This window comes from Ferdinandcohnia salidurans (assembly GCF_042680725.1).
Taxonomy (GTDB): domain Bacteria; phylum Bacillota; class Bacilli; order Bacillales; family Bacillaceae_L; genus Ferdinandcohnia; species Ferdinandcohnia salidurans.
In genome coordinates this window covers 1-371,384 of the sequence record NZ_JBHUEK010000034.1, presented here as the reverse complement: position 1 = coordinate 371,384, position 371,384 = coordinate 1, and the positions used below count along the sequence as shown (strand labels likewise).

At 36.7% G+C, this 371,384-nt stretch carries 345 protein-coding genes, 6 pseudogenes and 4 riboswitches; of the genes and pseudogenes, 270 read left to right on the top strand and 81 right to left on the bottom strand.

The features are described from left to right. The first annotated feature begins 118 nt into the window (after window positions 1-118). From ACFSFW_RS24120 to ACFSFW_RS24085, 8 genes are all read left to right on the top strand, one after another. On the top strand, window positions 119-298 hold the full coding sequence (locus ACFSFW_RS24120) for a hypothetical protein (protein WP_388042196.1): 180 nt from the start codon (window positions 119-121) through the stop codon (window positions 296-298). Window positions 299-539: 241 nt separating this feature from the next. Next, the gene (locus ACFSFW_RS24115) at window positions 540-992 is read left to right on the top strand and encodes a LytTR family DNA-binding domain-containing protein (protein WP_388042194.1); all 453 of its coding nucleotides are present in this window, start codon (window positions 540-542) and stop codon (window positions 990-992) included. Window positions 993-1,005: 13 nt separating this feature from the next. Continuing rightward, entirely contained in the window at window positions 1,006-1,533 is a 528-nt protein-coding gene (locus ACFSFW_RS24110) for a hypothetical protein (protein WP_388042192.1), read from the top strand. Window positions 1,534-1,736: 203 nt separating this feature from the next. After that, window positions 1,737-2,024, top strand: a complete 288-nt coding sequence (locus ACFSFW_RS24105) for a hypothetical protein (protein WP_388042190.1) — start codon at window positions 1,737-1,739, stop codon at window positions 2,022-2,024. 117 nt (window positions 2,025-2,141) lie between these two features. Further along, window positions 2,142-2,378 (top strand): hypothetical protein, encoded by a 237-nt coding sequence (locus tag ACFSFW_RS24100; protein ID WP_388042188.1) that lies wholly within the window; start codon window positions 2,142-2,144, stop codon window positions 2,376-2,378. A 58-nt stretch (window positions 2,379-2,436) separates the two neighbouring features. Then, entirely contained in the window at window positions 2,437-2,889 is a 453-nt protein-coding gene (locus ACFSFW_RS24095) for a GNAT family N-acetyltransferase (RefSeq protein WP_388042186.1), read from the top strand. Between the two features lie 89 nt (window positions 2,890-2,978). Continuing rightward, the gene (locus ACFSFW_RS24090; protein ID WP_388042184.1) at window positions 2,979-3,245 is read left to right on the top strand and encodes a hypothetical protein; all 267 of its coding nucleotides are present in this window, start codon (window positions 2,979-2,981) and stop codon (window positions 3,243-3,245) included. A gap of 91 nt (window positions 3,246-3,336) precedes the next feature. Then, window positions 3,337-3,468, top strand: coding sequence for a hypothetical protein (locus tag ACFSFW_RS24085; RefSeq protein ID WP_257215871.1), 132 nt, complete (start codon window positions 3,337-3,339; stop codon window positions 3,466-3,468). Between the two features lie 92 nt (window positions 3,469-3,560). On the opposite strand, the gene ACFSFW_RS24080 is transcribed toward ACFSFW_RS24085, so the two are convergent. Both ACFSFW_RS24080 and ACFSFW_RS24075 read right to left on the bottom strand, forming a co-directional pair. Continuing rightward, on the bottom strand, window positions 3,561-4,484 hold the full coding sequence (locus ACFSFW_RS24080) for a hypothetical protein (RefSeq protein WP_388042183.1): 924 nt from the start codon (window positions 4,482-4,484) through the stop codon (window positions 3,561-3,563). A 255-nt stretch (window positions 4,485-4,739) separates the two neighbouring features. Next, a complete protein-coding gene (locus tag ACFSFW_RS24075) occupies window positions 4,740-5,957 on the bottom strand; it encodes an NAD(P)/FAD-dependent oxidoreductase (RefSeq protein ID WP_388042181.1) in 1,218 nt (405 codons plus the stop codon). A gap of 335 nt (window positions 5,958-6,292) precedes the next feature. Between ACFSFW_RS24075 and ACFSFW_RS24070 the strand changes: the two genes are divergently transcribed. Both ACFSFW_RS24070 and ACFSFW_RS24065 read left to right on the top strand, forming a co-directional pair. Then, on the top strand, window positions 6,293-6,430 hold the full coding sequence (locus ACFSFW_RS24070; protein ID WP_388042179.1) for a DUF3934 domain-containing protein: 138 nt from the start codon (window positions 6,293-6,295) through the stop codon (window positions 6,428-6,430). A gap of 163 nt (window positions 6,431-6,593) precedes the next feature. Further along, complete coding sequence (locus ACFSFW_RS24065; RefSeq protein WP_388042177.1) at window positions 6,594-6,800, top strand: hypothetical protein; 207 nt, start codon at window positions 6,594-6,596, stop codon at window positions 6,798-6,800. Window positions 6,801-7,013: 213 nt separating this feature from the next. On the opposite strand, the gene ACFSFW_RS24060 is transcribed toward ACFSFW_RS24065, so the two are convergent. Then, window positions 7,014-8,009 (bottom strand): DoxX family membrane protein, encoded by a 996-nt coding sequence (locus ACFSFW_RS24060; RefSeq protein ID WP_388042175.1) that lies wholly within the window; start codon window positions 8,007-8,009, stop codon window positions 7,014-7,016. Between the two features lie 236 nt (window positions 8,010-8,245). On the opposite strand from ACFSFW_RS24060, the gene ACFSFW_RS24055 reads away from it, so the two are divergent. From ACFSFW_RS24055 to ACFSFW_RS24040, 4 genes are all read left to right on the top strand, one after another. Beyond that, window positions 8,246-8,488 carry a hypothetical protein gene (locus ACFSFW_RS24055; RefSeq protein ID WP_388042174.1) on the top strand — a complete coding sequence of 81 codons (243 nt, stop codon included), beginning with the start codon at window positions 8,246-8,248 and terminating at the stop codon, window positions 8,486-8,488. A gap of 190 nt (window positions 8,489-8,678) precedes the next feature. Beyond that, window positions 8,679-9,347: a Type 1 glutamine amidotransferase-like domain-containing protein gene (locus tag ACFSFW_RS24050; protein WP_388042173.1), complete on the top strand. Its 669-nt coding sequence runs from the start codon at window positions 8,679-8,681 to the stop codon at window positions 9,345-9,347. A 319-nt stretch (window positions 9,348-9,666) separates the two neighbouring features. Continuing rightward, window positions 9,667-10,830, top strand: coding sequence for an acyltransferase family protein (locus tag ACFSFW_RS24045; RefSeq protein WP_388042171.1), 1,164 nt, complete (start codon window positions 9,667-9,669; stop codon window positions 10,828-10,830). Between the two features lie 292 nt (window positions 10,831-11,122). Continuing rightward, window positions 11,123-11,593 carry a hypothetical protein gene (locus ACFSFW_RS24040; RefSeq protein WP_388042169.1) on the top strand — a complete coding sequence of 157 codons (471 nt, stop codon included), beginning with the start codon at window positions 11,123-11,125 and terminating at the stop codon, window positions 11,591-11,593. A 7-nt stretch (window positions 11,594-11,600) separates the two neighbouring features. Here ACFSFW_RS24040 and ACFSFW_RS24035 read toward each other — a convergent pair whose 3' ends face one another. Beyond that, a complete protein-coding gene (locus ACFSFW_RS24035) occupies window positions 11,601-11,741 on the bottom strand; it encodes a hypothetical protein (RefSeq protein WP_388042168.1) in 141 nt (46 codons plus the stop codon). Window positions 11,742-11,844: 103 nt separating this feature from the next. On the opposite strand from ACFSFW_RS24035, the gene ACFSFW_RS24030 reads away from it, so the two are divergent. Further along, entirely contained in the window at window positions 11,845-13,770 is a 1,926-nt protein-coding gene (locus ACFSFW_RS24030) for an FUSC family protein (protein ID WP_388042166.1), read from the top strand. 74 nt (window positions 13,771-13,844) lie between these two features. On the opposite strand, the gene arr is transcribed toward ACFSFW_RS24030, so the two are convergent. Next, the gene (gene arr, locus ACFSFW_RS24025) at window positions 13,845-14,261 is read right to left on the bottom strand and encodes an NAD(+)--rifampin ADP-ribosyltransferase (protein ID WP_388042165.1); all 417 of its coding nucleotides are present in this window, start codon (window positions 14,259-14,261) and stop codon (window positions 13,845-13,847) included. Between the two features lie 453 nt (window positions 14,262-14,714). On the opposite strand from arr, the gene ACFSFW_RS24020 reads away from it, so the two are divergent. The 3 genes from ACFSFW_RS24020 (at window position 14,715) to ACFSFW_RS24010 (ending at window position 16,865) form a co-directional block, all read left to right on the top strand. Continuing rightward, on the top strand, window positions 14,715-15,140 hold the full coding sequence (locus ACFSFW_RS24020) for a VOC family protein (RefSeq protein ID WP_388042163.1): 426 nt from the start codon (window positions 14,715-14,717) through the stop codon (window positions 15,138-15,140). A gap of 169 nt (window positions 15,141-15,309) precedes the next feature. Next, complete coding sequence (locus ACFSFW_RS24015) at window positions 15,310-16,308, top strand: DUF3231 family protein (protein WP_388042162.1); 999 nt, start codon at window positions 15,310-15,312, stop codon at window positions 16,306-16,308. 110 nt (window positions 16,309-16,418) lie between these two features. Further along, window positions 16,419-16,865 carry a hypothetical protein gene (locus ACFSFW_RS24010; RefSeq protein WP_304217208.1) on the top strand — a complete coding sequence of 149 codons (447 nt, stop codon included), beginning with the start codon at window positions 16,419-16,421 and terminating at the stop codon, window positions 16,863-16,865. Between the two features lie 112 nt (window positions 16,866-16,977). Here ACFSFW_RS24010 and ACFSFW_RS24005 read toward each other — a convergent pair whose 3' ends face one another. After that, a complete protein-coding gene (locus ACFSFW_RS24005; RefSeq protein WP_388042160.1) occupies window positions 16,978-18,129 on the bottom strand; it encodes a hypothetical protein in 1,152 nt (383 codons plus the stop codon). 357 nt (window positions 18,130-18,486) lie between these two features. On the opposite strand from ACFSFW_RS24005, the gene ACFSFW_RS24000 reads away from it, so the two are divergent. The 10 genes from ACFSFW_RS24000 to ACFSFW_RS23950 all read left to right on the top strand — a co-directional run bounded on the left by ACFSFW_RS24000 (window position 18,487) and on the right by ACFSFW_RS23950 (window position 26,455). Beyond that, a complete protein-coding gene (locus ACFSFW_RS24000; protein WP_388042159.1) occupies window positions 18,487-19,401 on the top strand; it encodes an MBL fold metallo-hydrolase in 915 nt (304 codons plus the stop codon). Between the two features lie 85 nt (window positions 19,402-19,486). Continuing rightward, window positions 19,487-19,921, top strand: a complete 435-nt coding sequence (locus ACFSFW_RS23995) for a VOC family protein (RefSeq protein ID WP_388042158.1) — start codon at window positions 19,487-19,489, stop codon at window positions 19,919-19,921. Between the two features lie 380 nt (window positions 19,922-20,301). Continuing rightward, entirely contained in the window at window positions 20,302-21,018 is a 717-nt protein-coding gene (locus ACFSFW_RS23990) for a dihydropteridine reductase (RefSeq protein ID WP_388042156.1), read from the top strand. Window positions 21,019-21,116: 98 nt separating this feature from the next. Further along, window positions 21,117-21,311, top strand: coding sequence for a DUF4083 family protein (locus ACFSFW_RS23985; protein ID WP_388042154.1), 195 nt, complete (start codon window positions 21,117-21,119; stop codon window positions 21,309-21,311). 307 nt (window positions 21,312-21,618) lie between these two features. After that, a complete protein-coding gene (locus ACFSFW_RS23980) occupies window positions 21,619-22,305 on the top strand; it encodes a hypothetical protein (protein WP_388042153.1) in 687 nt (228 codons plus the stop codon). Between the two features lie 59 nt (window positions 22,306-22,364). Then, window positions 22,365-22,874 (top strand): GNAT family N-acetyltransferase, encoded by a 510-nt coding sequence (locus ACFSFW_RS23975; RefSeq protein WP_388042151.1) that lies wholly within the window; start codon window positions 22,365-22,367, stop codon window positions 22,872-22,874. A 260-nt stretch (window positions 22,875-23,134) separates the two neighbouring features. Further along, the gene (locus ACFSFW_RS23965; RefSeq protein ID WP_388042149.1) at window positions 23,135-23,941 is read left to right on the top strand and encodes an aldo/keto reductase; all 807 of its coding nucleotides are present in this window, start codon (window positions 23,135-23,137) and stop codon (window positions 23,939-23,941) included. 148 nt (window positions 23,942-24,089) lie between these two features. Further along, window positions 24,090-24,413, top strand: a complete 324-nt coding sequence (locus ACFSFW_RS23960; protein ID WP_388042147.1) for a hypothetical protein — start codon at window positions 24,090-24,092, stop codon at window positions 24,411-24,413. Between the two features lie 134 nt (window positions 24,414-24,547). Next, window positions 24,548-25,066 (top strand): NUDIX hydrolase, encoded by a 519-nt coding sequence (locus tag ACFSFW_RS23955; RefSeq protein ID WP_388042145.1) that lies wholly within the window; start codon window positions 24,548-24,550, stop codon window positions 25,064-25,066. Between the two features lie 423 nt (window positions 25,067-25,489). After that, the gene (locus tag ACFSFW_RS23950) at window positions 25,490-26,455 is read left to right on the top strand and encodes an ornithine cyclodeaminase family protein (protein ID WP_388042143.1); all 966 of its coding nucleotides are present in this window, start codon (window positions 25,490-25,492) and stop codon (window positions 26,453-26,455) included. A 285-nt stretch (window positions 26,456-26,740) separates the two neighbouring features. On the opposite strand, the gene ACFSFW_RS23945 is transcribed toward ACFSFW_RS23950, so the two are convergent. Both ACFSFW_RS23945 and ACFSFW_RS23940 read right to left on the bottom strand, forming a co-directional pair. Continuing rightward, on the bottom strand, window positions 26,741-27,280 hold the full coding sequence (locus tag ACFSFW_RS23945) for a helix-turn-helix transcriptional regulator (protein ID WP_304217260.1): 540 nt from the start codon (window positions 27,278-27,280) through the stop codon (window positions 26,741-26,743). Next, entirely contained in the window at window positions 27,277-28,119 is an 843-nt protein-coding gene (locus ACFSFW_RS23940; RefSeq protein ID WP_388042141.1) for a sialate O-acetylesterase, read from the bottom strand. The genes ACFSFW_RS23945 and ACFSFW_RS23940 overlap by 4 nt, the downstream gene beginning before the upstream one ends. 422 nt (window positions 28,120-28,541) lie before the next feature. Between ACFSFW_RS23940 and ACFSFW_RS23935 the strand changes: the two genes are divergently transcribed. From ACFSFW_RS23935 to nadR, 3 genes are all read left to right on the top strand, one after another. Further along, complete coding sequence (locus tag ACFSFW_RS23935; protein WP_304217266.1) at window positions 28,542-29,324, top strand: NUDIX domain-containing protein; 783 nt, start codon at window positions 28,542-28,544, stop codon at window positions 29,322-29,324. 61 nt (window positions 29,325-29,385) lie between these two features. Beyond that, entirely contained in the window at window positions 29,386-30,084 is a 699-nt protein-coding gene (pnuC, locus tag ACFSFW_RS23930; RefSeq protein WP_388042139.1) for a nicotinamide riboside transporter PnuC, read from the top strand. Then, a complete protein-coding gene (gene nadR, locus ACFSFW_RS23925) occupies window positions 30,081-31,106 on the top strand; it encodes a multifunctional transcriptional regulator/nicotinamide-nucleotide adenylyltransferase/ribosylnicotinamide kinase NadR (RefSeq protein WP_388042138.1) in 1,026 nt (341 codons plus the stop codon). The genes pnuC and nadR overlap by 4 nt, the downstream gene beginning before the upstream one ends. Window positions 31,107-31,298: 192 nt before the next feature. On the opposite strand, the gene ACFSFW_RS23920 is transcribed toward nadR, so the two are convergent. After that, on the bottom strand, window positions 31,299-33,068 hold the full coding sequence (locus ACFSFW_RS23920) for a sigma-54-dependent Fis family transcriptional regulator (protein ID WP_388042136.1): 1,770 nt from the start codon (window positions 33,066-33,068) through the stop codon (window positions 31,299-31,301). Between the two features lie 274 nt (window positions 33,069-33,342). Here ACFSFW_RS23920 and fdhA point away from each other — a divergent pair, with 274 nt between their 5' ends. Then, complete coding sequence (gene fdhA / locus ACFSFW_RS23915) at window positions 33,343-34,557, top strand: formaldehyde dehydrogenase, glutathione-independent (protein WP_388042134.1); 1,215 nt, start codon at window positions 33,343-33,345, stop codon at window positions 34,555-34,557. Between the two features lie 12 nt (window positions 34,558-34,569). After that, window positions 34,570-35,334, top strand: coding sequence for an MIP/aquaporin family protein (locus ACFSFW_RS23910; RefSeq protein WP_388042132.1), 765 nt, complete (start codon window positions 34,570-34,572; stop codon window positions 35,332-35,334). A 63-nt stretch (window positions 35,335-35,397) separates the two neighbouring features. Here ACFSFW_RS23910 and ACFSFW_RS23905 read toward each other — a convergent pair whose 3' ends face one another. Continuing rightward, window positions 35,398-35,790, bottom strand: coding sequence for a hypothetical protein (locus ACFSFW_RS23905; RefSeq protein ID WP_304217285.1), 393 nt, complete (start codon window positions 35,788-35,790; stop codon window positions 35,398-35,400). A gap of 229 nt (window positions 35,791-36,019) precedes the next feature. Between ACFSFW_RS23905 and ACFSFW_RS23900 the strand changes: the two genes are divergently transcribed. Next, a complete protein-coding gene (locus ACFSFW_RS23900; protein ID WP_304217287.1) occupies window positions 36,020-36,313 on the top strand; it encodes an Rpn/YhgA-type helix-turn-helix domain-containing protein in 294 nt (97 codons plus the stop codon). Between the two features lie 381 nt (window positions 36,314-36,694). Further along, window positions 36,695-37,936, top strand: coding sequence for an erythromycin esterase family protein (locus tag ACFSFW_RS23895; protein ID WP_388042130.1), 1,242 nt, complete (start codon window positions 36,695-36,697; stop codon window positions 37,934-37,936). A 126-nt stretch (window positions 37,937-38,062) separates the two neighbouring features. Here ACFSFW_RS23895 and ACFSFW_RS23890 read toward each other — a convergent pair whose 3' ends face one another. Beyond that, window positions 38,063-38,449 carry a hypothetical protein gene (locus ACFSFW_RS23890; RefSeq protein WP_388042128.1) on the bottom strand — a complete coding sequence of 129 codons (387 nt, stop codon included), beginning with the start codon at window positions 38,447-38,449 and terminating at the stop codon, window positions 38,063-38,065. A 320-nt stretch (window positions 38,450-38,769) separates the two neighbouring features. On the opposite strand from ACFSFW_RS23890, the gene ACFSFW_RS23885 reads away from it, so the two are divergent. Further along, complete coding sequence (locus tag ACFSFW_RS23885) at window positions 38,770-39,228, top strand: 2-thiouracil desulfurase family protein (protein ID WP_388042127.1); 459 nt, start codon at window positions 38,770-38,772, stop codon at window positions 39,226-39,228. Window positions 39,229-39,963: 735 nt separating this feature from the next. On the opposite strand, the pseudogene ACFSFW_RS23880 reads toward ACFSFW_RS23885, so the two are convergent. Further along, window positions 39,964-40,260 (bottom strand): annotated as a pseudogene (locus ACFSFW_RS23880) (ketoacyl-ACP synthase III); the annotation flags it as partial. A gap of 361 nt (window positions 40,261-40,621) precedes the next feature. Between ACFSFW_RS23880 and ACFSFW_RS23875 the strand changes: the two are divergent. The 7 genes from ACFSFW_RS23875 to ACFSFW_RS23845 all read left to right on the top strand — a co-directional run bounded on the left by ACFSFW_RS23875 (window position 40,622) and on the right by ACFSFW_RS23845 (window position 51,134). Beyond that, window positions 40,622-41,062: a CBO0543 family protein gene (locus tag ACFSFW_RS23875; RefSeq protein WP_388042125.1), complete on the top strand. Its 441-nt coding sequence runs from the start codon at window positions 40,622-40,624 to the stop codon at window positions 41,060-41,062. Window positions 41,063-41,428: 366 nt separating this feature from the next. Further along, the gene (locus tag ACFSFW_RS23870; RefSeq protein WP_388042123.1) at window positions 41,429-43,609 is read left to right on the top strand and encodes an EAL domain-containing protein; all 2,181 of its coding nucleotides are present in this window, start codon (window positions 41,429-41,431) and stop codon (window positions 43,607-43,609) included. Window positions 43,610-44,001: 392 nt separating this feature from the next. Continuing rightward, a complete protein-coding gene (locus ACFSFW_RS23865) occupies window positions 44,002-44,265 on the top strand; it encodes a PAS domain-containing protein (protein ID WP_388042121.1) in 264 nt (87 codons plus the stop codon). 27 nt (window positions 44,266-44,292) lie between these two features. Next, window positions 44,293-47,109 carry an EAL domain-containing protein gene (locus ACFSFW_RS23860; protein ID WP_388042119.1) on the top strand — a complete coding sequence of 939 codons (2,817 nt, stop codon included), beginning with the start codon at window positions 44,293-44,295 and terminating at the stop codon, window positions 47,107-47,109. Window positions 47,110-47,281: 172 nt separating this feature from the next. Then, window positions 47,282-48,841, top strand: coding sequence for a spore germination protein (locus ACFSFW_RS23855; protein ID WP_388042118.1), 1,560 nt, complete (start codon window positions 47,282-47,284; stop codon window positions 48,839-48,841). A 20-nt stretch (window positions 48,842-48,861) separates the two neighbouring features. After that, window positions 48,862-50,040: a Ger(x)C family spore germination protein gene (locus tag ACFSFW_RS23850; RefSeq protein ID WP_388042116.1), complete on the top strand. Its 1,179-nt coding sequence runs from the start codon at window positions 48,862-48,864 to the stop codon at window positions 50,038-50,040. Further along, on the top strand, window positions 50,037-51,134 hold the full coding sequence (locus ACFSFW_RS23845; RefSeq protein ID WP_388042115.1) for a GerAB/ArcD/ProY family transporter: 1,098 nt from the start codon (window positions 50,037-50,039) through the stop codon (window positions 51,132-51,134). Before ACFSFW_RS23850 ends, ACFSFW_RS23845 begins: the two co-directional genes overlap by 4 nt. Before the next feature lie 129 nt (window positions 51,135-51,263). On the opposite strand, the gene ACFSFW_RS23840 is transcribed toward ACFSFW_RS23845, so the two are convergent. Further along, a complete protein-coding gene (locus ACFSFW_RS23840; RefSeq protein ID WP_304217304.1) occupies window positions 51,264-51,503 on the bottom strand; it encodes a YetF domain-containing protein in 240 nt (79 codons plus the stop codon). Between the two features lie 988 nt (window positions 51,504-52,491). Between ACFSFW_RS23840 and pdxR the strand changes: the two genes are divergently transcribed. From pdxR to folE, 4 genes are all read left to right on the top strand, one after another. Next, window positions 52,492-53,922: a MocR-like pyridoxine biosynthesis transcription factor PdxR gene (gene pdxR, locus ACFSFW_RS23835; RefSeq protein WP_388042113.1), complete on the top strand. Its 1,431-nt coding sequence runs from the start codon at window positions 52,492-52,494 to the stop codon at window positions 53,920-53,922. 138 nt (window positions 53,923-54,060) lie between these two features. After that, a riboswitch (PreQ1 riboswitch) is annotated at window positions 54,061-54,104 on the top strand. A 70-nt stretch (window positions 54,105-54,174) separates the two neighbouring features. Next, on the top strand, window positions 54,175-54,678 hold the full coding sequence (gene queD, locus ACFSFW_RS23830) for a 6-carboxytetrahydropterin synthase QueD (RefSeq protein WP_388042208.1): 504 nt from the start codon (window positions 54,175-54,177) through the stop codon (window positions 54,676-54,678). After that, window positions 54,671-55,399, top strand: coding sequence for a 7-carboxy-7-deazaguanine synthase QueE (gene queE, locus ACFSFW_RS23825; RefSeq protein WP_388042111.1), 729 nt, complete (start codon window positions 54,671-54,673; stop codon window positions 55,397-55,399). Before queD ends, queE begins: the two co-directional genes overlap by 8 nt. A 64-nt stretch (window positions 55,400-55,463) precedes the next feature. Further along, complete coding sequence (gene folE, locus ACFSFW_RS23820; RefSeq protein WP_304217310.1) at window positions 55,464-56,030, top strand: GTP cyclohydrolase I FolE; 567 nt, start codon at window positions 55,464-55,466, stop codon at window positions 56,028-56,030. 364 nt (window positions 56,031-56,394) lie between these two features. On the opposite strand, the gene ACFSFW_RS23815 is transcribed toward folE, so the two are convergent. The 6 genes from ACFSFW_RS23815 to ACFSFW_RS23790 all read right to left on the bottom strand — a co-directional run bounded on the left by ACFSFW_RS23815 (window position 56,395) and on the right by ACFSFW_RS23790 (window position 62,330). Further along, complete coding sequence (locus ACFSFW_RS23815; RefSeq protein WP_304217313.1) at window positions 56,395-56,766, bottom strand: hypothetical protein; 372 nt, start codon at window positions 56,764-56,766, stop codon at window positions 56,395-56,397. A 26-nt stretch (window positions 56,767-56,792) separates the two neighbouring features. Next, window positions 56,793-57,308 carry an acyl-CoA thioesterase gene (locus ACFSFW_RS23810; protein ID WP_304217316.1) on the bottom strand — a complete coding sequence of 172 codons (516 nt, stop codon included), beginning with the start codon at window positions 57,306-57,308 and terminating at the stop codon, window positions 56,793-56,795. A gap of 205 nt (window positions 57,309-57,513) precedes the next feature. Continuing rightward, on the bottom strand, window positions 57,514-58,410 hold the full coding sequence (locus tag ACFSFW_RS23805; RefSeq protein WP_099353196.1) for a LysR family transcriptional regulator: 897 nt from the start codon (window positions 58,408-58,410) through the stop codon (window positions 57,514-57,516). Window positions 58,411-58,610: 200 nt separating this feature from the next. Then, entirely contained in the window at window positions 58,611-59,741 is a 1,131-nt protein-coding gene (locus ACFSFW_RS23800; RefSeq protein WP_304217319.1) for a Ger(x)C family spore germination protein, read from the bottom strand. A gap of 4 nt (window positions 59,742-59,745) precedes the next feature. Then, window positions 59,746-60,840 carry a GerAB/ArcD/ProY family transporter gene (locus ACFSFW_RS23795; protein ID WP_388042107.1) on the bottom strand — a complete coding sequence of 365 codons (1,095 nt, stop codon included), beginning with the start codon at window positions 60,838-60,840 and terminating at the stop codon, window positions 59,746-59,748. A gap of 8 nt (window positions 60,841-60,848) precedes the next feature. Next, on the bottom strand, window positions 60,849-62,330 hold the full coding sequence (locus tag ACFSFW_RS23790) for a spore germination protein (RefSeq protein ID WP_304217324.1): 1,482 nt from the start codon (window positions 62,328-62,330) through the stop codon (window positions 60,849-60,851). Between the two features lie 331 nt (window positions 62,331-62,661). Here ACFSFW_RS23790 and ACFSFW_RS23785 point away from each other — a divergent pair, with 331 nt between their 5' ends. Continuing rightward, window positions 62,662-64,206 carry an ATP-binding protein gene (locus ACFSFW_RS23785; RefSeq protein ID WP_304217326.1) on the top strand — a complete coding sequence of 515 codons (1,545 nt, stop codon included), beginning with the start codon at window positions 62,662-62,664 and terminating at the stop codon, window positions 64,204-64,206. A gap of 336 nt (window positions 64,207-64,542) precedes the next feature. Here the strand turns inward: ACFSFW_RS23785 and ACFSFW_RS23780 are convergent, their stop codons facing one another. The 6 genes from ACFSFW_RS23780 to ACFSFW_RS23755 all read right to left on the bottom strand — a co-directional run bounded on the left by ACFSFW_RS23780 (window position 64,543) and on the right by ACFSFW_RS23755 (window position 67,975). Beyond that, complete coding sequence (locus ACFSFW_RS23780; protein WP_304217328.1) at window positions 64,543-65,532, bottom strand: DUF3231 family protein; 990 nt, start codon at window positions 65,530-65,532, stop codon at window positions 64,543-64,545. 120 nt (window positions 65,533-65,652) lie between these two features. Beyond that, window positions 65,653-65,952 (bottom strand): spore coat protein, encoded by a 300-nt coding sequence (locus ACFSFW_RS23775; RefSeq protein WP_304217387.1) that lies wholly within the window; start codon window positions 65,950-65,952, stop codon window positions 65,653-65,655. Window positions 65,953-65,978: 26 nt separating this feature from the next. Continuing rightward, on the bottom strand, window positions 65,979-66,173 hold the full coding sequence (locus tag ACFSFW_RS23770) for a hypothetical protein (protein WP_304217329.1): 195 nt from the start codon (window positions 66,171-66,173) through the stop codon (window positions 65,979-65,981). 16 nt (window positions 66,174-66,189) lie between these two features. Further along, a complete protein-coding gene (locus ACFSFW_RS23765) occupies window positions 66,190-67,326 on the bottom strand; it encodes a zinc-dependent alcohol dehydrogenase (RefSeq protein ID WP_304217331.1) in 1,137 nt (378 codons plus the stop codon). 18 nt (window positions 67,327-67,344) lie between these two features. Beyond that, a complete protein-coding gene (locus tag ACFSFW_RS23760) occupies window positions 67,345-67,713 on the bottom strand; it encodes a spore coat protein (protein WP_304217332.1) in 369 nt (122 codons plus the stop codon). Window positions 67,714-67,729: 16 nt separating this feature from the next. Next, a complete protein-coding gene (locus ACFSFW_RS23755) occupies window positions 67,730-67,975 on the bottom strand; it encodes a spore gernimation protein GerQ (protein ID WP_304217335.1) in 246 nt (81 codons plus the stop codon). 754 nt (window positions 67,976-68,729) lie between these two features. On the opposite strand from ACFSFW_RS23755, the gene ACFSFW_RS23750 reads away from it, so the two are divergent. From ACFSFW_RS23750 to ACFSFW_RS23740, 3 genes are read left to right on the top strand one after another with little or no spacing between them, the layout of a single operon-like run. Further along, entirely contained in the window at window positions 68,730-68,966 is a 237-nt protein-coding gene (locus tag ACFSFW_RS23750) for a helix-turn-helix transcriptional regulator (protein ID WP_099353227.1), read from the top strand. Then, window positions 68,959-69,306, top strand: a complete 348-nt coding sequence (locus ACFSFW_RS23745; protein ID WP_388042104.1) for a DUF2178 domain-containing protein — start codon at window positions 68,959-68,961, stop codon at window positions 69,304-69,306. Before ACFSFW_RS23750 ends, ACFSFW_RS23745 begins: the two co-directional genes overlap by 8 nt. Before the next feature lie 46 nt (window positions 69,307-69,352). Next, a complete protein-coding gene (locus tag ACFSFW_RS23740) occupies window positions 69,353-70,213 on the top strand; it encodes a hypothetical protein (protein ID WP_388042102.1) in 861 nt (286 codons plus the stop codon). Window positions 70,214-70,295: 82 nt separating this feature from the next. Here ACFSFW_RS23740 and ACFSFW_RS23735 read toward each other — a convergent pair. Next, window positions 70,296-70,409, bottom strand: a pseudogene (locus ACFSFW_RS23735) (DUF6434 domain-containing protein); the annotation flags it as partial. A 433-nt stretch (window positions 70,410-70,842) separates the two neighbouring features. Between ACFSFW_RS23735 and ACFSFW_RS23730 the strand changes: the two are divergent. The 7 genes from ACFSFW_RS23730 (at window position 70,843) to ACFSFW_RS23700 (ending at window position 79,529) form a co-directional block, all read left to right on the top strand. Further along, window positions 70,843-72,144, top strand: a complete 1,302-nt coding sequence (locus tag ACFSFW_RS23730; RefSeq protein WP_388042101.1) for a uracil/xanthine transporter — start codon at window positions 70,843-70,845, stop codon at window positions 72,142-72,144. A gap of 253 nt (window positions 72,145-72,397) precedes the next feature. After that, window positions 72,398-74,128 carry a sigma 54-interacting transcriptional regulator gene (locus ACFSFW_RS23725; protein ID WP_388042100.1) on the top strand — a complete coding sequence of 577 codons (1,731 nt, stop codon included), beginning with the start codon at window positions 72,398-72,400 and terminating at the stop codon, window positions 74,126-74,128. Window positions 74,129-74,377: 249 nt separating this feature from the next. Further along, entirely contained in the window at window positions 74,378-75,154 is a 777-nt protein-coding gene (locus ACFSFW_RS23720) for a gamma-glutamyl-gamma-aminobutyrate hydrolase family protein (RefSeq protein WP_388042098.1), read from the top strand. Window positions 75,155-75,187: 33 nt separating this feature from the next. Beyond that, complete coding sequence (locus tag ACFSFW_RS23715) at window positions 75,188-76,570, top strand: alanine/glycine:cation symporter family protein (RefSeq protein WP_388042097.1); 1,383 nt, start codon at window positions 75,188-75,190, stop codon at window positions 76,568-76,570. Between the two features lie 295 nt (window positions 76,571-76,865). Then, entirely contained in the window at window positions 76,866-77,834 is a 969-nt protein-coding gene (locus ACFSFW_RS23710) for a DnaD domain-containing protein (RefSeq protein ID WP_388042096.1), read from the top strand. Next, window positions 77,834-79,069 (top strand): DnaB-like helicase C-terminal domain-containing protein, encoded by a 1,236-nt coding sequence (locus ACFSFW_RS23705; protein ID WP_388042094.1) that lies wholly within the window; start codon window positions 77,834-77,836, stop codon window positions 79,067-79,069. Before ACFSFW_RS23710 ends, ACFSFW_RS23705 begins: the two co-directional genes overlap by 1 nt. Before the next feature lie 40 nt (window positions 79,070-79,109). Next, entirely contained in the window at window positions 79,110-79,529 is a 420-nt protein-coding gene (locus ACFSFW_RS23700; protein ID WP_388042093.1) for a hypothetical protein, read from the top strand. A gap of 295 nt (window positions 79,530-79,824) precedes the next feature. Here the strand turns inward: ACFSFW_RS23700 and ACFSFW_RS23695 are convergent, their stop codons facing one another. Next, on the bottom strand, window positions 79,825-80,856 hold the full coding sequence (locus tag ACFSFW_RS23695) for a YeiH family protein (RefSeq protein ID WP_388042092.1): 1,032 nt from the start codon (window positions 80,854-80,856) through the stop codon (window positions 79,825-79,827). A gap of 114 nt (window positions 80,857-80,970) precedes the next feature. On the opposite strand from ACFSFW_RS23695, the gene ACFSFW_RS23690 reads away from it, so the two are divergent. Beyond that, on the top strand, window positions 80,971-81,864 hold the full coding sequence (locus ACFSFW_RS23690; protein WP_304217350.1) for a LysR substrate-binding domain-containing protein: 894 nt from the start codon (window positions 80,971-80,973) through the stop codon (window positions 81,862-81,864). Window positions 81,865-82,072: 208 nt separating this feature from the next. Here the strand turns inward: ACFSFW_RS23690 and ACFSFW_RS23685 are convergent, their stop codons facing one another. Together ACFSFW_RS23685 and ACFSFW_RS23680 are read right to left on the bottom strand one after the other, a co-directional pair. Further along, window positions 82,073-83,272: a hypothetical protein gene (locus tag ACFSFW_RS23685; RefSeq protein WP_304217353.1), complete on the bottom strand. Its 1,200-nt coding sequence runs from the start codon at window positions 83,270-83,272 to the stop codon at window positions 82,073-82,075. Between the two features lie 14 nt (window positions 83,273-83,286). Next, window positions 83,287-83,817 (bottom strand): hypothetical protein, encoded by a 531-nt coding sequence (locus ACFSFW_RS23680; RefSeq protein WP_304217356.1) that lies wholly within the window; start codon window positions 83,815-83,817, stop codon window positions 83,287-83,289. A gap of 268 nt (window positions 83,818-84,085) precedes the next feature. Here ACFSFW_RS23680 and ACFSFW_RS23675 point away from each other — a divergent pair, with 268 nt between their 5' ends. The 31 genes from ACFSFW_RS23675 (at window position 84,086) to ACFSFW_RS23525 (ending at window position 117,248) form a co-directional block, all read left to right on the top strand. Continuing rightward, window positions 84,086-84,691 (top strand): YdcF family protein, encoded by a 606-nt coding sequence (locus ACFSFW_RS23675; RefSeq protein ID WP_388042091.1) that lies wholly within the window; start codon window positions 84,086-84,088, stop codon window positions 84,689-84,691. Window positions 84,692-85,039: 348 nt separating this feature from the next. Then, complete coding sequence (locus ACFSFW_RS23670; protein WP_388042089.1) at window positions 85,040-86,329, top strand: DEAD/DEAH box helicase; 1,290 nt, start codon at window positions 85,040-85,042, stop codon at window positions 86,327-86,329. Window positions 86,330-86,398: 69 nt separating this feature from the next. Continuing rightward, complete coding sequence (locus ACFSFW_RS23665; protein WP_388042087.1) at window positions 86,399-87,010, top strand: branched-chain amino acid aminotransferase; 612 nt, start codon at window positions 86,399-86,401, stop codon at window positions 87,008-87,010. A gap of 102 nt (window positions 87,011-87,112) precedes the next feature. After that, window positions 87,113-87,314: riboswitch (cobalamin riboswitch) on the top strand. A gap of 177 nt (window positions 87,315-87,491) precedes the next feature. Beyond that, window positions 87,492-88,484: an ABC transporter substrate-binding protein gene (locus ACFSFW_RS23660; protein WP_388042085.1), complete on the top strand. Its 993-nt coding sequence runs from the start codon at window positions 87,492-87,494 to the stop codon at window positions 88,482-88,484. Then, on the top strand, window positions 88,447-89,514 hold the full coding sequence (locus tag ACFSFW_RS23655) for a FecCD family ABC transporter permease (protein WP_388042084.1): 1,068 nt from the start codon (window positions 88,447-88,449) through the stop codon (window positions 89,512-89,514). Before ACFSFW_RS23660 ends, ACFSFW_RS23655 begins: the two co-directional genes overlap by 38 nt. Further along, window positions 89,511-90,980, top strand: coding sequence for an adenosylcobinamide amidohydrolase (locus ACFSFW_RS23650; protein ID WP_388042082.1), 1,470 nt, complete (start codon window positions 89,511-89,513; stop codon window positions 90,978-90,980). The genes ACFSFW_RS23655 and ACFSFW_RS23650 overlap by 4 nt, the downstream gene beginning before the upstream one ends. A 17-nt stretch (window positions 90,981-90,997) precedes the next feature. After that, window positions 90,998-92,380, top strand: coding sequence for a cobyrinic acid a,c-diamide synthase CobB (locus tag ACFSFW_RS23645; RefSeq protein ID WP_388042080.1), 1,383 nt, complete (start codon window positions 90,998-91,000; stop codon window positions 92,378-92,380). After that, complete coding sequence (cobT, locus tag ACFSFW_RS23640; protein WP_388042079.1) at window positions 92,377-93,420, top strand: nicotinate-nucleotide--dimethylbenzimidazole phosphoribosyltransferase; 1,044 nt, start codon at window positions 92,377-92,379, stop codon at window positions 93,418-93,420. The genes ACFSFW_RS23645 and cobT overlap by 4 nt, the downstream gene beginning before the upstream one ends. Window positions 93,421-93,448: 28 nt before the next feature. Beyond that, window positions 93,449-94,000 carry a cob(I)yrinic acid a,c-diamide adenosyltransferase gene (gene cobO, locus ACFSFW_RS23635; RefSeq protein WP_388042077.1) on the top strand — a complete coding sequence of 184 codons (552 nt, stop codon included), beginning with the start codon at window positions 93,449-93,451 and terminating at the stop codon, window positions 93,998-94,000. A gap of 35 nt (window positions 94,001-94,035) precedes the next feature. Then, window positions 94,036-95,544: a cobyric acid synthase gene (locus tag ACFSFW_RS23630; RefSeq protein WP_388042075.1), complete on the top strand. Its 1,509-nt coding sequence runs from the start codon at window positions 94,036-94,038 to the stop codon at window positions 95,542-95,544. Beyond that, complete coding sequence (cbiB, locus tag ACFSFW_RS23625; RefSeq protein WP_388042074.1) at window positions 95,544-96,512, top strand: adenosylcobinamide-phosphate synthase CbiB; 969 nt, start codon at window positions 95,544-95,546, stop codon at window positions 96,510-96,512. The genes ACFSFW_RS23630 and cbiB overlap by 1 nt, the downstream gene beginning before the upstream one ends. An 18-nt stretch (window positions 96,513-96,530) precedes the next feature. Continuing rightward, complete coding sequence (gene cobD, locus ACFSFW_RS23620) at window positions 96,531-97,616, top strand: threonine-phosphate decarboxylase CobD (protein WP_388042072.1); 1,086 nt, start codon at window positions 96,531-96,533, stop codon at window positions 97,614-97,616. Continuing rightward, window positions 97,613-98,161, top strand: coding sequence for a bifunctional adenosylcobinamide kinase/adenosylcobinamide-phosphate guanylyltransferase (locus tag ACFSFW_RS23615; protein WP_388042070.1), 549 nt, complete (start codon window positions 97,613-97,615; stop codon window positions 98,159-98,161). The genes cobD and ACFSFW_RS23615 overlap by 4 nt, the downstream gene beginning before the upstream one ends. Continuing rightward, window positions 98,161-98,919: an adenosylcobinamide-GDP ribazoletransferase gene (cobS, locus tag ACFSFW_RS23610; RefSeq protein ID WP_388042068.1), complete on the top strand. Its 759-nt coding sequence runs from the start codon at window positions 98,161-98,163 to the stop codon at window positions 98,917-98,919. Before ACFSFW_RS23615 ends, cobS begins: the two co-directional genes overlap by 1 nt. Beyond that, entirely contained in the window at window positions 98,871-99,494 is a 624-nt protein-coding gene (locus tag ACFSFW_RS23605; protein ID WP_388042067.1) for a histidine phosphatase family protein, read from the top strand. The genes cobS and ACFSFW_RS23605 overlap by 49 nt, the downstream gene beginning before the upstream one ends. Continuing rightward, complete coding sequence (locus ACFSFW_RS23600; RefSeq protein WP_388042065.1) at window positions 99,446-99,874, top strand: bifunctional adenosylcobinamide kinase/adenosylcobinamide-phosphate guanylyltransferase; 429 nt, start codon at window positions 99,446-99,448, stop codon at window positions 99,872-99,874. Before ACFSFW_RS23605 ends, ACFSFW_RS23600 begins: the two co-directional genes overlap by 49 nt. Before the next feature lie 33 nt (window positions 99,875-99,907). Then, window positions 99,908-100,723: a cobalamin-binding protein gene (locus ACFSFW_RS23595; protein ID WP_388042064.1), complete on the top strand. Its 816-nt coding sequence runs from the start codon at window positions 99,908-99,910 to the stop codon at window positions 100,721-100,723. Window positions 100,724-100,835: 112 nt separating this feature from the next. Further along, on the top strand, window positions 100,836-101,207 hold the full coding sequence (locus tag ACFSFW_RS23590; RefSeq protein ID WP_388042062.1) for a nucleotide excision repair endonuclease: 372 nt from the start codon (window positions 100,836-100,838) through the stop codon (window positions 101,205-101,207). Between the two features lie 266 nt (window positions 101,208-101,473). Beyond that, window positions 101,474-102,670 carry a DUF6361 family protein gene (locus ACFSFW_RS23585; RefSeq protein ID WP_388042060.1) on the top strand — a complete coding sequence of 399 codons (1,197 nt, stop codon included), beginning with the start codon at window positions 101,474-101,476 and terminating at the stop codon, window positions 102,668-102,670. Between the two features lies 1 nt (window position 102,671). Continuing rightward, window positions 102,672-104,444, top strand: coding sequence for a phospholipase D family protein (locus ACFSFW_RS23580; RefSeq protein ID WP_388042058.1), 1,773 nt, complete (start codon window positions 102,672-102,674; stop codon window positions 104,442-104,444). 5 nt (window positions 104,445-104,449) lie between these two features. Beyond that, the gene (locus tag ACFSFW_RS23575; RefSeq protein ID WP_388042057.1) at window positions 104,450-107,701 is read left to right on the top strand and encodes a helicase-related protein; all 3,252 of its coding nucleotides are present in this window, start codon (window positions 104,450-104,452) and stop codon (window positions 107,699-107,701) included. Window positions 107,702-108,047: 346 nt separating this feature from the next. After that, window positions 108,048-110,621 (top strand): McrB family protein, encoded by a 2,574-nt coding sequence (locus ACFSFW_RS23570; protein ID WP_388042055.1) that lies wholly within the window; start codon window positions 108,048-108,050, stop codon window positions 110,619-110,621. Continuing rightward, window positions 110,614-111,828 carry an McrC family protein gene (locus ACFSFW_RS23565; protein ID WP_388042053.1) on the top strand — a complete coding sequence of 405 codons (1,215 nt, stop codon included), beginning with the start codon at window positions 110,614-110,616 and terminating at the stop codon, window positions 111,826-111,828. Before ACFSFW_RS23570 ends, ACFSFW_RS23565 begins: the two co-directional genes overlap by 8 nt. A gap of 33 nt (window positions 111,829-111,861) precedes the next feature. After that, complete coding sequence (locus ACFSFW_RS23560; protein ID WP_388042207.1) at window positions 111,862-112,113, top strand: HNH endonuclease; 252 nt, start codon at window positions 111,862-111,864, stop codon at window positions 112,111-112,113. Between the two features lie 47 nt (window positions 112,114-112,160). Continuing rightward, window positions 112,161-112,304 (top strand): hypothetical protein, encoded by a 144-nt coding sequence (locus ACFSFW_RS23555; protein WP_388042051.1) that lies wholly within the window; start codon window positions 112,161-112,163, stop codon window positions 112,302-112,304. A 62-nt stretch (window positions 112,305-112,366) separates the two neighbouring features. Then, complete coding sequence (locus ACFSFW_RS23550; protein WP_388042049.1) at window positions 112,367-112,762, top strand: hypothetical protein; 396 nt, start codon at window positions 112,367-112,369, stop codon at window positions 112,760-112,762. A gap of 488 nt (window positions 112,763-113,250) precedes the next feature. Continuing rightward, window positions 113,251-114,210 carry a DNA/RNA non-specific endonuclease gene (locus ACFSFW_RS23545; RefSeq protein ID WP_388042047.1) on the top strand — a complete coding sequence of 320 codons (960 nt, stop codon included), beginning with the start codon at window positions 113,251-113,253 and terminating at the stop codon, window positions 114,208-114,210. Window positions 114,211-114,382: 172 nt separating this feature from the next. Beyond that, window positions 114,383-115,324: a hypothetical protein gene (locus ACFSFW_RS23540; RefSeq protein WP_388042045.1), complete on the top strand. Its 942-nt coding sequence runs from the start codon at window positions 114,383-114,385 to the stop codon at window positions 115,322-115,324. After that, complete coding sequence (locus ACFSFW_RS23535; RefSeq protein WP_388042206.1) at window positions 115,288-115,653, top strand: HNH endonuclease; 366 nt, start codon at window positions 115,288-115,290, stop codon at window positions 115,651-115,653. The genes ACFSFW_RS23540 and ACFSFW_RS23535 overlap by 37 nt, the downstream gene beginning before the upstream one ends. Before the next feature lie 664 nt (window positions 115,654-116,317). Beyond that, window positions 116,318-116,815, top strand: coding sequence for a hypothetical protein (locus ACFSFW_RS23530; RefSeq protein WP_388042043.1), 498 nt, complete (start codon window positions 116,318-116,320; stop codon window positions 116,813-116,815). A gap of 184 nt (window positions 116,816-116,999) precedes the next feature. After that, the gene (locus ACFSFW_RS23525; protein WP_388042042.1) at window positions 117,000-117,248 is read left to right on the top strand and encodes a YkyB family protein; all 249 of its coding nucleotides are present in this window, start codon (window positions 117,000-117,002) and stop codon (window positions 117,246-117,248) included. A gap of 657 nt (window positions 117,249-117,905) precedes the next feature. On the opposite strand, the gene ACFSFW_RS23520 is transcribed toward ACFSFW_RS23525, so the two are convergent. After that, entirely contained in the window at window positions 117,906-118,838 is a 933-nt protein-coding gene (locus ACFSFW_RS23520; protein WP_388042040.1) for a hypothetical protein, read from the bottom strand. Between the two features lie 96 nt (window positions 118,839-118,934). On the opposite strand from ACFSFW_RS23520, the gene ACFSFW_RS23515 reads away from it, so the two are divergent. From ACFSFW_RS23515 to ACFSFW_RS23495, 5 genes and pseudogenes are all read left to right on the top strand, one after another. Further along, entirely contained in the window at window positions 118,935-119,282 is a 348-nt protein-coding gene (locus ACFSFW_RS23515; protein WP_388042038.1) for a helix-turn-helix domain-containing protein, read from the top strand. 154 nt (window positions 119,283-119,436) lie between these two features. Further along, entirely contained in the window at window positions 119,437-121,581 is a 2,145-nt protein-coding gene (locus ACFSFW_RS23510; RefSeq protein WP_388042036.1) for an N-6 DNA methylase, read from the top strand. A gap of 35 nt (window positions 121,582-121,616) precedes the next feature. Further along, window positions 121,617-123,107, top strand: a complete 1,491-nt coding sequence (locus ACFSFW_RS23505) for a restriction endonuclease subunit S domain-containing protein (RefSeq protein WP_388042035.1) — start codon at window positions 121,617-121,619, stop codon at window positions 123,105-123,107. Between the two features lie 13 nt (window positions 123,108-123,120). Beyond that, window positions 123,121-123,960 carry a hypothetical protein gene (locus ACFSFW_RS23500; RefSeq protein ID WP_388042034.1) on the top strand — a complete coding sequence of 280 codons (840 nt, stop codon included), beginning with the start codon at window positions 123,121-123,123 and terminating at the stop codon, window positions 123,958-123,960. Window positions 123,961-124,294: 334 nt separating this feature from the next. Further along, window positions 124,295-124,942: pseudogene (locus ACFSFW_RS23495) on the top strand (HamA C-terminal domain-containing protein). On the opposite strand, the gene ACFSFW_RS23490 reads toward ACFSFW_RS23495, so the two are convergent. Further along, window positions 124,835-125,146, bottom strand: a complete 312-nt coding sequence (locus ACFSFW_RS23490) for a hypothetical protein (RefSeq protein WP_388042210.1) — start codon at window positions 125,144-125,146, stop codon at window positions 124,835-124,837. The pseudogene ACFSFW_RS23495 and the gene ACFSFW_RS23490 sit on opposite strands and share 108 nt — an antisense overlap. A 617-nt stretch (window positions 125,147-125,763) precedes the next feature. Here ACFSFW_RS23490 and ACFSFW_RS23485 point away from each other — a divergent pair. The 5 genes from ACFSFW_RS23485 to ACFSFW_RS23465 all read left to right on the top strand — a co-directional run bounded on the left by ACFSFW_RS23485 (window position 125,764) and on the right by ACFSFW_RS23465 (window position 133,853). Continuing rightward, entirely contained in the window at window positions 125,764-126,141 is a 378-nt protein-coding gene (locus tag ACFSFW_RS23485) for a YkyB family protein (protein WP_388042033.1), read from the top strand. Between the two features lie 214 nt (window positions 126,142-126,355). Then, on the top strand, window positions 126,356-127,927 hold the full coding sequence (locus tag ACFSFW_RS23480; RefSeq protein WP_388042204.1) for a type I restriction-modification system subunit M: 1,572 nt from the start codon (window positions 126,356-126,358) through the stop codon (window positions 127,925-127,927). Beyond that, the gene (locus ACFSFW_RS23475; RefSeq protein ID WP_388042202.1) at window positions 127,927-129,207 is read left to right on the top strand and encodes a restriction endonuclease subunit S; all 1,281 of its coding nucleotides are present in this window, start codon (window positions 127,927-127,929) and stop codon (window positions 129,205-129,207) included. The genes ACFSFW_RS23480 and ACFSFW_RS23475 overlap by 1 nt, the downstream gene beginning before the upstream one ends. Then, the gene (locus ACFSFW_RS23470) at window positions 129,208-132,291 is read left to right on the top strand and encodes a type I restriction endonuclease subunit R (RefSeq protein WP_388042032.1); all 3,084 of its coding nucleotides are present in this window, start codon (window positions 129,208-129,210) and stop codon (window positions 132,289-132,291) included. Between the two features lie 89 nt (window positions 132,292-132,380). Next, window positions 132,381-133,853 carry a hypothetical protein gene (locus ACFSFW_RS23465; protein ID WP_388042030.1) on the top strand — a complete coding sequence of 491 codons (1,473 nt, stop codon included), beginning with the start codon at window positions 132,381-132,383 and terminating at the stop codon, window positions 133,851-133,853. Window positions 133,854-134,814: 961 nt separating this feature from the next. Here ACFSFW_RS23465 and ACFSFW_RS23460 read toward each other — a convergent pair. The 3 genes from ACFSFW_RS23460 to ACFSFW_RS23450 form a co-directional block, all read right to left on the bottom strand. Continuing rightward, complete coding sequence (locus ACFSFW_RS23460; RefSeq protein WP_388042029.1) at window positions 134,815-135,153, bottom strand: helix-turn-helix domain-containing protein; 339 nt, start codon at window positions 135,151-135,153, stop codon at window positions 134,815-134,817. A gap of 477 nt (window positions 135,154-135,630) precedes the next feature. After that, the gene (locus ACFSFW_RS23455; RefSeq protein WP_388042027.1) at window positions 135,631-135,846 is read right to left on the bottom strand and encodes a DUF2922 domain-containing protein; all 216 of its coding nucleotides are present in this window, start codon (window positions 135,844-135,846) and stop codon (window positions 135,631-135,633) included. Window positions 135,847-135,881: 35 nt separating this feature from the next. Next, window positions 135,882-136,112, bottom strand: coding sequence for a DUF1659 domain-containing protein (locus tag ACFSFW_RS23450; protein WP_099353718.1), 231 nt, complete (start codon window positions 136,110-136,112; stop codon window positions 135,882-135,884). Between the two features lie 372 nt (window positions 136,113-136,484). Here ACFSFW_RS23450 and ACFSFW_RS23445 point away from each other — a divergent pair, with 372 nt between their 5' ends. The 3 genes from ACFSFW_RS23445 to ACFSFW_RS23435 all read left to right on the top strand — a co-directional run bounded on the left by ACFSFW_RS23445 (window position 136,485) and on the right by ACFSFW_RS23435 (window position 141,057). Further along, window positions 136,485-136,988: a competence protein ComK gene (locus ACFSFW_RS23445; RefSeq protein ID WP_388042025.1), complete on the top strand. Its 504-nt coding sequence runs from the start codon at window positions 136,485-136,487 to the stop codon at window positions 136,986-136,988. A gap of 42 nt (window positions 136,989-137,030) precedes the next feature. Next, window positions 137,031-138,020, top strand: a complete 990-nt coding sequence (locus ACFSFW_RS23440; RefSeq protein ID WP_388042024.1) for a DnaD domain-containing protein — start codon at window positions 137,031-137,033, stop codon at window positions 138,018-138,020. A gap of 220 nt (window positions 138,021-138,240) precedes the next feature. Beyond that, window positions 138,241-141,057, top strand: a complete 2,817-nt coding sequence (locus tag ACFSFW_RS23435; RefSeq protein ID WP_388042023.1) for a DEAD/DEAH box helicase — start codon at window positions 138,241-138,243, stop codon at window positions 141,055-141,057. A gap of 5 nt (window positions 141,058-141,062) precedes the next feature. On the opposite strand, the gene ACFSFW_RS23430 is transcribed toward ACFSFW_RS23435, so the two are convergent. Then, complete coding sequence (locus ACFSFW_RS23430) at window positions 141,063-141,476, bottom strand: (deoxy)nucleoside triphosphate pyrophosphohydrolase (protein WP_388042021.1); 414 nt, start codon at window positions 141,474-141,476, stop codon at window positions 141,063-141,065. Between the two features lie 377 nt (window positions 141,477-141,853). Between ACFSFW_RS23430 and ACFSFW_RS23425 the strand changes: the two genes are divergently transcribed. From ACFSFW_RS23425 to ACFSFW_RS23350, 16 genes are all read left to right on the top strand, one after another. Continuing rightward, window positions 141,854-142,807 carry an aldo/keto reductase gene (locus ACFSFW_RS23425; protein WP_388042019.1) on the top strand — a complete coding sequence of 318 codons (954 nt, stop codon included), beginning with the start codon at window positions 141,854-141,856 and terminating at the stop codon, window positions 142,805-142,807. Window positions 142,808-142,829: 22 nt separating this feature from the next. Then, window positions 142,830-143,258, top strand: a complete 429-nt coding sequence (locus tag ACFSFW_RS23420) for a VOC family protein (protein WP_388042018.1) — start codon at window positions 142,830-142,832, stop codon at window positions 143,256-143,258. 65 nt (window positions 143,259-143,323) lie between these two features. Continuing rightward, on the top strand, window positions 143,324-144,130 hold the full coding sequence (locus ACFSFW_RS23415) for a nucleoside phosphorylase (RefSeq protein ID WP_388042016.1): 807 nt from the start codon (window positions 143,324-143,326) through the stop codon (window positions 144,128-144,130). A gap of 12 nt (window positions 144,131-144,142) precedes the next feature. Then, window positions 144,143-145,585, top strand: coding sequence for an NAD-dependent succinate-semialdehyde dehydrogenase (locus ACFSFW_RS23410; RefSeq protein ID WP_388042014.1), 1,443 nt, complete (start codon window positions 144,143-144,145; stop codon window positions 145,583-145,585). Window positions 145,586-145,609: 24 nt separating this feature from the next. Beyond that, on the top strand, window positions 145,610-146,377 hold the full coding sequence (locus ACFSFW_RS23405; protein WP_388042012.1) for a DeoR/GlpR family DNA-binding transcription regulator: 768 nt from the start codon (window positions 145,610-145,612) through the stop codon (window positions 146,375-146,377). 38 nt (window positions 146,378-146,415) lie between these two features. Beyond that, window positions 146,416-147,420: a C-terminal binding protein gene (locus ACFSFW_RS23400; protein WP_388042010.1), complete on the top strand. Its 1,005-nt coding sequence runs from the start codon at window positions 146,416-146,418 to the stop codon at window positions 147,418-147,420. A gap of 44 nt (window positions 147,421-147,464) precedes the next feature. Beyond that, the gene (gene nucF / locus ACFSFW_RS23395) at window positions 147,465-148,232 is read left to right on the top strand and encodes a 5' nucleotidase NucF (protein ID WP_388042200.1); all 768 of its coding nucleotides are present in this window, start codon (window positions 147,465-147,467) and stop codon (window positions 148,230-148,232) included. Between the two features lie 23 nt (window positions 148,233-148,255). After that, a complete protein-coding gene (locus ACFSFW_RS23390; RefSeq protein ID WP_388042008.1) occupies window positions 148,256-149,149 on the top strand; it encodes a fumarylacetoacetate hydrolase family protein in 894 nt (297 codons plus the stop codon). Between the two features lie 83 nt (window positions 149,150-149,232). Beyond that, entirely contained in the window at window positions 149,233-150,591 is a 1,359-nt protein-coding gene (locus tag ACFSFW_RS23385; protein WP_388042006.1) for an amidohydrolase family protein, read from the top strand. Between the two features lie 21 nt (window positions 150,592-150,612). Continuing rightward, on the top strand, window positions 150,613-151,203 hold the full coding sequence (locus ACFSFW_RS23380) for an ECF transporter S component (protein ID WP_388042004.1): 591 nt from the start codon (window positions 150,613-150,615) through the stop codon (window positions 151,201-151,203). A 27-nt stretch (window positions 151,204-151,230) separates the two neighbouring features. Beyond that, on the top strand, window positions 151,231-151,980 hold the full coding sequence (locus ACFSFW_RS23375) for an energy-coupling factor transporter transmembrane component T (RefSeq protein ID WP_388042002.1): 750 nt from the start codon (window positions 151,231-151,233) through the stop codon (window positions 151,978-151,980). Continuing rightward, window positions 151,977-152,849 (top strand): energy-coupling factor ABC transporter ATP-binding protein, encoded by an 873-nt coding sequence (locus ACFSFW_RS23370; RefSeq protein ID WP_388042000.1) that lies wholly within the window; start codon window positions 151,977-151,979, stop codon window positions 152,847-152,849. The genes ACFSFW_RS23375 and ACFSFW_RS23370 overlap by 4 nt, the downstream gene beginning before the upstream one ends. Window positions 152,850-152,883: 34 nt before the next feature. Further along, entirely contained in the window at window positions 152,884-153,711 is an 828-nt protein-coding gene (locus ACFSFW_RS23365) for an energy-coupling factor ABC transporter ATP-binding protein (RefSeq protein ID WP_388041999.1), read from the top strand. A gap of 27 nt (window positions 153,712-153,738) precedes the next feature. Next, window positions 153,739-155,205, top strand: coding sequence for an alpha-ketoglutaric semialdehyde dehydrogenase GucD (gene gucD / locus ACFSFW_RS23360; RefSeq protein ID WP_388041997.1), 1,467 nt, complete (start codon window positions 153,739-153,741; stop codon window positions 155,203-155,205). A gap of 534 nt (window positions 155,206-155,739) precedes the next feature. Beyond that, window positions 155,740-155,961: a hypothetical protein gene (locus ACFSFW_RS23355; RefSeq protein ID WP_388041996.1), complete on the top strand. Its 222-nt coding sequence runs from the start codon at window positions 155,740-155,742 to the stop codon at window positions 155,959-155,961. A gap of 55 nt (window positions 155,962-156,016) precedes the next feature. Continuing rightward, a complete protein-coding gene (locus ACFSFW_RS23350) occupies window positions 156,017-156,589 on the top strand; it encodes a pre-toxin TG domain-containing protein (RefSeq protein WP_388041994.1) in 573 nt (190 codons plus the stop codon). Window positions 156,590-156,653: 64 nt separating this feature from the next. On the opposite strand, the gene ACFSFW_RS23345 is transcribed toward ACFSFW_RS23350, so the two are convergent. Then, entirely contained in the window at window positions 156,654-157,616 is a 963-nt protein-coding gene (locus tag ACFSFW_RS23345) for an MBL fold metallo-hydrolase (RefSeq protein ID WP_388041992.1), read from the bottom strand. A gap of 133 nt (window positions 157,617-157,749) precedes the next feature. Beyond that, window positions 157,750-158,676 carry a LysR family transcriptional regulator gene (locus ACFSFW_RS23340; protein WP_388041990.1) on the bottom strand — a complete coding sequence of 309 codons (927 nt, stop codon included), beginning with the start codon at window positions 158,674-158,676 and terminating at the stop codon, window positions 157,750-157,752. A gap of 302 nt (window positions 158,677-158,978) precedes the next feature. On the opposite strand from ACFSFW_RS23340, the gene ACFSFW_RS23335 reads away from it, so the two are divergent. The 17 genes and pseudogenes from ACFSFW_RS23335 to ACFSFW_RS23255 all read left to right on the top strand — a co-directional run bounded on the left by ACFSFW_RS23335 (window position 158,979) and on the right by ACFSFW_RS23255 (window position 175,930). Further along, window positions 158,979-160,040 carry an ABC transporter substrate-binding protein gene (locus ACFSFW_RS23335; protein WP_388041988.1) on the top strand — a complete coding sequence of 354 codons (1,062 nt, stop codon included), beginning with the start codon at window positions 158,979-158,981 and terminating at the stop codon, window positions 160,038-160,040. A gap of 24 nt (window positions 160,041-160,064) precedes the next feature. Continuing rightward, window positions 160,065-160,865, top strand: a complete 801-nt coding sequence (locus ACFSFW_RS23330) for an ABC transporter ATP-binding protein (RefSeq protein WP_388041987.1) — start codon at window positions 160,065-160,067, stop codon at window positions 160,863-160,865. A 15-nt stretch (window positions 160,866-160,880) separates the two neighbouring features. Beyond that, entirely contained in the window at window positions 160,881-161,735 is an 855-nt protein-coding gene (locus tag ACFSFW_RS23325) for an ABC transporter permease (RefSeq protein WP_388041985.1), read from the top strand. A 72-nt stretch (window positions 161,736-161,807) separates the two neighbouring features. Continuing rightward, the gene (locus ACFSFW_RS23320; protein WP_388041983.1) at window positions 161,808-163,376 is read left to right on the top strand and encodes a hypothetical protein; all 1,569 of its coding nucleotides are present in this window, start codon (window positions 161,808-161,810) and stop codon (window positions 163,374-163,376) included. 132 nt (window positions 163,377-163,508) lie between these two features. Then, window positions 163,509-164,102: a hypothetical protein gene (locus tag ACFSFW_RS23315; protein WP_388041982.1), complete on the top strand. Its 594-nt coding sequence runs from the start codon at window positions 163,509-163,511 to the stop codon at window positions 164,100-164,102. A 262-nt stretch (window positions 164,103-164,364) separates the two neighbouring features. Beyond that, window positions 164,365-164,469: pseudogene (locus ACFSFW_RS23310) on the top strand (SMI1/KNR4 family protein); the annotation flags it as partial. A gap of 286 nt (window positions 164,470-164,755) precedes the next feature. Beyond that, the gene (locus ACFSFW_RS23305; RefSeq protein ID WP_388041980.1) at window positions 164,756-165,988 is read left to right on the top strand and encodes an NAD(P)/FAD-dependent oxidoreductase; all 1,233 of its coding nucleotides are present in this window, start codon (window positions 164,756-164,758) and stop codon (window positions 165,986-165,988) included. 307 nt (window positions 165,989-166,295) lie between these two features. Beyond that, window positions 166,296-166,787: pseudogene (locus tag ACFSFW_RS23300) on the top strand (T6SS immunity protein Tdi1 domain-containing protein); the annotation flags it as partial. A 178-nt stretch (window positions 166,788-166,965) separates the two neighbouring features. After that, complete coding sequence (locus tag ACFSFW_RS23295; protein ID WP_388041978.1) at window positions 166,966-167,163, top strand: immunity protein YezG family protein; 198 nt, start codon at window positions 166,966-166,968, stop codon at window positions 167,161-167,163. A 348-nt stretch (window positions 167,164-167,511) separates the two neighbouring features. Continuing rightward, the gene (locus ACFSFW_RS23290; RefSeq protein ID WP_388041977.1) at window positions 167,512-168,657 is read left to right on the top strand and encodes a CdaR family transcriptional regulator; all 1,146 of its coding nucleotides are present in this window, start codon (window positions 167,512-167,514) and stop codon (window positions 168,655-168,657) included. Between the two features lie 338 nt (window positions 168,658-168,995). Further along, window positions 168,996-170,234, top strand: coding sequence for an urea ABC transporter substrate-binding protein (locus ACFSFW_RS23285; protein WP_388041975.1), 1,239 nt, complete (start codon window positions 168,996-168,998; stop codon window positions 170,232-170,234). Window positions 170,235-170,359: 125 nt separating this feature from the next. Next, complete coding sequence (locus tag ACFSFW_RS23280) at window positions 170,360-171,253, top strand: ABC transporter permease subunit (protein ID WP_388041974.1); 894 nt, start codon at window positions 170,360-170,362, stop codon at window positions 171,251-171,253. Then, window positions 171,253-172,317 (top strand): ABC transporter permease subunit, encoded by a 1,065-nt coding sequence (locus tag ACFSFW_RS23275; protein WP_388041973.1) that lies wholly within the window; start codon window positions 171,253-171,255, stop codon window positions 172,315-172,317. The genes ACFSFW_RS23280 and ACFSFW_RS23275 overlap by 1 nt, the downstream gene beginning before the upstream one ends. Then, on the top strand, window positions 172,277-173,035 hold the full coding sequence (locus ACFSFW_RS23270) for an ABC transporter ATP-binding protein (RefSeq protein WP_388041971.1): 759 nt from the start codon (window positions 172,277-172,279) through the stop codon (window positions 173,033-173,035). Before ACFSFW_RS23275 ends, ACFSFW_RS23270 begins: the two co-directional genes overlap by 41 nt. Before the next feature lie 16 nt (window positions 173,036-173,051). Beyond that, window positions 173,052-173,747, top strand: a complete 696-nt coding sequence (locus ACFSFW_RS23265; protein WP_388041970.1) for an ABC transporter ATP-binding protein — start codon at window positions 173,052-173,054, stop codon at window positions 173,745-173,747. A 36-nt stretch (window positions 173,748-173,783) separates the two neighbouring features. Further along, window positions 173,784-174,728 carry an acetamidase/formamidase family protein gene (locus ACFSFW_RS23260; protein WP_304214427.1) on the top strand — a complete coding sequence of 315 codons (945 nt, stop codon included), beginning with the start codon at window positions 173,784-173,786 and terminating at the stop codon, window positions 174,726-174,728. 32 nt (window positions 174,729-174,760) lie between these two features. Beyond that, complete coding sequence (locus ACFSFW_RS23255) at window positions 174,761-175,930, top strand: glycerate kinase (RefSeq protein ID WP_388041968.1); 1,170 nt, start codon at window positions 174,761-174,763, stop codon at window positions 175,928-175,930. A 693-nt stretch (window positions 175,931-176,623) separates the two neighbouring features. Here the strand turns inward: ACFSFW_RS23255 and ACFSFW_RS23250 are convergent. Continuing rightward, window positions 176,624-177,088, bottom strand: coding sequence for a DUF8821 family protein (locus ACFSFW_RS23250; protein ID WP_388041967.1), 465 nt, complete (start codon window positions 177,086-177,088; stop codon window positions 176,624-176,626). A gap of 14 nt (window positions 177,089-177,102) precedes the next feature. Then, window positions 177,103-177,582 (bottom strand): GyrI-like domain-containing protein, encoded by a 480-nt coding sequence (locus ACFSFW_RS23245; RefSeq protein WP_388041965.1) that lies wholly within the window; start codon window positions 177,580-177,582, stop codon window positions 177,103-177,105. 109 nt (window positions 177,583-177,691) lie between these two features. On the opposite strand from ACFSFW_RS23245, the gene ACFSFW_RS23240 reads away from it, so the two are divergent. The 19 genes from ACFSFW_RS23240 to ACFSFW_RS23150 all read left to right on the top strand — a co-directional run bounded on the left by ACFSFW_RS23240 (window position 177,692) and on the right by ACFSFW_RS23150 (window position 198,197). Further along, a complete protein-coding gene (locus tag ACFSFW_RS23240) occupies window positions 177,692-178,657 on the top strand; it encodes a helix-turn-helix transcriptional regulator (protein ID WP_388041964.1) in 966 nt (321 codons plus the stop codon). A gap of 267 nt (window positions 178,658-178,924) precedes the next feature. Further along, window positions 178,925-180,295 carry a sigma-54 interaction domain-containing protein gene (locus tag ACFSFW_RS23235; protein WP_388041962.1) on the top strand — a complete coding sequence of 457 codons (1,371 nt, stop codon included), beginning with the start codon at window positions 178,925-178,927 and terminating at the stop codon, window positions 180,293-180,295. A 263-nt stretch (window positions 180,296-180,558) separates the two neighbouring features. After that, complete coding sequence (locus ACFSFW_RS23230; protein ID WP_388041960.1) at window positions 180,559-181,671, top strand: chitobiase/beta-hexosaminidase C-terminal domain-containing protein; 1,113 nt, start codon at window positions 180,559-180,561, stop codon at window positions 181,669-181,671. A 168-nt stretch (window positions 181,672-181,839) separates the two neighbouring features. After that, complete coding sequence (locus tag ACFSFW_RS23225; protein ID WP_388041958.1) at window positions 181,840-183,135, top strand: CitMHS family transporter; 1,296 nt, start codon at window positions 181,840-181,842, stop codon at window positions 183,133-183,135. 7 nt (window positions 183,136-183,142) lie between these two features. Next, window positions 183,143-184,459, top strand: a complete 1,317-nt coding sequence (locus ACFSFW_RS23220; protein ID WP_388041957.1) for an acyclic terpene utilization AtuA family protein — start codon at window positions 183,143-183,145, stop codon at window positions 184,457-184,459. 5 nt (window positions 184,460-184,464) lie between these two features. Then, complete coding sequence (locus tag ACFSFW_RS23215) at window positions 184,465-184,779, top strand: AtuA-related protein (protein WP_388041955.1); 315 nt, start codon at window positions 184,465-184,467, stop codon at window positions 184,777-184,779. Window positions 184,780-185,177: 398 nt separating this feature from the next. Next, window positions 185,178-185,864, top strand: a complete 687-nt coding sequence (locus ACFSFW_RS23210) for a GntR family transcriptional regulator (protein ID WP_388041954.1) — start codon at window positions 185,178-185,180, stop codon at window positions 185,862-185,864. A gap of 95 nt (window positions 185,865-185,959) precedes the next feature. Further along, window positions 185,960-186,982 carry a C4-dicarboxylate TRAP transporter substrate-binding protein gene (locus tag ACFSFW_RS23205; protein ID WP_388041952.1) on the top strand — a complete coding sequence of 341 codons (1,023 nt, stop codon included), beginning with the start codon at window positions 185,960-185,962 and terminating at the stop codon, window positions 186,980-186,982. 11 nt (window positions 186,983-186,993) lie between these two features. Beyond that, window positions 186,994-187,491: a TRAP transporter small permease gene (locus ACFSFW_RS23200; RefSeq protein WP_388041950.1), complete on the top strand. Its 498-nt coding sequence runs from the start codon at window positions 186,994-186,996 to the stop codon at window positions 187,489-187,491. 5 nt (window positions 187,492-187,496) lie between these two features. Further along, the gene (locus ACFSFW_RS23195; protein WP_388041948.1) at window positions 187,497-188,777 is read left to right on the top strand and encodes a TRAP transporter large permease; all 1,281 of its coding nucleotides are present in this window, start codon (window positions 187,497-187,499) and stop codon (window positions 188,775-188,777) included. Window positions 188,778-188,873: 96 nt separating this feature from the next. Further along, on the top strand, window positions 188,874-189,962 hold the full coding sequence (gene uxuA / locus ACFSFW_RS23190; protein WP_388041946.1) for a mannonate dehydratase: 1,089 nt from the start codon (window positions 188,874-188,876) through the stop codon (window positions 189,960-189,962). Next, window positions 189,946-190,794 carry an SDR family oxidoreductase gene (locus ACFSFW_RS23185; protein WP_388041944.1) on the top strand — a complete coding sequence of 283 codons (849 nt, stop codon included), beginning with the start codon at window positions 189,946-189,948 and terminating at the stop codon, window positions 190,792-190,794. The genes uxuA and ACFSFW_RS23185 overlap by 17 nt, the downstream gene beginning before the upstream one ends. A gap of 75 nt (window positions 190,795-190,869) precedes the next feature. Continuing rightward, the gene (yiaK, locus tag ACFSFW_RS23180; RefSeq protein WP_388041942.1) at window positions 190,870-191,877 is read left to right on the top strand and encodes a 3-dehydro-L-gulonate 2-dehydrogenase; all 1,008 of its coding nucleotides are present in this window, start codon (window positions 190,870-190,872) and stop codon (window positions 191,875-191,877) included. A 93-nt stretch (window positions 191,878-191,970) separates the two neighbouring features. After that, window positions 191,971-192,987 carry a zinc-binding alcohol dehydrogenase family protein gene (locus ACFSFW_RS23175; protein WP_388041939.1) on the top strand — a complete coding sequence of 339 codons (1,017 nt, stop codon included), beginning with the start codon at window positions 191,971-191,973 and terminating at the stop codon, window positions 192,985-192,987. A 281-nt stretch (window positions 192,988-193,268) separates the two neighbouring features. Then, the gene (locus ACFSFW_RS23170; RefSeq protein ID WP_388041936.1) at window positions 193,269-194,588 is read left to right on the top strand and encodes an alpha/beta hydrolase family protein; all 1,320 of its coding nucleotides are present in this window, start codon (window positions 193,269-193,271) and stop codon (window positions 194,586-194,588) included. 119 nt (window positions 194,589-194,707) lie between these two features. Further along, a complete protein-coding gene (locus ACFSFW_RS23165) occupies window positions 194,708-195,214 on the top strand; it encodes a type 1 glutamine amidotransferase domain-containing protein (RefSeq protein WP_388041933.1) in 507 nt (168 codons plus the stop codon). Between the two features lie 132 nt (window positions 195,215-195,346). Beyond that, complete coding sequence (locus tag ACFSFW_RS23160; protein WP_388041930.1) at window positions 195,347-196,669, top strand: short-chain fatty acid transporter; 1,323 nt, start codon at window positions 195,347-195,349, stop codon at window positions 196,667-196,669. A gap of 54 nt (window positions 196,670-196,723) precedes the next feature. Further along, on the top strand, window positions 196,724-197,134 hold the full coding sequence (locus ACFSFW_RS23155) for a hypothetical protein (RefSeq protein WP_388041927.1): 411 nt from the start codon (window positions 196,724-196,726) through the stop codon (window positions 197,132-197,134). A 172-nt stretch (window positions 197,135-197,306) separates the two neighbouring features. Further along, window positions 197,307-198,197 carry a UCP032817 domain-containing protein gene (locus tag ACFSFW_RS23150; protein WP_388041924.1) on the top strand — a complete coding sequence of 297 codons (891 nt, stop codon included), beginning with the start codon at window positions 197,307-197,309 and terminating at the stop codon, window positions 198,195-198,197. Between the two features lie 247 nt (window positions 198,198-198,444). Here ACFSFW_RS23150 and ACFSFW_RS23145 read toward each other — a convergent pair whose 3' ends face one another. After that, a complete protein-coding gene (locus tag ACFSFW_RS23145) occupies window positions 198,445-199,263 on the bottom strand; it encodes a hypothetical protein (RefSeq protein ID WP_388041921.1) in 819 nt (272 codons plus the stop codon). A gap of 270 nt (window positions 199,264-199,533) precedes the next feature. On the opposite strand from ACFSFW_RS23145, the gene lspA reads away from it, so the two are divergent. From lspA to ACFSFW_RS23100, 9 genes are all read left to right on the top strand, one after another. After that, complete coding sequence (gene lspA / locus ACFSFW_RS23140; protein WP_388041918.1) at window positions 199,534-200,013, top strand: signal peptidase II; 480 nt, start codon at window positions 199,534-199,536, stop codon at window positions 200,011-200,013. A gap of 289 nt (window positions 200,014-200,302) precedes the next feature. Next, window positions 200,303-201,313, top strand: a complete 1,011-nt coding sequence (locus ACFSFW_RS23135) for a LacI family DNA-binding transcriptional regulator (protein WP_388041915.1) — start codon at window positions 200,303-200,305, stop codon at window positions 201,311-201,313. Window positions 201,314-201,332: 19 nt separating this feature from the next. Continuing rightward, window positions 201,333-202,367, top strand: coding sequence for a zinc-binding dehydrogenase (locus ACFSFW_RS23130; RefSeq protein ID WP_388041913.1), 1,035 nt, complete (start codon window positions 201,333-201,335; stop codon window positions 202,365-202,367). 21 nt (window positions 202,368-202,388) lie between these two features. Beyond that, on the top strand, window positions 202,389-203,297 hold the full coding sequence (locus ACFSFW_RS23125) for a sugar phosphate isomerase/epimerase family protein (protein WP_388041910.1): 909 nt from the start codon (window positions 202,389-202,391) through the stop codon (window positions 203,295-203,297). Window positions 203,298-203,363: 66 nt separating this feature from the next. Then, window positions 203,364-204,674 carry an ABC transporter substrate-binding protein gene (locus ACFSFW_RS23120; RefSeq protein WP_388041907.1) on the top strand — a complete coding sequence of 437 codons (1,311 nt, stop codon included), beginning with the start codon at window positions 203,364-203,366 and terminating at the stop codon, window positions 204,672-204,674. A 78-nt stretch (window positions 204,675-204,752) separates the two neighbouring features. Next, window positions 204,753-205,643 (top strand): carbohydrate ABC transporter permease, encoded by an 891-nt coding sequence (locus ACFSFW_RS23115; protein WP_388041904.1) that lies wholly within the window; start codon window positions 204,753-204,755, stop codon window positions 205,641-205,643. Next, window positions 205,640-206,455, top strand: a complete 816-nt coding sequence (locus ACFSFW_RS23110) for a carbohydrate ABC transporter permease (protein ID WP_388041901.1) — start codon at window positions 205,640-205,642, stop codon at window positions 206,453-206,455. Before ACFSFW_RS23115 ends, ACFSFW_RS23110 begins: the two co-directional genes overlap by 4 nt. Window positions 206,456-206,480: 25 nt before the next feature. After that, window positions 206,481-207,260 carry an SDR family NAD(P)-dependent oxidoreductase gene (locus ACFSFW_RS23105; protein WP_388041899.1) on the top strand — a complete coding sequence of 260 codons (780 nt, stop codon included), beginning with the start codon at window positions 206,481-206,483 and terminating at the stop codon, window positions 207,258-207,260. Between the two features lie 57 nt (window positions 207,261-207,317). Further along, on the top strand, window positions 207,318-207,992 hold the full coding sequence (locus tag ACFSFW_RS23100; RefSeq protein WP_388041896.1) for an orotidine 5'-phosphate decarboxylase / HUMPS family protein: 675 nt from the start codon (window positions 207,318-207,320) through the stop codon (window positions 207,990-207,992). 73 nt (window positions 207,993-208,065) lie between these two features. On the opposite strand, the gene ACFSFW_RS23095 is transcribed toward ACFSFW_RS23100, so the two are convergent. Beyond that, entirely contained in the window at window positions 208,066-208,320 is a 255-nt protein-coding gene (locus ACFSFW_RS23095) for a YczF family membrane protein (RefSeq protein WP_388041893.1), read from the bottom strand. Window positions 208,321-208,417: 97 nt separating this feature from the next. On the opposite strand from ACFSFW_RS23095, the gene ACFSFW_RS23090 reads away from it, so the two are divergent. The 3 genes from ACFSFW_RS23090 to ACFSFW_RS23080 are packed head-to-tail and all read left to right on the top strand — an operon-like array spanning window position 208,418 to window position 212,375. Then, a complete protein-coding gene (locus ACFSFW_RS23090) occupies window positions 208,418-210,049 on the top strand; it encodes a spore germination protein (protein ID WP_388041890.1) in 1,632 nt (543 codons plus the stop codon). After that, on the top strand, window positions 210,042-211,265 hold the full coding sequence (locus tag ACFSFW_RS23085; protein ID WP_388041887.1) for a Ger(x)C family spore germination protein: 1,224 nt from the start codon (window positions 210,042-210,044) through the stop codon (window positions 211,263-211,265). The genes ACFSFW_RS23090 and ACFSFW_RS23085 overlap by 8 nt, the downstream gene beginning before the upstream one ends. An 18-nt stretch (window positions 211,266-211,283) precedes the next feature. After that, entirely contained in the window at window positions 211,284-212,375 is a 1,092-nt protein-coding gene (locus ACFSFW_RS23080) for a GerAB/ArcD/ProY family transporter (RefSeq protein WP_388041884.1), read from the top strand. Window positions 212,376-212,427: 52 nt separating this feature from the next. On the opposite strand, the gene ACFSFW_RS23075 is transcribed toward ACFSFW_RS23080, so the two are convergent. Continuing rightward, on the bottom strand, window positions 212,428-212,898 hold the full coding sequence (locus tag ACFSFW_RS23075; RefSeq protein WP_388041881.1) for a tRNA (cytidine(34)-2'-O)-methyltransferase: 471 nt from the start codon (window positions 212,896-212,898) through the stop codon (window positions 212,428-212,430). 171 nt (window positions 212,899-213,069) lie between these two features. Next, window positions 213,070-213,642 (bottom strand): undecaprenyl-diphosphatase, encoded by a 573-nt coding sequence (locus tag ACFSFW_RS23070; protein WP_388041878.1) that lies wholly within the window; start codon window positions 213,640-213,642, stop codon window positions 213,070-213,072. Window positions 213,643-213,719: 77 nt separating this feature from the next. Between ACFSFW_RS23070 and ACFSFW_RS23065 the strand changes: the two genes are divergently transcribed. Further along, window positions 213,720-214,043, top strand: a complete 324-nt coding sequence (locus ACFSFW_RS23065; protein ID WP_388041875.1) for a hypothetical protein — start codon at window positions 213,720-213,722, stop codon at window positions 214,041-214,043. Between the two features lie 51 nt (window positions 214,044-214,094). On the opposite strand, the gene ACFSFW_RS23060 is transcribed toward ACFSFW_RS23065, so the two are convergent. From ACFSFW_RS23060 to ade, 6 genes are all read right to left on the bottom strand, one after another. After that, on the bottom strand, window positions 214,095-214,268 hold the full coding sequence (locus ACFSFW_RS23060) for a hypothetical protein (RefSeq protein ID WP_335395415.1): 174 nt from the start codon (window positions 214,266-214,268) through the stop codon (window positions 214,095-214,097). 102 nt (window positions 214,269-214,370) lie between these two features. Next, window positions 214,371-214,637, bottom strand: a complete 267-nt coding sequence (locus ACFSFW_RS23055; RefSeq protein ID WP_388041872.1) for a DUF3006 domain-containing protein — start codon at window positions 214,635-214,637, stop codon at window positions 214,371-214,373. Between the two features lies 1 nt (window position 214,638). Continuing rightward, entirely contained in the window at window positions 214,639-215,874 is a 1,236-nt protein-coding gene (locus ACFSFW_RS23050) for an MBL fold metallo-hydrolase (RefSeq protein WP_388041869.1), read from the bottom strand. Between the two features lie 143 nt (window positions 215,875-216,017). Next, entirely contained in the window at window positions 216,018-216,386 is a 369-nt protein-coding gene (locus tag ACFSFW_RS23045) for a 5'-methylthioadenosine/S-adenosylhomocysteine nucleosidase (RefSeq protein WP_388041866.1), read from the bottom strand. Next, a complete protein-coding gene (gene mtnN / locus ACFSFW_RS23040) occupies window positions 216,350-216,748 on the bottom strand; it encodes a 5'-methylthioadenosine/S-adenosylhomocysteine nucleosidase (protein ID WP_388041863.1) in 399 nt (132 codons plus the stop codon). The genes ACFSFW_RS23045 and mtnN overlap by 37 nt, the downstream gene beginning before the upstream one ends. Window positions 216,749-216,785: 37 nt before the next feature. Continuing rightward, a complete protein-coding gene (gene ade, locus ACFSFW_RS23035) occupies window positions 216,786-218,522 on the bottom strand; it encodes an adenine deaminase (protein WP_388041860.1) in 1,737 nt (578 codons plus the stop codon). 91 nt (window positions 218,523-218,613) lie between these two features. Continuing rightward, window positions 218,614-218,715, bottom strand: a riboswitch (purine riboswitch). 279 nt (window positions 218,716-218,994) lie between these two features. Here ade and ACFSFW_RS23030 point away from each other — a divergent pair. Then, window positions 218,995-219,972 carry a S8 family peptidase gene (locus tag ACFSFW_RS23030; protein ID WP_388041857.1) on the top strand — a complete coding sequence of 326 codons (978 nt, stop codon included), beginning with the start codon at window positions 218,995-218,997 and terminating at the stop codon, window positions 219,970-219,972. A gap of 51 nt (window positions 219,973-220,023) precedes the next feature. After that, the gene (locus tag ACFSFW_RS23025; RefSeq protein WP_388041854.1) at window positions 220,024-220,941 is read left to right on the top strand and encodes an endonuclease I family protein; all 918 of its coding nucleotides are present in this window, start codon (window positions 220,024-220,026) and stop codon (window positions 220,939-220,941) included. 161 nt (window positions 220,942-221,102) lie between these two features. On the opposite strand, the gene ACFSFW_RS23020 is transcribed toward ACFSFW_RS23025, so the two are convergent. Further along, entirely contained in the window at window positions 221,103-221,357 is a 255-nt protein-coding gene (locus tag ACFSFW_RS23020) for a hypothetical protein (RefSeq protein ID WP_388041851.1), read from the bottom strand. A 326-nt stretch (window positions 221,358-221,683) separates the two neighbouring features. Between ACFSFW_RS23020 and ACFSFW_RS23015 the strand changes: the two genes are divergently transcribed. The 6 genes from ACFSFW_RS23015 (at window position 221,684) to ACFSFW_RS22990 (ending at window position 228,733) form a co-directional block, all read left to right on the top strand. After that, on the top strand, window positions 221,684-222,007 hold the full coding sequence (locus tag ACFSFW_RS23015; RefSeq protein ID WP_388041848.1) for a PadR family transcriptional regulator: 324 nt from the start codon (window positions 221,684-221,686) through the stop codon (window positions 222,005-222,007). Further along, on the top strand, window positions 222,000-222,560 hold the full coding sequence (locus ACFSFW_RS23010) for an HAAS signaling domain-containing protein (RefSeq protein WP_388041845.1): 561 nt from the start codon (window positions 222,000-222,002) through the stop codon (window positions 222,558-222,560). The genes ACFSFW_RS23015 and ACFSFW_RS23010 overlap by 8 nt, the downstream gene beginning before the upstream one ends. Then, on the top strand, window positions 222,553-223,467 hold the full coding sequence (locus ACFSFW_RS23005) for a DUF4097 family beta strand repeat-containing protein (protein ID WP_388041842.1): 915 nt from the start codon (window positions 222,553-222,555) through the stop codon (window positions 223,465-223,467). Before ACFSFW_RS23010 ends, ACFSFW_RS23005 begins: the two co-directional genes overlap by 8 nt. Window positions 223,468-223,918: 451 nt before the next feature. Continuing rightward, entirely contained in the window at window positions 223,919-224,101 is a 183-nt protein-coding gene (locus ACFSFW_RS23000; protein WP_388041839.1) for a hypothetical protein, read from the top strand. A gap of 199 nt (window positions 224,102-224,300) precedes the next feature. Continuing rightward, complete coding sequence (locus ACFSFW_RS22995; protein WP_388041836.1) at window positions 224,301-224,792, top strand: hypothetical protein; 492 nt, start codon at window positions 224,301-224,303, stop codon at window positions 224,790-224,792. A gap of 155 nt (window positions 224,793-224,947) precedes the next feature. Continuing rightward, the gene (locus ACFSFW_RS22990; RefSeq protein ID WP_388041833.1) at window positions 224,948-228,733 is read left to right on the top strand and encodes a PDDEXK-like endonuclease domain-containing protein; all 3,786 of its coding nucleotides are present in this window, start codon (window positions 224,948-224,950) and stop codon (window positions 228,731-228,733) included. An 84-nt stretch (window positions 228,734-228,817) separates the two neighbouring features. On the opposite strand, the gene katG is transcribed toward ACFSFW_RS22990, so the two are convergent. The 3 genes from katG to ACFSFW_RS22975 form a co-directional block, all read right to left on the bottom strand. Next, window positions 228,818-231,034, bottom strand: coding sequence for a catalase/peroxidase HPI (gene katG / locus ACFSFW_RS22985; RefSeq protein WP_388041830.1), 2,217 nt, complete (start codon window positions 231,032-231,034; stop codon window positions 228,818-228,820). A gap of 1,017 nt (window positions 231,035-232,051) precedes the next feature. Further along, window positions 232,052-234,685 carry a heavy metal translocating P-type ATPase gene (locus ACFSFW_RS22980; protein WP_388041827.1) on the bottom strand — a complete coding sequence of 878 codons (2,634 nt, stop codon included), beginning with the start codon at window positions 234,683-234,685 and terminating at the stop codon, window positions 232,052-232,054. A 14-nt stretch (window positions 234,686-234,699) separates the two neighbouring features. Next, window positions 234,700-235,020, bottom strand: a complete 321-nt coding sequence (locus ACFSFW_RS22975) for an ArsR/SmtB family transcription factor (RefSeq protein WP_388041824.1) — start codon at window positions 235,018-235,020, stop codon at window positions 234,700-234,702. A 271-nt stretch (window positions 235,021-235,291) separates the two neighbouring features. On the opposite strand from ACFSFW_RS22975, the gene ACFSFW_RS22970 reads away from it, so the two are divergent. Both ACFSFW_RS22970 and ACFSFW_RS22965 read left to right on the top strand, forming a co-directional pair. Further along, the gene (locus ACFSFW_RS22970) at window positions 235,292-235,969 is read left to right on the top strand and encodes a DsbA family protein (protein ID WP_388041821.1); all 678 of its coding nucleotides are present in this window, start codon (window positions 235,292-235,294) and stop codon (window positions 235,967-235,969) included. A 4-nt stretch (window positions 235,970-235,973) separates the two neighbouring features. Beyond that, window positions 235,974-236,402 carry a disulfide oxidoreductase gene (locus tag ACFSFW_RS22965; protein ID WP_388041818.1) on the top strand — a complete coding sequence of 143 codons (429 nt, stop codon included), beginning with the start codon at window positions 235,974-235,976 and terminating at the stop codon, window positions 236,400-236,402. A gap of 70 nt (window positions 236,403-236,472) precedes the next feature. On the opposite strand, the gene ACFSFW_RS22960 is transcribed toward ACFSFW_RS22965, so the two are convergent. Beyond that, entirely contained in the window at window positions 236,473-237,096 is a 624-nt protein-coding gene (locus ACFSFW_RS22960; protein ID WP_388041815.1) for a LysE family translocator, read from the bottom strand. Between the two features lie 336 nt (window positions 237,097-237,432). On the opposite strand from ACFSFW_RS22960, the gene vanR reads away from it, so the two are divergent. From vanR to ACFSFW_RS22915, 9 genes and pseudogenes are all read left to right on the top strand, one after another. After that, a complete protein-coding gene (gene vanR, locus ACFSFW_RS22955) occupies window positions 237,433-238,134 on the top strand; it encodes a vancomycin resistance response regulator transcription factor, VanR-F/VanR-M family (RefSeq protein ID WP_388041812.1) in 702 nt (233 codons plus the stop codon). Beyond that, window positions 238,127-239,245, top strand: coding sequence for a sensor histidine kinase (locus ACFSFW_RS22950; protein WP_388041809.1), 1,119 nt, complete (start codon window positions 238,127-238,129; stop codon window positions 239,243-239,245). Before vanR ends, ACFSFW_RS22950 begins: the two co-directional genes overlap by 8 nt. 90 nt (window positions 239,246-239,335) lie before the next feature. Further along, window positions 239,336-240,223: a VanY-A/VanY-F/VanY-M family D-Ala-D-Ala carboxypeptidase gene (vanY, locus tag ACFSFW_RS22945; protein WP_388041806.1), complete on the top strand. Its 888-nt coding sequence runs from the start codon at window positions 239,336-239,338 to the stop codon at window positions 240,221-240,223. Between the two features lie 10 nt (window positions 240,224-240,233). Further along, window positions 240,234-240,344: pseudogene (locus ACFSFW_RS22940) on the top strand (hypothetical protein); the annotation flags it as partial. Window positions 240,345-240,516: 172 nt separating this feature from the next. Further along, on the top strand, window positions 240,517-240,720 hold the full coding sequence (locus tag ACFSFW_RS22935) for a hypothetical protein (RefSeq protein ID WP_388041803.1): 204 nt from the start codon (window positions 240,517-240,519) through the stop codon (window positions 240,718-240,720). Between the two features lie 88 nt (window positions 240,721-240,808). Next, window positions 240,809-241,348 carry a DUF1572 family protein gene (locus ACFSFW_RS22930; protein WP_388041800.1) on the top strand — a complete coding sequence of 180 codons (540 nt, stop codon included), beginning with the start codon at window positions 240,809-240,811 and terminating at the stop codon, window positions 241,346-241,348. A 31-nt stretch (window positions 241,349-241,379) separates the two neighbouring features. Further along, window positions 241,380-241,655 carry a histidine kinase gene (locus ACFSFW_RS22925; protein ID WP_388041797.1) on the top strand — a complete coding sequence of 92 codons (276 nt, stop codon included), beginning with the start codon at window positions 241,380-241,382 and terminating at the stop codon, window positions 241,653-241,655. Between the two features lie 181 nt (window positions 241,656-241,836). After that, window positions 241,837-242,286 carry a hypothetical protein gene (locus tag ACFSFW_RS22920; RefSeq protein ID WP_388041794.1) on the top strand — a complete coding sequence of 150 codons (450 nt, stop codon included), beginning with the start codon at window positions 241,837-241,839 and terminating at the stop codon, window positions 242,284-242,286. Between the two features lie 142 nt (window positions 242,287-242,428). Beyond that, a complete protein-coding gene (locus ACFSFW_RS22915; protein ID WP_388041791.1) occupies window positions 242,429-242,854 on the top strand; it encodes a hypothetical protein in 426 nt (141 codons plus the stop codon). A 111-nt stretch (window positions 242,855-242,965) separates the two neighbouring features. On the opposite strand, the gene ACFSFW_RS22910 is transcribed toward ACFSFW_RS22915, so the two are convergent. The 4 genes from ACFSFW_RS22910 to ACFSFW_RS22895 are packed head-to-tail and all read right to left on the bottom strand — an operon-like array spanning window position 242,966 to window position 245,656. Beyond that, entirely contained in the window at window positions 242,966-243,733 is a 768-nt protein-coding gene (locus tag ACFSFW_RS22910; protein ID WP_388041788.1) for a thiazole synthase, read from the bottom strand. 2 nt (window positions 243,734-243,735) lie between these two features. Continuing rightward, on the bottom strand, window positions 243,736-243,939 hold the full coding sequence (gene thiS / locus ACFSFW_RS22905; protein WP_388041785.1) for a sulfur carrier protein ThiS: 204 nt from the start codon (window positions 243,937-243,939) through the stop codon (window positions 243,736-243,738). 12 nt (window positions 243,940-243,951) lie between these two features. After that, window positions 243,952-245,064 carry a glycine oxidase ThiO gene (gene thiO, locus ACFSFW_RS22900; protein ID WP_388041782.1) on the bottom strand — a complete coding sequence of 371 codons (1,113 nt, stop codon included), beginning with the start codon at window positions 245,062-245,064 and terminating at the stop codon, window positions 243,952-243,954. Further along, the gene (locus tag ACFSFW_RS22895) at window positions 245,054-245,656 is read right to left on the bottom strand and encodes a thiamine phosphate synthase (RefSeq protein ID WP_388041779.1); all 603 of its coding nucleotides are present in this window, start codon (window positions 245,654-245,656) and stop codon (window positions 245,054-245,056) included. The genes thiO and ACFSFW_RS22895 overlap by 11 nt, the downstream gene beginning before the upstream one ends. Before the next feature lie 119 nt (window positions 245,657-245,775). Next, window positions 245,776-245,886: riboswitch (TPP riboswitch) on the bottom strand. A gap of 292 nt (window positions 245,887-246,178) precedes the next feature. Here ACFSFW_RS22895 and ACFSFW_RS22890 point away from each other — a divergent pair. The 3 genes from ACFSFW_RS22890 (at window position 246,179) to ACFSFW_RS22880 (ending at window position 250,726) form a co-directional block, all read left to right on the top strand. Next, window positions 246,179-247,285 (top strand): DUF4145 domain-containing protein, encoded by a 1,107-nt coding sequence (locus ACFSFW_RS22890; RefSeq protein WP_388041776.1) that lies wholly within the window; start codon window positions 246,179-246,181, stop codon window positions 247,283-247,285. A 576-nt stretch (window positions 247,286-247,861) separates the two neighbouring features. Continuing rightward, on the top strand, window positions 247,862-249,124 hold the full coding sequence (locus tag ACFSFW_RS22885; protein ID WP_388041773.1) for an ATP-binding protein: 1,263 nt from the start codon (window positions 247,862-247,864) through the stop codon (window positions 249,122-249,124). A gap of 228 nt (window positions 249,125-249,352) precedes the next feature. Then, complete coding sequence (locus tag ACFSFW_RS22880) at window positions 249,353-250,726, top strand: hypothetical protein (RefSeq protein ID WP_388041770.1); 1,374 nt, start codon at window positions 249,353-249,355, stop codon at window positions 250,724-250,726. Between the two features lie 157 nt (window positions 250,727-250,883). On the opposite strand, the gene ACFSFW_RS22875 is transcribed toward ACFSFW_RS22880, so the two are convergent. Together ACFSFW_RS22875 and ACFSFW_RS22870 are read right to left on the bottom strand one after the other, a co-directional pair. Next, on the bottom strand, window positions 250,884-251,459 hold the full coding sequence (locus ACFSFW_RS22875) for a hypothetical protein (protein WP_388041767.1): 576 nt from the start codon (window positions 251,457-251,459) through the stop codon (window positions 250,884-250,886). Window positions 251,460-251,551: 92 nt separating this feature from the next. Further along, window positions 251,552-251,683: a hypothetical protein gene (locus tag ACFSFW_RS22870; protein WP_388041765.1), complete on the bottom strand. Its 132-nt coding sequence runs from the start codon at window positions 251,681-251,683 to the stop codon at window positions 251,552-251,554. 431 nt (window positions 251,684-252,114) lie between these two features. On the opposite strand from ACFSFW_RS22870, the gene ACFSFW_RS22865 reads away from it, so the two are divergent. The 13 genes from ACFSFW_RS22865 to ACFSFW_RS22805 all read left to right on the top strand — a co-directional run bounded on the left by ACFSFW_RS22865 (window position 252,115) and on the right by ACFSFW_RS22805 (window position 267,302). Further along, window positions 252,115-254,076 carry an acetoacetate--CoA ligase gene (locus ACFSFW_RS22865; protein WP_388041762.1) on the top strand — a complete coding sequence of 654 codons (1,962 nt, stop codon included), beginning with the start codon at window positions 252,115-252,117 and terminating at the stop codon, window positions 254,074-254,076. Between the two features lie 44 nt (window positions 254,077-254,120). Further along, complete coding sequence (locus ACFSFW_RS22860; protein ID WP_388041759.1) at window positions 254,121-255,260, top strand: acetyl-CoA C-acyltransferase; 1,140 nt, start codon at window positions 254,121-254,123, stop codon at window positions 255,258-255,260. Window positions 255,261-255,282: 22 nt separating this feature from the next. Next, on the top strand, window positions 255,283-255,735 hold the full coding sequence (locus ACFSFW_RS22855) for a MaoC family dehydratase (protein WP_388041756.1): 453 nt from the start codon (window positions 255,283-255,285) through the stop codon (window positions 255,733-255,735). Continuing rightward, on the top strand, window positions 255,728-256,978 hold the full coding sequence (locus tag ACFSFW_RS22850; RefSeq protein WP_388041752.1) for an MFS transporter: 1,251 nt from the start codon (window positions 255,728-255,730) through the stop codon (window positions 256,976-256,978). Before ACFSFW_RS22855 ends, ACFSFW_RS22850 begins: the two co-directional genes overlap by 8 nt. A gap of 60 nt (window positions 256,979-257,038) precedes the next feature. Beyond that, on the top strand, window positions 257,039-258,388 hold the full coding sequence (locus ACFSFW_RS22845) for a short-chain fatty acid transporter (RefSeq protein WP_388041749.1): 1,350 nt from the start codon (window positions 257,039-257,041) through the stop codon (window positions 258,386-258,388). 133 nt (window positions 258,389-258,521) lie between these two features. Further along, the gene (locus ACFSFW_RS22840; RefSeq protein ID WP_388041746.1) at window positions 258,522-259,217 is read left to right on the top strand and encodes a metalloregulator ArsR/SmtB family transcription factor; all 696 of its coding nucleotides are present in this window, start codon (window positions 258,522-258,524) and stop codon (window positions 259,215-259,217) included. A 204-nt stretch (window positions 259,218-259,421) separates the two neighbouring features. Then, window positions 259,422-260,612: a M20 family metallo-hydrolase gene (locus ACFSFW_RS22835; protein WP_388041743.1), complete on the top strand. Its 1,191-nt coding sequence runs from the start codon at window positions 259,422-259,424 to the stop codon at window positions 260,610-260,612. Window position 260,613: 1 nt separating this feature from the next. Beyond that, window positions 260,614-262,254: a helix-turn-helix domain-containing protein gene (locus tag ACFSFW_RS22830; protein WP_388041740.1), complete on the top strand. Its 1,641-nt coding sequence runs from the start codon at window positions 260,614-260,616 to the stop codon at window positions 262,252-262,254. 146 nt (window positions 262,255-262,400) lie between these two features. Next, the gene (locus tag ACFSFW_RS22825; protein ID WP_388041737.1) at window positions 262,401-263,852 is read left to right on the top strand and encodes an aldehyde dehydrogenase family protein; all 1,452 of its coding nucleotides are present in this window, start codon (window positions 262,401-262,403) and stop codon (window positions 263,850-263,852) included. Between the two features lie 29 nt (window positions 263,853-263,881). Continuing rightward, the gene (locus ACFSFW_RS22820; protein WP_388041734.1) at window positions 263,882-264,763 is read left to right on the top strand and encodes an NAD(P)-dependent oxidoreductase; all 882 of its coding nucleotides are present in this window, start codon (window positions 263,882-263,884) and stop codon (window positions 264,761-264,763) included. A 21-nt stretch (window positions 264,764-264,784) separates the two neighbouring features. Continuing rightward, window positions 264,785-265,978 (top strand): M20 family metallopeptidase, encoded by a 1,194-nt coding sequence (locus tag ACFSFW_RS22815; RefSeq protein WP_388041731.1) that lies wholly within the window; start codon window positions 264,785-264,787, stop codon window positions 265,976-265,978. A 43-nt stretch (window positions 265,979-266,021) separates the two neighbouring features. Next, window positions 266,022-266,840: a DUF3100 domain-containing protein gene (locus tag ACFSFW_RS22810; protein WP_388041728.1), complete on the top strand. Its 819-nt coding sequence runs from the start codon at window positions 266,022-266,024 to the stop codon at window positions 266,838-266,840. A gap of 6 nt (window positions 266,841-266,846) precedes the next feature. Next, entirely contained in the window at window positions 266,847-267,302 is a 456-nt protein-coding gene (locus ACFSFW_RS22805) for a hypothetical protein (RefSeq protein ID WP_099353070.1), read from the top strand. A gap of 546 nt (window positions 267,303-267,848) precedes the next feature. On the opposite strand, the gene ACFSFW_RS22800 is transcribed toward ACFSFW_RS22805, so the two are convergent. Further along, window positions 267,849-268,973, bottom strand: coding sequence for an IS110 family RNA-guided transposase (locus tag ACFSFW_RS22800; protein ID WP_099354777.1), 1,125 nt, complete (start codon window positions 268,971-268,973; stop codon window positions 267,849-267,851). Between the two features lie 444 nt (window positions 268,974-269,417). On the opposite strand from ACFSFW_RS22800, the gene ACFSFW_RS22795 reads away from it, so the two are divergent. After that, a complete protein-coding gene (locus ACFSFW_RS22795) occupies window positions 269,418-272,810 on the top strand; it encodes a phosphodiester glycosidase family protein (protein WP_388041724.1) in 3,393 nt (1,130 codons plus the stop codon). Between the two features lie 87 nt (window positions 272,811-272,897). Here the strand turns inward: ACFSFW_RS22795 and ACFSFW_RS22790 are convergent, their stop codons facing one another. Beyond that, window positions 272,898-273,464 carry a TetR/AcrR family transcriptional regulator gene (locus ACFSFW_RS22790; protein ID WP_388041721.1) on the bottom strand — a complete coding sequence of 189 codons (567 nt, stop codon included), beginning with the start codon at window positions 273,462-273,464 and terminating at the stop codon, window positions 272,898-272,900. A gap of 205 nt (window positions 273,465-273,669) precedes the next feature. Here ACFSFW_RS22790 and ACFSFW_RS22785 point away from each other — a divergent pair, with 205 nt between their 5' ends. From ACFSFW_RS22785 to ACFSFW_RS22745, 9 genes are all read left to right on the top strand, one after another. After that, window positions 273,670-275,670, top strand: coding sequence for an efflux RND transporter permease subunit (locus tag ACFSFW_RS22785; RefSeq protein ID WP_388041718.1), 2,001 nt, complete (start codon window positions 273,670-273,672; stop codon window positions 275,668-275,670). A gap of 2 nt (window positions 275,671-275,672) precedes the next feature. Then, window positions 275,673-277,463 (top strand): YhgE/Pip domain-containing protein, encoded by a 1,791-nt coding sequence (locus ACFSFW_RS22780; protein ID WP_388041715.1) that lies wholly within the window; start codon window positions 275,673-275,675, stop codon window positions 277,461-277,463. 97 nt (window positions 277,464-277,560) lie between these two features. After that, window positions 277,561-277,938, top strand: a complete 378-nt coding sequence (locus tag ACFSFW_RS22775; protein WP_304214319.1) for an SET domain-containing protein — start codon at window positions 277,561-277,563, stop codon at window positions 277,936-277,938. Between the two features lie 294 nt (window positions 277,939-278,232). Then, the gene (locus ACFSFW_RS22770; protein ID WP_388041712.1) at window positions 278,233-278,409 is read left to right on the top strand and encodes a hypothetical protein; all 177 of its coding nucleotides are present in this window, start codon (window positions 278,233-278,235) and stop codon (window positions 278,407-278,409) included. Between the two features lie 8 nt (window positions 278,410-278,417). Beyond that, window positions 278,418-278,795 (top strand): hypothetical protein, encoded by a 378-nt coding sequence (locus ACFSFW_RS22765; RefSeq protein ID WP_388041709.1) that lies wholly within the window; start codon window positions 278,418-278,420, stop codon window positions 278,793-278,795. A 10-nt stretch (window positions 278,796-278,805) separates the two neighbouring features. Then, a complete protein-coding gene (locus ACFSFW_RS22760; RefSeq protein WP_388041706.1) occupies window positions 278,806-280,074 on the top strand; it encodes an erythromycin esterase family protein in 1,269 nt (422 codons plus the stop codon). Between the two features lie 285 nt (window positions 280,075-280,359). Continuing rightward, complete coding sequence (locus ACFSFW_RS22755) at window positions 280,360-281,007, top strand: 2OG-Fe(II) oxygenase (protein WP_388042199.1); 648 nt, start codon at window positions 280,360-280,362, stop codon at window positions 281,005-281,007. 96 nt (window positions 281,008-281,103) lie between these two features. Then, window positions 281,104-281,880 (top strand): alpha/beta hydrolase, encoded by a 777-nt coding sequence (locus ACFSFW_RS22750; RefSeq protein ID WP_388041703.1) that lies wholly within the window; start codon window positions 281,104-281,106, stop codon window positions 281,878-281,880. A gap of 2 nt (window positions 281,881-281,882) precedes the next feature. Continuing rightward, entirely contained in the window at window positions 281,883-282,680 is a 798-nt protein-coding gene (locus tag ACFSFW_RS22745; RefSeq protein ID WP_388041701.1) for an alpha/beta hydrolase, read from the top strand. A gap of 54 nt (window positions 282,681-282,734) precedes the next feature. On the opposite strand, the gene ACFSFW_RS22740 is transcribed toward ACFSFW_RS22745, so the two are convergent. Then, the gene (locus ACFSFW_RS22740; RefSeq protein ID WP_388041698.1) at window positions 282,735-284,225 is read right to left on the bottom strand and encodes an extracellular solute-binding protein; all 1,491 of its coding nucleotides are present in this window, start codon (window positions 284,223-284,225) and stop codon (window positions 282,735-282,737) included. 292 nt (window positions 284,226-284,517) lie between these two features. Between ACFSFW_RS22740 and ACFSFW_RS22735 the strand changes: the two genes are divergently transcribed. From ACFSFW_RS22735 to ACFSFW_RS22710, 6 genes are all read left to right on the top strand, one after another. Beyond that, entirely contained in the window at window positions 284,518-285,621 is a 1,104-nt protein-coding gene (locus ACFSFW_RS22735) for a glycoside hydrolase family 88/105 protein (protein ID WP_388041695.1), read from the top strand. Between the two features lie 105 nt (window positions 285,622-285,726). Then, the gene (locus tag ACFSFW_RS22730) at window positions 285,727-286,413 is read left to right on the top strand and encodes a GntR family transcriptional regulator (RefSeq protein ID WP_388041692.1); all 687 of its coding nucleotides are present in this window, start codon (window positions 285,727-285,729) and stop codon (window positions 286,411-286,413) included. A gap of 11 nt (window positions 286,414-286,424) precedes the next feature. Next, window positions 286,425-287,345 carry a dihydrodipicolinate synthase family protein gene (locus ACFSFW_RS22725; protein WP_388041689.1) on the top strand — a complete coding sequence of 307 codons (921 nt, stop codon included), beginning with the start codon at window positions 286,425-286,427 and terminating at the stop codon, window positions 287,343-287,345. Between the two features lie 13 nt (window positions 287,346-287,358). Continuing rightward, on the top strand, window positions 287,359-288,813 hold the full coding sequence (gucD, locus tag ACFSFW_RS22720) for an alpha-ketoglutaric semialdehyde dehydrogenase GucD (RefSeq protein WP_388041686.1): 1,455 nt from the start codon (window positions 287,359-287,361) through the stop codon (window positions 288,811-288,813). 52 nt (window positions 288,814-288,865) lie between these two features. Next, complete coding sequence (locus ACFSFW_RS22715) at window positions 288,866-290,038, top strand: mandelate racemase/muconate lactonizing enzyme family protein (RefSeq protein ID WP_388041683.1); 1,173 nt, start codon at window positions 288,866-288,868, stop codon at window positions 290,036-290,038. Window positions 290,039-290,358: 320 nt separating this feature from the next. Beyond that, the gene (locus ACFSFW_RS22710; RefSeq protein ID WP_388041679.1) at window positions 290,359-293,727 is read left to right on the top strand and encodes a carbohydrate binding domain-containing protein; all 3,369 of its coding nucleotides are present in this window, start codon (window positions 290,359-290,361) and stop codon (window positions 293,725-293,727) included. A gap of 678 nt (window positions 293,728-294,405) precedes the next feature. Here ACFSFW_RS22710 and ACFSFW_RS22705 read toward each other — a convergent pair. Beyond that, a complete protein-coding gene (locus tag ACFSFW_RS22705) occupies window positions 294,406-297,453 on the bottom strand; it encodes an FIMAH domain-containing protein (RefSeq protein ID WP_388041676.1) in 3,048 nt (1,015 codons plus the stop codon). 115 nt (window positions 297,454-297,568) lie between these two features. Continuing rightward, window positions 297,569-299,524: a WD40 repeat domain-containing protein gene (locus ACFSFW_RS22700; protein ID WP_388041673.1), complete on the bottom strand. Its 1,956-nt coding sequence runs from the start codon at window positions 299,522-299,524 to the stop codon at window positions 297,569-297,571. 432 nt (window positions 299,525-299,956) lie between these two features. On the opposite strand from ACFSFW_RS22700, the gene ACFSFW_RS22695 reads away from it, so the two are divergent. Continuing rightward, on the top strand, window positions 299,957-304,318 hold the full coding sequence (locus ACFSFW_RS22695; RefSeq protein WP_388041670.1) for a cohesin domain-containing protein: 4,362 nt from the start codon (window positions 299,957-299,959) through the stop codon (window positions 304,316-304,318). Between the two features lie 46 nt (window positions 304,319-304,364). Here ACFSFW_RS22695 and ACFSFW_RS22690 read toward each other — a convergent pair whose 3' ends face one another. Then, window positions 304,365-305,960 carry an FAD-dependent oxidoreductase gene (locus ACFSFW_RS22690; protein ID WP_388041667.1) on the bottom strand — a complete coding sequence of 532 codons (1,596 nt, stop codon included), beginning with the start codon at window positions 305,958-305,960 and terminating at the stop codon, window positions 304,365-304,367. 183 nt (window positions 305,961-306,143) lie between these two features. Further along, on the bottom strand, window positions 306,144-306,767 hold the full coding sequence (locus ACFSFW_RS22685) for a YesL family protein (protein WP_388041665.1): 624 nt from the start codon (window positions 306,765-306,767) through the stop codon (window positions 306,144-306,146). Window positions 306,768-306,994: 227 nt separating this feature from the next. On the opposite strand from ACFSFW_RS22685, the gene ACFSFW_RS22680 reads away from it, so the two are divergent. The 5 genes from ACFSFW_RS22680 to ACFSFW_RS22660 all read left to right on the top strand — a co-directional run bounded on the left by ACFSFW_RS22680 (window position 306,995) and on the right by ACFSFW_RS22660 (window position 312,454). Continuing rightward, window positions 306,995-308,080 (top strand): GNAT family N-acetyltransferase, encoded by a 1,086-nt coding sequence (locus ACFSFW_RS22680; protein WP_388041662.1) that lies wholly within the window; start codon window positions 306,995-306,997, stop codon window positions 308,078-308,080. Window positions 308,081-308,348: 268 nt separating this feature from the next. Further along, complete coding sequence (locus ACFSFW_RS22675) at window positions 308,349-309,611, top strand: sugar ABC transporter substrate-binding protein (protein WP_304214299.1); 1,263 nt, start codon at window positions 308,349-308,351, stop codon at window positions 309,609-309,611. A gap of 208 nt (window positions 309,612-309,819) precedes the next feature. Next, window positions 309,820-310,686, top strand: a complete 867-nt coding sequence (locus tag ACFSFW_RS22670; RefSeq protein WP_304214298.1) for a carbohydrate ABC transporter permease — start codon at window positions 309,820-309,822, stop codon at window positions 310,684-310,686. Between the two features lie 31 nt (window positions 310,687-310,717). Beyond that, on the top strand, window positions 310,718-311,524 hold the full coding sequence (locus ACFSFW_RS22665) for a carbohydrate ABC transporter permease (RefSeq protein ID WP_388041658.1): 807 nt from the start codon (window positions 310,718-310,720) through the stop codon (window positions 311,522-311,524). Window positions 311,525-311,554: 30 nt separating this feature from the next. Further along, a complete protein-coding gene (locus tag ACFSFW_RS22660; protein WP_388041655.1) occupies window positions 311,555-312,454 on the top strand; it encodes a Gfo/Idh/MocA family protein in 900 nt (299 codons plus the stop codon). A 78-nt stretch (window positions 312,455-312,532) separates the two neighbouring features. Here ACFSFW_RS22660 and ACFSFW_RS22655 read toward each other — a convergent pair whose 3' ends face one another. After that, window positions 312,533-313,888, bottom strand: coding sequence for a helix-turn-helix domain-containing protein (locus ACFSFW_RS22655; protein ID WP_388041652.1), 1,356 nt, complete (start codon window positions 313,886-313,888; stop codon window positions 312,533-312,535). A 226-nt stretch (window positions 313,889-314,114) separates the two neighbouring features. Here ACFSFW_RS22655 and ACFSFW_RS22650 point away from each other — a divergent pair, with 226 nt between their 5' ends. The 13 genes from ACFSFW_RS22650 to ACFSFW_RS22590 all read left to right on the top strand — a co-directional run bounded on the left by ACFSFW_RS22650 (window position 314,115) and on the right by ACFSFW_RS22590 (window position 330,176). After that, window positions 314,115-315,131: an NAD-dependent epimerase/dehydratase family protein gene (locus ACFSFW_RS22650; protein ID WP_388041650.1), complete on the top strand. Its 1,017-nt coding sequence runs from the start codon at window positions 314,115-314,117 to the stop codon at window positions 315,129-315,131. Further along, complete coding sequence (locus ACFSFW_RS22645) at window positions 315,131-316,186, top strand: dihydrodipicolinate synthase family protein (RefSeq protein ID WP_388041647.1); 1,056 nt, start codon at window positions 315,131-315,133, stop codon at window positions 316,184-316,186. Before ACFSFW_RS22650 ends, ACFSFW_RS22645 begins: the two co-directional genes overlap by 1 nt. Before the next feature lie 21 nt (window positions 316,187-316,207). Next, entirely contained in the window at window positions 316,208-317,212 is a 1,005-nt protein-coding gene (locus ACFSFW_RS22640) for a zinc-dependent alcohol dehydrogenase (RefSeq protein WP_388041644.1), read from the top strand. 42 nt (window positions 317,213-317,254) lie between these two features. Further along, window positions 317,255-318,406, top strand: a complete 1,152-nt coding sequence (gene nagA, locus ACFSFW_RS22635) for an N-acetylglucosamine-6-phosphate deacetylase (RefSeq protein WP_304214286.1) — start codon at window positions 317,255-317,257, stop codon at window positions 318,404-318,406. Window positions 318,407-318,468: 62 nt separating this feature from the next. Continuing rightward, a complete protein-coding gene (locus tag ACFSFW_RS22630) occupies window positions 318,469-320,352 on the top strand; it encodes a beta-N-acetylhexosaminidase (protein ID WP_388041641.1) in 1,884 nt (627 codons plus the stop codon). A 30-nt stretch (window positions 320,353-320,382) separates the two neighbouring features. Continuing rightward, window positions 320,383-321,726, top strand: coding sequence for a GH1 family beta-glucosidase (locus tag ACFSFW_RS22625; protein ID WP_388041638.1), 1,344 nt, complete (start codon window positions 320,383-320,385; stop codon window positions 321,724-321,726). A gap of 48 nt (window positions 321,727-321,774) precedes the next feature. Next, window positions 321,775-322,779, top strand: coding sequence for a Gfo/Idh/MocA family protein (locus ACFSFW_RS22620; protein ID WP_388041636.1), 1,005 nt, complete (start codon window positions 321,775-321,777; stop codon window positions 322,777-322,779). Window position 322,780: 1 nt separating this feature from the next. Then, window positions 322,781-323,761: a Gfo/Idh/MocA family protein gene (locus ACFSFW_RS22615; RefSeq protein WP_388041633.1), complete on the top strand. Its 981-nt coding sequence runs from the start codon at window positions 322,781-322,783 to the stop codon at window positions 323,759-323,761. Window positions 323,762-323,823: 62 nt separating this feature from the next. Beyond that, window positions 323,824-325,401: an FAD-dependent oxidoreductase gene (locus ACFSFW_RS22610; protein ID WP_388041631.1), complete on the top strand. Its 1,578-nt coding sequence runs from the start codon at window positions 323,824-323,826 to the stop codon at window positions 325,399-325,401. A gap of 29 nt (window positions 325,402-325,430) precedes the next feature. Then, the gene (locus ACFSFW_RS22605; RefSeq protein WP_388041628.1) at window positions 325,431-327,272 is read left to right on the top strand and encodes a hypothetical protein; all 1,842 of its coding nucleotides are present in this window, start codon (window positions 325,431-325,433) and stop codon (window positions 327,270-327,272) included. Window positions 327,273-327,289: 17 nt separating this feature from the next. Further along, a complete protein-coding gene (locus ACFSFW_RS22600; RefSeq protein WP_388041625.1) occupies window positions 327,290-328,855 on the top strand; it encodes a hypothetical protein in 1,566 nt (521 codons plus the stop codon). Continuing rightward, complete coding sequence (locus ACFSFW_RS22595) at window positions 328,852-329,469, top strand: SGNH/GDSL hydrolase family protein (RefSeq protein WP_388041622.1); 618 nt, start codon at window positions 328,852-328,854, stop codon at window positions 329,467-329,469. The genes ACFSFW_RS22600 and ACFSFW_RS22595 overlap by 4 nt, the downstream gene beginning before the upstream one ends. 152 nt (window positions 329,470-329,621) lie before the next feature. Continuing rightward, on the top strand, window positions 329,622-330,176 hold the full coding sequence (locus ACFSFW_RS22590; RefSeq protein ID WP_388041620.1) for a hypothetical protein: 555 nt from the start codon (window positions 329,622-329,624) through the stop codon (window positions 330,174-330,176). 36 nt (window positions 330,177-330,212) lie between these two features. Here the strand turns inward: ACFSFW_RS22590 and ACFSFW_RS22585 are convergent, their stop codons facing one another. Further along, complete coding sequence (locus tag ACFSFW_RS22585) at window positions 330,213-331,538, bottom strand: FAD-dependent oxidoreductase (RefSeq protein ID WP_388041617.1); 1,326 nt, start codon at window positions 331,536-331,538, stop codon at window positions 330,213-330,215. A gap of 150 nt (window positions 331,539-331,688) precedes the next feature. Here ACFSFW_RS22585 and ACFSFW_RS22580 point away from each other — a divergent pair, with 150 nt between their 5' ends. Further along, window positions 331,689-332,420: an ABC transporter ATP-binding protein gene (locus ACFSFW_RS22580; protein ID WP_388041614.1), complete on the top strand. Its 732-nt coding sequence runs from the start codon at window positions 331,689-331,691 to the stop codon at window positions 332,418-332,420. Continuing rightward, window positions 332,417-333,169, top strand: a complete 753-nt coding sequence (locus ACFSFW_RS22575; protein WP_099363416.1) for an ABC transporter permease — start codon at window positions 332,417-332,419, stop codon at window positions 333,167-333,169. Before ACFSFW_RS22580 ends, ACFSFW_RS22575 begins: the two co-directional genes overlap by 4 nt. A gap of 103 nt (window positions 333,170-333,272) precedes the next feature. On the opposite strand, the gene ACFSFW_RS22570 is transcribed toward ACFSFW_RS22575, so the two are convergent. The 5 genes from ACFSFW_RS22570 to ACFSFW_RS22550 all read right to left on the bottom strand — a co-directional run bounded on the left by ACFSFW_RS22570 (window position 333,273) and on the right by ACFSFW_RS22550 (window position 338,839). Next, on the bottom strand, window positions 333,273-333,983 hold the full coding sequence (locus ACFSFW_RS22570; protein WP_388041611.1) for a cell wall hydrolase: 711 nt from the start codon (window positions 333,981-333,983) through the stop codon (window positions 333,273-333,275). Between the two features lie 174 nt (window positions 333,984-334,157). Then, window positions 334,158-334,853 (bottom strand): FadR/GntR family transcriptional regulator, encoded by a 696-nt coding sequence (locus tag ACFSFW_RS22565; protein WP_388041608.1) that lies wholly within the window; start codon window positions 334,851-334,853, stop codon window positions 334,158-334,160. Between the two features lie 108 nt (window positions 334,854-334,961). After that, window positions 334,962-336,512 (bottom strand): Na+/H+ antiporter NhaC family protein, encoded by a 1,551-nt coding sequence (locus ACFSFW_RS22560; RefSeq protein ID WP_388041606.1) that lies wholly within the window; start codon window positions 336,510-336,512, stop codon window positions 334,962-334,964. Window positions 336,513-336,652: 140 nt separating this feature from the next. Next, entirely contained in the window at window positions 336,653-337,516 is an 864-nt protein-coding gene (locus ACFSFW_RS22555) for a fumarylacetoacetate hydrolase family protein (RefSeq protein ID WP_388041603.1), read from the bottom strand. Window positions 337,517-337,669: 153 nt separating this feature from the next. After that, a complete protein-coding gene (locus ACFSFW_RS22550) occupies window positions 337,670-338,839 on the bottom strand; it encodes a M20 family metallopeptidase (protein ID WP_388041601.1) in 1,170 nt (389 codons plus the stop codon). Window positions 338,840-339,048: 209 nt separating this feature from the next. On the opposite strand from ACFSFW_RS22550, the gene ACFSFW_RS22545 reads away from it, so the two are divergent. The 12 genes from ACFSFW_RS22545 to yodN all read left to right on the top strand — a co-directional run bounded on the left by ACFSFW_RS22545 (window position 339,049) and on the right by yodN (window position 350,520). Continuing rightward, the gene (locus tag ACFSFW_RS22545; RefSeq protein WP_304214262.1) at window positions 339,049-339,174 is read left to right on the top strand and encodes a YjcZ family sporulation protein; all 126 of its coding nucleotides are present in this window, start codon (window positions 339,049-339,051) and stop codon (window positions 339,172-339,174) included. 233 nt (window positions 339,175-339,407) lie between these two features. After that, window positions 339,408-340,328, top strand: a complete 921-nt coding sequence (locus tag ACFSFW_RS22540) for an NAD(P)/FAD-dependent oxidoreductase (RefSeq protein WP_388041598.1) — start codon at window positions 339,408-339,410, stop codon at window positions 340,326-340,328. 818 nt (window positions 340,329-341,146) lie between these two features. After that, window positions 341,147-342,502 carry an aspartate aminotransferase family protein gene (locus ACFSFW_RS22535; protein WP_388041596.1) on the top strand — a complete coding sequence of 452 codons (1,356 nt, stop codon included), beginning with the start codon at window positions 341,147-341,149 and terminating at the stop codon, window positions 342,500-342,502. Window positions 342,503-342,522: 20 nt separating this feature from the next. Next, window positions 342,523-343,215 carry a CoA transferase subunit A gene (locus ACFSFW_RS22530; protein WP_388042198.1) on the top strand — a complete coding sequence of 231 codons (693 nt, stop codon included), beginning with the start codon at window positions 342,523-342,525 and terminating at the stop codon, window positions 343,213-343,215. Further along, on the top strand, window positions 343,200-343,862 hold the full coding sequence (locus ACFSFW_RS22525) for a 3-oxoacid CoA-transferase subunit B (protein ID WP_304214256.1): 663 nt from the start codon (window positions 343,200-343,202) through the stop codon (window positions 343,860-343,862). Before ACFSFW_RS22530 ends, ACFSFW_RS22525 begins: the two co-directional genes overlap by 16 nt. 15 nt (window positions 343,863-343,877) lie before the next feature. Beyond that, complete coding sequence (locus ACFSFW_RS22520) at window positions 343,878-345,149, top strand: peptidase (protein WP_388041593.1); 1,272 nt, start codon at window positions 343,878-343,880, stop codon at window positions 345,147-345,149. Window positions 345,150-345,184: 35 nt separating this feature from the next. After that, window positions 345,185-346,039 carry a putative beta-lysine N-acetyltransferase gene (gene ablB, locus ACFSFW_RS22515; protein ID WP_388041591.1) on the top strand — a complete coding sequence of 285 codons (855 nt, stop codon included), beginning with the start codon at window positions 345,185-345,187 and terminating at the stop codon, window positions 346,037-346,039. 63 nt (window positions 346,040-346,102) lie between these two features. Further along, window positions 346,103-347,473, top strand: coding sequence for a sigma-54 interaction domain-containing protein (locus tag ACFSFW_RS22510; protein WP_388041588.1), 1,371 nt, complete (start codon window positions 346,103-346,105; stop codon window positions 347,471-347,473). Window positions 347,474-347,554: 81 nt separating this feature from the next. Continuing rightward, window positions 347,555-348,970 (top strand): lysine 2,3-aminomutase, encoded by a 1,416-nt coding sequence (kamA, locus tag ACFSFW_RS22505; RefSeq protein WP_388041585.1) that lies wholly within the window; start codon window positions 347,555-347,557, stop codon window positions 348,968-348,970. Window positions 348,971-348,991: 21 nt separating this feature from the next. Beyond that, window positions 348,992-349,264 carry a YokU family protein gene (locus ACFSFW_RS22500; RefSeq protein ID WP_388041582.1) on the top strand — a complete coding sequence of 91 codons (273 nt, stop codon included), beginning with the start codon at window positions 348,992-348,994 and terminating at the stop codon, window positions 349,262-349,264. Between the two features lie 73 nt (window positions 349,265-349,337). Next, complete coding sequence (locus ACFSFW_RS22495; protein ID WP_309100928.1) at window positions 349,338-349,556, top strand: YozE family protein; 219 nt, start codon at window positions 349,338-349,340, stop codon at window positions 349,554-349,556. A gap of 271 nt (window positions 349,557-349,827) precedes the next feature. After that, on the top strand, window positions 349,828-350,520 hold the full coding sequence (gene yodN, locus ACFSFW_RS22490; protein ID WP_388041579.1) for a germination protein YodN: 693 nt from the start codon (window positions 349,828-349,830) through the stop codon (window positions 350,518-350,520). On the opposite strand, the gene ACFSFW_RS22485 is transcribed toward yodN, so the two are convergent. After that, on the bottom strand, window positions 350,517-350,714 hold the full coding sequence (locus tag ACFSFW_RS22485; RefSeq protein ID WP_142354025.1) for a hypothetical protein: 198 nt from the start codon (window positions 350,712-350,714) through the stop codon (window positions 350,517-350,519). The two genes, yodN and ACFSFW_RS22485, sit on opposite strands and share 4 nt — an antisense overlap. 145 nt (window positions 350,715-350,859) lie before the next feature. Between ACFSFW_RS22485 and ACFSFW_RS22480 the strand changes: the two genes are divergently transcribed. Beyond that, the gene (locus ACFSFW_RS22480; RefSeq protein WP_099353214.1) at window positions 350,860-351,030 is read left to right on the top strand and encodes a YozD family protein; all 171 of its coding nucleotides are present in this window, start codon (window positions 350,860-350,862) and stop codon (window positions 351,028-351,030) included. A gap of 116 nt (window positions 351,031-351,146) precedes the next feature. Beyond that, a complete protein-coding gene (locus tag ACFSFW_RS22475) occupies window positions 351,147-351,917 on the top strand; it encodes a sporulation protein (protein WP_388041575.1) in 771 nt (256 codons plus the stop codon). A gap of 40 nt (window positions 351,918-351,957) precedes the next feature. Here the strand turns inward: ACFSFW_RS22475 and yoyE are convergent, their stop codons facing one another. Next, on the bottom strand, window positions 351,958-352,104 hold the full coding sequence (gene yoyE, locus ACFSFW_RS22470; protein WP_010281467.1) for a protein YoyE: 147 nt from the start codon (window positions 352,102-352,104) through the stop codon (window positions 351,958-351,960). 14 nt (window positions 352,105-352,118) lie between these two features. Next, a complete protein-coding gene (locus ACFSFW_RS22465) occupies window positions 352,119-352,253 on the bottom strand; it encodes a hypothetical protein (RefSeq protein WP_281254514.1) in 135 nt (44 codons plus the stop codon). 135 nt (window positions 352,254-352,388) lie between these two features. Here ACFSFW_RS22465 and deoD point away from each other — a divergent pair, with 135 nt between their 5' ends. The 5 genes from deoD to ACFSFW_RS22440 all read left to right on the top strand — a co-directional run bounded on the left by deoD (window position 352,389) and on the right by ACFSFW_RS22440 (window position 357,036). Next, entirely contained in the window at window positions 352,389-353,093 is a 705-nt protein-coding gene (gene deoD / locus ACFSFW_RS22460; protein ID WP_388041571.1) for a purine-nucleoside phosphorylase, read from the top strand. Window positions 353,094-353,284: 191 nt separating this feature from the next. Then, window positions 353,285-355,477: an amidohydrolase family protein gene (locus tag ACFSFW_RS22455; protein WP_388041569.1), complete on the top strand. Its 2,193-nt coding sequence runs from the start codon at window positions 353,285-353,287 to the stop codon at window positions 355,475-355,477. A 67-nt stretch (window positions 355,478-355,544) separates the two neighbouring features. After that, on the top strand, window positions 355,545-355,784 hold the full coding sequence (locus ACFSFW_RS22450) for a hypothetical protein (RefSeq protein WP_304214236.1): 240 nt from the start codon (window positions 355,545-355,547) through the stop codon (window positions 355,782-355,784). Between the two features lie 101 nt (window positions 355,785-355,885). Beyond that, window positions 355,886-356,695, top strand: coding sequence for a bifunctional DNA-formamidopyrimidine glycosylase/DNA-(apurinic or apyrimidinic site) lyase (mutM, locus tag ACFSFW_RS22445; protein WP_388041566.1), 810 nt, complete (start codon window positions 355,886-355,888; stop codon window positions 356,693-356,695). A gap of 74 nt (window positions 356,696-356,769) precedes the next feature. Further along, window positions 356,770-357,036, top strand: coding sequence for a phosphocarrier protein HPr (locus ACFSFW_RS22440; RefSeq protein WP_099363398.1), 267 nt, complete (start codon window positions 356,770-356,772; stop codon window positions 357,034-357,036). 268 nt (window positions 357,037-357,304) lie between these two features. Here ACFSFW_RS22440 and ACFSFW_RS22435 read toward each other — a convergent pair whose 3' ends face one another. Further along, window positions 357,305-357,538, bottom strand: a complete 234-nt coding sequence (locus tag ACFSFW_RS22435) for a hypothetical protein (RefSeq protein ID WP_099363397.1) — start codon at window positions 357,536-357,538, stop codon at window positions 357,305-357,307. A 177-nt stretch (window positions 357,539-357,715) separates the two neighbouring features. Between ACFSFW_RS22435 and ACFSFW_RS22430 the strand changes: the two genes are divergently transcribed. The 3 genes from ACFSFW_RS22430 to yoyC are packed head-to-tail and all read left to right on the top strand — an operon-like array spanning window position 357,716 to window position 359,105. Further along, on the top strand, window positions 357,716-358,060 hold the full coding sequence (locus ACFSFW_RS22430) for a YojF family protein (protein ID WP_099353005.1): 345 nt from the start codon (window positions 357,716-357,718) through the stop codon (window positions 358,058-358,060). Window positions 358,061-358,105: 45 nt separating this feature from the next. Then, on the top strand, window positions 358,106-358,771 hold the full coding sequence (gene bshB2 / locus ACFSFW_RS22425; protein ID WP_304214230.1) for a bacillithiol biosynthesis deacetylase BshB2: 666 nt from the start codon (window positions 358,106-358,108) through the stop codon (window positions 358,769-358,771). Window positions 358,772-358,826: 55 nt separating this feature from the next. Continuing rightward, the gene (yoyC, locus tag ACFSFW_RS22420; protein ID WP_388041561.1) at window positions 358,827-359,105 is read left to right on the top strand and encodes a protein YoyC; all 279 of its coding nucleotides are present in this window, start codon (window positions 358,827-358,829) and stop codon (window positions 359,103-359,105) included. 364 nt (window positions 359,106-359,469) lie between these two features. Here the strand turns inward: yoyC and ACFSFW_RS22415 are convergent, their stop codons facing one another. After that, the gene (locus tag ACFSFW_RS22415) at window positions 359,470-359,598 is read right to left on the bottom strand and encodes a hypothetical protein (RefSeq protein WP_257215739.1); all 129 of its coding nucleotides are present in this window, start codon (window positions 359,596-359,598) and stop codon (window positions 359,470-359,472) included. A gap of 92 nt (window positions 359,599-359,690) precedes the next feature. On the opposite strand from ACFSFW_RS22415, the gene ACFSFW_RS22410 reads away from it, so the two are divergent. Further along, complete coding sequence (locus tag ACFSFW_RS22410) at window positions 359,691-360,530, top strand: deoxyribonuclease IV (RefSeq protein WP_388041557.1); 840 nt, start codon at window positions 359,691-359,693, stop codon at window positions 360,528-360,530. A 32-nt stretch (window positions 360,531-360,562) separates the two neighbouring features. Here the strand turns inward: ACFSFW_RS22410 and ACFSFW_RS22405 are convergent, their stop codons facing one another. After that, the gene (locus tag ACFSFW_RS22405) at window positions 360,563-361,927 is read right to left on the bottom strand and encodes an MATE family efflux transporter (RefSeq protein ID WP_388041555.1); all 1,365 of its coding nucleotides are present in this window, start codon (window positions 361,925-361,927) and stop codon (window positions 360,563-360,565) included. Window positions 361,928-362,112: 185 nt separating this feature from the next. Between ACFSFW_RS22405 and ACFSFW_RS22400 the strand changes: the two genes are divergently transcribed. From ACFSFW_RS22400 to ACFSFW_RS22380, 5 genes are all read left to right on the top strand, one after another. Continuing rightward, window positions 362,113-363,351 carry a DHH family phosphoesterase gene (locus tag ACFSFW_RS22400; RefSeq protein ID WP_388041552.1) on the top strand — a complete coding sequence of 413 codons (1,239 nt, stop codon included), beginning with the start codon at window positions 362,113-362,115 and terminating at the stop codon, window positions 363,349-363,351. A gap of 105 nt (window positions 363,352-363,456) precedes the next feature. Beyond that, window positions 363,457-363,543: a putative holin-like toxin gene (locus ACFSFW_RS22395; RefSeq protein WP_369695634.1), complete on the top strand. Its 87-nt coding sequence runs from the start codon at window positions 363,457-363,459 to the stop codon at window positions 363,541-363,543. Between the two features lie 283 nt (window positions 363,544-363,826). Further along, the gene (locus ACFSFW_RS22390) at window positions 363,827-364,711 is read left to right on the top strand and encodes an ATP-binding protein (protein ID WP_388041549.1); all 885 of its coding nucleotides are present in this window, start codon (window positions 363,827-363,829) and stop codon (window positions 364,709-364,711) included. 10 nt (window positions 364,712-364,721) lie between these two features. Next, window positions 364,722-366,638: a vWA domain-containing protein gene (locus ACFSFW_RS22385; protein WP_388041546.1), complete on the top strand. Its 1,917-nt coding sequence runs from the start codon at window positions 364,722-364,724 to the stop codon at window positions 366,636-366,638. A gap of 93 nt (window positions 366,639-366,731) precedes the next feature. Then, window positions 366,732-367,130: a hypothetical protein gene (locus ACFSFW_RS22380; protein WP_304214218.1), complete on the top strand. Its 399-nt coding sequence runs from the start codon at window positions 366,732-366,734 to the stop codon at window positions 367,128-367,130. A 31-nt stretch (window positions 367,131-367,161) separates the two neighbouring features. Here ACFSFW_RS22380 and ACFSFW_RS22375 read toward each other — a convergent pair whose 3' ends face one another. Beyond that, window positions 367,162-367,608 (bottom strand): cupredoxin domain-containing protein, encoded by a 447-nt coding sequence (locus tag ACFSFW_RS22375; RefSeq protein ID WP_388041543.1) that lies wholly within the window; start codon window positions 367,606-367,608, stop codon window positions 367,162-367,164. Between the two features lie 179 nt (window positions 367,609-367,787). Here ACFSFW_RS22375 and ACFSFW_RS22370 point away from each other — a divergent pair, with 179 nt between their 5' ends. Both ACFSFW_RS22370 and ACFSFW_RS22365 read left to right on the top strand, forming a co-directional pair. Then, entirely contained in the window at window positions 367,788-368,903 is a 1,116-nt protein-coding gene (locus ACFSFW_RS22370) for a histidine kinase N-terminal domain-containing protein (RefSeq protein WP_388041542.1), read from the top strand. 193 nt (window positions 368,904-369,096) lie between these two features. Beyond that, complete coding sequence (locus ACFSFW_RS22365; RefSeq protein ID WP_388041539.1) at window positions 369,097-371,268, top strand: DNA topoisomerase III; 2,172 nt, start codon at window positions 369,097-369,099, stop codon at window positions 371,266-371,268. Window positions 371,269-371,384 lie beyond the last annotated feature (116 nt).

The window sequence follows — 371,384 nt, the reverse complement described above, 5'->3', positions numbered from 1 at the left end:
CCGTATACCGAACGGTACGTACGGTGGTGTGAGAGGTCGGCGCGGTAACGCGCCTCCTACTCGATTATGGAAGTTATTCAACTAAAGGTGCAGAACAGTCTAACAGTGGAGGTTTATTATGTTCGTGCTTCATATGCTATTGGCCATAACGGGTATGGCAATGTTGATTTTAATTCTAACTCTCTTTGCATACAAAATACTACGTAACAAAAAGAACTATTACTCTTGGTTTATCCTAGTGGTAATCGTTTTCTTTTTAGGAGTTGCCCTTTGGCAAAGTTTAAGTCGTTTCAAATAAGACCTTAATTTTTATTCAAGTAATGGAGCAGGTTAGTTGAATAATTTATGGAATTTTAATACGAAATAGAACTTCCGATTATTCGGGGGTTCAAATTTTTTTATGTACTATCAACCATGTAGTGTAATCTATGTGGCTATATCTGTAAAGTGTTCCTCTTATATTGAAATACGAAAATTCGATTGTTAAACTACTTTCGAAACATGGCTATGTAACACGTTGAACGAAAGGAGGCTGCAATTTGAAAATCAAACTTGACATTAGTAATGAGCGTTATGATGAAATCAAATCTGCACTCGAAGAACGAGGAATTGAAATAGATGATACTGCCGACTTGGTATTAAGTGAGACTAACAGTTTCATTGATAATCTGACTGTGAGAGAAAAAGGAACAAATGCGCGGATCATTTTATCGGTAGAGGATATTGTTTGTATCGAATCGTTCGGTCATGCAATTGAGGTACATACGCAAGAAACACAATATCTAGCTACCGACCGATTATACCGAATTGTCAGTCTTCTTGACCCGACAAAATTTTTGCGTATAAGTAACTCTGTAGTAATTGCAAGGAATAAGGTTAAACGAATTACACCTACTCTTTCGTCGAAGTTTATCCTTACAATGATTAATGGTAAACGTGTTGATGTAACAAGAAGTTATTACTACATCTTCAAAGAATATTTCGGAATATAGAGGAGGCAATTACATGGTTTTTCCTATTTATTTTCTTGCACTGTTTGCAATTTTAATTATTTTAGTTGCTACCGTTATTGTCTATTTTCAAGTCTATAAACGGCATATTAATAGGGCTTTAGGAGCAACCGATGGCAAGCGAACTTCAATGGTTCCTCCATATAGAGTCGCTATTGTAATGACCATAATAGTTTTACTCATTGGCATACTGATTAGCTATTTTGCGGGATATGCTAATGCCTATAAAGATTATGAAGAAGATGCATGGGTAATGTCACACTCTGATATTCAGACATTCTATGCAGAAGTAAAAGAAATTGGCGAGAACTCTTTATTAGTTGAAGGTATTTCCCTCAATGATGAGAATTATCGAGGGGAGTTTCAATATGATGTATGGGGAGAAGTGAGTATATATCGGCAGGATACTCTTATCCAGCTTTCTGATTTGTCAGAAGGTAATTTGATTTCAATCACACTAGTCACCGACCGTACAGGCATTACAAATATCTTCAAAATTCAGCTATTATCTGACAAAAAGTAACCTTGTGATGTCGATTGTGGCAATCCTGTTGTTTTATTGAAAATAAAGAAGCAGGTTAGTTCAATAAGAAATCCCAAGAGGTGGAGCATTTACTATAAAGAAAGATTTGAATTATTAGTGTCTAATAAAAAGTAATGCAAAAATTGAGATGATGCACGTTAGTAATATTAAGAGACATAAATAAATTATAGGGAGGTATCGTTATGTGGATAATATTTGGGGTTATTGCAATAGTAGTAACTTTTATAAATCTTTATATGTATAATGCAGGAAAGGATTATAAGCTGGCTATGGCGATGGGGTTATCATTTACAGCCTTAACGCTATGTGCAGAATACAGTCTGGTGTCGGAGTGGGTAGAAGTGGAAGACTGGGCAGCTTTAATGGATGTAGTACCTAGTATGGAAAGAGCATTATGGTTTTTGACAATTGTTTCGATCTTACTAAATATAGCACCTATACTTTTAGAACGAAAAGGTAAGAAACAATGACTTATTGTCACATCATTTATATAATATACAATTATTGTGTAAGTCTTTATGTATAACAAACGGTTGCGATAATTGAATAAGGCACATAGAGTTATAATGTGAATTTGGAGTGATACGGTGAAAGAATATTATCTGGCAGTGACGTATGATGTTTGCGAACATAATAATCTATATGTTGATATGAACGAGTACCCATTAGATATGTCTATTGATTTAGATGAGCAGATAAGCAAATTCGCAAAAATGGATGTTGCTCCCTTAGTAAAGGTTTATGAATCAAATACCAGTGATTTTAAGGAATTAAGATTGTACAAAGAATATAGATTCAAGGAATATGAATGCGGATGTAATTAGTAGTGATGTTCAACTAAAGGAGTCCGTTGATCTAAGCAAGGTAAATAAAGGAGATAAAATGGAGATTAGAAAACTTAATAAAACGGATAAACTACCAATAGAATTGTTATTATTGGCTGATCCCTCAAGAGAGATTGTTGAGGAATATGTTAATAGGGGCGAATGTTTTGTAGCTGAACGTGAACAGCAAATTATTGGAGTTTATGTATTACTTCCAACAAGACCAGAGACAGTGGAACTTGTGAATGTTGCAGTGGTTCAAGAGCAACATGGTAGAGGTATAGGCAAACGGTTGGTAATGGACGCAATTCAGGTAGCTAAGACAAAAGGCTATAAAACAATTGAAATTGGAACTGGAAATTCAAGCATCGGGCAACTGGCTCTTTATCAAAAATGTGGCTTTAGAATAGTTGGTGTTGATTTGGATTTTTTTGTTAGGCATTTCCCAGATAAAATCTTTGAAAATGGTATTCAGTGTAGGGATATGATTCGTTTATCTCAAGATTTATAGGTTAAAATAGTAAAAGTTATTGAACAAACGAGCAGTATAGAATAAGAAGCAGTAGTTTCATTTGGTGTATTAATAAAGGGGGGATGGATATGTTTTTCTTTAATAAAGAAGATGTTTATATAGGATTTTCAATGGAAGAATTATCAAAGGTGAGAGCAATTTTAGAAAGAGAAGGCATTAAATCTTCCTATAAAACTATTGACCCTTCGGGAAAATGGTTAGGACCTGGTACATCAAGAGGAAACTTTGGAAGTTTCGGAATTAACAAGAATTTCGAAAAACAATATGTTGTTTCTGTTAGAAAAAAAGACGCAGGGAATGCAAAGTATTTTATTAATAGTGTTTTGTATTTATAAGGTATTTCACTAACGAAGCAGGTTTGTATAATAAGGATTGTTAAAGAATATATAAATTCACTTGTATTATGAGGGAAAAGAGGTCGATATTATGGAATTTGTTATAATGGTTGGAATTGTTGTCATTGCAATTTCTTGTTTATCAATTGATGGGAAGTTAAGAAAAGTAAGCGAACAAAACATAGAAATTATAGAACTATTAAAACAAGGTAAAGAAAAATAAACATTGTTGGTTTATTGAAAACTAGAGAGAAAAAAGAAAATATAATCAAGGAAAACTATCTGCAATAAAAAAACGACGGAAAGTCCCGCCGCTTATAGATTTAACAATATATCGTTCATTTGATTTTCGAATTTTTGCAGAACGTCTTCGTCTTCACCTGCTTTCGTGAATGCAAGGTCATATGCAGTTCGTTGCCAATCGTCAAATGCTTGTGTCATGCCTGCTGCTTCAATCGCAGATTCAAACCAATTCACGTAATGAAGAACGGAACTTGCAAGCGTCATTTCAGCCGATCTATCGTCTTGATAACTTCGGTATTCCGAACCGTCCGCCCAATTCTTCGCAATGTCCTTCACGAAAACATCAAGTGTTGCATATTCGGGAATTTCTAACGTAAATCTATCCAAATTGTTTCGTGCTTCAACGCTTCTTGGGTCGGATAATTCGCCGATTCTATCGTGAAATGCGTCCAACTTTGCCCACGCTTCGAAATATCCGTATGCGTCTCCATTTGTCCGTGCTTCGGTTATGCCCTTGATGGTTTCGTCAATCAATGTGTTCAACGGCGTATTTTCTGACATAGCCTTCACGGTTTCCAAGATTGGAACGTCACGTTCTACTGATTGTTCAAGAAGTTCTTGCGGATAGAAGCCTTTTTCAAACGTGTTGTAATGTAGTAACGAACCATATGGAAGATTGAATCGGATTTTCTTTTGAAGTGCTTCGTTTTCTCGTAGATAGACATCGACCGCCCGGTTGACCGTGGGATTGTCTTTCATTGATTCGTGACTTGGTTCTTCGTTCATTTCAACCGTTTCAAGATAGGCCGTCACTTTTTCGGACATTTCTGGCGTGAATACTTGGTTTTGAGGATAATTTGCAATCAATTCATTGATCTCTTCCTTCGTGGGTGCATCTGCCTTTGCTTTGGTCGGTGCGTCAACATGCGTGAACCCTACGACTAAACTACCACCGACAAGAACCGCACTCAATACTAAAAAAGCTTTCGATTTCATTTTCTATTTATTCCCCTTCTTCCATAATTTTTCCTTTTTTTAGTCTAACATAATTATTTTTCAATTTGGAGAATTTTTCATTTGGTTTTTCAGAAATAACTGGTAGATTAATAGCAACTTGGATAAATCATTTCTTAAAAACAAAACCTAAGAAGCAGTTTTTAATGCATGCTTCTTAGGTTTTTAAATAAATCAAATATACAATTATTACTTAGGTTCTAGCAAACAGGGAAGTAACCTAATAAATCATCATTTCTATATTAAAGGCCGTTCCTGTAAGTATAAAGCTAAATCTGGACAGTCACCCTCAACTATTTCTTTTACAATAATCTTTGAGAGTAGTTGGCTGTAGACGGTCCCGTTATCACCAAAGGCAAATAGAAAATAGCTATTCGGATATTCCGGGTATTTACCAATAATCGGAATTCCGTCCACTGTGCCTCCATAAAATGCAGCTAAGTAATATTCTGCCTCAACCTTTATAGTAGGAAACATTTTATTAAATTCTTCAACGAGTTTATTCTTTTTGTGAATTAATTTGCTATCACGATCTTCAGGATATGTCGTATTATCATCAAGTCCGCCTATGATGATCCGGTTATCTCTCGTTGTACGCATAAATAAATAGGGCCGAGCTGTTTCCCAAATGAGTGTTCTGTTATACCATTCGGAAAGATCATCGACGGGATTGGTTGTTACCGTAAATGTACTAACAAAGGAGGCTTTTTTTTCTTTTTTGATTTCCATGCCTTCATAACCTGCTGCAAAAATAACATAGCGTGCTTGTATAGTAAATTTGTTCTTTGTAGAAATTACCATCTTACCTCGTTCATCATCATACTTGTGGCCGTTCATTTCCGTATTCTCAAATACACGAACACCTTTTTTAGCAGCATAATCGAAAAGTGCATGGGTGAATCTGAAAGGATTGATTTCTGCATCATTATATGAATAAATAGCTGCGTCCCTGCTAAAAGGATATTTTGCCTCAATCTCTTCCTTCGATAAAAAAGTAAGGTCAAAGTTATGTTCCTTTAAGAATTCATATTCTTTTTTTAGTTTTTCAACGTCTTCCGCACAACTAGCGGAATAAAGGGTATCTCTTCTGTTAAATTCACAATCAATTTCTACATTCTCTGAGCTGGCCTCGATTTCATTAATCGCTTCCTTTAGTAATTGTAAATGCCTTTCTATGTAATCCTCTCCAAAGGTGTTGACCAAATCTGTAAACATTTTTTCACCGGAGTATTGAATGAGGGCGGTATTCGTACTTGTACTACCACTTCCTATACTTTCTTTTTCAATTACAACGACATCTAAATTCGTATCAGCAAGATAATATGCACACTGTGCCCCAGAGCTTCCTCCTCCAATAATTAATACATCACAAGATAGGTTTTCTTCCAAGGCAGGATATGATGGAGCATCAGGTAAAGTAATGGGCCAATAATAAGATCCAGACTGTAAATTCATTTTTATCCTCCAGTTTTACGAAAGTATAATGTTAATATATCCAACCGTATTTTGTACATTCAAAAGAGTACTTACTGGGTATGGTCATGTGAACGGACAAATGAGGGGCTCTTAAAAGTAAATGATCCAGAATGCATTGGTGTTGTGAAGTATTGCACATAGAGGATATAATAGTTTTAAAGGGATAGTTGAAAAATAAGGGTAGATTTGATGAATGAATACAAATGGGTGACTGGAAGGATGTTATTTATTGCAATATGCTTGGTTAATAACCGAGTAAAATACTAAAACTAACAGAGGGTTAACTCAAGCTAGAAGGATAACGGGGTGATGTTATGAGTAAAGCTAAAGGAAAAGGCGGAACAGGTAGAGGGACAGACAAAAAAGGTTGGAATCGTTGGCAAGCTAGTGCAAATAAAAAAAAGAGTGCAAAACCATATAAAAGTAAAGGTGTAAAAAAAACGGGTGATTAATATAACCCCACGACAAAATGTGAAAGTCATTTTTTGGAAAAAGAATCTTTTTTTCTTATTCAAGTAACGAAGCTGGTTAGTAAAAGAAGAACAAGATGTCTAGATAGGTTTATCAAGGGTCGCTGTTGTAATGATTGAAATGTGAAAATAGGAGAAATTGATTATGAATTGGGGAGATATATTAGTCGAATCTAAAGCCTTTAAGATTATAATAAAAGGAGCCTTTTGGTGTACTATTGCCATAGGTTTACTTATTATCTTTATGATTGGTAATTTTCTCTTTAAGATAAATAATTTAGATTATAGGTTTGATGATGGAGAACTACATCCTCCAATTGAAACTTCGATAAACAATGACCAATTTAACTGAACTAACGGGTAGCGCGAGCTGAAGATCAGAGCTATTCTACAGGCAGCTTTTCTTGTTGTACTAACGGAGCAGGTTAGTTTAAAAACAGTCTATTATTGTAAAAAATAAAGTTATAACTAAATAATGGGAAAAGTTTTTATTTTGTTCTACATAATCTGCCCCTCAGCACCAACAAATCGGCCTCAATGTTTCAACAAATTCCCCTCCAATGTTTTATGCAAATCGATAATAAATCAATAAGAATGTACTTAGCACAAATAAAAAGTTTAAAAAAACAAATATCATTTGGTCCAATCGGGTCTTATGCATTTTGACTGGTGGATGATAAAAGGAAATTCCTTCGATAATGAAAATTACTAAAACAATATGAATCATCCCATGTCCCACTACTTCAGTGTAGCCAAATATGGTCGTTGTCAAGATAAATAAAATGGTTACTACAACAGCCAACAAACGGTTGAGAATACCAACGACTAATAGGTAACCAACGACGAATTCAATAAATGCCGATAGAACAACAAATAGTTCAGGGGCAAAGCCAAAAGTCGGGACATGATGGCGATGAATAATATCGGTAGTCATAAAAGGATAAACCCATTTTTCTACTGCAACCCAACATAAACTTAAACCTGTTCCGAGGTAAAGAAATGGAAACCCTGCCGTCTCTAATTTTGTTCTCCCCACCAATAAAACACCAATAATAGCAAGGTAAAACCCATAATCTAACATATGAAACCAACCTGAATAATTCCAAATATGAATAAATAAACCAAGCATCAATATGGAAGCTAATTTTGTTGCAAAATGATGAGGAATTAATAGTAAAACGATAATCACCCACATCAGAATTGTTTGCCAAAGATGATGAATAGTGAACTCAGGAGCAAACATAGTTCTATTAAGCACTTGTAAAATAAAAGCGAGAGCTGTACCATATTTAAGAATATAACGAGAGTATTTCCGATACCCATCTAACTTCATATCGATTGTGGCGACACCGGGAATCTTCATCAACTGTGGTATGAATTGTGATAATAATGCTAAAAAAAGAGCAATTAATAAGGATAACATAATGAATTCTATTGAAAGAATTTTTTCAATAGGAACCTTTTCTGGTTCTTTCTCGGTAAACCATTTTACATGTGCGTTTACAATAATTGGTGAAAAACAAATCAACCCAAATAAAAGAATAGAATCCCATTTCTTCAATGGATATACCCCTCCTTTTTGTATCAAAGTTCAAAAATTATTATTCCTTAAGAAGTAGCCGATTATGTCGTCGTTCATTGTAAAAGACAAAAACTTAGAGAGTGAAGAGGTCGTATTATCATTGGAGGGGAACTATTTGAATAGTGATGTCCATAACTCCTTGTGGTATCTGTCAGGAAAGACTTTGTTACTGGGGAGAAAATGTGAAAAATAAAACTTAATTACAGGGTGATAACTTGGATTATATATTTGCGTTTGGAATGATAATTTTAGGACTAATAGTATTAGTAGCTACAATTTTTAAATATTCAAAGGATGAACATAAAAAAGACAATTTTTCTAGCGGTAGTTACGATTTGTTTGGTTTTATTTTTAGTTTGATCATGACCATTTTTCCGTGGTGGTTTGCTAAAACTATTTTAATTTTAATAAGCATTGGGGTTGTTTTTGTAGGTGTAATGATGTTAATAACAATTTAATTTCTTATTGAATTAACGGGTTCAATACTTCAAGAAGGAAGTTTTGCTATTCTTATTGAAGTAAAAAAGCGGAATAGTTGAACAAGGATTTATATTAGTTTTGTAGAATTGTAAAGTTCAATACAGAGTTTTGCTATCTTAGTAGTAAGATCAAACTTGAAAGTACCAAACAAAGACAAGGAGTGAAGTTATGAAATTTCTGCTTACTTCTGGAGGCATCAATAACAAAAGCATACGCGAAGCGCTAGTTGACATGCTTGGCAAGCCGATTGATGACTCCAACGCCCTGTGCATCCCTACTGCGATGTATGGACACCCTTGGGTTGGCCCAGGTGTTAAAGCCTGGCAGTTTATCAGTGGGAAAGAAGAGAATCCCATGGTCAACCTCGGTTGGAAATCCGTCGGCGTGTTGGAGCTCACAGCGCTTCCAAGCATCGACGAAGACCGCTGGATACCTCTGGTACAGGGGACAGATGTATTGCTGGTGTCAGGCGGCGACGCACTTTACCTGTGCCACTGGATGCGTCAATCCGGGCTTGCAGACCTTTTACCATCACTGAACTCAGTCTATGTGGGAATGAGTGCTGGGAGCATGGTGTTGACACCTAACATAGGGGAATACTTCGTTGGTTGGACTCCACCAGGCGGTGGAGATGAAACACTGAGATTGGTTGATTTTTCAATCTTTCCGCATCTTGATCACGAGATGCTGCCGGGAAATACCATGGCTGCCGCAAAGAGATGGGCAGCCGGGATGCAGGGACCTGCGTATGCGATTGACGATCAAACTGCAATCAAAGTCATCGAAGGAGAGGTAGAAGTTTTATCCGAAGGGCATTGGAAACTGTTTACACCTTGATCATACTATACGGCCGTTTCTTGGTATTATCTCACGCGATAGTGGGATAGTTGAAAATATATGGAAACTTAATGGCGCGATTCTTCAATATAGAAGAATCGTTTTTTCTTAATCCACAAATGGGTGCGTTGATCTAAGGATTAACGCATTTTTTGTTGAAGTTATTCAACTAAAGGTGCAGGTACACGAAGAAAAACTATTTCCTATATTCGTTAAGATTTCAACGATTTTAGAAGAGTCATACTTTTTTTAAAACATATATGATTTTCTCGGAAAATATCGTATAATTTAGCAGAAATTATTTCGATGGAGGAAATTTATGAAGAATAACAATCAATTTATAAGACAGTACGATTTAGATTGGATAAAGGTATTGGCTACTTTATTTGTGTTTCTTTATCATTGTTCAATGTTTTTTAATCCTTATGATTGGCATATAAAGAATAACGTCATTAATCGGTCTTATATTGACTTTTTTTCCCTCCTTGTCGGAAATTGGATTATGCCAATATTCTTTGTGATTTCAGGAATTAGTACATATTATGCCTTACAAAAAAGAAATTCTCAAAGTTTTGTAAAGGAAAGGATTGTCCGTCTTGGAATCCCTTTACTTCTAGGAATTTTTATTTTGTCACCCCCTCAAGTATATATTGAAAGAATAACAAACAATCAATTTTATGGCTCATTCTTTAAATTTTTCCCTCATTATTTTGATGGATTATATTTAGAAATCGGCGGAACAGGTAATTTTGCATTTTTTGGACATCATCTTTGGTATCTATTGGAGTTATTACTTTTTTCGATGATCACATTACCTTTCTTCTTGAATGTCAAAAAAGGTGTAGAACGTAAAGCCTTTGGGACTTTTCATTACTTAATTATGCCAATCCCTTTAATGATAGTGGCTTTGACTGCCAATAACGTTTTGAATTTAGCTAGTTGGGGAATTATCTTTTATTTAATTTTATTTATTTATGGCTACTATTTCTTTTCTAGAGAATCTTTAAGGAAATTTGTACGTAGAGTAGGAGTTTTTGCTGGATATTTAAGTGTAATTAGTACAGCCGTGTATATATTCTGGGCTATGTATGTTGGGTTTCCAATGAATTTCTCGTTAAATTGGGGTATTTTTATGATACTTCGAGTTATTTTGGTGTGGAACGTTCTTTTCTTTATCTTATATCTAGGTGATAAATACTTAAACTTCATTAATAGCACGTTAAAATATACAAGCGAAGCATCCATGCCTTTTTATGTGCTTCACCAACCTATTATTATTATTTTGGGATTTTTCATCTATAATTTGGAATGGGCAGTTCCTGTTAAAGTGGTATTTTTTGTCCCTGTTGCATTTACGATAATTATTATTTTATATCACTTTATCATTCGAAGATTTAATTTGTTAAGAGTCATGTACGGTTTAAGAATAGCCAAAGAAAATAAAATTATGACAGAAAAAATAAGAACGAGTCTAAAAAATTAAACCTTGTAATATCATACTATCAGTTTTATATAAAGGAAATATGCGAAGTTATTTTTATAAATATGATAATTATAATAGGAACGGAAAAGTAAAAACGAGGAAGGTCATGCTAATTTGCTAAAGCCGTTTATGTATAACTAATAGGCTTCCTCATTATTGAGCTAACGGGTGCGTTGATCCAAGAAGGATTAAGGCACTTTTTTGTTGAAATTAATCAACTAACGGGGCAGGATAGTTGAAATAAAAAATGCTAAAATTAAAACAAATTATTTTGTGAGCGGTGAAGTAAAAAATGTTGAACCTGTTGGAAAAGGTGGCTGTATATGAACTTGGATTGGGAATAGGGTATTTTAAACTTCCTAAAGTAGTTGAATGGGTTGATTTAATGATTTTACAATTGGACTCATCTGAAATACCTTATCAATTTTACGAAGTTTCGTTATCGAGTAATAAAAAAATAGATGACGTTATAGTTCTTTTAAGTGAAATTACAAGAGGAAACCACGTAGAAACTGCATCGGAAGTTATTTTAGGTCTTCTATATAAATCATTTGAGAAAACAGAAATTGATATTCAGCAAGTGGTTGCTTTGATGTATAGTTTAGCTTGGCAACGAAATATTGAAGATGATTTATTTTTAAGAATAAATGGATTAGACGCCGAGTATGAAATGGCAGTGGATGGTTATGGAGATATGCAATCTATAATAAAAGAAATACAGGAATTTTTAGGGAGATATGAAATGTACTATGAGTTAATATAGTGCTTGTTCAGCTAACAGGTGCAAGAGTTAAAGATCCAGCTGCTATTAGCTGAGCAGCTTTTTCTTGTTGAGCTAAACGAATCGTTCGAGCGATTGGAAAGCAACAGTGAACCAGGTAACAGCCAAGCAGCAAAATTATTGATAACATAAATGCAACGGCTGAAGGACTTAATTTAGCTAAAGAATATAACTTACCTGAAGAAAAACTTAAACCTATTCATGACAGAAAATATTAGTAAAGAAGGATTATGATGAGTGACAAACAATTAAACCGGGTAGTCCCTTCTATGATTAAGCAGGCACTACAAGTAAATAAGAAACCATTTCCTTGGTTAAAAGCCTTTAGTGCAGGCTTAGCTGCTGCATTGCCTGTAATGATAGGATTAGCCGTTGGTAATTTGCAATATGGCTTAATTGCAGGCTTAGGTGGTTTTACCTATTTATATGTGTTTAATATTCCATATGCGCAGCGAGCAAAGAAAATCTTTTCGGTCGTTCTTGGTTTGACATTTGTTACTTATTTGGGAACGATTAGTGCACCATATCCGCTTGCAGTTGCAATTCTGATGGGGATTATTGCAGCAGTCGTCATTTTTGTGTTCGGTGCTTTAAAAATAACCGGTCCATCTGCCATCTTTTTTGTATTAGTTTTTGCCATGACAACCGGAATGCCAATCAATCCCGATGAAGCATTCTTACGAGCGGGATTAGTATTTCTTAGTGGTTGTTTATCATGGCTTATTGCCATGATCGGTTGGTTTTTTAATCCCTATGGACCAGAGTCGGGTGTGGTGACTAGAGTTTATTTGCAATTAGCTGAGCTTCTGGATTCTGTTGGAACTCCTAAATTCAATGAAGCCAAGCATAAAGTGATGGAGGTTTTAAATGAATCCGAAGAGACTCTTTCAGCGAGTTATATCCCATGGCGAACCACTGACATGTTCAATCGATTGTACCTATTAAATAATTTCGCAAACGAATTGTTCATTTATATTGTGGAACACTTCTCAAACGCCAATGCTACATTACCAAAAGAAGTAGGGCAATCTACACGACTACTTGTACAATCTTTAAACAACCGTGAAAAGCGAGTAAAAACACGTATCTTACAGCCAGAGAAAATGGATAAGCAGGTTAGTCAGTTGTTCACCACCATCTATAATGCAGACGCCATTCTTAATGAGCCTATAAGCAATGTAAAAAAATCGATTCAAATTGATAAACCCTCTCTTAAAACGATAATTATGGGGGCGTTTGATAAAAATTCAATCGTGTTTATTTCGTCTGTACGCTTTGGCGTGATAACGGCCATTGCTGCAATTTTTGCCTATCAATTTGGATTTGCTCGTTCCTATTGGGTACCGTTATCTTGCGTAGCAGTGATGTCGGGCGCCACAATTGTGTCAACATTTCATCGTGCTATTCAACGATTTTTCGGTACAGTAATTGGTATAGTTATAGCCGGGTTCGTTCTATCCTATCATCCATCTGGTTTTGTAATTACATTGTTTATTTTAGTATTAACATTTATTACTGAGTTGTTTATTGTAAAAAACTATGGATTAGCGGCACTTTTCTTCACGCCAAATGCATTGTTAATGGCTGAAAGTACAAGTCAAGAGGTGTTTAGTTTTACCTATTTTGCTCAGGCGAGATTTATTGACATTGTAATCGGAAGTGCAATTGGTTTATTAGGGGTTTATCTCGTGGGTAGAAAATCTGCTTCTAGCCGAATTCCGCATTTACTGAGCAAAACACTTCGAAGTCAAGCACAGTTTCTAATGGTACTTTTTTCGGATCAGGGAAAAGGATTTAATCCAAGACAGAGTAGAGAAAGATTGAAAATGAGAACAAATTTAAGTAATTTACAAACTTTGTATAATACCGCCTCTGGTGAGATTCCGGCTAATCGTAAGGCGTTAGATTATTACTGGCCAGTCCTATTTTCAACAAAGCAATTAGGATTTTTATTAGAAAATTGTTCAAAGGATTCCGATCGGTCGAACCTATCCGATGAGAAATCCGCACAAATTTTATTTGCATTTGAAACAATGGCAAATGCTGCAGCAAGGCATGTTTCTCCAAAGCAGGTAGTCATTCCGGAAATAGAGGGCTATCCTAGTATACATAAGGAAATCCAATTTTTACAAAAAGAACTTGGCAGATCGCGTGGGTAATGTAAGAATGGGGCTGTACTTGTAATTAAAGACACGGCAGGCGAGAACGCATATCCGCCGCCGTGGAAACTGGACTAATCGTCTATTACAGCATTTCCTTGTTCACGTAACTTTTTTAGAGATGAGATCATATGATTTATTTGTTCATCGGAATGTCTTTCCCATGAACTTAATTCAGCTATTATTTTCAAAGGACATTTAGACCTATAGGACCGAGTTGGGTTACCAGGGAACCGTTTGTCAGTTAAGTTCGGATCATTCTCAAATTCGCCTAATGGCTCTACAATATAAATTCTTTCTCTTGATCTAGCTGTTGCTAATTCAGCACCCCATTTAGCAGCATCTAATGTTGCAGTAAAATAGATATAGGTAGATTTTTTATCTTGGTAATTTGATAGGTGTTGGGGTTCTAATAAATCACCAATTTTTAGTTCTGCTTTAGTACCGTGGAAAAAAGGACCATTATCTAAAACATCTTTTATGTCATTCATATTGATACACTCCTTATATTAGCTTTGGATACCACTATAATATAGGAATTACAAAAAGAGTAGTCTATAAATACTTGATAAAGAGTAGTATAATGTAAGTAGGGAGCAAGATATCGAGCGACAGCACTTTTTGTTTGCTGGGTTTATGGACTGTTTCAAAAAGTGATAATAAACAATGGAAAGCATTACTGTAAAAAAGCAGTAATGCTTTTTTTATGATGGTAGTAGTGAAAGATAGAACATTCTTTCTGGAAATTGCACACGTATTCTAGAATGTAATAATGGACAATAATGTAAACAGTATGTACTCAGCGAATACTCTTTAGCAGTTTCTGTAATCGATCTTAATTCCCTCTCGAAGTTTTTATCTGAATTTTGATATAATTCGAAAACTTATTGGTTTATAATAATATTGGAGCACTTACTCCGAATAAAATAAGAGGAGCTGAAAAAATGCAATTTATTCCTTATTTACAGTTAAACAACGGAAGTACAAGAGAAGCAATTGGGTTTTACGAAAAGGTATTCCATGCGGAAAATTTAGGAGTTATTACTTTCGGTGAAATGCCTTCAACCGAAGATTTTCCTCTCCCTGAGGATGCAAAAGACCTTGTTGCACATGCTACGGTAAGGGTTGGAGAGTCAGTAATTATGTTTTCAGATACATTTCCAGGTCAACCATCTCAAGAAGGAAACCTGGTGACCATTTGTATCACTTTAGACAATGCAGACAAAGCTCGCGAAATTTTTGAAGCCTTACAGGATGGCGGACAAGTTGAAATGCCACTATCAGAAACAAGTTTTAGTCCTGCTTATGGGGTTATTAAAGATAAATTCGGTGTAACCTTCCAGATCTACACTGAAGGACATCAAGGTTAATACATACGGATATAGTAGAAAAACGGCTTTGTACTGATGACAAAGTCGTTTTTTTATTGTTACCAGCAATTAATTATGACGAAATATGTTCTGGAATAATCAAGAAAAACTTTTAGTAAGTCTTTTTTTGGGGATAATATCAACAGTTATCAAACTGGAGGTATTTTTTATGGAAAGTCATCATATCCGTTTAACTTCATCTGAAGTAGGAGGTTTATGGGCAAATTATATAGCTGATTCGATGTTTATTTGTGTTTATAAGTATTTTTTAGCTAAAGTCGAAGATGAGGAGATCAAAAATGTTTTATTGCATGCCTTAGATTTATCCCAACAACATGTACAAGTTGTTACGAAAATTTTTAAAGAAGAAGGCCATGCGATCCCTCTGGGGTTTACTGAAGATGATGTCAATGTGGATGCTCCTAGGCTTTTTTCAGATGAGTTCTTTTTATTTTTTACAAAGCATATGACGAAAGGTGCCTTAGTAACTTATGGTGCCATTTTGCCACATACGTTTCGTAAAGACATTAGGGAGCACTTCATGTCTTGTATTTCTTCGACAATGGAATTGTTCAATGAAGCAACAGAATTACTCCTTTCCAAAGGTTTAGAAATTCGGTCTCCTTATATACCATATTTACAAGAGGTGGATATGGTTGAAAAACAGCATTTTTTAGCGGGGTGGTGGGGTGAACAAAGACCTCTCACCGCAGCAGAGATCACTCATCTCTTCTCTAACATTCAAACGAATCACATGGGGACAGCGGTTATAACTGGTTTCGCTCAAGTTGCGAATGATAAAGAAATCCGAAATTATTTCAAGAGAGGGAAAGAAATTTCAAAGAAACAAATTGAAATTTTTAGTAAATACTTACATGAAAATGACCTTCCAGTACCTGTAACTTGGGATGTAGAAGTTCAGGACACAAGGGAATCACCTTTTTCGGATAAATTAATGTTGTTTCAAATTTCAATGATGACTGCTGCCGGTATGGGGAATTATGGGACAGCACTTTCTGCTAGTCCTAGACGTGATATTGCTGCTCAGTATGTTCGATTACAAGGAGAGATTGGTCTTTATGCCGAGGATGGTTTAAATCTTCAAATCAAGCATGCATGGTTAGAAAGACCGCCTTATGCAGCGGATAGAGATCAGTTAATGAAATAAAAGATTTTAGTGTGCGAAGATGTGAAGGCACAGATATCAGCAAGCGCAACTTGCTTTTCAACTATTGTTTGATTGAGGAGTCAAAAATCTATAAAAAAGGTTAGAAAAAAGTGAATCCAAAAGAAAAATTGTTATGGAGTATAGCTTTTCCAGGTTTTGGTCAATTACTTAACGGTAAGTATCTAAAAGGGATCATTTTTATTACATTAGAATTTATCATTAATGTTCAATCCCAATTTAATCAGATTATTTACTTTAGTTTTAATGGAGAAATAAGTAAAGCTATTGAGCATACCGAATACCAATGGCTTATGTTTTATCCTTGTATTTATTTCTTTTCCATGTGGGATGCTTACAAGGATGCGGGTGGAGGTAAAGAACCATATTCTTATTTACCATTTGCTATGTCTGCGTTTTTTGTTACGGTAGGACTTATGTATTCAGCAAAGGTAAAGTTATTTGGAATATACTTAGGAACAGTTTGGTTTCCGATGTTATGTGTCATTCCAGGGGTTTTTGTTGGAATTCTACTGAAAAAAATAGTTGTAAATAGGTAGTGAGTTGCTTTACGAATATAGTTAAAAGCAATTTAGACTCACTATCTTCCCGTTTAGCAACACATATTTTTACAATATTAATATGGAAGTGTTATAACCACTTTTCACATTATCACTTAAAACGTGTGTCCTTTTGTGTTCTCCCTACTTTTTTACCCAGTTTTTTAAACCAAGAAGATACCTTCATCGCGTAATATAGAAACAAAAACGCGCCAATCGTCATCATCGCATACCCCTGAACGGCAGGCTCGAAAGGGGTTCGCTCGTCAGGTGAGAGCTGCAAACCAATGAAAATACCCAAGTAAAGAATGAACATATCCCTTAGCGGCTCATACCATTTGACATGTCCCACCTTAACATAGATATAAAATTGTAAAAGAATGGTACAAAAAAGTGCAACAAATTCTCCTGAGCTGTTACTAAAGGACTCGCCTACGATATCCCAATGCGGAAACCAAAAACAAATCATTAGAAGCTGTAAAAAGGAGAGAAGAGTAGTAAATAAGAGACCGTTCTTCAGATTCTTTTTCTCATTTTTCTCCATGACTTTTTTCTGATCGTCTGTTAGAAAGAGATTATCCAATCTTTCAGCCTCTGAGCCAATAACGAAGGGAAGTGTTCCATCAAAATGCTTTTTTGGAATCGATTCGATGACCTCATGATTACTTGGGGTAGCTGTTAAAGCTTTATCCGTATGGTAAATCTCAACCCCATGCCTTTGAAAAACATCAATCCAATCATTAAGGGATTTCTCGTCTGCATGAGGAAAGCTTGTAACTTTCACTTGATTGCTGGTATCGAGCCCGTAGATAAAGACTTTAGCGGATCGTACCGGAACAAATTTTGTCCTCAAATTATAATTTTCGCCACTATGAATCTTGGACTTTGCTTTTAATCGATAGTCCATACCGATTAATACATATTTCATATTTTCATATGGAATGGATATGTGGTGTCCTTCATTCTCCTTTTTGTCCTTCACATAGGAATCATACCCGTTTTCACCGAGCTGTATGTTAATAACAATGTCTTGGTATTTTCGTAAATTCTTATAACCGAACCATGAAAACTCAAGAAAGACAACACCTATCGCAAAAAGTAGCATGGATAAACTCAATCCTGTTTCGGAAACTTCTTTTACAGCTAAAACAAACACACCGATTCCAATAATAAAGAAAATGAAAATCAATCCTATATGGCAACCAATGGCCCACTTAGGCAGCTGATTCGTAAACTTTCGATTATCCTTTGTTTGTAATTCCATCAACCAATAGCCCCTTTCCTTTCTTTATTTTACCAAAAAGAGGTTGGGAAAAAGGGCTTATATTGATTAGGTCTATGGTAGGGTTCTTGCTATCTTATTTGAAGGTGGAGATGTTTTAGATAAATAAAAACCTATATAAACTTTCACAATATTAGAAAGTAAGAAAATAGTTGATTGAAATCAAAACTTGTTAATTATAAACTGGTTATTAAGTAAGGTAATCGCGAATATAAAGGGAGTTTATGTAACTAGAGGTTACGAAAAATAGGTCGTAGTTATTGGAAGGATTAATCTCCAGAATCCAATATAGAAAGGACTGGGACAAGGGACCTGTCCCTCTGTCCCGCAGGTGAGAGTATGAAGGCAAGGTATAATAATTTGAATGATGTGTCGAATAAGAAATCGTTTCGGGATATGCGAAAGTGGCAGAAGGAAAGACGAAGGAAAGTGAAGGATTTAACTGAAAATATACCGCAATGTACAGAAAAAAGGATCCAAGAAGTGAAGGGAAATAGAAGCCGAACTTCTTATACCTGGATTGGGCATTCTACCTTTTTGCTACAACTTGGTGGTCTTAATATACTTACTGATCCGGTATGGGCGAAACGAATGGGTTTTCAGAAGCGGTTAACTGATCCTGGAATTCCGTTGGAAGATTTGCCGGAAATCGATGTTGTGGTTATTTCGCATGGTCATTATGACCATCTAGACTTTCCAACTTTGAAAAAGCTAAAAGGAAATCCGACCTATTTTGTTCCCATTGGCTTGAAATCTCTTTTTATAAAAAAGGGGTATCAACATGTAAGAGAAATGAGTTGGTGGGAATCAGTAGAATACAAGGGGATTAACATCCATTTTGTCCCAGCTCAGCACTGGACAAGAAGGTCGATTAACGATATGAATACGTCCCATTGGGGTGGCTGGATATTTCAAACGACCAGTGAAACGTTTTATTTTGTCGGGGATACAGGCTATTTCTCCGGTTTTAAGGAAATAGCTGCACGTTTTATGATTGATATCGTATTCATGCCAATCGGTGCCTATGAGCCGGAATGGTTTATGGCAGACTCGCATATTTCTCCAGAAGATAGTGTAAAGGCATTTATCGAACTAGAAGCGAAGCAGTTTGTTCCCATGCACTATGGTGCATATCGATTGGCAGATGATACAGGGCCCGAAGCCTTAGAGCGATTACTACGAGAATGGGAAAAACGCCAACTGCCGAAGGAGCAATTGAAGGTTTTAGCAATAGGGGAAACCTTGATGGACTGAGAGTGGAGAAATAGTTTCGATGGATGATAGTAGTTAAACCTACACGAATACAGCAATTGAAATGAGAACACAGGAGGTACGCGGTATGAAAATCAATAGAATAGATCATGTGAGTATCAACGTAAATGATCTTTCAGCGGCTAAAACGTTTTTTCTTGATTTAGGACTTGAAGTGCAAGCGGAATGGGAATTGGATGGAGAACAGTTAGACAGGATAGTTGGGCTAAATAATGTGAAAACAGCATGTGTCGGGATGGGGATGCCAGATGGATTGGCCTGGATAGAGCTTGTCAAATTTTATACGCCACCTTCAGAAGATATTCAGCGACCTTTAGCAAATACCCTAGGTATACGACATATTTGCTTTGCTGTTGAGGATATAGAAGTCATTATTGAAAGGTTGAAAAAGAAGGGCACAGAAATTTTTAGTGAGATACAGCAGTATGAAGAAAGTTATAAGCTATGCTATGTTCGCGGTCCAGAGGGAATTATTTTAGAGTTGGCGGAGAAAATTAGATAAATATTGAATGGGACCCTGAATGATTTAATCCCAAATTTTCATGTGTTTCTACTTAAACTTATGAGGGAAATAGTTGAAGATCAGAGCTGTCAAAAAGGCAGATTTATCGTGTTGTATAAACGAAGCAGATTAATTGGAAGAAGTAATAATGAAAAAAATTCAATATTACTGGGTGATTTTTGGATTGAGTTTGAGAGACTAGCGGTACAGAAGTGTTGATACTTCACAAAGACTCATGATATGTATGATCTATTATTATAAAAAGTTAATATTTTTCACATGAATTTTCTGAAATCATCAATCTTTTTAATTGAGAATTATTATCACTTATTGTATAGTAGGTAGGAATGATACATATTCATTGAGAAGGAGATTATACAATGCAAATATACTGGACTAAAATAAATAAGATTATTGAGGAAACTCCTGAGGTTAAAACGTACCTGCTCGACTGTCCGGAAGACTTTACTTGGGAGGAAGGTTCCCACACTCACTTTGCACTGAAAGGTTTTAACGCTGGAGATAAACCAAATAAGAGCTTGGTTCGTCATATGTCTATCTCTACTTTACCGTACGAAAATGCAATCGGTATCACAACACGGATCAGAGAGCAGTGCTCTGAGTTTAAATCGATTTTAAGAAATCTTGAAGTAGGCAATGAAGTTGCACTATTTAAAACACATTCAAATGTACCGCTGAAAAGGGAAGACAAAAATATTTACTTGCTTTCATCAGGTGTCGGGCTGGCAACTTTTAGACCGCTTGTTCTTAAATATTTCGAAAGTGATACCAACGTCAATCAAATTCATTCTCTAAATATTGATTCATCGAAAGAATTCCTATTCACTAATATTTTTAAATCGGCACCTGACAAGAACTTCACGGCTCAGTTCGTCGATAACCGTAAAGACTATTATGAAGCACTGCAAAATCTTACTGCAGATAAGAATGGACTTTTCTATGTTGTGGGTAGCGAAGATTTCGTTGTCCAGAATATTGAAGTACTGCGTGCGCAGGATATCAAGCCAGAACAAATTATCCTTGATAAGCGCGAAAAAGAATTGTCTAAATTTTTTCCAACTGATTTATCAATTTAAGAGGCCATTTAAGTAAGTTTGTTATTTTGGATATGAAGGTTTTAGGACTTACAAGAATATGTTAAAATTATTAAAAAATGGAAAGTAGGCATTGAGATATGGAAGGTTATAATGTAGCTTCGCTATTCTTTTTGGGTATAGTTATTATTCTTGTAGTCTTATTCGTAGTTTCTTTCACGCTTTTTATCCGGAGAATACTTATCAAGTCTTCTATCAAAAGGAATCAATCAGTAGAGATTGAAAAGAAACTTGATAAAATCATAGATTTACTTGAAAAGGATAAAAACTACTAAAGAAAATGAGGAAGACCTTCACATATCAACTGTATGGCGGTTATTTTTGGCAAGTATAAATAAGGATATGTTTAACCGGTTTTTCAAATGCTAAATTTTTTTCAAATTGAAGCCATTTATACGTAAAGAAACGGGTACGCTAGTAAAACTAGAATACATAAGAATACATATATAAAACACCGATTTAATTTCGGTGTTTTTTGTATGGAAATATATGAAGAAACATCTTTTGTAACAAAATGAACAATAACATCGTCAAACATTATAGGAGTAGGCGTTTAATTTAAAATAGAGTTGGAGGGTTATAATGAGATTTTCTTTTTTGTTAATCGTGTTATTTACTCTGAGTTCCTGTTCTAATGATACTACGAATGAGTACGGAAGGAATAACCATGTAGAGTCAGGAGACAGTAACACAGTTAGTGCTATAAATAGTCAGAGTAGATCCGGCAATGAACAAAATGATCCTGAATATGTAGCTAAAAATGAAGGTGAACTGTCTGAGTTGGATCTTGAAATGGCTTATAAAATGTGTATGAGAGTGCTTACTGACTATTACAAAGCTGTCTGGAACGGATTGGATATTGAACTAGAACCATTTATCGATAACGATAACCTTAAACAGTATACCCAAACGAAAATTCAATCCCAACATGATGTGAAAGGCAATTTAAATGACAATGTCAAAAATATTGAGATAGGTGTTTGGGAAGGGGAGTATACTGACGATGCGGATGGAGGTTTCCTCTATTTAAAAGTACCTGTGGAAGTTAATAAGGCTCAAGGTAGTTATGGTGAAGTCACTGAATTTCTTGTACGTAACATAAACGGTAAGTTAGTGATTGTTGATTGGTATTCTAGTACAAAAGACGGTTATGATTTCTTGGTGCGTGGAGAAAATCTAACGATTGACGACCCTGCTATATGGAATGAAAGTAAATGGGTAAAGAATTTACATAATAAGCAGGTTGAATTCTCGGGGTCAACTCGATAGATTGATATTTACAGCTATGTGGCAATCAAAGTTTATTCGTTAAATATAGGAGTAGAAAAATGGTTAAAGTAATAGAATTATCAAGTGACGAAGTAATACAAAAAGTAGCAGAACTCTATAAAGAAGTATGGAATAGGGAAGATCATTCAATTAAAGAACGGATTTTAAAACATAGCTCAAATAAGGGGTTTAGAGGGTTTGCAATCCTGTCTAAAGAAGATAGAGTAATAGGTTTCGCTTATGGTTATACTTCATTACCTGGACAGTTTTATCATGAGTTACTTGCAAAGGAATTTAATTCAGAAGAATATCATGATTGGTTACAAGATTGTTTTGAATTTGTTGAGTTAGCAGTCCATCCATCATATAGAAAACAGGGTCTTGGTAAAATGCTAATTACAAAACTAGTAGAAGGCGTTGACAATAGCACCACAATTCTAACAACGCAAATCAATAATACTTCCGCACGTTCACTATATGAATCATTGCAATGGAAGGTTCTAAAAGAACCTTTTTATCCAAGCAGTTTGGAACATCCATATGTGATAATGGGTAAAGAACTAAGGTAGTCCTTTTTAAAAGAAAAATGTGTAATCGTCCGAAACTATAAGAGATACATATAAGAAATACAACGATTGGCTATTAGATTAAGACAGAAATGAAATAAACGAGATTTTCAAATGAAGTAAGTTTCTTGTTTAACTAAACGGTGCGTTGATCTAAATAGGATTAATACCTTCTCTTATTCTACTTTTTGAAAATTCTATAATTTGTTATAATGTACGTTGTAAGTAAAGTAATTAGGTGTGCAGAGGGAGTGCTTGAAAATATGGAATACATAACACTTAATAATGGGTTGAAAATGCCAATTGTAGGTACAGGTACAAATACTTATGGAAAAGAAAATAACGACTATAACGGGGAGTTAACAAATGAAATTCCTGAACTAGTATCAGCACTTGAGCTGGGTTACCGTTCAATAGACGCAGCCATCATTTATCGAAACGAAGAACTTGTCGGAAGAGTTTTAGCAGAAAGCAAAGTGCCTCGAGAAGAGTTATTCATTACGACAAAAGTTCCAGGCAACGAAGAATATATTTCTTCAAAGGAAGCTACTCGAGCAGCTATCGATAACAGTCTAAAAAACTTCCAAACAGACTATATCGACCTGCTTCTAATTCACTTCCCTATCGAAGACAAAGTACTACTTAAAAACACTTGGGAAGTCTTTGAGGAATATTACGAAGCGGGCAAACTGAAAGCAATCGGTGTTTCAAACTTTGGGAAAAATCATCTAGATGAATTAAAAGAATTTGCTAAAGTAAAGCCAGCTGTTAATCAAATCCAAGTTAACTTAAAAGAACCTAACAAAGATCTCCTTGCCGTATTAAAAGACGAGGGCATTACCCCTGTTGCATGGGGACCTATGAAAACCGAACCTCATCAGAAAGAAGTTTTGGATGAAATCGGTAAATCCTATAAAAAGTCTGGCGCACAAGTCTTATTAAAATACCAAATTCAACGCGGTGTGATCGTTATTCCTAAATCTCACAACCGTGAAAATCAAGCATCTAATTTAGATCTTTTCGATTTCGTATTATCTGCAGAAGATATAGAAAAAATTGAAAGTTTATAATTAATTAGTCCTTCATCCTAGTGATACTAATAATATCGCTAGGATTTTGATTTTTCTAAAACAATGATTTTGGAGTAGTAACGTATTTTTTTGAACTAAAGGAGCGGGTTAGATTATAAATGGAAGTATTTTAGGAGGCGGACTGTTTATGAATAAACTTTTGTATCTACTTTTGATCGTCATCTTAATTTCTGGATGTAACACAAACGGAGGTTCTTACCAAGCAATTCTTATTTATAATAACGATAGATTTATTCTTAAAGGTTATGATGATAAAAATGAATATACGATTGATAAACACATTGGGATTGTTGCAAACAAAGTAAATCCTAATGTCATGCCAAGCATTCACCTACGGTCAAATTATTTGGATCAAGGTACAGAGTTGTTTAGTTCAAAAGAAGATAATTCAGTCATATTAGCCAAACGTAATGATCAAATTGAAGTCTTCCTAAAAGAATCCTCCGATTAAACTACCAGGTGCGTTAATCCAAAAAGGGAAAATGCTTTTCTTGTTGAAGTAATTAAACTAATGGGGCAGTATTGTTTAACAAGGAGTACCCTCAGTTTTATCTTGTTATAGAAATATACATAAGGAGTTTAGCAATGGAAAAGTGGGATTTATATGATAAGCATCGTAATAATATAGAGAAACAAATAACTCGTGGAGATGAAATGGCATCAGACGAGTTTCATTTAGTAGTACACGTATGTATATTTAATTCAAAAGGAGAGATGCTCATTCAGCAGCGTCAACCCTTTAAGCAAGGATGGTCGAACCTTTGGGATATCACTTGTGGTGGTAGTGCGGTTGCAGGCGATACAAGTCAGCAGGCTGCTTCAAGAGAGTTGTTCGAGGAGTTGGGGATTCATTATAACTTTGAAAAGATACGTCCACTATTTACTATTAACTTTGAACGTGGCTTTGATGATTTTTATTTAATTGAATATGACTTTGATTTGAATGAATTGAAGTTACAGACCGAAGAGGTACAAGCAGCCAAATGGGCTACTAAAGAGGAAATCATAAAGTTGATCGAACAAAAAAAATTTATACCTTATTATGAGAGTTTCATTGCGTTTCTTTTTGAGGGGCGGCATCATTATGGCTGTATTCGTCCTTAAGATGTGTAATTTTGCATTGATAAAGCAATTAAGTAATTAAGTTTATAAAGGCATAAAAAAGATGTGAAGTATTGTACTTAAAGTAATGAGTGCGTTGATCCAAGTAGGATTGACCACCCTTTTTGTTGAGTTCCTTATTGAACAAAACGGCGCAGGTTAGTTGAACAGCCATTATTAGCTTTTATTTAACTTTCGGACCAGATTTCTTAACAACTTCTTTTTGGCGTACCGCCACCATTTCGAACCTGTTTACGCTATGCAGAGTAAAACTTAAAAAGTCGATACCTTATGTATATTAAAGGAATCGACTTTTAAATTTATGAAATCAAGATGACTTATTTACTTTATCGAATATAATATCTATTTATGAAATTGTTTTGTTAGTCTAATTACCACCTCTTATATTAAGGAGAATTCTTTACAATGAAAACATTATTACTGACACGTACAGAAATACAAAACCTATTGGAACCTTTAGAGCTTTACCCAGATCTTAAAAAAGCCTTTGTTTCATATTCGTTAAATCGTAGAATCCCAGCGCAAAGGGCTCGTTCCATCCTTCCTCAAGATAACACCAGTGTAATGCTCTTGTTCCCTGGACTCATCTCAAATATTCCAGCATATACAGTAAAAGATCATGCGAAATTTCCAACTCAATCTCCTTCTATTAAAGGTGTAATAAACCTCCATGATCTAGAAACTGGACATTTATTAGCGATAATGGATTCTACCTATATTACTGCTATTCGAACAGGCTTATCAGGTGCTATAGGTACTCATATATTAGCAAGAAGGGATGCTGATCATGTAGCAATTATTGGCGCAGGAGTCCAAGGTACACTTCAACTTCGCTCTCTTACCTATTTTAGAGAAATCACTAGAGTATTTGTTTATGACACTTCATTTGAGAAGGCATGTTTTTTTGCGGAAAATATTACTGAGGAGTTAAAGATTCCGATAACTGTCTGTAATAGTGTTGAAGAAGCAACAAACGAAGCGGATATTATTATAACTGCTACATGGGCAAGAGAGGCTTTTGTGTTTTCTAGCATGGTTAAAAAAGGTGTACATATTACGACTCTTGGTCCGGATGAGCCGGGTAAATGTGAAGTTAGTGCAGAGTTAATTGAAAAATCCATGTTTATTTGTGATGATAAAGATCTTGCTGTGCAAATGGGAGCTATAGGTGGAGTAGGATTAACAGAGGTTAACATACATGCTGAAATTGGTGAGGTTATTAACGACCAAAGTTTAGGAAGAACAAATGACGACCAAATTACAGTATATGGATGTGTGGGGTTAGCTTTTCAAGATTTAGTGGGAGCATGGCATGTCTACCAGAAAGCTAAAGAATTAAAACAAGGCCGATATATTGATTTTTTAGGATAGGGAGATTTATTCTAATTCTTCTTCAACTAACGGAAAGGTTAGTTCAACAGTGATTTTTAACTTGTGTTCAACAATCGGGCCATATTAAGGAATACGATATTGTGAATATGTTATTAAGTATTGTGTTAGTTTTAATTGTTGCCTTAGCACTTTCATTTTCTGATGTTAGTTTAGAAGTAGTTAGCCAGAACGTACCTGTAATAAGTGGATGGACTACAAAAGATTGCAATAAAAATCCCGGATCAATTTTACTAAGTAATATTGATCCGGGATTTTAGTTTTTATTTACACAGATGCTTCTTCTATGTCTGCTTTCAATTCTTTAAACCATTTTAAGTTCACTAAATGGTGTGAACGAGAATTTTCGTTCATGCGACGAAAATAATCAATTTTACCAGGTAATTCTTTAGTGCTAGCTAGGTATTCATTGAGAAGAGCAACTCTGGCTTCAGTTTGATCAATTTGTGATTGGATTAATTCTAATAATTTATTTTTATCGAATTCATCTGCAAAGAGTAATGCCCCATAGAATTGTAAGTTTACATACTCGGATTTAGTCCCATATTTGGCCATTAATTTTTCGAATTCTTCTATTCCTAAAGACGTGATTTTAAAGGTGTGAATTTCACGCCCATTGTTTGGACGTATTTGATGTGTTTGTTCAATCAAACCTTTTTCTTCAAGTTGTTGCAAATTGTAATAAAATGATCCTTTAGTGAATTTAACGATATATTTATAATGTCGTTTTTCCATTAAACTTAATAGTTCGTATCCATGAGTGCCAGGGTTTTGAATAAGTAAGCCAAGGATAAGTAAGGGAATCAAGGGTGCATTACCTTCGCCATTTGTGCTTCAAATTCAGCGTATGTGATTTTACCTAGAGCCAAATTCATACTGTGAATATAAATTTGTTCAGTTTTCGAATAGTTATTGTTTATTTTTAGTGATTGATTTTCATCCGAAAGAGGCTCTAAGATATGACACTTTTTCGAAAATGCTTCGAAGTAGCGATAACCGAATTTTCGTTGGGAAACGGCGTTCAAATGAATACCATCTGGATTGGCAGTTAGACCTTTTGCTGATACAAAATAACAATTTTGCTGCTCATGAGCGAATCGACGTAATTGGTCGTTGATTTCTTGAAACTCTGATGAGTACTTTCCGAAACCTGATTTTCCTAGAAAATCACCAAGCTCACCAATGATTAATGGGACATTTTGAAGGTTTAATTCTTTACGTAGTGTTTCAATGATAAGAGATAACTTTTCATAATACGTTTCATGTAGAGAATTATTGCTATCACTTTCACCTTGATGCCAAAGTATGCCACAAATTTCACTAGTTTCAAGAGCAAATCGAGCTTCAGATAAAGCATGTTGAAAAAGAATACCCTGCGGATGCCAATCGTTCAAGGAACTGCCACCTTCCGCACAAGGAATCAAACCAATTTCTTCATCCGGGTTGGCATTCGACCATGCCTCTGCAAAAGATGCTGCTAGACTTACACCAGCAACAGGGCGGTCATAATTAATCGGCTCTGTCATCATTTGCCACTGACCGTTTCGAAGCATTTTTATTTTTTCATTATAGATAGGTTCTACCTCATGCAAGAATCCACGACCTGCCATATTTGATTGCCCTAACATTAAAAAAGATTTTATCATTTAATTTTCAATCCTTTACATAATAGTCTAATTAGACTTCAATATTATAGAGTCTAATTAGACTATCGTCAACTCACTATTGTTAGTATATTTTTAATTACGAATTAATATAGAACTGTCAAAGTTCTAATAAGTACTGAAAGAAAAATATAGCAGTTTTAATTAACAAGAGTAAAATTTTTATATTTTTTCATTTGGTGCGTTATTTTACTTTTTCTCTAGTTTCTTTCACTTCAGTATTAAACCAAATAGATACCTTCAGAGCATTAAGTATTGTGGAAAACCTAAGTAATGGAGGGTTTTTGGATAAGATCACTTTTTGTCGAATATTTTATGTAACATATTTTGCAAGTGTTTGATATAATACTAATAACAATTAACAAAATGTTAATTAATAATCAGTGGCACTGAGGTGAGTAAGTATGAGTGAGGATTTGTTGAATTATGATGTGAGTAAATATCGGACTCCTGATGGGTATACAAGTGATATTGCAGTTTTTACGATTATTTCAACAGAGGTAGGTCCTTATAGGCCCCCAGAAAAAACATTAAAACTTATGTTGATTAAGCGAGCGGTGAAAACAAATGAAGGTGAGCCTAATATTGAAAGAGGGAAATGGGCGTTGCCTGGTGGGTTTATTAAGCCTGAGGAAACGGCTTATGATGCAGCTGTTCGCGAATTAAGAGAAGAAACGGGTGTAGACGGTTTAAAGGTCAAACACTTTGGCGTTTATGATAAATTGGGTCGTGATAAGCGGGGCTGGATTATTTCGAATGGTCATTATGCGATCGTTCCAGAAAATAAGCTTGTCAAAAGGAGAGCAGCAGATGACGCAGCCGAGGTAGCGTTATTCTCGATGGATGAAGTGTTTAAGCTAGATCTTGCCTTTGATCACAAGGAAATTATTGATGATGCGTTATGGTTCATCAAAAAGGATATGTCTTTAACAACGCTCGCGAAAAACTTTTTACCAAAGGAATTTGTCTTGTCTGAGCTGCAAGGGGTATTGCTAACGGTTATGGATGAGCCTTGGTTAAAGCTAGATGCTCAGTTTTTCAGGAAGGCTCCAACACTTCCGTTTATTGAAAAAGTCGTGAAGAATGGAGAGCCGCAAAAAACGAATCGATGGTCAAAAAATAAAGCACAGCTCTATCGATTTAATGATTTTGATCCATATGTATCCATCTATAATGCTAAATATTAAATTTTTTTCTTTATTATAATTAACAATTTGTTAATTAATAATCATTATGGAGTGAAGCAAAATGAAGCTTTTAAAAGACTGGACGTTGTTTGAAAAGCTATGGCTTGTGACGTTTACGCTTGTGAATGTGTATTTGTTTTTTGTCTGGGATGATACGCTTCTTGGATTTATTACTTCGATTTCAGGAATGCTTTGTGTGGTGTTGGTTGCGAAAGGTAAGATCAGTAATTACTATTTTGGAATTATCCAAACCGGAACCTATGCATATATCGCTTACGGATATGGCCTATATGGCGAGGTTATGTTAAATGCCTTGTTTTATTTTCCACTACAGTTTGTAGGACTTTATTTATGGACGAAACATAAAGCAAAACAAACTGTACAAGGGGAAGAAATTCAAGTCAGTGTATTAACGAAAAAAGGCTGGACCCTTACGTTATCTTCATTCGTCGTCATCTTTGTTCTATACGCATACCTTCTAGAAAAAATTGGGGGAAATGTCGTCTGGATTGATTCAGCAACGACGACATTATCGGTGATTGCCCAGATTTTAATGCTCAAACGATTCACTGAACAATGGTTATTTTGGATTGCGGTGAATGTATTATCCATTGCACTATGGCTGAAGGCATTGATTTTACAGGGAGGAAACGATGTATCGATGCTTGTCATGTGGTCAGCGTTCCTGATCAATAGTATTTATGGATATTACAATTGGTCGAAAGTGTATAAAAAGCAGAAGGGGGAGAAAATGGCATGAAAAAGGTTGGATTTTACGGTGGAAAGTTTTTACCTTTGCATCAAGGTCATGTGTACGCCATCATCAAAGCTTCCACGATGGTCGATGAATTGTATGTCGTGTTGTCACATAGTGAAAAAAGGGACGGAGAACTTTGTGAAGAGAGCAAGTTTCCTTATATTCCAAGTCGGATCCGGCTGCGCTGGCTTTCGCAACTGACGAAGGATATGAAGAACGTCAAGGTCATCGAAGTGGAGGATTATGATGGAGATGACGATTATGATTGGAAGGAAGGGGCCGCGAAAATAAAAGAGGCGATCGGGAAGAACATTGATGTGGTATTCAGTTCTGAAATGGGATATGACCCGATTTTTCAAGAACTCTATCCGGAGGCAACGCATGCGTTGATTGATGAAAAAAGGGAACAGTTTCCGATATCGGCAACAGAGATTCGAAGTAAGGGAGTGTTTACTTTCTGGGACTACATTCCCGAGGTAGCAAAACCGTATTTCGTCAAAAAGGTCGTCATATTGGGCACGGAAAGTTGTGGAAAATCAACGCTTACGAGAAATCTAGCACTCATGTATAACACGACGTATGTAAGTGAATATGGCAGGGAAATCTGTGAAGAGCTAGGCGGTTGTGATGGAATTATGGTAGACGAGGATTACCCCCTCATCGCATATGGTCATAAATTAAAAGAATATGAAGCTAGTAAACAAGCCAATAAAATTGTCTTTATTGACACCGAAGCAACTGTCACTCAATTTTATTCAGAGCTTTATAATCGTAAAACACAACAGGTCCTAGCAGAGATCGCCAAGCTCCAAAATTACGATCTATGCCTCTTTTTAGAACCAGACGTCAAATGGGTGGATGATGGGTTAAGGGTGCATGGGGAACAAAAAGTTCGCGAAGAAAATAATCAGCGCTTGAAGCAATTATTGAAAGAATACGGAATTCCGTTCGTGAGCATAAGCGGGAGCTATCAAGAACGGTTAGATAAGGCGATTGAGTTAATTCGGGAAAGGGTGGGGGTTTAGAGTTAGATAAATCAATTAATTAGGCTCCTAGTATTGAAGAGTAATTCGCGAAAGATACAACAAACATGAGAGCAATGAAACAGATCTAAATACGAAGAAGAATTTTGAAGTAGTCCTCGTTTCATCCTGGGGCTTGACCCACAACGCGGTAATGCTTTACTGTGTTGAGGGTCAGGCCCTTTTTATTAGTCGCTATTTCTGTAATTGATATTTTTTAATTTTGAGATAGAGTGTATTTCGACTAACCTGTAAGATGTTGGCGGCTTTCGTAATATTCCATTCTACCGAATTTAATGCTTGCAAGATAGCCATTTTTTCAGTGTTAATCAGAGAATGTGGAGTGTTTCCTTCAGTATCTCCACTAGTAGGTTGACGCTCAAACTCATTTTCGAAATGTAAATCCTCACCGTTAACGATGGTATCTTCAGCAAAAAACGAGGCTTGCATAAGAACACTTTTTAGTTCCCGTACATTACCTGGCCAAGGGTAGGAAAGTAGTTTTTGCTTTGCATCATCAGATAAAGTAAGGACGGGGGTATCTAGTTTTGTAATTAGTTGTTCGGCTAGTTCGATAATGTCCGTTCTATTACGTAGAGGAGGAAGTGTAATAAAAATACCTTTCAACCGATAGTATAAATCCTCTCTAAACCTTCCTGCTAGTATTTCCTCGCGTAAATTCTTATTAGTTGCTGCTATTACTCTTGTATCAATGACTTTAACGGAGTCCCCGCCAATTCGGGTTACCGTTTTTTCTTGTAACACGCGAAGTAGGGCTGCTTGTGCCTTTAAAGACATATCTCCAATTTCATCTAAAAATATCGTTCCGCCGTCAGCAACCTCGAATTTTCCGGGAGCTCCTTCCCGCCTTGCACCTGTAAAAGCGCCACGTTCGTAGCCAAATAATTCACTCTCAATCAAACTATCAGGGATGGCACTGCAATTAACCGCAACAAATGGTTTCATTTTCCGTGTACCCGATGTATGTAAGGATTGTGCGATTAATTCTTTTCCTGTTCCACTTTCTCCATAAATGATAATAGGGTACTCAGACAAGGCAGCTTTTTTAACCACTTTCTTTACATTTACTATTTTTTCACAGGAACCAATAATATCAGAGAGTGTATATAACTTTTTGTCCTGAGAGGATTTAGGGCTATGTCTATGTAGGGAAACAACAGAACGAAACACTTGATTCGAATAATCGTCTAAGATGTCTACCGAATAGCCACCTTTCATATGAAACTCCTGTCCTATACAATTACTGCCTAATACTTGCATGGCGGGTTTGTTTGCACGGATAATTCTTCTTTCATGATCCAGTGTAAGTAGTGGAGTGGAGCTTAGATTTGCTGTAGTTTCCACTTCTTTTAAGGCTAATTGCTTTTCTCGTTGTACATGGGCCATGAGCAAGCGGTTTTGGACAGCTTCCACAATCATACTTGCTAAAGAAACCATTGAAGGGTGAAATAACTCTTTTCTTGCACTTATATTTACTGCACCGATAAATTGACCACTTGGAGAAAAAATGGGGCTTGCCGCACATGTAAGAAAGTGGTTCTTAACAAGGAAATGGTGTTCTGCGTGGGTGATAATGTTCGTTTTCTCATAAATGGCAAGTCCAATTGCATTTGTTCCTTTCACTTCCTCAGACCAATTTGAGCCAATTGAAAAATAGTCAATGGAAGCATCAAGATCGAGATTGCCTACTTTATGAATGATGGTTCCATTACGGTCAGCGATTACTGTAACAATGCCACTGGAATGAATGGTAGGATAAAGCTTTTCCAAAATGGCCGTAGTATGGGTAATCAAATTCTCGTTTTCTGTAAGAACCTCCTGCAACTTCTTACCTGTAAATTTGATATCCTGTATTGGGCCAGTGGGTGAAAGCCCCAACCCTTGACAGCGTTTCCAAGAAAGATCAATGATTTTCTTTTGATTGAAAAGATCGACGGATGACATGAATATACCTATCCCCCTTAAATACTTTCCTTCCATTTTACCTGTAAAAAATAGTATCTACCTATTATTATACCATTATTTAACTATTTTGAAAGTAATGAACACTTGAATTGCAATTATGTATCAAAATAGGACAGATGGTGCTCAAGTTCTGAACAGCATTGTTATTTTTTATGCTTAGAAAGGCCATTTATAAATGAAGTAGAAGTTGGCACGAGTCTTGCAAGTAGATAAGTTGTCTGAATCATTATCATTTAATGGAGGGGAAGAAACGATGGTAGGAAATAGAGCGGTAGCGTATATGGGACCTGGTAAGGTAGAGGTAATGGATATTGGTTATCCAGATTTAGTTTTAAGAGATGGGCCTGGAGTAAATCCTTTGAACGTAGGCCGTAAATGTGAACATGGTGTTATCTTGAAGGTAGTTACAACCAATATTTGTGGTAGTGACCAGCATATGGTTAGAGGAAGAACAACGGCACCCCAAGGACTTGTGCTGGGGCATGAAATAACGGGAGAAGTAATTGAAGTTGGGCGTGATGTGGAATTTATCAAAAAAGGGGACTTGGTGTCTGTACCGTTTAACATTGCGTGCGGACGATGCCGAAGTTGTAAAGAGCGTAACACACATATTTGTGAAAATGTAAATCCTGATCGTCCTGGTTCAGCCTATGGTTATGTAGATATGGGTGGATGGGTAGGAGGTCAGTCTGAATATGTGATGGTACCATATGCCGATTTCCAATTATTGAAATTTCCGGATAAAGATCAAGCGATGGAAAAAATTAAAGATTTAACAATGCTCTCTGATATTTTTCCAACAGGTTATCATGGGGCAGTAAGCGCAGGTGTTAAGCCTGGATCTACTGTCTATATTGCAGGAGCAGGTCCAGTTGGGCTAGCTGCTGCACATTCGGCACAACTATTAGGAGCATCTGTCGTTATTGTAGGGGACTTGAATGAAGAAAGGCTCGCTCAAGCTAGAAGTTTTGGCTGTGAAACTGTTAATCTACGTAATCATCCTGACCTGGGAGAGCAAATTGACCAAATTCTTGGTGTTCCTGAAGTTGATTGTGCTGTCGATTGTGTTGGCTTTGAAGCATCTGCACATGGTGCGAATGCGATAGAAGCACCAGCAACAGTTTTAAATACTATTATGCAGGTAACGCGTGCTGGTGGACGACTAGGAATTCCAGGACTTTATGTAACGGGAGATCCAGGTGGAGTTGACGAAGATGCTAAAATTGGTACATTGAGAGTTCGTCTAGGATTAGGGTGGGCGAAAGCACATACGTTCGTAACAGGTCAAACACCAGTCATGCAATACCACCGAGACTTAATGCAAGCAATCTTAAGTGGTAGAGCACAGATTGCAAAAGCTGTTAATGCAACTGTTATTTCTTTAGACGAAGCGCCAAGGGGTTACGCTGAGTTTGATAAAGGTGCTTCCAGAAAATATGTAATCGACCCTCATGGACTTGTGAAATAATGGTGTCTGCCGATGGAGACACCCAGCCTGTTCAAACGATGTTTTGGTGAAGGTATTGGTACTGCATTATTAGTTCTAATAGGTCCTGGAACAGCTGCTTTTAATGGAATTATTACGGCTACTAACAACGAGTCAACAACATTGGCAGATATTGGCGTTATCAGTTTTGCCTTTGCAATCATTGTTATGGCCATGATTTATTCAATAGGCAGATTAACGGGGTGTCACATAAACCCAGCGGTTACAATCGCATTAGCTTCGACGGGTCATTTTCCATGGAAAGAAGTAGGACCCTATATTCTTGCACAATGTGTGGGCGGTACGATTGGGGCGTTTGGAATTGTAACGGTTTTAGGCATGGACGGAGTCTTGATAGGCAATTTAGGGGCTACTGTACTTGCGCCAACTACTGGATATTTTCAGGGGATGGTTATTGAAGCCATTGCAGCGTTTATACTTATGTTTGTGATTATGGGAATTGCAGTGGACTCTAAGGCTCCCAATAATTGGGGAGGGCTAGTAATTGGTTTAACGGTCGGAGGGATTATCATGATGACTGCCGGAGCCACAGGAGCATCATTTAATCCTGCAAGAACCTTTGGGCCCTATGTTGTAGATAGTTTATTAGGTGGCAATATTAACTGGATCCAATTTCCTGTTTATGTCATTGGTCCAATTATAGGTGCCATCGCAGCAGCGATCATATATACGTATATGACCAGTTCGAAAATACTACCGGTATCAAATGAAACTTCTCATCATGAAATAGTTAAATAGTTTATTATGGTGCCTGACCCTCAGTGCGGTAATGCTTTACTGTGTTGGGGGGTCAGGCCCTTTTTATAGAGTAATACCTATAAAAAAGAGCAGAATTACAATGATTAAAGCCAAAATGACGATCCACCACTCAATTTTTACTTTTGTTAGTAAACGGTCAACAATATAAAAAGAGATGGCAGAAACAAGACTAAGAACTAGGAACACTAATCCGAAAAAACAATGGAATAGAAAAGAACAAATTTCACGAGAGTATGTAGATGTAAACATCTTTTTACTCATCCAATCACTCAATATGGATGTAATAACCCCATATGAAATAACAATCATTAAATTTAAATAAAATAAGCCAGCAAATCCATTCAGATTAAAACCACCAGGAACCATAAAAATGAGCGCAACTATCAAACTACTAATGATCGCAGTTAAAATTTTTCTTCTTATTATAATAGACATGGCCTCTCCCTTATTAATAAACGTCTGAAAATAACACCCCGTTAAAAGAATTCCTGTACCAAAAGGCATATAGTTCCAGTCGTGTGGTATCTTCTTTTGATTTTACAATAATTATGGTCTAGCATATATACCTTTTTAATAAAACTATTAGAGTGTAATCCTTAAGCCGCGAATGTCTATATCTTATACACGATTTTGATGGGGATGAGATTTTTAGTAAAATAAAGGAATGATTGGAGCAATGGTTGCCGTCAATTCTAGTGGAATTGAAGATGTAGATAAGAAAAAAATATTGGAGGTGTTGGAATTTGCGAAGCCATTCGAAGAACTTTATAAAAAATTTGAGGACCGAGGATTTGAAAAAGGAATTGAAAAGGGAATTGAAAAAGGAAGACAAGTAGGAAAAAAGGAAGAAAGGATTACAATTGCAAAGAAACTCTTATTAAAAGGTTTGGATTCTGAAGCAGTTGTGGATATAACAGGATTATCGCTCCGCGAAATAGAGGAACTTCGTAAATCTTAATTCGGGTTAGTCAGCCTTCGTTCCATCTATAAAAGGTGACAACAATAGTAAAGTAAGGGTTAACGAATATGACCTAAAGCTTTACAATTAGAAAATGAGCCAAACCTTGCAGGTTATTATTCACGACTTGCGTAGATTGGCTCTTTTTTTCATTCATAAAAGATTACATAAAAAAGTAGATTATAAAATGATAAAATAATAGGTAAATAGTGGTATTAAGTAGATTTTGATTTTTAGGACGTTAGTAAATGTTGTGCAAACCAAAAAGAGGGCGATGGTTGATGTTCGATTAAAAGCTATTTTGGTGCCGGCCACTCAGCGTGGTAATGCTTTACTGTGGTGGGGGTCAGGCCCTTTTTATTAGAAAGGAGGAATGGAAAAATGAATTTTGTCAGGAAAAGTACGAGAAATCGTTGGAAGGATCAAATTAAAAGTACTGCATCTGAAATACATACAAATAATGATTTATCATTTATTGATCATTTTATAAAAGATAAGCGAATTATACTTTTTGGTGAAAATTCGCATGGAATCGCAGAATATTTTAAGACTAAAACGGAATTCATTCGCTATTTACATCTACATCACGGTTTTAATGTTGTTGTCCTTGAGAGCGGTCTTTTGGAAGCAACTTTGTGCAAACAATTTTTAAGTGACCATTCTCCTGAAAAACAAATTCAAAATTGCTTGTTAGATATCTATCACAATGAAGAAATGGAACCTCTTTTTAATAAAAAATGGGCTCAATCTTTAAAAATTTCTGGTATGGACCCTCAACCTACTTATCCTTTAATATCAGAATGTATGACAGACTGGCTAAAAAACCATATAGATAATGAGTTATATGAAAAGATAAGAGCACTGGAGAAACGCTTTTTTGAAATAGATAAAGAAATGATGTTAAAGATAACAAGATCCCTAAAAAAGAGAATGAGAATGGCCATTGAAGATTATGAAGGCGTATTAAAATCAATGGATATAAAACAAAAAAATGTCACAAATCCTGAAATACAAAGGATGTATCTATTAATCCATCGAGGAATTCAAAACAGGTTGCAATGGTTACAGCTAAATCTAAAAGGTTATCTGACTTCAGGAGTTCAAAGAGGGTTTTATATGTTTCAGAATTTAGAGTGGCTGATGAATCACTACTATAAAAATGAGAAGATAATCGTGTGGGCTCATAATTTTCATATTCGAAAAAGACGTCCCCTTACTGCAAAGTTATTGGGAATAAAATCAGTAGGGTATTGGTTACAAAAAAAGTTTTCAGATGATTTCTATGCAATTGGTCTTTATGCGGGAAGCGGAACATTTGCAACTCAATTACGTGTTGTATTGGAGATAGACACTAAGAAAAAAGATCATTATCATTTAGAGTCATTACTTTATGAATCATCAGAATCAGACTTATTTCTTCCATTAGATGTAAAAAATCAAATCGCCGTTAAAAAAATGTGGTTCAAAAGAAGATGGTGGTTATTAGAGTCGGGATTTTTAGGTCTATCCCCAAAGGTTATTTATCCACAAGACTACTATGATGCAATCATTTTCATACGGAAAGTGACCTCACCAAAATATTTCAAGCGTTCTGATTTAGATGAAGGCTATAACTCTACATGATTTTGGTGCCTACCCCTCAGCATGGTAATGCTTTACTGTAGTGGGGGTCAGGCCCTTTTAAATAGAAAAAGCCACTACAATTTCCTTGTTGTAATGGCTTCTGTAGTAATTGGGTGTAAGGATATTTTAGTAGTATCCGCCGTAAGGAGGGTACTGGTAACCTGGGTAATTTTGATAAGGTGGGTATGGCGTTGGCGGGTAACCTGGATAGGATCCATAGTTAGGGTATGGGTAATACGGATAGTTGTTAGGGGAATTGAGCAATGTCCCTGCTAGTAATCCACCTGCTAATCCACCCAAAAATGGGAGTCCACCTTGAAAACCTCCATGTCCCGGTTTACCATGGCCACCATGTCCTGGTTTACCATGATGCCCATGATGGCCACCTTTACCATGATGCCCATGATGCCCACCACCGTGTCCATGCTTATACTCACGCATCATTCCCGTTTGTCCATAATCATATTGATACGGAAAAGGCATTGGATTCGTTTGATACCATTCATATTTCATAACTATTCCTCTTTTCATGAATTCTTTGTCCCTACAGCATATGCAACTACCCATAAAAGTTATGGGCAAGTATCCATGAAAAAGGATATTTACCTAAAAACAACTGGGTATAGCGGGATTTCGGAATGATAGCCTGTCTCTTGTTGGAGCGTTCTGTTGGCTGGCCCTAGTGCGGAAAAGTAATTTCTTTTCAAAGGTTATATGTAATTAAATGTTAAAATAATTGCATGAGTAGTTGTTCTGGTTGTTCAACAAACGGGGCAGTTTAGTACAATAAGGATGACAATGTAGTGATATATTTTTGAAGTGAGGTGAAATTCATGTTTTTGGTCAGTTCTTGTTTAGCTGGATTAGAAGTAAGGTACAACGGTACACATAGCTTAGATAATAGGATAAATAAATTAGTTGGAGAGAATAAAGCTGTTACTATCTGTCCCGAACTGCTTGGTGGATTTTCAATCCCAAGGGAACCTGCTGAAATAGTAGGCGGAGACGGAGAAGATGTGCTGGATGGAAGGGCTAAAGTGGTTGAGAAATCTGGTAAAGACGTAACCGAACTTTACATAAAAGGAGCTTATGCTACTTTAGAAAAAGCTAAAAAAATAAACGCAACAATAGTTGTTCTCAAGCAGGATAGCCCATCCTGTGGCAGTTCAATGATATATAACGGTGAATTTAAGGGAAAGAAAGTTGTTGGAAATGGAGTTACTTCAGCCTTACTTAAAAGAAATGGTTTACAAGTAATTTCAGAAGAACAATTTGTTGAAAGTTTCTTTTAGTTATTTAAATAACGGGTGCGGTAGTCCAAGAAGGATTATCGCGTATTTTTCATTGATGTTATTAAGCTAACGAAGCAGGATAGTTTAAGACGTAAAATGGATACTTATGATAAACTGCTGCTTTATGGAGGTATATGGAAATGGAGATGTAAAACTTCATACTACATGGAGATATACTATCAGTTGAAGCGAAGATAAATGGAAGTGATTACATATTAGGTGTTCAATGGAAAGCACCAGAAAAGCATTATGATGAAACTTGGGTATTAAAATCTTATGCAAATAAACTGACTGGAGAAAAAGATTTATCAAAAAGATCAAATAAAAGAGTATTTAGATACTATCAATGCTAAATGGAATTGGAATGTAACTGATCTTTAAAAATGACATTTAGCTAACAGCTGCGATAATTTAATAATGAAGGTCGTTCTTTTTATGTTGATGGATCGGGGCAGGTTTGTTTAGTAAAGAGAAGTAAAATTTTGAATGGACATTGGGAGTATTATAAGAAAAAATTGGGCTATCAATAAGTAGTTCAGATAATTTGGAGAAAATTAAAATTTGTACATAAAAAAGCTTGGATTTTAACTCCCAAGCATTTCTTATGTGCATTAAATTTTTGCTCTTAGTTTGTGTTTACATTCAAAGTGTCTATTTAATAAGTATTCCAGCTTGGGCTAATCCTCCACCAAATCCATATAATAAAAGAATATCTCCTTTTTTAATTTTCCCAACAATAACAAGAATTTTTTTGTTTAAACCTGATGTTATCAATCCATTTGCTATAATTTAGCCCATAAGTAAATCCAGCACAGGCAGCATTCAAATCAAAGCTCCTGTATTTTTTATACCTAATTTAGCTTGGACTAAAGATGCTACGCTTGGAGTTTTAAAATCAGGTGTCATTGTGCAAACAATAATCATATCAACATCATCTATCGATTTTTGATATCTGTTTATTAAATCTTCAACAGCTTTATAAGCTATATCACTTGTAAATTCATTTTCATTTGCAATTCTTCTTTCTTTAATTAATTTTTTTCGCCCCTCATATATTAATTTGGAAAAACAATTTATAAATTTAATATAATTTTAAAACTCCACATACCTTCAAAAGGGAACGACCTTGTATGATACGAACCATCGGGATACTGGAATTACCGTAGTTGAAACGGAAGAATGGTGAAATTTTAGATAATTTGGTTTTACTATAAGGCTAATTTTTCAATAACGGGTCGATTATCAAAGAAGATTATCTCTTATTTTTGTGGAAGTTATTGTACTAACGAGGCAGGTTAATTAAAGAAGAATAATTCATCGATTAAATAATGATAATATGGTTGATATTGTTGTGTTTTTAAAAAACGAGGTGTTCCTCTTGGTGAAGATATTTATGGTGACAGTTATATTAGTTCTTTTAGTTGCCCTAAAAATGCCCAGAAAAAGAACTAGGCACGAATTACTAGCTACAATACAGTTTGCATTGTTAATGAATTTTGTAACTGATTTGTATCTTGATTTAAAGTACAAACTTTACTGGTATTTTGATAAAGAACAAATAGAGTGGTCGTACCTAGCTGTAGCCCTTGGTGAGATTGCTGTACTGGTTATAATTTTTAATTATTTTCCCCTGAAATCTAATGCCATTAAGAAATTTATATATATCTTGGGATGGACATGCATTCTTGTATTACTTGAATTGTATGCGGTTTATATTAGAGTTTTACATTATGGTGAATGGAATATAATATATTCGGCGGTGGTTTACTTTATTTCAATTTATATCCTTTATTTCGTATTAGACTACACGGCGGATAGAAGAGAAACTCAGTAATAAAGTGGCGTTTTCTTCTAGAATTAACTGCTGAAAAAACATAAAAAAAACATATTGTAAACGCTTGGAAATTTATCCAAGCGTTTAATTTTTTATAATTATCAACATAGTAGTTATTTAACACAGCCAATACTAAAAAAATGACACAAAAGGGTCGTCATCTAACTAACTTTGAGTCAGCTTCATATTTTTTGTCTTATTGGATAAAAACATATTAAACACCTCTGTTCTATTTCTATTTATTATTCAATTCATAATATTTATGCCTAATACAGAGAAAGTTACTAAGAGTAATTTTTATCTATTGTCGTTTATGGTAAAATATTGTCGAACAATGTCGATAAATCTGAAAAGGGTTGTGGATACATGAAATTTTTTAATAAATCATATCTTACAAGTGAAAAGTTAGAGCGCAAGGATAATGTTACTTATTTACCACCAAGTGAAACTATTCTGGATAATATAACAAATGGTTTTTTTATAATAGATCGTAATTGGAAGATTGTATATACGAACAAAGAGATGGAGAAGTTCGTAAATAAAGAAAGAAAAGAACTGATCGGACAAAATATATGGAAGGTACTCCCGCAAGCAATCGGCACTGACTTTTATAAATTTTACCATAAGGCAATGGAAGAAAGAGTTACAGTTACGTTCGAAGAGTATTTTGAACCAACAAATGAATGGCTAGAGGTACGAGTTATTCCAACTGAGGAAGGAATAATTGGATACGCAATTAATATTACAGAGCGAAAATTGTATGAACAAACAATAGAGCATTTGGCATTCTATGACCAATTAACAAATCTTCCAAATCGGATTTTATTAGAGAAAAAATTAAATCAATTAATTGATAAATCCGAAGATAAGAAGCAATCATTCGCTCTGATTTACATGGATATAGATAGGTTTAAATATATAAATGATAGTCTAGGTCACATAATTGGTGAAAAACTTATTCTACAGTTTGCTGAACGATTGGTTCGAATCATTAGTAGTCAGGGTTTTATAGCAAGACTTGGTGGGGATGAATTCGCCGTTATATTAAACAATACGATTGAAAAAGAACAAATTTATACCATTTCTGAAAACATTATCACAAAAGTAAAAGAAGAACCCTTTATTGTCGATGATTATGAATTGTTTGTAACTGTAAGTTTAGGAATGAGTGTATTTCCTCAACATGGTGAAGATTGCAAAACCTTAATGAAGAATTCTGATATAGCAGTTAATCATGCTAAAGATATGGGGAAAAGTAAGGCAGAAGAATATAATCCAATAATGGATATTTATAGTTACAAAAGATTATCGTTAGAAAATGATTTACGAAAAGCAATTAATGAGAACAAGTTAGAATTACATTTCCAACCAAAAGTAAAAGTGAGTACAGGTGAAATAATAGGTGCTGAAGCATTAATTCGATGGAATCATCCTGATTGGGGGATGTTAACACCTGCCGATATAATACCCATTGCGGAAGAAACAGGATTAATTCACTCCCTCTCAAATTGGGTTACAAGAAAAGTGTGTCTATTTCTAAATTCCTGGCAAAACGAAGGCTTGAATCTAGTACCTATATCAATAAATATATCTGCTGATCGATTTATCTCTGCTGATTTTGTTCCGAACATAACGAGGCAATTAGAGGAAACTAAATTAGAAGGAAAATGGTTAGAAATTGAAATAACTGAAACTTCAATTTTAATTAACCAAAGTCTTGTTGAGAAAACTATAAATGAGCTTAATTATTTGAACGTAAGAGTATCTTTGGATGATTTCGGGACAGGTTATTCCTCTTTATCCTATCTAACTAGATATAAGATAAATGTGTTAAAAATAGACAAATCATTTATTCAAGAAGTATCGGCTAATAGTTCTAATTCAACTGTAGTAAAGTCTATTATTCAATTAGCTCACGGGTTAGGTATGAGTGTAGTAGCTGAAGGTGTTGAGACTCCTGAACAATTACAGTTTTTAAAACAGCAAGAATGTGATGAAATTCAAGGCTATATTTTCAGTAAACCAGTTCCAGTCTCGGATTTATTAAAAATGCTGAAAAATAGAGTATTAAAGCCAAAAGTCGAAAAACAAAGTTACTACGAAAATAAACGAAATTATTTTAGAGTAGAGCTAAATTTCCCAATGAGTTCACAAATGACTATAATAAAGTTTAGAGATAAGGATATTGAATTAGGGCGTACCGAGATTTTAGTTGAAGATATCGGTCTTGGTGGACTTCGGTTCATATCCCATCTACTTCTCTCCGTTAATCATGAAATTATTTTTGAGTTTGAAATAGAGATTCTTGGTGAAGTATTTAATTTAAAAGGACGAATTGTATGGAAGGAAGAAAATGAGGAAGGAATATATCGTTATGGGGTAGAATTTCTTATATATGAATCGGAACGGGAACATCTAGCGAAAACATTAAATAATCTTTCATTGCAAATTAGGAAAAGTCCTCTTGTTCCAAACTGCAGGCAAGTTCAGTCAAATATATTTAGTTATATCAAAAATCAAATAAAAAAGAATAGCCCAACTTCATAGTATCTCAGTAAAGATGAGAAAATTAGTAAACATAACACTCAGTCCAAGCCCGAAGTAAAAAATCAAATAAGCCTGAATGAAAAAAATTGAAAAGAATTTGGTGAGCTTCAGTTACCTTATTCAACTAACAACTGGTGCAAGAGTTAAAGATCAAGTTGCCATTAACTTAGCAGCTTTTTCTTGTTGGGCTAACGAAGCTTTAGTTGAAAAGCGAAAAATACCATGATGCTAGGTACACTCTTCAAAAAGGGATTAATAATGGATGAAAGCTCAAGGTGTTTTAAGAATAACGATGTATTATATTTAATTTGTCGTTGGAATGGGAATAACTGTACAATATATTGGTGAATAATTTAGTTCCTTTTTTAGGTCCTAACGAAAGGAGATCATCATTGAGTGCTATAACTAATACTAAGGATATTTTGGAACGAGTATCCGATGGATTTTATTCGTTAAATAATGAATTAAAATTTGAATATATAAATAATGTTACAGAAAAACTTTTACAAATTAGACGAGAAAATGCAATTGGGCAATATATTCACGATGTATTACCTCACAGTGACTTGCGTAAATTCATATCACGATATGAAAGGGCATTGTCGGAACAAATACCTGTAGAATTTGAAGAGTTTTTTAATAATAGATGGTATTAAATAAGGGTATTTCCTTCTAGGGAAGGCTTGTCTGTACTTTTTAGAGATATTACAGAAAAAAAGAAAGAGTTTCAAAATATTAATTTTCTAGCTAATTACGATGTTATAACAGAAATACCGAACCGTTTTTACTTTAATAAATACTTAAAACGCAAATTACAATCATCTATTGATGGTTCATTTGCTGTTTTATTTATTGATATTAATAATTTTAAAAATGTAAATGATACGTATGGTCATGGAGTAGGTGATTTGGTATTAAAACAAATCTCCAGACAAATTGAGGAAATAATAATTCAATTTGGTTTCATAGCTCGTTACTCTGGTGATAAATTTCTTCTAACGTTGGAAAACCTTGATGATCATGAAATTTCATCTGTGATTGAACGAATAATTGAATCATTTTCAAGTCCATTTTGTGTAAATGGGTTTGACATAAAAATTTCAATCTGTGTTGGGGTTAGCCAGTTTCCTAAGGATGGGCAAAGTGAAGAATTATTAATAAAACATTCAGAAAGTGCAATGTATCAGGCAAAAAAAGAGGGTAGAAATAAATATAAGTTTTACACCTTTGATGAGAATGAAGGAAGAGTAGACGCTTTAAAATTAGAGTTAGAGCTCCACAAGGCGATAGAAAATAATCAGTTACTACTTCACTATCAACCTAAAATCAATTTAAATACGGGGAAAATTGTGGGTGTCGAGGCATTAATTCGTTGGGACCATCCAGAATGGGGAATGGTATCGCCACAAACATTTATACCTATCGCTGAAGAGACAGGATTAATTTTACCTATTGGAGAATGGGTTTTGAATGCTGCCTGTAAACAAAATAAAACTTGGCAGCAACAAGGTTTTTCAACAGTTGTTTCCGTCAATTTATCAGCGATTCAATTTAATCAGACTAATATTATTGATAATATTGAATCCATTCTTCAAAAAACAGGATTAGAACCACACTTTTTAGAAATTGAGATTACTGAAAGTATGACAGTTGATATTGACCGTACAATTTTAATGTTACAACAGCTTAAAAAGATTGGAGTCCATGTGAGTATCGATGATTTTGGTACAGGTTTCAGTTCATTAAGTTACTTAAAAAACTTTCCTGTTGATACATTAAAAATGGACCAGTCTTTTGTTAAAGAACTTCGAAACAACCCTAATGATGAAACCATAGTTAAAACCATTATCTCAATGGCTCATAATTTGAATTTGATTGTAGTAGCTGAAGGAATAGAAACAAAAGAACAACTAGTTTTTCTACAACAACATTTATGTGATGAAGGACAAGGAAATTTTTTAGGTAAGCCCTTAACAGCATCCCAATTACTAGAAAAACGAATTGAAATCGAAAAAATAGTTGAAGAACATGGAATTCCAAAAGATATAAATCAACAATTGTTATTGAAAGAATTATTGGAATCTGCCCAAAGAGAGTTACACGATACGATTCGTTTGCAGCAAGGGATGATATTTAAGTATAAGAAAATTAATGAACGATTTATTCATACACAATGTGACGGGGAATTATTATACAGACTTGGAATGATTCCTTCTCAAGTGATAGGAAAAGAATTAGCTGATTTTCTTCCTTATAGAATTGCCCTCGATAAAACTGCCTACTATAAGAAGGCGTGGGAAGGAGAGGAATTTGTTACTTATGAGGAAGAGCTAAATGGAATTAATTATCTTACAACTTTACGTCCTATTAAAAAAGCTGGAGAAGTCGTACAAGTCATAGGTTCATGTATAGATATAACGAAACGTAAAAAAGCGGAGAAAGCTTTACAAGAAAGCGAGGCTAAATATCGGCTGATTTCTGAAAACATGACTGACATAATAATGTTATTAGATATAAATGGAACGATACAGTATGCATCACCATCCCTTGGAAATGTATTGGGTAACCCATTAAAATCATATAAAGGTAAAAGGTCGTTTGATTTAATACATCCTGATGACAGGCAAAGCGTAAAGATGGGATTTGAAAAATTACTAAATACTATGAATCCATTAAGGATGGAAGCTCGTTTTGTGAACGTTGATGGGAAGTCGTTATTATTTGAAGGACTAGGTACCCCTGTACTTGGAGAAAATGGCGATCCTGAACATTTTATAGTAGTAGGGAGAGACATTACGGAAAAAAGGGAAATGGAAGAACAACTCTCAAAATCAGAAAAATTAGCGGTTGTGGGTCAACTTGCTGCAGGTGTTGCACATGAAGTCAGAAACCCTATAACTTCGATAAAAGGATTCATTCAACTTTTAGAGGAAGGAATCATGAAGAAAGAATTTTTTGAAGTGATTTCCAGAGAGTTTAAACAAGTAGAGAAAATTCTTGAAGAATTTATTAATCTTGCCAAACCAAAAGAAATTCAATTAAAAAAAGTAAATATTAAAACAGTACTTAAAGAAGTTGAGACATTATTAAAACCAGAAGCAAATTTGAAAAACGTAGAAATTTTCACAGAGTATAAACAAAACCTTCCTCAGATTATGTGTGATTCAAACCAAATAAAACAAGTTTTCATTAATATAATCAAAAATAGCATTGAAGCAATTCCTAAAAATGGGCTTGTAAAAATCCAAAGCAGTATAGAAGGTAAAAATGTCCTTATAAGAATAATCGATAATGGAATTGGGATAAGTGATGAGCGAGTTCAGAAATTAGGTGAGCCGTTCTATAGTAATAAAGAAAAGGGTACAGGTTTAGGTTTAATGATATGTTTTAGAATTGTTCGGGAACATAACGGGTCAATAAAAGTAAAAAGTAAAGAAAATGAAGGTACTACGGTTGAAGTTAGGTTACCAATAAAAACTTTTAACCAGTTATCTACATAATAACTCAATCCCCATCTGACATACAGGTGGGGATATTTGCTGTTTACCATCAAACAAATAAAAGTTTTTTTGTAAAAATATGAACTTCAACCATATTTTAACTGAACAAAATCAAACCAGTATAATTCATCTCTTTTCTGCAAAACTATACCACAAGAGGAGATGACTGGTCATGAAATTCCTTCAAAACTTAAGAAAAAGAAAAGAAGATAAGTTTTCAGAAAAGATGGATTCCTTTACTAATGAAGAACCAGGTAAACTAATAAGTTCAGACCTTTCAGCTAATGAAGGTTTTTTGCGAGATATTTTTCATCAATGTTCTGATGTTGTGTATCGTGTTGTACCTATAAACGATAAAACAAAATTACTTTTTGTTTATATTGATGGTTTATGTGACACAAAACCTCTCGATGAGATGATGTTGAATCCTGTTAGGTCATCTGACAAAAAATGTGAAGTATTTATATTTGAAGAATTTGTTGCAAATCGGCTTCGCCAGGTTGCTCAAATAAAATCAACCAATAATGTAAATGAATTAATTAATGGGATATTAACGGCAAATGTCGCTATTTTAGTCGAGGGAGAAACAACTGCTTTACTTGCGGATTTAAAAGGTTTCGAAAAACGGTCTATTGAAGAGCCTTCCTCCGAATCCGTTATACGTGGTCCAAGAGACGGGTTTACAGAAACATTACGTGTAAATACGAGCTTAATCCGAAGACGAATTAGAAGCCCTAGATTGAAAATAGAGTCATTTACAATTGGCAAACTTTCAAAAACGGATGTAGCAATTGTTTATATTGAAAAAATTGCAAGTGATTCTGTTATCGAGGAAGTAAGAAAGAGACTAGAGTCAATTGAAATTGATGGAGTAATCGAGACTGGTTTTATTGAAGAGTTTGTTGAGGATTTTCCTTTTTCTCCATTTCCGCAAGTTCAAAACACAGAGCGCCCCGATATCGTTTGTGGCAGTTTACTGGAAGGGAAAGTATCCATATTGGTGGACAATACTCCATTTGTTCTGATTGTTCCCATGACCTTTTGGTCGGGGTTGCAGGCCGCTGAAGACTACTATGAAAGGTTTATTTATGTAACCTTTATTCGCTGGATTCGCTATATTTTATTCAATATTTCATTGCTGCTACCCTCTATTTATGTTGCAGTAATAACTTTTCACCCACAGTTAATTCCAACGAATTTGTTAATAAGTATAGCATCTGCACGAGAGGATGTTCCATTTCCAGTGTTATTTGAAGCTATTATGATGGAGCTTATGTTCGAAGCTTTACGTGAAGCTGGGATACGGCTCCCTAAGTCAATTGGTTCAGCTGTTAGTATTGTAGGAGCGCTTGTTATAGGGGAAGCTGCTGTGCAAGCTGGTATTATCTCTGCTCCCATGGTTATTGTGGTAGCAGCCACAGGAATAGCATCATTCGCGGTACCGCGCTATAATTTCGGCACTGCATACAGGCTCCTTCGCTTTCCTATACTTATCCTGGCAGGACTGTTTGGTCTCTATGGGGTCATTCTAGGAATGATTGCCATCCTTATTCATCTCGTTCATCTTCGATCCTTTGGGGTTCCCTATTTAAGTCCGATTGCCCCGCAAAATCCAAAATATCTAAAAGATGTTTTAGTACGAGCACCTAGATGGAGCATGCATCGCCGACCTATAATGGTAGCTGGTCAAGATAAAACCCGTATTCCTGAAGGGCGGCGGACGAAAACCTGAAGGAAGGAACGAATGATGAGATGATAAAAAGATTAAAAATATTTCTTATTATACTAGTTAGTATGTTTTTAACTACTGGATGTTGGGATGAAAGAGAAATAAACGATCAGGCAATCATATTGGGGTGGGGTTTTGACCAAAATGAAGATGGTGATTATATTGGCAGTGCTCAGATTGTTGTTCCTGGGGAAGTTGGTGAGAAAAGTAGTGGTCAAGGCAAAGGATACATAGTTGAAACAGCAACAGGGATAAGTCTTTTGGATGTAACTCAGAATTTGCAAAGAAAGCTCTCAAGGAAAGTTTTTCTAAGTCATCAGAAGGTCATTATCATTGGGGAACGCTTAGCCAGAAATGGGGTATCGAACATCCTTGATGTATACAGTCGAGAACCTGAACTTCCCATACGAACAAACTTTTTTGTTTTAAAAAACGGGGATGCATTGGATTTTATGGAGGTCCAGTACAAGATGGAAGATATGCCTTCTACTGCTGCAATGAAAATGTTCCAAAGTACAGCGGGACCAGAAAGCACTACGTTTAAGGATTTTTTGGAAGGTGCGAGTTCAGAGGGAATTAGTCCGACAGTACCTATTCTTGAAATTATTAGTTCTAAAAAGGAGAAAGAAAAGGATACTGAGACCTTCCAGCTTGGTGGGAGAGCTATTTTCAATCAGGATCTTGAGCTAGTTGGATTTTTGTCCTATCGCGAGGCAGTTGATAGATTGTGGTTAATTAACAAGTTAAATACTCATAATTTCACCACAAATTTATTAGGGGAAAAAGGAAATGTAGGTATACTGGGTATGAATTTTAAAAGTAAGATTCAACCCAATATACAAAATGATCAAGTGGAATTTCTTATAACGCTTTCCGGAACAGGGGTTGTTCGTGAAAATAATACAGTATTAGACCTAAAGCAGCCGAAGAATCTTCAAATCATAGAACGTTCATTCAATAAGAATTTGCAAGATCATATGATAAGTACCATCACAAAAGTTCAAAATGAATATAAAACAGATATTTTGGGTTTTGGGCAATCTGTTCATAAGAAATACCCTCAAAAATGGAAAATATGGAAAATGGATTGGAGTAAGAAATTCTCAGATGCAGATATTACAGTTAAAGTGGATATACGTATTGATCGAACTGGGGTAACTGGTTCTCCATTACATTTGAAAGAAAGTGAGATCCAGAAATGAAGATTTCCAAGTATCAAATATTTTGGATGATTGCATCTCTAGAAATTGGAATGGTTTTGTTATTAACACAATCACCTGCTATTGAAGAAGCAAAGCAGGATGCCTGGATTTCATTTGTTCTTGCTGGGTTAGCAGGAATAGGAATCACCTTTGCTGCTGGAAAACTAAGTCTTCTCTATCCTAACCAAACATTCATTCAGTTTAGTCAAAGAATTTTAGGGAAATGGTTAGGGAGAATAATAGTAATTCCTTATTTTATCCATTGGCTTTCTGTGATAGGAGTTATTTTTCGTCAATCATCAGAAATAATCCAAATGACTTTATTTACGAAAACCCCGTTGTTTATTTTAATTGTACTTTTATTACTTTTAGTAATTTATGTGAATTACATAGGGGGGATTGAAGGCATTGGGCGGTGTAGTGAAATAATGGGCCCGTTGATATTTTTAATGGTTATTATTACTTTGTTGCTTAATTTTAATAATATAGAATGGGATAAAATTCTACCCGTTTATGCTGACTCAGGATTAAAATCTATTTTACAAGGAGGTTTAACGCCTGTATCGTTTTATGGTGAGTCAGTTTTAATAATGATGCTACTCTCTTTTACAGAAGAACCGAAAAAAGGAGTAACTTGGGCTGTATGGGGTGTAGGAGTTGTAGCTATTTTAGTGACTATTTCAACACTAGAAATTCTAATGGTATTTGGAGCAAATTTGTCTTCAAGACTATGGTATCCATTTTTTGAGATGGCGAGATATATATCGCTTATGCAATTCATTCAAAATATGGAAATAATTGTGACTGTTATATGGATCTTCAGTATATTTATAAAATTGTCCATTTATCTATTCGTATCTAGTTATGGGATCGCTCAATGGCTAAATATAAAGGATTGGCGAAAGGTTATTTGGTTTGTAGCAATTGCATCAATAGTACTTTCTTTGATTTATCCAAATAATAACGTAGCGTCTGTTTCTTATCTTGAAAAATATTGGCTTCCATTTGTTCTCCCCATAAATATGATAGGTATTCCCTTGCTCCTTTGGGGGATTGGAGTTATTCGTAAAAATTCAAAACAAATTGATGAGTAATAAAGCAAGTGTTAAAGAGGCTCCATCTGATAAACAGGTGGTGCCTAAAACGGATTCTCTGGTTCATCTTTTTTAAAATCCACATTATATTCACCAAGAAAATTGATGTGCTCCTATCCTAACAAATTTTTATTTAGGACCTACATGTAAGCCTTCACTCTCTCGCCAATCTGCGTAAAATATTCGCTTTATATTATCATAGCCATTGGTAGTTAATTGGTTCTCTAACCACTGTTGATCAAATCCGAGTTCATGTAAATTTTCCCATAAGATTTCCCCATCTATAATTAACGATGTTGGGAGGTCTACTGGACTTTCTGGAAGATTGGGTGACAAAACCAACAATGGTTTTGATCGTGAGTAAACCAATATTAACTTCCTCCAAAATTTTTTCCTCCAATTGATTTTAAATTATATTATCTATTGATATCACCCCTATATTTAAATTTAAAGGTAACAGATATTTTTGAATTCAAACTCTTTGAGGTGCCTTTTTAGTATTACCGTTTTTTGGTAATGAATTTCCATCGTAAATAAGAAAAAAACCATGTTGAAATTCTTCTAACACGGGTTTTCAACTTTTTTCAAATGAATCAGAACCATTTAAAAACAATGAAATGCAGGATCAGTTAATTGTTAACAACCTATTTCAATTGGTGAGGTAGTAAATCGGGGTTATATGATCGCCATACATAAAGGGTAAGGAGGCTAGTATACTACATTGTCAATCTCAAAATTTAAGAATTGCGTTATCGATAGTTACAAAAATGACTTTTACAAGCAATTTAATACAGAAACTTCTTTGTTTAGCTAAGAACTGTATAATGGTTCTTTGTCCTTTTAAGTGCATAAAGGTTTCCTTTTAATTTGTTGATAAATAAGGCTTTGAATAAGAGGATAAATGAAATTAATCTATTAAAGAGCGGAATGGATGGTTTAATTGTTTATAAAGTGGATGGTGATGCGGTGGAATTCTTGTTATACAATAAATTTATTTGGAAATACCTTTATTGAATGACTTTATATATAACCTTTTATGTTTTTTTATATGTTTATTGTGAGGTGTGTTATGAAGATATTAATGTCTTTGGTTATAATCATCGGAGTTATTTCACTTATAGGAACGCTTTTAATTGCAGGAAAAGGTGATTCAAACTATAGTAGAGCTACCAAAAAGAACACTACCAATCTAACTCTAATCTATGTTGTCATTATACCTCTAGCAGTTATTGCCTTAGGGATTTATATAGTAAGGTTGTAGACGCAAATGCTATTTTTTATGGCAGCTATATATTATATTTGTAAATGAAGATATTAATCCTGTTAGGATGTATATTAACTTTAGGGAATGTTTGATATGGACTGGAAACCTGATAGAAATGCAAGGAAGGCAATCTATAAACAACTTGCGGAATATATTGAAAATGGGATAGCAGATGGTACATTTTCACCGGATAAGCCATTGCCTTCGGAAAGATATTTAGCAAAGGAATTAAATGTAAATAGAGGTACGGTTGTTGCTGCTTATGATGAGCTAGAATCTAATGGACTAATCAAGAGAAAGCGTGGAAGTGGTACAACTATAAATAAAGATATATGGGGTATTTCTAAAAAGAGAATCCCCAGCTGGAATAGATACGTAGAAGCTGGATCCTTTTTACCAAATTTACCTGTTGCACAAAAAATTCGGAAAAAAACCGAGGAATCTAATCTGATTAATTTGGCTAGCGGGGAATTGTCTGAAGACCTTTTTCCCATAGAGGATTTACGAAGCATCACTTCCACAAGATCCTATATTGGCAGTATTGGGTACGACCATCCCCAAGGGAACAAAATATTAAGGGAAACAATCTCAAAGCATGTTAAAGAATTTAGAAGAATAGAGACGAGTCCGGGGTCTATACTTATCACATCTGGAGCTCAGCAGGCTTTACATTTAGTTGTACAATGCCTCCTAAAGCCAGGGGATGCTGTTGCTATAGAAGAGCCATCATATCATTATAGTCTTCCCATCTTTAGATCAGCAGGCATTCGAACATATTCGTTTCCTATAGATAATAATGGAATTAACCCAGATGATCTCATTACTCTATATAAAAAACATCGGATAAGAATGATATTCCTTAATCCAATTTTTCAAAATCCTACTGGAACATTATTAAATGAAATGAGAAGAAAGAAAATCTTGGAGATTTCTTCTGAACACGGAATACCTATTGTTGAAGATGATCCATACAGTTTAACTTCTTTCACAGGTGAACACGTCTCATCGTTAAAATCTATGGATGTTATTGGCAATGTCTTATACATTAGTTCATTGTCAAAAATTGTTGCCTCTGGTTTACGGATTGGGTGGATAATTGGTCCTAAATCCGTTATTGAAAGATTATCAGATGCAAAACAACAGATTGATTTTGGCCACGCTAGTTTTACCCAATGGATTGCGAATGACTTTTTAGAATCGGACAAATTTGACTCTCATATAAAAAACTTAGTTGTACATTTAAAAAGTAGAAGAGATCAAATTGTTTCAAGTCTATCAGAGTATCTAGGGGAACAAGTTGAATACTATATCCCTGAAGGCGGAATTCATATTTGGTGTAAAATTAACAAGTGTTTTAATGAAATGCAACTATTAGAAGAGTCAATAAAGAAGGGCGTTATTTATCTTCCTGGTTCCACGATGGGCTCAAATAAGAATTGTGTTCGATTTACATTTGCAAGGGAAAATGAGAAAAACATTCATGAAGGGATTCGAAGATTTGCAAGTGCACTTCAAGGTATTTAAAAACCAACGTAGCATCTGCAAATATACGTTTGATTTATATTGATGAACGTAAAAGTCTTAATTTTTCATTGGGAATTCATTTCTCTTTTTCGACAAAAATCGACTGTGGTATAATAGCTATAGAACAAAAATAGATTCATAATAGAGGTTCTAGCACCCCTCTTTAAAAAAACTAAGAAGAAGCAGTACTTCATCTTGGGTACTGTTTTTTCATTTGAAAGGAAGTCTTTTATGTTAAAGGATGAAAAAGCGATGGTGGACAAGAAAGTACAACATGATTTTTTTGGTTTTAGAATAGTAGAAAACCTGCAAAAAATTAACCAAGATATTAAAAGAAGTGAACTAAAATACCATAGGAAACGTGTGCTTGTAAGCAAGGAATTTACATTTGATGCAGCACACCACCTCCACTGTTATGAAGGAAAATGTAAGAACCTTCATGGACATACATATAAAGTAGTTTTTGGTATTAGTGGTTTCGTAGATGAGATTGGCCTTGTAATTGATTTTGGGGACATCAAAGAGATCTGGAAACAGGAAATTGAAACTTACCTTGATCATCGATATCTTAATGAAACTTTACCAAAAATGAATACAACAGCAGAAAATATGGTTGTTTGGATTTATGAGAAAATGAAGGAGTCTTTGAATAAAAGATCAGAAAAATATAATGATTTAAGAGTAGAATTTGTTCGTTTATATGAAACCCCTACTAGTTATGCGGAGGTAAGACGGGAGTGGATGGAAGTTGAGTAAAATTCCGGTAATCGAAATATTCGGTCCTACCATTCAAGGTGAAGGGATGGTTATCGGCCAAAAGACCATGTTTGTTAGAACAGCTGGATGTGATTATTCTTGTTCTTGGTGTGATTCTGCATTCACTTGGGACGGTTCGGGAAAAGATTTAATAAGACAAATGGATGCAGAAGAAATATGGCAAGAGCTTAAATCAATAGGCGGTGAAGGTTTTTCATTTGTAACAATATCAGGTGGAAACCCTGCACTATTAAAAAACCTTGATTATTTAATTTGTTTATTAAAAGAAAACAACATAAAAGTTGCTTTGGAAACACAGGGAAGCAAGTGGCAGGAATGGTTCTTAAAAATTGATGAACTAACAATCTCTCCTAAACCACCCAGTTCTGAGATGGTAACAAACTTTGATGCTCTTGATATGATTATTCATAAACTTAATAAAATCCCCACAGGTCAAAACACTAGTTTAAAAGTGGTTGTATTTGATGATCAAGATTACAACTATGCGAAGAAAGTGCATTATCGTTACCCCGACATCCCATTCTTCCTACAAGTAGGAAACGACAATAATCATACGACAGACAATCAAAAACTACTTTCCCAGTTATTACAGAAATATGAATGGTTAATTAATAAAACTATGTTAGATAAAGAGTTGAAAAATGTGAAAGTACTACCTCAACTTCATACTTATATTTGGGGAAATAAACGAGGTGTGTAGTTTATAAGGAAAGTTAAACTCATAGACTTAAATATTTTGTTAGACAACATGAGGAGGTAACCTATTGGCAAACATTAATTGTAACAAAATTGAAGAAGCAGTTCGCTTAATCCTAGAGGCAGTTGGAGAGGATCCAAACAGGGAGGGGCTTCTTGAAACTCCTAAACGTGTAGCTAAAATGTATGAGGAAGTGTTTTCAGGATTAACAATTGATCCTAAAGAATACTTTGAAACAATATTTAGCGAAGATCATGAAGAACTTGTATTAGTAAAGGATATTCCATTTTACTCTATGTGCGAGCATCATCTAGTACCTTTTTATGGGACAGCACATGTCGCCTATATTCCTAGAAACGGTCGAGTAGCAGGATTAAGTAAACTTGCCCGAGCAGTTGAATCCGTATCGCGTAGACCTCAACTACAAGAAAGGATTACTTCTACTGTTGCAGATACTATTATGGAAACACTAGAGCCACATGGTGTTATGGTAGTGGTTGAAGCGGAACATATGTGTATGACCATGCGTGGAGTTAAAAAACCCGGAACAAAAACGATTACTTCGGCGGTAAGAGGGGTATTCGTAAAAGACAGCAATGCTCGTTCGGAAATTTTAAGCTATATTAATAATTAATTAAGAGTTACTACAAAATGTTCTATATAGACTCACCATGCGTTTACTCATTACTTTACGCAAAAGTTAAGGTTAACATATATGACTTATAATTACAGAGCTTTCTTCAATTAAAGGGTGGGATAGTTGAAGACGGGTAGGGTATTTTGATAAAAAGGAGGTTGACTTGGTTTGGTAAAAACAATTAACCCATAAAAAAGGTGGAGATGACACAATCGTTTAAGAACGTTGGTTCATCTCCATCTCTTTATATTTTCTATTCTTTTTAATTATTATAAAACATGGTAGATTTTAGAGTAAAAGCGCTGGCTAAATACCTCATTTACTAACGGAAAGGTTCACCGTAACTATCCAATCGGAGGAATTAACGGACAAGAATTGGACCAATTAACGCTTTTGGGTTTTCCCCTAATGCCAATTTACTAATATTTTCATAGCTGACATGTTTATACGTATTCAGTAATTCTTTCAAGTCAGGGAATTTATTATCCGCTTTTAATTTTTCGATTTCCCTTTTATATACAGACAATACATAATCATTTTGGAAGTTTGGAACGAAATCACTTGGATCTTCATCCATAACTAAGGACCCCATATATTGATATCCATACTGCATTTGACGAGTAAGTTTAATGACATTCAAAAATTTACTATAAATAGATGGTTTTATTTCATGTAAGCTTTCGATCGCTGTTTGCGCATTTTTTAGTTGATTGTAACTTGATGCTATTAGCATACGATATTCTCTCCCCTTTATTGGTATTAATCCCATGGTTTTTTTAGTGTAAGTTTTGACACGAGTTCTTTGTTTTGTTCCCTTTTTAGCTTGCGGATTTTTTCCCGTTCTTTCCCTGTCTCAAAAAGAAAGCTTTCTTCCTCTGATTCTGGAATAACACTTGGCACTTGCATTGGCCTTTTATTATCATCCAGGGGAACAAAGGTAAAGAAAGCAGTAGCCGCAATTCTTCGGCTCCCTGTTTCAAGATTTTCAGCGATCACTTTACAGAAAATCTCCATTGACTTTTTACCTGTATAGCAGACAAATGATTCGATACAGACCGAGTCACTTACACGGATTGGTTCGAGGAAGTTAACGCCGTCAGTCGATGCCGTAACGCATTCTTTTACCCGTGAATGTCTGCGAGCAGAGAGCACCGCACAAGCATCCATCTTTTTCATTAGAACACCGCCAAATAATGTATGATAATTATTCAAATCATTAATTAGCACCTGGTCGGTTTGAATTACACGTGTATCTTTAATTTTCTTTGCTTCCATTAATATCACCTTATATGAAAAATACTTTTGAAGCGGCCGCCTCTTTATGCATTAGGATTTTTTACAAGGACAATTATAATATGATTATAGTGGAAACATAAAATGCCAATTCATATATAACATTCATAACAAAATAGTATGTAAGCGCTCTTTAGCCAAAAAATAAAAAAAGCTTCCTCTAAACAAGAGGAAACAATTGAAATTATCAATCATATGGATAAGCTGTCATCAGCTTCTTTTTTGCAAATCGGATAAATTCTTTGGCAATCTGTGATAAATTTTCATCCTTTTTCCAAATCATAGCTAGATTCCATTCGATTGCAGGATTGGTTACAGTTAGGGTGTGAATATTATTTGTTAATTCCATACATGTACTTTCCGGCAACAAAGTAATACCTAAATTGGAAGCAACCATTTCTTGAATAAATTCCAATTGTGATGCTTCAGAAATAATAAACGGTTGGAAGCCAGCTTCTCTACAAGCATTGATGACAATATTTCTTAACTCAAATTCTCGGTTGAACATAATAAATGACTCTTCCTTAAGTTCTTGTAATGACACTTCCTGTTTTCCAGCGAGACGATGGGACGATGGTACAGCTAGTTTTAGTTTCTCCTTAACGAACATAAAATAGTCAATATTATTATCATTTTCACGAAGAACAACAACCCCAAAATCTAGTAAATCATTAACAATCCTCTCTTCAATCACTTTCGAACCATCTTCCTCCAATTGGAATGTTACCTCTGGATATTCTTGATGAAACGATGACATCAGTTGGGAGAAAAAAATGGTATTGGTAATCGTAGGAAGACCGATGCGGATATGCCTTTTTTTTAGCATGACCATCTTATCTAATTCCTCACCTAGTTGCTGCAGCTGATTTTCAATTTTTAATACATGTTTTTTTAGAACACGTCCCGCTTCAGTCAGTATAAGTTTTTTTCTTGTACGAATAAAAAGCTGTGTACCAAGTTCATTCTCCAATGACTTGATAATTCTACTGAGGGCAGGCTGGGTAATAAACAAATTCTCAGCTGCACTTGTAAAATTTTCAGTGCGAGTCACTTCAATAAAATATTGTAAATGTTTAATTTCCAATGATATTAACACCTTAAAAAAATTTTTTATAAAGATAATATATTTTACCATACTTTTAACCATAACACGACGGGAATTAACTCGGTCTCAAGTCTCACGCTATTTCCGCTGGAGTCATGCCAAAAAGAGAAAAAGACCCAGTGAATAATCAACACTTGGGTCGTGTTAAGTCGGTGTTAGTGCTTTTGTTCCTAAATATGTTAATCAATTGATCCAGTTCGCTTAATTTCCACCTTTATATTTGGTTTTATCTTTAGTGCTGAATATTTTTGTCTTAAATCTCCCTCAGTTAAATGGGAATATTTTCTAACACTTCTTATTTTTCTTCCGATGCCAATGGGATCCGTATTTAAATTTTTTAATTCCTCAAGTATATATCCAAATTCTTTGTTTAGGGCTTCACCAATTAGTTGCTCCATTTTGTTTAGTGCATCTTTATTTTTCAAAGAAGTAGTGGGTTGAAATTCTAATATTGAAACGGATATCGTTGCATTTAAATGAACAAATTCTTCGTTCTTTATTTCAATGTTTCCTTTGTACTTTATCGGATGAAGTGTGATCTTATAAATATCACTTTTAGGAAGGTTGAGTTTTGCCATATCCCTATTCTCTAGTTCACCAGCAGGAATCTCTACAGTTATATCACCTAAAAATGCCTTATTATTTGTGAATAATTTTAGATAAAAGGTGTTTATCAACGAAATAGACCCAACAATTTTATCATCTTTGAATAATGCAACACCATCTATAGAAGGTGCTACCCCATTTGCATTTTTAATCATGGGTAGTGTAGGATCGATACCAATTTCATATAGTGTAGTTATAAAATCATGTAAGTTGGAGTTGACTAACATTTCTTTCTTTTCGTGTTTATCCAAAAGTTGATAGATATAGGATCCCATTTCGGGATATTCTTCATAGTTTGTATTGTTAATCGTCTCCTCAGCATTATCAGTAATGGCCAAAAAGATTAAAGAACTGATACTACTATGCCGTTGCATAGTATCTAGAAAAGAAGAAATTCCTACTGTCTCTGCCATATTTTTATTTAACAGTATGGTCCTTAATTGACCAGAAGTAATGTCATGGCTTGTTTGTTCCTCTAGTTTTTGTCTGATTTGTTTATTAGTCGTTCCTTCAGCTGAAAGGGTTACACTGGTCTTTTCTTCTTTTCGGTCAAATTGTAACAAACTGATAGTGCCTTTGTATGTATTGTCATCAAGCAAGTCATAACCAATAATCGTTGAAATCCCTTGCATTTCTATTATTTTTTCAGGGGCCATGCATGCAGTACAAAGAAGAGAACACAGCAGAATAACAATTTTCTTCATTCTTTCAACTCCGTCTGGAACGAGTATTGATTTTTGATCTAATAATGATGATTACATACAAGAAAATTGGATAGATAAACCAGAGGAAAAATCCAGTTTTGCCAATTTGATCAAAAAAATAATTATTATCTACTCTTTTCGTAATGAAAAAACTGCAGATAAAAAGGATAATGGAGATGAGCCATATTCCATATTTTTGTTTTATGTGAAAAATCTGTTTAATACCCTTGGAAGAAATATATAGTGTGATACAAAGATTTGGAAAAATAACTAAAATCCATAATGGAACCGCAACAAATTCAAAACGTTCAATAAATGGAAAATGGACAGTGCTAATCATGCTGACAACAGGCCATACATTCATCTCTAATTCTTTAGCGCTAAAAAATAAAATAGAAACTACAGTTGTTAGTAAAACAAGAATGGTCGTAAACCAGACTGCTATTTGACTAAAAAGCTGAAGTTTATTTTTCTCCTTTATAAATGGAAAAATAAAAAGCAACGTCTCGAAACCTAACATTGTATAACTGCTCCTGAAAACTCCATTCATCATATCTGAAGGAGTTGTCGTCATTATAGGTAAAATTCTTGTTACATTTATTGTTTGAAGAGGTTGGTAAACAACAAATAGCAGCCATATAGTCATTAAAAAGGATAAGAAGCAAACACCGATCACTACTCTGAATCCGCCTGATACAGCATAAATGGTTATCATTAATAAAGCCAATACCCCGACCCATTCATAGACTCCTTCATATCCCCATGTTAGTGACAACTCGACATAACCAATGGTAATCGAATAATGGACGGCAATATAGTAAATGACAATTACGAAGTTTAAAATACTACCAATCAAGCGTCCAAATATATGATCATGAATTTCGAATAGAGTACCACCTTCATTTTTATTTAGGATAGATATTATTATCCATGTAATTAAGCAAACGATTAAACCAGAAAGTAAAATGGAGATCCAAGCATCTTTTTTTGATTCTAGATAGATAATTCTTGGAACTCCAAGAATCCCCATACCAATTTGCGAAGTGTGTATGATAAAAAATGCCATAAAGGCGTTAACAAAACGTGTATTTGATTTCATTTTGCACCTCAAAATTCATCTAAATCTGGTGAATTTTTTAATCGTTCCTTTAGGCGAAAGGAGTCTTTTGTTCGATTTACTAACGGTCGTCTTATATAAAAATGATGGGGGAGACGTATTAAAAAATATTTCAAATCTTTCATTCTTAGCGGATATAGAGGGGCAAGATAAGGTTTATTTAAAGAAGTTAATTTTAACAAGTGAACCATTAGAATACATATACCGATAATGATTCCGTTTAACCCCCAAATACCTGCTAAAATAATGAATGGAAATCTAGCAATTCTTACAGCAGTGCCCATTTCATAAATAGGTGCCGAAAATGCTCCTAATGCACTAAATGCAACAATAATAATCAAAATATTGCTAGTTAACCCTGCCTCAACCGTTGCTTGGCCAATGACAATTCCTCCTACAATCCCCATTGTTTGTCCTACTTTTGAAGGAAGGCGGGCCCCAGCTTCTCTAAGTAACTCAATTAAAAATTCTAGTAAGAGTGCTTCTAATAAGGGTGGAAAAGGAACTTGTGAACGTGATTGTCCAATGACAAATAACAATTTAGATGGTATAAGTTCAAAATGATAAGTCATGGCAGCCACATATATGGCTGTTAAAAATAGAGAACCTACCATAGCAAATAATCGGATAAAACGAATAAATGTACTTAAAGACCATCTCAAATAGTTATCTTCTGTTGATTCGAAAAATGAGAAAAAATTAGCAGGTCCAATAATGGCTACTGGGCTACCATCTAAAAAAACTCCAATTCTGCCGTTTAAAATCGAATAGATGAACCGATCGGGAAGCTCTGTTAAAATAAATTGTGGAAGTAAAGAGTAATGATTGTCTTCAAGGCATTGAGCCAAAACGGAACTGTCAATTATATTTTCCGATTTTAATTGATTAATCCTTTCCTTAAGTGTCTGAAGAGTGTCATCGTTCGCAATATCTTTTATATATACAATTCTAACTTGCTTTTGAACGCGAACCCCAATTTTTATTTCATCTGTGCACAAATTCTTATCTTTTAGATTTTGTCTTATTATCTTAATGTTAGAAGTTAATGATTCAGTAAACGAAATTTTAGGTCCATATACTAACGATTCTGTTTCTGCTTTCTCAATAGAGCGTTCAATGGGATTTGCGCAGTTCACAAGGAATCCCTTTTTCTCGTCTAAGAAATAAATATAAGCAAATCCATTTAATAGGGAAGAGATTACCTCTTGTTCCTCTATATTTACCTTTATTTCTTCTATAGGTATGTTTTTCATTAAATAGGTATAATGTAAGAATTCTACAGAAAGTTCTTCAATGTATTTAATGACATATTCATTTAGAATCTCTGGTTTAATTAAATTCTTCATGAAAATAATATGAATCCCCGCTTGTCCAGCTTCAATCTTTCGACAATTCAAGTCGGGCGATTCATTAAGAATCGATTTAATTTTTTCATAACCTGGGAAGTTCTCATTATTATGACGCTCTTTCATTCGTAACCTATCCTTCAACCGTTTTTATTAGTGTCTGTAAAAAACAATTAACTTATACAGAATATGGATAGTGGGACAGTGAAACATTAACTTGACATGGTAGAAGTCATTCTCACTTTTTATAAGGTCTCTTATCGGAAACACCTATCAAAATTACATGCTAATTTGTTAGGTGTTTTTTAATGTAATAATGGATGTCAAATTCTACAATTGGCCTTGTTCCTACCTTAGTAAGCCTAATTCTTATACAAAATTTACAGAAAAAAAGAGGGATTTGTATAAATTTGTTTAAATATTAAGTAAAAATACTGTTTTTTTTAAGAGGGATATAATGAACACACAAATCGATTATATTGGTAGGAAGATAAAAGAACTTCATATTGAAATATTTCAAAATTATAAGAACACAAGTGATGAGTTGAATTTTTATAATCCTATTTTTAAAAACTTGGATTTTCAAAATGTACTAGACGATAACATATTCATTCATATAGGGGATTTTTTAAGTAATAAAGAAGATAAACACAAAATTAATATAATTGCTTTTGTAGAAGCCTTTGGTCTTTCTTTGATCAAATCTAATTCTTCCATCAATCACTCTTACAATTTTGTAAATATAATCCGTTGTACAATCACGGAATTGCTTGAAACAGAAGTACATCAAAAATTTATATCGATTGATACCTTATTTGAAGTGATGAAAATAATGGAATCTATATACCAGCTTATGTCCAATACACTATTGAATATGTACAATGATGAATTGTCATTCATTAAACATGCTTTAGATGCGTCTAAAGAGGATTTAAAAATGACACTTAAAGAGCTGGCAGATTTGGAGAGTGTCTTAAATGAAGCCACTATTTTTGCGATTACAGATCGTGAAGATAGAATTCTATATGCAAATGATAATTTTTGCAATCTATACAAATATACTAGAGAAGAACTCCTAGGACAGAAACATGAGGTTTATTCTTCAAACTTTCATCCACCTTCATTTTTCGAGGATATATGGGATACGATTCAAGGTGGAGAGGTTTGGAAAGGAGAGATTCTTAATCAAGCAAAGGATGGGACAAAATATTGGCTAGATACTACAATCTTTCCATTTGTAGATTCAAACGGAGAGCGTTATAAACATATATCCATTCAATATGATATTACTGAAAAACGGAATACAGAAGAGGCACTACGTAAAACGGAGAAACTTGCGATGATTGGAGAATTGGCTGCAGGAATTGCTCACGAAATAAGAAACCCGTTAACAACAATTCGTGGATTTGTACAGCTACTGAATGATAATGGTGTAAAAGTACATTATATTGATACAATCATAGATGAGATTGATCGGATTAATTTCATTGTCAGTGAATTTATGGTCTTTGCAAAGCCTCATCAAATCTACTTCAGTGAATGCAATATTACGAGTATATTAAAAAGTGTCATTAAATTTCTCGAGCCTGAAGCTATTTTGAAAAATGTTAACATTGAATATAAATTTCCAAGAGATGAAGTACTAATTCCAGGGGAAAAAAATCAATTAAAACAAGTATTTTTAAATTTAATAAAGAACTCCATTGAAGCAATGCCTACTGGAGGTTATGTATTTATTGTTGTTGATAGGACTTATCAAGAAATTTCAATTACAATTAAGGATGAAGGGATAGGAATGAAGGCAGACCAAATAAAAAAACTTGGGGAGCCTTTTTTCACGACAAAGCAAAATGGAAATGGCTTAGGTCTAATGGTTAGCTATAAAATCATTCAAAACCATAAGGGAACGATTCAAGTGAATAGTCAACTAAATCAAGGAACGACTTTTTTTATTTCATTTGAATCTCCAAACTTTACCAGACAAATTCCAGCTTTGAATTAATGAAAAATATAATATATAGTTCCTCAAAGTGCTGCCAAATTGGGTAGCGCTTGCTTAAAATATCTTCGGAGCAGCTTGTACAAAATAAACGAATGTACGATTTTTGATTTTCGATAATCTCATTCTTGTATGACATAATTGTGAAACGAAAGTTCTTGAAGTTTTCTTTTTACAAACCGAAAGAGGATAATCAGCATGGAAGCTGCTATTGGATAGGTAGGGATTGAATAATAAAATTTCCATCCAGCATAGGATAGTGCATGATAACGAAGCGGGTTTTTTGATAAACAATAATAAAAACCAACCCAATATAGGATGGTTTTCAGTGGAACTTTATCAATTAGATAATTCTCTACGATCAACGGAATGCGGTGGTTCCTCGAACCATTCATTAGCAATCATGATTTCCGCACAGTCTTCCGCAAGTTTGACATCATTTTTAATTGCAGAAGCATATTTGAGTCCTAGATCGCGCCGCATGGAACCGGACATGGCAGTTCCATAATATGCCATGGCAGATTGAATAAGAAAGGCACAATGGAAAATCATCAATTTATCGGAAAAAGGTGCTGTCTCGGAATCGGTGATATGGGTATCCCATGAAATCGACGAACTGATAAAGTCCTCATGCAGGATTGAACGAAAAATCGAAAGGTGCTCTTCTGTCTGTTCCACCACCCTTTGGAAAAATGTCCGAATTTCTTTCGATTCAGCAGTTTGGCTAAAACCTAAGATTAAATCTTTTGCGAGCGTACTCTTCTGTAAATTAAAATAAAGACTGCTGATTTCAATAACGTTCAAGGGTCGATGTTCCCCTAACCAACCGGCAAGAAAACTTTGTTTTTTAGCAATTTCCACTTCTTCTGGCAAGGAGATGGTAGGAACCCGATCCGATAGTCCCTTAGATTTCAACATTTCTAAGGTCGTATCATATATCTCAGAAGCTCCTTTGAATGCTTCTAAATAAAATTTTCGTACGTCCAGCCTGTGAGATGTGGTCATTCCGAGTGAATAAGCCGTTAATCCATGGGTAGACATTCCGTGAAGATAAAACAGCCAAAATTCATCAGAAAATAAGCGAGGAGCATCAAGATGGACATCTTTTTCCATAAATCCATGCGGAATGGGACACTGTTCTGTTTGAAAAATCTCAGTGATCATTTGTAGGAGATGATTGGACAGTTGTTGTGCTTTTTCAAAAATGGAATAGATGTCGGAATCCATAATGGTTTTTATAGCATAGGAATTGACGCACCGTGACATCGTGTTGTTGAGATAGGGGGTCCAAAGATTCGATACATCCAGTTCTACGATTTTTTTAATCATTGCTCTACCTCCAAAATAACTTTTCTAACCCTATCAAAGCCTTGACAAAAACCAATTTATTTTGCACTTTAGTCATTGTATTAGGAACAGTTTAGGTTTGAAATGATAAACTGCTCCTTTTTACAGAGTGGGTAAGTTTAATGCTGTATTGATATTATTTAAATCCAAATTGATCTGTTCGTTTGTATCCCAAGCATGGTACCATCCTTTTTCTACCATATATGCTGATATTTGTTCATGCATATCAAGAGCTTCCACTAAATGGCGAGTGAGCATTTCTTTAATTTCCGGTGTTCCAGCCTCCGTAACTGCCATGGCATAATTTCTAATTCCACTTTTAGCTGAAATGAGTAAATCCATTGCAACCACTTGATCCGATAGTGCATCCATGCCAGTTAAAGTTTCAATGATTGGATTCATGTTCATTCATCTCCTAATTCCTAATTTTACTGCTTAGCGTTGGAAAGGATAGAAGCATATTCTTGTAATTGTCTCGTAGATACATCAATGTCTTGCTGCATAATATCTTTTAATAGCGGATCTGTAACTAATGCTCTCATTGTTTTGGATTTAGTTAAACAAGTGGTCTTAAATGCAGCTATCTCATGGACTTCAAGAACTTCATGTAAGGCGTAATTCATTTTTTTATCTCCTTCCTCAAGGTTTCAACACGACTTTTATACAATCATCCATTTTGGTGTCAAAAATCTCATAGCCACGCTTTGCTTCACTAAGTGGAAGTACATGACTTACGACATCTCCTGGGTTAATTTTTCCGGTCGAAACTAATTCAAACATATATGGCATATAGTGAATCACAGGTGCTTGCCCAGAGCGGATATTGATATTTCGCTGCATAATATCTCCAAGAGGGAAACCATTATATCTACCGCCGTAAACGCCAGTAACTTGAATTGTCCCGCCTTTACGCACTGCTTGTGTAGCCATGATAAACGCACCTAATGCTCCACCTTGAAGTTTCATTCCGCTCGCAAGGAACTCTAAATCAGTCATTTTACCGTCCATACCAACTGCATCAATGACAACATCAGCGCCGCCCTTCGTCATTTCCTTCAAATGCATTCCCACATTTTCAAAGTGTTCAAAATTTACAATTTCAACTTTGTTGGTACGTTTGGCGTGTTGCAAACGATAGTCTACATAATCTACGGCAATGACACGCTTTGCTCCTTTTAGCCAACAGAATTTTTGAGCAAAAAGTCCAACCGGACCACAGCCAAAAACAATTACTGTATCTCCATCTTTTACTCCTGCATTGTCAACACTCCAAAAACCAGTAGTCATCGCATCGGCAATAACTGTTAACTTTTCATCTGGTTCCTCACATGTCTCTGGAATTTTGAAATGAGTAAAGTTGGCAAATGGTACTCTTAAATATTCAGCTTGCCCGCCTGGATAACCACCCGTTGTACCAGAATATCCAAAATAGGCACCCATATCACCATTATCATTAGAATTATCACATTGGCTTTCCAAATGGTTTTTACAATAAATACATTCCCCGCAGGCAATGTTAAAAGGAATAATAACTCGATCCCCTTTTTTTACTTTCGTAACATTTGGTCCAACCTCTTCAACAATTCCCATTGGTTCATGACCAATAACATAGTTTTCTTGCAGGTTAGGAATCATGCCATGAATTAAATGTAAATCAGATCCACATATAGCTGTACTCGTTACTTTAATAATCATGTCATCTGGTTTTTCAATTTTTGGATCTGGAACGTCTTTGACTACAACATTTTTAATACCTTGATACGTTACTGCCTTCATGCTATACAGCCTCCAGTGTTAGTGATCATCAGGTGTCCGGTCAAACATACCTTTTCTATTGGTCTCAACCGGGAATAGATTCATTTTGCCCATCATCAATGTATTGTTGGCAGATAGTTGATCTAGTTTATACTGTTCACTTAGTTCGTATGGATGGAACCATTTTTTATTAATCATTAGTTCTGTAATTTCTTGGTGCATGGCAATACCTTGCATTAACTGCTTTCGTAAGAGGGTTCTAACATCAGGGGATGCAGACTCTGTTAATGCGACAGCAATATTGCGCACACCTTCTTTGGCACGAAGAAGTAAGTCCATCGCAAATGTGGTATCAGCTAGCTCTGGTACGTGTAACGCGTTTATAGGGTCTAAATAGTCCTGGTTCAATGAAATTGCCTCCTTTTCAATTTATTATTGGTGTTGGCCGGTTTTGAGGAACTGGAGCTTCAAAAGGTGCGCGTTGATAAACTGCCTGTAATTCTCCAAGCGCTTGCATGGATTGTTCAACATCTTTTTGCATTAGTGCTCTCAAATCATGATCAAATACCAGTCCTTGCATTAGTTTTGATTTCGCTAAGCAAAGGGTTTTAAAATTTATAACTTCATGTAAATCCAATGACTCATGATCGGCTAATTTTTTTATGTCCATTTTTGGTTCCCTCCTTATTGACTCAAACAAAAGTATTGTTCCAAATTTACGATAAATTATTCATTAATAGCGCTTAAAAAGAGCCTATTCAACCTAAGAGAATTACCTGGATTCCAATGCTAACAATGATTTCATTGAACTCTACCAGGACGTGAAACCTGAAATTTTGCAAAAGCTTTATAAAGAAGCAATAAAGATAATGAGTTCTCATAAGATAATTGTTTCTGTATTTGAAGGAGCGTCAATTACAAACCAACTCTCTATTTTAAAAGATTTTCAAAACGATATAGAAGTGTGTAAGTCCATATATACAAAGGAATTCTCACTTTGGACCATGGAGTTTGAAAGTAATGGAGATTTAGAGGTATAACCTAATGAAAAGGTAAGTATATCTACGAAGTATTAACAGAGAGGAATATAGGGTCTGCCCCTAGTTTGTTAAAGCATTAACGTATGTGGCGCGCCGGAGAAGATACGGATTGTTAATATGAAATGGAATTTGATTTCCCTGCTGGATATGAAAATAAGGAAAATCTGAATATTTTCATCCACTCGACTGCCTAAAAAACATAATTTACTCCTGATCGCCCTGTGAACCTAACGGAAACATGAATTTCGTCAGATTCTTTCTGCATTCTAGCTCTGGGTAGGTCAAAGTAATCTGAGTAAAAATAAATATATTTTATAATTTTGTATAAGTTTACTTTACTTTTATAAAAGGTCAATTTATAATTTTATTCAAGAGGTGATGGTCATGAAGAAAGATTTTGGTGATTCGATCTCCAATAAGGTGTATGAATATCGTGTACTTGCCAGAATGTCTCAGCAAGAATTAGCAGAGAAAGTCGGGGTTTCCAAACAAACCATCTTCGTAATGGAAAAAGGAAATTATGTTCCGACTCTCTTGTTAGCTTTTCGAATTGCCGACTTTTTTAATGTTGATGTAAATGAGATTTTTACTTATGTGAAAGGGAGTGGACATGGTGATTGATTTTTCAGATATTTCTAACGCAATTTTTAATCCATTAAAGTCTTGGGCAGAACAATCACAAGGAAATTGGAATATTCTTATTGTTAGTGGTTTTTTATTGGTTTTTGTCGGAGGGATTCTCACATACGTATTACAGAAAAAAATGGGCGAAGCTGACGAAAGAACAGATCAAATAAAATTAAAAAGTGCCTTCATAATGTTAAGTGGAATAGTTTTGTGTGACGTGATTTTCCCAAAAGAATATATGTGGCAAATTTTCTTCTTATTTAAATATTCACTTGCATTCCTTGCCTCTGCAGTCTATTTAGCTATTCGATATAAAAAAGATTTTATTGGTTAAAGAACTAAACAAGAGGTATGGGGAAAATTGAAAAAAATAGTTAGAATTGGGAGAAGAGGAGGGGCAAAAAATTAGGACAGTTATCAAAAGTCGTTCGCCAAGAACAATTCTTATCCTTCTTTTTTTCCTGTTTTTAGTATTGATATACGGGTACCAACGACTAGAGAAGGACTTTATATATCCGAATTTACCTGTAGCAGTCGAGGAAGATTTTTTATCAGAATCATACTTTTCTGAACTCTCAGAGCAATATGATCTAATTCGCTCTGAACATCGAAAATGGTATAAATTTGATACATCCAAAGCAACTGCATCACATGCAATCCTAACGAAAATGATGGATGATTTGGTAGGAAATCAAAAGCATTTTAACGGGCATAAGCAATTTAATCTGTTTTTTGAGACATTTGATCACCATGTCAAACAACTTCCTTATATCACGGAAGAGATTCACTATTTTCGCAATGTACTGAATCGATATGGAGAGGCGCCTGATCAATTAGAAGAAATGATTGAACTAGTAGCATGCGGAAAATGGCAGCTATTCAGTGCTAAATATCACCGGTATGAAGTAAGAGAATATGACGCCGCTTATAATGTGAAGTTTATATCATCAGATGGTCGCTTTGAAGTAGTCTATCATGCTGAAACAGGTCAAATGGTAAACGATCCGGTAAACATGGGCACGTATAATTTTGCGCCAGGGAGTATCCATCCATTGAAGTATTACCAGCACCATAAATACGATAAAGTTCCTTGGAAGAAATGGGGTAATAACAATCAGATTTCATACAAGGAAATTACAAAGCGGCCGTCAAGGCATGGCTCAACGGAGCAAAAGAAAAGTACGAAAGAACTCGAGAACTTAATCAAAAACAAAATATCGGATTCAAAGAAGTGTCGATAAAGATTCGATCCTTCAGGATTTGATGTGCTAAAGGAAGTTACCACACTAGCAAAATTCACAGAATCTGAAAGTTTTCAAGGTGTTTAAAGTAGGTTTGGATATATGTAGAAAAATGAAATGTTGGGAAAACTTCTTGAAAAAAACCCCTTACAACTTGACTACAGCGATGGTTCCCCGTAATGACTGTATCCAGAGTTTGTGATTTAATACACTTCAACATAGTTTAGAACATCTGTTCTATAAAGCTGAAAAGTTTGCACCTCTAATGCTTTACCGTGGTGGGGGTCAGGCCCTTTCTTTTTGCGTAAACGAAAGTAAGTGTTTAGCATGTAAGGGAAACAACTAATATTGTTGAATGTCACACGTTTAAAGGAAATAAGGATGGAAGAGAAAAAATTTAGTTGTCTGAACGGAGTATATTGATTTTGGAGCATTGTAATGGTATTCTTCAGGGAGTCTTTCGGTTTACGTAAGACTCTTTTTATATTTCGAAATGTGGGCTTGTTCTTCAGTTCTGTAAAAGTTTACTAGATGGGGTCTGACACCAAATTTGCAGCCCTCCTTTTAGTGGCGGAAATAGTAGGGAACCGGGAGAACCGTCCCCATGGTTCAAGAAAGTGGTGTGAAAGATGAGTAAGGGGTATGTTGTAACGGTTTTTTCTTCTGTTCAATGGCTTATTTTTATTTTTGCTAATACAGTGGTTGTCCCGATTTCGATAGGAACCGTGTTTGAGGTGCCTCAAGATACGATTGGAATGATGCTAAGATTCTCTTTAATCCTTACAGGGGTAGCTTGTATGTTTCAAGGATGGATTGGACATCGAATGCCCATTATGGAAGGACATTCTGGGTTGTTATGGGGCGTTATATTAAACCTAGGGCTCACTGCTTCTTCGATGGGAATGAGCCTAACTACGATTGGTGGAGGGATCACGACTGGGATTCTACTCGCATGTGCATTTACAATCGTTTTAACAGTATGTAATGGTTTGTCACTTTTTCAGTCACTCTTCAGTCCAATGGTCATGTCAGTCTATCTTTTTCTCTTAACCTTCCAATTGATTTTTATCTTCTTTAAAGGAATGTTTCCTTTAACAAAGGATGGGGTATTAGATATACCGTTAAGTTTATTATCAATCGGAATTGTAATCCTAGTTGTGATTATAAAACTTAAAGGCTCTAAATCTATTAGTAATTTCTCCATTTTAATAGGTTTAATGATTGGATGGATATTGCATGATCTATTGTTTATGGATGTTAGTCAAGGGGAGTTAGAAGCATCCTCGATGTCTTTCACTTTATTTCCTATTGGAGAACCAAATCTAGAGTTTGGGATAATTGTCGTGACATTCTTTGCAGTGGTAATCAATTTGAGCAATACATTTGCTTCGATTGAAGCAGCCGGAAAACTGATAAACAAAGAAACCCCACAACGTAGATTTCGTAATTCTATCTATGTGACAAGTGTTTTTACGGCGCTTGGTACGGGATTTGGGCTAGTACCTTACACACCATTTACATCCTCAATCGGATTTCTACAAAGTACAAGAATATTTCATTCGAAACCGTTCCTTATCGGTGGTGGGTTATTAACAACAATCGGACTGGTTCCTATATTCGGATCATTCCTTGCAACCATGCCAATTTCAGTAGGAAATGCTGTTTTATTTGTTGCCTATTTACAATTATTCGGTACAGCCTTTAGCAGCCTTAACGGGAAAACGTTTAATTCGAATACAATTTTTCGATTGGCAGCACCTGTTCTAGCTGGGATTAGTATCATGAATATTTCACCAACTGTTTTCTCTGACATCCCACTATATATACAGCCGTTTATTAGCAATGGCTTAATTATAGGAGTTTTACTATCAGTTACATTAGAGAAAATAGTGAATTGGAAGGTATTTGAGACGGTAGAATTGAATAGGTAGTGGACATTTACTGGAATGATTAGAGTGCCTGACCCCCAGCGCGGTAATGCTTTACTGTGTTGGGGGACAGGCGCTTTTTATTAGGGATAATATTCACATTACAAGCCAACTACTTATTAGTTGTGGCTGCTTAGAACTAGGGGTCTAACACCAATTATTTCCCCATTAAGAGTGAATCTTTAGTATTATTAATATAAATAATTATTTGAAAATTAAAGTCGCTTATATTGTCGTTCTGAAAGTGGGGAGCAAAATGGAAACAACAAAGAGTCTATTATTCGAGGTCTCGGAATATTTGGAGGAGATTATTAATAATGCCAAATCGATGATTAATCTCGATTTTTCAGTAGTTGATGAACATTTGCTTAGAATTATTGGAACAGGGCACTACGAAAAGTATGTTGGATTAAATTTACCTTCACAGACAGCCCACGACCATGTGGTTAGAAAAGGTGAACCTCTTGTATTAGTAGATCCCTTAGAAAATACAGTTTGTAAGACTTGTTCAGTTAGAAGTATCTGCTTGCAAGAGTATAGTGTGATTTACCCCATAACAATAGAGGGCAGTGTTATTGGAGCGATTACTGCTGCTGGTTTTGATGAAAGTTCGAAAGAAACCCTTTTACGTATGAAAGATGAGATACAATATTACTTAAAAACCATATCAGAGTTTATTTCTACTAAGCTACGAGATAAAGAAAGAGAAAGAATACAAGAGAGTATTTTAAATACAATCAACAATGGTGTTCTCCTAACAGACCACAAGGGTTTAATTATAAAAACAAATGATCGTTTGAAAAGTTTGGGGATTGAGAAAAATGAGTGGGTGCATAAGTATTTACCCACCTTCTTAATAAATAAAATCTTTAATGACAATATTACTGCATATGAAACCGAATGTAATGTTGAGGTTAGCGGTGAGGTATATCCTTTTCACATTATCGTTAAGCCTGTAAATGAGAAACGAACAAATTCCAATTTTTTGTTTGTTTTCAATGAAATTAAAGAGAGTATAGTAGAGAAAATTGATGAATCGTTCTATCATGAACTCGACAACATTGTCGGAAAAAGCAAGGCAATTACTGAAACTAAGAAACTAGCTATAAATGCATCCAAAGGCATATCTAATGTTTATATTCAAGGAGAAAGTGGTACAGGAAAAGAATTATTTGCAAGAGCTGTCCATAATTTAAGTAATCGGGTTAACGAACCATTTATTTCTGTCAACTGCGCAGCGATTCCAGAACATTTATTAGAAAGTGAATTATTTGGTTACGAAGAAGGTGCTTTTACAGGGGCAAAGAAGGGTGGAAAACCTGGTAAGTTCGAATTGGCGAATGGAGGTACTATTTTTCTAGACGAGATAGGCGATCTTTCCCTTCATTTACAGCCTAAGCTACTTAGAGTCATTGAATATGGAGAATTAGAACGTGTTGGTAGCGTCCATATGAAAAAACTAGACGTCCGAATCATTGCAGCTACAAATAGGGATTTGGAAACAATGGTTACCGAAGGGACATTTCGGGAGGATTTATATTATCGTCTAAATGTGATTCATCTCCCAATTGCCCCGTTACGAAAAAGAAGAGAAGATATTATGTTGCTCGCCAACTCCTTTCTTCAAAAATATAATAGGAAACTTGGGAAGAACATTAAATATTTCTCAGATGATTGTGAAAAGGCCTTATTAATATACAATTGGCCAGGAAATGTACGCGAACTGGAAAATGCAGTTGAATATGCGGTACACATGGAAAGTACAAATACCATTCAAGTTGAGAGTTTACCTGTGAAAGTAAAAAATAGCGGGGTAGACATTATTAATACAAATAGTAGTTATAGAATAAAGGATATAGAACAAATAACTATTCAAAACTTAATCGAACATCATGGAAACGATTATGAAGGAAAAGTAAGGGTAGCCAAAGAATTAGGGATTAGTGTTTCTACATTGTATAGAAGATTAAAATCGATGGGCATTTAATTTTTTTGGGATTTTAAGGTAAATATCAAGATTTATCAAAATGACAATTCTTTTATCAAATTGATAAAGGGGTTGTCGTTTTTATTTTAGTGGTTTTTTATGAAGGGTAATTGTTTTTTTTCTCAAATTGATAAATCAAATTGATAATAAATAATAAAGCTATTTTGAAAATGTTGATTTATATACGTTTAAAAGGTTGGCACGGTACTTGCATAACTTTAAGTTGAACAATACACAGGAGGTAACTAAATGAAACCAGTAATTGGAATATGTGCAAATTTTACAGCAGATGACACAGTAGGAGTAAAAAGTGGGCTAGGGCTACCAGGTCAAGAATGGCAGGTTTTAGCAGATGATTATGTGAAAGCAATTGAAAGGGCTGGTGGGACTCCAATTATTCTACCGATTACATCTGATGTAGAAGCTCTTTCGGGTATTTTACCAAAATTAGATGGGATTCTTTTTTCAGGTGGTTCGGATATTGAGCCGAAATATTATGGGGAACAACCTAGATATGGTTTGGGTGATATTGATCCATATCGGGATCGTCATGAAATGGAATTAGCAAATATAGTTATCCATGATATGGATATTCCAGTGCTAGGTATTTGTCGTGGTAGTCAACTAATTAATGTTGTTATGGGTGGAACAATCTACCAAGATTTAAAGCTAGAAAGGGATAAAGGTTTTAACCATACACTAAAAGGAGCACCTAAATTTCATCCAACTCACCCAGTAACGATTAAAGATGGATCAAAACTAGCAGCTATTTTTAATGAAACAGAGATATGGGTGAACAGCTTTAATCATCAGGGTATAAATAAAATTGGAGATAAGATTGAAGTAACGATGGAAGCTCCGGATGGCCATGTCGAGGGAATTGAAATGATAGGGGACCGCTTTGTGGTAGCAGTCCAGTGGCATCCAGAAATGATGATAGATAAGTATAATCAGTATCAGGTATTATTTGATGTATTTGTAAGTAGGTGCAACGTTAATGTCTTGAATAAGAAAGAAATGGTTTAAAAACCAATTAATTTATATAAGGGGGAATAGACAATGGAAACATTTCAATCAATTATCGGCTGGTTGGCGGGAATCATTTGGGGCCCATGGCTCATTGTTACATTAGTTGGAGTTGGGGTTTATTTTACAATTGGTACAAAGTTCATTCAAATTCGCAAATTACCATTTATTTTTTCACAAACTTTTGGAAAGGCATTCAAAAAGGACTCGGACATCAAAGGTGAAGGAACACTTACACCTCGTCAAGCCGTTTCGACAGCATTGGCTTCAACGATTGGTGTCGGTAACATTGTTGGAGTAGCAACTGCAATTGCCATGGGTGGACCAGGTGCTATTTTCTGGATGTGGGTATCAGGATTTTTCGGTATGTGTACCAAGTATGCAGAGATTGTCCTTAGCATCCAATACCGTGAGAAAGGAAAAGACGGTACTTTTATGGGCGGACCTGCATGGTATATGAAGAAAGGTCTTAACTCCTCTTTCTTAGCTGTATTTTTTACGATTGGATTAGCGTTAGCATGTATTGGTGGAAATATGGTTCAAGCAAATTCAGTTTCTCAAACATTTAAAGAGAATTTTAATATCCCATCTATATGGGTTGGTATTGTTATGGTTATTCTTGTTACTTTAGTTTCACTTGGTGGAGTGAAAGTACTAGGAAGAGTAACAGAAATTATGGTACCGATCATGGCATTATTTTTTATCTTTGGTGGATTAATTGTTATTTTTCAAAATATTACGGAAGTACCAGGAGCATTTGGATTAATCATAAAAAGTGCATTTGCACCTACTTCGGTGGGTGGAGGGATTGCTGGTTTTGCGGTAATGGAAGCTGTTCGATATGGAATCTCAAGGGGACTTTATTCAAACGAAGCTGGACAAGGTACAGCACCGATTGCACATGCTACTGCAAAAACAGATCACCCAGTCCGTCAAGGATTATGGGGAATTACAGAGGTATTCATTAATACATTCTTAATCTGTACAATTACAGCATTAACGATCTTAACAACTGGAGTATTAGGCCCTGATAGTAACCCTGCAGTATTGACGAGTGTTGCGTTTGGTACCGTCCATCCAATCTTCCAATATATTGTGAGTATAAGTCTAATTTTATTTGCATTTTCTACGGTTATTGGTCTTGCATTCTATGGAGCTACTTTGGCAAAGTATATTGGTGGAGAGAAATTAAGCAATGTGTACCGATTCGTATATCTTCCATTTACCTTCATTGGGGCTGTTGGCGGTTTACAGATGATTTGGGGGATTGTTGATGTATTAATCGGGGTGGCAGTCATTCCGAACTTAATTGCTTTACTATTTTTAAGTCCGCTAGTGTTTAAGCTAACTAACGAGTTTTTCGCTGATCCAACTAAATTTGATTTGAAATATGAAAAATCTAATAAAGTTGTATAAGTAGATTAAGAAGTTCTTCTTAGTTCTGAGAAAAATAGATACTGTTATAAATAAGTAATGGAAGTAGCCCTTTATTATGGGGCTGCTTTTTTGTTGTTTCTAGGGATATTTTTCCTCACCATCACCCCGTCACAAATCTTTCACATTCTAACATGCCCCTTTTTCTTGAATCCCTCCCTATAACAAAGTCGAGGGGTAGTTCAATTTTAGATAAGGTCCAGGTCTGCTATCCCTTTGACCTGAAACTTAGACTGGGTCAAGGGACCTGTCCCTCTGTCCCAAAGGAAGGAATGTGATGATGATGGCAAAGTATAGAATTGTGAAGACTGATTTTTGGAAGAATCCGGTTGTTTCGGAGGAGATGACGCCGGAGGATAAGTACTTCTTTTTATATCTTCTAACAAATTCCCACACAACCCAAATTGGAATCTATCGAATTACGAAAAAAGAAATGGCTTTTGATATGGGGTATTCCATTGAGACGATTCATGCGCTGATGGATCGCATGATCAACCACCACAAAATTATTCGTTACAATCCCAAAACAAGAGAAATCGCCATTAAAAACTGGGGGAAATATAATTTGCAAAAAGGCGGGAAACCGGTTATCGATTGTGTTGTATCAGAGCTAGAAGAAGTGGAAGATACGACGTTGATTGAATATGTAGCCGAAAATATCGATCGAAATGATATTTTTACGATTTATGAATCTTTTTATGAAAATACTTCGGACTGGGACGAGGAACCTGTCCCTGTGACCCAATCGGGGTGGGAAACAGAGCCTCTGAACCAACACGAGAACATACGTTCAGACTATGCGTTGACGACTCGTGGTACGATACGTGGGCAAAAAGAAAAACAAAAAGAAAAAGAAAATAAAAAACAACAACAGGCTCTTTACCCGAATATAGATCGTGAATCTAAGACAGAGGATATTCAGGAGATTGTGGAGTGTTGGGACCAAAACGGCTTTGGGTTGAATAATGTGAACGCCAAGGAACAATTGTTAGCTTGGTTGGATGATTCTAGTTTTTTGAATCCGAAAGAGGTGATTTTAAAAGCGATGGATATTGCCTGTGCGAACAATAAGCGAAGGCTAAACTATGTAGTTGGAATTCTGAAAAACTGGGATAACGAATCGTTACTCACGGTTAATGAAATTGATTTGTATAACGAGGAAAAACAGAAATCTGTTAAACCCATTAAAACGGGTAGAGCAATTCCTAGTAGCTATCAATTTGATCCAACGGCAGGTGAGGACTGATGAATTTTGCAGAAACTGCCTATTTAGGATGCTTGATTAAGGCCAATTATTTAATGAAAGATACGGTGATTTATCCTGAACAACTAGAGGGTAGCGTTCATCAAGAATTAATGCGGCGGATGGTAGACTTTAGTAATGCAGGTAAAAGCATAGATTTGATCTCTCTAACAACTATGCCCGATCTTGAAAACTTCGGTGGCATGTCCTATCTATCAAGCTTGCTTTCACATGCGGATATTGAGAAATTCGAAGAGTTTGAGGCGTTGATTATTGATCTATGGAAAGAGAGGGAAAAGAAGAACATCTTGACGTTAGCTAGTATGGGAAATTGGGAGATTGCGAAGGTAATTAGCGAATTGGATAAAATCAACCAGCTGAAGATAAACGATCATACGCCACTTGATCAAGCATTGGTCCAGATGTATGAGGCTCCATGGCAGGAGCAGGAAGTCATGAAAACGGCCACCTCCGGAATCAGAAAGCTTGATGAAATGACGGGAGGTTTCCAGGATGGTGAGGTTACGATTCTAGCAGCAAGACCATCAATGGGAAAGACTGACGTCATGCTGCATTTTGCCAAGGAAGCGGGCTGGGCAGGGTATTTGCCAATTGTCTTCTCACTTGAAATGCCTGAAAAACTGATCACCACGAGACTAATAGCTTCAACTGGAGGATATAATCGTTTGAAAATGAGGGATCCCGGGAAATTGTTAAGTCAGAGTCAAAAGGATCGCTGGGCAGATATCATCGGCTACCTGAATGAAACCAATATCCAAATTTTCGATGGTGCCGGTCAAACCGTTTCAGAAATGAGAGCGAAGACTAGAAAAATGTTGCATCAGTTTCCAAACATGAAACCAATCATTTTCATAGATTATTTGACACTAATCCATTCGAGTGAACTTTACGGTGGCAATGCCCACCTGCAAGTAACCGAAATATCCAGGAATCTAAAAACAATGGCGAAGGATTTTAATTGCCCTGTGATTTGTTTGGCCCAGTTAAATCGTTCGGTTGAAACAAGAGCTGAAAAACGACCGATGATGTCTGACATTCGAGAATCAGGCAGCATAGAACAGGATGCAGATGTGATTCTTTTCCTCTATCGCGAAAAGTATTATGACAAGGAAACAGACAACCAATTACTTGAAATCATCGTCTCCAAAAACAGAAACGGTCCAGTAGGAACCATACAAGTTACATACAACGAATATACCGGGATGATAGAACAATAAGTGGGACAAGGGGACAGTTCCCAAAAGGGGGAGAACGATTATGAAAGTAAGAGATTTATACATAGATACGATTTGCTACGAAGAAGTTAGTCTAGCCCATTACATTCATCATTTACTCCAAGAGGGCAAGATTTCATTGGAGGATGACGAATCTAAATTGGACCTTAATGCTGCAGACCACGCAAAGGTAAGGGATATGATTGAACAAAATGTATTAGGCTTTCATAAGATCGGTGTGTACGCATTGAAGAAGAATCAGCAAGAGTTTGTATTTATATTTGCAGAGTTTGAACAAGAGGCGATTGAGTTCTTCGCCAAAACGTTTAATCAAACACCACTAAATTGTCACCAGTATTCACTAAATACACAGTTGCTACGAGAACATAGAGTGACGACGTTTTGGGAAATGAGGAAGGAACATTTGGTCTTTCCGGCGATAGCGGGTTTTTATGAAAGGTGAGGACTAGAAATAGGTGATCGTTTTCGTGAGACATGTGATCCTGTCCCCGATTAGACTTGAAAAATATAAGTTCGCGACAAAATTCGGGGAGTCACTGTGACATAAACTTACCTAGACTTAAGCATAACGAACAACTAGCAGTTAGATCTGCTGGTTGTTCGTTTCTTCCTTACAAAATTCAGACTGCCAATTAAATGTTATGTCCCTAAGCTTTCTCTTTGTTATAGTTTTCTTCATAAAAATATTAATATTGTCTTTATCTAAAAATATATTGTTTTTTTGTTGTATTTTGATGTTATACCGTAAAATATACAACTACCGAAAGCACTATTGATGTAATCGAAATCGCTATGAGAGGTCTAATTGCTCGTTCACGGACATCTTTTAAGCTTACGTTTAGACCTAGCCCTACCATTGCTGCGGTTAACAGCCATGTGGTAAGGGTGAAAACGAAATTCATTATATCATCGGACAATGGAATGGAGTAGCCAAATACGTAGCTTCCTAGAATACTCATGACGATAAATCCTACCAGGAACCAAGGGAATTCGATTTTTGCCTTGCCGGTTTCATTGTTGTTATTCTTTCTTTTCATGAAGAAAATTAATATGAAGCAAAGTGGGATGAGAAGGAAAACACGGCCTAATTTTGCTAGTAGTCCAACAGCAAGTGCATCTTCTCCACCAGGTGCAGCTGCGAGTGCTACATGGGCGACCTCATGAAGACTTGTTCCAGACCAGATCCCATATTGTACCGCATCAATCGGTAGAATTGGTCGTAAGATCGTGTAAATAATGGCGAAAATAGTTCCTACCAAGGCGATTATCCCAACGCTTATTGCAGTATCCTCATCTTTTGATTTTATAATTGGTGCAACAGCTGCGATGGCAGCAGCCCCGCATACGCCGGTTCCAACACCGAGTAATAAGGATATTGTTTGATCCGCTTTTAGAACTTTTGCTAGCCACATAATAGCAAAAATTGCAAACATGATTACTAGTGCATCCCGTACTAATAGGCCAATCCCGTCGTTAAGTACCATCTCGATGTTTAATTTTAAACCATACAAAATTATAGCGAGTCTTAGTATTCGTTTCGATGAAAAGGTTATACCTGAACGAATGATTTCAGGAAATCCAAAAATCTGCCTGTAGACAATTGCAATAATGATAGCACATGCCATTTGACCTACATTACTAAATCCTGGTACAAGTGCTAATAAGTACCCTAGAAGTGCTATAAAAAATGTAAAAGCAACCCCACCAACCAATGCTAATTCCGGTTTTGTCTTTTTTGTTGGTAATTGTTTTAATTCAGCTAACGCCATATGTACACCTCCTACTTTTACTATATTAGGTGACTGTGTATAAGTAAAATAAGTGTTAACTATAATTATGATAAGCGAATTGTTATAATAGATGGAAGGAAAGGAAGTGGAAAAATGGATCAGCAATTACAAGTATTTATTATGGTTGCAGAAAAGAGGAATTTTTCGCGAGCAGCTGAGGAGCTTCATATGACTCAACCTGCAGTTAGTCAATATATCCGTACTTTTGAGGAAAACCTTGGGGTTCGACTTCTTGAACGAAATAATAAATATGTGCAATTAAATAAAGCGGGCGAGATTGTTTACCACCATGCGAAGGAGATTGTGGGATTATATACACGAATGGAGAAACTATTGGATGAACTAACAAATAAGGTGAGAGGACCGTTGTCAATTGGCGCGAGTTATACATTTGGTGAGTATGTCCTTCCACATGTGTTAGCAGATATGAAAACGGTGTATCCGGATGTTCAGCCAACAGTTAAGATTGATAACACAGAAAGAATTGTTGAGTTGGTGAAAGCACATCAACTTGATATTGGAATTATTGAAGGTCATGTCAAAGGGGAAAAGAACCTTGAAATTGAGGAATTTGCTGCGGATCGTATGGTGATTATTGCTTTACCAGACAACGCATTGGTTGGAGAAAACGGAGAAGTTGAGTTGAAAGAGCTTGAGGTGCAACCGTGGATTCTTAGGGAAGAGGGTTCCGGAACAAGAGAAGCTGGGGAAAAGGTTTTTGAACAATTGAGAATTGATCCGAAGAATACTATGACGTTTAGTAGTACACAGTCAGTTAAGGAGGCTGTGAAGGCTGGGTTAGGAATTAGTTTGTTGTCAGAGCTTGCAGTAGCAAGTGAGCTTAAAAATGGTGACTTGAAGATCATTGATGTGAATGGATTACAGTTTCCTAGAGAATTTTTCATTGTTTTGGGTTCGCCGTTTCGTACGAAGGTTTTGGATGAGTTTGTTAGATTACTAAAGGCAAAGGGAAAGAATTTATATTAATTTGACTCTTATTTATAATCATATGTATACATATAAAAATATTAAAAATGCAAGGAGAATTTGGTCTTTCCTGCGTTAGCGGGGTATTTTGAAAGATAGAGTATGTACTAGGGATCAGGTACTATTTTCTTGAAAAGATTTCAGAAATAGATCCAAAGGAAGCTTTCGAGAATTGGCTCCAAGCTTCCTCCTGTGGATTCTTAGATTTCTACGGAAACCCGATTTTTTTGAGTATTTCTCCGGTAGTTCCTCCGATTTTTGCATCTGGTAGGGCATCGCCTAATTTATCCCATTGTTTGTTTATTGTTCCTACTGGGTCCTTAAAAAAGTTCTCGATGCCTTTTTCATCTACTCCTAGTTTTTTTCCAAGATCTGCAAAGGAATCGACACCTGGGAGTAAGATGAGGCCAGTTTGATAAAGATATAGCTGTTCAAGCATTCGAACCACGTCTTTGCTGTTAAGTGTATGCCAACCCTCATTGCTAAATTGTTCGTGAAACACACTGTATTTGATGTACTTCAAATAATATTTCGCATTTTGTTTTTGTTTGAGGCATTCAATAAATGCTTCTTTGCCAGCTTCATATGCCAAATTTAGCATGTTTGGCAAGATGGCAGGAGCCGATTCGGGAGCAGCTCTGACAATGGCAATTTGAGTAGCGACAGCAGCTGAAGCAGCTGCAGATCCGATTTCAAAGCACTCACGCAATTCCTTCTCAATAACCTCCTGTACACTAGCTGGGTAAATAATCCGAAAAATAACCCGTAAGGTAGAATTTCTCTTTTGGATACAGTTATTTATGCTCGTACATGCTCCGATTTTAAACTCCGGAAATTCGTCCTCTTCCCAAATCATATAATCTTGTGCTTTTTGATTGATCCCCGGTTCCAATTTCTCCGGAATACTACCTTGCTCAATAGGAGAACAGCAATATACCCACTGGCAGCGATAACGAACCCCATTATGAACGAACTCCTCTACTTCCTTTGAACTTGAAGGTGGTTGAGGGGTACTTGGTATAGATTGTGTTGGTGGTTTATAGATTGGCTGTTGCTGGACTGGTGGCTTATAAATCGGTTGTTGTTGAGTTGGTGGCTGAAAGATTGGTTGTGATTGGGTTGGCGATTGGAAAATTGGCATCGGCTGTGTTGGTGGTTGGAAGATAGGTTGCGATTGTTGGGGTGGAGTATATATTGGTGTAACTGGTTTTGGGCTTGGGGCACCGATTGGAATCGAAGGCTGCTTCGTAGTCGTTGGAGAGGAAGCTGATGACCCTTGCGCACCACAAATACCCGTAACCGGATCACAAACTACATCCGGATTCATCTGTCTGTAATAGGGTGAATAGAGATAATGTAGAAAAACTGGATATGGATTTCGAACTTCATTAGGATGGTAGTAATACAAGTCAATTCCTCCTTTTAACAACTAAAGCATTGAAAATAGTCAATTTGTTGGAGTGGAAGGCTAAACTGAGCCCATTGTGAACCATTCCAATAATACCCGTAGATCGAATCTTGAGTCGTCTGACTCATCCATACCCAGTACGTCGTGCCATTCTTTAACCATACGTATGTGCACGTATTCATACATGGCTTGACGGTATTCGCATCAATCACAACGCTGGTTCCAGGTGGATTAATTGGCTTAGTTGGATTAATTGCTGGAGGGCTGGCAGGTAAGCCTAGTGGTCCTTGGGTAGTCGTCGGCATCGGTTGCTGTTGTGGAAACGATGGATTAGTTGTCGGTGTGTAAGGTGGCATGTAAGGTGGTACATAAGGGGGCATCGTCTGGGGATAAGGTGGTGGCTGATTTAACTGCTGCAATGCTTGACCTAACATATTGGATATCCAACCCATATTCTGTCCTGAACTCGGTCCCATTGGCCCAAATGGCGGCAACTGGGACATATTCATATTTCGTCTATGTCTCGAATGGTTATAAACCCACATCTTCTTTACACCTCCTCAATCAAAAATATCATGACAATACACCATATTCTATGTGTCAAGTATGATTTTGTCATATTGTCTACATGGATGTGTGCGTAATTTTAATACCTACCCCTAACTAGATTCTTAAATCCTGATAATCGACAAAATTCGGGGCGTCACTGTGACAATAATAAACTGCTTTTTGATGCATTTGTACATACTGTTAAACTTCCAAAATGTGGTATATTTATGATAGGATAACTATGTAAAGGGGGGAAACATGTAAATGTATCTGTCTGAGTTAGAGGTTGAAAAACTCTCAGACGCACAAGTGACCAAGCTTATATTTTCGGATATTGAAGATGATTTCGCGAACGGAGATTGTATATTGGTGGCAGGTAGCAGTAAAGCCGTTAAATATCGCGTACCAAAAGCAGTAGAATTATATAAGCAAGGTAGAGCCAGTAAACTATTGTTTTCAGGTGGTGTGAAGTGGAAGGAAAGTGATCACTCAGAAGCTGTTTCGATGAAAAGAGAAGCCATAGCGTTAGGGGCTTCCGAAAAAGATATACTAATTGAGGATCAGTCATTGCACACACTAGAAAATGTATTAGCCTCTCTATTCGTATTAAACAGAGAATTTCACCTATATAGGATCAAACGAATATTGGTAGTAACGACATCTTACCATATGAAACGATTACATCTGACATTACAAACATATATGCCTAGTTGGATCTCCTACACGTTATGTCCTGCTGATGATGCTTTCACCAGAAAGGATAACTGGTTTTTAACCGATTTAGGAAGAAAACGTGTACGAGATGAGGCTGCAAAACTAATAAAATACGTTAAACAAGGTGCATTGCGTGACATGAAAGTAGATTTGTAAATCGCTCACATATAAGGTGTACTAAGAACAAAGGGAACTTTAATAATAGGAAGTTCCCTTTATTATGAAGAAATACAACAAACTTGAAAAGTACAATGAAAAATATTAAGGATAAGTTCGGAAAAGAAAGTATTAAGTTTGAACAGGCGATATTTGAAAAGTTTCGTACCATTTATGGTGGGTCAAGGAACCTATCCCTCTGACCCATCGACAAAATTCGGGGCGTCACTGTGACAATAATAAATATTCCAAATCACTCTGTAAATACTAACCAATATATATGCTATAGTAAATAAGCCATTGAACAATCAAACTGGCATTATGATAAGAAGAGAGACGTGATGAGCCTTGCTAGATTTTTTACAACTTGGTATTCGAAAAGAGATTAACCATACATTGAAGTCATTAGGTATCGTGGAACCAACTCCGATACAAGAACGGACAATTCCATCCGTACTTGAGGGGAAGGATGTGATTGCAAAAGCACAAACGGGAACAGGAAAGACGTTGGCTTTTGTTCTACCGATTCTTGAAAAGATTGATGTGCACGAGTCGGATGTGCAAGCACTTATTTTAACTCCAACAAGAGAATTAGCTCAGCAAATTTCAAAAGAAATTAAGAAAATGATGGAAAACGTAGAGGGTATCAATGTGTTAGCTGTGTACGGTGGTCAGGATGTTGAGCATCAATTAAAAAAGCTGAAAGGTGCACAGCATATTGTCGTGGCAACGCCTGGTCGGTTATTAGATCATATTCGCCGTGGAACGATTGATCTGTCATCGATTAGGATGCTTGTGTTAGATGAAGCCGACCAAATGTTACATATGGGTTTTCTTCCAGAGGTAGATGACATCATTAAAGAAACATTTCCTTCTAGACAAACCATGCTGTTTTCTGCAACAATGCCTAACGAAATTAAATCTCTTGCCAAAAAATATATGAACGAGCCAGAGTTAATCGAAGTGAAAGCAAAAAAAGTAACGGTGGAAGAGATTAAACAAGTTGTGATTGAAACCACTGACCGGAGAAAACAAGCAACGTTGTTGCATTTAATCGAAGAACATCGTCCATTTTTAGCGATCATATTCTGTCGTACAAAAGTTCGTGCGAAAAAGCTGCACGAGGCATTGATTGCTAACGGATATGATTCAGACGAGTTGCATGGTGATTTAACACAGTCCAAACGCGAAAAAGCGATGAAACGATTTCGTGAAGCGAAAACACAGTTTTTAGTTGCCACAGACGTTGCTGCAAGGGGACTGGATGTTGAAGGGGTAACACATGTCTTTAACTATGACATCCCACAAGATGTGGAAAGCTATGTTCACCGGATTGGACGGACTGGCCGTGCAGGTGGCGACGGGGTTGCCTATACTTTAGTGGCTCCAAAGGATATGGAGTTCCTACGAATGATTGAAAAAGGGATTCATCAAAAATTCGAGCTACAAGTGATTAAGGGCATAAGTATCCCTGATCGTGAGGATTATGAGAGAGCAAGTGAGCAAAAAAACGAAAATAAACGCTCTGAAGGTAGTAGAAGAGACAGAAAGAAGGCTGCACCATTTTCTTCAAATAGAAAGTCTAATGATAGGCAATCCAAAAGCAATTCAACGAGAGGTAGAAGGCGTACTCGCTAAAAAGTGAATGTACAAAATGGGTGCCTTACCCCTAAGACTGGTAAGGCATCAAATTCAGGAGGAACACCTATGTTACAAAAACAAATGAAAAAATACATTTCATCAGAGTTAATGAGTGAAGAGAAACAAGTTGCAGTATTTCAAGAGGAAAAAGAGTACATAGAAAGATATGAATTAATTTCACATGACGTTACATTAATCGAAAAGGATCCTACTACACGTTTCCGTGAAGCTTACATAGAAAGATGTGATAAAGAAACAGAAGAAACACTCTCTAAAGAATCATTTGGTTTCTTAGAACACCCGATTGACTACCTAGAAAAACACAAGAATGAATTTCTATACTTTGAATCAAAGTGGTTGGAACTAATCGGCGTGGATGCAATTGCGTTTGAAGTGAATGATGTATTTGGAACATACGATGTCATGGTAGGATTGAAGCTACAGAAGAAGTTCGAGTCACCTCTTAAAGAAAACTTAAGAAAAGAATTACGTGGAGATGAAGCAAAATTTGTGTTGATGTTTAACCAAGGTGATGGCTTATGGGACTTGAATTTCGCTTTGAATTACGTGAATGGGTTTAAAGAGGAGATGTCATTAGAAGAAGCATATCGGCTAATTTATCGATTTTTATTTACACTAGTAGAGAGAACGGAAGAAGGAAACAGCGACGTAATTTAAGTGTTAAATTAGTGATGGGACCAAATGAACTTTTGGTTCCTTAGCTTTGCTCCTATTTACAAAACATTAGGGGTGTATTATAATTTTGCAGAATACAAAAAAATGAATATTTCGCAAATAGGTTTCTTACCATTCTTCTAATAAGAGAATGTAAGACTAAGAGGGAAGTTGGTGTAAGTCCAACACGGTCCCGCCACTGTAAGCGAGGAGGAAGGTTATAAGATCCACTGTGTTTTTTACATGGGAAGGAGTAACCGACCGTTGATTCGCAAGTCAGGAGACCTGCCTATTTTGTTTTTTAAGCTTCCTCGAGGAAAGGAACGTTTAAAGTGCAGATAAATTATCATATGATACTATATTTGTTATAGTAGGATTGCTTTATTGGAGTTCTATAGCAAATAACTTTTATTATGCCTTTACGAAACGCTCTTCCTGTGGAATGGCGTTTTTTTGTGTTCAAAATTAGAAGGGGGAAAAAAGAATGAAGGAAATGTTGAAAAAATGGGGTCTGTTAAGTCTTATTTTTCTTTTTACCATGGGTATCGTTTCAGGCTGTGGTACACAAGACGAAGAGGCTCAAGATGAGAAGGATCCAAAAACCGTTGAACAAGCTGAAGGGGAGAATGCCAATCAAGAGTTCCCTATCACAATTATAGACAGTGCTGATCGAGAAGTTACAATTGATGAAGAACCTGAATCAATTGTCTCCATTCAGGCAAGTAATACAGAAATTGCATTTGCCCTTGGTTTAGGAGAAAAAATTATTGGAGTTTCTGATTACGATAATTACCCATCAGAAGCACTTGAAATTCAAAAAGTAGGTGCACAGGATATCAATGCAGAATTGGTTCTTTCACTTCTTCCTGATCTAGCACTAGTTACAGATTATCATTACAATACACATCCTGACATATTAAAACAGTTTGAAGATGCAGGAATTGATGTGATTGTCGTTGGAAGTGCTTCATCCTTTGAGGATGCGTATCAACATATTGAAATGATTGGGAAAGCTACAGGAACTGTGACTGAGGCAACCGAAATTGTAACAAATATGAAGCAACGTTTTGACGAAATCAAGGAAAAAGCTTCAACAATAACAGATAAAAAGAAAGTCTGGGTTGAGGTTTCACCTGCGCCTGATATTTTTACAACAGGAACAAATACATTTATGCATGAAATGTTCGAGGCCATTCAAGCAACGAATGCAGCAGAGGAGCATGAAGGATGGGTACAATTAACAGAGGAGGAAATTGTACAATTAAATCCTGATGTCATCATTACAACGTATGGCTACTACATAGATAATCCAACTGAAGAAGTATTTGGGCGTGAAGGCTGGTCTGAAGTTCCTGCAGTTAAAAATAAACAGGTCTTTGATGTTGATAACGATACGGTTACTAGACCAGGTCCTCGGTTAATTGAAGGAGTCGAGACTCTTGCGAAGCTTATTTATCCGGAAGTTTTTAATAAATAACGTTATTTGGTTATATATTCTAAGCGGAGGGTTTGTACTTAGTACAGCCCTCCTTGGCATATTCGTTAGTAGTGTCCAAGTGCCTATTCCAACCATATTACATATTGTACTAGACAAAACCTTTGGTTGGGGGTGGCTTAATGAGATTGCTAGAAATGAAGAGATGATTATTTGGAACATCCGAATACCGAGGGTATTGCTGGCCTTTTTTGTTGGTGCATCCCTTGGGTTAGCGGGTGCTGCATTCCAAGGATTATTACGTAATCCATTAGCGGATCCATATACAATCGGGGTTTCATCTGGTGCATCTCTTGGTGCAGTTTTTGTTTTATTTTTTCAGTTTACGATCTTTGGGTTAGGAAACTTTACTCTTCCCATTGTTGCGATAGTAGGTGGTTTTGTTTCACTACTTATTGTATTCGGACTTGTTCGATTGAGTAGTCGAAGCTTAGCGATTGAAACAATAATATTAGCGGGGATCATTGTTAGTTCCTTTATTGGAGCAGTTGTTTCCCTCATTATTTCATTAAGCGACCAAGATTCAATGACTCAAATTATCTATTGGTTATATGGCAGTGTAGGACTGAGAGGCTGGAGTCATGTTCAATTGATTCTTCCGTTTATGTTGTGCGGTTCCTTTATTTTGTTCTACCATTACCGGGAGTTGAATGCGTTAGCACTTGGGGAGGATGCGGCAGATCATATTGGGGTTGATGTGAAGAAGGGAAAGTTTTATATCTTAATTGGAGCCTCTTTATTAACCGGTTCAGCTGTAGCCGTGTCTGGATCAATTGGATTTGTAGGGCTTGTCATTCCACATGTAGTACGTATTGTAACGGGTCCAAATCATCGCCATGTACTACCACTTTCACTACTGATAGGCGGAGCATTCCTTATTTTAGCTGATTTAGTATCAAGAAGTATTATTGCTCCACAAGAGTTGCCAATTGGTGTTGTTACAGCTCTAATAGGTGCACCGGTTTTTGCACTATTATTAATCAGAGAAAGAGTTGGAGGGGAACGTAGATGATTACAGTTAACAATTTAGTTGGCGGATATACGAATTCCCCTATTATTAATGGATTAAATCTTGAGATTCATCAAGGTGAATTTTTTGCGCTTCTTGGTCCAAATGGAAGTGGAAAAACAACCCTGTTTAAACTGATAACTGGGCAATTGCCGATTATAAATGGTGAAGTTTTCCTTTCTGGTAAAGAAATTTCAACTCTTTCAAAGCTTGAGAAGGCTAAAAAAATGGCTGTTCTTACTCAGGAGGCGAAGGTTTCATTTGATTATACTGTGGAAGAAATTGTGAGTCTAGGGCGTTATCCACACCAGAAAGGTTTATTCAAACAGCTATCCCGAGTAGATTGGAACGTCATTGAAGAGGCCATGGAATTAACGAATATAAGTGAATTTCGAAAAACTCCATTCCGAATGATTAGTGGTGGTGAGAAGCAAAGGGTGTTATTAGCGAAGGCATTGGCACAAGAACCTGAGATTTTGCTTTTAGATGAGCCAACGAATCATTTAGATGTGAAACACACATTCCAAATGTTGGATTTATTAAAAGAACGGCAGCAAAGCATGGGGTTAACAATTTTCTCCATTTTGCATGATTTAAATGTTGCTTCTCAATATGCAGATCGGATTGCCATGCTTTATAAGGGACGTTTTTTAGAAGTTGGAGATGTTAACAATTTCAGAAAGACAGACCAACTAAAGAAGGTGTATGAAGTCGATATTAAGCTTGGGTCTCATCCGACAATTCCAAAACCACAACTACTTATGACACCAGGCTATCATCAAGCACAACCTCGTTCACGTTTTGAAAATTCTTATAAGATTCTTCAAACGAAGGAGTATATCCACATTCAATTTGATCAACCTTTACGAACATTATCCAATGGGGTCATCGGTGATGGGATTCAATGGTTGAAGCATTTTTGTAATTTTCATGTTGAAAAGAATTATAATTGCTCAGAGCCTGACCGTGATTTGCGAAATTGGATGACAAAGTACTCTATTCCTTATGAACAAGCTGTTGGAATGATGACAGCTGTTCAATTAGAAGATGTTGTCATTCGGCATGAAGAATTTGAAGGTATTCAGATGCTGGCCGTTGTAACTGCGGGTACAGGAAATGCTGTTGATATTACGAGTCGTTCACATTCTAAGGCGAAACAAACAATAGGTACAATCAACATCATGCTTTTCATAGATTCACATTTTACAGATGGTGCACTTGTAAATGCCTTTATGTCAGCTACAGAAGCGAAAACAAAAGCGTTACTAGACATGAATATTAAAGATCCACACTCCAACACCATTGCAACTGGTACATCAACGGATTCACTACTTCTAGGTGTTACACAACAAGGGGATAAAACACCATACGCAGGTTCAGGAACCATTGTTGGAAAAGGCATTGGTCGAATTGTGTATGATGCAACAAAAGAAGCAATCCAAAAGTATTTACAAAGAGTCGCAAACTAAAAAAGGTGGGGGAGTAAATGAGCGATCGACGTATTGTAATTGCAGGTACTGGCAGTGGGGTTGGAAAAACAACATTAACAATTGGGATTATGTCAGCATTAATCAAACGTGGTCTAAGCGTACAAGGCTTTAAATGTGGTCCTGACTATATTGACCCATCCTATCATACAGCTGTAACAGAACGAGTGTCACGTAATTTAGATAGCTGGATGCTCACCCATGAAAGAGTTTTGGATATTTTCACACATGGAAATCGTGATGCTGATATTTCAATTATAGAAGGAGTTATGGGGTTCTTTGATGGGAAAAGTCCGGAAACAAATGAAGGTAGTACAGCAGAGATTAGTATCATAACGAAAAGTCCTGTATTGCTTGTAGTGAATTGTGAAAGTATGGCTCGAAGTGCAGCAGCAATTGTGAAGGGTTTTCAATTGTTTGCAGAAGGACCAAATATTGTTGGAGTTATTGCAAACAAAGTGGGGAGCGAGGGACATTTTCAGCTTGTCAAAAAAGCAATTGAACAGGAATGCCGTATTCCTGTTATCGGGTATTTGAAACAAGATGTTGATATTGAAATTCCAGAAAGACATCTTGGTCTCATTCCTTCAATTGAACGCGGTGAACTTACTCCATTATTTGATAAAATGGGTGACTTGGTTTTAGAGACGATTGATATTGATAAATTGCTGGAATTAGCTGTAGCTGAACCGATAATTGAAAAAAATAAATCATCTTTGTTTGAAAAGAAGCAAAATAAGATGACGAGAATAGCTGTTGCAAAAGATGCAGCCTTTAACTTCTATTATCCTGAGAATCTAGAAATCTTGGAAGTAAATGGAGCAGAATTGGTTTATTTTTCTCCATTGGCTAATGAAGAATTACCAATTGATGTGGATGGTCTATATATAGGTGGAGGCTTTCCTGAAGAATTCGCTTTAGATCTGGAATCTAGTGTCAAGACAAAGGAATCGATTCATAAGGCCATAAAAGCAGGACTGCCAACTCTTGCTGAATGTGGCGGGTTCATGTATTTGACCGAGTCCATTGAAACGACGGAACAGAAGACGTATCAAATGATAGGGATCATCCCAGGTAAAGTACGCATGCATACACATTTACAAGCATTAGGATATAGAGAAATTAGTGGTCTTAATGACAATTTCATTCTTACGGATCAAATGGTTAGAGGGCATGAATTTCATTATTCTTCTTTTTTGGCAAATGAACTTTCCTATGCCTATGAAACTAAGGGGCTGCGGGGTGTTAATAAGGAAGGCTATCTAAAGTACAATTTAGTAGCTGGCTACACCCATCTTCATTTTGGCTCAAATCCAAAAATTGTGGAGAACTGGATTAAGAAATGTATAGAGTATCGGGATAGTAAGGAGAGATTAGGATGAAACAAATATACGAAGCCATCCCAAAGGTAAACAAGGAGATGGGAAGACAGGTTAGTGAGTATATCAATACGTTGACAAAACCAATAGGAAGCCTTGGGCGGCTAGAGGAATTGGCTATTTACTTATCAGAAATGAAAAACGAACCGTTTCCTAGTGTTACGCCACCAGGAGTGCTTGTTTTTGCGGCCGATCATGGCATCACTTCAGAAGGTGTTTCTGCTTATCCGCAAGCAGTAACCGAACAGATGGTTTGGAACTTTTTAAATGGTGGTGCAGCGATAAATGTTTTTAGTAGACAAATTGGTGCCATCCTTAAGATTATCGATATTGGAGTAGCAAATGATATTGAACACGAGAGATTAATCAATCAAAAGATTCGTTATGGTACAGGTAATTTTTATCATGAAGATGCAATGAGTCGACAAGAAGCTGAACAAGCGATTGATGTTGGGTATAATCAAGCCTTACAAATTATCCAAGAAGGGGCACAGTGCCTCATACTCGGAGAGATGGGGATTGGAAATACAACTTCGAGTAGTGCAATCTTAGCTGTTCTTAGCGGTAAAGATATTTCCCTTTTAGTAGGAAGAGGGACTGGAATTTCTGATGCTGCATTTTTACATAAAACTGCCATTATTAAACAGGCGCTTATACGTAGGAATCCGAATCGAAATGATCCGATTGATATTATCGCGAAAGTGGGCGGACTAGAGATAGCCGCAATGACAGGTGCAATGTTAGCAGCTGCAAGCAAAAGGGTACCGATTCTTGTAGATGGTTTTATTTGTACCATTGCAGCATTAGTTGCAAAATTAATTTCCCCTAGTGTTAAAGATTATATGATTGTCACACATCAATCGATTGAACCTGGTCACAAAATCGCACTTTCTCAGTTGGGGAAGCAGCCCATTATTGATTTAGGACTTAGACTTGGAGAAGGAACAGGTGCAGCCATTTCATTTCCGATTATCCAATTGGCTACTTTAATGCTAAAAGAAATGGCAACCTTTCAATCAGCAGGAATTTCTACAAATAAGTAATCATTTATCACAAAACTAGGAGGTTCATATGGAACAAGCTAACAATAAGAAAAAGGGATTAACACTTGTGTATACGGGTCACGGTAAAGGGAAGACAACTGCAGCTCTAGGTTTAACAGTACGAGCAGTTGGAAGAGGATTACGAGTAAAGATTTTTCAATTTATTAAATCACCTGAACGTTCGTACGGGGAACAAATTGCCTTAAGTAAGCTTGGGGTTGAGATGGAGCAGCTTGGAAGAGGATTTACCTGGACAAAAACCCCAGAAGAACATAGGGAAGCGTTAAAGGCTGGATGGGTAAAGGCGAAGGAAGCTGTTATGAGCGGTGAATATGATTTGGTCATACTAGATGAATTAAACAATGCATTAGCGATTGATACATTTCCAATTGATGATGTATTACCGTTAAACGAAGTGGTTGAATTATTAAAAAATAAACCGCAACACCTTCATCTCGTTATTACCGGAAGAGATGCCAAGCGCGAAATACGAGAAATCGCTGATCTTGTTTCGGTTGTTGAAGTGGAAAAGCATTATTATGATGAAGGCATACCAGCCGTAAAAGGGATTGAATTTTAAAGGAGCAAGAATCAGACAAAAAAGGAGTTCACACAATGAATAGAGCTGTACCGTTAATGATTCAAGGTACTCATTCAGATGCTGGAAAGAGTGCAATTGTTACCGCTCTATGCCGGATATTTGTTCAGGATGGTTTTAAAACAGCACCTTTTAAATCGCAAAATATGGCATTGAATTCGTATATAACGGTCGATGGAAAAGAAATCGGGCGTGCACAAGGTGTTCAAGCTGAAGCGGCACGAATTTTAGCAACGACAGATATGAATCCGATATTAATTAAGCCTAATGGAAACTATGAATCACAAATTGTTGTTCACGGTAAGCCATTTAAGAATATGAAAGCTGGAGAATATCGCGAGGACTTTTTTCAACAAGGATTGCAAGTGATTCGAGAAGCTTATGATACATTGTCCAAAAGCTATGAGCGGATTGTGATAGAAGGAGCGGGTAGTCCTGCAGAGATAAATTTAAATGATCGGGAGCTTGTTAATATGCGAGTTGCACGGATAGCGAATGCACCTGTGATTCTGGTTGGTGATATTTACAAGGGTGGAGTCTTTGCCAGTTTAGTAGGAACATTACAGCTTCTTGAGACTGAGGATCGAAAAAGGGTCATCGGTGTCATCATTAATAAATTTAGAGGGGATGTTTCTCTATTACAGCCTGGGTTAACTTGGTTTGAGGAATATACGGGTGTGCCTATATTAGGGGTTGTTCCATATATCGATAACCTTCTAATTGAAGCAGAGGATTCATTGGTGTTAAATACGTATACCTCGAAACCAGATGAGTCAAAAGAAATTGATATTGCGGTCATACGTTATCCGATGATATCGAATTTTACGGATGTGGATCCTTTTTTTGAGGAAAAGGATTGTCATGTCCGCTTTATCAAAGCGATGGAAGACGTCGGAAATCCAGATGTGCTGATTCTGCCAGGGAGTAAAAATACAATTGAGGATATGATGGCCTTACACAGTACAGGTCTAGCTAATCGGATATTAGATTTAGTACAAAAGGGAACTACGGTTGTCGGCATATGTGGTGGGTACCAAATGTTAGGAACACTTATTGAAGATAAACACGGAGTTGAATCAACCCACAGTAGTGTAGAAGGACTAGGTCTCATTCCAATGCAGACTTCCATGACAACCCATAAGACTACCGTTCATTCAGAAGGAATTGCACGCTTTGGTGAGAAACGCATTCCAGTTTCAGGTTATGAGATTCATATGGGACAAGCATCTTTTGAAAATGAATGTGATCATTTTGTTGAACTTGCTGATAGAAGGGAAGGAACGATAACGAAGGACAAACAAATTATCGGGACGTACTTTCATGGTATTTTCCATAATGATTTATTTCGTGAGGTCTTTCTAAACGAGATCAGGGTGAAGAAAGGGTTAGAGCCAATTAAGAATCGACCCTCCTTTTCAAAAAAGAGAGAAGAAGGATTTAATGTATTAGCCAAGGTTGTAAGAGAAAATATCCAGTTAGATCGAATAAATACGTTTCTAACAGACTATCAAAAGGAATTGAAATGATGGGAATGGTACAGGAACCAACAAATATATTTTGCATGATTTTATTTGCAGCTATTGTAGTAGATTTGTTAATTGGTGACCCTAGATGGATTCCCCATCCTGTTGTATTAATGGGAAAATTGATCACATGGCTTGAAAAGAGCTGGAATAGAGGAAATGCGAGAGTTTGGAAAGGGATTTGCTTTTGCGCAACAGTTGTTTTACTCGTTTTTTTCCTTACCTTATCGCTTGTTTTTGTTGCCTATCAATTGCACCCGATCGTTGGCGTTTTTATACAAATCTATTTGATTTCAACTACGATTGCGATCAAAGGTCTTTCGTCTGCCGCTAAGGAAGTTCTAGTTCCTTTAGTGAATGGGAATGTAACGGAAGCGAGAGTCAAGCTAAGTATGATTGTCGGTCGTGATACCGAAGGGTTGCCAGAGAATGAAATTGTCAGAGGAACTGTTGAAACGGTTGCTGAGAATACAGTCGATGGCATAACAGCCCCATTATTTTGGGCAATCATTGGAGGGGCACCCCTTGCGATGGTGTACCGTGCGATTAACACGTTAGATTCGATGGTTGGACATAAAAATGAGCGATTTATGCAATTTGGATGGGCTTCAGCTAGACTAGATGATTTAGTAAATTTGATTCCTGCCAGACTAACTGCCCTTTCGATGTGGCTCGCAGCTTCTTTTATAAAAGGGTCTAAAAAGAGCAATGGATGGAAAACAACTTGGAGAGATGCAAAAAAACACCCCAGCCCAAATAGCGGGTGGCCAGAGGCAATGGTGGCGGGATTACTCGGAATTCAGTTAGGCGGGGTCAATTATTATCAAGGTAGAAAATCAGTGCGTGCACAAATGGGAGCCCCTTTAAGGAAGATGGTAAGTTCTGATATCGAAAAAACAATTCAGTATATGCATGGAGGGTGGATCGTATTCTTTTTGATAGGTGTAAGCTTACTCCTGCTAGTTAACTAGTGTAAATGAGGTGAAATAATGAAATGGCCAAATCATGGGGGACAACCTGAAACAATCAAAAAACTTTTACATATGAAGGACGAGAAAGCATTGCTCGATTTTAGCGCTAACCTAAATCCGTTGGGACCTCCTTCCTGGTTATCTGATGCCTTACAACAACAATATGATACGATCACACGTTATCCAGAGCCCACTTATTCGAAAGCAAGCGCCTCGGTAGCGGAGCATGAAGGAATAGACCAAGACATGGTCCTAATGACAAATGGGGGAGCAGAGGCCATTTTTTTAGTGGCAAAGTATTTCGAAAAAGGGAAAGCACTTATTGCCCATCCTACCTTTTTAGAATATGAACGAGCCTGTACACATTACCATATTGATGTGGAGGATCTTATAGTTGAAGATAAAAGTGGATTTACACTACCAGTCCAATTGATTCAAGAAAAGGTTGCTGAAAAGGATGTTCTGTTTCTTTGTCGTCCTAATAACCCAACTGGAACGGTTATACCAGAAGAAGATTTGCAGCTTTTAGTAGAAGTAGGGAAAAAAAGCGGTACTTATGTAGTAGTGGATGAAGCGTTTGTTGATTTTTTACCAACTTCCATTCCTACCCTTACATCATGGTTATCGGCATACCCCAATTTAATCGTAATACGATCTTTAACGAAGATGTATACAATTCCCGGGCTGCGAATCGGATATATTCTGGCTCATCCAACTGTCATACATGCATTGAAGAACGAACAAATTCCTTGGAGCATAAACTCCTTAGTAGATGCAATCGTTCCGAAATTGCTTGAAGATCGTGATTTTGTTGACAATACAAGAATATGGTTACATGAGGAATCTCGAAACGTATTTAGTAGCTTATCTGCATTAGATTACTATTTTTCCCCATCACTCGTAAACTTTTATCTGTTGCAGGATAAAAAATCTCCAGACCGAACGGATGAGCTTTTTTACTTTTTATTGGAGAATGGAATCCTTACACGACATACTCACAACTTTAAAGGATTACATGGAAAGTTTATACGAATCGCGATTAGGTCACACATAGAAAATCAACAGTTACTTGGTGCACTTCAAAAGTGGAGAAATGAGGTATGATCTTTTTTATTTCAGGTGGTGCTAGATCGGGGAAAAGTCAATTTGCAGAACAAACAGCTCTTTCGTATTTTTATCAAATGAAGGAAGAAAATCATCGTGTTTCTCTACATTACATTGCAACCGCTAAAAAAAGTGATGATGAAATGGCAGAAAGGATTCGGATTCATCAACATGATCGCGGGGAGACTTGGCATACGATCGAAGAGTACTTTCATCTTGAACCGATTCTGTCTAAATTTAAAAAAGGTGATGTGATTTTAATAGATTGTTTGACGATATGGGTAAGTAATGTCATGTTCGAACATACACGCACGATGGAAGAGATGGAGGAAAGGGTGAATCGCTGGTTATCTATAGCACGCGAAAAGCAATTTCACCTTCTTCTTGTTTCAAATGATGTGAATGAGGGAATCCCTCCCATTGATGATGTTGTTCAACGCTATATGTATGCCTTACAACGTCTCCATTCCATGATCGTGCAGCAATCAGATATTGCCGTTCAGGTTCAAGCAGGGATTCCGTTGTATTGGAAGGGTGAAATCTGATGAAGCAAATGTTGTTTGGATTTATACTTGCTGTTCAATTTCTAACACGAATTCCTCTTCCTATCGAATCTCCATGGACAAAACAGACAAGTAGATGGGCAATAAGGAGTTACCCGCTTGTTGGTGTAGGATTAGGTGCTTTTATTACGAGTGTGTTGTGGGTATTGCAGCCTTATGTTCCAATCCTATTCTTGACATTGCTTATCATTTCATTATGGGTCTATATGACTGGTGGATTACACTTAGATGGGTGGATGGATGTAGCTGATGCAGTGGGGTCAAATGCTCCACTTGAGAAAAAATGGGAGATTATGAAAGACCCACATGTAGGAAGCTTTGGTCTGATTTCACTTCTTTTTTTGCTCGCTTGGAAAACTTTTTTTATCTATTCATTGATTGAAGCGGATATACTTTTGTCTTCGGTTCTATTTATCATGGCATTTTCACGTTTAGGAGTCGTTGTATTAATGATTTCTTTACCTACAGCAAAACAACATGGATTAGCATGGGAGTGGAAGAAAAACGTAAATCGGTTTGACTTTTTATATGCGATGATTCCTGTAGGGATACTCTTATACTTTTTTCCTGAATGTTTCTTTTTAGTTCCTGCATATATTGTGTTTATGGTCTTGTTTGGTGCTTGGATTAAGCATACATTTAAAGGAACAAATGGCGATTTATTAGGTACAGCCATAGAGGGAGGCGAATTATGGGGACTTGCGATTACATGGATGTATATCTCGTTCGTCATGGGATAACAGCTTGGAATAAGGAGAAACGGTATTTAGGTCATACGGATAAAGAAATAATAAGAGGTGAACAATCAGGCCTAATTAAACTTAAAAAGGAATTGACACCCATACATTTTGACCATGTTTTTACAAGTGATTTACGACGTTGTCAGGAGTCTTTAAAATTATTAACTATTCCTGCACAGGTAACGGAAGATGCCAGATTAAGAGAATTGGACTTTGGGGACTGGGAAGGAAAGACATATGACGAGTTGAAAGACCAGAAAGCGTATCAGAACTGGCTTAACAATTGGGAGAAAGGCATAATTCCGAATGGGGAGTCAGCTGATACATTTAGTGGTCGAATTGATGCCTTCTTTAATGAACGATTTCAACGAACTCTTCACAATGAAACCATTCTTATCATGACTCATGGAGGCGTGATTCGGTATGTTGTTTCAAAATATGTATCATCTCTATCGTTCTGGGAAGTCATGATCCCGAATGGACATTGTATACGTCTAACATTTATGAAGTACGAGGGGGTATGGAAATGCAGCTCGTTATCGGCGGTGCCTTCGCAGGAAAAAGGAAAATCGTGAGAGAGAAATATGAAAGATGCAGTTGGGCTTCTGCTTATATGGGTGATTCATTATCGAATTGGAAAATGAAATGGGAGAATGATACAACATTAGTCGTTGAAGGTTGGGAAAAATGGATTGAACATGAACTTGCCAATAGAAAAAATATGAACGAGATTCGAAGTGATTTTTCACATCTTTTTCAGGCTTTTGATGTGGAGGAGAAAAAGCGAAATATGCCAATCGTGCTTATTATGTTAGAGGTTGGCAGAGGCATAGTACCCATTCAAAAAAATGATAGATTGCTACGAGATGTGATGGGATGGATTGCGCAGGATGCTGTAAAGATGTCAGATGAAGTGGTGTACGTATGGAATGGGTTATGTAAGAGGTTAAAATAAATATATTTTGCTTGTAAGAAGGAGGTATCGTTCATGAGACTCATTTCGATTTGTCCAAGTAATACGGAATTAGTTGAATATCTTGGATTAACTAAATTCTTAATAGGAGTAGATAATTACTCAGATTGGCCTGAACAGGTGAAAGCATTACCGAGATTGGGCCCTGATTTACATATAGACATGGATAAGGTAGAAGAGCTACAGCCAGACCTTGTATTAGCATCTTTAAGTGTACCTGGGATGGAACGAAATATTGAAGAACTGAAGAAGAGAAACCTTCCGTATGTCATCGTTCCAAACCCAGAAAGCCTGCTAGAGGTTGGAGAGAGCTTACTTTTTGTTGGAAAAGCAGCAAATGTGCATCAAAAAGCGACTCAATTATTTGAGAAATATAAACAAATCTTAGAAAGCTATCAACGTTTATCGAAGCAAGTAGAAAATCAGAAATCAATCTATTGGGAATGGTGGGCAAAGCCCATTTTTACACCTGGGGCGACAAATTGGTTATCTGAAATGAGTGAGCTTGCAGGAGGAAGAAATATTTTTCAAGATATGGATCAAGCGAGTGTACAAACAGATTGGGAAGAAGTGAGACGAAGAAATCCTGATGTGATGTGCATCATCTGGGTAGGTGTTCAAAAAGACAAGGTTAATCCAAAAGTCATTTTAAAACGTCCGCAATCAGATAACATGCAGGCGATACGAAATAAGCAATTGTATATTTTAGAGGAACCATTATTTTGCAGACCTTCACCAAGATTATTAATTGGACTCAATAAGATAGCAAGTATTCTACACCCAACTATATTTCCTCCATTTATTGAAGGGAAAGATCCGTTAATCGATTAGAATAACAGTAAGGCTGGTGATGGGTTATGGGACTTGAATTAACTGTTAAATCGCTTTTCTTTCCTACATATGATACCATTTATCTCTATACAAAAAAGGGACGTGATTGAACATGATAAAAATTAGCATACCTACTCCAGATATTACGATTACAGAACGGAAACAAATTCCGAAAGAAAATGAACCAATAATCAAGGATATTCACGGATTTATTGACTTCCATCTCATACCAAGAGATAAAGGTGGCATTTTCTTATTTTTTAATAAAGATGATGAGCTTCTGTTTGTCGGGAAAGCGCGGAAACTACGTCAACGAATTAAAAAACATTTTGAAGACACGGTTTCACCTATTAAATCGCACAGAGACGAAGTCTATAAAATCGATATTTGCATCGTAGAAGATCCTATGGAACGAGACATTTATGAAACATATATCATAAATAAACTTCGGTCCAAATATAACGTTGATAAAGTGTTTTATTAAGAAATATAGGTGCCAGACTCCCAGTGCGGTAAATATTTACCGTGTGTGGGGTCTGGCCCTTTTTATTTAGGTATAAAAATATTTTAAATTCGACAATCTTCGGGTCGTCCTGTGACGGGACTTAATGTAATGAAAATTTGTAAAATTATGCTAAAATAAATGATATGAACTAACATAAACGTTTTCTTTAGCTAATGATTAGCCAATACGAAAGTTAAAAATCTTAAGTAAGAAATATTTTTTATTAAAAACAGGAGGACAAGTAAATGGTAAATCCTCTTCAAATAGGCTGGATAGATTACTCGAATGAACATCGAAATAAAGTCATGGCCATTCTCGATTTACTAGCTCAAAAAGGGGCTGTGGATGAGCTTGGGATTGGAATGATTAGAGATGGTTTCTCAGATACGTTCTTTCCTGGTACATCTACCTTACAAACGAGAGCCAAATACTTTTTTATTGTTCCTTACTTGGTAATGGAGCTAGAAAAAGATTCATTCTCTAGTCATAATCAATTTCTAAATAAGCTCTCCCAACAAGAATTAGAACTTATTGATATCTTAAAACAAGGTAAAGATTTGGATGGAATTATTGGAGGGAGATCTGGTAAGAAACTAAAAAGAAAGCCATCCAGTATCTATTGGAATGGTCTTAGGAAATTTGAAATATTTAAATATGAAAACCTTACCCTCGATAACTATGCTAAATCTGTATTTGCCATGAAAAAAAATAAGCAAGCTTTAAAATCCTTAGGTGACGAGGAGACAGATGATATTGATGCTGGAAATGAATATTATGGGACTTTCTGGCATTGTCTACTACCTGATAGAGATTGGAAAGAAAATCTACAAATAAAGCTAACTCGACAAGAAGCAGAGTTTTTGAAGCAAAGAATTACCTTATCTTCTAAAACAGAACACAGCCTTTTTGCTTATTTACTACATCAAGATCCCGAAAAACAAAAACTTGTAGAAAGTTTTGAAATGATCGGGGAGGTGTTTGATTTACCTGATCACATAAGAAGGATGTACCAGTTAGCGAACAAATTTAATAAATTTATATCTGGTGCCAATATAAGATACAATGTCATCCTTTCGAAACAGGAGAATGAGGACGCCGTAGAGGAATGGGAAAAATGGCTCAGTAGTTCTTTTGTGAAAAATGAATTTTCTTCTTTTCCTTATTTAGAGGTGTTAAGCCTTCTACATATAGACAGAAGAAATATTCGATTGAAGAATTTCCTACGTGATTGGCAGAAGCTTGCAATAGATGGTGACGTGGATGAAATCGATAACCTATTAATTAATAGAGAAGTAGAATTAAAATCAAAGGATCGTGCCAAATTATATAATTCGAAGGCCTTCTCTTATGATGGGAAATGGGTTGGAATTCGGTCCTTAGATTATCGATTTCGAGTTGCTAAAGCGATCATAAACGATATTTTGGACGGATTGGAGGAGTAGCGTGCTTAAGCCAGATAAAAACAGATTGAATTATAGTGACATATTAAAGCCACCCGTCGATTATGAAGTTGAATTTGCGATGGGGACGACCTATTCACTTGATTTAGAGGCATTAATTGGGGTGCCACTAGCACTAAGTCTAGCAGAAGAAATGAGTCATACATTTCAAGATAATCCGATCTTTATGTTGGAAGGCCTTAGAAGGGCATCAGATAAATTTTTAATTTTCTGCGAAGCAGGGCAAATAAAGGTACCTCAGAAAAACAATACAATCTTTGCATTATTAGAAAACAGTGTAAGTGAAATCGCGTTAGAGAACGATCTCTCCTTCCATCCAAAAGTATGGTTAGTTAAATATGTGAATAAAGAAAATCGGGAGTTATATCGACTCCTTGTGTTAACTCGAAATTTAACATTTGACCGCAGCTGGGATATTGCGTTGGCATTGGAGGGGGAAAAGCAAGAGGATGTGAATCCTAAGACGAAACCGTTAAAAGACTTTTTTGATCATCTACTTCCTTATGTTCCAGATACGACTAAGGTGGAAGCGATGAAGAATCTCCTATCAGAGTTGGATTTTGTACATTTTGTACCAGGTGGTAACTTTGTGGATTATGACTTTCTGCCACTTGGAATCGAAGGACACGGTAAAGACGATACTGAACTCTTCGAAACATATCATGATCTCATTATTATGTCCCCGTTCTTAAGTGGAAGTACGTTAAAAGAATTGACAGAGAAAAAATTGTCAGACGAGAAGTTTGTGCTGATTACAAGAAGAACGGAACTACATAAACTTCAGAATGATATTCTTGATTATTGTGATATTTATGTATTAAAAGAAATGATTGTTGAAGGCGAAGGTGTGATTAGTGAAGAAGACGACGAGGATATGGAGATTGCTCAGCCTCAGGATATTCATGCGAAATTGTATGTGAAGAGTAAATATAATCAACACCATTTTTACATAGGTTCTGCCAATTGTTCTAGGAATGCGTTTCATGGAAATGTAGAATTTCTACTAAAATTAAAATATAAGAAGTATGGGTTTAGAATACAACAATTGCTTGAAGATTTATTTGGGAAAGACGAGGAAGATAATCCATTTGAAAAAATCGAATCTCTTCCGGATATTGAAGAAGAAAAGGATGAAGACTTGCTAGAACAACTACAAAAAGGGATTAAACAGCTTTCTAGAAGTGATTTACGGGCAATTGTTACAGAGACTCAAGGTACATATTCGTTAGCTATTCATAGCAATGAACTTCCAAATACTGTTCGTTTTTTTATTAAACCATTATTAAGTCAAGTACAGGAGCAATTTTTAGAGGAAACAGTGCTTTTCTCTGATTTGAGTTTGTTAGAACTTGGGGAATTTTACACTGTAAAAGCTGTAATAGGTGATACCCAAGTAGAAAGAATTATAAAAATCGATACAGAGGGAATACCTGCTGAAAGAGATAGCGAGATCTATAAAAGTATTATTCGTGATCCAATGACTTTTCTTAGATATGTCGCATTTCTATTAGCAGATGATTTCTTACTAGCAGCACTTGAACAGTCTGAAAGAAACAAAAAAGGAGACTTTGCATGGGACTCTGCTTATATGGATGGACCCATTCTATATGAGAATATGTTAAGGACAGTTTCGCGCTCTCCTGAAAAACTTAATGATGTGGAATATGTAATTGATATTATTCGTGACGAAGAAATCATCCCAGAGGACTTCGAAAAATTGTATCAAACTTTTAAAAGGGCAAATCAGAATAGGTGAATCAAATGATAAATCTGGAACAGAAAGAAAAGGAAATACTTTCGGGACTCAAGGATTTCCAAAGAGCCACGGTTGAACGAATTCATTATCTTTTTACTAATCATTATAGCCGTGTACTTGTAGCTGATGAAGTAGGTCTTGGCAAAACATTAATTGCTAAAGGGGTTATTGCCAAGACCGCTCGGTACCATAGGGAAATAGTAGAAGATCCTTTATTTAAGGTTGTGTATGTTTGTTCGAATCAGGGCATTGCTAGCCAGAATTTGAAAAAATTAATGATTGATCAGAATGTACAGGTAGAAAAGGCTTCAAATAATCGTTTATCTATGCAGCATCTTAGAATTTTTGAAGATAAGTATGATGAAGAACTAAAGGAGAAATATATTCAATTAATTCCTTTAACACCTATGACATCTTTTGAAATGACAACAGGATTTGGGAGTGCAAATGAAAGAGCTTTGATGTTTGCTTTTTTAAAAAGACACAAAGAACTTCAAGAACATATTGAAGAGTTAGATTGGTTCATGATGGACAAGGCCAAATCTAGTTGGAACTGGCTAAAGAACTATTTTGAGGATAGAGTCTTGACTATCGATGAGATAAGTAATGGGGAATACATTGAGACGATTCTCTCACAGATCGAAAATGCATTTGATAACAACCCTACTATTCATCATGAACTTCAAGAAGTTTGTCAACTCATAAAGGAACTCAATTATCCTGATGCAAGAGTAAAAGGCTCAAAGAAAGTCATTCTTTTTTTACGTAAAATGATGGCTGAAATCAGTGTGAAGATGATGGAACCAGATTTGGTGATTATGGATGAATTCCAACGATTTTCTGAGTTGATTAATACAGAAAGTGAAAGTGAGACCGCAATTCTTGCAAAGAAATTCTTTAACAGTGGTAACTCATCAAAGGAAGTAGTGAAAACGCTATTGCTATCGGCGACGCCTTATAAAATGTACTCGACGTTGGAGGAAATCCAGGAGTCTGGTAGTGATGATCATTACAAGGAGTTTTTTCAGGTCACAAATTTCTTATTTGAGAAAAAACCAGAGCAACAGAAGAGGTTTGAAACAGTGTGGAAAGATTACTCCACTGCATTAAGTGAGTTTACACATCATGATTTAGTTATTTTGAGGGCAAAAAAACAAGAAGCAGAGGAGCAGCTTTATAAAGGGATAGCTCGAACTGAAAGAATGCTTGCAGAAGGCGCAAGTGAATTGATTAAAGGAAGAGTAGAGAAATTAGAGGTTTCTCATGAAGATATAAGATCCTATATAAATATGGATCAACTGCTACAAGATGCGGAATTAAATGATAAACTGCCGGTGGAATATGTGAAATCTGCACCATATTTGATGTCTTTTATGGATAAATATAAATTAAAACAGAAAATCTCGCAGTATTTCATCCATCATCCCGACAAAGTTTTATTAGCCAATAAAGAGGGGCTATGGGTTGAGAGAAAAGGCATTGATAATTACAAGCAAATACCTGATGTAAATGCTAGACTATCAAAATTAAAAGAAATTGCGTTGCCACAAGGGGCAGAGAAATTATTATGGGTTCCGCCATCGCGGCCATACTATGAGTTTGGAGGAAGCTATACTAGACATCAGCAATTCTCGAAAGTGTTAGTGTTTTCTGCTTGGGAAATGGTGCCTAGATCAATTGCAACGTTGCTTTCTTATGAAGCGGAGCGCTTAACGGTTGGTGAAATGATTAAAAAGATACCTAATAAGAAAAAGCGTAAAAGTAAAAAGAATTATCTCTATTCAGCAGAGAGAAGATTCCCACAGCCACGAATTCGCTTTGTCATGAAGGATAACGCACCATCTAATATGAATCATCTGACACTACTCTATCCTTCTATTTCATTAGCAAAATTATTTAATCCGGTGGATGTCTTAAATAGGAAAGTAACGCTAGCTGAGATAAAACTGGAGATTACTGAAAAAATCAGGGAAATGCTCAAAGAGATTCCGGAAGAAGAAAGTTCTAGAATTGATGAACGATGGTATTTTATGGCTCCTCTTTTATTTGATATAAAGGAACCTGTCATGAATGATTGGTTCTCTACTGAGGGTTTTATGGAAGTAGATAATCAAGGAGATACGAAAGATGGAGACGACAAAGCATTAACACTTCACTTTAAAGAATTACGGGGAATTTTCTTATCAGAGGAATACCCTGATTTAGGGAAGAAACCAGATGATTTAGTTGAAGTATTGGTAAACATGGCACTCGGTTCTCCGAGCGTATGTGGGGTACGAATGCTAGACCAAGTTGACTCAACATCTTTAACGAATATCGTCATGTTTGCCAAATCAGTACTAAATAGGTTTAATTCTCAGGAAGCAATTGCTATTGTTGATTTGCAGTATTCAACGAAAGATAGAGACCACACTCATTGGAAGAATGTACTCCGATACTGTGTAGATGGCAACTTTCAGGCGATGATTGATGAATATGCCCATATGCTACTTGAAGAGGGTGGTTTAAAACATAAAGATACGACGGAAAGAAACCAAAAGCTTATTGAGGCGATAAAAGAATCGTTAGAGTTTCGAAGTGCCCCATTGCAAGTAGATACTTTCTCAAGTTTCAAAAGAAGAGTGACGACAGGAACATCTCATTCGGGATTACGTATGCGAACAAGTTATGCTGTTGGTTTCGCCGATAAACGTAACGAGGACAGGGCACATGACAGAAAACAGAGCGTCAGGAGATCTTTCAATTCACCATTCCGTCCATTTGTACTTGCTTCCACCTCGATTGGGCAAGAAGGACTAGATTTCCATTATTATTGTCGTAAAATCGTTCACTGGAATTTACCTTCTAATCCAATTGACTTGGAACAACGAGAAGGAAGAATTAATCGATATAAATCCTTTGCTATACGTCAAAACATAGCCAAAAAATATGGAAATATCGAATTTGAAAGAGACATATGGGAAGAGATGTTTGATCAAGCGAATAAAAGTGAACGTAATGAAAGCACCTCCGAACTAGTGCCATATTGGACTCTCTCTGAGAATCAAGGTATACAAATAGAAAGAATTGTGCCGATCTACCCATTTAGTAAGGACGGGCACAAATATCAACGTTTGATGAAGATATTACAGCTTTACCGACTAAGCTTAGGACAAGCAAAGCAAGAGGAGCTTTTGGAATATATCTTTCAACATGATGTGGATGAAGCAGAGCTTAAAGAGATGTTTATGAATTTGAGTCCTTATTATAGGGAGTAATAATTATATGTTTGAGATAATGGAATATTTCAAGAAGTAGCCTAAGTTCCAGGGCTACTTTTTTGTTGTTTTTTTAATTAGCTGCCCTTTTCCTGAAGATGGAAATACGATATTTCTCCAAGCTGCGAGATAGTCCTTCTTGTATAATATGGCATACTGCCAATTGTGAATGGCTAGTAATTATAGGTTTAATAGACAAATTAGCACGAGTTCATTCGAACCGGCTTCCATTTTGGGGCTGTACAATCAAATGAATCACACAGTGGGACACTAAACCTGTCCGTCCGACCCAACCTCGGTTATAATAATGGTAATATTTTCTTTTATAAAGGGGTGTAATCTAGCTATGAAACTACAAACGATAGTAGATAAAGCAGTACAATTTAGTTCAGATCCAGAAATTACTTCGAAAGCGGAAGCGAAACGTAATTCATTTTTAGAGCGTTTTCCACTTAGCTCTTTACATAATCTTACTATTGATGAATATGCAAATACTAAAACTAAGGATTGTTTCATTTATTGGCTCGAAAGAAAACAGATATTAGCAGGGATTGGTGGGGGCAATTCTTCTAAATTCGGGGTATATCTAGCTAAGAATGGAGAATATTGTAAGGGGTATGGAAAGAACCAAGTTATTCTACAAGGGGATAAACTGCAAAATGAATTTAGTAAAGTGAAAAGTACTATTTTAGATGCCATTACTTTTGCAAAAGGGGACAGAATTTCAGAAATCAGTAAAATGGAAAACCCATTGTTTAATATGGTTCTGTTAAAAATTTTAAATCTCTATGTCCCGGAAATGTTTTTTAATATTTATTCTCCACCGATCTTAATTGAGTTAGGAAAAATATTAGGGGTGCGAGATGAGATTCTTGTTCCCCAAGAATCTATTGAATTAAATCATCAAGTGATTACTCTTCTTAAACAACAAGAGGTGTTCTCTAACTGGTCTAGTCATCAAATTTCTCATTTTATTTGGGAGCTTTTTGCAGAGCGGGATGAAAAGATTGATGACTCTGTAAGATATTTTCTAGTTGGTCATACATACGGTTCTGATCAATCTATTAAAGATTTCCTAATGGAGAATAATTACATAGCCACAAATTTCTTAAGTGAAGATTTATCAGAGTATCTTACTGATGATAATTTTGAAACGATTATTGAAGAAAAGGAAGATTCTACTGCGGGTCAAAAGGCTCTTAAGCAATTCTTTTCTATGAAAGAGGGAGACTATGTTGCACTGAAATCAACATTTACTCGTAAAATAGAAGGAAAAACAAAATCTGTATTACGGATTAATGCAGTGGGTAGAATTACGAAAGATGCAAATGATGGTTATAGCTTTTCACATGAGAATGGCCATTTACTTCCGGTAGAATGGATTGATAAGGAAGTAAATGAATATATCGGCTATGGTGGATATCGGAGTACAATCAATCAGGTTAAAAATAAAAATGCGATTAATCTTATTTTTATGAAAGAAGAAGGAGGTCACGAATTGCCACCAGAGTTAGAAATTGATGATATACCAAAAAATTATGTCCTCTTTGGGCCTCCAGGGACAGGTAAGACATACCAAGTTGTTAATCGAGCCGTTGAATTAATTGATAAACGAATATATGAGGAACTGGAAGCGGACGGGCGAGAAGCACTTCAACAATACTTTACACGTTTATTAAAGGAAGATCGTATACGTACTGTGACCTTCCATCAGTCCTACGCGTATGAAGATTTTATTGAAGGTTTGAAATCCGACGGGAAAGGGAACTTTGTGACGTCAGACGGCCTTTTGAAAAGAGTGGCTATTGAAGCAATGTTTGAGGGAATTACCAACAATCAGAATGATTATTCTGACGAAATACGTTTTGAACAGCTTTATGATTATTTAGCTGAAAAAGGATTGGAACAAAATATTAAATTTGAATCTTTAACTGGAAAGATGCAGTCCATATCTCATGTATCAGACAATGGAAATCTTAATGTATCAAGTGATGATTCGGATGGCATATCAATTGTTTCTAAAGCCAGATTGTTAAAACTATATCGGTATGTAAATGAAAATGGAGTAGACTGGAAAAACTCTGTAACATTTATAAAAGAAGCAATCGGCGGGGCAAACCATACAAGATATTGGGCTGTTTTTAATTGGATTATGAACAAAATTGATGCGGATGAGAAACCGGAAACAATAGGTAGTGATCTTGAGTATGAGGAAAAGAAAAGAATTGTATTAAAAGCACTACAGGAAAATAAACAATTCGATTTTTCAAAATCGAAACAGTATGTTGTCATCATTGATGAGATAAACCGTGGGAATATTTCTAAAATATTTGGTGAACTTTTAACACTTTTGGAAGAAGATAAACGATTAACCGCTGATAACGAGCTAATTCTTGAGCTACCTTATTCTAGGGATAAATTTATCCTACCTCCAAACTTATATATAATTGGGACAATGAATACAGCGGACCGTTCCATCGCGTTACTGGATACAGCATTACGCAGACGTTTTGTTTTTGAAGAAATGATGCCAGCTCCTGAACTTTTGGAATCTGTAGGTGATGTCATTAATGTGGAAGATATGCTTTCAATTATGAATAAACGTATTGAAGTTTTATATGATCGAGACCATATGATTGGACATGCATATTTTATTAATGCCAAAACGGATGAAGAAATTATCACAATCATGGAAACAAAAATCATTCCGTTATTGCAAGATTATTTCTATGATGATTGGGAAAAAATTGGGTTAGTGTTAGGTGGAATTGGCTCATCAAAAGAGGATCCATTCATAATTTATAAAAAAGATATAGATGTAAAAGACTTATTTAAAAACAGACCAGCTATCCATATTCCTACAATCTATCGTGTGAAAAAAAAACTAACTGCGCAGGAGCTATTGTCCATCTATGAGTGAGAATACAATAATTGTTAGAGAAGCGTATGATTGGATAACAGAAGATGATATATCACCTGCACAATACGAGGAGCTAATTAGATACCTAGAAGAAAAATACCCCAATGAAGATATAGTAGATCTAAAGTATAAAAAATGTAGATTTATAAACTATGTCGGAGTTATCCAATGTTCAGATGTTCGCTATGAGATTTTGCCGAAGATTAATCTTTCAAAAGAAGATGAAAGAAAAGCATTACTTTCAATGTTATCAGTTTCGAATTTTCTTCCTATTTCTTTTTATGAAAAGGTGAAAAATGGTTCAGAATACAGCGACTTGTTATCAGCTTTTCTTGTTGCTTTCTTGGAACGGTTACTAAATGAGTTAAGAAAAGGGTTGTATAAGTCGTATGAAACACATTCTGAAAATCTATATGTACTTAAAGGTAAACTTGAATTAAAGGAGCATATTGGAAGAAATGCATTTATTAAAACGAGAGCTTTTTGTAGTTTTGATGAACATTCCGAGAATAATCCTTTAAACCAGCTTTTTAAGGCAGCGCTATTTATTGTACGGAAAAAAATAAGCTTGCAATCTTTAAAATTATATATAGAACGTTGCTTAGGGTATTTGGAAAATGTAGACTTAGTGAAATTTGATGCTAATTCAATCAGTAAAATAACCTTGAATAGACAAAATGAACGTTTCCGCGATGCTGCAATATTTGCAAAGTTAATTATTGAACATGCATCTATTTATAGTCGAGGACAAAGATCATCATCCTTTTCTTTTTTGTTTCCAATGAATCTTTTATTTGAGAAATATATGGAGGTAGCATTGAAAGAGTCAGTGGGGTATGGAAGTGTAGCTAGTCAGCATGCAGAAAAGCGATTACTGCGCAACAAAAAGAGTGGCTACAGGAACATCCTATTAAAGCCTGATTTTGTTATTAATGAAGATATCATATTAGACACAAAATGGAAAAGTGCCACATATCAAGGTAGGACTAACTATACCCAAGCTGATATATATCAAATGTATGCCTATGTTACGGCATATGAGAATGTAAATCGCTGTATTTTACTTTACCCGAAACAAGAAGGCGAGCAAGACCTTCCGATTTGGGAAGTGATCGACACGGAGAAAACAATAGAGATGCGCACGGTTAGGATTGATAATTTTGAGAGAACTGTTGAGGAGTTAACTAAGATCTTAATGCTGGACTAAATAAAGTAAATTGGAATGGGAATTTAACAAAAAATAGAGTTCGACTCCGACCACCAGGAAAGATTAGATGTAGATAACGGTTTATTACTCTGCCCAAACCACGATGCGTTATTTGATAAGGGATTCATATCCTTTGATGAGAATGGTAGGATAATAATTTCTAAAATTCTTGATGATACCTTAAAAGTATTCTTGAATATAAACAATAGTTTACAAATTACCATGAACGAAAGCCAAGTACATTATATGAAATGGCATAGGGAAAATAGGTTTCAAGAATTGTAAAGCTGGATTATTTAAATATACTGCGATAGCAAGTAAGAGGGGTAGATATGATCGAATTAAAAAAGTTAGCACGAGGAACAGTATTTCATTATGAAGGATCTATAAAAGATGGTATCGAAATCAAGTATGGAAAGGCTGGATATGTTTCAAAGGTTTCTTTAAATACCGGAAGGTTGCGCAGATGTGATTGATAACAAACTAAAGTTCGTTACAAAAAATTAGAAAATGAGATGTAATAGAAGGGGGAAAAGGAATGAGTAGGTATGAATATAGTGAAGAACAGAACCAGGTTTTTCTAAACAATATCCAATATTACAGAAACCTAATTAAAGGAGAAAATGCAAAACAAACAGAAAATATCACCAGGAATTTTGCTGTTATACTTATAAATGAAAATTCTCTTCTATGGGATCGAAAGATCGATGGAAACGGGGTGCCAGAACGACTTGTATATTTTGACAACCTACTTGCTGGTGTAGTGTTTCCTCATGAGTATTACGGAATTGAGGTTATGAAATATTTTGGAAGAATTCCTCGTCAAGATAAATGCAAAGATCCAAATAAATGGGTAACACATCACGAAAAAAGAAGGAAAGGGAACCCTGTTCGAGATCATGAGGAAACAGTCTACAAATTAACATTAGATTAAGGCTGCGGACGAGAGTTGAACTCTCAGTGGTAGAAAGGAAACAGCTACTGCATGAAATTATAAAGCAGGATATTAGCCTGGTATCAAAGGTAAATATATTGAGGGTCATGGTGCTGCCTACGTTAACTTGGTCCATCAGCAAGGGTTAGAAGGGATAGTCCTAAAACATAAGGACTCAAGCTATGAGATTTGAAAACGCAGCCATGCGTGGCTTGTGTACTAAAAATTCAAATTATCATTTTGAAAGTTATTTATAGCTTCGTAAGTCTCAGTATCATTGTAAAAAAACCGTGCCTTTGCGACCTAAAGTATAGAGATGATAATTTAATATTTAAACCTACAACGGAGAAGGACAACTGAGTAAAATATATTAATACAAGAAGATTTGGCTGCTGAACAATCTTGGAATGTACTATTATTAATAGGTTAACAACGTTAATCTATGTTAACATTTGAATAATATGAAACTATTATTGGAGAGTCCAAAAATGAAAAAGAATATGACCTATTTAATCTTACTTTTAACGACCATCTTTATTGTTGGTTGTACCAACGTAGATGATTCAACCATTACAGATGTAGAAATAGATTCACAAGAAGTAACCACAGTTGAAACAAACAAAAGTAGTGAAGAACAAGAAACTATCACTACAGTTGTCGATGAACCTGTAGTAGAGGAAACACCAACCCAACCAAATAATGAACTATTCTCAGGATACAAACTTATTGAAGTTGATGGTGGTGATTTGTCTGGATACCGTGAACCTAACGTCGTCGTTGACGTTGGTTATGGCGACCGTGAATACTGGGCATTTACTAATGAATACGGACAACTCGTACGTGTCATTGCTGACGAAATCATTCTACAAGATGACAGTAACGAACCTGTATTATCGTCTGGCAGATACTATTCTGATGAAGCAAAGGTTCCTGGTGTCGAAAGTGACGTTTTAGATGAAGGACATATCATTGCTGATTCTCTAGGAGGAGTATCAAATGCTTATAATATTACCCCACAAGAAAGTACGCTCAACCGACATGGTGATCAAGCTTATATGGAGGACGCAATCCGTAAGGCAGGTGGAGCTACCAAATTTGAAGCAATTATAACTTATCCGAATACAGAAACACAGATTCCTTCAAGCTATCAATATACCTATACTTTAATGGGTAATGTAATTGTTGATAAATTTGATAATGTAAACCCAGATGAAGTAAACGCATCACTTGGTTTAACAAGCAGTAAACCTTCTGATTCAACTAATTCAAACACAAATTCAACTAGTTCTAATGCAGACGGTGATATATCTCGTGTGGATACAAACGGTAATGGGCAAGTGACGATTAAAGAAGCTAAAGATGCAGGTTTTAGTATGCCAATAACTTCTGACCATTGGCTATACAAATATATGGATGATCGTGATGGTGACGGTATGGTAGGTGAGTAAGCTCCTGGATCTTTCAGGCAATATAAATGAACCAAAGAACTTTTTCCACCTTGGACGATTTATAACAATTTGCAAATGGTAATCTGTTCAGGACTTAACTAACTTTACCAATATTTGTTTATGAATTTGTAGAAATAATGTTATATACATTAAATGAATAGGAGGGGTTTTTGTGGAAGAAATTCAAGAAAAAATGCACCTTCGTTTTATAGAAAAAAAATTACAGAGCTATTCAGGATTTACCTTTGAAGAACATGCGAGGTTTTTACTAAAAGTTATTGATGGTCAATTTACATTTACAAGGTTACGTAAAGATGGAAAAATTGATGGATACAAAAGGTTGGGGAAAAATCGGGGTATTGAAATTTATTCTATTTTTGGGAAAGAGGTTTGGACAGCTCCAGATTTTGATAAGATATTTGGTGATTTAAAAGACGCGATAGAATATGCAAAAAGCCATGAATTTCTTTTAAAAAAATGGTGTCTAGTTATTAATTTTGAATTAGAAACTGAATTTAGACACGAACTGGAGGATGCATGTGAGGAAAATGATATTCTTTTTGAAGAAATAAATCCATCTGTTCTTATCACAAAACTCACTCAAAAGGATAAAATTTTCACAGCTGCATGCTATTTTAATGCAATTGAGGCTCCAAAATTACCCCTTTCAACCTTTTCAAATCATGAACTTGCAAGACGTGCATTAACAATGATTTATGAAAATAATTCAAAGTCAACTAACGAAAAATTTGAATTGATAAAGGAAATTGTTTCTACAATCCTAAAATTTTCATTTATTGATAACAAACCTATTTATAATGGTAACTTGTATAGAACAATCGGAATTAATACAAAAATATATAAGGATTTTATTTATAGTTATAAATTTTATAACACATCATTTTTGCCAGAAAAAAATGATATTCCGGGAAATTATTTTACTAAAAATGAAGATGGTATTATTATTTTAAAGGTTCCTAATTTAGTACCAATTTATTTACTTTGTAAAGAATTAGAGAAACAATTAGAAAAAACTGGAACATATAAATTATCTGAAGCATTAGAACTTTGTTATAAATTTTCACAACCAGTTTCTTTGAAAAAAATGAGTTAGAAAAACAAAAAAATTTTCCAGTAAAATATCACCATATTATTCAACATAGTTTATCTGAAAATACGAAAAAACAATTCAACATAGTCCTTTATGCAAAATGGTGGGCAAATGGTATATGTCAATTATGTAATCAACCTGCACCATATAAAAATAAAAAAGGCGAGCCACATTTGCATTCTCACCGTATTCAATGGTTATCTCGTGGAGGGGAGGATAGGATTGCAAACACAATTGCGCTTTGTCCAAATTGCCATGATAGAATGCACGTGCTAGATGATCCCAAGGATGTATTAATTCTGAAAAGTAAAGTTAGCTCAATGAAAATATAGATATCCATAATTGATTTTTAATATTTTCTATGAATAGTTTTCCAATGCTAAAAAATTTATTTAAGAGATTAATGGATGATTTTTCCCTTATATAGACCCTGGGGTCGACCCCATAATGGGTACTTTATTTAATGCTTCCCGGCCCCACTGTATATTAGCAACCACAGCCTTTGATTTGTTAAATTATTTATTAAAAAAATAGGAAAAATATGCTAATGCTGTTATAGAAGGACTATTAAACAAAAACAAATCGGGTATTGGAAGTAGGAAAACTAAAAGCATGTCGAAAGGGAGGTTTAATTATTTCAGTACCTACTAAAAGCGATTTTATTGATGCTATCAAACAGTTAAAAATCGAGTCTAGAACATTGGGATTGAAGCATATAGAGATATTATCTTCTGACTTACATAGAAAGTTAGGGTACTACCCTGGTCCGAACCATAGGATGGCTTCTTGTTGTGATGCTATGTATGATTCAATGGATGTTCATAATGGTGATTTGATAGTTATGAAGCCACCTAAAGGTAGGGGAGCCACACTAAAGATAAGATACTACCTATGATCGAATTAGGAGAAGAAATTACCACCACTAGGTTTCTACGAGAATAATAGGAGGGAATAATCATTAAGAAGCAAATAGTCATAGCTGTCACCCTTGTTTTTATGCTTTCTGGGTGTGTAGCTCAGGGAAAAGTAGATCCCCAGAAAGAAATTAATGAGGTAAAAGGTGTACCGACACAAGAAGAAATAGAGTATTATGCCGTTGTTGTAGCAACTACTGAATTAATGAAAGAATATATGGACTTGTTTTCTGAAGTAAATGGGGAGGCAGGGAAACACCCGTCAGTCATGCAAACGGAAAAATGGTGGGAGGATCTTAGTACAGCTTTAATTAGTTTTAGAGTGGCGATTGATGGATACAACAAGAATGAGAAAATGCCAGCTGAAAGCCAGAAAGAAATCCACGAATTAATTCTCCGAACACATGAACCATTGGCGTATGTCGCTGATAACTTCGGGGACGCTATCACCAATAAGGATGCCGATAAGGTCAACATTTGTTTCGATAAAATGGGTGAAGCGAGAGAATACATAGATAAAGCCATTAAAATGAATAATAAGCAATTTGAAGAATGGGAGAACAACGCACAAACACAATAAATAAAGTACAACCTAATTTTGAACTTTTTGTTGCAATTTTGTGACAGTAAAGGAATTGCTTCCCTTTTTGACGAATTTTGTCTATTAAAGGGGAGTTTTTTTTATCACAACATTGTGTCCACATATGTAGTTCCCTCGTTTGTCCATCCACATTTATTTACCCCAAAAAAGGAGATTATTGTCCGTGATATTCAATGTAGAACAAATTGCAGCAGCAATACATGTAATTAACAAACACGCAAAAATAGAATGTGAACATTCAAATTTTTATCAAATTAAAGATGAGATTCTAAAAATCTTAATAAAAACAGGTCAGGCACAAAAAATAGGATTAGACCTTTACAAAAATGTTCGAAATGGTCAAAGGAAAGTCCTTACATCAGTTCAGATCGGGACTTTTACTTTCACACAACACCAACAGATGAGGATCTAAATAAGCTTAGTTATTTAAAACGTGGAAAACATGGAAAAAGACATCGAAACCCAATGTGCATACGGGTCTTAAAGTTGCGAGATATATTATCCTCACTTACCTTAAAAACAATCATTCCAAATATAATCATTTTAATATACCTACACCTACACTTACACCGAACTTTCAAGAGTTTCAGGCTCAAACTACATCTACTAAAACCAGAAGAGTTTCCAATGAAAAAAGAAGCTTTTCATCTTGGTTTAATCAATTGTGAAAATATATTTTTAGAAATTCTATGGTGATTTTCTCTATATTTGGGTATTCCCAATAAGGGATTACTAGTAGAATTATATTGTTCTCTTTAGCATAACTTAATTTTAGTTCATCTCTTTTTTTACGTTCTGTGTATCCCTTTGAACCACCAAAAAAATCAACTGCTTCGTAGTGTTGAACTCCATGATACTCAATTAAACTGATGTTTCCTTGTTTATCAAATAATGCAAAGTCGTATCTCAGTGATTTTTTATTCTTCAAATCTGGAAAGGAATACTCACGTTTAAATGTAACCTTAATCCTTGTGAGTAACTTTTCTAACCTAGATTCGCCTTTTGATGTTTTTTCGCCACGTATGCATTTTGGGCAGCTCTGACCACTTAATATGTTATTTGGGGTTACCTACCACTCATACCCACATTTATGTAGAATTTGAACTTTAGTTGAGTTATTTATATAGTCTCCTGAAAGAACATAATCCTCGCCTTTTACTTTCTTTAGTTTCCGCATAAAGCTTTCCTTGCTATCCTTTTTACTTGGACTGCATTCGGGACATCTTCTACCAGATAGAAAACTATTTGGTACCATTTCGAAAATGGTATGTTTTCCATTTTTACATTTATTGTGTTTAATTTTAATTTTCTTCTTATTTCCACCGTAATCACCAACAACCTCATACTCAGATCCGACAAGGTTATATAATTCATCTTTAAACTTTGATGTAGTTTTAATAGGTGTACTGAAGCACTTGGGGCAACGCCTACCATCTAAAAATGAATGTGGGGTTACGTCATACTCGTAATTACAAATAAGATGTTTTAATTTGATTTTTACATCAGTCTTCACATATTTACCTAAGACGATGTAATCGCCATCCCCTTTTTGAAAAACTTCTTCACAAAATTGGTTATGAGTTTTTGTTCTAGTTTTTATACTTCTATCTAATGCACATACATTGCACCAATTTCCACTTAGGACTAAATCGGGAGTTGCTTTCCAAATATGTTGGCAATCAGTAGCATAGAACCTTATTTTTTCATTTCTTTTAACATATGGATCTATATTAACTATCCTATAACCGTGCACCCTTGTTAATCGTTCATTAAAGTCCTTTTCGGAAAGTGTGTTTTTTAAAGATACAATTTTTCTAGCACAAAGACTACAACCACCTTTTAAGAGGTGTCGTGCTATCATAGTATGATTTTGGTTACAGACGTTACAAAAGAATTCTACAGTAGACTTTGAATTTGTATATTCGGTTAATAATTTGTAGGCTTTACCATACTTGGCGGTAATCAGATCAATATACTCTTGGTGGGTTCTTCGTTTTGCCATTTCTAATCACACCCCTATAGGGTGTATTATATCAAAAATACAACCCTTAGGGATGTTCAACTAATATTGATTGTAGTTTAACTACCCTTAAGTGGTGTGAAATGTGTAAGGGGAAAATTAAATATCCAAGTCGGTGAAAGGATTCGTTATCTAAGAACTGGAAAGGAAATTTCACGAGAGGAGTTAGCGTATCGTGCTAATTTGCATTATAACTTCTTAGGAAAGGTTGAACGAGGGGAAAAAGGTGTTAGTCTTGAAAGTCTTGCTAGTATCACTAGAGCTTTAAATGTTTCTTTGGAGGAGTTTTTTAGAGCTATTGACCCAATAGAAAAATCTTCGGTAATTACAGACAGTGAGGATAAAATTAGAAATCTAAAAGTAGATAAAAAAGAACAAATATTTAAAATTGTTGATATCGTAGTAGGAATGATAGAACATAAATAGGACTATAAATTATATCTCATAGGGTAAGATCTTTTGATCTTACTTTTTTTATTGAAATGGATGAAAAAAAGGGTTTCTCTTATAGTGTCGACAAATTCACTCTAAATTCGCTATACTATAAAGAAGATTAGAAAGAAATGAAGGGAAATAAGCTATGAAAATTGAATCAATTCTAAAAGACACTAATTACAATATAAAAATTTTTGATAATGAAGAAATAAAAAGACTTGAAGAAAATATAAGTGAACATCTTATTAAAGATAGCAAGGTTTTCAAGATAAAATGTTTAATTAGAAATTATGAAATTAAAGCTACACCTGAAGAGTTAATAAGACAACTATATCTAGACAAACTAATTAATAAATATAAGTATCCAAAAAAGTTAATTCAATTGGAATATGGAGTACATTTCGGGAGACAGGTAAAAAGAGCAGATATTGTAATCTTTGATAAGGATAGCCCAGACTCGGTTTTTATTATTGTAGAGTTAAAAAAACCGAAGCTGAAGGATGGGAAGGAACAGTTAAGATCTTATTGTAATGCAACAGGTGCACCTATTGGTGTATGGACAAATGGAGAGCAGATAGAGTTTTATCACAGAAGGGATCCTAATTACTTCACAAATCTATTCGATCTGCCAATTTTCACGGAAAGCTTTAGTGAATTTTTGAATAAGCGAAATAGATTCACTTATTTAGACCTTATTTTAAATGATAAACTTCAAAAACAGACTTTAAAACAAATTATTGAAGAGCTCGAGGATGAAGTTCTATCAAATGCGGGAGTAGATGCTTTCGAGGAACCTTTTAAATTAATTTTTACAAAGCTTTATGATGAAAAAAAACATCAAGATGATCTTAAAATTATTGAAGTTTGGTTAGATGCTAAAGGAATTAAAAGTATCTATGATCTTAATGATAATGAGAATAAAGAGCTACGAAAGGAATTAAACCAAAGATTGCAATTGTTAGAGTTTCGAGATACAGGAACTGAAGATGAGGTTAAAGAACGAATTGAGGAGTTATTTATTGAAGCCCAACAAAAATGGAAGGGTATTTTTCAAGATGGAACAAAGTTAGAGCTGTCAAAGTCACATACAAAGATTGTTGTTTCATATCTTCAGAATATAAAACTTTTTAATTCAAATTTAGAGATAATTGATGAGGCCTTTGAGTATTTGGTTAATAAAAATAATAAAGGTGAGAAGGGTCAATATTTCACACCTAGATATGTTATTGATATGTGCGTGAATATGTTGAATCCTAAACCAAGTGAGTTTATTATTGATACTGCTTCTGGCAGCTGTGGATTTCCTGTTCATACAATATTCTATAATTGGAGAAAACTAAATCCAAATGAAAACCACTTATTTACAGCTGAAGAAAAAACTCAAGAGCAAATAGAATATGTAAGAAATAAAGTTTTTGCAATCGATTTTGATAAAAAAACAGTTAGGGTTGGAAGAACACTTAATTTAATTGCTGGTGATGGGGAAACTAATGTGTTACATATGAATACATTAGATTATGAACGATGGAATGAGTTAAAGAATGATAGAGAATGGTACAGAACATATCAAGAGGGTTTTGAAAAATTAGAAGATCTCCGTGTGGATAAAATTGAGAAAAAAGGAATTGCTAATTATAAAGAATTTAAATTTGATATAGTAATGGCAAATCCACCATTTGCAGGGGATATAAAAGATCAAAGAATCATATCCAAATATGAATTAGGCGAAAAAGAAAAAGGTTGGCATGATAAAGTATCAAGGGATATTTTATTTGTGGAACGGAATCTTCAATTTTTAAAGCCAGGAGGTAGAATGGCAATTGTACTTCCACAAGGTAGATTTAACAATACAACAGATAAATTTTTAAGGGATTACATTGCTAAGAAATGTAGGATATTAGGAGTGGTTGGTTTACATGTTAATACATTTAAACCCCATACTGGGACTAAAACCAGTGTATTACTTCTACAGAAGTGGAATGATGATCCAACTTTAGGACCGCTATGCCCATATAAAGAAAACTATAATATCTTCTTTGCTACTCAACGTTCAAGAGGGAAAGATAATAGTGGAGAAAAACTATATAAGAGTGTTGATGGTGGAGAAACTATTGATCCAAAGGAAGCAATCAAGGACAAGTGGGGACATTTTATAGTTTCTCATGATTTATTTAACCATAATAAATTTATTCTTGATGATGGGACAGTTATTGATAATGGTGAAACCCAAGATGGTATTGCAGAAGCGTTTGAGGAATTTGCTAAAAAAGAGGGTTTAAGTTTTTTTTAGGTAGCCCCTTCAATCAAATAAAATATGAAGCATATTTGGAGGGGCAAGAAATTTCAGAAGTTGAAATTGATAAATTAGATGCAATAAAGTTTCGTCTAGACTCGGAATATTATAAAAAAGAGTTTTTAACTATCGAAAAGAGGATCGAGGAGAATGAGCCAAAAACATTAGAGTCGATTAACGGTGTTTTAGATTGTAGTGCTTTCTATCCTTCGATTACAAAATACTATAACTTTAATTTTGAAGGTGTTCCTTTTATTAGAGTAAATGAGATTAATAATGGTTTTGTTAATATAACTAACAATACTGCATTTCTTCCAGAAGAAATAATACAAAAGAATAATAAGACAATATGTGTAGGACATCCAAACGATATTGTTATAGCAAAAGGTGGAAACACATTAGGTAAAATAGGAATTTTACCTAATAATTATAAAAAATATAGTTTGAGTAGAGATGTAATTCTATTAAGGACTTCTAATATTAAAGAACATAATAGGTTCTTTATTTGGATTTTCCTTCACTCAAAATATGGCCAGGATTTATTATTAAGAACGGCTAGTCAAACAGGACAGCCTCACTTAACTTTGGCGTCATTAATGCAGGTTAAAATTCCTACCTTTAATACCGGATTTGAGGGAATATTTGAGAAGTTATATTTTAAGGCACTTAGTTTACAGAATGAGTCACAAAGGTTTTATGAAGAGGCTAAAAATATTCTCCAAACAGAATTGGAGCTAGATAGTATCGAACATGATGATAGTTCCTTTAATATAAAAACTTTTCAAAGTTCATTTATAGAAACAGGTCGTTTGGATTCCGAGTATTATCAACATAAGTATGATCAACTTACTTCTAAAATTATGAAGAAAAAGTATAAAAAGTTAAAAGAATTAGTTACCATTTTCAAATCAGTTGAACCTGGTTCAAAAGCATACCAAACTGAAGGGATACCTTTTATAAGAGTATCAAACGTGTCAATCGGCGGTATTAAGGAATCCGAAATTTTCTTAGCAGAATCCTATGTCAGGGAAGCAGAAGCAAAGGTTAATAGTAAAAAGAATATTAAAAAAACCGTTTCTTTATTTCCAAAGGCAGGGACTATTTTGTTAAGTAAGGATGGAACAGTTGGAATAGCATATAAAGTGGAAGAAGATTTAAATATAGTTACGTCTAGTGCAATACTCCATTTGAATGTTCTTGATAAAAAAGATATACTCCCTGATTACCTTACGTTGGTTCTTAATTCTGATTTAATTAAACTACAGGCTGAAAGGGATGCTGGAGGTTCAATAATCCAACATTGGAGAATTGAGGAAATAGAAAATTTATTAGTACCGATTATAGATATTGATAAACAATTAATAATTAGTGATTTAATTAAAGAAAGTTTTATGTATAAAAGATTATCAGAGGAAGTACTTGATATTACAAAATTAACTATTGAAAGGGCAATTGAAACAAATGATGTTATTGCAACTAAATTTATAGAACAGTTTTTAATGAAAAAAGCTATATCGCTTTAAGGGGAGTAATTTAATGGTTGCGGTTTATAGTAGAGATAATTTGAATAGGTGGATATCCGATTCCGAAATAGACTATTTTACTTATTTTATAAAGGCATGGATTCCATTCAATGCATGGTACAATAACTCTTTTCACCATGTGGGGGAGTCTGATAGGGCAAAAATAAACTTTGTAAAATCGAACTCAAATGAAATTAGAAATGCTATTCATAACTTCCTAGAGCGTTCTGGCAATGAAAATGATTTGTTTAAAAATTATCTAGCTAATTTTTACCACAGTCTAGGTGAAACAACAATTCTGAGTAATGGTGAACGAATTTCTTTTGAAAGTATAGTAATCGAATCTAATAATAAAAGTATCATTGATAATGAGATAATTAGGGGTGTTAAATACTATTTAAGAAGAGTCGACGGTGATAGAAGACAAGTTACTAAAATGACTTCAATTGTAAAGAATAGTAGTGGTGCAACAATTTTTATGTGTGAAACAAATGATTATAATTTGGAAAGTATCTTGGTACATCCTGATTACCAAAATCGATTAAGCACATCACAGCAGTCAAATTTAAAAGTGTTCTATGAGGACTTAAATCCAAATAAGCCAATAAATTTAATTGTTCCTGATCGCGAAGCAACACCTGGTAATCATTATGATTGTATGGGAATAAAATTCATAAGAGATGAGAATAACACTCTTTGTCAAGCGGATAAAATGTGTAAAGGTTTGATTGAAATTTTGTACAGGCTTAGAAACTTATTGTTTCACGGAGAGCTTAATCCAACAAATGATAATAAAAAAATCTATATGTATGCCTACTTGATTTTAAAGATGTTAATTGAAAGAATAAGATAAATGACTTTAACACGAAAAATTATTAATAAGACCCTGAATGGGTCTTTTTTTTTGAACTATTTTTTAATACATCTAATGTAAATTTAATCATATTTATATCAAATTAACCATTATTACCTAAATAATTCCAATTTATGATATAATTATTGAAAATTTCTCATATATTGGGTGGAGGATATATTGCCTTTAAAGCCAATTCCAAATGGAATAAATAATTTTGATAACCTATTAGAAAATCTTTTGTGAGGCAAGAGAAATGAATTAGTTCGCCTTTTTGACGGGTATTAAAATAAATGAAAGATTATTAGGGACTGAAACAAACGTCCATTGCTATATGATAGGACTTGATGGCAATGAGGTGCCACGAGTAGAGCACTTGGCAATAAAGGTGGCTACTAGATTACTTGACTATTCAATCCCAAGGTCTGAGATTGATAAAGCAAAAAAACAGGATGAAGTAGATAATACAACCGTAAATATGATGAGGTTAAAAATGAAGGCTAAAAGTCTATTTACCTCTATCGGAAATACTGGTGAGGGTGGTGATATGCTTTTATACATGTTAGTTCAAAGTTATCTTGGTTATCCACAGTTATTATGTAAAATGCCATTAAAAACTAGTAGCCAAGTACATTAACATGGAGCGGATGGTATACATATTGGATTTGATGAAGGAACTCAAAAATTAGCAATATATTGGGGAGAATCGAAACTCTACCAATCTATTGATAATGCTATTTCAAATTGTCTAGATAGCATTAAACCGTTTTTATTTGATGGTGGATTCTTTGGGCGTACTTCGCGGGTTATGCAACTAATAACTACTAATCTTGACCTCATTAGCGAAGAGCTTGAAGCGGTTATTCTAAAATTCTTAGACCCCACAGATCCTGAAACCGCCTATGTGAAGCCACCTACGCAACTTCCTAAAATATCTGCCGTTCCATGGTTTTCCCAACCAACTTACCTCTGCACCTTCTGAGTTATAAAAACTGAAAACAAAAGCATCTATTTTTAAATCCTGACCCATAAAAAATATTTTTTTGTTATCGGGAACTCTAAAACCAACCCATTTATATCCTTTCATATTTATTTCAACATCTCTAGTTGTATTTGCTAGAATTTTTTCTTCGTATGCTTCAAATTTTGGATCCAGTTCGTTAAGTTCTTCTGTATTAAAAAACAAGACTATCCCTCCATTTCATTTTTTTATTATACTAACCTAAGTTTTAATTATTATCCTAACCAGGGAGTCCGAAAATAACCTATGCTTGTTCAACTAAAGGGGTATAACAAAAAGTGAAAAAAGCGACACATCAAAGTGTCGCTTATTTGCTTATGCCGTAGTCCTTGGCTTTTGCGTAGATAGTGGATTTAGCCACTCCGCTCATTTTTATAATACCATTTACACTTAATATAGTTGTTTTTCTTTCCGAATAGAGCTTCAAAGCCTTATTAACGTCCGTCTCAGCTTTTCAACACGCCGCATATGTTACCCTTGTGATTTTGTTCTCTCACGTCCTTTAGATGTCATCTCGTTATTTAAATCATGTTCAATTTTAGCGATAGTACCCGTACCCGGCATGACAAACATTAGTATTAACAAACACAGAATGAAGGAAATTGTGAACCTTTTGTTTCGAATTTGTGACATTAAAGGAACAGCTTCCCTTTTTGACGAATTTTGTCTATTGAAGGGGAGTTTTTCATTTTATTATTTCACCCTTGCTATCCCATTACCTTGTGAATATTTTCCTCTACAAGATATTTCCCCTATTAGACTTCCAAAGGAGCATGTTGTTTATGAAAATAAAACCAGTTGAGGTTGCTCAAGCAATACATATTATTAACCGCTATGCAAAATTATCAATTGAAACCCAACTTCTATATAAAATGAAAAATGATGCACTAGATTTACTAATACTAACTGGAGATGCGAAAAAAGTGGGGCTAGACATTTATAAAGACCCTCGTAATGGAAGAAAACGTACATTTGTTTCTGTTAAGATTGAGAATTTTTATTTTCATATGTCCCCAACTAAAGCTGATTTTTTTAATCTACAGCATATAAAAAACGAAGAAAAAACCCGCAATCCTTTAGTTAATATGGATCTTTCTGAAGCGAAGCACACTATAATGACTTATAGTCAGAAACGAAATAAAATTTTTGAGTTTAAATGAACTCAGTATACATAATTATGGTGCTTCAAATTCGCCTTTTCAAAATAGAAGAATTTCAAATGAAATCCGGATGGATTCCAATTATTTTAGGAATTAAAAGGCAGATAAGAATATTATTATTGAGTAAAATATAGTAAAAAAGTTCCCTTTTTTGTTATAGTTAAGAGGAACTATTTTACATATTAATAAGAGAATTTTCTATGGAGGTTTGTTAATAGCTATGCAAGCAGATATTAATTTCACGTCAGATTTATTTGATGCAGCTAATAAACTTAGGGGAAGTGTTGCACCATCGGAATACAAAAACTTTGTCTTACCTTTAATCTTCCTTCGTTACCTATCCCTTCGCTACGAAAAACGACGTGATGAACTCAAGGAATTGGTGAGCAATCCAAAAAGTGATTGGTATATGGAAGACCCGGAAATGAGGAAAGAGGTACTCTCAGATGAAGATCAATATCGTTCTGAGCGTGTTTATATTTTACCGGAAGAAACACATTGGTCATTTATTGTTTCTAATGCAAAGCAGCCAACAATTAAAAAGATTTTAGACGATGCTATGAGGCTAATTGAAGAAACCAATACTGAACTTGAAGGAGTACTTCCTCGGAATATATATCAGGCGAGTAATATACCCGTAGAAAGTATTTCTGGTCTGATTGAGGTTTTTTCAAGGGATGTGTTTGGAAACAACAGTAGTGAAGCTGTGGATGTACTTGGGGCAACATACATATATTTTATTTCGGAGTTTGCATCAAGTGAAGGACAAAGAGGTGGGGAGTTCTTTACACCCGCATCAATTGTAAAATTGTTAGTAGCAATGTTGGAACCGATTTCTGGTACGCTGTTTGATCCAGCATGTGGAAGTGGGGGAATGTTTGTTCAATCTGAAGACTATACACCAAATAAACATTCATTGTCATTTTACGGTCAAGAAAACGTAGATATGACGCTTCGACTTGGAAAGATGAATGTTCTTATGCATGGAATAAACGCCGACATACGGCTCGGAAACTCGTTGTTGAATGATCAATTTATCATTAAGCATGAAGACGGTAGTTTTGAACCAATAATATTTGATTATGTTATCGCCAATCCTCCTTTTAATATGAAGGATTGGGGTGCCGCTCGAGTTTCAAAACAAGATCCAAGACTAATCGTTGAATATGATAAAGCAGTAAACAATGGCAACGCAAACTATATGTGGATGCAACATTTCTTATGGCATTTGGCTCCGGGGGGAACTGCAGGTTATGTTATGGCAAATGGTGCAATGACTTCAAATACAACTGGAGAAAAAGAAGTTCGAAAACAATTGATTGAAGACTCACATATTGATTGTGTTGTACAACTTCCCGATAAGCTTTTTTATGGTACTGGAATACCATGTTGTCTATTCTTCCTGAGTAAGAATCGTAATGGACGTCAAGATAAAATTCTATTTATTGATGCACGTAACAAAGGTGTGATGGTTAGTCGCCGGCAGAAAGCTTTTACGCAAGACGAAATTAGTGAGATAGCTGGCATTTATCATGCATACAAGAAAGGTAAAGGCGATTATCAAGAAATAAAAGGATTATGCAAAGTTGCCTCAATTGAAGAGGTGAGAGGAAACGATTATAAATTAACACCAGGTATTTATATAGGAACTGAAGAAATAACAAGTGATAATGTTCCATATGAGGAACGGATGGATGAACTTTTGTCTATTCTTAAAGAGCAGTTTGATGATTCTAATCGTCTTCAAGAAAAGATACTGCGTAACTTGGAGGGGATACTAAAGTGATGTTCCCTGTAGTACAACTTGGAAAAATAGCGAACTTTACTAATGGTGGAGCATGGTCTCAAGAGGAGTATTCCAGTACTGGAATACCTGTTGTAAGAGTAAGTGATATTTCAAATGGAAGAATTGATTTATCCCAGTGCAAATATTTACCACTAACTAGTTTAGAAAAGTATCGTAAACATCTTTTATTTAAAGACGACTTGATAATCGCTACAGTTGGGTCCCATAAAACCCAACAATCTTCTGTAGTTGGCAAACATGCCATAGTTACTGTTAGCGAAGAGAACGCGTTACTAAATCAAAATGCAGTTAAAATTACACCGACTGATGAAAATATTCTTGATAAAAAATACTTAAGATTTGTTGGAAGTTCACATTACTTTAAGAATTTTATTGCCGAACATGCTCGGGGTTCTGCGAATCAGGCTAGGATTGCAATATCAGAATTAAAGAAAATGAAAATTCCATTACCTTCTATTAATATTCAAAGAAGTATTGGAGAAGTTCTATCAACACTTGAAGAAAAAATTATGCTTAACCAACAAATGAACAAAACTCTCGAACTTATTGCAAAAACTCTTTATAAGGAGTGGTTTGTTGATTTCGGTCCGTTTAGGGATAATGATTTTGAGGAATCAAAATTAGGATTTATTCCAAAAGGTTGGAGAATAGGGTGTATTGGTGATATTGCTAAGGTTAAAAATGGTTTTGCTTTTAAAAGTTCTATGTGGCAAAAAAATGGTGTGCCTGTTATTAAAATAGGAAACATTACCCCACCGTTTGTTAACATAAATGGAGTAGATTTTGTTTCAGAAGATATTGCAGCAAAAACTAGTGATTTTTTACTAGATGCTGGTGATCTTCTAATCGGAATGACAGGGGCTTATATTGGTAAGACAGCAATTTTGCCAAAATTTACACAAAAGTCTCTGCTTAATCAGCGGGTTGGTAAATTTGTTTCAAATATTGAGGGATTAAATACGATTCCACTAGTATATCTTTTATCTACTATGGAATCTTTTAAAGAACAAATTCGATTTAAGGCAACTGGTTCGGCTCAACCTAATATTAGTGGTAAAGGTGTTGAAAGTATTGAATGTCTTATACCTACTGAAAATGTGTTATCCGAGTTTATAAGAATTATTGAACCTATATATTATTCAATGATAAAACATCAAAATGAAATAATTCAGCTTAACCAAACCCGTGATTTCTTATTACCACGACTATTATCAGGCGAAATAGAATTAAAAGATAAAATATTTGAGGAGGTGCTATGATTGACTAGTGGGCTTTATGAATCAGATTTTGAAGAAACAACCATAGAAAGGCTAAAACGTATTGGCTACAATTATCTTCATGCAACAGAATTGTTTAGTGGTCGAGAGAGTGTACGTGATGTTGTATTAAAGGATCGTTTAGTTGGATTTTTGCGAAGGACATATCCTTCGCTTCCTGCTGAACAGCTTCCTGTTTTGACTTCCCTTCTCATAAATCCGGATGGGGTAACAAATCAACAAAGAAATGAACGATTCCATGAAATGCTGACAAAAGGTTTTATATTTTCCTGGGAAGAAGGAATAGAGCGCAAGTTTGAACACGTGTTTCCAATTGATTGGAATAATTGCAGCTCGAACGACTTTTTAGTAGTTAATCAGCTTGCGATAGATGGACGCTTTTCAAGGCGCCCAGACGTTATTATTTACATTAATGGGTTGCCGTTGGTTGTCTTTGAACTTAAAAGTCCATATAACGATCAAGCGACCGTAGATGACGCTTACACGCAAATTACTAATTACACCAATGACATTCCTCAGCTATTCACCTACAACGCTTTTACCGTTATTTCCGATAACATAGAGACACTTCATGGGGTTCCGGGTGCGCCAATCGAATATTTTTCAGCATGGAAGTCAATTGACGGAAAAACAGTTGATAATAATGTTGCAAATACTATGAAGACGTTAATTGAAGGGTTGTTCACAAAAGAACGCTTACTTGATTATATTCGGTACTTTTTGGTTTATATGAAAGATGGTGAACAAAGATACAAAATCGGCGCAAAGTATCATCAATTCTTTGGAGTTAAATTTGCCGTTCAAGAAACTATCAGAGCCACTCGGCCAGAAGGTAATCGAAAAATCGGTGTCGTTTGGCATACACAGGGTTCCGGGAAAAGTATCTCAATGATGTTCTTCGCCGGAATGATTATTAATCATCCGGATATGAAGAATCCAAGTGTTGTAATACAAGTCGATAGAGCCGACCTTGACCAGCAATTACACGATACTTTTGAAATGGGAAATAATCTTGTTGGTAACATTCATCACGCCGAAAGTGCTGAACAATTACGAGAAATATTAAAAAATGAATCCGGACAAATTGTTTTTTCTACAATAGAGAAATTTCGGCTAAAGACAGAGGAAGCGGATGGAAACGAAACTAGAAAAGAAATTCAACACCCGGTTCTATCGGAAAGAAGAAACATTGTAGTAGTATCTGATGAAGCCCACCGAACACAATATAATGAAGGTGGATTTGCCGGGCATTTACGGACTGCACTTCCAAATGCATCACATATCGCATTTACAGGTACACCTATTGACTTCGTTGGAAGAAATACAACTGAACTCTTTGGAAATTATATTCACGTATATGATATGCAACAGGCTGTTTTAGATAAAGCAACTGTTCCGATTTATTATGAATCGCGTCTAATTCCACTTGACAACACCAATGCGCAACTTGATGAGGATTTCGAAAACCTTATTACGCATGCAGACCCAAACGATCAACGAGCAAAAGCACAAATAAAGTGGGCAGCGTTGGAACGTGTTGTTGGAACACGACCACGTCTTGAAAGACTAGCGAAGGATATTCTTAATCATTTTGAACAGGCAGCAAGTTCTCAAGATAAAGCCATGATAGTTTGTATGAGTAGGGAAATTTGTGTTGCTTTGTATGAAGAAATGAGGAAATTACCGAATTGTCCGCTGATTGAAATCATAATGACTGGTGATGTAAAGAAAGATCCAGAAGAATGGAGAAGTGTCATTCAACCCTGTAGTGATTACCCACATATTAAGACAAAAGAAGAGCAAGAAACTATTAAAGAGAACTTAAAGGACCCCGAACACCCACTTAAAATGGTCATTGTTAGAGATATGTGGTTGACTGGTACTGATATACCAACAATGAAATTTCTGTACGTGGATAAACCAATGAAAGGACACAACCTCATGCAAGCCATAGCAAGGGTAAACCGTGTGTTTCCTGGCAAAGATGGCGGAGTAGTTGTTGACTTTATAGGTCTAGCGCAGAACCTTAAGGAAGCAACAAAGAAATATACTAGTGGTGGAGGTAGAGGTACGCCTACTTTCGATATTGAAGCAGCTGTTGCTGTATTTTATGAACATCTTGGTGATGCCCGAGAATTTATCCCCCATGAAACGGACGTAGACGGTTGGAAAGCGCTTGACAAGGTAGAACGAGAGGATTACATCGCCGAGCTAGTAAACAAGCTTCTAGGGGCAAGACAAGAGGCTTTTTTAACTACACAACTAAAATTAAAGAAAGCACATCAACTAGTCCGGCATGTTGATGAAGTACGCCAGTTCACAAATGAAATTCAACTGTATCAAATTTTAGCGACACAGGTTCGGAAAATTGTTGAAGGAAATATTGGAACCCGTAAGAAAGAAAAAGACCTTGAGAAGCGGGTTTCTAAACTTGTAAACGAGAGTATAGAAGCAAAGGAAGCAATTGACTTATTTGCCGTTGCCGGAATCGAAAGACCTGATATATCTATTCTTGATGAAGCTTTTATGGCTGATTTAGTCGAGAAAAAACACGTAGATCTTCGGTTAAAATTATTAAAGCAATTGCTTGATGATGAGCTGAAATTAAAACTAAAAAAGTCAAATCCTAAGCAGAAATCATTAAAGGAAGCTTTAGAAAAGGCAATCAGTGAATATCACGATAGGGTTATTTCTGCTGCAGATGTGATACGAATGATGATGGAAGTACGAAAAGGGATGGATAGTGAATTACGGTTCCAGAATGAACTAGGTCTATCCGAGGAAGAAGTTGCTTTTTATCATATTATTGAGAGCATGGGCAACATGGCGTTTACAAATGAATTTATCGCACAGCTTGTTCATAAAGTTGTAGCGGCTATGAAAAAGGAATTTAAAGTGGACTGGACTAACCCTCACCGTTCTGATGTTCTTTCTAAGGTTAACCTTGCAGTAAAGATGGTATTGATAAGAGAGAAAATTACAGGAGAGCAATTAAAATTTCTGACTATTGCAATTGTTGATCATGCTAAAGAACAGTATAAAGATTGGCCAAGAAGCTACGCATGATACAAAGCACATGATAATTTTTTTACAATAAAAGCGCCGATATTTTATCGTCGCTTTTATTCATGTACGTATGATAGGGGATGTGTAATATGGAATTTGAAAGAATACCAGTAATATTAAAAAGGTATGATTTTGGTGCGAAAATGGCTATTTGCCAAAAAAGTTCGATGGAAATAATGTCTACGAACGGATTGATTGAAGTAAAGAAGCTTAGAGAAAAGGTATTGCCTTGGGAATTGGAAACCTTTGCATTATTTTCAGTAACTACAGTAAATGAATATTCTAATCAGAAATTTGAAACTGAAAAAGACAACCGTAGGTTTATTGATATAATAGCCACAATTAGAAATTATAAGCATCCACGGTTGAAATTAGCACATGAAAAAAATAAATTTGTCGATTATTTTTTGATTGTTACAGGATTAACCCAATTTCAAATTCAAGAAAGTACTTATTATAAATTATACCGATACAATTACATGTTTAATTTTAAAAATAATAATATTGATATGAAGGAACATTTCATTAAGAAATTTGGAGTTGATTATGAGGAATTTGTTAAATTTGGATTCCTCCTGCGAATCCTTTATGCAAATAAAGTGCCAGACCCTAAAATAATACTTTATTTATTTGGAAAATATAACCATGTTTTAAAATGGTTGATGATTGAAAGAGAAAAATTTGTTTCTCTCCAGGAAAAATTCACAAGTGATATAACACAATACATTTACGGCTTTAAATACTTTTACCAGTTTCCTTTTATTTCTTATAAACAGACGATTTATATGCCATTACCACACTTATTGTTACAGTCTGTTACCACCTCACTTCTATTTCGGTTAACAGAAGGTAATGGAGAATTACGTCAGTTGTTTGGCAAAGATGTGTTAGAAAACTATCTCATCCATATTTGTAACTTTTCAACATGTTTTGATGAGGTAGCTTCTGATTACGCCTATAAGTATAAAGGTGGGGAAAGACGAACCTTAGACATTATGATTAGAAAAGGGGATCAATGCTTCATGCTTGATAGTAAAAGCATGGTGCCGAGAGCAGCCCTTCGAGATTTGTCAGAGGATGCTATTGACGCTACTCTTAATCGTATGGTTGATTCAGTAGTTCAAGTTTATAGACATTTGGTTGAACGATTTCAAATAGAATACTATCCTTTTGCAGAAAAAATTAAGTTTAATAGAGAAGACATTTTTGGAGCAGTTATTCTCCTGGAAGATAGCTATTATCGAAGAGAGGAAATAATGACTAAAGCTGCGGAGGTATTAAAAATCAACTTGGAGGGTGCGGAATTTAAGTATCTCTGTTCAAATGTTAAGATATTGAGCTTGTACGAAATAGAGAGTATGATTTTTCAAAATGAAGATGTATTTGAACTATTAATGAAAAACCGGAATAATAAACAAAATTGGTTTGATTATTCTCTGTCGAATGACTTGAACAATAAAGAAAAAAGGTTGATAAACAATATTAGTGAGTTTATGGAAGATATTAAACAATATTTATATGAATTTGTAGAGGAAATTGAAGAAAAAGGTCTTATTGTATAAAAGTAACTTAAATATGTGTGTTCTTTATATATTTCCTTGTAATACAGCAGGGAGAGAAAAATTTTTATCGCTAAATCATGGGGGCAAGTTGGGGGCAGACTGGGGGCAAACTCAAACAAGCTGCCCCCAACTACATCATATTAATCTAACAGTCGAAAAAATAAAACCGATTAAATCAACTATTTCAAATCAAAACTGTTATAATCAGATTCACCTTTCCACCTTGACAGGGTAGAGGTCACAATTAGGTGATGTGAGAGACTTTGGGGCGGGGTTGTGGGACTTCTTAGACAATATCAACTACAATTGTGTTTTTTGCGTACTAAAAAATTGACAACAGGTAAGATGACTTATAGAAATGCACATAATTATAACTATGTTACTTATCTTAAGTAGTAGAAGGTGTTTTTTATTTAGGTTTTAATTCAGAGGTAATAATTCATGAAAAAATGTGTACTTCTCACAAATTTCGCCATAGGTACCTTTATCTTTTATGGGAAACTGGAAATGAAAACAATCTTGATGATGAACTGTATTGTGTATGTCTAATATTACTTCGTCTTCTTGTTTATAGACTATATTACAGTTTGGGCAATAAACCTTTTTATACATTTATTCTCCTCCTTCTTGGTAATTAAGTACTATTTACAACAGGAAATATCCTGCATTTTCACAAAAAATTCACAAAGAAAATTTTAAAACTTTCCTTTAAGTGTAATTTAATAGTAAGCAGAAAAATAGCCTAATAAAAAATAACACCTTTCCTAAAGAATGGTGTTATTCTATGTATCTTATTTTAAATTTTAAAATCATTTATTCTCAAGGTGATTAAAATTTGTTTGTTAGATTATTTGTTTTTTAATCAGTAGGTGGACAAAGCAGTTTTTTAAAGAGATTGGATTTAATCATCTATGAATGTCTAGTTACATAATAATTACCAATTAATAATGTTTATTCTATTTTACGATTTACGATCGATACCGCTTAAATAGATTTCTATAATTTTTAATACATCATTTTGAATATCTATAGATCTCGATGAAAGTAATTCAATTATTTCAACAAGAACATCTTTATTCTCAATTAAGCTAAGTTTATCTGAATATCGTACTAACTCAGCTAAAGAGATATCAAGTACTGTTGCAATTTTTAATAATATCTCATAGGTCACATTTTTTTCTGACCTTTCAATTTCACCCATGTAAGTGGAGGATATTCCAACTTTTTCTGCCAAATCATGCTGAGTCCAATTTCTTTTTTTTCTTAAGATCCGAATTCTTTGACCAACCGTATCTGACATTAAAATCACCTCTAGAATAAGTAAATCCTAGAAGAAAACAAATGTGAACAAACTATAGTTGGTACTTTTCTTTGAATAACAACTATAGTTGGTATTTTGCGCTTTTTTGTTATTTTCAATAGTAAATTGAGCTAATTCACAGTAGTAAGTGACCATTTTCTAAATACATATTCGTTAATATGAAGTAAGAGATTTCAACGTGGTTTAAAAAAGTTTGTGAGAATTATAATGTGATGTTTGCAAGTATCTGCGGCTTCGTTGCATTAAAAAACACATAACACTTAAAAGTTAGGTGCCTATTTCCTACGATATATTTTCCATGGTTTCATATGGTATGTTCATCCTTTATGCTTAACGGTAGCAATTGACGACTGGAAAGCCCACATCCTGGATAAAGGGCAATAGTTCCTCCACTCCATTTTTCTTCTCTCTAAAAGTAAAGCCAACTCCCTGTTATGAGAGCTGGCTCCATTTTAATTAAAGTTGAACTCCTTCAACATTACGTTCCACAATACGTGCGCCTTTTTTTGATACAATCGGGCCACCAGATGTTAGGAATGCATCCGTTGCTACGATTAGATCCATTGCTGCGGTAACCGCTTGAACATCTACAGGTTCCACTGGATTTTCGATCGAGACGGTTGCTGTTTTTCCTGCCATATTCGTAAACTGCATTTCTAGTGTTTTTGCCACTTGTTATTCCTCCTTTCTAAAAATTCATCTTAAAATTACTCAGCAATGCCTACTAACATAAAGCTATCATTACGCTCAATGTCAGATAGATCTAATGTTTGAAGACCGATGATTGCTGTTGCAACTGCATGTAAATCATCCGCTGTTACAGAAGGGTTAATGTTGTTGTAATTTTTGTTTTTATAGATTAGTTTACCTTTACCGTCCACGCCGTTTTCAAATACTAGACGTAACTGTGTATCTAGAATTTCCTGTTTTGCTGCCATGTCTCTCACCCCCTTTTCACTTATGTTATAGATTGGGGAGGGGAGAAACGGGGCATTCATTTTAAAATATAGAAAAGAATTTTGCTTAGCTATTTTGCTGATGAAAATGAAAATGAAGAAAAGACACAATTTGTTCACATAAAACCAACTATTGGCGGTTTTTGTTTTAAAATTCCCAACTATAGTTGGTGTACTTTTTGTTATTTCTAGTATTTACTATTATTAGTAGAGATTGTTACGTTAAACGAAATACTTTGTATATATTTTGAGATAGTACAAGCCCCCATTCGGTAGTTTTAAGACCGTATTGACGTAATCATCAGTTCTTCTAAGAAACTAATAAAACCAATATCCCCACGAAGGAGAGACCCCATGAATCAAATACTAGAAACCTACGATATTAATCCTCAAACGATGGCAATTTTGTCCGTAGCTGAAATTGAATATTCAGCGATTGTCCTTGAGGAACATAAGAAAGTATATGTTAGGAAAACACCCTTACAAATTATTAAAGCAGCTTGTTTAGAAGGTGGCGCCTCCTATGAAGGAAGACGAAAGGCTGTTACTCATTTAACGGGTGCTATGCAAAAAGTACCGATCCCAATTAACCCACGAAGAAATATCTTCGCATTTCCTACTCATTCACCTACCACGTTTGAGTGCAACTGGATTTTTTACCATCAGATCAAAACCATTACTATCCCAAACGTTCCAAATCCAGCCATCCAATCCATCATTCATTTTAAAAATAACCAATCACTTCCTATGAATGAATCTTGTTATGTTTTACAAAAACAATACCAGCGTACAGCTATGTGTATCTTGCAATATTCAACATGCGAACAATTGCAAACGCATTCATTGCTTGGATTATAAGATAAACCTCGAAAAATATCGCAAAAAAGGACGGCTACCTACATGAACGGAAACTTAATACTAAACGATAGACCTTTAATCATTATCCCCGCACTTGCAAAGGCAATTGGAAAAAACGAAAGTGTCATCCTTCAGCAACTTCACTATTGGATGAAACGCAGCAAAAATATTCGGGAGGACCGTAAGTGGGTGTATTTCACTTATGATCAACTTAGAGAGCAGATTCCATATATATCAAAAAGCACAATTAGAAGAGCCGTTTTGAAATTAGAAAATAGCGACTTAATAACTTCCGACAATTTTAACAAGATGAAAATGGACCATACGAAATGGTACACCATTAACTATGAAAAATTGAGTGAATTAGAGTGTTTTGAAAATAACAACCTACATAGTGTTGACGTTCAAGCAGAAACCAAAACAACCCCATCAGCCATAGCAGACGAATCCATCTGTCCAGAAAGAGCAGACGATGTGCTCAAAGTGGACAGCCCATCTGTTCAAATTGAGCAGACGATGTGTTCAACCTGGACAGAGGATGTGCCCATCCTGAACACAGCAATACCAGAGAGTACTACAGAGATTACTTCAGAGAATACATCAGATTCTTCTTCTTCTAAACAAGCAAATGACAACGAAGACGACCCAATTAAATTTTTTGAACAAAATGGATTTGGAAAAATTGGAAACTACTATGCCATGAAAATTAAATCATGGTGTACTGAATTTTCGAGTGAAATCGTCATAGAAGCTATGAAGCTAGCTTTAGAGAATGGATCAAACAGATGGAATTATGTAGAGACCGTACTCAAAGATTGGATTAGCAAAGGTTACGAAACAGTAAAGGAAATTCTAGACGCACAACTTGTCTTCAAAGTGCAGAAACAGAAGAAAACCATTGCAAAACCAGTACGAACTGAACTCATCCCGGAATGGCTCGATAAGGATAACCAACCTGAGATACCTGTTTTTGATTTGGATTTTGGTGCGAAGAAAAGGTTGTTTGAGGAAAGGCTGAAGGCTCATGGGTAGAATATGCTATTGGACACTAACTCACGTTGTAATAATAAATATTCTCTTTTCGTTCGGAAGCCATATACAAAATCATTCTGGGTCTGGCAATCAATAATAGTCTAATTATTGGACCAAGCCGTTCGTGTTCAGCATTATCACGCTGGATCAATTATGTATAAAATGGTATAATTTTACTATCTATGTCTACCTAAATCGTATAGAAACAAGGGGAAAAGCTATGATAGAAAAAGAAAATAAATTAATTATCAATTCGGATAAAGGAAATTTGCTGAATGAATTAATTAGATCCATTAAAGATTGTGAAAGTTTTTATTTTAGTGTAGCTTTTATTAATTTTAGTGGTCTACAACTGTTATTGGAACCGATCAAAGAGGCTGAAGAAAAGGGTATTAATGGTAAGATAATCACATCCACATACCTTAATTTTACGGATTCAAAGGCTTTAGAAAAATTAAAGACGTTTCAAAATATATCATTAAAAGTTTATGTTACAGACAAAGAGATTGGTTTTCATACCAAAGCCTATATTTTTGAGTATAAGGACAGCTATAAAGTTATCATTGGTTCTTCCAATATTACACAAAGCGCACTAAAAAGTAATATTGAGTGGAATGTTGAAATTATCTCCAAACAGGACGCATCTTTTATTAAAGAAGTACTGAAAGAATATAATAACTTATGGGATATGAGTACTGAAGCAGATGATGAATTTATCAAACGATACGAAGAATTTCTAATGAATTTTAGAAAAACACAAAATACAAGTCAAATGATATATGAACATAACAAACAGTACATTGTTCCTAACCGAATGCAAAGGCGTGCAACCGAAAATCTTGATCGTCTTCGGAGTTTTGGTGAAGAAAAGGCATTAGTAATAGCGGCTACTGGAACGGGTAAAACATATATGTCTGCTTTTGATGTGAAAAGTTTTAAACCTAAAAGATTATTATTTATTGTACATAGAGAAGAGATATTGAAAAAAGCGAAAGAAACATTTGAATTGCTATTACCAAATGAAGGGATCACATTTGGATTACTGACAGGCAATTATAAAGACAAGAGAGTGGATTATCTATTTTCAACGATACAAACTCTTTCTAAATGTTTTCATGAGTATAGAAGAGATGAATTTGACTATATCATTATCGATGAAGCACATCATGCAACAAGTCCAAGCTATCAGAGTGTCCTTGATTATTTTAAACCTCAATTCATGCTTGGAATGACCGCGACTCCAGAACGAAGTGATCATCAAAATGTCTTTGAATTATTTGATCACAATGTGGCTCTTGAAGTAAGGTTACACGAGGCACTAGATGATGAACTTGTCATTCCATTCCATTATTTTGGGATTACTGATATAGATGAAATAGATTTAAGTGATATAAGTATTGACGATTTAGCTGAGGTGACTCGTAGATTAAAGGTTAATGAACGAGTAGATTTTATTATCGATAAGATGGAGTTTTATGGACATGATGGTGAAAAGAGGAAGGCTTTAGGATTTTGTGCGAGTATAGAACATGCCCAATACATGTCAAGCGAGTTTAATAAAAGAGGGTACAACAGCGTTTGTTTAACAGGTGAAGATTCGCCGCATACACGGGAGCAGTTTATGAAAAAATTAGAAGATGACCACGATAACTTAGAGTTCATTTTTACAGTTGATATTTTTAACGAAGGTGTCGATATTCCCTCAATTAATACTGTATTAATGCTAAGACCAACAAATTCACCTATTGTCTTTATCCAACAGCTTGGTAGAGGGTTACGTAAGTATGGGAACAAGAGCTTTTTAACTGTTCTTGATTTTATTGGGAATCACACGAAAACGTTCCTTATAGCAATCGCCCTTAATGGTAGTAGGTATTATGATAAAGAAAGTCTCAAAGTGGCCGTAGCGACTGGATTCGCAAATATTCCAGGTGCAACTCATATCCAGATGGACAGAATCTCACAAGAACGAATACTAGAACAAATTGATCGAGAAAATTTTAACTCCATGAAGTATTTGAAAGAAGAATATAATGAATTTAAAAAGTTAAATCAAGGGCGAATTCCCTTCTTCTTGCTAGATTATTTCAAGTATGATGGAGCACCGGATCCGATTAAATTTATTAATCGTGAAAAATCTTATATTCAATTTGTCGCGAAGGTTGAAAAGGATGAACACCTGAAGAAATTGTTACTGAATGAAGCTTTTGATGGGGCGATGAAGGAATTATCAAGTAAGCTTCCGTTAAAGAGGGTTTATGAATTTGTTATCATCCGTTATTTGTTAGAACATGAGTTTATTGATCTTCAGATAGCTAAGAATGAAATCTTAAAAATAGTAGAAAGTGTTGATGATGATAGTATCCTTCATGCATTTGAGTACTTAAATCAAGACTATTATGATAGTGTTCAAAAAAGGACGAAGCCGAAGTTATTTACATATCAACATAACCGTTTATCTAAGACGAAATTGTTTGTAGATCTTCTAGAAGATGAGGAATATCAAAAATTTATTGAAGATGTTATTTTATATGGCATATACCGCTATGAGAAGGAATTTAATCGAACCTATTATGGAGTTCCTCATTTAAAACTATACGAACAATATCAAATGATCGACACAGCACTACTTTCTAATTACCGCAAAATTCATAGTTCTTATAGAGGTTCTGGATTATTGACAAATGGGAAAGAATTTTTCTTGTTTGTAGACTTACACAAGGAAGCGGATATAAAGGAAAGTATTAATTACAAAGACAAATTTATCAGTACTCGGGAATTTCAATGGCAGTCAGTTAATAATACATCTCAGGAATCAGATCGAGGAAAAGACATCATTTACAATAAAAAAAGAGGCGTGAATCTACACTTATTTATTCGTAAATATCGAGAAATAGATGGAAAGGTTGAGCCGTACATCTATATTGGTAAAGGAAATACAATCCATTTTGAAGGAAATAAACCAATCACAGTTAGAATGGAACTTGAACATGAAATTCCTGCTACTATATATACCGAATTTACACAAAAAGTATAGTCTTCTCAGGTTTGAGAAGACTTTTCTTCTTTCATTAAATCATTTACAGCTGGGATATCTGCTGGAGCCCATTTCAATGATTCTAGATTTTCTTTCTTTAACCAAATTAAGGTTGAATGTTCACTTGCTACAGGAGTACCCTCCGTAATCTTACATTTTATTGAAATCAAGTTAATCGTAAATGTATCATATTCATGAACATTTTCATTAAATACTGTCTTTGATGTTTCAATTACACACCCAAGTTCCTCTTGAATCTCCCTTTCTAATGCTGAAAAGATATCCTCATTTTCTTCTACTTTTCCACCTGGAAATTCCCAACGATTTGGTATAGACATTTCTGGCGAACGAAGCGCACACAAAACTTCCTCTTGGTCATTTTCTATAATTGCTGCTACAACTTTGACTAGTTTTTTCATATGAACCTCCGATTAAATATACTATTCATATCATAACATAACATCAATTTCTTTACCCTTTCATTGATAAATTGAACGATCGTTATTCAATGATATCTCTAAAATTATTAATTACTTATTTGTCTTTACTCCTTGATAAAAGGTTTTAGATTGAAAAATAAATAGGTTGAACAAATATGTAAAATAATGTCGTAAATAAAGGGAAATTCTCTTTAAATTAATATTCTGAAAGTATTGACTATTATTAAAACGGTGTTTATAATAAAGAAAAATGATTGAAATGAACATTAATTTAGTTATTTTTTGTTCATTTTGAATAATTTCGAAACAAATAGTTTTGTTTTTAAAAAAATTTTCATCTAATGAGAGGAGTAGAAATGAAACAAATCAGATTAAAAAATATTGAGGAAACAATCAGTAATATGGCATTAGGCACAATGTACTTTAATACTCTTGTTGATGGTAATAGTTCAAAAGAGATTCTGGACTACTACTTTGAAAATGGAGGAAATTTTATTGATACAGCTAATATGTATGTTTCCTGGATAGACGGCTTTAACGGTGGTGAGTCGGAACGCATAATCGGGGAATGGATTTCAGAAAGAAAAAATAGGGATAAATTATTTATTTCAACTAAAGTGGGTTTACCGATGAAAGGTGTACCTGCAGGATTAAGAAAAGAATTGATCATACAAGAGTGTGAAAACAGTTTAAAACGATTAAACATAGACACTATTGATTTATATTTTGCACATCGAGAGGATAACGAAACAGATTTAGAAGAAACGTTAGAAGCCTTTGATATCTTACAAAGACAAGGAAAAATCAAGCATATTGGTGTCAGCAACCACCGTAGTTATCGAGTGGCAGAGGCCAATGCAATTAGTAAACTTAAGGGCTATCCTAAGTTCGCGTTTGCTCAATATAAACATACATATTTGAGGACAAAACTAGGAACACCGTTTGAAAGTATAGATGACACGAGAATGCATGCTACAGAAGATTTATTAGATTATGTATTAGAAAATGAAATAAACTTTATGTGTTATCAGACTCTCTTAAGTGGAGCCTACTCTAATAGAAATAAGAACATTCCTTACGAATTTCTAGGACCTGACTCTGAAGAAAGGATGAGGGTGTTGATGGAAGTGACTGAAGAAACAGGAGCAACTATTAACCAGGTTGTTTTATCTTGGAGTATGAACAACAAAATGAAAGCGATACCACTGATAACAGGTAGCTCTGTTGCACAAATAAAGGAAAATATTGAAGCTGGTAACGTCAAACTTACTGCAGATCAAATAAAAAGGCTAGATCTTGCAGGTGTTTAAATAAAATTTGGAGGTAATTGAAATGACTGCAAATTTAAGTTTATTAAGAAAAATTAACGATCTTTGTTTATTTGTTCCAGATATTGAAGAGGCAGTAGAGTTTTATACTGAGAAAATGGGTTTTGAGATTATAAGAAGGCAACCAGGTTACGTGCAATTTGATTTTCAGGGTACGAGTTTAACCATGTGGCAAGAAGATGGAGTCTATCGTGCCGTTAATAAAGAATATTTAGGTGGTGAGGGAAATCACTTTATGATTGCTATTAAGGTTCCTACCCTTGAAGATGTTGACAACTTACATGAAGAACTAGTAAGTAGAGGGGTTGAATGTATTTCTGAACCTGAAACATATCCATTTGGTTCAAGGGCTGTATATTTTAGAGATATAAATAAAAACATTTGGGAAGTATTTGCTTGGGTAGAGGGAGATGGACCTGGTCTTTTAAAATAAATTGACTAATCTCATAGAATAATAGTAATCCTTTACTAATAAAAAAATCGAAGGGAATGGATAACGTGGAAAAAGTAATTAAAGCTAGTAGGCCAACCGAAGGAGAAGCATTATATCACATTCGATTACAAGAAGGGGATGTGCCTGAATATATATTATTACCAGGGGCACCAGAAAGAACGTTAAAGATAGCAGAAGGCTGGAATGATGTTGAGGAAGTTGCCCATTATAGGGAATATAAAACAGTCAGGGGTAATTATAATGGAGTTCCAATTGCAGCTACTTCAACGGGAATTGGATGTCCAAGTGCAGAAATTGCAATTCATGAATTAAATGAAATTGGTGTTCATACAGCCATCAGGGTAGGAACAACAGGATGTATCGTTCCAGATTTTGATCTTGGTGATTTAATTATTCCTGTAGCTGCAGTTAGAAAAGATGGAGCGTCACAATGGTATGTTGAACCGGAGTTTCCAGCTTTTGCAAACCCAGATGTTGTTTCAGCATTAGCAGAAGCATGCGAAAGATTAGGTTATCGATACGGATATGGTGTCGTTTACACGGTGGGATCATTTTATATTGGGCAAGGTAGACCGCTTTCAGAAGATGGGTATTGGCCATCATGGGCTGACAAAATTATTCCAGATTTGCAACAACAACGTGTAACAAATATTGATATGGACACAGCAGGTCAATATATTGTAGGACATCTTCATGATATGCGAATGGGGGCAATCCTATCTGTTATCTCAAACCGAGTATTAGATAGATGGGGAGACAATGGTGGAGAAGAAAGAGCATGTAAAGCTGCATCTGAAGCAATTAAAATCTTAATGGAAAGAGATTCTCAACCAAAAACAAGAATTCGATAAAGGGGAATTAGTATGATAATTGAAAAGAATTTGATTAATGGGGTTTGGAAAAATGCTAGTAATGGTGGCACATTTGATGTGACCAATCCTGCAACAGGAGAAGTCATGGCTACCGTGCCCCGATCCACGAATGAAGATGTGGAAGAGGCTGTTAGAGCCGCTGATTTATCTTTTAAAGAATGGTCATTATTAAGCGCTTTTGATAGAGGAGCTATTTTAAGAAAAGCAAGTGATAATGTGCACCAACATGCAAAAAATATCGCTGAACTCTTAACGCAGGAAATGGGAAAGCCATTTAAAGAGGCACTTGGAGAGGTTGAAAAAGGAGCAAACATTCTTCGGTATTATGCAGAGGAAGCAGAAAGAGTATATGGAAGGATTATTGCAAATCCAGAAGCAGGTGTTGAAAGTCGCGTTATTTACCAGCCAATAGGGGTTACCGCTGCAATTTCACCTTGGAACTATCCGATTGAGTTGCTTGCATGGAAGGTAGGAGCTGCGTTAGCATCAGGTTGTACAATTATTTGTAAATTACCTTCTGAAACGCCTATATCACCAATTGCTTTTATTAAATGTATCGAAAAGGCAGGAGTATTTCCTGGTGTCGTAAATACACTTACTGGGTCTGGTTCAGATATTGGAACTCTTTTAGTGAAGCATCCCCTCGTAAAAAAGGTAGCATTTACTGGATCCACAGAAGTAGGGAAAACAGTATTAATGGAATCCTCCAAAACGTTAAAGAAAGTATCTTTAGAACTTGGTGGAAGTTTGCCAATGATTATTTGTGAAGACGCAGACATAGAAATGGCCGTAAAAGGAGCAGTAAGAAGATCATTTAGAAATATGGGGCAAATCTGTATTTCGATTAATCGAATCTACGTGGATCGAAAAATTTATAATCAATTTATTGAAAAGTTTACCGTAGAGACGGAAAAGTTAAAAATTGGGGATGGACTATTTGATGAGTGTGACCTTGGTCCAATGTGTACTTCAAAGGGCTTGGAAAAAACAATTGAGCATATAGAAGATGCGGTGGGTAAAGGTGCAAGACTAACAACAGGGGGAAAACGTCCAGAAGGAGATCAATTTACAAGAGGGAACTACTACCTTCCGTCAATCTTAGCTGATGTAAACCATGATATGTTAATTATGCAGGAAGAAACTTTTGGTCCAGCTGTTGGGGTTATGCCATTTGATTCAATAGATGAAGCTATAGACCTCGCAAACGATTCACAGTATGGTTTGGCTGCAATTGTGTATACGAACCATTTAGGACTTTCTGAAAAGCTATCAAGAGAAATCAATGCAGGAAATGTTGCGATAAATAATGTAGATGCAGGAGTAATGAATGCCCCATACGGTGGTTGGAATGAAAGTGGCATTGGTTATGAGCATGGCCCAGAAGGACTTTATGAATATTTGAGAATCAAACATATTAGAGTTACTACAAAATAAAAAAAACAAAGGATAATGGGCAAAATGAATAAAAAGAAAATAAGACAAAGAGATATTGTTACAAAATTGAAAGTAAAAGAAGTTTTAACGGTTGAAGAAATTTCTTCTCTGTTTAAAATAACGGAGGCTACTGTTAGACGGGATTTAGAGGATTTAGAAAGGGAGGGTGAAATCGTGCGCATACATGGAGGTGCACGAATTACCCAGGAAGAACCCTCCTTTATAAAGTCCTTTAAGGAACGGACTGAAAACATGACGCTAGAAAAGGAAAGAATTGCAGATAGAGTTGCAGAAATGATTCCCGATAATACTATTATTACACTTGATAATGGTACAACTGCATGGTTATTAGCAAAGCGTCTAAAGCAGAAACAGGGTATTACAATTGTTACAAATTCTTTATTAATCATCAATGAGATGATTGATACGGAGGGCATAAATTTGCTGATTACTGGTGGGACATTCCGAAAAAGAAATTATGATTTTGTAGGTGAAAAGGCTGTAAGTTATTTAAATGAAATCTTTTCAGATATTGCTGTTTTAACTTGCGACTCCTTTCGTCCCGGAATGGGTTTTTATAAATTAAGTGAGGCAAGCGCGGAAATTGCAAAAGCAGCAGTTCAATCAACAAAGAAGGTAATTGTATTAGCAGACCATACAAAATTAGATTCAGATGGGTTCCATCGGTTTTTAGTACCTGATAATGTTGATATCCTTTTTACTGATTCTATGATAAGTAGTTCAAATAAGGAACTTATAAGTAGTGAACCCTATCAAACTATCTATTGTTAATCCTTATAGTATGAAAAAAATCGAAATGAGGAATCCACATGGGGAAATGGAGAATTTTAATCACTGATTATGAATTTAATGATTTATCAATTGAAGAAAAGGTACTCTCTAAACTTGGAAATGTTGAAATTATAAAGGGTCAATGTAATACAGAAGACCAGGTTATTCATTTAGCGAGGGATGTAGACGGAATCATAAATCAATATGCACCAATTGGGGAAAAGGTTATAAATTCTCTGGAGTATTGTAAAGTCATATCCCGATACGGAGTAGGTGTAGATACGATTGATTTAGCAGCAGCCTCTTCAAAGGGAATTTATGTGACAAATGTACCTGACTATGGAGTAGAGGAGGTGTCAAATCATGCATTGGCATTACTCCTCAGTTGGAGTCGTAAAATTACCCAATTAAATAATTATGTAAAAAAAGGGGTCTGGGATTTTAAATTAGGTATGCCAATAAGCCGATATTCGAACCAAACCCTTGGTGTGATTGGGTTTGGTCGGATCCCTAGAAGCTTTGTGAAAAAAGCTAAGGCGTTTGGATTTAATATTATCGTGCACGATCCATTTGTTCCAGACGATGTAATTATTGCTGAGGGGGCAACTCCAGACTCATTAGATGGTGTATTAGTACAATCGGATTATATTTCAGTTCACGTACCCTTAACAAAAGAGACAACACATCTTTTTAATCGTGAAAAGTTTAAGTTAATGAAAAAGAATGCGGTAATTATAAATACAGCTAGAGGCGCTATTATTAATGAACAAGATCTCCTGGATGCGTTATTGGCAAAGGAAATTGCAGGAGCCGCAATAGACGTTTTAGAAACCGAACCAATTCATCATGATCATCCTCTATTATCATTAGACAATGTAATTATTACTCCTCACACAGCCTGGTATTCAGAAGAAGCAATGATTGAACTCAGAACTAAAACAGCCCAGAACATAGTTGATGTATTAGAAAACAAACAAATTAGTTACCTAGTTAACAAAGAAATTATTAATATTGGAAAAGAACATGAAAAAATAGAAAGTTGAAGGTGGAAAATACTAAAAATGTCAAAAGTGAAAAGGTGAGTGCCGTGAAAGGATATGATGGATATTTAATTGACCTTGATGGAACGGTTTATAGAGGAAAAGAAGAGATTGAGGGAGCTATAGACTTTATAAATGATCTAAAAAAACAAAATCGTAAATTATTATTTATTACTAATAATTCTTCTATGCGCAAGGAACGTATAGCTGAAAAACTACAAAGTTTAGGGGCAGAAGTTACAAGTGAAGAAATATTTACTTCAGCAATTGCTACTGCTGCATTTATTGCTGAAACTTTTCCAAACGATAAGGTCATGATTATTGGGGAGGAAGGACTTTACCAAGCAATTAAAGAAAAAGGATTAGACACAACACAAGAAGACCCAGGTGTTGTAGTCATGGGAATTGACCGTGATATTACTTATGAAAAACTAGCAAAAGCTAGTATAGCTATACAAAATGGTGCCCATTTTATTTCTACTAATCCGGATTTAGTTGTTCCTACTGACATAGGAATGGTACCAGCAAACGGATCCTTAACAGCAGTTCTTACAAAATCAACAGGAGTTAATCCAATCTTTATAGGGAAGCCGGAATCAGAAATGATAGACCAAGCTTTAAAACATTTGGGGACACAGAAAGAAAATACCCTTATCATTGGCGATAACTATGAAACGGATATCTTAACAGGAATTAGAGCTGGAATAGATACACTTCTTGTACTTACCGGTGTCACTTCTAGAAAAGAACTGGAAAACTTTAAAGTTATGCCAACATATATTTTGGAAAATTTAGATGAAATAAAAGTTAAATAATAAAAGCCGAGAGGATGTTTCAGATGAACATTATTAGGTATAACAAGAATGGAAAAAATCAATTAGCAATAGTCACAGAGGATTCAATCATTTATGATCTAGACTTTTCAACCTTTCAGGAACTAGATGAAGAGGCGTATGTTAAAGGAGTGTCGATATCCTCATTCATTAAAGAAATAATTAAAGGCATGGTGCCCATTAACAAGGATATATCTGAATTAGATCTTTTAATACCTATTGAAACAGAAGAGGTGTGGGCAGCGGGTGTAACCTATCAAAAAAGTAGAATGGCAAGAAACCATGAATCTAGTAATGCTCATGACCAACAGGAAACATTTTATGACAAAGTTTATAACGCAGACCGTCCTGAAATTTTCTTAAAATCAACGAAAAAAAGAACAGTAGGACCAAATCAAGATCTTTTCCTACGAAATGATTCGAATTGGTTAGTACCTGAGCCTGAACTTGGTCTAGTAATCAATCGCCATGAAAAAATTGTTGGATATGTAGTTGGAAATGATTTAAGTTGCAGAGATATCGAAGGAGAGAATCCACTTTATCTTCCACAAGCAAAAATATGGAAAAGATCATGTTCGATAGGCCCATCAATTCGATTAGTAGATACAGTTAATAATCCGTATGATTTATTAATTACTTGCAGTATTCTTCGAGAAGGAAAACTCGTTAACAAACAATCTGCTAGTACGTCACAACTAAAACGGAAATATGATGAACTAGTATCTTATTTAGTTAAAAATAATGAAATTTTTGATGGCCTAGTGTTACTGACAGGAACTGCTATCGTACCACCAGATAATTTTACTCTTCAAGATGGGGATATAGTTGAAATTGAAATTCCAGAAATAGGAGTTCTTGCAAATACAGTTAAGAAAATGCAAGTTGCTACAACAGTCTAAAAAATCATCACTAAATCATTAAACAATGCATCCTATTTTCAAAAAGGATTTTGTGAAATGATAGAAAGATAGGTGAAATGAAGGTGTTCGATTTAGTTGTAAGTGGTGGAATCATCGTAACAATGGCTCCGGATTCTAAACCTTTTATTGGTTCTTTAGGAATTAAGGACGGAAAGATTGAACACATAAAGGATGGTAGCATCCATCCTTCTGAGGGAAAAGAATTTGTTGACGTTACCGGTAAAATTATTTCTCCCGGTTTGATAAACGGACATTGTCACGGTGATATGACGGTGGTACGGGGAATAGCAGATAACTTGACTTTATTAGAACAAAATAATAAATTTGCTCCCTTTCACTTTTTATATAACATTCTAACTGATCGTGACCGATTTTTTTCTCGACAACTTACCTATATTGAAGCTTTAAAGTCTGGTACAACTTTCATGACTGAAAATATGTATTGGAGTTTAGGATTAGAATCCGTTAAAGCGATGTCTCAAACAGGAATTCGTGGAGCTTTAGTTGAGGATGTAAGGCCAGATTTTACAAGTCCAAATTTATTAGTCTCAGAGAAACACTTAAAGGAATTTAAAGAAGAATGTGAAAAAAATGGGTTGATCCCCATTATTGGGAGTATTTCTGAAGAGGACTTTGATGAAGAATTATTAAAACAAATCTTTTTAATGGCTGAAAACAGTGATTTATTAGTTACGCAACACCTTGCTGAAACAACGTGGAGAGCAGACATATGCAAGGAGCGGTTTGGAAAGACACCTGTCCAGTTTTTAGCAGAAAATAAGTTTCTTTCAAAGAATTTAATAGGTTCCCATGCTATCTATATAAATGACGAAGAAATTAAGTCAATGGCGCGAGCAAATACAAAAGTTATAAATACACCTGTTTGTGAAATGAAGATTTCAGATGGAGTTGCGCCTATTCCAGAATTTTTAAAGGTAGGGATCGTGACGGGATTAGGAACAGATGGTGCACTCTGGAATAACTCAAATGATATGTTCCGTGAGATGAAAGGGTTAGTCCTTTTACACTCATTAAGCAAAGGTGTTAGAAGCTTAAATGCAAAACAAGCTCTTGAGATGGCTACGATTAACGGGGCAAGGGTTTTCGGCGTTGATAATAAATTGGGGTCATTAGAAATTGGAAAAGAAGCCGATTTTATTATAATAGATGCCACCTCCCCTCATTTACGTCCGTTAAGAGTAAATAAGCATGAGAACGTCATTTCAACGTTAGTTTATAATGTGACCGGTAGTGATGTTGAATCAGTCTTCATAGGTGGGGTACCTGTTGTACTGCAGAAACAATTAGTAACTGTAGATGAAGTGCAAATTATTGAGGAAGTACAAGCGGCAAGTGAAAAAATTGCTAAAGAAATTCCGGAGGATGCCTTTATAATGGAACAAGTTCATAGCATTAATTAATAATGTATCTTGGAGGTATTTATGAAAAATATTGGTTTAAAACATGATTTTACCGTATTGGCTATTACACTTATTCCTGTTGGTATAGCATTAAACGTTACAATTGGGCAATTAGTTAGTATACTGAAGCTTCCATTATTCGTAGATAATGCAGGTACAATTGTTGTTGGTATGATAGCAGGTCCATGGGTAGGTATCATTGCCGGTGGTTTAAGTAACTTAGTAAGGGGAATAGTTGATCCAGTTTTAATTGCCTTTGCTCCGGTTAGTATGCTTATGGGATTGCTAGCAGGACTCCTATCATATAAAGGTTTGATTAATAAACTCCCAAAAGCAATTTTTGCCGGTATTCTTGCAGGGATGTTATCTGTAGTAATCGCTACTCCTATAACAGTAATGGTTTTTGGTGGAATATCTGGTACAGGTTCAGATGTTATTACTGCCTTTTTCTTAGCTGCAGGTTTTGATATGTGGCAAGCCGTTACAATACAAAAAATGTTTATTGAAAGTATTGATAGAATCCTTTGTTTCTTGATTGCATTTTGGATTATTAAGAAGATGTCTCCAAGATATCTAGTAAAACATAATTATGGCACCTCATATATAAATTAAAAGATTTATATGGAAGGATGGATGCAAATGAACGGAATTCAAAAATTTATTCTTGATTTATATCCTACTACAAAACTCTTATTATTTTGTTCCGTAGTATTGTCAATGATAATCGTTCAAAATATAGTGTTTTCCTATTTGTTAGTTCCGCTCTGTTTCCTGATTGCAATTCTTGCGAGTAAAGGAAAAATATTTTTTAACTTATTTATGAAAGCGCTATTACCAATAGCCCTCATGATTTTCTTGTTACAAATCTTTTTTTATCCTGGTGAAACTATTCTTTGGGAGTTAGGGATTTTTTCTATTTCACAAGAAGGGGTCGTGTTTAGTTTAACTTTAATATCTAGATTACTTTCAATTGGAGCTGCGTTTTTACTGTTTTTCCAAATAACACCAATCAAAGACTTTATTTATTCTATAGAAAAACTTGGTATGTCTCCAAAAGCAGCTTATGTTATATTCTCTACATTTCAAATCATCCCGGAAATTAAAAAAACTTCGACTACTATAATGGATGCTCAAAAAGCTAGGGGTGTTGAAACAGAAGGGAATATTATTGTTAGGGCAAAAGCTTTTTTTCCGACACTTGCACCATTATTCCTTACATCCATAACAAGTACAGAAGAAAGAGCGATGGCACTAGAAGCTCGAGCATTTACGGTTAAGGGAAAGAAAACAAGATTACATCATTTAGAAAAGACAGGCAAAGATCAGTTTGTAAGAATCTTGCTACTATTATTGCTTGTTATGATTATTGTGTGGAGGTATTTTATATGAGTCATATTCAAATTCAAAACTTATCTTATAAATACCCATTAGGAAAGAATAACGTATTGCAAAATATTAATCTAGAGATTGAAAATGGGAAACTGTATACAATAGTTGGAGAAAACGGAAGTGGAAAAACGACCCTTTGTAATATATTAAGAGGATTTATCCCTTGGTTTCATAAGGGAGAACTTGATGGAAGTGTGATTATAGATGGGAAAGACCTTTTGGAATATGAATTAGAAGATTTAGCCTTAAAGGTTGGATATGTATTCCAAAATCCTTTCACACAAATCAGTGGTATAAAAGAAACTGTTTTTGAAGAAATTGCGTACGGATTAGAAAACCTTGGAGTGGAATCAATAGAAATAGAGCAAAGAGTTAATGATGTCATGAACCTTTTAGGTATTCAATATTTAAAAGATAAGCATCCAATGAACTTGTCAGGGGGGCAGAAACAAAGAGTTGTTTTTGCTTCAATCATTGTAATGGAACCTGATATCCTCGTAATTGATGAACCAACTTCACAACTAGACCCACAAGGAACAGAAGAGATATTCAACATAATTAACATCATGAAGCAAAAGGGTAAAACTATTATTTTAGTAGAACATAAGATGGAGTTAATCGCAGAGTATTCTGATTATGTTTTAGTATTAAAAGATGGAGAACTCGTAATAAGTGGAAAAACAGAAATAGTGTTAACTGATGAACGGCTGTTAACTTATCTAGGGTCATTACCTCAGTATGCCCGTCTTGGAATTGAAATGATAAAGAATGATTTATTAATTGAAAAAATCCCGATTACTGAAAGAGAATCGATTGAAATCATTATGAAATGTATCCTACAGGAAAATAAGGTAACTGAGGTATCATAGAAAACCAAATTTTATAAGAAGGGGAGGGAGTACATTGAGTTATTTGAGTTTAAATGATGTTTCTTATAGCTACCCGGATGGATTTAGAGCAATTGAAAATATTACAATGGAATTTGAACTCGGTGAATCAGTTGCAATTATCGGGCAAAATGGAGCTGGGAAAACGACTACTGTTAAATTAATGAATGGACTGTTAAGACCATTTGAAGGGAATGTCGTAATTGATGGGTGGAATACAAAGGATTATTCAACAGCACAATTGTCAAGAAAGGTTGGCTATGTATATCAAAATCCTGATGATCAAATATTTCATAGTAGAGTCTATAACGAAATAGAATTCGGACCAAAGAAAATTGGTTTATCAAAGGAAAGAATTAAGGAAAACATCCTTAGCGCGGCAAAATTGACTGGAATCGATCAATTCCTAGAAAACCATCCATTCGATTTACCTTATTCCTTAAGAAAGTTTATTTCTATTGCATCTGTAATTGCTATGGAGCCTAATGTAATTATTTTGGATGAGCCAACAGCAGGCCAGGATGGTAATTCAATGAAGCGGCTCTCACATATTATTAAAACCTTAACAAAGCAGGGAAAAACCGTAATTACCATTACCCATGATATGGAATTTGTAGCAAATAACTTTAATCGAGTAATTGTAATGGCAAATAAAAGGAAAATTGCAGACTCAAATAAGCGAGATGTCTTTTGGAACTTAGATGTATTAGAGAAGGGAAGAGTCAAGCAACCGTATATAAGTCAACTAAGTAGAAAGTTAGAGATAAGTGATAAAAACATTTTTACAGAGGAATTAATTCATTCTCTTAAACAAGATAGTAGAAAAAAAGTGAATACAATATAAATTGTTCTAAGAAGGGAGTAATATCCAATGAAAGTGATTACAACCGTAAAAACTTGTCATAATTATATAAATAATGAGTGGGTAGAATCAGCATCAAGAGAATTAATTAAAAGCATAAGCCCGATGGATAAAGAAGAAATTGTGGGGTTTGTACAAAAATCAACTAAAGAAGATTTAGATAAATGTGTTTTAGCTGCACATAATGCGAAGAGAGAATGGCGCAAGATTGGTCAAGCAAAAAGAGGAGAGTATTTATTTAAGGTAGCGGATATTCTAGAAGAAAACTTAGAAGAAATTGCAGTGACTATGACAACAGAAATGGGGAAGACTCTTCCGGAAGCGAAAGGGGAAACTGCTAGGGGAATTGCAATCCTGCGATACTATGCTGGTGAGGGTATGCGTAAAAATGGGGATGTGATACCATCCTCTGACGAGAATGCACTTATGTTTACTAAAAGAACGCCATTAGGAGTAGTAGGTGTAATTACTCCGTGGAATTTTCCTGTTGCTATTCCCATTTGGAAGATAGCTCCTGCCCTTGTCTACGGAAACACAGTAGTCTTTAAACCTGCTAGTGAGACCTCAGTGACTGCAGCTAAAGTTGTAGAGTGTTTTAACAAAGCAGGGTTACCTAAGGGTGTATTTAATTTTATAACAGGATCTGGATCTGTTATTGGTCAGGGACTTATCGATCATCCACTCCTTAATGCGATTACCTTCACCGGCTCTGAGACAGTTGGTGCAATTGTAGCTAAATCAGCCTCAGCAAGAGGAATAAAGTATCAATTAGAAATGGGGGGGAAAAACCCAGTTATTGTTACAAAAGATGCCGACTTAGATGAAACTGTAGATGCTGTTATCAGTGGTGCATACCGTTCTACCGGGCAGAAATGCACTGCTACTAGCAGAGTTATCGTAGAGTCATCTATCTATGATAAGTTTAAGAGTAAGCTAATTCAGGCAACTAAGTCCCTATCAGTCGGGAATGGTTTGAATCAAGGCATCTGGATGGGACCGTGTGCTAGTGAGGAACAATTTAATACTGTTAAGGAATACATTGAAATTGGTAAAAATGAAGGTGCCAAGCTAGTATTAGGTGGAGAAGTTCTAGATGAAGGGGAGTATACAAAGGGATTTTACATTACACCAGCCATTTTTGAAAATGTTACCCCTGACATGAGAATTGCGCAAGAAGAAATTTTTGGTCCGGTAATTGCACTTATAAAAGTTCAAGATTTGGATGAAGCAATAACAATAGCAAACGATACAAAATATGGATTAAGCGCCTCTATTTTCACATCAAATATAAGTAGCATACTAGAGTTTATTGATGAAATAGAGGCTGGTCTTGTAAGAATAAATGCAGAAAGTGCAGGAGTTGAACTTCAAGCACCATTCGGAGGTATGAAGGCATCTAGTACAGGTTCAAGGGAACAAGGTGAAGCAGCACAGGAGTTTTATACTTCTATCAAAACAATATTTATAAAAAGTTGATATTAATGTCAGCCACATTATTTACTCTATCTGTGTTTTCAATTATTACTAACAGTATTTAGATTAAGTGAAGAATAACTGATCACATTTTTAAGGTTTTACGGAAGAGTAAATTATTATTTTGAAATGATAATTAGAGGATTGTTTGAGGTTAACACAGAAAGTAAGAGTTTCATATAATTCAAACATCGAATTGACTGATATGGATAAAGTAAATGCCAGGCTGATGCCTAAGATTTAGCGAAAGACTTCTATTGTTTAGGAGTCTTTCTTTTTTATTAAAAAGTCTTCTTTTTTTTACTAAATACAGGATAATAAATTCTTATGTTTAACCATGACAATACCTTTTTGAGGTACTGACTCGATATGTAGCTTTTACCTTCATCAGTCATTCTTGAGGTGTAGAGACTGAAAAAATAGCCCTTTTGCCCCCTGTTTTGGGAATTATTTTTGTGTCTGTTTTTGAATCATAAAAAACAAACTCATTACTGGTAAAATTTTCAATACAAACATTTACCTTAAGAGGTGAGGAAAGTGCAACGCCGGAAATATTTAATGATGGTTGATATTTTAGAAGGCTATCGTTCGAATATTCATCAGGCATTAAGCAGAATGGGCAATAGTAAACGATTTATCGGTCTGCCCACGGTTGTTATGCGTATCAATGGAAGGGACAGACAAGGGATGCGTATGACGAAATTGCTGCGGAGATCAATAGTACGGGGAACAAAATCAATCATCAGTCCGAGCTGTTGATCAAAGAAATCAACAACGAGATTCGAAGATTACTAGCTAAAGCGGAGGCTCTACGATGAGTGATATAAAAGTCAAGGCCGAGGAGTTAGAGGATTTTGCTAGTCAAATTGGAAAAGCAGAGCGGGAATGTGATGATGCTTTAGTTGCAATTAATTGGCATTTCTCTTCACTGCTTGCTAATTTTCCAGGAGTGGTTCCAGGCTCCCTACATAATTTAGAAGCTGATTTAAAATATTCGATTAAGAAATACAAATGCAAGCTTGATGACGCTCAACAATTAATTAAGCTGACTGCTGCCAATATGAAAAAAGATAAACAAAAGATGTCTGGTAAAGTAGGAGAATTTTTACTTGAACTTGTTGGATGGTATGATATCCAGCGTGAATTTAGTGAGTATGATGCCATTACCGGTGAGAAGCTTTCAGCAGGAGACCGTGTACTTACTGTAGGATTTCTAGCACTGACATTTGTTCCACCTGCAAAGGCTGCTGGTGTTTGGAGGAAAAGCCGCAGTAAAAGGTGTAAAAGCGGGTCTTCCTTCCTTAGCAATAACACCCGAAGCATTTTTGAAGATAAGAAACGTCCTAGACCCGAAAAAGGTTCAACAAGCATTCCGCTCCGTGTATAATAAATAATTCTGTTGTTAGATATAAAGAAGAAAACCAGGTTTCAAATAGTGTAAAAGTTAATTATTAGAAATAATAGTGCCAAATTCCTTTCTCCATTTTCTTATTAATTTTCCCGTGAACTTCAAGATAATCTAAATATCCAATAACCTCAGACATAATGTTAAAAAATTTTCTTTCGTACCTTTCTTTATAGATATATTGAGCAATTTCACTTGCAGTTGATATACCAGATCGAATTATGTTTATGTATTTGTTGGCATTATCGTCTATCCTCTTTAATCTTTTATTTATTAGATCTGTAGGCTTTCGTATGATAGGGCCGTGACCAGGAAATACGAAATCAACTTGTAATTGCAAGCATTTTTCTAGGGAATGTTTTAGTTGTATTAAAGATTTAATTCGGTTGCCATTGTAGTCGGGTTCAATGAAGGCATGACTAGAAATATTTTCAATCAATAAATCGCCGGAAAAGAGCCATTTATTTTTATTATTATAAAATCCGATTAGATCTGGAGCATGCCCTGGGATATCCAAAATAGTAAAACTTAATAGATGGTCACTGCTTATTTCCTGAATTTCGCAATCAATTCTATGATCATCTTTTAGAATAATAGGGTTATGTAAGTCAATAACCTGTTTCTCTCCAAATACACCGCAACCCATCTCTTGGTATAGCTTTTTAAAAAATTCTACCCTCATATTCATATAGGCTTTGTCTCTTTTTAATCTGTAACTGGCTTCAGGGTGGGCATAAACTGGAATGGAGTGTGTGGAAAGAATTCGGTTGACTAAGCCAATATGGTCACTGTGATGATGTGTTAATAAAATTTCAGTTAAATCCGTAATGGTGTAATCGTGCTTTTTTAAGATTTTTTGTAAGGAATCCCAGCATTCTTCAGTGTTTAGTCCAGCATCAATTAAGGATAAGGCACTGTCTTGTTTAACTAAGAAGAAGTTAATACTTTTTAATTCATTGGAAGTTGGAACTGAAATAGGAATTACCTCCACATCTTCTTTTTTAAACAATAGATGATCCCTCCAATAAATTTGGTTTTACTAACTTTAATTTCAATTATATTTATCTTGTATAATTTCATACATCACTTTACAAAAAACATTGCGGATTAATCAAAAACTATTATTAAAATTCAAAAAGCTATTAATCAATTTTTCGAATTTCATCAGATTGAAAATACTCAATAAATTTTCTTGATGTTGATGAGAGGTAACGACCTTTTAACCATATCAATGCTGAGGGTCTCGCCATAATAGGAGGATCTAAAATTTCTTTAAAAATAAGGTCGGTGTTTGGTATAAGGTTTATTGCAGATTTGGGAACCAGAGCAATACCTATATCATGATTAGCCCAGTTTAGAAGTGTCATAATGTCGCTGCTTTCACAAATAATTTTAGGTTCAAATCCAGCGTTCAGGCAAGCGCTTTTAACCATATCTACTGTGTACATCTCATGATTATACATAGAGGTACCACTTTGTCTTCGAAGTAACATTAAGGGCTTTTCTTTCAGTTCCGATAGTTGAATATTTGGTTGAGTGTTGTCCTCATTCCACTTTTTGCTCATTGCAACAACAATGGGTTCATCTGGTAAATTTATCATTTCGAAAATCCTATGATTAATTGGAAACCTGACAATACCTAATTCTATAATCCGATTTTCCACTAACTCCATAATTCGGTTAGGATCACCTTCCCATACCTGAAATTGTACCTCGGGGTAATGAATTTGAAAATCTCGAATTCTCTCTGGTAAAAGTTTGGCTCCTAGTGAAGCAATAGTACCGATAGATAATGTTCCCCTTGTTCCCTCCGATAGTTCTCTAACTTCTTCAATACTTCCATTCATAAAATCAAGTATTTCTTTTGCACGTTTGTAAAATAACTTACCCTCCTCCGTAATAAGTAGCTTTCTGGTGTGTCTATCAAATAAAGTAACACCTAATTCGTTTTCCAAAGATTTAAGTTGTTGACTTAATGGTGGTTGAGCCATATTTAAGCGTTTTGCTGCTTGTGAAATTTTACCTTCTTCTACAATTGTAATGAAATATTTTAGATGACGAATTTCCATAATAAATCATCCTTCCGAATGAAATTATATTTTTTTAAAAAGTATTTTTATGGGATTGATTTATGAGTTGGATAAATGGCTTTAATATCTTACTTTCTAATATTTTCCTTTATTTATATTTATAACATATAAATAGTGTATAAAGTAAATATTTTTCTTAATTTTTAGAATATGTTAAGTTGTTAATATATTAAATTTGAGAAAGGAGAGAACCATAGAAATTATTTAAGATTGTCGTAATTATAAATACTAATTATGGAAGCGATTACTTGTTTGTTTAGACTATTAAAAGAGGTGAGTATATGAAAAATAGTAAGCTTGTTATAACTATTTTATTGATGATTGGAATTTTATTAAGTGGATGTAACTCTGAGGGTTCTTCTAGTACACCTGAAAAATCTAATTCAAAACCTCAAGTAGAGCATGAAAATGCACCTAAGCCACTAAATGAGTCTGTAGACATTAAAATTGGCTACCCTACACAAGGTGCATCCATGCTTCCTCTGTGGGTGGCTAAAGAAACAGGGATATTTGAAAAATACAATGTAAATGCAGATTTAGTTTATATTGCTGGAACACCTAAGGTTCAAGAAACCTTAAATAGTGGAGGTATCCAAGCCGGCCTAACCGGTATTGACCCTGTAGGAAAAGCAAAGGTTGCAGGAATTGATTCTGTCATTCTCTCTGCAGTAGCTGATCGAAGTGTTCTTTATTTATATGGACAAAAGGAAGCAAAAAAGTCAGATTTAGGAAACGAATTAAAAGGTAAGACGGTAATTACTGCTGCAGAAGGATCATTATATGATCATTTAGCACAATCCCTAATTAGAGAAAATGGGTTGACACCTAGAGAAGATGTAAAAGTTCTTAATATGGGTGGAGAGGGTGACCGCACTGCTGCGTTTATGAGAGGGGATGGCGACTTCTATGTTGTTGCACCACCAACTTCGTTTAAGATGGATGATATGGGATATCCACAATTGTACGATTTCAAAGAAAAAGAAGTCCTTAACTCCGGTATTGCCATGAAGGTAGACTATTATAAAGAGAATCCAGAGTTAGCGGAAATACTTGTTGCTTCCCTGATAGAAGCGAATGCTTTCATTACCCAGAATAAAGAAGAAACAGTAAAAATCATTTCAAAATATACAGGAATTGATGATTCTAAACTAGCAGAAAAAACGTATGACGTGAATGTGGATACACTTCCTAAAAAACCTTATGTATCTGATGAATCAGCACAATTTTTTATTGAGAATTCGGACAGTGAAGAAGTTAGGAAGATGAAACCATCCGATCTTGTTGATATGAGTTTGGTGAAAAAATTAGATGAATCCGGTTTTATAGATAGTTTGTATGAATAATAGAGTCTCTTTATTAAGGGAGGAGTGGAAAATTTGACTACTATTGCTAAGTTACAATCAGAAAATGTATCAATTACATATCCACTTAAAAATGGTGATGAAATAATTGCTGTTAGTGATTTCAATATGACAGTTAATGAGGGAGAATTTGTTTGCATTGTTGGTCCAAGCGGTTGTGGTAAGTCAACAATGCTAGGTGCCATTGCTGGTTTTCAAAATATAAGCGAAGGAAATCTCTACTTGAATGGTAATCCCATTAAGGGGACTGGGCGCGATCGTGGAGTTGTGTTTCAACAAGCTTCACTATTTCCTTGGCGTACTGCAATTGATAATATCACGTATGGGCTTGAATTAGCAGGTACTCCAAAACAAGAACGATTAGCCAAAGGAAGGGAACTTTTAAAATTGGTAGGTTTGGAAGCATTTGAAAATCATTACCCAAACCAATTATCAGGTGGTATGCAACAACGGGTAAATGTTGCTAGAGCACTTGCTATAGAACCAAGTCTTATGCTATTAGATGAGCCATTTGGTGCATTAGATGCACAAACGAGAGAGTTCATGCAACTAGAACTCCTACGAATCTGGAGAGCAACGAAACAAACAATCATTTTTGTAACCCATGACATCGCTGAAGCTGTTTACCTAGCAGATCAAGTAATTGTTATGACTGCAAGACCGGGAACAATTTGTGAAAAAGTGAAGATTGACCTAACACGACCTCGCCCTTTAGAAATAAAAAGAAGCCCTGAATTTATGGAATATGAGAAATATATCTGGGGTCTTATTGTACAGGAAAAAGAACTTGAAAAAGAAATGGTATAAAAGGGAGGGAAACAGTTGAATAGCATAAAAGTGAAAGAAGAAATACACAGTCGAAGTCAGCAAGATGGATTAATAGTTAAGAAAAATAGCACAAGTAGAAAAAATCAAATGAATAGTGGGAGCTTTTTATTAAATAATCTTGGGCTCATTACTGTAATTCTTGTCTTAGCTATTTGGGAAACACTTTACCAAATAGGCATTATAAATCCTATTTTTATGAGTGGTCCCTCGAAAATTGTAAAGGTAGGATACGAATTAACAGTAAGTGGAGATTTGAGTGAAAATCTGCTTTTCACACTCGGAAACTTCAGCCTTGGATTCGGAATGGCAGCCGTAATAGGAATCCTGGTCGGCTTAGTAACTGGTTGGTATCGACCTCTGGGAAAAGCATTTGATCCTTTTTTGACTGCTATGCTTGGTACACCACGTATTGTATTGTTACCATTAATCACTCTATGGGTAGGTGTAGGTTTTTCGAGTAAGGTTGTCATTGTGTTTATTGCTGGCGTTTTTCCAATTATCCTTAATACAATGACGGGAGTAAAGAACCTAGACCCAAATTTAACTAGAGTCTCAAGCAGTTTTGGCGCATCTGCTATACAAACGTTTATAACAGTAGCACTTCCTGGGTCTTTACCGCAGATTGTTTCTGGTCTTAGAGTTGGGATTGGTCAATCCTTAGTAGCAGTAATTGCAGCTGAAATGTTTGTTTCGACTGGTGGAATTGGTTATTTTGTAGCACAATCATCTGCTAATTTTAATATAGACCGTGTTTTTGTAGGCATTGTCGTCATTGTTATTTTGGGGATATTAATTACGAGTTCTGTTAAATGGATAGAGTCACGTTTACTAAAGCATCGAGTCGAATAAAGATTACTATACTTCTAACGGTCTGAATTTTCAAATTAAAAATGCGAAAAGCAGTTATAAGGAGAGAATGTCATGATAAAAGATGAAAAGAATACTTCTAAACTAGCAAAACCGAATTTTACAAGTCCGCCATTAATAAACAAACAAACACCTCGTTGTCCTCCAATGATTGATATTAATAGTGCTGAAGAATTAATCCCATACTTAGATGCAGTAGCAAAACGTCCATATAATCATGGACTTCATGCAGGGTGGGATTTGCAACCAGGTGAACGAGTACTGCTTCGAGTTGATAACTGGCACGACCCAATGGTTATCGACGCATGCAAGATGATTCTTGAGAAATATAATACCAAATATGAGGTAAAGTATGTTGATAAAGGTCCTATTGTAAAATGGAAGGGACACAATGAAGTAGAATATTATCTGGCTCGTACAAAAGAGCTTGCTGAATGGATGGATGAATGGGAAGAAATGGAGAAGGAAGGAGAGTATGATAAGCTTCTATGGGGATATGGTGGCCCAGTTTTAAGGGATACGAATATAAAAATTCAAAGGATGCCTTTTATAACACCTGAACTTACAGCAAGCCCAGCCCATACAATTCCTTATGAAATTATTGAAGCACTTGATAAATGGACGTGGGATAAAGTTCGAAACTCGCGCAGAATTAGAATTACAGATCCTGAAGGTACTGATTTAAGTTATACGAACCACGATGAATATTGGGATTCAAAACGAGAATTCTACAATCCAGATTTGGTTAATCGATTTTGGGCAGGAAACACAGGGTTTGGTAAAACATATTTACCAGGGCATGTGTTAGGACGACCATGGATGTACATTCCAAAAGAAGATGCTTGTGGTGTAATTGCTGGTACTAGTAATCATATCGGGCCAGTTCCTTGGATTCAACTAGATGTCCAAGATGGAAAGATTACCGACATCCATGAGGGAGGAGAGTTTGGAGACAAACTTCGTAAAGTAAAGGCTGAAACAGATCACTTACAATATCCAGGTTTCCCTGATAAAGGTTTATTTCGATGGTGGGAAGCTTCAATTGGTACGAATCCACATATTCACCGTCCTAGAAGAGGATTTCTTAATGGCTGGTTAAATTGTCTATACGAACGCATGCGTAGTGGAGTTATTCACTTAGGATTTGGAACAATTATTTCAAGTTCTGCTGAACGTGAAGCTGCAAAAATGGGATTACCTGTTGGTCATTGGCATGTGCATCTATACTTTCCAACTGTAACTTGTGAAATGATAGGCGGAGGAACTGAAACAATAATTAAAGATGGGCATTTAATGGGATTGGATGACCCAGATATTCGCAAAATTGCTGCTAAATACGGTGACCCAGATTTATGGTTGTCTGAATCTTGGATTCCAGCAGTACCAGGTTTAAATATGGGAGGAGATTATTGGGAACATTATGCGAAAGATCCAGAGGATTGGGTGCTTACAGAGCTAAATATTTGTGAAAATTATCATCCTCTATTCATGAGCATGGTAGGAGCAGATCCAAAATATTGTAATAATCCGCTTTGGAAACTTCCTAGCGAGAAAGAACGTGCCAATTCCAATCATATTTTACATTCACATGATAGCTGTTCTTGTGGTGGCCACCACGGCTAATGTTTAGACTTTCAATCATTAATACAGATTTTTTTATCGGGTAGCTTATATATCAAGCTACCCGATTTTAAAACTTTGACTACTTATTCATTCAAAAGGATGCCATTCTAAATCATCGAAAGGTAGATGAAGATGTCTATACTTATACAATTATTAGTATTCTCTATTGTTTTCATAGTTACTGCTAGTGTTTATCGATTAGTATACAAAGTACGAGAAGCTCTTACGTGTACAACTGCAATGATGTCAGCAATGATTATTGGCTCTATGGCGGGGCTAATAATGGGTACCATTCTTGCTCTCAACGTAAGCTTTTCATTAAACTCTTTGCTAGCCATGATTATCGGAATAGGGGCAGGAGTAATTATAGGTATACCATTTAACTCCATGGCGATACTCGACGGAATAATGGCCGGTGCTATGGGAGGAATGATGGGAGCAATGTTAGGAGCTATGTTAACATATAATTTTATCTATATTCTAACAATCTTTTTAATTGCCATTTTACTTATTTCTGTTCTTTTACTTAGTCAAACGATTAAACAGGAAGCGGGATTACTAAAACAAACTAAGACACAAGGTAATCGCATTAAAGGTTTATCTATTATTACAGCATGTGTTACAGTAGGATTATTTTCAATAATCATGATAAGTACTTATGATAATAAAACCACTACATCGAGTGATGAACAGATGCATACAGAACATCAGCATAATCCAGATTAAGATAAGCTATAGGCAAAACATATTTTATAATAATTCAACAATGGAGATGAAGGTCCACCTCATCTCCATTTTTTGATACAAATGAACGGTATATTACGTTTCTACTGTAAAATTATTACGAAATAGTCATTCGTTAGTATATTTAAGTATGCAGAGAATAAAATAGCCCTTTCGACCTCTATCTTGGATTTGTTTTTGTATCTTATAAATCATAAAAAATAAACTCCTTACTGGTAAAATTTACAATAAGAACATTTACCTAAACAGACAAGGTGGGCTTGATGACTACAACACGGCACACGACTTTTATGAGTTTTTATCACAAAGGTTATTAGATGCAAAAGAAGCGTGGGAAGAAGATTTTTAAGACTAAAAAATAGAGTGTATCTTAAAATTAGATAAGATAGGCACCTGATTGCACGTTGTTTAGTAAAATATGAATATGCTAGTAAATCTTTAAAAACTTATATGAGTCTGAATTATACTCTACATAAGTTAAAGCAACAGTTCCAGATTAACTCTAGTATTACGTAGTATGTTCTGCCCCGGGAAACGTCATAAATCACATCGCCTCACAATACAAAGTGGAATAATTAAGTCCATTCAACAATATTTTTTAAAGGGGACTGATTAAAGAAACGGGGAGTGAGACGGTGGAGAAGAACTATGATGTGATTGTAACAGGAGCAAGATGTGCGGGTTCTGCGTTAACAATTTACTTGGCTAAGGCAGGGTTTAAGGTGTTATTGGTGGACAAGGCCACATTCCCAAGTGACACATTGTCGACGAATACGTTTTTTAACAATACAACAGCATTACTTCGGGACCTTGGTGTGTTAGACGAAGTCTTAAAAACCAAGGTGACACCGGTTAAGTCGATTAAATTCCAATTTGAAGATACCGTAATAGAAGGGCCCATTCCTGTTGTTGCCGGTGAGGACACAGCCTACTGCATCCGAAGAACGCACCTGGATGATATCTTAATTCGAAAGGCGGGGTCTATGGAAAATGTAACGGTGCTGGAAGGGTTTAGGGTAAAGGAGCTAATATATGATGGAGACGTCGTAGCTGGGGTAAAAGGAGAAGATTCGTCAGGGGCCTTGCGGGAATTCAGGGCATCACTCATAGTAGGAGCGGATGGAAGACACTCGATCGTTCGGAAGCTTGTGAGGAGCAAGCAGAAAATCATCAGTCCTTCAACTGTTGCCATTTACTTTGGTTACTTTTCCAACTTTCAGCACGATGGCGAAGCGAAATTCGAAGTCTACAAAAGAGGAAAGAATATGGCTATTCTTTTTCCGACGAATGAGAACAACTATGTTGTGACTGCGAACTTTCCGCTTTCCGATAAAGGCTTAAAGGAGAAATTCAAGCAGAACAGCGAAGAGAGTCTTCGTCAGCTGTTGACAGAACATTTTCCAAACACCACAATCGGAGCAAGGCTTACGACAGCAACCCTTATAGAACCAATTAGAGGATTGCATCAATATGAAAATTACTGGTACGAAGGAATGGGCAAAGGCTGGGCGCTCATAGGGGATGCCATTTGCTTCAAGGACCCCGCAATGGCGCAGGGAATTCATGACGCCATCCGGGGAGCTCAACTACTGGCCGATATTCTTAAAAGATACGATAATCAACTAAGTCAATGGGACCAAATCGGAGAAGAGTATCAACAAGCAATTGAAGCTGAATTCATGGTCCGTTTTTACATGGGCTGCGAGCTCTCCAAAAATGAACCGATCTCTGAGCAACAGGATGCTGTTAACAAGTTAATCAGCGCCCATCCTGCAGTCATCGAGAAGTTTCTTGGAATTTATAACTATGCCAATGAACCGAGTGACTTTGAAGCAGAGCTAGTTAAGGTAATGGATACTATTTCATGAATACCACAAGCTGCCTAAAGTAGTCTAATATAAAAACGTTCCATCCTTTTCAGGGACTGTTTGAGCTACTTCCACACCTAACATTTAAAAACCCAACACCATGGAATATTTAAATTTAATGTTGTAAAGGAAGGCATTGGTGTTGTACCAACGCCTTTTTGTGCTTTTAAGCTATAAAAATAACAGAGATTATGGAAGAATTACGGGATTACGATGATACAATGTATAAGGAGAAAAATGGAGGAGGGCAGCTGAATTGGAAACGATTCTTAGCGATTTTAAAATACATAAAGCAGTTGGAAAAGAAATGATTTTAAAATATACGAATTTACTACCTGAAGAATTAATAGAAACATGGAAAAAATATGGTTTTGGTACTTTCGCGAATGGGTATTAAAAATAATTAATCCAGACGATTATGTAGATATCATAGAGACAAGTTATCTAAGGCATAAGCAGGCGATTCCGATTTTTACAACATCAATGGGTGATATTATAGTTTGGGAAAAAAATAAGTATGTAAATTTATTAAATTATAGGAAAGGTTTTGTTAATGTTGTTTCATCCGGATTTGAATTCTTTTTTGATGACATTCAAGATAATGAGTTTATGAACGATGAATTAATGTGGCAACCTTATCCTGAGGCGATTAGTAAATACTGTGGATCCTACCTATGATGATTGCTTCGGCTATACACCTCTATTAGGCTTAGGTGGAGCAGAAAAAGTAGAGAATCTAAAGAAAGTCAAATTAAGGGAACATATTCTTATTATTACTGAATTTATGGGACCAATCGAGCAAATTTTAAAAATTAATTATTTAGTTTATGATGTGAATATTACGTTGGTTAATAACGAAAAGCATTTGATTGTCTCTAGACAACAAGTGTTTTTTTGTTTGATAGTCCAATCCCCCAAATTAATAAATGGTGACAAGTACCAAAGTAGAATAACTTATTATGTAGGAGGAAAGATCGATGGAGACTAAAAAGATGGAACAACTGTATCAAGAAATTGCGAATATATTGGCTAAAATAGTTCCTCAAGAATGGAAAAAAATATTATTATACGCTGAATACAGAGAAGGAAATAAAAATGTTTTTTTCTATCTAGTAAACCAAAAGGGTTTATCCTATTTCTATTTTTGTTCGTCCTCTTTACTTCTTGTCCAGTAAATAAATTATTAAATACATCCACTTATTCGAACTTAAATTACCTTCTTATTTCCCCCGGTGTACCCACTTAGATACCTCTACACCAAAATTTTTTCCTAATTGCACTTTAGATTTTTACGTTAAAAAAAATATTAAAGTCTTTTTAACTGATTAATTTCGAAACCCGAAATTTTCACTTGAAAATCCAGTGAACTATTATTACAATTTATTTTAATATATACAAAATTTTCAAATAATATTTTTTCTATAGGCATTACATCTTATCGACATCCAGGTGAGTAATTTACAGAAAAGTTTCACTAGTAAATATAATTTATTATTAAATTTATTTTTGAGGGGGATCTTGAATTGATAATTACAACTGAAATGGCACAACCGATTGTTGATCAGATGATAAAAATAATTGATTATAATGTGAATATTATGAATCAAAAAGGAGTTATAGTTGCTAGTGGTGATAAAAACAGAATATATGAAATTCATCAAGGAGCATTAGAGGCAATTGATTTGAAACGTGAACGAATTATACATAAAACAGATTCTAAGAATATGATTGGCACTCATTCTGGCGTAAATATTCCAATAGAAATAAAAGGAAAGGTTATTGGTGCAGTGGGTATAACCGGGGAACCCACCAAAATTTATAAGTTAATACATATTATAAAAATAACAGTGGAGTCGTTACTGGAACAACAAATCTTAATAGAACAATTGAGGTATAAACAGACAGCACTAGATGAATGGATACAAAACTTAATAGATGAAGATTCCAATAATATTCCATTATTGGAATCTAAAGCGAAGTATTTAAAAATAAATTTTAATAAGTACATCTCAATCTTTGTAATTGAAGTCAAATATCCAAACATTCTGAGCTTAGATTATGAGAAAATACATAAAAATGAAATTCAAATTATTAAATTATTAAACTTTTTTTATCCAAATTGTCTATTTTCAGCATCAATTGGAAAAGGATATTTTATCCTGGGAATACCATTTAAAGAAAATGAAAATATAAAAGTGATTACTAAAGTCGGCTGTAATATAAATACTAAGTTGAATGCTGAGGGGTTTAATACTTTTATCGGAATAGGAAATGTATACAAAGGAATCATAGGTTATCGCACTAGTTACATTGAGGGACTACAAAGTATCGATTTGTTGAAGCAAATCGCAAATAATAAAGTTGTATGCCATATACAGGAATGGGGATTACTGCAACTTGTAGAAAAAATTCCACCAGAAACACGTCAATCATTTCTTTCACGTTATTTATCTACTAAACCAACTTTAAACGAGGAATTACAAGAAACTTTAAAAATATTTTTGAAAAACAATCTAAATATTAAATCAACATCAGATGAGATGCATATTCATCGAAATACTCTTATTTATAGATTAGACAAGATAAAGGAATTGTGGGGACTTGATCCTAGAAACTTCAATGATGCTATAAAATTGCAATTCATTAACTGGTGCAGAACTCTTAAATGACTGCCATTAATTCCTATATAAAATTTACTTTCCCTTAATTTAAAGCTTCTATTGATTATTATTTTGTGTATTTTTGTTTATCCAATACTTAGTAGTAAAGGCGGTATTCTATTAGAATATCGCTTTTTTCTATTGTTTTTGGTTATTTGCATAAAGAATTTCAAAATTTTAAGTTAAAATTCATAATTTTCAATAATGTTTTACTAATCTGTGAATGGTAACATAAAAAGTGTATTAAAACGCTTACATTTCTTTTACTTGCCAATCTTATTTATTGGGGGGAGTGAAATATTTAAAATTTATTTTTGTTATTTAAATTAATTGTAGGGGGGATTCAAATGAAAGGGTATAAAAAAATTATTATTATTAGTATTTTTCTTTTAGTCATTAGTACTTTTCTAGCAGCATGTAATAATAAATCAAGTTCAAGTGATGACACTATTAAACTTGGAGTATTAGAAGATCGTTCTGGCGATTTTGCTCTTGTTGGGATACAAAAATCTCATGCAGTTGAATTAGCAGTAGAAGAAATAAATAAAGAGGGAGGTCTTCTTGGAAAACAGATAGAGATAGTGGCACCTGATACACAATCTGATGATAAGCGTTACCAGGAAATGGCTAGAAAATTGATTTTAGAAGATAAGGTTGATGTAATAATGGGAGCATTTTCAAGTGCTTCTCGAGAGGCAATAAGACCGATTATGGAACAACATAAGATGCTTTATTTTTATAATAATCAGTATGAAGGTGGAGTAGCAAGTAAGTATACATTTCCTACAGGGGCTGTTCCAGAACACCAAGTTATGACAGTGATGGAATATATGATTAATACTTATGGACCTAATGTCTACACAATTGCTGCGGATTATAATTTTGGTCAAATTACTGCTGATTGGGTTAGTGTAGCAACAGAAGAACTCGGCGGTAAAATTGTTGGAGAAGAATTTATTCCATTAGGTGAATCTCAGTTTAGTAGTAGCATTAATAAAATTCAAAAAGCTAAACCTGACTTTTTGGTTGTCTTGTTGACCGGCGCAAAACAATCTTCATTCTATGAACAATGGAATACATCAGGTATTAAAGATTTACCAATGGCAACTACAATAAATATGGCACAACAATACGAGCATATAAGAACTGCCCCACCTGCTCTAGCTAATATGCATGTTGCTGCACCATTTATGGAAGAACTCGATACACCGAAAGCCAAAGCCTTTGTAGAAAAATTCAGGGAGAAATTCCCAGACGATGCATATGTGGGGATGGAAGCTGAAGCACAATATACTGGGGTTTATTTGTGGGCTAAAGCAGTAGAAAAAGCGGGTACTACTGACGTTGATGCTGTAATAGAAGCGTTAGAAAGTGGATTAAGTTATGAAGCGCCTTCTGGTAAAGTCACTATTGACCCTAAATCTCATCATGCTATTAAGGATATTTATTTATTCCATGCGGATGAAAATCATAAGGTAAGTGTACTAGATAAATGGGACCAGGTTGAACCGTATTGGCTAGCAGAGGAAAAAGGTATTGATTTAACTGTTGAGTCCCCTAATGAACAGTATACACCTATAGATTAATGGTTATTAAAATCAAAGATATTACTCTTATTTAATGTCAATAATAAAGTCCCCTCCATCTGATGGAGGGGGTACATAAACCATATAAGAAACTTTAGTAATATTCTTATGTAACGGGAGAGGAGATGAGTTTTATTAAGATGTTGGAAAACCTGTTTAATATATTTTATCAATTTATGGATAGTTTTTCATTCTTAATATTGGCAGCAATTGGCTTAGCAGTAATTTTTGGAATGATGGGGGTAATCAATTTAGCTCATGGTGAGTTCATAATGTTAGGAGCGTATATTACTACTTTGTCATGGTTAGCTGGAATACCAATACCAATTGCTATATTATTAGGCTCTATTGGAGTAGGTTGTTTTGGATTTATTATTGACAAATTGATTATTAGACATTTGTATGGAAGGCCTCTGGATTCGGTAGTAGCAACATGGGGAATAAGCTTGATAATGGGGCAAGGTATGTTAGTAATTATGGGTCCTTCTTTACAAGGTCCATCAACACCATTTGGATCCTTCTCAATTGGTGAGATTAACTATTCTACATATAGGATTGTCCTTGCCATTATTGCTTGTTTATTACTTTTTCTTTTGTATTGGGTATTCATGCATACAAAATTTGGATTAATGTCTAGAGCGACAATGCAAAATGAAGAAATCGCAAGAAGTTTAGGAACAAATACTAAGCAAATATATACTACAACTTTTGTTCTAGGTTCTATGTTAGCGGGATTAACAGGAGGCTTATATGCTTTCACCATGTCAATTGGACCCACATTTGGATCAGGTTTCCTTATGGAAAGTTTCGTAACTGTCATTGTTGGTGGTGCAAATCCATTAACTGGAACAGTGATGGCAGGTGGAACACTAGGAGTTGTACACAGTGGATTATCTTTCGTCTTTGGAACTTTTATTGGTAGAGTTGGGCTTTTGATAGCAGCAATACTCTTCATTAGACTCTGGCCAACTGGTTTTTCGGGGCTTATAGACAAAAAAGTTATAAGGGTGAATAGATAATGAATAGATTGTTTAATCAAAATATTAATTCAGAAAAAATAATAATGTTATTAATGTGTGCGATATTTTTGGCTTTCCCTTTAATTGGATCGGATTACGATATTTTAAATATGTCTTATTTTATATCAATGGCAATCCTATCTATTAGTTTATGGTTAATTTGGGGATTAACAGGGATATTCAGTTTCGGTCAAACTGCTTTGTTTGGCTTAGGCGGATACACATATGCACTTATAAGTTTGAATTTTGATAATCCAAATCTTACATTTTTAGCGCTTTTACTGGCATTAATTGTTACATGGGCGTTTTCGTTTTTATTAGGTTATTTCATGTTTTATGGTGGAGTAAATGATGTATTTGTAGGGTTAATTACTTTGTGTGTCACACTGGTTATGGCAACATTTTTAGCGCAATCTGCAGGATCAGAATGGAAAATAGGTGATGTATTACTTGGTGGAGATAATGGAATAAACAATATTCCACCGTTAGCGTTAAGCTTTGGGGATTTTGAACTATTATTTACTGGAAATGTTTTGTATTACTTTATAATAATTTCAATTATCACAGTGTACTTAATTTTAAAGAAAATGCAAAGAACAAAGCTCGGTTATAGTTTTATTGCAATAAGAGAGAATAGAGAACGGAGTAAATTATTAGGATACAATACGGCACTTTTACAAACGTTTGCTTTTTCTCTAGGAGGAGTTCTCGCCGCATTTAGTGGTGTCTTATATGTTACTTGGGGTGGGTATATAGCACCGTCAGTGATGGCAATTTCTGCAGCGTCACTTCCTGTTGTATTGGTAGCTGCAGCAGGAAGAAGAAATTTATCTGGGGTAATAATATTTACAATACTATATTATTATTTGTCTCAGAAACTCTCAGTTTCGGGTAGTGAATACGCATTAATTATTTTAGGTTTTATCTTGATTACGGTAATTTTAGTTGTTCCTCAAGGTATTGTTGTATGGCTATTTAATATAATCGATCGTAGTTTATTGAAGAAAAGGGGGAATAAGCTAAGTGAAAGTACAGGGAATCCAAAAAAAGCAAGTAGTGTCTAAACAAAAAAGTATTTTAGAACTAAAAAATGTAACAATGGACTTTGGGGGATTAAGAGCAGTTGATGACGTTTCTATTACAATAAATAACGGTGAACTTAGAGGTTTAATAGGCCCAAATGGTGCAGGGAAAAGTACTATATTTAAACTAATAATGGGTCTTTATATACCTACATCTGGTCAGATTTATTTTAATGGTAAAGACATTACGAAATTATCTACCTGGGAACGTGCTAGGACTGGAATGAGTATAAAAATGCAAATACCAGGGGTTTTTGGAGAATTATCTGGATATGAGAATATGCGAATTGCAGCACAAAATTTTTATTCAACTAGTGAGGTTGATAAGGAAATTTTAAGATTATCAAAACTAGTTGGAATTGATGATCTTCTTGATACAGAGGTTAACAACCTTTCACATGGTCAGCAGCAATGGTTAGAAATTGGTATGACACTTGCTTCTAAACCACAACTACTCTTACTAGATGAACCTGCAGCAGGAATGGGCCCAGAAGAAACAGCGTTTACCGCCCAAATTGTAAAACGTTTAAATGAGGAAGGTATTTCAATTATATTTATTGATCACGATATGGAATTTGTTAGACAAATTTCTCAACAAATAACTGTACTTCATCAAGGAAGAGTGTTTGTTGAGGGCAATATCACCGAAATAGAAAATAATAAAGATGTTATAGATATCTATTTAGGTTCAGAAGTTTAAAAGGGAGTGGGAGTAATTGTTAGAAATCCACGAATATCATACAGGTTACAACAAAGTTGAAATTATACGAAATGTTTCTTTAAGAGTCGATAAAGGTAAAATTGTCTCAATTATTGGAAGGAATGGCGTGGGTAAAAGCACCCTTATGAAGGGGATTATGGGTCTCCTAACAACAAAAAATGGAAAGGTACTATTAGATAATAAAGATATAACTTTATTAAATACACATGAGCGTGCACGAATTGGGATCGGATATGTTCCCCAAGGTCATGGTGTTTTCCCTAACTTAACAGTTGAAGAGAATATTAAAATGGGAGAATCAATAAACAAGAAAGCTAAGAAAATGGATTATGAGATAATCTTTAACTACTTTCCTCGTATTAAAGAACGTTTAAGTCAAAAAGCGGGAACATTAAGTGGCGGAGAACGTGCCCAACTTTCAATTGGAAGAGCATTGATAGGGAATCCCGACTTACTATTACTGGATGAACCGTCCGAAGGAATTCAACCTAATATCATTCAAAGTATTGGTGACATTATCAATCAAATAAATAAAGATTTAGGTCTGACAGTACTTCTAGTTGAACAACATATTGGCCTTATTAAGAGTTTGGCAGATACTTGTTACGCAATGGATAAGGGAAGTATTGTTGGTAAACATGAGGCTAGTGAACTAACCCCAGAGCTAATTCAAAAGTACTTATCTGTTTAGTATAGTAATTTTATTATTTAATAGGAGATGATATTAATGAAAGAAGTAAAAGAAGTGAAAGAAGTAAAAATTATTAAACAACCTGGAAAACATAGCTATGTTTTTAGCCCTTATTTAGACCCGATAGCAAGAGTAAAACCGGGTGAAGAAGTTATTATTTATACAGAGGATGCATTTGAAAGTCGTATAACAAAGGAAACGGATACACCATCAGAGATCTTAGGGGAATATTTAAACCCTCAAACTGGCCCTATTTACATTGAAGGTGCAGAACCAGGTGATACACTATTAGCCCATATAATTGATATCGAGCCTACACGTGATTGGGCAGTAAGTATACTTAATCCCTACTTTGGAGGATTAACAGCAACCCCGATGACTAGGATGTTACACGAACCTCTTCCAGAAAAAGTGTGGATATATAAACTAATTGATGGAATGGTAGTAAATAATACACAATTAAGTTTTCCTTGGCGACCATTTATGGGGACGATTGGAACAGCACCAAACCTTGAAGCAGTATCAGCATTAACACCTTTCAATCACGGAGGAAATATGGATGTCCCTGATACCAAGCCTGGAAATACAGTATATTTACCTGTAAATGTGCCTGGAGCATATTTCTATACAGGTGATTGTCATGCAGGACAAGGAGATGGTGAATTATGTGGTGTTGCTTTAGAGATTACAGGTAGAGTAAGAATCAAGTTTGATCTTATTAAAGGAAAGTCCATTAAATGGCCAAGAATAGAAAGTCCAACTGAATTAATGGTAGTTGGAAGTGCAAGACCAATGGAAGATGCAGCACGTATTGCATACGCAGAACTTATAGATTGGATGGTTGAACTTGGCTGGGATAAACTAGATGCTTATCAAGCATTAACTCAAATTGGCAAGCTATCAGTAGGCAATATGGTAGATACATATTATTCCCTTGTTGCCAAAATTGAAAAGAAATATGCATTTATTGATAAAAATTAATATGTATGTTTAGTATGGACTGGAGGTATTAAATGCGTATATTAGTTGCACCTGATTCATTTAAGGGAAGTTTATCATCAAAAAGTGTTGGAGAAATTATAAAATCTGCCTTTATTAGTGAAATCCCAGATGTACTTGTAGATGTATTACCAATGGCAGATGGTGGAGAAGGAACTACAGATGCTCTATTATTCTCTACAGTTGGAGAAAAAGTTAAAGTTGAAATTACAGGTCCAATGGGAAATCAAACAGAAGCTTTTTATGGGCTATTGAATGATAGTCAAACCGTAGTAATTGAGGTAGCTTCTATAGCAGGATATACAAAAGTACCTGACAAAAAACGTGATCCATTTTACCTTACGTCATTTGGTATTGGTGAGTGTGTTACACATGCACTAGATTCAGGTTACAGGAAATTTATATTTTGTCTTGGTGGCAGTTCTACAAATGATGCTGGTATAGGGTTATTACAAGCATTAGGAGTAAACTTTGAAAATATTGATAGAAACAAATTAGCTCCATTTCCTTATGTTTTCGATAATATAGAATATGTTGATTATAGTAATGTGGATAAAAGGATATGGGAATCAGATTTTCGTGTTGCATGTGATGTGGAGAATCCTTTATGTGGTGTAAATGGTGCTACTTACGTTTTTGGACCACAAAAAGGAGTTAAAGATTCAGAGTTAAACAAATTAGATAATAGTATAAAGAGATATGCTGAGCTTATTGAATCACACCTTCAAGTAAATCTAATGAATATGAAGGGATCAGGTGCTGCCGGAGGTTTAGGGTTTGCTTTATTATCCATTGGGGCTAAAATCGAATCAGGAGCAAAACTCATAGCAAAGCATCTTAATCTTGAAGAAAAGATAATGGAAAGTGAATGGCTTATTACGGGTGAGGGTAGAACTGACGAGCAAACTCTGCAAGGTAAACTCCCTTTTGAAGTAGCGAATATTGCTAAGAACAACAGTGTTCCAACTATATTAATTTCAGGTTCTTTGGAAGGTGATTTAGAACAGTTTTACACAGTTTTTGAAAGTATACATTCAATATCTAGCGGTCCGTTATCTTTGGAAGAATCTATAAAAAATACCGAGAAATTATTACATCACAAAGCACGAAATATTGCTAGATTATTAAAATTTGCTCGTGAAGATAGTACAAAAATTTATTCAAAAGAAATAAACTTTAATTAATGAGACTTCAAATATGTATATAATTATGAAGGTAAAATATTAGCCAGATGTTTATGGCCATGATTCATTACTTCATTCAATATTTTGAGTTAAACCACTCCGAACACAGTTATATCCATGTTTGTGAGTGGTTTATATTTTTCACAGATCTCGCGAATAAAATATATACATTTACTACCAACAGGAATTAATTTCTCTGTAAGCATAGGGAAAATGTACCTTGGTTTATGTGGGTATTATTAAAACTGGGGAATGACAATGGGGATTTTGTTGCTTATTTTACCTGGGATATTTGTTTGGGTTTGGTAGTAACTATGCACTATGACGAAATCTAGTCAGAAGGCGTTATAAATTTGGTGCGTGTTAGTGATTTGATTCTTTTTGTTGTATTTGTAACTATCATTCACTGGAGTTTCAGGTGGATACCACTGGTGGATATTATTTTGACAAGTATGTTCTACTTGCTCAAATGGAGGATACTTTCTCGAAGGTCTTGAATAACATTTGCAGCATATAATGCCCCAAGATAGGCTTTTAGTGAAACCTTACTGAAACACCGGAAGAAATGGCAATATGTATATACCTCTAGATCTTCTTTGTCAAGGAGATCTAGAGGTATATTTCTTTTTATATGCTTCCTGCAAAAAGAAACAGCACCCTCTAATGAAAAGGTAGGTGCTGCATTTATTTACTTTAATATTCACCTTTGATGACAAAAAACGAGCCGCGAATCGTTCCAGCTAGCTTAGACTTTTGTCTGGCAAACTTAAACTTTCCTTCTAACTCCTTTGGAACCTCCATTCCCTCAGAAAGCTTAAAACCAACGGCACGCTTCTTAGGGTCATCAATCGTATACAAAACATTTACTCCAAGACCATCTTCATAAAAGACATAGGTCCAGTTGATATTTTTCACTTGAAATCGTGATGTTTCTAACGGTTTGGCCGCAAATTCAATATCACGTTCTTCTTTCAACACTCGGTTCACATAGTCAAGGTTCTCTTGGCTTTCGCTAGCGGGTTTCACGGTAAATGGATGCTTATATTTGTTCATAAAGTAACGCGCTTCATGTGCGCGTAAACCTGCAAGTGCATCTGCTACGGGTGAAGATTCCAAACCAACTGTAGATACATTTTTAAAATCGACGATATAGGACATTTCCATCACTCCACTTATTTCTTAACAACAGGAATCCACATTTCACCAAAGACCACGTTGTCACGCTGTCCCATTTCAACCGAAGTATTTGGGCCCCCCACATAGGCATAATCGGTTGCTTCTGCTAAAGCTTGACCAAAGGCTATGCCAGTAAGTGTTTGACTTAATTCTTCAGCCGTTTCCGCTTCACCTTTTACTACTAAATATGGCCCCTTTGGAAACTGAATCACTCTAGTTGCTTCAGGGATTGTTTCCTCGGTCATAACGCCAGCATAATGCATCATCTTGTTATTCACTGCTTCGTTTACCACAAAAATGTACTCATTTGTGGCGATGGCTTTTAAAGCGTCAAGTCTTCCATCTTCTTTAACAGCATGCCAAAAATCGGCCTTTTCCTTGTTGATAGCAGCAAAGTCTCTGTAGTCACTCTTTAGCTCAGTTCCAATACCTAACACGATAAAACTTTCTTTTTCTTCAATTGTATAATTTTCCATTTCAAAACCATCCTTTTTTAATAAGATTATCAAACGATTTATCTTTTCACTTGCTACGTTTATAATAGCCTTAAATCATGTCAAAAAATGATACTGTTTAGGAGTTGCTATGAAAAAAGTTGAACGGATAAATATCATCATGCGCTATATTAACAACCGCTCCCATTTTACCATTTCTGAAATCATGAATGAATTTAACATTTCTCGCTCGACAGCCATTCGGGATATCAGAGAAATTGAGTCTATGGGAATGCCACTTGTTGCTGAGGTAGGCAGGGATGGTGGCTATTTTGTCATGCACAACTCAGTCCTTCCCGAGGTTCGCTTTACCAATGATGAGGTTAAAGCTCTTTTTATCGCTTTTATGGCCACAAGAAATCAACAACTGCCTTATCTTAAGAGCCGTCAATCTTTAGCTGAAAAATTACTCGGCCTCATCTCAGAAAGCCAGCAAGATGACCTTATTTTGTTAAATCAAATTCTACTATTTGAAGGAACCAATCCGAACAATCCCGACCTACTAGATCTTTCGGACCTTCCACATCCCATGTTAGAACAACTCATCCAACATCTTTTATTGGATCGATATTTATTGATTTCCATCGAAGAAGAGAAGGTGGTTAAATCCTATGAAATTTATCTCTTGAACCTATATCGTGAAAAAAGTGTATGGCTCATTGAAGGATTTGAGTTAAAGGAAGAGAAGCGAAAGATTTTTCCTGTTGATCAGCTCACAAATGTAAAACCGTACACTCCGGAAAAACGAGTAGGTGAGAAGAAGATAGTAGAAAAACTCCGAAAACAGGAAGAAGATAGTAACTTTGTCCTTGAACTTGGACCACTGGCAATCGCCCAGTTCAAAAAAAATCACCCTTTAAAACTTTCTCTTTCCTATACTGATCCTTTTCAAACAACAGCCATTTTAAAGACTAATGTTGATGCTCATCATTTAGAAGAAGTTAAGGAACTAGCTAATTGGCTTCTTTTTCTAGGTGAGGACATTAAAATCAGGGAAGTGCCAAAAGAAGTCTTAGCGTATATACAAGAAAGACTATCTTTATTTTATCCATCTTGAGGGGCAGGTAAAATTAAAAAGTAACTGGAGAGTATTATAATACAAAGATCAGTTCTAATAATTATAAATATTGCATCGAATATATTGATAGACTCTCAAAAAAGAACTAGGAAAAGATGAAGCATATTTTTATGAATATAAGCTGTAGTCATACCTCATTTTACGGTAAAGTACAGTTTTTCCCTATTAAAGACTGGTTATATAGCATATAATTTTGATAATTCATAAAAATATAAAACTTGCAAGTGATATAAAGGAGCTGTTCAAATGCTAGATGTAAGTAATAAAATCGGATGGCTTGAAGGAATTATTGAGGCGGTTCATGATGGGATTTTAGTAATCGACAAAGATGGTATCGTTCAGTTAGTAAATGAAGAATATACGAATATTACAGGTGTAAGAAAAGAACAAATCATAGGTAAGCCACTAACTAAAGTTCGTCCTGGTGCGCTGTTACCGACCGTACTGAGAACTGGGAAGTCCCGCGAAGGTGTATTTCGAAAAGAAAAGGATTTGGAATATGTAGTTGATATGGCTCCCGTCTATGAAAATGGTGAAATCATTGGAGGAGTATCGGTTTGTAAAAGTGTACCAGAGGTATATCAGTTATCACTAGAATTAAAGAAAAATAAACAACGGGTCAATCAATTGGAGAAGGCGATAGGCCGTATTCATCAAGTAAAATATACATTCTCCAATATGATTGGAGACAACCAGCGATTCAAAAAGGTTATTCAACAAGCTAAGAAAATAGCGCCAACTGACTTAAATATTTTAATAACGGGAGAATCAGGAACAGGAAAAGAACTTTTCGCTCAAGCTGTTCATCATGGAAGTTCACGAAAGGCTTATCCCTTCGTTCCTGTGAATTGTGCAGCTATTCCTAGTTCTCTTCTTGAAAGCGAATTGTTTGGTTATGAAGAAGGTGCTTTCACTAATTCAAAAAAGGACGGTAAGGTTGGGTTGTTCGAGCTTGCAAATAAAGGGACCCTTTTTCTAGACGAAATAGGGGACATGCCAACTGACCTTCAAGCGAAGCTACTTCGGGTGCTACAAGAGGGTACGTTTCGAAAGATTGGTGGGCTAAAAGAAGAACAAATTGACGTACGTATTATCGCAGCAACCAATAAGGATTTATTAAATATGGTAAAAAAAGAACGTTTCCGAGAGGACCTTTATTACAGGATTAATACGGTACATCTTTCAATACCATCCCTTCGTGAGAGAAGGGACGATATTCCAAAGTTTGTTTCCTCGTTAATTCATGACCAAAGTGAATATGCACATTTTAAAGTTGAAGAAGAGGTTATGAATACGCTCATGCAATATGATTGGCCTGGAAATATCCGAGAGCTAAAAAACACGATCCACTATGCTAGGAACATGGCTGAACATGATGTTATCACATTTGAAAATCTTCCAGATACCATTAAATCCCTCTTTCGACATCGAAAAGGAAACCCACAATCCCATCAAACTTTAGAAGAATTGTTAAGAGAAACAGAAAAGAAAGCTATATTGGCAGTGCTTCAAGAAACTGGGTTATCGGTAAAAGGCAAGAAGGCAGCAGCAAATAAATTAGGAATTTCATTAGCGTCTTTGTATAATAAAATGTCAAAACTAAAAATTAATCTATAATTTCTAATTTCTTAGAATCCGAGCAAATAGGTTTCTAGCTTTTTAGAAACCTTTATTCTCCAATGAATGAAGGCGCCTTTTAAACAATAAGTTTCTAAAAAATTAGAAATAACCAACTTAGTAATGATACCAAAGCCTTGCAATCTAAGGCTTTTTTTATTTGGCACGAAAGTTGCATTAAATATGATTAAGGACGTAAACAAGAAGGGAGGACTAGTCTCAATAATATATTTCAAATAATTTAATTGGGAGGTATTGAGAAATTGAAGAAAAGTCTTTTTCAAAAATTGATCATTTCAATGGTAATCACGTTGCTTTTATTGTCTTTCTTTAGCTTAAATACGTTCGCTAAAGGTAATTATGGTGAGGTAGCTAAGCCGGAATCATCTGTGGTGTCTGGAGCTTATTACAAATCTCAACTTGTTGAGTTAAGTTCACCTACACCTAATGTTAAAATTCTCTACACGACGGACGGTAGCGATCCAATAGATAATGGTCAAGTTTATACTGAGCCAATTCTCATTGAAGAAGACACGGTAATTAAAGCAATAGCCGTCCGTGGTAACGTAAATAACAAAGCTTTAACTGTTAACAACGGTAATACTCATAGTGAGATTGCTACTTTTACATTTTCTTTTGAAACAAGAGCATCCATCGCTAATAAATTTTTAAGCTTTACTTATGATGGAATGCCATACCGACTTTTTGTACCTGATGATTATGACCCATCTCAATCTTATCCTCTAGTATTGTTTTTACATGGTGGGGGAGAGAGAGGAACTGATAATGAAAAGCAGCTTCTATCTAATGATGGCGCTATCATTTGGGCTGCTCCTGAAAATCAGGCCAAACATCCCGCTTTTGTATTAGCACCTCAAGCCCGAAACGTTCATGACGGAGGATTTACTGTAACTCGTGATTCTAATAATATAGTAAATCTGAGCAAAGTATTTGAGTTTTCTGAGGACCTTGGAAAAGCACATGAGATTCTTCAACACGTAATGACAGAATATAATATTGATACTAGTCGTCTTTATTCAACCGGCTTGTCCCAGGGTGGATACGGTACGTTTAATTTAAATATCAAATACCCTGATTTGTTTGCGGCTATGGTTCCAATTGCAGGCGGAGGGGACCCAGCTGAAGCAAATAAACTTATAAACAAACCGATTTGGGCTTTTCATGCGGAAGACGATGCAGTTATTCCAGTTGCTCACACAAGAGATATGATTGAAGCAATCAAAAATGCTGGCGGAAACCCAATTTACACAATATACGAAGCAGAACTGGGCTACAATCATGCTTCATGGGTACCTGCATATGAAAATAGCGAAATGATAGAGTGGGTTTTTAAACAAGTTAACAAAAAACTGTAGGGTTGATTTTAGCGAAGTACATGAGAAAAAGATTGTTTCAACGATCTTTTTCTCTAGGCCATTGCAAATAAGAATCGTTAACATAATTCAACATTTTAGAAGGTGTTGTAGATAGCACAACAATTACATTTTTATTGTAAACGCTTTAAAAAATGAGGGGGGCTTTTAATGTTAGCATTACTAGGATTTTTAACAATCGCAATCTTTTTGTATCTTATTCTATCGAAACGAGTTTCTGTGATTGTTGCTTTAATTTTGGTTCCAATCGTATTTGGTTTATTTACAAGTGAGCGTGCAAATCTTGGCAGCATGATTTTAGATGGGGTTTCTGGGGTTGCCCCGACGGGAATTATGCTAGCATTTGCTATTTTGTTTTTTGGATTAATGAATAGTGTTGGATTATTTGATCCAATTATCTCTAAAGTATTAAAAATGGTAAAAGGTGATCCTTTAAAAATTGTAATAGGTACAGCGGTTATAGGAATGGTTACACACCTAGATGGTTCCGGTGCCTCTACCTTCTTAATTACAATTCCTGCCTTGCTTCCACTATATGATCGATTGGGAATGAGTCGCCTGGTACTAGCAGGTGTTGTAGCACTTAGTGCCGGAACCATGAACTTGGTCCCATGGGGCGGGCCAACTGCGCGTGCTGCAAGTGCTCTAGGAGTGGAAGCGAATAGTTTATTCACACCTGTTATCCCTGCAATGATTGCTGGTTTGATTTGGGTACTATTTGTCAGTTATTTATTAGGGAAAAAAGAAAGAGAACGCTTAGGAGTAAAAGAACTCCAATATGAGTTTAATCAGGAACTGAGTGAAAAAGAATTGAGCTTAAAAAGACCAAAATTATACTGGTTCAATCTATTATTAACGATTTTAACTATTATTGCTCTTGTAAAAGTTTGGCTACCTCTACCTATCGTTTTCATGGTGTCGTTTGCTGTTGCACTTATCGTGAACTATCCAAAGCCAAAGGATCAGCAAGACCGAATTACTGAACAGGCGAATGGCATGGTTACAGTCGTAACCATCATTTTTGCGGCGGGTATCTTTACGGGTGTTTTATCCGGAACAGGAATGATTGAAGCCATGGCCAACGCTATGGTCAGTGTAATTCCAGATAGCACAAGCTCTTTTGTGGCACTGCTTGTGGCGATTACCAGTATGCCACTTAGTTTAGTATTTACCCCAGATGCTTATTATTTTGGTGTTCTACCGATTTTAAGTGAAACAGCCAGCGCCTTTGGAGTGAATCCAGTTGAGATTGGACGCGCAGCAATCTTAGGACAAATGACCACCGGTTTTCCATTGAGTCCTCTTACGGCTTCGACCTTCCTTTTAATTGGATTAGCAGGTGTAGAACTTGGAGATCATCAACGATTTATATTCAAATGGGCTTTTGGTACAACGATTGTGATGACGATTGTTGCATTTTTAACTGGTGCGATTTCTATTTTTTAATTGAGGAGTGTTTAATTTGTTGCGAATTGGTTCTGGAGCTGGCTTTGCAGGCGACCGTATCGAACCTGCAAAGGCACTAGTGGAAGAAGGAAAACTTGATTATCTCATTTTAGAAGGATTGGCAGAGCGTACAATCGCGTTATCACAAAAGCAAAAGCAAAGAAACCCATCCCATGGATACAATGAATATCTTGAAGAGCGAATTCGAATTCTGTTGCCTATTTTATTAAAAAAGAAAGTTCGTTTGATTACAAATATGGGAGCAGCCAATCCAACCGGGGCTGCAAAGAAAATAATTGAAATTGCTAAAGAAATGGATCTGACGTGCAAGGTCGCTGCGGTGACGGGTGATGATGTATTGGGAAAAATTAATGGAAATTACAAAGTGTTCGAATCAGGTAAAAGTCTTAGAGATTATGAACCTGTTCTTTCTGCTAATGCCTATCTTGGCATTGATTCATTGCTACCCGCCTTAGAAACAGAGGCCGATATTATTATTACAGGACGAGTCGCAGATCCGTCACTATTTCTAGCTCCTATCGTACATCATTATGGATGGAATCTTGAAGACTATGAATTGATAGGTCAAGGTACGTTAATAGGTCATTTATTAGAGTGTGCAGGGCAAATTACAGGGGGTTATTTTGCCGACCCTGGGCGAAAAGATGTCGAAGGACTTGAAAATCTTGGGTTTCCTTATGCAGTTATTGAACCTAATGGCAATGCGACGATTACAAAATTAGCCAATACAGGTGGAACCATTAGCCTCCAAACGGTAAAAGAACAATTATTATATGAAGTTCATGACCCTGAAAATTATATCACTCCTGATTGTATTGCTGATTTTACAACAGCAAAACTAGAAGAGGTTGGAAAGGACCAAGTCCGTGTATACGGAGCAGCCGGAAAAAGAAAGCCAGATACATTCAAGGTTTCAGTTGGCTATCATGCAGGTTTTTTAGGCGAGGGAGAAATTTCTTATGCAGGAATTTCTGCACTGGAAAGAGGGAAATTAGCTCAGGATATTTTAAAGAAAAGACTATTAAAAAATTATCCTAACCTAAAAACAGATTTAATTGGAGTATCTTCTCTTCATCATGGACAGATCAGTAACTATCGACCATATGAAGTCCGTGTTCGAGTGGCAGCTCTTTGCGAAACTGTAGAAGATGCTAAAACAATTGGACATGAATTGGAAGCCTTATATACCAATGGACCAGCTGCTGGAGGGGGCGCTAGAAAAAGACTCGAAGAAGTTATTGGAATTGTCTCCACCTTTATCAATCGAGGAAAGATAACCGTAAACACAGAGATTTGGGAGTGAAAGTAATGGTAAAAATAAAATTAATCGACGTAGCTCACAGCCGTTCAGGAGACAAAGGTAATACACTAAACATCTCGTTGATTCCCTACAACGAGGCCGATTACGAATGGCTCTCCTCTAGTGTCACAGCAGAAAAAGTAAAAGACCACCTTAAGCATATTGTAAAAGGAAAGGTAACGAGGTATGAGCTACCTAACATCAAAGCATTTAACTTCGTCTGTGAAGAAAGCTTAATGGGAGGCGTGACAACATCACTTGCGATTGATACACATGGAAAGAGTCTAAGCAATGCTTTATTAGAAATGGAGATTGAAGTTTAGACTTGAGTTTATAACTAAATATAGTTTAGGAAAGAAGATGGGGGGACTCATCTTCTTTTTATTTTACAAACAAAAGAGAGTTAGATTACATACCTCTAAATTTATGTATTAGATAATAAGAGGAAAAACAATTATTCAACAATAGTATTATACATTATCCAAGTAGAGAGTATGATTTTGTGCAATATCGAATTTTTAGTTCCATTCTAAATTAAATGTTATTTTACATTTTTTGAGTTATTGTTCTGAAATAATATAGACCAAGAGACTAATGTTTTTAAGGTATAATAAATAATTCGTTATTTTTGAAAAAATTAATATTTTCTAAAAAAACACTACCATACAAGTATGGTAATATGGTAATATAAGGGCGTACAGAGAAGGAGGGGCGAAATTAAATGTTTGACATAAGTGCAAAACATAAAGTTAACAATTATTCAACAAGAGACTATGTTTATGAAGTGTTAAAAGACAACATTATCTCTCTCAAGTTAGAACCAGGAAGAAGTATCTCAGAAAAAGAGATTTCTGAAATGATCAATGTTAGTAGAACTCCGGTTCGAGAGGCATTTGTAAAATTAGCCCAAGAAGATTTACTTGAGGTTTATCCTCAAAGAGGTACATACATTTCTCTCATTGATTTGAAACATGTAGAAGAAGCTAGATTTATTAGAGAACATCTTGAAAGAGCTGCAGTAAAAGAGGCTTGCCATAAATTATCAAACGAGAATCTTTTAAAACTAAAAAATAATCTCAGTTTGCAAATATTGTGTGTGGAAGAAAAAAATTACACAAGGTTATACGAATTGGATGAAGAATTCCATCTCACAATTACAACGGGAAGTGGTAGACCACTTATTTGGAATGTTATTCAATTAATGAATGCTCATTTAAATCGATTCAGAATGTTAAGTTTGGCGGCTAATTATAATTGGGAATTAATACTATCTCAGCATCAAACCATCATTACAGCTATAGAAGAGAGGAATCCAGAGTTAGCGGAAAAAGCCATGGAAGAACATTTGACAAAAACGCTATTTGAACAGGATGACTTAAAAAAGGAATATAGTCAGTATTTTAAATAACATATTTTTTTCAAATAGTTTGTAAGCGCTTCATTTAATGGTGGTAACGTAGTCCATTATCTACGTAAATATAAAAAAATTTGGGGGAATTAGGGATGAATATCAAAGCTAGAGTATTTGCGATTTTACTCATGATTAGTATGTTACTGGTAACTGCGTGTAATGATAATCAAGCTAATGGAGATGCAAATGGATCAGGTGATAATAATGACGTATATAAATTGAAAATTGCTACCGCTCTTACTGAGTCAGATCCTATTTATCAAGGATTGGTAGCACTTAAAGAAAGTGTTGAAGAAAAAACAAATGGTGAAGTTGTGTTTGAGATTTTTGGAGGAGGCTCTCTTGGAGAAGATAGTGACATTATTGAACAAGCTAAAGTTGGAGCAAATGTAGCGGTTCTCACAGATGCTGGTCGATTAGCGGAGATGGTCCATGAGATTGGTATTTTGTCAGCACCGTATTTGGTTGATAGTTATGAGGAAGCAAACACAGTTGTACAGTCTGAATTATTTAAAGGATGGGAACAAAAGTTAGCGGATGAACACAACCTACAGGTGTTATCTTTTAACTGGTATCAAGGGGATCGCCACTTGTTAACAAATAAGAAAATAGAAAAACCAGAAGACCTTAAGGGAATTCAGATGCGAACTGCGGGATCACCAATTTCGTTAGAAACTGTATCAGCAATGGGAGCTAGTCCAGTTGGGTTAGCATGGGCTGAGGTTTATCCAGGTCTACAACAAGGTGTTATAGATGCTGCAGAAGCACATCATTCGGCTACTTTTGGTGCCAACTTACAAGAGGTTATTGGCTACATTACAAAAACTAGTCATTTCCAGTTGTTAACTGGACTGGTAACTTCAGCAGGTTGGATGGAAAGTCTTCCTGAAGAATACCAAGACATTATATATGAAGAGTCAATCAAAGCGGCAGAAGTTGCTTCAAATAATATCGTAAAAATGTCAGCCGATTTTGAACAAAAGTTAATAGATGCAGGTGTTGAAGTTAATGAGGTAGACATAGAACCGTTTAAAAAAGCTACAGAAGGAGTATATGACAAGTTTGATGGATACCAAGATTTACGGAAAGAGATTAATAAAATACTAGGAAAATAGAGAGTGATAATATGATAAAACAATTTGCTAGAGGTTATGTGAAGGCTGAAAATTTTATCACAAACTTATTAATGATTGGTATTGTAGTTTTTGTCTTTTTGGCAGCAGTCATGAGATGGGCGGGGTTCCCCATCTCTTGGTCCGTTGAATTTGCTCAAGTATTATTCGTTTGGGCAATCTTCTTAGGAGCAAACCGTTGTTTGCGTGAAGATAAACACATTAGTGTTGATTTTCTTACAAAAAAACTCCCTTTGAAAATAAGTCTGGGTATAGATATTCTAATGAATTTACTCGTATTAGCATTTCTTATTTTCTTAGGGTATTACGGAATTCTATTGAGTGTTGAGAATTCAGAAAGAATGATTAATAATTTATCACTTAGCTATTCTTTGGTAACTCTTTCTGTACCTATCGGTAGTATTCTAATGATTATAACTATCCTTGTTAAGCTGAAAGGAAAACTTAGTTTTACAAAAAGCTATATGGGAGATGTAAATATAAAGGGGTGAGATAAATGTTACTTGTTGCTGTTGTTTTCTTCATTTTACTATTTCTAAATATGCCAGTTGCATTCGCAATTGGAATAGGTAGTTTATCATTTTTTCTTTTTGAATCCAATTTACCAATGGAAATAGTAACTCAAAGGATGGTTGCTGGTACACAGTCCTTTCCTTTATTAGCAGTTCCTTTCTTTATCTTGGCTGGAAATTTAATGAATTCATCTGGAATCACTACTCGTCTTATTCGATTTGCCAATTCACTAACGGGACATTTAAGAGGTAGTCTAGCTCACGTGTCAATCGTTCTTAGTACTATCATGGGTGGCGTGTCTGGTTCGGCAAATGCAGATGCAGCGATGCAAAGTAGAATTTTAGGACATCAAATGGTCGCTAGGGGTTATTCGGGTGGATATTCTGCTGGAGTAATTGCAGTCAGTTCCTTGATTACCGCAACTATACCACCAAGTATTGGCCTTATTTTATATGGATATGTTGGGGAAGTTTCGATTGGAAAGCTTTTCTTAGCAGGGATAATCCCAGGAATGCTTATGATGGTCTTCTTAATGGCTGTTTCCTATATAATTGCTAGAAAAAGAGGTTATGATGAAAATGTTGAAATGAAGAAAGCAACTCTTAAAGAGGTGGGTGTTTCTTTCAAAGAAAGTATCTGGGCCCTTCTATTCCCGGTAATTCTCATTGTGGGTATTCGTTTTGGGGTATTCACTGCTTCTGAAGCAGGAGCGTTTGCAGTTGTATATGCACTGGTCATAGGTTTCTTTGTGTATAAGGAACTGAATTGGAAAAGCTTTATAGAATCTATTGAGCAGTCTGTAATTGATAATGCATCGATTCTTTTAATTATTGCAACTTCATCCATTTTAGGATTTCTTATTACATATGATAGATTACCAAATAATGCTGCGGATTTTTTGATAGGACTTACAAGCAATTCAACCCTGCTATTAATTTTAATATTAGTTTTTCTTGTTGTTGCAGGTATGTTTGTTGAGTCTACTGTTCTCGTTTTATTACTAACACCAATCTTTTTACCTATCGTTGAACAAATTGGAGTAGATCCTGTGCATTTTGGAATTTTAATGATGACTATTGTTACGATGGGTGGTATGACACCACCAGTGGGAGTAACAATGTATACTACCACCTCTATTATGAAGGTACCAATAGAAGACTATGTAAAGGAATCAATGCCATTCTTACTTGGGGTAATTGCATTACTAGCGTTGTTATTGTTAGTTCCTGAAATTGTTTTATTCTTACCAGATTTGCTAATGTAAATCATTTAATCTATAAAAATATAGTTGTAAAGGAATTGTGAAATATTTAAGATTTTATAAGTAGAAACAGAATATGAAAACCGTAGGTGAAGAAAATTGAAAATGGTATTTAGGTGGTTTGGAGATGGGAATGATCATGTGAGTCTCTCCAATATAAAACAAATTCCAGGAGTTACCGGAATTGTATGGTCACTTCACGATCTTGAACCTGGTGAAGAATGGCCGATGGAAAGAATTCAAGATATGAAAAAAATAGCAGACAGATATCATTTTAATATAGATGTCGTTGAGAGTGTAAATATTCATGAAGATATCAAATTGGGTCTCCCTTCCCGAACAAAGTACATTGAAAATTATATTGAGACGATAAAGGGATTAGCAAGTATTGGTGTGAAAGTTATTTGTTATAATTTTATGCCTGTATTTGATTGGATTCGCACAGACTTATATCTGGAAATGGAAGATGGGTCTACTGCTTTATTTTATGAAAAGGCGAAAGTGGAAAATATGAGTCCAGAGGAGCTTGTAAACAGATTTTCTAACTATCAAGATTCTACTTTGCCAGGTTGGGAACCTGAACGTATGGGGAAGCTTACGGAGTTATTTGAAGCATATAAAGGATTTACAGAAGAAATGCTTTGGGAAAACTTACAGTATTTTTTAGAAAGAATCATACCAGTAGCAGAAGAATATGGCATTAAGATGGCTATTCATCCGGATGATCCACCTTGGACTATGTTTGGTTTACCAAGAATCATTACGAATAGAGAGAATATCTCAAGGTTATTACGTCTGGTAGATAGCCCATACAATGGTATAACTTTATGTAGTGGATCATTGGGGGCAAATGAATCAAATAATATTCCCGAAATGATTAGGGAATTTGGAAGTAGAATACACTTTGCACATATTCGTAATATAAAGCGATTTGAAAATGGAGATTTTATTGAGACGTCGCATAGAGAGAGTGATGGTTCACTTGATATAGTTGGAATTGTAAAGGCTTACCATGATATTGGTTTTACAGGATATGTAAGACCAGATCATGGTAGACATATATGGGAAGAAAAGTGTCGACCTGGCTACGGTCTATACGATCGCGCACTAGGCATTATGTATATTTGGGGTATATGGGATTCACTTCAAAGAATGAAGGGAGTACATGTAGATGATGTTACGAAGTGAGGGACTAAGAGGTAAGGTTGCTGTTATCACAGGTGGTAGTGGAGTGTTATGTAGTGCGATGGCAAAGGAACTTGGAAGACAAGGTGCCAGAGTTGCTATTATAAATAGGAATTTAGAAAAGGGAAAGGTAGTCGAGCAAGTCATCACAGATGCAGGTGGAGAAGCTTTTGCGATCTCTTGTGATGTATTAAATAAAGAGGATGTACAAAAAGCAAGAGACATCATAACTGAAAAACTAGGCGTTTGCGATATTTTAATTAATGGTGCAGGAGGAAACCATCCGAAAGGAATTACAACGAATGAAACATTTAAAATAGAAGACCTTGAGAATGATCATATTCAGACTTTTTTTGACTTAACTAAAGAAGGATTTGGTTTTGTTTTTGATCTTAATATATTGGGGACACTCATCCCAACTCAAGTTTTTGCAAAGGACATGGTAAATCGAAAAGGTTCAGTCATTATCAATATGTCTTCAATGAGTGCACCATCTCCCATGACAAAGGTTCCAGCATATAGTGCTGCAAAATCGGGAATAGAGAATTTAACCAAATGGTTATCAGTTCATTTTGCAGATTCAGGAATTCGTGTTAATGCTATTGCACCTGGTTTTTTCTTAACTGAACAAAATCGTAATCTATTAACTAATGAAGATGGCTCTTTAACTGAGAGATCGAACAAGATCATAAGCCATACTCCAATGAGAAGATTCGGAAAACCTGAAGATTTATTAGGTACATTACTGTGGCTAGTAGACGAAAATATGTCAGGATTTGTTACCGGTATAACAGTGCCTGTTGATGGTGGATTTATGGCTTATTCAGGTGTTTAGAAGTGGTGTAATAGAAAGAGTATTTGGCAACTAAGTTAAAACTTTTTACTATTTTCTATGAAGGGAAGTATGAACATGACAAGGATTAGCTTTGAAACGATGAAAAGTGAGATTAAAAGAGCATTTATTAATGCTGGCATGAGTGAAGAAAAGGCAGAAGTTTGTGCAAGAGTCCATACAGAGACGAGTTGTGATGGTGTCGCTTCTCATGGACTAAATCGTGTTCCTCGTTTTGTGGATTATATAAAAAGGGGTTGGGTGGATGTTGATGCGGAACCAACGTTAGTTAAATCTTTGGGTGCTATTGAAATTTATAATGGTAACCGTGGCCCAGGAATTTTAAATGCATTAACTGCAATGGATCGAGCGATGGAAATTGCGAAAACGTATGGTGTCGGTATCGTAACTTTACAAAATACAACTCATTGGATGCGTGGAGGTACGTATGGATTAAAAGCTGTAAACAACGGGTTTATTGGGATTTGTTGGACAAATACCGAGTCAGTTATGCCAGCTTGGGGAGCGGTGGACACTAGGGTAGGTAACAACCCATTTGTGATGGCTGTTCCGCGTAAAAAGGGACATATTATTTTGGACATGGCAATGTCTCAGTATTCGTATGGAAAACTACAAACTACGGAGTTGAAAAAGGAGCTATTACCATTCCCAGGCGGTTTTGATGAGGAAGGTAACTTAACAAGAGAACCAGGACCAATTGAGAGAACAAAGCGGATTTTGCCAATGGGGTACTGGAAAGGTTCCGGATTTTCTATATTACTAGATGCCATTGCAGCTATTATGTCTGGTGGACTATCAACCAATGAGATTGATAAGGTACAGGAAGGTAGTTGTGGAGGTTGTTCCCAAGTATTTATCGCATTGGATCCTACACAAATAAATGGAGAGGAACATTCAGAGAAAATAACTGATGGGATTGTGGATTTTATTAAAGCCTCTGAACCTGAAAAAGAAGGTGGCCAAGTCTATTATCCTGGTGAAAATTCACTAAATAATCGTTACAAAAATATAGAGCAAGGAATACCTGCTGATGATGGTATATGGAAAGAAGTATTGTCTCTATAGAGTAAAAAAGAACCTGATAAGAGGATTACGTTAATACAAAAATAGAACATGCGCTTAGAAGCATTCGATAGTATTTTAAAAAGGAGAATGTAAATGAAAGCGACTTACGTGACGGAACCTGGAAAATTGGAAATAAAAGAAACTATTGAGCCACAAATCTCTAATTCTTATGATGTAAAAATCAAAGTAAAAGCGGGTGGCATTTGTGGTTCGGATATACATATTTATCATGGAACTTCTCCAGTAGCGACCTACCCAAGAATATTAGGGCACGAAATTGTAGGTGAAGTTGTAGAAGTTGGTGGGTCAGTTGAGAAATTTAGAGTACATGACCGAGTTGTCATTGATCCAATTATCAATTGTGAAGAGTGTTATCATTGTAAAAAGAACAGACCAAATTTGTGTGTAAACTTAAGGGTTCGAGGTGTACATGAAGATGGTGGTTTCAGGGAATATGTTGTAACACCAGAAACGAACATTTTTAAGATACCAGATTCTATCTCCTTTGAAGAAGCGGTTATGATTGAGCCATTTACAGTAGCTGCGCAAGTTAATTCACGTGGGCAAGTGGAAAAAGGAGATTATGTTTTTATTATGGGCTCCGGACCAGCTGGTCTCTGTGCATTAAAAGTGGCTAAAAATAAGGGAGCAATCTGTATTATTTCAGACTTAGTTGATGAGAGGCTTGAAAATGCAAAAAGGCTGGGAGCAGATTATGTAATTAATGCAGGGAAAGAAAATGTAAACGAAAAGATTGATAAATATACACAACATATTGGTGCAAATGTTGTGATAGACGCTGTTGGTAACTCTAGTTCATTTGAACAAGCAATTGAAGTAGTAAGTAAAGGCGGCAGGATTGTCATTTTAGGTTTTACAGATACACCATCTAAAATTCCGCAATTACATATTACGAAAGATGAGTTAGATATAAGTGGTTCTAGACTTCATGCAAACAAGTTCCCCGAGGTAATAGATTGGTTTGAAAAAGGAGAAATTAATGGGAATGACTATATATCGCATACTTACCCATTTGAAAAAATCCAGGAAGCCATTCATCTGGTGGAAACTGAACCAATGAAGGTATCAAAGGTAGTATTAACGTTTTAATTGATTGTGATAATCGCAAGTGTTATATTCTAATGACATGGTATTTATGGTAAAAACGATGCCTACTGGCAAGCTACAACCTGCAGTTAAAGTTATCATTATATGAAACAGTTAACCACTCACAAACCCTGATATATCAGTATTTGTGAGTGTTTTTAATTTTCCTCAGAATACGAAAAAAATTATATACATTTAATCCCAGAAGGAATATAATTTTTCTGTAAATATAGGAAAAATGTACCACGAACTGGGGAGAGGCGTTTTTAAAAAGGGGGAAAACAATGGGGATTGTGTTACTTATTTTAGCGGGGGTTATTGAGGTTGGTTTGGCAGTACATAGCTTCGTGACTAAGTCTAGTCAGAAGCGTGTAAGAAATTGGGTGCGTATTAGTGAATTAATTGCTTTTGTTGTTTTTTTAACCGTCGTTCACTGGAGTTTCAGGTGGGGGCCACTAGCAGTTTTACTTTTTATTTTTGGTATCATTTCGGTTATTTCATTACTGAGGAATAGGCAAGAGAAAAACTATCGACCAGTTGGAAATATTTTTAAGGCAGTTGGGGTATTGTTACTGATTGCTGTTGCGTTATTACCCGCAATTATTTTCCCGCAGCATAAGGCTGTAGCAACAACTGGTGAATACGATGTGGCAACTAAATTATCTACATTAACAAATGACAGCCGGATTGAAACGTTTACTGCAACAAATGAGAACAGAAAAGTGAATCTTGAATTTTGGTATCCAAAGAATGTGGATGGGAAATTACCACTAATCGTATTTTCTCATGGGGCATATGGAATAAAGGCAAGTAATACATCTACTTTTCAAAATCTTGCAAGTAATGGATATGTGGTTGTTTCGATTGATCACCCGTATCATTCTTTATTCACAAAAGATGAGGATGGCAATGTAACGTTGGCAGATACCTCCTTTATGCAAGAGGTAGAAGATGTGAATGATGGTCTCTATGATGAAGAGGAAGTCTTTAACCTAGAGCAAAAATGGTTGAAATTGAGAACAGATGACATTAATTTTGTGATTGATACGATTAAGCAAAATGCGAACGATGAAGCATCGGATGAAGTCTATCGACTAATCGACACAAACGCTATCGGTTTAATTGGGCATTCCTTAGGTGGTGCATCGGCTGCAAAGCTTGGTAGGGATCGAAATGATATTGCGGCTGTTATCAACTTGGATGCTGACTTGCCTGGAGAAGTGGTTGGATTTGAGGATGGTAAACCAGTCATTAATAAAGAGATTTATCCGGTACCATTACTAAGTGTTTATTCTGATACAATGAAGAACTTAATGGACGGTGTTACAGATCCAGAAGTTGTGATTCCGCAACAGAATATCTCGGATACTGCTCCTGATGCATACGAGGTATATATACAAGGAACAAATCACTTGAGTCTTACGGATTTACCGCTTGTATCCCCGTTTCTAGTTAAGGTGATTAATAGTTCTGTAGAAAAGGACACGGGCTCCGATAGTGCCGATAAATACAAAGTACTTGAAACGATGAATGAGATTGTACTTGAATTCTTCGATAGCTACGTGAAGGGTGAAGGTCAATTTGAATCGACTGGAACATACTAGTGATTGTATTGGTATGTCGAATACAAATTATGATGAAATTTACAGATCACTTTATTTGAAGTAACAACAAGAATCTATTAAAATAGAAATAAATACCAATACATAGGAGTGATGGAAGAATGGCAAAAGTATGCTTTTTACTTGATAATGGCTATGAAGATTCAGAGATGAAGAATCCTTATGATGCAATGAATGAAGCAGGTCATGAAACCGTTGTTGTTGGAATTGAAAAAGGCGCTGAACTTAAAGGGAAGAAAGGGACTGTATCATATACATCTGACCTTTCCATAAGTGAAGTAAAGGCTGACGATTATGATGCGGTTATTATTCCTGGTGGCTCTGCTCCAGAGGCACTACGAGTAAATGATGAAGTCGTACAATTTGTAAAACAAGCAAATGAACAAGGGAAAGTGATTGCTGGTATTTGTCATGGACCACAAGTTATGATTAGTGCGGATATCCTAAAAGGGGTAAGTGCTACTTCGTACATTGGAATCCGTGATGATTTGAAAAACGCTGGATCAACCTTCTTAGACCAAGAGGTAGTGGTTGACGGAAATATCATTACGTCCCGTACACCAAAAGACGAGCCGGCATTTATTAAAGAAATCTTAAATAAATTATAAGAACGTTTTTGTTCTAAAGGTCTCTTCTCGTATAGGAAGAGGCCTTTTTTGCATTCTCTGAAACTAGGTATTTTCATATTCTAGACCTAGTCCGAATACAATGTAGCAATTACTTATAAGGGGAGTGAGGAATTGAAAGCGATAACAAATTTCTTTGTTCGACTCGTTCAGCGGTTTCTTCCAGATGCCTTTATTTTTGCGATTATTCTTACCTTCTTAGTGTTTATCATTGGCATCTTGTTTACAGAAAGCGGACCCGTCGAAATGGTTACACATTGGGGAACAGGATTTTGGGATTTACTCGCCTTCACCATGCAAATGTCTCTGGTTGTGGTAACGGGGTATGTATTAGCGAATGCGCCAGTTATCAAGAATTTTCTAGCACGATTGAGTAATTTGGCCAAAACACCGGCGCATGCCGTCATGCTTGTCACGTTTGTATCCGCCATTGCTTGTTTAATTAATTATGGTTTCGGATTGGTAGTAGGAGCCCTGTTTGCCATCCATGTGGCGAGGCAAGTCCCATCAGCAGATTTTCGTATTTTAGTAGCTGGGGCGTATAGTGGATTTTTGGTTTGGCATGGTGGGTTCTCAGCTTCGATTCCATTGACAGTGGCAACCTCTGGTCACTTTTTAGAAGAAAAAATGGGAGTCATTCCAGTAAGTGAAACCCTTTTTAGTCCGGCCAATCTCTTTATTGTGGCAGCACTGGTAATCACATTACCTATTTTTAATCGATTCTTGATGAAAAGCTCAAATACACTGGCTCAAGATCGATCCAGCTGGAAGCTACCAGATGACACGTCATCCACAACTGAAACGATCAATCCATCTACACCAGCTGAAAAAATTGAAAACAGTGTGATTGTTTCGATGCTGATTGGTATCATGGGATTAGGCTTTATCGTCTATCATTTTGTTACTAAGGGCTTCGATTTAAATATTAATATCGTAAACTTTATTTTCTTATTCTTAGGAATCATGCTGCACAAAACACCGAAACAGTTCTTAAATACCGTCACAAACGGAGTCAAAAATGCAGGGGGAATCATCATTCAATTCCCGTTCTATGCTGGGATCATGGGGATGGTTACCTTATCTGGCCTTTCTCAGGAAATGGCTTTATGGTTCGTCTCATTTGCAAATGCTCAAACTCTACCATTCTTTTCGTTTCTCAGTGGTGGGCTAATAAATGTATTTGTACCATCCGGTGGTGGTCAGTGGGCCGTACAGGGACCAATTATGATTGAAGCAGCGGCGGCTATTAATGCAGATCTTGCGAAAACAGCAGTGGGTGTGGCATGGGGAGATGCCTGGACGAATATGATTCAACCATTCTGGGCCTTGCCTGCTTTAGCAATTGCAGGTTTGCATATTCGCGATATTATGGGATTCTGTGTCATGATTCTCTTTTATAGCTTCATTCCGATTTCAATTGGTCTATTATTGTTATAAAATAGAGGCAAACGGACATATCCGTTTGCCTTTCTGAATGATTGGGGGACTTTTATGAGAAATAACAAATTGGGAATATTCGTTTTAGTAATTGTATTTGCATTGCTTTTAGTTGGGTGTGCCCCTAACAAAACCCTACTCTTAAAAGGAGCTTATCAAAGCGAACATGTGAATGGATATATTGTTCAAATGACATTTCAACCTGAGGATCATAGTTTTGTTGAATACATTGATAATAGAGAAGTAGATAAGGGAACCTATGAAGAATTAGAAAATGGTTTATATAAAATAAACGGCGAACTGCAAGAATTGGAGATTACACTAAATAGTGACAACTCTTTTGAAGTAATCGTCAAGCAAATAAATGATGGAAAACCCATCACATTGAAAAATGTCGATGCCACTCCTGTATATATTGATACAGAATTTGATGATGTTGACGAATATAAATCATTATTAGAATAATGCTTGGTTCATATATGATATGAACCAGGTATTTTTTATTGTCACTATTCAAAAAGTGAAACTTTTCCAGCGAGTTAACGTAAATAAAACATCGGCATAAGCGGGGTGGACCTGGAGAATTTGAGTGGGTACCTGAAGCTTTAAATATATCCTAATATAAAGGGGGAATTCGATGGAATGGATAGTCCTGCTTGCGATTGTAATTTGGTTTATTCTTTTCTTACGCAAAAAACTCTCATTTACATATGGTTTATCTCCTAAATCAATAGAAACAAAATCACTAAAAGGGCTTAAAAAACTAAGTGAAAACTTGGAGCAATCCCTTAGTAAAAATTACATGAAAAACGTAGAAGAGAGGGTAAAGAATGAAAAAAAGGTAAAAGAAAATGAATATAATTGGCGTCTGCTCGATTTAAAACGCTATTTTATTTTGACTTCTCTTTTGAAAGAATCCCCAATGTTTAGCGACAAAGTCGATGAACTGTGGCATGAAATGCTTATGTTTACCTGTGAGTATGATGATTTTTCAAAAAAATATGCGGGCAGTATTCTTCATCACAGTCCCAATGTCACAAAGACGCCTGATCCTGATTTGCGCGGATTTTTTGATTGGGTGTATGCTGAGCTTTTTTTCATTAGAAAAGAGAACATCCATTTGTATAAGGGATTTTTCAGGCATCCTGTAAATCCAACGATCGTTGAGGAGTTTAAAACTTTATCAGAAAACGAACTGATAGATAAGTATTTTAAAAGTGATAGCAACTATTTTAGTACAATACTCTCGTTGATTTCCTCCATGAAAAAAACAGCCAATAGCGTCAAAGATTATGAAAAACGTGTCGTACAGGAGAAGATGAGAAAAAGTAAAATTCAGAAAAACTTCAACGCCATGCTCGTTCCATTCTTATCTGTTTCTTATTTCCATTATGATGAATTCTCAAGTTACATGAAAACAGGTGTCGCTAGTTCATCAAGCTGCACAAGTTGTGGTTCAGGTAACTCATGTAGTTCTACCTCGTCTTGTAGTAGTTCTTGCTCTAGCTGTGGTGGGGGAAGTGATTAGAATAATAATCAACAAGAATAGGGAAGCCTCAATGAATGGGGTATCCCTATCTTATTTCATATAAATTTGCTTAATTTTTAACCAACAATCTCCCAATAGTATATGATTATAAATCGACAAATTTATGCTAGCCCAAAGAAAGTAATAGAAAAAACAGTGGTGAATCTACTACCCAGAAAGCCACTTCATTTGATAAGTTTCAAGGGAATCATGATATTCTTTACTTTTCTTCATTGTCTATTTGGACTTATAGCAGACGCATAGTAAGAGTGGCATTTGAATATGTCTGAAAAGTACCACTGTTTTGGACTATCATTGGTATTAATTGGACAAAATCTCCTGTATCTAAATGTGCGTATACGGTTTTTCCAATCGTACAACCAACAGCTGCATCATTTGCGCCTTGATCCATTATGGAGCCTGGCAGAGGAGCAACGAATGTGTTGCCATTTAAAAAAATCCCTAGGCGAACAAACTCCTCTGTGGTTTGACTAATAATAATTTCCGCCGTGATCTCATAATCGCCTGCGGTTATTGCAGTAATCCTATCAAGTTGTGCATCAGGATTAGTACCGCCATTAGACAGACCATTAATATCAAATTGTATAGCTGAATTTAAGGTTATGTTTCTACTCGTATTATTACCATAAATGGAACCGTATGACCGGGGAGCTGCAGGACCTGTTGGCCCTTGAGGTCCTTGTGGTCCCTGTGGACCTTGAACTCCCTGTGGTCCCAATTGCAACGCATCCCATTCAGTCCCAGTATCTCGATATAAAATTCCTGTTGTAGTGTCCAAAAATAACCTTCCTGGAGTTCCTGGATCTGGGAGACTTGAACCTTCTTGAAGAACTGGAGCGCCTCCTCCATTTACTACAAATTGCAAAGCGGCAACCCACTGGGTGCCTGTATCACGATACAGAATTCCTTGGTCGGTAGCTAAATAAAGACGACCAGGGGTTCCTGCCAGGGGTAAATCTGCCACTATCCCTTCTTGAAGGGATGGTGCCCCTCCTGCATTTACAACAAAATTAGAATTCGGTGGAATTGGTGCTGGTTTTGGCATATTATTCACCTCCTTTAATTGAATTCAATATATAAGATTAAGAAAAAGATCAAAGTGCTTGGACATAAAACTATGAAAAGCCTTTTTTAAAAGCCTTTTTTCATTTTCTTTATTTTTAAAATGAATGTTATTAATAAATGGAAATGACTCTATAGGGGAGAGACTTACTAAATATGTTTAAAAATAGGTGTTTTATAGTTAAGCAGAATACTATATTAACAAGAATCAATCTATTAAAATGAAACCTAACTTACAATAAACAAAGAAAGTGTGATCCCCATCCTTTTCTATACAGTTGCTATAATTGCTATACTACTTGATCAAATTTCAAAATATATGATACGTACCCACTTAGAGGTCGGAGATACAATAGAAGTGTTGAAGGGTGTTCTTAATTTTACTCACTATCAAAATAGTGGAGCAGCTTTTGGTATGTTTGAAGGATATGGCCGTCTATTTATTCCTGTAGCCGTGATCGTTGTAGGTATTGTCATCTATATGCGTAAGAAGGGGCATATAAATGGGGTCTTTATAGAAGTAGGGTACGGACTTTATGTTGGCGGTGCAATTGGAAATGCCATCGATCGGATCTTATTTAACCAAGTCACAGACTTTATCCATTTTCAATCCCGTGGAGGTATACTAAATCTAGCAGATTATGCCCTCAATTTCGGTATTCTTCTAATTTTAGTAGATGCGATAATCGTAGAGCCTCTTAAAAAGAGAAGGACTGCAGCTTCAGAATCATGAAGCTTCATCGTGTTTTATCAAAATGTACATCACTAAACCTTTGACACCGTATATTAGCTGGTGTCATTTTTTTAGTGTCGAAATCAGTCTATGAAAAAAATTCCTTTCTTCTTTTTTAAAAAAGAACCTGCTTGAAAGTCCAAAATAAAGGGTTTTCTTGTAAAAAACAGCATAGAAATATAGTGGAATTCCTTATTTTCACAAATATTTAATGAATTGACAATATTCAAATTCGTTGTTATGCTCTATTCGATGAAACGTTTCATTAATAAAAAATAGGAAGTATACCATGACTAAAAAGGTGACGATACGAGATGTTGCAGAGTTAGCTGGTGTGTCTATTGGTACTGCATCGAAAGTCATTAATCATACTGGTAACGTCCATATTGAACTGAAAAACAAAGTATACGCAGCTATAAAAGCCCTAAACTACTCCCCAAACATGATAGCAAGAAGTTTGAAGTCATCCGTCTCAAAAACAATTGCTGTTCTTCTATCTAACATTACCAACCCCTTCCAGATGACTTTGGCCAAAGGTATTGAAGAAGTTATCTTTGAGAAAGACTATCTATTCATCATCAGCTCCACAAATGAAAATCCTGATATTGAACGAAAAAATTTACAACTCTTTTACGAGCAACGTGTTGACGGAATCATTCTTTGTTCTACGGGTCAAGTAAACGAAGATATTCTTTTGTTAGTCGAAAGAAACATTCCCATTGTCCTTGTTGATCGCCCCATTTCTCATCTGCCCGTTAATATAGTGGCAGACGATAATTTTGCCGGCATGGAAAAGTTAGTTACATACCTCTATGAATTAGGGCATAAAGAAATCGGTGTCGTTCATGGAGATTTGAACACTGTTCACGGAAGACTTAGGTACGAAGCCGTTTTACAGTCACTAACTCATTATCGACTTACAACTGAACACCAGTTTTTTGGTGATTTTACCTATGAAGGAGGTCAACGAGCAGTAGAGTATTTTCTATCGGAAGCGAGAGTGCCTACAGCCATCATTTCTTCAAACAATAATATGACGGCAGGTGTATTAAAGGCGTGTCAAAACCACAAGATTACTATTCCCGATCAACTTACAGTGGTGTCATTTGGAGAGTTAGAGTATGAGTGGGATATCATCATGCCCAAAGTGACAGCCATTGTCCAATCTCCACGTGAAATTGGGAGACGCGCTGCAAGTTTGTTATTAGAACAATTGAATAAAGAAGGTCAACATCAAATCGTTCAACTATTCATCGAACCCGAAATCAGTGTAGGAAACTCTTCTTCTCCTAAAATTTAACGAAGAAAAGGTGATATACATGAAGGCGCTTGTAAACTACGATTCTGGTAAAAATAAGGTTGAAATTAGAGAAGTACCGATTCCGAAGATAGGACCGAAAGACATTTTATTGAAAGTGGAAGCCGTAGGAGTCTGTGGAAGTGATTTGCATATGTATCATGATATCCAAGGCTTTGCTGTGAAACGACCTGTTATTTTAGGACATGAGTTTGCAGGAACCGTTGCAGATGTAGGTTCTGAAGTAACGCAATTTAAGAAGGGAGATCGCGTTGTAAGTGAGACCCCATCATATGTTTGTGAGAACTGTATTTATTGCAAATCAGGATTATATAATTTATGTCCAGATCGAAAAGGTTTTGGTGTTTTAGCAGATGGGGCCATGGCTCAGTACGTGAAAACACGAGAAGCCATCGTTCACCACGTACCAGATGGAATACCATTTGAAAAAGCTGCTTTAACAGAGCCTTCATGCGTTGCTTATAATGCTGTTGCTCATCATTCAAGAATTCGACCTGGCGATCATGTTGTGGTTTTTGGGCCGGGGCCGATTGGCTTAATGTGTATTCAGATTGCTAGATTGTTTGCGCCAGGAAAATTAACTGTCGTTGGTTTGGAAAAAGATGCAAACCGGTTAGAAGTAGCGAAACAATTTGGTGCAGATGAGGTACTTATTGCAGAGAAGCAGGATGTTGTACGTGAAATAACCAATTTCGGAGATGGTTTTGGCGCAGATTTAGTGCTTGATGCGGTTGGTGTTAGTCAAACGTTAAAACAGAGTATCGAGATTGTTCGACCTGCTGGGCAAATTACAAAGATTGGATGGGGACCTGCACCAGTTGGCTTTAGTCTTGACCCATTGATTCAAAAAGCTGCTAGACTGCAAGGTTCGTTTAGTCACACGTATCCAATGTGGGAAAAGGTATTGCTGTTAATGCAAAAAGGAGAAATTGACCCACTCCCAATGGCGAAAGTCTATTCACTAGATAACTGGCAAAATGCCTTCGATGAAATGGATTCTTTAAAACACGCGAAGTCTGTAATTGTGCCAAACTAAAACATTGAAAAGGAGAAATCAATGAACGAAAACAAAATCAGAATTTCAGTTTTCCCAAAAGGGTATATCGATGATTTATCTAATGGAAAGATGGATGTGTTTGAGTGGATTGAGCAAGCGGGAACGCTGGGTGCAGATGGAATGGAAATGTATCCTACATTCTTACAATCTACTGAAAAGTCTTATTTGGAGAAGGTGAAAGAGGCAGCTGCATCAGTCAATCTAGTGATTCCTATGATGTGCGCATCACCCGATTTTACCCATCCCGATCCAGCCTTTCGAGTAAAAGAAATGAGCAAGATGAAAGAAATGATTGATGCCATGGCCATTCTTGGGCCAGATGATTTTAGAAGCTGCCGGGTGTTATCTGGGCAAAGAAGACCAGAGGTATCAAGGGAAGACGGAATAAAATGGACCATTGATTGTATAAATGAGCTACTTCCCTATGCAAAAAGTAAGCGTGTCTACCTAGTAATGGAAAACCATTACAAAGATGGTTTTTGGATTTATCCTGAATTTGCTCAGAAGTCAGATATCTATTTGGAAATCGTTGAGGGCATCTCATCTGATTGGTTTGGCGTGAACTTCGATCCATCAAATGCCGTTTTTGCAGGCGATGACCCACTTGCGTTATTGGAAAAAGTAAAGTCCCGCTTAATCACGATGCATGCCAGTGATCGCTATTTAAAAGAGGGTTATTCAATGAAAGATATCGAAAATCATTTGGTACAAGGATATTCAGTGGGGTTAGCACATGGTGTCATTGGAAAAGGGATTATTGATTACGATGGCATTTTTCAGCTGTTAGCCAATATAAATTTTACTGGCTGGATTTCAATCGAAGATGGGGTTAATGGTTTAGGAGAAATGAAGGAATCTGTCGATTTCTTAAAGAGGAAAGTAGACGAATATTTTCTATCGGGTAATTGACGTAAGGACTATTAAATGTAAGCGCTTTACGTCTTAACCATATTAAGTATGAAAGGGGAAAAATGAGTGAAAAAAATAAGGGGGCTAAGCTTTTTACTGGTATTTGGATTGTTCATTGGCTTAATGGCTGCTTGTAGTAGCAATGCACCGGCTTCAGATGAACCATCATCAGATTCAAATGAGGATAAAAACAAAGATGTTGAATTAAGGATTATTGCCGCGAACCATCCATGGACAGAAGCAATCGAACCATTAATTCCTCAATTTGAACAGGAGTCAGGCATTAAAGTAAAGCTAGAAAAATATTTTGAAGACCAATTAACTCAAAAGCTTACAACCGAGTTTACTGCAGGTTCTGATAGTATCGATGTCTTTATGATACGTCCACTGCAAGAAGGAAAACTATTTAATCTCAATGGCTGGGTTGCTGATTTAACTAGTTATACAGGTGATTCAGAATGGAATTTAAGTGATTTTACAGAGTCATCCGTGAATTCTTTAAAAGACGGTGAAAAGATTTTTGGAATTCCAACCGTTACTGAACGTGAAATCCTATATTATCGAAAAGATATTTTTGAAGAAAATAATATTGAACCTCCTAAAACATTAGATGAACTCTATGAAATTGCAAAACAATTAAATGACCCTTCCAATGACTTTTACGGAATGGTCTCACGCGGACAACGTGCTGCGGCGGTTACGCAATTCTCAAGCTATTTATATGGATTTGGTGGGGACTTTATCGTAGACGGAAAAGCTGCGATTGATACACCAGAAGCCATTAAAGCATTTGAGTTCTACGGTAATTTACTGAAGGATGCAGGACCTCCAGGAGTCTTAAATATGAGTTGGCCGCAAGCTGCTGGTTTATTTGCACAAGGCAAAGCGGCTATGTATACAGATGCTGATAGTATTTATCCAAACTTGCTAGATCCTGAAAAATCGGTTGTAGGAGAAAAAGTAGGGTTTGCCGTTTTCCCAGAAGGACCAGAAGGACAAACGCCATACAACGTTACTTCATGGGGAGTAGCGATGAATGCGAAATCAGAAAACAAAGATGCTGGATGGGAATTTATCAAGTGGGCAACAAGTAAAGAAATTGTGGCTGAGTTACAAAAGAAAAGTGTTCCTGGACCACGACAATCTGTTTGGGACTCACCAGAAGGAACAGAAGCGTTTCCTGAGGAGCTTGTTCAAGTCATTTCTGAATCGAATAAGATTGGAAAAGAATATGACCGTCCATTAGTCATAAAAGTAAATGAGGCAAGAGACATGATTGGAACGGCGATTGTGACTGGTATTGAAGGTGGGGATGTAGAAGCCGCTGCAAAAGAAGCCAACAAACAGTTCCAACAATTACTTGATGACGAAAATTAAAAAATGAATGGGTGGAGCGGGTATTAGTGAATGTATGAATACCGCTCTATCCTCTTTATAGCGATACATAGAAGGGGGATGACTATCATTCAACTTTGGATTGAAAAACATCTTAAGTATATTTTTACATTGCCTTCCGTACTTTTTGTACTCATTATGATTGTATTTCCAGTTGGTTATACCGCCTATTTAAGCTTTTTTGACTGGAGCATGTCTAGTGTATCTCCACCAAAATGGGTCTTCTTAGACAATTTTAAGAAAATCTTCTTTGATGATCCACGGTTTTGGCCAGCTTTTTTTAGAACTTTTTACTTTACGATTTTGGCAGTTGTTACTCAAACCGTATTGGGAGTAGCGATTGCGCTTTTGTTTTTTAGAAAGTTTAAAGGTAGTAATCTCGTAAAGACCTTATTTTTACTTCCTATGGTATCAACACCGGTTGCAATCGGACTCGTTTGGTTATTAATTTTCGAACCTTCCATTGGTTTTGCGAATCAATTCCTAGGTTACTTTGGCATTGATCCACAGTTATGGATAGCGTCACCGAAACAAGCTTTGCCGGCAATTGCGATGGTAGACACATGGCAATGGACACCCATGATTACGTTAATCACATTGGCTGGTCTTTCTCAATTACCGAATGAAAATTATGAAGCGGCCGCTGTTGATGGCGCCAATGCTTGGCAAATTTTTTGGAAAATCACATTACCGCTCATGGCACCTACCATTTTCGCAGCCGTACTTCTACGGTCAATTGATGCGGTAAAGCATTTTGATCTAATCTATGCCATGACACAAGGCGGACCCGGTTACGCAACGGAAACCTTAAATATTTACGGCTTTGCCAATGGATTTCAATATTTCAAGTTAGGATATACGAGCGCCATTTTAATGGTATTTTTTATGATTGTACTGATTATGAGTTGTTTAATCCTGATCTTCCGTAAGAAGACGGAGGTGACATTATGAAGCATAAACGGAGAATGGAGCTTATCCGTTATGTTTTAATCGCTTTTGTGAGTTTAGTATTTTTATTCCCATTTGTGTGGATGATTATTGCTTCTCTTAAAAACCAGGCTCAAATCATGTCAACGGATTCCATTTTTATTTTTACACCTAGCCTTAAAAACTACACAGAAGTTTTTGCACAATATGATTTTATTAAGTTTATCGTAAATAGTTTTATTGTCGCTTTTGCTTCAACCGTGTTTGGATTGGTATTAGGATTACCAGCCTCATATGCGATTGCAAAATATAAACTTCATAAATTCGGCGTCATTATCTTAATTGCTAGAATCATTCCAGGTATTTCGTTTATGATTCCGTGGTTTATCATTTTCTCAAAACTTGGTTTAGTCGACACGTATACGGCATTGACATTAAGCCATATGTTAGTCGGGTTGCCTTTTATTATCTGGATTATGATTTCTTCCTTTGAAGCTCTTCCACAAGAACTGGAGGATTCGGCTCGAGTAGATGGCTGTACATTACAAGGTGCTTTCTTTAGGGTCTTACTTCCATTGGTTTCACCAGGAATTATTACAGCTTCTATGATGTCTTTTATTCTATCTTGGAATAATTTTATGTTTGCTTTAGTCCTTGCTGGGGATGACACGAAGACGTTACCAATTGCTGTATTTAACTTCATCTCTTATTCAGAAATTAACTGGGGAGCTCTTATGGCAGCTGCTGTTATCATAACGCTACCAATCTTGATTATTTCATTACTTTTACAACGATACATTGTAAGTGGAATTACTTCAGGGGCAGTAAAAGGATAAGCTTCATCAGGAAAGGATGGTCGATGTGCTGATTGATTTAAATGGGATGGTCGGAATCGTTACGGGAGTTGGGAAAGGGATCGGGAAAGAAATCATTTTGACCCTTGCAAGAGAAGGGGTTAAAACAGTGGGAATTGATGTATACCAAGATGATCTGGATCAACTAGCACAAGAGTTTAAAGAACAAGGATTAGAGGGTCTGTTTTTTGAATGTGATGTAAGTGATAGTGCTAGGATTTCTGAAGTTATTAATGAGACGATGCAAAAGTATGGCAGGATTGACCTTTTGGTTAACAATGCAGGTGTTGCTGGGAACGGAGAAGTTGAAACATTAGCAGAGGAGGTTTGGGATTACTGTCATGATGTTAATCTAAAAGGGACATACATGATGTGCCAATCTGTCATCCCCATCATGAAACAACAGCAATTCGGTCGGATTATCAATTCTGCTTCTTTTGCAGCGATTATTCCGAGTATTGGCAGTGCCGCATACGCCTCCTCTAAGGCTGGAGTAAAACAATTTTCACGTGTACTCGCTGGAGAGTTAGGGCCTTGGAATATTACGGTTAACAGCTATGCTGCTGGTATGATTCCAACAACCCTCAATCACTTTTCAGAGTTACCACAAGAACAACAAGAGCGGTTATTAGACAGCTTAACGTTAAGAAGATGGGGGGAGAAAAAAGATATCGCACAACTGATTTGTTTCTTAGCATCTGATTTAGCAGGGTATATAACCGGTACGTTAATTGATGTTAGTGGAGGTAAATTTGCCACACAGTTTCCTAAGGTAGCCTACGAGTAAAACGTTTTTATCGTGAATTCTACAATCTATTTAAGAAATTAGTAGAGGGGCTTGAAAATGAAACCCATTGTGCAGATTTCATTAGATTTAACGAACATCGATGAGGCATTAGAAATGGCGGAAATCGCTATAGAGGCTGGGGTTGATTGGATTGAAGCGGGAACCCCATTATTGCTTGCAGAAGGTTTACATGCAGTAAGAAAACTACGGGAGAAATTCCCTGACAAACCGATTGTCGCTGACTTAAAAACGATGGATGGTGGCTATTTAGAAGTAGAAATGATGGCTAAGGCCGGAGCTACCCATGTAGTTGTCATGGGAGTTGCTCATGCAGCGACTATACGATCAGTTGTAAGAGCAGCCCGTGATTATGGTGTAGAAGTGATGGGGGATATAATGGCCTCATCAGACAAAATATCATGTGCGAGAATGCTTGAGGAAAATGGAGTTGACTACATTATAGTTCATACAGGCTTTGATGAAAGAGGAGAAGATCCAGAACGCTCACCGTTTGACTGCTTAGAAGATGTTGTATCCGCAGTCTCCATTCCGGTTCAAGCTGTTGGTGGATTATCGATCGAACAAGCTGCCCAAATGCCAAAGCATGGCGCCCCATTAGTGGTAATTGGAGCTCCGTTAGTCATTGATAATCAAGAATTTCGGCCAAGTACAGGGTCAGAACAGCTTAAAGAAACATTATCTAGGTTTGTGAAAAGAGTAAAAGGCTCGTAGTAACGATAACCTTTTTTAAAACAACGAAATTCACGAGTAGTCTAGTTTTCTAGGCTGCTTTTTTTGTGGTACCCTAACCAGCCTTCGCTTTTCCCTTTCTTTTTTTGTACGAATAAACGAATATCTCAATTAGGACAGTCAGTAAAAAGGATAATAGAACAATCGTTTCAGCTGGATCCATGACTCGAAACGGACTTGTTGCATTTCTGAAAGCTGTTTGTAGTTCAAACCCCTGCAGATAATCAAGCCAAAACGAGAAGCTCATTAGACACCCCAACATCAACAAAGTTATCCCGATAATCTTCATTTTTCTCACACCTTTTTTCAATTTAATATTCCCCTTCTAAAACACTTATATGACAAGGTATAAATAATCATCTACTGGGCAGAACAGTTAATAACTAGAATAGAAAGGTTTAACAAAAATGCCTGGTTTTTTCAAGAATAAACGTAAAAAAAGTAGCACAACGAATGAAAACCAAACGCAACCACCAACAAAACAAGAATTTCCGGATTCCATTGATGTCCTATTATCCAATAATCTCAATGTGATTCGAAATAAAACAGGCAATAGTTTTGATGTGATTGTTCGAAAAGTGAACATCGGTCTACTACCGAAGATTCAAACCGCAATCGTCTATATAGATGGGCTTGTCGATAGTCAGTCCATAAAAGACTTTTTAATCGAATCCATCATGAAAAGTCCGGAATTGCAGGAAAAGTTGATTCAACAAGATCCTTTAGAGGTGATTGAAGATGAGGCTTTGCCATTTGGGAGTATCAGAGAAGCCAGTGATTGGGATCAACTCTTTACTGCGTTAATGAATGGAGAAACAATCATTCTTGTAGATGGAAAAACAAAGGTACTCGTTGTTGATACAAGAGGCGGCGAAAGACGATCAATTGAGGAACCAAGTAGTCAGGTATCGGTGCGTGGTCCACGGGATGGATTTACAGAGTCGATTATCACGAATACCTCATTAGTGCGCCGGAGAATCAAGGATCCGAATTTATGGGTGGAATCAAGGAAATTGGGCAAGGTGACGAATACAGACGTTGCCATTATGTATATTAATGGAATTGCAAACGAGAAAATTGTCGAAGAGGTCCGTAGACGGATTGATCAAATTGATATCGATAGTGTACTCGAGTCAGGATATATTGAACAGTTAATAGAGGACCAAACCTTTACTTCCTTTCCGACTCTTTATCATACAGAAAGACCGGATACGGTTTCAGGGAATCTACTTGAGGGGAGAATTGCCATCTTCGTAGATGGGACTCCTTTTGTATTACTTGCACCAGCTGTCTTTATTCAATTTTTTCAGGCAGTAGAGGATTATTATGCGCGATTTGATATTGCCACGGCACTACGTTTTTTACGGCTTTTGATCTTTTCCATATCGATTATTGCACCTGCAGCCTATATTGCCGCAACCACGTTTCATCAGGAAATGATCCCGACCCAGTTATTAATTGCTGTAGCGGCACAAAGGGAAGCAGTGCCTTTTCCGGCATTTGTAGAAGCTCTCATTATGGAAGTCACATTTGAAATTTTACGTGAAGCTGGAATTCGAATGCCGCGGGCAGTAGGCTCAGCAATTTCAATTGTTGGAGCCCTTGTAATTGGACAAGCAGCCGTTCAGGCCGGAATTGTTTCACCAGCCATGACAATAGTCGTGGCCATGACTGCAATAGCTAGTTTCGCAACTCCATCTTTTGCAATGGCGATTGCTGCCCGATTGGTTCGTTTTCTATTTATGATTGCTGCAGCCACATTTGGTTTTTATGGAATCATTCTTGGAATTATTATGCTTACTGTTCACCTTTGTGGCCTACGTTCATTTGGTGTTCCTTATATGACACCTATGGCTCCATTTATTCTTACGGAGAACGCGGATACGTTTTTCCGGTTACCGTTGTGGGTTATGAAGAAACGACCGAAATTGATCAGTGAAGGTAATAGGGTTCGTGTAGGGAAAGACCAGAGACCTCAGCCTCCTGTAGGACGTGGCATGCTTAAGTCTTCTGAAGAAAAAGGTGACCAAGATGAATAAAGGTTTTGTACTTGTCATTCTATTCCTTGGACTAATCCTCCTTTCGGGTTGTTGGAGCAAAAAGGAGCTTACCGACATCGCGATTATTTCTGCTTTCGGTATCGATAAAAATGATAAGGGACAGTATGTTGGTACCATTCAGGTGATTAATCCCGGGAATGTTACTGGTGGCCAGCAAGATGGTGGCTCGAGTTTTGGCCCACCTGTTAATGTGTATACTGAGACTGGAAATAACCTTACTGAAGTTAGTAGGAAATTTTCCACCAGCATTTCAAGAAGGCTATATTATGCCCATACAAATTTAGTAGTTGTTGGAGAGCGATTAGCAAGAGAGGATGGGATTCTCCATCTTTTTGATGCCATGGATCGTGACCCGGAATTTCGAATCACATCGGAGGTAATCATTGCTCAAGATATGGAGGCAAGAGATATTGTACGAACAATAACTCCAATCGATAAAATCCCTTCCAATAAAGTGATTAAAACACTAAAGTCAACCGAAAAAAACTGGGGAACACATCTGAGAGCGAATATGAAAGATGTACTTAATAGCCTAGTTTCCGAAGGGAAAGAACCTCTATTAACAGGATTTCGTATAAAAGGAGAAGTCGATCAAGCCATGAAATTGGCAAATATTGAAGAAACGACGCCTAAAGCGGTTCTCGAGGCTGACGGGATTGCTCTTTTTAGAGATGGAAAGCTAGTAGATTGGTTACAAGGAAATACGGCAAGAGGAACGATATGGATTTTGGATAAAATTGAAAAAACCGATGTGAATATTGACTGGCAAGGATATGAAGAAGCTATTGCTTTCGAAGTAATTCGCCAAAAAACCAAGATTTTGCCTATCATTCAAAATGAGGAACCCCTGATTACTGTAGATGTAAGTGTTGAAGGCGATATAGGAGAAGTAGAAGTACCGATTGATTTAACAGACCCACTTTTAATAGTAAAAATCGAAAAAGCAGCCGAAAAGGAAATTAAGAAAGAAATTCAAGAAGCCATCAACCAAGCCCAAAAGAATAAAACAGACGTTTTTGGCTTTGGTGAAGCGATCCAACGCTCCGATCCGAATCTTTGGAGGAAGCTAAAATCTGACTGGAATTCTGTGTATTTTCCAGAATTAATCGTGGATGTGAAAGTAGAAGCGTTTGTACGTCGGACGGGATTACGTACGAAATCCTACCTTACTGAAATAAAGGAAGACCGTAAATAGATATAAGGAGCATGTAACATGGAGAAGGCAAAAATCAGTTCGTATCAGCTATTTGTTCTTGTCTTGCTGTTTGAATTAGGAAGTGCTTTACTTTTGCCACTTGCAATGGATGCTAAGCAGGATGCATGGATTGCCGTTCTCCTTGGAATGATCGGTGGAATGTTGCTGTTTATTATCTTTTTCCGACTCTATCAATATTACCCGGATAAATTACCAACCATGTATACACAGATTATCCTTGGAAAACCAATCGGGAAGGTACTTGCTTTTTTGTACATCCTTTACTTTGCTTATCTAGCAGCAAGAGTATTACGCGATTTTGGTGTGATGTTGGTGACATTCGCCTATCCTGAAACACCATTATTCATTGTCAATGCACTTTTGATTATTGTGGTCGTATACGCGGTTCGAAAAGGAATCGAAGTATTAGGAAGAACAGGGGAACTCCTTTTTAGCATCATGTATCTACTTGCGGTAACGGGATTTATCCTCATTGTGATCTCTGGTTTAATTGATGTTAGCAACCTAAAGCCTATATTAGGTGAAGGTATTTTACCTGTTGTAAAAGCAACCTTTACCCAGACTCTTTATTTTCCATTTGGTGAGACGGTTGTATTTGCGATGATTTTTCCCTATTTGAATCATTCTCGGAAAGCACAGATTGCCGGATTATGTGCGGTTGGTTTAAGTGGGATTAATCTAGCCCTTGTCATGTTAATGAACATTAGTGTTCTGGGTGTTAACCTTACAGCTCGTGCACCATTTCCACTCCTAGCTACCATTCAAATGATCCAAGTAGCAGAGTTTATCGAACGTCTCGATATCTTCTTTATGTTAGCCCTAATTATTGGGGGATTCTTTAAAATTGGAATCTTTTTTTATGCGGTAGTAACAGGGGTTGCCAATTTGTTCTCAATTGAAAGCCATACACGTTTATGTTTTCCAATGGCTCTAGTTGTATTACTATTATCCATTACCATGGCGAGTAGTTTTGCTGAACACGTGCAGGAAGGCTATAAATTTGTACCTATGTTTCTTCACCTACCATTTCAAGTCATCATTCCGATAATCCTACTAGTGATTGCGACGATAAGAAAAAGGAGGGCATAGGGGGAGTTTCCATATCAGGCACATAAAAAAATCTTCCAAAGCGGAAGATTTTTTAGTTTAAATTCGGATATCCTTGCTGGCGTAATGCCTCATAGACTAGTATTGCTGCAGTACTTGAAAGATTGAGTGAGCGAACGTGATCGTTCATGGGTATTCTCAAAAAGTGATTTTTGTTCTTTTCTAGTAAATCTTTCGGTAAACCCGTTGTTTCTTTTCCAAACATAAAGTAATGTTCCTTCGATTCATCACTGAAATCAAAGCCTGTATGTGTTTTTTCACCAAACGTCTCAATAAAATAAAATTCGCCTTGATTCTTTGAAAAGAAGTCTTCCAATGAATCATAATACGTGATGTTCACATCATCCCAAAAATCGATGCCTGCTTTCTTTAACATCTCCGGATCAGTTGAAAAGCCAAGTGGTCGGATTAAATGCAAGGCTGAACCCGTTGCTACACAAGTAAGTGCTATATTTCCAGTATTAGCTGGAATATCTGGTTGATAAAGTACAACATGTATTCCCAAGAAAGGTCACCTCTAACTTCTATTTTACTCTTCGAATTATAGCATATAACAATAAAAAGAGAGGAGACTGCAGAACTCAGAATCAATGTTTTACTAAAATCTAAAGAAAATGACACCAATTAGTAGCACTGGTGTCATTTGCGTTTAAAATAGTGATTACCAAAAAGTAGACTAGTTAAATATTTTGGAAAAGGTTTTTACATTTTCTTCTCGTGAATTTTTATGAACACACATGCTCGTTACAGAGCCCAAAATAGCACTTCCAATTATGTCAGATGGGTAATGATGTCTTACCCAAATTCGTGTTATACCAGTCATTACTGCCAATCCACACATGATGGAGCCTAGAACACGATTATATAATAAGACCGAAGTTGAAACTGCAAAAACGAGTAGGGTATGTTTGCTTGGAAATGAAGAATCCATCTTTGAAGGAATTAAGATTCCAACACGACTTTTCATAAATGGCCGGGGCTTTGAAATACATAACTTAAGGAAGATATTTAGGATTAGAGTAATAAAGGCAGAAATGACAGCATTATTCGTCATTTGTCTATATGGATACTTTTTAAACCATATCACAATCAAAATTAAGAAATATACATAACGGACCTTATTTGAAATAAGTATCATGAACTGATCGACTAATGTAGAACGGCCAGTCATTTGATTTATTGCGCGAAAAACTTTGACATCCATAATAATCATCTCTGAGATTATTATTTGATCTAATCCTTGAATCATGCACTTGACCGTTCTTAAAAATTACCACATATATTGTTTAAGCCAACCTCACACAATAGGATGAGGAGGGAAGAGTTATGAACTATATGCAACTACTGTCATCCGTACTTAGTAGTTTTAGTGGTAACAAATCACTGAAGTTTTTCAAACGCAAACGAAACAACAGAGGGTGGATTTGGATTTCTATTTTAGGAGTAGCCATCCTTAGCTTATTTGGTAATAGAAATAGCCGTATCAATCAAGAAGTTCAAAAGAGATTTCAGCAAGCCCAAAATTCGTTTCAAAATACCTCTGAATTAAAAATGAATCCTTTTGAAGTAAACTATGATCTTGCAGCGGAAATTGCAAAAGAAATAAAACCTGATGTTAAACTTCCAACTCAACCACAGAAGAATGAATAAATAAATCAAAATGGCTGGATTCAATATACCCAGCCATTTTTGACTTACCATCTAATTATGTATTTGTTGTTGTACCTGTTGGATAATTTGTTGCGCCTTTTCTAGTTCGCTTTGGGCAAAATGGCATGCCTCTGATTCAGGACTATTCGAGTTCACTTGTTTTAAATGATGATGGGCCGTATGAATAATATCTTGAGCTTCTTGTAATTTGCTTTTAAAGTTCATCTCAGCTCTTCCTTTCATTGAAATGTTCTCTTTTAGCATGTGCATGTTTTCAGTTAAATACGCATCTCTTCGTGTCAGTGGCATAAACGACAGGCTCGCTTGTTACTCTTTTTTCTTGAACTTGCTTCCAGAACTCTTCTTACGGAGCTTAGACATCATATCATCCAGTTTTTGCTGTTGTGTGCTTGTTTCATTCTCGTTTAGCGTAATGGAAGTGATTATTTCATTTTCAATCGTAAGGTTCAAATAGGAACCAGCTTTTGCCCCATTAGGTAATTTACTGATCGGGATGATAAATTCTTTATTGATTTCTTCTACTAAAATAACTGCATGTTGGTTTTCTTCGATTCGATCCAAATAACCTTTCATGTTATCCTCCTACACAAGCTAGATTTTGTGCTTTTATATCTTCCATTCTTGACGGACCAATTCCTTTTATTCGTGTTAACTCATCAATGGATGTAAACGGCCTTAGGTCAATCAGTTCCTTTGCACGCGCTGGCCCTAAATGAGTAATTTCTTGAAGCTCTTCGAAACTAGCCGAATTGATATTAATACATTTACCAGTGGGTACTTGACTTTCTTTTTCTGGTTCAGGTTTTGTAGAAGTTCCACCTCCAGTAGAAGGGGGTGTAATCGTTCCATCCTTTTTGGTTAACACCTCATAGTTTTTGCCATCTGTTTTGACAAGAATCGTGCCATGTACATCAGTTCCATAAAGTGTAACATTGGAACTTTGAATTAAATCGACGACTTCTTTATGTGGATGCCCATAGCTGTTCTCTTTTCCGGCACTGTAAATCGCAATTTCTGGACTCACTTCTTTTAGAAAAGTAGGGTGAGTAGAGGTGCTTGAACCGTGATGACCTAGATGAAGGATATCAGCGTCTACATCAATACTACCATTTATCATTTTTAACTCATCATTTCGACTTGCATCACCCGTAAAAATGAAGGAAACCTCTCCATACGTGAGCTTAAGAGAAATGGATTCTTCATTGTCATTTTCTGAAACAGAGATTGGGTATAAAACATCGATTTGGAGCGGGCCAACTTCAAATTCATCGCCGCGTCTTGGTTCATAATAATCGACATTGTTTTGATCGATCGCTTGTAATAACCTCTGAAACGTCTGGGATGTACTTGTATTCCCGGACAACCACACTTCTCCAACGTTAAACGTATTGATAACCTTACTAAGTTGACCAATATGATCTGCATCAGGGTGTGTCCCGATTGCGATATCAATATCAGAGATGTTTTGAGCTTGTAAGTAATGGATAACGTCGTTTCTGTTCCAATTCCCCGCATCGATCAAGATGGTATATTCTACGCCCTTATCCGTATATTGAAGTAAGGTTGAGTCAGCTTGACCAACATCTATATAATGAACCGTCAATTCTAATAGTGCATTTGACACTTTTTCTTGCTCTTCAGTAGGGGGTGGGGAGTCCTCAACAGGTTTCGTTTCCATTTCCTCGATGGTTTTTGTGATAGTCTCGGTTTCGTTATCCCTGGATTGATTTTCCTCTAGCGAACAACCTCCAATGATCAAAAGCACAGCGACCAAATAGATCGCATAAATAGTTCTAGTAAATGGATACATCGTTTTTCCCTCATTTGGTGTCATTTTAAACAATCAACCATATGTTATGATTTCATTTAATGCTGATTGTATCAAAAAATAGTAAGAAGTGTGATACTTACCACAGATAAAAAAATGCCAGGACCATAATGGTGCCTGACACTTTATAAATATTTGTATTCCATATTTTCAAGGATGCCTTCGATAATAGTAGATGAGTTTGTTACCGCCATTTGCTTAAAATCTTCCCATTTCATGACGGCTTCTTCACCTGCATCATCTGATGCGGAACGAATGACAAGGTATGGAATGTCGTTCAAGTAAGCAACTTGTCCAACAGCGCCACCTTCCATTTCAACAACATAGGCATTAAATGTATCTAGAATCCATTCGCTTTTTTCAGCACTTGCGATAAATTGGTCACCTGTTGCCACTCTAGCTTTTACAACATGTACTTCTTCTGGCAGGTTCTTTGCTGCATCTTCTGCTAAGGCAATCAGTTCTTTATCAGCTTCATAATAGCCAGTTTCCATTCTGGAATCACACCTGGTTCAAACCCCTTTGCTGTTTCATCCATATCATGCTGAACTGTATCCGTAGAAATGACGATATCCCCAAGGTTAATATCAGGGTGGATGGCTCCAGCAATTCCTGAATTGATGAGTGCATCTACGTTAAATTGACTAACCAATAATTGAGCAGCCATTGTTGCATTTACTTTTCCAATTCCGGATTGAACGAGGACAATATTTTGACCCTTTAAAGTTCCTTGATAGAAAGTCATACCAGCGATTTCTTCTGTTGCTTCAACTTCCATATGAGAATGTAAAATTTCAATTTCTTCTGCCATTGGGCCGATAATTCCAACCGAATATTGATCCTCTTGATTGGTCACTCTTCACTTTTTACTTCAGCTTCTGTTGCTTCAGCCTTTAGTTCATTTGTACTGGTATATGTGTAAATGTTTCCACATCAAATAATCCTAAATCTGTTAATTTCAATGATGGTATAACCGGCAATGTAAGAAAGGAAAGGGTTAAAAATGGATTAAAATCACCGGTAAACCCTAGTTGAGATAATGAAAGACTTATTTGTTCAAGTTCCAAATTTACAGTTTGTGAGTCTTTATCCGACATAAGTCCTGCTATTGGAAGGGATAAAGAGGCGATGATTTGTTTGTTTCTGACAATCACTAAGCCACCATTCATGTCTTTGAGTCCCTGAATTGCCACCAATATATCTGCATCATTGGTGCCTGTAGCAACAATATTATGAGAATCATGCGCGATCGTTGTTGCAATCGCTCCATCTGTAAAACCAAATCCCTTTACGACTCCTAATCCGATATTACCTGTGTTTTTATGACGCTCTACGACGACTAATTTAAGTTGGTCGTTTTCTAGGGATGGCTGAAAATTACCGTTTTCCACTGTGACTTGTTCCACTAGTTTGTTCGTGATCAATTGATTTGGAATAATTTCAATGATATTTGCTTTATTTCCATCACCGAATGAGATTTGAAGGTCTTTTTCATGTAACTCAGACACATGAACAGTTGACAGTAACTGTGTATTTGGAACATTTTTAGCAGGTGATGTTGCAACAAAACGACCATTCTGTGCAACAAGATTTCCAGATTTATAGACTTCTGTTATTTCAATCGCCTCTAGTTGGTCTAGTAATAGGAAATCAGCCTCAAAGCCCGGGGCAATTGCACCTTTATTTGATAGACGATAGCATTCAGCAGCATTTAATGTTGCCATCTGTATGGCTTGGAGAGGGGAAATCCCTTCTTGGATCGCTAACCGGATATTATGGTCAATACTACCTTCTTCAATCAAATCATCTAAATGCTTATCATCCGTACAGAATAGACAACGACGTGCATTATTAGGTGTGACAACTTCTATCAGTGTTTTTAAATCTTTTGCAACAGAGCCCTCACGAATCAATAAATACATCCCGCGTCTTAATCGCTCAAGCGCATCCTGAGCTGTATTACATTCATGGTCGGTTTTGATACCAGCTGTTCTGTAGATGTCAATCGCATTTGTACCCAAGCCAGCTAAATGACCGTCAATTAGTCCATTCTGATGGTTAGTCACAAGAATTTTATCAATAATCGAATCCTCCGCGTTTTTGAGAGAAGAGAAGTCCATCACCTCAGCTAACCCGAGAACGCGTGGTTGGCTGTAAAAAGGTTCCAAGTCTTGAGCCTTAAGGTCTGCTCCATTATTTTCAAACGGAGTAGCAGGTACACTTGAAGGTAGCATGAGAAAAACATCAAGTGGAAGATTCATAGAGTCTTCAATCATAAACGATAATCCGTCACTACCTGAAACATTGCCAATTTCATGTGGATCCGTAATGACAGTTGTTACGCCATGAGGAAGGACCACTTTCGCAAATTCAGAAGGGGGAACCATCGAGGATTCAATATGCACATGCCCGTCAATAAAACCAGGACACACATAACGATTCTTCGCATCTATGACTTTTTTACCCTCAAACTCTCCAATTCCAACAAACATACCATCTGAAATCGCGACGTCACCATAAATGATTTCAAGGTTAAACACATCTATGATCTTCCCGTTTTTAATGACGAGGTCCGCCGGGATTTGTTTACTGGAGACAGCTATACGCTTCTTTAGGATTTCTTTTTTCATTTTACTTCCTCCTCAATATAAAAATAAAAACCCCGGGCTTTTACCCAGGGTTTGACATAGAGAAAGAACTAGAGCTTTTTGTTACGTACACAAAAAGCCGAACTCTTCTCGTAGTCAAACCATTTACGGTAGTTTGGTAGAAACTTATGGACCATATTTCCAAGATTATACGAGTACATGTATGAAATTATTAGTTGATTTTATAGGTAGGAATGACGAGTGTCAATGGAATATAGAAATGTTTAAAAATTAGCATTAGTCTGATGTACACATTTAGGTTAGGATAAATAGAATTTTAACTGGGACAAACTATTCATTTTTGTAATTTTCTGTATTTTAACTTGATAAAAGCCTGTTCAATTAGTATAATGAAACAAACGTTCCCATACAGCGAAGCCAACCAGGAAACACTAGACAGAAGGGGAATGGAGGTAATTGTTTTGAAAACTAGATTTGAAGGAGGAGATTCATCTTGAAAAATCAGGTCAAATTATTACCGTATACCATTCAGTCAGTTGTGGGTCAGGCAAATGAAACACCAGAGGGAGTTCAATTGGTACAGGCACCTTCTTTATGGGAAGATAGCAGTCAGGGTGAAGGTGTTGTTATTGCAGTGATTGATACTGGTATTGACACGTCTCATCCCGATCTAAAGGATCGAATTATTGCTGGGCGGAATTTTACAAGTGATTATAATGGGGACCCTGAAGTATTTGAAGACAACAATGGCCATGGGACACATGTGTCTGGTACGATTGCAGCTAGTCTTAACAATGATGGAGTTGTAGGGGTTGCTCCAAAGGCTCAAATTTTAAGTTTAAAAGCTTTAACGGGTGAAGGGGCAGGTCAGTATGATTGGATCATCGATGCCATTCGCTATGCAGTTGAGTGGCAAGGACTTAACAATGAAAGAGTGCGCGTCATCTCGATGTCACTAGGTGGCCCTCAAGATGTACCTGAAATGCATAAGGCCATTCAAGATGCAGTCAATCAAAACATATCTGTCGTTGTAGCAGCAGGGAATGAAGGGGATTCATTGGAGGATACTTTTGAGTATGCCTACCCTGGTGCATATAACGAAGTCATCTCAGTAGGAGCGGTCAGCATGGATTTGCAGCTTGCTCCATTCTCCAATACGCATACAGAAATCGACCTTGTGGCTCCTGGGGTAGATATCGTTTCCACGTATCCGGATGATCAATATGCCAAACTAACAGGTACCTCGATGGCGGCTCCACATGTTGCAGGTGCAATTGCTTTACTCATCAATCTAAGTGAAAAAGAATTTGACCGAACACTGAGCGAAGCAGAAGTCTATGCCCAACTCATTAGACGAACCGTACCTCTCGGCAACAGAAAAAGCGCCGAAGGAAATGGATTTCTCCTCCTTGACATAGTTGAGAAGCTACATGACATGATTCCTGCTTCAAACATGAATGTTACTCCTTAGGAATAGTGACTTTCTGATCGGTTTACAAAGAAACCAGGAAAGGAGAACTATATGAATTCCACAAAGGATAAAGATACAAATGAATTTCCTGATGTAGAGACCGTTTTAGTAGAGTTAACAGTTAACAAAAGGAGATTTGAAGACGAAAAAGAGTATTATGACGTAGAACAGGATAAGAAGTTCATCAACGATTACTATTGTTCGATTGATTTTAATCTTGAGGATAAAAAAGAGTTATATAAACAACTCAATCAGTTAATCACGAGAACACATGTAAATCAGCTAGCTTATAATGCTAAAACCCGGGACCTTCTTTATACACGGGTAGACCTACAAGTGGACGGAACCCTGAAGAGCATCTATTCTGGAAAGGAAAAGGATCCTGAACAAGTCGTGAGAGAAGATCATGAATCTGACAGAAAAAGAAAAGAAGCTCATAACTTGTTGCTAAAAGGGAACTTGAAAAATGAAGACCTTCAGCAGGCATTAGCGTCTATTCATCAGGAAAATATGTTTAATTGTGAACATGTAGTGCCCCAGTCATGGTTTCACGAGGATAATCCGATGAGAGGGGATCTGCATCATCTTTTTACCTGTGAAAAAGATTGTAATTCAGCTAGATCTAATTATCCTTATTATGATTTTGTTGACTATCCACCAAAAATGGCAACGGAAGCAATTAGAGACCAATGCGGGAAATATGAAGAGGGTAAGTTTGAGCCCGAAAGTGGGAAGGGTGAGGTTGCAAGAGCAACATTGTATTTTTTGTTACGATATCCGGGAGAAATCAGTCGATATCAAAAGAAAGATATTGAAATGCTACTAAACTGGCATCGTGAACATGAAGTTTCTTTATACGAAAAGCATCGTAACAAAGAGATTTTCCTTATTCAAAAAAACAGAAATCCGTTCATCGATTTTCCGCAACTTGCAGATAAAATTGATTTTATGTCTGGGTTTGAACACTAAAGGACATGCCCATTTTTAGACTGAATCCTTACCGAATTGAAGGCACACTTATAAACAGGTGTGTCTTTTTTGTGCCAGAGGGTGCTGCTAAACTTCTTTTGTCTCAAAAAATAAGCAATATGGAAAGAACCATAATGCTTAAAAACCCTATTATATTGGGGTCATGTTTTATACATTTTTGTTTTTAGTAACCTAAAGGATTTTCGGACAATTCCCATTATATCCATATTACCTTTTACGGTATCATATTCTGCTTCAAATTGATCTCTATCACAAGGGTATTGTTCTCCATCTTTATCTGTGATCAGATAATCCCCAGGGAGCCCCTTCATTGAACCATTCGATGTCTCAATTGTAATCGATCGTGTAAGCTTCACAGCTTCAACAACAATGGGCTTTTTCCTATACTTAGGCAACAGTATCAACCTCCTTTACCTTACACTACTAGCCTATGCAAAAACGGACGAATGTGTATAGGCGATGGGACAGAGGGATGGGACAGAGGGACAGGTCCCTTGTCCCAGAACACTAGGCAAGATCAAACATTCGTTTTACATCTTGGCTTTTTATTGGTTTGTCCAAATGTAGAAGCCTTTTAGGAAATCTTTACCATAGTACCTTGCAATGTATAGTAGATGATGTTATATTGTACTCAACTGCTATATTTTATGACTAGGTACTGTATATTGCAAGGTAGTGTATGTTGTTAAATAGAAAATGTTAAGGAGATGAGGTGACTACATTGAACGTTCAATTTAAAAAGGGTGTATTAGAGCTATGTGTGCTTGTATTGCTTGATAAAAAGGATCGATACGGATATGAGCTTGTTCAGAAGATTTCCGATCAAATTGAAATTTCAGAAGGAACCGTTTATCCATTATTAAGAAGGTTAACGAAAGAAGAATATTTTACAACATATCTTCAAGAATCCAGTGAAGGTCCTTCAAGAAAATATTATAGACTGACAGATAAAGGACGGACATACTTAAACCAATTAGTAGACGAGTGGAAGGAATTCTCGGAAGGCGTAAATCAGTTAATTAAGGAGGGAATCAACCATGAATAAAAAACAGTTTTTATCAGAAATGGAGAGGCGTCTAAGTAGGCTACCAAAAGATGAAAAAGAAGATATCTTACAAGATTATGAGGAGTATTTTTCAATTGGTATAGGGGAAGGAAAAACGGAAAGTGAAATTGCAACTTCATTAGGCTCACCCAAACAATTATCAAAAGAATTATTGGCTAATTATCATATTGAGAAAATGGAAGCAACGACAACTACTCGAAATATGTTCAGAGCCGTATGGGCAGTGATTGGTCTAGGTTTTGTTAATTTAGTAATTGTGCTTGGACCATTTCTTGTCGTGCTTTCCCTTTTACTGGCTGGTTGGATAACAGGAGTAGCAGGGGTTTTGAGTCCATTGTTAGTAATTGTTAATACCATCGTTAATCCTGAAATTTTTGAATGGTATGATGTTTTCTTTTCCATTGCATTTTGTGGAGCCGGTTTATTCATTTTGATTGGAATGTATTATGCGTCGAATGGTGTGAAAAATGGATTTCTTCGCTATTTAAAATTCAATGTATCCATTGTGAAAGGTGGGACCATCCATGGTTAAAAAATTATCGTTCGTAGCCCTTCTGTTAGTCGTTATAGGTGGAATCGGTAGTGCCGTCACGTACGGTTCAGTGAATAAAGAAGTTTCAATACATGAAAATATACCGATTAAAAATGAGTCTATTACTTCCATTCAAGTTAATGTAGATAGCACAGATGTTGAGTTCATTCCTGTCCCCACGATGGAAGAAGCCAGGGTTGAACTTGTTGGGAGAGGTGTAGAAAAAACGATTCAAGAATTTTCGGTAGAAGAAGATGGCCAAACTCTTTCTGTTTCATTGCAATCTAAAAATGAAAAATGGTTTAATTTTAACTTCTATATCCCAACACTGACATTGAAAATATTTGCACCCGAAAAAATGTATCAACATGTGAACATAAAAGGATTTTCATCGGACCTGCTTGTGGAGAACCTTCAGGCAACAACCATTAATCTAGCAACGGATAGTGGTGAAGTGAAATTAGAGACTATTACGTCTGAGGAAATGACGGTCAAGACATTTTCTGGCGACATCCACATGGAACACGTACAAGGAGCTATTGAAACGAAAACGGACAGTGGTGATCTATATGTCCAGGATGCACCAGTAACAACATTTGGCGCAATTACGTTCTCCGGTGATATTAAATTAGAAAAGATAAAAGGAGCTTTGAATACAAAAACAGACAGTGGAGACGTCTTAATATCAACAAGTGAAATTTCTAAAGCCATCAATATTAAAACATTCAGCGGTGATATCAAAATAGAAGCAGAAAAAGAACCAACCGACGTTCAATTCGAAGTGAGTACTTTCTCAGGAGATGTGAATTTATTTGATAAATATCAGAATAAAGCCACTGTAGGGGAAGGGACCATACTTATTCAATTAGAAACAGATAGTGGAGATATTATAGCTACAAATAAATGAAACTGGACAGATATCGATTGTCCCAATAAACACAGATACAAACACTTGTTTGTATCTGTGCTTTTATGTATGATTAAATATAGATAGACCCCTCTGATTCTCCTCATGAAAATAAAAGGATGTGATCATTTGTCCGTAACCACAATCGATTACGAAAAGCCTACTAAGAATCACTACATTAATCTTCTACACGAAGACATCAAGAACTATAACATACACGATCAATTATTTAAAAACTTGATTCACAATTCGTGCTTATATTGAATCGGATAATCCAGTAGCTGCGGCATTATTAAGTAAAATGGGGTATGAACAAAAGGAAAAGGTCCAAGTAAAGAAAGAATTTTTTAAAATGCTGTTAAGAATGGAATTAAATCCAGCCCAGTCTCGGTTTATAAATGAGTTTTTTGATACATATTTACACTTAAATATTGATGAGGAGGAAGAGCTAATGAAAGAGATTAAACAATTAGATATTGATGAAGAAATCTTTAATAAACCGAACTTCTGGGAAAAGAGAGGTATGACGAAAGTAGCGTTAAACTTGTTAAGAAAAGGACTATCGGATGAGTTTGTAGAGGAAGTTACGAGCCTTGAAAAATCAGAAATTGAGAAGTTAAAAAAATCGTTATAGATTTATATATTTTTTATTAATTCAAGTAAAAATGCTTGAGGTAAAATAACCTCAAGCGTTTTGTTGTTTTCAGGACATCAAAAAGGGATAAATGAAAGTAGTACTGTAATGTGGTGAAGTCTAAAATAAGTGGATTTTATTTTCAAATCTGGACATTTTAAGATAGTATAAATAATTCAGGTCGAGGTGAAATTCACTTATGGCATCAAGGCGACACGTTGTATTTAATCTAGCGATGATCATCATTTCGTGGCTATCATTGCTATTTCTAGGTAAGCATCCCATCAAACGATATTCTTTAGCAAGTTTTATCATCTGTATTTTTGAAATCATAAATCACATTATAGGACAAAGACGGAAGTTTTGGCTATTTTATGATAAGCCAAAATCCTTTGTAAGGGATGAACTACCTTTTGACCTTGGGCCTTACATCCCCATGTCGATTTGGCTCCTTACATTATCGTTTGGAAACTTTAAAAAGTATGTGCTACTAAATGCAATCGGTCATGGACTCTTTGCGTTTCTGTTCATGCCTTTTCTCAAAAAAATTAAAATTATGCGTTTACATCGATTAACCTATTTTCAGTTCTTTTTATATATACACTACAAAGCTTATTTATTATATGGGGTACAGTATTTGGTGGAAAAGATACGTCGTCCGAAGATTGAATGGAGTAGGTTCCTTAACTAAAATAAATGAAAAATGCTCAGAGCATATGCCCTGGGCTATTTTTATACCAATTCTTCAAAACACCACAATTTCCCATCTTGATGAAATATTCTTGCAAAAAGAAGTATATAATGAAACTATGTATTTGAACGAACTGAAAAATAAGGTGATCTAAATTGAAAGAAAAATTAACGGTTTTGAAGGATCGGTTGAATGACATTAGTCGGCGAAATCGGTCCATTCGTATGTTAAAGGTATATAACAAATGGAATTTCGACTTGAGCGAAGTAGGTAAAATCAACAAAAATCCTCAAGATATACTGGATGCGCTGATTAAAAACAATCGGAACGTCGACCTAGTGAAGCAGAACGTAAATGAGGAAGAATCTCTTCTTTTGTCGGGGAAATTGACAACTCTTTACCGGAATTTGAAGTCAATTGAGGACGAAACGGGTTTATATGATTTATATATTGGTTATCCGTTCATAAGTGGTGCGATGCTTGATGGAACGTACATACGGGCTCCTTTGTTTCTCCATTCTGTGAAATTAGAACGGGTGAAAGAACATGGAACAAAGTGGGTTCTTCACCCGATGGAAGATGCTGACCCGATGTTAAATCGTCCACTCTTTTTAGCGATGCAAAAAATGAGCAATTTCTATGTGCCTGATGAGATGTATGATGAGGCAATTGAGCAATCTTCTCAAATGGATTTTCTAGGATGGTTAACCTGGCTAAAAAAATACAATATAAATATCAACTGGTCAAATGCTCAAGAACTTGAATCTTTTCAAAATCTGACTTCTGACCTAATCCCAACCTTTAAAAAGGGTGAGTTTCAATTAGACAATTATGCGATTCTCGGTCATTTTCCTCAAGGAAACTCGGCTATTTTAAAAGACTATGAGGATTTCCTGCAACAAATGGAAGAGGGCATTTCTGATTTTGGCTTAGCGGGAGATTTGATGAATGTAGGGGAAGGATCTTCTTCTACCTTTACAACCGATAATCTCGGAGAGGGCCAACAAACATCTGATGAAACAGCTCCAAAAAAAGAAAAAGAAAAGTTCTTTGTCCTTGATACGGATGCATCCCAGGAAGAAATCATCAATTCGATTGAAGAAATCGAAGGCATGGTTGTTCATGGGCCACCTGGTACGGGGAAATCTCAAGTCATTGTCAATATGATCGCGAATGCAATTGCCGATAAAAACAAGGTATTATTAGTCTGTCAAAAACGTGCGGCATTAGATGTGGTTTATCAAAGACTCGACAGCTTAGGGCTTTCAGCAAGTGTAAGTCTATTACATGATGAAAAGACGGATCGAACTAGCCTTTACCGAAAGCTTCATAATCGCTTAGTGAAAGATGAATTTGTACAGGAATTAGAGGTTGAATATGAACAACTTTCACAGAAAGTCGAAAAATGTGAGCAAGAACTGGATGCAATTGCTAAAGGCTTGTATGAAGCACAACCTCATGGATATCGAGCCTATGACCTGTACGGTCTTGGAAAACCGGTTAATCAACAAGAAGTCATTCTTAACTTAACGGCTGTGATTAACGATTTAAATAAGAATAATTTAGAAGAAGTCTTAACAACCATCTTTTCATACGGGGATTATTTTAGCCGATTTGGACAGGAAAACTACCCACTAAAAGATCGTAAATCGTTTGCAAAGCTTGAAATTAAGGACCGTTTGACGATTGTTGAGATTCTTAAGAAGGTCACTGAGCAGGCTGATAAAAGCATTATCTACCTTGAGCATTTTGAAAAGGATGAGATTACCCCGGAGTACAGCTGGGAAGTTGGTGGTAAGCTCGAAAAAATTTATGAGGACTTAAATCCTCAGGAGAAAAAAACACTTCAGAAACTAAGACTTTGGTGGTGGACTTCTTTTACCGGAAAGACGATCGTTGAAGAGTTAATCGAAGGTGACAAATTTAAAGGTTTATCATCGACGGAGTGGCCAAAACTTAGGGAAAGCTTACGAATCCTGTATGAACTTTCAAAAGTATCAACTGACATGTCGAACGAAATGAAACAATTATCAGCTTATTTTAAGGATGAAAAGTTGCAGAAATATAAGGAACAAATATCAAAAGGGGATATTCCATTACCTGAATTTCAAAAACAGCAAGAATATGTGATTCAAGATTTTGATGACCTTCGCAATATGGATCGAATCTATGATGAGAGTATGCCTTTTGTCAAATCACTCATCGATGAATTAAAGGATAAAAGTAAAGACAAGCTTCATCGTGAACTTGCGAAAGAATGGGTGGAACATACGAAACAATCTGCCTATATATACTGGATTGATGAAATTGAACGAAAGCATCCGGTGCTTACCAAGATTGGAACGGAAGAGTTTCATCGATTACGCACAAGGTTTAAGAATCTTTTAGAAGAAAAGAAAGAACTTTCAGCTAAAGTCTTGCAAAATCGCTTAATTAAAGCCCTTGTTTCAGTGAAGGAACAGCATTCTAAAGCGATAAAGGACATCACTTACCAAACAGGGAAGAAGCGACAAATCTGGCCCGTTCGAAAGCTTGTAAAAAAGTATGCTCAAGAAGGTTTATTAGATGTACTACCCGTTTGGCTTGTCTCACCTGAGACAGTGTCTGCGATTTTTCCGTTAGGTAAGGATTTATTTGATCTAGTTATTTTTGATGAAGCCTCACAGTTAACGGTTGAAAATGGGATTCCATCTGTCTACAGAGCGTCTAAAGTCATTATTGCCGGGGATGAAAAACAATTACCGCCAAGTAATTTGTTTAAGGGTGGTATCCAAATTGATGAAGATGATGTTGATGAGGACGATATGGTCGTTTCAGAAAGTCTTCTAAATTTAGCAAAACGAGTGTTTCCGAGTAGAATGCTGCAATGGCATTATCGTTCGAAGTCTGAGGAATTGATTAATTTTTCAAACCATGCCTATTACAATGGCAATATTCAAATCGCGCCAAACGTGGAACATCTGAAGAATCCAGCGGCGATTCAATGGCGGAAAGTCGATGGCAAGTGGATTAATCAGTGTAATGAGGTTGAAGCGAAAGAAGTGGTCCTTTTATTGAAAGAATTGCTTCAAAAGGATGCAACGAGGTCGATTGGAGTCATAACCTTTAACGCTAAACAACAGGATAAGATTCTTGATTATATCGATATGCTAGCCGAGGAAGATGAAGAATTTAATACCTTGTATCATCAGGTCATGGGTAAGGATTTGGATGAACAAATTTTTGTGAAAAATATCGAAAACGTACAGGGTGACGAGCGGGATATTATCATTTTTTCGGTTGGGTATGCGAAAGCTGAAAATGGCAGAGTCTATAATCGATTTGGCCCGCTTGGACAGCAGGGGGGAGAAAACCGCCTGAATGTGGCGGTAACTCGTTCAAAAGAAGCAATCTATGTTGTATCAAGTATTGAACCAAATGAACTCGACGTATCGAAGACGAAAAATGTTGGGCCGAAGTATTTTAAATGTTATTTAGAGTACGCGCAGGCTGTTTCGAATCTACAGAAAGAGAGAATCGGAGCTGTGCTTTCAGAGCTGAATGAAGAGATGAACACACAACGACAGGAGAAGGCTCTTCATTTTGATTCACCATTTGAAACACAAGTGTATGAACAATTAATGGAAATGGGATATAAAGTCGATACACAAGTAGGCATGTCCAATTATCGAATTGACTTAGCCGTGGTGCATCCTGAAAATGAGTCGAGGTATATTCTTGGAATTGAATGTGATGGGGCGATGTATCATAGCTCACTATCCTCGAAGGAAAGAGATGTGTACCGTCAAAAATTCCTAGAGAACAAAGGCTGGACCATCCACCGCATCTGGAGCCGAAACTGGTGGAAAAACCCAAGCGCAGAACTTGAGGAAGTCGACCAACTGATCAAGCAAATTCTCGAGAAAGAGAAAAACCATAAAAAAGTCCAACAAATGATGTAGGGGGAGCACTGTCCCAAAAGAAAAATCCCTTCTGTGTGGTTTCACAGAAGGGGCTTTTTTAGGTTAACAGCCTTTATTCAGCAATTAGTTACTTGTTAGTTGAGCTTTCTTATTTTCAGTTGTTTTCAGATCAAAGCGATCTGCATTCATTACCTTTACCCAAGCGGCCACAAAGTCTTTTACAAACTTCTCTTTGTTATCATCTTGTGCGTAAACTTCAGCAATGGCACGTAAAACAGAGTTTGAACCAAATACAAGGTCTACTCTCGTTGCTGTACGGACAACATCGCCTGTTTTGCGATCACGGCCTTCATAGACGTTTTCTCCTACAGGCTTCCACGCCACTCCCATGTCGAGCAAGTTAGCAAAGAAATCATTTGTAAGTTGGCCAACACGGTCAGTGAATACACCGTGCTGAGTGCCACCGTAGTTTGTACCTAGAACGCGCATTCCACCAATAAGAACTGTCATTTCTGGGGCAGTAAGACCTAGTAGTTGAGCCTTATCAATTAAAAGCTCTTCTGGGCTCACACTAAACTGTGTCTTTTGATAATTACGGAAGCCATCAGCGACAGGCTCAAGTACGTCAAAGCTTTCAACATCCGTTTCCTCTAGTGTTGCATCGCCTCGGCCAGGAGCAAATGGAACTGTTATATCAAAACCTGCATCACGTGCAGCTTTTTCGATTGCGACACTTCCTCCAAGAACAATTAAATCAGCTAGACTGATATCGATATCTAAATCTTCTTGAATGCCTTCTAGAACTTGGAGCACTTGTGCAAGTTGTTCCGGTTGGTTCACTTCCCAATCCTTCTGTGGTGCTAGGCGGATGCGTGCTCCATTTGCACCACCACGATGATCGGAGCCACGGTACGTACTTGCAGAAGCCCAAGCTGTTGTTACAAGCTTACTGATTGTTAGTCCAGAGTCTAAGATTTTTGCCTTAACCTCTGCGATTTCGGCATCTGTTAATTCAGCGTTTCCAGTTGGTACAGGATCTTGCCAGATGAAATCTTCTTCTGGAACCTCTGGACCAAGATATCTTGCTTTAGGACCCATGTCACGGTGGAGTAGCTTGAACCATGCACGAGCAAAGGCATCTGCAAACTCATCTGGATTCTGATGGAAACGGCGAGAAATTTTCTCGTATTCAGGGTCATGACGCAATGCCATATCCGCAGTGGTCATCATGGTTGGGACCTTAATAGACGGATCCTCTACATCTGGTGCAAGATGCTCCTCAGCAGGGTCTACAACAAGCCATTGCCATGCGCCCGCAGGACTCTTCGTTAGCCACCATTCATATCCAAACAAGAGATCAAAGTAGCCATTGTCCCACTGTGTCGGATTCGCAGTCCAAGCACCTTCAATCCCGCTACCGATGGTGTCACGCCCATATCCTTTACCATGAGAACTTTGCCAACCTAAGCCCATTGCTTCGATAGGAGCAGCCTCAGGCTCTGGACCAACTTTACTTGGGTCTCCAGCTCCGTGTGCTTTACCAAACGTATGACCACCAGCTATAAGTGCAACTGTTTCTTCATCGTTCATTCCCATTCTAGCAAAGGTTTCACGAATGTCTTTCGCACTTGCAAGTGGGTCTGGTTTACCATCTGGACCTTCTGGATTCACATAAATAAGTCCCATTTGAACAGCAGCAAGCGGATTTTCAAGGTCACGTTCACCTGAGTAACGATTTTCTCCAAGCCATTCTGTTTCAGTGCCCCAATAGACTTCTTCTTCAGGCTGCCAAATGTCAGCGCGTCCTGCGCCAAATCCAATTGTAGGTCCACCCATATCTTCAATGGCGACATTACCTGCTAAAACAAGCAAGTCTGCCCAGGAAATTTTATTTCCATACTTTTGCTTAATCGGCCATAGGAGGCGGCGTGCTCGGTCAAGTAGAACATTGTCTGGCCAACTGTTTAGTGGTGCAAAACGTTGGTTACCCGTTCCACCACCACCTCTGCCATCACCAACACGGTATGTACCAGCGGCATGCCAAGACATACGAATAAACATTGGACCGTAATGTCCATAGTCAGCAGGCCACCAATCTTGACTGTCTGTCATTAGATTACGAAGATCTTGCTTAAGCGCATCATAATCTAGCTTTTTAAATTCCTCTGCGTAATCAAAGTCTTCTCCCATAGGATTAGATTTTGTATCATGTTGGTGGAGAATATTCAAATTTAACGCATTTGGCCACCAATCTTGATTCGTAGTACCACTTGTTTTGTTACTAGTAGCAGCCCCATGAAACGGGCATCCTCCGATGTTGCCATTGCCTTTAGTATCCATTCCTTACATCTCTCCTTCATGAAAAATTAGTAAATTTATTATTTCATCTAGTTTAAGAAACTAAGATGTTACTAATTACTTTAATGAGATTGTTACAATAGAACATGGGCTTAATTGAAAGAAAAATAGACTTTTAGATTTCTAGAACATCAGGACTATTATATTAAGGAGTATAGCTAATTATGATTGATAGAGTAATACAAACATATGAAGTCTGATCATAGAGGAGGGTAAAATTAAGTAATTGATTTGTAGGTATGTTGAAAGTATAGAACTAATATTTTGTATATTTCCATTATAATGACAATGAGTAGAGGAAGGCAAGTTATAAGCCTGAAGGGGAGTTGGTTTTATTATCGCCCTTAATTAAAAGCTTGACATGAACTATTGTCTTTAATCGAATAAAGGGTCAATTTAGCTGTATTGAGGGTATTTCTTCCTTTTCTTGGAACTTGCGAATGTTTTTAGATTGCCAAACAATATGAAAGCATACGCATTTCTCATTTACGAATGCTTTTATCGCTTTTTTGCTTAAAAATGATACAGAAGTGGAAAATTTTTGAATTTAGTGTCTCTTTTGAAAGTGTTTCTTCCTTTTCTTGGAACTTGCGAATGGTTTTAGATTGCCAAACAATATAAAAGCATACGCATTTCACATTTACGAATGCTTTTATCGCTTTTTTGTTTAAAAATGATACAGAAATGGAAAATTTTTGAATTTAATGTCTCTTTTGAAAGTATTTCTTCCTTTTCTTGGAACTCGCGAATGGTTTTAGATTGCCAAACAATATGAAAGCATACGCATTTCTTTTTTACGTATGCTTTTATCGATTTTTTCCCAAAAAGGATACATAAATGGATAGTTTTTACATTTGTTATATTTTTTGGATCGATTTGCCAATGACTTTATAATATGTCCGAATTAGAAAAGCTTGGGGGAGGGAAAATTCCCTCAAGCTTTTTGTGGTTTATTTACAATGTTGAATTTTCTCTACGTTATCTGAACTACTTCAACGATTACTCCTTCACTTTTAAAAGTCTTAAAGCATTTAAGATCACAATGATTGCAGCTCCGGTATCACTTAATACCGCTAACCAAAGGGTTAACCAACCAGGGAAGATAAGTGCTAGAGCCACGAATTTGACGATTAATGAGAACCAAATGTTTTGCTTAATGATCGTCAACGCTTTTCTACTTAGTTTTACCGTATGTGGAAGTTTTTCAAGGTTGTCTGCCATCAAGACAATATCAGCAGTTTCCATCGCTGTGTCAGTTCCAGCACCACCCATAGCAATTCCTAGATCAGCAGTGGCAAGAGCAGGTGCATCATTTATTCCATCTCCAACCATCGCTATCATTTTGCCTTCACTTTGTAATTGTTTGATGGCATGAACTTTGTCTTCTGGTAAAAGGTCAGCAAAATAGCGGCTGAGATTCGCTTCCTTTGAAATCATTTTAGCAGTACCTTCATTATCACCTGTTAACATGACAACTTCGTTTATACCAACTTGCTTTAATCCCTTTAATGCCTTTACAGTCGTCTGTCGAATTGTATCTGCAACAGCAATAATACCGATTATTTTAGTCGCTGTACCGATCATTACGACCGTTTTACCTTGATTCTGAAGTTGATGAACAGTTTCGGTTACATTCCCTAGTGTAACGTTCTTTGCTTCGAATAATTTTAGATTGCCAGCGTAATAGATTTCTCCATCAAGAGTTGCTTGTACTCCTTTACCGACAATGTTCTTAAATAATTCACCATTTCTGGGTGTTATACCATTGGCCTGAGCATACTCCACAATGCTTTTTGCAATCGGGTGTGTTGAGTATTCTTCTAATGTCAAAGCAATCGACAATAGCTGCTCGTTATCCGTATCTAGGGCAATTATTTCAGTTACTTTGGGTTTACCTTCTGTTAATGTACCTGTTTTATCAAAGGCAATGGCACGAATAGCACCAGCTTTTTCTAAGAATGTACCACCTTTGATTAATACACCATTTTTTGCTGCGTTTCCGATTGCAGATACGATTGCAACAGGCGTTGAGATCACTAAAGCACAAGGACAAGCAACAACTAATAATTCAAGTCCTTTATAAAACCATTCACCATAAGTTCCCAAACCTAGTAGAGGGGGAAGAACCATGACAACTAATGCTAGAATAAACACAATCGGAGTATAGATACTTGCAAATCTATCAACAAATGCTTGTGTTGGGGCTTTTTGTTCTTGTGCTTCTTCCACTAGATGAATAATTTTAGCTATAGTTGTATCTTCTACCAACTTTGTCACTTTTATCTCAAGTGAACCACTTTCATTTATTGTTCCTGCATAAACAGTATCTCCGGTTTCTTTATCAACTGGAATCGATTCTCCAGTTATTGGTGCCTGATTTACACTGGATTCACCGTGTACGATTTCACCGTCTAGTGGAATTTTATCTCCAGGTTTTACAATCAAAATATCACCGATCGAAATTTCTTCAACCGGCTTTTTAATTAACTCTGAACCTAATTTTACAAAGGCCTCAGATGGAGCCAAGTCCATTAAATTTCGGATGGAGTTTCTTGTTTTTTCAATAGACATATTTTGAAGGGTGGTTCCAAGTGAAAATAACCATACAACCGTTGCACCCTCTAACCATTCTCCAATCAAAGCAGCACCAATCGCCGCAGCAGACATGAGGACATTCATATCTAATGAACGACTTTTAATTGAATAATAGGCACTTTTTACAGGTTTATATCCACTTATAACCATTGCAACTGCATACATAAGTGTTGTTAGAAAGGTAGAAATGCCAGTGAAGGAGCCAATAAACCCAAGAGCAATCAATATTCCTGAAAAAATAATTCCACCATTGCCACTCAAGGCTTTAGGTGATTCATTTGTCTTTTTACTAGTAAATAAAGAAGCTTTATAACCTATTTTAGAAACTTCAGAAATGATATCATCGACACTGTTATCATGTTCAATTTTCATTTTACCAGTTGAAAAATTCACGCTGACATCTTGTACTGCAGGGATGGTATTCAAGTGGTTTTCAATACTTTTCGCGCAACTTCCACAATCCATTCCTTCAACGTTAAAGATTCTTACATTCTTGTTTTGGAGTAATGGTTCAATGCCATATCCTAGTTTCTGTACTTCACTTTCCACCTGGTCAAGGGAAGCACTGTTTTTACTTACTATTTGTAGTTTAGCAGTATTATAGTTTACTTTAACGTCTTGAATATCCTGCAAACCGCTTAATCCTCGTTCGATCGTCAAGGCACATGATGGACAATCCATTCCGTGAATGCGAAACTCTGCCTTTTCACCTATAGCGGTAAGTGTTTCTTGAGGTTTGTCGTCAATATTACTACTGCAACAACTAATTGACTCTGAGCTTTTGTCTTGGTTTGTGCTACTGCAACAAGAAGTGCTAGTAGTGCTTACAATCACATCGCCAAGCGAATGATTACTACTACAACAAGCGTTACGAGTAGGGGAGTGACTATCTATTTCTACAGTTGAAGAACTACAACAACTGTCAGTTTCTTTACTATTTGAAATCTCACTTTTTTGCTGCTGACTACTGCAACAACCCTTGTTCTCGGCAGCAGCAACTACGTTTTTTTCATTCGAACTACAACATTTATCTGCCATTGAATCCCAACTCCCTAATCTATGTGACGTTCACAACAAGCTACATCATTCTGAACGTCTTCAAAAACTGTATTAAACATCATTAATAAATCACGTACTTGTTCATTACGTAGGCTGTAATAAACGTATTTTCCTTCTTGTCTCCCAACAATGAGTCCACACCCTTTTAAACAGGCTAAATGCTGTGAAATATTAGATTGATTCCCCTTAAGGTCATCTACGATTTGAGTGACAGCTTTTTCTTGATCTTTTATACTATCAAGAATTTGGATACGTGTTTTATCAGCAAATCCTCTAAGGAATTTTACCTTCGTATCAAGATCTGTTTGCAGCAAAACATTTCCCCCTATTCATATTAGATTTAACTAATATGTTCTTTTAGTATCATATTAGCAACCCCTAATACGTGTGTCAAACAATTTAAAATTGGATTTATGTAAGAGTTGAAAGTTATTTGAACAATCCTTTTTTAACCCAATAAATCACAGTTTGATGTTATTATAGGGTGGTTATGGGTGTTCAAGATGAAAGAGTTGTTTACGTGAATAAAAGAGTTATAGAAAGCTTGGTAGTCCATAAAATATTCGGAATGGAAGAGGTATAAACATGGCTAAAGTTCAAAATTCTTCAGCAAAGTTTGCTGTCATCATTACGTTAGTTACGATTGCTTTACTATCTGTGATAGTTGTTTTAAGTAATATGAAGTCAGATGAGAGTGAAAATCAAACTTTTGAAAAGCAACCATCAATAGAAGGACAACCAACGATAGGAAACGCGGATGCTCCAGTAACAATCGTTGAATTTGGAGATTTCAAATGTCCATCTTGTAAAGCATGGGGAGAGACTATTTTTCCACAATTAGAGCAGGATTACGTTGATACAGGAAAAGTAAAATTTTCTTATATAAATGTTTTATTTCATGGAAAAGAATCACAGCTAGGTTCATTAGCAGCCGAAACAATATTTAAGCAAAACCCAGATGCTTATTGGGAGTTTCACAAGGGATTATTTAACGCTCAACCGCTAGACCACGATTCCGAGTGGCTTACACCAGACAAGGTATATGAAATAGCAGGTGGGATTTCAAATTTTGATGTAAAGAAATTTCAGAGTGAGTTAGAACAATTAACTCAGATAGAAGAGGTAAACAAGGATTCAGCGTTAGTTGAGGAATATAAGGTGCAGTTCACACCTTCCATTATGGTAAATGGAACAATGTTAGAAGATCCATTTGACTATGAGAAAATAGAAAGCCTCATCGAAAAAGAGTTAGAGGGGAAATAAATCTATGGTTGAAAAAAGGAAAGCTCCGACTAATAAACTTTTATTTCTATATATGGCTTGGCTTGTTTCAGTAGTTGCAACACTTGGAAGTCTTTACTTTAGTGAGATACGTGGTTTCATTCCCTGTGAGCTATGTTGGTACCAACGAATTTTAATGTATCCTTTAGCACTAATTCTTGGGATTGGCACATTTCAAAGTGATTTTTCAGTAAAAAAATATGTATTACCGCTGTCCGTCATCGGCTGGTGTATCTCGCTATTTCACTACCTTGAACAAAAGGTGCCAGGGTTTGCTGAAATAAAACCGTGTGTACAGGGAGTTCCTTGTACCACTGAATATATTAATTGGTTTGGATTCATCACAATCCCATTCTTAGCTTTCATCGCTTTTACAATCATCATCGTCATGATGTTATCTATTAAAAAAGATTAATATAAGTATGTTAAAAGGCAACTAGGTGGTTGCCTTTTTTTTATTGATTGAAATTAGTAACCTACTGCGTTTATTTCTCGCTAAAAGCAATTTTTAATCCGATTAAGGTGAACAATGAACCTTGAATAAAATTAATTTTTTTAGAGACAGTTGGATTTTTACGTAAGAAAGATCCTACTTTCCCAGCAAAGATACTAATTAACGAGAAAATAACTAAAGTCTGGATTAGAAAAAGCATGCCATAGACAAGCATTTGAATCGAAACATGACCATTTTCATAGTTTATAAACTGCGGGAAGAAGGCTAGGAAAAACAAGGACACTTTAGGGTTTAATAGGTTCATAATCACCCCTTTTTTGTATAAAGACGTATAGTCTAAATTATCTTCACTTTTAAGGTTGAAATCTGAATCTTTTTCTTTGAAAGACTTATAGGCTAAGAATAATAAATAGGCTGCTCCTGCATATTTGACAACCGTAAATGCAAAAGCTGATTGATAAATTAATGCTGAAATTCCGATCGTTGCAGCTGTAATATGTACTAATAATCCTGTGCACAGACCAAGAGTAGTAAATATCCCCGCATTTTTTCCTTTTGCTAGACTCTGCGCCAACGTAAACAAATTATCTGGACCAGGCATTAGAGTAAGGATGATTGCAGCGCTCATAAAAGATAGTACAGATACATAATCCACGTTTATCCCTCCAATTTTTAATGATTATTTTAGCATAGATTCCCAATAATGATATCTAAATTTTGTAAGCTAATAGAAGGGTGGGCTAATTAAGACAAGTAGTGATGGTTTGCGTTTTTTCCAGGTGGAGAAATAGAAGAATGAGAAACACCAGAACATTTACAAGAAATTCTACAACTCTAGTGACGAGATTAAGGATGTATTATGTGGAAAAAGGTGGTAAAATGTCATCGAGAGATGCAAGGGTTTAGCTTATTTAAAGACACTCTACAGCATAATGAGAGTAATAGAAAATGAGTGTTTCATATATATTCAGTTTTTTTTAGGAGTGGGAAGATGAAAGAAATTTCAGTAATGGTAGCGGATGATGAGAAGGAAATCGCGGATCTAATCGCGATTCATTTAGAGAAAGAAGGCTACCGTGTTATTAAAGTAACAGATGGAGAAGAAGCAGTGCGTGTTGTTGAGAATCAATTGATAGATTTACTCATTTTGGACATTATGATGCCGAAGTTGGATGGGTATGAAGTAACCCGGCAGATACGAGAACAGCATAATATGCCTATCATATTTGTAAGTGCAAAAACATCTGATTTTGATAAAGTACAAGGGCTGGTCATAGGTGCTGATGATTATATGACAAAACCATTTACTCCGATTGAGTTGGTTGCGCGTGTAAATGCTCATTTGAGAAGGTATATGAAACTAAATAACCCCAAGACAGATATAGGAAAGAAAACAAGCTTGGAATATGGTGGACTGGTTATTTCACCTGATCAACGTACAGTCACGTTATATGGTAATAGTATTGAACTGACACCGAAAGAATTTGATATTTTGAATTTACTCGCGAGTCACCCAAAGAAGGTATTCAGTGTGGAAAATATTTTTCAACAGGTGTGGGGTGAAGCATTCTTTGAAGGTGGGAACACGGTAATGGTTCATATACGTACTCTTCGTAGAAAACTAGAAGAGGATAAGCGAAAAGACAAATGGATTAAAACGGTTTGGGGAGTAGGGTATACGTTCAATGGCTAAGATGACCTCTAGTTTTCGTTCTAAGATGGTGTTGTTAGTAGGCTTAAGCATGTTTTTATCAGGGATCATTACGTCCCTCATTTTTAAAGGATTACAATATTATTATCACAGAAATGCCCAATATGGGGACCAACTGTCTGAGTTCCGAATGTTAATAGGGCGAATCGGAGATTTACCTCTATTTTTTCTATTTTTTCTTTTACTATCTTTGCTTTTTTTCTATTTCTTTACTAAGCCATATGCAACTTATTTCAAAGAAATTTCAAACGGAATTCATTACCTTGCCCGGGGAGACTTTACTCATCAGGTAGAGATTCGATCAAATGATGAGTTTAAAGCGATTGCGCGTGATATTAATTTGGCAAGTGAAACATTAAAAGAAGCCATTCAAAGAGGAGATTTTTCAGAGAGTAGTAAAGATCAATTAATTGTCAATTTAGCTCATGACTTGCGGACACCACTTACCTCTGTTATTGGATATTTAGATTTGACCCTAAAGGAAGAGAACTTAACACAAGAACAAGTGAGACATTTCTTAACAATTGCTTTTACGAAATCGCAACGTTTAGAAGGGCTTATTGATGAGTTATTCGAGATAACGAGAATGAACTATGGAATGCTGCCAGTGAATAAAAAAAGAATTAATTTGACGGACCTCCTTCACCAATTAAAGGAAGAGTTGTATCCTGTATTCGAACAGAATCATTTGAAAGTTCGGATGGAGGCTGATCCGCACTTATTCATTTTGGGTGATGGAGATTTGCTAGCCCGTGTGTTTGAAAATCTACTGACAAATGCCATTCGTTATGGATATGAAGGTCAGTATGTCGATATAAATGGCTATAAACAAAACAATGAAGTCGTCGTTGAAATTGTCAATTATGGAGACGAAATTCCCCCTGATAATCTTCCACATATCTTTGATATGTTTTATACAGGGGATAAATCACGAACTCATCGAGAAGATAGTACAGGTCTTGGCTTATTTATTGCGAAAAATATTGTGGACCAGCATAACGGTTCGATTACTGCTAAAAGCAACTTAATCCAGACTACGTTTGAAGTTCGAATACCTATAGAGAGTGCAATTTATAATGACGTACTTTCATGATTTAAGAAAAATTTAAGATTTACCCCACTTATTTTTTAAAGATTTCTGCCTATTCTTGTAAATAGAGAAGAATAGGGAGGAAATGGAAACATGAAGAAGTGGGGATTTTTAATTTTTATACTCTTATGCTCTAGTTTCATTTTTGTGAATTTTGGTTCGTTTTTTGAACCGAAAATAATAGTACGTACAGATGACCAGCTTGAGGGTGTTCAAGTTGTAGGTACACATGATTATGAAGATGTGGAAAAACATGAAGTTACAGTAAACGATATCTACCAAGGAAATCTACTTTTGGTTAACACTGATTATCCGGTTCAACAAGAGAGTATTAAATCTGATGTCGTTAACTTATCCTTGAAGAATGAATTGATCAAAGGATATGGATTAATGGATAACGGCATTGATTTGTCAGAGGAAATTGCATCTCAATTTTCAGAAATGGTTGAAGCAGCCGAAAAAGATGGAGTTAGTGATTTTGTTATTACCAGTGGTTTTCGAGATTTTAGTGAACAACATGCGCTCTATCAAGAAATGGGTGCTGCATATGCTTTACCAGCTGGTTATAGTGAACACAATCTAGGGCTTTCCCTTGATGTAGGATCTACCCAAATGAAGATGGCTCAGGCACCTGAAGGAAAGTGGATCGAAGAGAATGCTTGGAAATACGGTTTTGTTATACGTTATCCAGAGGATAAGGTTGCTATTACGGGAATTCAATATGAACCATGGCATATCCGTTACGTTGGTTTGCCGCACAGTGCAATTATGAAAGAAAGGAATTTTGTGTTAGAGGAGTATTTAGCCTACCTAAAAGAGGAAAAACATCTATCAGTTAGTATTCATAAAGAAAAATATAAGATCACGTATTTTCCTATTTCTGATAATGTGACAATCGAAGTACCAGAAAATCGACAATTTGAGATTTCAGGTAATAATATGGATGGAGTCATTGTGACTGTGCGGGATATGAAAATGTAATTTCTTTAGAGGAATTGAGGAATGGCATGAGAGGAAAAGTGAAAAGGGCTATTATCAAGAGTGGCTGACTTCGTTCACATTTTTCATCATGTTTTTATTTATGTTCTTTGGAGAATTTTAACGATGTTCAAGAGTGAGATGGGTATCCAGGTATTTGTATCGTGAATTATTCGAATGTTAATTATTTTATGGATATTTACGTTAAAATATGGATAGTATTGGAATGCTCCTATGTGAAATGACTGTTTCTGTTTCTTAGAAAAAAGTGAAGATTATTCTAGGGAGTGAGTTATATGGTAAAAAGAAGCACTGGCATATCCTTAATCGCCATTTCGGTCATTTTGATTGGCTATAAGTTGATTGTTGAATTGGTTGGTAGCGCACCGGTTGCTGGAAACATAATAAATCTTGGCACATTTACATTTTTAGCAGGGTTATGCTTTTTAGCTTGGGGAGAATATGAAAAGCATAAAGGTAATAAAAGGAACGCAGGATAATACATTTCTTATTCTTAAGACGATTTCTTCATTAAGAGAACAGCTGCGATAGTTCTTTGAAAGGAAATAATTACTTGGAGGGAACACTATGAATATTGAAAATGAATATTTGAGAATCGTTATTGAAAGATTTAAAAGTGTAAAGAGCCTCGGGGATAAGACCATACAACAGTTAAATGAAGAGGAAATTCATTGGACTTATAATAATGAGTCAATTAGTGTTTCCATCATTGTAAAGCATGTAAGCGGGAATATGATTTCAAGATGGACTGATTTTTTGTCTTCAGATGGGGAAAAAGAATATCGAAATCGAGATGAAGAATTTATCGATAATCTCTCCTCTAAATCAGAGGTAATTAAGGTGTGGGAGAAAGGTTGGGAAGTTTTTTTTGCTACCCTAACCGATTTAGGTGAGCAAGACTTATTAAAGAAGATTTACATTCGTGGAGAAAGTCATTTGGTTATAGATGCTATTGAAAGGCAAATGGCTCATTACGCCTATCATGTCGGACAAATAGTGTATATAGGTAAACTATTAAAGGACAGCAATTGGGAGAGTCTCAGCATTCCAAAAGGGAAATCCGAAGATTATTTAAAGGAAATGCTTGAAAAACACAAAGATAAATAATAATTGAAACAAAGTAAAGTGAAGTGGTGAGATGAAAAAATACCTGGGCTTGATTTCATTGGTGTTAATGATTGTTTTTCTAATTTTAACTTTTATAATCTCTGAAGCATTGGATTCCTTACCTGAATCCATAGACTTATTGTTATTATTATTCCTGTTACTTGGATCATTCATTACCGCATTATTTAGTGTAAAAGGACGGTTAAAAACAATTGCATTATCTATTTCCTCCCTCGGTATGCTCGTTTTAGTAGTCATCATTATTTTCGTAATTAGTATGATGCTGTTCGGAAACTTTGGAACATAAGTGTAATTTAAAAATAATAACATTCGTTGTACGTTTCTGTTATCCACAGGAACGTTTTTTATTTTTTAAAAAGTATTGAGAATTTTTTAATAATTATTCTCTTCATAATAATGAATTATTTAGAATATTATGTTAATATTACTTTAAAACCCATTCTGAAAATGTGAAAGGGAGGTGGCGAATGACGGGGTATAAATTTGTTACAAAAAAGAAATGGATTAGAGAAGGGATACATTCACTAGTATATGTACTTATCATTACCATTATAAGTATATACTCCTACATATCGTTTAATGCAGGAGATTTCACCCATCCCATTTTAAGTATTATCTTAATCGCTTCAATTATGATTGCGATACTAAGAGCAATATACTATTTTAAATTAGATAAAAAAGACTATCTTATCCTTGAAAACAATTCCTTATCATTATATAGGGGATTTTTCTTACCTAGAAAATCGATTCTATTTAGCCAAGTAGAAGAAGTTGTTCAAGTTAGTGAGGTCGTTTTATTTATCATGAATAATGGGAAGGAAGAACAAATTTATACGGATTTCTTATCAAATGAGGATCAAGTACAGCTGATAAAAAGCCTAAAATCCATCTTTAATTCTAAGGCGGTAGGGTTTTAACGATGAGCAGTGCTTTCAAATGCTATGCAAAAATATTCACATAGTATTTCCGTTATCTAACAGATGTAGATATCCATGTGTTAAGCCATCCTAAATAGGGGCGTTATTTTTTTAACGTTTCTATAAAAAAGGGGGTTAACACATGAGGAAATCAGTCACATCTATTTTAGGTGCAGCATTATTAGTTGTAGGACTTGCGGGATGTCAGGGTAACGATAATAATAATAACTTTGATACCAAAAATAATGGGGATGTAAAAATTTTGGATCAAAGAAACGATAATGGTCATGGCTTCAATCAAAATGACAGATTTGACAATAACAATGGCCGTAGTAACATCATGAATAACCGTAACCAAGATTGTAATGATGACCTCTATTATGGTCAAAGTGGCACTGGCACTAGTGGTATTGGAACAGGAACAACTGGAACAGGTGGTGCTGGTGCGATGGGAACTGGAACAGCGGGTAGTGGATCTGGAACAGGCGCTGGTGTTTATGGGGGTCCTGGTGCCGGTACTACTGGATATGATGGTTGTAGAGACGGAACTGGGTCAAATAATCGATAAGCAGGAACGATTTCCACTTGAGTTGAAACAATATTCATGAACGTGGATATACCAATCGGCCTGGCCCTTTAAGCATGCTTAAGTGGTCAGGCCCTTGGTATTCATTGATTGTTACGATCCTACCAACCCTGTTAATGGGCTACTCGCTACTGCGTAGTCTTTTTCTTCAATGCGTCCGGCCTCATAGCCTAGTCTTCCTGCTTCTAACGCAAGTTTGACAGCGCGTGCCATTTTTACAGGATCCTTTGCACCTGACACGGCTGTGTTTAAAAGAACACCGTCTGCGCCAAGTTCCATTGCATAAGCGACATCCTTAGGCGAACCAATTCCTGCATCGATAATGACTGGAACTTGGGATTGCTCGATAATAAATTTTAAATTTAACGGATTAATGATTCCTTTTCCTGAACCAATTGGACTTGCCCCCGGCATAATTGCATGAACACCGAGATCCTCTAAGCGCTTAGCTAGTACTACATCATCTGACGTATACGGTAACACAATGAAGCCTTCATTGAGGAGCATTTCCGATGCCTTCAAAGTTTCGATAGGGTCTGGTAAAAGGGACCTGTCATCTCCAATGACCTCTACTTTAATCATGTCACACAAACCAGATGCTTTAGCTAGTTTCGCAATTCGAACCGCTTCCTCAGCTGTTTTAGCTCCTGCAGTATTTGGAAGAAGTGTATATTTCGTTAAGTCTAATTGCTCTAAAAAATTGGGCTGACTTTCTTCAAAAATGTTCATTCTTCTCACAGCAAACGTTAAAATTTCAGCATTTGAAACCTCAACAGCTTGCTTTTGAATTTCAAAAGATGGATACTTTCCTGTTCCTAATAAAAGTCTAGATTGGAATGTACGATTTGCTATTGTTAACATGATTATCCTCCTCCTACAAATTGGACGATTTCAATAATATCGCCATTTTTAAGTTTCATCGTTTTATAGTCATCTTTTTGAATAATATCCTCATTAATCTCTACAATCGCGATTCGATTTTCCAAGCTATAATGAGTCAAAAGCTTATCCACTGAATTTACTTCTTCAGGGAGTTCAATCTGCTCTCCGTTAAGCCTAATCTTCATTTTCTCACCTCCCTAAATCAAAGCTTTTTGTCTTCGATCAATACGAAATGCATCGATCCATTCTTGATTTACCTCTTTATTTAAAAGTAGATCACGTATCATTTTCCCAGTTGAAGGTGCAAGGAGAATCCCATTTCGAAAATGGCCACACGCAATCAAAATCCGTTCCTCTTCAGGATGTCTGCCGATAAATGGATGACCATCAAAGGTGGTTGGTCTTAGTCCAGATGTAAATCCTTCGATCCTCCAGTTAGCAGAGGAGGGGAGCATCGTTTTTGCTTTTTTAATTAAACTCTGAACACTATCTAGGCTAATCGAATCACTCCAGTCATCTGGAATCATCGTTGCCCCGATCACAAGCTTCCCGTTATTTCTAGGAACGATATAGGATTTGTCATGAAACAACGTGTGTTGTAAAAGAGGCTTCTCGTACTGAACAATGATACTTTCTCCTTTTACAGGTGACAGTTGTTCAGAGATTCCTAGATTTTGAAAAAGATGATTACTATAGACACCCGTTGCAATCACGACGTGCTTTGCTTGAACATTGCCTTTTGCTGTTCTCACGATATAGTTGCTTCCAACTTTCTCGATTCCATAGACGTGGCAGCTTTCAAAAATAGAAGCGCCAAGCACTAGGGCGCTTTTGGCAAAAGCCTCACACGTACTTGTTGGAATCACGTTCACATCATCTGCGATATAGGCAGCACCTAAAACGTTATCGCTAATCTCGGGTTCCATACATTGGACTTCTTGCCGACACAACTCTTTTACAGTTGGTTGTTTTAAAAGTGAATGGAGGTCTTGCATTTCTTTTTCAGTGAATGCTAGCTTTAAAATGCCGCCATTTCGGTATCCAATATCAATACCACTTAAATCAAAGAGCTCATCTTTTAATCGTATGTACTCAACTTGACTCGACCTTGCAAAAGGGAAGAAGAGGGAGAAATCACCATCGCTTTCTGAATGAGCACCTAGCATGCCAGCAGCAGCCTTTGTTGTTTTCGCACCAATTTGTCCCCCATCAAATAGAGCAACATCCATTTGTGCCTCGGCTAAATAATAGGCAATTGAACAACCAATAATTCCACCACCTATTACAACTACTTCATAACTACTTTTCATTGTGAATCGCCTCACTGAATTTTTTTGTAATGGAATAAGGATCTTCTGCCGCAAAAATACTGGACATGACCGCCACACCGTCCGCCCCAACAGCTTGGATGGATGGTAATGTTTCTAACGAAATGCCACCAATTGCATAAACAGGGATGCTCAGTTCCTTTTTCATTTGTAAAAGAGGCTCAACTCCGTTAGGAGGAAGTCCTTGTTTGCTATTTGTTTCAAAGCAATGCCCATATAGGACGTAATCCGCTCCATTTGCCTCAGCTTCTTTTGCTTTTTCAAAGGAATGAACACTACAACCGACTCTTATGTGCGGGTATCGTTCTTTCACCATTTTTACAGGGTGGCCATGTTCAGGTAAGTGGACAGTAGAAATATCCATACATAACGCAACATCAAGGCGGTCATTCATGATGATTTTCTCTTTCTTTACACCATTGGTTAGTAAATAATCGACTAATGCCACAATCTCTCGAACAGATTTTGATTTCTCTCGAATCTGCACATAATCCATTACATCTTTAATCGCGATAATTTTTTCAGCAACAGCGTTAACGGATTGCCGATCATCGGTCACAGCAATTAATTTCATCGAATTACTCCTTTTTCTCTAACAACTTGCTCCGCAAAAAAAGGAATAGAACGGTTAAAGCACAACAAAAAACCACTCTCCAAAGTAGGAAAGTGGTTGTTATGTATACACATAAAAAAAGATTGCCTTAACCACATCCCTACGCAGGTACAAGCCTGTTCAGGTAATGAGGGTTTCAAAGTACACTACTTTTTTCTCAGCTCTTATCAAGAGTTCCCCTAGTGAAAATACAAAATATTAACTTATACCCTAAAATTAACACAATTCCGTCCATTTGAAAAGGGATATGTTTCCAAGGGACCACAGGGACAGGTCCCTTGTCCCAGTTTTTCGCTTTCCTCCTAATGGTGAATGTTTTTAAGTAAATTGGAATTTTACTAAACATTCGCAAATAGCCGAATTCAAATAACATCCTTGATTGTCATCTGTTTTTCACCTAAAATGAAAGAATCTCCAGACGGCCTGAGTCTCTATAACCTGATTCAGGCCTTCATTTTGCATCTTAGAAAGGAACAACATGACATGAACTCATCTGAGTATTTTTATAGATTTCTAGAACCCATTTCCAAAGAATTAGCATTTCTAGCGGGGGAATTGGAACATACCATCTTTACTAGTCCGCGTACAATGTTAACTCACTCAAGGGTACTTATTGAGAATATTCTACAGCAAGTGATGGAATATGAAAAAATGAATGAAAACCCACGTATTACATTAAAGGAAAGACTCACTCTTTTAGATAATGAGGGAATCCTGACTACAGAAATAAGAGACGCCCTACATTTAGTTCGTCAGCTTGGAAATCAGGCCTCACATGACAAACGAAAGTTTCGTTATTCGGAAGCACTTTTATCATGGGAAGCGATTTACCAGATTGTCAGATGGTTTGTTGAAGTGTATACCTCATTATCGATAGAAGTCCCAGCCTATCAGGATCCAACCACTCCAAAGGAAGAACGTTATGATATTAGCGAATTGGAGCTTCGATTGAAATCTCTAGAGGATGTATTAGTTGCTTCGATGAAAAAGGGGACACCTGATAAAAAGGCTCAAGATGAGGTTGCTGATACAACAGAAGCTACTCCAGCCAAAATGGCAGAGCCAGGTTACACAACGATTCGTACGATCGAATATAGAGGGGAGACGCTGGAACTTCCTTATTTTCTACGCGATGCCTTTTTGTTACCACAACGATTTGATAAATCTGAGACCTTTTTAATTAGATTAGGTGCAGAGCAGCAAGCACGTATTATGAGCGAATTGCCTGGTAATCTCGAAGACTTGCATAAACATGTGAAACGTTTTAATGAAAACAACGATAAGCAATTTTTCGAAGAACTGAAAATCTTTATTGAAGAAGAAGAGATTCGTAGAAAAGTAACTTTCGAACGGCCGGGAGAACTCTTTTTATTTTACAAAGCAGATTACTTGATTCTAACCGATTCTCTTAAAAAAATCCCTCTCACCACAGACGAGTTCAAAGGGGTACCAAGCCTTATTAAACAATTAAACGAAGACGGAATCCATACTGTTGGCCAACTTCCTAAAGAGCTTGTAATCCTCGGAAAATATAAAAATGTTGGGGTTGTGAACGTAGCGAGATTGTTTGAGCAGTTGAAGGCGAAGTAAACAGGTTTCCTGTAATATGCATATACTATTTGTAAGGCACCCTGGCTGGGTGTCTTTTTTTGTAGTGGCAGTATTTTTCAAATAGTGGCAGTTTTTTTCAAATAGTGGCAGTAAATCTGGAATAGTGGCAGTATTTTCCGCTAATGAGAGTAAACTCGGCGATTCCTACATAATAGAATGATTAATCCATTTCATAAACTAAAATTCTATCTTTTTCTCCATTATTTTCGCCTCTAAAGTCATAAAAATCAATCACATTTCCGCAATTTACAACAAACGTTTTCGATTTCGGCAAGGATGTAAAATTGTTTACTAAAAAATTAATAAAAATACGATTATATGAGTAAAAAAAAGAAGGAAATTATTCTTTTTTGACGAATTTATAGGAGCAATCCTTTAGAGTGGCGAATGATCCCCTCTTAAATATTCCAAACAGCTGTGGAATAAAGTATTCGATGAAAACAAATAAAGGTGAGTGCATAAACATAATAAATTTTCACAGAACATTCGTTATTTATTAATTTTTGTCGGATAGTTCATAAGACGATTTTTCTAACTAGAACTAGGGGGATTACTGTGTTTAATTATGTAGAAACATTATTATTAAATTTGCTTTTTTTAGTCGTCTTTATCTTATTTATTCCACATATCTTTGAAACAAATGTGAAGAATTTTTCTTGCCAATTCAAAGAGCGAATTCAATTAATTTCAGTAATGATAGCAATGATAAGTTGTATGTTATTTCCACTTCACATCGGCGATGAAATTATCTTGGATTTACGGTCGATTGCTATAATGATTGGTGGTTTATACCTTGGCAGAAAAGCGAGTGTAATATTAGTTGCTGTTTTTCTATTCATTATACTTTATTTAGGAGACCTAGGCAGCGGTTTTTATGCATCAGCCTTTTCAAGTATAGTTATTTTGATTCCTTTATTTATGGTCCACAAAACGTTTAAAAATGCGACGAAGCATAAGAGAGTCCTAATTGCATGTAGTTTTTCGTTGTTTTTCTGTACATTTTTATTTGTTTTGCGTGCTATCGTACTAGGACATTTTAGTCTAACTTTCTATATGGAAATTATCATCTTTTTCTTGATTCATTTATTTAGTACATTTTTTATCGTGTATTTTTCCGAAATGCTACGAGAAAGTGTCTACATGAATATGCAGGTCATTAAAGCTGAGAAATTAGAGGTCGTTAGTCACCTTGCATCAAGTATTTCCCATGAAGTCAGAAATCCTCTTACCGTAGTGAAAGGCATTTTACAGATGTTATATAAAAATGAATGGGAGGAAGAGAAGAGAAATCAGTTCATTGAAATCTCCCTCCAAGAAATTGATCGTGCAAATGATATTATTGGAAACTATTTAACTTTTGCAAAATCCGTACAGGAAGAACATATAATAGTAAATCTTGAGAAAGAACTCCAACGTTCTATTAATGTGATTACACCAATGGCAAATATGAACTGTGTTGATATTCATACCATTATTGAACCAATTCGTATGAAAGGAGATCCACAGCTTTTACAACAATGTTTCTTAAATATTACGAAAAATTGTATTGAGGCGATGCCTAATGGCGGCAATCTATTTATTCGTACTGAAGAAGTGGATGATGGTGTAATTATTCAGATTAAAGACACTGGAGAAGGAATGACGAACGAGCAGCTTAACCGTTTAGGAGAGCCGTTTTTTACGACGAAAGGCAGAGAAGGTACTGGCCTAGGTATGATGGCGGTTATAAAAATTATTAAACTCATGAATGGAAAACTAGATGTTACCAGTACAAAAAACGAAGGCACACAATTCCGAATCTACTTTCCACACCCCTAATATGGATCAGCTACCTTGTCCCAAAACTAGCTTGAATACAGAGATTTAACAGTTCTAAAATTTCCATAAATGGTAGCAGAGCTGTATTTTTTTTGAAGGATAACTATAGAGAATAAACTTTCTTACTTCCAAGGAATATCTGGAAATTATCCTTGTAGTTTTTTCCTTCTATGCTATACTTTGATGTGTTTGATTTAACATGATTTAACATCTAAGAAGGAGGAAGAAATGAAACAATATCCATTGTTCCGCTATCTTTATATTTTTTATCCATTCGTATTTTTACTCCATACGATTAATATTTTTATAGGTAGTGAGACAATCAATTACATACTCGGAGTTCTTGCTATTCTCATGCTCATTGTGTCATTTCCTTTGGCATCAGGGCTTTTCAAAATTCTTGGGGGAGCATTTCTATTCATCGGCGGATATTTATTCTTTACAACAGGTCAATCCTTTCATCTGATTCCTAGTTTATTAACTTCAAATCTATCTCTTTTGACATTGCTAGCCATGCTGCCTTGGATGAATAGCATCGTAAGAAGTGGAAGATTTGATCGGAATATGAATTTATTGATGAAAGTGAATGTCTCTGATTTAGGGAAACTATACCCAAGGAGCTCACTCATTACGCATATTCTTGCGGCCTTTTTAAATCTTTCAGCTGCAACCATCTCTCAAGATGTACTTAAGAGCACTTTATCTTCTTTTAGTAAAGAAATTCGTAATTCGTTTATCACAACAGCTTCACTTAGAGGCTACTCATTAGCCCTGTTGTGGAGTCCGTTGGAGATCATGGTCGCAGTTGCCATCTTTACAACAGGTGTTGAATATGTAACTCTCTTACCATGGCTCATACTTATGGCAGTTATTTCGTATATATTAGATTCTCTGTTTGGGCGAATTTTTTATAAAAAATACAAGTTTGACGAAGTGAGCACGAAGAGACAGCCAAAAATCAATATGAAACAATTAGTGAGAAAGATGATTCAGTTCATCATAGCACTAGTCTTGTTCCTAGTCCTCGTTATCGTTATAGGAAATCTATTTGATTTAAGCTTTACGTTAACGGTAACAATCGTTATTTTCCCATTCGCTTTCATTTGGTCTTTACTAATGAAAAGAAGGAGAAGCTTCTGGACAATAGGCTGGAATAATTGGAAAAGCAAAACAAATACCATGCAGAATTTCATTGTATTATTTATCTCTCTGTCATTATTTTCGACTAGTATAGGGGATACATCGTTTTTGGAAGTGATTCAAAAACCACTTGCTTTTGTTTCGGATTATCCAATGTTAATCTTGTTCCTTATCCAAGTCATCTTTGTGTTATTAAGTATGTTTGGTATTCATCCGATTGCGACTGTAGGTATTTTAACCGGAATTATCACACCTATGTTTGAAGTAATCAATCCAGTTAGTATTGCCCTTGTTCTCATAACAGGGTCGGTAGCCACCTTTACAGTGGGTACGTATGGATTGCTTGTGACATTAACAGCCATGGGAACGGGGCAAAGCCCATTCCGAATTACCGTGCAGAACATGCCATTCGCCATCGGAATGTGGATCATCGGAACACTTGTAGCTTATTTGTTATTGTAAAAAAAACACATATTAATGTTTTAGTAGGGGCTGGCCAAGAGGGTCAGCTTCTTTTGGAGCTGTACAAAAAGGCCCCATAGGTAGTCGGAAGCGGAGCCTTGTAGCAATAGGTTCGATATTCGTTTCATGGCGGTAAAAGTGAATAGGACCATCTTTCTTATTTTTTCTTTTTCTTTTTAGAAAGTTTTTCTGTCATTTCTTCAAATAGATACTGTAAATGATCCATCTCAGCCTGAAGGTCAGAAAGTGAATTTTGAAGTGTATGATATTGATTCATTTCGTTCTGCAAGTTTAGTAATCTTCCATTCATTTCACTTAATAGTGCTTGTGTTTCATTATTTTGAGCATTTTCAATTTGATCAAGTCTTTCCATGATTTCCTTTAGTGCTTTATTTACTTCGTTATTGTTATTTGTACTAGATGACGTGGAAAATTGTTTGAGTAAACTTCCAAATCCACCTAATCCTCCACCAGATAATAATGAGGTTGTATTGAGTCCATTCAAGCCATTTAACCCGTTTAACCCGTTTAACCCGTTTAACCCATTAAGTTTTGATAAAACATCCTCATTCACGGAAACAGTAGAATTCTCCTCTAATTTCTCAGAAAGCTTGCTTAGCGTTTCTTCACTAAACAAAGAATTAGCAACTTTCATTAGATCCTCCATTTCATTTGTCTTGTCTTCATTGTTCATTTCGGTAATCTGTTCATTATTCTTATTCATTTCATTCATTCTTTTTTCACCCCACTCGCAATTCTATTGATAGAAAAGGGACCCTTAGATAGGAGCCTATCCAAGGGAAACCATCTAGTTTATATTACTCATTAAGCAATTGTTCCTAGAATCTCGTTGATACAATTAATAACGATGTTGCGTTGTTCTGGAGTACCTAGCAATACAGCAATCAGTAATGCGATGAAGAAAAACAAAGCGATTAGCAAAGCAGCAAGATTCATAAACGCTACCTCCTTTCTATTTCTTTGTAGGAGACGTCTCAATCATAATGTATGTAGAAAGGTATGAAATGAATGGTACAATAGCTTGTTTTCTATTAAATTAAGGCATAAATCTAGTAAAACTACACGAATAACCAGTTATGGTACGGGCTTTTGATAGAATATAGGACATGTTCCTAGTACCCCGATTTTCAATGTTCATCAAAACACAATAGGGCTAGACACACTTTACAACCTACCATGTATATGTAAACCAAACGATTAAAAGAACTAGACTTCTTAAAAACTTTTCGAATTAATTTCCTCAACTTTTCGAATAAATCCCTAACACCTCCAATAGTGTAGTAATACAACTATTCAATTGAATTATTTAATGCTCAACAAAACCATGAAGATATTTGCTGAATAGGAATCTTATAAGGAGGAACGTGATGATAATAGAAGATGTAAAACATGAGCCTAAAATTCTTTGGGAGCCTGGTGAAGAAAGGGTTAGTAATGCGAATATTACTGCGTTTGCGAAGCGAGTTGGGATGTGGCCAATTCAATACGAACGCTTTCATAAGTGGTCGTACGCGTATCCAACAGAATTTTGGTCGGCAATTTGGGATTATACCACTATTATTGGGGAAAAAGGCGAAGACATACTAAAACGTCCTGATGATGGAAAAATGTTAGGAACGAAATGGTTTCCACAAGCAAAACTTAATTTTGCCGAGAATCTTTTACGTGGAGATGGGAAACGTCAAGCAATCATTGAGGCAACAGAAGATGGTGTCACACGATCACTAACACTGGAACAGCTTCGAACCATGGTCGCAAAAGCACAAATAGGCTTACGTTCACTAGGTGTTACGAAAGGGGACCGAGTAGCTGGCATTGTCACTAATGGAATTGAAGGGCTCGTTGGTCTACTTGCTTCTGCCTCTCTAGGAGCGGTTTGGACGACATGTTCACCTGATTTTGGGCCTCAAGGAATCGTTGACCGTATTGGCCAGGTGCAACCGAAAGTCTTAATTACTTCTATGTCTTATCAATATAATCGTAAAAAATTTGATCTGAATGAAAAGATTCAAGAAATAGCAATGATGATGGAAGGGATTTCTACGATTGTCACCCTAGAAACTGCTCAATTTTCACCTAAAGATAAAAATGTAAACGTTATCAATTGGAGTGATTTACTTCAAAATGATGCGACAGAACCAGAATTTACGCGAGTTGATTTTGATTCACCTCTATATATTCTTTATTCATCTGGTACAACAGGATTACCGAAAGCGATTGTTCATTCTGTTGGTGGCTCGTTACTTAAGCATGTAACCGAGCATCAACTGCACTGTGATGTGAAGCCTGGTGATGTCATGTTTTGGTATACGAATACTGCTTGGATGATGTATCACTGGTTGGTTTCAGGGCTAGCAAGTGAAGCAACTCTCTTACTCTATGACGGTGCAGCCGTTCTAAAGAATGAACCAGGATTTTTATGGAAGATTGCAGAAGAAGTCGGGTTAAACCATTTAGGATTAAGTCCAAAGTATTTAGACATGATGATGAAGATTTCCTATGATGTTCAAAACTTACATGATATGAGTCTTATACGGGGTGTGTATGCATCAGGAGCTCCTGTTTCACCAGAACAGTTTGATTGGGTCTACAAACATATTAAAAAAGATATGTTGTTCGCTTCCATCTCGGGAGGATCAGAAATATTAGGGTGTTTTGTAATGGGATCACCTCTTCATCAAGTTCGAAAGGGAGAAATTCCATGTAAAACGCTTGGGATGGCTGTAGATGTATTTGATGAACGTGGTGTATCTGTCTTTCACCAAAAAGGAGTTTTGGTTTGTACAGAACCTTTCCCAAGCATGCCTATTACTTTCTGGGGAGACGATGGGGACCAACGCTATTTCGACACTTATTTTGCAGAACGTGAGGGTATATGGGTTCATGGTGACCTAGCCGAACAAACCATTGATGAAACGGTAGTTATTTATGGTCGTACAGACACAACATTAAATCCTGGCGGTGTACGTATCGGGACTGCAGAAATCTATCGTATTATCGATCAGTTTTCCGATATTCAAGATTCAATTGTATTCGGAATGAAGATCGATGGAGATGAGGAGGTTGTTTTGTGTCTGGTTATGAAGGATGAGATTACTCCTGAGTTCGTTAAACAACTTCGTTACTCTATTCGATTAAAGGCCTCGCCTAGACACGTGCCAAAAAGAATTTATCAGGTGAATGAAATCCCGTACACCTTAAATGGCAAGAAGGTCGAAGGTGCAGTGCGTTCGGTTGTTACAGGAAAGCCTGTGAAAAATAAAGGATCAATCATTAATCCACATTGTTTAACTGAATATGAAAATCTCACATTGAAGAGTTTTCTCTAATAGTAAAAAAATGAACCAATTTAAAAAAGAGGAGTGACAATTTAATGAAAAAGACAGTACTACTTGATGGCTGTCGTACACCAATAGGTCGATTTATGGGTGCTTTATCAGAAAAAACAGCTGTGGACCTTGGTTCAACCGTAGTTACTAAGCTACTTGAACGTGTTCCCAATCTGGAAATTGATGAAGTCATTTTAGCTCAAGTCATTCAAGCGGGGCAAGGTCAAAATCCAGCACGACAAGTGGCAGTACAATCTGGATTAGAGTTAACAATTCCAGCAATCACATTAAATAGTGTATGTCTTGCGGGGCTTGCGACAGTTGCTGATGCAGTTCGCAGAATTGAGAGAGGCGAAGGAGAAACCTATATTGTTGGTGGTTTCGAATCAATGACAAATGCCCCACACACATCTGTAATTCGGCACCAACAAAAGATGGGTAATGTTTCTTTCTACGATACATTGAATGATGGCCTCTGGTGTTCTCTTTCTGACCAATCAATGCTAGGGATTGCTGAAAAGTCGAATCGAGAGCTTAATATTTCGAGAGAGGAACAGGATCACTATGCTGTCCTTTCTCAAACTCGTGCAACAAATGCGCTGGAGAAAGGTTTATTTGAAGAAGAAATAGTAGCATTTGAAAATCTATTACAAAAAGACGAGGGAGTCAGACCAGGAACATCTTTTGAAAAAATTAGTAAGCTCAGAACAATCGAAGCTCAAGGTACAATCACAGCTGGAAATGCTAGTCAAATGTCAGATGGTGCAAGTGCAGGCATTATTTCAACTCTAGAAATCTCTGAAAAAATCGGAGTCAAACCACTAGCAACAATCATTGATTGGGCAACTGTGTCTGGTCCTGATACATCGTTACATCTCCAGCCAGCAAATGCAATTCAAGCTTTGCTCAAACGCACCGGATTAAACCTTTCAAATATCGATTTATTTGAGATCAATGAAGCGTTTGCTGGTGTGGTAATTGCTAGTCAACGAAAGCTAGGTTTGCCAATGGATATTGTCAATGTGAATGGTGGAGCTATTTCTGTCGGACATCCGCTTGCTGGGAGTGGTTTTCGACTTTTACTCACATTAGCCTATGAACTGAAACGCCGAGGTGGTGGTCGCGGAATCGCATCCCTTTGTGGTGGTGGTGGCCAGGGAATGGCTATTTTAATAGAAGTCTAACATCTTAAGGAGGGGTTTGTAAATGAGTGAAACAAAAAACGTGAATGGATGGACGAAATGTAGATTTGAACAGCCTAAAGTCGGTGACTTTTCAGAAATTGTGAAAGAGATTAGTTTAGCGGATATTGAACTCTTTAGTGCGATGACTGGTGATCGAAATCCACTTCATACGGACAAAAAGGCTGCCGAATCTTCACGATTTGGTGGATTAATTGTTCAAGGCGGGGTGACAACCGGAATTTTAAATGCCATTGTAGCAGAAAATCTTCCAGGACCAGGGTCTGTATTCTTAACCGTACAATGGGATTTTAAAAAGCCTGTCTATGTAGGAGATACGATTACGGGAAAGATTGAGATACTTGAGGTTCGTGATGATAAACCAATTTGTAAAATAAAAACATCAGTTCGAAATCAAAATAATGAAATATGCCTAGAGGGTACGGCAGTTACGTATACTGCTGCTTTAGATGAGTAAGAATGAATCTCTGGAATATGGAAAATATCACACCAATAAGTTAATTTTGTTATCACTTGCCATGCTTGGCACAATGACAACATGGTTCTCAATGACTGCTGTTTTACCAACTTTAATCGATCTATGGGGATTGAGTAGTAGTCAAGTTAGCTATATTACGATTATGGTCAATTTAGGATTTATAATCGGTTCTTTGGTGTCGGCATTTTTAAATCTACCTGACCGTATTGAACCACATATATTATTCTTTTGGTCAGCCATACTCGCAGGAGTTACGACCATTTTAACGGCTTTATTAGCTAAAAGTTTAATTGTTGCATTATTATTCCGCTTTTTCACAGGCGTTGCCTTGTCAGGTGTATACGGTCCAGGGATGAAACTCGTTTCCACTTGGTTTAAAGGGAGACGTGGGATGGCTTTAGGGCTAGTCGTGGGTGCACTCACGATTGGCTCAGCTGGACCCCACTTTTTTAAAGGGATTGGGTTCTCCTCATGGGAACTGGTTTTATTGATTACTGGGATCTGCTCTATTTTATCTGGGTTCCTAATGCTTCTTGTAAAGGTAGGACCCTATCCACTGCCCACTGGTAACTTTGACCCAAATGCGATTCCTCGTGCTTTTAAAAATCAAAAGGTTCGCCTAGCGAACTTTGGTTACTTTGGTCATATGTGGGAGCTTTACGCGATGTGGTCCTGGTTTGGGATATTTTTAGCAGAAAGCTTCAGAACAAATGGGATGGTTCATTTTTCTACTTCCGCTTCAATTGTAACATTCGTAGTTATTGGTTCGGGATTTTTTGGAGCTTGGTTTGGGGGTGTTTTTGCCGATCGAATTGGCCGGGAAAAAGTAACATTATGGTCATTAGGGGTTTCAGGCTCAATCACACTTATCATTGGATTTTTCTTCGGTAGCTCGCCCTGGATTATTGCCATTTTAGGTATTATTTGGGGAATAAGTATTATTGCAGATTCTGCTCAGTTTTCAGCACTCATCACTGAGCATTCTGATCAGCGCTATGTCGGTTCATCATTGACAATCCAATTAGCATTAGGTTATGTCCTTACGATTATTGTCATTTATCTCGTGCCCTTAATCGAATCATTTATTGGTTGGAAATACACGTTTTTAATTCTTGTACCTGGACCGCTTCTTGGGTTCCTATCAATGTATCGGTTAATGCGGTTAAAGACTGGGGCTACAATGGGTAGCCATAAGGAAGTTGGGAAACTTGAAAAAATGTAAGGTACTTTCACTCTAAAATGATAACGCTTTCACAAATATTTAGTTGAGAGGGGAATTTCTTTGATAAGTAGACTTAGTCGTTTTTTTAGTAAGCTAATGGAAAATTATTTACCAGAATCCTATATTTTTGCAATTGGTCTTACGCTTTTAACGTATATTCTGGCGCTTATTTTCGTTGATATTGGACCATTTGAGCTAGTTGGGGCATGGGGTGACGGGCTTTGGCAGATTCTTAACTTTGCAATGCAAATGATGTTGATCCTTTTAACCGGACACTGTTTAGCTTTATCAGCACCTATTCAAAAATTGTTGAACAAGATTGCTAAAATTGCTAAAACACCAAAACAAGCAGTGTTTATTGTTGCGTTCGTAGCTGCAATTGCCTCCTGGATTAACTGGGGATTTGGTTTGATAGTCGGTGGTTTATTGGCTCTTCAGTTAGCAAAACATCAAAGAGTACACTTTCCTTTATTAATTGCAGCTGCTTATTCCGGTTTTGTAATTTTTCATATGGGACTTTCTGCTACGGCACCATTAACTTCAGCAACTGCTGGAAATCCTGCAAATCATGTTGAAAAAGTTTTCGGCATGATCATTCCGATAACTGAATCCGTTTTTGCATGGTGGAATATACTTCCTGCAATACTTATCTTATTTACAATGCCAATTATACTTTATATGGCATATCCAAAAAAGAAAGAAGAAATTATTACAGTTGATCCAACAATTATTGAAGATAAACCAGTGATTGGTAGCCAAAACGAAGCAGTAGGTAGCAGAACATTTGCACAAAAACTTGAAAACTCTAAACTTGTAAACTTAGTTCTAGTTGTATTTGGTGTTGCATATCTATTTAATCACTTTGCGACAAAAGGTTTTAACTTAGACATTAATATTGTTATTGGAATTTTCATGTTCGCTGGTATCATCTTGCATAAGACGCCAATGAATTATGCAAATGCAATGAAGAGTGCTATAAAAAGTTCAAGTGGGATTGCTTTACAGTTTCCATTATACGGCGGAATCATTGGAATTATGAATACTGGTCTAGCGGTTGTAATAGCTAATTGGTTTCTTTCTATTTCAACAGAGCATACTTTTTATTTGTTCCAGTTTTTAAGTGCAGGAGTTGTAAACTTCTTTATTCCCTCAGGTGGTGGACAATGGGCAGCCCAAGGTTTAATTACAATGGAGGCAGCAAAAGGATTAGGTATGGATCCAGCGATCAGTATGATGACAGTGGCATGGGGTGACCAATGGACAAATATGATTCAACCAATGTGGGCCTTACCAATATTAGGAATGGCAGGTTTAAAATCAAATGCGATTATGGGATATACATTGTTAACTTTACTTTGGACTGGACTTATATTTGGCGGAATGATGATATTACTAGCATTCATAGGGTAATATAAATAGAACAAAAATAAATTATAAAATTAAAAAAATTGGTATGAAACTGTAGGTTTTCTATTAAACTAGATATATAGTAGAAGTCCTTCGGAATGTAGAAAATGAGGAGGGATAAATCCAGGAGGTTATGATGGATAAAAGAGAATTTAATGATACAATCTATTATTATTTTTCTAGGGTCGGAAAGGCGTTAACGAGTCCGAAACGCATGGAACTTCTGGATTTGTTAACGCAAGGCCCTAAAACAGTAGAAGCACTATCAAACGAAACCGAAATGAGCATCGCGAATACATCACAGCACCTACAGGTACTCCTAGATGCTAAACTTGTGAAATTCCGCAGACGGGGAAACTTCATGGTCTACTCATTGGGAAATACTAAAGTTTGTGAGTTAATCCAATCTTTGCAAAAGGTAACGGAAGACCGATTTGATGAAGTACGCCAAATGCGTACTGAGTTTATCGAAAGACCAGAAGAAATCGAAAGTCTAGAGTTAGAAGAGTTTTTAAACATGGAAGAATCGGATGGTGTAGTGGTCGTCGATGTTCGACCAGAAACTGAGTATAATGCATCACATATAGAGGGTGCTATCTCTATACCATATGATTCCTTTATGGACAGAGTCAGCGAACTTCCGACTGATCGTCAAATTATTGTCTATTGTCGTGGTTACTACTGCGTACACGCAACAGAAGCCGTGCAGTATCTGGCGTCACAAGGATACCAAGCAATTCGACTAAATGCCGGTATCCAACACTGGAAGCGTGCGGTTGGGACAGAGGGACAGGTCCATCGTCCCACCCAACACGTTTCGGACCTTTGTTAAATATTGAATGTTTTAAAACAGTTTAAACGGAGGCTGCTACTGCAGCCTCTGTTTTTTATTGGAAGGTAAACTGACTATTTTATTAAAATCTAGCAGCGAAAGCTATTGGATAATTACCAATTTTTCTTCTATAATGAAAACTAGTTCGAGAATGGGACGGAGGGACAGGTCCCGTGACCCAAGGGTATTAAAGAGGAGGAAATTATGAGTTTTCCAAAAGTAAACGTAGAGAATATCAAAAAGAATTTATTAAATATAGGAACTATTAATTCCGGTAATCTAGGTTATAATCGATTAGCTTTTTCAAGTGAAGAAAAAAAGGCAAATGAATGGTTACAGGATCAGTTAAATAATCTAAATCTATCTGTGTATGAAGATTCCGTTGGGAATGTACATGGCAGATTAGGTAGCCTTGATAAACCTGCAATTGCTTTTGGTTCACATTTAGATACTGTTAAAAATGGCGGCCTTTATGATGGTGCCCTAGGAGTGATAGTTGGTTTGGAGTGCCTGAGAGTTCTTAAAGAAAATGGCTATAGCGGAGTTCCACTTGAACTTATTAGTTTTGTCGGTGAAGAAGCGAACCCGCTAGGCGGAACATTTGGAAGCAGAGCAACTGCGGGCTTAATTAATGATGGTGATTTATCGGATGATGAATTGGAGAAATACAACCTTAATATGTCCAAAATTAAAGAGGCTAGAAAAAGTAATAATGACTATCTTTCCTTTTTAGAATTACATATTGAACAAGGAAGTGTGTTAGAAACAACTAACAACCAGATTGGGATTGTGACTGCCATTGCTGGTATTTCAAGAATGCATGTTCATGTGTTTGGAAAAGCAAGCCATTCTGGCACAACTCCTATGAACGTAAGGAATGATGCTTTAGTATCTGCTGCTTCAATTATTCAACAAGTAAGTGAACGAGCTACTAAGCAAAATAATGATATTGTAGCGACTGTTGGAAAGTTAGAGGTCTTTCCAAATTCGGAAAATGTAGTACCTGGAGATGTTCAACTAACGATTGAGGTCAGAGGTAGCGATTGGAAAGAAATGAAAGAGTTTGAGCAACAATTAATAGATTGGATGAAGGCAAACCATCAAGTAGAAATAGAAGTGGGTGTACAAAAGTATCCGAACACCTTATCTGAGAAAGTCCAACAAGCAATAGAGAGTGCTTGTAAAGTCTCAAAAGTAAATTATCACTATATGGTTAGCGGTGCAAATCATGATGCGAACTCATTAACAAGACTAACAGACGCTGGGATGATCTTCATTCCAAGTAAGGATGGCCTTAGTCATCATCCTGATGAGTATAGTTCATGGGAAGATATTGAGGTTGGAGCCAATGTCATGCTTCAGACTATTTTGGAACTGTCGAAAAAGGTGAGTTAACTTGAGCCTCCAGCAAATTGAGACATCCTATTTGGATTTACATAAAGCTAAGAAACTATTAGAAATCAATAAGTTGCTAACACAGTCCTTGAATTTACAAGATGTGTTGCAAAACTTAATTACTGCAGCAAGTGAATTGGTGAACATTACCGATACGTTTATTATTTACTTATATGACGAAAAGGCTGGAAAGCTTAAGTTTGAAGAGGGTAAAGGCGTTGATGTAGAAAGCTTAAAGAAGCTTGCCCTTGACCCCGGAGAATCCATAACAGGCCAGGTATTTACCAAAAAGAAGGCCATCCTCTTTAATTCTGAGCAGGAAATTGATGATTCTATGAGTACGATGTCTCCGGAAAACTATCATTATTATTTTAAGGGTGTTAATGGTCGGAAAATTAAAAGCGCATTCTGTGTTCCAATCGTTTACAAAGATTATTGTTTTGGTGTCTTAATCGTTGATAATTTTAACCATGATGGTCTTTTTTCAATGGCTGATATGGAGGTTATAAAAATTATTGCCGACCAAAGCGCCATCGCTATTGAACATTCTCGGGTTTATAATAATTTGTTGAAGAAGAATCAACTATTAACCAATTCAATCTCGATTCATAAAAAATTCTATCAAGTGATTATAGAAGGCTATGGAATCAAGTCGATCATCCCGTTGTTAGAGGAATTGATTCAATCTCGGGTCATCTACCATGAGACCAACCTTTTTCAAAGGAATGACCGCTACTTTCCCATCGTACGTGGTCAGGAAATTCTAGGGGTACTTGAACTGGAGAAACCTTTTGCTGCATTTGTTGAAAATGAACAAATCATTATCGAGCATGCAAGCTTAGCCATGGCACTTGAAATAACGAAGGATAGTGCACTCCTCGAACAAGAGCTGCATTTTCGAAATGAAGTGTTTAATCAGTTGTTAAATGAAGTCCAACATTATGATGTCGGGCGGATTATGCATTATTTAAAATGGAATCAAACAAATGACATTCAATGTATAATTGTTGAAAGTGCTGTTGATTCGCTCTGGAAAAACAACAAAGTAAAAGAAAAGCAATGGCTCGTCCTATCAATTGAAAAAATGCTGAATAACATTTGTAATAAAAGTTTTGTCGTGACCCACACGTTTCAGCTCATTATCCTGCTTCCGGGAGTGACAGACCCGGTACTCAAAAAAATCATCCAAGAAATCGAGTCGATTTTAGGGAAACAAAAAATCTTAGTTGGAATTGGACGAAAAACTTCCTTGCAGCAATTAGCCACATCTTATCAGGAAGCACTGCGTTCGATCAGCTATGCAAAGACCTATAAAACCTCAAACATCATTGAATATTCGAAGCTAGGTATGGAACGACTATTCCATGAAATGGAACAGCATACCATTGATATGTACATTCAGGATAAAATCGGAAAGCTCTTAGCTTCAGATGCCAGTTTACTAGAAACGTTGCTTTGTTTTATTAAAAAAAATAAAAATCACAAGGAAACGGCTGCTGAGCTTCATATTCATGGAAATACTTTATACTATCGACTAAAAAAGATTGAAGAAATCCTTCAATTTAGCCTAAACAATGAAAAAGAATGGGTCGACCTCATGATTGCGACTCAATTATATGTTGTGAAGCACAAAAATAAATAGCCATGGGACCTGTACTCTTGTCCTTTTTATGTCTCTATATGTGGCAACTCACAAAAATGAATTCTAAATTTTGTGGGTTGCCACATTTGTCTTTATAATTTAGAATATTATAATTAGTAACAATAATAGAGGAGAGGTGATTCCGAATGGTTCAAACGTATTTTAACTACATAGATGGTGAATGGGTGTCTGCCCAATCCGAAGAAGTATATGCTAGTATCAACCCAGCAAACACGGATGAGGTTTTAGGTTATTTTCAGAAATCTGATGAACGCGATGTTGAGGTAGCGATTCAAGTGGCGGAACAAGCATTTAAGACATGGTCACAGGTTGCAGTTCCTGAGCGTGGGGATGTATTGTTCAAATTAATCTATTTACTTGAAGAGCAAAAAGAAGAACTAGCAGCCATTATTACGAAAGAAGTCGGTAAAACCTATAAAAACTCACTAGCGGAAGTTACGATTACGATTGATGCGATGAAGCAATTCAGTGGTGAAGCAACCCGATTAAAAGGGGAAACAGTACCTTCAAAGAATGCAGAAATTTTTGGATACACTGTGAAAGAGCCTCTAGGAGTTGTTGGAGTCATTGCTCCTTATAATTTCCCTCTTGGGATCGGAATTTGGAAGATTGCACCTGCCATTGTTGCTGGAAACACGGTTATTTTTAAACCGGCTAGTAACACATCCCTTATTAGCGTAAAGATTATCGAACTATTTGAGAAGGCTGGTGTACCAAAAGGAGTTATTAATATGGTCACAGGTCCTGGTGGTGTAATTGGACGTGCGATTGGAAATCACCAGAAAATAAAAGCTGTATCTTTTACAGGTTCAACTGACGTAGGATTGGCATTAGGAAGAGCCGTCACAACTCGTGGAGGAAAAATGCAGGCGGAAATGGGCGGAAAAAATGCCTCCATTATCCTTGAAGATGCTAATTTAGATGAAACGATACAAAATGTGGTCATTAGCGGATTTTTTGATAATGGCCAACGTTGTACCGGAACGAGCCGATTAGTTGTTCCAAAAAGCATTTCAAAAGACGTTATTAGTAGATTAGTAGATGCGGCGAACTCCCTATATATTACCGATGGCTTTGACGAAAAGGTAGACAATGGTCCAGTGATTGATGAAAGTCAGTTAAATCTTTACTTAAAACATGTCGATCTAGCGATTGAAGAAGGTGCAACTCTCGAATGTGGTGGTCAGAGATTGACAGACCAAGGACGAGACAAGGGCTATTTTGTCGCACCAACCGTCATTAGTGGAGTTACACCAGAAATGACTATTTTTAGAGAAGAAATCTTCGCACCCGTCATTGCGGTAATCGAAGTAGATTCCTATGAAGAAGCATTAGAAGTAGCAAACGACAGTGATTTTGGCTTATCGTCAACGATTTATACGAAGGACTTAGAAAAGGCCATGCATTTCGTGAAACATATTCAAACGGGTGTTACACATGTCAACATTCCATCGAATTATTTTGAAAACCAATACCCATTTGGTGGTAAAAAAGCATCCAGCTTAGGTCCAAGAGAACAAGGATCAACTGCCCTTGAATTCTGGACAGAGTACAAGACAGTTTATATCAAAGCATAAATACTAGTTTACAAGACTGGAGGATTATGATGACAGCGGTCGGTATAATTGGATGCGGGTTAATGGGAAGTGGAATTGCGAAGAATTTACTCAAAAATCACTACAAAGTCCACGTATTTGATATTAATGAATCTGCGGTGAAGAATTTAGTTGACCATGGAGCAATTGCAGCTGCAACACCTAGTGATATGGCAAGTGAGATTGATTTTTTAATAGTGTCACTTACTTCACCTGATATTATTAAAGATACACTTTTACACGAACAAAACGGTGTACTTTTTAAAATGAAAAAAGGTTCGTTCATTTTGGATATGAGTACAAATGATGTACAGCTAACAAGAGAAATTCATAAAACCGCCGAAGAAAACGGGATCCAGTTTTATGATTGTCCACTAAGTGGTGGCCCTGAAGGAGCAGCGAATGGGACGTTGACCATTATGGTTGGTGGGAGTGAGGACCACTATCCAACGATTCTCCCAGTCTTACAAGCTGTAGGTAAACATATCGAATATGTTGGGAAGAGTGGAGCAGGGCAAACCGTAAAGCTTTGTCACAATATGGTCGTAGCAGGTGTGATTACTTTATTAAGTGAAGCCTTTTTAACCGGAGAAAGAGCTGGGGTATCAAAGGAAAAACTTGCTGGGATTCTTCAAAAAGGGTCTGGTCAAACCCGAGCGATGGATGTTTTCGGGGTAAACATATTAGACGAGTCTTTTGACAATGTGAAATTTTCACTGGCCAATATGACTAAGGATATCCACTTGTACCGTGAATTAGCTGAAAACTCACAAGTTTCTACTTTTGTCAGTGACATGACCCATCAACTCTTTCACTTAGGAAAGAACAAAGGGAAGGGTCAACAAGATTCATCAGCGGTATACACCGTATTAAAAGAAATGATGAAACAATAAAAACCATAGGAGGGCATTTAAATGGAAAATTTATACGAAAAATTAGACGAAATTTATGATGAAATTGTCTCTATACGCCGATATTTACACGAATACCCAGAGTTATCATTTGAGGAAGTAAAAACAGCAGAATACATTGCTACCTACCATGAAAAATTAGGTCATGAAATCCGGACTGGTGTTGGCGGCAATGGAGTAGTAGCTTATCTAAAAGGAGATCGACCTGGACCAACTGTTGCATTACGTGCAGATTTCGATGCCCTCCCGATTTTAGAACAAACGGATGTACCCTTCAAGTCTAAAAATGACGGTGTGATGCATGCATGTGGTCATGACGGTCATACTGCAACCCTACTTGGTTTAGCGAAAGTGTTAAATGGGATGAAAGACGAACTTGAGGGTACAGTTGTATTCATCCATCAGCATGCGGAGGAATTGCCACCGGGTGGAGCTATTTCAATGATCGAAGATGGTTGCCTAGATGGTGTCGATGTAATCTTCGGCACGCATTTACAAGCTCAAATGCCAGTTGGAGAAATCGGTTATCGAGTTGGTGCAATCCAAGCAGCTCCAGACCGTTTCGATATTAAAATTCAAGGGCGCGGCGGACATGGTGCGTACCCACATCAAACAATTGATAGTATTGTCGTAGGAGGACAACTAATCAACAACCTACAACAAATTGTGAGCCGGAAAGTGGATCCATTGGATTCAGCCGTTGTATCTGTAACCTCTTTTGAGGCAAAAAATCCTTACAATGTCATTGCGGACTATGCTGAAATGATTGGTACAGTTCGTACTTTCAAAGAAGAGACTCGTAATTTTATCGAAAAAGAAATGGAACGAGTGGTTCGTGGAACTTGTGATGTGAATGGTGCAGATTATGAATTCACCTATACACGCGGTTATCCAACCCTCATCAACCATAAGGTAGAAACCGAATTTGTTGCAAAATTGGCGGAAGACGTTCCAGGAGTCAACAAGGTTACTGAAACCGAACCTGTTATGGGTGGAGAAGATTACGCGTATTATTTACAGCATGTCAAAGGTACCTTCTTCTTTACAGGTGCAGAGAATCCAGAATGGAAGGACTCTTACCCTCACCATCATCCGAAGTTTGATATTGATGAGCGTGCACTTTTAATCGCAGCAAAGACATTAGGCAAAGCAACTTTAGAATATATGAAAGTACATGCAAAAGAGGCTGTAAAATAACTACCATATAAACAGCATCACTATTTAAAAAGGGGGAAGAGCAATGAGTGAAAATGCAACAAATCTTTGGAAAGATTGGAAATTACATCTTTTAGTATTTGCCATTGTGTTGGTGACTGAATTGATTGGCACACATCGTATTCCGATTGGAGCAGGGGTAATTTTATTACTACCCATGTTGTATGCAGTTATCGTTGGAATCGCGGTCTATTTTACACCACTTGTCACAGAAAAAATGTCTAAAAATGCGGAATCACTCGTATTTATTTCCGTAACATTGTTGATTGCAAAATTTGGTGTACAAGCAGGTCCAGCTTTACCTCAATTAATCGAAGCAGGTCCAGCCTTAATGCTACAAGAACTAGGAAACCTAGGTACCATTTTTATTGCGTTACCTATCGCGGTATTCTTAGGATTAAAAAGAGAAGCAATTGGTATGACACACTCCATCGGAAGAGAACCAAACTTAGCCCTTATTACGGATAAATATGGTCTTTCTTCTCCAGAGGGTCGCGGTGTAATGGCGATCTATATTTTCGGTACAGTGTTTGGATCGATTTTCTTAGGTCTTATTTCAGGATTTTTAGCAACAGCCACACCACTTCATCCATACTCGTTTGCAATGGCAACTGGGGTAGGAAGTGGAAGTATGGCTGCAGCATCACTTGGACCACTTGTCGCGGCATATCCAGATATGGCAGATACAATAACTGCATTCTCAGGAGCAAGTAACCTCTTAACTTCTGTAACAGGATTGTACGCTAGTATTTTCATAGGTTTGCCATTAACGGTGAAGCTATATAATGTTCTTTCAAGAGTGAGAGATAAAAAAGCTGCGAATTCGACTTCAAAGGGGGCGTAACAACCAATGTTAAAAAGTATTCAAGAATGGGTCTTATTATTTATCATTTGTTCTATATCAGTTCTTGCAGGAAACTGGATTGGTTATGATGTTATGCCACTTGCAGCTGTTCCAGGAATACTTGTTCTAGCTGGAGTGAGTTTGGCTGGATTAATTATTCATAAAGCCATTCCATATAAAAAGGTGCCAAGTATTGCCTACATTGGGATACTAGCATTCATTATCACCATCCCAGGCATGCCATTCCAAGAAAAATTTGTAGAATGGACAGCACAAGTGAATCTATTAGCAATCGCAACACCAATCTTAGCCTATGCTGGTATTTCCATCGGACGCTCATGGGCGGACTTCAAAAAATTAGGCTGGAGAACAATCGTTATTGGTATGTTCGTTCTACTCGGAACCTACCTCGGATCCGCAATCGTAGCCGAAATCATCCTACGATTCCAAGGAATCATCTAATAGAACAGAACTGTTCTTGGGACACAGGGACAGGTCCCTGATATGAACGAAACTGTCAAGTCCACTCCGTATCCCTGGTAATAGTCGCCGTTTTTGGGCGCACTTAAGAAGAGAAGCGTTTTAAGCTTCTTTTCTTTTTTTGTAAATCTTTGAGACATTTTATGTCTAGGGATTTCCCTTCTTAGCTTACAGACTACTTCTCATTCTAAGGATTGTCTGTCAAGTGCTCTCCTTGACTGGCAATCCTTAGAATGAGACACTCTTTGAAGCTAAGAAATAAATTCCTCCTTTATTCAGAAGTTAAAAACACGGCACGAAGGCAAAAATCTAGCTACGGTTAGCACTCTGATATTCGTGGGTTTTCACATTTTATCTTTCCGTATAAAGGACCTTCCACTAACTTGTAACGTGCGTTAGCCTATTTAGACATAGCACAAAGGGACCACGTGGATAATCCTTTCCGGTGTTATTCTTTGCCTTCGGGCCCTATTCTTAAAATCACATAATTTAACATTAGTATTTTATAAATGAATTTTTATCAATAGATTAAGATTCAATTAAAGCTCTAGAGTTCGTATCTATTTCCTGAGTGACTGCCCAGATAAAACCAGCTAGTTCTCTTGCCACTGCCGTTACGGCTTTCCCACTTTCTTTACCCCTTGATAATAAGCGGAAATACTTTTTATGAAGACGATTTTGTGCTTTCCATGATATAGCTTGAACAACGGCCGACTGACCTTCTTGTCTTCTTTTTAATTCTCCTTTTACTGCAGGTTGATATCGATAACTCCAGGCTGCTTCTATCAGAAGACGACGAACGTGTTTATTCCCTGTTTTCGTAATCTTACCTTGCCTTCGACTCTCACCACTAGAATATTCGCTTGGGATAAGACCTACATATGACATAAATTGTTTAGCCGAGGTAAATCTTTTAAAGGATCCAATCTCTGCCACTAAACTTGTAGCTGTAATAGTTGCCACACCTCTAAGTGATTGAAGAGCTTGAATTACAGGTGCGTGTAAACCTTCGGTTGCTTGAATATCTATTTCTTTCTCTAATCGTTTTATCCGTTGTTCGATCTCTTGGAGTTGATAGTAATATTCTTGGAATACAATTCTAGACGTAGAACGAGTAAATTTTAACTTGTTTAACCAATCCCGATACTTTAGGGTCCATTTGCGAACACCGGTAGGCGGCTTAATATTATGTCTTAATAAAAACTTAGTGAGTCTATGTTTTGCCCTTAATTCATCCTCTTTCGCATCTTCACGAGCACGAACTAAATCTCGAAGAGCTTCATCGTCTTCAGTTGGTACATAAATTGATGTCAATTCACCAGCACGGAATAATTGAGCAAGCCTAACCGCATCCCTTCGGTCTGTTTTAATCCGTTCTCCTGGCTTAGAAGGGATTAGGGACGGTGCGATTACAAAACACTCTATTCCTAAACTTAAGAAAAAGCGGTACAATGGGTAACCTGTCGGGCCGGCCTCATAACATACTTTTATCTGTTTTTTATCTCCTAATTTCTTAACTAATTTTCTAATAGCTTCTAAGGAATGTGGGATCATTCCATAATATCTAGGTGCTTCTCTGCCTTCTTCAGCGATCGCAACTGCAATTTTTTCCTTTGAGACGTCTAAACCTACGTATTTTATGGTATCCTTCATAATATAACTAGCTCCTTTCGTAATGTAGCTCTGATTTGGTTTGATTTTTTAATCTCCGTTAAACAGTCTAACCAAATTAACCTACGGGATTACGATAAGGGGCTAGTTTCGTTCATGATAACTTGTCCCAAACCATTTACTAAAGAAGGTCTGTATTTATGCAGGCCTTTTTTCCTGTTTTTTAAATGATTCCAAGTGTCTTGAACAAATCTTCTCCCGAAAAATCCAAATCCAAAGACCTGCTTTTCTAAGGAATTCCTCTACTATTCTGCCATTATTGTAAACAAATCTCCTACTATTCTACTGTAAAAACTTTACAGTCTATCCATAAGCCCTTAATATTCAGTAGTTATTCTGTAAAGAGATTCTTGGTATAATGAAAATATACTTCAAGAATATTCAGTATATTATAAAATTATATTTTAGTAGAGGGGAGATCTACGAATGAATGTAAAGTGGTGGAGAAATGTTGTATTAGCCTCAGCCATAACAGTACCATTAGCACCTACTGTTCATGCTGATAATGAACCATCTGATGTAGCTCAAGCTCGATCCACGTCTTCCGACAGAACAGAACCTGTCATTTTTGTTGGTCCGGCTGGCAAGACGCTTGTTTCGAACGAAAGTACAACACAGATTGGTCCTGGTGTTAAGCTTGCTAGTTTTGAACGGTTTGACGCTCGAGGCTGGCTAAACGGTGAAGTAATGACCATTAACTTAGGAAATGAGAGCATTTCAACGGATTTACTTTTTCCTGGCAGTGTTTCGTCTGCTAAACCATTGTCAGAAATGGCTAAGGAAGTAGGTGCAATCGCCGGAGTCAATGGAGATTTCTTTGATATTAATAATACGAAAGCTCCTCTAGGTACTGTAATTAGTAACGGGGAAATGGTAAAGGGGCCACAAGGTAGTCACACGCTCACTGCAAGTGTTGATAATAATGGTTTAGGTCATATATCTACCATTCTATTAGATGGAAAAGTTAAGCTGCCTAGTGAAGAAATCACACTTGACGCACTCAATCAATATGGAATTTCAAAGGATGGAATTGGATTGTACACATCTGTCTGGGGAACTGCTGAAAGATCCCAGGCTGGAAGTCCAGTGTATGAAGTTACGGTGGTAGATGGAAAGGTTACAACTGTAGCAGAAGGAGCAGGGAGTGGCGCCATTCCTGAAAATGCATTTATACTTGTTGGACGTGAAAAAGGGGCAGAGGCTTTAAGCGCTTTAACTGTTGGTGATGAAGTAAGTGTAGAATATGCGCCAAAGACGGACATCGATGTTTCCTTTGCAGTTGGAGGGAATATCAAGCTAATTGAAAATGGAGAGGTTATTTCAAATCTTGATGATACGACTTCTGCACCTCGAACTGCTGTCGGCTTTTCTGAGGATCGACAAACGATGATTTTAGCAGCAGTAGATGGACGTCAAACAGATAGTCGTGGTATGACATTTAAAGAATTAGCACAACTGATGAAGGAATATGGTGCACATTATGCTTTAAACCTTGATGGTGGAGGTTCCACAACAATGGTTGCACGAAATCCTGGTACGAATGACGTGAAGGCTGTGAATCAGCCATCCGATGGCTTTGAACGTTCAGTACCAAATGGTATTGGAATTTTTGCAAAAGCTGGAAGTGGTGAATTAAAGAGCTTTGCGGTTAACACAGTATTTGAATCGGATAGGAGTAGCCGTGTATTTCCAGGATTAACAAGAACATTTATTGGTTTAGGGCATGATGAAAATTACTCTCCAGTTTCAGTTGGTGAAGTGAAATGGAAGGCACTCCCGGCAGACGTTGGTAAGTTTGAGGAAAATGGCGTTTTCCATGCTAAAAAGTCAGGTAATGCCATTGCTCAGGCACAAGTAACATCTGCAAAGGGTTCTATGGGAATTACCGTCCTGGGTGAATTAGATCGAATCGAGGCTTCACAAGCGCGTCTTAGTTTAGAAATAGGACAACAATCAAGCTTTTCTGTTAATGGTTATGACAAAGATGGGTATAGCGCACCGATTGAAGCTAGGGATGTAAGTTTAGACTATGATGAGTCAGTTATTTCCATCATGGAAAATGTCGATGGTAGTTTTACCGTCGTTCCTAAAGTTGACGGATCTTCAGCGTTAATTACACTAAATGTAAAAGATGAGGTTACATATCTGCCTGTTACAATTGGTCTAGCTACAAAGAAAGTAGATGATTTTGAAGAGATAAGTGGATGGTCTTTTACAAAATATCCAAGTGTAGTAGGTGCATCCATGAATCATGTTGCTGGTAGGGATGGAAAAGGAATCGAGTTAGCATACGATTTTTCAACAACAACCGCTACTCGTGCTGCCTATTTACAAGCATCTCCAACGATTGAATTACCTGGTGATGTTCAGAAAATTGGTCTTTGGGTAAAAGGCGATGGAAATGGAGCTTGGCTTCGTACTGTCATTGAAGATGCAGGAGGCACAAGATACACATTAACACTTGCCGATGCAGTAGATTGGACAGGCTGGAAGTACGTTGAAACAACAGTACCTGAAGGTGTACGATACCCAGTAAAGCTTTGGAGAATCTATCCTGTTGAAACAAACAAAAATAATCAATACTCAGGTCAATTAGTATTTGATGATGTGACCGTTAAAGTCCCAACTTCAATTGAGGTTCCAGAAGTAACGAAAGATCCGGACCCGCTCATTATTCAAAATGGCGAAATTGACAAAGGCCGTTGGACATTTGCGGTACTAGCTGACAGCCAGTTTGTTGCAAAGGATCCAAATAGCTCTCAAGTACAAATGGCAAGAGAATCACTTAGACAAATCGTTGCAGCAAATCCAGACTTCCTTGTCATTAACGGGGATTTGGTTGATACAGCATGGGAAGAGGATTTTGAACTTGCTGAGCAAATTTTACAAGAAGAAGTAGGAGATAAACTACCAATCTATTATCTACCTGGAAATCACGAAATTATGGGGCCAGGTACATTGGATAATTTCTTAGAAGTGTATGAAAATAACCGCTACACGTTTGATCACAAGGGCACAAGATTTATTTTACTTGACTCATCAACAGGAAGTTTCCGTACGAGTGATTTCCAACAGCTACTTGACCTCAAAAAGGCGTTAACCGAAGCTGCAAAGGATCCAAATGTGAAAAACGTAGTTGTGATGGCGCATCATCCAACGCGTGATCCACTACCAACGAAGAATAGTCAGCTTAGTGATCGAAAAGAATCTAATCTGCTTGAACAATTCTTAACAGAATTCCGTCAGACGTCAGGTGGAAAAGGAGCACTATTTGTCGGTGGTCATGCTCATACTGTAAGTGTGGAACGTGTCGAAGGTGTTCCGTATATGGTTGTAGGACCTTCAGGAAAAGCACCATATGGCTCCAGTGATGCAGGTGGTTTCTACGAGTGGACAATGTTCGGAGTCGATCCAACTCCTGTACCTGACAAAGCTATGGGACCTGAACAATCAAATGGACAAAGTTCTGTTTCTGGTACTGACTGGATTCAAGCTGAAGTGAATCCGTTATTATTAGATATTACTCTTCAAGCACCAGCAACAATAAAAGCAGGAGAAACGGTACAAGTTGAGACAACTGGTCATCAAAAAGACAACTTAAACTTCCCACTTCATTATCCAGCAACGGTTCAATGGGAAGGAAGTGATAACGTCTTTATAGGTAGTGGAGAAGAACTAACCCGTGCAGAAACTTCAGGAAAATACGCTGCACTTTTCGACCACACAACAGGAGAACTAAAAACACTAAAAGCAGGAGAAATAACCCTAAAAGTCGAAGCGAATCAAATGACAAAAGACTTGAACATTACAATCGAATAATGGGACAGCGGGACAGGTTCACTGTCCCGTTTTTTTATGCTTGGGACAAGGGACCTGTCCCCGTGACCCACAACCAACACCCACGACTTATTTTACTGCTGCTATGCCCTTGTTTATGATGTTATTGACCAATTCACCCATTTCTTTTGTTGATTTGTCCATTCCGTTTTTTAACCAACTTTTGATCACATAGATACTTCCACTTATAATGAAGGTACTAAAGTATTCGGAATCATTTTTATCTAGATGGCTGCTGGCCCAGTTTCTCATAAGGTATCTGTGCACAATATCCATGACCTTTTGCTGAAAGGTGGTATCTACATTTTCATTTAATAAGGTTTGGCAAATATCTTTCTTGGTGACGATATACTCCAACAGTTTTTCTGTCATTTGTAGAGTTTCATCTTCTTTGTCAAAATCATATTGGTTGAGATACGTAATCATATCCTCAATAATTTCTTCTTCTATTTTTTCGAGCAAATCAAATTGGTCAGAATAATGAGCATAAAAAGTAGACCGATTGATATCTGCTGCCTCACAGATTTCCTTCACTGTAATTGTCGAAATTGGTTTTTCTTTTAATAGCTTCATAAGGCTATCCTTTAGTACCATTCGTGTGTATTGTTTACGTCTGTCAATTTTAGTTGAAGTCATAGTTAATCCCTCTTTTGAAAGTTATCCAACATATTAGATGATTATGTTGCGAAACGTACTCAAATTAATAAACTGTTTGTTGATTAGGCAACACCGTGTCGATATAATATTATAGTGGAATTGCCGGTTATGCAAGAGAGGGTGAATCATTATAGATATTGCAGCACGAATTATTAAACATAAAAAATCAGTCGTCATAACGTTTATGCTCCTCACACTTTTAGCCACCATTGTTCAGTTTGGGGTGGCGGTTAACTATAATATGGTTGACTATTTACCGGAGGATGCTCCTTCTGTGAAAGCCATGGAAATTATGGAAGAGGAATTCGAAGGAGCTGTTCCGAATACGAGGGTCATGATTCATGACGTCACAATACAGGAAGCACTTAGTTATAAAGAGAAGCTCTCTGATATTGATGGCGTATCGAATGTCACTTGGTTAGATGATGCCATTGATATCAAGACGCCAATCGAAATGGCGGATGAAGAGACTGTTGAATCTTACTACAAAGAAAATAACGCACTGTTTTCTTTAAGTATCGAAAAGGGTGACGAAGTTGCAGTAACGGATGCCATCTACGAGGTAATAGGTGAAGACAATGCGATGGCAGGTGAAGCACTAGATACAGCCACTTCACAGAAGATGGCTGGTCAAGAATCATTATATGCCGCTCTCTTATTGGTACCAATCATTATCATCATCTTGGTATTATCAACAAACTCTTGGATAGAGCCGTTATTTTTCCTTACTGCCATAGGGGTTTCCGTGCTCATCAATCTTGGAACCAATATCTTTCTTGGGGAAGTATCGTTCGTAACCCAATCAGTTGCACCGATCCTACAACTAGCCGTGTCACTCGATTATGCGATCTTTTTACTTCATAGTTTTTCAGACTATCGAAAAACAGTTGCCGATCCGAAAGAAGCGATGCAGCTTGCGATGAAAAAATCATTTCCAGCAATTACGGCAAGTGCGTCAACTACCTTTTTCGGGTTTATGGCATTATCATTAATGAATTTCCAAATTGGTTCAGACCTTGGAATCAACCTTGTAAAAGGGATTTTACTAAGCTTTATCAGTGTTATGGTGTTTTTACCGGCTCTAACTTTGTTATTTTATAAGTGGATTGATAAAACACAGCACAAACCACTGATGCCAAGCTTTAACAAAGTCGGAAGCATTGTTGTGAAATTGCGAATCCCAAGTTTACTATTAGTAGCACTGTTAATCATACCAGCATTTATGGCCCAAAGTGAGACGAATTTCATCTACGGTCTTGGAGATCAACCAGAGTCAACGAGGGCTGGCAGTGATAAAATGAAAATCCAAGAAGAATTTGGAGCCTATACTCCTATGGTTTTACTTGTACCAAAAGGGGATATGGCAAAAGAAGAAGCATTCGTTCAGGATATTGAGAAGATTGATCAGGTATCAAGTGTTCTGGCGTACGTGAACACTGTGAGTAGCGCGATTCCTCCAGAGTATTTGGACGAATCGATCACTGAGCAATTTTATTCAGACAACTATAGTCGCATTATTATTAATACAACAACTAAAAATGAAGGCGACCAAGCATTTTCTTTAATCGAACATATTAAACAAACTGCAGAAGAGTATTATGGTGACAAAGCCTATTCACTTGGGGAAAGCGTGACCTTGTATGATATCAAAAATACAATTCAAAAGGATAACGCATTAGTGAATCTCTTAACGGTTCTTACGATTGCCCTTGTCCTTATTGTGACATTCAAGTCCATCTCGTATCCTATCGTGTTATTGCTTACGATTCAGACTGCTGTTTGGATCAATCTGTCTGTTCCATATTTTACAGATTCGTCATTGGTGTATGTTGGTTATTTGATCATTAGTACGGTACAGCTTGCCGCAACGGTCGATTATGCGATTCTCTTGACCGAAGACTACACAACGAATCGAAAGCACATGTCTGCACGTAAAGCGATTAAGAAAACACTTGATGAGAAGATTTTCTCAATCGGGATTTCGGCAGCCATTTTATCGAGTGTAGGGTTTATTTTAGCGTTTACCTCATCAAATCCAATCGTATCTTCAATTGGACTGCTGCTAGGAAGAGGAGCCTTACTTGCGTTCATCATGGTCGTATTTTTCCTACCAGCTCTTGTATTGGTTTTTGATAAGGTCATTGAGAAAACTACATGGAAAGCAAATCATTATAAGGAGAAATGAGGATGAAGAGAATACACAAAGTACTATTAATCTTACTGACTATCACTCTCGTATTGCCGTCATTTCTTGTCACTGCTGCATCGACCGAAGGAATTATATCTACGAAAGATGAGGTTGTGTATGCAACGCTGAGTGCCGATGGGAAGCAGCAAGATCTATATGTGGTAAACACATTGGATATTGAAAAAGCGGGGAAGATTGCTGATTATGGATCTTATTCAGCAATAAAAAACTTAACAGACTTCTCTGAGATCGTCCAAAAAGAGAGCACAGTAGAAATGGAAGCACCTGAGGGGAAATTCTATTATCAAGGCTCAATCGATGAAAAAGCACTTCCCTGGAATATTGATGTTTCGTATATATTAGACGGTAAAGAAATGGCAGCTAAAGAACTAGCTGGTCAAGACGGGAAAATTGAAATACGGATTAAAACTTCTGCAAATAAAGAAGTAAATCCGGTCTTCTTTACAAATTATTTATTGCAAATATCATTAACACTTGATCCAGCTCTTTACACGAACATTGAAGCTGAAAAAGGAATGCTTGCAAATGCAGGGAAGAACAAACAAGTTACGTTTACTGTAATGCCAGAAAAAGAGGAAGAATTCGTACTTCAAGCAGATGTAGTCGATTTTGAGCTTGATGGTATTAACATCACAGCTGTTCCATCATCGATGTCGATTGATGCACCTGAAATCGATGAAATGACAGACGACATGTCATCTTTAACAGACGGCATTAAGCAGCTTCATGATGGAGTAGGAGAGTTAAAGAATGGCGTTTCCGAGCTAAATAGTGGTGTGCAGGAACTTCAAAACGGTTCTGGTCAATACAATAAAGGTATGACTGATATCAGCAAGGCTTCTTCTGGTCTCGTCGATGGCTCGAATGAAATTGGGAAAGCTCTTGAACAGATAAGCAAGTCCCTAAAGGCTGGATCTGAGGATGTGAATCTTGGCGATCTTGAAAAATTAACTGCTGGACTTCAGCAAATTTCATTAAGTTTACAAGGGACAGTATCTGAAATAGCCAAGCTTAAAGAAGGCTATGCGAGTGCTTACGGTGCATTAGACAAAGCAATAGCGGCTATCCCAGCAGCAACAATTACACAAGAACAAATTCAAGAGCTACAACAGAGCGGAGCAAATCAGGAAGTTGTCAATCAACTTCTGAACACATATACGGCAGCACAAACGGTTAAAGGAACTTATTCTCAGGTCAAAGATGGGTTTACCGCAGTAGACGGTGCTCTAGCGGGGTTAATGACTGGACTTACCGAAGTGTCAACAAATCTCGATACTATGGCAACCGAGGTTTCAGCATCATTAAAAGCATCAGGTGCTACAGAGTCTCTTGCTCAATTACAGCAAGGACTTGCTGCGCTATCCGCCAATTATCAAACATTTCATTCAGGATTGGTGCAATACACAGGTGGTGTCGGTCAGTTATCGAAATCCTATCATAAAATGCATCAGGGAATTGTGGAATTGTCACGCGGAACAGGTGACCTTGACAACGGTGTTGGTGAATTACACAGTGGTACTCGAGAATTATACGAGTCTACAAGTGATTTACCAGAACAAATGAAGGAAGAAGTGGACCGCATGATTTCTGAGTTTGATAAATCAGATTTCGAAGCTGTCTCTTTTGTATCGGAACAAAATAAAAATGTTAATCTAGTCCAATTTGTCATAAAAACGGAAAGCATTAAAATCGAAGAACCAAAAACAAAAGAAATCGAAGAAAAAAAAGTCAAAGGCTTCTGGGCGAAGTTGCTCGATTTGTTTAAATAAGAAGTAATTAAGGGGTGTCAGTATACTGGCACCTTTTTGTTTTCGCAAATTAATGTTAAAGTTAGAAGGAAGTCAAAAATGAGGTAGGGCAAACAACATGATCGAAATAAAAAAATCTTTACTAAGTGACGGGGAATTCAATAGAGGGGTATTTGCTAAAGTTGATATTAAAAAAGGACAACTAATCCATGAAGCACCCGTAATCTCTTATCCGAATGACCAGCACGAGCACATTGAAAAAACATTACTCGCTGATTACGCTTTTGAGTATGGAATTAATCATACGGCAATCCTTCTAGGATATGGAATGCTATTTAATCATTCCTATGAACCGAATGCCGTTTATGATATTAACTTTGATAATCACACATTTGATTTCTATGCGTACAAAGACATAAAAGCAGGCGAAGAAATCCTAATCAACTACAACGGCGAAGTCGACGACAAAACAAAACTATGGTTCAATGAAGAATAATGGACACAGGGACAGGTCCCTCGTCCCAGTCATTAAATTCTATTTTAGTGGTTGTAGACGACTAATCTGAGCAAAAAAATTAAATCAATATAACTCTAAAAGCAGTGTATTTCATTAGAAAATACACTGCTTTTTGCATTTTCAAAAGTCCTTTAGTAATTTTGATGGTTTTGGAAATGATATGAATGCAAATTACAGGAGGTGTATGACATGAGCGATGTCTATCGAGATAAGATTGTTGTGAAAGATGAAAACGGCGAAGAAAAGGAATTTTGAATTGAGGCCTTATTCGATATGAAGGATAAAACATTTGCATTGTTACGCTCTGAACAGGATCAGAATAACACATTTGTCATGCAGGTAGAAAATACGGATGATGGTCAGTTTTTGACAGGAATCAACGATCCTTCAGAACGTGATATGGTGCTAGATGCCTATGAAATTGCTGTCGATGCGAATCCAGCGGAGTAGGGTCAGCTATGGAAAACAAAATTTTTGATGTGATTGATCCACAAATAAGTAAACAAATAGAGGAAGAAATTAAAGGGTTAACCTTCACAAAAAACTTTCGATCTCCTTCTGCAGAGGAATGGTATGTTTTTTTACCGGGCTATAAGGACCCTGCTACTGGAGGTGCAGCTTGCAAAGTTATTATTCACTATAACCTATATGATACCAAGGAAATTTTCATCAATACCACGATTATATTTGACGATCCTGCCTTACATAAAGAGTCACTTCATCAGCTCGTTTATGCCATTTCCGATGAACTTGTAAATCGGCTAGTTGGTTATGCCGATACACTGCTCTCTGTTCATTCAGGTGAGAATTCGTATCAGGCAGAATACAAAAACTAAGGGGGTTCATATGGTAGATAAAATGATAAAAGCGATCCAACAATATTCAATTCCAGTAACAAATTTTAAAAATGACCTTGACCCACTTGTTACTGCGATAACAAATCAGAAATACATACTGTTGGGCGAGTCCTCACATGGTACATCTGAGTTTTATAAAATGCGCGCAGAACTCACCAAAAGATTAATCATTGAAAAAGATTTTACTTTTATTGCAGTAGAAGGCGATTGGCCAGCATGCCAACAGGTGAATAGCTATATTAAAGGCTACTCTAATGAATACAATAATGCCCGAGATGTGCTAGCTTCTTTTAAACGTTGGCCAACCTGGATGTGGGCAAATGAAGAAATAATTGATTTAATTGAATGGTTAAAAAAATTTAACCAAGGAAAACCAAATGAAAAAAAGGTTGGTTTCTATGGAATTGATATCTATAGTTTGTGGGAGTCAATGGATGAAATTCTAAAGTATCTAGAAAAAAGAAACTCGCCTGATCTTGAGGTCGCGAGAAAAGCTTTCACCTGTTTTGAACCCTTTAATCGAGAAGCGGAAAAGTATGCGTTGTCCTCTTCTTTCTATAATGAAGGATGTCATGAAGAGGTCATACAGCTTTTGGCGGAACTTATGGCAAACAAACATGCCTATCAGGATTTACAGGAAAGCAGTTTAAACCTAGAAGTAAACGCACTGATTATGACGAATGCTGAAAATTATTATACTACGATGATGACGAACGATAATGAATCATGGAATATCAGAGATCGTCACATGGTTGAGGTCATACGAAAAATTGATACTTTCTATCACCATCTTTCCAAAGGGATCATTTGGGAACATAATACACATGTCGGAGATGCAAGAGCCACTGATATGGCAAATGAAGGACTTGTAAATGTAGGACAACTTATAAGGGAAGAAATAGGTACTGAAAATGTGTTTATTGTTGGTTTCGGTACACACCATGGAACGGTGATTGCAGCTAGTGAATGGGGTCTAGATTTTGAAAGAATGAATACCCCTCCCGCAGTTGCTGGCAGCTGGGAAGATCTCCTGTATAAAGCGGGAGCATACGATAAGATTCTTGTTTTTACTGAGAAAAATAGTAATTTATTTAAAAAAGAACTTGGGCACCGTGCAATTGGAGTTGTCTATAATCCGCAATATGAACATTATGGTAACTATGTCCCATCCGTGATATCTGAGCGGTATGATGCGTTTGTCTTTATAAATAACACAAAAGCTTTAACACCATTAGAAGTAACAGGTGTGTTAATCTAATCTATTCAGCCGATGACTCCATGAAAAGGGTTTATCGGCTTTTCATTTGAAATGAACGCTAATATAGTAATCTAGAAATTTATTTGTTATTTTTTTCAAAATAATAGTAGAAAAATACATTTTCAGAGTGTAAAATAAAAAAGCAAAAATTAGTTTTGGTGAACTAATTCAACATTTACATCCATTTTGAAAACAGGAGGGAACCAAGAACAATTATTATTTCTGTTTACTATCAATCTATTATTTACAAATCTAAATTTCCGAAGAGGTTGATGAAAGTTGACAATGGATGCTACAGATTTACCAACTAAAGAGCCAACCATTTTTACTCATATTGGTAATAAAATTATAACAGAGGACCGAGAGATCAAGATTATTGCTAGGTTGGAAGAGCCATTAATCGTGATCTTAGGTAATGTATTAAGTGATGAAGAATGTGATGAGTTAATTAGCTTGTCTAAGGATAAAATAAATCGTTCAAAAATTAGCAATGCACGCGTAGATAATATGAGAACGAGTAGTAGTACCTTTTTAGAAGAGAGTGAAAATATCATTGTCAGTAGAGTTGAAAAAAGAATCTCTCAGATTATGAATATACCAACTGAACATGGAGAAGGTCTTCAAATTCTTAACTATCAAATTGGGCAAGAATACAAAGCTCATTTTGACTTTTTCACATCTACTAATAAGGTGATAAACAACCCTAGAATCAGTACAATGGTCATATATTTAAGCGATGTGGAGCATGGTGGGGAAACGTATTTTCCAAAACTTAATTTTTCAGTATCTCCTCAGAAGGGGATGGCTGTGTACTTTGAATACTTTTATAATGACCAAGACTTAAATGAGCAAACCTTACATGGTGGGGCGCCGGTTATCGTTGGTGATAAGTGGGCTGCAACACAATGGATGAGAAGGAAAAGCGTTAAATAGTGATACAATAGTAAAAAGTAAACAATAAGCAGGGGGCGATACTTCAAGTAGGAGATCGCCCTTTCTTATTATATTTTATTAGAGGGAGTGATTGAAATGGCTTTACTAAACGTAAAATATCATTCTGAAATACTCGGTATGCCTGTCGAAATGGTTGTTCTATTGCCACAGTCATTTACTGAAAATCGTCAAACCTTTCCAACTCTTTATCTATTACATGAGATGGGGGAAGGTCACACCTCATTGTTACGAAAAACAAGCCTAGAAAGATATATTGATGATCTTTCACTCGCGGTTGTCATGCCAGCCGGACATACAAGTTACTACACGGATATGTATCATGGGAAGTCGTATTTTACCTTTATCACCGAGGAATTGCCTTTAATTTGCGAAAACATGTTTCCGCTTTCTCATTCTAAGAACGAGCGCTTTATTGCTGGGAATGGTATTGGGGGCCATGGAGCATTGAAAGCAGGATTATCGGCTTCACATACGTTTAGTCTGGCTGCTTCCTTTTCAAGTCCTATAGACATTATGGGGATTGTTAACCGCTTAGATAAACAGAAAGCCGTAGATATTTTCGGACGAGTTGATGAGATAAGTACTAGTACAGATAATTTATATGTTGCAGCAGAAACTTTACTAAACGCGAACAATCCACTTCCGGAATTCTATTTATCTTGTAATGCAGAAAATGCTTTACTTGAAGAAAACGAATCCTTCAATACATACCTGTCAAATCTCGGAGTAAAGACAACCTTTGAAAAAACAATTGATGAACAGACTGATTGGAAGCATTGGGATCATTCGTTAGAAACATTTATTTCATGGTTAACCTTAGCGAAACCAGGTCTTACGAAAAGGGAGAAATGAACATGGCGTTAATTGAAACTTATGTGTATTCAGAAGTGCTTGGAATGGAAGTTACCTTAAATGTCATTTTTCCTCAGCAAAGGCAACCGTATCAAGAAGAACAAAAACTTAAGGTATTATGGCTTCTTCACGGTGGTTCTGGTGATGCATCTGCCTGGCATCGAATGAGTAATATCGAAAAATATGCGATTAAATATGGTATTGCAGTCATTATGCCTGGGGGAATGAATTCTTGCTTTACAGACATGGAACATGGTGGGAAGTTTTTTACCTATATGACAGAGGAACTTCCGGGGCTTATCCGTCATTTGTTTCCACGCCTTTCCACAGACCGTGATGATCATTACATAGCAGGCTTTTCGAATGGTGGGTATGGCTGTTTGCGGATTGGTTTAGCACGACCCGATCTTTATGCTGCTATCGGTGCCTTTTCAGCTGGAAATAAGGCTGACGTTCCATTTAATAATGATGGTTCTAAGAAAGCACTAGGGCGTATTGAGATCTTCGGTGACGGTGATATTAAAAATACAGATCATGATCTCGAGTACCTAGCGATTGAAGCAGCAAAGTCAAGTCAAGCTCTTCCTAAAATCTATCATGCTTGCGGGAGTGAGGATCCTTGGTTAGATTTAAATGATAAGGTACGTGACTTTTTTCATAGACTGAGTAATTTCTATGACTACTGCTACCATGTCGCTGAAGGTCACGGTCATACATGGGAATTCTGGGATATGGAAATTCAACGTTTTTTAGAGTTTCTTTCACTAAAACAGGATGACACTAGATATATTGGAATTTAAAAATTCATGACGCACAAAACAAAGCCTGCACATCAATGCAGGCTTTGTACGTTATCATTTCTTTTGATAGGCAGCCGTAAATTCTTCCATGATTTTGTCTCCGCCTTGCTTTACCCATTCATTGACCGCAGCTTCAAACCCATCTTTATCAAGCTGTCCAATGATATATTGGTATGTCGCGTCATCAATGATTTTTTGCAACATCATACTTTTTTCATTAAAGGTAGGAGAGTGTAGCCCAACCGTTGGGTCAGGAATTAAGTATTGCTCATTGTCAATAAATAGTTCTTCAGCTTTAGCCATCGGCTCATAATCATATTTTGCTTTTAATCGACCATTCGTTTCCTGCTCAGCAATTTCTAGCGTTTGAATTGGTAAAACTTCTTTGTCAAATAAGTTTTGGTCTTTAATGATGACTTCATTATTTTCAACTGTGTAATGCTCACCTTCAATTCCCCAGAATACGAGATTGGCTCCTTCAGGTGTCATCAGATAATCATAGAAGCTAAGCGCTTTTTTCAATTCTTCCTCAGTCTTGATAGAGGATTTAGGGAAGAGAATCGCATTCCCATAACCCGGTAATGACCACACCGTAAATTTACCATCAGGGCCAGCTACTTGGTTGTGAACATCAAGTACTGCATCTGGATTATTGGCAACTGTGTCTAGATAAAGTGATTGTACGTCCCCCATTGAGCCAACGTATACGCCTGCATTACCATTCTTTAGTAAACCTTGCTGGTCAGTTTTACTTGTAACAGGGAAATCCTTATTTATGTAACCTTTTTCATGTAAGTCTCTAAAGAAATCAAGTGTTTGCATGTATTCTGGGAACATAAATTCTGGTTTGATTTCTCCGTTATCCAAACCAAAGTTGGTTGGTGTATGGAACCAAGAAGCGACCGTTTTGAACGCACCAAAAATTAATTCGTTCCGATCGGTTAAGCCAAATGTATCATCTTTTCCATTCCCATCAGGATCTTCTTCCGTGAATGCACGTAGCATTTCATAAAACTCATCGGTATTTTTTGGAGCGGATAAGCCAAGCTTCTCAGCCCAATCCTTTCTATAGATCATTCCTTGACGAGAGAGAGGTTTTCCTTCATAAATCATATAGATCTTTCCATCAACCTTCGTATTTTCAACAACCTCGTCCTTCATTTTAGCCAAGTTTTCAAATTCATCTAAATATGGACCGATTTCCCAAAATTGACCATCTTGAATGGCTTCATGGTATTGAGTAAGCATGTCTAAGTCTAAAACAATGGAGTCTGGGAATGATCCTGAGCCAAATAAAGCATTTACTTTTTCTACATAAGTTGTTGAGGGTACGAATTGGATATCCAGTTTCATGTCAGTTTTTTCTTCGAGGATTTCTAAAATCTTTTTGTTAGGGACTTCTGGTGAGTGGAGTTTAACCATAGCTGAAAGTGTAAATTCTTCGTCAGAACCTTTTGAAGCGCTTTCACCACTGCATGCAGTAAGTGAACCAATACCTAGTGTAGCAGCACAAAGAAGAGAAAAAACTTTTCCGGGCTTTTTCATTACATCAACCTCCTACGTTTGAGTGATATTTGATATATCATGTTTTTTATCATAATGGAAGAAGGTTGATTAGTAAATACCTTTTTGAGAATTTTTTAACTTTTTAAAATTATCGATAGATTGTACCTAGCTAAAATGCTTTAGTATCAAAGGTTGTACAAGCTTTTTAGTCTTTAAAATCCAGTTATCACTGTGTTGACAACGATTTCATAATCGATTTAAATTATAAGAAATATGATATATCTTATAGAGTAAGATTTACAAGATTTACATAAAATTGGAGGGAATTGTATTGAAGTATCAATTAGTAGAAAAACTTAAACAAGACTATATGAAGCAAGAGGGTAAATGGTTTTCACATCGTTGGCATTACATCGAATCATGTATTTTAAAGGCTTATCTTGATAGCTATGAGCTAACAGGCGATGAAAGTGAGTATCAATTTGTAAAGGACTTTATTGACAGACTTTATAATGATGACGGTGAAATTGAACAAATTGATACACAATACTACAATATTGATCAAATCCGGATGGCAAACGTTTTATTTACACTCTTTAATAAAGAAGGAGATTTAAAGTATAAGAACGTTCTAGATAAATTGTATACCCAACTTCAATCTTATCCTCGTACAAAAAGCGGGAACTTCTGGCACAAAACGAATTATGAAAATCAAATTTGGCTAGATGGGCTATATATGGGGCAACCATTCTATGTTAGATATATCAAGGAGTTCCAAGATGAGAAAGATTTCACGGATACCATCGAGCAATTCAAAAACGTCCGCAACTATTTATTTGATGATCAAACAAAATTATACGTTCATGCCTATGATGAGAGTCGTAGTATGTTTTGGTGCAATAAGGAAACGGGCCACTCACCACATGTTTGGAGCAGGGCAGTTGGTTGGTATGCAATGGCTTTAGTGGATGTACTTGAACTAATAGAAGGAGAAGATGTTGATTCAGACGAGCTAAAAAGCCTATTAAAAGAAACAATCGATGGAATGTTACCTTATCAGCAGCCAAATGGAATGTGGTATCAAGTAGTGGAGCATCCAGGTGAGGAAGGAAATTACTTAGAGACAAGCGGAACAACCATGATGTCCTATGCGATTTTAAAAGCTGTACGCCTTGGGTATGTATCGAAGGACTATGAAAAATACGGAGTATCTGCATTTGATGGAACAGTACAAACCTATATGCGCGAAGAAGATGGGGAAGTGTTCTTAGGTGGTATATGCAGAAGTGCCGGTTTAGGAAAACACCCGGAATTAGGCAGAATACGTGATGGCAGCTATGACTATTATGTTCGTGGGGAGAAGGTTGTAGACAACAACGGACACGGTGTCGCACCCTTATTAATGGCTTATAATGAGATTGTTCAAATAAAATAATCTGAAATTTTATACTACTCATTATTTACAAAAAATAAAACAGGTGCTAATATATGATATATCAGATATCACAAACTAATAATATCCAAATTGGAGGTGGAAAAAATGAACGGTGAATTATTCTCTTTGAAAACAGAGCAGGTGAAATCCTTACGAGATGTTGTTCTTGAATCCATTCGTGAAGCGATTATCTCAGGACAATTTAAGCCTGGTGATCATTTAAAAGAAAGAGAGCTTTCAGAAAAAATGGGAGTCAGTACTACTCCGATCAAAGAAGCGTTCCGTATGCTTAGCCAAGAAGGGCTTGTTGAAACCATACCTAGAAAAGGAACATATGTATCAAGTTTAGCCGACGTGAATATTCAGGAAGTGCAAATCTTAAGAGCTGGTGTTGAGGGAGTCTGTGCTAAGCTTGCTGCGATGAAACTCAATGAAATTCAAAAAGTAGAATTACAGCAACAAATGGAGAAAATGGAGCACCTCTTGCAACAAAATGAAGTAGAGCGATTGGTAGAGGAAAACACCAAATTCCACGGAATGATCAGATCCATTGCTGACAATCTGATGGTTACCCAAATTCTTGATAATATAGCAAGCTTTGATAAAGCTTTTCGTAAAAGAGCCCTGAAGGAAAAAGGGGAATTACGATCAGGTTATACCGAGCATCGTAAAATTGGTGATGCTATTATCTCAAAAAACCCAGAACTAGCTGAACATCTTATGAAAGAACATATTTTACGAACCTTGCATGATGTGTTAAATGGAACTACAGAAAAATTAATCAAGGATTAGAGGAGGATAAGATGAATTACGCTGACTGGAAAGAAAAATTTGAAACCATTTCTGGCATTACCATTACCCCTTTTAAAAAAGATTCAAGAGAAATCGATTGGGACGGAGTAAAAGAGAATGTTGAATTTCTCATTCAAAGAGGTGTGAAGGTCATTGTTCCTTGTGGCAACACAAGTGAATTCTATTCCCTTACTATTGAGGAAGCGAAGGAAGAGATTAAAAGAGTAGTAGAGTATGTAGATGGAAGAGCTGTTGTGCTGGCTGGGATTGGCTACTCTGTTGAAACGGCCATCGACATGGGAAATTACGCGAAAGCCGTTGGTGCTGATAGCGTCATGATTCATATGCCAATCCACCCTTATATTACAAACGAAGGCGCATATGAATACTTCAAATCCATCATTGAAGGTGTCAATTTACCATCTTGTATTTATTTTAAAGATCCCAATTTAAGTGATGATGTACTTGTCAAATTAGCCCCATTAGAAAAACTTGTTGCAGTCAAATATGCTGTAAACGACCTCCCTAGATTTACTAACACTGTTCAAACTGTTTCATCCGAACATCATATTGCCTGGATTTGCGGAACGGCTGAGAAATGGGCACCATTTTTCTACAATGCCGGGGCAGTTGGTTTTACTTCAGGACTTGTTAATCTTTATCCCGAAAAATCATTTGAAATGCTAAATGCACTTAAGTCAAAAAATGAAGAAATTGTTTGGAAGGTATGGAAAGAGGTCGTACCTTTTGAAAATTTACGTGCGAAATACAATAGTGGAAACAATGTTGTTGTCATTAAAGAAGCAATGGAGCAAATCGGATTAAATGCTGGGATTACTAGACAACCCGTTTCCGCTCTTAATGAAGCAGATCGAAAGGAACTAACTGAACTACTTGAATCATGGGGATTTGTACCCAATCTCGTAAAATAGAAAGGGGAAAATTATGAGTCAAATTTATAAAAATTTTATTGATGGCCAGTGGTGTCAATCCAGTAATGGTGAATTTTTGGAGAGTCGTAATCCTGCCAATTTTTCAGAAGCTGTAGGAAAATTTCCAAGTTCAACTACGGAAGATATCGACAACGCAGTGGGTGCTGCAAAAGGGGCTTTATCTAGCTGGAAGAATCTTTCTGCGTTAGAGAGAGGCCACTTTCTACATAAGACAGCTGATATTTTAGAAAAGAAAGTTGATGAAATTGCGAGAACGGCAACACTTGAAATGGGAAAAACCTTAGCAGAAACAAAGGGTGAAGTGACAAGAGCTGTTCAAATTTTAAGATACTATGCACAAGAAGGTTATCGAAAAGTGGGAGATAACATCCCATCGGGCGGAAGTAGGAACCTATTATTTACAACACGTGTACCAGTTGGGGTTGTAGGGATCATTTCACCTTGGAATTTCCCAATAGCCATTCCGATTTGGAAAATCGCCCCGGCATTGGTGTATGGAAACACGGTCGTCTTAAAGCCGGCTTCTGAAACAACGATTACAGCGATTAAGATTATTGAGGCTTTTGCAGAAGCAGAGTTTCCAAATGGTGTTATTAATATTGTAACGGGAAGAGGTTCAGTTGTTGGTGACCATTTGATCAATCACCCTCATGTGAATGCCATCAGTTTTACAGGCTCTAATGAAGTCGGAAAACTCGTCGCCTTGAGCTGTGTTGAACGAGGGGCAAAGTACCAGCTTGAAATGGGCGGGAAGAACCCAGCAATCATCCTTGATGATGCAGACCTAGAACTAGCGGCTAAATTGACAGTTAGTGGAGCCATGAAACATACCGGACAAAAATGTACAGCGACAAGCCGAGCTTTTGTTCATGAAGCGGTGTATGAGGATTTTAAAACTAGAGTCCTAGAAAAGGTAGCTGCTATTAAAATAGGTTCGGGTTTAGAGGAATCTACCTATATGGGTCCATTAGCATCTAAATCTCAACTGGATACCGTCCTTCATTATTTAGAAGTAGGAAAAAAATCAGGGGCTACGCTACTTACGGGGGGAAAAGTGCCAGAGGGTAATGACTATCAAAACGGGTATTATGTGGAGCCTACAGTGTTTGAGAATGTGGACCACAAAAGTGCAATAGCACAAGAGGAAATTTTCGGCCCTGTCCTATGTTTATTTAAGGTTGATAGCTTGCAAGAAGCGCTTGAAAAAGCAAATGATAGTAAGTTCGGCTTATCAGCATCCTTATTTACGAAAGATATTGGTAACGCCTTCACGTATATTAATGAAATTGATGCAGGCTTAATCAAAGTAAATGGCGAAAGTGCGGGTGTTGAATTACAGGCACCGTTTGGTGGCATGAAGCAATCTAGTTCCCATTCAAGAGAACAAGGTGAGGCGGCAAAGGAATTTTTCACTTCAATTAAAACAGTAACCATTACACCAGTATAAGAATCGTACATATCAAGGTCTATAAAATTAGTAGAGTAGGGATGATGGTAAAATGAAAATAACAGATATTACATTAACAGTTGTTGGTATTCCACGTCATACCGGTTTTGTGAATAAACATATTATTGTTAAGATTTATTCTGATGAAGGAATCGTAGGGATTGGTGAGATGTCCGACTTTTCGCATCTCCCACGCTACGCACCGGATGTTGAGGATTTAACAAATGTCTTAAAGTCTTTTCTAATCGGTGAAAATCCATTTGATATTATGAAGCTCAACCAAGAGCTTTCTGGTAATTTCCCAGAAGCAATGTACTACTATGAAAAGGGGAGTTTCATCCGTAATGGAGTCGATGTTGCCCTCTATGACCTATGTGCGAAGTATCTAGGTATTTCGGTTGCTGATATGCTTGGTGGTAGAATCAGAGAAAAAATTAAAGTATGCTACCCGATTTTCCGGATGAGATTTATGGAAGAAGTGGAAGAGAACGTCGAGGTCATACGTCAACGTTTACACCAAGGATTTGATACCTTCCGCTTATATGTTGGTAAAAATATTGACGCCGATGAAGCCTTTTTAGCAGCTGTTAAAAGCGAATTTGGTAACGAAGTAAAAATCAAGTCACTTGATTTTAGTCACTTGCTTGATTGGAAATCAACATTGCAAGCAGTCAAACGATTAACCAAATATGATTTAGGTCTTGAGATGATTGAAAGCCCTGCTTTTGCCAATGACTACGAGGGCTTGCATCATATTCGGATGAGAACCGATTACCCAATCAGCGAACATGTTTGGTCCACGAAACATCAGTACGAAATGATCAAGCACGATTCAGTAGATATCTTTAATATATCGCCAATCTTTATTGGTGGGTTAACGGCAGCAAAAAGGGCAGCGGCAGTTGCCGAAGTAGCTCGAAAAAGCGTCATCCTAGGAACCACACAAGAACTATCAATCGGTACTGCATCCATGGCTCATTTAGGAGCAAATCTAGTCAATCTGAATTATACGTCTGACCCAACAGGACCGGAACTCTATATCGGAGACGTCGTAAAAAATCGCATCCAATATCAAAACGGCTATCTCCATGTCCCAGACCGTAATGTACCAGGCCTAGGAATTGAACTAGACGAAAACCTAATCGAAACCTACCGCGTCAAAGACCTAAGCTGGGGCAACGTCTCCGTCCACCAACTCCAAGACCGCACCGCCCAAACCAAATAGGCAGTAGGTCAGAAATCAGGTGGGTCAGAGGGACAGGTCCCTTGTCCCAGACATCCATATTGGTAGTAAGAGGTTGCATTTATGCAGCCTCTTTTTTATGAAGTTTTGGCGTTACCTCTAATTAGGGTCCAATTTGATTTAAAGTCCTATTTACGACAGAGTATCGGAAGAAAGACCTATATGTATGAGTTAAATAGTTAAGTAGAATCAAAATAAGGAAGTTTTTACTAGCTTTCAAAAGATTTGTAATCGCTTCCTTTAGTATAGAAAGGAGGTTCAATAACGTTTTACTTTTACATAATTAAAGGGAGGTTTGTTGTTTGAGAGTTAGAAACTTGAAGAAATCAATCATACTCGCATTTTGTTTTACTCTATTATTTGGTGTAATCGCTCCATTTACTACTTCTAGTACGCTACCCGTTTCTGCTGAAACGATACAAGTCGAGGTGCCAAATGGTAGTTTTGAAGATGTTGATAATCCACGGTGGAGTCTTGTAACCAATAATCCATCGACAAGTATTAGTTTTAGTGATGAAAAAGCTCATACTGGAAACAGAAGCTTGCACTTTAAAGATGAAAATAGCAATAATCCAGGTGGGAATTTACAGGTAACAAGCGAAAAAATACCTGTTAGCACAGGTGTCTCCTATGTAGCGAAAGCATATGTGAATGTAGTTAGACAATCCCATAGTATCGGGTATGAGATTCATTTTTATAACGGTGAAGGACAAAAAGTTGGCACTGCTACTTTTAAAAATTTTAGTGCTGCTGAGTTAGGTACAGATAAGTGGACTGAAATTCAAGTTCCTTTTGAGGTGCCAGAGGGAGCAACACAAGTCGAACTTCGTTTCAACTCGGGGCATCCATCAATCACAGAGGCATATTTTGATGATGTTACGATCGAAGGTACTTCTACTGAAGAACCTCCAGTTGACGATATCAAGACGGAAGTATTGAATCCTAGCTTTGAAGACGCGGTCGTAGAGGGAAGCATTCCTGGATGGACATCCGAATTTGGGGGTCCAGGAATCAATGTAAGTACAGATCGAGCTCGTACTGGGGCTCAAAGCCTGCACTTACATGATACTACTGACCAAGCAGGTGTAAGTGTCTTAAGCGATAAAATTGCAGTTGAGGCTGGTGCTTCTTATTTATTAACGGTTTATTCAAATGTTGTAAGTCAGACACATAACGTGGTAACGGAAATTCGTTATTTTGATGCGGACAATAATAGAATTACAGAACATCGAGAACTAAATGGGAACCTAGCGAAAAATGAATGGACGGACTTAAAAGTATTTAGTGTAGTTCCAGATAATGCAGCGTATGCAAGATTAGCTTTCTATTCGGGAGGAATTAGCTTTACAGAAGTCTATTTTGACGATGTTACCTTTGAAAAAGTGACGGATGATGGCAAATTTGATCGTGAATATACGGCTCCTATTAATCTAGGAGAGATGGTTCATGTCCAATTAGGACAAGCAGGAGCGATTCAGGAAAATAGCCTAGGTGAAAATGAAGTATATTATCATTCCAATGGTGCTCCAGGTACATTTTCAGTTTTAGATGCTGAGACAGGGGAGCTTAAGTTTTCCAAAGTGATTCAGAATACCGAGGCAGTTTGGGCAATTACCATTGGTTCTGATAAAAATGTATACTTCGCAAGCACTTCTGACGGAAAGTTATACCGATATGTCCCAGAATTAAAGGAAGTTCAAGACCTTGGGGCCAATCCTTCTGCCGCATGGGTATGGGATTTAGAAGCAACAGATGATGGTAAAATTTATGGTGCCACTTATCCTGGTTCTGGTGTTTTCGAGTATGACATAGACACTGGTAAATTCAAAGATTTTGGTAGTGTTTCAGACCAAGATTATGCCCGAGGACTTGCTGTAGATGGGGATTATATTTACGTTGGTACTGGAACAATAAAACATTTGTATAAGATTAATAGACATACAGGTGAAAAAGAGGAGATTATTCTAGAAGGGCACTCGGGTGAGAATGGATTCATCCAAGATGTTTGGGTTGTAAATGGGAAGCTACTTATAGCCGTTTCAACAGTTAACATGATTGTCGTTAATCCAGAGACTATGGAAGTTGAAGGTTCGTTCTCATTTAGCAATATGATTTCCGAACCAGATCCAACGCAACCGAACATGATTTATTATAAAAATGGAACACAATTATTCAGATATGACCTTAATACAAACGTAGAAACGCTAATTGAAGGTCTTCCAATTCTTCCGGATACTCCTCGAGTAAAGGACATGGCTTGGATTACATTAAATAACGGTGATACGGTATTAGCAATGGTCACACAATACGGAGAATACATGTTATATAATCCCGAAACAAATGAACTGAATTTCGTCATTTTAGATCTAGCTGCAACAGCAGTAGCGATTCAGTCACTTGAAACTGGCCCAGATGGAAAACTATATATGGGCGGCTATCAGCGTGGTATGAGTGTATATAATCCGTTTACAAATGAAATCGAAGTCAATATTTCTTCCTTTGCTCAACCAGAGGGGATTGGATTCTTGAATGATAAAGTGTTTTTCGGCACATATGTCGGTGCAATTATGTACAGTTACGATCCAACTCAACCTGTAGACTTAAATAGCAATCCACAACTTGAATATGATATTCAAGATGAACAAGATCGTCCATTTGCGATTACATCAGGGGATAACAAACTATTTGTTGGAACCATTCCTGATTATGGCGTGTTAGGTGGAGCTCTAGCCATCTATGATGAGAAAACTGGTGAATGGTTCCAACAACGAAATGTTGTTCAGGACCAAAGTATAATTAGCTTAGCTTATCATGATGGAAAATTATTTGGTGGTACTTCTGTATGGGGTGGTTTAGGAATCGATCCGAAAGCAACAGAAGCTAAAATTTTCGTATGGGATGTTGAGAAAGGTGAGAAGATTGCAGAATTCACACCGAAGATTCCTGGAATTGATGTTACTCCTCGTATGATTGGTGATTTATCAATCGGGCCAGATGGTTACTTATGGGGTGCTGTTGAAGGAACTATTTTTAAAATGGATCCAGAAACCTATGAAGTTGTTGACAGCAGAGTGATTCGACCAAGTTTATATAATAGTAGCAAATGGTTCCCTTACCAACTTGTGTGGGGTCCAGATGGCATGCTTTATACAACTTTATCTCGTAAACTAATTGCGATTGACCCTGAAACATTAAATTATAAAGTTCTTGCCGAAGATTTCGTAAACAGCATGACTCTAGGAAATGATGGAAGCATCTATTATGCAGTAGGTAGTGAGCTTCATAAAATTGCAGTACCTGAAACAGATGCAACGTTAAAATCCATTACAATAGATGGGGAAACACTTGAAGGTTTTCAACCAGGTGCTACAAACTATACGTTGTATGCTAAGCAAACTGAAAATATAGTGGCCGAGGCTACTCAAGCAGGCAGCACTGTAGACATCGTCCATTCTACAGATAAGACTGAAATAAGAGTAACTGCAACAGATGGGAAATCATCCTTAACGTATACAATCGTATGGACAGATGAACCAGAAGAACCGGGTAAACCAGGAAAACCTGACAAACCAGGTAAGCCTGATAAGCCTGATAAACCTGAAAAACCAGGCAAGCCAGATAAACCTGGTAAACCTAACAAACCAGGAAAATCAAACAATCCTGGTAATTAAGGATCGTTCTAAGTTATGAATATAGTGTTCTAACAAAAAAGCTTGAGGGAATGTTCCAACCCTCTCAAGCTTTTTGTTTTTAGTTTTTCTATATATTGCTAGAAAATACAGTAAAGGTAGAAGTGATACTAAAAGAACTAAAAATGTAATAATTATCCATTTGTGTATTGTTTTTAGGTGAGAAGACGAAAAAAGCATACGCAAAAAAGAAATGCGTATGCTTTTTTATAGACTTAGAGTATTGAACCATTCGCAAGTACCAAAAAAAGGTAGAAGTGATACTAAAAAGGCTAAAAAATTCAAAAATTATCCATTTGTGTATTGTTTTTATGTAATAAAACAATAAAAGCATACGTAAAAAAGAAATGCGTATGCTTTTATATAAAATAAGAGTATAGAACCATGCGCAGAATCCAAGAAAAGGAAGAAATGATTTCAATAAAGCTAATACAGATGTTCTTTCGTTTTTGTGGAGAAACATTGTAGTTAGCATAAGAACTAGCATCCTTTTAATCGAGTAGAAAGCATCACTGTATTCGTTACTATAACAACGTATTTTTATAAATGGACACAAAATAGTAAAGTAATGCACCCTTAATCGCAAACTTGACAATATCGATTGTCGTCGTGCGATTAAGGGTGCAATTTAGTTGGCAGAGGACCTTTTTATTTCATTGATTATTTTCTAAATGCTTCTTCAATAGCCGTAACATTATTGAGTAATGTGATTTTGAGCGCGCGATCGATACTGCTATTGTTAAGGTGCTTACGGAAATCTTCAAGATGCTTTACTGCTTGTTCTTTCTTACCTTTATCGTAGTGCTGTTTTGCTTGTGCTAATCGATTAGTTAATTGTTGAGCCACTGAATGTGGAATGCTTTCTGCTTTTTCAAGCTCATTGATTTGCTCTGTTAACGTTTCGGTTGTAACTTCGACTGTAACGACGACTGTATTCGTGTTGACTTGTTCGCCGTTGTATGAAACAGTCGCGTATATCTCTGTAGTTCCGGCGTTTTTCCCACGAATTTTTCCATCTTCAAGGCTAACTGCATCTGTATTTGAATTAATCCAATCTATCTGAGCTCCTGCTAAATCGATTTTATTTCCGTTAGCAAGTGTAACAGTTAAATCAATTTCTTGTTCGGAACCTTGTAACAGTGTCTCACTATCGACTGTTAATGATCCACTTTCAAGGGGAACAGGAAGCTGATATAAGTTATGATCTGCTGAATAGTAAATATTTCCTTCCTTATCTACATCCATTAAATTGACATTACCTGTAACCAATTGCTTGCTCTTCATTGTCTCTGGATCAATAACCGTTAATGTACGACCAGCTGTTGTGTATAAATATCCTAGGTTATCCCAACGAATGAAGAAAGCTCGCCATTGACTTCCACGATTAACTCCTTTGTATAGTTGAGTACTTTTTACGATTTCTCGATTATCAGGATTCATGGCAAAAATCACAGTGTTAAAGGAACCAGCCTCATCCAATCCCCATGCTACACCCCAGATGTTACCATCGGGACCAGCTGACAATTCACCAATCATTTCTGGCTTTTTTAAACCATTTACATGAAGGTCGAATGCTTCATGATTACCCGTTGTCACATCATATTCAAACATTTTCGCTTTTGGTTCAGTTGGGTCAATACCTAGACCACCAGAAATCGTAGAACCTCCAAAAACTTTTCCATCATGATAGGCTAACCCAATGATACTTTGATTTTTAATGATATTTCGGATTGTATTCCATTTATTCGTTTTAGCATCATAGATGGTAAGGGCACCACCTAATCTACCATAATCAGAAATGGTTCCAACAAAGAGTTTGTTATCTCCTGATGTAAAAGTGAAAGGTCTGCTTTGATCATCGTCGATGTCTTGTACCAACTCAGGATTTTCACCGGCTTTACCACTCGAGAAGGTAAATGGTTGGTTTGGATCATATTTATATATTTTAGCGCCACCATATGTTCCTAAATAGACGTCGCCGTTTAAAAATCCTATTCCTTCAATTTGGTGAGGATCACGTTCTTGTAGGATGTATTGATCAATTGATGTATCAAAGACACCAAAAGAACCTTGATAACCACCCATATAGATTTTTTGATCTTCACCAATTTCTAGACTTTGCATTAAAAGACCTTGCATGTCGACTTCAGGGTAACTGACTTTTACAGTATTTGTAGAAGGGTCATAGATGGAATATTCGATTTGATGATGTAAAATAGCTAATACATCTTTACCACTGTTATCCTTGATCCAACGCATCGCTTTGGCAGGAGTAGCAGGAAGTTGTACCGTCGGTTCTACTTTTGCTGTTTCATGTGTTGTCATATCATAGGTCCATAACTGCTGTGTATTTTTATTAATGTAATAAAGAATATTTTCATCATATGGGGAAGGGGATGAGATAAGTCCGTCAAAGGTATGCTCATCTTGCCAATCCATTGTATTCTTTTCTTCACCCGTTGCCTTGTCAATCGTCACCAATGAAGTTCCATAGGCAACAAAAATGTTATTTCCATATTCCCAAATATTTGATATAGATGTCGATACACCGGTGATTGGTAATTGTATTTCCGTTCTTTCACCGGATGCAAGGTCCATTTTCATTAAATAAGCTGTTGTACCCGTTCCGACATATAAACTTTCTTCCGTAATGCCAAGACCGCGTGCATATTGCTGACCCTCGTAAAAGGTTCCCAAATCTTTAAATTGAGCAGATTCAATATCGTATTCAAACACTTTTGCATTTGGATAGGTTGCTCCGTAGATTTTTCCATCCTGTGAAGCCTCTAGTTGCCAAACCCAATTATCTGATGGATTTTTCCCAAGCTGTTCTAAACGTTTTTCCTTCACGACATATCTGTATAAAATGCCATTATAGGTACCTGCAAAATAGACATTTCCATCCTGGCCTACAACCATTGCCCACACAACATCACTTCCAGGCAAGGCTTCAGAAAATATTTTTTCACCTGTTTCAGCATCAGCGGCATAAAATGTTGCTGGTGAACCATTTGTTGCATAGTAGAGTTCACCATCTCCAATTGCTACCCCTTGAGATTTGGCAGCCAAGGCAGCTGGCCCATGATTAATAGGCTTACCGTATTCAATTGGGAAGTCTAGAATATCTGATTCTTTCTCAAATAATTTAACATCATCATAGTATCCTTTCATATTAGATGTGGATGATTGATAGATAAATATTTTTACTTCTTTAGCACCTGCAGGAGCAGTTGCCTCAATCTCCACAGTTTGCCACTTATTAAGTTCTTGTATATCGAAATACTTTGCAGAGTTTTCGATAATTGTGCCATTTTCATCTATCCAGCGAAGCCAAATTCCTGGTTTCCCAGTTAATTCTTCGACATATACCTGAGCATTTAATTTATATTGATTACCTGCTTTTATATCAATACCTTGACTGAACAAGCCAACAACCCCGTTATTATTGACAGCAAGACTTTGACTTCCGGTTTTTACAACTTCATCTGAAATACTCATTCCAGTCTTAAAGCCACCGGTCCAATACACCCAAGATGGCAGTTCAGTATCGGATGATGTTTTTGCCTCAAAATCACCATTCTCGACGTTTAATTCTTTCCATTGATCATCTGCAGCCGATACATTCGGTTGCTGAAAATAGGGAAGAGTAGAGAAAACGAGTATTGTAGCAAGTAGTATAATAGAAAATAGTTTCAATTTTTCTTTCAAAGCATGTTCCTCCTGAATTCGTAATTATTACTGACAGGCAAAACGAAATTGCCTGTCAGTTTTTCAAATCAATCGTAATAGGAAAGATAGCAGTATAAATGCTATGCCTACTAATCTATCTTTCGTATTGATATAGCTTAGTTCCTCGAGCAAAATAAATATTTCCATCTGGATCCATTGCAAAAAGTTTTGTATCTTCTGCTAAGACTTCATGATCCAATGTATTAGGATTGATTCTAAAGATATCTCCGCGAGCTTGACCATATAAATAGCCATCGTCAGCAAATTGTAGAAAACCTTCTCGCCATAAATGGCCAATAGAATTCCAATCCACTTGATACAATTCCTTCGTTTCAACGACCTGATTACTTGTCGTGTCGTATTTAAATAAGATGCCTGATGTAAGCCCCCATAGGTTTCCGCCATTATCAAAGGTTAGAGCGGAAATGGCTTTCTCACCAGGAACGGGAATGGTTTCAAATTGTTTTTCACCTGTTTGCACATTATAGACAAACAATTTCGCTTCTTCCTCAGTTGGAGCAATCCCTAGACCACCCCAAACAGAAGTGCCGCCATAGAGAAGTCCATCCTGATAAGCCAATGAAATGACACTTTGATTTTCTACGATATTCCGGTGAAGAGTATAATCATTTGTTGCTGGATTAAATATCGTTAGAGCACCCCCAAGTAGTCCATAATCCGGAACCGTTCCGATGGCTAATAAATCACCAGCAGATGCTAAAGCAAAGGGCCGATCCTGACCTTCCGATTTTAAACCGAAATGTTCAACTGGATTTATACCCATTTCATAGTTTTCAGCAGGATCATAGGAATATAACAACCCACCAGGATAAATTCCCATATATAAACGATTTTGATGGGCAATCATTCCTTCGATTTGACCAAGTCCTTTATTTTCAGTAACTTGACCGGTTTTATAATCATATTGGGCAATCCCACCAGATAAATAGCCACCAATAAAAATATTGCCGTTTGGTCCTTGCGTTAGGGATTGGATACTAACAGGTTGACCACTCAATTGTCCTTGTATTATACGATGATTCCCGGTGATTGGATTATAGTGACGAATCTTTCCATCCCAAGCAATTGACACTAATGTCTTTCCAGGGAATTCACTGGTTTCAAATTTCGCCCAACCGAAATCTCTTGCAGAAAATAGATTGTCGAATCCGGTAGGTGTTAGTTTCAAAGAGTTTAAATCATAAGAGTATAGTTGTTCGTTTTTGATAAAATAAACCAAATTCCCTGGACCCGGTTCAGAAACATCAAGTCCATTGGCACCTTCAATTTCATCAACGATTTTCATTGTTTTTAAATCTAAAACGAGTATTGTATTACTAGAACCAGTTGCCCTAGCAAACATTTTATTACCAATTACATCAATATCATATACATAGGTTCTTTCCGCATACTTTTCAGGTAGTGGAATTTCTACTTTTTCACCTGTATGTATATCTACTTCGATAAGATTTGCTCCTTGAGTTCCAAGTCCTACATAAAGTTTGTCTTTATAAATATCAAGACCTCTGGCATATTGCTGTCCTTCCTTTACATGTCCATAATCACGAAATTTCTTAGTTTCAGGATCATATTGAAATACTTTTCCGCTCGGAAAGGTACCTCCATAAATGCGACCATCCTTATCTGACTTAATACGCCAAATAAATGATTCACCTGGGATTGGATTACCTAGGTTTTCTACATGGTCTGCACCTGGAACATATTTAAACAAAGAAGCACTAGAGTTCGTTCCAATATAGACATTTCCCATAGGGTCAACTGTGACACCCCATGCACCACTAGTTCCATCAAGTGGAAAACATGCAACACGCTCTCCAGTTTTTGCATCTAGAACATTAAATACAGCAGGGGAGCCGTTAGCGACCGCGTATACCCAATCTTCACCATTTGGACCTTTTCCATAATCAGATGCGGGAACAGAAACTGAATTAAGAACAGTTCCAATCTCACGAATATTTCCCTCTTCAGCGAATGTTTGATTATCACCAATTACACTGGAAAATAACGAGAAGACTAAAACTGTGATCAAAGAATACATGATTGATTTTGTTTTCAGCGCTTTTCATCCTTTCATGTTTTGATAGGAGAGGGAGGCACGTATTTGAAATAAATCCACTGTTGTTCCGCTCACCCATAATTAAACCGCACAAAATAAATTCCGAAATACACCTCCATTCTTTCACTCCATCACTCCCTTTGTGCAAAGAGTGTGATACACTATTAAAAATTTTCTGACTACAGTAAAAGAATAATGAAAGAGTTTAGTCTTTAATATGACGATAAAGATTTTAGGTCTATAGTAGGAGGGTTGTAGAATCGGGTTATCATACGAAAGACGGGTTTAAGTATATTCACACTTAAAGACTATTTTCAGACTTGTCTCACTTTTGCGAAATCAATACAATGAAGTAGATTTATAGATATTACCGTTTCTAATTTAAAAGGGAGAGGGGTTATGTTTTTGGCGAGGAAAAGGAAGGTAACATTGTTAATGCTTTGTGTTTTGTTAACGCTTGGAAGTTTATTTCAAGGAACACCACTATTTTTAGAAACAGTAAGTGCAGCTTCTACATCAAGTACGATATCAGTAAAGAATGGTAGTTTTGAAGAGCCTATAGTCGATGGCAAAATCACTGGCTGGACATCATTATTTCAGACAGGAGATGGATTTACGTTTGAAGTATCAAAAGAACAAAGTGCAGTAGGAGAAAATAGTCTACATCTATCAGATACGATTAGGGGACAATCAGTAGGCCTGCTAAGTGATCCGATTGCAGTTAAACCTGGTGATTCGTATACAGGAACAACTATGTTGTATTTAAAGGCTGATAGTACGGCAAGCTTCCGGATTCAATTTTATGATGAAAATAATAATCAAATTAAAACAGAAGAGTATGTAACACATAGTGAAACATCTAAGGGATTTCCCGCAGAGGAGTGGTCCAATGTTGTAACGCCTACTGCCGTTGCACCTGGAGGAGCAAAATTTGCTAGAGTTGTAGTTTTTACTACAAGTTATGCAATCGCTCAAGCTTATTATGATGACATAAAGGTGGTACATACACCGAATCAAGGAGACGGTGATGAACCACATACCCCAGACCCATTAAAGAATGGTAGTTTTGAAGATCCTGTAGTCGACGGCACAATCACGGGCTGGACATCTATGTTCAAATCTGGAGATGGACACAATTATGCTGTAACGAATGAACAAAGTGCGACCGGAGAATACAGCCTTTATCTTTCAGATGAGTTTAGAGATAAATCAGTTGGTTTATTAAGTGACTCAGTTGAAGTTAAACCAGGGGATTTATATACCGGTACCGCTATGTTGTTCATGAAAGCAGATAGTACAGCTAGTATTCGTATAGAGTTTTATGATGAAAAGAATAGTAAGATTCAAACTACCGAGTATGTAACACATAGTGAAACCTCAAAAGGCTTTCCAATCGAGCAATGGACAAAGGTCTCTACACCATCTGCTCCTGCACCAAGTAATGCGAAATATGCAAAAGTAGTCGTTTATACAACAAGCTATGCGATTGCACAGGCATATTTTGATGATGTAGCAATTGAAGGAGAAATAGTATTAGAACCAATCGGAAAAGATGTGCGAAATCCAAGTTTTGAAAAGCCTTTGTACAATGGGAACATTCAATACTGGGAATCATTATTTAATGTTGGATCTGATTTTTATTATGAATTGAATAACGAAATAAGTGCTTCAGGTGATTATAGTCTGAAGATATATGACCAGGTAAGAAACGGGTCAGTAGCTTTAATTAGTGATTATGTTTCTGTTACTCCTGGAGATACGTACACAGGTTCCAGCAAGTTGTATCTCAAAGATGGTGGTACAGCAAGTATTGATATTCGTTTCTATAGTGAAGATGATGTTCGCATTGATGTAGGTGCAACTGAAATGCATTATGCATCTGGAAAAGACGTTCCGGTAGACGAATGGAGCGATATTTATACCAGAGAGGTAGTTGCTCCGGCTGAAGCAGCTTATGCACGAATGGTTTTATATTCCACATCGTATCAAATTGCTGAAGCTTATTATGATGATGTTACGATACTACATGAGGCAGATCAATCACCAGCAAATCTCTCGATATCAGCTCCTACACAAATTGCTGAAGGTGAGACTTTTACAGTAACGCTAGATGCTTCAAAAGTAAAAGAGCTTCATCATATTGAAGGGTATGTCTACTATGACCGCGAAAATCTACAATTTTTAAGCTATGAACCACTTGGGGATTTTGCAACAGAATCTGCATCAGTAAATGTCGAGGAATCTAACGGAAGATTGAGCGTTGAGGCTTCTACAAATCTGGAGCAACCTGTGAAATCGGACTCAAGCATTGTTCAGTTACAATTCAAAGCGGGTACTGAGTCCGGGCAAGCTTGGACAGTCTTAAGTAAAGAGACAGTTATGAATAATGAATTTCAGCTAGAACGGGATCAAACGTCATTGATTACAATTGGCGAAATACATGAAAAACTTGGAAACTTGTCTTTTAGTCAGCCAGAAAATCTCCAACCGCCGATTGCTGATACAATTGGTTTGTTTGATGGAAGAACTGGTGTAGAAGACGGTGTTAATGTCATGTATACAACCGTTAAAGGAATTCCACCTGTATTCCATGTAATCAATATTGATGAGCACAAACTTATCCGTAGCTTACCTATGGAAGGTGCAGGAGATGTTTGGAGCCATACGGTTGTACCGAACGGGGACGTATATGTGGCTGCAGGTGGACAGTTGTGGGTGTATTCTCCTGTCACAAAGGATATTAAAAAGGTCTACACACACAGTACTGAGAATGTTTTTTGGGCACTTGAGCATGATGAAGAGGGCAATGTATATATTGCTACAGGTCCACTAGGGAAAATTATTAAGTATGATCCACCTACTCAAACAGCACATGATTATGGTCGATTAATGGGTCATATAAGCCAAGAATATGTCCGTTCGATTGATTATAGCAATGGATATGTGTATGGCGGAACATCCCTTGGAGAGATTTATAAACTCGATGTGAAAACAGGCGAGAAGGTTGAAATTGCTTCTCCTTTGAATGAAGTAGGATATGTATATGATTTAGATATTGTTGATGACAGACTGTTAATTGCACGTTTTGAAACTTCACAAACAAGGTATGTATATAATTTAGAGACGGAAAAATGGGAAGATGTTAAAATTGAAAACAGTAGTTCTGGTCTCCATCTGCCGAAAACATCTCTTGATGGAAAAATTTATATGCCGGTTAACGGGAAAATTGCTTCCTTTGATGTGAATACATTTGAGTTAGTTGAAATTGTAGATTTTGGAACAGGATTTAGAGGGGTAGATTGGGTAGAATCACCGGACCCTGAACTTCCGGGTGTAAGTTTGGTTACAATGAATTTTGCTGGGAGCTATATCTTTTTTAATCCAGCTACTGGAAAAATTAAAACCATTTCTAATTTCTTGCCACCATCTCCTTCAATCACTCACGTATTTAAGAAGGGAACAAACGGAAAGGTTTATATTACAGGTATGCAGGCCTCAAAGGCAGCTGAATATGATGTGTTTACGAAAGAATTGAAGCTTTTCCCAATGGGGCAAGCTGGAGCTGTCATTCCGTTTCAAGACAAAGTCTACTTCGGAGTTTATCCGGGAGGCGCTTTTGAGGAATATATCCCAGCAAGCGGTGATAATCCTAAGAAACTATTTAATATTGGAGAAGCACAAGACCGTCCTATCAGCGGAATTGATGTCGAAGGAAAAATCTATTTGGGATCGATTCCTGACTATGGAGAACTCGGTGGGGCATTAATGGTCTATGACCCTGCTGGTGAAAATCCAAATGAATCCTATAAAGTGCACCGTAATATCGTTGAAAATCAAAGTATCATTTCTTTAGCACATAAAGACGGAAAAATTTATGGTTCTACTAGTATTAATGGGGGATTAAGTTCTGAAACAACGGCAACTGAAGCTAAAATCTTCGTATGGGATATCAAAAATGAAAAGAAACTCAAAGAAATTTCTTTAGATATTCCTGGACTTTATAGTCCTCCTGCAATTGGTGGACTTTCTATTGGTCCTGATGGGTTATTATGGGGAGCTGTAAATGGAATTGTGTTTGCACTGGATCCTGAATCACTTGCTTTAATAAAGTATAAAAATCTATTTCCATCTGATGGTTCTTGGGGTCAATGGGGCGCTTATAATGTCGAATGGCATCAAGATATTCTTTACATGCAGCTTGGTCGCCGATTAGTAGCAATTGATCCAATCACCCTTGATTTTCATTACTTTGAGGATTCTGAAGCATTCACGATAGGTGAAGATGGACATCTATATTATTCACCACGTTCTAATAGAACATTGATGTATAAGGTAAGCATTACTGATAAAACACATCCAGGACAATTACATCTTAATGCTCCGTTAAATATTGATCAAGGTGACATATTCGAGATAGAGCTCTACGCCAATCAGGTAAATCAACTTGATAAAGTGATAGCTCAACTTAATTATAATGCTAAAGACATAAAGTTCATTCAGGCAAAAGGAACTGGTGCATTTAGTGAAAAGGGTACAACATTTAAAGTGGCAAGGGAATCTGGAAAGGTAAAGATTTCTGCTACATTGCCTACAGGAAAGTCACTCGAAGAAGATGGCAAAATTGCTGTACTTCGATTCAAAGCAAACAAAAATATAGAAACAACTAGTATTTCTATTCTGGAAAAATCTAAGGTTTCTTCCTTAAATAGCAAAGATTTCTTAAATATTGGAGAGAGCCAAACAATTACGGTGAGAGTTTTACCGTAACATGAAAAAAAGGACTACATTTCCCATTAAAATGTAGTCCTTCTCTTTATTTCTTCCCAAACGTTTCTTTCATTCGTAACACAGGGTCATCTTCAATTGAATCATCCCATTGTAGTACTTGTCCGTATGAGAGTAATTCATTCTTTAATTGTTCATAAGAGATGCCTTGTACAGTTGTATTATTTTTATGAGCTAAAGCGGCTGCAGCTCCTGCTGATTGTCCTAAAATCATGAACACTGGCTCCATCCGTATGGAACCATAGGCAATATGTGAACTTGATAAACAAACAGGAACGAGTAAGTTTGTGCACTCTTCTGCTTTTGGGCGAATTGAACGATAGGAGATTGGATAAGGTGATATCGGCACTTCAACATCACCTTCATTGTAAACACGTCCATCAATAACTAATCTTCTAACATGATGAGAATCCATTTGATAGGAAGCTAGTCCAATTGAGTCTTCTACCTTACGATCTCCCAAACAATTGTGGTCTGTCATCACATAATCCGCTATCATTCTTCTTGCTTCACGAATATATAACTGATGAGGCCAATGCCCAGTTTCTTCAAACTCATCTCGAGCTAATCCCCATTGGGAGACCTCGTCCCGAATCGCTTTTGGAACTTGTTCATCATTGGCTAAGAAATAGAGCATGCCGAGATTGTATGTAAAGTGATCTTGAAAGATTCTTTCACGTGTTTCGAAATCTCCTTCAGGCCATCCATAATTCATTCCAATGTTATCCGTAGAGAACCCGCCGTAGTTATTTAAGTCCGTTTTTCCATTAGGTAACAAGGTATGTAGATTCATTGCATCCCAGACACCCGCATTGATATAACGAACTAATAACGCGTAGCGCTCTCGGTCATAGGAGGGAGGCTTTGGAAATGGCACATGATTATCAAGGTTTTTGGTTAAGCATATTCGAAAATTATAGGCTTGAATTCGCGTGTCACCCTGACCTTGATAGCCTAGAGTTTCATGAGTGGTTTCGGTAATACCAGGCAATACTCCACTTGATGGGTCACCTTCAACTACATACGGATCAATCCACTTTTCAAACTGATGGTGGGGATGTCCAAATTGGATTCCATTATATCTCTCTTTGTAAGTGGCATTCGATTCTCTACCTACAAAGTAAGTAACACCTGCTTTGGCCATTACGTCACCCTCATAGCTAGTATCAATGAAAAAGTTGCCTATATATGAAGTTCCATCTTCCATAATTAACTCTGTTATCCTGTTATTCTCTTTTTTAACATCGATTACATGCTGATTATAAACAACTTCAATATCGTTTTCCTTGAGCCATTTCTCAAATACATATTTAGCTGCCTTCGGTTCAAAGGTCCACTGTTCGTTTTTATTGTAATAACTTCCTAATTCCTGAAAAAATTCTCTCGATAAACCACCAATTGCCTCTTTTGCACCAATATCAGAGGCTCCTAAACCACTTGCTGTAATTCCGCCAACATGTCTACCAAATTCAGCAATGACAACAGAAAGTCCCATTCGTTTAGCCTGAATGGCCGCTGTAATTCCAGCGGGGGTTGCACCATAGATAATTAAATCTCTCGTGATTGTCTTTGGTTCACTAACTTTCGGGGTAGGTACATAATAATATAACTGATTGAAATCCATTTTGTTATCCTCCTTAGATGGAAAATTCCTACTATTTCTTCAAACTTACTTAAAGTGTAAAAGAATAGTAGGAATAATCAAGACTTTTAACGGACTTTAAATCTAGATATAAAATGTATCTGCATATTTGCCCACGAAAAAAAGAGTGTCCATTGATAGACCCTCTTAAACATACTGATAATTTTAGTGATGAATAAAACTCTTTTTCTTGCTTTTAATTTTAATTAGGGCTCTGTTGCTACACCAAGTAATCGCAACGGCTAGTACACTTCCAGTAAACAATGGGATTATTCCAGGAATTAAGTTTATTATAATTCCAAGTAGCATACATGCTGTGAAAATGAGAATAGTTTCTACCACAGAACTAGCTCCAATTAGGAATGATTGTTTAATATATTGAAAGAATTTCATTTTAAATTGTGTGTATATAGGAAAGAAATAGAGTAACGTTAGTAAATAACAAATTGCTAAAAACAAAAGGATTGGAAACAGCAACTGTAGCTTGTCCACATTCTTATATACAAACATAAAGTCATACACTAATACATAGCCAATCACGATAAAGAATAGGCCAAACTTGTTAAGTGAGATAAATTCTCTTCTAAAGGTTTTCCAAAATGAATGAAAGATACGATCAACTGGTTCGTTTTGCAGCCATTTTTGAACAATTGCAAACATGGCACCTGTCGCAGGGAATAAACCAAATACGCCTAATCCAACAATCGTAAAGCCAATCCACAGTAAATTTACATAAGCCACTTTTACCATCCATATCGCATAATTATTAAATTTTTCCCAGCCACCCAATATATGCCACCTCATTATGATAAAAATATGTACATGGATTTAATTAAAGACACTTAATAGACTTGTCACCTAATAAATTTCAAATAAAATAGAAAGTAAGTCAGAAAGATTAGTTGTATTATAACATGATTCAAACTGTTAGCGATTACATTTTTTGCAGAAGGATAAGAGGTTGTCTCCTATAAAATGTTAGTCGAAAGTGAATGTAAAAAAATGAGGTGAATGAAATGGTTGAATACCGTTTACTAGAAGAAGGCGATTTTCAACAGGCAATTGAGTTGGCGGATAAGGTGTTTCGTAAAGAAGGTCACGTATCTATGGGGGTTGCGTTTCCACAAGTTTTCTCACATGCCTTTCATCAATCCTATGGTGCCTTTATAGATGGGACATTAGTTTCTTTTATCGGATTGGTCCCATCTGTACTTCATATAGAAGGAGCCGAAGTTCAAGCTTATTCAATTGGTGCGGTTTGCACCGAGCCAGAATATAGGAAAAGAGGATTAGCCAATACACTTTTACAAATGATTTTTGATCATGTCAACAAATCAGGTGCTTCCATTCTCTTTATTTCAGGAGATTTACCACTCTACATCAAACAAGGTTGTACATTTTATGGCAAGCTGAATCAATATAAGCTTCATCAAAATGACTTAAAACCGGAGAAGGCTTATCATGTTCGTGAGCTTCAGCCAACAGACTGGTTTCAAATGAGAAAACTAAGTCATCGTCGAACCATACGATATGAACAAAGTATATTTGAAATGGCTCAACTAAATGATTCAGCGGGCTTCGCTAGTATATTCAAAATGAAGCACAAGGTTCTTGTCGCTGAAGAGAACAAGGAAGTAAAAGCATTTTTAATTTTCGGAGTACCTTACCAGGAACAAGAAAATGTGGAATCTAGAATTATCGAGTGGGGAGGGGACCCCATAGCCATAGTGAGTTTGCTTAAAGAAGCATTTACATACGGGATTAATTCCTTAATATTTAATATACCTACTTATGAAAAAGAGTTGATACAAAAGCTTGATGACCCATTACTGGAAAAAGTAGAACAACCATTTCCAGGAACAATCAGGATTATGAATCTTGAGTTACTCTTGCAGCAGCTTGCCCCATATTTTAAAAATAAGCTTCAGATTTCAAATGTAGATGATAACAATAAAAGCCTCACTTATGCGAAGGAATCTATTACGATCAGTAATCGGGACCTGGAAGAGTTGATCTTAAAAGGAAACAAAGATTTAGATTCATCAATACAGGAACTATTTCCGATTCCATTTCCATTTCCACAAGGTTTGAATTATGTGTGATCGCTATTTAATTGTAAGGGTACTAAATTAATTCCAATTTTTTATTAAAGACAGTTTATAGACTTGTCACAATATTACAAACGAACTAGAATAAGGTTAGTAAAAGTATTTGAAATTGCAGAATTTTTTTAACATCTAATGTATAGGCTTTCAATTATGTGTGTTTTCAGACAAATAGTTTAGGTAAAGGGGGGATCGCTAAAAGATATAATGGTAGGTTTTTAGTCTTACAAATTTTATTTTTGAACTAATAGGGGGTAATTCGTAGATGAAAAAGAAACGTTTTTCGTTCATGGCACTTTTGCTTTCAGGTAGCTTACTTTTCTCAGCTTGTAGTAATGACTCAAGTACAGAGCCTAAAAAAGAAGATGGAAAAGTTGATGGTGAAATCACAGTATGGGTACATCCATATACAGGTGATGCTACAAAAGAAGAGGAAATGTGGAAAGAAATCACTGCTAATTACAACAAAGAGTTTCCAGATGTAGAGGTAAATATAGAAACAATCCCATGGGCAAACCGAGACCAAAAAGTACTAACGGCTTTAGCAGCAAACAATGGGCCGGATGTATTCTATGCCATTCCTGACCAAATGCCACAATATGCAGATGTGGGAATGCTTCTAGAATTAGACCCATACTTAGAAGAATCTGATCTTGAAGGGTTTGTTGATACTGCATTAGTATCTACTACTTGGAAAGACAAGAAGTATGGATTACCAATCCTGCAAGAAGCTTATACATTCATTTATAATCTAGATGTCGTTAAAGCAATTGGTGAAGATCCAGCAAACCTTCCAAAAACATGGGAAGAATTTGAAGCATGGGCAGCAAAAGCAAAAGAAAAAGGTTTCTATGGATTAAACTATTTAGGAGGAGGTTCCATGAACGGAACAATCTATCCTTGGGTTTGGCAAGCTGGTGGAGATGTTGTAACAGATGAGAATGAAGTGTTAATCAATAGCCCTGAGAGTGTGAAAGCATTCGAGATGGTTAATAATTTGTATCAAAAAGGATATATTCCAGAAGATTCTATTACAGCAACCACACAAGATGAATTATGGTTCGCCGGAAAAATAATGGCACAACTTGGATCTGGAATAAGTATTACGATGATGGAAAAAGAAGGTAAATTCGATTTCGCTATTGCTCCACCTTTAACAGGTGAAAAGCAATTAACATATGGTACGACAGGAATGTTCGTTGTGCCTTCAAACAGTGATAATCCTGATGCAGCAGCAGAGTTTGTAAAATCTGTTACGAATGCTGAAAACCAACGTATTTTCAATACCGTTACTCAGTATATCCCAACACAAGAAGAGGCAAAAGATATCTTTGATTCTAACCAATATATGAGTCAACTTGCAACATATACACAATTTGCATTACCTGGTGTTATTCATCCAAAAGGGCGTGCAATCATGCCATTTATTCAAGCTGAAATACAAACAATGATGGCAGGAGAAAAAACTCCTCAAGAAGCAGCAGATGCAGCAGCTGAAGCAATTGAAGCTGAATTAGCTAAGCCGTAAACAAATAGCTTCTTACGAAAAGAGAGTTTTATTCCTAGGTGAATAAGACTCTCTATTTATTAAAAGGTCCTTTGTTTACAAAAACTTTTGTTAATTAATAAAGAAATAAGGTGATAGCTTGGAAAAGGTCATAGAAACTCATAACAAGGTACCTCTAGAAACTCTAAAAAAGGTCAAGCCTCCTTTAAAAAACAGGATAAAAGATGAAATGCGAAAAAATGGAATTGTATATATTGTACTGGCTCCAGTCTTAATTCATTTTTTGATATTTCAGGTCATTCCATTTGTTTATAGCTTCGTATTAACGTTTCTTAATTATCGAATTATTGGTACTTCTGAGTTTGTTGGATTACGAAACTGGAAGCAATTATTTGATGATCCGATTGCTTTAAAATCAATTTGGAACACTGTTTTATTTTCCTTCTATTATATAGTCCCTACAATGGCACTAGGTTTGATTTTAGCGCTTGTCATAAAATCAGGAATTCGTTTTACGAAAATTTTTAAAGGGATATTTTTCCTACCTGTTGTAACATCATTCGTTGTTGTGGCGGGGATATGGGAATGGTTGTTTTCAGGAACGGAAGCAGGATTTATCAACTACCTTCTAAGCTTTATAGGTGTTGATGCCCAATTATTTTTATCTGATTCTTCACAAGCCCTAATTGTATTGGCTGGTTTGAGTATTTTCAAAGTATCTGGAAGTACAATGATTTATTATTTTGCAGGGCTACAATCCATTCCAAAAGATATGTATGAAGCCGCAAAAATCGATGGTGCTTCACCTTTAAAATCCTTTTGGTTAATTACTTTCCCATTATTAAAACCGATTCATTTCTATGTGTTAATCATTACGACAATTGGTTCTTTCCAAATCTTTGATTCTGCATTCCTATTAACAAACGGAGGACCAAATTTCTCGACAAGTACCATTGTTTTTTATCTTTATCAAATAGGATTCACGAATTTGAACTTTAGCTACGCAGCCGTTTTATCTTACGTATTATTCGCGATAATCTTAATCATATCGCTTATCCAGAGAAAATATTTTGGTAAAGATCAAGGGATCTATTAATAGTTGAGAGTTGTAAGGGAGATGAACGAACTTGTTTACTAAAATAATAAAATATATTGTCACGATCTTCTTGGGGTTTTGCTTTCTCCTTCCATTTTTGATCATGGTGTTAAGTTCATTTAAAGAAACGACATTCGCAGCAATGGACCCATTGTTTTGGATTCCTAGTGATCCGTCGATCAATAACTTTACGTACCTCTTTCGGAATGATAACTTCTTACGATGGATTATGAACTCTGTTGTTGTAACTGTTATCCCTGTATTTTCGCAAATGTTTTTTGCAGGGTTATTAGGCTATATATTTGCAAGAAAGCAATTCTTTGGAAGGGAATTTATATTCTGGACATTCATGGCTGTCATCATGATTCCATCGCAATTGCTAATCATTCCAAAATTTATCATGTTTTCAAAGTTTGGGTGGATTAATGAATATCAAGCATTGATAGTTCCTGAGCTTTGGGCAATTATGGGTGTATTTTTAGTACGTCAATTTATGCAGGGCATTCCTATGGAATTAGATGAAGCAGCAAGGATGGACGGAGCAAACGATTTTCATGTGTTTCGAAAAATATATATGCCATTAGCATTTCCATCCATTGCTACTGTTGGAACGTTCGCATTTGTAAGTAACTGGAACGATTTATTCCAACCACTTATTTATATGACAAATGAAAAAATGTATCCAATCACGGTTGGTTTAGCTTCTACGTTAAATAAGGAAGGGAACTTTGGAATTGAGATGGCAGGGTCGACTATCTCATTTATCCCGACGTTTCTAATCTTCTTGTTCTTCCAGAAGTATTTTACAGAAGGTATTCAGCTATCAGGACTTAAATAATCTGCTTTAGGTTTATAGGAGAGGTTCGATATGAAGGATATAAAAATAGGAATGATCGGGCTAGATACCTCACATGCATCTGTTTTTACAAAGTTACTAAATGATCCGGCCAACCCCTTTTATATAGAGGCTGCTAAGGTGACTGTAGCCTGTCCGGTCGGATCGTCTGATTTTGTGTTGAGTTATTCTCGTATAGAGGGGATAACAAAGGAAGTGGAACAGTGTGGTGTTCAATTGGTTACAACGATTGAGGAAGTAGCAGAGACATGTGATGCAATCCTATTAGAGTCTGTTGATGGTCGAGTTCATCTAGAACAGGTGAAGAAACTTGTAGGCTATCAAAAGCCACTATTTGTTGACAAACCATTGTGTCTATCTTCTTCTGAGGCTATAGAAATGGTGAAGCTTACTGAACAATATGGTACTCCAATCATGAGTTCATCTGCATTACGATTTGCAGAAGAGGTAAGAATGGCCCTTGCAATCCAAGATAAAGGAAAAATCATTGGAGCCGATTGTTTCGGACCCATGGATATGGTCGAAACTCAACCGGGGTATTTTTGGTACGGGATCCATACGATTGAGATGCTTTATGCCATTTTAGGCTGTGGGGCGCAGCATGTTACTTCTGTATCTACTGTGGATTCTGATTTGATTGTTTCACAATGGGAGGATGGGCGAATAGGTACAGCAAGAGGGAGTAGGAGAGGAAATGGTGAATTCGGTGCGATCATACATTTTGAAAAAGGCACTCATTATGTATCGATTTCTGCTTCCTCGAAACCCTTTTATCTTAGTTTATTAGAAGAAATTGTTCTCTTTTTTAAAAATGGCCAATCCAGCGTTCCCCTACATGAAACGCTAGAAATCATTCGCTTTATTGAAGCAGCCAATGAAAGTAAAGATACAGGAAAACGGGTGTATGTATAGTGAAAGATTCGATTACTATCGCAAAATAAAACAGCGGGTAAACCATTTTACCCGCCATTTTATTTTAGGCATTGTTCTTTATTCGTTTTCATCAATGATAAAGCTAAGCCTATAAATCCGTCTTGGTCTTCCTTTGTAGGTGATTTTTTCTTCGCCTACTATATCTACCAAGTTAGCATCCATCCATTTTAAAAGAATGCGATGGGCACTTCTTGTTGTAATGTTCAATGTGTCAGCTAACTCTTGAGCTGTATAATCAAATTTTTTATGACGTGCTACCCTTGCCATAAGCTTTGTCATATAGGCAGCAGACATTCCTGCTTTTTCTGCCTTTTGCAGCAGTTCTGCATCTGTAATGGATAGGTCATATTTTTCATATTGAGTATCGGTGATCATATCAACAGGACCAATTACACTTTGGTCTTCACGAACGATGTAACAAACATTTCCACCTAATTCTTTTGATTGTCGGAGTGCTAGTCTTGCGTGGTTACCAGCTTCAGCGGCCGTGAGACCAAAGCCAACACCAATGCTGATGGATACACCTAGCTCTGTTTTAATCGAATTGAGTAAGGGGATGAATTTATACCCGCGTGTTTCTCTTTCGAAAATACCACGTGTGGTGATAAACGAAAATTCCTCCCCACCTGAATTAATCAAATGTCCATCAAGGAGCTTTGTGTAATTTAACATGATTTGTTGGAATTTTAACTTAAATAATTGTACTTCATGTTCTGATGGGTATTTTTCTGTAGCTTTATCAAACTTGTCAATATCAATGATCCCAAAAACGATTTGAGATTCTTTATGTTTACGAGCTTCCGTTGCAAGTAATGCACGTTCGAGGGAAACAATTAAGTCCTGATAAGTGGGTGTTACCCATTCATACGGAATAGATAATTCCGAAAGCTTTTGTGCGATTTCCTGAACCCCAGTAATGGCAATGGAGCCATATTTCTGATAGTTGTCTTGATGAAACTGAACAATTTCCCCGGAACAATCAGGTTGACTAGAATTGGGATAGGATGTACATACATAGTTCGTTTCGTCTAATTCATATAGGATTCGGCGAATATATTTTTCTTCAACCGTATCAATCGAGAAATGTTTAGTATCGTATTGATTATTAATCAGGAATAAAGACCGATAAAGCCCAGTTCCCATTATGGGAACGTAATGCGCTGGTATCGAAAAATTGTTAAGCTGCTTGGCTTTTAAATAAGTTGGAAATTCGGTAAATAAAAGAACTTCCACTTTATTGATCAAAGTTGTCATAACCTCCGGTTCAATAGAAGAGGGGGTTGAATGTAGAAATATTGGCTGAAAATTAGGGAATGCTTCAAGCGCTTTCATTATTTCTTTTTCCAGTGCTTCAGGACTAACAATGCCAATAATAATTTCAGTACCATGGTCTGATAATTGGTTTGTTTTCATCATTTCATCTCCAGTTAAAAGACATATTAAAGAAATGTCTCTTAATAATCTTATTACTAGATTAAGAGGAATTTTTCGAAATGTCAATCAATAATGAGTGTTTATTAAAAGACCTTTAAGTGACTTGTCTTTTAATAAAGCCAAAGATAAAATAAAGGTAATTCAGAATTATCAAATGCTTTTATGCGTTAGAGCAGGCAAAAAATTAGTTACTAGGAGGATTTAAATGGAAACGATTGCAGAATTAGAGGAGTTTATGTCTACACCTAGCAAAGAATTAGTAAAGGATCTCCAACGACTGGACGGAGATATTATGATTTTAGGTGTTAGTGGAAAAATGGGACCGACGTTAGCGAAATTAGCAAAAAGAGCTGTAGAGCAGTCAGGTCAGTCTAAAAAAGTGATTGGTGTTGCAAGATTCTCAGATGAGAGTTTAATAGATGAATTAGAAGCGTGTGGAATTGAAACAATTAAGGCTGACTTTTTGAAGGAAGAAGAACTTCAAAACCTACCAAATGTAAAGAATATTATCTTTATGGCAGGTACGAAATTCGGAACAGTTGGAAATGAGCATCGGACATGGGCCATGAACGCTTATCTTCCAGGACGTGTCGCAGAGAAGTTTAAAGATTCACGAATTGTGTCTTTTTCAACAGGTAATGTGTATCCACTCACATCTGTTTTAAGCAATGGTTGTACAGAGGATGTGACACCTAATCCCGTTGGTGAATATGCACAATCCTGTTTAGGTCGAGAACGAGTTTTAACTTATTTTTCACATAAGAACCAAACACCAATTGTTCACTTTCGCTTAAACTATGCGATTGACCTACGATATGGCGTATTGCTTGAAATTGCAAAATCAGTACACCAAGGGAAGCCAATCGATTTAACGATGGGAAATGTGAATGTGATCTGGCAGGGGGATGCAAATGAATATGCGATTCGATCCTTGTTACACACAAATTACCCACCAAAAGTTATTAATGTAACAGGACCTGAAACATTGTCAGTCAGATGGCTTGCAAAGGAATTTGGTAAACGAATGGATAAGGAACCGGTATATGTGAATAGTGAAAGCCCAACTGCATTATTAAATAATGCATCTCAAGCACATAAATTATTTGGTTATCCAAAAGTTACCGTACAACAAATGATTGATATGATTGCTGACTGGGTTGTTGGTGACGGTCATACGATCAATAAACCTACTCACTTCCAAGAAAGAGAAGGTGCATTTTAATGTTAAAAGAGGCTGTTAAGAAAAAGCTTCATGAAGGTACTGTAATACCAGCTCATCCACTAGCATTAACTGAAGATAGACAACTTGATGAAGCAGGGCAACGCGCCTTAACACGCTACTATATCGATGCAGGTGTAGGTGGTATCGCAGTAGGAGTCCATACAACACAGTTTGAAATTCGAGACCCTGAGTTTAATCTTTATGAACGAGTACTAACAATCGCCATTGAAGAAACGAAACGTGCCAATGTCCCTGATGATTTTATTAAAGTGGCAGGAATTTGTGGACCTACTGAGCAGGCACTTAAAGAGGCAGCATTTAGTAAAGAGGTCGGCTATGACTTAGGGCTTTTGAGTATGGGTGGCTTGAACCATTTATCCGAGGATGAATTAATTGAGCGTGCTGAAAAAGTAGCAGGGGTTATTCCAGTATTCGGTTTTTATTTACAACCTGCAGTAGGTGGACGTATTTTCTCGTATGAATTTTGGGAACGCTTTGCTTCCATTCCAAATGTATACGCGATAAAAATAGCGCCATTTGATCGATATTGTTCAATTGACGTTGTTCGCGCGGTTTGCCATTCACCTCGCAATGAGGAAATCGCACTTTACACGGGTAATGATGATAACATCATAAATGATTTGTTAACAGCCTTTGATTTCACAATTGGAGACAAGAAGGTAGAAAAGAGAATTGTCGGCGGTTTGCTGGGACATTGGTCTGTCTGGACAAAAACAGTCGTTGACACATTTGAGGAAATTAAAGTAGTAAGGGCTCAAAAATCAGTACCAAATGGGTTATTAACACTTGGTCAACAAATCACAGATGCGAATGCCGCAATATTTGATTCACGTAATAGCTTTAAGGGCAGTATAGCTGGCATTAATGAGATCTTAGCTAGACAAGGACTTCTTCAAGGAAATTGGTGTTTAGTTGATCGTGAAGTTTTAAGTCCTGGTCAAGCAGAAGAGTTAGACCGTATTTATACGAGCTACCCACACCTAAATGATGATGAATTTGTTAAAGCGAATTTATCTAAGTGGCTGTCTAAATAATTGACGGAAGAAGGATTTCAAATGAAAAGAATTGTAGCCAACAACAAGAAAGTTGAAATCATTGAAGATGAAGTACCAAGCATAGAAGGAAAGCCTTCCTATATCTTAGTTAAAACATTATATTCAGTCATTTCACCAGGAACTGAACTATCGTTGCTAGCCATTAGTGAAAAAAGACAGGTTCATCTTGGATACAGTGCAATGGGCGAGGTTGTTGAATGTGGTAGTGGCATCACCGATGTGAAAAAAGGGGATCTAGTTGCTAGTTACGGTGCACCATATGTTCATCATGATGAATATCTGCTAGTTCCTAAAACCTTGTATGCTAAAGTTCCCGATACTGTTGATCCGAAAGAAGCAGCTCTAGGTGGACTTGGTGCGATTGCCATTCATGCCCTTCGGATTGCGAATCTTCAATTTGGTGAAACAGTCGTAATCGTAGGCTTAGGAGTTTTAGGGCAATTAATTGCCAAAATAGCCAATGCAGCAGCCTATAATGTGATCACGTATGATCTTCACGAAAGTCGAGTCGAAATGCTGAAGGAAGATAATATTAAATCATTTGCGACCGTTGAAGAGATGGAAGAAGCCATTCGGATTGATACGAAATCCCGTGGAGCAGATGCCGTATTACTATGTGCAGGTGGAAAGCGCTCTCCACTTACTCATGAATGTTTGAAATGGATTCGTACCAAAGGCAAAGCAGTCATCGTAGGTGATATTGAACCTGACTTTCCAAGAGACTTAATGTTTGGTAAAGAAGCTCAGTTACTTATTTCTCGAGCTGGAGGTCCTGGAAGATACGACAGTGTGTACGAGAAGGAAGCAATTGATTATCCTTATGAATATGTTCGCTGGACAGAAGGAAGAAACCTTGAAGAATATATTCGACTCGTTAAAGATAAACGCATTGATGTCAGACCGTTTATTTCGGAAGTTGTTGAATTTATAGATGCACCTCAAGAATTTGAAAAACTGTTAAACAAAGAATCTACAACTCTTACAAAAATCATTCACTTCACGTAATACGTAAAATTATGCCATAAAGCGAAAGGATTTTGATTTCAAATGATGTGTAACCACTTTTACTTACATGGAAATGTTGTTACGGATAAGAGAATTGATAAAAATATGATCATTGAAATCAAAGATGGAAAAATCATTTTCGTTGGCCAGAAAAACATAGAGGATCTGCCCTACTACCAAGTGGAAGGGTGGATCTGTCCTGGTTTTATCGATACACATATACACGGTCTAAATGGTCAAGATTTTATGGATCGTACAAAGGAAGGTTTTTATCGCATTCAAAATGGGCTCCCATCCTTTGGTGTGACAAGTTTCTTGTCAACATCAAGGGCAGCCACATTAGAAGATATTAAAACCTTCCTTTTATTAAGTAAACAAATAGTCTCCGAAAAACATAGTGGTGCTCAGCTTTTGGGTGTCCATCTAGAAGGACCTTGGATTAATCAGAAATTTAAGGGTGCACAAAAAGCAGAATACATACTAGATCCTGTTATTGAAGAAGTACAATCGATCCTTCAAATGGCAGGTGATGCGATACGAATCGTAACATTGGCACCTGAGCTTCCAAACGCTACCGATGTCATTAAATTATTAAAGGGAAAAAATATTGCCATTTCTGCCGGACATACAGATGCCTCATACGAGGAAATGGAAATGGCGATAAAATACGGCCTATCCAGAGTTACTCATTGTTTTAATGGAATGGGTCCGTTTACACATCGTAATTTAACAGCCGCGTTTGCAGCACTTGATTTACAAGAATTACACTGTGAACTTATCGCAGATGGCTTTCACGTCCATTCAAAAATAATTGAACTCCTTTACAAAATGAAAGGGGTGGATCAGATTACATTAATTTCGGATTGCACCGGAACTAACCAATTACTAGATGGGTGTCATCAAATCGGTGGGAAGACAATCTATAAAATTGGTGGAAAAGTATCATTAGCGAACGGAAGCCTAGCGGGAAGCTCTTTAACACTGGACAAGGCAGTTCAATATATCATTGAGAATTCTCGTATTCCCATTGAAGAAGCCGTGCAAATGGCTAGCTATAATCCAGCAATTGTCTGTGGAGTTAGTGACCGTAAAGGCAGAATTGCGGTTGGATATGATGCAGATCTCGTCATTTTATCAAATGATTTAGAAGTAGCAAGCACAATGATTGATGGAAATTTTGTTTATCAACGTTAAAAAGTATTTTTCTTGAGATAGATAAAGAACTGTTACGACAAAATCGAAAAGAGGTATCACATATGCATATTCATTTATTAGGTGAAACAAATTCAATTTTAAAAGGATTAGATTTATTAACCGATGATCTGGGAATTGAATTGAATGAAAAGGGTTACCCGATAACCGTTATTCAACGGGAAGGTCCGATCAAAGTTAGCAATAAGGATGGAAAAGGTGAAATTTATTATCAGGAAAAAATTCACTTCTATCGTGCAATGGGTGTGTGGTTAGAGAATTATCAGAAGAGTGGTGAATTTGAGATAACTGAACAGCAACATTTTCAAACAAGTGGTGTCATGCTGGATGTATCTAGAAATGCCGTTCTAAAAGTAGATGAAGTTCAAGCATTTCTTAGAAAGCTCTCCATTATGGGATTAAACGTTGTCATGCTCTATACAGAGGATACGTATGAAGTACCAGATTATCCGTATTTCGGGTATATGCGTGGTCGATACACAGAAGATGAACTAAAGACTTGCGATCAATATGCAGATGCCCTAGGGATTGAGATGATACCTTGTATCCAAACTCTCGCTCATTTAACAATGGCCTTAAAATGGGGGTATGCGAAGGAAATTAGAGACACAACTGACATTTTATTAGTAGGCGAGTCAAAAACTTACCAGTTTATTGAAAGTATGATTCGAGCTGCTTCGAAACCATTTAAATCCAATCGCATTCATATTGGAATGGATGAAGCACATCAGCTTGGGCTTGGTCGCTATTTAGATTTAAACGGATATGAAAATCGTTTTGAGATTATGAATAAACATTTAGAACAAGTCGTTTCGATTGCGGAGCGTCATGGGCTAAAACCAATGATCTGGAGTGATATGTATTTCCGCTTAGGTTCAAAACATGGCGAATATTACGATGAAAATGTACATATTCCAGAAGAAGCGATTTCTTCCATCCCAAAAAATGTGGAACTCGTATATTGGGATTATTATCATGCCGATGAAGAGTTTTATCGGACTTATATTCAGAAGCATAAAGAGTTAGGAAGAGATACTCTTTTTGCTGGGGGAGCCTGGACATGGAATGGGATTTCTCCAAACTATGGGCGTGCATTTGCAACGTCAGAAGCTGCTTTATCAGCTTGTAAAAAGGATGGATTACAAGAAGTTTTTACGACATTATGGGGTGATAATGGAGGGGAAACTCCACTTACAACCGCATTACCAGTTATTCAGCTATATGCGGAACATACCTATCATCAAACAGTAACAAAGGAGCATTTAGCCCAGCGTTTCCATTTCTGCACGGGAAACCATTTAGAAGATTTCCTTACCCTCAATCAATTAGATGAAACGCCGGGTGTAATGGAAAATAATCTGAATTCCTCAAATGCTTCTAAATTTTTATTATGGCAGGATCTTCTTATTGGTTTATTTGATGAAAATATCCGTGGACTTGAAATGAATGCACATTATCAAAAGATAATTCCTCAACTAAGCGCGGCTAAGGATAGAAACCCTAATACATCGTTACTTTTCGAATTCTATGAAAAGCTTGCAAGTGTACTTAGTATTAAGTCGGAAATGGGGATTCATTTAAAAACAGCTTATGACAATTGTGATAAAGAAACGATGAAACTTCTTTTAACCGAGTTACAAGAATTGACGAGAGAAATAAGTCTTCTCCATAGCAAGCATAGAGAAGTTTGGTTTTCGCTATATAAACCTTTTGGCTGGGAAATAATTGAATTCCGCTACGGGGGATTACTTGCCAGAATGGAAACATCTAAACTTCGAATTTCACATTGGCTTGAAGGTTCAATCGAGAGAATTGAAGAATTAGAGGAAAAAAGATTAGTTCATGATGGTCCAAACGGGATACCAGAAGGTTCGTTAGGTAATCATTTCTACCATCGAATTGCTACGGCGGGCAATTTTAATTGGTAATATTGTACGGTTCATTAGGAGGGAAGACATATGCCGATTATTCAGTTTCCAAAAGGGATGAAATGGGGAACTGCGACTGCTGCTTATCAGGTTGAAGGCGCTGCTTTTGAAGATGGGCGAGGGTTATCCATTTGGGATACCTTTTCCCATACACCCGGAAAAGTAAAGAATAACGATAATGGTGATGTCGCATGTAATAGTTATCATCGTTATGAAGAAGATATCGAACTATTGGATGACTTAGGTACAAACGTGTATCGCTTTTCTGTTTCATGGCCAAGGATTTATCCGAATGGTCAAGGAGCATTAAATCAAAAAGGATTGGACTATTACCATAAGCTAGTAAACTCTTTAGTGGATAAAGGAATTGAGCCAATGTTAACTCTTTATCATTGGGACCTGCCCCAAGCGCTACAGGATCTTGGCGGATGGGCAGACAGGAATACCATTGATGCATTTAGCCAATACGCTGAAACTATTTTTAAGGAATTCAATGGGAAGGTGAAATATTGGCAGACGATAAATGAGCCGTTATGTGCTGCCTTTTTATCGAATTATCGAGGCATTCATGCACCGGGTTATCAAGATCTACAACTTGCAATTGATGTTTCCCACCATTTGCTCCTAGCACATGGAAATGCTGTTAAAATCTTTCGAGAATTAGGGACTGAAGGTCAAATTGGTACGGCAACAAATACCACTTGGAGAGACCCCTTTAGTAATCGGATGGAAGATATTGAAGCTTGTAGAAGAGAGATTGGTCATAATATCGATTGGTTTTTAGATCCTATCTTTAATGGTGAATATCCACACTATTTAGTGGATTGGTTTAAAAAGAAAGGTGCACATCTTCATATTGAAGACGGAGACATGGAAGTTATTCAACAGCCTATTGATTTTATAGGAGTAAACTATTATTCCGGTAATGTGGCTCGATATAAGGAAAATGAAGGATTACTAGATATCGAGAATATTGAAATCGATTATAACCACACTCATATCGGCTGGCCCATCTATGCAGACGGTTTTAATAAAGTGTTTCATTATCTTGCTGAGCGCTATGGTAATATTCCGCTCTTTATTACGGAAAATGGAGCTTGTTGTGTGGATGATCTTGTCGATGGAAAAGTGAATGACCAAGACCGGATTCACTATTATAAACAACATCTAACGGCTGTTAGTCGAGCGATTGATTCAGGTATCCCGATCATCGGTTATCTAGCATGGTCTTTATTAGATAATTTTGAATGGGCTGATGGGTATGGAAAACGATTTGGTTTAGTGTATATAGACTTTCAATCACAAGATCGGATCAAGAAGGAAAGCTACCACTGGTACAAAGAAGTCATCGCAAATGGAAGCATGGAAATTTAAATAATCTTATTAAGCAACTTTCGGAAATTGAGAAAAGAGGTTGATTGTATGCAGAACGTATTATTGATAGGTGCCGGAACAATGGGTATGGTACATGCAAGTGCCTATTATGCGATGAAAGATGTCAAGGTCGTTGGAATTGTAGATATCAGAAAAGAGCAGGCTGAGAAAATCATTGGTGAAAATGATACAAAGATTTTTCAAACGTTAGAAGAAGCGGTAGGTAACTTCGAACGTATAGATGTGATCGATATATGTGCTCCAACTTTTCTGCATAAAGAATATGTGATAAAAGCGGCGGATCTAGGTATTGATGTGATTTGTGAAAAACCATTAGCATATTCCCTTCAGGACGCTCAGGAAATGATTGAGTACTGTATGAAAAAAGATGTGAAATTATTTGTCGGGCATGTGGTTCGTTTCTTCCCACAATATTCAAAAGCAAAAGAGCTTGTTAAACAAGGATCCATTGGGGATATTGGGATTGTTCGTACAAGAAGAGGCGGTAATTTTCCATTGGGATGGAGTGATTGGTATGCAGACCAATCCAAAAGTGGCGGTGTGATACTGGATTTAATCATTCACGATTTTGATTTTCTGCGTTGGACTTTTGGTGAAGTGGATCGAGTATTTGCGAAAAGCATTTCTGATAAAGGACTGGACCATCTCGATTACGCGATTGTGACCTTAGTCTTTAAATCGGGTGTTATTGCCCATGTGGAAGGTACGTGGGCTCATCAAACTTTTTCTTCTCAATTTGAATTCGCCGGAAAAACTGGAATCATCGAATATGATAGTTTAAAAGAAGAGCCTGTTTTACTTTCGATCAGACAATCGAACGAGGAACAAAACGGTGTTGAGGTACCTCAAAGTCCTATGAAAAAGTCACCGTATCATATAGAACTAGAGCATTTCTTATCTTGTTTGAAAACGAATGACACACCAATTGTTACAGCAGAAGATGCGTATAAAGCCATGGAAATATCAGTTGCTGCCCTCGAATCTTTAAAAACAGGTGTACCTGTATCACTAGGTCCGAAGGGGGAGAACTGATATGAAGATTGGAATCATAAGCTTTGCTCATATGCATGCCCATAGTTATGCATCCGTCATCAAAAATATGGAAGGTGTCACATTAGCTGGTATATCCGATGAGGATAAAGAAAGAGGAATAAAGAATTCTGAACTTTACGATACAGTTTATTATCAAACTTATCATGATTTACTTGAATCTGATGTTGATGCTGTCATTGTAACATCTGAAAACTATCTCCATCACCAACATGTACTTGCTGCAGCTAAAGCAGGAAAACATGTCTTATGTGAAAAGCCGTTAGCTACCAATCTAAGAGATATTGAAGAAATGATAAGCGTTTGTGAACAACATCAAGTTTTGTTAGGTACAGCTTTTCCTGTTCGATTTAACACTCCCATTCAACATGCTAAAAAAGTAATTGAAGAAGGTGCACTGGGAGAAATTTTAGCCATTAAGGGAACAAACAGGGGAACCAATCCTGGAGGCTGGTTTATTGATAAGGAGAAGTCTGGTGGTGGAGCCGTTCTTGATCATACAGTTCATGTAGTCGATATCATGAGATGGTTTACAGGAGCAGAAGTGAAAGAAGTTTACGCAGAAATCGGCAATGTATATATTGATCATCCGATTGATGATTGTGGTATTCTCACAATGGAATTTACAAATGGTATGTTTGCCACACTCGATTGCAGCTGGTCAAGAAACAGCTCTTATCCAACGTGGGGCGATGTAACAATGGAATTTATCGGAACAAATGGTACCTTAAAGATTGACGCGTTCTCACAAAAAATGGATTATTATTCAAATCACGAAGGGGTCAAATGGATTGGCTGGGGCGATGATATGGACGCCGGTCTGATTGAGGATTTTGTTGCAAGTGTAAAAGTTGGTAGACCCCCCCTAGCATCAGGCCATTCAGGGTTAAAAGCAGTAGAGGTAGCTCTAGCAGCCTATCAATCTTCTGAAAAGAGAGTACCTGTAAAACTAAAGGGGATTTGAGGTAATTCTGAATCTAAGAGCTCGAATCATATCGAGCTCTCGAAATTGAAAGGGGGAATACGATGAAAGTCTCTGAACAATTGCAAACAGATATTGTGATTATAGGGGGTGGCCTCGGAGGATGTGCCGCTGCACTTTCAGCCTTACAATCTGGGAAAAACGTAGTCTTGACCGAGGAGACGAAATGGATTGGTGGTCAAATAACAAGTCAAGGTGTACCACCGGATGAGCATCCATGGATTGAACAATTTGGAGCAACGAAAAACTATCAGACTTTCCGAAAAAAAATCAGAGAATACTATCTTTCCAATTATCCAGTAAAGACCAAAGAACGGATGAATAATCAATTCAACCCTGGTAATGCCATTGTTAGTAACATAAGTCATGAACCGCGAGTAGCGTTGCGTGTTCTTTACGATATGTTATCGCCCTATATAAGCAGTGGAAGGCTGACGTTATTAACAGAGTATAAAATTAGTAAAGCTGAATCCGAAAATGATCAAGTTCAATCGGTAACCGTTCAGCATTCAAGAACTGGAAATACTTACCAGTTAATAGGGAAGTATTTTTTGGATGCAACTGAAATGGGAGATGTTTTACCACTTGCCAATGTTGAATATGTAATTGGAGCTGAATCGCAAACCGCAACAGGAGAAGCCCATGCACCTAAGGAACATCAACCTTTCAATATGCAGGCTTTTACGTATTGTTTTGCAATTGACCATATTGAAGGAGAAGACCATACAATTGAAAAACCTGATCAATATGAATTTTGGAAGAACTATCAGGCAGATTTTTGGCCAGCCAAACAATTAAGTTGGTGGGGACTTGTACCTCACACATTGGAACCAATTGAGTATTCATTTTTTTACGAACCAGAACGCTTTTCATTATGGAACTACCGAAGGATACTCGACAAAGATAATTTTGAACCAGGTACGTTTCAAAGTGATGTAACCATCGTCAATTGGCCACAAAACGATTATTGGTTAGGTCCTATTATTGATGTAACCGATGAAGAGAAAGAACAGCATATATATAATGCCAAACAATTAAGTTTATCACTGCTTTATTGGATGCAAACGGAAGCACCTTGTCCAGATGGAGGAAAAGGATATCCCGGAATACGGCTAAGGAAAGATATATTAGGAACAGAAGATGGCTTAGCGATGTACCCATATATCCGTGAATCAAGACGGATTAAAGCACAATATACCGTAAAGGAACAAGATATTAGCGGTGAAATCGATGGGAAAGAGAGTGCCACGTTCTTTGCCGATAGTGTAGGGATTGGTAGTTATCGTTTAGATCTACATCCGAGTACAGGATTGGATACGTATATCGATATTTCGTCTCATCCATTCCAAATTCCTCTCGGGAGTTTACTACCTGTACGGGTTCAAAATTTGTTACCGGCTTGCAAAAATATTGGAACCACTCATATAACAAATGGTTGTTATCGATTACATCCAGTGGAGTGGAATATCGGTGAAGTAGCAGGTCATTTAGCGGCATATTGTATTGATCATGAAATCATCCCACATGTTGTAAGAAATCAAGATGATAAACTAACGGATTTTCAATCGCGTTTAGCGAAAGCAGGAATAGAACTTGATTGGCCCAAAATCCACAAAATTTAAATGAAGACAAAGAGTGGAGTGGATAAACTTTGATCGCTTTAGTTGACAAAAGTATGCAAATGAAAAGCGTTGTGAGCTATACTCATTATTTTTCGGATATCAATCACCTTATAAATGAGAACCTACATCAATACTCTGTTATTTTTATTAATGGTAATAACAATGGAAATCCAATGAAACTTTCTTACGACACACTTGAAAAACTTTGGGATTATGTTGAACATGGTGGAATCCTATTTGGGGAACTGATCAACTGTGAGGATTTTCCGTCATCTCGCCTTTTTGGCTTCAAGCAGGATTTCACAGTAACGAACCGTCGCCTAGAAAAACTAGTAATTTCTCAAGATACTCCATATTGCAAGAAAGGCCAGTTACTCGAATGGCAAGGTGCCTTTTTAACAGGCTTTACCTTCGACACGGAACGGCTTTTAGATATCGGTCATTTCGAAGAGACCCATCAAACGAAAGAGGAAGGGCAATACCCTGGAATTGTTGTGAAAAAACATGGGAAGGGGAAAACCATTTTTTCAACATTTTCTTTTTTAGGTAATGAACAGAATTGGACGTTTCGACCTAATTGGTTATGGAATGCGGTTGTAAAATGGCTTCAGATGGGGTATCACTTACCACTACAATCAATCCGACCAATCATTCAAACATCAGAGACATCAGACACAAAACAAACAATTGAAAAAGGGATGAACTGGTTTTTACATTCTGGAATCTTACCGAAGGAAGATGGTAGTCATGGAGTTTATGAAAATGTCCATTCAATTCGAAGCGATATAAGTAAGGATTTCCGACCGGATTGTCATGCCCATACAGCCCTATTATTCTACTTGTACGGGGAATATGCGAAGGACCCAGAATGGACCGAGAGATCACAACAGTTATTCAACTATTTATTTGAAGCCGGCTATCAGGATACAGATCCGAATTCAGCTACATATGGTTTTTGGAAATGGTTTCAAAGTCCGAAGAGGAAACCGGACCAAATCTTTTCTGATGATAATAGTTGGGTAGCACTGGTTCTCTTATATTTGTACCGTAAAACAGGTCAAACCATATATAAAGAAAGAGGCCTATTAACAGCATATGCTCTATTAAACACGCAAAATAAAAATGGACTTCGCCCTGAATGTATCCGTGAACAAGAGCTAATAGAGCAAGGAACCGCCTATTTCCAAAATTCGACGTTAGCTAGTATGAATCCTCATTTTGAATCAATAGTCCATGCTGCCTTTATACAAGCGTATGATGTGTCGAATGACGAAAAATTTTTAGAAACAGCGTATCAAGGTACGTTAACTATGCTTGAGAATAAAAAGGATTTGAAATTCATGTATAGCAAGACGGCTGGTTATAGTAGATTTCTATTATCATTGGCTCAACTATTTGCTGTTACAAAGAAGGACGTGATTCGGGAGGGTTTATTCGAAGTACTTGATTATTTAATGGTGAACCAACATCAACAAGGTGGAATCGAAGAAAGTGATAATCCGGATCCAGAACGCTATGGTACAGAGGATACGGGTGTGTTCCGAATGAATGGTGAAGGAATTGCAGACCAATTGTACACAAATAATTTCTTACTGATGAATGCTTGGGAGGCATGGAAAGCAACAGAAGACTCTAAAATTTATAATTTTCATGAGAAACTCGCCCTCTTTTTATCAAATATTCAAATCACTTCTCCAAGAAAGGAATTTGATGGCGGCTGGATGCGTTCCTATCATTTAGACAGTCGAGAGTATTTTGGCAATAATGGTGACACGGGTTGGGGGGCATATGTTATAGAAAGTGGATGGACGAACGCCATTATCTTATCAGGCCTTATCTTAAAAGAATTAAACCTATCCTTATTAGACTAATGCTAGGAGGTGTCAAGATGTCAGTTAGATGTAAGACTCTTAATAGTGATCCAGCAATTATATTTGCTAAAGGAGAGTTGCTTAAGTATACACAACAGGTTCAAGAGCCTATAACTAATTCTTTCGTTTTAGGGTTGGATCAAGATTTTATAGAAAAAGGCTTAATTGAACAGTCTTTATTTAAAAATGATCCTGATGTTGATGCTTTTCATTTTATACAAGTAGATCGAGAAATTTATATTATTGGAAGCAATACTAGATCCGTCCTTTATGGCGTTTATCATCTTTGTAAAAAACTGTTTGGGTACAAATGGGTTCATTTTTTATCTAAAGAAAAAATAGAATCCAAAAACATTCGTTTTATACCGACTGAAATCCATAGCGGAAATATGGTAAGAAGAGGGCTAGTAATTGAAAATTACGATGATATTCCTTTCCTAACACAACTTATCGATTGGGCTGCGAAACACTATATAAATGAACTGTTTTTTACTTTTATGTTATGGGATAAAGTAAAACATGTAATCGAAGAAGAGATTGAAAAAAGAGGGTTATCGATTACAATTGGCGGGCATAGCATGCACTATTTGTTAATGGAACCCTCTGTTTCTGAAAAAAAGCAGATTGATTTTTCGGATGATAGCTGGAAGCATACGCTTATCGATAAGATAAAAATCTATAGTGAAGAAACAACATCCATTAAACGAGTATCCTTATGGCCAGCCGATATTGGAATAAATGATAACGAAGACTTTTTAGCTCGCTACATAGAATTTACTGAACTCTTACAAAGTGAAATTCCTAGCATAGAAGTAGAGCATATAGCCTACAATGCAGGCTTATCGTGGGAAATGTTAGAACTTCAAGAAGGGTTAAGTGGTTCTAGTAAAGTAAATACGCTATTTGCTTATTGGGGAAGAAATTATCAGCAATCTTTTATGAAGGAAGAAAGAGCATTTGAGGCTTTACGAAAATGGTGTCACATAACCAAGGCCAATCAAAAGGAAATTACTATTTTTGAATATTATAGTGATCATTATATGTTAGGTGACTTATTTCCTCCTTTGTTTCGCAGAATTCATGAGGACATCGAAGTGTACGCTAAGTTAGGAATCAATCGAATGGTTAATCTAATTGTGCCTTACATTGCTAAAGAAGATGAGAAAAAATTGGCTCTTCCTTTTCCATGGGAATCGTTACAATTAATGAACAATTATTATTTTGCACGGTTAACTTGGGGTGATGACTTCCAGGAGATTGAAGAAGATTTCTACTCGATCTCTGATGAACATCAAATGAAGGTTAGACAAGCGCTTGTGAAAATGGAATCTGTCCTTTCGGAAGTATCGAAATGGAACGTACCTCTGTTTCCATACCGTGTAATCGATCCTGAAAAAATAGAAAAGCATGAAGAATTAAGCATGATTATCACTGACTTCTTAAATTGGAAAAGGGAAATCGAGTCTTTAAAAGTCGATTCTATCAAGGATGTAAATGATCCAAACAACCTGATAACTTTTTATATTTATTATGTGTGTGAAAAGCTAGAGGATTACTTACATACATGGAGGGGAAAAGTGTGAAACAACGAATTGTTTTTATTGGTGACAGCAATACATGGTGGGGGATTGACGAGAGTGATAACATCGGAACAGGATATGTGCGATTGCTACATGATTATTTGAAGGTTACGTATCCACAAAGGGATATTGAAATCATAAACAAAGGGATTAGCGGAAATCGGGTAACAGACCTCGCTGAGCGGTGGGAACAAGATGTAATTTCGTTTCAACCTGATGTTGTTTCGATTTCCATTGGTATCAACGATGTATGGAGACAAGTAGATTCTCCTGATATGGAACAAGTGTTACCACAACGTTTTGAAGAAGTGTTAGAGAATCTTCTTATAGATACGAAGGATAAAACCAATGCTTCAATTGTCTTAATGGAACCGACTGTTATTTCAGAAGATATTCTGGGAAAAGGAAACTCTATGCTAAAACCATATATTGAAATCATCCACCGATTAGCAGAAAAGTATAATGCAGGAATCGTTCCGACACATCAGTCCTTTATTTCATTTTTAAAGCATAAGAAGGACTTTCCTCTTACAATAGATGGTGTTCATATGAACACGCTCGGGAATATGCTAATGGCTAAAACGTGGATAGAAGCAACTAAGGATCTGTTTGAATAATTTTATATAATGATGAATGTGAAAGAATAAGTTTATAAAATGCATAAGCTTATTCTTTTTTATTGGAATAATAGATTCAACCACAATCTAACACTTTTCGACACCCCCTTGAAGGTATAATAAGGAAAACTATTAATAGGGAGGTTCGTTTCTTGCTAGATTCAAGTCATGAATTCTATTTAAGTAGCGCTGAACGACAATTAATAATCAAAGGGATAAAACGTGGATTAGAGCGTTTTTATAAGGATAGAGAGGGAAAGCCTGATCTCGTCACCGAAAGAAACTTCATCTCCAGACAACGCGCCTCTTATGTTTTCGACTCCATCTATACAATCGCGAATCAACATCCAGAATTGAATGTGACGCCTGAAATTCGAACAGCGGGCTTATCATACGAATATGTATCGCTCTTTTTTGAAACTCGAAAAATTGTGGTCACTTTTAGCCAAGTAAAACGTCCAGAAGATCTACCTGAATATAGTGAATACAGAAATGAATATACAGAAGGAAATCGGCTGTACAATCCTCAGCTTTCCTTCTTCCGAGAAGATGAAGAATTCAATCTCAAAAGTTACAAACACCTCGTCGTCACGTTTAATGGCTCACATGGACCCGATCCGCTTTTTGTATGGATAGGTGCCACAACACCTGGACAAAATGCCTGGATCTATCATGAGGAACTAAAAGAAGGGGTGGCTTTAGGCTGATTATAATTGTTATGCGGAGACTGTGACCAATCACAGTCACCGTTTTTTTGTCACCCCATTCTTCAAAACCGCAAAAACAATACTTGGTTTCATTAAAATCGTCATTGGACGTTTTAGGTTCATCACTTTTATAAAAGAATCATAGATGTTGGTGTCTTTCGCTGATAAAAGAAATATCCGCCGAGCATACCATTGGAGAATGGGGAGTCCAAATGGTTTTTTACCTGTTGTTTCTTGATACCGAAAATCCTCTGTAAGTACCATATTCCAAATCGGAGCAATGATCTTTGCTGCTTTTTTATGAAAATCACGAGCTACATTTTCCAACGATTGATTTTGTAAAATGCCTTTTAAGGCGATTGCTTCTAACACAGCAATGCTCATTCCTTGACCGAAAAAGGGATCAATCCTACAAATTGTATCGCCAATCATGATAAGACCAGCAGGAAAGTTGTTGATTTTCTCGATTTTTCTCCATGTTATCTGTGGCACCCGAAAAACAGAAATACTAGTTAGAGGCTTGGCCGCTTGTAATGTCTGATACATATCATTCTTCTGTAACCTTTTTGCTAGTTGTAGTACATTATTTTCTTTAACAACCTCTTTGTCATTAATACAGTCATGGTACCCTATGAATGTGAGCAAATATCGATTCCCCTCGACTTTTGAAATCGAACCTGCAAGTTTTTCGCGAGGTGGGTTAGGGTAAAGAAGCTTGATTGTCCAATCCTGGTTTTCATTTTCAGGTAATTCCACAATTTGACTAACGTAGGTTAAATCAATTTTCACTTTTTCAAGCGGGATGTGTATTCCTCGATCATTCAACCAACGATACGTGAAGCTACTTGCTCCGCTCGCATCCACAATCAGATCAGCATTAATCACGGTGCCGTCTTTCAACACAACGCCATTCATTCGATTGTTTCCCTCGTCATATACATATTCTTTAACAGTTTGATTGTATTGGATGGTAATGTTTTCAACCTCTTTTATGTACTGGTTTATATGCCATTCCAAGTGTGGTCTAGTTTGAAGAGTAGTTGTGTAACCACCATCATATCGCTGTTTCCAAACCCCGTGGTGATGCCAAGCAAGGTCTTTTGTTGAATTAATTTTCACGGCTCCTGTTGAATAAAACTTTTCAGTGATTCCAGGAAAAAGCTCCTCAAGACCTTGTTCACCTGCATGGAGCAATGCATGGATATGATTACCTTGTGGCGCTCCTTTTCTTGGAATGGGCGAGGTAATTTCAGAATCTCGCTCTATAATAATCACTTTTTGAAAAAAATCTGAAAGAACGCGCGCTGCTAATTTTCCCGCAACTCCCCCGCCAATTATGATGACTCTGTCCTTATGCTGCAAAAAAAACCACTCCTAATTAATTACATATAGATATAATTTAAATTGCCTATGACAAAAAAGGTACATAATATACAAAAATGAATTAAAATTTATCTATACAACATACTCGTATGTTATCTTATTGATAGCGCGTTAAAGGGAAGTGAACATATGCAAACATTAAAACCAGCGATTCATTTTAACAGGGTTAATTTTCTTGCGGATGAAAAACATATTTTAAAAAATATTACGGGATCCTTTTATGAGGGGACGATTACATCACTGGTTGGTCCTTCTGGAGCGGGGAAGACAACTCTCTTAAAGCTTTGTAATGGACTTCTGTCACCAAATTCAGGTGAAATATACATAAAGGAAAAAGACATCCAAACATTTGAACCGGTTGAATTACGTCGGTCTGTTGGAATTGGCCTGCAAAATGCACCAATGGTAAACGGGACTGTTTATCATAATCTTGCTTTACCAATGACACTTCAAAATAAAGACTTAGAAGAAAGCACAGCCAAGGATTTATTAGAAGATGTTGGGTTAGAAGAAGAATACCTAAATCGAGATGTACGAGATTTATCAGGCGGACAGCGCCAAAAGGTTTCTATTGCACGTACGCTGGTCAACCATCCGCAAATCATGCTGCTGGATGAAATAACATCCGCACTTGATCGAGTTTCGAAACACGAAATTGAAGAACTCATCGTAAAAATCAACCAGAAGTACAATGTAACCATCATCTGGATTACCCATAACCTCCAGCAAGCCATTGAAATCGGCAACTATGTATGGGTAATGATGGAAGGGGAAGTTATTGAAACAGGCGAGAGTGCATTGTTGAAATCTCCTACTCATGAAAAAGTAAAACAATTTGTGAAGGGGGAGATGATGGAGTGAGCACACTTGCTTTAGCAATCGCCCTGATTTTTGTGCTAATTCCAATTTTCTTATCGAAAACGTTTAATCTGGGATTAGAAAAAGACACGACGATTGCAGTTGTCCGGTCAATCATTCAATTATTTGCAGTCGGCTATATTTTAAAATTTGTCTTTGATACGGAAAGTCTCATTTATATTTTTCTAATGGTCATTGTCATGATTGTGGCAGCTACACAGAATGCAAGGAAAAAAGGAAAGGCCATCAAAGGAATCACTTGGAAAATCGCGACAACCTTTATTTTTATGGAGGTACTAACTCAAGCGATTTTACTTGGATTTCAGATTACGCCAGCCACAGCCCAATACATCATTCCAATCAGCGGAATGGTTGTTGGCAACTCGATGGTTCTTGCTATTCTATTTTTAAATCGATTTACGTCTGAAGTTGACAACCATCAGGAGCAAACCGAGCTTATTCTTTCCTTAGGAGGGACACCAAAACAAGCGATCCATACACAACTGATTACGTCAATCAAGGCAAGTATGATTCCTACAATTGAAAGCCAAAAAACAATCGGGCTCGTTCAACTGCCGGGTATGATGAGCGGTCAAATCATCGCAGGTGCAAATCCAATTCAAGCGGTCCAATTTCAATTGCTCGTACTCTTTTTACTTTTAACAACAGCAGCTGTCACAAGCATAATGCTTGGATTTTTATCGTATCCAACATTATTTAACCAACGTATGCAATTTTTGAAGATGAGGTAATAACGGAAAAAATCAAAAATGCCTGAACCCTCAGGGCTCAGGCATTTACTCTATAGTTAACAGGAACTTCACTAGTTCCCTAGCTTATTTTCGAATTCATAATTTAATGTTTAAATACATGGCGTCCAATTTTAACGGCTGTTGTTCTTGAATCCAACCAACGACTTGTCGCAATTGTTGGGTTATAGAAGAACAATGCATCCTTCGCAATATTTCGCATTTCAGTAAGTGCCGCGCGCACTGCTTTTATCGAGTCTTCATCTGCAGGTTTATTAATCTGACCATTTCGTACAGGTTGGAATTGGCCACGCTGATAAATTACATCTCGAATTGTATCAGGGAATTTCGGACTTTCTACACGATTTAACACAACTGCTGCTACTGCTACTTTTCCTTCAAAAGGTTCTGCTTGTGCCTCAGCTCGTACAATCCTTGCTAACAAATCTAGTTCTTCTGAAGAAAAATTATAATTTGTAGACACACTTTTAACTTCAGTAACGACTTTCTCTTCTTTTACTGTTTCTTGCTTAACTTCTTGGGTGGCTACTACAACATCCTCTTTCTTTTCAACATGCATACCTTCAAATAATTTAGGCGAGTTATCATCTACTTCAGCATTTATATGTTGACCTACAATAATCAGGTCTAAATTTTCTACTTGTGGGTTCATCACTGCTAATTCTTCTAAAGTCATTCCATGTTTAGTTGCTATTTCTGACATCGTGTCACCTTTTTGTACAGTATACGCAAACGCTTGGTCTGCAAAAAATAGAGATGCTATAAAGATCGCTAGTCCTAATAGTATTTTTTTCATAGTGATAGTCCTCCTAGTTAATTTAAGTACTGGGTAACTCTCTATGACTCATTTCTATGAAAAAAATAAGTAGATTAGTATTACAGTTTCTTTACAGGTAGATTACAACCTGTCTATCTTCCAAAAACTAGTAAAAAAAGACGATTCCCTTTTAAAAAGAGGACCGTCCTTAAATCAATTTTGGCTTTTTTGAAAATAGCCTTCGACGCTATTGATGTGTTTTACCATAAGTTCGCTAGCACGTTCTGCATTACGTTCTTTCATCGCTTTAAAGATTGCTTTATGGTAATTGAGTGACTCGGTCATTACCCCATATACAGTCACTCCACTTTCCTGAGAGTGCTTCACTAAATTATTAATGGATTCATATAGATTGAATAAGACAAGGTTTTTCGATGCTTTCGCAATTTTTTTATGGAACTCCAGGTTCGAACGAACATATTCTGTTTGATTGTTTTCACGAACCGAAAGTTCCATATCATCAATGGTTTGCTCGATTTCATTGAAGTCTTCAGAATTTGCCCTTGTTGTTGCAAGGTAGGTTAATTCTTTTTCTAAAAATCTACGAGCCTCAAAAATATCTTGCCAATCAGCAGAGGAAAAATAGAGCTGGAACATGAGGGAGTCAGAGAAAAACTTATCATGGTTACCTGTGATAATCGTACCTTTCTGTGTCTTTTCAATTAAACCTTGCGCTTCCAACACCTTTAGCGCTTCCCTTAATGAAGGCCTACCCACTCCAAATAAATTCATTAGTTCTCGTTCTGGGGGAAGTTTATCACCTTCATTTAGTTTGCCCTGAAGAACAAGGTCCTTAATTTGGTTAACAATACTATCTGTAACATTCATACGTTTCACTGGTTCAATCATTTTTCTATCACCTTTCATATCTATTACAATAATGGTAAAATTTTCCGTAGATTACTAGAAAACACCCCCCTTACAAAATAAGAAGGGGGGAGGGGGAGATGTATTCTCTTATTTGGCAATCTCCCCAGTTAAGGTTTGAGACTTGTTGAGCCGCATTTTAAATAAATATGCACCCACAACCATAACTAGAATAGCTGTAATCAAACCGATTACAATATTTTGAGTGAATCCTAGGACGATGAATCCAAAGATTGAAGAGACACTGGAAAGCATTGCATATGGTAGCTGTGTCACCATATGATCGATAGGGTGGACCGAGCTTCCAATTGATGCAAGAATCGTTGTATCGGATAATGGAGATGTATGCTCTCCAAATACAGTTCCTGCTAGCACGGCACCAATTACCGGAATGAGGAAAGTAACATCGATTGTTGCCACGATCTCTGCACCAATCGGAATCATAAGACCTGCTGTACCGAGCGTACTTCCAATTGAATATGAAATAAATGCTGCGAAAACAAAGAAGATAACAGGTAGCCAAGCAAGCTGTAGATTTCCATCAATTAATGTTGCAAGATAATTCCCAACACCTAATGAAGAAATGACTTTAGCTGTAACTAATGCAAGGAAAAGTATGATAACGCTTGGTAGTGTTGTTTTAATCCCAGCCAAAGTAGAAATCTTTAAGTGTTCACCAGAAGTTTTTTTCATTAGCAATCTTGTTAAAATGACAAGATCGGCTGCAATCGCACCATATACCAAGGAAAGAATAATGTCTGTATTAATTAACACATCAAAAGCGGTGATTGGTCCTTCGGCACTTGAGCGTCCAATCCAGATAGCAGAAATCACAGTTACGATAATTAACGTTAAAACAGGGAAAAGTAAATCTGCCATTTTTCCATCATTTCTTGTTGGAAGTTTCGTATCTTCGGAGCCTGGCACCTTACCACGTTTTGTATCAAATAAAATATCTTCTGAAACTGCACGTTCTTCATCGCGACGCATTTGGCCAACATTTATTCCAAAATAAGCAACGATAAATACGAGGATAATAGTAGTAATTGTATAATAATTGGTAGGTATTGCTAATAAAAATGCTTCTAATGCTTGATAGGAGGTAATCTCAGTGTCAGTCAGGACACCTGCTATGATTGAAGTAATAAAAGCCGCAAGTCCTGAAATGGGTATAAGCAGAGCGATTGGTGCAGAGGTTGAGTGGATTAAGTAGGAAAGTTTAGAGTGCGATACTTGGTATTTATCCGTTACTGATCTCATTACGCTACCACGGAATAGACAACTAAATGCATCATCAAACCATGTGAAAAACCCGATTAACATTGTCGCCATTTGGGCTTGAACTCTCGTTTTGGCAACTTTTACTCCCCATTCGGAAAAGGCATAAATGCCACCTGATAGATAGAGAAGGGAGGAGAGTATTCCTATTAACACAACAAACAACAATACTTTGCCATCCCCTATTAATACATCAGCCATAATATGGTAAACGTTTACGAAACTATCAATGACATTCCATTGATTATAGAGCAGTGTGCCAATTGCGATTCCAATACCTAATGCCAAAAATAATCGCTTTGTAATTAGAATAATCGCAATCGTAACAATCGGTGGAATCAGTGAAAAAATAGTACCTTCCATATAGTTGCCCCCTTTAGAATATAAAACATTTGTAATCGCTTACAATTTTTATGAAAAATCATTCGTGACAGGCCATATTAATGGGGTAAACTCAAGTAGAAGCCCACAAGTCTAGTCACGAATGAATGTGCGAAAAAAGGTTACTCCGCAATCCGATTGACTAATTTACCTAGCCCTTCAACCTCACAGACCATTTCATCTCCAGGTTTCAACCAAACTTTTTCCTTCATGCCTAAAATAACGCCTTCTGGTGTTCCTGTAAAAATCACATCACCTGGTTCAAGGGTCATTGTTTGAGACAAGTCACTGATCATTTCAGCAATCGAGAAAATCATCAGCTCTGTATTTGAGTTTTGGCGTAATTCACCATTTACCCAACATTTCAATTCTAAATTTTGAGGATTCGGAACTTCTTCAGCAGTTACAAGATAAGGTCCAATAGGAGCAAACTGGTCAATCGCTTTACCATATGTCCACTGGTTGGTCCTTGTTTGAAGATCTCGTGCCGAGATATCATTTCCTGTCGCATAACCAAACACATAATCAAGCGCTTCCTCTTTTGCAATATTCTTAGCTTGTTTGCCCATCACCACAACCAACTCAACCTCGTAATCTACCTGCTTCGTTGCGGAAGGCGGTACAATGTCCTCGTTATGTGCGGCAAGACTATTTTGATACTTAGAGAAATAAATCGGGTAATCCGGAACGGTAAAGTTTGCTTCTTCAACATGAGCACGATAATTCGCACCTGAACAGATGATTTTATTTGGCGTTTGTACAGCCGGTGCATATGTAATACTTGCTTCGTCTAGGAATTCATCTGCTGTAGATAGCACCTGCTGAAGTTTTTCTTGTCCAGATTTACCACTTGAAATCACTTCTTCGATTGAAGCAGGGGCAATCAAACCAGTTTTTTCTGCAGTAGCTCGCACATCCACTATGCCGCTAGCTGTTTTAATACCTAAACGGACACCATCTGTAGCTTGAAACGAAAGTAATTTCATACACGTCACCATCCTGATTAAATTTAAAACACATGCTGCACCTAGATGCATGGTCTTACCATAGAATATTGTAGAAATTTTATTTTTAGAACATTTAAAAAACTTATCATAAAAAAAAAGACGGCTCAACAAGGAACCGTCTAACTTTACATCTTATCGCTTATTTTTTTCAAATTCTGCTTTTATTGTTTGGAGTAATTCAGGATTTGTTAAGATTTTATATCCCGTTACAGCCATTGTTTTTGCACCAAGAATCATCGCATCTTTACCTTGGTTACTTAAAGCTGCTTCACGAAAACCGTGGGTGTGGCAAGCAAATGGCTCATCACAAATTTTTACATATGGATGAATAGAAGGGGCAACTTGACTGACATTCCCCATATCCAGTGACCCAGTGCCTTCTGAACGCTCATTGATCTCCTCAGGATTAACCCCTAATTCAATTAACGTATCATTAAAGACATTTGAAAGTTCTTCATTTGTAATCATGTCATCATAAGAGAACTCATAGTTTGACCATTCCATTGTAGCTCCTGTTTGAAGGGCAGCACCTTCTGCACATTTTTTTACCTTTTCTACTAACTCATTCAAATAAGAACGAGAAGATGCACGAACATAGAATTGGGCAACAGCATAATCCGGTACGATGTTTGCTGCTTTCCCACCTTCTGGAATGACTCCATGGATACGTGCGTCTGGTGTAATATGCTGTCTTAACGCATTAATGCTATTAAACGTTTGAATCACAGCATCAAGCGCATTTATGCCTTCATGAGGGCTTGCTGCAGCATGTGCTGCTTTTCCGAAAAATTCAAATTGGATTGCGTCCATCGCAAGGGAAGCGCCACTTTTTTCGTATTGGCTAAGTGGGTGAACCATCATCGCGACATCAAGGTGGTCAAAAATACCTTGTTCCGCCATGGTTACTTTTCCGCCCTTCGTTTCTTCAGCAGGGGTACCATATACAACTACTTTTCCACCAGTTTCAGAAAGGACTTTCGATAATCCGATTCCAGCTGCAATCCCCATTGTTCCAATTAAATTATGACCGCATGCATGTCCTAATTCAGGGAGAGCGTCATATTCAGACATAATTCCAATCGTCGCACCAGGTTTACCACTGTCGAATGTAGCTTCAAACGCAGTAGGGAGGCCCGCTGTTCCTATTTCTACATTAAAATTATGTTTCTTTAGTTCATCCGTTAAAATTTTACAAGCTTTGAATTCTTCATGACCAAGCTCTGGATTTGCTCCAATATATGCACTAATTTCATAAAAACGATCTTTGTTTTCTTCGATAGCTTTAAGTATTTCTGCTTTCATATTGACCCTGCTTTCTGATTATAGGTTTCTATTGGGTAATTATAAAACATCTTGTATAAAAATTCAATTAAACTCTTTGTCTACTATACTATTTTTATATAATAAAAAAAGAAATAATAAAAAGTCCCAAAAAATAGGCACTCGCACATACAGTACAACCCATAGGCTCATATCTTAACAGTGTAAGAAAAAGAAAGGGAGATGACACTATGCATTACGGATATCATGATCATTGCGGATATGGATATGGTGGATATGGATATAACAACAGCTTTGTATTAATCGTTGTATTGTTTATCTTGTTAATAATTGTCGGAGCTTCTTACGTACGATAAAAATATACAGAGCAATAGAAAAGGTTCCTTTCATAACTCGTGAAGGGAGCTTTTTTATTGTCGGGGGGAGTGAAGGTTTAGTGATGGTTAACCATAAAAATATTATGTAATGATTTTATAGTACCATGCTCATGTTTATCATAATAAAATTATGTAAACTTACTGTATTTTTGAATAGAATCTTCCATTTTAAACAAAAGATAAAAAGTATATGTCTTAAACGAGGTGAAAGTATGTCAGTACAATATGATGTCACAATAATCGGCGGTGGTATTGCTGGTCTACAAGCAGCAATCCAACTTGGACGATATAAACATAAAATAGCAGTAATTGACTCAAATGACGGCCGTTCCACCATTTGTAGATCCTACCATAATATTTTAGGCTGGCCTGACGGTGTAAGTGGACAAACCTTAAGAAACCTAGGAAAACTGCAGGCTGAAAAACTTGGCGTTTCTTTTATTCAAAACGAAGTTACTATGGTTGAAAAAACTGAGGGATTTTTTAAGCTATATTGCCGCGGTGGAGATTCCTATTTTGCAAAGCGGTTGTTATTGGCAACAGGCGTGAAGGACAATATCCCTCCCATTAAAAACATTTACAAATGCCTCGGTTTAACGATTTATGTATGTCCTGATTGTGACGGGTATGAGGTAGTAGACAAGCATGTAATTGTGATCGGTTCTGGAAAATCAGGCGCAAACATGGCACTCACCCTAACTTATTTTACAAAAGACATCACATTTATTAATCACGATTGGAAAAAACTCGATAGCGAGTTACTATCAAAGTTAGAACAAAGCGGAATTACTCATATTCAGGATGATACAGAGGAGGTATTGCTTGAAGAGGGGACCGAGAATTTTGTCGGTGTTCGCTTGAAAAGTGGAGAAGTCATAAAGGGCGATCGTGGATTTTTGGGATTTCCAGGAAACGAAGTCCGTTCTGAATTAGCTACTCAGCTTGGTATTGAACGAACAGAAAATAAGCATATCATCGTTGACCCAAGGACAAAAAAGACAAACGTAGAGCATGTATGGGCAGCTGGGGATATCGCCGTACATTCTGAACAAACAACAATCGCCATGGGAGACGGCATGCAAGCAGCCATTTGGATACACAAAAGCCTTTTAGATGAAAAAACATGCGATTAACGAAATTATCAATCCTTACATACATATGATGTAATAATAGGCTTTTATCTATTGTATCCGCTTACAAGAATTTGTGTTGATTTAAAGTAATAGAGATAGTTGATGAAGAGGATTGGCGGGGAAATTTCGTGTGCTTTTCCTCTTCATCGTGGGTATGAAGAGGATTGAGATGGAAAATTCTTGAGGTTTTCCTCTTCATCGAGGGGATGAAGAGGATTGGTGTGGAATTTTCGTGAGGTTTTCCCCTTCACCAGAGTAATGAAGGACTTTACGGCTAAATCACACGTGCTAAGGTCCTTCATCAAGGTTCTGAAGGACTCTACGGCGAAGATCACACATGCTAAAGTCCTTCATCAAAGCTATGAAGAACTCTACGGCCAAGATTTCATGTGCTACGGTCCTTCATCTGTGCTATGAAGGACTCTACGGCGAAGATCACACATGCTAAAGTCCTTCATCAAAGCTATGAAGGACTTTACTGCAGAGCTCGCGCATGCTAAGGTCCTTCATCAGTGCTATGAAGGACTTTACAGCGAAAATCCCAAATGCTAAGGTCCTTCATCGGGGTTATGAAGGACTTTCCGGGGAAGATCACACATACTACGGTCCTTCATCAGTGCTTTGAAGGACTTTCCAGTAAAGATCCCAAATGCTAAAGTCCTTCATCAACCGTAAAATCGTAAAATCCTAGACCGCCACCCACAACCCAACTTTATCAACACTCAAACCAATAACATATATCAAAAGCACACAACGCTCGCAGCATACCCATTACCAAGTAATACTGTAACACCATTTTTCGCGAGGAGGGGTTCGCGATGGACGCAACCCGCTTAATTAAACCTTTATTGGATAAGGAATATCCGATGATCAGTCATGGGGATGGAATCTACTTATACGACACAAATGGAAAAAGATATATCGATGGTTCATCAGGGGCCATCACGGCGAGCATCGGCCATGGCGTGAAGGAAATCATTGAAGAAATTGAAAACCAAGCTCACAAAATATCATTTGTCTACAGGTCACAATTCACAAGTGAACCTGCAGAAAAATTGGCTCAGAAATTAAGTGACCTAGCAAAAGGTGGTGAATACTGGTCTTTTTTTGTGAACAGCGGTTCTGAGGCGACGGAAACGGCAATGAAGATTGCCATTCAACATTGGCAAGAAAAAGGAATTAAAGGAAAAAACAAAATTTTGTCACGCTGGATGAGCTACCACGGGATCACGATTGGTGCACTCTCCATGTCTGGTCACACCGGAAGGAGAGCTCGCTTTGTTCAATTATTAGAAGACTATCCAACCATTCAACCGCCGTATTGCTTCCGATGTCCTTTCAACGCCACTTATCCAGATTGCAATCATATGTGTGCAACCGAGCTCGAACAGGCGATTAACCGTATTGGAGCTGAGCATATTGCCGCTTTTATTGCGGAACCGATCATTGGAGCTGCTGGTGGTGCAATTGTTCCGCCTCCTGGTTACTATCAAGTGATCAAAAAAATCTGTGAAAAGCACAATATCTTATTTATTGCCGATGAGGTCATGACCGGAATGGGCCGGACCGGAAAGATGTTTGCCCTTGAACATTGGGATACACACGCTGACATTATTGCCCTTGGAAAAGGCATGAGTGCGGGTTACACACCCATTGCCGCAACCCTCGTTAGTGAAAAAGTAATGGAGCCCATCCAAAAAGGCTCAAAGCTAATTATGAGTGGACACACCTATAGTGCAAACCCACAATCAACAGCTGTTGCATTAGCTGTCGTCAACTATATTGAAACTCATAATCTAGTTGAAAAATCTGCGAAAAACGGAAAATACCTGAATACTAAACTACAAGAATTGCAAAAAAAGCACCAGATTATCGGCGATGTTCGTGGAAAAGGACTGATGTGTGGAATCGAGTTCGTATCCGACATGATCACAAAGTTCCCTTTTAATAAAGAAATTGACTTAACTTCACTGGTAGTCAGTCAAGGACAGAACAATGGCCTGTTACTATATCCGGCTGCGGCTGGAATTGAAGGTGTTGGTGGTGATGCCATTCTCGTTGCACCACCACTAACAATTACGACTGAACAAATTGATGAGCTAATCCAGCTCCTTGATCAAACTTTAATAGATGTTGAGACAGCCCTACAGAAAAAAGGGATCATATCAACATAATCTGGAGGTGACCATAATTGATTGAAAATCGATACAATAAAATTTCAACTCTAGAAGAGGCACTCACACATATCAATGATGGAACAACGGTAATGTTTGGGGGATTTGGTGGGATTGGAAGTCCCCCAGCGCTGATTGACGGATTGCTAGAAAAAAATGTGAAGGATTTGACGTTAATTGGGAACGACACAGGTTTTCCAAACATCGGCATTGGGAAACTTGTCAGTCGCGGACATGCGAAAAAATGCATTGTCTCCCATATTGGATCAAATCCTGTTGCAGGGCAACTGATGACGGATGGAAAAATGGAAATCGAATTTTCACCTCAAGGCACACTTGCTGAACGAATCCGTGCGGGTGGTGTCGGACTTGGTGGTATTTTAGTTGATGTTGGAATTGACAACGAAATTGTTTCTAACGGAAAACAAATCATTGAAGTCGATGGCACAAACTATCTATTAGAAAAGCCATTAACAGCGGATGTGTCAATTCTTTTTGCTAAAAAGGCCGATCCATTTGGAAATCTTGTCTATGATAAAAGTGCCAGAAACATGAATCCGCTTGTTGCCATGGCAGGGAAATTCACGATTGCCGAGGTTGAGGAAATTGTTCCATTAGGAGAACTAGATCCAGAAGAAATTGTAACACCAGGAATCTATGTTGACATGATTATCAAGAGCAGAGGGGTGAATTGGAAATGGGTATGGGAGTAGATATTCGCAATCGAATCGCTAGACGGGCAGCACAGGAAGTCAAGGATGGTATGATTGTGAACTTAGGAATTGGTATTCCTTCCCTCGTTCCAAATCACCTCCCTGAGGGGATCAATGTCATGATACATGCTGAAAACGGCATTTTAGGGATCGGGCCAAGCCCAGAAAAAGGGAATGAAGATGAGAATATTTGTAACGCTGCGGGCTATCCAGTAACAACAGTTACAGGTTCGTCCTATTTTGATAGTTCAATTGCCTTTGGTATGATTCGCCGGGGATATATTGATATAACAATTCTTGGATCACTGCAGGTTAGTGAGAAGGGAGACCTCGCGAACTGGATTGTTCCAGGCAAACGTGTCCCAGGGATGGGTGGGGCAATGGAGTTGGCACAAAAAGCAAAAAAAGTGATCGTTTTAATGAACCATGTCGACAAACACGGAAACTCAAAGATTGTAAAAGAGTGTAGTCTGCCTTTAACCTCTAAAAACTGTGTTGACCTTATCATTACCGATATGGCCGTGATTGAGGTAAAGGATGATGGCCTCCACTTATTAGAGGTGATGACTCCTTTTACAGTCGAAGATGTAATAAAAAATACGAGTGCCGAATTGAAGTGGGATGAAACGATTTCACAACTAACCTAAAGGGAGGGGAAGTGCTTGAGTGATACTAACGATAAAGTGAAAAAGTGGATCCAAGAAAATAAGGGGAAAGGAATTCGCTTGTTAAAGAAGCTTGTTCAAGAACCGAGTCTCCAAGGTAATGAAAGGTCTTCGCAAGCAATTGTCATCGAAAAATGCCGTCAACTTGGGATGGATATTGACATCTGGGAACCGAATGGCACGGAACTTTTAAAACATCCATATTTTGTTTCACCAAGAACAAACTTTCTCGACAGTCCTAATGTCGTCGGTGTTCTAAAAGGGACAGGTGGGGGAAAATCACTTCTCTTAAATGGCCACATTGATGTTGTTCCAGAAGGTGATATCACCCAATGGGATATGGATCCGTATTCCGCGGAAGTGAAAGATGGAAAATTATATGGGCGAGGTTCCACAGATATGAAGGGTGGAAATGTCGCAATGCTATTAGCGATCCAAGCCATCAAGGAGTCTGGTATTCAACTAAAAGGCGACGTCATTTTTCAAAGTGTCATCGAAGAGGAAAGTGGTGGTGCTGGAACACTTGCAACAATTATCAAAGGCTATAAAGCAGATGGAGCCATTATCCCAGAGCCAACGAATATGAAGATTTTCCCGAAACAACAAGGTTCAATGTGGTTTAAAATTGATATTTACGGCCGAATTGCTCATGGAGGAACAAGGTATGAAGGCGTGAGTGCCATCGAAAAGGCGATGACTGTTATTAACCACCTTTTAAAGCTAGAAATGATTCGCAATGCGGCGATTAATGATCCTCTGTATAAAAATACACCAATCCCAGTGCCTATCAATATAGGTAAAATAAACGGGGGAACCTGGCCGTCTTCTGTTCCAGACGTTGTTACCATCGAAGGTCGAATGGGTGTCGCCCCAGAAGAAACGATTGAGCATGCAAAAGATGAAATGCAACAATGGCTTGAAAAATTACCAGAAATAGATCCATGGTTCCAAGACCATCCAGTAGGACTTGAGTGGTTTGGTGCACGTTGGGTTCCAGGCACAATTGATCCTGACCATGAACTTATGAATCTTTTAATCAATCAGTGTAAAGAGGTTATGGGCAAAGAACCCGTCATTGAGGCGTCACCTTGGGGAACAGATGGCGGGCTGTTAACAGCGGTCGGCAATATCCCAACCATTGTGTTCGGTCCAGGAACAACAGAAGTCGCTCATTACCCAAATGAGTATATTGAGCTTGATAGGATGTTTGAAACGGCAGAAATCATCGCCAAAACGATTTTAGCATGGTGTGAAGTTTCTGAAAAATGATATGATAGATGAAAAGGGTTTGAGGAGGTTTGATGTTGTCAGGTCAAAAATACAGCGAACAAAAACGATTACATGCAGCTTCATATCAAGCAGACATTGTCGTAGACTATTTCAACCGGAGATTACGTGTTTTAGAATATCGAGGTAATCTTATGACCTTATTAGATGAGGTTAACAACATTGCAGCAATGCATTCATTCGAAAAAATTATTTGTATGGCTAAACGTGAGGACTTAATAGAATTTATGTCATGTGGCTTTATGATTGAAGCAATGGTTCAAAAATATTTTAATGGTAGTGATGCCTATTTTGTAACGAAGTATTTTACAAATGAAAGACGAAATAGTGATAAATGGATGGAAGAAGAAAAAATAATGACCGACATCCTACGAAATCCACGAGAAAATAAACCAACCAATACTCAATTTTTAATCCGCAAAGCAACACCTGAAGATGCAGGGCAACTTGCTAAATTGTATAATACTGTGTTTCAGATTTATCCAACTCCATTAAACAACGCAGACTATATTCAGAAAGTGATGAAGGATTCCACGGTTTTTTATGTCGCCCTCGACAATGGTGTGATCATAAGTAGTGCATCAGCCGAAGTGAATCATATTTTTTATAATGCGGAGCTAACCGATTGTGCAACCTTGGATGACTATCGGAAACACGGCTTAATGAAAAAGCTCTTGATTCAACTTGAAAAGGAGCTTATTAACAACGGAATATATTGTGCCTACTCGATTGCGAGGGCACTTTCATATGGAATGAATAAAAGCTTTTACCAGTTAGGATACTCATATACTGGTAGACTCACAAACAATTGCTATATTTTTGATAAAATTGAAGACATGAATGTGTGGGTGAAGGATTTATCCATTGACTGACCCTGCCAATTTTTCGGCATCAAGCGCCGGAATTTCATCATGTGATGAGGGAGGTGGAGATGCATGCAAATCGGGGAAGAACTAGTCATTGCCATATTAGATAGTATCGATGAAGCCATACATGTTGTAAATGAGGAAGGAATCACCATCTTCTACAATCAGGTAGCAGCCGAGCATGATGGGCTTAGTCGGGAGGAAGTACTTGGTAAGCACCTTCTCGAGGTCTTTCCTTCTTTAAATGAGGATTCTAGTACTCTTTTAAAGGTCATTCGCACAAAACAGCCGATTTATCATCTTCCCCAAACCTATAAAAACAAATGGGGAAAGCTGATTGATACGGTAAATACCACCTTACCCATCCATATCAATGGTACATTCATAGGTGCTGTTGAAATCGGAAAAGATTACTCGAAGATTAAAGATTTATCGAATAAATTGATGGACCTGCAATCAAAAGTTCGAAGTCCTTCAAAAAAGCCTCAGGAGTTATATGGAGCAAAATACACTTATCATGACATCCTGACGAAAAATGAGCGCTTCAACACTGTGAAAAAACAAGCAATGAAGGTTGCGAACTCTTCATCTACTGTTTTAGTGTATGGGGAAACAGGAACAGGTAAGGAACTTCTTGTGCAAGCGATTCATAATGCCTCACCTCGAAGGCAGGCTCCTTTTATTGCGCAAAACTGTGCGGCGTTACCCGAAAGTTTATTAGAAAGCATTTTATTTGGAACTGTTAAAGGGAGCTATACAGGTGCGGTGGACCGTGCTGGGTTATTTGAAATTGCACATGGCGGGACGCTTTTTTTAGACGAAATCAATTCGATGCCACTTGAGCTTCAATCCCGATTGCTCCGTGTACTTGAGGATGGGATGGTCCGAAGAATTGGCAGCCCGAAAGCCCTCCAAGTCGACGTTCGCGTGATTGTTGCGCTAAACAAATATCCAACAGATTGCGTGAAGGATTATGAGCTTAGACCGGATTTGTATTATCGTTTGAATGTTTTCTCTTTGGAGATTCCACCCTTAAAGAAGCGACTCGAGGACATACCGTATTTAGTCGATCACTTTGTTGGCCTTTATAATCACAGCTTTCAAAAAAGTGTCTCAAAGGTAGATGATGAAGTCCTTCGATTATTCGCTAGCTATCTTTGGCCAGGGAATGTAAGAGAATTAAAACATATCATTGAACATGCCATGATTATGGCTGAAGGATCAGCACTTACAACGGATTTATTACCGGGTCATCTTATCAATACGCAAGCAACTTCTTCAGTAACATTAAGACCGCTTCGTGAAGTCATACAAGAAACCGAAAACTCTTTAATCGATGCAGCCATGAAAAAGTCAGGCGGGAACATCAACAAAGCGGCAAAACTCCTTGAAATTCCACGTCAAACCCTGCAATACAAATTGCAAAAAAAGAATAATTAGCCCATTTTCATATAAATCTCTTCTCTACTTAACAGTTGGCATGCTACTTGCATGTTAATAAGAGTAGGGAGGAGATTTTTTATGCATATGAACTTATATAAACCTGAGCGTCATTGGAAGGACATTGAATTATGGAAAGATGTAACAGAGGAGCAGTGGAACGATTGGATATGGCAATTGACGAATACAATCCGCACAATTGATGATTTACGTAAGGTCATTAATCTAACTCCAGAGGAAGAAGAAGGTGTCTTGATTTCCACAAAAACGATTCCTTTAAATATAACGCCATATTACGCATCGTTAATGAATCCTGATGATCCACGTTGCCCAATTCGGATGCAATCTGTACCTATTGGGAAAGAAATTTATAAAACGAAATATGATTTAGAAGATCCTCTTGAAGAAGACGAGGACTCACCAGTACCTGGTTTAACACATCGTTACCCAGACCGTGTCCTCTTTTTAGTAACGAACCAGTGTTCGATGTATTGTCGCTACTGTACGAGAAGACGATTTTCTGGCCAAATTGGCATGGGGGTGCCGAAAAAACAGCTTGATGCCGCAATCGGCTATATCGCCAACACTCCTGAAGTACGTGACGTCCTTATTTCCGGTGGTGACGGCCTACTTATTAATGACAATATTCTTGAGTACATTTTGAAAAATTTACGCGCGATTCCACACGTGGAAATCATTCGTATCGGAACAAGAGCACCCGTTGTATTCCCGCAACGTATTACAGAAAATCTGTGCAATATTTTAAAGAAATACCATCCAGTTTGGTTAAACACACACTTCAATACGTCAATTGAAATAACAGAAGAAGCAAAAAAAGCGTGTGAAATGCTGGTTAACAGTGGTGTGCCAGTCGGGAATCAATCCGTTATCTTAGCTGGTATTAACGACAGCGTCGAAATCATGAAAAAACTGATGCATGATTTGGTCAAAATCAGAGTTCGTCCTTATTATATATATCAATGTGATTTATCAGAAGGAATCGGCCACTTTAGAGCACCTGTTTCAAAAGGGTTAGAAATTATCGAGGGTTTACGTGGTCACACTTCTGGCTATGCCGTGCCAACCTTCGTCGTCGATGCACCTGGTGGAGGTGGAAAAATTGCCGTTCAGCCGAATTATCTGATTTCGCAAAGTCCGGAAAAAGTAGTGTTACGTAATTTTGAAGGCGTAATCACTACCTATCCAGAGCCAGAAAATTATGTGCCAGGCCGTGCGGACGCTTATTTTACAGAGCATGTAGGCTCGCTCGAAGATAAAAAATCAACTGCAGGTATCGCTGGGCTTCTAGGTGATGGCTTTAACCTAGTCCCTGAAGGCATTAACCGAATTTCTCGTAGAAAGAAATACAATGAAGATCCAAGTCACAGCACATTAAAGGATAAACGTGATAAACGAGATGAATTGAAAGAGAAAAAATACCAATCTACTTTACAAAAAATGAAGGGCTCTAGTAAGGAAGATGAAAAATCAAGTTAAATGTGATTGGAGGTCATATTGTTGAATTGTATGTGGTGTGATTCGGAAAAGGCGAAAGAAGCAGCAAACAGTGTATTTTGGGAACTCCCAGATGGAACAAGAGCAATTGAAATTACCGATACACCTAGTGTAAAGTGTGATGAATGCGGAATGGAGTATCAAGAGGAAACTATAATCAATGAAATCGAAGACCAACTCATGTTAATCGATACAAAAAAACTTTTAAAGACAATTAGCTATAAAGAACTTATGGAGATTCCGCGATTTCTAAAGCATAACTACTTTCGTTTTTAAACTATTTTCAGTTGACTTGATACCATAACATGATAAAATGACAAAACGAACGCTTATGTAGGATGTGGTTGTTATGGGAAAGTCATTTTATCACTATATTGTAAAATTCCGTACGGCAAAAGCGAAAGATGAAATTAGTCAATTTGCGAATGACATCTATTTGGATCATAGCTTTCCAATTTATTCGAAGGATTACAATGAATTGAGCTCTTATTTGGAGCTAAACGGCCAATATTTAAAAAGTATGTCTATTTTCGATAAAGCCTGGGACCTTTATGAAAACGAAGATTGACTATTAACCACTGAGATGCGGAATCTCGGTGGTTTTTACGTTTACAGCGCAACTAGATTAGCTTAAATATAGTAAGTACGGAAAAATACTGCCACTAAACATTCTACCCAAAACAAACTTCTATAACGAACACTTTACCCCCACAAATTTTAGGCTCGCCACCCCTTAATATTTCTTAATTCACAAGCCCTATTATAATGCCGTTTTGCAAAAGACTTGCATATACTATTTCACACCCTTTAAATCGACACCAAAGCAGAGGGATGAGGATATGGATGGTAAAAGCAAAAAGCCAAAATACAAAATCGGGGATATCGTCGTTGTTAAGTTATATGGAACAGTTGGATCTGTGACCGATATCCGAAAGCTAGATGGAAACTTTCTATATAAAGTCAATAAAGGCGAGGCATTTTACTCAGAAGCGGCGTTAACCTTGCTTTCCCAATACAAAGCAAAGCCGATGGAAATTGAAAAAATCGATATTGAATACAAATATTATTTTGGTGACCTTGTCTTTGTGCAAGGGTATGACAATGATGTGTTTAAAATTGTCGGGATACACACGGAAATTTGGAGATACAAAGAGGGTGCGTGGGAGGATGTGATTTACGAACTAGCGAGAGTGACAGACGGTGAGTGGCTCGAAGCAGGAGAGGATGAGCTAACACTGCTTGCAGATTTTGATCAAGCCGAAACATTCCTTCAAAAATATTCGTTGAAATATTTTGTGAAAAAGAAAAACAATAATGCGGGGATGTATGAAAATATGGATATCTATCGTAAATCCGAGAAAGATCATATGCGTATTAAAAAAGAGAAAAAAGAAATCATTGATGGTTTATTAGATGTGTACAACGACTACAAGATCCTGTACGACATGTTCCAGGATCAGAAATATAAAGATGTTATGGATTTAGCTATGAAAAATCTACAAAAATTTGAGTCTGGGAAAGGTAACGATTAACCCATGAGTAACGCTTGTACTAACACATAAAAGAAATAAGGGATCCCTAAAAATAAAATAACAGAAAATAATCCTTTTGTTACTTTTCCTAACACTTTATCAAACCCGTCTCCGTCAATAAATGCTAGTAATTTATTGGTGTGATTCACTTCTTCTTGTACTGGAAATTTTACAATAACGGCTTGCTTTGTCATGAGAACCCCTCCATTAGGCTTGTCCAATTCTTATATTCCATCCTATGTATGAACTTTTGATTTCATGACTAAAAAATAATATACATATGAAATGACATAGGTGACGTTTTTACATCATACATCTTTAGTAAAGGGGGCGATCATGCTGAAGGAGATTGAGGTTGTTATTGATACGGAGGAAATTGCAGAGTTTTTCTATAACGAGCTTGTCCAAAGGGGATTTGCCCCAAGTGAGGAAGAGCTAGAGGAGCTAGCGGATATTACATTTGAATACTTACTCTTTAAATGTGTAATTGATGAAGAAGATGAAGACTAGGTACATAAGACGGCGGGGTAACCCGTCGTTTTTCTTTTGAAAAAAATATCATTTTTGTAGAAACTTTTTTCATGCCCAGTCGTATAGTTTTATATCAAGAATTAGGAGGAATGGCCATGTCTTTATTTAATAAACTTTTTTCAAGTATTGGGATTGGTAGTGCAAGAGTTGATACAAAGTTAACAACAGATCAACTAAAAGCCGGTGAAAAGGTTTCTGGCGTTGTAGAAATTGTTGGAGGAAATACGGAACAGCAAATCGATGAGATTTATCTTTCTTTAATGACAACCTACATTAAAGAATCGAATGACAGAAAGTTTAACCAACAAGCAACAATTGAAAAAGTGAAAATTGTTGAGCGTTTTACAATTGGTAGTGATGAAAGACGTGAGATTTCATTTTCATTTGTCCTCCCACTTGATACGCCTGCCACACTCGGGAAAACAAGAGTGTGGATTCATACAGGCTTAGATATTAAAAATGCAATTGACCCATCAGATAAAGATTATATTTCAGTTTCGCCATCACCACTTGCAGCAGGTGTGTTGAATGCGGTATATGATTTAGGCTTTAGCTTACGTAAGGTTGATTGTGAAGCGGCACCTTATCGTCTAAGAAGACGTCTTCCATTTGTTCAGGAATTTGAGTTTGTTCCAACAAGTGGACAATATCGTGGAAGATTAGATGAAGTAGAAGTGATGTTCTTCCCACAATCAGAAGATCGGATGGACGTGATGATGCAAGTGGATAGACGTGCACGTGGGTTAAGTAGCTTTCTTGCTGAGGCGATGGATATGGATGAATCCTTTGTAAACTTCACTGTAACGACTGATGATCTTCCAAACCTTAAATCAAAAATTAACCAAATTATTAGCCGTTATAGCTAATTGAAAAAGGGCGTCCTGCAAAGGGACGCCCTTAATTCATTTATTCATTATGCCCTGGTCCGTTTTTACGACCACCAGCAGCAGAGAATTCTTTACCATGAGCGATTTGTTCCGCCTCAATTGCTTCAGGTGGAGTATGGTTGTTTTTCTTAGGAGCATTTATACGATTACGATTTTTCTTACCCATTATATTCCCTCCTATTATTTAGGCTGCATAAAGCCGTCTTTTGCTTTTTTCGATGTATTTGGTGGATTTCCAACACCTTTAGTGGTGTCAGTTGCATTTGCATAGTCAACAGCTTGTCTTAATTTTTTGCTCATTTTTTCGTTAGCCATGAACGAATACCCCCTTTACGAAGATGATACAATCTTATCTTTCCCCATATTTTTGCGTTAATCAAACTTTTTAAGTAGAATGGAATTGTGGTAACATAGATAAAGTGTAATTTTACCTACATAGGAGGATCTTGAATGAGTACACATATTGGAGCAAAGCAAGGGGATATCGCTGAAACAATTTTGCTTCCAGGAGACCCATTGCGTGCAAAGTATATTGCTGAAAACTTTCTTGAAAATGTTCAATGCTACAATGAAGTTCGTGGAATGCTCGGTTTTACCGGTACATATAAAGGAAAACGCGTGTCTGTCCAAGGAACAGGAATGGGGGTTCCATCCATTTCAATATACATACATGAATTGATGAATGAATATGGGGTCCAAAACTTAATTCGAGTCGGAACTTGCGGTGCAATTCAAAAGGATGTAAATGTGCGAGATGTCATTTTAGCGATGACTTCCTCAACAAACTCACAAATGAACCGCATCAACTTTGGGAGTGTCGACTATGCTCCAACGGCGTCATTTGATCTATTGAAAAAAGCATATGAGGCAGGTACTGAAAAAGGCCTTAACCTTAAAGTAGGAAATGTCTTCACAAGTGACGTTTTCTATAATGAAAATGCCGAACTAGAAAAATGGGCACAGTATGGGATTCTTGCGATTGAAATGGAAACAACTGCACTCTACACATTAGCAGCTAAGTTTGGTCGAAATGCATTATCAGTTTTAACAGTAAGTGATCATATTTTAACCGGAGAAGAAACAACAGCTGAAGAACGTCAAACAACATTTAATGATATGATCGAGGTTGCTCTAGAAGCAGCGTTGAAAGAATAAATAAACTTTATCCAGCGGAGTAAAACACCGCTGAATAAAGTTTATGCCTCCGGCGGATGCCACGATTTTTCAAAGGGAATTTTTCGAGCATGCTTGAAAAAAATCGGGCACAAATACGCCAAGGCGCATTTGATTAAGGGGAAAAGATTTCGGGTTTCGAGATTTTTTCCTCTTTTATTAGGGTGATAATTATGAAAAATCGATTTATTAGATATGGCGTGACGTTAGCAGTTGTCTTATTTGTCGCCTTTTTTGGGTCAAAAATCATTTCACCATCTGAGTCTTTTACGGATACCGATGAAGAGGTAAAAAGCCAATTAGTTGTGAATGGCTTTAAGATAGATGGGATTACCTTTTATGGGAATCAAGTTCTCGCCTTGTTAGAGGAAAACGGTCAAAAGAAACTTTATATCGGCGACCGACAACAATCGGTGATTGAGAATGTGACACCGTGGGTGGATTACCAAGTTCCAAACAGTCCTGATAAAACCTATAGAGGGGTAGAAGTGAATCCGGACGCCCACTTGTTGTATTTGTACGGAAAGAAAGAGGATGGCAGCAATTTTATCGAGATGATTAATATTGGCACAAAAGAAACGATTTCCGAAATTCCGTTTGAGGGTACCGCTAAAATCAGTAATATTAAGTTTAAAAATGGCTACGAGGAAGGAATGCTCTATGCCAAGACAAATCAAGAACAGCAGAAAGCCGAAATCATCTTTAATACACCAGAATTTGATTCCCATATGGACTTATTCGTAGTTGACCTTCCATCAAAAAAGGCAACGGTTGACTGGGTCGATGCTAATCCTGAGCTAGAGCATATTGTCTACACAATCAAAGACCAAGGGAAGATTTCTGCTTTTGTTCATGAATTAGCCACCAATAAGACAACCCAACTTGAAAAAATAAGTGGAGATAAATTTCTATTCGATGGGGAACAGCTCATTGGCTTTAAATCAAAAAAGAACAAGCTGGACATTAAAGAGTTCAAATACAAACAAACGACTTCGACTGACGAACCACAGAACGAAACGTATGATATCGTGATTAAAAATGGAATTGTGATAGATCCGGACAAGGAAACCCTGAAAATTGGTTATCATGTTGGAATTAAGGACGACAAAGTGGCTGCGGTTACAAAATCTGCAATTCGTGGAGAGACTGAAATTGATGCGTATCAAAAAATCGTAAGTCCTGGCTTTATTGATATGCTGTCGTTCAATCCAAACCCTATGGCAGCGAAATTCAAGATTGGCGATGGGGTTACAACAAATCTTTCCATGCACGGATGTACTGTTGATTTTAATGGATTTTTTAATCAATACGAAAACTATCCAACATCGGTAAACTATGGGGGTGCTTTATTTGCGGTTCGCTTACGATATGAAGCTGGACTTGGCAACCATGGCACACCAACTCAGGAGCAAATTGACTATATGGTTAAACGAGCAGAAGAGGAAATTAAAAAAGGTGCGCTCGCAGTAGCATTTAGCCCTGAGTATTATCCAGGAACGACACCTGATGAAATCAAGGCAATCATGAAAGTTGCTAAGAAATATGGTATTGTCACACATTTCCATGGAAGGCATTCTAGTCTAACAGGTGAACATACAAGTATTGATTCAGTTAAAGAGATTCTTGGTTATGCAAGGGAGCTTGATGCTCCGGTTCATTTCATGCATCTTCACAGTACAGGTGGTACAGGTGCGATGGATGAAGCATTAGCCTTGATTGAAGAAGCTCGTGCAGATGGTTACCAAGTCACATATGATGTGTACCCATACGATTCGTGGGCGACAGATATTTCATTTGAACGTCTCAGTGGAGATTGGCAAACAAGGTTTGGCATATCCTATTCCGACATTCAAGTAGCCGGTACAACTGAGCGACTAACCAAGGAAACTTTTCCGATTTATCGTAAGAAAGGTGGACAAGTCATCGTTTATGCGATGGATGAGGACGAGCTTATTCAAGCATTACAAGTTGACCATAGTATGATCGGCAGCGATGCAACGATGGATAGTGAGTTTAATCACCCAAGAGGAGCGGGAACATTTTCAAGGTTTATCGGGCGTTACATTCGTGACCTTGATATCTTACCACTGATGGAAGGAATGAAGAAAATTACCATTCATTCCGCGAGGCAGCTAGAAGAAGTTGCACCAGCAATGAGTACAAGAGGAAGGCTCCATGTTGGATCTACCGCAGATATAACGGTTTTCGACTATCATGCGATCATTGACACTTCAACAGCCGAAAAACCAGCATCCTTATCCAAAGGGATTGATTATGTCATCGTCTCTGGTAAGATTGCAAAAGACGAAAATGGTGTACAAACGCAGGTTAAAAATGGACAACCGATTATTGGGGTATTCGAATAAAATTTTTCCTTACCTTTATCATCATATTCCTTTAAAAAAAGCAGATACTTTTATAGAGGTGATTTTGATGAATCATGAAAAGGATTTTGATCGGGATCATGATCGTGAAGATGCGCTAACAGAGAATGCTTTAAAGGAAGTGCTAGAAGCAGCCTATACTGCAGAGTCTGAACTGATGCGACGCTATTTGATTACCTCAGAACGAGTTCATAATGATCAGGAACTGAAAGAAAGACTCGCAAACTTCGCGGAAGGAAATGCAAAGCGCACGAAACAGCTCCAAAATGAAATTTCAAAACTTCACTAATCAAAAGCCACGAAGGACTCACACCTTCGTGGTTTTTTTAGATACATGAAATATTCATTTATTGTTTAAGCTAAATGAAAACAATCATCGGAGGTGGAATAATGCCTGAGTTGCCAGAAATGGAAACATACAAGAACCTCCTTCAACTGAAAGTAGCAAGCCATGTCATTCAAGATGTAGAAGTAAATCGTGAAAAATCAATCAATACCACGGTTTCTGAGTTTACTAAAGAACTTGTCGGAAATAAAATTACTCACATTCATCGTAGAGGGAAGCATCTCATTTTTGACCTTGAAAGCGGAAATAAATTACTTCTTCATTTGATGCTTGGCGGTTTGATGTATATTGAAACAGATAACGATACAATTTCAAGAACAAAACAAGTGATTCTTCGATTTGCATCACATCAGCTTTGTTTTATTGGATTGAGATTAGGTTACTTACATCTACTTACGCCTGACCAAGTCAAAACCGAATTAGCTGATTTAGGGCCAGAACCTCTTCAACCTGGTTTTACACTTCAGTCTTTTGAAAAATTAGTTGAAAACAAAAGAGGAATGCTTAAAACAACGCTTGTCGATCAGGATTTTATCGCAGGAATTGGCAATTGTTACTCTGATGAAATTTGCTTTGCTGCAGAACTTCTACCAACCAGAACATTTGATACACTGGATGGGGCACAAGTTCAAAAATTGTATCAATCGATTCATTCTGTATTTCAAGATGCTATTCGGTTCGGTGGATATATGGAGCAGCCACTTTTTAAGGGTGATTACTTAACTGGCGGTTATGATGAGAAATGTAAGGTATATGACCGAGAAGGTGAATCATGTGTTCGTTGTGGTTCCGTAATTAAGAAGAAAGAAGTGTCATCCAGGAAAACATTTTTCTGTGCAAATTGCCAAATCTAAAAAAATACACTTGATTATCCTATAGGTTAATGGCTATTCTATATATGAGTCAATAATAGAAAGAGGGATTTTTTATGGCAGAAAAAACATTTACAATTACTAGTGACGCTGGCTTACATGCAAGACCGGCTACAAAGCTCGTACATAAAGCAAGTCAATTTCAATCAGAAATTACACTTACTTTCAACGGTAAATCTGTAAACCTTAAATCAATTATGGGTGTAATGTCTTTAGGTGTACCAAAAGGTTCACAAATCGAGATTCAAGCAGAAGGTAATGATGCAGATGCAGCATTAGAAGGAATTGAGTCTGTATTAAAAGAAGAAAACTTAGGTGAATAACTAATAAAAACAACCATCAATTTAGATGGTTGTTTTAACTTTATTCAGCAATTGTCCAGATATTTATGGAGGAAGAATATATTTTTTTGTGTTACACCTGAAACTGAATAAAGTTAAAAGCCTCCGGCGGATGCCACAGATTTTCAATGGAAAGTTTTCGAGCTTAAGATCAAAGACTAAGTACGCCACTTCCTGTGGCAACGTCTTTGTGACCCACCTCGTGTGGGCCTAAAAAATCTGGGCGCAAATACGCCAAGGCGTATTTAATTTACGCTGTTTCTTCGTCCTCATCCTTTGATAGAACTAATGCCCCATGACGAATTAAGTATTGAAAATGGGAAAGTGGGAAGACCCCTTTTTGCTTTGATTCGAGTTCAATTCGAACAGAGGTATGATTTATCTCAACAACTTTTAACGTTTTTGCTTCACATAAATTCGGAACGAATTTCGAAGTGATACCAAATTCCATATTATTTACTAGTTCAAGGTTTTCTCTTGCCAATTTTGTTCACCACCTTCTTCATATACGTAATATGTCCAATACCTAGAAAATCATACCATCTTTTCAAGGGATTGCTATTAATTTGATTTTGCAGTTCGCATTATTGGAATTTTATTGATAAAATCGTTAATATTTATATATGATTACATATTTATATAGAGTTTGGAGGATTCACATTTGAAACCCATTAATAAAGAAGACGTACAGGACTTAATCAACCGTTTTGCCAATCAAAACGTTTATATTCACCTTGAAACCACAAATGGCGCATATGCTGTACATTCTGGCGCTAAAAAAACATCAGCTGGTGCATTTATTCGAAATGCCCTTGTTACGTTTACAGAAGGAAAAATCGTTGGAAATGATCCGTACCGTGTAGGCCTTAAGATGGATATCGGTTGGATTTATGCAGAAGGATTAACAGATTGGGAGCTAGACGAGAAGGACCGTTTATTACTAGCAGGTCATGATGAGGAAGGAAAACTTGCAGTTGCGCTTCAAATTAGCACAACCCCATTCTAGAGTTTTCGAACTACAACGGCATATTTTAATAAAAGGAGTAGTAAAATGGAGCGACATATTTTAATTGTATTACCACATCCAGATGATGAAGCATTTGGAGTTTCAGGATTAATTAGTTTAAATACAGAAAAAGGGGTTCCTGTTACATATGCCTGCCTAACCCTTGGGGAAATGGGCAGAAATTTAGGGAATCCGTTTTTTGCAACGAGAGAAACCTTACCAGAGATTCGCAAAAAAGAACTGAGAGAAGCTTGTAAAGCATGTGGTATAACCGATCTCCGGATGCTAGGGTATCGTGATAAGACATTGGAATTCTTAGATCCAGAAAGAATCGCAGACACAATTGAGGAAATCATCAAGGAAGTAAATCCATCCCTTGTTATTACCTTCTATCCTGGACATGGTGTCCATCCTGACCATGATGCGACAGGAGAAGCAACCATTCGTGCGGTTAAACGTATTCCAAAAGAAAATAGACCGACCGTATACTGCAAAGCAATTACCCATGACCGTGTTGAAAAAATCGGTGAACATGATGTTGAGTTTGATGTAAGTGAAGTTTTAGACAAGAAGATTGCGACATTAAAAGCACATCGTTCCCAAACAGAAGGCTTGATGGGAAATCTTCTCCAAAAGATTGATGACAGTGACAATGAAATTATTGAGTGGCTTCGAACAGAAGTATATTGGACATATAAGTTTGACGATTAAGTACTTAGAGCCCAACTTTTGATGGGCTCTTGGGTGTAAAAGGAGCTATATGAAAATGGATCCTGTTAATTTTGATCAACTTTTAAAAGCATATCAGTCCCTTTGGATGAATCGTCGGCTTTGGCAAAAGGATTTGAGCAGTGAAGACATTCTGCGTTCGACAATTCGAAGGGATTTACTAGATGAATTGACCCATCCAAGACTTCGTAAAACTCCGTATGAAAAATTTTTCATGGCTAGTAGACGAATTTTCGACTCCAGTCTAACGATTGAAGAAAAGCTTAGCCTGCAGCATGTTTATCTTGAGGAAATGGAAAATGTGAAGAAATTGTAAACAAAACAAGAAAATATTTACAATTAGTACTAATTTCCGTTGTACAACTCCTGAGTTTCCTTTATAATCTGATGGTAATAAGAGAGACTCGTCAAAATATCTCAGCATATCTAGTTTGAAAGGGGTATTTTTATGGAGATGAATATGTATATGGAGATTTCAGTCATTTTATTTTTGATTTTTGCATTTACCTTCGCACACTCCATTTATAAAGGAACACATAAAAGAGTAGCCAAAATACTTAGTGGAACATGTATAAGTTTATGTTCGTTTGCCATTGTCTGGAGAGCTACAAGTCTATGGTCGTATTTTCATTAAATAAATAGATAATGAACAAAAGAGCGATTTGGATTTCGCTCTTTTTTCATTGCTCTTCGTCTTCAAATATAGAATTAATTTTTTCTGGTGATACAATGTATAAACCCATTTCCTCTTCTAATTCTTCGATTGACTTATTTTGTACCGTCTCGTCTTTTGATGTAAAGTCTTCCATTTTTATCACCTCAAAACTAGTATGTCCATTAATTGAATAGTTCCTACTCTGATAGAAAAACTAACTGTATATGTAGGATAGGAGACGAAATCATGAGATTTGGTAGTCATATTAGTATTAGGGAAGGGTATTTAGGGGCCGCCCAACATGCTCAAAAAATTGGGGCAAGAGCCTTTCAATACTTTCCAAAAAATCCACGAAGCCTGTCTGTTAAAGAATATAATATTCATGATGCACAAGAATGTGCGAAGTTTTGTATAGAGCATCATATCCAAACCATTGCCCATACACCATATCCAACCAATTTAGTTGCGGATGAAGGGCAAATTGAGCTTGTTAAGGACTCGTTATTAAATGATTTGGAGATTGCAAATGAATGCGGGTCGATTGGTGTGGTTGTTCATTTTGGTGTGTTGAAAAATGCTACAGACCCTCTAGAAGGCTATCAGCGGATGATTGGAACCTTCAATGACGTTCTGTCGAAGTGGGATGGTGAAGCATTGCTTTTATTAGAAAATAATGCCGGTAAAAGTGGGCCAACTGGAACAATGCTTGAAGAGCTTGTCCAAGTAAGGCAGCTTACAGAGTTTCCTGAGAAAATCGGTTTTTGTTTAGATACTTGCCATGTATTCGCAAGCGGTGTTTGGGATGGAGACAATTGGGCTGAGGTTGAAGCAAAAGGGACTGAACTCGGTTATTTTGAACATTTAAAAGCGGTTCATTTAAACAATTCAGCCTACCCAACCAGATCTATGAAAGACCGACATGCCAATATTCCCTATGGAGAGATAAAAATAGATCAAATCAAAGAATTATTATCGAGTTCCGTGTTTGGTGATATCCCGTTTGTACTCGAAACACCACACGAGAATCATTTTTCCCATGAGGATGAAATTAAGTTTTTGAATGAGATGATGGGTATCTATTCATAACAAAAAACCAGCCCGCAAAAGGCTGGTTTACATCATTTTTCACTTAACTTTATCCGTGCTGCTCTTTTCTGTACGATAACCAACCGACCAGATAATGTGACAGCACCGGCAGCTAATCCAACAATCAAGCCAATCCAATACCCGAACGCACCAAGCGTTGTAAATTTTGCCAAGACATATCCTACAGGTAAACCAATCACCCAATAAGAGATAAGTGTCATCACAAAAGTTGTGTTTACGTCTTTATAGCCACGTAGTGCACCTTGGATGGGTGCTGCAATGGCATCTGAAAGCTGAAAGAATATCGCATATACTAAAAATTGTGTCGTTAATCCGATAACTGCAGCATTTGTTGAGTACATTTTTGCAATTGGCTCTTGAAACACAAGAATAATCAATGCACAAACAAGCGCCATGACGACAGCGATACAAATGCCAAGTAAACTATATTGTTTTGCATCCTTAAATCGTTTCGCACCGACCTCAAAGCCGACTACGATTGTAAGTGCCATCGAAATACTTAAAGGAATCATGTATAGCAAACTCGCAAAATTAATCGCGACCTGGTGGGCAGCAATCGTAATCGTATTAAATTCACTCATTAACAATGTGACGGCTGAGAAAATACTTGTTTCAAAAAAGATTGCAAACCCAATTGGCAACCCGAGCTTTAAGATTTCGCCCCAACTTGAAAAAGATATTGAGTAAAGTTTTCGTAAAACACGATATTCAGTAAATGGGGGACGGCTTAAAATAATCCAAACGGCTAAAAACACAATCAGCCAATAGGTAATGGCTGTGGCATAACCTGCACCCGCACCACCTAATTGAGGAAAACCGAACTTTCCAAAAATCAACAGATAATTAAACAATACATTAATCGGTAACGAAGAGAGAGTAATAATCATCGTCACCCTTGTATGACCCAGTGCGTCAATAAATGATCTCAATACTGAATAAACAAAAAGAGGAACTATTCCAAACGAAAGTCCGATCAGATATTCCTTAGCTATTTCCCGAACTTCGGTTTCAAGATTCATAAGTCCTAATATGGGGTCAAGGACAAATCCACCAATTAAAGCAACGACTATTGCAATGACAACGGAGATGTAAACACCTTGCATCACGGAATATGGAACCTTATTTCTTTGTTTTGCTCCAACATATTGAGCGATAATGGGTGTCATCGCTACTAGTATCCCCGACAAGCCCGTGTACACCGGTACCCAAAGACTCGAACCAATCGCAACTCCTGCAAGGTCGTTTGCTCCAGCCCGACCAGACATCATCGTGTCCACAAAATTTATGAGATTAAGACCAATCTGTGTGGCCAGAATTGGAAAGAGGATATGAAAAAATAATTTATTTTTTTCTTTTAAATTAAATGTTTGATTCATAAAACGATTTCCTTTTGCCTTCCTTGATGATTAATGGATTATATCACAAAAATGACATAATGGTAGGTAAAAATTCTTCAATTGACAACCAGTACTCGTCCTTTTTTCTTTTTTAGTGTAAAGTAGTAAATGGGTATGAAAATAGCAAATCTAATCGAAACTAGGAGTAAAAGGGGGAATCCGACTTGATAAAGTTATTTTCAGATAGTGATTTAGACGGAGTAGGATGTGGACTTGTTGCCAAACTGGCATTTGGTGCTGAGGTTGATGTCTCCTATTGCTCTTACCGAAACTTAAACGAGCGCGTGGAAAAATATATTGAAAACCCGGAACACCATCAAGCAAAAGTATACATAACGGATCTTGCAGTGAATGATAAAAACGAAAAAGCATTGGAAAAACGTCATAAGGCGGGTCATTACATACAAATGGTTGACCATCATAAAACAGCCATGCATTTTAACAAGTATGACTGGGGATTTGTACAGGCTGAATATGAGTCAGGTAAGAAAACGTGTGCAACCTCACTCTATTATGAATTTCTTCTTGAGAAGAACCTCATCCAAAAACATACTGGCTTAGAGGCATTTATTGAGCTTGTAAGACTATATGATACATGGGAATGGGAAACTGAAAATCGAGTAGAAGCGAAACGCTTAAATGATTTATTTTTTATTATTGGAATTGAAGAGTTTGAAACGAAGATGCTAGAACGACTTCAAACCAATCAAGATACCTTCAAGTTAACGGAAGCGGAAGAATTTCTTTTAGATACGGAAGATAAGAAAATCGAACGATATATTAACTCGAAAAATAGACAAATGGTGCAAACCTTCATTGAAGATTATTGTGTGGGAGTTGTTCATGGGGAACAATACATTTCTGAACTTGGCAATGCACTTGGAAAGCTAAATCCACATCTTGATTTAATTGCGATACTAAATGTTGGCACGAAAAAGATTGGACTTCGTACCATATATGATGAGGTCGATGTATCTGAATTTGCGAAGCGATTTGGTGGTGGAGGGCATCCGAAAGCATCAGGATGTTCACTTGGCGATACAGCATTTGAGCTTTTTGTCAAAAATACATTCCCATTATATGCAATTCGCCATGATGCACCTGAAAACCAACTCAATCTCAAAGAGAATGATAATGGGACGCTGTTTGTGAATCGAAAAGGGGAAAAGTCCTTTATCTTTAAAAAGGATGTTCGTTGGGTTATTCACCACGACAAGAAAACACTCGATGCAAAGTTTTCAACGTTTGAAGAAGCGGAGCGCTTTGTAAAACGTCAATTTGCAAGTGGTTTAGCCTTCGATAATGAACTTCTTGCCTATATTGGTGAGCATCTTAATAAGAAAGAGGATGCGATTAAAGCAAACCTCGACGGCGCACTCGTAAGTCTAAAGAACCAATTTTAAATGAAACGTGTGTTCGTATGGTAAAATGTGCTATAATGAATAAGCAATAGTTTGTCCGGTAAGGGTGGTCGGCTAAGCTCCCAACTGAAAGGGGGTGATGCCTATATGACGATATATGAGAGCCTTGTGTTAATGCTTTCGTTCGCGTCGCTTGTTGTTGCGATTTTATCTTTTGACAACAATAAAAAATAGACCTCCCTTTTTCCGCTAAAAATCGGGTGAGGTCTATTTCATCTTAGGCTGATCCTCTTAGTGGGACCATTCTATTGCTAGGCCGTAGATGCTCGCAACATCTGCGGTCTATTTGTATTTTACGAGTATTTATTATTATAATACCATATCTTCATAAAAAATGTCACAAATACTTGAATTTCAAGGTGTATTCATTGCCTCCATGCAAAAACTTCGGTAAAATACGTGGGGACATAAGAGGATATTACATTATAAACATATGTATGAGAGGATTTGATACTTCATGACGATTCAACTAGAAGAATTGAAGTTACCGATAAATTTACAAGCTGAGATTTCAAATAGAAAGAACCAAGTTTCCGGTGATGAACTATTAATCGGAAAAGGTGGATACACTCCTTCAGATATCAATATTATTCGAGATGCAATTATTGCACTTAGCATTGGTAAAAATGTGCTATTAAAGGGCCCAACTGGTTCAGGTAAAACAAAACTGGCTGAAACCATTTCACAGTTATTCCAACAACCAATGTACAGTATAAACTGTTCAGTCGACCTAGATGCAGAAGCTTTACTTGGCTACAAAACAATTCAAGAGCATGATGGAAAAATGAAAATTGAATTTGTTTCTGGACCTGTAATCAATGCGATGAAAAAAGGCTATTTACTTTATATCGATGAAATCAATATGGCAAAGCCTGAAACACTGCCAATTCTAAATGGTGTACTCGATTATCGTAAAATGATCACAAATCCGTTTACTGCTGAAGTAGTTCGTGCGGAGAATGGTTTCGGCGTCATTGCCGCAATTAACGAGGGCTATGTTGGAACCGTACCTTTAAATGAAGCATTGAAAAACCGCTTTGTCGTTATTGAAGTACCATATATTCAAGGAGAAACACTTAAGGAAGTTCTTCAAGCACAAACAGCATTGAAGGACGAAAATATAATCAATAAATTTGTATCCTTGTCTGCTGATTTAATTACACAGGTCCGAGGTGGTATGCTTTCTGAGGAAGCGGCATCCATACGGGCATTGATTGATACTTGTGATTTAGCCCTGTATATGCCACCATTGCGCGCCATTGAACGTGGAATCATTGAAAAATTAGAAGATGATCGTGAGAAAGCAGCCGTTAAAAATATAGCAGAAACTCTGTTTGAGTGAGGTTTTTACAATGAGATTTATTCAATTTAATGATAAAAAGGTCGACTCCTTTCTATTCATGGAATTATCGGACCTTGCCAAAACAATCTCAAAAAATCCTGAACTCGAAATAGAGTTAGGTTATAAATCTTATCTTGACCCGATCCAGCAAAAGGTTATCATTAGTCATTTTTGGGATAATCGCACAACTAGCGACAAACGATATGGACTATTAAGTGATGTTTTTTTACGGACGATCGGTAGCATGAAATATACGGATTTTAAAGCAATTGATCGTTATTTATCATTCTGTAGGAAAAGCGATCTTCCGAGTTTCGCGAAACAATTGTTTATGCTGTTTGAAGATAGTCGTTTGGAAGAACAATGTAAAAAAGAACGACCAGGAACCCGAAAATCCTTTACTGAAAGACGATGTATTTATCGCAAGTATTATGAGGATCAGCTCCATGTCAACATTGTTAAAAGTGTACCAACAGATGCTTTGTTTAATGGTATTTTTGTTCTACTAACGGCTGAATCTCCACTTGAAGAAATTCCGTCTATTCAACAAAAAATTGATCTCTTGATTCCGTTTTTACGAAGTCAAATTGAGAAAGTCTTTGATGCAAAAAGTACAAAGGACATCGTCAAAATATGCACGGAAATCATCGATGTATTAGAGGATGTACTTGATGAAGATATGTTAAATACGTATTTTCATTTACCAGAACTCGATTATGAAATCCTTGAAAATGGCTTAACAATTGACGACTTGAAACGGAAGGATAAGTTGAAAAACAATGATGTACTTGATGATGTCAAAAAAGGGGATGAAGATATCCATGAAGAGAAGTTCGAAACCTGGCATCGAGAAACAAGTACACCAACAAAAAGCTTTTTACAATTTGATTTAGAACAAGGTTCACGAACGAATCTGATGGGTGAAGGAGCAAGAGAAGGCGAAGAGGGTGACCAGGCGTTAGGGATTGCCCAAGGCTCGTCTAAACAAAGTAAAAATAAAGATTATTCCAAGATGGAAGCAATGGAAATGGTGCATTCTGAAAAGGAAGGCTCCTCAGAAGCTGAATTTGGAAAAGAAAATCGTTTTGCTTACCCTGTCTTTAAGAATCCACGAAAACCAACGGACGAAGAAGTCATCCAATACGAAAAAAACAAAACGATCATCGCTCCTTATCAGAAAAAGCTAAAGCAAATGATCCTTAAAACATTGGAACATAAAAAGAATCTCCCAAGAGGAGATTTGCATTTTGGAAGATTAAATAAGAAGCTAATTCGCCTATTTACAGACGACAATCCTAGATTATTTTATAAAAAAGAACAGCCATCCCATCAAATTGATGCGGTATTCTCATTGTTAGTTGATTGTTCAGCTTCGATGTACGATAAAATGGATCAAACAAAGCTAGGGATTGCACTCTTTCACGAAGCATTAAAATCTGTCCAGGTTCCTCATGATGTGACAGGTTTTTGGGAGGACACCAATGATGCAGATAGCACAAAACAACCGAACTACCTGCAAACAGTGATCGATTTTGATTCGAGCTTAAAACGCAGCTATGGTGCGGAAATCATGCAACTCGAGCCAGAAGAAGACAATCGCGACGGTTATTCCATTCGTTTGCAAACGAAGAAACTATTACAACGAACCGAGAAACAAAAATTCCTACTTGTCTTTTCTGACGGAGAGCCCGCAGCATTCGATTATGAGCAAAATGGTATTATTGATACACACGAAGCTGTATTAAAAGCACGAAAACATGGTATCGAAGTCATCAACGTCTTCTTATCAAATGGAGAAATTGATGAAGGACAACAAACGACGATTCAAAACATATACGGTAAGTACAGTATTTTAGTACCAAACATCGAGCAATTGCCAGATGTGCTGTTTCCATTATTGAAAAAACTACTATATAAAAGTATTTAAATCCAGCTGCTTTCGGCTGGATTTTTTCTGCACTAGAATGTTATCTCATCCTCAATCATATGATGAATTATCAAGTAATTAGGGGTGAAGAATGTGCAGGATTCCAAGCGATTTACACAAATTCCGGAAGAACTCATTTCAAAGTATTTTACATTAAGTGAAAAGGCCAAGGAAATTGAGAAGGAATTAAAGGAAATGAAGAAGGTTATTAATGTGTATTTTGATGAGACGGTAGGAAAGCAGGAAAAAGGGGAGTCAATCGTTGGAGATTACAAGATTCAACGACAAATACGTACCTCTGAAAGCTACCATGATGAAAAAACGGTAAAGAAATTAGAAGAACTTAATCTTGTGGATTGCATCCGAATCATAAAGCAACCTGACCAGCAGAAGATTGATGCCGCTATTACACTTGGTCTTCTTGGACAAGCAGACATAGAGGATTGTATTGTGAAAAAGACAACAAATGCAATCACTGTTCGTAAACAATAAAAACAGGAGAGGATACTCTCCTGTTTTACTTTTAATCTACAACAATATAACCAATCATTGGACCGTTATTTTTAATATCGGAGTGATTCAAACAAATGATGCGATACATGCCTTCATCCTCAAAATTTGCATTAATCGTGATTTCTTCTCCTTTTTTCACTGTACCTTTGATGTCTGTACCTTCGATGTAGAATGAGTGCTCCTTGCCATTTACCCCATAAATACTAAAGGTCACTTCCTTACCTTGAGGAACATAGACTGTCCCCGGATTCCAGAAATATGATTCAATTTCTTTGCCATCATCCGTTTTAGATTTTAATTCTCCAGTTGTAATATGGATTACAACATCATCTTTGGCAGTTTGCGGGGCTATTGTTGGAATGATTTCAGGCTGCAACCATACCCAACCTCCAATCATTACCACTGCAGCAACAAAAGCGGCAACAATCCAACTCCTTTTAATCACAACAAATTTCATAATCAACCCTCCTATAGTTTGTCTCCCTATAATGTATGCTTGACCTACTCGAAAACTTGTCTACTATTTAAGTATTTTTAAAATTCTAAAAAGGACTTTTGCAAAAAATGTAGAATATTATAGAATATATAACTTTGAGCTTATGACCTGATTGAAGTGAAAGAAAGGACTTGAACGGTATGAATCCTGTGTTAGGAGAACTCATTTATTATCTCGAAAGCAATTTGTCGTTTTTTTTAACATCTTGGAAAGAAAAAACCGTGATGTCTGAGAATGACATTCATAAAGAAAAATTAGTATTAAATGGCTTAACAATGTTTGAACTGATAAAAAACTCAATGATCAATCCAATCGATGAAGAAGAACTAAAATCGTTTGCTCATAAACTAGCCAAAGAGCGAGTCGAAGCGAATATTAATATTGGGGAATTCATCTATAATGTAAATCTAGGTAGAACAGAAATTTTAAAATACATATACCGGTCTAAATTAGATCATGATCAATTAGACCCTGTTTTTGAAGAAGTGAATCGGATTTTTGATTTGTTCTCCTATTATGCTGTTTCCAAATATACAGAGATGAAAGAGAATCAGCTCCAGGAAAAGATTCAATACATAGACCAAAGCCATCAAGAGCGGCTTACCATTTTGGGGCAAATGGCATCTACATTTGTACATGAATTCCGTAATCCACTAACGGCAGTCATCGGTTTTGTTAAATTGATCGGAAATGATAACCCTAACATTAAATATTTGGATATTATCAGTCATGAACTCAATCAGTTGAATTACAAAATTTCGCAATTTCTTCATGTATCTAAGAAGGAATTAATCGAGAAAAGTGAAAATGAAGTTTCATTACTTGATTTATTTACTGAAATAACCGAATTCATTTATGCGAGTATTTTAGATGGTGATGTGCAAGTAGATACAAATATTGGTTCTAATATTTACATAACTGTTAATGAGGATGAAATTAGACAAGTATTATTAAATATTCTAATGAACTCCATTGATGCATTAAAACAAAGAGAAACAGACCGCAACATTATCATAAAGGGGTATAATCTTGATAATCAAATTATAGTCTCTATTTCTAACAATGGCCCAGCCATACCTAAGGAATCATTGGATACGATATTTGAACCCTTTTATACAACAAAGGAATTTGGAACAGGGATCGGACTTTTTGTTTGTAAAAAAATTATTGAAAAACACGGTGGATCCATATCATGTTCATCAGATTCCAATTTAACGGAATTTAAAATCGTTCTACCATACAGTGATGCTAGCTAAACTCGGGAAAAGACCGAGTTTTTTTATGTTTAGTTCCAGGCGCCATCGGTTCGAGGTCATAAGCCAATCGCTTCTGAAGGTAAAATGCACCTTCTGTCAGCGCTTATCACCTAAAGCTGTGCGCCTTGTACTTTTCTTTATGTCTGAAAATAGGAATCGTGTATAATAGGAAGAGTGAATTGGAGGAATTTATATGAAATCACTTGTTCTTGCAGAAAAACCTTCTGTTGGAAGAGACATTGCGCGTGTCCTTAATTGCCATAAGAAAGGGAATGGCTTTTTCGAAGGAGATAAATATATTGTGACTTGGGCACTTGGCCATCTAGTTACATTAGCTGACCCTGAAAAATACGGAGACCAATATAAATCATGGAAATTAGAGGAGTTACCGATTATACCGAATCCGCTAAGCCTCGTTGTCATTAAGCAAACAGGCAAACAATATAGTGCCGTTAAAACACAAATGCATCGTAAAGATGTCAATGAGATTATTATCGCAACGGATGCTGGTCGTGAAGGCGAGCTTGTTGCTAGATGGATCATTGAAAAATCAAATACACGTAAGCCGATCAAACGGTTATGGATTTCATCAGTGACAGATAAAGCGATTAAGCAAGGTTTTGCAAGCTTAAAAAACGGGAAGGAATATGAGAATCTCTATTCCTCAGCCGTTGCCCGTGCCGAAGCTGACTGGTTAGTCGGAATCAATGCAACAAGAGCATTGACAACAAAGTTCAATGCACAGCTCTCTTGTGGGCGAGTACAAACTCCAACATTAGCCATTATTGCAAAGCGTGGAGAAGAAATTCGGAACTTTAAACCAGTGCCTTATGTTGAAATAAATGCATTAACGGACGGCTTAATCTTGAAGTGGCAGCATGAAAAAACAAAGGAACAACGTATTTTTAAAAAGGAAGTTTCAACTGCCACTGTACGATCTCTTCATGGACAAGAAGCAAAAATTATAGACGTGCAAACTGCACAAAAGAAAAGCTATGCACCACAGCTCTATGATTTAACAGAGCTTCAACGTGATGCAAATAAACGGTTTGGATTTTCAGCAAAGGAGACCTTAAATGTTCTCCAAAAGCTTTACGAACAACACAAGCTTGTTACGTACCCAAGAACCGATTCAAAATTTCTATCAACAGATATTATAGATACACTGAAGGATCGAATTGAAGCGTGTATGGTGCAACCATACGCGAAGCTTGGTGCCAAGATCCTGAAAAGCGGGATTAAAACGAACAAATCGTTTGTTGATAATAGCAAGGTAACAGACCACCATGCGATTATTCCAACTGAGGATCGCCCTAATTTACAGGCTTTATCTGCCAAGGAAGAAAAAATATATGATTTAATTGTAAAACGCTTCTTAGCTGTTTTTCTTCCACCTTATACGTATGAACAAAAAACCGTTCAGGCACGCATTGGCAAGGAACTTTTCGTGGCAAAAGGGATTACTGTTTCATCATTAGGTTGGAAAGAAGTGATTACTTCAACTGACGAGAACGATGATGCAGGTCAAATACCAGCTTCCGTTCAACCAGGGTCAACTCTAAAGGTTCTTTCTGTAAAAGAAATCGAAAAAGAAACACAACCGCCAAAGCCTTTCAATGAAGGAACCTTACTTTCCGCAATGGAGAATCCAGCAAAATATATGGCTGGAGAAAGCAAGGATTTAATTGAAACCATTGGCAAAACAGGTGGATTAGGGACGGTAGCGACACGTGCGGATATCATTGAAAAGCTCTTTAATACATTTTTAATTGAGAAAAAAGGGCAAGACATCCACATTACCAATAAAGGAAAACAACTATTAGAGCTAGTACCAGATGATTTGAAATCTCCTGTACTTTCAGCTGAGTGGGAACAGAAGCTTGAACAAATCGCAAAAGGGCGATTGAAAAAGAATACTTTCATCTCGGATATAAAACAGTACACAAAAGAAGTTGTTAAAGATATCAAAATGAGTGATTCAAGGTTCAAGCACGACAATATCACAGGCACGAAATGTCCTGATTGTGGGAAATTGATGCTTGAAGTCAATGGGAAAAAGGGAAGAATGCTCGTTTGTCAGGACCGTGAATGTGGTCATCGTAAAAACATTGCAAAAGTAACAAATGCAAGATGCCCGAACTGCCACAAGAAATTGGAACTACGCGGGGAAGGGGAAGGCCAATTATTCGTATGTAAATGTGGACATCGAGAAAAATTGTCAACCTTCAACGAGCGACGCAAAAAGAACCAATCAGGAAAACTTTCTAAACGTGAAGTGACCAATTTCATGAAAAAACAGCAAAAAGAAGAACCAATAAATACCGCATTAGCAGATGCCTTAGCAAAGCTAAAGCTTGATAAGTAAACTGCTTTGGCACTTAACAAAATTGAACCTGAGTCTAGAATAGACTCAGGTCAGAGTGTAGACAAAAGGCATTTGGGAATCCTCTTATTCCCAAATGCCTTTTATTTTTTTCTATT

Excerpts from the sequence above, each read along its gene's own strand:
- ACFSFW_RS24120 (WP_388042196.1), top strand. The coding sequence starts at position 119 with ATGTTCGTGCTTCATATGCTATTGGCCATAACGGGTATGGCAATGTTG.
- ACFSFW_RS24110 (WP_388042192.1), top strand. The coding sequence starts at position 1,006 with ATGGTTTTTCCTATTTATTTTCTTGCACTGTTTGCAATTTTAATTATT.
- ACFSFW_RS24105 (WP_388042190.1), top strand. The coding sequence starts at position 1,737 with ATGTGGATAATATTTGGGGTTATTGCAATAGTAGTAACTTTTATAAAT.
- ACFSFW_RS24095 (WP_388042186.1), top strand. The coding sequence starts at position 2,437 with ATGGAGATTAGAAAACTTAATAAAACGGATAAACTACCAATAGAATTG.
- ACFSFW_RS24090 (WP_388042184.1), top strand. The coding sequence starts at position 2,979 with ATGTTTTTCTTTAATAAAGAAGATGTTTATATAGGATTTTCAATGGAA.
- ACFSFW_RS24085 (WP_257215871.1), top strand. The coding sequence starts at position 3,337 with ATGGAATTTGTTATAATGGTTGGAATTGTTGTCATTGCAATTTCTTGT.
- ACFSFW_RS24080 (WP_388042183.1), bottom strand. The coding sequence starts at position 4,484 with ATGAAATCGAAAGCTTTTTTAGTATTGAGTGCGGTTCTTGTCGGTGGT.
- ACFSFW_RS24075 (WP_388042181.1), bottom strand. The coding sequence starts at position 5,957 with ATGAATTTACAGTCTGGATCTTATTATTGGCCCATTACTTTACCTGAT.
- ACFSFW_RS24070 (WP_388042179.1), top strand. The coding sequence starts at position 6,293 with ATGAGTAAAGCTAAAGGAAAAGGCGGAACAGGTAGAGGGACAGACAAA.
- ACFSFW_RS24065 (WP_388042177.1), top strand. The coding sequence starts at position 6,594 with ATGAATTGGGGAGATATATTAGTCGAATCTAAAGCCTTTAAGATTATA.
- ACFSFW_RS24050 (WP_388042173.1), top strand. The coding sequence starts at position 8,679 with ATGAAATTTCTGCTTACTTCTGGAGGCATCAATAACAAAAGCATACGC.
- ACFSFW_RS24045 (WP_388042171.1), top strand. The coding sequence starts at position 9,667 with ATGAAGAATAACAATCAATTTATAAGACAGTACGATTTAGATTGGATA.
- ACFSFW_RS24040 (WP_388042169.1), top strand. The coding sequence starts at position 11,123 with ATGTTGAACCTGTTGGAAAAGGTGGCTGTATATGAACTTGGATTGGGA.
- ACFSFW_RS24035 (WP_388042168.1), bottom strand. The coding sequence starts at position 11,741 with ATGTTATCAATAATTTTGCTGCTTGGCTGTTACCTGGTTCACTGTTGC.
- ACFSFW_RS24030 (WP_388042166.1), top strand. The coding sequence starts at position 11,845 with ATGAGTGACAAACAATTAAACCGGGTAGTCCCTTCTATGATTAAGCAG.
- arr (WP_388042165.1), bottom strand. The coding sequence starts at position 14,261 with ATGAATGACATAAAAGATGTTTTAGATAATGGTCCTTTTTTCCACGGT.
- ACFSFW_RS24020 (WP_388042163.1), top strand. The coding sequence starts at position 14,715 with ATGCAATTTATTCCTTATTTACAGTTAAACAACGGAAGTACAAGAGAA.
- ACFSFW_RS24015 (WP_388042162.1), top strand. The coding sequence starts at position 15,310 with ATGGAAAGTCATCATATCCGTTTAACTTCATCTGAAGTAGGAGGTTTA.
- ACFSFW_RS24005 (WP_388042160.1), bottom strand. The coding sequence starts at position 18,129 with ATGGAATTACAAACAAAGGATAATCGAAAGTTTACGAATCAGCTGCCT.
- ACFSFW_RS24000 (WP_388042159.1), top strand. The coding sequence starts at position 18,487 with ATGAAGGCAAGGTATAATAATTTGAATGATGTGTCGAATAAGAAATCG.
- ACFSFW_RS23995 (WP_388042158.1), top strand. The coding sequence starts at position 19,487 with ATGAAAATCAATAGAATAGATCATGTGAGTATCAACGTAAATGATCTT.
- ACFSFW_RS23990 (WP_388042156.1), top strand. The coding sequence starts at position 20,302 with ATGCAAATATACTGGACTAAAATAAATAAGATTATTGAGGAAACTCCT.
- ACFSFW_RS23985 (WP_388042154.1), top strand. The coding sequence starts at position 21,117 with ATGGAAGGTTATAATGTAGCTTCGCTATTCTTTTTGGGTATAGTTATT.
- ACFSFW_RS23980 (WP_388042153.1), top strand. The coding sequence starts at position 21,619 with ATGAGATTTTCTTTTTTGTTAATCGTGTTATTTACTCTGAGTTCCTGT.
- ACFSFW_RS23975 (WP_388042151.1), top strand. The coding sequence starts at position 22,365 with ATGGTTAAAGTAATAGAATTATCAAGTGACGAAGTAATACAAAAAGTA.
- ACFSFW_RS23965 (WP_388042149.1), top strand. The coding sequence starts at position 23,135 with ATGGAATACATAACACTTAATAATGGGTTGAAAATGCCAATTGTAGGT.
- ACFSFW_RS23960 (WP_388042147.1), top strand. The coding sequence starts at position 24,090 with ATGAATAAACTTTTGTATCTACTTTTGATCGTCATCTTAATTTCTGGA.
- ACFSFW_RS23955 (WP_388042145.1), top strand. The coding sequence starts at position 24,548 with ATGGAAAAGTGGGATTTATATGATAAGCATCGTAATAATATAGAGAAA.
- ACFSFW_RS23950 (WP_388042143.1), top strand. The coding sequence starts at position 25,490 with ATGAAAACATTATTACTGACACGTACAGAAATACAAAACCTATTGGAA.
- ACFSFW_RS23940 (WP_388042141.1), bottom strand. The coding sequence starts at position 28,119 with ATGATAAAATCTTTTTTAATGTTAGGGCAATCAAATATGGCAGGTCGT.
- ACFSFW_RS23935 (WP_304217266.1), top strand. The coding sequence starts at position 28,542 with ATGAGTGAGGATTTGTTGAATTATGATGTGAGTAAATATCGGACTCCT.
- pnuC (WP_388042139.1), top strand. The coding sequence starts at position 29,386 with ATGAAGCTTTTAAAAGACTGGACGTTGTTTGAAAAGCTATGGCTTGTG.
- nadR (WP_388042138.1), top strand. The coding sequence starts at position 30,081 with ATGAAAAAGGTTGGATTTTACGGTGGAAAGTTTTTACCTTTGCATCAA.
- ACFSFW_RS23920 (WP_388042136.1), bottom strand. The coding sequence starts at position 33,068 with ATGTCATCCGTCGATCTTTTCAATCAAAAGAAAATCATTGATCTTTCT.
- fdhA (WP_388042134.1), top strand. The coding sequence starts at position 33,343 with ATGGTAGGAAATAGAGCGGTAGCGTATATGGGACCTGGTAAGGTAGAG.
- ACFSFW_RS23910 (WP_388042132.1), top strand. The coding sequence starts at position 34,570 with ATGGAGACACCCAGCCTGTTCAAACGATGTTTTGGTGAAGGTATTGGT.
- ACFSFW_RS23905 (WP_304217285.1), bottom strand. The coding sequence starts at position 35,790 with ATGTCTATTATAATAAGAAGAAAAATTTTAACTGCGATCATTAGTAGT.
- ACFSFW_RS23900 (WP_304217287.1), top strand. The coding sequence starts at position 36,020 with ATGATTGGAGCAATGGTTGCCGTCAATTCTAGTGGAATTGAAGATGTA.
- ACFSFW_RS23895 (WP_388042130.1), top strand. The coding sequence starts at position 36,695 with ATGAATTTTGTCAGGAAAAGTACGAGAAATCGTTGGAAGGATCAAATT.
- ACFSFW_RS23890 (WP_388042128.1), bottom strand. The coding sequence starts at position 38,449 with ATGAAATATGAATGGTATCAAACGAATCCAATGCCTTTTCCGTATCAA.
- ACFSFW_RS23885 (WP_388042127.1), top strand. The coding sequence starts at position 38,770 with ATGTTTTTGGTCAGTTCTTGTTTAGCTGGATTAGAAGTAAGGTACAAC.
- ACFSFW_RS23875 (WP_388042125.1), top strand. The coding sequence starts at position 40,622 with ATGGTGACAGTTATATTAGTTCTTTTAGTTGCCCTAAAAATGCCCAGA.
- ACFSFW_RS23870 (WP_388042123.1), top strand. The coding sequence starts at position 41,429 with ATGAAATTTTTTAATAAATCATATCTTACAAGTGAAAAGTTAGAGCGC.
- ACFSFW_RS23855 (WP_388042118.1), top strand. The coding sequence starts at position 47,282 with ATGAAATTCCTTCAAAACTTAAGAAAAAGAAAAGAAGATAAGTTTTCA.
- ACFSFW_RS23850 (WP_388042116.1), top strand. The coding sequence starts at position 48,862 with ATGATAAAAAGATTAAAAATATTTCTTATTATACTAGTTAGTATGTTT.
- ACFSFW_RS23845 (WP_388042115.1), top strand. The coding sequence starts at position 50,037 with ATGAAGATTTCCAAGTATCAAATATTTTGGATGATTGCATCTCTAGAA.
- pdxR (WP_388042113.1), top strand. The coding sequence starts at position 52,492 with ATGGACTGGAAACCTGATAGAAATGCAAGGAAGGCAATCTATAAACAA.
- queD (WP_388042208.1), top strand. The coding sequence starts at position 54,175 with ATGGTGGACAAGAAAGTACAACATGATTTTTTTGGTTTTAGAATAGTA.
- ACFSFW_RS23815 (WP_304217313.1), bottom strand. The coding sequence starts at position 56,766 with ATGCTAATAGCATCAAGTTACAATCAACTAAAAAATGCGCAAACAGCG.
- ACFSFW_RS23810 (WP_304217316.1), bottom strand. The coding sequence starts at position 57,308 with ATGGAAGCAAAGAAAATTAAAGATACACGTGTAATTCAAACCGACCAG.
- ACFSFW_RS23800 (WP_304217319.1), bottom strand. The coding sequence starts at position 59,741 with ATGAAGAAAATTGTTATTCTGCTGTGTTCTCTTCTTTGTACTGCATGC.
- ACFSFW_RS23795 (WP_388042107.1), bottom strand. The coding sequence starts at position 60,840 with ATGAAATCAAATACACGTTTTGTTAACGCCTTTATGGCATTTTTTATC.
- ACFSFW_RS23790 (WP_304217324.1), bottom strand. The coding sequence starts at position 62,330 with ATGAAAGAGCGTCATAATAATGAGAACTTCCCAGGTTATGAAAAAATT.
- ACFSFW_RS23785 (WP_304217326.1), top strand. The coding sequence starts at position 62,662 with ATGAACACACAAATCGATTATATTGGTAGGAAGATAAAAGAACTTCAT.
- ACFSFW_RS23780 (WP_304217328.1), bottom strand. The coding sequence starts at position 65,532 with ATGATTAAAAAAATCGTAGAACTGGATGTATCGAATCTTTGGACCCCC.
- ACFSFW_RS23775 (WP_304217387.1), bottom strand. The coding sequence starts at position 65,952 with ATGAATCCAATCATTGAAACTTTAACTGGCATGGATGCACTATCGGAT.
- ACFSFW_RS23770 (WP_304217329.1), bottom strand. The coding sequence starts at position 66,173 with ATGAATTACGCCTTACATGAAGTTCTTGAAGTCCATGAGATAGCTGCA.
- ACFSFW_RS23765 (WP_304217331.1), bottom strand. The coding sequence starts at position 67,326 with ATGAAGGCAGTAACGTATCAAGGTATTAAAAATGTTGTAGTCAAAGAC.
- ACFSFW_RS23755 (WP_304217335.1), bottom strand. The coding sequence starts at position 67,975 with ATGGACATAAAAAAATTAGCCGATCATGAGTCATTGGATTTACATGAA.
- ACFSFW_RS23750 (WP_099353227.1), top strand. The coding sequence starts at position 68,730 with ATGAAGAAAGATTTTGGTGATTCGATCTCCAATAAGGTGTATGAATAT.
- ACFSFW_RS23730 (WP_388042101.1), top strand. The coding sequence starts at position 70,843 with ATGAGTAAGGGGTATGTTGTAACGGTTTTTTCTTCTGTTCAATGGCTT.
- ACFSFW_RS23725 (WP_388042100.1), top strand. The coding sequence starts at position 72,398 with ATGGAAACAACAAAGAGTCTATTATTCGAGGTCTCGGAATATTTGGAG.
- ACFSFW_RS23720 (WP_388042098.1), top strand. The coding sequence starts at position 74,378 with ATGAAACCAGTAATTGGAATATGTGCAAATTTTACAGCAGATGACACA.
- ACFSFW_RS23715 (WP_388042097.1), top strand. The coding sequence starts at position 75,188 with ATGGAAACATTTCAATCAATTATCGGCTGGTTGGCGGGAATCATTTGG.
- ACFSFW_RS23710 (WP_388042096.1), top strand. The coding sequence starts at position 76,866 with ATGATGATGGCAAAGTATAGAATTGTGAAGACTGATTTTTGGAAGAAT.
- ACFSFW_RS23705 (WP_388042094.1), top strand. The coding sequence starts at position 77,834 with ATGAATTTTGCAGAAACTGCCTATTTAGGATGCTTGATTAAGGCCAAT.
- ACFSFW_RS23700 (WP_388042093.1), top strand. The coding sequence starts at position 79,110 with ATGAAAGTAAGAGATTTATACATAGATACGATTTGCTACGAAGAAGTT.
- ACFSFW_RS23695 (WP_388042092.1), bottom strand. The coding sequence starts at position 80,856 with ATGGCGTTAGCTGAATTAAAACAATTACCAACAAAAAAGACAAAACCG.
- ACFSFW_RS23690 (WP_304217350.1), top strand. The coding sequence starts at position 80,971 with ATGGATCAGCAATTACAAGTATTTATTATGGTTGCAGAAAAGAGGAAT.
- ACFSFW_RS23680 (WP_304217356.1), bottom strand. The coding sequence starts at position 83,817 with ATGTGGGTTTATAACCATTCGAGACATAGACGAAATATGAATATGTCC.
- ACFSFW_RS23675 (WP_388042091.1), top strand. The coding sequence starts at position 84,086 with ATGTATCTGTCTGAGTTAGAGGTTGAAAAACTCTCAGACGCACAAGTG.
- ACFSFW_RS23665 (WP_388042087.1), top strand. The coding sequence starts at position 86,399 with ATGTTACAAAAACAAATGAAAAAATACATTTCATCAGAGTTAATGAGT.
- ACFSFW_RS23660 (WP_388042085.1), top strand. The coding sequence starts at position 87,492 with ATGAAGGAAATGTTGAAAAAATGGGGTCTGTTAAGTCTTATTTTTCTT.
- ACFSFW_RS23650 (WP_388042082.1), top strand. The coding sequence starts at position 89,511 with ATGATTACAGTTAACAATTTAGTTGGCGGATATACGAATTCCCCTATT.
- ACFSFW_RS23645 (WP_388042080.1), top strand. The coding sequence starts at position 90,998 with ATGAGCGATCGACGTATTGTAATTGCAGGTACTGGCAGTGGGGTTGGA.
- cobT (WP_388042079.1), top strand. The coding sequence starts at position 92,377 with ATGAAACAAATATACGAAGCCATCCCAAAGGTAAACAAGGAGATGGGA.
- cobO (WP_388042077.1), top strand. The coding sequence starts at position 93,449 with ATGGAACAAGCTAACAATAAGAAAAAGGGATTAACACTTGTGTATACG.
- ACFSFW_RS23630 (WP_388042075.1), top strand. The coding sequence starts at position 94,036 with ATGAATAGAGCTGTACCGTTAATGATTCAAGGTACTCATTCAGATGCT.
- cbiB (WP_388042074.1), top strand. The coding sequence starts at position 95,544 with ATGGGAATGGTACAGGAACCAACAAATATATTTTGCATGATTTTATTT.
- cobD (WP_388042072.1), top strand. The coding sequence starts at position 96,531 with ATGAAATGGCCAAATCATGGGGGACAACCTGAAACAATCAAAAAACTT.
- ACFSFW_RS23615 (WP_388042070.1), top strand. The coding sequence starts at position 97,613 with ATGATCTTTTTTATTTCAGGTGGTGCTAGATCGGGGAAAAGTCAATTT.
- cobS (WP_388042068.1), top strand. The coding sequence starts at position 98,161 with ATGAAGCAAATGTTGTTTGGATTTATACTTGCTGTTCAATTTCTAACA.
- ACFSFW_RS23605 (WP_388042067.1), top strand. The coding sequence starts at position 98,871 with ATGGGGACTTGCGATTACATGGATGTATATCTCGTTCGTCATGGGATA.
- ACFSFW_RS23600 (WP_388042065.1), top strand. The coding sequence starts at position 99,446 with ATGCAGCTCGTTATCGGCGGTGCCTTCGCAGGAAAAAGGAAAATCGTG.
- ACFSFW_RS23595 (WP_388042064.1), top strand. The coding sequence starts at position 99,908 with ATGAGACTCATTTCGATTTGTCCAAGTAATACGGAATTAGTTGAATAT.
- ACFSFW_RS23590 (WP_388042062.1), top strand. The coding sequence starts at position 100,836 with ATGATAAAAATTAGCATACCTACTCCAGATATTACGATTACAGAACGG.
- ACFSFW_RS23585 (WP_388042060.1), top strand. The coding sequence starts at position 101,474 with ATGGTAAATCCTCTTCAAATAGGCTGGATAGATTACTCGAATGAACAT.
- ACFSFW_RS23575 (WP_388042057.1), top strand. The coding sequence starts at position 104,450 with ATGATAAATCTGGAACAGAAAGAAAAGGAAATACTTTCGGGACTCAAG.
- ACFSFW_RS23570 (WP_388042055.1), top strand. The coding sequence starts at position 108,048 with ATGAAACTACAAACGATAGTAGATAAAGCAGTACAATTTAGTTCAGAT.
- ACFSFW_RS23565 (WP_388042053.1), top strand. The coding sequence starts at position 110,614 with ATGAGTGAGAATACAATAATTGTTAGAGAAGCGTATGATTGGATAACA.
- ACFSFW_RS23555 (WP_388042051.1), top strand. The coding sequence starts at position 112,161 with ATGATCGAATTAAAAAAGTTAGCACGAGGAACAGTATTTCATTATGAA.
- ACFSFW_RS23550 (WP_388042049.1), top strand. The coding sequence starts at position 112,367 with ATGAGTAGGTATGAATATAGTGAAGAACAGAACCAGGTTTTTCTAAAC.
- ACFSFW_RS23545 (WP_388042047.1), top strand. The coding sequence starts at position 113,251 with ATGAAAAAGAATATGACCTATTTAATCTTACTTTTAACGACCATCTTT.
- ACFSFW_RS23530 (WP_388042043.1), top strand. The coding sequence starts at position 116,318 with ATGCTTTCTGGGTGTGTAGCTCAGGGAAAAGTAGATCCCCAGAAAGAA.
- ACFSFW_RS23520 (WP_388042040.1), bottom strand. The coding sequence starts at position 118,838 with ATGGCAAAACGAAGAACCCACCAAGAGTATATTGATCTGATTACCGCC.
- ACFSFW_RS23510 (WP_388042036.1), top strand. The coding sequence starts at position 119,437 with ATGAAAATTGAATCAATTCTAAAAGACACTAATTACAATATAAAAATT.
- ACFSFW_RS23500 (WP_388042034.1), top strand. The coding sequence starts at position 123,121 with ATGGTTGCGGTTTATAGTAGAGATAATTTGAATAGGTGGATATCCGAT.
- ACFSFW_RS23485 (WP_388042033.1), top strand. The coding sequence starts at position 125,764 with ATGAAAATAAAACCAGTTGAGGTTGCTCAAGCAATACATATTATTAAC.
- ACFSFW_RS23475 (WP_388042202.1), top strand. The coding sequence starts at position 127,927 with ATGTTCCCTGTAGTACAACTTGGAAAAATAGCGAACTTTACTAATGGT.
- ACFSFW_RS23465 (WP_388042030.1), top strand. The coding sequence starts at position 132,381 with ATGGAATTTGAAAGAATACCAGTAATATTAAAAAGGTATGATTTTGGT.
- ACFSFW_RS23460 (WP_388042029.1), bottom strand. The coding sequence starts at position 135,153 with ATGTCAGATACGGTTGGTCAAAGAATTCGGATCTTAAGAAAAAAAAGA.
- ACFSFW_RS23450 (WP_099353718.1), bottom strand. The coding sequence starts at position 136,112 with ATGGCAGCAAAACAGGAAATTCTAGATACACAGTTACGTCTAGTATTT.
- ACFSFW_RS23445 (WP_388042025.1), top strand. The coding sequence starts at position 136,485 with ATGAATCAAATACTAGAAACCTACGATATTAATCCTCAAACGATGGCA.
- ACFSFW_RS23440 (WP_388042024.1), top strand. The coding sequence starts at position 137,031 with ATGAACGGAAACTTAATACTAAACGATAGACCTTTAATCATTATCCCC.
- ACFSFW_RS23435 (WP_388042023.1), top strand. The coding sequence starts at position 138,241 with ATGATAGAAAAAGAAAATAAATTAATTATCAATTCGGATAAAGGAAAT.
- ACFSFW_RS23430 (WP_388042021.1), bottom strand. The coding sequence starts at position 141,476 with ATGAAAAAACTAGTCAAAGTTGTAGCAGCAATTATAGAAAATGACCAA.
- ACFSFW_RS23425 (WP_388042019.1), top strand. The coding sequence starts at position 141,854 with ATGAAACAAATCAGATTAAAAAATATTGAGGAAACAATCAGTAATATG.
- ACFSFW_RS23420 (WP_388042018.1), top strand. The coding sequence starts at position 142,830 with ATGACTGCAAATTTAAGTTTATTAAGAAAAATTAACGATCTTTGTTTA.
- ACFSFW_RS23410 (WP_388042014.1), top strand. The coding sequence starts at position 144,143 with ATGATAATTGAAAAGAATTTGATTAATGGGGTTTGGAAAAATGCTAGT.
- ACFSFW_RS23405 (WP_388042012.1), top strand. The coding sequence starts at position 145,610 with ATGAATAAAAAGAAAATAAGACAAAGAGATATTGTTACAAAATTGAAA.
- ACFSFW_RS23400 (WP_388042010.1), top strand. The coding sequence starts at position 146,416 with ATGGGGAAATGGAGAATTTTAATCACTGATTATGAATTTAATGATTTA.
- ACFSFW_RS23390 (WP_388042008.1), top strand. The coding sequence starts at position 148,256 with ATGAACATTATTAGGTATAACAAGAATGGAAAAAATCAATTAGCAATA.
- ACFSFW_RS23380 (WP_388042004.1), top strand. The coding sequence starts at position 150,613 with ATGAAAAATATTGGTTTAAAACATGATTTTACCGTATTGGCTATTACA.
- ACFSFW_RS23375 (WP_388042002.1), top strand. The coding sequence starts at position 151,231 with ATGAACGGAATTCAAAAATTTATTCTTGATTTATATCCTACTACAAAA.
- ACFSFW_RS23370 (WP_388042000.1), top strand. The coding sequence starts at position 151,977 with ATGAGTCATATTCAAATTCAAAACTTATCTTATAAATACCCATTAGGA.
- gucD (WP_388041997.1), top strand. The coding sequence starts at position 153,739 with ATGAAAGTGATTACAACCGTAAAAACTTGTCATAATTATATAAATAAT.
- ACFSFW_RS23350 (WP_388041994.1), top strand. The coding sequence starts at position 156,017 with ATGAGTGATATAAAAGTCAAGGCCGAGGAGTTAGAGGATTTTGCTAGT.
- ACFSFW_RS23340 (WP_388041990.1), bottom strand. The coding sequence starts at position 158,676 with ATGGAAATTCGTCATCTAAAATATTTCATTACAATTGTAGAAGAAGGT.
- ACFSFW_RS23335 (WP_388041988.1), top strand. The coding sequence starts at position 158,979 with ATGAAAAATAGTAAGCTTGTTATAACTATTTTATTGATGATTGGAATT.
- ACFSFW_RS23320 (WP_388041983.1), top strand. The coding sequence starts at position 161,808 with ATGATAAAAGATGAAAAGAATACTTCTAAACTAGCAAAACCGAATTTT.
- ACFSFW_RS23315 (WP_388041982.1), top strand. The coding sequence starts at position 163,509 with ATGTCTATACTTATACAATTATTAGTATTCTCTATTGTTTTCATAGTT.
- ACFSFW_RS23295 (WP_388041978.1), top strand. The coding sequence starts at position 166,966 with ATGGAGACTAAAAAGATGGAACAACTGTATCAAGAAATTGCGAATATA.
- ACFSFW_RS23285 (WP_388041975.1), top strand. The coding sequence starts at position 168,996 with ATGAAAGGGTATAAAAAAATTATTATTATTAGTATTTTTCTTTTAGTC.
- ACFSFW_RS23280 (WP_388041974.1), top strand. The coding sequence starts at position 170,360 with ATGAGTTTTATTAAGATGTTGGAAAACCTGTTTAATATATTTTATCAA.
- ACFSFW_RS23275 (WP_388041973.1), top strand. The coding sequence starts at position 171,253 with ATGAATAGATTGTTTAATCAAAATATTAATTCAGAAAAAATAATAATG.
- ACFSFW_RS23260 (WP_304214427.1), top strand. The coding sequence starts at position 173,784 with ATGAAAGAAGTAAAAGAAGTGAAAGAAGTAAAAATTATTAAACAACCT.
- ACFSFW_RS23255 (WP_388041968.1), top strand. The coding sequence starts at position 174,761 with ATGCGTATATTAGTTGCACCTGATTCATTTAAGGGAAGTTTATCATCA.
- ACFSFW_RS23250 (WP_388041967.1), bottom strand. The coding sequence starts at position 177,088 with ATGTCCTATATCGTCGATTTTAAAAATGTATCTACAGTTGGTTTGGAA.
- ACFSFW_RS23245 (WP_388041965.1), bottom strand. The coding sequence starts at position 177,582 with ATGGAAAATTATACAATTGAAGAAAAAGAAAGTTTTATCGTGTTAGGT.
- ACFSFW_RS23240 (WP_388041964.1), top strand. The coding sequence starts at position 177,692 with ATGAAAAAAGTTGAACGGATAAATATCATCATGCGCTATATTAACAAC.
- ACFSFW_RS23235 (WP_388041962.1), top strand. The coding sequence starts at position 178,925 with ATGCTAGATGTAAGTAATAAAATCGGATGGCTTGAAGGAATTATTGAG.
- ACFSFW_RS23225 (WP_388041958.1), top strand. The coding sequence starts at position 181,840 with ATGTTAGCATTACTAGGATTTTTAACAATCGCAATCTTTTTGTATCTT.
- ACFSFW_RS23215 (WP_388041955.1), top strand. The coding sequence starts at position 184,465 with ATGGTAAAAATAAAATTAATCGACGTAGCTCACAGCCGTTCAGGAGAC.
- ACFSFW_RS23210 (WP_388041954.1), top strand. The coding sequence starts at position 185,178 with ATGTTTGACATAAGTGCAAAACATAAAGTTAACAATTATTCAACAAGA.
- ACFSFW_RS23205 (WP_388041952.1), top strand. The coding sequence starts at position 185,960 with ATGAATATCAAAGCTAGAGTATTTGCGATTTTACTCATGATTAGTATG.
- ACFSFW_RS23200 (WP_388041950.1), top strand. The coding sequence starts at position 186,994 with ATGATAAAACAATTTGCTAGAGGTTATGTGAAGGCTGAAAATTTTATC.
- ACFSFW_RS23195 (WP_388041948.1), top strand. The coding sequence starts at position 187,497 with ATGTTACTTGTTGCTGTTGTTTTCTTCATTTTACTATTTCTAAATATG.
- ACFSFW_RS23185 (WP_388041944.1), top strand. The coding sequence starts at position 189,946 with ATGATGTTACGAAGTGAGGGACTAAGAGGTAAGGTTGCTGTTATCACA.
- yiaK (WP_388041942.1), top strand. The coding sequence starts at position 190,870 with ATGACAAGGATTAGCTTTGAAACGATGAAAAGTGAGATTAAAAGAGCA.
- ACFSFW_RS23175 (WP_388041939.1), top strand. The coding sequence starts at position 191,971 with ATGAAAGCGACTTACGTGACGGAACCTGGAAAATTGGAAATAAAAGAA.
- ACFSFW_RS23170 (WP_388041936.1), top strand. The coding sequence starts at position 193,269 with ATGGGGATTGTGTTACTTATTTTAGCGGGGGTTATTGAGGTTGGTTTG.
- ACFSFW_RS23165 (WP_388041933.1), top strand. The coding sequence starts at position 194,708 with ATGGCAAAAGTATGCTTTTTACTTGATAATGGCTATGAAGATTCAGAG.
- ACFSFW_RS23155 (WP_388041927.1), top strand. The coding sequence starts at position 196,724 with ATGAGAAATAACAAATTGGGAATATTCGTTTTAGTAATTGTATTTGCA.
- ACFSFW_RS23150 (WP_388041924.1), top strand. The coding sequence starts at position 197,307 with ATGGAATGGATAGTCCTGCTTGCGATTGTAATTTGGTTTATTCTTTTC.
- ACFSFW_RS23145 (WP_388041921.1), bottom strand. The coding sequence starts at position 199,263 with ATGCCAAAACCAGCACCAATTCCACCGAATTCTAATTTTGTTGTAAAT.
- ACFSFW_RS23135 (WP_388041915.1), top strand. The coding sequence starts at position 200,303 with ATGACTAAAAAGGTGACGATACGAGATGTTGCAGAGTTAGCTGGTGTG.
- ACFSFW_RS23130 (WP_388041913.1), top strand. The coding sequence starts at position 201,333 with ATGAAGGCGCTTGTAAACTACGATTCTGGTAAAAATAAGGTTGAAATT.
- ACFSFW_RS23125 (WP_388041910.1), top strand. The coding sequence starts at position 202,389 with ATGAACGAAAACAAAATCAGAATTTCAGTTTTCCCAAAAGGGTATATC.
- ACFSFW_RS23115 (WP_388041904.1), top strand. The coding sequence starts at position 204,753 with ATGACTATCATTCAACTTTGGATTGAAAAACATCTTAAGTATATTTTT.
- ACFSFW_RS23110 (WP_388041901.1), top strand. The coding sequence starts at position 205,640 with ATGAAGCATAAACGGAGAATGGAGCTTATCCGTTATGTTTTAATCGCT.
- ACFSFW_RS23100 (WP_388041896.1), top strand. The coding sequence starts at position 207,318 with ATGAAACCCATTGTGCAGATTTCATTAGATTTAACGAACATCGATGAG.
- ACFSFW_RS23090 (WP_388041890.1), top strand. The coding sequence starts at position 208,418 with ATGCCTGGTTTTTTCAAGAATAAACGTAAAAAAAGTAGCACAACGAAT.
- ACFSFW_RS23085 (WP_388041887.1), top strand. The coding sequence starts at position 210,042 with ATGAATAAAGGTTTTGTACTTGTCATTCTATTCCTTGGACTAATCCTC.
- ACFSFW_RS23080 (WP_388041884.1), top strand. The coding sequence starts at position 211,284 with ATGGAGAAGGCAAAAATCAGTTCGTATCAGCTATTTGTTCTTGTCTTG.
- ACFSFW_RS23070 (WP_388041878.1), bottom strand. The coding sequence starts at position 213,642 with ATGATTCAAGGATTAGATCAAATAATAATCTCAGAGATGATTATTATG.
- ACFSFW_RS23065 (WP_388041875.1), top strand. The coding sequence starts at position 213,720 with ATGAACTATATGCAACTACTGTCATCCGTACTTAGTAGTTTTAGTGGT.
- ACFSFW_RS23060 (WP_335395415.1), bottom strand. The coding sequence starts at position 214,268 with ATGAACTTTAAAAGCAAATTACAAGAAGCTCAAGATATTATTCATACG.
- ACFSFW_RS23055 (WP_388041872.1), bottom strand. The coding sequence starts at position 214,637 with ATGAAAGGTTATTTGGATCGAATCGAAGAAAACCAACATGCAGTTATT.
- ACFSFW_RS23050 (WP_388041869.1), bottom strand. The coding sequence starts at position 215,874 with ATGTATCCATTTACTAGAACTATTTATGCGATCTATTTGGTCGCTGTG.
- ACFSFW_RS23045 (WP_388041866.1), bottom strand. The coding sequence starts at position 216,386 with ATGGAAACTGGCTATTATGAAGCTGATAAAGAACTGATTGCCTTAGCA.
- ade (WP_388041860.1), bottom strand. The coding sequence starts at position 218,522 with ATGAAAAAAGAAATCCTAAAGAAGCGTATAGCTGTCTCCAGTAAACAA.
- ACFSFW_RS23025 (WP_388041854.1), top strand. The coding sequence starts at position 220,024 with ATGAATTCCACAAAGGATAAAGATACAAATGAATTTCCTGATGTAGAG.
- ACFSFW_RS23010 (WP_388041845.1), top strand. The coding sequence starts at position 222,000 with ATGAATAAAAAACAGTTTTTATCAGAAATGGAGAGGCGTCTAAGTAGG.
- ACFSFW_RS23005 (WP_388041842.1), top strand. The coding sequence starts at position 222,553 with ATGGTTAAAAAATTATCGTTCGTAGCCCTTCTGTTAGTCGTTATAGGT.
- ACFSFW_RS23000 (WP_388041839.1), top strand. The coding sequence starts at position 223,919 with ATGAAAGAGATTAAACAATTAGATATTGATGAAGAAATCTTTAATAAA.
- ACFSFW_RS22995 (WP_388041836.1), top strand. The coding sequence starts at position 224,301 with ATGGCATCAAGGCGACACGTTGTATTTAATCTAGCGATGATCATCATT.
- katG (WP_388041830.1), bottom strand. The coding sequence starts at position 231,034 with ATGGATACTAAAGGCAATGGCAACATCGGAGGATGCCCGTTTCATGGG.
- ACFSFW_RS22980 (WP_388041827.1), bottom strand. The coding sequence starts at position 234,685 with ATGGCAGATAAATGTTGTAGTTCGAATGAAAAAAACGTAGTTGCTGCT.
- ACFSFW_RS22970 (WP_388041821.1), top strand. The coding sequence starts at position 235,292 with ATGGCTAAAGTTCAAAATTCTTCAGCAAAGTTTGCTGTCATCATTACG.
- ACFSFW_RS22965 (WP_388041818.1), top strand. The coding sequence starts at position 235,974 with ATGGTTGAAAAAAGGAAAGCTCCGACTAATAAACTTTTATTTCTATAT.
- vanR (WP_388041812.1), top strand. The coding sequence starts at position 237,433 with ATGAAAGAAATTTCAGTAATGGTAGCGGATGATGAGAAGGAAATCGCG.
- ACFSFW_RS22950 (WP_388041809.1), top strand. The coding sequence starts at position 238,127 with ATGGCTAAGATGACCTCTAGTTTTCGTTCTAAGATGGTGTTGTTAGTA.
- vanY (WP_388041806.1), top strand. The coding sequence starts at position 239,336 with ATGAAGAAGTGGGGATTTTTAATTTTTATACTCTTATGCTCTAGTTTC.
- ACFSFW_RS22935 (WP_388041803.1), top strand. The coding sequence starts at position 240,517 with ATGGTAAAAAGAAGCACTGGCATATCCTTAATCGCCATTTCGGTCATT.
- ACFSFW_RS22930 (WP_388041800.1), top strand. The coding sequence starts at position 240,809 with ATGAATATTGAAAATGAATATTTGAGAATCGTTATTGAAAGATTTAAA.
- ACFSFW_RS22925 (WP_388041797.1), top strand. The coding sequence starts at position 241,380 with ATGAAAAAATACCTGGGCTTGATTTCATTGGTGTTAATGATTGTTTTT.
- ACFSFW_RS22920 (WP_388041794.1), top strand. The coding sequence starts at position 241,837 with ATGACGGGGTATAAATTTGTTACAAAAAAGAAATGGATTAGAGAAGGG.
- ACFSFW_RS22915 (WP_388041791.1), top strand. The coding sequence starts at position 242,429 with ATGAGGAAATCAGTCACATCTATTTTAGGTGCAGCATTATTAGTTGTA.
- ACFSFW_RS22910 (WP_388041788.1), bottom strand. The coding sequence starts at position 243,733 with ATGTTAACAATAGCAAATCGTACATTCCAATCTAGACTTTTATTAGGA.
- thiS (WP_388041785.1), bottom strand. The coding sequence starts at position 243,939 with ATGAAGATTAGGCTTAACGGAGAGCAGATTGAACTCCCTGAAGAAGTA.
- thiO (WP_388041782.1), bottom strand. The coding sequence starts at position 245,064 with ATGAAAAGTAGTTATGAAGTAGTTGTAATAGGTGGTGGAATTATTGGT.
- ACFSFW_RS22895 (WP_388041779.1), bottom strand. The coding sequence starts at position 245,656 with ATGAAATTAATTGCTGTGACCGATGATCGGCAATCCGTTAACGCTGTT.
- ACFSFW_RS22890 (WP_388041776.1), top strand. The coding sequence starts at position 246,179 with ATGAACTCATCTGAGTATTTTTATAGATTTCTAGAACCCATTTCCAAA.
- ACFSFW_RS22880 (WP_388041770.1), top strand. The coding sequence starts at position 249,353 with ATGAAACAATATCCATTGTTCCGCTATCTTTATATTTTTTATCCATTC.
- ACFSFW_RS22875 (WP_388041767.1), bottom strand. The coding sequence starts at position 251,459 with ATGAATGAAATGAATAAGAATAATGAACAGATTACCGAAATGAACAAT.
- ACFSFW_RS22870 (WP_388041765.1), bottom strand. The coding sequence starts at position 251,683 with ATGAATCTTGCTGCTTTGCTAATCGCTTTGTTTTTCTTCATCGCATTA.
- ACFSFW_RS22865 (WP_388041762.1), top strand. The coding sequence starts at position 252,115 with ATGATAATAGAAGATGTAAAACATGAGCCTAAAATTCTTTGGGAGCCT.
- ACFSFW_RS22860 (WP_388041759.1), top strand. The coding sequence starts at position 254,121 with ATGAAAAAGACAGTACTACTTGATGGCTGTCGTACACCAATAGGTCGA.
- ACFSFW_RS22855 (WP_388041756.1), top strand. The coding sequence starts at position 255,283 with ATGAGTGAAACAAAAAACGTGAATGGATGGACGAAATGTAGATTTGAA.
- ACFSFW_RS22850 (WP_388041752.1), top strand. The coding sequence starts at position 255,728 with ATGAGTAAGAATGAATCTCTGGAATATGGAAAATATCACACCAATAAG.
- ACFSFW_RS22840 (WP_388041746.1), top strand. The coding sequence starts at position 258,522 with ATGGATAAAAGAGAATTTAATGATACAATCTATTATTATTTTTCTAGG.
- ACFSFW_RS22835 (WP_388041743.1), top strand. The coding sequence starts at position 259,422 with ATGAGTTTTCCAAAAGTAAACGTAGAGAATATCAAAAAGAATTTATTA.
- ACFSFW_RS22825 (WP_388041737.1), top strand. The coding sequence starts at position 262,401 with ATGGTTCAAACGTATTTTAACTACATAGATGGTGAATGGGTGTCTGCC.
- ACFSFW_RS22820 (WP_388041734.1), top strand. The coding sequence starts at position 263,882 with ATGACAGCGGTCGGTATAATTGGATGCGGGTTAATGGGAAGTGGAATT.
- ACFSFW_RS22815 (WP_388041731.1), top strand. The coding sequence starts at position 264,785 with ATGGAAAATTTATACGAAAAATTAGACGAAATTTATGATGAAATTGTC.
- ACFSFW_RS22810 (WP_388041728.1), top strand. The coding sequence starts at position 266,022 with ATGAGTGAAAATGCAACAAATCTTTGGAAAGATTGGAAATTACATCTT.
- ACFSFW_RS22805 (WP_099353070.1), top strand. The coding sequence starts at position 266,847 with ATGTTAAAAAGTATTCAAGAATGGGTCTTATTATTTATCATTTGTTCT.
- ACFSFW_RS22800 (WP_099354777.1), bottom strand. The coding sequence starts at position 268,973 with ATGAAGGATACCATAAAATACGTAGGTTTAGACGTCTCAAAGGAAAAA.
- ACFSFW_RS22795 (WP_388041724.1), top strand. The coding sequence starts at position 269,418 with ATGAATGTAAAGTGGTGGAGAAATGTTGTATTAGCCTCAGCCATAACA.
- ACFSFW_RS22790 (WP_388041721.1), bottom strand. The coding sequence starts at position 273,464 with ATGACTTCAACTAAAATTGACAGACGTAAACAATACACACGAATGGTA.
- ACFSFW_RS22785 (WP_388041718.1), top strand. The coding sequence starts at position 273,670 with ATGCTCCTCACACTTTTAGCCACCATTGTTCAGTTTGGGGTGGCGGTT.
- ACFSFW_RS22780 (WP_388041715.1), top strand. The coding sequence starts at position 275,673 with ATGAAGAGAATACACAAAGTACTATTAATCTTACTGACTATCACTCTC.
- ACFSFW_RS22775 (WP_304214319.1), top strand. The coding sequence starts at position 277,561 with ATGATCGAAATAAAAAAATCTTTACTAAGTGACGGGGAATTCAATAGA.
- ACFSFW_RS22770 (WP_388041712.1), top strand. The coding sequence starts at position 278,233 with ATGAAGGATAAAACATTTGCATTGTTACGCTCTGAACAGGATCAGAAT.
- ACFSFW_RS22765 (WP_388041709.1), top strand. The coding sequence starts at position 278,418 with ATGGAAAACAAAATTTTTGATGTGATTGATCCACAAATAAGTAAACAA.
- ACFSFW_RS22760 (WP_388041706.1), top strand. The coding sequence starts at position 278,806 with ATGGTAGATAAAATGATAAAAGCGATCCAACAATATTCAATTCCAGTA.
- ACFSFW_RS22755 (WP_388042199.1), top strand. The coding sequence starts at position 280,360 with ATGGATGCTACAGATTTACCAACTAAAGAGCCAACCATTTTTACTCAT.
- ACFSFW_RS22750 (WP_388041703.1), top strand. The coding sequence starts at position 281,104 with ATGGCTTTACTAAACGTAAAATATCATTCTGAAATACTCGGTATGCCT.
- ACFSFW_RS22745 (WP_388041701.1), top strand. The coding sequence starts at position 281,883 with ATGGCGTTAATTGAAACTTATGTGTATTCAGAAGTGCTTGGAATGGAA.
- ACFSFW_RS22740 (WP_388041698.1), bottom strand. The coding sequence starts at position 284,225 with ATGAAAAAGCCCGGAAAAGTTTTTTCTCTTCTTTGTGCTGCTACACTA.
- ACFSFW_RS22730 (WP_388041692.1), top strand. The coding sequence starts at position 285,727 with ATGAACGGTGAATTATTCTCTTTGAAAACAGAGCAGGTGAAATCCTTA.
- ACFSFW_RS22725 (WP_388041689.1), top strand. The coding sequence starts at position 286,425 with ATGAATTACGCTGACTGGAAAGAAAAATTTGAAACCATTTCTGGCATT.
- gucD (WP_388041686.1), top strand. The coding sequence starts at position 287,359 with ATGAGTCAAATTTATAAAAATTTTATTGATGGCCAGTGGTGTCAATCC.
- ACFSFW_RS22715 (WP_388041683.1), top strand. The coding sequence starts at position 288,866 with ATGAAAATAACAGATATTACATTAACAGTTGTTGGTATTCCACGTCAT.
- ACFSFW_RS22690 (WP_388041667.1), bottom strand. The coding sequence starts at position 305,960 with ATGGATTTCAATCAGTTATATTATTATGTACCTACCCCGAAAGTTAGT.
- ACFSFW_RS22680 (WP_388041662.1), top strand. The coding sequence starts at position 306,995 with ATGGTTGAATACCGTTTACTAGAAGAAGGCGATTTTCAACAGGCAATT.
- ACFSFW_RS22675 (WP_304214299.1), top strand. The coding sequence starts at position 308,349 with ATGAAAAAGAAACGTTTTTCGTTCATGGCACTTTTGCTTTCAGGTAGC.
- ACFSFW_RS22670 (WP_304214298.1), top strand. The coding sequence starts at position 309,820 with ATGCGAAAAAATGGAATTGTATATATTGTACTGGCTCCAGTCTTAATT.
- ACFSFW_RS22660 (WP_388041655.1), top strand. The coding sequence starts at position 311,555 with ATGAAGGATATAAAAATAGGAATGATCGGGCTAGATACCTCACATGCA.
- ACFSFW_RS22655 (WP_388041652.1), bottom strand. The coding sequence starts at position 313,888 with ATGAAAACAAACCAATTATCAGACCATGGTACTGAAATTATTATTGGC.
- ACFSFW_RS22650 (WP_388041650.1), top strand. The coding sequence starts at position 314,115 with ATGGAAACGATTGCAGAATTAGAGGAGTTTATGTCTACACCTAGCAAA.
- ACFSFW_RS22645 (WP_388041647.1), top strand. The coding sequence starts at position 315,131 with ATGTTAAAAGAGGCTGTTAAGAAAAAGCTTCATGAAGGTACTGTAATA.
- ACFSFW_RS22640 (WP_388041644.1), top strand. The coding sequence starts at position 316,208 with ATGAAAAGAATTGTAGCCAACAACAAGAAAGTTGAAATCATTGAAGAT.
- nagA (WP_304214286.1), top strand. The coding sequence starts at position 317,255 with ATGATGTGTAACCACTTTTACTTACATGGAAATGTTGTTACGGATAAG.
- ACFSFW_RS22630 (WP_388041641.1), top strand. The coding sequence starts at position 318,469 with ATGCATATTCATTTATTAGGTGAAACAAATTCAATTTTAAAAGGATTA.
- ACFSFW_RS22625 (WP_388041638.1), top strand. The coding sequence starts at position 320,383 with ATGCCGATTATTCAGTTTCCAAAAGGGATGAAATGGGGAACTGCGACT.
- ACFSFW_RS22620 (WP_388041636.1), top strand. The coding sequence starts at position 321,775 with ATGCAGAACGTATTATTGATAGGTGCCGGAACAATGGGTATGGTACAT.
- ACFSFW_RS22615 (WP_388041633.1), top strand. The coding sequence starts at position 322,781 with ATGAAGATTGGAATCATAAGCTTTGCTCATATGCATGCCCATAGTTAT.
- ACFSFW_RS22610 (WP_388041631.1), top strand. The coding sequence starts at position 323,824 with ATGAAAGTCTCTGAACAATTGCAAACAGATATTGTGATTATAGGGGGT.
- ACFSFW_RS22600 (WP_388041625.1), top strand. The coding sequence starts at position 327,290 with ATGTCAGTTAGATGTAAGACTCTTAATAGTGATCCAGCAATTATATTT.
- ACFSFW_RS22580 (WP_388041614.1), top strand. The coding sequence starts at position 331,689 with ATGCAAACATTAAAACCAGCGATTCATTTTAACAGGGTTAATTTTCTT.
- ACFSFW_RS22570 (WP_388041611.1), bottom strand. The coding sequence starts at position 333,983 with ATGAAAAAAATACTATTAGGACTAGCGATCTTTATAGCATCTCTATTT.
- ACFSFW_RS22565 (WP_388041608.1), bottom strand. The coding sequence starts at position 334,853 with ATGATTGAACCAGTGAAACGTATGAATGTTACAGATAGTATTGTTAAC.
- ACFSFW_RS22560 (WP_388041606.1), bottom strand. The coding sequence starts at position 336,512 with ATGGAAGGTACTATTTTTTCACTGATTCCACCGATTGTTACGATTGCG.
- ACFSFW_RS22555 (WP_388041603.1), bottom strand. The coding sequence starts at position 337,516 with ATGAAATTACTTTCGTTTCAAGCTACAGATGGTGTCCGTTTAGGTATT.
- ACFSFW_RS22550 (WP_388041601.1), bottom strand. The coding sequence starts at position 338,839 with ATGAAAGCAGAAATACTTAAAGCTATCGAAGAAAACAAAGATCGTTTT.
- ACFSFW_RS22545 (WP_304214262.1), top strand. The coding sequence starts at position 339,049 with ATGCATTACGGATATCATGATCATTGCGGATATGGATATGGTGGATAT.
- ACFSFW_RS22540 (WP_388041598.1), top strand. The coding sequence starts at position 339,408 with ATGTCAGTACAATATGATGTCACAATAATCGGCGGTGGTATTGCTGGT.
- ACFSFW_RS22535 (WP_388041596.1), top strand. The coding sequence starts at position 341,147 with ATGGACGCAACCCGCTTAATTAAACCTTTATTGGATAAGGAATATCCG.
- ACFSFW_RS22525 (WP_304214256.1), top strand. The coding sequence starts at position 343,200 with ATGGGTATGGGAGTAGATATTCGCAATCGAATCGCTAGACGGGCAGCA.
- ACFSFW_RS22510 (WP_388041588.1), top strand. The coding sequence starts at position 346,103 with ATGCAAATCGGGGAAGAACTAGTCATTGCCATATTAGATAGTATCGAT.
- kamA (WP_388041585.1), top strand. The coding sequence starts at position 347,555 with ATGCATATGAACTTATATAAACCTGAGCGTCATTGGAAGGACATTGAA.
- ACFSFW_RS22495 (WP_309100928.1), top strand. The coding sequence starts at position 349,338 with ATGGGAAAGTCATTTTATCACTATATTGTAAAATTCCGTACGGCAAAA.
- yodN (WP_388041579.1), top strand. The coding sequence starts at position 349,828 with ATGGATGGTAAAAGCAAAAAGCCAAAATACAAAATCGGGGATATCGTC.
- ACFSFW_RS22485 (WP_142354025.1), bottom strand. The coding sequence starts at position 350,714 with ATGACAAAGCAAGCCGTTATTGTAAAATTTCCAGTACAAGAAGAAGTG.
- ACFSFW_RS22475 (WP_388041575.1), top strand. The coding sequence starts at position 351,147 with ATGTCTTTATTTAATAAACTTTTTTCAAGTATTGGGATTGGTAGTGCA.
- yoyE (WP_010281467.1), bottom strand. The coding sequence starts at position 352,104 with ATGGGTAAGAAAAATCGTAATCGTATAAATGCTCCTAAGAAAAACAAC.
- ACFSFW_RS22465 (WP_281254514.1), bottom strand. The coding sequence starts at position 352,253 with ATGGCTAACGAAAAAATGAGCAAAAAATTAAGACAAGCTGTTGACTAT.
- deoD (WP_388041571.1), top strand. The coding sequence starts at position 352,389 with ATGAGTACACATATTGGAGCAAAGCAAGGGGATATCGCTGAAACAATT.
- ACFSFW_RS22455 (WP_388041569.1), top strand. The coding sequence starts at position 353,285 with ATGAAAAATCGATTTATTAGATATGGCGTGACGTTAGCAGTTGTCTTA.
- ACFSFW_RS22450 (WP_304214236.1), top strand. The coding sequence starts at position 355,545 with ATGAATCATGAAAAGGATTTTGATCGGGATCATGATCGTGAAGATGCG.
- mutM (WP_388041566.1), top strand. The coding sequence starts at position 355,886 with ATGCCTGAGTTGCCAGAAATGGAAACATACAAGAACCTCCTTCAACTG.
- ACFSFW_RS22440 (WP_099363398.1), top strand. The coding sequence starts at position 356,770 with ATGGCAGAAAAAACATTTACAATTACTAGTGACGCTGGCTTACATGCA.
- bshB2 (WP_304214230.1), top strand. The coding sequence starts at position 358,106 with ATGGAGCGACATATTTTAATTGTATTACCACATCCAGATGATGAAGCA.
- yoyC (WP_388041561.1), top strand. The coding sequence starts at position 358,827 with ATGGATCCTGTTAATTTTGATCAACTTTTAAAAGCATATCAGTCCCTT.
- ACFSFW_RS22415 (WP_257215739.1), bottom strand. The coding sequence starts at position 359,598 with ATGGAAGACTTTACATCAAAAGACGAGACGGTACAAAATAAGTCAATC.
- ACFSFW_RS22410 (WP_388041557.1), top strand. The coding sequence starts at position 359,691 with ATGAGATTTGGTAGTCATATTAGTATTAGGGAAGGGTATTTAGGGGCC.
- ACFSFW_RS22405 (WP_388041555.1), bottom strand. The coding sequence starts at position 361,927 with ATGAATCAAACATTTAATTTAAAAGAAAAAAATAAATTATTTTTTCAT.
- ACFSFW_RS22395 (WP_369695634.1), top strand. The coding sequence starts at position 363,457 with ATGACGATATATGAGAGCCTTGTGTTAATGCTTTCGTTCGCGTCGCTT.
- ACFSFW_RS22390 (WP_388041549.1), top strand. The coding sequence starts at position 363,827 with ATGACGATTCAACTAGAAGAATTGAAGTTACCGATAAATTTACAAGCT.
- ACFSFW_RS22385 (WP_388041546.1), top strand. The coding sequence starts at position 364,722 with ATGAGATTTATTCAATTTAATGATAAAAAGGTCGACTCCTTTCTATTC.
- ACFSFW_RS22375 (WP_388041543.1), bottom strand. The coding sequence starts at position 367,608 with ATGAAATTTGTTGTGATTAAAAGGAGTTGGATTGTTGCCGCTTTTGTT.
- ACFSFW_RS22370 (WP_388041542.1), top strand. The coding sequence starts at position 367,788 with ATGAATCCTGTGTTAGGAGAACTCATTTATTATCTCGAAAGCAATTTG.
- ACFSFW_RS22365 (WP_388041539.1), top strand. The coding sequence starts at position 369,097 with ATGAAATCACTTGTTCTTGCAGAAAAACCTTCTGTTGGAAGAGACATT.